The following is a 461373-nucleotide window of genomic DNA, read 5'->3' on the forward strand; positions in this document are numbered from 1 at the left end:
TGTTCCAGTCGCCGCAGGGGCGAGTCGCCGTCCCGGGATCCAATCCCGCGTTCCGGGGCGGTCCGCACGGGCAGCTCCAGCGGCAGGGCGAAACAGCGGTTGCCCCAGGTCTGTTCCTCGTCCGGGCGGCGTGCGTCAACGGGCAACAACGCCGTCACCCGAGGAAGCGGTACGCCGGACCGGGCCGACCAGGCCGACAACGCCCCGGCGAGCGCGGCCAGATGGACGTCGTGGGCCGATCCGCCATGTGCCGCAGCGATCCGGCGGAGGGTGTCCGCCGGCACACGGCCCCGCCACAGCCGCCGCTCTCCCGTGGGGACGAAGGGGACGGCCGGACGGTGGCCGCGAACGGCGAGGGAGCCGGCCAGGAACATCGTGGTCAGCCCGACTGCGGTGCCCACCCGTCGGGGCAGACCGGCCAGGCGGCCCTTCCTCGGCACCGGGCGGGCCGAGGGCTCCCCCTCGCCCAGCATGGCCCGGAAAGTCATCGCGGCGGCCGAACCGTCCTGGCAGGCGTGGTGGAAGCGGTAGCACACGGCGTACTCGTCGGGCACATGGCCGTGGACCAGCCAGATCCCCCAGTAGGTGCCGGGCGCGAACGGCGCGTCGAGCGCGGTGTGCAGGGCGGCGTCCCACCCTGCGGGGCCCTCTGCGACCGCCTCGTGGACGTGCCGGTCGACGGTGAAGTCCGCGTCCGGCCGCCACCGGGGGCGCCGTGAGCCGCCCTCGACCCGGCTCTTGAGCAGCGGCAGCCGGCCCAGGCGTGAGCCCACGTACGCGCGGAAGTCCGTCAGGCTCGGGGGCGGACCGCTCAGGTACGCGACACCGCCTGCGTCCCAGCGGACGTCGGGGTGGCGACGCTCCATGCCGAGGAAGGCGCGGTCGACCGAGTGGGCGGGGTGGCTGGGGAGGGGAACGGACCGGGCTGACGGATCGGACACGGGCATCGGGGAACTCCAGTTCGTGCCAAGAGACAGACAGGCGGGGCGAGGCCGGGCGCTCGGCCACCCCGACCGACCGGGACGGACCATGGCTCGGAAGGGCCGCCGCCCCGCGCCTGTCCGCAGCGACGCCGAACGCGTCTCCTCGGCCTGAATAAGTACGGTTTATATCCGGCAGCGGTGAACGGCCGTACTCGCCCGCACCCCCCGAAGTACGCGCTCCCCGACCGCCCCGCCGGGCTCGACGCCCGTCACCGCACGCCTGCGGCGACACGGAGCCGCCCGGGACCGCCTGCCGGCCTCCGCCCGCGAGATCACCCGAAAGGGGGACGGTCCTCCGGGTGGCCCGCTCGGTCCCGGCTGCTTCCGTTGCGTCCGTGCGGCCGGGCACCCCGGCTCGCGACGGGAGCTACGACGAGCCGTCCGGGACACACACGGACCGTGGCGTGGGTACTTCATTCGGGTGAGCCGACCGGATCGGGTGCTCCATCACCGTCCGCCGTCTGACACTGTGTGCCGAGCGCCAGTGGTCATCAAGCCTGTGAGAGGCCCGAGCAGCCCCGGGCGGGGCCGGACGAACCGGGGGACCGGCGGACGCCCGTTGCACCGGGTCGGCCGGACGAGTTCAGGCCGCGCACGCCACGACCGCCGGTCTCATGCCGCGCCGTGGGACGCCGGATACATCTCGCCTCCCCTGCCGCCGCAACGGCCCCGGCGTTCACCGCCCCCGCACGCGGCAGTGGTCCTGTCCCCTTCGGAGCCCTTGGAGCCAAGGTCATGCACGTCGCCCTCACCGGCGCCACCGGATTCCTCGGACTGCGCCTGCTGCGCCGTCTGCTCGACACGCACCGGTCGGTGACGGTCCTGGTCCACGCGGGGTCGGGTGACGCGCTGCACCGCATCACCCGGTTCTTCGCACGGACCGGCGTGCCCGAGCCGTTCATCGCCGAACTCCCCGACCGGCTGCGGGTCGTGGAGACCGAGTTGGAGCAACCCGGGCTGGGGCTGTCCAGGCGCGCGTTCCAGGAGTTGGCCGACGGTCTCGGCGCGATCTGGCACAGCGCGGGCAGCATCAATCTGGAGGGGGACCTTCCCGAGCTGCGCCGCATCAACGTCGAAGGAACCCGGCATGTACTGGAGTTGGCCACCGCCGGACGCGAGAGACCCGTGGTCCACCACGTGAGTACCGCTTTCGTCGCCGGAAGCCGGCGTGAGGGGGTGGCGTACGAGGACGAGCTGGACGACGCGTACGGCTTCGAGAACGCCTACGAACGCTCCAAGTACGAGGCGGAGGTGTTGATCCACGCGTGGTCGCGGGAGCACCGCCGCCCGGTCGTGGTGCTGCGGCCGAGCATCCTCGTCACGGACCTGCCGCCGCACCCGGAACTGCCCTCGCATCCGCTTCAGGTCATCGAGCGGATCCTGCGCGACGCGCGACGCACCGCCGGCCCCGGAAGCCCGGGCCACGGCGGCGACGGACCCGACGACCCCCACGGCACCGACCCGGGCGGCCGTCCCCGCGTCCGGTTGGTGGGTCATCCGCACGGCCGGCTGAACCTGATGCCGGTGGAGCACGCGGCCGAGGTCATGGTGCGGCTGGCCGGCCGGACGCCCTCGGGCGGAGTCGACACGTACCACGTCGTCCACGACCGCGACGTGCCCGTGCTGACGATCGCAACCCTGCTGGAACGGCTGGTCGAGTTGTCGATCGACCTGGTCACCACGGAGCCGGACGACCCGTCGGCGCTGGAGGCCCTGGTGGACTTCTACCCGGGTCTGACGGCCTATCTGACCCACCGACGGCGCTTCGACGACACCCGGGTCCGGGCCCTGTTCGGGTCGTCGGCGGCCTCCGACCGAGTGGACCTCGACTACCTGTGGTCCGGCCTGGTCCCGAGGGACCGGGTTCCCACCGGGCCGTCGCCCACCGCCGCCTTCCCGTCCGCCCGCTACGCCTGACCCGCACACCTCCTCTCCCGCTGGAGCCCCTCCGTGTCCGTGCTCTCCGCTCCCGTCGCCCCCGTCGCGTCCCCGCCGGTCTTCTCCCCCGAGGAGATCGCCGCCCGGGCCCGACAGATCCGGGAACCCGTACACATCGTCAGCGGGCCGAGCGGCCGTGAACTGGGGCTCGCGGCTGGTCCCGTACCCGACGGCCGGGTGCTCGGGACGCTGCCGCCGCTGTACCCCGAGTGGCTCGGCGGGCGCACCTTCTGCGAGGCGCACGGTGTCCGTTTCCCTTATGTGGCGGGCGAGATGGCGAACGGCATCGCGACCACCCGGATGGTGTCCGCGATGGCCCGGGCGGAGATGCTGGGGTTCTTCGGCGCCGGCGGCCTGGCGTATGCCGATGTGGAGCGGGCCGTGCACGCGCTGGCCGGGGAGCTGCGGTCCCGTTCGAACTGGGGCGTGAACCTCATCCACTCACCGGCCGAACCCGCGCTGGAGTTCCGCGTCGCCGAGCTGCTGCTGCGCTGCGGTGTGCCCCGCATCTCGGCGTCGGCGTTCATGGAGCTCACACCGGCCGTCGTGCTGTGCTCGGCCCGGGGACTGCGCCGCGGCGCCGACGGCGGAATCGTCCGGCGCACGCGGATGCTCGCCAAGGTCTCCCGGCCCGAGGTGGCCGAGAGGTTCCTCTCGCCCGCCCCGGCCGCGCTGCTGGACCGGCTCGTCGTCCAGGGGAAGCTGACCCCGCAGGAGGCGGGCCTGGCGGCCCTGGTGCCGGTGGCCGAGGACATCACCGTGGAGGCCGACAGCGGAGGTCACACCGACAACCGGCCGTTGTCGGCCCTGCTGCCGAGGATCGCCCTGCTGCGCGACGCGCTGTGCCGGCGATTCGGCTACCGCCGGCCGGTCAGGATCGGCGCGGCCGGCGGGCTGGGCACGCCGGCCGCGGTGGCCGCAGCCTTCGCCCTCGGCGCGTCGTACGTGGTCGTCGGATCGGTCAACCAGACCGCGACCGAGGCGGGCCTGTCCGAAGAGGCCAAGTCGATGCTCTGCGAGGCGGATGTCGCCGATGTGGCCATGGCACCGGCGGCGGACATGTTCGAGCTGGGTGTCACGCTGCAAGTACTCTCCCGCGGGACGATGTTCGCCCAGCGGGCCGCCAGGCTCCACGCTGCCTACCGGGCGCACGGTTCGCTGGAGGAGATCCCACCCGCGGTGCGCGCCGCGATCGAACGGGACGTGCTGCGCGCCTCGTTCGACGAGGTCTGGCAGCACACGCGCGCGTTCTGGGAGCGGCGCGATCCCTCGGAGATCACGCGTGCGGAGGCCGATCCGAAGCACCGTATGGCGCTGGTCTTCCGCTGGTACCTGGGCAGTTCCAGTCGGTGGGCGATCACCGGCGAGGCGGCCCGGCGTACCGACTACCAGATCTGGTGCGGGCCTGCGACGGGCGCGTTCAACCGCTGGGTGGCGGGGACGTTCCTGGCCGAACCGGCGAACCGGTCCGTGGTGCAGATCGCGCTCAACCTTCTCGAAGGCGCCGCGGTGCTCACCCGCGCCCATCAACTGCGCACCTATGGAGTTCCATTGACGTCCGAGGCATTCACCTACACCCCGCGCGGGCTGGCATGAGCGGCTCCGGCGCCACGGAGGCGTCAGCAGCAGCCGTCCGGCCCAGAGGAGACAGCGTGTCCGCCCGCCCCCGTGGGCAAGTGCCCATCGCCGTGGTCGGTGTCGGCGCCCTGGTGCCCGGCGCGACGGACGCGGCAGGCTACTGGCGGATCCTGACCGGCGGCCGGGACCTGATCACCGAGGTGCCCGCCTCCCGCTGGCTGGTGGCGGACCACTACGACCCCGACCCGGCCGCACCCGACAAGACGTACGCCCGCCGCGGCGCCTTCCTGCCGGAGGTGGACTTCGACCCGTTGGCGTACGGTGTGCCGCCCGCCAACCTGTCGGCGACGGACACCTCCCAACTGCTCGCCCTGATGGTCGCCGATCAAGTGCTGACCGACGCCGGCGGTCTGTCGGGCATGGACCGGGACCGGGTCGGCGTCGTCCTCGGGACGGCCTCCCTGGAGCTGCTCCCCCACATGTACGGGCGCGCACATCGCCCGGTGTGGCTGAAGGCGCTGCGGGAGAGCGGTCTCGCCGAGGCCGAGGCGCAGGCCGTGTGCAACCGCATCTCGGCGCACTTCAGCCCGTGGCAGGAGTCGACCTTCCCCGGCCTGCTCGGCAATGTCGTCGCGGGCCGGATCGCCAACCGGTTCGACCTGCACGGCACCAACCACACCACCGACGCCGCCTGTGCCAGCTCCCTGGCGGCACTGTCCACGGCGGTCGGTGAGCTGACGCTCGGGCGGACCGACCTGGTGATCAGCGGCGGTGTGGACACCGGGAACGACATCGGCATGTTCCTGTGCTTCTCCAAGACGCCCGCGCTCTCCCGCACCGGTGACTGCCGTCCGTTCTCGGATGCGGCGGACGGCACCATGCTCGGCGAAGCAGTCGTCATGTACGCACTGAAGCGGCTGTCCGACGCGGAGCGGGACGGCGACCGCATCCACGCGGTGATCCGGGGCATCGGCACCTCGTCCGACGGCAGGAGTACGGCGATCTACGCGCCGCTTCCCGAGGGTCAGGCACGGGCTCTGCGACGCGCCTACGAGGAGGCGGGCTACGGTCCGCAGACCGTGGAGCTGGTCGAGGCCCACGGGACCGGCACGAAGGCCGGGGACACCGCCGAACTGACGGCGCTGCGAGAGGTGTTCCAGGCGTCGGGACGTGCGGACGGGCAGTGGTGCGCAATCGGCTCGGTCAAGTCGCAGATCGGCCACACCAAGTGCGCGGCGGGCGCGGCGGGGCTGCTCAAGGCGGTCATGGCCCTGCACCACAAGGTGCTGCCGCCGACCATCAAGGTCGACCGGCCGATGCCGGCGGCCGCCGCCCCGGGCGGCCCGTTCTACGTCAACACCGAGGCCCGGCCGTGGGTGCGGTCCGCCGGCCATCCGCGCCGGGCGTCGGTGTCGAGCTTCGGCTTCGGGGGCAGCAACTTCCACGTCACGCTGGAGGAGTACGTGCCCTCGGGCACCCTGGCCCGGGTGCCGCCGCGCCATCGCTCCGCACCGAGCGAACTCGTCCTGTTCAGCGGCGCGTCGCCGTCCGACCTGGTGCCGCCGGAATCGTACGGCGACCGTTCGCTGGCCGCGCTCGCCCGGGAGAGCCACAGCGCGTTCTCGCCCACCGATCCGGTGCGGCTGGCCGTCGTCGCCACGGACACCGAGGATCTCAGGGAGAAGTACGCGCAGGCGCTCACGCTGATCCGGCAACGGCCCGGCACGGCGTTCTCGACACCGAACGGTGTCCGGTACGCCTTCGGAGATCCCGTGCCCGGCCGTCTCGCGTTCCTGTTTCCGGGGCAGGGATCCCAGTACGTCGGGATGGGCGCCGGCCTCGCGATGCTGTCACCGGCCGCCCAGGCCGTGTGGGACCGGCTGGGCGGCACCAGGTTCGACGGGCGGCCCCTGCACCGGTTGGTGTTCCCGCCGCCCGCCTTCGCCGACGAGGAACGCGCGGCCCAGGCTGCGCGTCTGGCCGCCACCGAGTGGGCGCAGCCCGCGCTCGCGGTGCACTCGCTCGCCTTGCTGGCCGTACTGCGGGGTCTGGGCCTGCAACCAGACTGCGTGGCGGGCCACAGTTTCGGCGAGCTGGTGGCGCTGCACTGCGCGGGCGCCCTGGACGCCGATGCGCTGGTCGGTCTGGCCCGCAGGCGCGGTGAGCTGATGCGGGACGCGGCCGGCGTTCCGGGCGCGATGCTGGCCGTGGCGGCGGATCGCGAGCACGTGATGGCGGTGCTGGCCGGTGACGAGTTCGGCGACATCTGGCCGGCCAACCTCAACTCCCCGCTTCAGGTAGTGCTTTCGGGCACGGAGGAGGCCGTCGCGCGCGCCGAGAAGGCGTTCGCGGTCGAGGGTGTCGGCACACGCCGGCTGACCACTTCGACCGCTTTCCACAGCCCGCTGGTCGCCCCGGCCGGTGAGCCGCTCGCCGCGTTCCTGCGCACGGTCCCGCTCATGAAGCCGCGGATCGAGGTGTACGGCAACGCGGACGCGGAACCGTACCCGTCGTCGCCCGACGGGGTACGCCGCCGGATCGCCGACCACCTGGCCTCACCCGTGCTCTTCCAGGACCAGATCGAGGCGATGTACGCGGCAGGGGTGCGGACCTTCGTGGAGGTCGGCGCGGGCACCGTGCTGACCGGCCTGGTCGGACAGATCCTGGGTGACCGCGAGCACGCGGCCGTCCCCCTGGACCGGGCGGACCGGTCCGGGGCCGGCACCCTGCACACCGCGCTCGGTGAACTTGCCGTACGCGGTATCCCTGTCGACTTCGACCCCCTCTGGGCGCCGTACGCCTCGCCCGGAACCTCAGTGAAGGAGCGCAAGCCCCGGATGACCGTGCAGATCAGCGGAGCCAACTACGGTCAGCTCTACCCGCCCCGCACCGAAGCCGCCGAACCGCAGCCGGCCGTGCCCGCGCCGGAACGCAGGCCGGAACGCCACCCGCATCCCGCCCCCTCGTCCGACATCCTGGCGGTTCCCATGTCCGCGTACGCACCCGCTCCCGCCCGCACTCCGGAGCCGTCGGTCTACGGGACGGCGCCCGCCCAGGAACCGGAGCCCGCGTACGGAGCCGAGCCGCCGCACGGCCCCGCGCCCGTCCACGACCCCGTGTCCGCGTACGGGGCCGAGCCCGATGCCGCCCTCGGCCCCGAGTGGTACGCCGCGGTGGAGAGCGTCCAGCGGCAGACGGCACAGGCCCACGCGGCCTGCCAACGCATGCTGACCGACAGCCATATGGCTTTTCTGCGGATGACCGAGACCACCCTGGCCGCGATGCTCGGGGCACAGGGCGTCGGCGCCGTGCCCGACGCCCCGGCTCCCCCGGCACCGCTGCCGCTCCCCCGTCCTTCGGCACCCCGGCTGGCCTCGGCACCTGCGACACCGCTTCCGACAGCGGTCGGCGTTCCCGGGACCGTGCCCGCATGCGTACCCGCCGGGCCCGCCTTCGTACCCGCCGGGCCCGGCGAGGTGCCGTCGCCCGCACCGGTCGCCGCCGAGGAACGGGCCCCGGCCGCCGTCCCGGTGGACTCCTCGGCGCCGGCCGCCGATGCCGCGCCTCTGTCGGCACCGGAACTGGAGGAACTACTGCTCTCGGTGGTGGCCCGGCTCACCGGCTACCCGACGGAGATGCTCAACGTGGACATGGAGTTGGAGGCGGATCTGGGAGTCGACTCGATCAAGCGCGTCGAGATCCTGTCGGCCGTACGCCAGAGGGTGGGCGATGTGGCGACGGGAGACATCGGACAGCTCGGCAGGCTCCGCACGCTGCGCGAGATCGTCGAAGCACTCACCGCGGCCGGCCGGACGCCGGGGGCCCCGGCGCCGGACTCTCCGGCCGTGACCGGACCCCGCGCCGTCCCGAAGATCCCCGCCATGCGCACTGGGTCCGGGTCCGGGCAAGAGACAGCGCTGACGAGACTGGTGCAGCGCGCGGTGGAGTCACCGGCGTCCGGCCTGGCGACGGCGGGGCTCCTGGACGGGCCGCTCGTGGTGGCGGGCGGGGGCGCCGACGGCGACGCGATCACCGCCCTCGTCGCGCGGAAACTGGCGGAGCACGGCGTGGGCGCCACCGCTGTGGCGGAGGTGCCCGAGGACGCGCGCGGAGTCGTACACCTCGGCGGGCTGACCGGGGGCAGCACGCCGGACGATGCACGAGAGGTCCACCGGTCGGTGTTCCGCGCGGCGCGCGCGGTGGCGGCACAGGCCGCCGAACGGGGCGGACTGTTCGTGACCGTGCAGGACACCGGAGGCGACTTCGGGCTCGACGGCCACGCACCCGACCGTGCGTGGCTGGGCGGCGTCGCCGGTCTCACCAGGACCGTGGCGAAGGAGTGGCCGGGTGTCTCGGTCAAGGCCGTCGACTGCGAGCGGGGCGGTCGGAGCGACGAGGAGGTCGCCGAGGCGATCGTGCGGGAACTGCTGGAAGGCGGCCCTGACCCCGAGGCAGGTCTCCGCGCGGACGGCACACGCACCACCCTGCGGACGGTACCCGCGCCGGTGATGCCCGGCAGCACCCGACGGATCACCTCGGAGTCGGTGATCGTGGCCACCGGAGGCGCGCGCGGGGTGACCTCCGCCGCGCTGCTGGACCTGGCCAGGACCCACCGTCCGCGGATCGTGCTGCTCGGCAGGACGGCACCGGCCCCTGAGCCCGCAGGGCTCGCGTCGGCCGCCGACGAACCGGCGCTCACCCGTCTGCTCGCCGAGCGTTCGACCGAGGGCGCGGAGAACTCCTCGCCCGCCCGGATCGCGGCGCGGGCCCGGGAGATCCTGGCCGCGCGCGAGGTGCGGGCAACGCTGGCGGCCCTGGAGGCGGCGGGATCCCCCGTCCGGTACGTCCAGGTGGACGTTCGCGACGGCGACGCCGTCGCCGCCGCACTGCGCGACGTACGTGACGCGTGGGGGCCGGTCACCGGCATCGTGCACGGTGCGGGAGTACTGGCCGACAAGCGGATCACCGACAAGACGGACGAGCAGGTCGAGCAGGTGATGTCCACCAAGGTGGACGGTCTGCGCGCGCTGCTCGCCGCAACGGCGGACGATCCGCTGGACGTGATCTGTCTGTTTTCCTCTGTGGCCGCCGTGTTCGGCAACGCGGGGCAGAGCGACTACGCCATGGCCAACGAGATCCTGAGTCAGGTCGCGTCGGCGGAGCAGGCCCGCCGCCCCGGCTGCCTGGTGCGGTGCGTCGCCTGGGGGCCGTGGCGCGGCGGCATGGTCACGCCCGCTCTGGCCGGGCATTTCGGCCGGTCCGGGGTTCCGCTGATCCCTCTGGAGCAGGGGGCGGCCGCTTTCACGGCCGAGCTGGACGGCACAGCCGGTGAGGCCCGCGTCGTCCTGGTGGCCGGGGACGATCCGGCGGCCCTGTCCCCGGTCGGCGATCCGTGCCCGGCGCAGTTGCTGGTCCGGGCGGACAGCCTGCCGCAGCTGGCCGACCACGCGCTCACCGGAGTTCCCGTGCTGCCCGTGGCGATGGTCCTGAACTGGTTCGCGGGGGCGGCCACCGCCTGGCTGCCGCATGCCGGCCCACTCGTCCTGCGCGATCTGCGGGTGTACCAGAAGTGCACCCTGCCCGAACTGGCCGGCACAGGCCATCGGCTCACCGTGCACGGCAGCCGGGGCGCGGCCGGTTCGTCGACGGGGCTGGAGGCGGAACTGCGCGGTGAAAGCGGGGTGACGCACTTCCGGGCCGTGCTGGACACCGGGACCGAAGAGCCGGATCCGGCCGCGTGGGGCAGCCCGGACGGCCTCAAGCCGCTGGACCGCACCGAGTTGTACGACGGGGAGAACCTCTTCCACGGCCCCCGCTTCCACTCCGTCCGCTCGCTGCACGGTGTTTCGGAGCACGGAGCCGAGGCGATCGTCGCGGGCGTGCGCGCCTTGGAATGGTCCGGTGAGCGCTGGCCGCTCGACCCGGCCGCCATGGACGGCGCACTCCAACTCGCCCTGCTCTGGGCGCAGGAGGTACTCGACGCGGCGACGCTGCCGATGGCCGTCGCGGAGTGCAGGGTGTACCGGCGCGGCCCGGTGGACGACGCGGTGCGGTGTGTGCTGCGAGCCCGGAAGGTTCACAGCACGGGAGCGCGCTGCGATGTGGCGCTGATCGACGCCGATGGAGCCGTCCGTCTGGAACTGCTCGGCGTGGAACTCGTCCGCCGCCCCTCCTGAGCCCCGGCCCCTCCGAACCAGCCCCGCCCTGCCATGAAGTGAGACCTGCATGGAATTCGAACCGATCGCCGTCGTCGGCCGGGGCTGTGTGCTGCCCGACGCGCTCGATCCGGACACGTTCTGGGACAACATCGCCGCGGGCCGCACCAGCCTGTCGGCCATCTCTGAGGGCCGGTGGCGGCTGCCACGCCACTGGGCCATGGGCTCGGTGGACGACCACCTCGACCGCACCTGGACCGATGTCGGCGGGTACGTACAGGGGTTCGAGTCCGTCTTCGACCCCAGCGTCTTCCGAATCGCCCCGGAGCGAATCCTGTCGCTGGACCCGCTCTTCCACTGGGTCATGTACGGCGTCCGGCAGGCACTCACGGAAGCGGGCCGCGAGGGCCCTCTGCCGCGCGCGGGGCTGGTGCTGGGAAACCTGTCCTATCCCACGCCCACAGGGGCGGCTCTTGCCGAGCACGTCTGGCTGTCCGCCCAGCGGCCCCCGCTCCGTGACGCCCTGCTGACGGGAGAGCGCCGGCAGCGGCCCGACACCCGGAATCGCTTCTCGTCCGGGCTGCCCGCCCGGCTCGCGGCCCGAGCCCTCGGGCTGGGCGCGGGCGCGTGGTCCCTCGACGCCGCCTGCGCGTCGTCGCTGTATGCCATCAAGCTGGCGTGCGACCGGCTGCACGACGGCACGGCGGACCTGATGGTGGCCGGTGCGGTCAGCCGGGCGGACCCCCTCTATCTGCACGTCGGCTTCTGCGGGCTCTCCGCGACGAGTCGCACGGGGCGCAGCCGGCCCTTCCACCGGGACGCGGACGGGCTGGTGCACGGAGAGGGCGCCGGGTTCGTCGCCCTGATGCGGCTGTCGGAGGCCCGCACCGCCCATCTGCCCGTGCTCGGGGTGATCCGCGGTGTCGGGTTGTCCAACGACGGGCGCGGCGCCGGGCTGATCAGCCCGTCGGAGGAGGGCCAGGTCCGTGCCATGCGCCTGGCGTACGACGCGGCGGGCGTCGCGCCCGAGACCGTGTCACTCGTCGAGTGCCATGCGACGGGGACGCCGGTCGGGGACACGGTGGAGGCGCGCGGCATGGCCCGGGTCTTCGGGACCGGTGACGACGTGCCCATCGGTTCGGTGAAGTCGAACGTCGGGCACCTGCTGGCCTCGGCGGGCGTGGCCGGGCTGCTGAAGGTGCTCGGCGCGCTGCGTGCGGGGATCCGTCCGGCGACGCTCGGCGCGGAACGGCCGCTGGAGGCACTGGCGGGCACGCCGTTGCGGGTGCTGACCGCGCCGGAACCGTGGTCCGGTCCTCGCCGCGCGGCGGTGAGCGCGTTCGGGTTCGGCGGGACCAACGCCCATCTGGTGGTGGACCTGCCGGACGGCGACCCTGCATCCGCCGTACCGCGGCCGATCCGCCCGGCCGCCGCCGTGACCGCCCCGACCCGGGTGCGGGAATCGCCGGGCGGCCGTACGCCGGTGGCGATCGTCGCCCTCGGCGCCCGAGTCGGCGACGGGACCTGTACGGAGGACTTCCGGCGGGCGGTGCTGGGCGGTGAGCGACGTGGCCCCGCCCCCGGGATCGCCGTGGAATTGAGGGACCTGTGCTTCCCGCCACTGGCCCTGGAGCGAACGGTGCGCCATCAGCTCCTGGTGCTGGAGGCCGCCCGGGAGGCCGTCCGGTCGGTGTCCCTGCCCCGGGAGCGGACCATGGTGGTCATCGGTATGGGGGTGGACCCCGAGGTGGCCCGTGCGGGCGCCCGCTGGAGGGTTCCCCACTGGCTGGAGCAGGCCGGGCTTGCCGCCACGCCCGAGTCGGCGGACCTCACCCGGGACGCGTTCCTGCCGCCCATGACCGCGGAGGGTGTGGTGGGCACCCTGCCGAACCTGGTGGCCAACCGGATCAGCACCCAACTCGACCTGGCGGGGCCGGGTTTCGCGGTCTCGGCGGAGGAGGCGTCCGGGCTGGTGGCGCTGGAACTCGCGGCCCGGGCCGTACGGTCGGGGGAGGTCGACGCCGCGCTCGTCGGTGCCACCGACCTGTCCTGCGAGGCGGTGCATCAGACCGCCCAGCAGGATCTCGGCCGCGAGGACGAACCGGGGGACGCCGCCGTCGTCCTGGTCCTCAAGTCCGTGGACACCGCGCGCAGGGACGGCGACACCGTTGTCGCCCTGCTCGACGAGGACGCCACCGGCGCACCCGACGTGGTCATCGGGGACGGCCCTGACGCGGTGTTCGACCCGGCATCGGCCTTCGGACGCGCTCACGCCGCGTACGGGCTGGTGGCGGTCGCGGTCGCGACGCTCTCGCTCCAGCACCGTGCGGTGCCGCGTCCGGGCGGCCCTGCGGATGCCGCGGTTGTCGCGCACACCGCGAAGGCCGCGGTGACACCGTTGGAAGGGCCTACCGCGAGTGTCCGGCTGCGCGCGGGGGACGCCCGGCCATGGCTGCGGGGCCCGGCTCCGCGCCTGCACGTCTTTTCCGGGGCCGACCGCCGGGAGGTGCTGGCCGCGCTGGAGTCCGGTGCACAGTCCGACGCCGGACCGGCCCGGCTGGCGCTCGTGGCCGACGACGACGCGTTGCCGGGCCGCACGGAGGCCGCCCGCCGCTGGCTGGCCGAGGGCGGAGCCCGTCCGGCCGATGTGCTGTACCGGGACAGGCCGGTCACGGGGCAGACCGCGTTCGTGTACACCAACGGCTCGGCAGCGTACCCGGATATGGGCCACGAGCTGATGCTCGCGCTGCCGTCGCTCGGCGAGGCCGTCCGTGCCAGGCACGGGGCGATCGGTGCACGACTGCGGTCCCGGGCGGAGCGCGGAGTGCTCGACCAGATCTGGGGCGCCGCCGAACTCGCCGTCCACCACACCGTGTTCACCCGGGAGGTGCTCGGGCTCCGGCCGGAGGCCGCTGTCGGATACTCCTCGGGCGAGTCGGCCGCCCTGGTGGCGCTGGGTGCCTGGCCGGACGCCGCAGGGCTGTACGACGCCACCCGGGACAGCGGTCTGTTCACGACCGAACTCACCGGTGAACTCCGGGCGGTGCGGCGCCACTGGGAACGTCTGGGCGTCGAGGGCCGGCGCTGGTCGAGCTATCTGGTCAGTGCGCCCCTGGAAGCGGTCCGTGCCGAGCTCACCGCCGAGGTCGCCGTCCATCTGATGGCGGTGAACGCCCCCGGAGTCTGCGTCATCGGCGGCGAGTCCCGCGCGTGTGCGGCCGTCGTGGCCAGGATCGGCGCCGACCACGCGATCGAGCTCGACTACGACATGGCCGCCCACGCACCGGAGTTGGCGGACATCCGAGAGGTATGGCGTGCGGTCCATCGTCATCCGACCGTCGACGTGCCCGGTGTGCGGTTCTACAGCGGGGCCACCGGGCAGTCGTACCGGCCGACGGCCGAGCGGGCCGCCGAGGCGCTCACCGCGCAGGGACTGAACACGATCGACTTCGCGGCCACGGTCGAGCAGGCGTGGGCCGACGGTGTCCGGGTCTTCGTGGAGCACGGGCCGCGCAAGCTGTGCACCGGCTGGATCAAGCGAGTACTCGGCGACCGGGACCATGTGGCCGTCGCCCTCGATGCCCCGGGCGACACCCGGCTGCGGCAGCCCTGCCTGGCGGTGGCCGAACTCGTCGTCGCGGGCGTGCCGGTACACGCCGACGAGTGGTTCGCCCGGCTCGCGGAAGCCGCCACGGAGATCCCGCGTCCCGGGCCCACCGTCACCGTGCCCGTACCCGCGCCTCCATGTCTACCGCCACTGGAGCCGGCCCTGGTAACCCTGCCCCGGGCCCCCGAGCTGGCGCCGGTACCGGACCGGGTGGCCTGGCGGTCCGACGCACCGGGCGGCGCTGCCGTGCCCTGGCCCGGTACCGCGGGGCCGCGCCCCCTGCCGGACGTCCGGCCGACAGGCTCGGACGGGCGCGATCCGCTGGCGGCGGGCGCCCGCGCCGCAGTCGTCCGGCAGAGCCTGCGGGTCGCCGCGCTGCACCAAGAGGTCACCGCCGGGCACACCGAGGCCCATCAGCGGTTCCTGCAGATGTCCGCTCTCGCCGTCACCGCGCTGCGGAGCACCGTGCCCGTTCCCGTACGGCCACCGGGCCCCCCTGCCCCGCGTCCGACCGCCGGGCCGCCGCCGGTCCCGGTACGGCCCACGCCCCGCTCGGCGTTCCCGCCCGCTCCCTCGCCGGAAGCGGCACCCGCACCACTCCTGAGGCCGGGGCCGAAGTTCGACCGCGCCCAGTTGGAGCACCTCGCCTCCCGGGAGATCTCCACGCTGTTCGGCCCGCGGTTCGCCGAGCAGGACGCGTACGCGGTGCAGACGCGGATGCCCGAGCCGCCGATGCTGTTCACGGACCGGGTCACCGGTATCGACGCCGTGCCGGCGGCGCTCGCCGCGCCCGGCCCGGTGCGCACCGACGGGACGATCTGGACGGAGACCGATATCCGGCCCGACAGCTGGTACCTGGACTCCACCGGACGTATGCCGCCCGGGCTGCTGATCGAGGCGGGTCAGGCGGATCTGCTCCTGCTCAGCTGGCTGGGCGTGGACCTCCTCAACCGGGGCGAGCGCGCCTACCGGCTGCTGGGCTGCGAGGTGACGTACCACGGCAGCCCGCCGCAGCCGGGCGAGACCCTGCGCTACGAGATCCACATCGACGGCCACGCGGAGCACGACGGCATCCGGCTGGCCTTCTTCCACTACGACTGCTACGTGGACGGCGAACTCCGGCTCAGCATCCGCGAGGGCCAGGCCGGGTTCTTCACCCCCGAGGAGCTCGCCGGCAGCGGCGGTGTGCGGTGGGATCCCGCCGAGCGGCCGCCCGGTGACGACCTGCCGCTCGACCCGCCCGCAGTGCGCTGCGGACGGACCCGCTTCGACGCGGACCGGGTGCGGGCCCTGGCCCAGGGGCGGCCGGCGGACTGCTTCGGCCCCGGCTGGGAGGCGACGGCGGCACACATCCGCTCACCTCGGCTCGACGACGGCAAGCTGCGGCTGCTCCAGGAGGTGACCGCGTTCGACCCGGCCGGAGGGCCGTGGGGCCGCGGCTATCTGCGGGCCGAGACCCCGCTGTCGCCGGACGACTGGTTCTTCGCGGGGCACTTCAAGAACGACCCCTGTATGCCGGGCACCCTGATGCTCCAGGGCGGTCTCCAGGCGATGGCGTTCTACCTGGCGGCCATGGGCTTCACCGTGAACCGGGACGGCTGGCGTTTCGAGCCCGTCGGCGGTCACCCCTGCAAGGCGATGTGCCGCGGCCAGGCGACTCCGGCCGGCCGGCGGGTCGTCTACGAGGTGTTCGTACGTGGTGTCTCGGCCGGGCCGGTACCGACGCTGTACGCCGATGTGCTGGGCTCGGTGGACGGGGCAAGAGCATTCCTGGGCCGGGACGTGGCGCTGCGGCTCGTACCCGACTGGCCGCTGTCGCACTGGCGGCGCTCGGGCCCGCCCGTCGTGCAGGGCAGCGGTACACCGGTGCCGCTCCCCCTGCTCGGCGGGCTGACCGGGCACCGGGAGAAGAAGCCGGTGGCGACGGCGGCCGATGGATTCCCCTTCGACTACACCTCGTTGCTGGCGTGTGCCTGGGGCAGACCGAGTGAGGCGTTCGGTACCGCGTACGAGCCCTTCGACAGCACCCGTAAGGTCGCGCGGCTGCCCGGTCCCCCCTATCACTTCATGAGCCGGATCGTCTCGGTGGACGGTCCGCAGGGCAGTATGCAAGAGGGCAGCAGTGTCGTCGCGGAGTACGACGTGCCCGCGCGGGCCTGGTACTTCGAGCAGAGCGGCGGCCGTACGATGCCGTTCGCGGTCCTGATGGAGATCGCGCTGCAACCCTGCGGGTGGCTGGCCTCGTACGTGGGCAGCGCGTTGACCACCGACACGGATCTGCTGTTCCGCAACCTCGACGGGGCGGGAACGGTCACAGGTGAGGTCACTCCGGCGACGGGTACGGTCCGCACCCATGCTGAACTGACGCGTGTCTCCCGGAGCGGGGACATGATCATCGAGTCGTTCCGGGTGAGGTGCACGGCCGACGGCGTGCCACTGTTCGAACTCTCCACGGTCTTCGGCTACTTCCCGCCGTCGGCCTTCGACGACCAGCAGGGCCTCACGGCGTCGGCCCAGGACCGGGCCCGTCTCGACGAGCCCTGCGACCGTGTGGTCGATCTGACCGCCCGGCCCGCTCGTTACTGCGCCGGGGAACTGCGGCTGCCGGGCCCCATGCTGCTGATGCTCGACCGGATCACCGGTTCCTGGCCGGACGGGGGCAGCATGGGGCTCGGGCGGCTGCGGTCGGAGAAGGACGTGGTCCCGGACGAATGGTTCTTCCGGGCCCATTTCTTCCAGGACCCGGTGCAGCCGGGGTCGTTGGGCGTCGAGGCCATGTGCCAGCTGCTCCAGTGCCACCTGCTTGAGCGCGGCGCCGCGTACGGCGTTCCACGCCCCCGGTTCGAGCCGGTGCTGCCCGGCCGCGAGACGACCTGGACGTACCGCGGCCAGATCACCCCGGCCAACCGGCTGATCCGGGTGGACATGGACATCGTGGAGAGCGGCACGGACGCGCGGGGGCCCTACGCGACGGCGGACGCGTCGCTGTGGGGCGATGACACGTGCATCTACCGGGTGCGCGGGCTGGGCATGCGTGTGGTGTCCGACGCGGCTCCCTCACCCGCTCCATGAAGCGAGTGCGCCGGCCGTCTCCGGGGTGTGAAGGGCCCGCGTGGCGAGCCTTGAGAGCAAGTCGGATATTTCGTACGCGGCTGTCGCGTTCGCTGCGCAGGTAGTGACTGAGTGGCTGAGTGGGTTTCAGCCAAGAGGTGCGGAGGCGAGCTCCGGCGATGGCGGGTGCGGTGTAGCTCGGGATATTTTCCTCACGCACAACTGTCCATCGAACGGTGCTTGCGGCATGAGGTCGAGGCTGCCCTCGGGGGCTTCACTGCGACTTGATGAGTTTGAGAGTTCATGACTTGCCACATAGCCGCGCCGTGGCGCCGTTCCTCCGTCTGGGCACTCCCTCTGCTGTGGACCTTCGCCCTCGGCCTGTGGGGGCTGTCGCGGCAGCACACCGTGTGGCGGGACGAAGCCGCCACCTGGCAGGTAGCCCGGCGGCCCGTTGCCGATATCTGGCACATGCTGGGACAGGTCGATGCTGTGCACGGCCTCTACTACCTGCTGATGCACGGGCTCTTCGAATGCTTTGGTCCTGGTACCACGACCCTGCGTCTGCCATCGGTTCTGGCCACGTCATTAGCGGCGGCATGTGTGGCGCTCATTGCCCGTCGGATGGCTGGCCAGTTGGTGGGCCTGACGGCAGGGCTGGCGTTCGGGCTGCTTCCGGCTGTGCAGTTCTATCTCCAAGAAGGCCGTTCGTACGCGCTGATCGCGATGGGCGCTGGGATCTCGACCCTGCTGCTGGTGACCATGCTCGAAGACCGTGGCCGTGACCGCCGGCGTCGATGGACAGCGTATGGAGGCACTGTGCTGGTGTGTGCGCTGCTGAACTGGCTGTCCCTGCTGGTTCTTCCCGCGCACTTGGCAACTCTGGTCTGGTCGAAAGCCGAACGCGGGGTATGGGCGCGCTGGGCAGCCGCTTCGGCGGCCGCGGTGGCAGCCGCCCTGCCGTTGATTCTGTTCAGCCGGAGCCAGTCGGATCAGGTGTCATGGATTCCTCCCTTGACGTGGCACATGATGATCGGCCCGGCTGTCCTGCTGCTGATCGGGGGGATCGGGGCCCTCACGGACCGGCCGCAGCCGGGTCGGCTGTCGGTTGCGGCTGTCGGCTTACCGCTGCTGGCGGTGCCGCAGATTGGATTGATCGGTCTTTCTCTGGTTCAACCGCTGTTCTTGGACCGCTATGTCTTGTTCAGCATGCTGGGTCTGGCTCTGCTGATCGGTGCAGCGCTGGGTGCGGCAGTAGCCGCCCTCGGGAAGAGGTTCCGGCGGGCGTCGTCATGGGTCCTCCCGGTGGCGGTCGTGGTGGCAGTGCTAGCACTCTTGCCACAGTTGCTGGCCAAGCGCTCTCCGGCGAGTCGAGTCGATGATGTCCTGGCGGTAGCGGCGGACGTGAGGCACCTGAAGAAGGCCGGAGACGCGGTGCTCTTCATACCGGCAGCACGACGTGATACGGCGCTGGTCTCACCCGACGACTTCGCCGGCCTGCGGGATATCGCTCTGGTCGAGAGCGCTGCGGCATCGGGAACACTGAAGGGCCTGGAGGCCAGCCCCGACCAGATAAGGACCGACCTTTTGTCACAGCGGCGGGTTCTGCTGGTCACGGATGCGCCCAATGTGGCCCGGCCAGTGTCGGCGGCGCGGGACGAGGCGAAGATGTCAGTGCTGCGGGCGTTCTTCAGTGCGGTGGCAGATCGTCAGGTCCTCGGACGAAGGGTGACGGTGTACGAGCGGCTCTCGTGACGTGTCACATGGACGTTCAGGGATGCCATGCACTCGCTCAGCCCGTGGTGGTGACGTAGGTGCCGAGGTCGTCTACGGCTCCTACAACGAACAGACGCTCCGGGCGGGCACCATCCGCGCCCGCCCGGTCATCGAGGACGAGCACTGCACGATCGCCGAGGTGCAGGCGGACACCTACTTCGATCTGGACGACTACCAGCAGGGTTACGGAGACGGCGTACAGGAGCAGCTGCGCGAACTGTTGGTGGACGAGGTGTTCGCCAATGAGGAGGGCGCAGAGGAGGAACAGCTGGACCGGACACTTCTCTTCGCCCGTCTGCGCGCGGGCGAGCCGGTGTTCCGCACGGGGGAGACGGCGGCCCACTGACGGCTCGTCGTCACCGCCCCGGTAGCTCCGGTCGCCCCGTCGACGCAGCGCCTACGAACGCAACGCTGCCAGCACTCGGCTGCGAAGAAGCTCATACTCCGCGCGGAGCCGCACGATCTCCGCAGGCCGTTCGATCACATCCCCGCCGACAACCGTCTCGTCAGGTCCGAACTGCTCGCGCGTGAGATCGACTTCGATCCCCATGCCCAGACGGTTCCACCAGTGGTAGTCGACGCGCTCGCCGTCGACGTGGACCTCGCCGCGGATCAGCTCACCACCCAACAGGTCGTGCACCACCAGGGCGGTGACACCGCATTGGTCGCGCGCCGGGTTGTCCGGAGTCCAGTGCGGACGGTGGGCCGGCGTCGTGGTGTCCGCGCCCCACCCGCCGCGAATGGTCTGTTCAAGGTCGTTGAAGTTGATCAGCGTCATGTCGCTCAGCCTCGCAGACGCCTCTGACAATCACCCGCGCCCGGTCACACGTGCCCCATCACGCCCGACCGATCACACGTGACCTGTCACGCGTGACGCCCGGCCTCCCGCCGGTCCGGGCCAGTACCGGAACGGGGCGTTTCTCCACGACGACGCCGTCCGAAGAATTCGGTGTGCGGAGTCCTTCTGCCGGCCGGAGGTCTTCCCTCCGGTGGTCTCCGGTGCAGCGCCGACCGGCCGGTGGTTCCGCTGCACCCATTGGGAGGAACGGTCTCTCGGCCACCCGGATGTACTTTCGGCGAATTACGCGCGCAATTCGCCGCTCCCGAGGCGGCCGGGCTGACGCGCCCGCTCATGCCGGGGCACGGTCTTGCCGAAGACAATGTGGCCGTCGTGCTGCGTCGGCCGCCCGGTCATCCAGAAGGAGACGGCGGGCAATCCCGTGCCTGCTGGAGCGGGACTGCCTCAAGAAGTCCCTGGCGCGTTGAACACGGGGGTCCCGCTGCGCGTACCCCTGGTCGGGCACAGACGTGGTGAACACCGGGGTCGTAAACACAGAAGTCGCGAACGTCGACAGTCGCGCACATCGCAGAAGGGAATGCCGGAATGAGCGCATCGCAGGACCATGAGGTCCGTCCCGGACGTCGGGCCGTTGTCGCAGCGGTCGGGGCCGCCTCGGTGGCTGCCGTACTCACCGCGTGCGGAAACGAGAAGGACTCGGGGGGTTCGGGTGCGGTCCACCCGGCCGCCGGCGGAAGGGACGGCAGCGGCGAGGCGCTGGCGTCGTCCACTACCGACATCCCCGAAGGCGGCGGAAGGGACGGCAGCGGCGAGGTACTGGCGAAGACTACCGACATCCCCAAAGGCGGCGGAAAGATCTTCGCCGACCAGGGCGTCGTGGTGACGCAGCCCGAGGCCGGTGACTTCAAGGCGTTCTCGTCGAAGTGCACCCATCAGGGATGCACCGTGTCGAGCGTGTCGAACGGCACCATCAACTGCCCGTGTCACGGCAGCAAATTCAACCTGCGGACGGGCAGCGTGACGGCGGGGCCGGCGCCTCGGCCGCTGCCCGCCAAGGCCATCACGGTCGAGGGCGATTCGATCACCCTCACGTCCTAGTTGTACGGCCCCGTCCGGCCGCGATCCGCCGGACGGGGCACGGTCCGCCCTCTGCTCAGCCAGCAGCCGAGCACATCATCGGTGGTCGTGATGGTGGCGACGAGGGCGAGCGTGTTGCGGATCACCGCTTGGGTGTAGTCGGCCGGCACCCCCGCGATGGCGTCGGACGGCACCACCGCCGTATAGCCGAGGTTCACCGCGTCGAACACGGCGTTGGGGACGGCGACATTGGCCGAGACACCAGTGACGACGAGCGTCCGGCAGCCGAGGTTACGGAGCAACGCGTCCACCTCCGTACCGGCGATGGGCGAGAGGCCGTGCAGCCGACGCACGACGAGGTCCTCGTCCGCCACCTCGATGGGCGCGGCGATCCGTACCGCCGTGGTGCCCGAGTGCTGCTGTACGGGCAGTCGGCCGGCAGCCCGGAACAGGCGGGCATTGTTGTTGGCTCCCCGCCCGTCGGGGCGGCGCTCGGCCACGGCGTGCAGTACCTGGACCCCGGCCTCGTGGGCAGCCGCCACCAGCCGGGCGACTCGGTGGAGGGCCCCGGAGGACCTGGCCTCCTCAGCCAGCTCCGGCAGGGCACTGTCGGGGCCCACGACACCTTGCTGGCATTCGACCGTCAGAAGCACGGTGGTGGCCGGATCGAGCTGCTCGGCGAGCTGTTCCTTCGACGGCACGGCTGCCCCTTCGGTCGGCGGATCGGGCGCGCGAGGCTAACCGCCATTGCGCGACGAGGGAAGAGGCTCCATGCTTTCTGACACATAGTCAGCTATTGGGGAGGGGCACCCATGGCCACCATTCAGCGACGGGGCCGTCGGATCATGATGACGGACGCGGCACGCGACACCTATCTCGCCGAGCAGCGGACCTGCCGGGTCGCCACCGTGTCCGCCGACGGCCGCCCCCACATCGGCGCCCTCTGGTTCACCTGGGACGGCACCTCTCTCTGGCTGTACTCGATCACCCGCAGTCTGCGCTGGTCCCAGCTGCGCGACGACCCGAGGATCGCGGTGGTCGTGGACGACGGGGTGGAGTACGCGGATCTGCGCGGCATCGAACTCTCCGGCGAGGCCGTCCCGGTCGGTGAGGCACCCCGTACCGGCGAGCCCTGCTCCGAACTCGACGTTCCGGAGCGGCTGTTCGCGGCGAAGTACTTCGGGATGGACGCCATGCCGCACGACGGGCGGCACGCCTGGCTGCGGCTCACCCCGGAGGCCATTACCTCCTGGGACTTCCGGAAGCTCGCAGGCTTGCCCTCGACGTGAGCAACCCCCGCAGAAGAACCTGACCCCAGCCTCGGCAGGCGAATGTGAGCGGCCTCGACGGGAGAAACATGAGCGACGCCGACCGGACAAACCCTGCACCCCGGCCTACACCGTCGGGGCGTCCATCTCCCGGCCCGCCGTCCGCAGCGCCGTCACGGCCGCCCTGATCGACGGACGGCGGTCCGCGTCGGTGCGCCACACGGCGTGGACATGTCGTCGCATCTTCTGCCGTACGGGCACGAGCCGCACTCCGTCGGGCACCGGCCCACGGCCCAGCCGAGGCGCCACACAGACACCCACCCCAGCAGCGATCAGGGCGAGTTGGGTGTGATGCTCGCCCGCCAGATGCGCGATGCGTGGTTCGATACCCTTCGATCGCAGGGTGAACATCAGCCAGTCGTAGCAGAACTCGCCCTCGGGCCAGGACACCCAGTCGTCGTCGGCGAACTCCTCCAGATCCACCTCAGCCCGGTCCGCGAGAGGATGACCGGCCGGCATCGCGACGTCCGGTGCATCGTCCAGGAGTTCGGCCTTGGCCAGACCACCGGGCACCGGCAGCCGTTTATTGCTCCAGTCCAGCACGACCGCCAGGTCGATATCGCCTCTGATGACCGCACGGATTCCGTCCTCGGGCTCCAATTCCCTTGTCCGTACACGCAGTTCGGGATGGTCGGCGCGCAGCGCCTGGAGCACAGCGGGGAAGAGACCGCGCGCTGCGGTCGGAAAGGCGGAGAGTCGTATCTCGCCCACCACCTCCCCGCGCTGCGCCTCGATGTCGGACTGGGCCAGCTCGACCTGGGACAGGATCCGGGCCGCGTGGTCGGCGAGCAGCTGACCGGCGTCGGTGAGCCGGACCCCGCGACCGTTCTTGGCGAGGAGCTGCTGGCCCACCTCCCGCTCCAGCTTCGACATCTGCTGGGAGACCGCCGACGTGGTGACATGCAGCCCCTCGGCGGCACCGCTGACCGAACCGTGTCGGGCGAGTGCGTCCAGGGTGCGCAGGCGCTCCAGATTCAACATGTAAGCAATGCTACGCGGATTTCCACACAAAATCTCACTTGTCCTACTCGATTGTTTTCGTCATCGTTGACCGCATGAGCGCGCCGGTCACACCCAGAACCCCTCCTCCTGCCAGATCCTCCGCCCCGTCCCGGCCGACCGGGACGGCCACCCCCGCCACCACCCCGGCACCCACCACCCCGGCGCTCCTCGCGACGTCCGCTTCGGCCCCGGCCGCGCGGCCCCGGCTGGACTGGCGGATCCGCTTCGGAGCGCTCTCCCTCATATGGGGCTTCAGCTTCCTTCTGATCAAGGTCGGAACCGAGGGCTACGCCCCGTTCCAGGTCACTCTCGGCCGCCTCCTGGCGGGCACGGCCGTGCTGGCCGTCGCGATGGCGGTACGCAGGGAGCGGCCGCCGCGCGGTGCCCGCACGTGGGGGCACCTGGCCGTCGCCGCGTTCTTCCTGAACGCGCTGCCGTTCTCGCTCTTCGCCTATGCCGAGCTGACCATCCCGTCGACCCTGGCCGGAATCTGCAACGCGACCTCGCCCCTGTGGGGCATGGCACTGTCGCTCGTCGCGCTCTCGGAGGACCGGCCCACCCGTCGCCGCGTCGCCGGACTCGGGCTCGGTTTCCTGGGTGTACTGACCGTGCTGGGCGCCTGGCAGGGCTTCTCCGGACTGGACTTCAGCGGCACGGCCATGGCGCTGCTCGCCTCCCTCAGCTACCCGATCGGCTGGATCTACGTCCGCAGAACGCTGGCGGGCAGCGGTTCCTCCACGCTCTCCCTGACCGGCAGCCAGCTCTTGCTCGGTACGGTGCAGATCGCTCTGGTGACCCCGCTGTTCACCTCGGTCCCCGACGGATTCCCCCTGCTCCCGACCCTGGCCGTGGTCGCGCTGGGTGCGCTCGGTACGGGCCTTGCGGTGCTGATCCAGTACGGCCTGGTGGAGGAGGTCGGACCCACGACCGCGCAGATGGTCACCTACTTCATCCCGGTCATCGCCACCGCTGCCGGAGTCCTCGTGCTCGGCGAACAGCTGAGCTGGAACACTCCGGTCGGCGCCCTCGTGGTCCTGGCGGGCGCCGCCCTGACCCAGAGCAGGGCGCGCGGCGGAAGGACCGGGACCGGGACTCAGCCGTAGTTCAGCGGTTGCGCCGGTCGGGCCGCCGCCGCCACCGCATCGGCCAGCGGCTCGATGTCGCCCTCGGTGAGCGGTGAGACGGTGAGCCGGACACCCTGGGGCGCGGCCATCCGGAACCGCGCTCCGGGGGCCACCGCCCAGCCCGCGTGCAGCAGCCGTGCCACGGCCCCGGTCTCGTCGCTCACCGGTACCCACACGTTCATGCCGCTGCGGCCGTGCGCCTCCACGCCCCGTTCCTTCAGTGCCCGCACGAGTACGTCCCGGCGCTTCGCGTACGCCCGCGCCACCTCGGCCGGGTCGACCGCGCCCGAGGCCCACAGATGCACCACGGCCCGTTGCAGCAGTCTGCTGACCCAGCCGGGGCCGAGCCGCTGCCGGCCCGACACCCGGTCGACGGTGACCGGGTCGCCGGTCAGTGTGGCAACGCGCAGATCCGGCCCGTACGCCTTGGCCACGGACCGCACGAACGCCCACCGGTCCGTGGCGCCCGCCAGCGGGTACAGCGGGAGATCGACGATGCCGTGCCCGTGGTCGTCCTCGATCAGGAGCACTTCGCGGTGTCCGGCCAGGACGCCCCGTAGCTCGAAGGCGCGCCCGCCACTGATCGCGGCCCCGGTCGGATTCTGCGCCCGGTCGGTGACGACGAGCGCTCGGGCCCCGGCGTTCAGCACGCGCTCCACGTCATCGGGCAGTGGTCCGTCGTCGTCGAGTGCGACGGGCACGGGGCGCAGTCCCAGCGCCGGCACGAGATCGAGCATGCTGCCCCATCCCGGGTCCTCGACGGCCACCGCGTCACCGGGTTTCAGGTGCGCGACCAGTACCCGCTCGATCGCGTCCAACGATCCGGAGGTCGCGAGCACGGGCCCGCCCGGCACCCGGTCGGCATCCAGTGCGGCGCGCGCGAGTGCGGCGAACTCCGGGTCCACCGGCGGCTGTCCGTACAGACCGGGGTGTCGCGCATACTCGCCCGTGGCCGCCGCGAACGCCTCCCCCAGCGCGGGCAGCAGCGCCGGATCGGGGTTCCCCTCCCCCAGGTCCCGCACCCCGGGCGGCGCCTCGACCCGGAGCGAACCGCGCGCCGTACTCGCGGGGCGTGGCCGCACCCTGCTGCCCCGGCGCCCGGCCGTCTCGATCACTCCACGCTCGCGCAGCGTGCGGTAGGCGGCCGCCACCGTATTGGGATTCACCCCCAGCAGCTCCGCCAACTCCCGCATCGGCGGCAGCACTTGCCCCGGCGCGAGGTCACCCGAGCCGACCCCGCGCTCCACACTGGCGGCAATTTCCGATGCGCGCCGCCCGACGATCCGATACTCTCCTAGCACAAACATGATTATGCACTAGTGCAATGGAGTACGCAATGTCGGACACCGCATCGCCGCAGAGCACGGGACCGGACACCGCGGCCGGGTACCGGCCGACCGAGCGCACCGTCCCGACCCGTTCCCGCGATCGCGCGGCCTACGACCGGGAACTGGTCCACTCGATACTCGACGAGGCGTACGTCTGCCACCTCGGCTTCGTCCGTGACGGCGCACCGGTCGTCCTGCCGACGCTTTTCGGCCGGGTGGGCGAGCGGCTCTACGTACACGGTTCGACCGGCTCCCGGCCGCTGCGGGAGACCGGCCGGACCGACCCCGGCCTGCCCGTCTGTCTGACGGTGACGCATGTCGACGGGCTGGTGCTGGCCCGCTCCGCCTTCCATCACTCGATCAACTACCGCTCCGTGGTGGTCCATGGCATCGCGCGCACGGTGACCGACTCTCAGGAGCGGCGGACCGCCCTCGACGCGATCGTCGACCACGTGGTGCCGGGCCGGTCCGCGGACTCGCGGCCCGCCGACGAGAAGGAGCTGGCGGCGACGGCGGTGATCCGGCTGGACCTCCAGGAGGTCTCCGCCAAGATCCGCACCGGCGGCCCCAACGACGAAGCCCGCGACCTCACACTGCCCCACTGGGCGGGCGTCGTCCCGCTCGCCCACGGCTATGCGGCTCCGCTCCCCTCGGACGACCTCGATCCCGCGATCGGGGTGCCGGGCTACATCACCGCGCTCTGAACCGCCCCTGGGCGGACGGACCCGCCACCGTGGCCATGGGCCCGTCCGCCCCAGCGGTCAGGCCGGTACGGCCGCCCGGCGGCGGGCGTGCGCGGCACTGCGCGCTTCGGCGAACGCCAGCCCCGTGACGGCCACGAGGAGCAGCAGCGTCCCGACGACGGTCGCGGCGGTGAGCTGCTCACGGAGCACCAGGACAGCAATAGCCGCCGCACTGACCGGTTCGAGCAGCATGATCACGGACACTGTCGCCGCACGCACCACCGCGGCGCCCGCGAAGTAGAGCGCGTAAGCGAGCGCGGTCGGTACCGCCGCCACGTACACCAGCAGCGTCACCACGTGCGCGGGCTGAGCGGTATGCGGTACGAGCCCTTCGGCCGCGGCCATCGGCAGCAGTCCGACGGCTCCGATCCCGAAGGCCCAGGCGCTGGTGGCAAGCGAGTCGGTGGTGCCGCCGTCGCGGCCGAGCCACCGGGTCAGCAGGGTGATCGTCGCGTAGCCGGCCGCCGCGAGCAGGGCCAGGGCGACTCCGGCGGGCCGTACCGTGGCCCCATCGCCCCCGAGCACCAGCACCGCGAGCCCGGCCAGCGCGCCCACCACGGCGGTCAGTCCGCCGCGCCCCAGCCGTTCTCCCATGGTCAGTCGCGCGCCGACCGCGATGAGCACGGGACCCGCCCCTAGGGTGACGACGGTCCCGACCGCGAGGCCGGTCGCCTCGACGGCCGCGAAGTACGCGCTCTGGAAGACGGTGAGACCCACGCCGGTGCCGAGGACACGCAGCAGCCGACGGCTGCGCGGCTCGGCGGGGGCTGCTGCCCGCCGGGGCCGTAGCGCCAGCACGGCGAGCAGCAGCAAGAGGCCGCCCGCGCAGCGCCAGAACGACAGGGCGAGCGGGCCCAGATCGCTGGCCTCGAAGATCAGTGAGGCGGCGGCCCCGGCAGTACCCCAGGCAACACCGGCGACGATCAGATAGAAGAGGCTCCGCCCGATGGGCAGGCCGGAAGCAGGATTCGACACGTGGCTTCTCCGGATGAAGACGGGACAGTGGTCTCTCGGCTCCGCACACGGGCCGCGACGGACCGCCCGGGGACTCCCCGAGCCCGGTCTTCGTCAGGAGTGGCCGCCGCCCGTGTCAGGCGGCGGGCGGCGAAAGCACGGTCGAATACATGCGCGTCACATTACGTCGCGGCCCGGCCCGTGGACAACTCCCCCTCGGCCGCGGCGCGACCCTCGTCCGCTCCGGCGATCTGTCCGCCGCCCGGCCCTGACGCGACGGGGCCGGAGGGCGTCCGCGTCGTCGCCGACTGGGCGATGAAGGCGCCGATCAGCACTATGGAACCGCCGATGAGCTGCGGCGCCGACAGGTGCTCACCGAGCATCACCCAGGCGAGCACGGTCGCGATGACCGCCTCCAGACAGGCGACGACACCCGCCACCGCGGGCGAGAGCAGCCGTACCGAGATCACGCCGGTGACGTAGGCGAGGACCGTCGCCAACAGCACGATCCACAGGAGCAGAAGCCATGCAGGTACGTCCGTGCCGTCCATGCCCGCGTTGCCGCCCAGAATCGACCAGTCCATGTTCCACGGCCGCGCGACCACGGTGAGAACGACCGTGCCGATCAGCAGCCCGTACGCGATGACACCGACCGGATGCGGCGGTTCCGCGCCTTTCGCCTTATCCGTGCTCCCCTGGTCCGACAGGACGAAGTAACCGACCTGACAGCAGGCGGCACCGAGCGCGAGGATCAGCCCGACCATGTCGAAGCTCAGCCCCGACCAGGCCTCGACCACGCACGCGAGCCCCCCGACGGCGAGCACCACACCGACCGCCGCGCTCCGGGTGACTGGCCGGCGCTGGACGAAGCGGACCCAGCCGAGGACGAGCGCGGGCGACAGATACTCCACGAGGAGCGCGACACCGACGGGGATACGGGAGATCGCGGCGAAATAGAAGGCCTGCACACCCGCGACGGCGAGCAGCCCGAACCCGAGCAGCAGGACCGGCCTGCTGCGTACGAGATCCCGGTACCGCCAGGCGACGGGCAGCATGACGAGGGCGGCGCCCGCCACCCGTAGCCACACCACATGGAGCGGATCGAGGCCTGCCTCGATGAGCGGCTTGGCCGCCACCCCTGAACCACCGAATGCGAACGCCGAAACCAGGGCAAGTCCCAGGCTGGCGCTTCTCCCCTGAGACGCGTGCATCGGCACATCATGACAGCTGAAGTCAGGAGCGTCACCCCGATGACCCCTGACATGCGCTCCCCGTCAGACGCCCGGCCCCTCCGCGGCACTGTCCATCAGTCGCTCGCCTCCTCCGCGGCGCGCTGTCCGTCAGACGCCCGGCTCCACCGCAGCCCCGCCATGGTCGCGGATCCGGTGCTGCGCACCGCACTTGTCGTCACCACCATGGTCGGCGTCGCCATCGGCACCCAGTTCCTCGGCCTCGGCGCCCGTCGCGGCGCTCCCGCCGACCGCATCGCCGCCCTGCTCCGCCCGGCCTTCACGGTCCCGACCGAACCGCCACGCCGAATCGGCGCCCGCGCCTCGGGCCGTCAGCCCCCGGCGCCCCGCCACCCCTGGCCGGACACCCCCACGATCCGGGCCGCGAGCTGCTCCGCGTCGACACCGGCCCGCTCCAGCACCTCGACAGCCCGGCACTCGTGGTCCCTGGCCAGCGCCGCGAGCAGATCGAGCCCGCCCGCCCTCGCGTCGCCCCGCAGTTCCGCCCGCTCCAGGGCCCCCGCCATCGCCGTGGCGGCCGAGGGCGACCAGCCTTCCACGCCCGTGTCCCGCACAACGGAATCCGGGCCCCGGACGACCGGAACAGCTCCGGAGTCCTCCACCGCACCCTGCCAGCGGAGCCCGTAGCCGATACTGCGCTGGACGAGATACCCGAGCACTTTGGCCAGTTGGGGTCCCCCCTCGAAGGCCGCCCGCACCTCGGGGTCCGATTCGATGAGGGAGTGCAGCAGATGCGCCGTGTCGACCTGCCGGTCGCCGTCGCGTAGTGCTCGTCTGCGGGCACCCGTCACCACCGCGGCCAGCTCCACAGTGAGTCTGGCGTCGAACTCAGCACGGTTCGGTGCGGGCTGCTGAGGGATCCGCGGCGTCCGGTTTTGCACACCTCCCACCCCATCAGTCCCGCAGCGCCGAAGCATCGCCGGAGGGACCCATTTAGGCATCCCACGCAAGTTGGGCACACTCGAACAGCTCCTCCTCCTTACGGATGAGATCTCGCCATTTCGGGATCCGCTCCGTAAGAACAGCGCGCGCCGCCTTGCCCCGCGCTCCCGGAGCAACCAGGAGCCGCCCCCCGCACGTCCCACAGGCCACACCACCCCCACGGCAGCCGGAAGGGAGCCTGCGGACGTGTCCTGGTTGGTCGCCTTACCGGCGCTCGACGGGCGGGAGTACGTGTACCGCGTCCACGCACCGGTGGACGCGCTGCACGCCGACCTCTTCTGGGCCGCCTTCCACTGCCATGACGACGGCCCGCACCCGCGCGCCTGCGACCGGTTCGATGCCGCACTGATCTGGCGGGCGGGATCCAAGGACCGGATCACAGACATCTGACGGTTCATCAGTATTGAATGTTGACGTCACTGCGGCTACGTTCCGCGACACCGTAACCCGCCGAGAAGGGGTGGTCGCATGGCCGAAGTCAGTGCAGAGGCACGCATCGAAGCGCCGGCCGAGAAGGTCTGGGCCCAGCTGACGGACTTCACCGCGTACGGCCAGTGGAACGCCACCCACACCAGCTTCCCCAAGGGCGGCCCGACAACACTCGAAGTCGCGGCCACCTATGAGGAGAACATGAAACTCATGGGCTTCCCGGCGGAGGTGACCTGGACGGTGGCGGAGCTGGAGACCGCGCGCCTGCTCACCACCAAGGGCAAGGGTCCGATGGGCGTCAACCTGGCCATGCGCTACTCACTGACTCCCGACGGCGACGCGACCACGGTACGCATCGACGGGGAGTTCACGGGTGCGGCGGTCTCTCTGATGGCGGGCAAGCTCAAGGATTCGGCGACCGCCGCGCTCGTCGAATCACTGCGCAAACTGGGCGGGCTGGTCGCAGCCTGACAGCCACCGCAAGGACGGGAAAGGGGCCTCGCGGCTCGGCCGCGAGGCCCCTGAACATTGCGCCTTTCGCCCCGCACGTCGCCCCACGGGCTCAGTGCTCGTCGGCGAGGATCAGATAGAGCTTCTTGCGGGCGTCATTGATGACGGAGAGCGCCTTCTGACGCTGATCGGCCGAGCCGGTCTTCCAGACCTGACCGAACGCCTCCATCAGACCGAAACCGGCCTGCCGGATCTCATTGACGCTCTCCCAGTCGACTCCGCGCCCGACCTCCTCCCAGGGCGCGTCGGGACCCGACTCCGCCTCGGTGCGACCGGCGTCGGTCAGCGTGAACAGCTTCTTGCCGCCCTCGCTGGCACTGACGATCAGGCCCTCGTCCTCCAGTAGCTGGAGGGTCGGGTAGACCGAGCCCGGACTGGGCCGCCAGGCCCCGCCGCTGCGCTCGCCGATCTCCTGGATCATCTCGTACCCGTGCATCGGCCGGTCCTTCAGCAGCGCCAGGATCGACGCACGCACGTCACCGCGGCGCGCCCTCCCCCGGCCGCCGCCCCGGCCGCGACCGCCACCGAAGGGACCGCCACCGAACGGCGGACCGAACTGCCCGAAGGCCGCCCGCCGCCCCTCGAAGTCACCCCGGCCTTGATGGCCGGGCCCGCAGTGCCCATGTCCATGCCCGTGCTCATGTTCGTGCCCACGTGAACGCATCGCCACACTCCTTCCATCGTCGATCTGTCGCGATGCGTCAACGATATATCGGAACCGGTCGCGTGACAATCACCTAGCCGGTCACTGCTGGTGACCTGTCACAGCGAAGGTTGATGCTTGATGGTTTGTCTCAGTGAAGGTTGATTGGCTCAGTGCCGGTCGCCTGGGGCCGTGCTCGGTGGTCGGCTGCCAGGGCGCTCGCGCGCGCGAAGCTACGGCTACGTTCGTCGGCATGCTGAACCGTGTTCCGTTCAATAAGGCGCTGCTCTCCGCCGTGGGCACCCCCAAGCTGACCAAACTCCTGGACAGCAGTCCGCGGTCACGGGTGTGGCGGGTGCGGCTGGCCGACCGGCGGCTGGTGATCGTCAAGCAGATCACCGACGGCGGGGACACGGGCGCCGACACGAACACGCGCTTCGCGCGGGAGGTCGCCGGGCTGCGCCTGGCGGGGCGGGCCTCCGGGCCCGCCGTGGCCCCCGCGGTGCTCGCCACGGACCTGTCCTCGCGAGTGATGGTCCTCGAGCACTTGAACGACCTCGGCAAGACGGACGACTGGATGCCGGGGTACGCCGAGTCGCTCGCCCGGCTGCACGCTCTGACCGGGCCCGCCGACGCGGGCGCACTACCGGTCTGGTCGGGGCCCACGGCCACCGACGCGGAGTCCTTCCTCACCCTGGCCAGGGCGCTCGACGTGCCCGTACCGTCCACGGTTCCCGATGAACTCGCCGGTCTCCTGGAGCGGCTGGACCCCACCCCGCACCATGCGCTGCTGCACGGCGACCCCTGCCCCGGCAATGATCTGCGCACCGCCGACGGCGTCCGCTTCGTCGACTTCGAGAGGGCCTCGCTCGGCAACGGCCTGATCGAACTCGCCTACTTCCGCATCGGCTTCCCCACCTGCTGGTGTGCCATGTCGGTCACCGCGGCCCCGCTTACGGAGGTCGAGGACGTCTACCGGACCACCTGGCGCGGCCTTACCGGGAAGGACGTGCCGGGTGACCTCGCCGACGCGTGCGCAGGCTGGCTGATCCAGGGCGACGCGCTCGTCGAGCGGGCCCACCGCGGGACGGTCGACCAGCTCGCCCGGGTGCCCGTCGAGGACTTCGAGTGGGGCTACGTCTCCGCTCGTGAGCGGCTCGTCCACCGCCTGAACGTGGTCGCCGACATGACCCGCGACCACGATCACCTGCACGCCGTCGGCCGCCTCAGCTCCGCCCTGGCCGGCCGCCTGCTCGAACGCTGGCCAAAGCTGCGTCCGCTGCCCACGCATGACGCCCGCCCTTGGTACTAGGCCTTCCTCTTCAGCTGCTCAGGCCAGCCGCGGGACAAGCGGTAACACTTTCGCGAGCACCAGCGGCGGGTCCGGCCATCCTTGCGACGGTCGAGCGTTTTCCGGCACTGCCCGCAGGACACCGGCTTGAAGAAGACCGCTGGGTCAACACCGCCAGGCGACCACGTGCGGCATCTGCGGGCACGTCGCGTGAGGTCCGGGGACGCCGGAGCCCCTGCCCGGCGAACGGGAGACCTTCTCGGTGGTGGTGGTCGCCCTCGCCGGTGCCCGGCTCTGTACCGGTTCGGCACGGCCGGCGTCGCGGGCGTACTCGGTGTGCGTGGTGCGGCCGGGCACTCGGGGCCCACGACCTGCCGTCCCCGACATCGGCGTCAGCCCGCTCCGGCGCCGCGACCCGCCCGCTCACGCGCCGCCGCCTCGCCGCCCCGGCCACGACGACGATCGCCGCCACCGGGCGCATGCCGCGCTCTCGGCCTGCCGGTCCCGGCAGCAAGGCCTGAGCTCCCCGGCTGAAGAACACCGCGCGTCGCCATCACCGGGCGGCCACCCCACGGACGGTAACTTCGACGAAACCCGCAACGTCCCCGCGGATGCAACCGCAGGAAACAACGGGCCTTCTGGACCTCGGCGTTGGTCAGCACCCGCAAGGGGCTGAGGCAGTCGCCGTCAGACCAGGCAGAACTCGTTTCCCTCCGGGTCTGCCAGCATCACGTGATCGGGTCTGCCCAGCAGTTCGTACTCATGGATCACAGTCGCACCCGCAGCGGCCAGCCGCTCCACCGCCTGGACCACTCGCGGCCATCGCACCTCCCAGGGCGCATCACGACCGCCCCCGACCTGCACGTCCAGATGCAGTCGGTTCTTCACCACCTTCGACTCCGGCACGTGCAGGAAGGACAGGTTGGGGCCCACCCCGTCCGGATCGCAGAGGTACGCACCCTGATCCCACTCGTCCCTCGGGATCTCGTGATGAGCGAACCACTCCTCCCAGCTCCCGAAGCCCGCGGGCGCGGGCTTCGCCGTATAGCCCAGTGCCAGCGCCCAGAACTCGGCCAGCTTCGCCGGGTGCGCGCAGTCGATCGTCAAGTTCCACTTGATCCGCATGGGGCCTCCTCGATCCGATGGGGAACCTTACCGCCCGCCTCTGACACACCCGGTCCGCGGCATCGCGCCCCGCTCTCACGGCTCGTGGACGGAGGAGCAGCCGGAATCGGTGGCAGGCGCTCGAAGTCCCGGCCGGCGGCCGGGCATTTCGGTCCAGCGACACCGAATTGGCCTTGTCCCGCCACGTTCCGTCGCACTTATGGTCGGCTTCATGAGGATCCGAATCGTCGATGCGTTCACCGACCGCCCCTTCAGCGGGAATCCGGCAGGAGTCCTGCTGCTGGACTCCGACACCTTTCCCGACGACGCGCAGCTCCAGTCGATCGCCATGGAGGTCAACCTCTCCGAGACCGCTTTCGCCCACCGGCTGCCGCTGGGTGGCGAAGCGGACTGGGCACTGCGCTGGTTCACCCCGACGACAGAGGTGGACATGTGCGGGCACGCCACCCTCGCGACCGCGCACGTCCTGCACACCACCGGGGCGGCGAGCGGCACGGTGCGTTTCACGGCGCGATGCGGAACCCTCACCGCGACCGGCCACCCGGACGGCACAGTCACCCTCGACTTCCCCACAGCGCCTCTGACACCGGAGTCCGTCCCGGCCGGGCTGGCCGGCGCCCTGGGCGCGGAACCCCTCTCCGTCCAGGACACCGGCCCCCACATCGGCGACCTTGTCGTGGAACTGGCCGACGAGGCGACCGTACGGGGATTGGCCCCGGATCTCGCCGCGGTGGCCCGCCTCTCCCGGCGGGGCGTCGTCGTGACGGCCGCCGCCGAGGACCCCTCCCGCGGCTACGACTTCGTCTCCCGCGGCTTCTTCCCACGCGTCGGGATCGACGAGGACCCGGTGACCGGCAGCGCCCACACCGCGCTGGCCCCCTTCTGGTCGGCCCGCCTCGGCCGTGACGAGCTGACCGGACTACAGGCCTCCGCCCGTTCCGGCCTGGTCCGCACCTCGCTGCGCGGCGAACGCACCCTGCTGACCGGCAGCGCCGTCACGGTCATCGACGGCGAACTGCTCACGGCGCTCTGAACCTTCCGGCGACAACGCAACGGAGGGCGTACGGACCACTCCCGTACGCCCTCCGCACACGCCGAACACCCCCGACCGACCCCCACCCCGCTCACGGCGTGGGCAGCCACCCCACCTCCCCCGCCAGCAGGGCGTATCCGACGAACGCCCCTATGTCGAGCAGCGCATGCGCCGCCACCAGCGGACCGACCCGCCCCCAGCGCCGGTACAGCAGCACGAAGACCACGCCCATCACCATGTTGCCGATGAAGCCACCAATGCCCTGATACAGGTGGTACGAGCCGCGCAGCACCGAACTCGCCGCCAGGGCGGCCATCGGCGTCCACCCCACCTGCCCGAGCCTGCGCAGCAGGTACCCGACGACGATCACTTCCTCCACTACGGAGTTCTGCAGTGCGGACAGGATCAGGACCGGGAATTTCCACCACACGTCGGGCAAAGACTCCGGGACCACCGTCAGATTGAAACCGGCTGCCCTCGCCACCAGATAGAAGGCGAGCCCGGCGCTTCCGATGCCCGCCGCGACCAGCGTGCCGCGTCCCAGGTCAGGCCACGGCCTGGACCGGTCGAAGCCGATGGCCCGCAGACCGGTGCCCTCCCTGATCAACAGATGCGCAACGAGGGCGACGGGCACCAGGGCCGTCGCGATACCGAAGAGTTGCCAGGCGAGATCCAGCCATGGGCGCCCCGGCGCGTACGAGCTGTTGAGGGTCGCGGCCTGTTCCTTCAAACCGCCTGGTTTCGTCAGTGATCCGACAAAACTGATCAGGGCAGACACCCCGCTGGCCCCCAGCGAGAGAGCCAGCACCAGCACCGTTTCGGACCGCAAGATCCGTTGCGAAACAGCCTCTTGGGGAAAAGAATCAGCCACGCGCCCCGCCTCCACCTGTACACCTGCCTTGAGTTGTGCATTCACGCCCCATGCCCCGCCGCGCCCCGCTAGGGTCTCGAATGCAGGTACGAAGATCATGCGCGACAGGCCGGGGGACAACCACCACTGCCAATGGTGTGGTCCCCCTTTTCCTTGTTCATCCTCAAGGAGGGGCACCACCGACATGGGACGTCACAGCTTGCCCGACGGCTACGCGACCGATGAAAGCGGGGACGGTCCGCCGCTGCTTCGTCGGCGCACCGTTGCGATCGCGACCATGCTCGTCCTCGCGGTGGCGGCGGGAACGGTAGTCGCGGCGCAGGGCGGCCTGCTGTCGTTCTCGAAGTCCTGCGAGGACTCCGCCATACGTCTCACCATGGCGGCCTCACCGGATATCGCCCCCGCCGTGCGGGCCGTCGCCGACAAGGCGCGCGAGGACGATCTGAGATCCGACGGCCGTTGCCTGTATGTGCGGGTCATCGCGCGCGATTCCTACAAGGTCGCCGATGCCATCTCCTCCGGCACCCATGCCCCGGACTACCAGATCTGGCTGCCCGACTGCGACCTCTGGCTCGACCGGGCCAAGGGCTCCGGCAACGGCATTCCGATCACCGGCGGTGATTCCATCGCCTCCTCCCCCGTCACCATGGCCATGGTGCCGTCCGCGGCCAAGAAGCTCGGCTGGCCCAAGAAGAAGTACTCGTGGGCCGAGCTGACGGCTGCGGTCCTGGACTCGGACAAGGTGCGCCTGGGCTCGGCGGACCCGGCACGCAGCGCCACCGGGCTGCTCGCCCTCTCCAGCATCGGCACGTCCTCCGAGAAACAGGGCGGTGACAGCGACACCAGGGGCGCGGCGACCGCCAAGCTGCTCGCGCAGCGCATGTCGGACAGCGACACCCAGGTGCTGGACACACTGGCGCAGAGCGATTCGGGCGCCGAGCAGGGCAATCCGGCCCGCAACCAGGCGGTGCTCCTCTCCGAGCAGGCCGCGTTCGCCCACAACGCGGAGTCGACCGGCGGCGGAAGACTCGATCTCTTCTACCCCAAGGACGGCACCCCGCTGCTCGACTATCCGTACACGCTGGTCGACGAGACCAGGATGAGTACGGCCGAGGGCCGGGCGGCGCTGCGGTTCATGACGCTGTTGAACGAGCCGGGCGCGCAAGCCACCCTGAAGAAGCACGGCTTCAGGAACGTGGACGGGACGGCCGGGGAGTCGGTGGTCGCATCGGCGGGCGGCAGCAAGCCTCAGCCGTACGCCACCGCGGCCACGGCGGCACCGTCCGCCGAGGACCTCCAGCAGACGCTCGGCATGTGGACGATCACGATACAGAGCGCACGGCTGACAACGGTTGTCGACGCCTCGGGTTCCATGGCCACGATCGTGCCGGGACGCAATCAGTCCCGGATGGATGTCACCAAGGTGTCCCTGATCCAGGCCCTCAACCAGTTCACCCCGAACGACGAGATCGGGCTCTGGGAGTTCGCCACCACGCTCGACGGCGACAAGGACTACCGCAGGCTGGTTCCGACCGGCCGGCTCGGGGATCCGGCGAAGGGCGGCGGTACGCACCGCGAGAAGCTCGCCGCGGCCTTCTCCGCGCTCCAGCCGGTTCCGGGCGGCGCGACCGGCCTGTACGACACCGTTCTGGCCGCGTACAAGGACGCCCAGGCGACGTATGTGAAGGGCAAGTTCAACGCGGTGGTGATCCTCACCGACGGCTCGAACCAGGACGACCGGTCCATCTCCCGCAGCGCCCTGATCGCGGAACTGGAGCGGATCGCCGACCCGGAGCGTCCGGTGCCGCTCCTCGCCATCGCGGTCGGCCCGGAGGCCGACCGTGATGAGGTGAACGAGATAGCGAAGGTGACCGGCGGCGGGGGCTACCAGGTCACCGATCCTGCGGATATCCAAGCCGTGATTCTGCAGGCCGTCATGACGGCTGGGCAGAGCGGCCACGCCGTCCAGGAGTAGCCCTCCGCGCGGCCGGGAACCACGGCGGACGACGTCAGCCGGGAGCGGTGGCGGCCCGCCCACCCCCGCCACAACGGCTGCCCGTCACGCCGACGCCCGCCACATCGACGCGCCCCACGACGAGATCAGCGCGCCGAGATCACCGCGCCGGGACACCCGTCGGCCAGCTGTGCACGGGCTCGCCACTGTGCATCAGTTCGGCGTACCGGCGGGTGGTCGCGGCCAGTGCGGCATGCCGTTCGAGCCCGGTCTCCCGGGCCCGGTGGTAGGTGTCCACCTGCCAGGAGGCCCCGTTCACCCGTCGCTTGCAACGCTCCTCGATGACCCCGAGATAGCGGTCCCGGTCCGCGGCCTCGATGTTCCAGGCATCGAGCCCCGCGGCAGCCAGCGGCAGCAGTTCGTCCCGTACGAGCCTGACGGCCGGCACCCGCGTCAGCCCGCCCGACCGGCCCGGACGCGGCCAGATCAGCTCCGCGTCGATGCCGTGGCGGCATGCGGCGTCGAAATTCTCGGCCGCCGCTGCGAACGGCAGCCTGGTCCACACCGGACGGGACTCCTCGGCGAGCGCCCGCACGAGCCCGTAGTAGAGCGCGGCATTGGCGATCACATCGGTGACGGTGGGGCCGCCGGGCAGCACCCGGTTCTCCACCCGCAGATGGGGTACGCCGTCGGCCATGCCGTACACGGGCCGGTTCCAGCGGTAGACGGTGCCATTGTGGAGCACCAGCTCCTGCAACTGCGGCACCCCGCCCTCGTCGAGCACTCGCAGTGGTTCCTCCTCGTCGCAGATCGGGAGCAGCGGGGGGAAATAGCGCAGGTTCTCCTCGAAGAGTTCGTACGCCGAACCGATCCACCGCTCACCGAACCAGGTCCTGGGCCTTACCCCCTGGTTCTGGAGTTCGGGCGGTCTGGTGTCCGTGGCCTGCTGGAAGAGCGGCGGCCGCGACTCCCGCCACAGTTCCCTGCCGAACAGGAAGGGGGAGTTGGCACCAAGGGCGATCTGGACCCCGGACACGGCCTGCGCCGCGTTCCAGACGGCCGCGAAGCGCTCCGGCGTCACCTGCAGATGCAGCTGAACCGATGTGCAGGCGGCCTCGGGGGTGATCGAGGAAGAGGTGCAGACCAATCGCTCCACGCCGCGTATATCGAGGGAGAAATCCTCGCCCCGCGCAGCCACCATTTGATCGTTCAGCAGTGTGTAGCGCTCCGCGTCCGAGAGGTTCGCCGCAACGAGGTCCGCATGCCCAAGGGTGGGCAGAATTCCGATCATCATGATCCCGGCATCAACCTCGCCCGCCTTCCGGTGGGCATATCCGAGGCCGGTCCTGATCTCTTCGGCCAGCTGATCGAAAACACGTCCGTCCAGATGGTGCGGGACTATGTTCACTTCCAGATTGAACATCCCGAGTTCGGTCTGGAAATCACGGCTCGCGATACGCGGGAGCACCTCCCCATTCATCATCTTCGGCAGGCCGTCGGCGCCCGCCAGATTCAGTTCGATCTCCATGCCCATGAGGTTGCGGGGGCGGTCGAACCTCCGCTCCGCCAAGAGCCTCTCCAGTCCCTCCAGGCACTGATGGAGCTTCCTCCGGTACCTGTGCGGATCGGACAGGTCAAAGGCGCCCGCCACGACCTTCTCCCCCATCGAAGCGTCCCTCCCTCGAGTGGGCGGCCCGCGGCCCAGGCCGCTCGCGTCACGGTCGATAATGCCCAGACCGGGTGATCCATAACGCCCCGCGATCGCCGCACACCCAGTAATCTGAGGGCGGCCGTCCGGGCACATTCCGTCGGCATGGCGCAGTTCGCAGTTTCCACCGCCGGGCACGCAGCGAAAACACCGGCGCGTTTCAGCCGACCGCGTCGAGGGAAAAATCCCTGGCGGCGGCTGCGCCGCCGACGACGAGTCAGCGTAATCTCCGCATAATAAAGTCTTGATACCGCCTTGTCGGCAATACCTGCGACGGCTAGTGGAATCACTGCGTGAACACGTGTCGTATAAACTTCGCGGACGAGGCAGAGAGTTGACGCACCGGCCCAGTCACCGGCCTCCTCTGGCCCCGCACGCCGACAGCGCCGTCTGCACCCGCCCACGCATCACCGTGTCTCCGAAGTGAGAGGCGACCCACTATGCCGCTGCTTGTACCCCCGGCTCCCGCGCCCGCTCTCCGCAGCGTTCTCGCGGCACTCGGTTCACCCACCGCAGTCCGCGAGGCCCGTACACCGGCTCTCCGATCCGCCCAGGGGCCACTGAGCCCCGAACTCCCGCTCCCCGTCCATGTACTGGAGCGGATCGGCCCGAGCGGGCTCGCACCCACGACTCGGCTCGCCGCGTGGCGGTTCGTGATCCGCAACTCGGAGCAGGCGGTCGCCGCGGCGGACACCATGCTCACTCCGGACGGCTGGACCTTCTCGCACTTCTTCGAGGGCCCGTACATCGCCTCGACCGAACTCGCCCTACGCCAGGCCGAGACAGTGACACCGCATTACCAGCCACGGCTGCTGTCCGTTCCTGAGCTCTACATGCTGGCGCTGTGGCTGCACGGCGACGCCGATGCCGACGCGGCCGGTGGCACTCTCGCCCCCGCCGATCTCCTCGTACCGCTGGCCCCCGCCCCGCCGGGAATCGCGGCCCACCGACCGCACCGGGTAGCCGACCTGCTCCGCGTGATGACGCTGCGCATCACCCCGGGCCCCGGCCCCCTGCTCGGATCGCCGGCCTGACAGCGGCCGCGCCCCACACCACAGGGCTGTGCCCCGCCACCGTCTCCGGTGGCGGGGCACAGCCCTGCGTGGCGCACATTCCGCCCATCCGGACTAGTCCGGTCCGGCCACCCCGAACCACCCGAAGTGACAGTGCAGTTGCAGTGAACCGTCCGGCCGGGTGACGCGTCCTCGGAGTAAGGAGAAGTGCTGCTGCGAAATCCCTGCGGATTGACGCCCGTGGGGCAACACTGGGACCGGACCGATCGATACGGGGGAGCGGCCATGAACACCTCGTCAAGCCGCAGGACATTCACTACAACGCAGCGAAAGAACCCAGCCATGTGCCAGCACCAGCCACCTTGTCCGACCGCCGACTCAGCCGACCGGGAAGCCGCCCGTCTGACGGCACACCACCCGGAACAGGGCTGGAGCCTGCTGTGCAACGGCGTCCTGCTCTTCGAGGACACCGGTGAGCTGCTCCCGGACGGGCAGATCATCGCCCCGCACCGGCCCCTGGAGACCGGCCGGGTGGTGAAGGCCGCCTGAACCCGGCCTGTACGAAGGGGGGCCGGCCCGGAGAGAACTCCGCACCGGCCCCGACGCATGTCCGCGTCACGCCCTGCCGCTCATGCCTCAGTTGTCGTACTCGTCCAGCGGAGGGCAGGAGCAGACGAGGTTACGGTCGCCGAAGGCACCGTCGATCCGGCGCACCGGCGGCCAGTACTTGTCGGCGGCCGAGACGCCGGCCGGGAAGACCGCCACCTCACGGCTGTAGCCGTGCTTCCACTCCCCGCCCAGCATCGCCGCGGTGTGCGGAGCGTTGCTCAGCGGGTTGTCGTCCGCGCTCCACTCGCCGGAGGCCACCTTCTCGACCTCGCCGCGAATGGCGATCATCGTGTCGCAGAAGCGGTCGAGCTCCGCGAGGTTCTCGCTCTCGGTCGGCTCGATCATCAGCGTCCCTGCGACCGGGAACGACATGGTCGGCGAGTGGAAACCGTAGTCGATCAGACGCTTGGCGATGTCGTCGACGGTGACGCCGGTGGCCTTGGAGATGGGCCGCAGGTCCACGATGCACTCGTGTGCGACCAGCCCGGCCGGACCGTTGTACAGGATCGGGTAGTGCGGTTCGAGGCGCTTGGCGATGTAGTTGGCGGCGAGTACGGCGACCTGCGTCGCACGCTTCAGGCCCTCACCACCCATCAGGCGCACGTACGCCCAGGAGATGGGGAGAATGCCGGCCGAGCCCCACGGAGCGGCCGAGATCGGTCCGACACCGGTCTCCGGGCCCGCCGCGGGCTGGAGCGGGTGGTTCGGCAGGTACGGCGCGAGGTGCGCGCGCACGCCGACCGGGCCGACGCCGGGGCCGCCGCCGCCGTGCGGGATGCAGAAGGTCTTGTGCAGGTTCAGGTGCGAGACGTCGCCGCCGAAGCGGCCCGGCTTGGCGAGGCCGACCAGCGCGTTGAGGTTGGCTCCGTCGACGTACACCTGACCGCCGGCGTCGTGCACCTCGGCGCAGATGTCCGCGACGTGCTCCTCGAACACACCGTGCGTCGACGGGTACGTGATCATGAGCACGGCGAGCTCGTCACGGTGCGTCTCGATCTTGGCGCGGAGGTCCTCGATGTCGACCTCGCCGTCGTCGGCGGTCTTCACCACGACGACCTTCATGCCGGCCATCACGGCGCTGGCGGCGTTGGTGCCGTGCGCGGAGGACGGGATGAGGCAGACGGTCCGCTGGTCGTCGCCGTTGGCCCGGTGGTACGCCCGTACGGCCAGGAGACCGGCGAACTCGCCCTGCGAGCCGGCGTTCGGCTGGATCGAGACGGCGTCGTAGCCGGTGACCTCGGCGAGGCGCTCCTCCAGCTCACGGATGAGGGTGACGAAGCCCGACGCCTGCTCGGCCGGCGCGAAGGGGTGCAGCGCGGCGAACTCGGGCCAGGTGATCGGCTCCATCTCGGCGGTCGCGTTCAGCTTCATGGTGCAGGAGCCGAGCGGGATCATGCCACGGTCCAGAGCGTAGTCCCGGTCGGCGAGCTTGCGCAGGTAGCGCAGCATCGCCGTCTCGGAACGGTGCTGGTGGAAGACCGGGTGCGTGAGGATCTCGTCGGTGCGCAGCAGGCCCTCGGGCAGCGCGTCGGCAGCCGCGGCGTCCAGCGCCTCGATGTCCCCGTCGGCGCCGAACGCGGCCCAGACGGCGGCGATCTGCGTACGGGTGGTGGTCTCGTCACAGGCGAGGGAGACGAGGTCCGTGTCGACGAGCCGCAGGTTGACACCACGCTCGCGGGCCTCGGCCACGACATCGGCGGCCTTCCCGGGAACGCGCACGGTGACGGTGTCGAAGTAGGAGCCGGTCACGACGTCGATGCCACTCGCGCGCAGACCCTCGGCCAGGATCGTCGCGTAGCGGTGGGTGCGAAGGGCGATCGTCCGCAGCCCGTCCGGACCGTGGTAGACGGCGTACATCCCGGCCATGACGGCGAGCAGCACCTGAGCCGTGCAAATGTTGCTGGTGGCCTTCTCGCGGCGGATGTGCTGCTCACGGGTCTGCAGCGCCAGCCGGTAGGCCTTGTTGCCGTCTGCGTCGACGGAGACGCCGACGAGGCGGCCGGGCAGGCTGCGGGCGAACTTCTCGCGTACGGCCATGAAGCCGGCGTGCGGTCCGCCGAAGCCCATCGGCACACCGAAACGCTGGGTGGTGCCGACCGCGATGTCCGCGCCCAGGCCGCCCGGTGAGGTGAGCAGGGTCAGGGCCAGCAGGTCGGCGGCGACCGTGACGATCGCACCCAGTTCGTGGGCCTGCTCGATCAAGGGCTGGATGTTCCGCACCGCTCCGGAAGCGCCCGGGTACTGCACCAGCACGCCGAAGACGCCGCGCTCGGCGATCTCTGCCGGGATGCCGTCGGAGAGGTCCGCGACGACGACCTCGACACCGGTGGGCTCGGCGCGGGTCTCGATGACGGCGATCGTCTGCGGCAGGGCGTCGGCGTCGACCAGGAAGACGCCGTTCTTGACCTTGCCGACGCGCCGCGAGAGCGCCATGGCCTCGGCGGCCGCGGTGCCCTCGTCGAGCAGCGAGGCACCGGAGGTGGGCAGCCCGGTCAGCTCGGCGACCACCGTCTGGAAGTTGAGGAGCGCCTCCAGGCGGCCCTGCGAAATCTCCGGCTGGTACGGCGTGTACGCCGTGTACCAGGCGGGGTTCTCCATGACGTTGCGCAGGATCACCGGCGGTGTGAAGGTGCCGTAGTAGCCGAGCCCGATCATCGGGGCCAGCACCTGATTCCGGTCGGCCAGGGCGCGCAGTTCGGCGAGGACCTCGGCCTCGGTGCGGGCGGCCGGCAACCGGAGTGCCTCCGCGCTCTTGATGACATCGGGCACCGCGGCCGCGGTCAGCTCGTCCAGTGAGCCGTAACCGACCTGGGCGAGCATCTTCGACTGCGCCTCGTCATCGGGACCGATGTGGCGCTGTTCGAACGGAATACCCTGCTCCAGCTGGGAGAGCGGAGTGCGACGGGGGGTCATGGTGGAGGCCTCCTGGTCTGTCACGACCTGCGAGGGGCACCACGGCGCGGGTGCCCGGACGGCCTCCCCCTCTGTCATCTCAACCTGAGAGCTTCACCGGCGCGCCTTGTGGCGTACCGGCTTTCACCGTCGGTGAGGAAGGGAACCGGCGGCGCTCGGCCGCACGGAACCCGCCCTGCTTTCCAGAGTGACCTCGTCCGCGCGGTACGGGGGCCTGAGAGATTCCGGGGAGGATTTGCTCCTTCGGCGCCTCCGGATTCGCTCCGGAGGACTCTCCCGCACGGGGTCAGCAGCCATGACCAGCCTACCAGCGGGGCTCGTGGCGGAATTCTCGAGTGGCCAACCCCTCGGATCTGCACTTTTGTAGTGCTTGTGGAGTACCGCGACCAGTGGGAGGGACCGTGCAGACCGACATCGATCCGCGCAGCCTGATCGGCCGCAAGGCGTTCGACCGCAAGGGCACCAAGATCGGAACCGTGGACGAGGTGTACCTGGACGACGCGACCGGTGTGCCCGAGTGGGCAGCCGTACGTACCGGACTCTTCAGCCGGGACGCGTTCGTCCCGCTGGAGCCCAGCGAGTTCGTGGAGGATTCGCTTCGCGTCCCCTACGACCGGGCGCTGATCAAGGACGCACCCGACTTCGGCGTCGGTCGCCATCTCTCACCGGAACAGGAGCTCCAGCTCTACCGGCACTACGGTCTGGACTCCCCGCCCGAGGAGACCGGCCCGGACAGGGACTTCGGCAGACTGGCCGGCCAGGACGAGTAGTCCGCCGGGTTCCGCACCAGCGGCAGCGGATCGGCCGGCTGCAACTGCGCGTCGTCGATCCGGAAGGTACGCACCCGGCCGGGCGCCGACTCCGGTTCCTCGAACCGCACCGTGACACGGCCGACACCGCTGCCCTGCACCCAGCCATGGCCGTAGACGTCATGGCGCACGTCCTGCCCGGCGGGCCAGCGCCGGGCGGCGAGCTGTTCTGAGGTCTCGGGGGTCTCCTCCCCCGCACCACCGGCGGACTCGCCCCCCTGGTCACCCGCTTCCTCCTCGGCCCCTTCCCCGGTCGCGGCCCGCTCACCGGCGGCCTGCGCGAAGAGGTCCTCCTGCGTGTAGTCGGCGAGCCCCGTGACGCCCACCCCCAGGAGCCGTACGCCTCCGGTGGTGTCCACGGCCTCCAGGAGCCGCGCGGCGGCCTCCCGGACCACTGTGGGGTCGTCCGTGGGCCCACGGAGCGTCTCCGACCTCGTGAGCGTGGAGAAGTCGTACCGGCGCACCTTCAGCACCACCGTCCGCCCGGACCGCCCCGCGCCCCGCAGCCGCTGGACGCATCGGCCGGCCAGCCGCTCGACCTCCGTCCTGACCCGCACCCGGTCGTGCAGGTCCGCGTCGAAAGTGTCCTCGACCGACACCGATTTCGCGTCCCGCTCCGCGACAACGGGCCGGTCGTCATACCCGAACGCCATCCGGTGGAGCGAGCCGCCGTGCGCCTTCCCCAGCAGGCGTACGAGCTCCGCCTCACCCGCCTCGGTCAGGTCGTTGACGGTCGTCATCCCGGCGCGGCGCAGATGGTCCGCCGTCGCGGGCCCGACGCCGGGGAGGGTCCGTACGGGCATCGGTGCGAGCAGCTCCCGCTCCGTGCCCGGCTCGATGAGCACCAGCCCGTCCGGTTTGGCCTGTTCCGAAGCGATCTTGGCCAGCATCTTGGAGCCCGCGAGTCCGACCGAGCCGGTCAGTCCGGTGACCGCCTTGATGGCCGTACGCAACTGCCCGCCGATCTCCAGCGCAGAAGCCGTGTCATCTGCCACCCCACCGGCTTCCAGGTCCACGAAAGCCTCGTCCAGGCTGAGCGGCTCGACCAGCGGGGAGAGCCGCCCCAGCAGCTCCATCACTTGGTCGCTGACCGTCCGGTAGAGCAGGAAGCGAGGCACCAGATAGGCCGCGTTGGGGGCCAGCCGCCGGGCCTGTGCCATGGGCATCGCCGAATGCACTCCGAAGCGCCGTGCCTCGTACGACGCGGTGGCGACGACTCCGCGTGGCCCCAGCCCACCGACCACGACCGGCTTTCCGCGCAGGCTGGGCTTCGCCGCCTGCTCGGCAGAGGCGTAGAAGGCATCCATGTCGAGATGCAGGATGGTGGGCGCGGCTCTCACATCAATCGATGCTGCCCCATGGCACTGACAATCGCCGCGCCCGATTCCTCGCCCCGGTCAGCCGGCGCGGTTGCGCCGCCGCGCGAGCTCATCGGCCGGGTTGTTCCCGACGAGCGTCTCGCCGGTGTCCACGCGCTCTCCGTGCAGCTGCGACAGCGCGACGTCGACGTCCCGCCACACCACGCCCACGGCAATGCCGAAGACCCCCTGGCCGCCTTGGAGCAGATCGACGACCTCGTCGGGCGAGGAGCACTCGTAGACCGTCGCCCCATCGCTCATCAGCGTCATCCGCTCCAGGTCCTGGAACCCGCGGGCCCGCAGATGCTGAACCGTGGTGCGGATGTTCTGCAGGGCGACGCCCGTGTCCAGGAAGCGCTTGACGATCTTCAGCAGGACGACGTCCCGGAAGCTGTAGAGCCGCTGTGTGCCCGAGCCGTATGCCGGACGGACGCTCGGCTCGACCAGCCCCGTGCGCGCCCAGTAGTCGAGCTGCCGATAAGTGATCCCCGCAGCCGCACACGCTGTTGGCCCCCGATAGCCGATGTCGTTGGCCGATGCCACGCCGCCCCCTGCCACCGCCGCCGGTTGAACCGGTTGCCTGATGGTGTGGTCGGCTGTACTCCCCTGCTGCGGATACGGCCCACCCGCCGCCGTACCGTCGCCGCTGCTTCTCACGCCGACCTCCGTCCTTGACCTGCCATCTCGAAGGTAGGCAGTCACTCGGGGTGCGTCAACGATCGCCACACTCGGCACGCCGAGTGATAATCACCCTGAGGGTGGTTTCCCGTGACCCGTGAGCGGGAAAGGCTTGTCGAATGCGCTGATGGCGACCCCGTAGAACGGTCACTGACTGTTGGTGCCGAAGTCCTCTGGTGAAATCTGATCGAGGAACTCGCGGAACTTCTCCACCTCGTCCTCCTGTTCGTCGGGGATGGCGATGCCGGCGTCGTCGAGCACCCCGTCGCTGCCGTAGATCGGCGTTCCGGTGCGCAACGCGAGCGCTATGGCGTCGGACGGCCGCGCGCTCACCTCGACCCCGCTGGCGAATACCAGCTCCGCGTAGAAGACCCCTTCGCGCAGGTCCGTGATGCGGACCTCGGTGAGCTCCTGGCCGACGGCCTCGAGCACATCCTTGAAGAGATCATGGGTCAGCGGCCTGGCCGGCGCCATGCCCTGCTGGGCAAAGGCAATCGCGGTCGCCTCACCAGGACCGATCCAAATGGGGAGGTACCGGTCGCCTCCCACTTCACGCAGGAGCACGATCGGTTGGTTCGAGGGCATTTCCACCCGGACACCCACAACGTCGAGCTCGTTCACACAGCAACCCTAGGACGTGCTCGGCAGGTTTGGGTAGTCGGGCACCGACGAGATCAGTGGAACCGGACCTTCAGAGCGGTCTGCACCAGGGCCGAGTGAAGTCGAACCGACAGCTCGGCGAGCTCCCTCGCGGTGGCCTCGGCATGCGCTCTGGTCTGCGGATTCCGGTGCAGCCGCAGGGGCGCGACCACCTGCTCGATGAGTCCCGCCTCGCGGTCGGCGGCTGCCCGGATGGCACGCAGGTGACGCGGTTCCAGACCGAATCGGCCCAGATCCGCCACAAGCTTGGCCACCGTGACCATCTCGGCGTCGTAGCCGCCCTCGCCGCTCGGAGCGACCAGGCCGTACGACTCCCACTCGTCGAGGTCACTCTCGGTGGCCTCGGTCGCCGCCAGCAGCTCGGCACGGCCGATCCGGGCCGCGGTCGCCCTCCCGGACTCCGCATCCCAGCCGCCGTCGGTCAGATCCCGGGGACCGCCTCCGGAGGGCAGGGCGGACTGCTCGCCGCGGGCGAGGGCGTCCAGATGCTCGCGGATGACCTTCAGCGGGAGGTAGTGATCCCGCTGCATACGCAGCACCTGCGCGAGCCGCTCTACGTCGGCCGCACGGAACTTGCGGTAGCCGGAGGGGGTCCGCTGCGGCTCGACAAGCCCTTCGGCCTCCAGGAAACGAATCTTGGAGATCGTCACTTCGGGAAACTCGTCCCGCAGCTGCAGGAGCACCGTGCCGATGCTCATCGGGCGGTCGTCGGCAGTGGCGGTGCCGTGACCGGCACCGCCCGTCGGTGTTCTCAGCATGGACCTTCCCTGACGGGTCAGATGCCCCGCTGGCTCGCGTAGAAGACCAGCCGGTACTTGCCGATCTGCACTTCGTCACCGTTGGACAGGGCTACGGAGTCGATGCGCTCGCGGTTGACGTAGGTGCCGTTGAGGCTGCCCACATCCCCGACCGTGAAGCTTCCGTCGGAGCTCCTGCGGAACTCCACGTGCCGCCTCGACACCGTCACGTCGTCGAGGAAGATGTCGCTCTGCGGGTGGCGGCCGGCCGTGGTCAGCTCGCTGTCCAGCAGGAAGCGGCTGCCTGAATTCGGACCGCGCCGCACCACGAGCAGCGCCGACCCGAGCGGAAGGGCGTCGACAGCGGCCTGAGCCTCGGGCGAGAGGGACGGCGCGAGCGTCTGCCCGGTGACCTCCGCCTCGTACGCCTCGAGACCTGAGATGGAAATGGTCGAGGTCGTCTCCGAGGCACGCTCGGGAATTCCGCCCCTCAGCGGCGCACCGCAGTTGGAGCAGAAACGACTGGCCTCGGCGTTGCGATGCCCGCACCTCGTACACACTGGCATGGACGAACCCTCCTGCCTCGGGGTAAACCCTCCACCCGTACCTGAGGTTGACGGTTCTCCGGAACCTATGCGGCCGGCACCGGCAGGGTCAACAGACGACGCGCCGGAAGCACCCGCGTTGTCACTGCCCGAACCGGACACCTGATCGCGGAAGAGCGGGCGCTCCGAGCCCTGCTCATCCGCCTGGCCATGACGCGGTGCGCGATGGCGGGCAGCCTCATCGCGAGCGCTCTTGCCGAACAACTTCCCAAACAACTTCACGGGCGATTCCCCTTGACCGAAATAGACCCGCCCGTGGGGCAGGACGAACCCTGAATGAACACACCTGCCGACCCGGACATCTTCACAACGTCCGTATCCACTCGACAGTTTCCACCACGCACCACCATTACGATGCGGCGACCCCCCGCAACCGCCTGCCCGTATCCTTCGCCCCCTCGGTGCCGCGGCCTCACGGGGACGACGACCGAGCGTAGTCAGGCCGCTTTGCCGGTCGCAAGACATCCACGACGATGTCGTCGGCCTGCTCAACATGCACGGTGGCCTGCTCCTTCTCCAGTGTCTGCACCACACCGCCGGGGATGTTCAGCGCCGGCTCCAGGTCCTGGGGCTTGCCGATCACCTTGAACACGTACGGCGCGGCGATCTTACGGCCGTCAACCTTGACCTTGCCGCCGTCACCGGAGAAGTAGGTATTGGCCACCACTCTGACGCCGTTGACCTCGATCGCCTCGGCGCCCGCCGCACGCAGCTCCTGGAGCGCGTCGAGCAGCATGTCCGCCTTCACTCCGTTTCCCGGGTCGTTGACGGTGAGGGTGATCCCGGGCCCGTGCGCGGCCACGGTACCCGCGAGGACCCCGAGTTGCCGTTCCTTCTCCACCGTCTGCTTGCGCGCCTCCTCGGCCTGGTCGGAGCTGTTCTCCAGCTCCGTTCGCTGAGCGTCGAGACGCTGCTTCTCGTCCTCCAGACGCTGTGTGCGGCCGTCCAGCTCGTCGAGAATGCGGACGAGGTCCTCCTGGCGGGCACCTCTCAGTGCGCTGTTGTCGTTGTTCGAACGGACCTGAATGGCCAGCCCGAGACCGAGAACGAACAGCAGCAGCGCGACGATGAGTTGGGCCCGTGTCACCCGCGGCGGCCACAGACCGGCGATGAGCCGCTGACGCCCGGTGAGCTCCTTGGCAGCGTCGGCCGGCTGCTCGCCGGGATGCTCCTTGCCGCTGGGAAGTTCTTCGTTACTCATCGGCATCAGGCCCGGAAGACGTGCCGGCGGATGGCCGCGGCGTTGGAGAAGATCCGGATCCCGAGCACGACCACCACACCGGTGGAGAGCTGCGCGCCGACGCCCAGCTTGTCGCCCAGGAACACGATCAGTGCGGCCACCACTACATTCGACAGGAAGGACACGACGAACACCTTGTCGACAAAGATTCCGTCGAGCATGGCCCTCAGACCGCCGAAGACTGCGTCGAGAGCAGCCACCACAGCGATCGGAAGATAAGGCTCGACCACCGCCGGCACCTCGGGCCGGACCAACAGTCCGACCACGACTCCCACGACGAGGCCCAGTACGGCGATCACGATGTGCCCTTCCCTGTCTCTGCCGCACCACTGCCGGTGTCTGCGGCCTTGTAAGGCTCTGCTGTTCGTACGATCAGGCTCGGCGCGACCTGGAGGCTCACCTTTTCCTGGACGGACATGCTCGTCCGGATGTCGAAGGTGTCCTTGAGCGCCTGCAGATACTGGCCGTCGGCACTGTCCTGGAATGCGCTGCTCAACGGCTTCCCGTCCCCCACCGCCAGCACCGTGTACGGCGGCACGAGCGGTCTGTTGTCGACCAGTATGGCGTCGCCGGCCGCGCGGATCGCCGACAGGGCGGTCAGACGCTGCCCGTTGATGGCGATCGCTTCCGCACCGGACTGCCACAGGCCGTTGACGACGCGCTGCAGGTCCCGGTCGCGGACCCGCCCGGTGTCGGAAAACCCGCTGGTCTCCCTCGGCCCGCCACCGCCCTGGTCGGTGCCCTTGGCGTCGTCGACGACGAGTTTCACGCCGGGCCCTTCCACCGGTGTCGCGCCGGCGAGCAACGCCACCAGTTCCCCCTGGTCCCCCCCGTGCTTCTCCAGCGCCTTGCGCTGTCGACTGCCCACATCGTCCCGGAGCTTGTCGACCCGCGCCTCGAGGTTGTCCGCCGCCGCCGTCTCCTCGCCGATACGGTCGATCAATTCCTCGCGCTCCTTGGCGAGGACCGGCGCGGCGACGCGCGCCTGCGCGGCGCCGAGCGTGACGACAAGGGCAGCAAGGACCAGACAGGCGGCGAGGCCGAATTTCGCCTTGAGTGTGCGGGGCAGTCCCGCGCTCCCGTCTGCCTTGCGACGCGCCGATGCCTCGGCGTACCCGTCGTCGAGGCTGTGGTCCATCACATTGGTCAGCAGCGACATGGACGCGTCGGGGCGCGTGGCGGTACTCCGATCGGGGGGCTGCTGCGACATGCCGCACATCGTCGCACGTCGCCACTGCTACCGCCGAATGGCCCCACCGATGGGCCCGGAGGCGCCGCTCGATGCCTCCGGGTCCACCGGTGGAACCCTCAGTGACCTGCGCTGTCCACAACCGCTGCCCATTCGTCCAGCAACGCCTGCGCGGAGGCGTCGTCCGGGCCCTCGGCCCACAAATGGGTGACAGCCTCGGCCGGGTCCGGAAGCACCATCACCCATCGTCCGTCGGCCTCGACGACGCGCACGCCGTCCGTCGTGTCCACACTGCGGTCCCCGGCGGCCTCCACGACCCGGCGCATGACCATGCCCTTGACAGCCCAAGGTGTGGCCAGATCCCGCCGCAGGACGTGGGCACGGGGAATGCGGGCATCGATCTGGCTGAGGGTGAGCTGGGTCCTGGCGACGAGCCCGAGGAGTCGCACGAAGGCGGCGGAGCCGTCGAAGACGCTGCTGAATTCGGGAACGATGAAGCCGCCGCGGCCGTCCCCACCGAAGATGGTGCCTTCCTCACGTCCCACGCGCGTCAGATCGTCGGGCGATGTCGTCGTCCATTCGACCTGCGTGCCGTGGTACGCCGCGACCTGCTCGGCGACCCGCGTGGTGGTCACCGGCAGCGCCACCCGCCCACTGCGCCGCTCGGCGGCCACGAGGTCGAGCATCACCAGGAGTGCCCGGTCGTCCTCCACGATCCTGCCCCGTTCGTCGACCAGGGAGAGTCGCTCACCGACCGGGTCGAACCGCACGCCGAAGGCAGCCCGTGCCGAGGAGACGATCTCCCCCAACCGCACCAGTCCGGACCGCCGGGTTTCGGCGGACTCGGTGGGCCGGGATTCGTCCAGGCCGGGATTGATGGTCAACGCGTCCACGCCGAGCCGTCCGAGCAGGCTGGGAAGGACGAGCCCGGCACTGCCGTTGGAGGCGTCGACGACGACCTTGAGAGCCGCGTCGGCGATCCCTGCGGTATCCACGTTCCGCAGCAGCGATCCGGTGTACGAGTCGAAGACGCTGGACGGGAAGTGCAGGTCCCCGATCTCCCCTGGGAAGGCCCGACGGTACTCCTGACGTGCATAGACCCGGTCCAGCTTCCGCTGGCGTGCCTGTGAGAGGTCCGCGCCCCGCTCGTCGAAGAACATGATGTCGACCGAGTCGGGTACCCCGGGGGAGGTACGGATCATGATCCCGCCGGCACTGCCGCGTGCGGTCTGCTGGCGCGCGACGGGCATCGGTACGTTCTCCAGGTCCCGTACGTCGATGGCGCTGGCCTGAAGCGCGGAGATCACCGCTCTCTTCAGCGCACGGGCACCGCGGGAGTGGTCACGTGCCGTGGTGACCGTCGACCCCTTCTTGAGAGTCGTGGCATACGCTCCGGCGAGCCGGACAGCCAGCTCCGGCGTGATCTCGACGTTCAGAATCCCGGATACACCACGGGCCCCGAAGAGATGAGCCTGCCCCCGTGATTCCCAGATCACCGAGGTATTGACAAAGGCACCGGCCTCGATCGTCTTGAACGGGTAAACCCGAACATTTCCCTGAACGATCGATTCCTCACCGACCAGACATTCGTCGCCGATGACCGCGCCATCCTCGATACGGGCGGCCCGCATGACGTCGGTGTTCTTGCCGATCACGCATCCGCGCAGGTTGCTGTGCTGACCGATGTAGACGTTGTCGTGCACCACGGCCTTATGCAGAAAAGCGCCGCTCTTGACAACGACGTTGGATCCGATGACCGTGTGCTCGCGAATCTCCACGCCGGCTTCGACTTTTGCGTAGTCCCCGATGTACAGCGGGCCTCGCAGTACCGCGTCGGGATGCACTTCGGCGCCTTCCGCGACCCATACGCCCGGCGAGATCTCGAAGCCGTCGATCTCGACGTCGACCTTGCGCTCGAGAACGTCGGCCTGGGCCTTCACATAGCTCTCGTGAGTGCCGACGTCCTCCCAGTAGCCCTCGGCGACATAGCCGTAGATGGGCTTTCCTTCCTTCATCAGCTGCGGGAAAACATCAGCGGACCAGTCCACGGAGACGTCAGCCTCGACATAGTCGAAAACCTCGGGCTCCATGACGTAGATGCCTGTGTTGACGGTGTCCGAGAAGACCTGACCCCAGGTGGGCTTCTCCAGGAAACGTTCTACCTGGCCCGCCTCGTCGACGATGGTGATGCCGAATTCCAGCGGATTCGGCACCCGGGTCAGGCACACGGTCACCAGCCCGCCCTTTTCCTTGTGGAAGGCGATGAGGTCGGTGAGATCGAAGTCGGTGAGTGCATCACCGGAAATCACGAGGAAGGTGTCGTCCTTCAGTGCTTCCTCAGCATTTTTCACGCTCCCCGCAGTGCCGAGCGGTTTCTCCTCGTTGGCGTAACTGAGCTCCATCCCGAGCTCTTCACCGTCCCCGAAGTAGTTCTTGACCAACGAGGCGAGGAATTGGACCGTTACGACGGTCTCATTGAGCCCGTGCCGCTTGAGCAACCGCAGCACATGCTCCATGATCGGCCGATTGGCGACGGGCAGAAGCGGCTTGGGCATGCTTGAGGTCATGGGGCGAAGACGAGTGCCTTCGCCGCCAGCCATCACGACGGCCTTCATGTCGGAAACGTCCTCCTTGAACAGACGACGGTTTGGCCGACTTCGCCCGTCGGGGCGCCATCCGAATCATCAGCGGCGGGCCGGCCACTCTGCGCGGCACCGCGTCAACGAGCTCAATCGGCTGCTACATCCGCCTTGACGAGTCTGCGGACCTGAACCACGTAGAGGATCCCTGCCCACCAGTAGAGCGTTGTACCCCAACCTGCGAACGCCCATCCGAAAACGGCAGCCAGAGATGCCAGCCAACCACTTCCATCGCTGAGCAGCAACAAGGGGAACGCGTACATCAGGTTGAACGTGGCGGCCTTCCCCAGGAAGTTCACCTGGGGCGGCGGATAGCCATGACGGCGCAGGATTCCCACCATCACGAGGAGCATCAGTTCGCGGGCCAGAAGTGCCGCGGTAAGCCAGAGCGGCAGGATCTCCCGCCAGGTTAGGCCAACGAGGGTCGAAAGAATGTAGAGGCGGTCAGCGGCGGGGTCCAGGAGCCGGCCGAGGCTGCTGATCTGGTTCCACCGGCGAGCGAGCTTACCGTCGAGGTAGTCGCTGACCCCGCTGAGCATCAGCACCAGCAGTGCCCAGCCATCGCTCTTGGGCCCGCCGAACTCGGGGCGAAGAATCAGCCACAGGAAGAGCGGGACCCCGACAAGGCGAGCCATGCTGAGGATGTTGGGGATGGTGAGTACCCGGTCCGTCTGGACCCGAGTCTCCTGGACCTCCACCCGGGGGCCTCCTGTGTGAAGAACGTGCCAATGATGCCCCCTGACCTTACCCTCGGCCACCGACGCCGGGTGCACGGGGGTATCGGAAAAGCTCTTGAACGCAGAAAAGCCCCGTGCCACAAGGGCACGGGGCTTTCCCGTAAAAGGAGTTCGGCGGCGTCCTACTCTCCCACAGGGTCCCCCCTGCAGTACCATCGGCGCTGAAAGGCTTAGCTTCCGGGTTCGGAATGTAACCGGGCGTTTCCCTAACGCAATGACCACCGAAACACTATGAAATTAACCAACACCGGAACAACACGGCCGTTCGTTATTTCAGAACAAACACAGTGGACGCGAGCAACTGAGGACAAGCCCTCGGCCTATTAGTACCAGTCAGCTCCACCCGTTACCGGGCTTCCACATCTGGCCTATCAACCCAGTCGTCTACTGGGAGCCTTAACCAATCAAGTTGGTGGGAATACTCATCTCGAAGCAGGCTTCCCGCTTAGATGCTTTCAGCGGTTATCCTTTCCGAACGTAGCCAACCAGCCATGCCCTTGGCAGAACAACTGGCACACCAGAGGTTCGTCCGTCCCGGTCCTCTCGTACTAGGGACAGCCCTTCTCAATATTCCTACGCGCGCAGCGGATAGGGACCGAACTGTCTCACGACGTTCTAAACCCAGCTCGCGTACCGCTTTAATGGGCGAACAGCCCAACCCTTGGGACCGACTCCAGCCCCAGGATGCGACGAGCCGACATCGAGGTGCCAAACCATCCCGTCGATATGGACTCTTGGGGAAGATCAGCCTGTTATCCCCGGGGTACCTTTTATCCGTTGAGCGACAGCGCTTCCACAAGCCACTGCCGGATCACTAGTCCCGACTTTCGTCCCTGCTCGACCCGTCGGTCTCACAGTCAAGCTCCCTTGTGCACTTACACTCAACACCTGATTGCCAACCAGGCTGAGGGAACCTTTGGGCGCCTCCGTTACTCTTTAGGAGGCAACCGCCCCAGTTAAACTACCCATCAGACACTGTCCCTGATCCGGATCACGGACCGAGGTTAGACATCCAGCACGACCAGAGTGGTATTTCAACGACGACTCCACAACCACTGGCGTGGCCGCTTCAAAGTCTCCCACCTATCCTACACAAGCCGAACCGAACACCAATATCAAACTGTAGTAAAGGTCCCGGGGTCTTTCCGTCCTGCTGCGCGAAACGAGCATCTTTACTCGTAGTGCAATTTCACCGGGCCTATGGTTGAGACAGTCGAGAAGTCGTTACGCCATTCGTGCAGGTCGGAACTTACCCGACAAGGAATTTCGCTACCTTAGGATGGTTATAGTTACCACCGCCGTTTACTGGCGCTTAAGTTCTCAGCTTCGCCGACCCGAAAGTCGGCTAACCGGTCCCCTTAACGTTCCAGCACCGGGCAGGCGTCAGTCCGTATACATCGCCTTACGGCTTCGCACGGACCTGTGTTTTTAGTAAACAGTCGCTTCTCGCTGGTCTCTGCGGCCACCCCCAGCTCGGAGAGCAAGTCTCCTCACCAGTGATGGCCCCCCTTCTCCCGAAGTTACGGGGGCATTTTGCCGAGTTCCTTAACCATAGTTCACCCGAACGCCTCGGTATTCTCTACCTGACTACCTGAGTCGGTTTAGGGTACGGGCCGCCATGAAACTCGCTAGAGGCTTTTCTCGACAGCATAGGATCATCCACTTCACCACAATCGGCTCGGCATCAGGTCTCAGCCTTAACGTGTGACGGATTTACCTACCACACGGCCTACACCCTTACCCCGGGACTACCACCGCCCGGGCTGGACTACCTTCCTGCGTCACCCCATCGCTTACCTAGTACAAGTCTGGTTCGTCGGCTCCACCACTACCCTCAACTCCGAAGAGATCGGGCCGGCTTCACGGACTTAGCATCGCCTGATTCAGTATTGGGCGTTTCAAAGCGGGTACCGGAATATCAACCGGTTGTCCATCGACTACGCCTGTCGGCCTCGCCTTAGGTCCCGACTTACCCTGGGCAGATCAGCTTGACCCAGGAACCCTTAGTCAATCGGCGCACACGTTTCTCACGTGTGTATCGCTACTCATGCCTGCATTCTCACTCGTGAACCGTCCACAACTCGCTTCCGCGGCTGCTTCACCCGGCACACGACGCTCCCCTACCCATCCCAGCAGGCGTTGGCCCTATACGCTGGAATGACACGACTTCGGCGGTACGCTTGAGCCCCGCTACATTGTCGGCGCGGAATCACTTGACCAGTGAGCTATTACGCACTCTTTCAAGGGTGGCTGCTTCTAAGCCAACCTCCTGGTTGTCTCTGCGACTCCACATCCTTTCCCACTTAGCGTACGCTTAGGGGCCTTAGTCGATGCTCTGGGCTGTTTCCCTCTCGACCATGGAGCTTATCCCCCACAGTCTCACTGCCGTGCTCTCACTTACCGGCATTCGGAGTTTGGCTAAGGTCAGTAACCCGGTAGGGCCCATCGCCTATCCAGTGCTCTACCTCCGGCAAGAAACACACGACGCTGCACCTAAATGCATTTCGGGGAGAACCAGCTATCACGGAGTTTGATTGGCCTTTCACCCCTAACCACAGGTCATCCCCCAGGTTTTCAACCCTGGTGGGTTCGGTCCTCCACGAAGTCTTACCTCCGCTTCAACCTGCCCATGGCTAGATCACTCCGCTTCGGGTCTTGAGCGTGCTACTAAAGCGCCCTATTCGGACTCGCTTTCGCTACGGCTTCCCCACACGGGTTAACCTCGCAACACACCGCAAACTCGCAGGCTCATTCTTCAAAAGGCACGCAGTCACGACTGTTGCTCCGAAGAACAACAGCGACGCTCCCACGGCTTGTAGGCACACGGTTTCAGGTACTATTTCACTCCGCTCCCGCGGTACTTTTCACCATTCCCTCACGGTACTATCCGCTATCGGTCACCAGGGAATATTTAGGCTTAGCGGGTGGTCCCGCCAGATTCACACGGGATTTCTCGGGCCCCGTGCTACTTGGGAAATTCTCAAACGAGCCGTTAATGTTTCAGCTACGGGGGTCTTACCCTCTACGCCGGACCTTTCGCATGTCCTTCGCCTACATCAACGGTTTCTGACTCGTCGACCAATCGGCAGATTGATCAAGAGAACTCCCGCAACCCCGCATGCGCAACCCCTGCCGGGTATCACACACATACGGTTTGGCCTCATCCAGTTTCGCTCGCCACTACTCCCGGAATCACGGTTGTTTTCTCTTCCTGAGGGTACTGAGATGTTTCACTTCCCCTCGTTCCCTCCACACTGCCTATGTGTTCAGCAGCGGGTGACAGCCCATGACGACTGCCGGGTTTCCCCATTCGGACACCCCCGGATCAAAGCTCGGTTGACAGCTCCCCGGGGCCTATCGTGGCCTCCCACGTCCTTCATCGGTTCCTGGTGCCAAGGCATCCACCGTGCGCCCTTAAAAACTTGGCCACAGATGCTCGCGTCCACTGTGCAGTTCTCAAGCAACGACCAGCCACCCACCACCCCGCCCAAACAGGCGAGTTCACTGGGGCCGGCGTTTGAAGGCAGCCTTGCGGCCATACCTTCAGACACCCAACAGCGCGCCCAGCACCCGGAATTCAGCCGGTTCGTTTTCCACGCTCCGAAGAGCAGTACTTGCGACCCGATTGAACCACCAGGTACTGAATAGTCAACGTTCCACCCATGAGCAACCACCGTCGAACATTTGCCGACGTAGTGGCCTCTGACCAGGCAAGCCCGGTAAGAAGTGCTCCTTAGAAAGGAGGTGATCCAGCCGCACCTTCCGGTACGGCTACCTTGTTACGACTTCGTCCCAATCGCCAGTCCCACCTTCGACAGCTCCCTCCCACAAGGGGTTGGGCCACCGGCTTCGGGTGTTACCGACTTTCGTGACGTGACGGGCGGTGTGTACAAGGCCCGGGAACGTATTCACCGCAGCAATGCTGATCTGCGATTACTAGCAACTCCGACTTCATGGGGTCGAGTTGCAGACCCCAATCCGAACTGAGACCGGCTTTTTGAGATTCGCTCCGCCTCGCGGCATCGCAGCTCATTGTACCGGCCATTGTAGCACGTGTGCAGCCCAAGACATAAGGGGCATGATGACTTGACGTCGTCCCCACCTTCCTCCGAGTTGACCCCGGCAGTCTCCTGTGAGTCCCCATCACCCCGAAGGGCATGCTGGCAACACAGAACAAGGGTTGCGCTCGTTGCGGGACTTAACCCAACATCTCACGACACGAGCTGACGACAGCCATGCACCACCTGTACACCGACCACAAGGGGGGCACCATCTCTGATGCTTTCCGGTGTATGTCAAGCCTTGGTAAGGTTCTTCGCGTTGCGTCGAATTAAGCCACATGCTCCGCTGCTTGTGCGGGCCCCCGTCAATTCCTTTGAGTTTTAGCCTTGCGGCCGTACTCCCCAGGCGGGGAACTTAATGCGTTAGCTGCGGCACCGACGACGTGGAATGTCGCCAACACCTAGTTCCCAACGTTTACGGCGTGGACTACCAGGGTATCTAATCCTGTTCGCTCCCCACGCTTTCGCTCCTCAGCGTCAGTAATGGCCCAGAGATCCGCCTTCGCCACCGGTGTTCCTCCTGATATCTGCGCATTTCACCGCTACACCAGGAATTCCGATCTCCCCTACCACACTCTAGCCTGCCCGTATCGACTGCAGACCCGGGGTTAAGCCCCGGGCTTTCACAACCGACGCAACAAGCCGCCTACGAGCTCTTTACGCCCAATAATTCCGGACAACGCTTGCGCCCTACGTATTACCGCGGCTGCTGGCACGTAGTTAGCCGGCGCTTCTTCTGCAGGTACCGTCACTTTCGCTTCTTCCCTGCTGAAAGAGGTTTACAACCCGAAGGCCGTCATCCCTCACGCGGCGTCGCTGCATCAGGCTTTCGCCCATTGTGCAATATTCCCCACTGCTGCCTCCCGTAGGAGTCTGGGCCGTGTCTCAGTCCCAGTGTGGCCGGTCGCCCTCTCAGGCCGGCTACCCGTCGTCGCCTTGGTAGGCCATCACCCCACCAACAAGCTGATAGGCCGCGGGCTCATCCTTCACCGCCGGAGCTTTCAACCCCGTCCCATGCGGGACAGAGTGTCATCCGGTATTAGACCCCGTTTCCAGGGCTTGTCCCAGAGTGAAGGGCAGATTGCCCACGTGTTACTCACCCGTTCGCCACTAATCCACCCCGAAGGGCTTCATCGTTCGACTTGCATGTGTTAAGCACGCCGCCAGCGTTCGTCCTGAGCCAGGATCAAACTCTCCGTGAATGTTTTCCCGCAATCGGGACAACACAACACGAGAGCGGAACGATCAGCCGGAATAAGACCGATCGTTCACAGCGTCCTCGCTGTGTAATTGCCTACCGGAACCGTGAGGCCCGGCAGGACTTTCAAAGGAACCACCAACCTGCCGAAGCAGGCCGGGGTATCAACATATCTGGCGTTGACTTTTGGCACGCTGTTGAGTTCTCAAGGAACGGACGCTTCCTTTGTACTCACCCGCAGAACATTCTCTGGGGCTTTCCTCCGGGCTTTCCCTTCGGTCTTGCGTTTCCGACTCTATCAGACTCTTTCGTGTCCGATTCCCGGTCGAAGCGGGTTTGCTTTCCAGCTCTTCGCTTTCGCGTTTCCCTTTCCGGCGAGTCCGACTCTATCAGGCCTTTCCATTTCCCTTGACCAGTCCCCACAGGCATGCGGGTGCCGATCCAAGTTAAAGTCAGGGCTTAAAAAGTCGCTGCCGACCCCCGACTCGAAGTCGCACTGGGGCCAGGCAGGAATACGACAGTACAGGCAGTTGGGAGTCGAGGCAAATCGTTTCCGGTGCCCTTCTAAGGCCGCGAACCGCCAGGACTCGGCCGGAACCGGGACTTCTTATGACTTACTCTGCTGAACAGCACGCCGTCGTCCGCAAGCCGTGACGGCGCCAATCGAGCTCCACCCCTGGGAGGTTCCCCATGACCACTGTGACGTCCCCTCTTGCCGGGCGTGCCGTCGGGCTCGCCGCGGTACCGGACCCGGTCTTCTCCGGCGCGATGGTGGGGCCCGGAACCGCCATTGATCCCGAGCGCGAGCCGTCCGAAGCCGTAGCGCCGGTCGACGGCATCGTTGTCTCCCTGCACCCGCACGCGTTCGTCGTCGTGGACGAGCACGGGCACGGTGTGCTCGTCCACCTCGGCATCGACACCGTTCAGCTCAATGGCGAGGGCTTCGAACTGCTCGTGAACAAGGGGGACACGGTCACCCGAGGTCAGGGCATCGTGCGGTGGGACCCTGCGGGCGTCGAGGCCGGCGGCAAGTCCCCCGTGTGTCCGATCGTCGCGCTGGAAGCCACCGCTGACTCCCTCTCCGATGTCCGCGAGGACGGCGACGTGAAGATGGGCGACACGTTGTTCGGCTGGCAGTGACGGACGCGGCTCGATGACAGCCGACTGGATATCCACCGCGGAGGCATGGACCGCCGCACAACCGGAGGCGGGTGCAATGGAGACAACGCTGCGAGGCGTCGGTGTGAGCCACGGAGTGGCGATCGGCGAGGTTCGTCATATGGGTACGGCGGTGCTCGAACCGCCGGCCAAGCAGATCCCTGCCGAGGAGGCGGAGCGCGAACAGGGGCGCGCTCGCCAGGCCGTGGAAGCGGTGGCGGCCGATCTGATCGCGCGCGGCAATCTTGCCGGTGGCGAGGCTCAGCATGTGCTCGAGGCCCAGGCCATGATGGCGCAGGACCCCGAGCTGATTGCTGATGTGGAGCGGCGCATTGCCGTCGGCAGCACCGCCGAACGCGGCGTCTACGACGCGTTCGCCGCCTATCGGGCGCTGCTCGCCAACGCCGGCGAGTACCTCGCCGGGCGGGTCGCCGACCTCGACGACGTGCGTAACCGGATCGTGGCTCGCCTGCTCGGTGTGCCGATGCCCGGTGTGCCGGACAGCGACGAGCCCTATGTCCTGATCGCCAGGGACCTCGCGCCGGCCGACACGGCGCTGCTCGACCCTGCGCTGGTGCTCGGCTTCGTGACCGAGGAGGGCGGGCCGACCAGTCACAGCGCGATTCTGGCGCGTGCGCTCGGTGTGCCCGCTGTGGTGGCGCTCCCCGGGGCCGGTGAGCTGGCCGAGGGCACCGTCGTCGCGGTGGACGGCAGCACCGGTGAGATCTTTGTCGAGCCCAGCGCCGAGAAGCGTGCGGAGATGGAACGTGCCGCTGCGGCGCGCAAGGCCGTGCTGTCCGCTTCGACCGGTCCGGGTGCGACCTCCGACCATCACAGGGTCCCGCTGCTCGCGAATGTGGGCGGGCCCGGTGATGTGCCGGCTGCCGTCGAGGCCGGCGCGGAAGGCGTGGGACTGTTCCGTACCGAGTTCCTGTTTCTGGACGACAGCAAGCAGGCGCCGTCCGAAGAGAAGCAGGTCGCGGCGTACCGGGCGGTGCTCGAAGCGTTCCCTGAGGGGCGTGTCGTGGTGCGGGTGCTGGATGCCGGCGCCGACAAGCCGCTCGACTTTCTGACGCCGGCGGACGAGCCCAACCCGGCACTGGGTGTGCGTGGGCTGCGGAGCCTCCTGGATCACCCCGAGGTGCTGCGGACCCAGCTCACCGCGCTGGCGAAGGCTGCCGAAGGTCTGCCCGTCCACCTCGAGGTCATGGCTCCGATGGTGGCGGACCGTGCGGACGCAAAGGCCTTCGCCGATGCCTGCCGTGCGGCCGGGCTGGCGGCGAAGTTCGGTGCGATGGTGGAGATTCCGTCCGCGGCTCTGCGGGCGCGCTCGATCCTGCGGGAGGTTGAGTTCCTTTCGCTGGGCACGAATGACCTGGCGCAGTACACCTTTGCCGCCGACCGTCAGGTGGGTGCGGTGTCGCGGCTGCAGGATCCTTGGCAGCCTGCGCTGCTCGACCTCGTAGCGCTGTCTGCGGAGGCGGCCAGGGCCGAGGGCAAGAGCTGTGGTGTCTGTGGTGAAGCCGCCTCCGATCCGCTGCTTGCCTGTGTCTTGACGGGGTTGGGTGTGACGTCGTTGTCGATGGGCGCCGCGTCCATTCCCTACGTCCGCGCCACCCTGGCGAAGTACACGCTCGCGCAGTGCGAGCGGGCCGCTTCCGCCGCTCGTGCGGCGGACTCCGCCGAAGAGGCGCGGGTAGCGGCGCAGGCGGTGCTGTCGGGCGAATAGCCCCGAGGCGTCCGTGGTGAAGGGGCTCTCTGCCGATGCCGGCAGGGAGCCCCTTCGGCCTGTCAGTGGTGCGACTCCGGTTCGTCCGCGCCAAGGTCGAAGCCCGCGCAGTACTCCACGTGTGACTCCGGGGAAACGGGTTCGCCGGTGTCGGCATCGGTGCAGTAGGCGCTGAAGACCTCGCCGGCGGTGAGCGGGACCAGGTTGCCGCGGGTCAGCCGCCAGCCGTGGACCCGGTCCTGGGTGCCGGGGCTGCTCGTTCGGAGGACGACTCCCCCGGGCTTTTCGAGAGCGATGCCGACGGCCAGCACCGTGACGAACTCGGCTCCTTCCGCTGATTCGAGGCGAGCGGGCCCCGTGGTGTCGCGCTCGGTGTGCAGGACGGCGAGCAGGTGCTCGTTCTCGGTGGGAGTGCTGCAGACGAGGTGGTGGGTGCCCGGGCCGGCCGTCTCCAGCATGCGCAGCAGGAGGTGGGAAGCCCGGTCGAAGGCGGCGCGGCCGACGTCCTGACCGCAGTCCGCGCAGGCTCCGAGGTCGGCCAGGGTCATCGTGGCGTACTCCCAGGTGGCCTGGCGGACGGCTCGGCCGACCAGGAGCGGGATCAGGGTGTCGATGGGTTGGCCGCTGTACGCGACGGTGGCGCCCGCCGAGGCGATTTCGGCGGTGAAGCGGCTACGGCTGGCAGGGGCGTCGGGAGCGATTCCGGACTCGGTGCAGAACTCCGCGTACGCGTCGGGGTCGAAGAGGGCGACGGTGGCGTGCATGCCTTGTGCGGCGAGGGCCTTCAGCAGGCCCTCCACCTGCTGGAGATAGACGGTGTGGTCGTCGAAGGTGAATGTGCGGTAGCGCCGCATCGCCGCGAAGTCCCTCTCGTCGGCCAGGAGACCGATGGTGCTGGGTGCTTCGCGGCGCAGCGTGCGTCGCATGGATGTGCCGGACCGGAGGTACCCGCTGGTCCTGCTGGTCTTGTCGTGCTTGGTGTTCCTGGTCTGCGCCATGACTCCCCCAGTGCGCTGTCGATCATTGCTCACTCAGAGTAATCAAGGGCACTGACAACGCGGCCGGTCAGTGACGCTTGCGGGCGAGGTCCTCGTAGAAGTGGAGGAGTTCGAGGTTGTCGACCGAGCCGGGATTGACCGCCTTGGCCAGGGCTGTGCCCTGCAGGAGGCGCTTGACCGGAACCTCGATGCGCTTGCCGGTGAGCGTGTGCGGAATGCCGGGGACCTCGATGATCTCGTCCGGGACATGGCGCGGGGAGAGGTTCTCCCGGATGGTCCGCTTGATGCTGTCGCGCAGGTCGTCGTCGAGCGCGGCGCCGTCGGCGAGGTGGACGAAGAGCGGCATCCAGTAGCCGCCGTCGGGTTCTTCGATGCCGATGACGAGGGATTCGCGGATTTCGGGGAGCCGTTCGACGGCTTCGTAGATGTCGGCGGAGCCCATCCGTACACCCTGGCGGTTGAGGGTGGAGTCGGAGCGGCCGTGGATGACGACCGAGCCGTGTTCGCTGATCGTGATCCAGTCGCCGTGACGCCAGACGCCGGGGTACATGTCGAAGTAGCTGTCGTGGTAGCGGCTGCCGTCGGGGTCGTTCCAGAAGCGGATCGGCATGGAGGGCAGGGGCGCGGTGACGACGAGTTCACCGACCTCGCCGATGAGGGGCTTGCCTGCGGGGTCCCAGGACTGGAGGTCCGTGCCGAGGCACGCGGCCTGGAGCTCGCCGATGTGCACGGGGAGGGTGGGGACCGCGCCGGCGAAGCAGCTGCAGACGTCGGTGCCGCCGCTGACGGAGGCGATCCACAGGTTGTCGTCCACCTCGTCGTGGAGCCAGCGGAAACCGTCGGGCGGGAGCGGGGAGCCTGTGGTGGCGACGCATTGGACGCGGGAGAGGTCGAAGTCGCGGCCCGGGTGGACGCCGGCCTTGCGGCAGGCCATGACGTAGGCGGCGGAGGTGCCGAAGAGGGTCGCTCCGGTCTGTTCGGCGACGCGCCACTGGGCGCTGACGTCCGGGTAGCCGGGGCTTCCGTCGTACAGCACGAGTGTGGTCCCGGTGAGCAGGCCGGAGACGAGGAAGTTCCACATCATCCAGCCGGTGGAGGTGTACCAGAAGAACCGGTCGTCGGGGCCGAGGTCGCAGTGCAGGCCGATCTGCTTGAAGTGTTCGAGCAGGATGCCGCCCTGGGACTGGACGATCGCCTTGGGGAGTCCGGTCGTACCGGAGGAGTAGAGCACCCACAGCGGATGGTCGAAGGGGACCTGTTCGAAGAGGGGCTCGGTGTCGGCGGACGTGAGGGCGGACCAGTCGAGGGTGCCCTCCGGGGCCTCGGTGCCCAGCAGCGGTATGTGGACGACGGCGCGCAGGGTGGGGAGTTCGCGGCGCAGCTCGGCGACCGTGTCGGTGCGGTCGTGTTCCTTGCCGCCGTAGCGGTAGCCGTCGACGGTGAAGAGGACGACGGGTTCGACCTGTTGGAAGCGGTCGAGGACGCTGCGGGCGCCGAAGTCGGGGGCGCAGGAGGTCCAGACGCCGCCGACGGCCGCGGTGGCGAGGAAGGCGATGACGGCCTGGGGGATGTTGGGGACGTAGGCGCTGACGCGGTCGCCCGGTGTGACGCCGAGCGCGCGGAGCTCGGCGGCGAGCGATCCGACCCGGCGGCGGAGTTCGGACCAGGAAATGGGGGCCTGGGTGTGGGTCTCGTCGACGTGGATCAGGGCGGGGGCGTCCGCGCGCAAGGGGTCCTCGGCAGTGCGCAGGGCGTGTTCGGCGTAGTTGAGGGTGGCGCTGGGGAACCACTGGGCGCCGGGCATGGTGCGGTCGCCGATGACGGCTTCGTACGGGGTGGAGAACCGTACGTCGAACCAGTCGGCGACGGCCTGCCAGAAGGTGTCGAGCTCATCGACCGACCAGCGGTGCAGCGCCGGGTAGCCGCCTTCGGCCGGTGCTCCGTACCGCTCTGCCGCCCAGTTCTGGAAGCGGGTGACGGCCGCGGCCGCGATGCGGTCGGGGCCGGGCTGCCAGAGGGGGGCTTCGTTGGCTGCTGCGGTCATGGCGGCTCCCTGACTGTACGGGTACGCGGGGTGGGCGTGGGACGCACGCACACGTGCTGGGGTGTGCGCGTGAGGCGGCTTTTACGGACGATGCCATGTGATCGTCTCTCGCACCAGGGTTCATCACCCATGGTCGCGTGTCCGGACATGTGGCCCGGCCACGGGTGAACGGAAGTTGAACGCGGCCCGCACCCGTCCTGTCGGGTGGCAGGGTGAGCTGCATGGACGGTCGTGACCTGGTGCGCTCGGTGAAGTTGGTCGGTTCGGTGCGGGGGCTGCGCACGGTGCGTTCCTCCTGGCGGCGCCGGAATGCGGATGCGCGGGCGCTGCCCCGGCGCGGTGCGGAGCGGGCGAGAGTGCCGGGCCTCGTGGTGGGGGCGGAGCCGGGGCCGGGTGGGGGTGTGGTGCGGTTCGCGCGTTCGGAGTTGCGGATCCGGGTGGCGGTGGGTGGGGCGGTGTTCTGGGGCTGGGACGGGGCGAAGCCGTTGCCGTCGTATGCGCTGGCAGGTGCGGGGCCCGAGCCGGATCCGCGGGCCGGGCTGGAACCGGACAAGGACGGCGGCTGGCAGGTCGTCTCGGAGCGGCTGACCCTTGCGGTGTCGAGGCACGGGGCCGTGGAACTGCGTACTCCGGGCGGGGTAGTGCTCCGGCGCGAGTTGCCGCCGCGCTGGTGGGAGCCGGTCGCGGGTGGTGGTGCCCGGTGGGTGCAGCGGTCCGAGGTGCCGGCGGATGCCCGGTTCTTCGGGCTCGGCGGGCGGGCGTCCGGACCGCGACTGCGGGACGGTGTGTACCGGCTGTGGAACACGGATCCTGGTGGGAGTTTCGGGCCGGGTGACGATCCGCTGTATCTGACGATGCCGGTGCAGCTGGTGGTCTCCGACGCGGGGACGCATCTGGTGTTCCACGACAACTCCTGGTCGGGGCGGGTGACGCTGCGCGAGGGCGAGGAGGGCGCGGGATCCGGGCATGACCGTCCGGGAATGTGCGAGGTGCGGATGGACGGCGGGCCGCTGCGCTGCTGGGTGATGGCCGGCACGCCGGCGCGCGTACTGCAGAGCTGGACGGCGCTGACGGGTGCGCCCGCGCTCCCGCCGTCCTGGGCGCTGGGTCCGCAGCATGCCCGTTGGGGCTTCGGGAGCGAACGGGAGGTGCGGCGGGTGGTCGCCGGGTACCGGGAGCGGGGGCTGGCGTTGTCCGTGCTGCATCTGGACATCGACCACTACGACGCGCATCGGGTGTTCACCGTGGACCGCGAGCGCTTTCCCGATCTGCCGGGACTCGCGAAGGATCTGCGGGAGGACGGGGTGCGGCTGGTGTCGATCGTCGATCCCGCGGTGAAGGCGGAGCCGGGGAACGCGGTGTTCGACTCGGGCAGGGCGGTCGGGGGCGACGGGGCGTTCGTCCGGGACGCACGGGGGCGGGTGGTGCGCGGGGAGGTGTGGCCGGGTGAGTGCGTGTATCCGGACTTCACTGATCCGCACGTGCGTGAGTGGTGGGGCGGGCTGTACGAGGAGCGGCTTGCGCAGGGGTTCTCCGGTGTGTGGCACGACATGAACGAGCCGGTGTCGTTCGCGACGTTCGGGGAGCCGACGTTGCCTCGGTCGGCACGGCACTGTCTGGAGGGCCGCGGGGGTGATCACCGCGAGGCCCACAACGTGTACGGGCTCGCCATGGCGCGTGCGGGGTACGAGGGGCTGCGCCGGCTGCGGCCGGAGGAACGTCCGTTTCTGTTCTCGCGTTCCGGTTGGGCGGGGATGCAGCGGTACGGGGGTACCTGGTCCGGTGATGTGGAGACCAGTTGGCCCGGGCTGCGGGCCTCCCTGGCACTGGTGCTGGGGCTGGGGCTGTGCGGGGTTCCGTATTCGGGCCCGGATGTGGGCGGGTTCGGCGGGTCGCCGTCGCCCGAGCTGTATCTGCGGTGGTTCCAGCTGGGTGCGTATCTGCCGCTGTTCCGTACCCATGCGGCGATCGACGCGGGGCGTCGGGAGCCGTGGGAGTTCGGGCCGCGGGTGCTGGAGCACGCGCGGGCCGCGTTGGAGGAGCGGGAGCGGCTGCGCCCGTACTTCGTGGCCCTGGCGCAGCTGGCCCGGCTGACGGGTGCGCCGTACGTGCGACCGCTCTGGTGGGGTGCGCCCGGTGAGCGGGCGTTGCGGGACTGTGAGGACGCGTTCCTGCTGGGGGACGCTCTGCTGGTGGCGCCGGTGCTGGAGCCCGGTGTGGACCGCCGGGCGGTGCGGTTGCCGCGGGGGCGTTGGTACGACACGGCGACGGGTGAGGTGTACGAGGGGCCGGGTCAGGTGCTGCTCGACGCTCCGTTGTCGCGGGTGCCGGTGCTGGCGCGGGCGGGTTCGGTGCTGCCCGTGCGGGGCGCGGACGGCGGTGTGGAGCTGGAGGTGTGGGCTCCGGCGGCGGGGCGCAGTGGGGGCGGTCTTGTGGTCCGGGACGTGGGTGACGGCTGGGAGCGGGCGGAGGTCGAGCGGTATACGTCGCGCCTGGTGGACGGGACCGTTGTGGTGGAGCGGGAGGGTGAGCGGCCGGTCAACGGCGCGGTGCGCGTGCGGGGGTTGTAGGACGTGGCGGGGCCCGGCCCGGTCAGTGGTAGCCGCCTTCGAACCACGTGCGGGCGGCCCGGGTGTGCAGGGGGAAGGCGAGCTCGGTGGGTGCCCGGAGCAGATGGAAGCCGGAGGTCTCACTGGTGGGCACGGAGGGCGGGAGTGCGCCGGCGGGACGTTCGGGGAGCAGTCCGAAGAGGAGCAGATGGCCGTCCGGGGCGCTGAGGGCGTCGGCGAGGCGGACGTCCTCCTCGTCGGCTTCGATACCGGTCTCCTCGCGCAGTTCACGTACGACTGCGTGTTTCCAGTCCTCGTCGTGGTCGATGAAGCCGCCGGGGAGAGCGAGACCGCCGCGGCGGGGCGGGATGGTGCGGGTGATGACGACGAGTCCGGTGCCGTCCGGGTCGGTGACGGGGAGCAGGGCCACGGCGACCGGCAGCGGGTTGCGGTAGGCCGTGTCGCTGCAGACGGCACAGGTGCGGGGCCAGGCGGCGGGGGACGTCGACGCGGCGTACGGTGTTCCGCAGCTGCCGCAGTGGGAGTCCCTGGTCGGCTTCTCGGGGTTGCTCGTGGGTGCGGACACGCGCGGACTGTATCCGATCGCCTGCCGGACTCCCCGCACTCCATGGATTATGTGCTCATGACAGGTCTCGCTTCCGCTTTCCGTGTCCTGGCCACCGCTGCCGCCGCCCTGCTCGCCGTCACCGCCACCGCCCCCGTGGCGCAGGCGAGGCCCGAGCCGAAGGCTCCCGAGGAGTTCGTCGCGCTGCGCTCGGTGGATCCGACGATCATTCAGGAGATGCGCTACCCCACCGCACACAACTTCATGGGCGTTCCGGTGGACGGATATCGCCAGCCGCTGTGCATCCTGACCCGGCCCGCAGCCCTGGCCCTGCACCGGGCGCAGACCCGGCTGCTGGAGCAGGGCTACTCGCTGAAGGTGTACGACTGCTACCGGCCGCAGCGGGCGGTCGACCACTTCGTGCGGTGGGCGAAGGATCTCGACGACGAGACGATGAAGGGAGAGTTCTATCCCCGCGTCGACAAGACCCGGCTGTTCGCAGACGGTTACATCGCGGAGAAGTCCGGACACAGCCGCGGCAGCACGGTGGACCTGACGTTGGTGAGACTGCCCGCCACGCCCGCCGGGCCGTATCTGCCGGGCCGGCAGCAGGTGCCCTGTTACGCGCCCCAGGCCGAGCGCTTCCCGGACAACTCCGTGGACATGGGAACGGGATACGACTGCTTCGACACGCTCTCCCACACGGATGACCCGCGTATCCAGGGAATCCAGCGTGCCAATCGGCAGTTCCTGAAGAAGACACTCACCGACGCCGGCTTCGTGAATCTGGCCGAGGAATGGTGGCACTACACCTTCAAGCCCGAGCTGTTCCCGGACACCTTCTTCGACTTCCCAGTGGCCAGGAGGTCCGTCGCGGGGCACTGAGACGAGCGCGGAGAAGGAGCGGCCGGGACCACCCCCGTGGGTTCCGGCCGCCCGCTCTCCCTCTCGGACGCGGATCGGCCGTTTCCGGTTGCCGCCCGAGCCATTACGGTGCCCGTATGCCACAACAGACATTCGATTCCTACGAAGAGTTCTGGCCCTACTACGTCGCGATGCACTCCAGGGCAGCGACCCGCTGGGTCCATCTGACCGGCACCCTCACCGGGCTCGCGGTCACCGCGTACGGCCTGGCGCGGGGACGCAAGGGGTACGCGGCCGCGTTGCCGCTGATCGGGTACGGGACCGCTTGGCCCGCACACTTCCTGATCGAGAAGAACAATCCGGCCACCTTCGGACATCCCGCCTGGTCGCTGCGGGGCGACGTACAGATGATCCGGATGATGCTGGCGGGCCGCGACCGGGAGCTGGCGGAGACCGCCGCCAAGTGGCTCGCCGACAACCGCTGACCTTTGCTGTCAGCAGCCTTGACGGACCGTCATGCCAGGTAAAAAATCCTTGTTCGGTCAGGCAGAGACGCGCGGCCCGTACCCCGGTCGGCGGGGGTGCGGGCCGCGCTGCTGCGCCGTCGTCGCCGTACGGGCCGTCACGTCGTGGCGGGCTCGCGGGGGTGCTCGGCGCGGGCCAGCGCATGCTCGACGACCGTCACCAGCACGTCCCGCGCGGAAGAGCGGTCGCGTGCGTCGCACATGACGACCGGAACCTCGGGGTCGAGGTCCAGTGCCGCCTGCACCGTCTCGGTGGCGAACTTGCCCGCTCCCTCGAAGCAGTTGACGGCGACGGCGAACGGAATCGCACGGCGCTCGAAGTAGTCGACCGCCGCGAAGCAGTCCTGCAGCCGCCGGGTGTCCGCGAGCACGACCGCGCCCAGCGCTCCCTGAGCCAGTTCGTCCCACAGGAACCAGAAACGGTCCTGCCCCGGGGTGCCGAAGAGGTACAGCACCAGGTCCTCGCGCAGGGTGATCCGGCCGAAGTCCATGGCCACGGTGGTGGTGGTCTTCGCCTCCACGCCCGCCAGGTCGTCCACCGGACGGCCCGCCTCGCTGAGTCTCTCCTCCGTACGCAGCGGCCTGATCTCACTGACCGCACCGACCAGAGTCGTCTTGCCCACTCCGAAGCCGCCCGCCACCAGGATTTTCAGGGTAACGGGCTCAACGGGCCGCCTGTTGCGGTTAGAGCGCCCGAAGGCCATTGATCACCTCGCGAAGAATGTTCACGTCCGGCAGCTCCGCCGGCGGAACGGGACGGGTTACGTGCACCAGCTCGTCCTCGACGAGATCCCCGACCAGCACTCGGACCACCCCTACGGGGAGGTCCAGACCGGCCGCGAGCTCGGCGATCGACTGGGGCATGTCACTGCAGAGTTCAACGATCTCCACATGTTCCGGGGAGAGCGTCTGGTCCCGGCCGGGGTCGTCGGCCGCAGGTTCGGGGACGACGAGCGCGATCAGGTCGAGCCGATGACGGGAGGCGCTGCTGGTACGGCCCCGGGTCATCGCGTACGGACGGACCACGGGCCCCGCATCGGCGTCGTACCAGCGCGATGCCTGCGGGTCCGTGGACGTGGCCGGAGATCTGGAGGAGTCAGCGCTCATGCCGTCCACTCACCTCCCGGCGGCCGATCCGGTCGTCCGGGGAGCGTTGGCCAGGTGGGCACCGACGCGCTTGACCATCAGCGTCATCTCGTACGCCACCTGGCCGACGTCGGAGTCGGCATCGGCCAGGACGGCCAGGCAGCTGCCGTCACCGGCTGCCGTGACAAAGAGGAACGCCTCGTCGAGTTCGACGACGGTCTGGCGGACTCTGCCCGCGCCGAAGTGGCGTCCCACTCCCTTGGCGAGGCTGTGGAATCCCGAGGCGACAGCTGCCAGATGTTCACTGTCCTCGCGCGTCAGGCCCTCGGACGTACCGGTGGCGAGGCCGTCGCTGGAGAGCACCAGCGCTTTGTGAATGCTGGCGACGCGCTCCACGAGCTCGTCGAGCAGCCAGTTCAGCCTGCTGGAGCCCTGGCGTACGGCGTCGGGTGCTGCGGCGTTCGGTGCGGTCATCGACCGTCCCCTCCCGGAGTGGTTCCTTGTGCTGTGTCACCGTGGCCGGTCACGTCCTCGGCGTTCTGCCGCCGGCCACGCTGCCAGCCACGTTGGAGCGAAGCCATACGGCTGCGTACCTCGTCCGCATCGCGTTCGAAGTCCTGGTCCGGTTCCGAACGGGACGGCTCCGCATAGCGGCCGCCGGAGACTTCACGAAGCTGCGGGGCGAGGCTCGCCTGCCGGATGCGCCGGGGCAGGCCGCCCACTGTCCCGGGGGCCGCGCCCGGGGCTGCCGGTAGCGCGGGTTCGTCGGGCGTGACGGACTCTGGCGCGGGGGCGGGCACGGTGGGTTTCCGGAAGCCGGTGGGCTCCCGGGGTTCGACGGGTTGCCGCGGCCCGGTGGGCCCTCCGGTGCCGGCGGCCGAGGGTCTGATACCGGCATCTGTTGCGGGAGCCTCGGGACCGGGTGAGCTGTCGTGCTCGGCGGCCGCCGGGTGGGCGCGGCCCGCCTCGTCGACCCGGCGGCCGTTGTCGGTGACCAGGGTCGGCGGCTTGCGGCGGGGCAGCGGCACCGGGCCGCCCGGGCGCATCACCCGTACCTCGGCCTCGGGCCGGCCCGCCTGGTCGGATGCCTGCTGCTGCTGTTCGCGGTCACCGTCGCACCGGAGGTCGCGGGCCCGGAAGATGCCGCCGCGTTCGCTCTCGGTGTCGTCGATGTCGGACGCACCGCCCAGCAGGGGTTCCAGAAGAGGATCGAGCACGGGGTCGTTCTCGAAGCCCAGCGCTTCCACGGGTCCTTCGAGCTCCACGGGCCCGTCCAGGAGGGCCGGGTCCACGTGAGCGGCGGGAACGGGGGCGAGGCCGGAGGACCTGCCGGTGGCCCGGCGGTCCGACACGCCGTCCCTGCGGTCCTTGTCTCTGCCCGGTCCCTGACCGGCCGCCTTCCCACGGCTGCCGATCGCCTTCTCGGACCGGCGGTCGAGGCGGAATCCGGTGCCGTGGGTGTCCGGGGCGTCGGTGAGCAGCGCCGCCGGGATGAAGACGACAGCGGTCGTACCACCGTACGGGGAGGTCTGCAGCGAGACCCGGACGTTCTGCCGCTGGGCGAGGCGGCTGACCACGAAGAGACCGAGCCGGTCGGTGTCGGAGAGCTCGAACTCGGGGGTTTCGGCGAGCCTCAGATTGGCGTCGAGGAGGACATCGGGGGCCATGCCGAGGCCTCGGTCGTGGATTTCGAGCGTGAAGCCGTTGGCGACGCGTTCGCCGAGTACCTGGACCGCGGTGTGCGGGGGTGAGAACACCGTGGCGTTCTCCAGGAGTTCGGCGATCAGATGGGTGAGGTCGGCGACGGCGGGTCCGCCCACACCGAAGCGGGGCAGTCTGCGGACCTCGATCCGCTCGTAGTCCTCGACCTCGGCGACCGCTGCCCGGACCACGTCCATCAGCTGGATCGGCTTGCGCCACTGACGGGACGGCGCGGCGCCGGAGAGGATCACCAGCCCCTCGGCATGGCGTCGCATGCGAGTGGTGAGGTGGTCGAGGCGGAAGAGGTCCGCGAGTTCATCGGTGTCCTCGGTGCGGCGCTCCATGGTGTCCAGGAGCGTCAGCTGCCGGTGCAGCAGCACCTGGTTGCGGCGGGCGAGATTGACGAAGACCTCGGACACACCGCGTCGCATGTCCGCCTGCTTGACCGCGGCTTCGACGGCGGCCCGTTGCAGGGTGTTGAGTGCCTGACCGACCTGGCCGATCTCGTCCCGTTCGTACTGGAGGTGCGGTGCCTCGGTCTCGACGTCGACCTGTTCACCGGCGGCCAGGCGGCGCATCACGCTCGGCAGCCGTACGCCCGAGACCTCATGGGCGTCCTTGCGGAGCCGGGAGAGGTCACGGATGAGCTCGCGGCCGATGCGTACGGAGACGAACACCGAGGCGAGCAGGGCGAGGAAGCCGAGGACGCCCGCGATACCGGCCTTGATCAGGACGCTGTAGCCGGCTGGCTTGCCGCGGTCCTGGAACCGGTTGTTCATCTCGGTGGAGTCGTTGGCCAGCCGGTTCAGGACGGACGGGGCCACCTCCTGCCAGCGCTCGGCGTCGACCGCCCGCGGGTCCTGGGTGGGACCGCCGTTGATGAGCGTGCTCTCCGCGGTGCGCAGCCCTTCGCTGTCCGGGCTCGCCCAGAACTGCTCCACGCGTTGACGCTCCGACGAGGGAAGCATCTCGCCATTGATCCCGTAGAGCAGCTTGCGATTGGCCACGAGGTCGGAGATCTGGCGCAGTTCGGAAGCGGTGAGCCGGCCGGCGACGAGCGCCGAGGCGACCAGGGCGTCTTCGCGGGAGAGCATTTCACGGGCTCGTGAGATGCCGACCAGGGCGCGGACCTGCTTGTCCATCGACACGTTCTCCATCGTGCGGAGACCGGTCAGAAAGCGGTAACAGGGGTCTATGAGACGGTTGTAGAACTCCATCGCCTTCAGTCGGTCGATGGTGCGATTCTCGACCGACTCGCGGAGCGCGCCAAGACCCTCGACCGAGCCGAGAACCGAGTTCAGCTGTGTTTCGTCCTCGGGCCGCAGTGCGTCACGAATGCCCTTCTGCCGTGCGCTGTCCTGGACATCCGCCACGACGCGGTCGGTGGCCGCTCTTTGGCGCTGCAGGAGCGGAAGGGCATTGGACGCCCTCGGGTCGGCAAGAAAGACCAGGGTCTGACGGCGCTCGTCCTGAATGGCGCGGACGGTGTCCTCCAGAGGATGGCCGACCTTCTCCACGATGGTGCTCGCGCTCATCAGGTGGCTCGCCTCACGCCCCGTCAAGAAAGTGGCGAATCCCCAGAGTCCGGTGAGGGAGACGAGCGGCACCAGCAGCAGCGCCACGATCTTCCTGCGGATGGACTTCCCGCGAAAGCGCATGGCCTCCCCCAGACCGACCCCTCGGGCCGGGGGTCGTGTTCCGTCAACAAACGGCGTGAGCCTACTACTGACAGCAAGGCAACTCGAAGGGGTGTCCGGGACGTTTTTCAGCCTCACTCCCCGGCGTCGATCAGGAGGTGTACGGGTATTCCGGGCCATGAAATTCGCGAAATCGGCAGAAGGCTCTTGTCAGCGCGTCGCACTGTCCCGGAGGGCAGTTGGCTGGAATTCTTCGTTCAATGACGGTTCGAGGGAATCTTCTCGGCCGGTCACTCGTCTCTCTGTACGGGGCAGGGGGAACACGGGAGTGCTGAGGGCAGGATGGTCCGACCCGCCCGCGTAGAAACGGCGCATGCCGGGCAGAAACCCTGAAGTCGGACAGCGGTGGGGAGTTGAGAGTCCTTGGTTACGGAAGAGCGTCGGAGCCGGGTGTCGTCGGCACCGGTCGCGGCGGCGGCCTCGGCGGCGACCGGCGGTGCGAAGATCCCACATCAGGAGCGTCGGCAGCTCTGGGTGGAAGAGCCCGCAACACGTCGGCGGATGCCGGACCCGGTCCGTACAGCTGCCGTGCGTGCCGTGCTCATCATGTCGCTGACGATCATCCAGGCCATGGTGGCATTCCTGTGCACGCTGACGGAGTCCTGGCTGTCCTTTCCGCTGATGCTGAGCAGTGTGGGCAGCACGGTGGTCGCGACCTGGTCGGTGCTGGATGTCTGGGTCACCCGGCAGGTCTGGAATCAGCGCAACGGTGTGGTGTCCGTGCCGAGCAGTTCGGCGCGGCAGTTGCGCCGCGAGCGGCGCAGAGCACAGCGGGCGGCGCGGTCCGCGCAGCGGGACGATGCACGGATACGCCGCCGGGGCGCGGGCAGCCTCTCACGGGCCTGAGCGGCGCGGGGGCCGAACAGTGCCCGGCCCGTCCGGTGCCGGGTCCACGCGGTGCCGGGTCCACGCGGTGCCCGGCCCGTCCGGTGCCGGACGGGCCGGGTTCGGGGCTCTCGTCCCGGCCGTTTGTGCCCGGATGCTCGTCGTTACTCGCCGGGCGAGTTCGGGGAGGGTGTCCGTGCGGTGTCGGGCGGTGTCGTGGAGCGCTTGAACATGCGGGTGGCGGTGATCTCGCCGTGCACCGTCTCGCCGTTCGGGTCCTGCTGCGGAAGCCCGGGGCGAAGATGCTCCTCCACGCTGATGTACTTCAGCCCGGCCCGCAGGTCCGCGTCATTGCGCAACCGGATCACCAGCGGGAATTCGGCGAGCGCCGTCGTGTCGAACAGCCCGGTCGTGTAGAGCAGCTGCACACCGAGGGCGTCCGACACCGCACGCTGGAGTTCCAGCAGATAGGTGGCGTTGGCTCGGCCGATGGGGTTGTCCAGGAAGAGCGTGCCTGCGTGCCGGTGCTGGTGCCGGTCACGGCCCCGGTCGTTGCTGCGCAGTGCGGCCATCGTGCAGTACAGGGCGATGGCGGCGGTGAGCAGCTGGCCACCGGAGAAGACGTCGCCCATCTGTCCGACCGGGACGCGCTCGGCGCGGAGCACCGCGTCCGGCTTGAGGATCTCCACGGCGATGCCCTTGGGCTCCAGCGCCGCCTGCACACCGCGCAGCAGAAGGGACATGCCGTCCCTGCGTAGATCGGAGTTCTTCTTCAGCGCGGCACGGGTGGCCTCGTCGACGACCTCGCCGAGCCGCTCGGTGAGCGTCGCCTGGTCGGGTTCCTCGAAGCGGATCCGGAGGAACTCCTGGCCGGACCACTCCCCCAGTCCTTCGGGGAGCTGGGAGAGCCGCTGGGCGGAGCGCAGGGTGGTGAGCGCGGACTCCACGAGGCCGCGAAGCCGGTCGACGATGGAGTCGCGGTTGCGCTCCAGCTGGACCAGTTCGTCGGTGAGGACCCGGAGGCGGGGCGCGAAGGCGGCGGCCCACTTCTCGGCATGCTCGGGCAGCGCGGCGGCCGGCAGCTCACGGATCTGCTGGCGGGCGGGGGTGCGGACCTGCTCGTAGCGGGTGGAGTTGGCGTGCCGTACGAGGACGTCGCTCGCTTCCCGTAGGGCGCTTTCGGCCGCGGACAGGTCGGCGGCGCAGCCACGCAGTGAACGGCGGGCCTCGGCGGCGGACTGCCGGGCCTCGTCGAGGCTGCCCGGGTACGGCTCGGGGGCCTCGGTGTCGTCGTCCGCGCCGTGGTCCCTGAGAAGGTCGCGCAGAAGTGCCGCGGTCTCGTCGAAGCCGCCCGCCGAGTCCTCGGCGGTGCGGTGGGCGTGCAGCAGCTCGGCGTGGGCTGCGCGGGCGGTGTCCAGGGTCGCGGTGGCGGAGGCCAGTTCGGCCGTGGCGGTACGCAGGAGGGTCTGGGCCTGCTCGGCGTCGGCCGGGACCAGCTCGTCCGGGAGTTCGGTGTGGTGGGTCTCGCCGTCCACCGGGGACAGGCGCTCGGCCTCGCCGCGCAGCCGGCCCAGCTGCTCGCTCGCGGTGGAGGCCCTGGTCTCCAGGAGCTGGACCAGGGACTCGGCGCGGGCGGCGGCCGCCTGCCGGGACGGACCGTCGGCGCCGTCCGTGCCTTCGAGGAGCTGGGCGGCGCGGGTGCGGACCTTGTTGGTGAGTCGGTCCAGCTCGGCGAGAGCGGCGCTCTCGTCGCTCTCCGCGCGGGCCTGTTCAGCGCGCAGGTCGGCGCCGACACCCACCTTCTCGTACAGCTGGGACGCGGCCCGGTAGGCCTCCCGCAGCGCCGGGAGGGCGGGGCGCGGTGTGTCCGTCCCGGGCTCCGGGAGGTGCTCGGGCGCGCCCGCGATCTCGGCTCGTTCGGCGCGCAGGGCGCGGGCCGTGCGCCGGGCGTCGTCCGCGGCGCGCTGGGCGGCCCGGCGGTCCTCGTCAGCGGCACGGGCCCGTTCCAGGAAGACGGTGGCGCGGGCCTCCGACTCGGCTGCTTCGTCGATCAGTTCGCGCAGCTTCGCCTGCCAGCCCGCCCGTTCGCGGAGCCGGAAGGCAAGGCCCGCGAGCGCGTCGGCGGCGCGGCGGGCGCGCTGAGCGGCCTCCTGGCGTTCGTCGCGGACACGGGCGGTGTCCGAGGCGGCCTCGTCGGCCTCGGCGCGCACGGTTCGGGCTTCGGCGAGCGTGGCCTCCGCCGTCTCGGCGGCCGTTCGCGCGGTACGGGCGGCCTCGGCGAGTTCGGCGAGCATGCCGGGCGGGCAGTCGGCGCGCCACGAACCGATGCGGGCTGCGAGGGAACGGTCGGACGTGAGACGGGCCGCGAGGGCGCGGATGTCCTCGTCGCGGGCGGCGGCCCTGGTCCTGAGTGCCTGCCGCTCCTCGTCGGCGGCGTGTTCGTCGTGCATCGCCGGGTTCGGCGGGACGAGGAACACCCCTTCCGTGCTCGTGGCCGAGCCGGTGGTGGGGACGGGTGCCAGCAGCGCGGCGGCGGTGCCCACGGCGACGGCAGAGCGCGGCAGCAGGGCGGCGCCGCTCAGGACCTCGCGGGCGCGGGCGTGCGAATCGGGGTCGGTGATGACCACGCCGTCGACCAGTTCGGGACGGGCGGCGAGCACGGACGCGTGGTCTGCGGGGTCGACGGCCTGGGCGAGGTAGCGCCAGCCGGGCAGGGCCGGGATGCCGTGTTCGCCGAGGTACTCGACGGTGGCGAGGACGTCGGGGCCGGGCGGCAGCAGTCCGCCGTCACCGAGCGCGCCGAGGATGCGGGAGTCGTCGGCGGCCGCGGTGCGCAGTTCGAAGAGGCGGCGTTCGGCGGAGGCGACGCCCTGGTCGAGCAGCTCCCGCAGTTCGTCGGCGTTCCGGTCGAGCTCCTCGGCGGTGAGCGGCTGTTCGCGGGCGGCCTGCTCTTCGGCCGTGACGGTGTGCGTGCCGGACGTGGACCGGCCCGGTTGACCTGCCCGGCCGCCCTGGCCCGCGTGGTAGCCCTGGCCTGGCTGACCGGCGTGGTCCTGTTGCCGATCCTGGTGGTCCGCGCCGTGCGGGGCGTCGGTGTCCGTCTCCGGGCCGGCCGCACCGCGGCGGGGCCTGGGAACGCCGGTGCCCTGCGCGGAGGGCAGGCCGAGCAGGTCGGCCAGACGGTGGTCGGCGGCGATCGACTCGGCGGCCCTGAGCTCGGCCTCGTACGACTGTTCCGCCGCCTGTGCGGCATCGGCGGCGCGCGCCGCCGCCAGTTCGGCGCGGCTCTCGGCGGCGGTCGCATCCCTGGCCAGGTCGGCTGCCGAGCGGGCGGCTTCCCTCGCGGTGTCCCAGACGGCGACGGCGGACTGCTCGGCGTCGCTCGCGGCGAGGGCCGCGCGGGCCGGGTCGGCGTCCGGCGCGGTGTTCTCGAGCCAGCCGGCCCGTACCGCCTCCGCTGTCTCCTGCTCGACCTCGGCGAGGCGCTGGCGCAGGTGTCCGGCCTCGCTGCGGGCGCGCTGGGCCTCGGTCGCGGCGGTGGTGGCGTCGCGGTGGGCGGTCTCGCCCGCCGTCTGGAGCGTGTCGGAACGCTCCTCCTCCTCGTTGGCCAGCGTCTCACCGGCCTCCGCCGCGGTGTGCAGGGCGCGTACGAGATCGGCGGCGGCCTCGGCACGGGCGGCGAGCGCGGGCGCGGCGTCCCGCTCGGCCTCGCGAATGGCGACGGCGACCCGTGCGGAACGGTCGGCGGCTGCGCGGTGGCGCAGTACGGCCTCGGCGGCCTGCCAGGCGGAGTACAGGGTGCGGGCATCGCTCAGTTCGCGGCGTTGGGCTGCGGCGCCCTTCTCCGCCGCGGTCAGGGCCAGGGAGGCGTGCCGGTAGGCCAGTTCGGCCGCGATCAGGGCGCTGCGGCTGCGGGCCTGTTCGGCGGTGGTGACGGTGTGGGCCGCGCCCGTGACCTGCTGGGCCAGTTCGGCGGCCCGGCCGCGCTCCTGGCCGGCGCGGGCGGAGAGCCTGCGGGCGAGCGTGCGGGTGCGGCGCTCGGACCCCGCGTGGATGTCTCGGGCGCGGGACCGGGTGCCGGTGGCCTCGACGATCCGGCCGAGCAGATCGACCGAGCCCGCGGTGAAGTCGCGCTCCGCGGTCAGTTCGGCGCGGCGGCCCAGCTTGTTGCCGAAGCCGCTCACCAGGTCGGCGAGGCCGTCCGTGTCCCGGGTGTCGGTGACGGCGCGGAGCAGCAGGTCGGTGAAGTCGGAGTCCTTCTTGACCGCGAAGAGGCCCGCTGCCTCGCCCTCGTCGGCGTTCATCTCGCGCTGGTAGCGGAAGAGTTCGGGGTCGAGACCGAGGTCTCCGAGGTGCTCGTTCCAGCGGTCGTGGATCTCTTCCCAGTGCACATCGAGGTGCTGGTAGAACTTGCCCGCCTCGGTCAGGGCGTCGCGGAAGCCCTTCATCGTGCGCCGTCGGCCCTGCGCGCCGGAGACGCCTTCGACCGGGCGGTGCACGGAAGTGGCCTCGGCGACCGGCAGGGAGTCCAGGCTGAGCCCGGGACCAGGGCGGAAGGAGTACCAGGCCTCGGCGAACTTCCGCGGGTCGTTGGAGACCTGGCGTCCACGCCACTCGCTCACCTTGCCGACGACCACGCACTCGCCGGTGAGGGTGTGCTGCCATTCCAGGGCGACATGCCCGCAGTCGTCGGCGAGGAGGAACTTGCGCAGTACGCCGGAGCTCGCACCGCCGAGGGTATTGCGGTGGCCGGGCAGCATCACCGAGAAGATCAGCTTCAGCAGCACCGACTTGCCGCCGCCATTCTCCAGGAAGAGCACCCCGGCGGGGGCGGGGCGGCGCGGCGGGCCGACCGGCTCCTCCTCGAAGAACTCCGCCTGGGCCGGCGCGGGATGGGGCACGGGCTCGCCCACTCCGCGCAGGTCGAGCACGGTGTCGGCGTAGCGCGCACCGGCCGGCCCGATGGAGTAGAGGCGGATCCGGGACAGCTCGTACATGGCGGCGGACTCTCGTCGTTCAGGCAGCGGGGGAGACGGCGGTGGTGGGGAGATGGCGGTGATGGGGGGACGGCGGTGACGGGGGAGGACGGCGGTGATGGGACGCGGCGGTCAGGCGTGGAACGGCAGACCGGCGTCGGCGACCAGCTCCAGGTCGTCGGAGTCGGGCGGCGGCAGGAGCGTCGCCGTTCCGTCGGTGACGGGTACGACTCCGAGTTCCAGGAGTTCGGCCATGGCGGCGCTGCCGGCCATGTCGCGGACCTGGAGCTGGTAGCGGGCCGTGGTGCGGAAGGCGCCTCCGGCGTCGTCCCCGGTGCGCTGGAGGAAGCCGGAGTCGGTGAGGAAGGCGACGGCCTTGCCGACGATGCCCGTGGTGGAGCCGGCCAGCCTCCGGGCGTCCTTCGTGGCTCCGGTGGAGCTGCGCCTGGCGTAGATCCGCCAGGCCGCCTCCAGCCCGGGGGCGTCGGTGGCCGGGTCGGTGTTGTCGCCGTGCTCCTCGGCCCGTTCCTCCAGGCGGTGGCAGGCCTGGCGGACGAACGAGTCGACGCCGTTGACGGTGATCCGGCCGATGTACGCGTCGTCGGCGAGGTCTTCCGGGCGCGGGAAGGCCATCGCGGCGACGGCAAGGTGCGCGAGCCCGTGCAGGAAGCGGTCGGCGGAGTCGGACGAGGCGCGGCGGGCGTAGTCGCCCATGCGGACGGCGAAGACCGAGTCCTCGCCGGCGGTCACGGCCATGCCTGCGCGGGTGGACACCTCCAGCACGACCAGACCGAGCCCGGTCGCCACGGCGTCGGCGAGCCGGGCGAAAGCGGGCCCCTCCCGGTAGCGGCGAAGCAGTTCGGCGTATTCGGCGTCGCGCGCGGGCAGCAGTTTGGGCTGCAGCCCGAAAGCGACGAGCCGGGCGGCGTCGGCTGCGTCGGCCGGGGTGACGAGTGCGGTCGCGGCGGGCCGGGCCGGGTCGGCGGGCGCCGTACTCTCGGTCCCGTACGCGGCGGTCGGCTCGCTCCACTCGTCGGCGTGCTGTGCGCGGTGGTCGCTCACGACTGTCGCTCCTTGCTGCGGAAACTCTTCGGTACGGGGTGGACGGCGCCGACGCTCGCGGCAGCCGTCCTGAGCTGTGTGGTTCCGGCCGGTCCGGCGGCGGGACAACGGCGTCCCCGGCAGTTGTGCGGCAGCGGTACGTCCGCAGACGCGCCGTTCATGACGCCTCCGAACGGTCCGCGGCCATTCCCGCCGCGTCCAGCAGGGCCGTGCCCACTATCAGGTCCGCACCGCCGAACTCCTCGTCGTCGAGCTGCGTCCCGTCGTCGACGGAGAACAACAGGCGCTGCTCGCCCTGCCGGTAGGCGGTGCCGACCGGCGGGCTCGCGGCGTGCACCGCGAGCAGGGCGACCAGGTAGGGCAGTTCGGGATCGCGGCGCCGGGCCTCCGCGAGGAGTCCGGAGAGTCGGCGCGGGGCGTCGTGCTCCAGATCGAGGAGTTCCATGGCACTCGCGAGCTGCTCCTCGCTGAACCTGCTGTCGTCCGGGGTGGCGATCAGATCGGGTTCGGGCATTTCGGCGCCCAGGTGTTCCCGCTCCAGGGGCGGGGTGAGCAGCATCTCGACGAGATCGCCGACCCGAACCGACGTGGGGGTGCGCAGGCCGGTGCCGTGGGCGAAGAAGGCATCGGTCACACAGATGGCCTGTTCGACGGGGAGCGGCAGCAGCGGGGCGACCAGCTGGCCGTACAGATCGAGACCGCTGCGGGCCGTGGGCGCGGCGAATGCCTGGCGGTCCTGTTCGGCGCGGAACAGCGGTCCGGCTTCCAGCAGTCGGGACTGCAGCTGGGTGTGGCGGCGGATGCAGTCCTTCACTATGTCGACGAGCTCGGCGGCGCGCCGCTTGCGCTCGGGCTCCTCCGCCTCGTCGCGCGCCTTACGGATGTTGGTGAGGATCGCGTTCTCGTGGCGGTAACGGTCGGCGACGTGGTCGAGGGCCTCGTCGATCATGTCGGGCACGGCGTTGAGCCAGTCGACGGCCCGGACGTTGCGCCGGGTGGCCTCCAGCGTCTTCCGGAGGGTCTCCGCGTACTGCACAGTGCGGTAGCGGGCCTGCTCGGCGGCGAGCTGCGCGTCGGCGAGGCGGCCCCGGCTGATGAGGACCTCCAGCTTCACCTCGGCGGCGATCTGGGCGCTGGTGACGTCCGTGTCGAGGGCGCCGACCAGGACGTTGACCGCTTCGTCGGTGGCCCGGAGAAAGACGGTGCCGCCGTGTCCCGGGACCTCTTCGATCAGCTTGAAGTCGTAATCGCGACGGACATACACCCCGTCGGGCCCGAAAGTGCCGTATACCGCGCGGAATCCGCGGTCGACGCTGCCGACATTGATCAGGTTCTCCAGCACCCAGCGCGCGACTCGCTCGTGTTCGGCGGCCGGGCGGCCCGGGGCCTGGGCGGCGACGCGGGGAAGGAGCCTGGTCACTATCTGGTCGTGGTCGGCCCCCGTGTCGAAGTCCATGTTGAGCGTGACCAGGTCGATCGCGGCGAGTGCGACTTCGGCCATCGCGTAGACGGTGTACTCACCGGCCAGATTCGCCTTGCGCACATCGAGGTCGTGCAGCGGGGCCGTGCAGGCGAGCGCGCGCAGCCGCCGCGAGAGCCCCTCGTCGGCGGCCGGGCCCGGGGCGGGCCGCGGCCCCGCGCTGAGCTGGGGCGCAGCGTTGTCCGTGTAGGCAGGCGAAGTCACGCTGCACAGATTAGGTCCTCACACTGACAACGGTCGAAACGGCGCAGAAGCGACCCCTTGCCCGAAGCCGGCCGGCCGCGGCCTCACGGCTGTCCGCCGCCGCGCTCCGTACGGTCGCCGCCGCGCTGTTCCGGGGTTCCGTAGCCCCCGCCACCCGGCGTGCGGAGCACCAGGACGTCCCCCCGCTCCAGGCCGGCGGTGTCGCAGCCGCGCAGCGGTGTGACTGTCCGGCCGTCCGCGCGCTCGATGTGCTGGTCGCCCAGCGCGCCGGGTTCGCCGCCCGCCATGCCGTACGGCCGCACCCGGCGGTGGCCGGAGAGCAGTGCCACGGTGACGGGTTCGAGGAAGCGGATGCGCCGCTCCACGCCACAGCCGCCGTGCCAACGCCCTCCGCCCCCGCTGCCGCCCCGTACCCGGAAGCTCTCCAGCAGCACGGGGTAGCGCCATTCGAGGACTTCGGGGTCGGTGAGGCGGGAGTTGGTCATATGAGTCTGTACGGCGTCGGCGCCGTCGAAGCCGTCGCCCGCGCCCGAGCCGCTCGCCACCGTCTCGTAGTACTGGACCCGTTCGTTGCCGAAGGTGAGGTTGTTCATGGTGCCCGAACCCTCGGCCTGGATGCCGAGTGCCGCGTACAGGGCGCCGGTGACGGCCTGGGACGTCTCCACGTTTCCCGCGACGGTGGCCGCCGGATGGACGGGGGCCAGCATGGAGCCTTCCGGAATTCTGACCTCCAGGGGCTTGAGGCAGCCACTGTTGAGGGGGATGTCGTCGGCGACCAGGGTCCGGAAGACGTACAGCACGGCCGCCATGACCACGGATTTCGGCGCGTTGAAGTTCCCCGGCTGCTGAGGTGAGGTGCCGGTGAAGTCGACGACCGCGCTTCGGGCGGCCGTGTCCACGGTGAGGGTGACCTCGATGACCGCGCCGTTGTCGGTCTCGTAGCGGTAGGTGCCGTCGTGCAGTGTGGCGATGATCCGGCGGACGGACTCCTCAGCGTTGTCCTGTACGTGTCGCATGTAGGCGGCGACGGCGTCGGGCCCGAACTGCTCCACCATGCGCCGGAGTTCGGCGATGCCCTTCTCGTTGGCGGCGATCTGGGCGCGGAGGTCGGCGAGGTTGGTGTCCGGGTCGCGGGAGGGCCACGCGGCGGTGGTGAGCAGTTCGCGTGTCTCGCCCTCGCGGAATCTGCCGTCCCGTACCAGAAGCCAGTTGTCGAACAGCACTCCTTCTTCGTCGATGGTACGGCTGAAGGCGGGCATGGAGCCGGGGGTGATGCCCCCGATCTCGGCGTGGTGTCCGCGGGAGGCGACCAGGAACCGCAGTCGGGGCCTCTCGTCGGCGGTCTCGTCGACGTCGAACACGGGTGTCACCACGGTCACATCGGGCAGGTGGGTGCCCCCGTGGTACGGGTCGTTGATGGCGTACACGTCACCGGGCCGCATCGCTCCGCCGTTGCGCCGCAGCACCTCCTTGATGGACTCCCCCATCGAGCCGAGGTGCACGGGAATGTGCGGGGCGTTGGCGATGAGATTGCCGTCCGCGTCGAAGAGTGCGCAGGAGAAGTCGAGCCGCTCCTTGATGTTGACGGAATGGGCCGTGTTCTCCAGGCGCACGCCCATCTGTTCGGCGATCGACATGAAGAGGTTGTTGAAGACCTCCAGCATGACGGGGTCGACCCGGGTGCCGACGGCCGTGCGGTCCGGGCGCGGGCGGACCCGGGTGAGCAGCAGATGGCCGGTGGCGGTGAGAGCGGCCTGCCAGCCGGGGTCGACGACGGTGGTGGCATCCGCCTCGGCGATCACGGCGGGTCCGGTCACGGTGTCCGCGGGGTGCAGTTCCTCGCGCCGGTGGAGCGGGGTGTCCTGCCATCGGCCGTCGGCGAACATCCTTACGAGGTCGCGCGGTTGAAGCTCGGCGTTCTCCCGGGGTGTGCGGTCGGCGGGGGGCGGCCGGTGCTGTCCCGCCGTCCCGGTCGCCTCGACCGATACCGCCTCGACGATCAGGGGCCGGTCCATGGTGAACGCGTAGCGGGCGCGGTGCTGGGCGGTGAACTCCTCGGCCATGGCGGCCGTCGTGTCCAGGCCGACCGGCAGGCTGGAGTCCGTACCGGCGTAGCGCAGGAGCACGCGGGCGTGTGTGCTGATGGCGCTGTCGGGGATGGCATCGGCGCGCAGTTCGGCGCGGGTGCGGCGGGCGAGCTCGTCGCAGAGTTCACCGACGGCGGTGCGCGTCGCCTCGTGCAGTTCCGCCTCGACGGACTGTTCGCGCATCGCGGTGGCGTCGGCGAGACCGATGCCGTACGCGGACAGTACGCCGGCCAGCGGCGGTACGAGGACGGTGTCGATGCCCAGGGCGTCGGCGACGGCGCAGACGTGCTGGCCCCCGGCGCCGCCGAAACCGGTCAGGGCGTAGCGGGTGATGTCGTGCCCGCGCTGCACGGAGATCTTCTTGACCGCGCTCGCCATGTTGAGGACGGCGATCTCCAGGAATCCGGCGGCGACCTCGGCCGCGGTGCGGCGTGTCCCGGTGGCGCGCGCCACGTCCTCGGCGAGCGCGTCGAAGCGGTCGCGGACGAGGTCCGCGTCGAGCGGGAGGTCGCCGTCCGGTCCGAAGACGGCCGGGAAGTGGGCGGGCTGGACGCGGCCGAGCATCACATTGGCGTCGGTGACGGTCAGCGGCCCGCCGCGGCGGTAGCAGGACGGGCCGGGAATCGCGCCTGCCGAGTCGGGGCCGACGCGGTAGCGGTGGCCGTCGAAGTGCAGGACGGAACCGCCGCCGGCCGCGACGGTGTGGATGTTCATCATGGGGGCGCGCATCCGCACCCCGGCCACCTGTGTGCCGAGTTCGCGCTCGAACTCGCCCGCGTAGTGCGACACATCGGTGGAGGTGCCGCCCATGTCGAAGCCGATGACCCGGTCGAATCCGGCCTGCCCGGACGTACGGGCCATTCCGACCACGCCACCGGCGGGTCCGGAGAGCACCGCGTCCTTGCCGCGGAAGTGGGAGGCCTCGCGCAGCCCGCCGTTGGACTGCATGAACATCAGCCGGATGCCGTCGAGTTCGTGGGCGACCTCGTCGACGTACCGGCGCAGGATCGGTGAGAGGTAGGCGTCGACGACGGTGGTGTCACCGCGTGGCACGAGCTTGATGAGCGGGCTCACCTCGTGCGAGCAGCTGATCTGGGTGAAGCCGGCGGCGCGGGCCTCGGCGGCCACGGCGCGCTCGTGCGCGAAGTGGCGGTAGCCGTGCATCAGGACGACGGCCGCGCTGCGCAGGCCGTCGGCCCGGGCGGCCCGCAGCCGCTCGGCCACCGCTTCCCGGTCCAGGGGTGTCACGACGCGACCGTGGGCGTCGACCCGTTCGGGGACCTCGATCACCCGGTCGTACACCGCTTCGGGCAGCAGAATGCGGCGGTCGAAGAGCCTCGGTCTGTTCTGGTACGCGATGCGCAGGGCGTCCCGGAAGCCTTCCGTGATGACCAGGACGGTCGGCTCGCCGCGCCGCTCCAGCAGGGCGTTGGTGGCGACCGTCGTACCGATCTTCACCGTGCCGACCCGGTCGGCGGGGACCGGGTCGGCCGGGCCGAGACCCAGCAGCCCCCGGATTCCGGCCACGGCGGCGTCGCGATAGCGGTCCGGGTCGTGGGAGAGCAGTTTGCGGGTGACCAGGTACCCCTCGGGATCCCGGCCCACTACGTCGGTGAACGTCCCGCCACGGTCGATCCAGAACTCCCAGCGTCCAGTCATGCCCCCATACTGACCCGCCGGCACCGGCAACGGACCGGACGTCACGACCGGTTCCCCGGCACACCGGCCGGCGGTACGGCGTGCAGTGCGCCCGGTGCGGCCCGGACCGTTCGCACCGCGCGCCGCCGACCACACAGCTCCGCACGCCCCCCGACGCGCGGCGCTGTGCGTGTTCCGGTCAGACCGCCGGGGCGTCGGGCCCGATCCGGCTGCGTACCGCCGTCTGCACCTCGGCCTCCTCGGCCGGGTCCGCGGCAAGCCTGCGCAGTCGCTCGGCGACCCTGATGTCGCCGGTCTCGGCGTGGAGCGCGGCGACCTCACGGGTGGTCTCTTCGCAGTCCCACAGGCATTCGACGGCGAATCCGGTGGCAAAGGAGGGATCGGTCGCGGCCAGCGCGCGGGCCGCTCGGCCGCGCAGGTGCGAGGAGGACGTCTCCCGGTAGACATGGCGCAGTACGGGTGCGGCGCAGGCGATGCCCAGCCTGCCCGTGCCGTCGACGAGGGTCCACAGACGTGGCGCGTCCGGGCCTTCGCCCCGTACGGCCTCGCGGAGCGCGCCGAGGACCAGTGGGGCGTCCTGGGCGACGCCCCGGCAGGCGAGCACGCCGGCCGCGGAGGCGCCGAGCGCGTCGGGCCGCCGGGCCCAGCGCCTGGCACGCTCGACCGCCGCGTCGCCGCACATCCGCTCGAAGGCGGCGACGGCCGCGTCGGCGACGGTGCGCGAGGTGCCGGCCGCGGCGCTCTCGATCAGGTCGAGTACGGCCGGCTCCCTGGCCTCGGCCAGATAGTGCAGGGCGGCGCAGCGCGCGCCGTCCGGGCCGCTGCGGGCGGCCTCGATGATGGTGGACCGGTCCTCGGGGCCGGCGACGGCGGTGAGGCAGCGGGCGGCCGGGACATGGAGGACACTGCCTCGTTCCAGCGCCTGCTGGGCCCAGTCGAAGACGGCCTGGACACTCCATCCGGGGCGGGGACCGCCGGGTCGCATCTGGCGCTGCCAGCGGTCGAAGGAGCCCTGTTCGGAGGCGGCCCTGATCCGGGCGCCGACCTCGTCGCGGGGGTCGTCGGCCCAGAGTCGCCAGGGGCGTGGCTCGAAGGCGTCCCGCACGGCGGCGGCCAGCTCGGCGGCGCCCTCCTCGGTGGCCGGGAACCGGCCGAGGACGGGTACGGCGAGGGCACGGAGCCCCGCGTCGTCGTCGCGCAGGGCGAGCTCGTCGAGGGCCCAGGCCCAGTTGGCCCCGGTCGCGGCGTACCGCCGCAGCAGTGCCAGGGCGTCGCCCCGTCCGTACGAGGCGAGGTGACCGAGTACGGCGAGGGCCAGTCCGGTGCGCGAGTCGTCGGTGTCGAGGTGGTCGTCGGGATCGCGCAGGTGGCGCTCGATCTCCTCGATGCCGCCGTCCAGGTCGAGATACAGGCGTGCGTAGTAGAGCGAGCGGTTCTCCACCTGCCAGTCGTGGCGCGGATCGCTCAGGACGCAGTGGTTGAGAGCCGCCAGGGCCTCGGGGCGTGGTGCGGCGAGCGCGTGGAGCGTGCCGTCGCCACGGCCCCTCTGCAGCAGGCCGAGCAGGGTGCCGCTCGGCGCTATGAACGGATCAAACATGAAAAAAGCCTCACATCAAGCTGTCGACGCAACCGGGACTGTGCAGTTCCAAGTGCCGGGTGGGGCACTAAGCCGCGCAGCAACATGATCGGCCGACCGCCGTCTTCTGCTTGGTGTAGACCATCTTCCTCTGCCTCTCGTCGGTGGCCCGAATCGGGCCCGCGACGTCATGATGACCCAGCCATTTCGCCAACGCGACCACATTTACGACGTACCCGGTCAGCGGGCGCCGAAGAGTTCCAGCAGGTCGGCCTTGCCGAACATGCGTGCGGTGTCCAGCGCGGAGGGCGTTCCGGCCGCCGGGTCGGCCCCCGCGGCGAGCAGTGCCTCGATCACCGCGCCCTCACCCTTGAAGACGGCTCCGGCGAGAGGGGTCTGCCCGCGGTCGTTGGCCCGGTCCGGGTCGGCACCCCGGGCGACGAGGGCGGTGACCGCGGCGGCGTGACCGTGATACGCGGCGAGCATCAGCAGCGAATCGCCCCGGTCGTTGGTGAGGTTCGCGGGGACACCCGCGTCGACGTACGCGGCGAGCGCGTCGCTCTCACCGCGGCGGGCCAGGTCGAAAACCTTGGTCGCCAGCTCGACCACCTCGGGATCGGGGGTTTCGCTCATCGCACGGACCGCCTTCCATAAATCGGTTTCACCACTGTTGACCTGCGGGGGCGTACGCCGTGGGGGCCGTACGAGTGAATCGACAGGGTACTGCTCAACCGCGCCCACGACCCGGCCCGCCCGCCGCGACGGACCACGTCCGAGGGTGACGGAACAGGACGCGACACCGAATGTTCCGTCCCCCCGGTGTTCCGCCGACACCCTTCCCGAGCCCCTTGTCGGCCAATCAAGTGAAAATACTGACTTTTCACTCGAATGCAGCTTTTATCGTATAGATACTTCCGGTGAACCTGGAAGGACTCATGGTGACTGTCCCCCCAATCAGGAGAACCTCTCATGATCCTGTCCATGTCAGGCGTAGTCATCCTCGGCATCATCGTCTTCCTGTTCTTCAGGAAGGACGGCCTCAAGGCATCGCACGCCCTCGTCACTGCCCTGTTCGGCTTCTATCTGGCAGGCACCGCCATCGCACCGAGCATCACCGCGGGCGGCGCGAGTCTCGCCGGCCTCTTGGGCGGGATCAAATTCTGATCCTCCGCGACCGCTCCCACCCCTTCAGGAGACCGACGTGGCCCGGCGACCACTCCCCCGCATTCTGAGCAGCGGCACCGCATCGATCACTCGCAGCCGCGAGTTCGCGCGCACGGCCGCCGACAACGCCACGGACGTCCTTCATCCGCTGATCACGATCACCCGTGGTCTGCGGCTGCTGGCCGGAGCCGGACGGCAGAAGTGGGCCGCGACGCCCAAGGACAAGCGTGGTCCGGTGCTTTGTTCCGTCGCGGCCTGCGTCATGGTGGTCGCGCTCCTCCCTTACGGATCCGTACTCGCCCTGGTCGCGGTGATGGGGGCCGCCGCTTGGAAGGGGCGGGAGCGGAACCCCGTGAAGACCGGCCCCGACGAAGCGGAGACCGGACGGCTGCGGTCCCTGTACGAGGCGCTCGTGCCGTACTTCTCCACGGCCGACGACCCCAGTCCGCTGTTCGCCCACGGCGGCGACTGGGACAAGGCCTTCAGCGAGTACGCATTCGACGGCGACGGGCGCCTGACGCGTCTTCAGGTGACGTACCCCGCCTACTTCACCGACAGCGAGGCCGGTTCCCGCAACCGGATCGAGCAGCTGCTGCACGCGAAGTCGGGCCGCGGCCGCGAGTACCACTTCTCCTGGGACGAGGAGGGCAACCGGCTCGTCATGAGCGTGCTCGACGCCCTGCCCACCTCGATCGGCGCCCAGCGCTTCGTCACCGCACCGGGCGAGACGGTGCTCGGTTTCACCGACGGCGACGCGGTACAGCGCACCGTTCCCGTGAGCGACGGCGACACGACCCGCGACGCCCCGCCCGTCGTCTGGCGGACCGGCGCCCGCTCCACCGAACCGCATCTGCTGGCCGTCGGGCAGCCCGGCAGCGGCACCACCACGCTGATGCGCTCCATCGCCCTGCAGGCGCTCCAGCACGGCGACATCCTGATCATCGAGGGGAGCGGCACCGGCGAGTACGCCTGCCTGACCGGGCGCGACGGCGTGCTGGCCGTCGAGTGCGACCTGGCCGGCGCGCTGGCGACCCTGGAGTGGGCGGCCCACGAGACGGAGCGGCGGCTGATCGCGTCGAACCGGGCCCGGCAGTCCGGCCACCCCGCCCCCGACGACACCAAGCGCCCGCTCTGGGTGCTGCTGGACCGGCCCAGCGTCCTCGGCCACCTGGCGGCCGCCGATGGCAGGCCCGATCCCCAGGAGCTGCTCCAGGTGCCGCTGCGGCACGGCCGGGCGGCCAACGTCACCGTGGTCGTCACCGAGCAGTTCGACAGCCTGGACGCCCTCGGCGAGACGCTCAGGACCCACACCCGGGCCCGGGCCGTGCTCGGCCACTGCTCCCGCGACCAGGTCGAGTCGGTGCTCGGCACGGAGCCGCACACCACCCCGACGCCGAACGCCCCGCCCGGCCGGGGGTACGCGCGGCTGGGCACCGGTCCCGTGCTGCGGCTCCAGGTTCCGGCCACGCCCGATCCGTACGACGAGGCGACCAGCGAGGCACAGCGGCAGGCGGTTCTCGGTCTGCTCCCCGAACGGCAGGCGCCGGCCGAGGCCACGGTCCCGGCGGAGGAGGCCCAGGAGGCCGCTCCCATCGAGCCGGGCGTCCCGGAACCGGTGATGCCGCATCCGCTGACCGCGGCCGTGGCCGTGGCTGTCGAGAGTGTGCGGGTCGGCGACTGAACGGCACAGGACGGTGCGGGGTCGACGAACCGCCCGGCCCGCCGGTCCCGTGCCGTCGTGCGGTCAGGCGGTCAGGCGGTCAGGCGGTCAGGCGGTCAGGCGGTCAGGCGACGAAGGTACGGGGCGCCTCCACCCCCGCACCCGCCCCCGAACCCACCAGCCGCGCCGCCGCCGCGAGCCGCACCGCCGCCTCGTCCGCGACCGGCCCCCCGACCGTGAACGGCAGCCGTACGTACCCCTCGAAGGCGCCGTCGACACCGAACCGGGGACCGGAGGGAACGCGTACACCGACCCGCTCCCCCACCACCGCGAGCCGGGAGCCCGAGAGGCCGCCTGTCCGCACCCAGAGCGTCAGCCCCCCGCGCGGAACCGAGAACTCCCAGTCCGGCAGCTCCCGGCGGAGCGCGGCGACCAGCGAGTCCCGGTTCTCCCGCGCCTGTTCACGGCGGACCTGCACGGCCTGCTCCCAGCCGCCAGTGCGCATCAGCCAGTTGACGGCGAGCTGCTCCAGAACGGGCGTGCCCATGTCGGCGTAGGCGCGGGCGGCCACCAGGCTGCGGATCACGTCCGGGGCGGCACGCACCCAGCCGATGCGCATACCGGCCCAGAATGCCTTGCTCGCCGATCCGACGGTGAGCACGGTGGAGCCCGCCGGATCGAAGGCACAGACCCGGCGCGGCATCCGTACGTCGTCGTCGAGGTACAGCTCGTTCATGGTCTCGTCGACGACGAGGACCGTGCCGGCGGAGCGGGCGGCGTCCACCAGGTCGCGCCGCCGGTCCTCGTCGGCCAGCGCGCCGGTGGGGTTGTGGAAGTCGGCGACGACGTAGGCGAGCCGCGGCGCCGCGTCCCGCAGCACCTGCCGCCACCGGTTGATGTCCCAGCCGGCGAGCCCCTCCTCCATGGCCACCGGCACCAGCCGGGCACCCGCCTCCCGCATCAACTGGAGGATGTTGGCGTAGCTCGGGGACTCCACCGCGATCCGTTCGCCGCGGCCCGCGAAGAGGTGGCAGATCGCGTCGATCGCGCCCATCGCGCCGGTGGTGACCATGATCTGTTCGGGCATGGTCGGGATGCCACGCTCGGTGTAGCGGTCGGCGATCATCTGCCGCAGCGCGGGCAGTCCGGCCGGGTAGTCGCCGTGGGTGTGGGCGTACGGTGCCAGTTCCTCGAGGGCGCCCTGGACCGCCCGGGTCAGCCACGGTTCGGGGGCGGGCAGCGAGGCGCAGCCCAGGTCGATCATCGAACCGAGCGATTCCGGCGGAAGGGGTTCCAGGCCGCGTGCGGGCAGCGGGTTGCCCGCGGGTACGGCCGTCCAGCTGCCGGCGCCGCGGCGGGACTCCAGGAACCCCTCGGTGCGCAGCGCCTCGTACGCGGCGGCGACGGTGGTGCGGCTGACGGACAGGGCGAGCGCCAGTTCACGCTCCGCGGGGAGCCGGGCGGCCACCGGCACCCGGCCTTCCAGGACGAGTAGACGGACCCCGTCGGCCAGCGCACGATAGGCGGGCGGCCTGCGGGTGCCCGGTCCGGCGGGCCGGGGCTGTTGGGCCTGGAGCTGCCGGGCGAGCTGTGCCGCACCGACTGCCGAAGTCCACTGCGCCATCGAAATCAGTCCACCTTCCTCGGATTGGCCATAGTTGGCGACCAATCCCCTGCCACAGAGTGACATGCGGCAGTCCACCACCACCACTCCAGGGGGCACCTCTTGTCCATCACTCCCGTCCCTCGCGGGGCGCGCCTCCCCCGAAGGCTGATTCAGCTGTACGTCGGTCTCGCGCTGTACGGAGCGAGTTCGGCGCTCCTGGTCCGTGCCGGGCTCGGTCTCGAACCCTGGGGAGTGCTGCATCAGGGGCTCGCGGAGCGCACCGGGCTGTCCATCGGAGTCGTCTCGATCATCGTCGGCGCCGCCGTCCTGCTGCTGTGGATACCGATCAGGCAGCGTCCGGGGCTCGGCACCGTCTCCAATGTCTTCGCCGTCGGAATCGCCATGGACGGCACGCTGGCGCTCGTGCCCGACGTGCACGGTCTCGCCGCGGAGATCGCAGTGATGGTGGCGGGGGTCGTGGTCAACGGTGTCGCGACGGGGCTGTACATCGCGGCGCGGTTCGGCCCGGGACCGCGCGACGGACTCATGACCGGTCTGCATCTGCGTACCGGCCGCTCCATCCGGCGGGTCCGCACCCTGATCGAGGTGGCGGTGGTGGCGACCGGCTTCGCACTCGGCGGCACACTCGGCGCGGGCACGGTCCTCTATGCCCTGGCCATCGGCCCGCTCGCCCAGTTCTTCCTGCACTTCTTCGCGGTCGACGGCCGGACGGCCGGGGAGACCGCCGCCGGAGCCGACGACGAGGCGGCCCTCGCACCCGCGCGGGACAATGGCGACACCACCGTCACCACCCCGACACCGGAGCAGGCGATACTGCCGAAGTGACCTCCGTACGCCACCCCTATCTGGACCATCCCTCGACGATCCCCTTCGCCCACCGAGGCGGCGCCGCCGACGGGATCGAGAACACGACGGCCGCGTTCCGCCGGGCCGCCGACGCCGGATACCGCTACTTCGAGACCGATGTGCACACCACGGCGGACGGCCGCCTGGTGGCCTTCCATGACGCCACGCTGGACCGGGTGACGGACGCCCGGGGCCGGATAGCCGAGCTGCCGTGGAGCGAGGTGCGGCGGGCCAGGGTGGCGGGCCGGGAGCCGCTGCCGCTGTTCGAGGAGCTGCTGGAGACCTTCCCGGAAGCCCGCTGGAACGTCGACATCAAGGCCGGGCCGGCCCTGGTCCCGCTGGTCGACCTGATCCGCCGGACGCATGCCTGGGACCGGGTCTGCGTCGGCTCGTTCTCGGAGGCCAGGGTCGCCCGGGCCCATCGTCTCGCGGGGCCCCGGCTCGCCACCTCCTACGGCGTCCGCGGCGTGCTGGGCCTGCGGCTGCGCTCGTTCGGCGTTCCGGCGGCACTGCGGGCCGGCGCCGTGTGCGCGCAGGTGCCGGAGAGTCAGAACGGCATCCGGGTGGTCGACCGCCGCTTCGTGCGCGAGGCGCACGCACGCGGACTCCAGGTGCACGTCTGGACGGTGAACGAACCTGAGCGGATGGCAGCGCTCCTCGACCTCGGCGTGGATGGCATCATGACCGATCACATCGAGACGCTGCGTACGGTGCTGAGCGAGCGCGGGGCCTGGGCCTGACGCCGGTCGTGCGAGGTCTCCACGGGGAGAGACGAGGGGGAGCGCTTTGAGCGCCGAGACCGCGGATACGGCCGAGCCGACGGAGCTCGCGACGGGTTCCGCAGACGCCGCGAGCCGCAGACGGGAACAGCGCGGCTGGTATTTCTACGATTTCGCCTGCTCCGTCTACTCGACCAGTGTCCTGACGGTGTTCCTCGGCCCCTATCTGACTTCGGTCGCCAAGGCGGCCGCCGACGCCGACGGTTTCGTGCACCCGCTGGGCATACCGGTGCGCGCCGGGTCGCTCTTCGCCTACGCGGTCTCCGTGTCGGTGGTGGTCGCGGTGCTCGTGATGCCGGTCGTGGGCGCCGCGGCGGACCGTACGGGACGGAAGAAACCGCTGCTCGCGGCCGCCGCCTACGTGGGGGCCGCCGCCACCACCGGCATGTTCTTCCTGGACGGTCACCGTTATCTGCTGGGCGCGTTCCTGCTGATCGTGGCGAACGCCTCGATCTCGGTGTCGATGGTGCTTTACAACGCCTATCTGCCGCAGATCGCCGAACCGGAGGAGCGGGACGCGGTCTCCTCGCGCGGCTGGGCGTTCGGATACACCTCGGGCGCGTTCGTCCTCGTCCTGAACCTGGTGCTGTACACGGGCCACGACTCCTTCGGTCTCTCCGAGTCCGACGCGGTGCGGATCTGTCTCGCGTCGGCCGGCGTCTGGTGGGGCGCCTTCACGCTCGTACCACTGCGCCGGCTGCGCGACCGACGGGTGACGCCGGGCGGCGAAGGGGCGGTCGGTTCGGGGTGGCGGCAGCTGATGAACACCCTGCGCGACATGCGCCGACATCCGCTGACGCTCTCCTTCCTGCTGGCGTACCTCGTCTACAACGACGGCGTGCAGACGGTGATCTCCCAGGCGTCGGTGTACGGCTCCGAGGAACTGGGCCTGGACCAGACGACGCTGATCACGGCCGTGCTGCTGGTGCAGGTGCTCGCGGTGGCCGGAGCGCTGGGGATGGGCCGGCTGGCGCGGGTGTACGGCGCGAAGCGCACGATTCTCGGCTCGCTCGTCGTCTGGACGCTGATTCTCGTCGCCGGATATTTCCTGCCCGCCGACGCGCCGGTCTTCTTCTATGTGCTGGCCTCGGCGATCGGCCTGGTGCTCGGCGGCAGCCAGGCGCTTTCCCGCTCGCTGTTCTCCCATCTGGTGCCGAGCGGCAAGGAGGCCGAGTACTTCTCCGCGTACGAGATGAGCGACCGCGGACTGAGCTGGCTGGGGCCACTGGTGTTCGGGCTCGCGTATCAGCTGACCGGGAGCTACCGGGATGCGATCATCTCGTTGGTGATCTTCTTCGCGGCCGGTTCCGTACTGCTCGCGAGGGTGCCGATCCGGCGGGCCGTGGCGGCCGCGGGCAATCCCGTACCCGAACGGATTTAGACGTTGAAGTGAAAGGCCGGTAGTGTACGCCTTTGGCCTGCCCGGAGGACCGTTACTGCGAGTGGAAGAAGCCAAACCCTTGGGTGACAACTTCTGCCAGATGTGACAAACCGGGCATTGGCGGGTACTTGGACCCTGGGAAACCTGAAATAAGCAGCGGCACGACGGGCGACGCATGACCGGCAACGGGAATCTTTACCGCCGACCGGACGTTGACCGGATGACGACGACAGCGACACCTGTCCTGTGGGCGACAAGCCCGGGAGGCACGATTCATGAGTGAGCGAGCTCTCCGCGGCACGCGACTCGTGGTTACCAGCTACGAGACGGACCGCGGCATCGATCTGGCCCCGCGCCAGGCGGTGGAGTACGCATGCCAGAACGGACATCGATTTGAGATGCCGTTCTCGGTAGAGGCGGAAATTCCGCCGGAGTGGGAGTGCAAGGCGTGCGGCGCCATGGCACTCCTGGTGGACGGGGATGGCCCCGAGGAGAAGAAGGGCAAGCCTGCGCGTACGCACTGGGACATGCTCATGGAACGGCGCACACGCGAGGAGCTGGAGGAGGTGCTGGCCGAGAGGCTGGCGGTTCTGCGCTCCGGAGCCATGAACATCGCCGTGCATCCGCGGGACAGCAGGAAGTCTGCCTGACCGCCTGACACCGCCGTACGACGGAGCCGCGGGCTGTGACACACCGAGTGTGTGTCACAGCCCGCGGCTCTGTCGCGTCGTGGCCCGGTACCGGGCGCGGTGGTCGCGGACCCGGTACCGGATCCGGTGTCAGGGGGTCAGCGGCGGCCGGGGGCCCTCGTCGGCGCGGGAGCCCGGCTGTGCGCCGTCCTCACGGATGACCTCGCCCTGCACGATCTTTCCGTCCGGCCGGTGAATACGGGCCTGCTGGAAGGCGTCGGAGAGGCTGCCGGGGCCCGCGGCGCGCATCCGGCGCTCCAGCGACCGCTCCGTGTACCGGCCGAGCATCGAACGGACCGGCGGCACGAGCAGCAGAAGCCCCGCCACGTCCGAGATCACCCCCGGGATCATCAGCAGCAGCCCGCCGAGCATCAGGAAGCCGTTGCCCTCGGTGCCCGGGGATGCGGCCTGCGGCGCGGCGGCCGTCCCGGGCTGCCCCGGCATCCGCTGGAGCGTCTCGGTGAGGTTGCGGAAAGCCCGGCGGCCGGCCCGCTTCATCACGGCGGCGCCGAACACGATTCCCGCCACCAGGAGCAGCAGCACGGTGAACCCGCCCGCCGCGTTCGCCACGACGGTGAGCAGCCAGATCTCCAGCACCGCCCAGGCGGCGACGGCGAGCGGAACGAGGGTACGGGCGCGTGAGCGCCTGGGGGCGGTCGGGGGCGGTGTGCCGGTCGTCATGGTCCCCAGTGTGCCCGTACGGGCGTCCAAGCGGCGTAAGGGGGTGATCATGGGCGACGCGCGGGAGCCCGCCGCACACGGCGGGTCAGATCGCCTTGCGGCCGAGGACCCGGTTCGTACGGGCAGTGACGCCCCAGGAGGTGACCCGCCAGAGCGCCTCGACCAGGATGTCGCGGCTCATCTTCGAGTCGCCGATCTCGCGGTCCACGAAGGTGATCGGGACCTCGACGACGTGATATCCGGCGTCGACGGCACGGCGGGCCAGGTCGACCTGGAAGCAGTAGCCCTGCGAGGCGACCTGGTCGAGGCCGATGCCCTCGAGGGTCTCGGCGCGGAAGGCCCGGTAGCCGCCCGTGACGTCCCTGGTCCGCAGCCCGAGGAGGACGCGGGAGTACGTGCTGCCGCCGCGGGAGATCATTTCCCGGGTCTTGGGCCAGTTGACCACGCGCCCGCCCGGCACCCAGCGGGAGCCGAGCACCAGGTCGGCTCCCTTGAGCGCGGTGAGCAGCCGGGGCAGTTCCTCGGGCTGGTGGGAGCCGTCGGCGTCCATCTCCACGAGTACGCCGTAGCCGTGCTCGATGCCCCAGCGGAAGCCCGCGAGGTAGGCGGCGCCCAGTCCTTCCTTGCCCTTGCGGTGCAACACCTGCACCTGCTCGTCGGCGGAGGCGAGCTCGTCGGCGACCTTGCCGGTTCCGTCGGGGCTGTTGTCGTCGGCGACCAGAATGTCGGCTTCCGGCACAGCGGCGCGCACCCGGCTGACGATCGGCTTGATGTTCTCGGCCTCGTTGTAGGTCGGAATGATCACCAAGGTTCTGCCGAGCGGGCCGTACCGCCGCTGACCGCCGTCGTTCACTTACTGCCCCTTAAGTCCGTACGCAGATGCACACCATATCCAGCGGACGGGGGCCGGATGCCGACGCGGTCGGGCGGGAACGGGCACCGCCACGGACAGAAGGAGGGAAGTACGGACAGACTCCCTGAGGGAATGTGCGGGAACTGCGAATGGGGGCCCGGCGCCCTTCGGGCCGACCTGGGACCCGCCGGCTGCGGGTCGACCTAGAGCCGTTGTCTACTGAACGTCCGGGCCCCACCCGGGTCGCACCTACCGTCCGGCTGAAACCTTCCCTCGCCCCCGAGGCGCGGGCGCTGAACCTGGCTGTCAGGAGTGGTGCGCCGGTGCGGCACACCACTCCATGACCCAGCGGCGTTCGACGACTGCGTGGAGGTTTAACCGGTCGGACGTCCTGTGGTGGACTCGGCCGAACCTACCGGCCGGTGGGCGCGTTCTGTCAATAGCTGCCTGACCTGCAATGTTCCCGGAACTTGCCTGGTCAGTAGCGAAGATCCGCAGGTCGCGGCGGACCGGGGGACGCTTCGATCGGCGGTACGAAATGTCTGGACGTCACCCGTTCGGATGCGCGTAGACAGTTTGTCCGAAGACCACAGTGCCCAGGCAGACCGGAAGCGCCGCGCCCGGGGTGAGGTCCGGCAGGCCGGGCGTTCCCGACCTCGGGTCGGTCGACCAGCGGGCGACCCGGTCGTCCGGCGCCTGAACCACCAGGTCATCGGTGCGCCAGACCGCGTAGTCGGCCGGAGCACCGGGCACCAGGGTCCCCGCGTCGTCGCGGCCGACGGCTCGCCAGCCGCCCCTGGTGTGGGCGGTGAAACCGGCTCGCACGGAGATCCGGTGTTCGGGCGTGCGGTGGAAGGCGGCAGCCCGTACGGTCCCCCAGGGGTCCAGCGGGGTCACCGGGCTGTCCGAGCCGAAGGCCAGGGGCACACCGGCCCGCAGGAGCGCCGCGTAGGGGTTCAGGGTCCTGGCCCGCTCGGCGCCGAGCCGCCGCGCGTACATGCCCTCCTCTCCACCCCAGGCCGCGTCGAAGGCGGGCTGCACGGAGGCGGTCAGCCCCAGCTCCGCGAAGCCGGCGACGGTCTCCGGGGTGAGCATCTCGGCGTGCTCGATACGGTGCCGGGCGGCTCGGACCCGGGCCAGGCCGAGCGTCTCTGAGGCGGCCCGGACGCCCTCCACCACGGCGGAGACCGCCGCGTCGCCGATGGCGTGGAAGCCGGCCTGCAGGCCGGCCTCGGTGCAGGCGGTGACATGGGCGGCGATCTGCGCCGCGTCCAGGTGCGCGGCGCCCGTGTGCCCGGCCGGGCCATCGGCGTACGGCTCGTGCAGGCAGGCCGTGTGCGAGCCGAGGGAGCCGTCGACGAACAGGTCCCCGGCCGCGCCGATCGCGCCGAGTTCCCGGATGCGGTGGGCGTCCTTCTCGTCGGCGACCTGCTCGGCCCAGTAGCCGAAGACCCGCGGCCCGCTCTGCGCCGCGGCGAGCTTCAGCAGCGCGACGAAGTCCTCCTCGTCGGAGATGTCGGGGCCGCCGCACTCATGGACAGTGCCGATGCCGAGCGACGCGGCGTGACGCAGGGCGGCGCGCTGCGCGTCGGCGCGCTGTCGCGCCGAGACGGCGCCGTGGGCCGCGGAGCGCACCGCGTGGTGGGCGGCGCCGGTCAGCGGGGTGTCGGGGTGGTATCCGGTGAGCGCGGTGACGCCCGGGACCAGGTCGAGCAGGGCGGTGGTGACGACCGCGGAGTGCACATCGATACGGGGCAGGTAGACCGGCCGGCCACCGGCGGCCGCATCGAGCTCGTCGCGCGTCGGCGGACGCTGCTCCGGCCAGCGTGTGGCGTCCCAGCCGTGACCGAGGACGACCCGGTCCGCGGGGTGCGCCGCCACGTACGCGCGCAGCAGACCGAGCGCCTCGTCGAGCGTCCGGGCACCGGAGAGATCGAGGCCGGTGAGGGCCAGGCCGGTCGAGGTGGTGTGGACATGGGCGTCGGTGAACGCGGGGGTGACCAGCGCACCTTCGAGGTCGATCACTTCGTCGACGCCGCTCGCGAAGGCGTCGGCGGCCCCTTCCGAGCCCACCCAGGCGACATGGCCGCGCTCGACGACCATGGCGGTGGCGAAGGGGTCGGCGGGGCTGTGGACGTCTCCACCGCGCAGCAGCACGGTGCGGTGGTCGCTCTGGGGGGCGGTGCTCTCGGTCATGGGACCAGTCTCGCGCCTGCCCGGAGCCGCGCGGTCCGCGGCCCCTCTCAGATCTGCGGGGGCCGGGCCTCGTACGGCGTGGAGAGGACGACGGTGGTCCGGGTGGAGACACCGGCCAGCGAACGGATCCGGGTGAGCAGGTGCTCCAGCTCCAGCGGGGTCGCGACCCGCGCCTTGAGGATGTAGTTCTCGTCACCGGCGACGCTGTGACACGCCTCCAGCTCCGGAACGCCCGCGAGCCGCTCCGCGATGTCGTCCGGTGCGCTCGGGTCGAAGGGTTTCACCGAGATGAACGCGGTGAGCGGCAGGCCGACGGCCTCGGGGTCGACGACCGCGGCATAGCCCCGGATCACCCCGCGCTGCTCCAGCCTGCGGACGCGCTGATGAACCGCCGAGGTGGACAGGCCCGTGGCCTTGCCCAGGTCGGTGTAGCTCATCCGCCCGTCCTTGACGAGCAACTCCACGATCTGTCGGTCCAGCTCCTCCATACGGATCAACCTATTGCCACTGATGCCTCCGGGCACAGCGGCAAGGGCTCCGGAAGGGCACCTGCGGCGGGCATGTGACGAATGCCACAGGTTTACGGACGGGTAGCCACCCCCTTGGCGGTTACGGCGGATGCGCGACGGGAAGTGCTTGCTGTGGTCGAGGCCGTGGCGCCTTGTCGGCCCACCCGAGGGGGGAATTTCCCATGCAGAGCCTGAAACTCACCGGACGTACCGAACCGGATCCCGTCGATCCCGTCGAGGACACCGCTCACGACGCCTACGACATGCTCGAGATGTACCGGGTGATCTGCCCGGACTGCGTGCAGCCGATCGCGCTGCTGGCGGACGAGGACGTGCTGCCGGAGCACGCGCTGTGCCCGACTCCGTGGAACCCGTTCGTGCTGACCGTCTGTGCCGGTACGGGCCGCGCGGCGTCGCAGACGCGGCCCGCCGACGATTCGCTCGACGTCCAGGAGCAGGAGACGGCCCTGCTGCTGACGCTCCCTCAAGGGCTCGACTGGAGAATGCAGCCGTTCTCGCACGCCGGCGGCCCGGGCTCGCGCCCGCTGCGGGTGCCGCAGATGCGGCGCGACGCCGCCTGAGAGGGCCGCTCCGGCCCCGCGCGAGGCCGCCCGGACCCCGTCCGGGCTCGTCCCGCACGAATTGCGCCGCACCACGACGGCCCGGTCGGCGTGGTGCCCGCTCCCCCGGAGGCTCCGCCGCCGGGGACCCGGCGAACGGGCTCTCGAATCGGCCCGGCAGTGACCAGGGCCCGCCCCGCACCGTTGGCCAGGCATGACCCTGCTGCATTCAACGGCCGGTCCCGGTCGTCGCCGTCTCACCGCTCCGACCGCCGAAGAATCGGTTCCGCAGCCCGGTTCGCAGCCGGTGCCGCAGCCCGCGCCGCCCCGGTCGACGCCGCGTCCGGTGCCGCACTCCACCGATCCACCCATCTACCGGGCCCTGCTGCGTCGTTGGGAGAGTGCCGGACGGACCCTGCCGGGCCGCCACGACCAGGAGTGGAACCGGATCATGGCGACGCCCGTGTGGTCGGAGCGGCCGCTGCGGATCAGTGCGTCTCAGGACCTGCGAGGTGGCGCGCGATGACCATCCGCTGGATCTGGTTGGTCCCCTCGACGATCTGCAGCACCTTGGCCTCGCGCATCAGCCGCTCGACGGGGAAGTCGAGGGTGTAGCCGTAGCCACCGAGGACCTGGACGGCGTCGATGGTGACCCGCATGGCCGCGTCCGTGCAGAACAGCTTGGCCATGGCCGCCTGGCGCGAGAAGGGCTTGCCCTCGTCACGCAGCCGGGCCGCCTCCAGGTAGAGCGCCCGGCCCGCCTCGATCTGGGTGGCCATGTCGGCGAGCATGAAGCGCAGGCCCTGGAAGTCCGCGATGGGCCGCCCGAACTGCCGGCGGCCGGTGGCGTAGGCGACGGCCTCGCTCAGGGCGGCCTGGGCGACGCCGATCGCGCAGGCGGCGATGCCCAGGCGTCCGGAGTCGAGTGCGGACAGGGCGATCGCGAAGCCCTGGCCCTCCTCGCCGATCCGGCGCGCGTCGGCGACCCGTACGCCGTCGAAGTTCAACTGGGCGGTGGGCGAACCCTTCATGCCCATCTTTTTCTCGGGGGCGGCCGCGTTCAGCCCCTCGGCGTCGCCGGGGACCAGGAAGGCCGTGATGCCGCGGGCGCCCTCGACACCGGTGCGGGCCAGGACCGTGTAGAAGTCGGCGATGCCGCCGTGGGTAATCCACGCCTTGGTGCCGGTGATGACCCAGTCGTCGCCGTCCCGTACGGCCTTCGTGCGCAGCGAGGCGGCATCGGAGCCCGAGGCGGGCTCGGAGAGGCAGTAGGCGCCCAGCAGGCCCCCTCCGAGCATCGCCGGGAGGTGTTCGGCCTGCTGCTCCTTGGTGCCGAATCCGGCGAGGGCGTGGCAGGCGAGGGAGTGGACGCTGACACCGAGACCGACGGTGAGCCGGACGGCCGCGAGTTCTTCGAGGACCTGGAGGTAGACCTCGTACGGCTGGTCGCCGCCGCCGTGGGCGGAGTCGTAGGGCAGTCCGAGCAGTCCGGACTCCGAGAGCAGCGTGAAGACTTCACGCGGGAACCGGCCCGCGTCCTCCTCCTCGGCTGCTCGTGGCGCGATCTCTCGCTGGGCGATGTCGCGGACGAGTGCGATGAGTTGCCTGGACTCCTCGGTGGGTAGACGGCGTTCCACCAATTGCGGGGCACGGTCGGACATGACGGCGCTCTCCTCCCTGTCGGGCGTTGCGACGGTCGCGCGCGCGGGGTGTGGACGGCGCCGCCGGGGGGACTTCCGGGCAGGGCCCGGAAGAGCACTTACTACGCAGCCGTTGCCCGCCTCTCGGATTACGAGAGCTGCCGGCCAGCGGCTGCGGCGGCTTGAGTATGCCCGATCGGACGATATCCGTCACGGGGTGACGGAGCGACTCGGGGACGGGCGGGGCAATCACCGGAATTGGTCCGAACCATTGACCCAACTGGTCTAGTCCATCTACGGCTCCCTTCGAGTCGTCCTTTTCGCGTTCATGCCAAGTTTGCGAACGGCCGGCAGTACGCCCCCCACTCGCGAGTTCCCTCCCCCACGAGGAGACAAGATGTCTGGACCGCATCGCTCCCGCGCCCGTTTCCGGGCGCTCGCCGCAGCCGCCTGTACCGCCGCCCTCGGAGCCGCCCTGCTGGGCGTCGCGGGCACCGCGTCGGCCGGCGCGGCCCCCACCACCACGCGGGCCGCGGCCCTCGCAACCGACGTGGCCGCCCCCACAGCGGCCGGCGACAAGGTGGTCGGGTACTTCACCAACTGGGGTGTCTACCAGCGCAATTACCACGTCGAGAACATCGAGACCTCGGGCTCGGCCGACAAGCTCACGCACATCAACTACGCCTTCGGCAACGTCACCGGCGGCAAGTGCGCGATCGGCGACTCGTACGCCGACTACGACAAGGCGTACACGGCCGACCAGTCGGTCGACGGCGTGGCGGACACCTGGGACCAGGACCTGCGCGGCAACTTCAACCAGCTGCGCAAGCTGAAGAAGCTGCACCCGGACCTCAAGGTCATCTGGTCGTTCGGCGGCTGGACCTGGTCCGGTGGCTTCGGTGAGGCGGCGAAGAACCCGGCCGCGTTCGCCGAGTCCTGCTACAACCTGGTGGAGGACCCCCGTTGGGCCGATGTCTTCGACGGCATCGACATCGACTGGGAGTACCCCAACGCCTGCGGCCTGACCTGCGACACCAGCGGACGTGACGCCTACGGCCACCTGCTGGCGGCGCTGCGCTCCACGTTCGGCGCCGACAACCTGGTCACCTCGGCGATCTCCGCCGACGGCTCCGACGGCGGCAAGCTCGACGCCGTCGACTACGGCGGCGCGGCGAAGTACGTCGACTGGTACAACCCGATGACGTACGACTTCTTCGGCGCCTGGGACGTGAAGGGCCCGACCGCCCCGCACTCCCCGCTGACCTCCTACGAAGGCATCCCGAAGGACGGCTTCAACAGCGAAGCGGCCATCAACAAGCTGAAGGCGCAGGGTGTCCCGGCCTCGAAGCTGCTGCTCGGCATCGGCTTCTACGGCCGCGGCTGGACCGGCGTCACCCAGGACGCGCCCGGCGGCGCCGCCACGGGAGCGGCCCCCGGCACGTACGAAGCGGGCATCGAGGACTACAAGGTCCTGAAGAACAGCTGCCCCGCGACCGGCACCGTCGCCGGTACGGCGTACGCGCGCTGCGGCACCAACTGGTGGAGCTACGACACCCCGGCCACCATCGCCACCAAGATGAACTACAAGAACCAGCAGGGACTGGGCGGCACCTTCTTCTGGGAGCTCAGCGGTGACACCACCGACGGCGAACTGATCAAGGCGATCAACTAGTCCCGGCCGGCCGTGACCGGTCGCGGCCGGTCACGATCAGTCACGGCAGCGGGATCGGGGCGGCGGGCCAACTGGCCCTCCGCCCCGTTTCGTTCCTGCCTTGCTACCGACGTACCGCCACCGTGCCTACCGTGCGGCCTCTTGGTCGTTTGAGTTGAGCGCCTGGACGAGTTGCTCGACGGTGGGTGACCCGGCCAGTCCGTCCGGCGTCGCGTAGACGCGACAGGTCAGTCCGTAAGTGCCGGCTGTGGGCGGGAAAAGGTCGTTGCCGTCGACTCGGATCGTGGGTGATCCGGTGAAGTGCTGGGCTTGGGCGTCCTGGTCCGTCTCGACGGCGCGGAGGTTCACGCTCTGGCCCGGGCGTCCGACCAGCGTGAGTGCTTCGGTGAGCCGTTCTTCGGCGGTGTGCAGATTCGGGCAGCCGTCGAAGTAGAGCAGTTGGATTTCCATATGCCCATGATGCGCCGGCGGTGCCGGTTCACGGTTTCGTGATCATTGGCCGGGAGAGGCGCTGGGCCGGGGTTTCCCGCCCAGCGCCTTACGTGGGCGGCTGCTGAGTTCGGCCGCGACGGCGTCCAGGTGCTCGCGGGTCTGTCGGAACAGGCCGGTGCTCTTGAGGGGCCGTACTGCCGGAGCAGGCCGTTCGTGTTCTCGTTCGAGCCGCGCCGCCAGGGGCCCGCGGGATTGCAGAAGTGGACCGGCATGTTCGCCGCGGTGGAAAAGAGCTGGTGGCCGGCCTTTCGACGAGTTCGGCGCAGTGGAGCCGGGTGAACTAATCCGCGCTGCTCGGCGAGACACTCACCGGCGGGCACCGACGCACCGTCGCGTACGCGCGACGAGACCGCCGCTGACGCGCCTGCTTCAGGCCGCTCCCGGCCCCCGCGCGGGCTCGGCCCGGGCGATGAGGAGGGCGGTGTCGTCGTGGTCGTCCGGGTGGCGCAGGGCGTGCAGGAGCAGGTCGCAGGTCGCTTCCAGAGGCCGGTCCGGCTGGCCGAGGAGGCCGAGGAGGGTGGCCAGGCGTGCGTCGATGGCCTGGTCGCGGGTTTCGACCAGGCCATCGGTGTACAGGACGAGCTTGTCACCGGGGTCCAGGGCGATGCACGTGGTGCGGAAGGGAACCCCACCGACGCCGAGGGGCACGCCGGTGGGCAGGTCGAGCAGTTCGGGGGCCCGGCCGGGACGTACCAGGACGGGGGGCAGATGTCCGGCGAGGGCGATGCGGCAGTGCGCGCGGTGCGGATCGTGGACGACGTACACGCACGTGGCGATGGCCTGATCGAGGCCGATTGAGCTGCGGTCCAGGTGATGCAGGACCCGGCTGGGGTCGAGGTCGAGGTCGGCAAGTGCGCGGGTGGCACTGCTCAGTTGCCCCATGGTGGCAGCGGCGGGGATGCCACTGCCCATGACGTCTCCGACGACCAGGGCGGTCTTGTCGCCGGGAAGAGGGATGACGTCGAACCAGTCGCCGCCGACCTCGCGGGCGGCCTCCGCCGGCTGGTAGCGGTAGGCGATCTCCAGCCCCGGCCGGTGCGGCGGGTGCTGGGGCAACAGGCTGCGCTGGAGGGTGAGAGCGGCGTCGCGTTCCCGCTGGTACCAGCGTGCGTTGTCGATCGACACGGCGGCCCGGACGGCCAGTTCGCTGGCCAGGATGAGGTCGTCGTCGTCGAAGGGGAGCGGGTTGCGGAAGCGTTTGAGGTCCAGGGCACCGAGGACTTCGCCCCGCGCGATGAGCGGCACCACGAGGTAGGAGTGGAGCCCGGCGCGGGCCAGGGCGGTGGCGGCTTCGGGACACCGGGCGATCCGCCGCAGATCTCCGCCGTCCACGTGCGGGACGAGGATCGGGTTGCTGGTGGTGACGCACTGGGTGACCAGGCGGTCGGCGCCGTAGTCGGCGATGTCCCCGGTGGGGTCGGCGGCACGGACGGCTTCGGTGGGGCAGGCCGCCTTCATGGCGAGCGCCCGGAACCGGGCGTGCCCCTGCAGCGGGGACGGTGAGGTGCTGCGGCTGTTCAGGGCGGTATCGAGGATGTCGACCGTGGCGACGTCGGCCAGGTCGGGCACGACAATGCCGGCGAGCTCGTGGGCGGTCCGGTGGAGATCGAGGGTGGTGCCGATGAGTACGGAGGCGTCGGCGAGGAGGGCGAGGCGCCGGCGCGCATGGTGTGCCTCGGCGGCCATGCGGTGCCGGTCGGTGACGTCCACGATGGACCCGGCCACTCCCAGCACCTTGCCGACCGGATCCTCCAGCCGGTAATACGAAGCCGACCAGGCACGCTCGTGATCCGGATCGGCGGCGGTGCGTCCGACGACCTCCAGGTCCAGGATCGGGACGCCGGTGTCCAGGACCTGGCGCATCGAGGAATCGATGGCTTCGGTGTCCAGGAACGGCAGGACATCGTGGGTGCGCCGGCCGATCAGCTCGTCGGCGGGCAGGCCGTCCATACGTTCCAGCGCCGGGTTGACCGCGGCGAACCGCAGTTCGGTGTCCATGACCACCAAGCCGATCGGGGACTGCGACACCAGTCCCGCGGACAGGGCCAGGTCCCGTTCGACCCTCCGCAAGGTGGTCCGCTCTGAAGCCAGTCCCAGGGCGTACAGGCCCTTCCGGTCATCCATCAGCCGCATATTGCGGAACTCCACCAGCTTCGTGCCGCCGTCCCTGCGCCGAATGGGAAAGATCCCGGCCCAGCTGCCATTGCCCCCCATGACCTGGGCGAACAGGTCCATGACCTGTTCCAGGTGCTCTTCGTGGACCAGGAGCCGGCCCGCGAACCGGCCCAGGGCCTCGTCGGAGGTGTAACCGAAGATCGCCTCGGCCTGCGGGCTCCACAGCACGATCCGCCCGTCCTCGTCCAGGACGACGGCGGCAACGCCCAGCACGTCGAGCAGCCCGCCGGGTGCGGACGAAGCAGGCCCTGCCGGGCCGGGCCCCACCCGGGATGGTTCGGAGGCACTCATCCCGGACTCCCTTCCGCCCACCGCGGCGGCTCGATGTCCCGACTCGGACCCACGCTGTCGTGCCCTGCGTGCGCCCCGGAGCCCCTCCATCGTCTCCCAGCACCGGTCGCCCCCGCATCCCCCGGAGTGATCGTCCGCGGCACGGCGGGGGCCGGCGCGCGGCGGGGGCCGGCCAGGAATTCGCACAAGACATGAGGCGAGACGGTCGATGACGCCCCGGCGACTCGGACCGCCTGAACACCATCCGTACGACGTGCGGCACTCAGGGTCCACCGTGACCTCGACGCGCGGCATGTCCGTTCACGGGGGTGTCCCCCGGCTCGGGCGTTGCTCGGTCAAGGCCACGGCGGACCGGTACGGCCATCTCCCCCAGGACGGCCCGGAACGCTGCCCTCAGGTCGTTGCGTCCACACGCCGTCAGGTCGTCACGCCGTCGTGGCGGCCGTCGCGCCGCGCCTTGTTCACAGCAGGCCGAGCGACTTCAGGGCCCGGCGCTGACCCGGTGTCGGCGCGGCGGGCCAGTAGACGTAGCAGACACCACCCGTACCGCTTCTGACCTTGCCGTTCGCGTCGTAGCGCTTGGTGCGGAGCCAGATGGTCTCCCACTCCTCGCGCTTGTAGACGCGCCGCACGGCCTCGTTGTTCGGCGAGGCCGGGTCGTTCGCGATCACGTCGCCGTCCGCGGTGAACCCGATCACGGTCATCAGATGGCCCGAGGTTCCGTATCCCGCGCCGGTCAGCTCCTCCTTGAGGAAGGACTGCGACGTTATGACCGGGATACCTGCCCGGATCAGCGTCTCCAGGTCCGTCAGCGAGCCGAGCCGGGTCACGGCCGCGCTCATGTCGTCGTACGTCGCGGCGTACGCGGCGTTGAACGGCCAGTTGCCGCAGCCCTCGTACTGGTAGTCGTAGGTGAACCGGGCCGCGTGGCAGACCTGCGGGTCGGCCAGGCCGGGCTCGACCCAGGCGAGCTCCTCGGCGGAGGGCCTGCGTCCCCAGTACTCGATGATCATCTGCGAGGAGGTGGGGCTGCACCAGGCCTCGCCGCCGTTGTCGTACTCCGGGTACTGCCCCGCGTGGACGTTCTGCGAGTAGCGCGGCACCGGAAGTTCCCGGGCGAGGCCAGGGGTGCTGGCGGACACGGTGAAGCGGTCCGGTATGTCGGACGCCATCGCGCCGAGCCGCCACACCGTGGGCGAGAGACGGGTGCCCGGGGCGCGGTGGAGGGTGAGCCGCAGCCGGTACGAGACCAGCCGCAGGCCGCTCGCCGCGTCGTCCACCGAGAAGGTGTCGGTCCAGATGGAGCTCTTGCCGTCGGTCTGGTCGTCGACGGACGTCCGGCGGATGTCGCCGTCGCCCGCGGCCCACCGGCCCATCACGTACCAGGGCGTCCAGGTGGCGTCCGAGTAGCGGCCCTGGAGCTCGATCTGGATCCAGGTGCCCGCGGGGGTGTCGGCGTTCCACGAGGCGATCACCTCGGTCGCCGGGACCGCGGACCGGTGGACCTGCGAGGTCCAGGTCGCGTACTCCCAGGCGGCGGTCCTCCCGGTGTGCGGATCGGTGTAGTCGGCACTCCCCTCGGCGTGACCGATCACCAGACCGGGGCGGCGGCCCGCGACGGCGCGCGTCCCGGCGCCGGAGCCGCTGCGCCAGTCGGTGAACGTGTTCCAGGAGTGGTTGTCCACGAGGGAAGCGGCCGCCGAGGAGGGGGCGGGCGGGCCGACGGTGGGCTGGGCCGCGGTGGGAACGGCGGCGGTCGCGGAGCCGGCGGACGACACCGTACCGGCGGTGGCCGCTACCGCGAGCGCGGCGGTCAGCACGGTTCTGCGTGAGGTCGGTCTGTTCATGGGCGAGACCCCCGGACGTAAGCGGAATGGTGCTTGCAGGTGCACGACAGTGCGCCAACTATTGCGGGTCGTAGCCGGATTCGGCCAGTGGTTCGACTCGCGTCGGCAAACCAATATTGGTCTGGTCCACTGGCGTGACCTGCGCTTGCTTCGGACGGGCTCGTAGGCTGGGGCGCATGAACGACCTCTCGCTCCTCGCCGCGCGGCTGCACACCCTGGCGCCGTCCTGCGGACCGGTGCGGCTGATCTCCGTCGACGGCCACGCCGGATCGGGGAAGAGCACCTTCGCGTCCCGCCTCGCCGCCGCGCTCGACGGCGCCCCCGTACTGCGTCTGGACGATCTGGCCACCCATGAGTCCTTCTTCGCCTGGGTGGACCGGCTGCGGGAGCAGGTGATCGGACCGCTGTCGCGCGGGCAGTGCGCTTATTACGCGCCGTACGACTGGACCGCGCGGGCGTTCGCGGCGCCGCGCGCCCTGGAACCCGCGCCGGTGGTCCTGATCGAGGGGGTCGGTGCGGGCCGCCGGGCGCTGCGGCCCCATCTGGCGCGGCTGCTGTGGATGGATCTCGGTGCGACGGAGTCCTGGGAGCGGGGGCGCCGCCGGGACGGACCGGCCCTTTCGGCCTTCTGGGACGAGTGGACGGCGGCCGAGGCGGTGCATTTCTCGGCCGATCCCTCGCGCCCCCGCGCGAACACTCTGGTACGGCAGTTGCCAGTGGGGTACGAGTGGCTGGAGGGACCCGGCGCGGCAGCAGGAGCGAACCATTCCGTCACGGAACGTGAGCGCATTGCGCCACCGAGCTGAGTGGTGAGAAAACGTCCCGGAAGTACCCCAACTCTGCTTGACCCGAGGGCGGTACAGGTCTTACGTTCTCAATGTGCGGCTTTTCGGAGCCCCCGCGGACACGAAGCCCCCGGTTGTTCCCCCGTGATCGGGGGCTTCGTTCTGCCTTCGCGCGACCTTTCCCCCGCAGACACACCGCATTCCGCCTACCCTCGGTAACGGTCTTCCTTCTGCCTGCGGCGCTCTTAGTCGCACACTCCCTGCGCAGGTACGATGCCTCTCGGTGCGGTCAATTCCCGTCCGTGGCACAGTGATTCAGCGCGCCTCGGCGGGCAGGTCGTGCGGCGGGACATCCTGGGGGCACGGTTTGTGGGGGACCAGATGGACATCGGCACGCAGGGCGCACAGGCCCCGGCCGACCTCGCCTGGCTACGCGGCGTGGACGCCTACACCATGGGCGCCTACCCACAGGCCGAAGAGGAGTTCAGAGCCGCGGTACGGATCGATCCCGGCATGGCGGACGGCTGGCTCGGCCTCCACGCGCTGCGGGTCGACACGACGACGGCTCTGCTGCACATGTACCGCCATCGCGAACGCTTCGGCGAGCAGCGCACCCGCCATCGACGCACGCTCAACTCCTGGTACTGGCTGGGCTGGTGGGTGCAGCCGGTGCTGGAGAGCCCGCGTGATCTGCTTCTCGCGCACGCCTCGCACTGGCTGGACGGGCGCCATGTCCCCGAGCTGGACCGCGCGCTGGCCGGCCTGCCGCCGGTGGACGCGGACCCGCAGGTCCGCTTCCTGCACGCCTGCCGCTCCTATCTCGTCAAGGACTGGGAGCAGCTCGTCCGCAACACCGAGCAGTTGATCGACGATCCGCTGCTCGGCATCGAGGCGGGGCTGTTCGGCGGGATGGCGCGGGTGCGGCTGGAGATGTACGGGCAGGCCGAGCCACTGCTCTCCACCGCGCTGATGCGCTGCCGCAGCGAACAGCCACAGCGCAAGGAGCTGCGCTACTGGCTGGCCCGCGCGCACGAGGGCACCGGCCGCAGCGCCGCCGCCCTGCCGCTCTACAGGGCAGTGCACCGGATCGACCCGGCTTTCATGGACACCTCGGCCCGGCTCGCCGCGATCGCGGACTACGACGGTCTCGAAGGCACCGACGAGGCCGCCGGTCTGACCGCCGTCTCCCTGGCCGGCCTGGGTACGGACGCCGTGGCGGAGGCGCAGCCGGACGGGGACGCGCTGCTCGGCACCGACGTGGTGGACGGCCGGGAGCTGCGGCCGGGCAGCGAGGCCCCGGGGCTCGTGGGCCTCGGGGGGCCGCCACCGCCCGACGGCGCGCGCCGGAAGACGGCGGTGCCCGGCCAGCCGCCGTCCCCCTTTCCTGCCGGGCCCAGCGATCCGGTGCTGCTCGCCGAGGCGCTGGCGGAGCTGGAGCGGATGGTCGGTCTGGAGCCCGTCAAGCGCCAGGTCAAGGCGTTGTCCGCACAGTTGAACATGGCGCGGTTGCGGGCCGGTCAGGGGCTTCCCGTGCAGCCACCGAAACGCCATTTCGTCTTCTCGGGCCCTTCCGGTACCGGCAAGACCACCGTGGCCCGCATCCTGGGCCGGGTCTTCTACGCCCTCGGTCTGCTCGGCGGCGACCATCTCGTGGAGGCCCAACGGGCGGATCTGGTGGGCGAGTTCCTCGGTCAGACCGCCGTCAAGGCCAATGAGCTGATCGACTCGGCGCTCGGCGGGGTGCTGTTCGTCGACGAGGCGTACAGCCTCTCCAACACCGGCTACAGCAAGGGCGACGCGTACGGCGACGAGGCGCTCCAGGTCCTCCTCAAGCGCGCGGAGGACAACCGGAACCATCTCGTCGTGATCCTCGCGGGCTATCCGGAAGGCATGGACCGGTTGCTGGCCACCAATCCGGGGCTCTCCTCCCGCTTCACCACCCGGGTGGACTTCCCGAGCTACCGGCCGCTGGAGCTCACCTCGATCGGTGAGGTGCTCGCCGCGGAGACCGGCGACGCGTGGGACGAGGAGTCCCTGGAGGAGCTGCGCTCCATCAGCGCTCATGTCGTCGACCAGGGCTGGATCGACGAGCTGGGCAACGGGAGGTTCCTGCGCACCCTGTACGAGAAGAGCTGTGCCTACCGCGATCTGCGGCTCTCCGGTTACGCGGCTCTGCCGAGCCGGGACGATCTGGCCACGCTGCGGCTGCCGGATCTGATGCAGGCGTACGGCGAGGTGCTGTCCGGCCGGGGGCCGGTGGACCGGGGGCCACAGGAACCGCCGGGGTTGTGAGGGGGCCACAGGGGCCGGGCAGCCGTTGTCCTCGATCGCCGGACGGGCTGAGGAATGGAGATTCAGCCCGTCCGGCGGCCGGGATTCAGTGGACCGACGCGGTGAGTTCGCCGGTGCCGGTCGTCGTGTCCGCCGTCCGGCGCGGTACGGAGACCCGGTGGGCCGGATCGCGCACCTCACCGACGAGCATCTCCAGGACGTCCTCCATGGCGACCAGGCCGAGGATCCGGCCCGACGCGTCGGCGACCTGCGCCAGATGCGTCGCCGCGCGGCGCATCACGGTCAGGGCGTCGTCCAGGGGGAGTTCGGCCCGCACGGTGGCCATCGGGCGCCAGACGTGCTGGGGGACGGCCCGTTCGCCGTCGTCCAGGTCCAGGACGTCCTTGACGTGCAGATAGCCCATGAACGGACCGCCGCCCTCCGCGCACACGGGAAAGCGTGAGTAGCCGGTGCGTACGGTCAGCTGCTCGATCCGGTGGGGGGTGACGGAGGGGTCCACCGTCACCAGTGAGGCCCGGCTGAGCAGCACATCGGTGACGGGCCTGCTGCCCAGCTCCAGTGCGTCCTCCAGCCGCTCCTGGGCCTCCGGCTCCAGCAGCCCGGCCTGGCCGGAGTCCTCGACGAGCCGGTTGAGCTGCTCGCTGGTGAAGACGGCCTCCACCTCATCCTTCGGCTCGACGCCGAAGAGCCGGAGCACCAGCCGGGCGCAGGCGCCCAATGCGGAGGTGACCGGGCGGCACAGACGGGCGAAGCCCACGAGGCCGGGGCTGAGCCAGAGTGCGGTCTTCTCCGGCGCCGCCATCGCGAGGTTCTTCGGGACCATTTCGCCGATGACGAGATGGAGGAAGACCACGAAGACCAGCGCCAGGAAGTAGCCGAGCGGATGGATGAGCCCCTCGGGCAGGTGGACCGCGTGGAAGACCGGCTCCAGCAGCTGGGCGACGGTCGGTTCGGCGACGGCGCCGAGGGTCAGCGAGCAGACGGTGATACCGAACTGGGCGGCGGCCATCATCTGCGGCAGGTTCTCCAGTCCGTACAGCACCTGGCGGGCCCGGCCCGACCCGGCCGCCGCGAGGGGTTCGACCTGGCTGCGCCGTACGGAGACGAGGGCGAACTCGGCACCGACGAAGAAGCCGTTCGCCAGCACGAGGAGTCCGGCGAAGATCAGCTGGACCAGGCTCATCGCACGGCCTCCAGGGCGTCCTGGGTCAGCGGGACCGGGGTAAGGGGGTCGGTCGCCTCGGCCGTGCGTACGAAGCGGACCTTCTCGGCCCGGTAGTGACCCACCTGGCGTACGGAGATCCGCCAGCCGGGCAGTTCGGCCCGGTCACCGGGGGCCGGGATACGCCCCAGCAGATCGGCGACGAGCCCGGCCACGGTCTCGTACGGGCCGTCGGGGACGTCGAGCCCTATCCGGCGCAGGGTCAGGACCCGGCAGCTGCCCTCGGCGTCCCAGGCCGGACGGCCGTCCTCCGGAGCGGCGGGGGCCAGCTCGGGCCGGTCGGCGCCCTCGGCGTCGTGCTCGTCCCTGACCTCCCCGACGAGTTCCTCGATGATGTCCTCAAGGGTGACGACTCCGGCGGTGCCGCCGTACTCGTCGACCACGACGGCGATCGGCTGCTCGTTGCGCAGCCGCTGGAGCAGCTGTTCGACGGGCAGGGTCTCCGGCACCAGCAGCGGCGGTACGGCGATCCGGCCGGCCGGGGTGCGCAGCCGCTCCTGGGCGGGCACGGCGAGGGCGTCCTTGAGGTAAATCATGCCGACGACCTCGTCGATGCGCTCCCGGTAGACCGGGAAGCGGGAGAGGCCGGTGGCGCGGGTGAGGTTGAGGACGTCCTGCGCGGTCGCCGAGGTCTGCAGGGCGCTGACCTTCAGCCGTGGGGTCATGACGTGCTGGGCGGTGAGCCCGGCGAGGGACAGGGTCCGTACGAAGAGGTCCGCGGTGTCCTGTTCGAGGGTGCCGGCCTCGGCCGAGTGCCGGGCCAGGGAGACCAGTTCCCCCGGGGTGCGGGCGGAGGCCAGCTCGTCGGTGGGTTCGACGCCGAGCAGCCGTACGAGCCGGTTGGCGACGGTGTTCAGCAGGCTGATCACCGGTCGAAGAGCGGCGGAGAAACGGTGCTGGGGGCCGGCGACGAAGCGAGCGACCTGGAGCGGCCGGGAGACCGCCCAGTTCTTGGGCACGAGTTCGCCGATGACCATCTGGACGGCGGAGGCCACCATCATCCCGATGACCACGCTGACGCCGGGAACGGCGCCGTCGGGCAGCCCGGTCAAGGTGAGGGGGCCGTCCAGCAGCTGGGCGAGTGCCGGTTCGGCGAGCATGCCGACGACCAGCGAGGTGATGGTGATGCCCAGCTGGGTGCCGGAGAGCTGGAAGGAGAGTTCGCGCAGGGCTTCGACGACGGTGCGGGCCCGCCGGTCGCCCTCGGCGGCGGCGCGCTCGGCGTCCGGCCGCTCGACCGTGACGAGCCCGAACTCGGCTGCCACGAAGAATCCGTTGGCGAGGATGAGAAGGAATGCCGCGCTCAGAAGCAGCAGGGGGATGGTCATGCCGCCGCCTCCGGGGAGGGGGCGGCGCAGGTACTACCGGACGATCCGTCCATTGCTGGAAGGAGTCACTCCTTGGGTCGCAGGAAAGCCCCGCCGGTCTCGTGGACCTCTCGTGCGGGGCGGGGCACGCACAGGGCGCCGCCGCCCTCCAGAGTAATCAAGAAGAGGCCGTACGGGGCAGGGGGCTCAGCCGTTGTCCGTACCGGTGCCGTGGTTCTCGGCCAGGGCGCGGAGCGCATGGGCGTCGCGGATGGCCTGCTGCTTGTCGATTCCCGGCTGGATGCCGAGGGCGGGCATGCTGGTCCCGTCGCTCAGGTCGAGGAAGACCCAGGGATCGCCGACACGCAGGTTGACGCGGAGAATCTCTGCCCAGGACAGTCGGCGCGTCCGGGTGAGATTGACCACGGTCACCCCGTCCTCGTTCGCGACGATCTTCGGGCGGCTGAGCAGCGCGAGCACGCCGAAGAACAGCAGCGCGGTGAAGACGAAGCTGGACCGCTCCCCCGGGCTCAGCTGCTCCAGGGTCAGGGCGATGACGGTGATGACGACGAACATCGCCGCCCCCACGGTCAGCAGGACCACCCGGGTTCGGGTCGGCCGGAAGGTGACCGGGAGGGTGGGGAGTTCGGACCGGGGCGCGGGGGCGGACATGGTGTTCTTCTGTCTTCCGGGTGGTCGCCCGGCCGTCAGAGGCGGCAGGCGTGGATGGCGGTGGTGAGGATGGCGCGGGCGCCGAGGTCGTACAGATCGTCCATGATCCGCTGGGCCTCGCGGGCGGCGACCATGGAGCGGACGGCGACCCAGCCCTCGTGGTGCAGCGGGGAGATGGTCGGCGACTCCAGGCCCGGGGTGAGGGCGACCGCGCGCTCCAGGTGCTCGACGCGGCAGTCGTAGTCCATCATCACGTAGGAGCGGGCGACCAGGACGCCCTGGAGGCGGCGGAGGAACTGCTGCACCTTGGGGTCGTCGTCCGGTGCGCCGGTGCGGCGGATGACGACGGCTTCCGACGTCATGATCGGCTCGCCGATGACTTCGAGTCCGGCGTTGCGCAGGCTGGTGCCGGTCTCCACGACGTCGGCGATGATCTGGGCGACGCCGAGCTCGATGGCGGTCTCGACCGCGCCGTCGAGGTGGACGACGGAAGCGTTGACGCCGAGGTCGGCGAGGTGCTTGGCGACGATGCCCTCGTAGGAGGTGGCGATCGTCCTGCCGTCGAAGTCCTGCGGGCCCTGGGCCGTGCCGGGCTTGGTGGCGTAGCGGAAGGTGGAGCGGGCGAAGCCGAGCTGGAGGATCTCCTCGGCGTCGGCACCGGAGTCCAGCAGCAGGTCGCGGCCGGTGATGCCGATGTCGAGGCGGCCGGAGCTGACGTAGATCGCGATGTCGCGGGGGCGCAGGTAGAAGAACTCGACCTCGTTCTCGGGGTCGACGAGGACGAGCTCCTTGGACTCCTTGCGCTGCTGGTAGCCGGCCTCATGGAGCATCGCCATCGCAGGCCCGGAGAGTGAACCCTTGTTGGGAACGGCGATGCGCAGCATGAGGTCAGGTTTCCTTTGCGAGGAGGGAGTCCGGTGCGGTGTGCGGATGTGCGTGGTGCGGAGGTCGTGCTCAGAGATGGGCGTAGACGTCGTCGAGGGAGATTCCGCGGGCGACCATCATCACCTGGACGTGGTACAGCAGCTGGGAGATCTCCTCGGCGGCGGCGTCCTTGCTCTCGTGCTCGGCGGCCATCCAGACTTCGGCGGCCTCCTCGACGACCTTCTTGCCGATGGCATGGACGCCCTTGTCCACCAGCTCGGCGGTGCGGGAGGTGGAGGGATCGCCGTCGGCGGCCTTGAGCTGCAGCTCGGCGAAGAGCTCTTCGAAGGTTTTGTTCGCCATGATGGTCCTTAGACTACGGGGTCCGGGACCTCCGATCAGCGCCAGGGCTCGCTGACGGTGCGCAGCGTCGCGGCGGTGGCGACGGCCGCGGTGACCGCTTCGTGTCCCTTGTCCTCGTTGGAGCCTTCCAGTCCTGCCCGGTCGAGGGCCTGCTCCTCGGTGTCGCAGGTGAGTACGCCGAAGCCGACCGGGACTCCGGTGTCGACGGCGACCTGGGTGAGGCCGTTGGTGACGCCGTGGGACACGTACTCGAAGTGCGGGGTGCCGCCGCGGATGATCACGCCGAGGGCGACGATCGCGTCGTAGCCGCGGCCGGCGAGGACCTTGGCGACGACCGGGAGCTCGAAGCTGCCGGGCACCCGGAGCAGGGTCGGCTCGTCGATGCCCAGCTCGTGCAGGGCGCGCAGGGCACCGTCGACGAGTCCGTCCATGATCTTCTCGTGCCACTGCGCGGCGACGACCGCCACGCGCAGGTCGCCGCAGTTGCGTACGGACAGTTCGGGTGCGCCCTTGCCGCTCATGTTTCTCCTACCGCTCGTTTCGTGATCGTTCACTGGTTGCCGCAGGTCGACGCCGTGGCGGCGTCGAGCCAGGGCAGGTCGTGCCCCATGCGGTCGCGCTTGGTGCGCAGGTAGCGCAGATTGTGTTCGCCGGCCTGGACGGGCATCGGTTCGCGGCCGGTGACGGCCAGACCGTGCCGCACGACCGCGGCCGTCTTGTCGGGGTTGTTGGTCATCAGCCGCAGGCTCCGGACGCCGAGGTCCTTGAGGATCTGGGCACCCGCCGCGTAGTCCCGGGCGTCGGCGGGCAGGCCGAGTTCCAGGTTGGCGTCGAGGGTGTCGCTGCCGCGTTCCTGGAGTTCGTAGGCGCGCAGCTTGGACAGCAGGCCGATGCCCCGGCCCTCGTGGCCGCGCAGATAGACGACGACGCCGCGGCCCTCCTCGGTGATCCGGCGCATGGAGGCATGGAGCTGGGGCCCGCAGTCGCAGCGCTGCGACTGGAAGATGTCGCCGGTCAGGCACTCGGAGTGGATCCGTACCAGGATGTCGTCGCCGCCGCCGACGTCGCCGTGGACGAGCGCGACATGCTCGACGCCGTCGGCCGTGGAGCGGTAGCCGTACGCGGTGAACGCGCCGAAGCCCGTCGGCAGCCGTACCTCGGCCTCGCGGCGGACGGTCGGTTCCGAGGAGCGGCGGTAGGCGATCAGGTCCTCGATGGAGATGATCGTGAGGCCGTGCTTGCGGGCGAACGGGACGAGCTGCGGCAGCCGCAGCATCACGCCGTCCTCGCCGGCGATCTCGACGATCGCTCCGGCGGGCCGCAGTCCGGCGAGCCGGGCGAGGTCGACGGCGGCCTCGGTGTGGCCGTTGCGGACCAGCACACCGCCGGAGCGGGCGCGGAGCGGGAAGATGTGGCCGGGCCGTACGAAGTCGCCGGGGCCCGCCTCGCCGCCCGCCAGCAGCCGGAGCGTGGCGGCCCGGTCTGCGGCGGAGATGCCGGTGCTCACGCCGTGCGCCGCCGAGGCGTCGACGGAGACGGTGAACGCCGTACGCATCGACTCGGTGTTGTGGGCGACCATCTGCGGCAGTTCGAGCCGTTCCAGCTCGTCGTTCTCCATGGGTGCGCAGATCAGGCCGCGGCACTCGCTCATCATGAACGCGACGATCTCGGGGGTGGCCTTCTCGGCCGCGATGACGAGGTCGCCCTCGTTCTCCCGGTCCTCGTCGTCGACGACCACGACGGGCCGTCCGGCGGCGATGTCGCGGATCGCCTGCTCGATGGGGTCGAGCGTGAGGTCCTCGACGACGCTCTCGTGTTCCCGGTGCAACCAGGCGGGCTGGGCAGTCATGCCGTGGCTCCTTCCAGAGCGGGTGTCCGCGAACGCAGCCACCAGTCGCGCATGCCCCACAGGACGAGGGCGCCGTACACGACGTAGATGAGACCGGAGAAGGCGAGGCCGCTGTGGAAGTTCAGCGGTACGCCGACCAGGTCGACCAGCAGCCAGGCGAACCAGAACTCGACCATGCCGCGGGCCTGGGCGAGCATCGCGACGAGTGTCCCGGCGAATATGTACGCGTCCGCCCACGGGCTCCAGGAGAGCGAGGGGAACGCGGTGAACAGGCCGCCGACCGCGAGGGTGCCGACTGCGGCGCCGCCCAGCAGGTAGCCGCGCTCGCGCCAGGTGGCGAACCGTACGGCGATGGAGCCGTCCTGGGCCTGCCGCCTGCCCCGGGTCCACTGCTGCCAGCCCCAGACGGCCACGGCGATGACGACGAGCTGCTTGCCGACGCTGCCCGCCTGGTGCACGGAGACGTTGGCGGCGACCAGGACGACGCCGGACAGGAGCTGGGCGGGCCAGGTCCAGATCGAGCGGAGCCAGCCCAGGGTCAGCGCGATCAGACCGACGGTGTTGCCGATCATGTCGGACCAGATGATGTGCTGTCCGAAGACGGTGAACGCCTCCGAGTTCAGCCAGTTCAGCGCCGTCACTTCACCGGCTCCTCGGGGTCCCGGGCGGTGTCGCCGAGCAGCCGCTCGACGTACTTCGCGATGACGTCCACCTCCAGGTTGACCGGGTCGCCGGGCTTCTTGATGCCGAGGGTGGTCAGGGCGAGGGTGGTGGGGATGAGGCTGAGGGTGAAGTAGTCGGGTCCCGCGTCCACCACGGTCAGGCTGACGCCGTCGACGGTGATCGACCCCTTCTCCACCACATAGCGGGTCAGGTCCGCCGGGAGGGAGATCTTCACGATCTCCCAGTTCTCGGAGATCGTGCGCTCGACGATGCGGCCGGTGCCGTCGACGTGGCCCTGGACGATGTGGCCGCCGAGCCGGCCGCCGAGCGCCATGGGGCGTTCCAGGTTGACCCGGGAGCCGGTCTCCAGGGCGCCGAGGCTGGACCGGTTCAGGGTCTCGGCCATCACGTCGGCGGTGAACTCGCCCTCGCCCAGGTCGACGACGGTGAGGCAGACGCCGTTGACGGCGATGGAGTCGCCGTGCTTCGCGCCTTCGGTGACCACGGGACCGCGCAGGCGGAAGCGGGAGGCGTCGCCGAGCTTCTCGACGGCGGTGACTTCACCCAGTTCTTCGACAATTCCGGTGAACACTCAGATTCCCTTCCGGGCAGGGCCGGGTACGGCGGTGATACGCAGATCGGGGCCGATACGGACGGTCTCGGTGACATCGAGGCGCAACGCCTCGGCGATGGTGGTGATTCCGGCGTCGGCGAGGGCCGCGGGGCCGGCGCCGAGGAGCACGGGGGCGAGATAGCCGACGACCTTGTCGACTGTTCCCGCGGCGACGAAGGCCCCGGCCAGGGTCGGGCCGCCTTCGAGGAGTACGGAGCGAACGCCCCGCCCGTACAGGGCGCTGAGCAGAGCGGTGATGTCCAGGCCGGGGCCGGTGGCGGCGCGCGGCAGCCGCAGTACGGCTTCTTCGGGGAGGTGGTCGGCGTCGGCGTCGGCGGCGACGGCGATCAGCGTGGGCGCGGTGTCGTCGAGGACGCGGGCGCCGGGGCGCACGGCGGCGGCGCCGGTGTCCACGACCACCCGCAGGGGCTGTACGGCGCTTTCGATGCCCCGTACGCCGAGCTGCGGGTCGTCGGTACGGGCGGTGCCGGAACCGACCACGACGGCGTCGGCCTCGGCGCGCAGCCGGTGGACGTCGGCGCGGGACTCGGGCGAGGTGATCCAGCGGCTGGTGGCGTCGGCGGCCGCGATCCGGCCGTCGAGGGTCGCCGCGTACTTCCACAGGACGTACGGGCGGCCCAGGCGCACCGAGGTCAGCCAGGCCGCGTTGCCCGCCACGGCCTCGTCGGCGAGGAGCCCCTGCTCGGCCTTGATCCCGGCCGCGCGCAGGGTGTCGGCACCGCCGGTGGCCTGCGGGTTCGGGTCGCCGACCGCGTAGACGACCCGGGCGACACCGGCCTCGATGAGGGCCTGGGCGCAGGGGCCGGTGCGGCCGGTGTGGTTACAGGGCTCGAGGGTGACGTAGGCGGTGCCGCCACGGGCGCGGTCGCCCGCGCCGCGCAAGGCGTGGATCTCGGCGTGCGGCCCACCGGCGCGCCGGTGGAAGCCCTCGCCGGCCGGTTGGCCCGCGGCGTCGAGGATGACGCAACCGACGACCGGATTGGGGCTGCTGGAGCCGAGACCGCGGGCGGCGAGCGCGATCGCTCGGCGCATGGCGGTGATGTCGGCTGCGGTGTCCACCGGGTCCTCCTGCCTCTTCGGGCACGGACTCCGGGGCCTGTCGACAACGACAGATGAAGCGGGAACGCAACAGGGGAACGCCGAAAGCCGGAACAAACGGATGGATCGGTTGCCCGAAAACCATCCGCCGACGGCGGCGTACCCGTGAAACGGCCCGCCGCGCACTGCCTCCCATCCGGACTTTAACCGTCGGTCCAGGAATCCCACCTGGTCAACCGGCCGCTGGATGCGGACGGGTCGCGGACTATAACCGCCGGTTCGGAATTGCACCGACCCCGGAGTGCGCTGCTGCTGGTACCCGATCAGTGTGCCATGCCCACCGATGGGCCATATGGGTGAGTACTTGTGGGGTGGCTCACAAGGACCCCGGGCCGGGGCCGGAAAACCACGTGGTGGACGAAGGGCAAGACGCCCGGCTCCACCGGTGACCGGGGTGTCCGGCAGGACCTCGGGGCCTGCTGCCCCCTCCTCCGACCGCTCGGCGGTGACCGGTTCGCCCCCGGTCGCCGCCGGGCCCGGCCATGCTCAGCCGACCGGAGTGAACAGCTCGTCCTGAGCCGCCTCCCGGGCCGCGAGCAGCGCGCCGCGGAGCACCGCGGCGCCACCCAGCCACCCGGCCCTGACCTCCGTACGCAAGGGGGACATCGTGGTGAGCCGCTCCTCGACCCGGGCCGCGAGCGCGTCGCCACCCGCGTGGCCGACCTCGCCCGCGAGCAGCACACAGCCCGGGTCGAGGACCGAGGCGATGGCGGCGGCACCCAGCGCGAGACGTCCGGCGAGGGCGTCCAGGAACGCCTCGCTGTCCCCCTCCCCCGCCAGGGCGGCCCGTACCGCGAACGCAGCACCCGGCTCCTTGTCCCCGTCGGCAGTGTCCGCAGGCACCACGATGCCGTGGGTGCCGGCCAGTTCGCAGACCGGGGCAGAACCCACCAAGGAGTGAAACCCGCCGTCGCAGTTGACGGCCGAGGGGGTACCGGCCGCGCCGGGCACCGGCAGGAAGCCGATCTCGCCCGCGCCGCCGGAGGCCCCGCGCCGGAGCTTCCCGTCCAGCATGACGGCCGCACCGACGCCGTTGCCGAGCCAGAACAGGACGAAGGTGTCACGGTCACGGGCCGCGCCGCTGCGATGTTCGGCGACGGCGGCGAGATTGGTCTCGTTCTCCACCAGCACGGTGGCGGGCAGCCGCTGCTGGAGCACCCGGACCAGCCGCCGGTGCCAGGCGGGCAGCCCGGTGGTGTCGCGCAGTTCCCCGGTGACCGGGTCGATCAGGCCGGGCGCGCCGACGCCGACGCTGTGCAGCGGGGCGGCGCCCGCCTCGCGCGCGGTGCGCTCCAGCAGCGCGGCGGCCTGTTCGGCGGCGGACTCGGTGTCGGTGTCGCTGCCGATGGGCAGGGTGGCCTCGGCGAGCGTGGCACCGAGGAGATCGGCGACGACCACGGCGACGCTGCCGGTGCGTACGTCGAGCGCGGCGAGGTGCGCGCGGTCGGCGGCGATCCCGTACAGGCGGGCGTTGGGGCCGCGGCGCTCGGCGCCCGCCTCACCGACCACCCTGATCAGACCGGCCCCCTGAAGCCGTTCGACGAGGTCGGCGACGGTGGGCCGGGAGAGGCCGGTCAGGGTCTTCAGCTGCGTGGCCGTCAACGGGCCGTCCTGCTGGAGCAGTCGCAGGGCGAGACGGTCGTTGATGGCCCGGGCGGTGCTCGGTGATGCGGGCATACCGGGATCCTTCCAGGTCACTGCCGCACGGGATGAAGGCATGGACTGAGCAGATGCACTATTTATCAGGCAGGGTTCCTGATAATTTACCTCGGCACCGTGGAGGCGGGCGCCGGGATCGCCGGCGGCAGAGGATTCCCAGGGGAGGGCACGGCGGTATGACAACGGATTCCACAGAGGCGGTCTTCGGCATGGAGCAGGTGAGGCGGGCCAGATTCGCCGTCGCCGCGGTCTTCACCGTGCACGGCGCGGTCACCGGCAGCTTCGCCACCCGGGTGCCCTGGATCCAGGACCACGCCGGGGTCAGTGCCGGACAGCTCGGCCTGGCCCTCGCCTTCCCCGCGATCGGTGCCTCACTGTCGATGCCGCTGGCCGGCGCGATCAGCCATCGCTTCGGCGCCCGGACCGCACTGCGCGGGCTGCTGGCCCTGTGGACGCTGGCGCTGATCCTGCCCGCGCTGGCCCCCAACCTGCTGACGCTGTGCGCGGCGCTCTTCGTGTACGGGGCATCGGCCGGCATGTCCGACGTGGCGATGAACGCCCTCGGCGTGGAGGTGGAGAACCGCCTCGACAAGTCGATCATGTCCGGGCTGCACGGGATGTGGAGCGTGGGCGCCCTGATCGGTTCGGCCGCGGGCACGGTGGCCGCGCATCTGGGCGCCGACGCCCGGCTGCACCACTCCATCGCCGCGCTCGTCCTCACCGCGCTGGGCCTGATCGCCTGCCAGGGCGTACTGGATCTGCGCAGCGAACCGGACGAGGAGCCGCCGCCGCGCTTCGCGCTGCCGCCGAAGTCCGCGCTGATCATCGGCGCGGTGGGCTTCTGCGCGGTATTCGCGGAGGGTGCCAGCCTGGACTGGTCGGCGGTCTATCTGCGGGACATCATGGACACCTCCGCCGGGCTCGCCGCGGCGTCCACGACGGCGTTCGCGCTCACCATGGCGGTCGCCCGGATCGCCGGCGACAAGGTCGTCGACCGCTTCGGCGCGGTCCGGACCGTACGGGTGGGCGGCGTCCTCGCGACCCTCGGCGGGCTGCTCGTGGTCGCGTCACCGAACGCGGTACTGGCGATGTGCGGTTTCGGGCTCCTCGGCCTCGGTGTCGCCGTGGTCGTCCCGCTCGCCTTCGCGGCGGCCGGGCGCAGCGGCCCGAACCCGAGTCAGGCGATCGCGGGCGTCGCCACCATCACGTACACCTCCGGGCTCATCGCCCCGTCCGCGATCGGCTCGCTGGCCGAGGCGACGTCGCTGGTCGTCTCGTTCGGCCTGGTGACGGTACTGGCGTTCGGCCTGGTGCTGGGGGCCGGGGTGCTGCGGGCGGCCGACCGCAGGGCCGTGCCGTCCTCGGGCACCGGCGCTGCGAGCGCGGCGGCGGCCGAGCCGCGCCCCTGAGCCGAAGGCTGTGCGGGGCGCGGGCCCCCGGCCCGCACAGCGGCGGCGCTCCCCCGCCCGCGGCCCGGCCGCGGGCGCGCCGTGATCCGGCACTATCATGGCGCTGATCATTTCTGCGGTGAGCACCATGCCGGGCCAGGCAGTGGACTCCGTATCTACACACAGGGGGTAACCATGGGCCTCGGCGTGCGCTGGACCTTGCACGGAGACGGGAAGACCCCCGCGCCGGGGGCCGTGGTCCGGCCGGACGAACGGCTCTCCTGGCCCCGTACGTTCGGACTGGGCGCCCAGCACGTGGTCGCGATGTTCGGTGCCTCGTTCGTCGCTCCGGTACTCATGGGCCTGGATCCGAACCTGGCGATCATGATGTCGGGTGTCGCGACGGCCATCTTCCTGCTGGCGACGCGCGGCCAGGTGCCCAGCTACCTCGGCTGTTCGCTCTCCTTCGTCGGGGTCGCCGCAACGATCCGGGCGAGCGGCGGGTCCAGCGCCGTGGTCACCGGTGCGGTCTTCGTCGTCGGTGTGGTGCTCTTCCTCGCCGGTCTCGCGGTGCAGCGGTTCGGCGCCCGGATCATCCACGCGGCGATGCCGCCGGTGGTCACCGGCGCCGTCGTCATGCTGATCGGTTTCAACCTGGCTCCGGTGACCGCGTCGACGTACTGGCCGCAGGACCAGTGGACGGCGCTGCTGGTGATGCTGTTCACCGGACTGGCCGTGGTGTGCCTGCGCGGATTCTTCTCGCGTATCGCGATCTTCCTGGGCCTGGTCTTCGGGTACGTGCTGTCCTGGGTCCTCGACCTGGTCTTCGGCAAGATCCACTCCCCGGTGGGCGGCGCCCAGGCCGTCGACCACTGGCGGCTCGACCTGTCGGGTGTCGCCGAGGCCGACTGGATCGGGCTCCCGTCCTTCCACGCGCCGAGCTTCGAGTGGTCGGCGATCCTGGTCGCCCTGCCCGTGGTCATCGCGCTGATCGCCGAGAACGCCGGGCACGTGAAGGCCGTCGGCGAGATGACCGGCGCCTCGCTGGACGACAAGCTGGGCACCGCGATCGCCGCCGACGGCGCCGCGTCGATGCTGTCGACCGCAGTGGGCGGCCCGCCGAACACCACGTACTCCGAGAACATCGGCGTCATGGCCGCGACCCGCGTCTACTCCACCGCCGCGTACTGGGCCGCCGCCTGCTTCGCCCTGCTCTTCGGTCTCTGCCCCAAGTTCGGCGCGGTCGTCGCCGCCATCCCGGGCGGTGTGCTCGGCGGCATCACCGTCATCCTGTACGGCATGATCGGCCTCCTCGGCGCCCAGATCTGGCTGCACGCCAAGGTCGATCTGCGCAATCCGCTGAACCTGGTCCCGGCCGCCGCAGGCATCATCATCGGCGTCGGCGGGGTCAGCCTGAAGATCACCGACACCTTCCAGCTGAGCGGTATCGCGCTGGGCACCATCGTGGTGATCACCGGCTACCACGTACTGCGGGCCTTCGCCCCGGCGCACCTCAAGACCCAGGAGCCCCTGCTGGACTCGGGGACGTCGGCCTACGACGAACAGGATCCGACGGGCAGGGCGTAGGGCGCACTGCCTGCACACCAGCTTCATCTCGGGGGCGCGGGCGCCGTTCTCGATCTTCACGGTGTATGCAATGGTGAAACGCATCTTCGTCGGGTCGCCGCCGAGCGCGCGCACGACATTGCCCTCGGCGCAGTAGCTGGGCCCGGGCTTGCAGCCACCGGACTGGGCGAGAGCGATGTCCCCCGTCTCGATGTTGTAGCCGCCCGCACAGGTCGAGCGCCACAGGCGTGGTGCGCATGGTGCAGGGCGGCCACCTCCGCGGCGTCCCGCGCGGTGGCCTCGCGGACCCGGAACGCCCCGGAGACGGCCGGGACAGCCGGCGTCCCCTCGGTGGAGGTACTGCCGAACTCCTGCCACCCCGAGCCCCGGTAGACGCCGGGCGTGCCGGTTCTGGGTCCGGACGATGTGATGGAGGTCGAGTTCTCGGGCCTGGGCCGGCAGCGCAGCGTCTGCCGACCCGCGTAGCGCCGAACCGCCTTCAGTCCTCCGGGAGTTCGACCGGGGCGATGTCGTCGAAGACGTCGCCGGGGCCGGGGTTCGTCGCATCGGTCGCGCCGCCGAACCGGGTCATCACGCCCCAGACGGCGTTGAGCGCGGTCTGTACGGCGCCCTCGGCCCATCCGGCCGTCCAGGAGATGTCGTCGCCCGCGAGGAACAGCCCCCGCCGGTCGGCGGGCAGCCGGTCCTGCATGAAGTGGGTGAACAACCGCCGCTGATACCGGTAGTGACCCGGCAGGTTGGCCTTGAACGCCCCCATGAAATACGGCTCGTTCTCCCACGAGACCGTCACCGGGTTGCCGATGATGTGCTTCCTGATGTCAACGCCCGGATAGATCTCGCCCAGCGACTTGAGCATGACGTCCATGCGCTCGTTCGCCGAGAGCGGCAGCCACTTCAGGCTGTCGTCGCACCAGGTGTACGAGAGGCAGATGACGGCGGGCCGGTCGGGGCCGTCGTCCAGGAGGTACGTCCCCCGGGTCATCCGGTCGGTGAGCGTCATCGACATGACGTCCCGCCCGGTCGGCTCCCCGGCGCCGTCGACGGCCCGGTCCAGCCAGAACGGCCGGTCGACGGGGACGAACAGCTTCGACGACTCCATGTAGTGGGTGCGCTCCATCGCCGTCCAGTGGTCGATCGGGAACAGCGCGTCGTCGCAGTCGATCTTCGAGAGCAGCAGCCAGGACTGCCCGGTGAAGACGGCGGCCGGGTAGGTGCGGATGTCGCCGGTGGCGTCGGTGACGGTGATCCGGTTTCCGGCGGTGCGGTGCAGCCGGGTCACGGCGGGGCGCGGTTCGCCCCCGTGCAGCGAGGACAGCGAGGTGCCGAGCGGCCAGTGGACGATCTTCTGCGGTTCGCGGTCCCAGAGCCGCAGCGGGAGCTGCTGGCTGCCGCCGACGATGGAGCGGTGGTGGTCGTCCGCCTCGGTGTAGACGACGCGCAGGATCTCCAGGATGGAGTTGGGGAAGTCGGTGTCCCAGCCGCCGGTACCGAAGCCGACCTGGCCGAAGATCTCCCGGTGACGGAACGACTTGAACGCGTCGGAGTCACAGAGAAATCCGTAGAAGGTCTGGTTGTCGAGCTTGTGGACGAGCTCCGCCCAGATCTCCCGGATGCGCGGCACATCGCGTTCGCGCATCGCCCGGTTCATGTCGGAGAAGTCCGCGCCCTCCTCCAGACACCGGTTCCAGGCGTCCATCACCTCACGGTAGACCTGCGGCAGATCGTCGACGGTCCGCGCGTAGTGCGAGGTGCCCTTGAGGTCGACGACGGTCGACGGGGTGGCCGGGGAGAGCGGGTTGGGGAACGGCTTCGTCTCCAGGCCGACCAAATCGATGTAGTACTGGAGCGCGGTGGAGGACGGCGGGAACCGCATCGCGCCCATCTCGGCGGTGAGTTCGGGGCCGCAGCCGTCGAATCCGACGGTACGCAGCCGGCCGCCGATCTCGTCCGCTTCGTAGACGACGGGCCTGAGCCCCATCTTCATCAGCTCGTACGCGGCGACGATGCCGGAGAGCCCGCCCCCGATGACGGCGACCTCGGTGCCGTGCTCGGTCGCCGGTATCTGCCCGATGCCCGCGGGGTGCGCAAGGAAGTCGTCGTACGCGTAGGGGAAGTCCGGCCCGAACATGGTGATCGGCTCGGTGGCGTCGGTGTGCTGGACGGCGTTGGGCACCGTGGACGTCATGGGGTACGGACTCCTTGCGCAAAAAGGACGGGACGGGGTGACGGGTTCAGACGAGGGAGCCGTACAGACCGGGGCGGGGTGACGGGTTCAGACGAGGGAGCTGTACAGACCGGGGCGGCGGTCGCGCAGATACGGGTTGGCGGCGCGGGACGCGCTCAGGAACTCGGGGTCGACCTCACCGATGACGAGCTCCTCGCCACGTCCGGCGCGGGCGCGGACGGCGCCGTCGGGACCGGCCAGGCAGCTCAGCCCGACGAACTCGAACTCGCCTTCCTGGCCAGTCCTGTTGACGTACGCCACGTACAGCTGGCTCTCGAAGGCGCGCACTGGCACGACGGACTCGGCGACGAACTGGAAGGGGTGCATCACCGCCGTGGGCACCAGCAGCAGACCGGTGCCCGCGAGGGCGTGCGCACGGACGTTCTCCGGGAACTCGACGTCGTAACAGATCACGATCCCGATGCGGACGCCGTCGAGTTCGGCCTGGACGACGGGCTGCTCGCCCGGGGTGAACCACTCCTGCTCGAAGCAGCCGAAGAGGTGGGTCTTGCGGTAGTTCGCGAGCGCCGCGCCGTCCGGCCCGATGAGCTGTGCGGCGTTGAAGATCTTCTCGCCCGCACGCTCCGGGTAGCCGTAGAGGACCGCGAGGCCGTGCCGTACGGCGATCTCGGCGACCGCCCGGGCGGAAGGACCGTCGGCCGGCTCGGCCAGCCGGGAAACATCGGCCCCGATCGCGTACCCGGTCAGGAACAGCTCGGGGCAGACCAGCAGCCGGGCTCCGGCCTCCGCAGCCCGCCGCGCCGCTCCGTCGAGCACCTTGAGGTTCTCGTCCACGTGCCCGGTTCGTCCGGAGTTCTGGAGCAGGGCGGTGCGCAACGGTGGCATGGCTGACCTCGGGCGGGGCGGGGACGTAGGAGGGTGCTGAAGATCTCGGCCGGGCCGAGATCTTCAGTGTTCTCCCAGACGGTACGGTCCGCCGCGTGGGCCCGACAAGGCGCGACCGTTGCGCGCACACCATCGATCCATTGCGCGCCGACGGCCGGTGACGGCGATTCATTGCGCTCGACGTCTTCGCAGGTCAAGCAGGTGCCACAGGTCTCGGCCCGCCCGCGGATCAAGGCCGTCCGGCGATCGAGGACGGGGCTGCCACCGGCCGTCGCGCGGCGCCCTACTCGGGCGTCCCCGACGAGTACCGCCTGAGCAGCGGCGAAAGCACCAGCACGGACTTCGTCCGCTCCACGTACGGCTCGCCCGCGATCCGCTCCAGCACCTGCTCGAAGTGGCGCATGTCCGCGGCGAAGACCTGCACGATCGCGTCGGCCTCGCCCGTCACCGTGGACGCCGAGGCGATCTCCGGATACCGGGCGAGCCCCCGCTTGATCGCCTCCGGCGACGTGTTCCGGCTGCAGTAGATCTCGATGAACCCCTCGGTCTCCCACCCCAGCGCCGCCGGGTCCACCCGCACCGTGAAGCCGGTGATCGCGCCCTCGGCGCGCAGCCGGTCCACCCGGCGCTTCACGGCGGGCGCGGACAGGCCGATGATCGCGCCGATGTCCGCGTAGGAGCGCCGGGCGTCTTCGGCGAGGGCGTGGACGATGCGTTCGTCGAGGTCGTTCAGGCGCACTTCGGGCGGTTCACTTCTCTGCGATGATCTGCTTCGGGGGCGGCAGGAGCCGCCCCCGAAGTAGACCATGGCGCCGCCCGCCGGGCGCGCTCACCTCATCCGGTGACCGGTCAGAACGGGAACCGCGAACGGCCGTACTGCACCGAGATCCACTTCTGCGTAGTGAAGGCGTCGACCATCGAATCGCCGTTCAGCCGGCCGAGGCCGGAGCTCTTCTCGCCGCCGAACGGGACGATCGGCTCGTCGTGGACCGTGCCGTCGTTGATGTGGATCATGCCGGTGTGGACGCGCTGCCCGATCCGTACCCCGCGCTCGATGTCGCCGGTGTGCACGGCGCCGCTCAGGCCGTACGGGGTGTCGTTGGCGATCCGTACCGCCTCGTCGTCACCGTCGAACGGCACGAGGAGTGCGACCGGCCCGAAGATCTCCTGGGAGAGGACGGGGGAATCGGCGGCCAGCCCGGTCAGCACGGACGGGCTCACCAGGTTGCCGTCGGCCCGGCCGTGCAGCAGGGCGGTCGCACCGGCTTCGACGGTCTGGTCGACGAGCGAGGAAATGGCCTCGGCCTGCGAGGAGTTGATCAGCGGGCCGATCACGGTCTCCGGGTCGGCCGGGTCACCGACCGGCAGCGAGGCGACCTTGGCGACGAACTTCTCGGTGAACTCCTTCTCCACCGCCCGGTCGACCAGGATCCGGTTCGCGGCCATGCAGACCTGGCCCTGGTGCACGTACCGGCTGAAGACGGCCGCGTCCACGGCGTAGTCCAGATCGGCATCGTCGAGGACGATGAGCGCGCTGTTGCCACCGAGTTCGAGCACGGCGCGCTTGAGGTTCGCCGCGCACACCGTGGCGACGTGCCGTCCCACCTTGTCCGAACCGGTGAAGGAGATGACCTGCGGAATGGGGTGCTCCAGCAGCGCGTCACCGATCTCGGCGATGTCGGTGACCACGACGTTCAGGAGACCGGCCGGCAGCCCCGCCTCCTCGAACACCTTCGCCACCAGCGTGCCGCCGCAGACCGGGGTGTTCTGGTGCGGCTTGAGCACCACCGCGTTGCCGAGCGCCAGTGCGGGGGCGACGGACTTCAGCGACAACAGGAACGGGAAGTTGAACGGGCTGATGACGCCCACGACGCCGACGGGCACCCGGTAGACGCGGTTCTCCTTGCCCTCGGTCGGCGAGGGCAGGATCTGTCCGACGGGCCGCAGCGCGAGTTGGATCGACTCCCGCAGGAACTCCTTGGCGAGATGCAGCTCGAAGGCCGCCTTCAGCCGGGTGCCGCCCAGTTCCGCGACGATCGCGTCACTGATCTCGGGCTCACGTTCCTCGACGACGCGCAGCGCCCGCTCCAGCACCAGCCGCCGGGCGTACGGGTTGGTGTCGCCCCATGCCCGCTGCGCGGCCTCGCCGGACCGGTACGCCTGGTCCACCTCGTCGGCCGTGGCGACCGTGATCGAGGCGAGCTTCTCCCCGTTGTACGGATTGAAGTCGATGATGTCCCAGGACCCCTTGCCCGGCCTCCACTCGCCGTCGATGTACTGATGGGCCAGATCGGTGAAGAAGGACATGAGATCCCTTACCACAGAGGAACGGGCGGCTGATTGGGCTTCATATTACTTACATCCCAACGAGATTGAGGTGGATCAGGGCGGGATCCGGGGGCCGGAATCGGACATCCGTGCACACCGCGAGGACACCTGGAAACACCGTTGCCCCCCACGGCTCGAACGGCCGTGAGGGGCAACGGTGTTGCGGGACTGCGGGATCAACTCCAGCTGGCGTGCAGCGGCTTGCCCTCGGCGTAACCGGCGGCGCTCTGCACCCCAACGACCGCCTTCTCGGCGAACTCCTCCAGAGAAGCCGCACCGGCGTAGGTGCAGGAGGAGCGGACGCCCGCGATGATCGAGTCGATCAGGTCCTCGACGCCGGGCCGGGCCGGGTCGAGGAACATCCGCGAGGTGGAGATGCCCTCCTCGAAGAGCGCCTTGCGGGCCCGGTCGTACGCCGACTCGTCCGACGTACGGTTCTTCACGGCGCGGGCGGACGCCATACCGAAGGACTCCTTGTAGAAGCGGCCGTCGGCGGACTGCTGGAGGTCGCCGGGCGACTCGTACGTACCGGCGAACCAGGAGCCGATCATCACGTTGGACGCACCCGCGGCGAGCGCCATCGCGACATCGCGCGGGTGGCGGACACCACCGTCGGCCCAGACGTGCTTGCCGTACTTCTTCGCCTCGGCGGCGCACTCCAGGACGGCGGAGAACTGCGGCCGTCCTACGCCCGTCATCATCCGGGTGGTGCACATGGCGCCCGGTCCGACACCGACCTTGATGATGTCCGCGCCGGCCTCGACGAGGTCGCGCACTCCCTCGGCGGCGACGATGTTGCCCGCGACGACGGGCACCTGCGGGTCGAGCCCGCGAACGGCCCGGACCGCGTTGATCATGGACTCCTGGTGGCCGTGGGCGGTGTCCACGACGAGCGCGTCGATGCCCGCGTCGAGGAGCTGCTTGGCCTTGCCCGCGACATCGCCGTTGATCCCGACGGCGGCGGCGATCCGCAGCTTGCCGCCGGCGTCGGTGGCCGGGGTGTACAGAGTGGCCCGCAGCGCGGCCTTCCGGGTGAGGATGCCGACGAGCCGGCCGTCCGCGTCGACCGCGGGGGCGAGCTTGCGGTGGGCGCCGTCGAGCTTGTTGAACGCGTCGCGCGGGTCGATGTCCGCGTCGAGCACCACCAGGTCCCTGGACATGATCTCGGAGAGCTGGGTGAAGCGGTCGACACCGGTCAGGTCGTGATCGGTGACGACACCGACGGGCCGCTGCTCCGCGTCGACGACGACGCCGGCGCCGTGCGCGCGCTTGGGCAGCAGGGACAGGGCGTCGGCGACCGTCTGGCCGGGGGCCAGCACGATCGGCGTGTCGAGCACCAGATGGCGCGTTTTCACCCAGGAGACGACGTCGGCGACAACCTCGATCGGGATGTCCTGCGGGATGACGACGAGCCCGCCGCGGCGGGCGACCGTTTCGGCCATCCGGCGGCCCGCGATGGCCGTCATGTTCGCCACGACGAGGGGGATGGTGGTGCCGGTGCCGTCGGGTGAGGAGAGATCGACACCCTGGCGGGATCCGACCGCCGAACGGCCCGGGACCATGAAGACATCGTCGTACGTGAGGTCGTACGGGACCGAGGGGGAGTCTGTGTAGCGACCGGTGCCGGGCTCAAGAAAACGCATAACACTCATTTTTTCACACGAAATGGAGCAGGTCGCCTCCACGAAGACACAGCAAACGTCCCCCGCGTTCGTATGTTCCCCCAAAGGAACCGGGCGGGAGTCCCGGGCAAGTGGAACCTGCCTTACCGGCGAACCCTACCCGAGCCACGTCCGAATCATTCGCGATCACCTTCCCTGGATTTGGTGACAAGGGGTCGGGCAGCTTCGCACCCCGCAGGTCCCGCGGGTCGCCACGTCGCCCCGGAGGAACATGCAGAAGGGTCACAACTTCCGTCACCCATACGACCGGAGAGGATCACGCCCCACCCGCGGAGAGTCAACTGCCGGACATTTACTGTCCGTTCCCCCAGCAGACGAATCCTCACGTCGGGGACACCAGACTCCATCTCGACGCCTGGATCCGCAACACCGGTCTGGTGCACCGGGATTCAGCCAGGGAACGCTTCGAGCAGGCGGACTTCGGAGCGTTCGTCGGCATGGTGTATCCGACCGCCGACGGCAAGAATCTCGAACTCGTCGCCGACTGGTTCGTGTGGCTGTTTCTCGTCGACGACCAGCTCGACGACGGCCATCTCGGCCGCAGCCCGGAGCGGGTGCGGGACGTGGTCGCGGTGATGCGCTCCGTGATCGAGGGCAACGGTACGGGCGGCGTACCGGACGAGGAGCTCCCCGCCGCCGTGGTCGCCCTGGTCGATCTGTGGGAACGGACGACGCCGACCGCAGCCCCACACTGGCGTGCCCGGTTCTGCCGCGTCCCCGCAGCTGTCCTGGATGCTCACGCCGTACCTGGACGGGATGCGGAGCTGGATGCGCGGCCTGGTCCCGGCAGACCCCCTGCTACAACCCGGCCGATGTGAGCCAGTACGAGGAGCCGGAGCAGTATCTGGAGGCCACGGTCCTGGGCGTGGCCCAGAACTGAAACCGCCGGGCCGGACAACTCCCGGGCAGCACACCCCGCTGTCCGGGCGGTTCACTCGCCGTCATCCGCACGGCTCGGCCGTGTCCGGGGACCTGCGCCCCCGTCCGGCGTCCGGCATCCGGCGTCCGGGGGCGAAACAGCCACCGGGCGGCCCCGGTACCAGTCACCGCCGTCCGCCGCCCGCACCCGCTCAGACCCCGTCCGGATCCGCCCGCTCCAGCGCCGGCCGCCGCGGCGCCGCCGACTCGGTCAGCAGGTAGTCCGCCGCCGCCGTGTCCGTCACCAGGCTGGTGACCAGACCGGACCGCAGCACGGCCCCGATCGCTGCGGCCTTGCGCTGGCCGCCCGCGATCGCCACCACTTCGGGGATCCGGCGCAGCCGGTCCGCCTCGACCGTGATGCACCGCTCCCCCAGGTCCCGGCCGACCCGCCGTCCCTCCGTGTCGAAGAGGTGCGCGGACATCTCGGCGGCGACGCCGAGCGACGCGTAGTGCGCACGCTCCTCGTCCGACAGCATGTCGTGGACGGTGGAGATGCCCGGCTCCCAGGAGCCGATGGACACCGCGGCGACCGTCACCTTGTCGAAGTACTCGAAGGCGCGGGCGATACCGGTCTGGTGGCGCAGCGCGGCGGCCGTGGCCGGGTCGGGCAGCAGCATCGGGGCGTAGATGGGGTGGGCCTCACCGCCGGCCACCTGGGCGGCCCGGCGGACCGCCTCGACCGAGCCGCGCTCGGCCGTCCCCGCGTCGTACACCCCGGTGAGCTGCACGACCGTGCACGGCGGCAGCCGGTCGAGGGCCGCCGCCATGTGGATCGTGGAGCGGCCCCAGGCCAGGCCGAGCACATCGCCCTCGTTCACCAGTTCGCCGAGGAGATCGGCCGCGACCTCCCCCAGGTTCTCCGGGTCGGGTGCGTCGTCCTGCTCCTCCGCGGGGGATTCGACGACGACCGCGTGACGCAGCCCGTAGCGGGCCCGGAGCGCGTCGGAGCGCTCGGCGTCCAGCTCGGCGGGGACCCGGATCTCGATCCTCACCAGATCGCGTTCCAGTGCCGTCTCCAGGACCCGGGCCACCTTGAAGCGGCTGACGCCGAACTCCTCGGCGATCTGGATCTTCGACTTTCCTTCGAGGTAGAAGCGGCGGGCCATGGCCGCCGCCTGCACCAGCTCCGCGGGCCCCATCCGCAGGGCGGACCGGCCCGCCGACATTGCAGACACCGCGCTCTCCTCACTGCTGTTCACACTCTCGATACGCCGTTCATCCTGTCAGATCCGGCGATCCTTGATCGGTCCCGTCGGACCACGTTCATCTGCCCTTGGCCGGGCCGACCCGCAATCGGGGGCCGGAGCGGCTGCCGGCTCCGCTCCCGGCCTCAGTGGCCGCATGCCCAGGCCGCCGACGCGGTGGCCGCGTCGGCCCGGGTCCTCAGTGCGCGCACCGCTTCGGCCGGGTCCTCGGCCCCGTACACCGCCGAACCCGCGACGAACACGTCCGCACCGGCCTCGGCGCACCGCTCGATGGTGGACGCGGAGACGCCGCCGTCGACCTGGAGCCAGAGTTCGAGGCCGTGCTTGGAGATCAGCTCACGGGTGCGGCGGATCTTCGGCAGCATGATGTCCAGGAACGACTGGCCGCCGAAGCCCGGCTCCACCGTCATGATCAGCAGCATGTCGAGCTCGGGGAGCAGGTCCTCGTACGGCTCGATGGGCGTCGCGGGCTTGAGCGCCATGGAGGCGCGGGCGCCCTTGGCCCGGATCTCCCGCGCCAGCCGTACGGGGGCCGCCGCCGCCTCGACATGGAAGGTGACGGAACCGGCGCCCGCCTCGACGTACTGCGGCGCCCAGCGGTCCGCGTCCTCGATCATCAGATGGCAGTCGAGCGGGGTGTCCGTGGCCCGGCTGAGCGATTCCACGATCGGCACGCCGAGGGTCAGATTGGGCACGAAGTGGTTGTCCATCACGTCGACGTGGAGCCAGTCGGCACCTTCGACCGCCTTCGCCTCCTCGGCGAGACGGGCGAAATCGGCGGACAGAATGCTGGGGTTGATCTGGGCCATGTGCCAAGCCTGCCATGCTCGGCGCCACTTCCCCGCCCCGGTGCGGGCCAAAGCCTCACGGGATCATTACAGTTCGCTCGGTCCGGACCGCCCACTCCGCGCGATCCGGGCTTTTCCGCCCGCGTCGGACCCGTCAGGCGGTGCGCCGCAGCAGTGCCAGGTACATCGCGTCCGTGCCGTGCAGATGCGGCCACAGCTGGACATCGGGGCCGTCGCCGAGCGCGGGCACGCCGGGCATCAGCGGGCGGGCGTCGACCCACTCCGCGTCGACCGGCTCTCCGCCCCGGCCCTTGAGCACGTCCTCGACGACGACCCGGGTCTCCGCGAGATGCGGCGAGCAGGTCGCGTAACCGACGATGCCGCCGACCCGTACCGCCTTCAACGCTTCGCGCAGCAGCCCGCGCTGCAGCGGTGCGAAGCTCTCCAGATCCTCGGGGCGGCGCCGCCAGCGGGCCTCCGGGCGGCGGCGCAGCGCGCCGAGACCCGAGCACGGCACGTCCATCAGGATCCGGTCGAAGGTGCCGGGCCGCCACGGCGGGCGGGTGCCGTCGGCAGTGATCACCTGGTACGGGCCGGGGTTGCCGGCCAGTGCGCGTTCGACGAGGCGGGCCCGGTGCGGCTGCTTCTCGGCAGCGAGCAGGGTGGCGCCGCGTCCGGCGGCGAGGGCGGCGAGCAGGGCGGCCTTTCCGCCGGGCCCGGCACAGCCGTCGAGCCAGCGGGTGTCGTTGCCCTCCACCGGCGCGTTGGCGAGGGCGGCGGCCACCAGCTGGCTGCCCTCGTCCTGGACTCCGGCGCGGCTCTCCTGCACGGCCGCGAGGGCGCCGGGCTCGCCGCCCTCGCCCATCCGTACGGCATGGGGCGACCAGCGGCCGGGCAGGCCGTTCCCCTCACCGAGGGCGGTGAGCAGCTCCTCGGTGGTGGAGCGGCCGGGGCGGGCGACGAGCGTGACCTCGGGCCGTTCGTTGTCCGCTTCGAGGAGGTCCTCGATCCCGGCGCGGCCGCCGCCCAGCGCGTCCCAGAGGGCGGACACGATCCACCGCGGATGCGAGTGCACGATCGCGAGGTGGTCCTCGGCGTCCTCGTCGTACGGCGGGGCGACACGCGCCACCCAGCCGTCGAGATCGTCCGCGGCGACCTTCCGCAGGACGGCGTTGACGAACTTGGCACGCCCCTCGCCGAGCACCACCCGGGCCAGCTCCACGCTGGCGGAGACGGCGGCGTGGGTGGGGATGCGGGTGCCGAGCAGCTGGTGCACGCCCAGGTCGAGCACGTCGAGGACCGGCGGATCGACCTCGCGCAGCGGCCGGTCGATGCAGGCGGCGACGATCGCGTCGTACGTCCCCTGGCGGCGCAGCGTCCCGTAGACCAGCTCGGTCGCCAGGGCCGCGTCCCGGCTGTCGAAGTCGCCCTTGGCCCGGGCCTTCTTCAGCAGCGGGGGAAGGACGAGGTTGGCGTACGCATCGCGTTCGTCGACGGCCCTGAGCGCCTCGAATGCGAGGAACCGGACGGGGTCCTTCTTGGGCCGGCGATGCGGCTTGGCGGGACGGCGACGCTGCTGGTCGTTCACGTGAAAGGTGCTCCGCTGATGGTGAGAGGACGAACCCTCCCAGCCTACGTCGCCGCCCCGGTCCGGGGTCTCCTGGTGCCGTGACCGGCAATGTTTGCCCGGAAGGGGAGTCGTCCAGTGCGTGCGATCGCAAGGCGGCCGGAAGCCCTGGACGGGGCCTCCCCCGCTCGAACGGAGTTGAGAGCTCGAGGAAGGAGCTACCAGGGCTTTTGGCCAACGCGGAAGGGGGTCCCCCTGGCCCTCAATGCCTTGGGGGAGTGCGTGCTGGGTGGCGCGAGGGGGCAAAGCTTGCCGGGAGGGGTACTAGCTCCCCAGCAGCTCGCCGTGGACGATGCGCACCCCGCGGGCCCAGTCCGCGGCCCGCATCGGCTTCTTGCCCTGCGGCTGGACCCAGAGCAGTTCGACGGCATGTGATCCGGTGCCCACGTACACGTTGTTCTTGGCCGCCGACAGTTCGCCGGGGGCCAGGTCGGCCCGGTCCAGTACCGGCACCGCCTGGATCAGCTTCAGCCGTTCCCCGCGAAACTGCGTCCACGCCCCCGGAGCGGGTGTGCAGCCGCGCACCACCCGGTCGACCCGCAGGGCAGGGGCGGACCACTGCACCTGGGCGTCCTCGACGGTGATCTTCGGTGCGAGGGTGACGCCGTCGGCGGGCTGCGGTACGGCGTGCAGCGTGCCGTCCTCGATGCCGTCCATGGTCGCGACGAGCAGCCCCGCACCGGCGAACGCCAGCCGGGTGAGCAGGTCGCCGCTGGTGTCGGTGGGCCGCACTTCTTCGGTGAGGACGCCGTACACCGGGCCGGAGTCGAGCCCCTCCTCGATCAGGAAGGTCGACGCACCGGTCACCTCGTCCCCGGCCATGATCGCGTGCTGTACGGGGGCCGCGCCGCGCCAGGCGGGCAGCAGCGAGAAGTGGAGGTTGACCCAGCCGCGGGCGGGTACGTCGAGCGCGGTCCTGGGCAGCAGCGCACCGTAGGCGACGACGGGACAGCAGTCCGGGCCGATCTCCCGCAGCCGCGCCAGGAAGTCCTCGTCGCGCGGGCGGGCCGGCTTGAGCACCTCGATCCCGGCCTCCTCGGCCCGCTCGGCGACGGGGCTGGCGACCAGCCGGCGGCCTCGCCCGGCGGGGGCGTCGGGCCGGGTGACGACGGCGGCCACCTCGTGCCGGCCGGAGGCGATCAGGGCGTCCAGGGCGGGTACGGCTACCTCGGGGGTGCCTGCGAAGACGAGCTTCATGGGTGGCTGACTGCCTCTCAGGCCGAAACGTACGGTGACGAGCAACGCACAAGTCTATGGGCCGGACGCCCGGGGGGCGTACGCATCACTGTGCGCCCCTTCGATATGCGCATGCGCCCCTCCAGCGTGACCAGATCCACAGCTGATGCGTTGGTCAAGAGAGATTGACCGAAGCGAGCCGCCACGGTGCGGCCCGATCCCTTTCAACGCCGGTTCGAGAGGCTTCTTCATGGCCGACCACGCAACCCACGACGCCCAAGCGAGGGCCAGCCTGCATCTGTTGGTGCGGGACATCGAGCGGGTCCGGCGGCAGGTGGACGCGCTGCGCACGCTCACCGCCCAACTGGGCAACGTCTACCGTCCGCGCCGCTCCGGCCCGTCCACGGGCTTCGTCGTCTACGGCCGGGCCCCGGCCCCCACCGTCAGGCTGGCCCAGGAGCTGCGCGACAGCGTCGAGACCCTGGTCACCGCGGCAGTGGACTTCGACCGCTCGCTGGGCTTCTCCTGGGACGCGGTGGGCTCCGCGCTCGGGGTGACCAAGCAGGCGGTGCACCGCCGCTACGGCGCTCGCCGCAACGCCCGCCAGCCGGGAGCGGCGGCCGAGGCCACGGCGGAGACCGCGGTGACGCATCCCCTGCCCATGGCACCCGGCTCGACGGGTACGCCGCCGATGCCCGCCGTGCCCGCCGCACGCTCCATGCCACCGCAGCCGTCGGCGGACCGCCCGGCACTGCGCGAGGATCTGCGCCCGGGCGCGTTCCCCGGCCCACGCAACGGCTGACCGCGCCACCCCGCTTCCTGCCCCGCCGCGCCCCACGCCCGGCGGGGCAGCCGCGTCCGCGGCCCCGGTCCCGTCGTCATCCGATGTCCGGCGGATCCATCCGGATCCGGACCTGCTCACCGCTCCCCCGGGCCATCCGTGCCGCCTGCGCCGCCTTCAACGCCGCCGCCAGCGCCGCCCCGCTCCCCGGAGGCACTCTGAGCAGCGCCCGCTCCCACGACTCGCCCGGCGGCGCGTCCCCGGGCCTGCGGGGCCTGCCGGTTTCGGCGCCAGGCACCGGCACCGGACCGAGCACCTCGGCGTCCGGCGGCAGTTCGGCGGCCGTGAGGAACGCGGCTAGCGCCTCCGGCGGACCGGTCACCGAGGCCATCCGGGAGACCGGCGGAAAGCCGAGCTCGGCCCGCTCCGCCAGCTCGCGGCGGGCGTGCCCGACCGGGTCCCAGCGCACCAGGGCCTGCACCGGTCGCAGGGTCGGCTCGGCGACGATCACCACCGTGCCGCCCTCCGGCTGCCCGCGCACCAGCGACGCCGCGGCCGTCCAGCGGCGCAGCGCCTCCTCGCCGGCCCGCAGGTCGGGGCGGCCGACCATCGCCCACCCGTCCAGCAGCAGCGCGGCCGCGTAGCCGCCCTCGGCGACGGGTTCGGCGCCCGGGGTGCTGACGACCAGGGCGGGCACATCCGGCACCGAGTCCAGAATGTGATCGCGGCCCGACGTCCGGACGGGCACGGCCGGGAACGCCCGGCCGAGCTCCTCGGCGGTGCGACGGGCGCCGACGATCTGGGCCCGCAGCCGGCTCCCGCCGCAGGCGACGCAGTGCCAGGCGGTCTCGGCCCGTCCGCACCAGGCACAGTCGAGATCCCGCTGATCCGGTGCCTGGAGCGGTCCGGCGCAGTGCCGGCAACGAGCGGGTTCACGGCAGCGCTCGCAGGCGAGGCGGGGCGCGTATCCGCGGCGCGGCACCTGGACCAGGACGGGGCCTTCGCGCAGCCCGTCCCGTACCGTCTGCCAGGCCAGGCTGGGCAGCCGGGCCGCCCGCGCGGCCCCGTCCCGCGCCAGCTCCCCGTCGCCGACCGTACGCACCAGGGGCGCCGCGATCCGCAGCTGTTCCCGGTCCGCGCGCAGCGGAAGCGCCCAGCCGCTCTCCACCAGCTGGGCGGCCTCCACGGTGCAGTTCGTACCGCCGAGCAGGAACGCGCACCGGCCGTAGGCGGCCCGTAGTTCGAGCACCTCCCGGACGTGCGGGAAGGGGGCGTTGTCGTCGCTGTGGCTGGAGTCCCCGTCGTCCCAGACGGCGACCAGGCCGAGATCGGCGACCGGGGCGAACATCGCGGCCCTCGTCCCGACGACGGCCCGCACGGAACCGCGCCGCACGGCGAGCCACTCCCGGTACCGCTTCTCCGGTCCGGAGTCGGCGGTCAGCAGGGCGTGGCGTCCCCGGCCGAGCAGCTCGGTGAGCGCGGCATCCACCCGGCCGGCGGCCCGGCCGTCGGGCACCACGACGAGTGCGCCGCGCCCGGAGGCGAGGGTCGCGGCCATGGCCCTGGCGATCTCCTCGGGCCAGTGCGGGCCGGGCAGTGCGGTCCAGACGGCCCGGGGCGCACCGCCCTCGGCCAGTGCCCGCAGGAACGCGGGCCCCTGTGCGTATCGCTCCCAGCTCCCCGCCGTCGGGGCGGGCGGCGGGGGCAGCGGCTCGGGCGAGGGCTTGGCCTCGGCCCGTCCGTTCCTGGGCGGCACTGCGAGCTGCAGCACATCAGCGAGGCTGCCCGCGTAGCGGTCGGCGACGGCCCGCGACAGGCCGAGCAGCTCCGGGCCCAGCACTGGTTCGGGGGATACGACGTAGGCGAGCGCGGCGAGGGCACCGGGGTAGTCCGATTCGGTGAGCCGCTCCACGAGGAACCCGTCGATCAGTCCGCCGCCTTCGCGCCGGCCGCCGCGGACATTGCGCGCCCCGGCCCCGAATCGCACCCGCACGCGCACCCCGGGCTGCGCGTCGGCGTCGAGCTCCTCGGGGACGGCGTAGTCGAAGTACTGGTCGAGATGGAGCACGCCCTTGTTGACCAGCACCCGGGCGACGGGCCGCTCCTTGGCGAGCGCGGCGCCGCGCCAGGTCCGCGGCTTGGCCCGCGGCACCTTCGCCTTCCGTACCGTCTCCCGAATCAGCGCAAGCTGCTCCGGGGCCCCGGTCCCGGGGTCCTCGGATCGCTCGTTGTCGCTGCTCACAGCCAAATTCCTACCAGACACCACTGACAGCGGCCCCGGCGCGAGCGCACCGGCGACCCGCACGCGCCGGGCCCGGACACCGCGTGCGGCGTCCGGGCCCGGCGTACAGACGGAGAGCGGCAGGCTTACGACCTCACCGGCGACAGAGAGCGGGCTCCGTTCGCCCCAGGTCGTTACAGCCCTGCCGCCGTACGCAGCGCGTCCACGCGGTCCGTGCGCTCCCAGGTGAAGTCGGGAAGCTCACGGCCGAAGTGGCCGTACGCCGCGGTCTGGGCGTAGATCGGGCGCAGCAGGTCGAGGTCGCGGATGATCGCGGCCGGGCGGAGGTCGAAGACCTCCGCGATGGCATGCTCGATCTTCTCGGTCTCGACCGCGGCGGTGCCGAACGTCTCGACGAACAGACCGACGGGCTCGGCCTTGCCGATCGCGTAGGCGACCTGTACCTCGCAACGGGCGGCGAGGCCCGCGGCGACGACGTTCTTGGCGACCCAGCGCATGGCGTACGCGGCGGAGCGGTCGACCTTCGACGGGTCCTTGCCCGAGAAGGCGCCACCGCCGTGCCGGGCCATGCCGCCGTAGGTGTCGATAATGATCTTGCGGCCGGTCAGACCGGCGTCGCCCATCGGGCCGCCGATCTCGAAGCGACCGGTCGGGTTGACCAGCAGCCGGTAGCCGTCGGTGTCCAGCTTGATGCCGTCCTCGATCAGCTGCCCGAGCACGTGCTCGACGACGAACTCGCGGATGTCCGGCGCGAGCAGCGAGTCGAGGTCGATGTCGCTGGCGTGCTGCGAGGAGACGACGACCGTGTCGAGACGGACGGCCTTGTCGCCGTCGTACTCGATGGTGACCTGCGTCTTGCCGTCCGGACGCAGGTACGGGATGGTCCCGTTCTTGCGGACCTCGGAGAGCCGTCGCGAGAGCCGGTGCGCGAGGTGGATCGGGAGCGGCATGAGCTCGGGCGTCTCGTCGCAGGCGTAGCCGAACATCAGGCCCTGGTCGCCGGCACCCTGCTTGTCGAGCTCGTCCTCATCGCCCTCGACCCGCTTCTCGTACGCGGTGTCGACACCCTGCGCGATGTCGGGCGACTGCGCGCCGATGGACACCGAGACACCGCAGGAAGCGCCGTCGAAGCCCTTCTTGGAGGAGTCGTAGCCGATTTCGAGAACCTTGTTGCGAACGAGGGTCGGAATGTCGGCGTAGGCCTTGGTCGTGACCTCACCCGCAACATGCACCAGACCGGTGGTGATCAACGTCTCGACGGCGACGCGGGACCGGGGGTCCTCACGGAGCAGTGCGTCGAGAATGGTGTCGCTGATCTGGTCAGCGATCTTGTCGGGGTGACCCTCGGTGACTGACTCCGAGGTGAAGAGACGGCGGGACACATCGCTCCCTGGGGTTGCAGCGGCTGCTGGCTGATCATTTGGCGGACGGCCGGGAGCTGCGCCCGACACGGTCCGCAGGCCAGTTTATCGGTCACTTCCGTTCGGCGGACAACGTGTCTCGCCCTTTGGTAGTTCTGTGACCTGTGGCACGTCCCGTGACGGTGGGGAAATCAGCTGCCGAGAAAGCCGTTTACGCCCATATTTCAAGGGTTTCGGCCTGCACGAAGACGGGAGAAGGGACATTCATCCGAGCCGCGACGACACGAGATCCCAGACCGTGTCGGCCAGCGCTTCCTTGGGGCCGTGGGGCACCGGAGTCTCACCGCCGTCGGCTGCGAGGACCACCGCTTCGTTCTCCTCGGAGCCGAAGGTCCGGTGTTCCCCCACCTCATTGACGACGAGCAGATCGCAGCCCTTGCGGCGGAGTTTCTCACGGCCGTTGGCGAGGACGTCGTCGGTCTCGGCGGCGAAACCGACGACGATCTGGTCCGGGCGGGCGCGTTCACCGGCGACCTCGGCGAGGATGTCCGGATTGCGGACCAGTTTGACGGCCGCGGGCTCCTGGCCGTCCTTCTTCTTGATCTTTCCCGTCGCGTACTCCGCGGGGCGGAAGTCGGCGACCGCCGCCGCCATCACGACCACATCCGCGTCCGCCGCAGCCTTCAGCACCGCCTCGCGCAGCTGTATGGCGGTCCCGGCGTGCAGTACGTCGGCGCCGGCCGGGTCGGGAAGGCCGGTGTTGGCCTCGACGAGGGTGACCCGGGCGCCGCGGGCGACCGCGGTACGGGCCAGGGCATAGCCCTGCTTGCCGGAGGAACGGTTGCCGAGGTAGCGCACCGGGTCGAGCGGCTCCCGCGTACCGCCCGCGCTGATCACGACGTGGCGGCCGGCCAGGTCGGCTTCGACGGTTCCGCGGGCCAGCACCCGGCGGCAGACCTCGAAGATCTCCCCGGGGTCCGGGAGCCGGCCCTTGCCGGTGTCGACGCCGGTGAGCCTGCCGACGGCGGGCTCGATGACGACGGCGCCGCGGCGGCGCAGCGTGGCGACGTTCTCCTGGGTGGCGGGGTGCTCCCACATCTCGGTGTGCATGGCGGGCGCGAAGACGACCGGACAGCGGGCGGTGAGGAGCGTGTTGGTGAGGAGGTCGTCGGCGAGGCCGTGGGCGGCCTTGGCGAGCAGGTCGGCGGTGGCGGGGGCGATGACGACGAGGTCGGCACCCTGGCCGACCCTGACGTGCGGCACCTCGTGGACGTCGTTCCAGACCTCCGTGGAGACCGGGTGGCCGGAGAGCGCCGACCAGGTGGCCGCCCCCACGAAGTGCAGCGCCGACCCGGTCGGGACGACGCGCACATCGTGACCGGACTCCGTCAGCCGGCGCAGCAGCTCGCACGCCTTGTACGCGGCGATGCCCCCGCTGACCCCAAGAACGACCTTCGGCTTGTCCACTGCGTCTCCCCGCACTCGGATACGAACACCCCCCATGCTGCCTCACCGCGACCGGTCCGAGGCTGCCGCCCCGGACACGCCGCGAAGTCCCGGACACGCCACGCAGGCCCCGGACACGCCACAGGCCCGGCGGCCGTGGCCGCCGGGCCTGTGGTGAAGGTGCAAACCCTGCTTACTGCGCGGGGCCCTCGATGGCCTCGGAGGTGAGCAGGCCCGCGTTGATCTCGCGGAGCGCGATCGAGAGCGGCTTCTCGTGCACGTGGGTGTCGACGAGCGGACCGACGTACTCCAGGAGACCCTCGCCGAGCTGCGAGTAGTACGCGTTGATCTGGCGCGCGCGCTTGGCGGCGTAGATCACAAGGCTGTACTTCGAGTCGGTGGCCTCTAGGAGCTCATCAATCGGCGGGTTGATGATGCCCTCGGGCGTGGTGATGGAAGAGGACACTCTCTGCCTTCCGAAGGGGGTAAAGATCAAAGAAATCTTTGACAGTGCGGAGTTCCGTGATGCGCGTTGGTTCCGTGATGCGTGTGGTTCCGTGATGCGCGTGTGCCGACCGTCAGTCGTTAGTCGACACGGTGGCCGGAAGCCTCCAGCATCAAGGCTAGCAGCTCACGGGCCACGTCCTCGACGGAGGTGTTGACCAGCGTCGTATCGAACTCGGATTCGGCGGCCAGTTCGATCCTGGCAGCGGCGAGCCGGCGCTCGATCACCTCGGCGGACTCGGTCCCGCGGCCGGTGAGCCGTCGGACCAGCTCCTCCCAGCTCGGCGGTGCCAGGAAGACGAGCCGGGCGTCCGACATCGACTGCCGGACCAGCCGGGCACCCTGGAGGTCGATCTCCAGCAGCACCGGCTCGCCCGCTTCCAGGCGCTCCAGCACGGCGCGTCGGGGCGTGCCGTACCGGTTGCCCGCGAACTCGGCCCACTCCAGCAGCTCGCCGTTGGCGATCAGCTTGTCGAACTCGTCGTTGTCCACGAAGAAGTAGTGGACACCGTTGCGCTCGCCGGGGCGCGGCTTGCGGGTCGTCGCCGAGACCGAGAGCCAAACCTCGGGGTGGGCCTTGCGCATATGGGCGACGACCGTGCTCTTGCCGACCCCCGAGGGGCCGGAGAGCACGGTCAGCCGCGGACGTACGTCCGGGGGTGCGGGGGACGTCCCCCGGGATGTTGCAGCCATGGAGCGATTATCCAGGTTCTCAGGAGTGCCTGAGAACCTCAGGCGGCGCTGCCGCCGAACTCGCGCTCCAGGGATGCGATCTGGTTGGAGCCGAGGCCCCGGACCCGGCGGCTCTCGGAGATGCCGAGCCGCTCCATGATCTGCTTGGCGCGGACCTTGCCCACGCCCGGCAGGGACTCCAGGAGGGCGGAGACCTTCATCTTCCCGATGACGTCGTTCTCCTGGCCCTGCTTGATGACCTCGTGGAGCGAGGCGCCGGAGTGCTTGAGTCGATTCTTGACCTCGGCCCGCTCCCGGCGAGCCGCGGCGGCCTTTTCGAGCGCGGCTGCGCGCTGTTCAGGGGTAAGGGGCGGAAGAGCCACGCCTACGTCACCTCGGATGTCGATCTGTCGGATACGGACCGGTGCGGAAGCTGGGCGCTCCACACCAGGTGAGCGACGGACAACATGTGTACGTCGGCTCTCGACGGAGACTAGCGGCCAAGGCCGTCCCAGTCAGCGAGAACCAACGAAAAGTCCTGGTCAGCCTCAACCGACCAGGACATTTCGTGCATAACAACCGAGTTTTTTGGTCAGGATTCAGTCAACAACCTGATACGTGGCATGGTCATGTACGTGCGACGGCCGTCCGGACCTCGTCCGTGAGCCGATCCGCCGCCGCACGCAGCCCCGTCACGTCCGGTCCCCGGCTCAGCACGCCGCGGCTCACACTGGGCACCACATTGCGCACCGCGTCGCCGAACACCCCGGGCAGATCGGCGGGCGTCGCGCCCTGGGCCCCGATCCCGGGCGCGAGCAGCGGGCCGTTGATGGCGAGATTCACACCCGCGTCCCCGAGCGTGGCGCCGACCACCGCGCCGACGGAGCCGAGCGGGGTCACCCCCTCGTTCTCGGCGGCCATGTGGTCGAGCATGAGCTGGGCCAGCGAGCGCCCGTCGGCGGCCGTGGCGCGCTGCACCTGCGCCCCTTCGGGGTTGGACGTCAGGGCGAGCACGAAGACGCCCGAGCCGGAGAGGACGGCCGCGTCGAGCGCCGGGCGCAGCGAGCCGAAGCCGAGGTACGGCGAGACGGTGACCGCGTCGGAGAACAGCGGCGAGTCCTTGTCCAGGTAGGTTGCCGCGTAGGCGCCCATGGTGGAGCCGATGTCGCCGCGCTTGGCGTCCATCAGGACGAGCGCGCCGGCCGCGCGCGCCTCCTCGACGGCCTTCTCCAGGACCGCGATGCCGCGCGAGCCGAAGCGCTCGAAGAACGCGGACTGCGGCTTGAGCACGGCGACCCTGTCGGCCAGTGCCTCGACGACGGTACGGGTGAACCGCTCCAGGCCCGTGACGTCGTCGTTCAGGCCCCAGGCGGTGAGGAGCGAGGCATGCGGATCGATGCCGACGCAGAGCGGCCCGCGGGTGTCCATGGCGTGGCGCAGACGTGCGCCGAACGGTTCCGGGATCATGCGGTGGCCTTCCTGGTCTCCGCGCCGACGGCTTCGGCGAGGGTGGCGTACGGGGATGCGGCCAGGCGTGCGGCCAGGCCCTTGTGGACCGCCCGGGCATAGCACGGGCCCTCGTAGATGAAGGCGCTGTAGCCCTGGACGAGCGTGGCGCCGGCGAGGATGCGCTGCCAGGCGTCCTCGGCGTTCTCGATGCCGCCGACACCGACCAGGGTGATCCGGTCGCCCACCCGCGCGTACAGGCGGCCCAGGACCTCCAGGGAGCGTGCCTTGAGGGGCGCGCCGGAGAGACCGCCGGTCTCCGCGACGAGGGACGGCGAGGACTTCAGCCCGAGGCCGTCCCTGGCGATGGTGGTGTTCGTGGCGATGATGCCGTCCAGTCCCAGCTCGACCGCGAGATCGGCGACCGCGTCGACGTCCTCGTCCGCGAGGTCCGGGGCGATCTTGACGAGCAGCGGGACCCGCCGCCCGGTGACGGTCCGGTCGGCCGCCTCGCGCACGGCGCTGAGCAGGGGGCGGAGCGCCTCGGTGGCCTGGAGGTTGCGCAGGCCGGGCGTGTTGGGCGAGGAGACGTTCACGACGAGGTAGTCGGCGTGGCGGGCGAGCCGCTCGGTGGACTTCACATAGTCGCCGACCGCTTCGGCCTCCGGCACCAGCTTCGTCTTGCCGATGTTGACGCCGACCGTGGTACTGAAGACCGGCCTGCGGGCGGCCAGCCGCTCGGCCACGGCGGCCGAGCCCTCGTTGTTGAAGCCCATGCGGTTGATCAGCGCGCGGTCCGCGACGAGACGGAAGAGGCGCTTCTTGGGGTTGCCGGGCTGCGGCTCGCCGGTGACCGTACCGATCTCGATGTGGTCGAAGCCGAGCATCGACATGCCGTCGATCGCGACGGCGTTCTTGTCGAATCCCGCGGCGAGGCCGAAGGGGCCGTGCATCCGCAGGCCGAGCGCCTCGGTGCGCAGCTCCTTGTGGCGGGGGGCGAGCACGGCGGCGACGAAGGTGCGCAGCACGGGGATGCGGGCCGCGAGGCGGATCCAGCCGAAGGCCAGGTGGTGCGCCTGCTCCGGGTCCATCCGCTTGAAGACCAGCTGGAAGAAGAATTTGTACATCGGGGTGTCCTCGGTGTCCTCACGGAGAGGGGGACACCGTTTCCGGTGTCCCCCTCTCGGCTGCTAGTCGCGGGCCGCGGTCAGATGCTCCGCGTGTTCCTGGAGGGAGCGGACGCCGACGTCTCCGTGGGTGAGCGCGTCGATGCCCTGTACGGCGGCTGCGAGCGCCTGGACCGTGGTCAGGCAGGGCACGGACCGGGCCACGGCCGCGGTACGGATCTCGTAGCCGTCGAGGCGGCCGCCCGTGCCGTACGGCGTGTTGACGATCAGGTCGACCTCGCCGTCGTGGATCAGCTGGACGATGGTCCGCTCGCCCTGCGGGCCCACGCCCTCGGACTGCTTGCGCACGACCGTGGCGTTGATGCCGTTGCGCTTGAGGACCTCGGCGGTGCCGGAGGTGGCGAGCAGCTCGAAGCCGTGGGCGACGAGTTCGCGTGCCGGGAAGATCATCGAGCGCTTGTCGCGGTTGGCGACCGAGATGAACGCGCGGCCCTTCGTCGGCAGCGGGCCGTACGCCCCGGCCTGCGACTTGGCGTACGCCGTGCCGAAGACCGCGTCGATGCCCATGACCTCACCGGTGGAGCGCATCTCCGGGCCGAGGACGGTGTCGACGCCGCGGCCGTGGATGTCGCGGAAGCGCGACCACGGCAGGACGGCCTCCTTGACCGAGATCGGCGCGTCGAGCGGCAGGGTGCCGCCGTCGCCGTTCGCCGGGAGCAGGCCCTCCGCGCGCAGCTCGGCGATGGTCGCGCCCAGCGAGATCCGGGCGGCGGCCTTGGCGAGCGGGACCGCGGTCGCCTTCGAGGTGAAGGGGACGGTGCGCGACGCGCGCGGGTTGGCCTCCAGGACGTACAGGATGTCGCCGGAGAGCGCGAACTGGATGTTGATCAGCCCGCGGACGCCGACGCCCTTGGCGATGCCCTCGGTGGAGGCGCGCAGCCGCTTGATGTCGTAGCCGCCGAGGGTGATCGGGGGCAGGGCGCAGGCGGAGTCGCCGGAGTGGATGCCGGCCTCCTCGATGTGCTCCATCACGCCGCCGAGGTAGAGCTCGGTGCCGTCGTAGAGCGCGTCGACGTCGATCTCGATCGCGTCGTCGAGGAAACGGTCGACCAGGACCGGCCGGGTGGGGCTGATCTCGGTGGACTCGGCGATGTACGAGGAGAGCCGCGTCTCGTCGTACACGATCTCCATACCGCGGCCGCCGAGCACGTACGACGGGCGTACGAGGACGGGGTAGCCGATCTCGTCGGCGATGGCCTTGGCCTCGGCGAACGTGGTGGCGGTGCCGTGCTTCGGGGCCGGCAGCCCGGCCTCGGCCAGGACGCGGCCGAAGGCGCCGCGGTCCTCGGCGGCGTGGATGGCCTCCGGGGACGTACCGACGACCGGCACGCCGTTGTCCTTGAGCGCCTGCGACAGACCCAGCGGGGTCTGACCGCCGAGCTGGACGATGACACCGGCGACCGGGCCCGCGAGGGTCTCGGCGTGCACGATCTCCAGGACGTCTTCCAGCGTCAGCGGCTCGAAGTACAGGCGGTCGGAGGTGTCGTAGTCGGTGGAGACGGTCTCCGGGTTGCAGTTGACCATCACGGTCTCGTAGCCCGCGTCGCTCAGCGCGAAGGAGGCGTGGACGCAGGAGTAGTCGAACTCGATGCCCTGACCGATGCGGTTGGGGCCGGAACCGAGGATGAGCACCGCGGGCTTGGTGCGGGCCGCGACCTCGGACTCCTCGTCGTAACTGGAGTAGAAGTACGGCGTCTTCGCGGCGAACTCGGCGGCGCAGGTGTCGACCGTCTTGTAGACCGGGCGGATACCGAGGGCGTGCCGCACCTCGCGCACGACGTCTTCGCGCAGGCCGCGGATGTCGGCGATCTGGGCGTCGGAGAAGCCGTGCCGCTTGGCCTCGGCGAGCAGCTCGGGGCCGAGCTCCTCGGCGGCGGCCAGCCCGTCGGCGATCTCCTTGATCAGGAAGAGCTGGTCGACGAACCAGGGGTCGATCTTCGTGGCGTCGAAGACCTCCTCCTGGGTGGCGCCGGCCCGGATCGCCTGCATGACGGTGTTGATCCGGCCGTCGGTCGGGCGGACCGCCTCGGCCAGCAGCTCGGCCTTGTCGCCGGGCTCACCCGTGAAGGAGAACTGCGAGCCCTTCTTCTCCAGGGAGCGCAGCGCCTTCTGGAGCGCCTCGGTGAAGTTCCGGCCGATCGCCATGGCCTCGCCCACCGACTTCATGGTGGTGGTGAGGCTGGAGTCGGCGGAGGGGAACTTCTCGAAGGCGAAGCGCGGGGCCTTGACCACTACGTAGTCGAGGGTCGGCTCGAAGGAGGCCGGGGTCTTCTCGGTGATGTCGTTCGGGATCTCGTCGAGCGTGTAGCCGACGGCCAGCTTGGCGGCGATCTTGGCGATCGGGAAACCGGTCGCCTTCGAGGCGAGCGCCGAGGAGCGGGAGACGCGCGGGTTCATCTCGATCACGATGACCCGGCCGTCGGCCGGATCGATGGCGAACTGGATGTTGCAGCCGCCGGTGTCGACGCCGACCTCGCGGATGATGGCGATGCCGATGTCACGCAGCCGCTGGTACTCGCGGTCGGTGAGCGTCATCGCAGGGGCGACGGTGATCGAGTCACCGGTGTGGACGCCCATCGGGTCGAAGTTCTCGATGGAGCAGACGACCACGACGTTGTCGTGCTTGTCGCGCATCAGCTCCAGCTCGTACTCCTTCCAGCCGAGGATGGACTCCTCCAGGAGCACCTCGGTGGTCGGCGAGAGGGTGAGGCCCTGGCCGGCGATGCGGCGCAGCTCGTCCTCGTCGTGCGCGAAGCCGGAGCCGGCGCCGCCCATGGTGAAGGAGGGACGGACGACGACGGGGTAGCCGCCGAGCGTCCCGACGCCCGCCAGGACGTCGTCCATGGAGTGGCAGATGACGGAGCGTGCGGACTCGCCGTAACCGATCTTCGCCTTGACGGCCTCGACGACGCCCTTGAACAGGTCGCGGTCCTCGCCCTTGTTGATGGCCTCGACGTTGGCACCGATGAGCTCGACGCCGTACTTCTCCAGGACACCGTTCTCGTGCATGGAGATCGCGGTGTTGAGCGCGGTCTGGCCGCCCAGCGTGGGCAGGAGGGTGTCGGGGCGCTCCTTGGCGATGATCTTCTCGACGAACTCGGGGGTGATCGGCTCGACGTACGTGGCGTCGGCGATCTCCGGGTCGGTCATGATCGTCGCCGGGTTGGAGTTGACCAGGATGACGCGCAGGCCCTCGGCCTTGAGCACGCGGCAGGCCTGGGTGCCGGAGTAGTCGAACTCGGCGGCCTGCCCGATGACGATCGGACCGGAGCCGATGACCAGGACGGACTGGATATCGGAGCGCTTAGGCACGCTGGCCCTCCATCAGGGAAACGAAGCGGTCGAAGAGGTACGCGGCGTCGTGCGGGCCCGCGGCCGCTTCGGGGTGGTACTGGACGCTGAAGGCCGGCTGGTCGAGGAGCTGGAGGCCCTCGACGACCTGGTCGTTCAGGCAGACGTGGGAGACCTCGGCGCGGCCGAACGCGGTGTCGGACACCTTGTCGAGCGGGGCGTCGACGGCGAAGCCGTGGTTGTGCGCGGTGACCTCGACCTTGCCGGTCGTACGGTCCTGCACGGGCTGGTTGATGCCGCGGTGGCCGTACTTCAGCTTGTACGTGCCGAAGCCGAGGGCGCGGCCCAGGATCTGGTTGCCGAAGCAGATGCCGAAGAGCGGGGTCTTCCGCTCCAGGACGCCTCGCATCACGGAAACGGGGTGGTCGGCGGTGGCCGGGTCGCCGGGGCCGTTGGAGAAGAAGACGCCGTCGGGCTCGACCGCGTACACCTCCTCCAGAGTGGCGGTGGCGGGCAGCACGTGCACCTCGATGCCGCGCTCGGCCATCCGGTGCGGGGTCATGCCCTTGATGCCGAGGTCGACCGCGGCGACGGTGAACTTCTTCGTGCCGATCGCGGGGACGACGTACGCCTCCTTGGTGGCGACCTCGGCGGAGAGGTCGGCGCCCACCATCTCGGGGGCCTGCTGAACGCGGGCGAGCAGCGTGGCCTCGTCGGCGAGTGCGTCGCCGGAGAAGATGCCGACGCGCATGGCGCCGCGCTCGCGCAGATGGCGGGTGAGGGCGCGGGTGTCGATGCCGCTGATGCCGACGACGCCCTGACGCTCCAGCTCCTCGTCGAGCGAGCGCCGCGAGCGCCAGTTGGAGGGCACCCGGGCGGGGTCGCGGACGACGTAGCCGGAGACCCAGATCCGTCCGGACTCGGGGTCCTCGTCGTTCACACCGGTGTTGCCGACGTGCGGGGCGGTCATCACGACGACCTGGCGGTGGTACGAGGGGTCGGTCAGCGTCTCCTGGTAGCCGGTCATGCCGGTGGAGAACACCGCCTCGCCGAAGGTCTCCCCCACGGCCCCGTAGGCACGGCCGCGGAAGGCGCGGCCGTCCTCCAGGACGAGTACGGCGGGAGCTTGGGCGGCTCCCCGGGTGGAGATCGTCATCGTGCGGTGCCTTCCGTAGTGCTGGTGAGATGGTTGATGGCCTCGACCCAGGCCGGGTGCTCGGCCGAGCGGTCGGAGCGGAAGCCGGAGTCGATCAGCTGGTCGCCGTGCGCCCAGGTGATGATCAGCAGGCCGCCCTCGGGGAGGACCTTGCCGGCGATGCCCTTGTCGAGCCGGGCCTCGCGCAGCGCGGCTGCCGGTACGAAGAAGTCGGCCGCTCCGGGGCGTACGACGTCGAGGCCCTGGTCGGTCAGGGTGAGCTCGACGCGGCTGCGGGTACCGAGGCCGTGGGCGACGATCCGGTCGAGCCACTGCCCGGCGGTCGTCGAGGCGTGGTAGCGGCCGGTCAGCGTCAGCAGCTCCTCGCCGTCGGCGAACCCCTCCGGGGTGGTGCCGAGTTCCGGCAGACCGGACTGGAGACTGCCCCGCCACTTCCATCCCTGGCGCATCAGCCAGTAGACGAAGGCGATGAGGACGAGCAGTCCGACGACCCAGCTGATGCGCGCGGGCCAGTCGGTCACTTCGGCCGACTTCTGCTCGGCGGCGAGCTGGAGGTACAGGGGGGTGAGTGATGTCACGCGAGCTTCCCGTCGACGACCGTGGCACGGCCCCGCAGGAAGGTGTGGGTCACTCGGCCCGGCAGCTCGCGACCCTCGTACGGAGTATTGCGGCTGCGGGACGCGAAGCCCGCGGGGTCCACGACACCACGGTATGCCGGATCGACCAGGGCAAGGTTGGCGGGCTCACCGGCCGAGACGGGCCGGCCGTGTCCGTCGAGACGGCCGATGGCGGCCGGACGGAACGACATCCGGTCGGCGACGCCCGCCCAGTCGATGAGGCCGGTGTCGACCATCGTCTGCTGGACGACGGAGAGCGCGGTCTCCAGGCCCACCATGCCCATGGCGGCGGCGGCCCACTCGCAGTCCTTGTCCTCGTGCGGGTGCGGCGCGTGGTCGGTGGCGACGCAGTCGATGGTCCCGTCGGCGAGCGCCTCGCGAAGGGCCATGACGTCGGCCTCGGTGCGCAGCGGCGGGTTCACCTTGTAGACCGGGTTGTAGGACCGTACGAGCTCGTCGGTGAGGAGCAGGTGGTGCGGGGTGACCTCGGCGGTGACGTTCCAGCCCTTGGACTTCGCCCAGCGGATGATCTCGACGGAGCCGGCGGTCGACAGGTGGCAGATGTGCACCCGGGAGCCGACGTGCGCGGCGAGCAGGACGTCGCGGGCGATGATCGACTCCTCGGCGACGGCGGGCCAGCCGCCGAGACCGAGTTCCGCGGAGACGACGCCCTCGTTCATCTGGGCGCCCTCGGTGAGGCGGGGCTCCTGGGCGTGCTGGGCCACGACGCCGTCGAAGGCCTTCACGTACTCCAGTGCGCGTCGCATGATCACCGCGTCGTCGACGCACTTGCCGTCGTCGGAGAAGACCTTCACCCCGGCGGCCGAATCGTGCATGGCGCCGAGCTCGGCGAGCTTCTTGCCCTCCAGGCCGACGGTGACGGCGCCGATCGGCTGCACGTCGCAGTAGCCGGACTCCTTGCCGAGCCGCCAGACCTGCTCGACGACGCCGGCGGTGTCGGCGACGGGGAAGGTGTTCGCCATGGCGTGCACGGCGGTGAAGCCGCCGACGGCCGCCGCCTTCGTCCCGGTGAGGACCGTCTCGGAGTCCTCGCGGCCGGGCTCGCGCAGGTGGGTGTGGAGGTCGACGAGGCCGGGCAGCAGGATCCGGCCCTCCGCCTCGACGACGGTCGCGTCGCCGGCCTCGATGCCGGTACCGACCGCGGCGATGGTCTCGCCGTCGATCAGGACGTCCTGGGGTTCGCCGCCGAGGATCTTCGCGCCGCGGATAAGGATCTTGCTCATGGTTACTTGTGCTCCTCGGTACGGGTGGCGGGCGACGGGTGGGGCGGGGCGGCGGGCTCGGAGCCGCCCAGCAGCAGGTACAGGACGGCCATGCGGATCGATACGCCGTTGGCGACCTGCTCGACGGCCGTGCACCGGTCGGAGTCGGCGACCTCGGCGGTGATCTCCATGCCGCGGACCATCGGGCCGGGGTGCATGACGACGGCATGCTCGGGCATCTTCGCCATGCGGTCGCCGTCCAGGCCGTAGCGGCGGGAGTACTCGCGCTCGGTCGGGAAGTACGCGGCGTTCATCCGTTCACGCTGCACACGCAGCATCATCACCGCGTCGGACTTCGGCAGCACCTCGTCGAGGCCGTAGCTGATGTCGCACGGCCACTGTTCGACGCCGACGGGGACGAGGGTCGGCGGGGCCACCAGCGTGACGTGGGCGCCGAGCGTGGTCAGCAGATGGACGTTGGAGCGGGCCACCCGGCTGTGCAGGATGTCGCCGACGATGGTGATCCGGCGGCCTTCGAGGTCGCGGCCGAGACCGATGTCGGCCCCGACGAGGCGGCGGCGCATGGTGAAGGCGTCCAGGAGGGCCTGGGTGGGGTGCTCGTGGGTGCCGTCGCCGGCGTTGACGACGGAGCCGTCGATCCAGCCGGAGGTGGCGAGGCGGTACGGGGCTCCGGATGCGCCGTGCCGGATGACGACGGCGTCGGCGCCCATCGCCTCCAGGGTCAGCGCGGTGTCCTTGAGCGACTCGCCCTTGGAGACGGACGAGCCCTTCGCGGAGAAGTTGATGACATCGGCGGAGAGGCGCTTGGCCGCGGCCTCGAAGGAGATGCGGGTACGCGTCGAGTCCTCGAAGAAGAGGTTGACGACGGTACGGCCGCGCAGGGTCGGGAGCTTCTTGATCGGCCGGTCCGCGACCCGTGCCATCTCCTCGGCGGTGTCGAGGATCAGGACGGCGTCGTCGCGGGTGAGATCGGCGGCCGAGATGAGGTGACGCTTCATCTGGGTGTTCTCCGGAGGTCTGGAGGGTTCAGGCATGCGGGCGCGCGGAGGCGGCCGTACGGGCTCGGGGTACGCCGTACGGGTGAAGTGCGGTTACTGCGCGCCCGCGGGGGCGGTCTGCTGGACACCGAGCAGCACGGCGTCGCGGCCGTCCTCCTCGGCGAGCTGGACCTTGACCGTCTCCCGCAGCGACGTGGGGAGGTTCTTGCCGACGTAGTCGGCACGGATCGGGAGTTCACGGTGGCCGCGGTCGACGAGGACCGCGAGCTGCACCGCGCGGGGCCTGCCGATGTCGCCCAGCGCGTCGAGCGCGGCGCGGATCGTACGGCCCGAGAAGAGGACATCGTCGACGAGGACGACCAGACGGCCCTCGATGCCCTCGCCGGGGATCTCGGTGCGGGCCAGGGCGCGCGCCGGGCGCAGCCGCAGGTCGTCCCGGTACATGGTGATGTCGAGGGAGCCGACCGGCATCTTCCGGCCGGTGATCTCCTGGAGTTTTTCGGCGAGCCGGCGGGCGAGGAAGACGCCCCGCGTCGGGATGCCGAGGAGCACCACATCATCGGCGCCCTTGGCGCGTTCGACGATCTCGTGGGCGATCCGGGTCAGTGCCCGGGCGATGTCGGGAGCCTCCAGAACGGGGCGTGCCGCGTTGCCGGTGGCTTCGTGCTGTGCGTCCATAAGAAACGGACCTCCTTCTCCGCCTCACGGGACGGACCTTAAAGGACGTCTAAATTGCGTCATCAACGTTACCAGGGCCTGTGCGAGGCCTTGGTCGCACCCCCGGAAGGTGCCGGTCCGGACCGTTCGGCTTGACGCAGCCAAGTAACGCTGCGTAACCTCACAGTGAGTTACCAGCCACGCGGCGGAGCCGCAGAATGTCCCAGCGTCCGGGGAGCCTTATGTCCAGCGAATACGCAAAACAGCTCGGGGCCAAGCTCCGTGCCATCCGCACCCAGCAGGGCCTCTCCCTCCACGGCGTGGAGGAGAAGTCGCAGGGCCGCTGGAAGGCCGTCGTGGTCGGTTCGTACGAGCGCGGCGACCGTGCCGTGACCGTGCAGCGCCTCGCCGAGCTCGCGGACTTCTACGGGGTCCCGGTGCAGGAGCTCCTGCCCGGTACGACGCCCGGCGGGGCCGCCGAGCCGCCGCCGAAGCTGGTCCTGGACCTGGAGCGCCTCGCCCACGTCCCGCCGGAGAAGGCCGGACCGTTGCAGCGCTACGCGGCGACGATCCAGAGCCAGCGCGGTGACTACAACGGCAAGGTGCTCTCGATCCGCCAGGACGACCTGCGCACACTCGCCGTCATCTACGACCAGTCGCCGTCCGTGCTGACGGAACAGCTGATCAGCTGGGGCGTACTGGACGCGGAGGCGCGCCGCGCCGTCGCCCACGACGAGGGCTGAGCCGCCTTCGCAGAAACGTGCCGCCGTGTTGGCGCGGGCCCTTCCGGGTGCCCCGCCGACACGGCGTTCTCGTTGTGGCAACCGGGTGTGCGGCAAGCCGGCGCACCCATGGCCGAAGGGCCCACCGCCATCCGGCCGTGGGCCCTTCGGCAGCTGAACGCCGCCGGAGGCTACTGCTCCCGGCGAAGGTTCGGCTTGAGGTCCTTGAACCGGGCGAGCAGCCCGTTCACGAAGGACGGGGAGTCATCGGTGGAGAACTCCTTGGCGAGCTGGACCGCCTCGTCGATCACCACCGCGTCCGGGGTGCCGTCCTCCCAGATCAGCTCGTAGGCACCGAGCCGCAGGATGTTCCGGTCGACGACCGGCATGCGGTCGATCTCCCAGTCCACGGCGTAGGTCACGATGAGGTCGTCGATCCGGTCCGCGTACTGCGCGTACCCCTCGACGAGCTCCATCGTGTACTCGGTGACCGGCGGCTGACGGGTGTCGGTCCGCGAATGCCGCACCCAGTCCGCGAGGACCGTCTGCACGGACTCACCGCGCTGGTCGGCCTCGAAGAGGATCTGGAAGGCGCGCTTGCGGGCCTTGTTCCGGGCAGCCACGGTTAGCTGTTCACCCGGCCGAGGTAGTCGCCCGTGCGGGTGTCGACCTTGATCTTCTCACCCGTGGTGATGAAGAGCGGGACGCCGATCTCGTAGCCGGTCTCCAGCGTGGCGGGCTTGGTGCCACCGGTGGAGCGGTCACCCTGGACGCCCGGGTCGGTGTGCTGGACGGTCAGCTCGACGGCGGCGGGCAGCTCGACGTAGAGCACCTCGCCCTCGTGCTGGGCGACGGAGGCGGTGAAGCCTTCGATCAGGAAGTTGGCGGCGTTGCCGACGGCCTTGCGGTCGACCATGAGCTGGTCGTACGTGTCCATGTCCATGAAGACGAAGTACTCGCCGTCCATGTACGAGAACTGCATGTCGCGACGGTCGATGGTGGCCGTTTCGACCTTCACGCCGGCGTTGAACGTCTTGTCGACGACCTTGCCGGACAGCACGTTCTTGAGCTTGGTGCGCACGAAGGCCGGGCCCTTGCCGGGCTTGACGTGCTGAAACTCGACGACGGACCAGAGCTGGCCTCCGTCGAGCTTGAGCACCAGGCCGTTCTTGAGGTCGTTCGTGGAAGCCACGGTTGCGGAATCTCCTGGACTGAAGCTGGTGGAACGACCGAGGATGCGCGCTAGAGCGCGAGCAGCTCCTTGGTCGTAATGGTGAGTAGCTCGGGTCCGCCGTCCGCCTCGGGGCGCACGACGAGCGTGTCATCGATCCGGACTCCGCCCCGGCCCGGGAGGTGGACCCCCGGTTCGACGGTGACCGGTACACAAGCGTCCAGTTTACCCATGGCCGCAGGTGTCAGCTGCGGGTCCTCGTCGATTTCGAGCCCCACCCCGTGCCCCGTCCACGGTGCGAGGCTCCGGCCGTGACCCGCGGAGTCCAGGATGTGGCGGGCGGCGCGGTCCACATCGCGGTAGGCCGCGCCCGGTACGAGGGCCTCGCGCCCAGCCCGCTGAGCGGCGAAAACCAGGTCGTAGAGCTCGATCTGCCAGTCGGCGGGCGTCGTCCCGATGACGAACGTACGGCCGATCTCACAGCGGTAGCCACGATAGTTGGCGCCGAGGCAGACGGAGAGAAAATCCCCTTCCTCCACCCGTCGGTCCGAGGGGCGGTGGCGCCCCTGGCCGGAGTTCGGCCCGGTGGCCACGGAGGTGGCGAAGGCGGGGCCGTCGGCGCCGTGGTCCACCAGGCGGCGCTCCAGCTCCAGGGCGAGATGGCGTTCGGTGCGGCCGACGAGGATCGATTCGAGGAGTTCGCCCAGGGCCTGGTCGGTGATCTCGGCGGCGATCCGCAGACAGGCGATCTCCTCCTCGTCCTTGACGACCCGGAGCTGCTCGACGGTGGCACCGAGATCGGCGAGCAGGAGCCGCGGGGCGACCGAGCCCATGGCCCGGTGACGGGAGACCGTCAGATGGTGTTCCTCCACGGCCAGGGACTCCGCGCCCGAGGAACCGGCCAGAGCGGCGGCTGCGACCACCGGATCGCCGTCGCGGTCCGGCAGCGGGGACACCCGCAGCTGATCGTCCGTGCGCCCGTCGGAGGAATCGTCGGCCGGGTCGCGGGGGCAGAACAGCACGTCCTCGCCGGGGCCGAGGAACAGCACGGCACCCGGGGGCGCTCCGCCCGCGAGATAGCGGACGTTGGCGGGGCGGGAGACCAGAGCGGCCGCGGATCCGACGGCGGCGCACCGGTCGCGGAGCTGCCCACGGCGGACTGCGTACACGTCTGACATGCCACGAGCCTACGAGCGGTGGCGCGGGCCTGCTCGGTCAGCGCACCCGACCGGGGGCCGCGGTCGGCCCTACCGGACCGGGAGAGCGGCCCGGCGAGGGTTCACCAGGACGGTGGGCTGGCTATGGAGCGGGCGAGTATGTCGTCGAGGACGCGGGCGGTGGTCTCCACGTCGTACGTCGAGTTGTCGATGATCGGCAGTCCGGAGCCGTACCAACCGGCCATCCGGCCGTGGATCCGGGCGACCTCCTCGTCCGAGAGGCGGCGGTTGCCGCTGCGGGCGGCATTGCGCTCCAGCACGATCTCCAGGCCGGGCAGCAGGACGACGGGCAGCAGCCCGGGGCCGACATGGCGTTTCCAGCCGCCGAGGCCGACGACCGGACGGTCCGGGAACACGGCGTCGTCCAGGATGCAGGAAATGCCGTTGGCGAGGAAGTTGCGCGCGGCGAAGCCACAGGTACGGCGGGCGAGGCGGTACTGGGCCTCGGAGTGGTCGTTCCACCCGGTCTGGGGGTCGGCGAAGCCGGAGCAGACCCATTCACGGACGTCGTCGAGGCTGACGTGAGCCGTGGGAACCCGGCGGCGGCTGGCCCAGAGCTTGGCCACGGTGGTCTTGCCTGCGCCCGCGGGACCGATCAGCAGGACGGCGAGGGTCGCGCTGCCGGTGCCGGGCCCGGCGGGTGGCGCGGGCAGCGGGACGGGGCCGCCGGGCGGCAGCTGGACGTGCCCGGCGGTCTCCCTGGAGGGCGGCACCGGGGCATGCTGCGGAGCGGGTCCGCTCCAGCCCCGGGGCGCGGGAGGGGTGGTGGGCGGCGGCCCCGGCTGTCCTGGGTGCTGGGCCTGGTGCGTCCAGCCGACAGGTCCGCTTCCGGGGCCTTGGGGCGGCGGCAGCGGGGCCCCCACTGCGTGCTGCATCCGGTGCCACTCCGTCTCGTACAGGCAACTGGCGCTGGTGGAACGGCAACCGTACCGTCCCCGGCCGCCACTGAGGGAACGGCCGGGGACGGTCCACGGTGCCCGGCCGGCCGGGGCGGCCGTCCGGTGTACGGGTCCGTCAGTCGGTCAGCTCGTCCGCGAGGGCACGCAGAGCGAGGCGGTAGGAGCCGATGCCGAATCCCGCCACGGTCCCCGTGGCGACTGGTGCGACCACGGAGTTGTGGCGGAACTCCTCCCGTGCGTACGGGTTCGAGATGTGCACCTCGATCAGCGGGGCGGTGCGCTGGGCCGCCGCATCCCGCATTCCGTACGAATAGTGGGTGAAGGCCCCCGGGTTGAGAACGACCGGAATCGAACCGTCCGCGGCCTCGTGGAGCCAGCGGATCAACTCGCCCTCGTCGTTGGTCTCCCTGACGTCGACGGCGAAGCCGAGCTCCTTGCCGAGCGCCTGGCAGGTCTCGACGAGCCCGGCGTAGGACGTGGCGCCGTACACATCGGGTTCGCGGGAGCCGAGACGACCGAGGTTCGGCCCGTTCAGGACGAGGACCCGGCGGGTCACGCCGACACCTCCCCGTAGGCGGCGAGCAGCACGGCCGGATCGGGGCCCTCCAGCACGGTGGGCTTGCCGAGGCCGTCGAGGACGATGAAGCGCAGCAGGTCGCCGCGGGACTTCTTGTCGACCTTCATGTTCTCCAGCAGCTTGGGCCACTGGTCGCCGCGGTAGGTGAGCGGGAGTCCGACGGACTCCAGGACGGCGCGGTGCCGGTCGGCGGTGGCGTCGTCGAGGCGTCCGGCCAGCCGGCCCAGCTCGGCGGCGAAGACCATGCCGACCGAGACGGCCGCGCCGTGCCGCCACTTGTAGCGCTCGTTCTTCTCGATGGCGTGGGCCAGGGTGTGGCCGTAATTGAGGATCTCCCGCAGCCCGGATTCCTTCAGGTCGCTGGAGACGACCTCGGCCTTGACCCGGATGGCCCGCTCGATCAGCTCGGCGGTGTGCGGTCCGGTGGGCGTACGGGCACCCTCCGGGTCCTCCTCGATGAGGTCGAGGATCGCGGGGTCGGCGATGAAGCCGGCCTTGATGATCTCGGCCAGGCCGCTCACGTAGTCGTGCACCGGCAGCGAGTCCAGCGCGGCGAGGTCGCACAGGACCCCGGCGGGCGGGTGGAAGGCGCCGACGAGGTTCTTGCCCTCGGCGGTGTTGATGCCGGTCTTGCCGCCGACGGCCGCGTCGACCATGGCGAGCACGGTCGTGGGTACGGCGATCCAGCGCACGCCGCGCAGCCAGGTCGCGGCGACGAATCCGGCGACATCGGTGGTGGCTCCGCCGCCGACGCCGACGATGACATCGGTACGGGTGAAGCCGGTCTGCCCGAGCGCCTTCCAGCAGTAGGCCGCGACCTCGACGGTCTTGGCCTCCTCGGCGTTCGGCAGCTGGATCGCGATGGCCTCGTAGCCCTGCTCGGCGAGGTCCTGACGGACCGCCTCACCGGTCTCGGCGAGCGCCTCGGGGTGCAGGACGGCGACCCGCTTGGCACGGTCGCCGATGAGCGTGGGCAGCTCACCGAGGAGTTGTCGGCCGATCAGCACCTCGTACGGGTCGGTGCCCGCGCTGCCGGCGATCTGGATACGGGTGGGGCCCTGCTCGGTCATGCGTGTGTTCTCCCGGCCGGGGGTGACGGGGTCGTCCGTGCGCTCCGGCAGTTCCAGTGCGTCGAGGACCGCCTGGGCGACCTCTTCGGGGGTGCGCTCGTCGGTGGCGACGGTCACCCGGGCCACCTCGGTGTACAGGTGCCGGCGGGCGTCCATCAGCTCGCGCCACTGCCGGCGCGGGTTGACGGCGAGCAGGGGGCGGGCGGCGTTCAGGCCGACCCGCTTGACGGCCTCCTCCACGTCCATCGACAGGTAGACGACAGGGTGGTCGGCGAGCAGCACGCGGGTCGTCGCGTCGAGCACGGCGCCGCCGCCGAGGGAGAGGACGCCCGTGTGCTCGGCAACGGCGGTGTGCACGGCCTGTCGCTCCAGCTCGCGGAAGTGTTCCTCGCCCTCGTCGTAGAAGATCTCGGGGATCGGCTTGCCGGCCGCGGACACGACGTCCGCGTCGGTGTCCCGGTACGTGGTGCCGAGCCGGGCGGCGAGCAGTTCACCGACCGTGGACTTGCCGACGCCCATCGGCCCGACGAGGACGATCAGCGGGCCGCTCATCGGATCTGCAGGTGGTCGAGGTACGACTGCACGTTGCGACGGGTCTCCGCGACGCTGTCGCCGCCGAACTTCTCCGCGACGGCGTCGGCCAGGACCAGCGCGACCATCGCCTCGGCGACGATGCCCGCCGCCGGAACGGCACAGACATCGGAGCGCTGGTGATGGGCCTTGGCGGGCTCACCGGTGACGACGTCGACGGTGGCGAGCGCGCGCGGCACGGTCGCGATGGGCTTCATCGCAGCGCGGACCCGCAGCAGCTCACCGGTGGTCAGACCGCCCTCGGTGCCGCCGGAGCGGCCGGAGGCGCGCTTGATGCCGTCCTCGGTGACCAGGATCTCGTCGTGCGCCTTGGAGCCGGGGACCCGGGCCAGGTCGAAGCCGTCGCCGACCTCGACCCCCTTGATCGCCTGGATGCCCATCAGGGCCGCGGCGAGCCGGGCGTCGAGGCGGCGGTCCCAGTGGACGTGCGAGCCGAGGCCGACGGGCACTCCGTACGCCAGCACCTCGACCACGCCGCCGAGGGTGTCGCCGTCCTTGTGGGCCTGATCGATCTCGGCGACCATTTCCTTGCTCGCGTCGGCGTCCAGGCAGCGCACCGGGTCGGCATCCAGCCGCTCGACGTCGGCGGGCGTCGGGTAGACGCCGTAGGGCGCCCTGGCCGCGGCCAGTTCGACGACGTGGCTGACGATCTCGATGCCCGCGGTCTCCTTGAGGTACGACCGTGCGACGGCGCCGAGCGCCACCCGGGCCGCCGTCTCCCGGGCGCTGGCGCGCTCCAGGATCGGCCGTGCCTCGTCGAAGCCGTACTTCTGCATCCCGGCGAGGTCGGCGTGGCCGGGACGCGGGCGGGTCAACGGGGCGTTACGGGCCAGCGCGGCCAGTTCCTCGGGGTCGACCGGGTCGGCCGACATGACCTGCTCCCACTTGGGCCACTCGGTGTTGCCCACCATCACGGCGACCGGAGAGCCCATGGTGAGACCGTGGCGCACCCCGCCGAGGAAGGTGACCTCGTCCTTCTCGAACTTCATCCGCGCACCGCGGCCATAACCGAGCCGCCGCCGGGCGAGTGCGTCCGCCACCATCTCCGTGGTGATCGGGACGCCGGCGGGAAGACCCTCCAGCGTCGCCACGAGTGCGGGGCCGTGCGACTCCCCCGCGGTCAGCCAGCGCAACCTGCTCAACGGTGCTCCTCATGCTCGCGCCTGGAACTGCGACGGCGCGACCGGGTGCGCGGCCCTGGCCCGCCGCCTTCGATCCTCCCACGGCCGGGGGCGTGAACCGGTCGCCGGTCCAGCAGACGGACGCCTTCCGCCGCGGGCGCGAGGGGGTCAGCGGGCGGCGAGCGCCGCTTCCCCGGCCTGCCGCATGGCCACGAGCGGAGCGGGCGCGCGGCCGGTCATCTGCTCGACCTGGAGGACGGCCTGGTGCACCAAAAGGTCGAGACCTCCGACGACTGTGCCGTTACGAGCCGCCCAGGCGGCCGCGAGTCCGGTCGGCCAGGGCTCGTAGAGCACATCGAAGAGCGTGCCCGGCCGGTCCGGCACGGCGCCGGTCAGCACGTCCGTGGCACCGGCCGGAGTGGTGGCGACGACCAGCGGGGCGTGCAGCGCCTGCTCGGCCTCCGCCCAGTCGGAGATCCGCACGTCGACGCCGAGTCGTTCGCCCCAGCCGCGCATCTCCCGGCCCCGTTCCCGGCTGCGGACGTACGCCGTGACCGGTCCCGTACAGATCTCGGACAGCGCGGCGAGCGCCGAGGAAGCAGTCGCCCCGGCACCGAGGACGGCCGCGGAGTCGGTCTTCTCCACACCGCGTTCGCGCAGCGCGGCGATCATTCCGGGGATGTCGGTGTTGTCGCCGGTCCGGCGGCCGTCCTCCGTGAAGACGACCGTGTTGACGGCTTCCACCGACGATGCCGTCCCGCTGATGGAGTCCAGCAGCGGGATGATCGCACGCTTGAGCGGCATGGTCAGCGAGAGCCCGGCCCAGGTGGAGTCGAGCCCCTCGACGAATCCGGGGAGCGCGGCCTCATCGATCTCGAAGCGGTCGTACGACCATCCGGCGAGGCCGAGTTCGGCGTATGCGGCCCGGTGCAGGACGGGGGAGAGCGAGTGGGCGATGGGCGAGCCAAGAACGGCCGCCCGTCGGATGGTGCTCACTGGCCCGACTTCTCCTGTTCGTATTTCCTGCGATTCCGCTCGTGCTCTGCGTTGGTCACCGAGAACACCGTCTTGTCCTCAGTCACCGACACGAAGTAATACCAGGGGCCGGGAGTGGGCTTGATCGCCGACTGCAGCGCGGCATCACCGGGGTTGTTGATCGGGCCCGGCGGCAAACCGTGGATGTAATACGTGTTGTACGGGTTCTTGAACTTCCGTAGGTCCGACACTGCGCCTATATCGAGTGTGCTCTGCTTCTTCGCGTAATTGACGGTGGAGTCGAAGTCGAGCAGGCCATTGGTCTCGGTGTTGTTGGGCTTGAGCCGGTTGTAGATGACGCGCGAGACCTTGTCGAAGTCGTGCTTGTACTTGCCCTCGGCCTGGACGAGGCTGGCGACCGTGATCAACTGCCAAGGGCTCTTGAGACCCAGCTTCTCGGCGTTGCCATCCAGGTCGACCTTGTCGTACTCCTCGTTGGCACGGGAGACCATCTTCTTCAGGACGGCCTCCGGCTTCATGCCCTTGGTGACCGGGTAGGCCGCCGGGTAGAGGAACCCTTCCAGAGGATCGAGGGTGTCCGGGTGATCGTTGGCCCAGTCCGGCAGACCCAGGCTGCCCGACTGTTTCTTGGCGACCCCGCTGGTCGTCCCGCTCTTGACACCCAGCCTCTTGTCGATCGAGGCGTAGACGACGCGGTTGGGTGTGCCCTCGGGAATGATCAGAAGATTCTGGCTCTTCGGGTCGAGCATCATCTTCAGGGCCTCGGCCGCGGACATCTTCTCGTGAAGCAGATAGACGCCTGCCTGGATGGACTTGCCCTTGGGGTTGTCGTTCTGCGCGGAGACGAACGCGTCGACGCTCTTGACGACACCCTTCTGTTTCAGGATGTTGCCGATGTCGTAGCCCAAGGCGCCCTTCTCGACCTCGACCTCGACATCGCCGGTGCCCGTTCCGGTGTAGTCGGGCGCCGCGCCGAATTTGTCCTGCCAGTACGAGTATCCGAGGTAGCCCACTCCCCCGAGGCCGCTGACCAGGACCACCGAGACGACCAGGCAGGCGCAGCCGCTGCGGCTCTTCTTCTTGCCCTTGCCCCGGCGTTCGTTGCCGCCGCGATCGCCGCGGCGTGACTCACGCGGATCGTCGTCGTACTCGTCGTCCTTGTCGCCCCCGTCGTCCGCGCCCGTGAAGAAGGGGTGGGTCTCCTCCGGCTGGACCTCCGGGTCCCAGTCGGGACTCTGCGCGGGGGGCTGCTCGGGGACGGCCTGCCGACGGCCCGGGGGCTGCGGCGGCGGGTAGGCCTCCGGCGTGCCGTAGTAGTCGTGCGTCTCGCCGTAACCGTCCTGCCGGCCGCCGTACTGGTCGGCCGACTGGGGGTCGTAAGGCATCCCGGCGGACTGCTGCCCGGTGTCCCAGCCACCGTTGTTGTACTGGGGCTGCTGGGGTTGCTGGGGCTGTTGGGGCTGCTGCTGCGCGTACGGGTCCTGCGGGACTCCGTACGCGGGCTGCTGCTGCGCGTACGGATCCTGCTGTGCGTACGGATCCTGCTGTGCGTACGGGTCCTGCTGCTGCTGCTGCGGCTGCTGCTGCGGCTGCTGCTGCGCGTACGGGTCCTGCGGCTGCTGCTGCGCGTACGGGTCCTGCGGCTGCTGCTGCGCGTACGGGTCCTGCGGCTGCTGCTGCGCGTACGGGTCCTGCGGCTGCTGCTGCGCGTACGGGTCCTGCGGCTGCTGCTGCGCGTAAGGGTCCTGCGGCTGCTGCTGCGCGTAAGGGTCCTGCGGGTAGGGCTGCTGCTGGCCGCCGTACTGGTTCTGGCCGTGGACAGGCTGCTGTCCTCCCCATCCCTGGTCCCCGTACAAGGGGTCCTCGGGATGCCACGGTTCGGAGCCGGGGCCCCGGCCATACTCAGTCATCGATCCCCTAGAGCCGCGAGACGACATTCCGTCTCTTTGCTGTGCGGTATTTGTTCGAACACCGCCGCATCGCGCGGAACGTTACCGTATCGCGATCAGACAACCACTTCGACGCCTTCGCCCGGGGGTTTACCGGAGGACCGTTCGGACTCCAGAGCGTTTTGGAGGATCACCACAGCGGCAGCCTGATCGATGACGGAACGGCCTTTCTTGGACTTCACGCCCGAGGCGCGCAGTCCTTGACTGGCCGTCACTGTGGTCATCCTCTCGTCCACCAGTCGCACCGGAATGGGTGCGACCGAGCGGGCGACCTCCTGGGCGAAGCCGCGGACCTTGGCGGCGGCGGGGCCTTCACCGCCGCCGAGGGACCGCGGCAGGCCGATGATGATCTCGATCGGCTCGTATTCCTGGACGATCTGTCCGAGCCGCCGGTGGGCCGCCGGGACATCGCGCCCCGGAACGGTCTCCACCGGCGTCGCGAGGATTCCGTCGGGGTCGCACGAGGCGACCCCGATCCGGGCGTCCCCGACATCGATCGCGAGCCGACGGCCGCGGCGCATCTGCGTCATCCCCGTCGTCACGCCGTCTCGGTGACGAGGCGTTCGACAGCGGCCACGGCGGCGCCGATGGCCTCGGGGTTCTGGCCGCCGCCCTGGGCGACGTCCGGCTTGCCGCCGCCACCGCCACCGAGCGTCTTGGCAGCCGTACGGACCAGGTCGCCGGCCTTGAGTCCGCGCTCGCGGGCGGCCTCGTTGGTGGCGATCACGGTCAGCGGGCGGCCGTTGGCGGTGGCGAACAGGGCCACGACAGCCGGGCGGCCACCCTGGATGCGACCACGGACGTCGAGGACGAGCCTGCGCAGGTCGTCGGCCGAGGTGCCGTCGGGCACCTGACCGGTGACGAGGGCGACACCCCGTACGTCCCTGGCGGAGTCGGCCAGTCCGGCGGCGGCCTGGAGGACCTTCTCCGCGCGGAACTTCTCGATCTCCTTCTCGGCGTCCTTCAGCTTGCCGAGCATTCCGGCGATCTTCTCCGGGAGCTCCTCGGAACGGCCCTTGACGAGCTCCTGGAGCTGGGCGACGACCGTGTGCTCCCTGGCGAGGAAGTTGTACGCGTCGACACCGACGAGGGCCTCGATGCGGCGCACACCGGAGCCGATCGACGACTCGCCGAGCAGCTTCACCAGGCCCAGCTGGGCGGTGTTGTGGACGTGCGTACCACCGCAGAGCTCCTTGGAGAAGTCGCCGATGGTGACGACCCGGACCCGCTCGCCGTACTTCTCGCCGAACTCGGCGATGGCACCCTGCTTCTTGGCCTCGTCGATCGACATGACCTCGGCCTGGACGTCGAGTTCGCGGGCGAGGACCTCGTTGATCTTCTGCTCGACATCGGTGAGGACCGTGCCGGGTACGGCGGCGGGCGAACCGAAGTCGAAACGGAAGCGGCCCGGCGAGTTCTCCGAACCGGCCTGGGCGGCCGTCGGGCCCAGTGCGTCGCGCAGCGCCTGGTGCGTGAGGTGCGTGGCGCTGTGGGCGCGGGCGATGGCGCGGCGACGGGTGGTGTCGATGGCGGCGTGGACACAGGCGCCGACGGTTACCTCGCCGACCTGCACCGAACCCTTGTGGACGGAGACGCCCGGGACGGGCTGCTGGACGTCGCGGACCTGGATGACGGCGCCGCTGTCGAGCCGGATCCGGCCCTGGTCGGCGAGCTGGCCGCCGCCCTCGGCGTAGAACGGGGTGCGGTCCAGGACGACTTCGACCTCGTCGCCCTCGGTGGCGGCGGGCGAGGGCACGCCGTCGACAAGCAGACCGACGATCCTCGACTCGCCCTCGGTGGCGGTGTAGCCGGTGAACTCGGTGATGCCGGAGTTGTCGGCGACCTCGCGGTAGGCGGACAGGTCGGCGTGGCCCGTCTTCTTGGCCTTGGCGTCGGCCTTGGCGCGCTCCCGCTGTTCCTTCATCAGGCGACGGAAGCCGTCCTCGTCCACGGCGAGGCCCTGTTCGGCAGCCATCTCCAGGGTGAGGTCGATCGGGAAGCCCCAGGTGTCGTGGAGCAGGAACGCCTTGTCGCCGGCGAGCACCTTGCCGCCGGCGGCCTTGGTCTCGGTGACGGCGGTGTCGAGGATGTTGGTGCCGCCCTTGAGCGCCTTGAGGAAGGCGGCCTCTTCGGCGAGGGCGACGGTCTCGATGCGCTTGCGGTCGGTGATCAGCTCCGGGTACTGCTGCCCCATCGTGTCGATCACGACGTCGACCAGGTCCTTGACGACGGGTCCGGTGGCTCCCATCAGACGCATGTTGCGGATGGCACGGCGCATGATGCGGCGCAGCACATAGCCGCGGCCCTCGTTGCCGGGGGTGACGCCGTCGCCGATGAGCATCGCGGAGGTACGGATGTGGTCGGCGACCACGCGGAGCGAGACGTCCGAACCGTGGTCGGCGCCGTACTGGACACCGGTCAGCTCGGTGGCCTTGTCCATGACGACACGCAGGGTGTCGGTCTCGTACATGTTCTGTACGCCCTGCAGGATCATGGCGAGGCGTTCCAGGCCCAGACCCGTGTCGATGTTCTTCGACGGCAGGTCACCGAGGATCGGGAAGTCCTCCTTGCCGTCACCGGCGCCCCGCTCGTACTGCATGAAGACCAGGTTCCAGATCTCCACGTAACGCTCGTCGTTGACGGCCGGGCCGCCCTCGACACCGAACTCGGGGCCGCGGTCGTAGTTGATCTCGGAGCAGGGGCCACAGGGGCCGGGGACGCCCATGGACCAGAAGTTGTCCTTCTTGCCCAGACGCTGGATGCGCTCGGCCGGTACGCCGATCTTGTCGCGCCAGATCTGCTCGGCCTCGTCGTCGTCCAGATAGACCGTGATCCACAGCCGCTCGGGGTCGAGACCGAAGCCGCCGTCCGCCACAGGGCTCGTCAGAGCCTCCCAGGCGTAGCTGATGGCGCCTTCCTTGAAGTAGTCACCGAAGGAGAAGTTGCCGCACATCTGGAAGAACGTGCCGTGCCGGGTGGTCTTGCCGACCTCCTCGATGTCCGGCGTACGGACACACTTCTGCACGCTGGTGACGCGCGGGGCGGGCGGCTTGACCTCGCCGAGGAAGTACGGCTTGAAGGGGACCATGCCCGCGGGGACCAGCAGCAGAGTCGGGTCGTCCGCGATGAGCGACGCCGAAGGGACGACGGTGTGACCGCGCTCCTCGAAGAAGCTCAGCCAGCGGCGACGAATTTCAGCCGACTCCATCAGTGGTCCTCATTCCGGTTGTACGAGTTGTAGGGGAGCGTGCGGTAGTGGGTGCCTTCGAGCGGCCGGTCCGGTCCGACGGTCTCGGCCGCCTCGACGGCGAAGTGGCGCCGTACGGGGAGCTCGGGGTCGACCGGTGCCTCCAGGCCCAGCGCCTCGCCCAGTTCGGCCTCGCGCCGGGCCATGGACTCACGGACGTCGAGAGCGAAGTCCTTGAGCTTGTGACCGGTCTCGATCGCCTTGTCGGCGGCCTGCGCCGCGAGGCTCTCGGGGGTCAGCTGCTTGAGCTTGCGGTTGACCTTGGTGGTGGCCCAGACCCCGGCGGCGGCGCCGGCGGTGAACCAGAACGTACGGCGGAACATCGCTGCGTCAGTCCTTCGATCCGCGGGAGTTTCTGCCGCCGCGCTTCCTGCCGCGTGCGGACGGCACGGTACGGCCGACAAGCACCGTACGACGGGACGGCCGGCGCGCAGGTTCCGGTTCTGGACTGGTCTTGCGGCCGATGGCCTGGCGCACCCCGTAACCGAACGCGGCGACCTTGACGAGCGGGCCGCCGAAGGTCGAGGCGACGGTGGTGGAGAGCGCCGAGGCGTTCGAGGTGACTTCCTGGACGTCCGTGGCGATGGCGTCGACCTTGTCGAGCTGGGTCTGCGCGGAGCGCACGGTGGCGGAGGCGTCGGCAAGCAGCGGGACCGCCTGCTCGGTCACGTCCGCCACGAGCTTGGTGGTCGCCCTGAGCGTCTGGGCCAGCCTCACCAGTACGACGGCGAGGAACGAAACCAGGATCGCCCAGAAGACGGCTACCAGAATCCCGGCCACCTCTCCACCGGACACAGTGCACCGCTCTCTAGCTTGTAGCTGTTTTTGTACTGTCTCTGTCTGTCTCTGCTCGGTCCGCCGACCGCTGCCGCGGCAGCCAGTCGTCGTCACCCGAGCCTATCGCGCCGGTGGTCGCGCCCCGTACCGCATTACCGGCGGCAGGGGCCGTAGTTGGCACGAGGAGATTGTACGGAGAGCTTTGGGGTCAGTACTCTGCGTGTTTCATGCGACGCCCCCAGCACCCCTTTCCGTCCCCCCACGATCCGGGTTGTTCCGGAGCCGTCCCCGGCAATCTGCCCGCGGAGCTGAACAGATTCGTCGGGCGGGAGGATGAACTGGCCGGTCTCGGCCAACTGCTGAACGAGTCGAGGCTCGTCACCCTGGTCGGGGTGGGCGGAGTGGGCAAGACCCGCTGCGCCACCAGGATCGCGGCGCTCACGGAGAAACGGTACTGCGACGGTGTCCGCATGGTGGAGCTGTCCGCCATCCACGACGCCGGGCTGCTGGAACACGCGTTGATCGACGCCCTCGGACTCACCGATCACACCAGCAGACCGCCGCGCACGACACTCCTCGAACACCTTGCCGGACGCCAACTCCTCCTGGTGATCGACGGTTTCGAGCATCTCGTCGACGCCTGCGCCGAACTCGTACGTGAACTGCTGCGCCGGGCCCCGCGACTACGGGTGCTGGCCGCCGGGCGGCTGCCCCTGGAGCTGGACGGCGAGCTCACCTTCCCGCTCACGCCGATGACGGACGAGGACGCGATGCTGCTCTTCGCGGAGCGGGCCGCCGCGGTGCGGCCGGAGTTCCGGCTGACCGACGGTAATCGCGCGGCGGCGCGGGAGCTGTGCCGTCGGCTGGACGGGATCCCACTCGCGCTGGAACTGGCCGCAGGCCGGCTGCGCGCCCTCTCCACCGAGCAGGTGCTGCAGCGCCTGGACGACCGCTTCCGCCTGCTGACCGGCACCAGCCGCAGCGCCCTGGCGCGTCACCAGACGCTCCGTACGGCCATCGGCTGGAGCCATGAACTCTGCGCTCCGGAGCAGCGACTGCTCTGGGCGCGGCTCTCGGTGTTCGCCGGGCAGTTCGATCTGGAGGCCGTCGAGTACATCTGCAGCGGCGCCGATCTGCCGGCCGATTCGGTGCTCGACGTGCTCACCGGACTGCTCACGCAGTCCGTCGTCGTACGGGAGGACTCGGCGTCCGGCACCCGCTACCGGATGCTGGACACGGTGCGGGAGTACGGCGCCGAGTGGCTGGCGGCCACCGGTGACACGGACCGGCTGCGACGTCGCCACCGGGACTGGTTCCTGGGTCTTGCCACCTGGTGCGAGCTCGACTGGTTCAGCCCGCGGCAGGGCGAGGTGGCCGCGCGGGTGGAGAGCGAGCTGCCGAATCTGCGGCGGGCGATGGAGTATTCGCTGGAGAGCCCGGGCGAAACGCATCTCGCGCAGTATCTGGCGGGCACCCTCTGGTTCCTCTGGGTGGGCTGCGGACGCCTCTCGGAGGGCCGGCACTGGCTGGACCATGTGCTGGCGGAGGAGGCGCCGTACGACTCCTCGCGGCTCAAGGCGTTGTGGGTGCTCGGGCATGTGGCCGCCCTGCAGGGCGACCCGGTCGGCGCGATCGCCGCGTTGCAGGAGTGCCGGGACGAGGCGGACCGGGCCGGGGACGCCACGGCGCTCGCGTACGCGGTGCACCGGACGGGGTGTCTGGCGCTGGTCACGGACGACGTGGTCAGGGCGCAGGAGCTGCTGGCCGAGGCGCTCGGCCGCTACCGGGAGATCGGCGAGCTGAACAGCAATGTGCTGATGGCCCGGATCGAGCTGGCGATGGCGATCGGGTTCCACGGCGATCTGGACGGCGCGGCCACGATCTGTGAGGAGGTCAGGGAGGTCTGCGAGGACCACGGGGAGCAGTGGGCCCTCTCGTACGCGCTGTACGTACTGGCCTACGCGGCGCTGCAACGGGGCCGGCCCGACCGGGCCCGGGACCTGCTCGGGGAGTCCCTCGCGATCGGCCACGCCTTCCACGATCTGCTCGGCTCGGTGCTCGCCCTGGAGCTGCTGGCCCTGGCCACGGCGGTCGAGGGGGACGCGGCGGAGGCGGCGGTGCTGCAGGGGGCCGCCGACCGGATCTGGCCGTCGGTGGGACTGCCGCTGTTCGGTTCGGCGTACTACGGGCAGCCCCGGGCCCGGTGCGAGGAGCTGGCCCGCCGGGAGCTGGGCGACGGTCCCTACGAATCGGGGCTGCGTGCGGGCGGGCGGCTCGATCTGGACGCGGCGGTGGCCAGGGCGCTGGCGAGCGGGCCCGCGGACCGGCCGCGGACGCCGTCGCGTTCTCCCGGGCCGCCGACGGGTTCCGGGAGAACACGACGGCCCGCCGCCTCCCGTACGACAGGGAGGGGCGGGCCGGAGCGCTGGTGAGAGCGGCTACGCCTGGATCAGCGGGCGTAGTACTCGACGACGAGCTGCTCGTCGCAGATCACGGGGATTTCCTTGCGGTTCGGGTCCCGGTCAAGGCGGAAGGCCAGGGCCTTCAGGTTCACCTGCAGGTAGCGCGGGGTCTCGCCGGCGGGGGCGTAACCACCCTCGCGGGCAACCTGGAAGGGGTGCTTGTCGCGGCTGCGCTCGCGGACCATCACGATGTTGTCGGGACGGACACGGAAGGACGGCTTGTCGACCTTGCGGCCGTCGACCTCGATGTGACCGTGCACGACCATCTGGCGGGCCTGGTAGATGGTGCGGGCGATGCCCGAACGCAGAACCAGGGCGTCGAGACGACGCTCGAGCTCGACGACCAGCGCCTCGCCCGTCTTGCCCTCGGCCTTCTTGGCACGGTCGTAGGCACGCGCCATCTGGCGCTCGCTGATGTCGTACTGGGCACGCAGGCGCTGCTTCTCCAGCAGACGGACCTTGTAGTCCGAGTTCTGCTTGCGACCACGGCCGTGCTCGCCCGGCGGGTAGGGGCGGGCCTCGAAGTACTTGACGGCCTTCGGCGTCAGCGCAATGCCGAGCGCGCGGCTCTTCTTGACCTTGGGACGCGACTGGTTAGGCACGTTCTCCAGACCTCCGTTGTAGGTTAGGTTAGGCTCACCTTACTTGAGGAGATCGCATGTCTCGCCCGGGGAACACCACACACATCACGGACAGCACTGACAGCGTCGACACCCCACAAGGTGTCGATACGACGGAGGACCGATCAGATCGTGGTCAGCCGCGTCCCGGCGGGCTTGAAAACACTCGGATGCCGTCAGCAGCCGAGCGCACACGAACTCTCGTACATAGTACCTGTTCAGCGGTGCTGCTCGTCCCCGGGCCGTACGGGGCCGACCCGGGTCAGCCGATGGTGTCGACCAGGAGCGTGGGCCCCGACGGGGATCTGTTCCTCGAACTCCCCGTGGATTCCCCGGCCGTACGGGCCGCGACGCACGCCGAGGGCGACGGGCCGAGCGCTGTGCTGGAGATCACGGACGTCGCCCCGGTCTCCTTGCCCCACCGCATCCGCGGACGCGCCCGGCTCTCCGGCCGGCTCACCGCTGTACCCGGGGTGCCGGGGCCCGGCCGGATGACGCTCCGGCTGGCGACGGGCGAGGCGTACGTCGACGATCTGTGGGGCGCCGAGGCGGTCGGGCCGGAGGAATTCCGGGACGCGGCGCCCGACCCGCTCGTCGGACACGAGGCGGAGCTGCTGCAGCATCTGCACGCGGCGCACGGCGAACAACTGGGTGCGTTGTGCGGACTGCTGGGCGAGCGGTCGGCCCGCCGCTGCGCGACCCACCGGCCCTCCGTCGTACCGCTCGCGCTGGACCGGTACGGGCTGCGGGTGCGCGTCTGCGAGGACCGGCGGCGGTGCTTCGACGCACGCTTCGAATTCCCCGAGCCGGTGCGCGACATCAGCGAACTGCGCCACGCCATGCACAGGCTCTTCGAGGCAGCGGCGAACTGAACGCAGGAGCCGCTTCCCGCCTGCCCTCCGGCCTCGCCCGGCCTGAAGTCCCGCACGCCCCGCTCAGGCGGTGGACGGGCTCGCGTCGCCGTCGGCGCCCGAGCGGCCGAGGCGTTCGCGGACCCGCTCCGCCACATCCGCGTAACGCGCCTCCGCGCCGTAACGCGTGGGCTGGTAGTAGTGCTTGTCACGGACGGCGTCCGGGGCGTACTGCTGGGCGGCGATGCCGCCGGGGACGTCGTGCGGATACACATAGCCCTGGGCGTGACCCAGCTTGGCCGCGCCCTTGTAGTGGCCGTCGCGCAGATGGGCCGGAACGGGGCCCGCGAGGCCCTTCCGTACGTCCTCCTGGGCGGCGAAGATCGCCAGCGTCGCCGCATTGGACTTGGGGGCGAGGGCCAGGGCGATCGTGGCATGGCTCAGGGTGAGCGCCGCCTCCGGGAATCCGATCATGGCGACCGCCTGGGCGGCCGCGACGGCGATGGGCAGTGCCGTGGGGTCGGCGAGACCGATGTCCTCGCTGGCCGAGATCATCAGCCGTCGGGCGATGAACCGGGGGTCCTCCCCCGCCTCGATCATCCGGGCAAGGTAATGCAGCGCGGCATCGACGTCGGAACCGCGGATCGACTTGATGAGCGCGCTCGCCACGTCGTAGTGCTGGTCGCCGTCCCGGTCGTACTTGACGGCCGCGCGGTCGACCGTTTCCTCCAGGGTCAGGAGGGTGATCTCCTTCTCCTGCTTGGACAGCGCCGCTCCGGCCGCCGCCTCCAGCGCCGTCAGCGCCCGACGGGCGTCGCCGCCCGCGATACGCAGCAGATGCGCCTCGGCATCCCCCGGCAGCGCCACCGCGCCGCCCAGTCCGCGCTCGTCCGAAAGGGCCCGCCGCAGCAGGCCGCGCAGATCGTCGTCGGTGAGCGATTCCAGGGTGAGCAGGAGCGAGCGCGACAGCAGCGGCGAAATGATCGAGAAATACGGATTCTCGGTGGTCGCGGCGATCAGGGTCACCCAGCGGTTCTCCACGGCCGGAAGCAGGGAGTCCTGCTGTGCCTTGGAGAAGCGGTGGATCTCGTCGAGGAAGAGGACGGTCTCCTTGCCGTAGCCGCCGGTGGCGCGGCGGGCGCCCTCGATGACGGCCCGTACTTCCTTGACGCCCGCGGTGATCGCGGAGAGCTCGACGAAGCGCTTGTTGGTGGCCTTGCTGACCACGTACGCGAGAGTCGTCTTCCCGATGCCGGGCGGGCCCCAGAGAATCACCGAAGAGGGCCCTGCGGGCCCGCCGTTCCCCTCGCCGACGAGGCGGCGCAGCGGCGAGCCCGGCTTGAGCAGATGCTGCTGTCCGACGACCTCGTCGAGGGTGCGGGGGCGCATCCGGACAGCCAGGGGGCTGCTGGACGGGTCCTTCTCCTGGCGGTCTTCGGCGGCTGCGGTAAAAAGGTCGGGCTCCACGTTTTGAAGCCTATGTCACGGCACCGACATCCCTGCCGGGCCGGTCGCCCGACGGGAGCCGCTCCCCGGTCAGCTGGTCCAGAAGTCCCACCAGCGGGTCAGGATCAGCATGCCGATGATGCCGACCCACAGGACCGGCGGCACCCAGTGGAACTCTGTCAGCCCGTTGCGCAGCCAGTTCGGCGCGGGCAGGATCCGGTGCTTGATGTTGTGCGTGGTGACGTAGCAGAACATGAAGATCGTGGCGACCCAGGCCAGGCAGCACCACAGGCAGAGCGAGTTGATGTTGTAGAGCGACTGGTACTGGAGCCAGGTGCAGAAGCCGACGCCGAACAGCGTGCCCGCGTTCATCCCCAGCCAGTACCAGCTGCGGAAGCGGGCCCCCGCGAGCAGTGCCAGGCCGATGCCGATGATCACCGAGTAGGTGGCCAGGCCGAGCATCGGGTTCGGGAAACCGAAGGCGGACGCCTGCTCGCTCTTCATGATGTTGCCGCAGGCGACGACCGGGTTGAGACTGCATCCCGGTGTGAAGTTGGGGTCTTCCAGCAGCTTGAACTTGTCGATCGTGATGACCCAGGCGGCGAGGAGTCCGGCAGCGCCCGTGATCACCAGCAGCAGCGCCAACGCCCGGCTGCCGCCGATGGTCCTCTTCCCGCCGTCCTCGTCCTGGTCGGAGGAGGGGTGGTCTACCGCTGCAGTCGTCATATCGCCGTTCCATCAGTGAGTGGCCTGCTGGGCACGGTCATTGTGCCGCACCGCGTCGCGGGTCTTCTGTTCGATGGACATAGAGGTGTGCGCAAAACTTCGCGTACGAACGGGGCCGGGAGGGCGCGACCGTGGAGATTCTGCGGGGCCGTCGCTGCCGTGACAGGGGGAACCGTGTCGTTGCTGGGCGTGGACCCGGCTTCCGCGGACCGCCGTTGGCGTTCGCGGGTCGGAGTCGTCCGGCAGGAGGAATCAGCGCCCGCCGAGTTGACGGTACGCGAGACGGTGAGAGTTGACGGTGACGCATTTCGCCCGCTGCTGCCCGTGGCCGCGCGACTGCGAGGACGTCATCGCGCTGGTGGGTCCGGAACACAAGGCCGGTGCCCGTATCAAGGAGCTCTCCGGTAGCCGGCGGTGCCGTCTCGACGTGACGCGTCGGGGGCCTGGTTCGTCGCCGGTCCGGTGTTGTGCCTGCTGACCCTCCGGTGGAAGGGCCGGCGCGACGGCCAGGGTCCCTCCGGCTCCGATCCGCCGGGCAGACCCTCGCCGGGCGCGTCGCCGGCCGCCGGGCAAGGCCGGCCCCCCAAGCCCGCCCGGCGGCCCGCAGGCGCTACGCCAGGCGCTCGCGGATCGTCCCGGCCACGTCCGCCAGGGGGACCGCCGTCTGCTCGCCGGACTCCATGTCCTTGAGCTGGACGACGCCCTCGGCCAGGTCCCGCTCGCCCGCGACGATCGTGAACCGGGCGCCCGAACGGTTCGCGCTCTTCATCGCGCCCTTGAGGCCGCGATTTCCGTACGCGAAGTCCGCTGCCACGCCCTCGCGGCGCAACTGCGTGACGATCCCGAAGAGCACCCGCCGGGCCTCCTCGCCGAGCGGTACGGCGAAGACACTGGTGGCCGCGGACAGTTCGAGCTCGATGCCCTCCGCCTCCAGCGCAAGCACCGTACGGTCCACGCCGAGCGCCCAGCCGACCGACGGGAGCGCCGGGCCGCCGATCATCTCGGACAGGCCGTCGTAGCGGCCGCCGCCGCCCACCGCGGACTGCGAGCCGAGTCCGTCGTGGACGAACTCGAAGGTGGTGCGGGTGTAGTAGTCGAGGCCGCGGACGAGCTTCTCGTCGTCCTCGTACACCACACAGGCCTCGGAGAGCAGGTCGCGCACCTCCTCGTGGTACGCCTTGCAGGCGTCGCACAGGTAGTCACGCAGCACCGGCGCGCCGGTGAGCTGCTTCTGCACCTCGGGCCGCTTGTCGTCGAGGACCCGGAGCGGGTTGATCTCGATGCGGCGGCGGGTCTCCTCGTCGAGTTCGAGCTCGCGCAGGAACCCCTGGAGCGCGTCCCGGTAGACGGGACGGCACTCCTTGTCGCCCAGCGAGTTGAGCAGGATGCGGAAATTGCGCAGACCCAGCGTGCGGTAGGCCTGGTCGGCCAGGATGATCAGCTCGGCGTCGAGCGCCGGGTCCTCGGCGCCGATCGCCTCGGCACCGACCTGCGAGAAGTGCCGGTAGCGGCCCTTCTGCGGGCGCTCGTAGCGGTAGTACGAGCCGGAGTACCAGAGCTTCACGGGCAGATTGCCGAGCTTGTGGAGGTTGGCCTCCAGTGCGGCGCGCAGCACGGACGCGGTGCCCTCGGGGCGCAGCGCCAGCTGGGAGCCGCCCTTGGTGGTGAGGGTGTACATCTCCTTGGTCACGATGTCGGTGGATTCACCGACACCGCGCGAGAAGAGGGCGACGTCCTCGAAGCCGGGCGTCTCGATGTAGCCGTAGCCGGAGTTCTTCAGGGGTGCGGCGATCGCCTCGCGCACCGCGAGGTACTTCGCGGAATCGGGCGGGGTCAGGTCGTACGTGCCCTTGGGGGCCTTGAAGGTGCTCACGGTTTTTTTCTCTCGTCACATTCCTCGTCGGGGCGCGTCCATACCGTGCAGATACGGATTCGAGGCGCGCTCGCGGCCGATGGTCGTCTGGGGGCCGTGGCCGGACAGCACCACGGTCGAGTCGTCGAGCGGCAGGCACACACGGGCCAGCGACTCGAGCAGCTCGGCGTGGTCGCCGCCGGGCAGGTCGGTGCGTCCGACGGAGCCGGCGAAGAGCAGGTCGCCCGAGAAGAGGATCTGCGGAACATCCGCGGCCTCGGGCATCCTGAACGTCACCGACCCCTTGGTATGGCCGGGCGCATGCGCGACACCGAACTCCAGACCGGCCAGCTTCAGCAGAGCGCCGTCGCTCAGCTCCTTGACGTCGTCCGGCTCCCCCACCGTCAGCTCGCCCATGAGCGGCATCCCGATGGAGCGGCCGAGGGCCTTCTCCGGGTCGCTCATCATGTACCGGTCCTCCGGGTGGATCCAGGCCGGGACGTCGTGCGCGCCGCACACCGGGACGACCGAGGCGACGTGGTCGATGTGGCCGTGGGTCAGTACGACGGCGACGGGCTTCAGCCGATGCTTCTTCAGTGCTTCCTCGACTCCGGATGCGGCCTGATGGCCCGGGTCGATGATCACGCACTCCTCGCCTGCGGCCGGGGCGACCAGGTAACAGTTGGTCCCCCAGGCTCCGGCGGGGAACCCGGCAATGAGCACGATCGTCCTTACTGGTCGTCCGACGATGGATTGCGACTGAGAAGGCCGCGGCAGTTCAGAGCCTACCGGCGCTCCTCATTCCACAGCTAACCCATATACGGTACGGGCAACCCAGGCCCCATCCTCATCACACGACCCACAAGGAGATCACCCGGTGGTCAGCAGCGATCAGCGGCGGCGGCAGCTCGCCAGGGAGAAGTTCGAGCGGCAGCAGCAGCGCCGGGAGGAGGCCCGCCGCCGGACGCGGCGGCTGACGGCCGTCATCGCGTCCGCGGTGGCCGTGGTGGCGGTCGTCGGGGTGGGCGCGTATCTCACCCTCGACAAGAACGGCGACGGCAAGAAGGACAAGAGCGATGCGGCCGCGAGCCCTTCGGCTTCGCCGTCGCCGAGCGAGAGCAGCGCGCCGGAGCCCGCGATGAAGATCGACAAGACGTCGAAGTACACGATGTCGATCAAGACGAGCCAGGGCGACATCGCGTTCACGATGGACGCGGCGAAGACCCCGCACACCACGAACTCGTTCAAGTCGCTGGCCGACAAGGGCTTCTTCGACGGTACGAAGTGCCACCGGCTGACCACGCAGGGCATCTTCGTCCTGCAGTGCGGTGACCCCAAGGGCGACGGCACGGGCGGCCCCGGCTACACCATCCCGGACGAGAACCTGACCGCGCTGGGCAAGGCGGGCGCGGACGGCACGGTGACCTACCCGGCGGGCACGGTGGCGATGGCGAACACCGGACAGGAGCACACCGGCGGCAGCCAGTTCTTCCTGGTGTACAAGGACAGCAAACTGCCGCCCACCTACACCCCGTTCGGCACGATGGACGACGCCTCGCTGAAGGCCGTCAAGGATGTCGGTGCGGCGGGGGTGGCCGACGGTGCCACTGACGGTGCGCCGAAGAAGGCCGTGGACATCTCGAAGGCCGCAGTCGCGAAGTCGTGACGTGGCCGGGGCGGCCGGACCGGGCCGTCCGGTGGTGACCGCGAAGCGCGGGCCGGAATATTTTGAGCCGCGCTGAGTGCGGACAGCCGGGCGGCCGGTCGCCTAGATTGGCGTTGTGCAGGGCGGGCGCTGCCCGCCCCAGGAAACTGTGGACGATGCCAGGGGGGTGAACCCTCTCGCAGGCATCAGGTGGAGGAGGCGCTGTGAGCAGCGACCCGTGGGGCCGTGTCGATGAGACGGGCACCGTGTACGTGCGTACAGCCGATGGCGAGCAGGTCGTCGGATCGTGGCAGGCGGGTTCCCCCGAGGAGGCTCTGGCCTACTTCGAGCGCAAGTACGAGGGCATTGTGGTCGAGATCGGCCTCCTCGAACGGCGGGTGAAGACCACCGACCTGTCGGCGAAGGACGCCACGACCGCCATCGAGCATCTGCGCGTGCAGGTGGACGAGCATCATGCCGTCGGTGACCTCGACGCGCTCCGTAAGCGGCTCGACGCGCTGGTCGCGACGGTCGAGTCGCGGCGCGAGGAGCGCAAGGCCCAGAAGGCGAAGCAGACCGACGAGGCGAAGCACGCCAAGGAGGCGCTGGTCGCCGAGGCGGAGGAGCTGGCGCAGAGCGAGCAGTGGCGCTCGGCGGGCGAGCGGCTGCGCGCGCTCGTCGACACGTGGAAGGGCCTTCCGCGGCTCGACCGCAAGTCCGACGACGAGCTGTGGCACCGCTTCTCGCACGCCCGCTCGGCGTTCTCCAAGCGCCGCAAGGCTCATTTCGCCTCGCTGGACGCCCAGCGCGAGGAGGCCCGTAAGGCCAAGGAGAAGCTGGTCGCGGAGGCCGAGTCGCTGTCCGGTTCCACGGACTGGGGAGCCACGGCTGCCCGTTACCGGGACCTGATGACGGAGTGGAAGGCGGTGGGCCGCGCCCAGCGCGAGGCCGAGGACGATCTGTGGAACCGTTTCCGCGGTGCTCAGGACGTCTTCTTCGCCGCCCGTAGCGAGGTCTTCGCCGAGCGGGACGCGGAGCAGGGCGAGAACCTCAAGCTGAAGGAGGATCTCGCCGCCGAGGCCGAGAAGCTGGTGCCGGTGAAGGACCTGAAGGCGGCCAGGGCCGCGTTCCGGGCCATCAACGAGCGCTGGGAGGCCGTCGGCCATGTGCCGCGTGACGCCCGCCCGAAGGTCGAGGGGCGGATGCACGCGGTGGAGCGGGCCCTTCAGGAGGCCGAGGAGTCGGAGTGGCGCCGGACGAACCCGGAGGCGCGTGCGCGCGCCGCGGGTCTGACGGGTCAGCTGCAGGCGGCCGTGGACAAGCTGCGTACGCAGATCGACACGGCCCGCGCCTCGGGCAACAACGCCCGGGCCGACAAGCTGGCCAGGGAGCTCGAAGGCCGGCAGGCACTGCTGGACCAGGCGCTGAAGGGCCTGGAGGAGTTCGGCGGCTGAAGCCCCCGCGGCTGTCCGTTCGCCGTGGTACGTCAGGCCGGAGGGGCCCTCGTCATGGACGGGGGCCCCTCCGGCCTGTTCGGGTCGAGGACGTGGGTGCTGTCCTCGGCGGTGGGGCTGACGGGGTGCGGGTCGGTACCAGGGCCGGTCGTGCGGAGGCCCGGGGGTTCAGCCGCTCACGCCCGCCGTGCCGGGTTCCGGAGCGGCGGAGGTCAGGACGAAGTCCCTGCGCATCGTCTTCATTTGCTTGAAGTGTCCAAACCTGCCTCCCTTTGCGTGATGCCGCCTCACCCCCTCCGGGCGGTGCGGCTTCGCGGACCCCTTTGGCGGCCTCCGCGAGCCTGTCGACCTCGACTGTGTCGCGCATCACATCGGCCCCATGTCACGGACGGGGCGGCAGCTTGCATCTGGTGGTCGTCAACAGCGAGCGGAGGAAGGCGAAGCGATGAACGCACAGCACGAAGCCGGCAGGGCGACCACCCACCGCGTTCTGATTCTGGGGGCGGGGTACGCGGGCATGTCCGCGGCGATCCAGCTCGCGGCTCGGGTCAAGCGGCGCGAGGACGTGCGGGTGACCCTGGTGAACGCGCAGGAGCGGTTCACCGAGCGGCTGCGGCTGCACATGACGGCGACCGGGCAGCGGCTCACCGAGCTGAGCATCCCGGAGCTGCTGGAGGGAACGAACGCGCAGTTCGTGCGCGGCTGGGTGACAGCGGTGGACGCGGACGCGAAGACGGTACGGATCGACGACGACCGGGTCCTGCACTACGACGTCGGGACGCAGTGAGCACTGGGTGGGACCGCCCTCGGCCGGCGCCAGGAGGGCGGGTCTCGCCGAGGTGGGTGAGCCCGGAGTGCCCATATGCGTGCAGGTCCCAGCCCGAAGGCTTGGCGCCAATCACCCGTTTTCGTTCTCAACCCCCGTGAGGCGAGCGGCAGCCCCCCGCGTAGTCACGCGAAGGGCTGCCGCAAGGAGTGCCGTCGACCGGTCAGGGCCTGCGCGCCGAGGTGACGCGGTAGACGTCGTAGACGCCCTCCACGCCTCGTACGGCCTTCAGTACGTGGCCGAGGTGCTTCGGGTCGCCCATCTCGAAGGTGAAGCGCGAGGTGGCCACCCGGTCCCGGGAGGTCTGGACGGCCGCCGACAGGATGTTGACGTGCTGGTCGGACAGGACGCGGGTGACGTCCGAGAGCAGCCGCGACCGGTCCAGGGCCTCGACCTGGATGGCCACCAGGAAGACCGAGGACTGGGTCGGAGCCCACTCGACGTCCAGGATCCGTTCCGGCTGCTGCGACAGGGAGTCGACGTTGACACAGTCGGCACGGTGCACGGAGACGCCGCTGCCGCGGGTGACGAAGCCGATGATCGGGTCGCCGGGGACGGGCGTGCAGCAGCGGGCCAGTTTGACCCACACGTCCTCGACGCCCTTGACGACGACACCGGGATCGGCGTTGGAGCGGCGCTTGCCGCGGCCGCGCGAGGGCGGCGAGCTCTCCGCGATGTCCTCGTTGGCGGCGTCCTCGCCGCCGAGCGCCTGGACGAGCTTCTGTACGACACCGGCGGCGGCCACATGACCCTCGCCGATCGCCGCGTACAGGGACGAGATGTCGGGGTAGCGCATCTCGTGGGCGAGGGTGACCAGGGAGTCGCCGGTGAGGATGCGCTGGATCGGCAGGTTCTGCTTGCGCATGGCGCGCGCGATGGCGTCCTTGCCCTGCTCGATCGCCTCGTCGCGGCGCTCCTTGGAGAACCAGGCGCGGATCTTGTTGCGGGCGCGGGGCGACTTGACGAAGCCCAGCCAGTCCCGGGACGGTCCGGCACCGGCCGCCTTCGAGGTGAAGACCTCCACCAGGTCGCCGTTGTCGAGGGTCGATTCGAGCGGTACGAGCCGCCCGTTGACCCGTGCCCCTATGGTCCGGTGGCCGACCTCCGTATGGACGGCGTACGCGAAGTCGACCGGCGTCGCACCCGCGGGAAGCGCTATGACGTCGCCCTTGGGCGTGAAGACGAAGACCTCGTTGCGGGAGAGGTCGAAGCGCAGGGACTCCAGGAACTCGCTGGGGTCCTCCGTCTCCTTCTGCCAGTCCAGGAGCTGGCGCAGCCACGCCATGTCGTTGACGGTGTCCTGGCGCGCGCCCTTGCCCGTGCTCTTGGGTACGTCGGTACGCACCTTGGAGGCGCCCGCGACGGCCTCCTGCTTGTACTTCCAGTGCGCGGCGATGCCGTACTCGGCGCGGCGGTGCATGTCGAACGTACGGATCTGCAGCTCGACCGGCTTGCCGCTGGGACCGATGACGGTGGTGTGCAGCGACTGGTACATGTTGAACTTGGGCATCGCGATGTAGTCCTTGAACCGGCCCGGGACCGGATTCCATCGCGCGTGGACGGTGCCGAGCGCCGCGTAACAGTCGCGGACGGTGTCGACGAGGACCCGGATGCCCACCAGGTCGTAGATCTCGGCGAAGTCCCGGCCGCGCACGATCATCTTCTGGTAGACGCTGTAGTAGTGCTTCGGCCGGCCGGTGACCGTGGCCTTGATCCGGGCGGCACGCAGGTCGGCCTGGACCTCGTCGGTCACTATGGCGAGGTACTCGTCGCGCTTGGGGGCCCGCTCGGCGACGAGACGGACGATCTCGTCGTACATCTTGGGGTAGAGGATCGCGAAGGCGAGGTCCTCCAGCTCCCACTTGATGGTGTTCATGCCCAGGCGGTGCGCCAGCGGGGCGTAGATCTCCAGCGTCTCGCGGGCCTTCTTCTCCTGCTTCTCCCGCTTGAGGTAGCGCATGGTGCGCATGTTGTGCAGCCGGTCGGCGAGCTTGATGACGAGGACCCGGGGGTCCTTGGCCATGGCGACGACCATCTTGCGTACGGTCTCGGCCTGTGCGGCCTCGCCGAACTTGACCTTGTCCAGCTTGGTGACGCCGTCGACGAGCAGGGCGACCTGGTCGCCGAAGTCCCGTCGCAGGGTGTCCAGGCCGTACTCGGTGTCCTCGACCGTGTCGTGCAGCAGGCCGGCCATCAGCGTCGCCGGGTCCATGCCGAGCTCGGCGAGGATCGTCGTGACGGCGAGCGGGTGCGTGATGTACGGGTCGCCGCTCTTGCGCTTCTGGCCGCGGTGCCAGCGCTCGGCGACCTGGTAGGCGCGCTCGATCTGGCGCAGCGTGGCCGTCTCGATCTTGGTGTCGTTGCTGCGGACGATGCGCAGCAACGGTTCGAGCACCGGGTTGTACGGGCTGGAGCGCTGCACACCGAGGCGGGCGAGCCTGGCCCGTACCCGGTTGGAGGAGCCACCGGAGCGGGTCGCGGGCGCGGCCCGGGTGGCCTGCTTGGCGGCGGGCTTCGCCGGGGGCTTCGAAGCGGACGCGGCCGACGAGGCGGGCGCTTCCGGCTGGGCGGGGGAAGCGGGCGCGGACCGCAGTACCCCGGCACCGGCCGAAGCCGGGCCCGTACCGGGCTCGGGTGCCGGGGGCTTCGGCTTCTGTTCAGGCTGGTTCTTCCCTGGCGTGGCTGAGGCCGCCGCGGGCCCGGGCGTGGCTGAGGCCGCCGCGGGCTTGTCGGGCTGCGGGGCGGCAACTGGCTGGGCCTCGTCTGGCAAGAGCGCTCCTCGTGCGGATCCGGATACCCGGAAAGGCCATCGTATCGATCCTGTGGCTCGACCTCCCCCGGGGACCGTGAGACCCCTCACAACGCGGAACGGGCACCCGATTGTTCCCGGGTGCCCGTCCTGCGCGCATGAGCCGTTGCCACGGACGGTCCGCTGCCGCTCAGACCGTGATCAGAACCTCCAGCGGTGCGCCGCGCAGGCCCTGCTCCAGACGGGCACGACCGGGCAGGAAGCCGAGCTCCATGAGGACCGCGACGCCCGCGATCTCGGCACCGGCCCGCCGGATCAGCTCCAGGGAGGCCTCGGCGGTGCCACCGGTCGCGAGGATGTCGTCGATGACCATGATCCGGTCGTCTGCGGACAGGTCCTCCGCGTGGATCTCGATCTCGGCGGTGCCGTACTCCAGGTCGTACGCCTGGCGGAGCGTGGCTCCGGGCAGTTTCCCCGCCTTGCGGACGGGTACGAAGCCGAGCCCGGCCCGGATCGCGACCGGGGCGGCCAGGATGAAGCCGCGCGCCTCGAGGCCGACGATCTTCGTGGCTCCGTGGCGTACGCACAGTTCCGCGAGGGTCTCGGTGAGGGCCGCGAACGCTGCCGGGTCCGCGAGCAACGGGGTGATGTCCTTGAACAGCACGCCCGGCTTGGGGTGGTCCGGCACATCACGGATCCGGCTGAGCAGGAGCTCGCGGATGCTCTCGGTCGTGCTGCTGGTCATCGGCGCTTCCCCGAGGTCCGGCCGTGGCCCCTGGGGGGCTCCTGGCGCTGGCCGACGACCGCGGCGGCGGGTTCGGCCTCCTGGGGGAGGTCGCCGTCCGAGGGCTCGTCCTCGGCGGACTCGCCCTTGGCGGCGGCCGCCGCGCGCTTGGCGAGGACCCGCTTCTTCAGGGCCTTCATCTGCGGGTCGCGTTCCTTGAGGTCGGCGACGAGCGGGGTGGCAATGAAGATCGAGGAGTACGCACCGGCCGCGAGGCCGACGAACAGCGACAGCGAGATGTCGTTCAGCATGCCGGCGCCGAGGACGCCACCGCCGATGAAGAGCAGACCGGCGACGGGGAGCAGGGCCACGACGGTGGTGTTGATGGAACGGACCAGTGTGCCATTGATCGAGCGGTTGGCGATCTCGCTGTACGTCCAGCGGGTCTGCTTGGTGATGTCCCCCGTGCTCTCCCTGAGGCTGTCGAAGACGACGACGGTGTCGTAGAGGGAGTAGCCAAGGATGGTCAGCAGACCGATCACGGTGCCCGGGGTGACTTCGAAGCCGACCAGGGCGTAGATGCCGACCGTGATGGTGATGTCGTGGATCAGCGCGACGAGGGCCGCGATCGCCATGCGCCACTCGAAGGCGATGGCCAGGTAGATCACCACGAGGACCATGAAGATGCCGAGGCCGGTCCAGGCCTTGTTGGCGATCTGCTCACCCCAGCTGGGGCCGACCAGGTCGGCGGCGATCTTCTCCGTGGGGACGTCGAGGTCCTGGGAGAGCTGTTCCTTGATCTGGTCGGACTTCGCGGTGTCGACCTCGGTGATCTGGATGCGCAGACCGCCGTTGCCGAGCTTCTGGACGATCGCCTGGTGGCCGGAGGCCTCCGTGGCCAGGTCCTCCGCCTGGGCGACGCCCACGCTCGTCTTCGGGGTGGTGAAGACTGCGCCACCCTTGAACTCGATGCCCATGTTCAGGCCGCTGACCGCCAGGCCGACGATGGCCGTGATGGTGATCAGGATCGAGATCCCGTACCAGATCTTGCGGTTGCCGATGAAGTCGTAGCCGACCTCGCCGCGGTAGAGACGGGCGCCGAGACTGCCGAGTCGCGACATCTCACGCCTCCTTCGGGTCAGTGGGGGCGTTGACACGGCGCGAGCGGCGCAGCGGCGGCTTGGCGCCGAGCCGCTTCGGGTCCAGACCGGACCACGGGTGACCGCTGGAGAAGAACTTCGTACGGGCCATCAGCGTCATGACGGGCTTGGTGAAGAGGAACACCACGACCACGTCGAGCAGGGTGGTGAGACCCAGCGTGAACGCGAAGCCCTGGACCTTGCCGACGGTGACGACGAACAGCACCGCGGCGGCGAGGAACGACACGAAGTCGGAGACCAGGATGGTGCGCCTGGCGCGCGGCCAGGCGCGCTGGACGGCCGGGCGGAGCGTACGGCCGTCGCGGATCTCGTCGCGGATTCTCTCGAAGTACACGATGAAGGAGTCCGCGGTGATACCGATGGCCACGATGGCGCCGCAGACCGCCGGGAGGTTCAGTGCGAAGCCGATGGCCGGGCCGAGCAGCGACATGAGCGTGTAGGTCAGGATGCCGGAGGTCAGCAGGCTCAGGAGTGCGATGAACGCGAGGCCGCGGTAGTAGGCCACCAGGTAGATGACCACGAGGGCCAGACCGATGGCACCGGCGATCAGACCGGCCCGGAGCTGCTCGCCACCGAGCGCGGCGGTGACGGTGGTGACGCTCTGCTCCTTGAAGGAGAGCGGGAGCGCACCGTAGGAGAGCACGTTGGCCAGATCGTCGGCGGACTGCTGGGTGAAGCTGCCGGAGATCTCGGCGCTGCCGCTGAGCGTCGTGTTCACCTGCGGAGCGGAGACGACCTCGCCGTCCAGGGCGATGGCGAACTGGTTCTGCGGGGACTGCAGTGCGGAGAGCTTCTTGGTGATCGTCTGGAACTCTTTGGAGCCCTTCTTGGTGAACTCCATGTTGACGATCCACATGCCGCGCGTCTGGTCGAAGCCGGCCTTGGCGTTGTCGACCTCGGTGCCGGACACCTCGGCCGGGCCGAGGACGTACTTGGCGTCGCCCTCGGAGCTGCACGCGACGACCGTGTCGGTGGGCTTGGCACCCCGTGCGGCCTCGGCGCGGGAAGCCTTGCTGGAGCAGTCGAGCGCCGCGAACCGCTTCTCGAGCTTGGCGGCGGCCGCCTCTTCCGCGGCGGAGGGAGCGGACGCGGAGGGCTCCGGTGTGGTGGCGGCGGAGCCGCTCGCCCCGGGGCTCGGCGTGACGTCGGCCTTGAGGCCGTCGGTGACCGCGCGCCCCTGCGTGGAGGCGGTGGAACTAGGCGTCGCCGACGCCTTTCCGTCGGCCGATGCCGAAGCGCTCGGGCTCGCGGACGGGCTGGGCTTGCCGGACGACGAGGCGCTGGGCGTCGGGGTGGGCGTGCCCTGGGCGACGGTCAGCACCGGCCGGAAGTAGAGCTTGGCGGTGGTACCGACCTGCTCACGGGCCTGGGCGGAGTTCGTGCCCTTGGGGATGTTGACGATGATGTTGCGATCGCCCTGGGTCTGGACCTCGGCCTCGGAGACGCCAAGACCATTGACACGGCGTTCCATGATCTGGACCGCCGTGTCCATGTTGGTCTTGTTGATCGCCGATTCCTGGCCCGGCTCGCTCTTCGCCTCAAGCGTGATGGACGTGCCGCCCGCCAGGTCGATGCCCAGACGTGGGGTCGGCTGACCAGCCAGGAACATCCCGCCGGTGAGCGCGACCATGGCGATCAGGATCAGAACCAGGGAACGCCCCGGCCTGCCCTGACCGCCGGCCGGCCCTCGGCTCTTCTTCGGTGCTGCCACCTTCTCGTTTCTCCCTGTCCAACCGCCCCCGCGCCGGGTACGCGCCCGAGCGGCCACGAAGTGTTGTGGGGACCCGCCCCCGCAGAAGATCGCACGGTCCGGGGAGTGCCCGATGCCGGTGGGCTCATGGCATCCCCGGGTCGTGGGTTACTTCGCGTCGGCCTCGCCGTCGGTCTTGCCCTCGGACTTCTTGTCGGACGCGGCGTCCGTGGCCTCGGCGTCGTCGGCCTTCTTACCGAGGTCGATCTTGGCGTCGTCCGAGGTGTCCTCGTCGGCGCGGGCCTCGGCCTCGGTCAGCGAGGAGGCATCGTCCGGCACGACCGTGCCGTCGATGTCGAGGGCGTTCTCGTCGTCACCGTGGACGATGCGGTTGTACTCCGCGTCGTCGAGGACGGCGCCGATGGCGTTCTTGGCGTAGACGGCGTGGACGCCGGGCGCGATCTCAAGGAGAACCGTGTCGTCGTGAAGTTCCTTGACGGTGGCGTACATGCCCCCGATCGTCCGGACGCCGGTGCCGGGCTGCATATCGTTGCGCATCTGGGCGGCGGCCGCCTGCTTCTTCTTGGCGGACCGCGTCATCAGGAACATGGCCCCGATGAGCACGATGAAGGGGAGAAGAGTCACGGGATTCACGGGACGAGTTTCCTTCGCACGACCGCGCTGGACGGCGGCCTGATCTACGGGGGTGGGAACACCGACCTTTAAGGGCGGCATCGGCGGAGTCTAAGCGAGTCCGCATCGATGGAACAACGCCTGGCACCGCTCGGTGGTTCCTGTCCGGGTGAACCTGTGACGCATCACGCCCTGAACAGGCCCTGTTGTCCCTTTCCGTCATGCTGCGGCGGTACGAGACCGAGGTGGGCCCACGCCGCGGGTGTCGCGACGCGCCCTCGCGGCGTCCTGGCCAGCAGCCCTTCCCGTACCAGGAAGGGCTCGGCGACCTCCTCGACCGTTTCGCGCTCCTCGCCCACGGCCACCGCGAGGGTGGACAGCCCGACGGGTCCACCGCCGAAGAGTTTCAGCAGGGCGCCGAGCACCGCCCGGTCCAGCCGGTCGAGACCTCGGGCATCGACCTCGTAGACCCTGAGGGCCGCGGAGGCGACGGCGCGGTCGATCCGCCCGTCCGCCTTGACCTGGGCGTAGTCCCGGACGCGGCGCAGCAGCCGGTTGGCGATACGGGGGGTGCCGCGGGAGCGCCCGGCGATCTCGGCGGCGCCCTCCGTGTCTATCGCCACGTCGAGGAGACGCGCGGAACGGTGGATGACGCGTTCCAGTTCGGTGGGGGCGTAGAACTCCATGTGGCCGGTGAAGCCGAAGCGGTCACGCAGCGGGGGCGGCAGCAGTCCGGCCCTGGTGGTGGCGCCCACCAGGGTGAACGGCGGCAGTTCCAGCGGGATGGCGGTGGCGCCGGGGCCCTTGCCGACGATGACGTCGACCCGGAAGTCCTCCATCGCCATGTAGAGCATCTCCTCGGCGGGCCGCGACATGCGGTGGATCTCGTCGAGGAAGAGGACCTCGCCCTCCTGGAGCGAGGAGAGAATCGCGGCAAGATCACCCGCATGCTGGATGGCGGGGCCGGAGGTGATCCGGATCGGTGCACCCATCTCGGTCGCGATGATCATGGAGAGGGTGGTCTTGCCGAGGCCGGGAGCGCCGGAGAGCAGGACATGGTCGGCGGTGGCGCCGCGGGCCCTGGCCGCCTTGAGGACCAGGTCGAGCTGTTCGCGCACCTTCTCCTGACCGACGAATTCATCGAGGTCCTTCGGCCGCAGCGCCGCTTCGACCGCGGTGTCCTCGCCGTCCGCGTCGGCGTCGACAAGGCGCTCGTCCAGCCGCTCGCCCAGGTGCTCGTCGAGCGGCTCTTCGGTGTCGGGTCCGGTCTCGTCCCAGTTCATTCAGTCTGTCCCGCCTCGGGTGTTTCGGTGCCGTGCGGTGCCCGGCCCGGCGTCGGGGTGTCGGTGCCCCTGGGGGTGTGGCGCAGAGGCTGTCGGGTGACCTCCGACCGGAAAGCGGACGCGGTCTGGTGCGTGCGATTCCAAGGCGCCGAGATGTCCTCGAATGGGGTCTCCCCTGCTCGAACGAAGTTGAGAGCTCGAGGAAGGAGCCACTAGGACATTTCGGCAACGCGGGAAGCGTGCGTGCCAGGGCGTGGCCGCCCGGTCGGAGGTCACCCGACAGCCTCTCAGGTCAGCGCGCACGGTTGAGGGTCTGCAGCGCGGCGCGCAGCAGCTGCGGCACGGGCGCCTGCCCGCCCTCGGCCAGCGCCGCCTCGGCCTGCGGGGTGACCGCGGTGACCGCCTCGTCGGCCTCGCGGGTTGCGTAGCCGAGACCGATCAGGGCGGCCTGCAGCTGGTCGCGCCAGGAGGAGGTGACGGGGGTGCCGATGCCCTGCCGGCCGATCTGGGCGACGGGCTCGCCGAGTCTGTCCTTCAGTTCGAGAAGAAGCTTCTGCGCGCCCTTCTTGCCGATACCGGAGACGGCGGTGAGCGCTTTCTCGTCGCCGGTGGCGACCGCGATCCGCAGGGCGTCCGGGGCGTGGGTGGCAAGCATGGCCTGGGCGAGCCGGGGACCGACTCCGCTGGCGGTCTGGAGCAGCTCGAAGACCTGCCGCTCGTCGTCGTCGGCGAAGCCGTAGAGGGTGAGCGAGTCCTCCCGTACGACGAGGGAGGTGGCGAGCCTGGCCTCCTGGCCGATCCGGAGGCCGGCCAGGGTGTTCGGTGTGCACTGGACGGCCATACCGATGCCGCCGACCTCGATCACGGCCGTGGTCGGGGCGAGCGCGGCCACGGGGCCGCTGACGAAGGCGATCATCGGGGAACCTTCCGGACGGGAACTGCGGGAGTACGGGGAAAACGAGCGGTGCGGGCCGCGGCGGCGGCCGCCGCGTGCGCTTGCTGGAGACGGCTGACGGCGGGGGCGCGCCAGATGTGACAGACGGCGAGGGCGAGGGCGTCGGCCGCGTCGGCCGGTTTCGGCGGGGCGTCGAGCCGCAGCAGCCGGGTGACCATGGCACCGACCTGTGCCTTGTCGGCACGGCCGCTGCCGGTGACGGCCGCCTTGACCTCGCTGGGGGTGTGCAGGGCGACGGGGATGCCGCGCCGGGACGCGCAGAGCATGGCGACGGCACTGGCCTGGGCGGTGCCCATCACCGTACGGACGTTGTGCTGGCTGAACACCCGCTCCACGGCGACGAATTCGGGCCGGTGCTCGTCCAGCCACTCCTCTATGCCGCGCTCGATGGCGACCAGCCGCCGGCCGAGCTCCGCGTCGGTCGGGGTGCGGACGACGCCGACGCCGAGCATGGTCAGGGGCCGCCCTGCGACGCCTTCGACGACGCCGACACCGCACCGGGTCAGCCCCGGGTCGACGCCGAGTACCCGCATGGGACGCCCCCTCCGTACCGATCGGTCAACTGTTCCCGCAGGCTATCGGCTCGCACTGACAACGCGGCGGGCAATGCGACGGGCCGACGGGGTGTGTTCCCCGCCGGCCCGTCCATGAAGGCTGTGCCGATCCCGGCTCAGGCGTCCACCTTCTCCATGACCTCGTCGGAGACATCGAAGTTGGCGAAGACGTTCTGCACGTCGTCGCTGTCCTCCAGCGCGTCGATCAGCTTGAAGATCTTGCGCGCGCCCTCCTCGTCCAGCTCGACCTGCATGGTGGGCAGGAAGTTGGCCTCGGCGGAGTCGTAGTCGATGCCGGCCTGCTGGAGCGCCGTACGGACCGCGACCATGTCGGTGGCCTCGCTGACGACCTCGTAGGTGTCACCGAGGTCGTTGACCTCCTCGGCGCCCGCTTCGAGGACGGCGCCCAGGACGTCGTCCTCGGTCAGTTCGCCCTTGGGGACGATCACGACGCCCTTGCGGTTGAAGAGATACGAGACCGAACCAGGGTCGGCCATCGAACCACCGTTGCGGGTCATCGCGACGCGCACGTCGGAGGCGGCACGGTTGCGGTTGTCGGTCAGGCACTCGATGAGCACCGCGACACCGTTCGGGCCGTAACCCTCGTACATGATCGTCTGGTAGTCGACGCCGCCCGCTTCGAGACCGCCACCGCGCTTGACCGCGGAGTCGATGTTCTTGTTCGGTACGGAGCTCTTCTTGGCCTTCTGGATCGCGTCCACAAGGGTCGGATTTCCATCGGGGTCCACACCGCCGGTGCGCGCCGCGACCTCAATGTTCTTGATCAGCTTCGCGAAGAGCTTGCCGCGCTTGGCATCGATCACGGCCTTCTTGTGCTTCGTCGTAGCCCATTTAGAGTGGCCGGACATCTGCCTTCTCCTTCGCGTCACCCAAATCGATTCGAACCCGAGAGATCCTACCGGGATCGAGTCAGCCGACTGCGCGCACCATGTCCACGAACAAGGCGTGAACCCGGTGGTCTCCGGTCAGTTCGGGGTGGAAGGACGTCGCGAGGGCGTTCCCCTGGCGTACGGCGACGATGTGACCGCCGTGCTCCGCCACCACCTCGGCCCGTGCGCCGACCGATTCCACCCACGGGGCGCGGATGAACACGCCCTCGACCGGGCCGCCCTCGATACCGGCGACCTCCACGGCCGCCTCGAAGGACTCGTTCTGCCGCCCGAAGGCGTTACGGCGCACGATCATGTCGATCCCGCCGACCGTCTCCTGGCCCGCGCGCGGGTCGAGAATCTTGTCGGCGAGCAGGATCATTCCGGCGCAGGTGCCGTAGACCGGCATCCCGTCCCGGACCCGTTCGCGCAGTGGTTCCAGCATGCCGAACAGGGCAGCCAGTTTGGACATCGTGGTGGACTCGCCACCGGGGATGACCAGGCCGTCGACCTCGGCGAGTTCCTCGGGACGCCGGACCGGCCTGGCCAGGGCGTCCGCCGAGGCCAGGGCGATCAGGTGTTCCCGTACGTCGCCCTGGAGAGCCAGGACTCCGATCACAGGGGTGTCGCTCATCAGTGACTACCAGCCGCGGTTGGCGTAGCGCTCGGCCTCGGGCAGCGTGTCGCAGTTGATGCCGACCATGGCCTCGCCCAGGTTCCGGGAGGCGTCCGCGATGATCTTCGGGTCGTCGTAGAAGGTGGTGGCCTTCACGATGGCGGCGGCGCGCTTGGCGGGGTCGCCGGACTTGAAGATACCGGAGCCGACGAAGACGCCCTCGGCACCGAGCTGGCGCATCAGCGCGGCGTCGGCGGGGGTGGCGACGCCGCCCGCGGAGAACAGCACGACGGGCAGCTTGCCCAATTCGGCGACCTCCTTGACCAGCTCGTACGGGGCGCGGAGCTCCTTGGCGGCGGCGTACAGCTCGTTGTTGTCGTAGCCGCGCAGCCGAGCGATCTCGTTCTTGATCTGGCGCAGGTGACGGACGGCCTCGACGACGTTGCCGGTGCCGGCCTCGCCCTTCGAACGGATCATGGCCGCGCCCTCGGCGATGCGGCGCAGGGCCTCGCCCAGGTTGGTGGCGCCGCAGACGAACGGAGTGGTGAAGGCGAACTTGTCGCTGTGGTTGACCTCGTCGGCCGGGGTGAGCACCTCGGACTCGTCGATGTAGTCGACACCGAGGGACTGCAGGACCTGGGCCTCGACGAAGTGCCCGATGCGGGACTTCGCCATCACCGGGATGGAGACGGCCTCGATGATCTCCTCGATCATGTTCGGGTCCGACATCCGGGCCACGCCACCGTCCTTACGGATGTCGGCAGGCACCCGCTCCAGGGCCATGACGGCCACGGCGCCCGCGTCCTCGGCGATCTTCGCCTGCTCGGCATTGACGACATCCATGATCACGCCGCCCTTGAGCTGCTCGGCCATGCCGCGCTTGACGCGGGCGGTGCCGGTGGCCGGGGAGTCGGCGGACTGCGGGGTGGTGGGAAGCGTGGACACGGATCGACCTCACTCGGAGAAAAGTTGTTGAATGCGCTGGTTGGTGCAGAGCAGAGCCAACTCCCCGGGACCAGTCCACAGCAAGGGCCAATAGCAGGCCGGTGGATCGTTTTGTACTCGTACGGGAAGGACTGTGGCCCCGGTCACGCACGAGTGAGGCCGCCGGATCAACTGACGGGGCGGTCCGCCAGGGCGACCGGTGGTTCGTCGTCCATCTCGAAGGCGAGCGGGAAAGGGGCGTGCCCGGCCAGCCGGAACCACCGCACCGTACGGTGCCTGCGCAGCGCACGCGCCGCGCGCACGGCGTCGTTGTGGAACCGCCGGGCCATCGGCACCCGGCGCACGGCCGCGGCGAGTTCGGACGCCGCTTCCTCCCCGCCGGGGATCTCCTTCACGCTCTCGACCTGCGCCCGCTCGCCGAAGACCGCCCGCAGCGCGGTGCTCAGCTCGCTCTCCGCGACCTCGCGGTGTTCCTCCTCCGCCTGCCGGGCGGCGTGCGCGGCCTCGTACAGCACGATGGACGCGGCCGGGTCGAGAACACCCGAGGTGGCCAGTTCCTGGGTGACCGAGGCGCGACGCAGGAGCTGCGCGTCGAGGGCCGCGCGGGCGGCGTCGATACGGGTGTGCAGCCGGTCCAGCCGTCCGGCGGTCCAGCCGAGGTACATGCCGATCGCGACGACCGCGACGACGATCCAGATGAGGGTTTCGATCACGGGCGGCAAGGCTACCGTCGGGACGCGGGCGGTGCGGCTGTCCGGCCCGGGCACGAGGGCGGGCGGGGCCATGCCCGGTTGCCGCTGTAGCGCCGGTCCGGGCGTTGGTCCTCACACGCGGGACGGGCTCGAAATCGCCACGCGCATCACTCCGCGTGGCTCGATGCGCCACGCCGACCGGCCGCGCGCTCGAACCGGCGCCCTGGGGCTTCCGTTCGTATCAGGCCCCCCTCGCGTACCCCGGCAGCGAGGGGGGCCTGATCCGGACGCGAGGTCCTAGTCCCGCGCCAGTCCGAAGCGGGCGCGCAGGCCCGTGCGTTCGTCGGCCGCCACGGATGCGGCACCGTCCGTCACCGTCTCGTACACCGCGAGGATGTCCGCGCCGACCGTCGACCAGTCGAAGCGCCGCACGTGTGCGGCTCCCCGCTCGCGCAGCTCCGCGCGCCGCTGCGGATCGCCGAGCAGCCGGATCGCCGCCGACGCCAGGGCGTCCGCGTCCTCGTTGATGAAAAGTTCGCCCGCCGCGCCCAGATCCAGGACCTGCGCGAACGCGTCCAGATCACTGGCCAGGACCGGCGCGCCGGCCGACATCGCCTCGACCAGGATGATCCCGAAGCTCTCGCCGCCCGTATTGGGCGCGACGTACACATCGACGCTGCGCAGCAGCCGCGCCTTGTCCTCGTCGCTCACCATGCCGAGGAATTCGACACGCCCGCGCATTTCCTCGGGCAGGGAGGCGACGGCCTCCTCCTCGTCGCCCCGGCCCGCCACCAGCAGCCTGGTGTCCGGACGCGCGGCGAGGATCGCGGGCAGCGCCCTCATCAGGACGGGCAGGCCCTTGCGGGGCTCGTCGATGCGCCCGATGAAGCCGATCGTGCCGCCCTCCCGTCTTCGCCCACCGCCCTCGACCGAGCTTCGCGCCTGCTCCGACTGCCACTCGGCCTTGGGCTCGGCATCGGCGAAGAAGCCGACGTCGACCCCGTTCGGGATGACGACCGCGTCACCGCCGAGGTGCTCGACCAGGGTCCGGCGCGCATACTCGCTCACCGCGATGCGCGCGCTGATCTTCTCCAGGGCGGGCTGCAGGATCGGGTACGCGGCGATCATCGCCCGGGAACGCGGGTTCGAGGTGTGGAACGTCGCGACGATGGGGCCCTGCGCGGCCCAGCAGGCGAGCAGCCCCAGCGAGGGCGACGTCGGCTCGTGGATGTGGATCACGTCGAAGGTGCCGTCGTGCAGCCAGCGGCGCACCCGGGCGGCTGAGAGGAAGCCGAAGTTCAGCCGGGCCACGGAGCCGTTGTACGGGACGGGAACGGCCCGACCCGCGGAGACCACGTACGGCGGCAGTGGAGTCTCGTCGTCGGCGGGCGCCAGCACCGACACCTGATGCCCCAGCCTGATCAGGTGCTCGGCCAGGTCCCGGATGTGGAACTGCACGCCGCCCGGGACGTCCCAGGAGTACGGGCATACGATGCCGATCTTCACGGCCGGTCCTCCCTGTTCTCCAGATCGGCCGACCAGAGCCTCTGCAGCATGTGCCAGTCCTCCGGATGTTCGGCGATCCCGACGGCGAAGGCATCGGCCAGCGCCTGTGTCATGGAGGACGTCTTCTCGTCGCGGTTGCCTGACTCGGGCACCTCGACCGGCGGGTGGATGCGCGCTTTCATCACCGGCGTCTCGTCGTACGACAGCGTCACGGGCAGCAGCAGTGCCCCGGTCTGCTGGGCGAGCAGTGCCGGTCCCGCGGGCATGCGCGCGGTGTCGCCGAAGAACGTCACCTCGACGCCGGAGGCCGACAGGTCGCGGTCGGCGACCAGACAGACCAGGCCGCCCGCGCGCAGCCGTCGCGCCAGGGTGCCGAAGGCGGCGCCGCCGCTGTGCGGAAGGACCTCCATGCCGAGCCCCTCGCGGTAGGCCACGAACCGGTCGTACAGCGTCTCGGGCTTGAGCCGCTCGGCGACCGTGGTGAAGGGCACCTTGAGGTCGGTGGTGACCCAGGCTCCCGCCAGGTCCCAGTTCCCCAGGTGCGGCAGGGCGAGGATGACGCCGCGGCCCGTACCCAGCCCGTCGGTCAGCCGGTGCGCGTCCGTCACCTCTATGGATGCCTTGATCCGCGCCGGACTCCAGGTGGGCAGCCGGAACGACTCCATCCAGTAGCGCATGTACGAGCGCATCCCGGCCTTGGAGAGCGCGGCGAGCCGGGCCGGCGACGCCCCGGGCACGACCCGCGCCAGATTCGACTCCAGCCGCAGCACGCCCTTGCCCCGCCGCTTCCACGCCTGGTCGGCGATGGTGCGGAAGAGGGCCCGGGCGGCCGGCTCGGGAAGCCGCTTCACAGCGGCCCAGCCGAACCCGTACAGCCCGTCGGTCAGCCGGTCCCGCAGGCCGGTCGGCGCCTCACCCGGTGCACCGCTCACTGCGCGGCCCCGCTCCCCCGGTCCGCGGCCTTGGCCTCGGCCTCGGCGGCATCGGCCTCGGCGGACTCACGGCGCACCGTAACGACCCGCTGCACGAGCGTCACCAGGCTGCCCGCGGCGACGATCCACAGCGCGATCGGCAGCAGGACCTGGATCCCGGGGACACCGAACTTGTGCAGACCGGCGAACCCGGCCGCGACCAACGAGATCACCAGCCGCTCCGCGCGCTCCACGAGCCCGTTGACCGCGACCGGCAGCCCGATCGACTCACCACGCGCCTTCGTGTACGAGACCACCTGGCCGCTCGCCAGGCAGAAGATCGCGACCGCGCACATCACGTTGTCGTCGCCCTTGCCCGCGTACCAGAGCGCGAATCCACCGAAGATCGCCCCGTCGGCGACCCGGTCGAGGGTCGAGTCCAGGAACGCGCCCCAGCGGCTGGAGATGCCGGCCTGCCGCGCCATGTTGCCGTCGACGAGGTCGGAGAACACGAAGATCGTGATGACGATCGTGCCCCAGAAGAACTCCCCCATCGGGAAGAAGACCAGCGCACCAGCCATCACCCCGGCCGTACCGATCAGAGTGACCGCGTCGGGGCTCACGCCGAGACGGAGCAACAGTGCGGCGAACGGTGTGAGGACACGCGTAAAAAATGCACGCGCGTACTTGTTCAGCATGGCCTTCCCGAGGGTCGGTGGGCCGAGCGGCCCCTTCGGCCACCGGCTGGCCCATCGTAGTCACGCCCGCCGGACTCCACCGTCCGGGCACCCGGCCTCGCGCGGCGGCGCTCGACGTATGGACGCGACCCGGCGGGAGTGGAAAGCTCGAATTACCGCGGGCGTCGCCGTAGCCGCCGCGGCGGCTCCCCCGTTTGCCCGTGCACCCTTCTCCCCACACCGCGCCGGCTTTTCTTCCCGCTCCGCGCCACTATCTGGGAGGCACGCATCATGGGCGACAAGGCACGTGTACACACCGGGGCCGCCGGCAGGGCAGCGACGGCCGACCAGCCCTCATCGATACGGAATGTGGTGCTGGTCGGCCACAGCGGCTCCGGCAAGACCACCCTCGTCGAGGCCCTCGCACTGACCGCGGGTGCGGTCAACCGGGCCGGCCGGGTCGAGGACGGCACGACGATCTCCGACTACGACGAGATCGAACACCGCCAGCAACGCTCCGTACAGCTCTCCCTCGTCCCCGTCGAATGGGGCGGATACAAGATCAATCTGCTGGACACCCCGGGGTACGCGGATTTCGTCGGGGAACTCAGGGCCGGTCTGCGCGCGGCGGACGCGGCCCTGTTCATCGTTTCCGCCGCCCAGGAGGCCGACGCCGTGGCGGGCGCCACCCGCGCCGTGTGGGACGAGTGCGCCGCCGTCGGCATGCCCCGCGCCATCGTCGTCACCCACCTCGACACCGCGCGCACCTCGTTCGACCGGATGACCCGGATCTGCGGCGAGATCTTCGGCGGCGACGACCCCGACGCCGTACTCCCGCTCTATCTGCCCGTCCTCGGCCCCGAGGGCCCCGACGGGCACGCCCCACTCACCGGCCTCACCGGACTCCTCACCCAGCGGATCTTCGACTACTCCTCGGGCGAGCGGCAGGAGCACCCGCCCGCCGACGCCCAGCAGCCCCCGCTCCAGGAGGCCCGCAACCGGCTCATCGAGGGAATCATCGCCGAGAGCGAGGACGAGACCCTGATGGACCGCTACCTCGACGGGGCCGACATCGACATCAAGACACTCATCGACGACCTGGAACGCGCCGTAGCCCGGGACGCCTTCCACCCCGTACTCACCGCGGCCCCCGCCGCCGAGGGCGCCCGCCAGGGCGTCGGCACCGTCGAGCTCCTCGACCTCATCACCGGCGGCTTCCCGACCCCGCGGGAGCGTCCCCTCCCCGAAGTCACCCCCCTGCACGGCGCGCCCCGGCCGGTCCTCACCTGCGACCCGCGGGGCCCGCTCCTCGCGGAGGTCGTCAAGACGGCCTCCGACCCGTACGTCGGCCGCGTCTCGCTCGTACGCGTCTTCTCCGGCACCCTGCGCCCCGACGAAACCGTCCATGTCTTCGGCCACGGCCTCACCGACCCGGGCCACGAGACCCGCCCCTTCCACGAGGCGGAGGTACGCGTCGGCGCCCTCTCCGCTCCCTCCGGCAAACAGCAGCAGCCCCTCACCGCATGCGTCGCCGGAGATCTGGCCTGCGTCGCCAAACTGGCCGGCGCCGAGACCGGGGACACCCTCTCCGCCAAGGACCAGCCGCTGCTGATGGACCCCTGGGCTGCTCCCGACCCCCTGCTGCCGCTCGCCATCCGGGCCCACAGCAAAGCCGACGAGGACAAGCTCTCCCAGGGACTTTCCCGGCTCGTCGCCGAGGACCCGACCATGCGCCTCGAACAGAACCAGGACACCCACCAGGTGGTCCTGTGGTGCCTCGGCGAGGCTCATCAGGACGTGGCGCTGGACCGGCTGCGCAGCCACTACGGCGTCCAGGTCGACTCCGTACCGCACAAGGTGCCGCTGCGCGAGACCTTCGCCGCCCCCGCGACCGGGCGCGGCCGGCATGTGAAACAGTCCGGCGGCCACGGTCAGTACGCCATCTGCGAGATCGATGTGGAGCCGCTGCCTCCGGGTTCGGGCATCGAATTCGTCGACAAGGTGGTCGGCGGAGCGGTGCCGCGCCAGTTCATCCCGTCCGTCGAGAAGGGCGTGCGCGCCCAGGCCGCGCGCGGAGTGGCGGCCGGACATCCGCTCGTCGACGTGCGCATCACCCTGCGGGACGGAAAGTCCCACTCCGTGGACTCCTCCGACGCCGCGTTCCAGACCGCGGGCGCCCTGGCCCTGCGCGAAGCGGCCGCGGACACCCGCATCCAGCTCCTCGAACCCGTCGCCGAGGTCCGGGTCCTGGTCCCCGACGACTACGTCGGGCCGGTCATGAGCGATCTGTCCGGACGGCGCGGCAGAGTGATCGGAACCGAACAGTCCGGCCCCGGACGCACCCTCGTACGGGCCGAGGTGCCCGAGCTGGAAATCGGCCGGTATGCCATCGAGCTCCGCTCCCTCTCCCATGGCGCCGGTCGCTTCGACCGGGTGTACGCCCGGCACGAAGCCATGCCCCCACAGCTCGCGGAACGCATCCGCGAACAGCAGCAGAACAACCCGAATGACGCGTAATCGACTGTGCCGCCCGCTCTTGTCCACAGGGGCGGGCGGCGTATTGATCCGGACGATACGCTGTGGTCCCAGCTCAGAAGGTGTGCCGGGCACGGCAGTTGGGAAACAGCCGCAGGAGCGGTTCCATGGCGGCGAGTGGGGGCGACAGTGGCCAACGACGGATTCGATTTCTCTCCCGGAGCGCAGATCCCGCTCCAGGGCTCGGGCGGACAGGCGGTGGCGACGAACGCCCTCGCTTCCGCCGCGTACCGTGACAGCCCGGTGGAGACGATCCTTGACGCCAACAGCGAATGGCACAAGTCCGAAGTCAAGGCAGGCCGTTCCAAGCTTTTCAAGTCCGACTACTTCAAGCCCAATCTCGGCGAGGCGTTCTCCCGCGCAGTCCAGGAGCGCATGCTGGGCGGCGCCCGGAAGGCGCTCATCCAGTCCTTCGGGACCGACCCGCAGACGGTCGTCGAGCACTGCCTGTCCGCGACCCGACTCCGCAAGGCACGCGACAGCAAACTGACCGCCGTCACCGCCCTGTTCGGCTTCCTCTTCCTGCCCGGCATGATCCTGTGGATCATCGCCTTCCGACTGCGCGACGGGCTCGGCAACACCAAGGACAAGGCCCTCGCCACCCTGGGCAACGCCCTGCTCCCGGTCATCGGCATTGTGGCCCTGTTCTTTCTGATCAAGCTGCCGCTCACCGGATTCCTGGCGCTCTACGTACGGGCGATGATCGTCGCCCCCGTGATCGGCTGGCTCCTCGCCAAGCGGATCGCCGAATCCTCTGCCAAGGACATGCGCGCCCGCTGGGAAGGACTGCTCTCCGGCGGCGGCGTCATCGCCAAGATCCCCGAGGCCGTACCGAAGAACCCCAACGAGACGTCCCGCGAGGCACTGCGCCAGGGCCTGGAGAAGCTCTCCGCCGAGCAGCAGTCCAACTCGGTCTTCTACGCGGGCCCCAAGGGAATCCTCGGCATGGGAACCCGCTGGGGCAGCTGGCAGCTCGCCGAAGAACTCGTCTCCAAGGAACCCGGCAAGGAATTCCACCAGTTCCGCAGCTGGGACCTGATACGCGTCATCCACGACCAGCTCAAGGTGCTGGAGCGCGGCCCGCTGAACACCGGCGGATTCCCCACCCCGTCGGTCACCCACTGGGTCGTCTCCCCCGTCGGCGAGAACGCCGACTCGGTCTCCCGTCCCGACGGCGAGGACGTCGCCACCTTCCAGGTCAAACCACACGAGATACAGCGAATCTGCAACCATCAGCAGTTCGGCGGCGGCGACCGGCACTACCTGGGCGTCCAGTTCACCCTCTGGGACGGCCAGTTGGTCATCACCATGATGATCACGGTCACGGTGCTCTACGAAACCCTGCGCATCGAAGTCACCGGACACGCACTCGGCCCGGTCCACTCGCTCTTCACCAGCAAGCCCGCGGCCAAGACCAAGACCGTCAACAAGACCGTCCGGTTCTGGGAGACCCGCGACATCACCCTCGCACTGGTCGAACCCCGCGAAGTCGTCCGTCTCGCCCTGCGCGCACCCCTCACCTGGTACCCGCCGCTCCTCGACTACCTGGGCGGCAAGATCGCCCTGCCGGAGCCGTTCGGCCTGCGCCACGCCTGGGCCGAGAAGCCTTGGCGCCACCGCTTCATGGCCGACGACGCGATGCGCGCCGCCACCCCCGTCCTGCGCGCCGTGCACAGCGCCGCCCTGCGCGTCCTGGAGGAGAACGGCGTGGATACCGAACGCTTCGACAACCGCTCGATGATATTGAGCGGCCTGGTCCAGGACCCGACACCGCGCAAGGCCGACCTGTACGACGCGTAGACAGCGAAAGGCCGCCCCGGCAAAGAAGACGGAGACCGGGGCGGCCCCTTCGAAGCAACAGCCGGGATCAGCCCACCGGCCAGGCGTCGGCCAGCATCTTGCGCGTGTCGGCGAGCAGTTGCGGCAGCACCTTCGTGTGCCCGACCACCGGCATGAAGTTGGTGTCACCGCCCCAGCGCGGCACCAGGTGCTGGTGCAAGTGGGCCGCGATACCGGCTCCCGCCACGGCCCCCTGGTTCATACCGATATTGAATCCGTGCGCCCCCGATGCCGTCCGCAGTGCCACCATCGCCCGCTTGGTGAAGTCGGCGAGTTCCAGTGTCTCCGGACCGTCCAGCTCCGTGTAGTCCGCGACATGCCGGTACGGCACCACCATCAGATGACCGCCGTTGTACGGGTACAGATTCAGCACGGCATAGACATGCTTGCCACGTGCCACGACAAGCCCGTCCTCGTCCGACTGCGACGGAATCGCGCAGAACGGACAGCCATCGCCGGCCTCCGGACCGGACGGCTTGTTCTCACCCTGGATGTAGGCCATCCGGTGGGGCGTCCACAGGCGCTGGAACGCGTCGGGCGTCCCGACTCCGATCTGCTGCTCCGGCTCACTCGTCATGCCGATCAGCATATTGCTTCGCTCCAGGGCAGCGTGTCGCCGGGGCCGCACCCGTCGGCGCCCGGCGATGCTGAGGCGGTGATCGACCAGCCCGCGGACTCCACCCCTCCTCGTTTCAGGCATTGGGAGCAGCGCACGGAAGTGCCTCTCTTCGGCGCCTCGCTGCTCTTCCTGCTCGGTTACGCGGTCCGCGTGCTCGCCCCGCACGACGCCCGGCCATGGCGCGAGATCGCCCTCGCGCTGGTCTGCGCGACCTGGCTGGTCTTCGCCGCGGACTATGCGGTACGACTCCGGCTCAGCGGCCTCGGTCACCGTTTCGTCCGTGTGCACTGGCTGGACACGGTGGTCCTGCTGCTTCCCCTGCTGCGACCGCTGCGCCTGATCCGGCTCTACACGGCGGTCCAGCAGCGCAGGGAGCAGCCGCGGCTGAGCCTGTACGCGCGCGTGATCGCCTACGCCGGCGTGAGCGCCCTGCTGCTCGGCTTCTCCGCTGCGCTCGCCGTGTACCACCAGGAGCACACCGCGAAGGGTGCCTCGATCCGCACGTTCGGCGACGCGGTGTGGTGGGCCTGCGAGACGCTCACGACGGTGGGATACGGGGACACGGTGCCGGTCACCCCGAGCGGCCGGGTCGTGGCATCGGGCCTGATGGCCTGCGGTCTGGCGCTGCTGGGGGCGGTGACGGGTTCGTTCTCGTCGTGGCTGCTGCAGGTGTTCAAGCGGGAGGACGAGAAGAAGCCCCCGGAGAGCAGGTAGCTCTCCGGGGGTCTCCCACTCCGTGCCGTCAGACCTGGACGCGGTCCTCGACGGCCTTCTGGATCTTGGCGATGGCGTCCTCGACGGGGATGCCGTTCTCCTGCGATCCGTCGCGGTAGCGGAAGGAGACAGCGCCGTTGGCCATGTCCTCGTCACCCGCGATGATCATGAAGGGCACCTTGGCCTTCTGCTGGTTCCGAATCTTCTTCTGCATCCGGTCGGACGAGGCGTCCACCTCGACCCGCAGGCCCTTCTTCCTTGCCTCCGCGGCGAACTCCTGGAGGTAGGGGATGTGGGCGTCGCCGATCGGAATGCCGACCGCCTGCACCGGGGCCAGCCACACCGGGAACGCACCCGCGTAGTGCTCGAGCAGCACCGCGAAGAAGCGCTCGATGGAGCCGAACAGAGCACGGTGGATCATGACCGGGCGCTGCTTGGTGCCGTCCGGGCCGGTGTACTCCAGGTTGAAGCGCTCCGGCAGGTTGAAGTCGAGCTGGACGGTCGACATCTGCCAGGTACGACCGATGGCGTCGCGTGCCTGCACGGAGATCTTCGGGCCGTAGAACGCTGCGCCGCCCGGGTCCGGGACCAGCGGCAGGCCCTGCTTCTCGGCGACCTGGCGCAGCGTCTCGGTGGCCTCTTCCCACACCTCGTCGGAGCCGACGAACTTCACCGGGTCCTTGGTGGAGAGCTCCAGGTAGAAGTCGGTCAGACCGTAGTCGCGGAGCAGGTTCAGGACGAAGGTGAGCGTCTTGTCGAGCTCCTCCGCCATCTGCTCCTTGGTGCAGTAGATGTGCGCGTCGTCCTGCGTGAAGCCGCGGGCCCGGGTGAGGCCGTGCACGACGCCGGACTTCTCGTACCGGTACACGGTCCCGAACTCGAAGAGCCTCAAGGGCAGTTCACGGTACGAACGCCCGCGCGCATCGAAGATCAGGTTGTGCATCGGGCAGTTCATGGGCTTGAGGTAGTAGTCCACGCCCTCGTCGAGCTGCATGGGCGGGTACATGCCTTCGGAGTACCAGTCCAGGTGGCCGGACTTCTCGAAGAGCTTGCCCTTGGTGGCGTGCGGCGAGTAGACGAACTCGTAGCCCTCCTCCTCGTGACGCCGGCGCGAGTAGTCCTCCATGGTGCGGCGGATGATGCCGCCCTTGGGGTGGAAGACCGCGAGACCGGAACCGATCTCGTCCGGGAAGGAGAAGAGATCAAGCTCGTTGCCGAGCTTGCGGTGGTCGCGCTTGGCGGCCTCCTCCAGGAACTCCAAGTGCGCCTTCAGCTGGTCCTTGGTCGGCCAGGCCGTCCCGTAGATCCGCTGGAGCATGGGGTTCTTCTCGCTGCCCCGCCAGTACGCCGCGGCGTTCCGCATCAGCTTGAACGCCGGGATGAACCGGGTGGTCGGCAGGTGCGGGCCGCGGCACAGGTCCTTCCAGCACAGCTCGCCGGTCTTCGGGTCGAGGTTGTCGTAGATGGTCAGCTCGCCGCCGCCCACCTCGACATCCGCGCCGTCTCCGGCGTTCTCGACGGAGTCGGAGCCCTTGATGCCGATGAGCTCCAGCTTGTACGGCTCGTCCGCCAGCTCCTCGCGCGCGGCCTCGTCCGTCACGACCCGGCGGGAGAACCGCTGCCCCCGCTTCTGGATCTCCTGCATCTTCTTCTCGATGGCCTTGAGGTCCTCGGGAGTGAACGGCTTCTCGACGTCGAAGTCGTAGTAGAAGCCGTCCTTGACCGGCGGGCCGATGCCCAGCTTGGCCTCGGGGAAGAGCTGCTGAACGGCCTGCGCCATGACGTGCGCGGTGGAGTGCCGGAGGATGTTCAGACCGTCCTCGGAGGAGATCTCGACGGGCTCGACGACCTCGCCGTCGGCGACGGCGTACGCGAGGTCCTTCAGCTCACCGGCGATCCGGGCGGCGACAACGGTGCGCTCGCCGGGGAACAGCTCGGCCGCCGTAGTGCCCGTCGTCACCACGCGCTCTTCCCGCTCGGAATCGCGTTGGATGATCACACGGACGTCTGACACCGGTCTCTCCTGACTCAGGGGGTACGCACGCATGCGTGGTGCACGTGCGATACGAATCGTACCGAGCCGCGGGCCCCCTCTGCGAAACGGTGGAGCGATGAAGGCCCCCGGCTCCCCCACTACGCCCCTATTCGCCCGTGCACGCCTCCTCGAAATAGTCGACGTTCTCCTGGAGCGACTTCATCAGCCGGTCCCGTTCCGCCTCGTCCACCTGCACGGGCACCACCTGCGCGGTCCGGGTCAGCCGCCGGAAGCCGCCGCGGCTCTCCAGCCTGCCCTCCACCGTGATCGGCAGCCCCACCAGGTGGGCGTGGCCGGCGATCCGGTACGCCTCCTCGTCCAGCTCCAGCCGTACGTGCGCCACCTCGGCGCCGGCCAGCACCCGCAGCCGTACGATTCCGGCGCCCCGCGGTCCCGAGCGGCGCAGCCGGACGACGGCGCCGGTGATCCGTACCGTCACGGCGGGCTCGTCCCGGAGGTAGCGGGCACCCGCCCGGCGCAGGGCGGGCAGGTCGCCCGGGGAGAATTCCACCGGCTCGGGACGGGCCGGACAGCCCTCGGGGATCCCGGCGGCGGGCGCCCACTGAAGGGCGATCCCGGCCCCCTCCGAGCCCTGGACCAGCGCGATGAGGGCCTCGGTGAGTTCCCGGCCGGCTCCTGCCTCGACGGCGGTGTCGAAAGCTTCGAACCCGCCCGTGGCCCGCTGGTAGTCCACGGCGTCGCGGGTGGCGTGCAGGGCGTGGTAGAGCCGTACGGCGACGGGCCGGCCCGGTTCGACGGGGACGAACGCGGCGAGATCGCGGCCGCCGGGCGCGGGCCCGACGAGGATGCCGTCGAGGGCCGCCCGGGCCCTGCGGCGGTGGCGTGCGCCGTGGTAGCCAGCGCGTGCCCGGACGGCGAGGGCTCCGGCGAGCAGGAGCTGCCGGGCGGCGCTGTGCAGTTGCTCCGCTCCCGTCCAGCCTGCCGCCCCGGCCGCTCCCCCGACGGGTTCGGGGACCTCGCGCCACCACCGGATCTCGTCGCTGGGCACGGCGAGGGAGACCAGGACTTCGCGGGCGGAGGGTGCGGCGCTGCGAGCAAGGGCGGTCAGCGCCTCGCCGAGGAGGTCCTCGCTGTCGGGGAAGGCGGTGGTGTCGGGTACGAGGAGGCTCGTACCGCCGCCGGGCGGGGCCGGTGGTCCCGGTGGGGTCCACCGGCTGTACCGCCCGGCCGCTCCGCCGCGGCGGAGCCAGCCGTGCCGGTCGAGCAGGGCGGCGAGGACCGCGGGGTCGACCCGGGCGGGGTCGGGGACGTCCCCGGGTGGCCGGGGAGCGGTGGGCCACGCTCCCGCGGATTCGCTCGGGTGCGGGCGCATGGCTGACGTGATCACTTCGTTGGCAGAGTTGGCGGAGTTGGCGGACTCGTCCATCGGCCGGTGCATCAGGGTCTCCCTCCCGCCCCTACGCGGGTCATGATCTCGCAGAGCGCCCGGTCGTCGAAGATGCGCGAGGTCGGGATCCGCACGGTGGTCCGGTGCCGGCCAGTGACCGCGTGGCCGGCCAGGTTGGTCCAGTAGCAGCAGTGCCGCAGGTCGAGCCGGTCGTGTCCGGCGCGCAGCCACTCGTCCTGGCTGCGCGGCACGATCATCACGACGAGGATCTTGTGGACCGACACGGGAGTCCGGGCGAGTTTCACGAGATGCGCGTTGTCGAGCGTGAAGGAGAACGTCGGTCCCGGCGGGTGCGGCGGGATCTGGTAGGTGCATTTGAGCTGCACCTTTATGGTCACTTCGTCGTCCACGGCATGGCCCGGGGCGCCATGGCTGACGTGCCAGTCGATGCCGTTGTCGGGGAAGGGCTGCGACAGGGAACACCCCGCCGCGGCCGCGACCGCGTGCAAGTAGCCCACCTGGAGCGTCTCCATGCAGGCGGTGGTGGCGAGTGCGCCGCGCAGCGGTGCGATCCGCTGGGGCAGCAGCCCGCTCGGTTCGGGCTGCGCGAGCGCCATGGCTGCGTGGGCCTTCCGGGCTGTGCCGATCGGTTCTTCGACGGAGGGATCTCGATGGCGGGATGACGGACAACTTCCGTTCCCCCCACCTGTGTTGTCACCGCACGGAACGGCGCGCAAACGGCGTATCAGGCAAAGGGTGCGGGTATCACCGGACCGGGCAGGGGAATCACGCCATCTGCCGTTCGGGCACGAGGAGTTCGGGGATGACTCACTGGTACGAAGGGCCACTGGCCGCATTTGACACCGAGACAACGGGAGTGGACGTCGAGGGGGACCGGATCGTCTCGGCCGCCCTGGTCGTCCAGGACACGGCAGGCGGGCGGGCGCGGGTCACCCGCTGGCTGGTGAATCCGGGGGTTCCGGTGCCCGTGGGGGCGACCGCGATCCACGGTCTGACCGACGAACATCTTCAGCGCAACGGCCGCTGGCCCGCGCCGGTGGTGGAGGAGATAGCCCGTGCGCTCGCCGAGCAGTGCGCGTCCGGCCGGCCGCTCGTCGTGATGAACGCACCGTTCGATCTGACCCTGCTGGACCGGGAGTTGAGGCGTCACCGCGCTTCGTCACTCGCCCAGTACCTGCAGAACACACCGCTGTGCGTGCTGGATCCGCGCGTGCTCGACAAGCATCTGGACCGCTACCGCAAGGGGCGGCGGACCCTCACCGATCTCTGCGAGCTGTACGGGGTGGTGCTGGACGGCGCGCACGACGCGGCGGCCGATGCGGCGGCCTCGCTGGAGCTGGTTCGGGCGGTGGGGCGGCGGTTCTCGTCCCGGCTGGAGCGGCTGTCCCCGCCGGAGCTGCACACGTTGCAGGCCGTGTGGCATGCGGCACAGGCGCGTGGGCTGCAGGCGTGGTTCGCGAAGAACGGCACGGTCGAAGCGGTGGACCCCGCGTGGCCGCTGCGCCCGGAACTGCCCGCCGCGGCGTGATCGGACGATTCGGGCCGACGGACACCGGACCGGCTCCCGCGCCCGGACACGCAGAAGCCGGTCCGTCGATTCTGCTGACGGACCGGCCTCTTCCGGGTGGGCGATACTGGGTTCGAACCAGTGACCTCTTCGGTGTGAACGAAGCGCTCTCCCACTGAGCTAATCGCCCGGGAACGGGTTGAACCATACAGGGCTCACGGCGTCCGGTTCAAACTCCTTCCAGCCAGGCCGTGAGGCCCCGGCACCCGGCGCGCATCATCAGGGCGTGGTTGGCCCGGAACACGGCGCGTCCGGGCATCGCGAGGAGCCGCATCAGCCGTCGGTGCACCTCGACCTCCTGCTCGTACGTGGCACGGCTGCCTGCGCCGTGCGCGGTGACCGTCCACCGGGCCCAGCCGACGAGGTCGCCGCCGAGGGCCGCTTCGAGGACCCGGGCCGCGGGGTCGCGGCGGTGTTCGCGGACGGTCATGACGAGGTCGTACGGGAGGAAGGAGCGGATCCGGGTGGTACCGGTGGTGCCGTCGACCGAGGTGACCTCGCGGACCTGCGGCCACCATCGCGGGTAGTCGTCGGGGCGTCCGAGGATCTCGTACACGGTGTCGGGCGGCCCCGGCAGGTCCCAGACACTCACGAATCGGTAGTGACTCCAGTCCATGACCCAAGTCTGCGCGTACTCAGCCGGGGAACTGAGTATCCGAGCCCATGTCCGGTCCTGTTGCTCGCGCCACACTCCCGTCCATGGAACATGTGCCGCCGCCCGCCGAGGAATTGGCGCTCCTCGATCGCGAACTGGCCCGGCTGGATGCCCGCCGGTCCCAGTTGCTGGTTCGTCGTGCCTGGCTGGTGAGTGTGCTGGCGCAGCCCGCCGCGCGCCCCGCCGTGCCGCCCGTGCCGCCGTACGCCGCTCCGTTCGGGCCGTCGGCGCCGGTCCGGTCGTCGGTCCCGTTCGCGGCTCCCTTCGGCCCTCCCGCCGCGCCGGCCGGGCCGCGCAGCGCGCAGAATGTGCTGCTCACCCTGGGCGGTCTGCTGCTCACGATCGCCGCGATCGCGTTCACCCTGGTCAACTGGGGTCAGATGGGCATCGGTGGCCGCTCTGCGGTGCTGACGCTGGTGACGGTCGCGGCGCTCTGTGCCCCCGCCGTGCTGCTGCGACGCGGGCTGCCCTCGACGGCCGAGTCGCTCGCCGCCCTCGCGTCGGTACTGATGGTGCTCGACGCGTACGCGCTGCACGAGGTGGCGGTGCCGGACGCCGGCGGTCCCGGTTTCGCCGCGGTCGCCTCGGCGGTGCTGGCGATGCTCTGGGGTGCGTACGGGCTGCTGCTCGGCCGGCTCCGGCTGCCGCTGCCCCTGGCCGTGGTGACCGCGCAACTGCCGCTGTTGCTGTGGGCGTGGTCGGCGGACGCGGGGGCCACGGTATTCGGCTGGGCGCTGCTGGCGACGGCGGCGCTGGACTGTGCGATCGCGGTGTGGGGCAAGGGAGTTGCAGTACGGGTGACGGCCTGCGTCTGCTGCTGGGCGGCGGGCCTGCCGGGCCTGCTGGTGGGCCTGGGGCAGTCGGTGTCCGCCGACGCGGTGCCGGCCGCGGTGGCGCCGGGTCTGCTGTTGCTCGCGGGTGCGGCGGTCGCGGTGGCCGGGGCGTGGCGTGCGCCGACGGGGCTCGCGGTGGCCGGTGGAGCGGTGGCCGGGCTCGGCGGGGTGGCCGCGGTGGGCGGTGTGCTGGGTGCCGGGGTGGCCGGGGGCTGGTCGGTGCCGCTGTACCTGCTGTGCGGTGTGGCGCTGTTGGCGGCGGTGCGCGCTCCGCTGCCGCGCCCGGTCGGGAAGGGCCTGCTGTGGGCCTCGTCGGCGGTGACCGTGGGTTCGGTGCTGGCTGCGGTGCCGCCGGCCGGCCTGTCGCTGGTGGGCACGGTGTCGCAGGCGGCCCGGGTGTGGTCGGGGGCGCCGGAGGGCGGGGTACGGGGCGCGTTGGGTATGGAGGCCATGGCGTGGTCCGCGATGGCTTCGGCCCCGGTGGTGCTGTTGGTGGTGGCCGCCCTGTCGGGGGCGGCGTACCGGTCGTGGGCGTCGTGGCTGCGGGTGGCCGGGCCGGTCGTCGCGCCGGGGGCGGCGTGGCGGGGTGCTGCGGGGGCCTGTGCGGTGGCGCTCGGCTGGGCGGGGTGCACCGTGTTGCCCGCGGTGCTGGGACTGCCGTACGCAACCGCGGTGTCGGTGCAGTCCGCGCTGGTCGCCGGGGTGTTCGCGGTGGCGGTGCGGGAATTGCGCCGGGAGACGAACGGGGTGGGTCGGACCGCGCTGGTGTGCGGTCTGCTGGGTGCGGTGAGCGTGGGGATGCTGTCGCTCGCCACGGAGACCGCCACGTACGCGGTGTTCACGGTGTTGCTGGTGGTGTTCGCGGCGGCTGCGGTGGTACTCGGCGATGCCGCGGTCCCGGCGGCGCGGGCCTTGCCACCACTGCCTGCCGCTCAGGCGGCGCGTGCGGCAGGGGTGTTGCGGACGGCGCAGGCGGTGCCGGCGTGCGGTGCGGTGGTGTGCGGGATGGTGCTGGCCCGTGCGGTGGGGGCGTCGTGGGGGCTCGCCGGGTATCGGGCGGCGCCGGTCATGCTGGTCGTCCCTCTGGTGACGGTGCTGCTCGGGGCGCGGCTGCGGGGCCGCCCGCCGGCTCTGCCGGTCGAGCTGACCGGGGCCGTGGCGGGTGTGCTGGCCGTGGGCATGGCGGTGCCGGACCGGCCGTTCCTGGCATTGGTGCTGGCGCTGTGCGGGGTGCTCGCGGCGGGCACGGCCGTACGGGCCGAGCGCCGGCCGGTGGCCGGGTATCTGGCGACGGCGCTGTTCGTCCTGGCGGCCTGGCTGCGGTTGTCGGCTTCGGGGGTATCGGCCCCGGAGGCGTACACCCTGCCGGTGACGGTGCCCGCCCTGGCGGTCGGTGTGCTGCGTCGGCGCCGTGATCCCGAGGCGTCGTCGTGGACGGCGTACGGGGCGGGTCTCGCGGCGACCCTGCTGCCGAGTCTCTTCGCGGCCTGGGCCGATCCGCACTGGGTGCGGCCGCTGCTGCTCGGTGCGGCGGCGCTGGTGATCACCCTGGCGGGCGCGCGGCTGCGACTGCAGGCTCTGCTGCTGCTCGGTGGTGCGGTGCTGGCGCTGGACGCCGTGCACGAACTCGCGCCGTACGTGGTCCAGGTCGTCGGCGCACTACCGCGCTGGCTGCCACCCGCGCTCGCCGGGGTGCTGCTGCTGGTGGTCGGGGCGACGTACGAGCAACGGCTGCGCGATGCGCGGCGCCTGAAGGAGACCCTGGGCCGGATGCGTTGACGGTGGGGCCGCACGGCCGGTCCGGGGCGCCCTCGGGGGCTCGGGCCGGTCTGCGACGAAGGGCGCGGCCGGGACAGCGTGGGAAACGCAGAGGGCCCGTGAGACTCTGCAGTCTCACGGGCCCTCCGTCCGGGTGGGCGATACTGGGTTCGAACCAGTGACCTCTTCGGTGTGAACGAAGCGCTCTCCCACTGAGCTAATCGCCCGGGCGCAGGCCAAACATTACCGCATGTCAGCGACACCCCATGACCATCCCCGAGTCACTCGTGGATCTTCCACGGCATGGTCACGCCGAACTTCCAGACGTAGATCCCCACGAGCACCACGATGATCACCAGACCGGTCACGGTGAGGATGATGTTGCGCCGCCGGACCTTGGGATCGAGCGCCCGCTGGGCGGCCTCGGTGACCTTCCGCCGCGTCCAGCGCAGCACCAGCTGCGCCCAGACGAACTCGGTGGCCCAGACCGCCATGCCGCCGAAGATCACCAGCCAGCCGGGACCGGGCAGCGGCAGCATGATGATCCCCGCGACGACCACCGCGAGGCCGACCACGAAGACGCCGACCTGCCAGCTCAGATGCAGCGCCCGTGACGCCTTGATGAACCCGGGTGCCCGGGAACCGAGCTCCCGGTCCCCCTTCGCCACACCCTCTGTGACCTCTCCCGTCACATCCCCCGTGGCGGACAACGGTTTCGCCGGTACGGCACCCCCGCCCTCCTCGTCACTCTCCGCGTTCATGGGGCCAACCTACCGGAACGCCCTTCGTCACCGGAATGGCCGCATAACCCAAAGTTACACACCGCTGTACGAGCTACCTGAAGGGGCACAAAAGGGTCAGAGGGGTTTACAACGCCACCGTAGGTGGCATGTCGATTTCGCCGACGTGCGAATCCCCGAGCGCACACTGAGCGAAAGGCCCTGGCGCTTATGAACACCACGGTCAGCTGCGAGCTGCACCTGCGCCTCGTTGTGTCGAGCGAGTCTTCACTGCCTGTACCCGCGGGCCTGCGGTATGACACGGCCGATCCTTATGCCGTGCACGCCACCTTCCACACCGGAGCGGAGGAAACGGTCGAGTGGGTTTTCGCCCGCGACCTCCTTGCCGAGGGGCTGCATCGGCCCACCGGCACCGGAGACGTCCGCGTCTGGCCATCACGTAGTCACGGCCAGGGCGTCGTCTGCATCGCACTGAGCTCCCCAGAGGGAGAAGCCCTGCTCGAAGCCCCGGCGCGGGCCCTGGAGTCGTTCCTGAAAAGGACCGACGCCGCGGTTCCGCCAGGCACCGAGCATCGTCACTTCGATCTCGACACGGAGCTCTCACACATCCTGGCCGAGAGCTGAGCCAGGCCGAGAGCTGCACGGTGCCGTCCGACTCGGGGAGACGGCGCCGCGCGGACAACCTCATAGGGCTGACACCGACGCCGTCATCACGGAATCCACCGTGGTGACGGCGTCGGTGCGCGTTCCCGCCCACCCGTGCGGCCATGCTCCGCGCACCGGTACGAGCCCCGCAGGCCCTGGCCGCCCATCACGGCCCGGACGGGCGGCCACCGGCCCACGGATACGCACAGGTGGCCGGTACGCGGTCCTCGCGCCTCACATGGGCCCTCTCGGGCCTCTGCGCGGCGGCACCGAGCCAGTAGAGTCAGCCGGCATCGGCGGGCACCCGCCCGCCGGAGGCCAGGGAGCGAAAGCGTGCTGATCCCCCACGACACCCGGATCGCCCTCGACATGGTGGTCGACCTGCTGAACACGGCGCCGGAGAGCGGACAGCCGGAAGGCGGGCCGGTCGACGGTCTCGCCGGCATCGAAGCGCTGTACGACTTCGCGCGCCGTCATCGCATCAGCGGCGTGGGTGAGCTCCACGAGAAGGACCTGCGGGCCGTATGGGAGGTACGGAAGCGCTTCGCCGAGATCTTCGCGACGGACGACGCCCGGACCGCGGCCTCGCTCGTCAACACCCTCGTCGCCGCCGCCGGCACCACACCGCAGCTCAGCAACCACGACGGCTACGACTGGCATGTGCACTACTTCGCACCGGACGCCTCGGTCGCCGACCACCTCGCGGCCGACTGCGGCATGGCCCTGGCGTTCATCGTGGTGGCGGGCGAGCAGGAGCGGCTGCGCCGCTGCGAGGCGCCGGACTGCCGGCACGCGTTCGTCGACCTCTCGCGCAACCGCTCCCGGCGCTACTGCTCAAGCCGCACCTGCGGTAACCGTCTGCATGTGGCCGCGTACCGGGCACGCCGCAAGGAAGCGGCCGACTGACCGTTCACAGCATGAAGAGATCATGCACCGCGGCCATCAGCAGCAGGCTGCCGATCACCGCGAGGAAGATCATCAAAGGGGGCTGGGAAAGCGCGAAGAGGCAGCCGCGCGGCTCTTCGTCAGCGGGTGCGGGGGCATCGCCCCGGGAGGTGTCCACCATCTCGAGACGATCATGACGCAGACCGGGCCCCGTTGGCGATCAACACTCCTTTTTGCGCCGGGAGTTCACCCACTCCGGAGTGAAACGCGATTCGCTCCGGCGTCCGGTCGTCCGTCAGGTATTCGGTACGACGGTCCCTGAACCACGCGTCGTTGACGTCGGCGTGGCACAACACCGCGGCAGGCTCACCGAATTCGGGCCCCTCGGGCAACTCGTCCAGACGGTCGGAGGGGATCTCGACGAGTGCCTCGGGCGGCAGTCCGGCGTCGGCGAGGGCCGACACGGCGCCCTCGCGCCGGTCCCTGATCTGATGGAGGTCACCGGGGCCGCTGACGTACGCCACCGAGCGGTGCCCGGCCGAGACCGGATGACCGGCGGCGAGCGCGCCACCGCGGACGTCGTCGACGGAGACCGCGCAGGTCCCCGTGCCGGACGCCACGCGGTCCACCAGGACGAAGGGGATCCGGTGACGGCGGAACGCCTCCAGATTGCGGCCGGTCGCATCGGCGGGGGTGACCAGGACACCGCACACCCGCTGCTCGGCGGAGAGCCCGAGGTACTCGGCCTCCTCCGTCGGGCTCTGGCCGCTGTTGCAGACCATGACACCGAGGCCGGCCGCACGGGCGGCGCGCTCGGCGCCGCGGGCCACGGCGACGAAGAACGGGTTGCCCATGTCCAGGACGAGCAGTGCCATGATCCGGCTGCGGCCGGCCCTGAGCTGCCGGGCCGATTCGCTGCGTACGTACCCGAGCTCCTCGATGGCGGCCAGCACCCGGGTACGGGTCTCCGGCAGTACCGCCTCGGGCCGGTTGATCACATGGGACACGGTGCCCACGGAGATTCCGGCCTGCCGGGCCACATCCTTGATCCCTGCCGCACGCGCCACGTGCCCTGCCCCACTGATGCTCTCGGCCATCGCACGGACGCCGTCGCGGGCCGACTCCCGGTAGCGCCCGCCGGTCCGAATGAATTGTTTCAATTCGCCCGGGACGATGGCCCCATCAGCCATCAGCGTCAAGCGCAAAAGTGAGGAAATGAATCGATTCAGGCACGCCTCTTACCCGCCCCCCACCGTGGTGGCGCGGGTCAGATGCCGTGCTTCTTCAGGATGGCCTCGATGTCGCTGAAGTCCTCGCCCGACGACGCGGACCGCTCCTTCGCTTTCGCCTCCGGGACCGCCTGTGCCCGGGTCGCCGGGAGTCCGGAGCCGAGGGAGGGCGCCGAAGCCGCCGGAGCGACGGCCCCACCCTGTGCCGCCCGTGCGGCGGCCTTGCGTTCCTTACGGGTGCCGACGCCTCGGCGCTCGATCGCGCGCGTGGTCAGGAACAGCAGCCAGGCCACGGCGAGCAGCCCGAAGCCGAGCCAGACGCTCGGCTTGAAGGCGATTCCGGCGACCCAGTCCACGATTCCGGTCAGCACCAGGCCGATCGGGACAAGGGAGTAGGCGGCGATCCGGACCGCGGCGAGGAAGCGCTTCCGGTACGCGGTGACGGCGGCGATGCCCAGGCCCGCCGCGGACACCGCGGAGCAAATGGTCTCGGCAAGCATCGGGGCCTCCAGGCACAAGGGGAAACGTCCCTTCCATCCTGCACCGCCCACCGCCCGGTCGGCCACGATCCGGGACCACATCAGGGACATTTCAGGGCCGGGATCCTCCCCAGGTGCCGATTCGGAAGCACTCCGGTCACCTGAAGCCGGAGCGGACCGGATGGGGATCGGGGTGCGGGTACGGGTACGGATACCGGTGCGGACGAATGCGGATTGGGACGCTCGCGCGCGCCCTGGGAGACTGGTCGCATGAGCGATTCCACCGCCGCAGCGCCGGTCGTCCTCGACCTCTGGTGCGAGCTCCAGTGCCCCGACTGTCACCAGGCCCTCACCGATGTCCACGCCCTGCGCGCCAAGTACGGCGAGCGGCTGGAGGTGCGACTGCGGCACTTCCCGCTGGAGAAGCACAAGCACGCCCACGCCGCCGCGCAGGCCGCCGAGGAGGCGACGGCCCAGGGCAGGGGCTGGCCGTACATCGAGGCGGTTCTCGCCCGCACCGCAGACCTCGGCCGCACCGGCGAGCCGCTGCTGATCGAGGTGGCGCGGGAAATCGGCCTGGACGCCGAGGAGATGGACACCGCTCTGATCGACGGCCGCCACATGCTGATCGTCGACGCCGACCAGGCCGAGGGCAAGGCGATCGGGGTCACCGGCACGCCGACGTATGTGATCGGCGACGAGCGGCTGGACGGTGGCAGGAGTCAGGACGGGCTGCGCGAACGCATCGAGGAGATCGCCGACCGGCTGCTCGCGGAGCAGGGCTGAGCCGGCGGAGGGTCAGAGCGACTTGGCCAGGTTGTACTGAGTCGTCCGGTATCCGAGCGACTCGTACAGCCGCTGGGCCAATGTGTTGGCGGCGAAGACATGCAGCCCGAGGCGGTGGGCGCCCGCGTCCAGGGTGATGTGCTCCGCCTGCCACATCAGGGCACGTCCGTAGCCCCGGCCCCGGTACTCCTCGTCCACTTCGACGTCGAAGACGTATCCGGCCTTTTCGCCCGGGCTTTCTTCGCGCACCGACACCCACACATGGCCGACGACCGCGTCCTCGTGAACGAGGACGTGGAAATGCATGCCCTCGCTGTCGATACCGTCCGGCAGGTTTTGGGCATGGTCGGCGCGGGACTTCTGGATGGCCTGCTCGGCCGGAACGCCCTGGTCCATCCAGGACTGTGCATACGTGTCGACACTGGTGAGCTGCCAGCGCGCGAACTCCTCGGCACTCATCTGCCGGGCGATGACACCGTCCGGCAGCGCCGGAGCCGCCCGGTCGAGCTCCTTGAGCATGTTCCGGCCGCGTTCGGTGTAGCCGAGCGCGGCCGCCAGGCCCTGGATTCCCTCGTTGCCCTCGGGTGCCGCCAGGCGCACCTGGGTGCAGCCCCAGCCGCGCAGCACCTCTTCGGCCGCCAGCGCCGCGATGGTGCCGCGGCCGCGCCTGCGACGGGACTCGTCGACGCTCAGGGAACGCAGCACGCCGACCGACGCGCCGAACCGCGGATCCGTGCCGATCTCGACGGCGCCGACGGGCCGCCCGTTGTCACACACGTCGTACGCCCGGCTCTTCGCGCCGTCGGCGCCTTGCTGGATCGGCCCGGTCGGCCGGAGGGTCGTAGTCATCGGAGTTGTTCTATCCGCTGGGCCCCGGCCCGTCACCCCGATTTACCGAGTCGAGGCGCGGGCTCTACGGGTCGAGGTCGTTCCCGGCCCGCTCGTCGAAGGTCCGCATGGCCTTGGCGGTCACCGGTCCGGGCCCGTCGGGCAGCTCCCGGCCGTCCACCCGGTGGACGGCCTGCACATCACGCAGGGTGGAGGTCAGAAAGATCTCCTCGGCCCGTTCCAGGACGTCGAACGGCAGGTCGGTCTCCTGCGCCCCCGTCCATTCCACGGCCAGTGCGCGGGTGATCCCGGCGAGGCAGCCGGAGGCGACCGGCGGGGTGTGCACCTGCCCGTCGAGCACGACGAAGACATTGGACCCGGTGCCTTCGCAGAGCTGTCCGACCGTGTTGGCGAAGAGCGCCTCGGACGCACCGTGCTCATGGGCGCGGGCGAGGGCGACGACGTTCTCCGCGTACGAGGTGGTCTTGAGCCCGGCGAGCGCACCGCGTTCGTTGCGCGTCCAGGGAACGGTGATCACGGCGGTGCTGTCCGGGCGGCGGCGTGCCTCCCCGAGGGCGACGACAAGGCCGGGACCGGCGTCGCCGCGGTCGGAGCCGAGCGGGGAGAGCCCTCCGGTGTAGGTGATGCGCAGCCGGCCGAGCGCCATCGGGTTGGCGTCGATGACGGCGGCGCAGGCGCGGCGCACCTCGTCGAGGTCGGGCGCGGGGAGGCCGAGGCCGCGGGCCGAGCGGGCCAGCCGGTCGAGGTGGCGGGTGAGAGCGAAGGGCCTGCCGTCGACGGTCTTGACCGTCTCGAAGATGCCGTCCCCCACAGTGAGTCCGTGGTCGAGCACGGACACCCGGGCGTCGTCGGCATCCCGCAGTTCGCCGTTGACCCAAATCCTCATCACGCGGTCCTTCCAGTCGCTTCGTGAGCGCCCGACGCTACAGCGAGCAGCCGGGAGGCCTTCAGTTCGGTCTCGTCCCATTCGCGCTCCGGGTCGGAGCCCCAGGTGATGCCGGCCCCGGTACCGAAGCGCAGGACCGGGGCGGCCGCGGTCCGGTCGATCCAGAACGTACGTATGCCGACGGCCAGGGAGGCGGTGCGGCGGTCGGCGTCGACCCAGCCGATGCCGCCGCAGTAGGGCCCGCGCGGTGCGGTCTCCAGTTCCTCGATGATCCTGAGAGCGCTGGATTTGGGTGCTCCGGTGACGGAGCCGGGAGGGAACGCGGCGTCGAGGAGTTCGGGCCAGCCGGCCCCCTCGGCGAGCTCCCCGCGCACGGTGGAGACGAGGTGGACGAGCCCGGGGTGCTTCTCCACCACGCAGAGGTCGGGGACCGTGACCGATCCGGTGGCACAGACCCGCCCGAGGTCGTTGCGGACCAGGTCGACGATCATCACGTTCTCGGCGTGGTCCTTCTCCAGCAGATCGTCCTCGGTCCGCCCGGTGCCCTTGATCGGTCCGGACTCGATGGTCCGGCCGTTTCGCGCGAGGAAGAGTTCCGGGGACGCGGTGGCGATCTCCACGCCGTGCGCGGGCAGCCGGATCGTTCCTGCGTAGGGGGCGGGGTTGCCGCGCGCGAGCAGCGCGGTCAGCGCGTCCACGTCCGAGGCGGCCGGGTCGGGCAGTGGAGCGGTCATCACCCGGCAGAGGTTGGCCTGGTAGACCTCGCCGGCCGCGATGTACTCGCGGATCCGCCGTACGCCAGCGGTGTACGCGGCACGGTCCAGGGACGACTTCCAGTCACCGGCCGCGGGCCCTCGCCAGCCGCCGCGCACCGGGGCGGCCACCGCCTCCGTACGTACGGAGGCGAAGCGGGCGCATACGAGGCGGCCCTCGAAATCGGCGGACACGGCCCAGAAGCCGGACGAGTCGAGGGCGGTGGGATCACTGGTCACGTCCTGCAGATCGGACGCGACGAGGCCGCCGAAGCGGGCCATCGGGACAAGGTCGTGCACGCCGTTGAGTCTAGGACGGCGCACGATGACCTGCGCCGGGGCGAACGCACCTCAGCACGCTGCACAAACGCGTTTTTGTACTGGCCCGGGAATCCGCTAGAGTTCAACACGTCGCCGGGACGCGCAAGCGGGCCGGAAAAGACAAGCGGACGTAGCTCAGTTGGTAGAGCGCAACCTTGCCAAGGTTGAGGTCGCCAGTTCGAACCTGGTCGTCCGCTCGCAGAAAGTGGGGGATCTTCCCGAACCCCCGCTCCTGGTGGAGTGGCCGAGAGGCGAGGCAACGGCCTGCAAAGCCGTCTACACGGGTTCAAATCCCGTCTCCACCTCCAAGGACGATTAGCTCAGCGGGAGAGCGCTTCCCTGACACGGAAGAGGTCACTGGTTCAATCCCAGTATCGTCCACCGGTCCGCAAGGATCCCCCGCGCGATTAGCTCAGCGGGAGAGCGCTTCCCTGACACGGAAGAGGTCACTGGTTCAATCCCAGTATCGCGCACGCAGTACACGCAGGTTCACCCTGCGCGATTAGCTCAGCGGGAGAGCGCTTCCCTGACACGGAAGAGGTCACTGGTTCAATCCCAGTATCGCGCACGCAGTACAAGCCCCGGTCGCTTCGGCGACCGGGGCTTTGTCGTCTCAGCGGTACGTGCGGCGGTGGGCCCGGACGTCTTCGGTTCGGGCCCGCCGCACGTTCGCTCAGGAGGAGAAGAGCATGCGGCCGAAGCTCTTGTGCCGGTAGTGACCGCCGTGGTGGCCGTCGTGGTACTGGGGGGCGCCCCAGGCCGGTGCCGGGGCAACCGGGTAGGCCTGCGGGACGGGCGGGGCAGGCGGGGCCTGCTGCGTCCACTGCGCCTCGATGCGGGTCAGGGTCTCCAGTTCGCCGTAGTCGAGGAAGATTCCCCGGCAGCCGCTGCACTGCTCGATCTGTATGCCATTGCGGTTGTACGTCTGCATCTGTGCGTGGCACTTGGGACACTGCATGGTTCGGCTCACTCCTCGCCGTCGGGTCGCCGTCCCCGGAATGCGTGCCCGGCGACGGTCGGTTCAGCCTACGACGGGCGCTCGGCGGCCAACTCGGGCTGGAGGGAGGCAATTCGGGCACAGGCATCGATCATCACCTGCTCCACTTCATCCGGACTCCGGCCCTCCGCCGCGGACTTGGCGAGTGCGAGCGCCGCGCTCTGCACGGTCAGGGCGCGGGCCGGGACATCCAGTTCGGGCCAGGGGTCGCCCTCGGCCCGTACGGCGGGCCCGCCCGCCGCCCGGTAGGTGTCCAGGAAGCGGAGCCAGACATCGGGGGGCAGCAGACCGGCCGCGTACCAGGCGGCGGGGCGGGCGAGGTCCCAGGCAGGGTCGCCGAGGCCCGCGTCGTCGATGTCGATGAGCAGCCAGGGACCGTCCGGCGCGGGGTGGCGGACGAGTTGGCCGAGGTGCAGATCGCCGTGGCAGAGGAAGCCCGAGCGGTGCGGGGGCGCGGCGGCTTCGTCGCGGGCCCAGGCCGGCAGGCGGCGCCAGGCTTCGAGCACGGGGGCGGTGGCCGGTTCGCCGGGCCGGGCGGCGCGCATCCGGGCAACGGCGAGTGCGGCCTTGGCGGGCCCCCGCATGGGCGGGAGCGGGACGGTGGCCGGGGTCCGGTGCAGCCCGGCGAGCAGGACGGCGGCCTCCTCCCAGGGGGCTGCGTCGGGGTCGTCGGGGTCGACGGGCCGGCCGTGGGGCCACAGGGTGACGGGGCGGCCGTGGAGCGGGGTGGCGGGCCGGGGCCGCAGCGGAGCGAGCAGGACGCCTCTCAGGCGGGAGTCGTTCGCTAGGGTCAGACGGGTCAGCAGACCGGGGGTGTCCGTGCCGGGGGCGTGGGCCTTGGCGACGACGTGACCGCTGCGGACCACCGTGCCGTCCGCGCGGTCCGCGAGTACGGCCGGTGGCGGGCAGGCGCAGTGGGCCGAGGGTCCGGGGTGGGCGGCCCGGTGGGCGAGGGCGCCCAGCGCGCGTACGACTGTGGTGCTCACGGTCTCCCCCGGTGGCGGACAGGTGTGGGCGGGCCGGTCCGCGCCGGGCCCGCCAAGGAGCGTACGCGCGGCGGAAAGGTCCCGGACAGCGCGATGTCCGGTCAGCTCCCCAGCTGACCGGACAAACGCTGCCGTCCGCCGCACCCCCGTCCCCACGGGGTTGTTGGCCGGATGTCCCGGTCCGGACCGCTCTTCCGGACCCGGGGCGCCGCTCAGCGCCCCAGCATCACGCCCACGGACGACGCCTGTGTGACCACTGCGTCCCAGCCGCCGAAGACGACTACGAGCAGGGCCGCCAGGGGAAGAACCATCGCCGTCGCCACCAGTGGGTGGCGCGTACCGGACGACGGGCGATTGCCGAACGCGGCGTGGGCCCTGCGTCCTTGCGTGCGGATCATGGTCCGCGTTGCCGTGTCCGCCATGGTTCCTCTCCTGACCGGTTGTGGAGCGGCGGGCGTGTGACCTCGGGGGACGAGTGCTGCGCCCGCCGCTTGACTCAACATTAGGGAAGCGGAGGGCGTACGACGTCATGCCCGCGTACCGAATGCCGGGCCTCCCGGAGGATGAGCCGTGGGTAGTCGATGTACTCCCCTGGGTGGAGATCGGGTGCCTGATCCCGGGGTCATCCCGGAGGGATGCCCGGAATGTCACGGATCAGGCGGACGGACGGGATGCGGTGGCCGGTCGCCGCAGGGTCCGACCGAGGCATCCGGCAGGCCGGACGACGGCCGTGACTTCACTCACTCGCCCGCGCCCCGGCTCCCGGCGGCGGGCCGGGGTGCGCGTCGCCCCAGTAGGCGCGGGCCCGTCCCTGCCGGGGCCGGTGTGCGGCGCCGGTCTCGTCGGGGCCGTGGCTCTCATGGCACCAACCTCTTGTCACCGCAACCGGTTTGAGCATCCGGCACCGTCCGGTGCACGAGCGGCCGCGGACCCACACCCCGTCACGCGCCGTGCTGCGCACCGACAATCGATCGGCGAGCGAGGGCGCGGCCTCTGAGCGCCCCGGGCGCCGGGTACGTAAGCTGTGCCTCGTCAGGCGTACCAGGCAGCGGGGATGGGCAGACATGGCGATGATGCGGCTCCGGCGCGAGGACCCGCGTGTCGTCGGTTCGTTCAGACTGCACCGGCGGCTCGGAGCGGGCGGCATGGGTGTCGTCTACCTCGGTTCGGACCGGCGGGGCCAGCGGGTGGCCCTGAAGGTGATCCGCCCGGATCTGGCGGAGGACCAGGAATTCCGCTCGCGGTTCGCGCGCGAGGTGTCCGCCGCGCGGCGGATCCGCGGCGGCTGTACGGCCCGTCTGGTGGCCGCCGACCTGGAGGCGGACCGCCCGTGGTTCGCCACGCAGTACGTCCCGGGGCCCTCGCTGCACGACAAGGTGGCCGAGGAGGGACCGCTGTCGGCGGCCGAGGTCGCCTCGATCGGGGCGGCGCTCTCCGAGGGGCTGGTGGCGGTGCACGAGGCCGGTGTCGTCCACCGCGACCTGAAGCCGTCGAACATCCTCCTCTCTCCCAAGGGCCCCCGGATCATCGACTTCGGGATCGCCTGGGCGACCGGGGCGTCCACCCTCACGCATGTCGGTACGGCGGTGGGCTCGCCGGGATTCCTGGCTCCCGAGCAGGTGCGCGGTGCGGCGGTGACGCCCGCGACGGACGTCTTCTCGCTCGGTGCCACGCTGGCGTACGCCGCGATGGCCGACTCGCCTTTCGGGCACGGCAGTTCCGAGGTGATGCTGTACCGCGTGGTGCACGAGGAACCGCAGTTGTACGACGTGCACGACGCGCTCGCGCCGCTGGTGAGTGCCTGTCTGGCGAAGGATCCCGAGGAGCGGCCGAGCACGCTCCAACTCTCCATGCGGCTCAAGGAGATCGCGGCACGGGAGGCGCAGGGGCTGCACGAGAGCCGCCCGCCCGTCCAGCGTTCGGCGCAGGAGCTGGACCGGCCGACCGGCCGGATCGACGGCCCGTACACCGAGCAGCAGACCCGGCGTACGGCTCCTCCGGCGCCCCGCAGGCAGAAGCAGAAGCAACCGCACAGCGGCCGGCAGACCACGTCGTCGCGGGCCGGGTCGCCCCGTACCGGTGGTTCGCGTCCTCAGCAGCATCAGCCGCCGCGCAACACGACACGGTCCGGCAAGCGCCCGCAGGGCACGAACGGGACGAACGGCCGGCCGGGAACGCGTCCCGGGGCCCGCAAGACGTCGACCGGGCGGCGTCCCGCCAATCCGCGGCTGCTGCGGCAGCGGCTCGTCGTCTTCGTCGTGGTGACGCTGCTGGTGGCGCTGGGCATCGCGGCGGCACAGGGCTGCCAGGGGCCGGCCCGCGGGCTGGGCACGGACCGCCCCCGGGGCCAGGCGCAGAGCCAGGGCGCGGCGTGGACCGAGCCGCAGGGTCCGAACGAGGCGCGGAGTGGGAGTCCGGGCCGAGCGCAGAGTCCGGGGCTCCGGTAGCCGGTCAGCTCTGCGGGCGGCCCGATGCCACGGCGTAGAACGCAACCGCGGCGGCGGCTCCCACGTTCAGCGAGTCGACGCCGTGTGCCATCGGGATGCGCACCCATTCGTCGGCGGCGACCAGGGCCTGGGTGGACAGCCCGTCGCCCTCGGCTCCGAGCATCAGCGCCACCTTGTCCATCCGGTGCGGTGCCGCCTCGTCGATACTGCTGGCCTTTTCGTCCGGGGTGAGCGCGAGGAGTGCGAAGCCCGCTTCCCGTACGGTCTCCAGGGCCTTGGGCCAGGTGTCGAGGCGGGCGTAGGGGACGGAGAAGACCGCGCCCATCGAGACCTTGACCGAGCGCCGGTAGAGCGGATCGGCACAGTCCGGCGAGAGCAGCACGGCGTCCATGCCGAGGGCGGCGGCGCTGCGGAAGATCGCCCCGATGTTGGTGTGGTCGTTGACGGCCTCCATGACGACCACCCGGCGGGTCGTCGCCAGCAGTTCGTCGGCCGTCGGCAGCGGTTTGCGCTGCATCGAGGCGAGGGCGCCGCGGTGGACGTGGTAGCCGGTGACGCGTTCGGCGAGCTCGGGGCTGACCGCGTACACCGGGGCCGGGACCTCGTCGATGACGTCGCGCATGAGGTCGACCCACTTCGCCGAGAGCAGCATCGAGCGCATCTCGTACCCGGCGTGCCTGGCGCGTCTGATCACCTTTTCGCCCTCGGCGATGAAGAGGCCCTCGGCGGGCTCGCGCCTGCGCCGGAGTTCGACATCGGTCAGTCCGGTGTAGTCGCGCAGGCGGGGGTCGTCGGGGTCGTCGACGGTGATGAGATCAGCCACGGGTTCGATACTGCCTTGTCCGGTGTGTGATGCCAACGGCTTGGGGGAAGATCCGTTACCGCCGGTTACTCGGTGGGGTGCGGGCGGCGGGCGCTTGGGCCGGCTATTCGGCGGCCGGCGGTACGGCGCTCGTGCCGACCGCGACGACGTCGCCGATGACGATGACGGCCGGGGGGCGTACGTCCTCGGCGACGGCCCGTTCGGCGACGGTCGCGAGCGTCGCGTCGACCCGGCGCTGCGCTGCCGTGGTGCCCTCCTGGACCAGGGCGACCGGGGTTTCGGGGGCCTTGCCGTGGGCGATGAGGGTACGGGCGATGGCGCCGATCTTGTCGACGGCCATCAGGAGCACGAGGGTGCCGCGCAGCCGGGCGAGGGCCTGCCAGTCGACCAGTGAGCGTTCGTCGTCGGGGGCGACATGGCCGCTCACGACGGTGAACTCATGGGCCACTCCGCGGTGGGTGACGGGGATACCGGCGGCGCCGGGCACGGAGATCGAGCTGGAGATGCCGGGGACGACGGTGCAGGCGATGCCTTCGGCGGCGAGCGCCTGGGCCTCCTCCATGCCGCGGCCGAAGACGAACGGGTCGCCGCCCTTGAGCCGCACGACGGCCTTGCCCGCCTTGGCGTGCTCGATGAGCGCCTGGTTGATGGCCTCCTGGGCCATGTAGCGGCCGTACGGGATCTTCGCGGCGTCGATCACCTCGACGTGCGGCGGGAGTTCGTCGAGCAGGTCGCGCGGGCCGAGGCGGTCGGCGATGACGACGTCGGCCTCGGCGAGGAGGCGGCGGCCGCGCACCGTGATCAGGTCCGGGTCACCGGGGCCGCCGCCGACCAGGGCGACGCCGGGGGTCCGGGTGCGGTGGTGGGGTGCGGCGAGGGTGCCGTCGCGCAGGCCCTCGACGATGGCGTCGCGGACGGCGGCACAGTGGCGCGGGTCGCGGCCGTGAGTGTCGGTGGTGAGGACCGCGACGGTCACGCCCGCGCTGCGGCCGGTGGCCGGGGTCCAGGCCGTGGCGGCGTCGGCGTTGTCGCTGCGGACGCACCAGGTGCGGGTGCGCTCGGCCTCGGCGGAAGCGGCGTCGTTCGCCGCGGTGTCGTCGGACGCGATCAGGGCGTACCAGGCGTCGGCCAGATCCCCGTCGGCGTACGGGCGGCGCTCCCAGCGGATCTCGCCGGCGTCGGCCATCGCCTCGACGGACGGGGTCGCGGCCGGTGATACGAGGACGATGTCGGCGCCCGCAGCGATGAGCGCGGGCAGACGGCGCTGGGCAACCTGGCCGCCGCCGACCACGACGACTCGGCGTCCGCCGAGACGCAGTCCGACGGGGTACGCAGGGTGATCGGCGTGATCGGCGTGAACCACGTGCTCGGCCATGGCGGTGCGGGCTCCTCGTGCAGGGGACGGAGTGCGGCGGCCGCTGCGACGGTGGAGCGGCTGTGACGTGCGGGTTTGTGGGGTGGGGTCCACGATACGGGGTGGATGCGGGGGCGAGTCCGGGCGCGGGTGGGGCGCCTGCAGCGGGCTTGTTCCCCTACCCGTCACCCGTCCCTGCCCGTGACCGGGGACTCGCCCCCCGGTCCCCCGCGCCTCAGACTCCGGCGAGGCTTGCTTTCCGTTCCGCTACTTCTCCGTCACGCCCGCCGAATCGAACGTCGCCACCTCGTGCATCGCCCGCGCCGCACTCTGCACGATCGGCAGCGCCAGCAGCGCGCCCGTGCCCTCGCCGAGGCGGAGGTCGAGGTCGACCAGCGGGCGCAGGCCCAGTTTGTTGAGCGCGGCGACATGGCCGGGTTCGGCGCTGCGGTGGCCCGCGATACAGGCGGCGAGGGCCTCGGGGGCGATCGCCCGGGCGACCAGGGCCGCGGCGCCCGCACTCACGCCGTCGAGGATGACCGGCGTACGGAGCGAGGCACCGCCCAGCAGGAAGCCGGCCATCGCCGCGTGTTCGAGGCCGCCGACCGAGGCCAGGACACCGATCGGGTCGGCCGGGTCGGGCTGGTGGAGCTCGAGAGCCCGGCGGACGACATCGACCTTGCGGGCATGCATCTCGTCGTTGATGCCGGTACCGCGACCGGTCACCTCGGCCGGGTCCATGCCCGTGTACACGCAGATCAGAGCGGCCGAAGCGGTGGTGTTGGCGATGCCCATCTCGCCGGTGAGCAGGCCCTTGTTGCCTGCCGCGACGAGATCGCGGGCGGTCTCGATGCCGACCTCGATGGCCGCCAGGACCTCTTCGCGGGTGAGCGCGGGGCCGGTCGTGAAGTCGGCCGTTCCGGCGCGCACCTTGCGGGGCAGGAGGCCCGGCGTCGCGGGCAGTTCCATGGCCACGCCGACATCCACCACGCACACCTCGGCGCCCACCTGGGCCGCGAACGCGTTGCAGACCGCGCCGCCGCCGAGGAAGTTGGCGACCATCTGGCCGGTGACCTCCTGCGGCCAGGCCGTGACCCCCTGGGCGTGCACCCCGTGGTCCCCCGCGAAGATCGCGACGGCCGCGGGCTCCGGGATCGGTGGCGGGCACATCCGGGAGAGCCCCGACAACTGCGCGGAGATGATCTCCAGCATGCCGAGCGCGCCGGCGGGCTTGGTCATCCGCTTCTGGCGTTCCCACGCCTCGCCGAGCGCCTTGGCGTCCAGCGGGCGGATGCTGGAGATGGTCTCCTGCAGCAGGTCGTGCGGTTCCTCGCCGGGCAGGGCGCGGCGGCCGTACGTCTCCTCGTGGACGACCCAGGACAGCGGGCGGCGCTTCGACCAGCCCGCCTGCATGAGTTCGGGCTCCACGGGGAACTCGTCGACGTAACCGACACAGAGGTACGCGACGACTTCCAGGTGCTCGGGCAGTCCCAGGGCGCGGACCATCTCGCGCTCGTCGAAGAAGCTGACCCAGCCGACGCCGAGGCCCTCGGCGCGGGCGGCGAGCCAGAGGTTCTCGACGGCGAGTGCCGAGGAGTACGGGGCCATCTGCGGCTGGGTGTGCCGGCCGAGGGTGTGGCGGCCACCGCGGGTGGGGTCGGCGGTGACGACGATGTTGACCGGGGTGTCGAGGATGGCCTCGATCTTCAGTTCCTTGAACTGCTTGGCCCGGCCCTTGGGAAGCGACGTGGCGTAGGCGTCGCGCTGACGCTGTGCCAGTTCGTGCATCGAACGGCGGGTCTCCGCCGAGCGGATGACCACGAAGTCCCAGGGCTGCGAGTGGCCGACGCTGGGCGCCGTGTGCGCGGCTTCGAGGACCCGGAGCAGGACCTCGTGCGGAATCGGGTCGCTGCGGAAGCCGTTGCGGATGTCGCGGCGCTCGCGCATGACGCGCAGCACCGCCTCGCGCTCGGCGTCGTCGTAACCGGGAGCGGGCGGAGCGGCGGGAGCCTCGGACTCCTCGGACGCGGACGTCTCGGGGGCGGCCGCCTCCTCGGCAAGGGGCTCGGGCTCCGGCTGGGCCTCGGGCTGTACGGATTCCACGGGCACGGACTCGGTGGCTTCCACAGTCTCGGCGGGGATCGCGATGTCCGGGGCGGCCGTGATGCCCGGGGTCTCGATGACCTCCGGGCCGGGCTCGGGCTCCGGCACGGGCAGAAGCTCGGCCTCGGGGGCGGTGACCGTCTCAGGAGCCGCGGCGGTCTCGACAGCTGCCACGACCTCCGCGGGCTGGACCGGCTCCATGACGATGGCGACCCGCTCGGGTCCGGGCTCGGCCGCCACGGCCTGCTCCTCCACCACGGGCGTCGGCGCCAGGTGCGGAGTTGTCGGCACCGAGCCCTCCACGGGCACGAACCGGCCCAGGGGAGCGGCTTCCACGGCCGCCTCCGGTGCGGTCTCCACCGACGCGGTCTCCACCGGTGCGACGGGGGCGACCTCGATGGCAGGTGTCTCGGCGACAGCCTCGGCCTCGGGCTTCGCCGCGCTCTCGACGTGCGCCCCGGCAGCAGCCTCGGCCGGAGCTTCGACAGCGACCGGCGCCGGATCGGCCGTCGGCGCGACCTGCACGGGCTGTGCCTGGGACACCGGCTCGACGACCGGCTCCGGGACGACCGTTTCTGCCGACGACGGGGCGGCGACCGGCTCCGGCGCCTGGGCCGACCACGGGCTTCCGCCCTGCGGCAGGATCTCACCGAGCTGCGGACCCGGCAGTACGGCCGTCCCGTCGCCCGGCGTCTCGAAGTACTCGGGACCGATCGTGGACGGTCCGGCATGCCGTGCGGGTGCCTGGGGCTGCGCCTGGGTCTGGATCTGGGTCTGCGTCTGAGGCGCGCCCGCGGGTCCGCGGTCGGCGAGCGAGCGGACCACTCCGCCGGTCGGCGATCCGCCGTAGGACGGCCCGCCGTCGGCCGCGACCGGGCCGCGGTGCAGCGGGCGACGCGCCAGGGTCTGGGGCTGGGGCTGCACCGCCGGGGCGGGAGCCGGGGTGGGCGCGGGGATGCGTACACCCCTCAGATCGACCGAACCGGAGTCGCGGCCACCGGACTCGTGCGTCCCCTGACCGGTCTCGGGCACGAGGCCGGGCGCCGGCTGCTGCGCGGCGTACGCGTCCGCGACCTGCACCTGCACGTGGCTCTGGACGGGTTCCTGCGCCTGTACCTGCACGGGCCCCTGGGGCTGCCCCGGAGCCTCGAAGGCGAACTGCGGCTGGGCCTGGTAGGCGGCCTGTTCGGGCAGCGGTGCCTGCGTGGCGACGCCGTCGGGGTACTGGCCGGGGGCCGGTACCGCCTGCGGGTCGCTCCAGGCTCCCTGGGGGCTCGGCATCAGCAGGACATCGTCGTCCTCGGAGACATGCTCGGAGGGAGCGAGGTAGGTGTAGGCATCCGGGGCGGCGATGCCCGGCTGCTCCACCATGCCTGCGTTCTCCGGCAGTCCCTCACCCGGGATCTGGCCGGTGTCACTCATGCGTACCCCTCGCCCATCGTCAGTGCTCCTTCGGCCCTTCGCCCGGGACGCCCGAACACGGCACGCCGGCGCTCGTCAACAAGAACGAGCGGGCGCGCCGCGCGGCACGAAACGATCGCGGACATACTGCATTCTCGCGGCCGTTCGCCGCCGCGGCAGCTCTTTTCGCCACGGCCCGCTGTGGACTGCGCCACGTCGCGCACCCCCCGGTCTGCCGTACCACAACGGGGGCCAAAACGGTCCCCTTTTCCGGACATTGAAGAACGAAGCGACGAACATCCAGGCGCGGTGCAACAATCGGCCAGCTTACCTCGCGCCGTACGCCGAACGGGTCAGGGGGCGAGGTCCGAACGCAGCGCGGAGAGCAGGAACACGACCGAACGTTCGCGCTCCGACCATGCGGCCGTGTCGAGTTCGACGGACTGGAGGAGCGAACACCGGACGGTGTATCCGTTCCCGGCGAGTGCCGCGCCGAGTGCCTCGGCCTCGTCGCGCGTGGAGGCGTGGGTCACGATGCGTTCCGGCCGGCGCTCCGTGACGGCGGTGACGACGGGGACTCCGCCGCCTCCGATCCGTACGACGTCGGGCTCCGGCAGCCGCTCCAGCACATGCGGCGCCCGGCCCTCGACGACCTGGAGCTGGACGCCGAAGGACCGGGCCGCCGCCGCGGTGCGGGCGCAGGCCGCCGGGTCGCTGTCGACCGCCAGGACCGCGGCCCCGAAGCGGGCGGCCTCCACGGCCAGGGCCCCGCTGCCGGAGCCGATGTCCCACAGGAGGTCGCCGGTACGGGGGCCCAGGCGGGCCAGCTGGGCGGCGCGCAGCCCCGGGAACTCGCCCTCGCCGCTCTCGTCCCCGGCGTCGGTGGCGCCGCCCGGGTAGGCCTCCGGGGACAGCGCCCAGCCGCGTACGCCACTGGGGTAGGCGGGGTGGCGGCCCGCGATCCAGGCGCCGGTGGCCTGCGGTTCGGGGCCACCACCGATGACGATCACCACGTTCGGGTCGCGCCAGACGTGGTCGGCGGCGTTCTCGGAGGTGACGACGCTGACCTGTTCGCGCGCGGTGCCGAGCTCCTCGCAGATGACAAAGGTGCGGTGGACGCCTTCGAGGAGCAGGGCGAGTTCGGCGGGGCCCGCGCCGGGTGAGGTGAGGACGGCGACCTTGTGGTGGGCGCGGCAGACGTTGACGGCGCGGCGCAGGGTGCGGGGGTGGGCGACGACGACCTGGGCGTCCTCCCACGGCATTCCGGCGCGGGCGAACGCGGTGGCGACGGAGGACACGGCGGGCACCACTTCGACTTCGAGGCCGTGTTCGGGTGCGCGGAGGTTGCGTACGACCCCGAAGAAGCCGGGGTCTCCGTCGGCGAGGACCACGGCGCTGCCGCGGTGTCCGGCGATCCGGCGGGCGGCCAGGTCGATGGAGCCCAGGCGGATCCGTTCGGCGTGCGCCGGGACTTCGGGGAGTGCCAGGTGGTGGGCGGCTCCGGCGACGAGCGTGGCGGCCGAGAGGGCGGCGGTGGCCGCTCCGGTCAGTGGCGAGCCGTCCCAGCCGATCACGGTGACCCGATCGGCCATCTGTCGTCAGTCTCCTGGAGTTGTCGCAGGTGGGGCTGTTCGTGAAGGGTGGACAGGTCTCTGAGAGTACTCGGTCCGTACCGGCCCGGTGCCGGGGGCCCGGTGGGGATCAGTTCCAGTCGTTGTAGGCACCGTAGCCGCCCGCGTCGGCGAGTTGCTCGGCGACTCCTTCGAGATCCTCGGGGAGCAGGCCCCAGACGATCAGGTCGTTCCTGATGTCGGTCCAGCTGCCGTCCACCGTCTGGATGCGCGCTATGCAGGCGTTGCGCAGGACTCCCTCGCTGATGCAGCCGAGCTTCTGGGCGACCTGCTGGGCAGCGGTGTTGTCGGCGGCGGTGCGCAGTTCGATGCGCTCGAAGCCCTGGTCGCGGAAGAGCCACTGGGCCAGCGCGAGTACGGCCTCGGTGGCGTAGCCCTCGCCGCGTGCCCAGGGGGCGGTGATGTACGCGGCCTCGGTGGCGAGGGTGCGCCAGTCCGTGTGGTGCAGGCGCACCGAGCCGACGAGTCGCTGGGTGAGGAATTCGGTGACGGCGAAGACGATGCCGTCGCTGGTGGTGCGCTGTGCGGGAGCGATCCTGCGGACCCAGCGTTCGGCGTCGACCTGGGTGTAGGGGTGGGGGGCCTCGGTCCAGGCGGTGACGAGTTCGTCGTTCATCATCTCGATGTACGCGGGGACGTCCGCCATGTCGAAAGGGCGCAGCACCAACCGATCCGTGCTGATGGAGATGGACGGAAAGGTGGAAGTCATGCGCAGCTCCATGCCGAAGACCGTGTAAAGGCACAGCATGCAGCATCGGGCGGGCGTTGTGCATGGGCGGGGCCCACGACGGAGCCCCGCGCACCCCGTGGTGGGGTGGGCGGGGCTCGTCGGACAAATTTCGTGCGGGTGTCAGGACTTGGTCGCAGTGCCGAAGGCCGGGACGACCGAGCCCTGGTAGGTGTCCTCGATGAACTTCTTGACCTCGTCGGAGTGCAGGAGCTTGACGAGCTTCTCGACCCGGACGTCCTTCTCGTTGCCCTTCTTCACGGCGATGATATTGGCGTACGGGTTGCCGTCGGCCTTCTCCAGCACCAGGGCGTCCTTGGAGGGCTTGAGGTCGGCCTCGATGGCGTAGTTGCCGTTGATGACGGCGGCGTCCACATCGTTCAGGGCGCGGGGCACGGTCGCGGCCTCCAGCTCCTTGAACTCCAGGCCCTTCTTGTCGGTGATGTCGCTCAGCTTGGCGTCGGTGCCGACGCCGGACTTGAGGGTGATCAGACCGTTCTCGGCGAGCAGCTGGAGGGCGCGGCCCTCGTTCGTGGTGTCGTTGGGCACCGCGATGGTCTGGCCGGGCTTGATGTCGCCGATGGCCTTGACCTTCTTGGAGTAGAGGCCGAGGGGCTCCAGGTGGACGGTGCCGACGGAGACGAGGTGGGTGTTGTTCTTCTTGTTGAAGTCGTCGAGGTACGGCTGGTGCTGGAAGAAGTTGGCGTCGACCTGGCCGGTCTCGGTGGCGGTGTTCGGCAGGACGTAGTCCGTGAACTCCTTGACCTCCAGCTTGAGGCCCGCCTTGTCCGCCAGGTTCTTCTTGACGAAGTTCAGGATGTCGGCGTGCGGCGTCGGGGACGCGGCGACGACGAGTGCCTTGGAGGTGTCGGCCTTGGCGCCGGTCTCGCTCTTGGAGGCCGGGTCGGACGACGTGCCGCAGGCGGTGAGGCCGAAGGCCAGGGCGGCGGTGGCGGCGGCAGCTGCGGTGATCTTGATGTTCTTGCGCACGAAAAGTGCCTCTTTCGGTGGTGAGGGTGGTGCGCCCGGACAAGGAGTTCGGGCTTGAGGGGGAGAAAGTCTCAGGTGGTGGTGCGGCCCCGGCGGGCCAGCAGGCGTACCGCCGCGTCGCCGATCAGCTGGATCACGGTCACGATGACGATGAGCAGCGCGACGGTGATGAGCATGAACTGGTTGTCGAAGCGCTGGAATCCGTAGGTGACGGCCTTGGAGCCGAGCCCTTCGCCGCCTACCGCGCCGGCCATCGCGGAGTAGCCGATGAGCACGATGACGGTGGTGGTGACGCCGGAGACGAGCGAGGGCAGTGCCTGCGGGAGCAGTACCTTGCGGACGATCGTGGGGATGGATCCGCCCATCGACTGGACGGCCTCGACGAGCCCGTGGTCGACCTCGCGGACGGCCGTCTCGACGAGCCGTGCGAAGAACGGGATGGCGCCGACGGCCAGCGGCACGATCATCGCGGTCGGGCCGATGAAGGTGCCGACGACCCAGGTGGTGAAGGGGATCAGAGCGATCAGCAGGATGATGAACGGCAGCGACCGGCCGATGTTCACGATCACTCCGATGATCTTGTTCACCGGAGTGTTCTGGAGCAGCCCGCCCTTGTCGGTGAGAACCAGCAGGACACCGAGCGGCAGCCCCACGAGAACGGTGACGACCGCGGACCAGAGCACCATGTAGAGGGTGTCGACGGTTCCCTGGGTGAGCAGCGGCTGCATTTCGGACCAGGTCACTTCGCCACCTCCTTGGTGAGCGGGGCGGGGGTCTGTACGGGGATGGAGGCGGCGTCGTGCTCCACTACCTCGGCCTGCAGGCCCTGCTCGCGCAGGAAGCCGATCGGGACGACGTTCTCCTCGAAGCGGCCGGGCAGTTCGATGCGCATCCGGCCGATCTGTTTGCCGCCGACGGTGTCCATCGCGGCGCCCAGGATCGAGATGTCGATGTTGTACGTACGGGAGAGCTGCGAGATCAACGGCTGGGTGGCGGCCTCGCCGTGGAAGGTGACGTCGACGACCGTGCGGTCGGGGCCGGAGGCCGTACCGCCGACGGGGAACAGTTCGTGGGCCAGTTCGGAGCCGGGGGTGGCGAGGAGTTCGCCGACGGTGCCGGATTCGATGATGCGTCCCCGCTGCATCAGCGCGGCGGAGTCGCAGATCGTCTTGACGACGTCCATCTCGTGCGTGATGAGCAGGACCGTCAGGCCGAGCTGCTGGTTGAGGTCGCGCAGCAGCTGGAGGATGGAGCGGGTGGTCTCGGGGTCGAGGGCGGAGGTCGCCTCGTCGGAGAGCAGCACCTTGGGGTCGCCGGCGAGTGCGCGGGCGATGCCGACGCGCTGCTTCTGACCGCCGGAGAGCTGGCCCGGGTAGGACTTGGCCTTGTCGGCGAGGCCGACGAGGTCGAGGAGTTCGAGGGCCTTGCGGGCCCGGTCCTTGCCGGATACGCCGAGGATCTCCAGCGGGAGTTCGACGTTGTCCTGGACGGTGCGGGAGGCCAGCAGGTTGAAGTGCTGGAAGACCATGCCGATGCGGCTGCGTGCCTCGCGCAGTTCCTTGCCGGCCCGGCGGCCCCGGCCGGCGAGTGCGGTGAGGTCCTGGCCGGCCACGGTGACGGTGCCGGAAGTGGGGCGTTCCAGGAGGTTGACGCAGCGGATGAGGGAGGATTTTCCGGCGCCGCTCTGTCCGATGACGCCGTACACCTCGCCCTCGCGGACGTGCAGGTCGACGCCGTCCAGGGCGGTGACCTCGCGGTCGCGCGACTGGTAGACCTTCGTGAGGCCCGTAGTGGTGATCACAGGGTTTCCGTCACTGTCGAGTGCGCGGCGCGGTGTCCGCCGGGCACGGGGCATTCGTCTGATGAGACTGTCCGGGCGTTTCGATCGGATGTCCCGAGCGGGGATCTCGGCACGGCTGCGGGCGGCGAAGGGCCGGGCAGCGGCGCTCGGGCAGGCTCGTTCCGCTGGGTGCGGACGGCTCGGGCTCGGTCTCGCTTCGGGGCGCGAGGATCGGGCGGGGGCCCTCAGAGGGTGCGCATTCGACACATACAACGAGCACCGGGCGTCGTGATCGCCTCGGTCGCAAGGATGCGGTCGCTCGTCGTGGTCATGCGGCAAGTAAATCAGACGTGACGTTCCGCCCTGCCCGGCTGTCCGAATAGCGGACAGCTGTGGATGGTGGCGTGAGACCGTTCGGCCGGCCGTCGCGATTCTCGTTTCCTTGGCTGTGACCTGCACCGATACCGCGGAGAGGTAGCGGCGACGCATGGTGTCGTCGGCGCGGCGCGGTCGCGTGTTGTGGTCAAGGCCACGGTCCCGCCCGGGTGCGGACAGCGCCCGGGGTGCGGACAGCGCCCCGGGTGCGGGGGCGCACGCAGGGGGCCGTTTGGTCCGTAATACCCTCGCCTCATGCTTGACGCCCTGACGGTCGCGGTCGCCGTGACCGCGCTCGCCCTCACCGCCTGGTGCGGATTGGCCGCTTACCGGGACCAGCCGACCAAGGACTGGCACTTCATCGGGATGGCCGTGGTCTCGCTGCTGGCGCTGGCCCAGCTGGTGGTGGGCATCGTGCAGCTGTCCCGGGGCGAACGGCCCGAGCAGGGCATGACGATCTTCATCGCGTATCTGATCGGGTCCTTCCTGGCCGTGCCCGCGGCCGGATTCCTGTCGCTCACCGAGCGGACCCGGTGGGGTTCGGTGACGGTGGCGGCGGGCGCGGTCGTGCTGGCCGTCCTCGAAGTACGGCTCTACGACATCTGGGGAAACTGACCGTGACCGACACCGATCGCACCCCCGCCGCCACCGATGAGAAGCGCCCCTTCGACCTCGGTACCGGACCCGGCCGGGTACTGGTCTGGTTCTACGGGGTGTTCACCGTCGCGGCGGCCTCCCGTTCGATCGTCCAGATGATCCTGGACTTCGGCAGGGCGCCGCTCGCCTATGTGCTGTCGGCCGTCGCCGCCGTCGTGTACGGGTTCATCACGTACTCGCTGGTGCGTGGCGGCGAGAGGGCGCGCAGGTCGGCGCTGGTGTGCTGCGCCGCCGAGCTCCTGGGTGTGCTGGTCGTCGGGACCTGGACGATGGTGGAGCCCTCGGCGTTCGCCGACGCCACGGTCTGGTCCGACTTCGGCATGGGCTATCTGTTCATCCCGATGATCCTGCCGATCACCGGGATGATGTGGCTGCGCCGCGCGAAGAACGCGTAGGACGGGCGCGGGACGGACGGCGTACGCGTAACCGGCGCTACGCGCTCGCGACGTAGACGGGCGCGGTCGCGTCCTTCTCCAGCAGGATCATCCGGACGCCGTCCTGGCTCATCTCGTTGCCCACGGGGGCGTAGCCGGCCCGTCGGTAGAGGCGCAGGTTGCCCTCGCTGCGATGCCCGGTGTGCAGCCGGAAGCGGGTGGCCGACCGCTCGTCGGCGAGTCCCGACTCCGCGGCCCGCAGCAGCCGGGCACCGAGGCCGTGCCCCTGGAGCCGCGGGTGGACGCAGAGCCTGCCGATCTGCCCGGCGCCGTCCTGATCGATGGATCCGCGGACCGCACCGACGACTTCGTCACCCAGCCGCGCGACGAACACCAGATGCGTGGCGATCTCGGCGCGCACCGAATCGAGCGTCTGGACCAGCGGGTCGATCCGGTAGTTCCCGTACAGCTCCGCCTCGGTCTGGAAACAGAGGTACTGAAGTTTCAAGATCTCTTCGGCATCCTGTGCCGTCGCCGCCGAGATGATCACACTCATGCCCATGTGCGCATGCCTCCGCCCACCTGATCCACCGGTTGTCTAACGCTCCATTCCCCGCGGTTCAGGAGCGGCAACCTCCGCCGCGAGCATTCTGCGCAGACATCCAAGGCATCGGGAACGGACCGGGCCCAAACTCCCCTGTGACATACCCAACTTCCCTGCGATTTCCCGGTAGGTGGGGTCACCTGGCGCCAGCATCGCCGCCAGCAGCCGGGGGCAGCGGCCGGGCAGCCGGTCCACCGCGGCGTGCAGCGCCCGGCGTTCGTCGGCACCGACGGCGATCCGTTCGGGGCAGCCGGCCGGGTCCGCGGAGGTCTCGTCGCGGTAGGGGCGTTCGTGCAGGGCGGTGCGGCGGGCCCTGCGGGCCTCCGCCCGTACGGCGTTGCGCACCCAGCGCGCCGGATCCGGCGGCGGCCCGTCCAGCGCGAGCCGCTCCAGCAGCCTCAGCCAGACGGCCTGTTCGAGGTCGGCGGGTTCGATCGCCGCGCCCGTCGCCGAGGCTGCCGCCTCGGCCGTGGCCTCGGCGCTCACCAGCGGATGGAGGGTGCGGACGACGGCCGCGGAGGCGGCTTCGGTCCCTGCGGGGACATGATCGAGAAGCGTCATGCCCCGGCCAACGCACCGTACCGGCGGCCGGTTGCCGTACCCGGCGAGCACCACCCGACCGGGGCACGCCCCGGCCGGGTGCTGACGCCGGTCTCACTTCGCGGCGAAGTCCGCCGCGGCGAGGAGAGCGGTGTCCGGGTTGTCGGAGAAGATCCCGTCGATACCCGTCGCGAAGTACGCCTGGAACGCGCCGAAGGCGTCACCGTACGCGGTGGGGTCCGTGCCGCGCCGGAAGTCGGCGGGCAGGAAGGTGTTCTCGTTGCGCAGGGTGTACGGGTGCAGGACCAGGCCCTGGGCGTGCGCATCCGTCACGAGGGTGGTGGGTGCGGTGAGGTGCCCCGAGGCGTCCTTGGGGATGATCAGGTCCAGGGTGGGTCCGATGCCCTGGGCGAAGGAGGCCATCCACTTCAGGCCCTCGGGCTTCACCAGGTCGGCCACGGTGCGCGGATCGCCGGACGTGACGAAATCCCAGGGGCGCTCGCCCGCGCCGGAGAGCAGGACGACGCGCGGGGTGGCGACGAGTCCGGCCAGGCGCTGGATGCTGCCGGGCTCGAAGGACTGGAGGATGAGCGGCGACTGCACGCGGTGGCGGTTGTAGCGGCGCAGCAGCTTGGCGAGGGGCTCTTCGAGGCCGAGGCCCAGGCCCCGGAAGTAGGTGGGGTGCTTGGTCTCGACGTACAGCCAGACCGGCTTGCCGCGCCTGCGGCCCTCACGGTCGGCCCAGCGCAGCACCTCTTCGAAGGTGGGGATCTCCCAGCGGCCGTCGTAGAGCGTGTTCTTCTGACGGGTGCCGGGGATGCGTTCCGTGGCCCGCAGTGTCTTCAGTTCTGCGAGGGTGAAGTCCTCGGTGAACCAGCCGGTGAGCGAGACCCCGTCGACCTTCTTCGTGGTCTTGCGGCTCGCGAACTCGGGGTGGGCGCCGACGTCGGTGGTCGCGGTGATGTCGTTCTCGTGACGGCAGACGAGGTGGCCGTCCTTGGTCGGCACCAGGTCCTGCTCGATGATGTGCGCCCCCATGTCGAGGGCCAGCTGGTAGGAGCCGAGGGTGTGCTCGGGCCGGTAGCCGCTGGTGCCGCGGTGCCCGATGACGGTGGGCACCGGCAGATCGAGGCGGAAGCCGTGGCCGCCCGGCCGTCCGGCGGTGTTCCCGGCCGCGTTCCCGGCGGCGTCGGCCGGGCCGCCGGCCAGTCCGAGGGCGGCCGTGCCCAGTACGGCGGCCCCCGCACCGAGCAGGGTTCTGCGGCCGGGACCTGCCTGCGCGCGCTCTGTCATGAATGCTCCTCGCGTGTGATGTCTCGCACCTGTCGGACGCCGCCCGAGCGTAGGCAGTCGTACCGTCGGGGGAGCAGCTCCTGGACGAACATGGCGGAAACACGCGTCAACACTGCGTATCCACTCGGTGAACCCGATGTGCGGTGAGCGAGTACCCGCGAGTATCGTCCTCACCTGCATGGACCGTCACGATCCCGCGCCCCGGCCGGCCCGGCCACTACACCGGAGGAACCGTTGTCCCGACACGCACTCATCAAGGCAGTGCTCGGACCGATCTTGCGCCTGATGTTCCGCCCCCAGGTGGAGGGCGTGGAGAACATCCCCGGGGACGGTCCGGTGATCCTCGCGGGCAATCATCTGACGTTCATCGACTCGATGATCATGCCGATCTGCTGCGACCGGCCGGTGTACTACATCGGCAAGGACGAGTACGTGACGGGCAAGGGGCTCAAGGGCCGGGCGATGGCCTGGTTCTTCACGGGCTGCGGCATGATCCCGGTGGACCGAGACGGCGGGCGCGGCGGTGTCGCGGCGCTGATGACGGGCCGTCGGGTGCTGGAGGAGGGCAAGGCCTTCGCCATCTACCCGGAGGGCACCCGCTCCCCCGACGGCCGTCTCTACCGGGGCCGTACGGGCATCGCCCGGCTGACGCTGATGACCGGCGCGCCGGTGGTGCCGTTCGCGATGATCGGCACGGACAAACTGCAGCCCGGTGGTACCGGTCTGCCCCGCCCCGGCAAGGTGACGGTCCGCTTCGGTGAGCCGATGGAGTTCTCCCGCTACGAGGGCATGGACCGCGACCGCTATGTGCTGCGGGCGGTCACCGACTCCGTGATGGCCGAAGTGATGCGGCTGTCGGGTCAGGAGTACGTCGACATGTACGCCACGAAGGCGAAGGCCGCGTGAGCTGACGCACGGCGCAGGTTACGCGGATGGGCCCGTACCCCGGTTGGCGGTACGGGCCCTTTCTCATGTCGTCCCGGCCCGTACGGGCCGGGACGCGGGCGGCTACTGGTGGACGATGCCCTCCTCCAGCTTCTGACCGCGCAACAGGAACCAGGCGGTGACGGCCGTCGCCAGCAGGACCGCCGCGCCGGCTCCCGCGGCGAGCCGCAGCCCGTCGACGAACGACTCCTGTGCGGCGGAGACCAGCGCGCTCGCCTGGTGCGCCGGAAGGCCGTGGGCCGCTTCGACGGCGCCGCCCAGCGATTCGTGGGCCGCCGCGGCGTTGGCGGACGGGACGCCCTTCGGGGTGGCGAAGTCCTGGTAGACGCCGGTGACGATGGAACCGAGCAGCGCGATACCGAGGGCCGCGCCGAGTTCGTACGCCGTCTCGGAGACCGCGGCCGCGGAGCCCGCCTGCTCCTTCGGGACGCTGGAGAGGATCACATCGGAGGTGACGGTGAAGGCGAGGCCCGCACCGACGCCGACGACCAGCAGCACCGCGCCGATCAGCGGGTAGGCGGTCTCCTTGTGGATCAGGGTGACCACGGCGAGCGCCAGGCCGATCGCCCCGAGACCGCCGGACACCACCGACCGTACGGAGTAGCGGCGGGCCGCCACACCGGCGAGCAGTCCCGCGGTCACCGCGCCGATGGCCGCGGGCAGCTCGGCAAGCCCTGCCTCCAACGGCCCGCGCCCCTGGACCAGCTGCAGGAACTGGGAGAGGAAGAAGACCAGTCCGGACAGGCCGAGGATGGTCAGCAGATCGGCGAGGACCGCACCCGAGAAGCCCCGGTGGTGGAAGAGCCGCATGTCCAGCAGGGGCGCGGGGAGCGTGAGTTGTCTGCGGACGAACCAGCGGAGCGCGGCCAGGCCGCCGAGGCCCGCGACGGCGACCGCCCAGCTCATCCCGTGCGCGGCCAGCTCCTTGACGGCGTATACGACGCCGATCATGCCGACGAGGGAGAGCGCCACGCTGCCCAGGTCCCAGGGGCCCGGCACCGGATTCTTCGACTCGGGGATCATCTTGACGCCGACGACCACCAGGACGGCCATGACGGGCAGGTTGATCAGGAAGACCGAACCCCACCAGAAGTGTTCCAGGAGGAATCCGCCGACGACGGGGCCGACGGCCGCGCCCGCCGAGGCCATGGCGCCCCAGATGCCGATGGCGAGGCTGCGCTCGCGCGGATCGTGGAAGAGATTGCGGATCAGGGCGAGCGTGGACGGCATCAGGGTGGCGCCCGCGACACCGAGCAGCGCCCGCGCCAGGATCATCATCTCGGGGGTGCTCGCGTACGCGTTGAGCACGGAGACCGCGCCGAAGGCGACGGCGCCGCTCAGCAGCAGCTTCTTGCGGCCGATGCGGTCGCCGAGGCTGCCCATGGAGACCAGGAGCCCGGCGATGACGAAGGAGTAGACGTCACCGATCCAGAGCAGCTGGGTACCGGACGGCTTGAGGTCCTCGGTGAGGAAGGGGGTGGCGAGGCCGAGGACCGTGGCGTCCACGGCCACGAGCAACACGGCGAGAACGAGGACGGCCAGGGCGATCCACCGCCCCGGTCGGCGCAGCTCTTCGGCGGCTTCCGCGTGCTGTTCGAGACTGCTCATTGCTCCACGCTCCGGCGTGCGCCGCCGAGCAGCAACTCGACGATCATGTGCTGGAAGTCCTGTCCGGCGACCCGGCCCGTCTGGACGGTCCAGGCGCCGGAGGAGATGAGCGCATAGAGGGCCTCGGTCAGCCAGGCGGGGGTGAGGTCGATGCGGAACTCGCCGCGTTCCTGGCCGCGCAGGAAGAAGGCGGAGACCCGGGCGTCGAGCCGGCTCCAGCCCTCGTTCACCTCGTCGCCCTCGAAGAGCTGGTTCTCGGTGACGAGGAAGGAGAGGAGCCCGGCGCTCGGCTCGACGGCGGCGACCAGTCGGCGCAGCGCCTCCTCGGAGGTCCCCTCGTCGAGCGCGGCGGCGTCCAGAGCCGCTCCGAACTCTTGGATGCCCAGGTTCTCCAATGCCCTGACCAGGGCGTCCCGTCCGGCGAAGTGCCGGTGCAGGGTGGCGCGTCCGATGCCTGCGGCTCTGGCGACCTCGTCCATGGTGGCGGTCGATTTACGGGTCAGCAGGGCGGCGGCGCTGCGCAGCACCTGCTCACGGTCGAGAGTCATGAGACGACTCTAGCTCATATGAGACATTGATGTCTCACTTTGAAGCCGTGGCCCTCCCCCGACGGGAGAGAGGACCATGTCGGCATGAAGCCGCTGCTACTGGCGGTGGGCAGTATTGGTTCCTGCCGAGTGCGCCAAGTGGGCAACCACGTTGAGTGACTGCTTCCATGGCGGCATCAGCAGGTCGGCTGTGCCGACGCACAGGCCAGTAAGATCGGCGGCTGCTCGATGATGGTGGGGGCAAGGTATGGGCGTTGTTGGGGCTGGCTGTTCTTTGACCAGCGATGGTGACGACAGCGACTTCTGGGGGCATGTCCAAGAGGCCGCCGGGCTCTTTGTGCCGCTGGGGGACGGGTCACGGAAAGTTGAGTTGCTCGGGTGTGCGCCTCAAGGCGGCCTGCGGGTGTGCATTGACCGCATGGGCAGCAAGCGAGCGCTGGCCGGCAACGCCAATCTCGCGCTCTTGGACTCATCGGGCGCCAGGATGGGGCAGTACTTCGTCAACGACGTGACGCCGGAGGCCGTGCGGCCCTCGACGAGAGGGGCGGGCCTGGTCGACCTGACCGTGCGTCTGTGGTGCGACAACGCGCTTCCACAGTCCGAATGGCCGTGGGAGCTCATCCGCGCCGGACAGATGAACCGGACCGGGTTGTGGCATTCCCTCGGCCCGGCTGGCCGCCGCGGATGGCTGTCCGTGGCTCTGACACGTCACAGCTTCCGATCCTTGCCGGATCGACCCTCCGGCGCCACGTATCACTTGGACGGTGAGCACATCGTGGACGAGGACGGCTTCTACTGCGCTCTTGGCGAGGCCGTGAACGGGCCAGGCGGCTATTTCGGGTGGAACCTCGACGCTCTGGACGACTGCCTGCGCGGCCGCTGGGGTGCCAAGTCACCATTCACGCTGGAGTGGCACTCCTCCAGCGTCGCTTAAGCGGCGCCGTGGGCTAATCACTCGCTGCGAGTCGGTTGAGAACTTCCACCGGGGTGAAGCTCCAGCCGACGAGGCGCGGTCCGCTCCAGTTGATGCCGATCATGTATCCCTCTCGGGCGGCATCAGGCAGGTCGCGATCGCGCCAGGCATCCAGGGACATGGATTCAACACGTAGCCCATGCCCCCAGGTCTTCGCCGCCCTCTGGGCGCGGGCCGTGGTCGACCAGTAGGGAAGACTTCGCGTGCCGTCCGCGGAGAGGGGAGCCGGGCTTCCCTCGTCATCCCGGACAAACCAGACCACTCCGCTCTGGCGGGCCTCTCGGAAGAATGCTGCCGCTTGCGAACCACTCTGACTCATGCCACGTGAGCCTAGCGTTCCCCCGTCACTCATTTCGTTAGCGGTTCTAAGTCGTCCCTTGCTCAGCACGACGGTCCGAGCGGGGAGGGTATGTCGCTGTTCGAAGTCGTCCTGGAGATCTTCCGCGACCACGGCGTTGACGTCATCTTTCGCTGAGCAAGGCGCCAGGCCAGCTATTCGGGGCTGGCCGGTGCGGGGTGTTTCTTCAGGCGGCTGGCCACGTAGCTGGCTCGGTCGCCGCCGTTGATGTGATGCTACTGGTATGCGGTCTGGTCGGCGAGGCCAAGCAGGTCAGCGACGAGTTTCCAGTGGATGTTGTCGACCATAGCGAGGATCGCGCCATTGCGTGCGAGTCGGGCTGCGGGAACGCCGTGTGCGGCCAGGCGTCGGGCGAGTGTGCTCGCCGAGATCGGCTGGCCCGGTCGGCGGCCCGGGAACAAGTAGGGGTTGGGCAGGTGAGTGGCGGCGATCGGGCGGCGTTCGTCAATGACCCTTCGGACCAGGGCGGACAGCCGCGGACGGAGCCAGAGGGGATCGCGGCCGACCTTAAGCCCGCAGACCGCGGGATCCGAGGGATGATCGAGTACGTCGTCTGCCTTGAGAGCGACCAAGCGGGTGCAGTGTTGGCCGTACTGAAGAACAAGGCATCCTGACACCCTGACCGGCAGCGTGATGCTCTCGTCAGTCTCGAGCCGATGCGCGAGCACCACGCGGTCCCGGTCACTCATGATCGACCGGTCCTCGCAGTTGGCCAGAGCGGATACGGCCAGGTGTTTGGGAGCGAGCTGGTGGGCTGCGGCCCACGTCAGAAAGCGCCGGACTTCGCCTTGCCGGACGCGGTGTGCGGCCACCCAACGGTCCACCAGTGGCTGCAGGCAGGTGCCGAGCGAGCTTCGGTGGCCGCGGAGGTGGAGGCAGAGCTGACGCGCTACTCGTAGGTGGTTCTTCAGGTACGTCCGGGTGCCGATCGTCAGGCTGCCGCGCTGATGGATCTGCCGGTGAGCCATGGGCAGCAGCTGCCAGCGGGCATAGCGGACGAGCGCAAGGCGGTCGTCGCTGTCAGATACGTCCGTGAGTCGGGGATGTCCAGTTGGAACTGGGCGAGTTGCTCGTCGCGCGCTGGCAGGACCTCGGTGAGTACGAGCAAATTGCGCAGGTGCGCCACCGAATTAGTTTGTGGGAGCGAGTCGAGGGCCTCGTGGCTGCAGTCGAGCTCCCCGGTGACCATCTTGCGGATGAGTTTCCCTCCTGCTTTCTGCCGCAGGTAGTCGAGCACCGTGTGCGGGTTGTCGTAGCGGGCCAGCTCTTCCGCGAGGGGAATCAGCCGGGTGTCCGGGCGGTTGCCGGGAGCGGTGAAAGTCTCCTCAATTTCGATCTGGACCATGCATGCTGGGCAGCGGCCGCGGTGTTCAAGTCTGCCGAGAGAACTGCAGGAAACGCACCGGTACCGGAGACGGACACCTGCGCATTCAGGACAGAGTGGGTCGCCACTGTCAGTGCGCTGGAAGACGACGGAATCCTGGTGGCACGTGGCGCAGGCGGCATGTGCGCTGAAGACAGCGTTGGCGCAGGAGATGCATATGGACCCCTCCGGCCAGTGGCGATCGGCGCGGGACACGATCCCGCATCGACTGCAGGGGACGCGCATGGCCAAATAGCACAAGTGGCAGCGAGGAAGGCCGTCGATAGTGCGAACCGGTGCCGATGGACGACGCTTGCAAGTCGTGCAGAGCGGCGTGTGGACGATCACGTAATTCCCCGGCCGTGTGGTCACGTAATTCCCCACCCTGTCGGTGGCGAGGTGTCAGGTGTAAGAGGCCGTCGTCGACTGGTCGGTGGCCTCTGGCAGACTCCGCGGCATGGGTATGTTCAAGCGGGCCAATGAGCCGGAGAGTGCTGGTCAGGCTGGAGAGCGAGCCGACCTGAGCCCCCTGCTTCTGCAGGGCGAAGACATGATCGAACAGTTGGGTCGTGCCCACATGTCTTGGGGGCTGGGTTCAGCGGACCGCTGGGATCTGGACCAGACGACCGGCATCATCACCTGGACCTTCCCCGACAAGACGGCGACAGCGCCCGCTCAGATCCTCGGCAGTTTCAGCCCCGGCTCGGGCTCATGGCTGTGGGCCTGGGCCAACAAGAGCATCCTGCCCGATATGAGCCGGGACGCCCGCAGGTTCCGTGACTGGGCAGAAGCCAACGGGCATCCCGCCCTTGCCCAGCCGGAGATCAACGCCGATGAGCAAGGTGCGTCGACGCTCGTGGCATTGGCTGTCCGGGTCACCGGAGCGGCGGGCTACTACAAGGGTCCGGGAGGCAACTCGGCCGTGATTATCACCTTCGGGCCGGTCACCCTCACCGCTGCGGACGGCAAGGTCTCCACGTTCAACATCAATATCAACTAGCGTCGGCGAACCGAGGCCGAGGCGCCTGAGCCCCACGGCCCAGGCGCCGATCCGATGATTCCCATGGTCAGCTGCCCTATGAGGCTGCTGTTCCGTTCTTGTCGGCCGGGTTCCTGGGGCGTTTGTTGGGTCGGTAGCTGGGACCGTTCATGATGACCTGGTGGCTGGTGTTGATCAGCCGGTCGAGGAGCGATTCGGCGACGACGGGGTTGGGGAACAGGGGATACCAGTCGCTGGGAGCCCGGTTGCTGGTGATGATCAGAGATCGTCCCTGCCGCTCGCTGACCAGCTCGTAGAGGTCGTCGGCCTGGGCGGCGGTCATCTGGCGCATGGCGAAGTCGTCGAGGATCAGGACGTCGGGGCGGATCAGCTCGCGCATGCGCTTGTCCCAGGTCCGGTCCGCGTGGCCGCCGGCGAGCTCGGCCACGATTCGGCTGGTCTTGGCGAAGCGGACGTTCGCGCCCTGGCGGACGGCGAGGTGCCCCAGGGCCTGGGCGATATGGGTCTTGCCGACCCCGACCGGCCCGAACAGAATTACGGACTCACCGGCGTGGAGCCAGCGTAGAGCGGCCAGGTCCCGGATCTGGGCGGCGGGGAGCTTGGAGGAGGCGGTGAAGTCGAACTCTTCCAAGGTCACCTGCTGCTCGAACTTAGCCCGGTGTAGGCGGCGTTGGAAGGCGACGGTCTCGCGGCGGGTGATCTCGTCCTGGCAGAGGACCTGGAGAAAGTCGAGGTGTCCGAGCTCTCCGCCGTGGGCCTGGGCCAGGCGGGCGTCAAGGGTCTCCATCATCCCGGACAGCCGGAGAACTTTCAGTGACTCGCGCAGGGCGGTGTCCATCACGCTCATCGCACGGCCTCCTCAGCGTCGTCGTGGCCCTGGTCCTCGTGGAGTCCGCCCAGTGTCTGGGCGGGGATGTCGGTGGGGAACAGGCCCCCGGGGCCGTGGAGGAAGGCCGCGGCGCCGGCGTCGCCGGTCTCCGGCTCGGGGTCGGTCTCGGTGCCGGCGATCAGGATGCCCTTGATGGTGCGGTAGGAGGGGTCACCGACCGTGAGGGCCTTCGCGCAGGCGGCCTCCAGGCGGACGTCGCTGTACTTCTTGCGCAGTCCGAGGATCCCCTGGGCGGCGCGGAGTCGGTAGAGGGCGTTCACCTCCAGCAGTTGGTCGACCACCTCCCGGCAGCGGTCCCCGACCTCGGATGCCTGGGTCCGGCACCAGAGCGGGGTCTTCATCTGGAAGGCGATCTTCTCCGGCGGGTAGTCGCCCTTGTCGGTGCGTTTTCCCTGTTCCAGGGCGGCGTGCGTCTTGACCAACCGACCCTCGTGGAAGACCTGAACCATGGTCGCTGTGGAGCGGGCATCGACACGGCGGCCGATCAGCTTCCAGGGCACCGAGTAGAGGGTGCGGCCGACCTTGACGTGGATGTCCGGGCCGACGGTGGCGGTGGACCAGCGGGCCAGTACGAAGGGCTTGTCCGGCAGCGGCAGCAGGGCCGGGGCCTCGACCGCGTCGAACACCGCCAGCGGGGCGGCCCCGCCCAGCGGCTTGCACTGCCGACCGCCGGCGGTCTCCCTGGCCCAGATGAGGGCTTCGGCCTGCATGTGTTCGAGCGAGGTGAACTGGCGCCCGCTCCAGAACGAGTCGCGGACGTAGGGCATCGGGCGCTCGACCCGCGGCTTGTCCTTGGGATGGACCGCTCTGGCTGGGTCGACCAGGGCGCCGTAGTAGAGGGCGAGTTCGGCATACGCCTTGTTGATCTTCGGGTCGTAGAGGTCGGGCTTGTCCACCCCGGTCTTGAGGTTGTCCGGCACCAGTCGACGCGGGACGCCTCCGAAGAAGCTGAACGCCTCGGCGTGGGACTCGGTCCAGGCATGCTGGTCCATGTGGATCACCGGGCGCACGAACATGTGCCGCGAGCAGGGCAACACCATCACGAAGGCCCAGATCCGGTGGCGCTTGCCGGTGCCCGGGTTGATCCACTGCCCCATGAAGCCGTAGTCGATCTGGGCTTCCGAGCCGGGCTCGACGTCGTCGCGGAGCACCGTGACCTTCGACCTGGCCGCCTCATCGGGCAGGTTCTCGTGAACCCACCGGCGGAAAGAGGAGATCGACGCCTTCAACTTCCGCTCGTCACGAAGCCGTTGATGGATCGTGGTAACGGTGGTGGTCTCCAGCAGAGCCTTGATGTAGTCGCGGTGCTGCTCGATCTCGGGCCAGGTGATCTGGTTCAGTCCCCGTTCGGCCTGACCCGGGAACCAGGTCTTGATCAGCTTGGCCCAATCCGCCTCACCCATCGGCGGCCCGCCTGGGACGATCCCGGCCGCCTCGGCCGGCGCCAGGTACTTCCTGATCGTCTTGCGATCCACCCCCAGCGAGGCGCCGACCTGCGACTTCGAGCGGCCCGCATACCAGTGGACGTAGATCTCGATGATGTCGACCACGGTGAACGTTCTCCTTGCCATCCGGTTCGTCCATCGACCTCTCGGTCTCCAGGCCGAAGGACAACGACGACTCCAAGACGCCCAGGACCCTCGACCCGGCTCGGGCATGCCCATGGGGAAACTGGAGGAATCGGCAGAGATGACCAGTAGGCGATCAAACCACTCGAACAGGGATAACAACTGCCCGGTCCGGTGCCCCCAGGCCCTCGCCCGCGGTCACCGTCCCCATGGGGAATCGTGATCGCGGGGGTGGGGAATTACGTGACGCTGAACCCGCACGAAGTGGGGAATTGCGTGATCGCTGACACGGCGAAGGCCGAAGCCGGTTCCAGCACGCTCGACAGTACTGCCCTTGGGGCGTACGGGCGTTGATACGACGGGTTTCGCCGCAGCCATCGCAAGGGTGGCGGTCGGTGCGTTCACGGCAGGTACTGCACTGTGGCCCGTCACTGGTCCGGCCGGCGACGCGGCGGACCTGCCCGCAGTCCCGGCAAGTCTCCCTGCGTCCCTTCATGCGGGCCCAGCAGGAACCACAAAGTTGATCAGCCTGAGAGGCGAGGTGCCGCATCCGGCTGCAGCCGGAGCACTGTTCGAGTGGTTGGCGCTGTTTCCAACATCGGTCACAGACCGGGCCGGCCTCTGTGATCTTTCGCGAGCGTTTAACTTCTCCGCAGTCGACGCAGGTCCGCCGTCGACTGTCCCGCCAACACCGTTCGCATAAGGGGTGTCCGGCCTTGCGCGATACAATTCGGCTTTGCTGTCCGCAGGATGCACACGTTGTCAATTCGGCAGGCACGGCTCAGCTTTCGGCATCGAAAAAGTCCGGGGACAGCATCGGAGTGTCTGGAAGAACCGGCCGCAGCCGAGTTACCGGCCCGGGCTCCGGCGCCGCGGGTTCTTCCGGGGTGATCGGGACCACGAGTTCCTCGAATGTGCACTCCAGGATCTGACACAAAGCCACAAGGAGACCGATAGCCACCTTGGGCGGATTTTCCGCTTTCACCAAGCGGAAGATGTAGCTGCGGTCGAATTCGAAGCCGCGCTCACGAAGGGCTGGAACCAGCTTGGTAGTGGTGTACCAGTTCTTGCGGACGGCCATCAGCTCACGTAGGCGCCACTCGTACTGAGGCTGCAGTTCTTCCACGGCCTTGCGGCGTGCAGCATCGTTGGGGTCAGCCATCATGCCCTCCTGCGATTGCTGCGTGGCTCTCCGGGAACCTCTTCGAACTCATCCTCCATCTGGGCCTCCGCATCGGCGCGGGCGAATGCCTGGTGCAGCATCTTCTCCTCTTGAGCATCGAGGAATTCCCGCACCTTGAGGTTCTTGTAGTCGCTGCTGAGCGCCGTGTAGATGGCCGTCGTGGCTGCGTGAGAATGCCCAACCTGCTCGGTGACGAACTGCGTGTCATAGCCGCTCTCGATGAGCCGGGTGACGTAGGTGTGCCGCAGACAGTGCGGGTCGAGTTCTGCAGACAGGCTGGCCCGATCACGCCAGGTCGCGAAGCGCGCATTCACCGAACGTTCGGAGATCGACTCGTGGCGCTCGGTCGGGAACATGACGCCGTCGTCCGGCCGGTCAAGGTAGAACTGCGGACGCACGTGGTCGAGGTAGAAGCGAACGGTGGCGACCGCCCATGGCCACACGGACACCACGGTCCGTCGCCGGGGCGGCTGCCCCGCACTCGCCTTGCCCCACCGCACCGATAGCCCGGCCAGGTCTCCGAACTCTGGCAGCTTCGCCTGCCTCCGCCAGTCATGCGTCTCCAGCCGGGCGGTCTCTCGACGCCGCAGCCCCCATGCGTAGGCAGTGGTGAACATCGCCACATCCCGTGCCGCCGCCAGCGCGCCTTTATGTCCCGCAGCCTGCATCCGCTTGATCTCCGGATCCATTTGGGAAAAGAACCGCTTGATCTCCTGCCGTGTCAGCGGACGATTCCGGTTGGGCCGCCCCACGTAGTCCTGCGAGTGCCGGACCGCGTTGAGATCACGCACCACCTGTGCTGGGAAGGTCCCGAAGAGGTTCAGGCACACTTCCTGCCACTGGTAGGCAGGGTTGGTGAGGTACTCCAAGTACAGCCGCAGGACTCGCGCTTTCGACCCCAGAGTGCCGCTCGTATTGCCCGGCGCACACAGCGACATCCAGCGGTCGAACAACGCAGCATTCCAGGCCGGCTCCCACGGGTAGGCGTCCGCAACCGCCTGAACCTGCCGGATCACGCTCTCCCGGCCGTTGACCGTCGTGTCCTGCAGGTTCCTGGCCTTCTGGTGCTCGCGAAAGCCTAAGAGAGTGCTCTCGAACACAGCCTCCGCAGGCCGCAACATGGGCACTCCGGGAACGACATACAGCGTCGCAACACCGGGTGCCGGGGCAGGACCATGCTGGACTGCACTGCGACTGACTCGACCCACCGATCACGCTCCGTGCTCATTCATTGCGTCACCAGACTGCCCTCGTGTTGTCCGGACGACACCGTTGATGCATCACAGTCATCAGAACGAGGAAACAGGCAGCAGGACACGCAACTTGGCTCGCTGAAGCGTGGTAGAACTCGTCCCCAGATGCCACGCAGAACCTGCACTTCTCGCGCTTGCGAGCGGCATCATTGGTGCAGTGGAGTCAACACTGCCTCTTCTGCTGATCGACATCGACGGCCCGCTCAATCCGTACGCGGCACTGACGCGCCGCCGGGTTCCGGACGGCTATGCGCTGCATCTGATGCGGCCGACCGGGTGGGACTACGGGATGCCGCTGCCCGTCCTCCTCAACCCGGAACACGGGAAGGCGCTGCGCGGCCTGGCCGGCCGTTACGAGCTGGTCTGGGCGACGACCTGGAAGGACGAGGCCAACGCATGGATCGGGCCGCGTCTCGGGCTGCCCCGGCTGCCGTACATCGACTGGCCGTCGATGCACGGCAGCGCGCCGGACGGCACGTACTGGAAAACGCAGTACGTGGTGGAGTACGCGGCGGGCCGGCCCTTCGCCTGGGTCGACGACGAGATCTCCGAGCAGGACCGGGCGTGGGCTACCGAGCAGGGGGCGGCCGAGGCTCTCCTGCTGTGGATCGATCCGTGGATCGGGCTGCTGCCGGCCGATTTCGAGGTGCTCGCCGCGTGGGCGGACGGCCGCCGGGGCGGCGGGGACTGAGTCCGTCACTCCGGTCGAGTCGCCGCCCGTCCCGAGTCAGCCGATGAGGACGGTCAGATCGAGGCCGGGCAGGCGGGCCGGATCGTCGACCACGAACATCTCGGTGACCTTCCCCCGCGCAACGGTGAAGATCATGACCGAGAACCGGTGGTCGTCGAGCGCCGAGATGACGGCCGGTTCCCCGTCGACCAGCGCGGGCAGCGACGACCGGGCGAACGGTGCGAACATCATCGCCTGGCGGGCCACGGTCGCGGCGCCCCGCACCAGGGACGGCGCACCGACGCCACCGGCTCCGGCTTCGGACCGCACCACGACGTCCGGATCGAGCACGGCGACGAGGGCCTCGAAGTCACCGCCGCGGGCGGCCGCCAGGAAGGCGTCGACGACTTCGCGCTTGCGGCCGAGACCGGGGTCCGGGTCCGGCTGCGCGCCCCTTCACCGGCGCCGGGCGCGCCGCTCAGCTCCACGGCAGCGCGGCGCGGCGGTGCCAGTAAGCCTCCGGCTCCTCCACGAGCGCGTCGAGCCGGGCGCGCCGCGGCTCGCCGAGGTCGACGACGGCAGCGCGCAGGTTTCCGGCGAGTTGGTCGAGGGCCGCCGCGCCGGAGAGCACCACTGAGGCCCACGGCTGGTGCAGTACGAATGCCAGCGCGATCGCGTCGCTGCCCACGCCGGCGTCGGCGGCGATCTCCTGGACCACGGCGGGGGCCTCCGTCCCGGCGAGCCGGCCGTTGGCCATGGCTTCCTTGACGATCACGGTGAGCCCGGCGTCATGGGCCTCGGCGAGCGCCGCTCCGGCCGAGGTCTCCAGGGCGTTGTAGGTGGCCTGGACGGTGCGGAAGAGCGGTTCGCCGTCGACGGTGACGGCGAGGGCGGCCCGGATGGCGTCGGCCTGGTCGGGTCCGCTGGTGGACAGTCCGACGCCGATACCCGCCGCGGCGAGTTCGGCGAGCCGCGCGTGCAGTTCCTTGTCGGTGAGGGCCGGGCTGTCGGGGGTGACCGAGTGGATCTGGTAGAGGTCGAGCCGGTCCCCGAGCAGCGCGTCGGTCTCGGCGCGCTGGCGCAGATACGTGGCCAGGCTGTGGTCCTTGACCTCGTGCGCCTCGGCTTCCACGCTCCAGTCGGCGGTGTAGGTGTAGCCCCACTTGCTGCCGATGACGACATCGTCCGCTTCCGGGTGCGCCGTCAGCCAGCCGGCCAGGAACTCCTCCGAACGACCGTAGGAGCGGGCCGCGTCGAAGTAGCGGACGCCCTGCGCGTAGGCGGCGTCCAGCAGTTCGTGGGTGCGCTCGCGCAGCGCCTCGACGCTGCGGTCGGCGGGCAGATCGCGGTCACGGTGCAGGTTGATGTAGCCCGGCCTGCCGACCGCTGCCAGGCCGAGCCCGATGTGGGCGTTCGGAGTCGTCGCTGTGGCCGATGGGGCCTCCCCCGGCCGAGCGAGGCCGAGAGCTCGGGGAAGGTCGAAAGGCATCGTGGGCTCCTCGTCGATGGGGTGCGCTCCCCCGTCAACGTAACCCAGCGCGCAGGAACCGGAAGGCGGGGAGCGTAGGGCCGCTCCCCGCCCCGAAGCCGCCTGTGCGGCGTCAGTTCTTGGCGGTGGCCCACGCCTGCTGGATGGCGAGGTCGGCCTTGACCTCGGCGAGCTGGACGGCGACGGCGGACGGGGCCGTACCGCCGCGACCGCTGCGGGAGGCGAGGGCGCCGGGCACGTTGAGGACCGTGCGGACCTCGGGGGTGAGGTGCTCGGAGATCTTCGCGAACTGCTCGTCGGTCAGCTCGTCGAGCTCGATGCCCTGCTGCTCGCACGTCTTGACGCACTCGCCCGCGACCTCGTGGGCGACCCGGAACGGCACACCCTGCTTGACCAGCCACTCGGCGATGTCGGTGGCGAGCGAGAAGCCGGCCGGGGCCAGCTCCTCCATGCGCGCGCGGTTGACGGTGAGGGTGGCCATCATTCCGGTGAAGGCGGGCAGCAGGACTTCGAGCTGGTCGCAGGAGTCGAAGACCGGTTCCTTGTCCTCCTGGAGGTCGCGGTTGTACGCGAGCGGGAGGGCCTTCAGCGTGGCCATCAGGCCCGTCAGGTTGCCGATCAGCCGGCCGGACTTGCCGCGGGCCAGCTCGGCGATGTCCGGGTTCTTCTTCTGCGGCATGATCGAGGAGCCGGTGGAGAAGGCGTCGTGCAGGGTGACGAAGGAGAACTCCTTCGTGTTCCAGATGATGACCTCCTCCGCGATCCGGGAGAGGTTCACGCCGATCATCGCGGTGATGAACGCGAACTCGGCGACGAAGTCGCGGGAGGCCGTGCCGTCGATGGAGTTGGCGACGGAGCCGTGCTCGAAGCCGAGGTCGGCGGCGACCGCTTCCGGGTCCAGCCCGAGGGACGACCCGGCCAGTGCACCGGAGCCGTACGGGGAGACGGCGGTCCGCTCGTCCCACTGGCGCAGCCGCTCGGCGTCCCGGGACAGGGACTGCGCGTGGGCCAGGACGTGGTGGGCGAAGAGCACCGGCTGGGCGTGCTGCAGATGCGTACGGCCGGGCATCGCGACGTCCGGGTGCGCCTCGGCGAGGCCGACCAGGGCGCCCTGGAGCTCGGCGATCAGGCCGCCGATGATCCGGGCGTGGTCGCGCAGGTACATCCGGAAGAGGGTGGCGATCTGGTCGTTCCGGGACCGGCCGGCCCGCAGCTTGCCGCCCAGGTCCGGACCGAGGCGTTCCAGCAGGCCGCGCTCCAGCGCGGTGTGCACGTCCTCGTCCGCGACGGTGCCGGTGAACGATCCGTCGGCGACGTCGGCTTCGAGCTGGTCGAGACCGGCGATCATGCGGTTCAGCTCGTCCTCGGTGAGCAGACCCGCCTTGTTCAGGACGCGCGCGTGGGCGCGGGAGCCGGCGATGTCGTACGGCGCGAGCCGCCAGTCGAAGTGGACGGAGGCGGACAGCTTGGCCAGCGCCTCGGCCGGACCGTCGGCGAAGCGGGCGCCCCAGAGGCGTACGTCGCTGTTGCCGTTGCCGTTGCTCACTGCGTGCTCCTCGGGAGGACAAGGGGGTGGATGTGCGACCGCCTCCCCGTGCGGAGAGCCGGGGAGGCGGTGACGTAACTACTGGGGGTCAGGCGAGGTCACGCTTCGCGGCGATCTTCGAGGAGAGGCCGAAGATCTCGATGAAGCCCTGCGCCTTGGACTGGTCGAACGTGTCGCCCGAGTCGTAGGTGGCGAGGTTGAAGTCGTAGAGCGACTGCCCGGACTTCCGGCCGGTGACGACGGCGCGGCCCGCGTGCATGGTCATCCGGATGTCACCGGTGACGTGCTGGTTGGCCTCGTCGATGAAGCCGTCCAGGGCGCGCTTGAGCGGGGAGAACCACAGGCCGTCGTAGACCAGCTCGCCCCAGCGCTGCTCGACCTGCCGCTTGTAGCGGGCCAGCTCGCGCTCGACGGTGACGTTCTCCAGCTCCTGGTGGGCGGTGATCAGCGCGATCGCGCCCGGGGCCTCGTACACCTCGCGGGACTTGATGCCGACGAGACGGTCCTCGACCATGTCGATCCGGCCGATGCCCTGGGCGCCGGCCCGCTGGTTCAGCTGCTGGATCGCCTGGAGGACGGTGACGGGCTTGCCGTCGATGGCGACGGGCACGCCCTCCTTGAAGGAGATGACGACCTCGTCGGCCTCGCGCGGGGTGGCGGGGTTCTCGGTGTACTCGTAGATGTCCTCGATCGGCGCGTTCCAGATGTCCTCCAGGAAGCCCGTCTCGACGGCCCGCCCGAAGACGTTCTGGTCGATGGAGTACGGGGACTTCTTGGTGGTCGCGATCGGGAGGTTCTTCTCCTCGCAGAAGGCGATCGCCTTGTCCCGGGTCATCGCGTAGTCACGGACCGGGGCGATGCACTTCAGGTCGGGGCCGAGCGCGGAGATGCCGGCCTCGAAGCGGACCTGGTCGTTGCCCTTGCCGGTGCAGCCGTGGGCGACGATGCCGGCGTTGTGCTTGTTGGCGGCGGCGACGAGGTGCTTGACGATGGTCGGCCGGGACAGGGCCGAGACCAGCGGGTAGCGGTCCATGTAGAGGGCGTTGGCCTTGATCGCCGTGAGGCAGTACTCCTCGGCGAACTCGTCCTTGGCGTCCGCGACCTCGGCCTCGACGGCACCGCAGGCGAGCGCGCGCTTGCGGATGACGTCCAGGTCCTCGCCGCCCTGGCCGACGTCCACGGCAACGGCGATGACCTCGGCGCCCGTCTCCTCGGCGATCCAGCCGATGGCGACGGAGGTGTCCAGGCCGCCCGAGTAGGCGAGTACGACGCGCTCGGTCACGGGTTTCTCCTTACGGTGCAATCACTGATGGGTATAACTATGCAGTCCTCCGTATGCTTTGTCAAAGGTGCAGGTGGGAGTGGCGCGTCGACACCGGGGCCAGGGCCGTGACCAGCGGCCGCGACGGCTGCGAAGCGGTGCGGGAACGGTGCCGGGCGGCGGGTCCGCACCGGTGTCCCATCGGCTGAAACGGGCTCGGCCACGCCGGAGTTGGCGACGATAATGGCCGCCATGGGAAAAACGTACGAGCGAATCGACGGACGGATCAGGACCTTCATCGAAGAGCAGCACATCTCCTTCACGGCGACGGCGCCCCTGGACGGCGAGGGCACGGTCAATCTGTCCCCCAAGGGCGTCAGCGGCTCGTTCGCCGTCGTCGACGAGCTGACCGTGGCGTATCTGGACTTCGCGGGCAGCAATGCCGAGACCATCGCCCATCTGCGCGAGAACGGCCGCATCACGCTCATGTGGTGCGCCTTCCAGGGGCCGCCGAACATCGTGCGGGTGCACGGCCGCGGCGAGCCGGTCTTCCGCGACGATCCGCGGTTCGGTCCGCTGCTCGGCCACTTCCCCGACGTGGACCCCGGCTCGCACGGACTGCGTGCCATCGTCGTGGTCAGGGCCGAGCTGATCCGGGACACCTGCGGATTCGCCGTGCCCTTCATGTCGTACGACGAGGACCGGCCACTGCACGCACAGCGCTTCGCCCGCGAGGACGACGCGTCGCTCAGTGTCTACTTCGAGAAGAAGGAGCACGTCGCGACGAGTATCGACGGGCTGCCGGGGCTGCCGCTCCCGCTGCCGGCCATGCCGGGCGCGAACGAAGGTGCAGCAGGGAATTGAGCTGTCCGGAGCAGACCGCAGGTGCCGCCCCGCCGGACGCTCTAGCGTCCGTGGCATGCGCAGATCTCTGGTGACCGGTTCGGTACTGCTCGCGCCGGCGGGCTCGGTCGCGGCCCGGCCCGCCGCGGCGCCGGTTCTCCCGGAACGGCTGACCGACACCGGCGGCGGCACCCAGCTGATCACGGCCGAGGCACCGGCCGCGGGGTCCGCCACGGGCACCGTCACCTGGTGGAATCTGCGCCGGGACACCTGGGTGAAGGGCGGCTCCGCCCCGGCCCGGTTCGGTGCGAAGGGCCTGGCGGAGGGGGCGTCGCGCAAACAGGGCACCGACACCACCCCCACCGGCCTGTACGACCTGCCGTTCGCCTTCGGGGCCGAGACGGCGCCGGCCGGCACCGTCCACCCGTACCGCCGGGTCAACAGCCGGTCGTGGTGGTGCCAGGACAACGGGGCGCGGTCCTACAACCGCTGGGTGGAGCCGCGGCCGGCGGACTGCCGGGCGAGCGAGGCGGAGCATCTGAGCGCGTATCCGACGCAGTACGCCCGCCGCTCGTCATCGGCTTCAACTACGCGCGGCCGGTGCGGGGGCGCGGCGCCGGGATCTTCCTGCATGTCAACGGGCCTGGCGCGACCGCCGGTTGTGTGTCCGTACCGGCGGCCGCGATGGACCGGATCCTGGACTGGGTGGATCCGGCCCGCCGTCCGCACATCGCGATCGGGACTCGTTCGGGACCGCTCGCGATCACGCGCTACTGAGTCGTTCCGGCCCGCTCAGCATTCTTTCTGGGCCAGTCGCAGCAGGTGGTCGGCGAGCGCCTGGCCGCCCGCCGGGTCACGGCTGATCAGCATGAGGGTGTCGTCACCCGCGATGGTGCCGAGGATGTCGTGCAGTTCGGCCTGGTCGATGGCCGAGGCGAGGAACTGGGCCGCGCCCGGCGGGGTGCGCAGCACCACGAGGTTGGCCGAGGCCTCCGCCGAGATGAGCAGTTCGGCGGAGAGGCGCCGCATCCGCTCTTCCTTCGCGGACCCGCCCAGCGGTGCCTGCGGGGTGCGGAAGCCGCCCTCGCTCGGCACCGCGTAGATCAGTTCGCCGCCGGTGTTGCGGATCTTCACCGCGCCCAGCTCGTCCAGATCGCGGGAGAGCGTCGCCTGGGTGACGCTCAGCCCGTCGTCGGCGAGGAGCTTGGCCAGCTGGCTCTGCGAGCGCACCGGCTGCCGGTTCAGGATGTCCACGATCCGGCGGTGGCGTGCGGTGCGGGTCTGCGGCACGGACGGCCCGCCGTGCTCGGTCTCCTGCGCCTCGGTCATCGTCGTCGCCTCATTCTCCGGATCGTCCGTCCCCTTTTGCCGCGTCGAGAGCGCCGGGCAGCGCCCGGAGGAACGCGTCCACCTCCGTGTCGCCGATGATCAGTGGCGGCATGAGCCGCACGACATCGGGGGCGGGTACGTTCACCAGGATTCCGGCTCCCTGAGCCGCCTGTTGCACCTGCGGTGCCAGGGGCTCGGTGAGCACGATACCCAGCAGCAGCCCGGAGCCGCGGACGTGGGAGACCAGAGGGTGCCCGAGACCCTCCACTCCGTTCCGGATCTTCTCGCCGAGCCGCTTCACCCGGTCCAGCGCGCCGTCGGCCGCCAGGGTGTCCAGGACGGCGAGTCCGGCGGCGCAGGCGATCGGGTTACCACCGAACGTCGTGCCATGTTGGCCCGGCTTCAGCAGGTCGGCCGCCGGGCCGAACGCGACGGTCGCGCCGAGCGGCAGTCCGCCGCCGAGGCCCTTGGCGAGGGTGACGACGTCCGGCTCGACGCCCTGGTGGGACTGGTGCTCGAACCACTGGCCGCAACGGCCGATACCGGTCTGCACCTCGTCGAGGACGAGCAGGGTGCCGGTGGCCCGGGTGATCTCGCGGGCGGCCTCCAGGTACCCCTTGGGCGGCACGACCACACCGTTCTCGCCCTGGATGGGCTCGATGATCACCAGGGCGGTGTCGGTGCTCACGGCGGCCCGCAGCGCCTCGGCGTCCCCGTAGGGGACGTGGGTGACATCGCCGGGCAGCGGTTCGAAGGGCGCGCGCTTCTTCGGCTGGCCGGTGAGCGCGAGCGCGCCCATGGTCCGGCCGTGGAAGCCGCCGTCGGTGGCGACCATGTGGGTCCGCCCGGTCAGCCGGCCGATCTTGAAGGCGGCCTCGTTGGCCTCGGCGCCCGAGTTGGCGAAGTAGACCCTGCCCTCACGGCCGAAGAGCTGGAGCAGCCGTTCGGCGAGGGCGACGGGCTGCGGTGCGATGAAGAGGTTGGAGACGTGGCCGAGGGAGGCGATCTGGGTGGAGACGGCCTCGACGACGGCGGGGTGGGCGTGGCCCAGCGCGTTCACCGCGATACCGCCGACGAAGTCGACGTACTCGGTGCCGTCGGCGTCCCACACATGGGCGCCCTCGCCGCGGACGAGGGACAGCTGGGGGGTGCCGTAGTTGTCCATCAGCGCGTGGCTCCAGCGCTGCGACAGCTCCTGGTTGCTCATGACTCCCCCTGTGTGTCGGGCACGACCATCGTGCCGATTCCTTCGTCGGTGAAGATCTCCAGCAGGATCGAGTGCTGGACCCGGCCGTCGATGACGCGGGCGGTCTCTACGCCGTTGCGCACGGCGTGCAGGCAGCCCTGCATCTTCGGCACCATGCCGCTGGACAGCTCGGGCAGCAGCTTCTCCAGCTCGGTGGCGGTGAGGCGGCTGATCACGTCTTCGCTGTTGGGCCAGTCCTCGTAGAGGCCCTCGACATCGGTGAGGACCATCAGCGTCTCGGCGTTCAGCGCGGCGGCGAGTGCGGCGGCCGCGGTGTCGGCATTGACGTTGTAGACGTGGTTGTCGTCGGCGGAGCGGGCGATGGAGGAGATGACCGGGATCCGGCCGTCGTCCAGCAGCGCCTGGATCGCCCCGGTGTCGATGGCGGTGATCTCGCCGACCCGGCCGATGTCGACGAGTTCGCCGTCGATGGTGGGCCGGTGCTGGGTGGCGGTGATCGTGTGGGCGTCCTCGCCGGTCAGGCCGACGGCGAGCGGGCCGTGCTGGTTGAGCAGGCCGACGAGCTCGCGCTGGACCTGTCCGGCCAGCACCATCCGTACGACGTCCATCGCCTCGGGCGTGGTGACGCGCAGACCCGCCTTGAACTCGCTGACCAGGCCCTGCTTGTCGAGCTGGGCACTGATCTGCGGGCCGCCGCCGTGCACGACGACGGGCTTGAGGCCGGCCTGGCGCAGGAAGACGACGTCCTGGGCGAAGGCCGCCTTCAGTTCCTCGTCGATCATGGCGTTGCCGCCGAACTTGATGACGACGGTCTTGCCGTTGTGCCGGGTCAGCCAGGGCAGTGCCTCGATGAGGATCTGCGCCTTCGGGAGTGCGGTGTGCTTCCGCGCCGAGGTCATGAGCTGTACGCGCTGTTCTCGTGGACGTAGTCCGCGGTGAGGTCGTTGGCCCAGATGACGGCCGACTCGGTGCCTGCGGCCAGGTCAGCGGTGATCTCGACCTCGCGGTAGCGCATGTCGACCAGGTCACGGTCCTCGCCGACCCCCCCGTTCTTGCAGACCCAGACGCCGTTGATGGCGACGTTCAGCTGGTCGGGCTCGAAGGCGGCCTTCGTCGTGCCGATCGCGGACAGGACGCGGCCCCAGTTGGGGTCCTCGCCATGGATGGCGCACTTCAGGAGGTTGTTACGGGCGATGGAGCGGCCCACCTCGACGGCGTCGTCCTCGGTCGCTGCGTTGATGACCTCGATCCGGATGTCCTTGGAGGCGCCCTCGGCGTCACCGATGAGCTGCCGGGCGAGGTCGGCGCAGACGGTCCGGACGGCCTCGGCGAACTCGCCCTGGTCCGGAGTGATTCCACTGGCGCCGGAGGCCAGCAGCAGGACCGTGTCGTTGGTCGACATGCAGCCGTCGGAGTCGACCCGGTCGAAGGTGGTGCGGGTGGCGGCGCGCAGCGCGGTGTCCAGCGCGGGGGCATCCACATCGGCGTCGGTGGTGAGGACGACCAGCATGGTGGCGAGGCCCGGGGCGAGCATGCCCGCGCCCTTGGCCATGCCGCCGACGGTCCATCCCTCGCCGCCCGCGACGGCGGTCTTGTGGACGGTGTCGGTGGTCTTGATCGCGATGGCGGCCTTCTCGCCGCCGTGCTCGCTCAGTGCCGCGGCGGCGGTCTCGATGCCGGGCAGCAGCTTGTCCATCGGGAGCAGCGTCCCGATCAGTCCGGTCGAGGCGACCGCGATCTCGCCCGCGCTGTGGCCGGGGAGGACCTCGGCGGCCTTTTCGGCGGTGGCGTGGGTGTCCTGGAAGCCCTGTGGGCCCGTACAGGCGTTGGCACCACCGGAGTTGAGCACGACGGCGCCGACTTCACCGCCCTTCAGTACCTGCTCCGACCAGAGGACGGGGGCGGCCTTGACGCGGTTGGAGGTGAAGACGCCCGCGGCGGCGTGACGCGGACCGTTGTTGACCACGAGGGCCAGGTCCGGGTTACCGCTCTCCTTGATTCCCGCGGCGATGCCCGCCGCGGAGAACCCCTGTGCTGCCGTGACACTCACGGTGCGACTCCGATCGTGGAAAGACCTGTGTCCTCGGGGAGCCCGAGGGCGATGTTCATGCTCTGCAGGGCGCCGCCGGCGGTGCCCTTGGTGAGGTTGTCGATGGCGCTGATGACGATGATCCGGCCCGCGGCTTCGTCGTACGCGACCTGGATCTGCACGGCGTTGGAACCGTGGACGGCCGCCGTGGCGGGCCACTGCCCCTCGGGGAGCAGGTCGACGAACGGCTCGTCGGCGAACGCCTTCTCGTACGCGGCGCGGAGGGATTCGGCGCTCACGCCCGGCTTCGCCTTCGCGCTGCACGTGGCGAGGATGCCGCGGGGCATCGGCGCCAGGGTCGGCGTGAAGGAGACGGTGACCGGTGTGCCGGCCGCCGCGCTGAGGTTCTGGATCATCTCGGGGGTGTGCCGGTGGCCCCCGCCGACGCCGTACGGGGACATGTTGCCCATCACCTCGGAGCCGAGCAGATGCGGCTTGGCCGCCTTGCCGGCCCCGGAGGTGCCGGACGCGGCGACGATCACGGCCTCGGGCTCGGCCAGCTGGGCCGCGTACGCCGGGAAGAGCGCGAGCGAGACGGCGGTCGGGTAGCAGCCGGGCACCGCGATGCGCCTGGATCCCGCCAACGCCGAGCGCGCGCCGGGCAGTTCGGGCAGACCATAGGGCCAGGTCCCGGCGTGCGGCGAACCGTAGAACTTCTCCCAGTCCGAGGCGTCCTCGAGCCGGAAGTCGGCGCCCATGTCCACGACGAGCACCTCGTCACCGAGCTGCTCGGCCACGGCGGCGGACTGCCCGTGCGGAAGGGCGAGGAAGACGACATCATGCCCGGCGAGCACCTCGGCCGTGGTCGGCTGCAGCACCCGGTCGGCCAGCGGCCGCAGATGCGGCTGCAGCGCACCGAGCTTCTGCCCCGCGTTGGAGTTGGCGGTGAGGGCCCCGATCTCGACCTGGGGGTGGACCAACAGGAGACGGAGCAGCTCCCCACCGGCGTATCCGCTCGCCCCTGCCACTGCTGCACGTACCACCATCGAAATCCTCCTCGCCGATGGCATGACTATACGCATTCACGCACTTTTATGCAAAGACCGCATGGCCCACCGCACTCACCCCATTACTGCTGGTTCATGGTTGGACGTTGATTCATTCCCGTCCGTCGTCCGACGCCTAACCGAGCCTGCGGTCGAGATTGAATGCCGCGCTGATCAAGCCCAGATGGGTGAAGGCCTGCGGGAAGTTCCCGCGCAGCTCCCCGGTGTGACCGATCTCCTCGGCGTACAGGCCGAGGTGGTTGGCGTACGTGAGCATCTTCTCGAATGCGAGCCGGGCCTCGTCCAGGCGGCCGGCGCGGGTCAGCGCCTCGACGTACCAGAACGAGCAGATCGAGAACGTGCCCTCGTCGCCCCGCAGCCCGTCCGGGCTGGCCTGCGGGTCGTAGCGGTAGACCAGCGAGTCGGAGACCAGGTCCTCGCCCAGCGCGTCCAGCGTGGCGAGCCACCTCGGGTCTGTGGGCGAAATGAACTTCGCCAGCGGCATCATCAGCAGGGACGCGTCCAGGACGTGGCCGTCCTCGTACTGCACGAAGGCGTGCCGCTCTGCGGACCAGCCATGGCGCATGATCCGGTGGTAGATCGTGTCCCGTGCCCGCCCCCACCGCACGATGTCGGCGGGCAGGCCGCGGTGACGCGCCAGCCGCATGGCGCGTTCGATGGCCACCCAGCACATCAATCGCGAGTAGAGGAAGTTCTTGCGCCCGCTGCGGGTCTCCCAGATCCCCTGGTCGGGCTGGTCCCAGTGATCGCACACCCAGTCGACCAGCTCGGTGATCCTGTCCCAGTGTGCGCTGGAGATGGGCTGCCCCCACTTGTCGTAGAGGTAAAGGGCGTCGATGAGCGCCCCGTAGATGTCCAGTTGCAGCTGGCAGACGGCGCCGTTGCCGACGCGTACGGGGGCCGAGCCCCGGTAGCCTTCGAGATGGGTCAGCTTGCGTTCGGGCAGCTCACGGCGTCCGTCGATGCCGTACATGATCTGCAGCGGGCTGGTGGGGCTGCTCGCGTCGATCGCTTCGAGGTGGACATGCTCGGAGAGGAAGCCCATGAACGCCTCGGCCTCGTCGGTGAACCCGAGCCTGAGCAGCGCATACACGCAGAACGCGGCGTCACGGATCCATACGTAGCGGTAGTCCCAGTTGCGCTCGCCGCCGATGCGTTCGGGGAGGCTGGTGGTGGGCGCCGCGATGATGGCCCCGGTCGGGGCATAGGTGAGCAGCTTCAGGGTGAGGGCCGAGCGGTGCACCATCTCCCGCCAGCGACCGCGGTACCGCGACTGGGACAGCCACCGCCGCCAGTATCCGACGGTGGAGTTGAACTGCTGCTCCGCCTCGGACAACGGGCAGAAGCGGGGTGCCACGTCGCCGCCGACCCGGTCGAGGGCGAAGACCGCGGACTCGCCCTCGTGCAACTTGAACAGCGACCATACGTCCCGGCCGGCGACCTCGAGCGGCACACTCGACGTCAGCGCGAGAGTGAGAGAGGGCGATTCGAAAACCGCCTGGCCATGCTGTACGTGCACGGTGTGCGGCTGCGCCCCGTACTCGAAACGGGGGGCCACCCGGGCGCGGAACGGCAGCGATCCGCGGACGCACACCACGCGGCGGATCAGCCGGTGCCGGTCGGCCTCGCGCGAATCGTCGAGTACCGGCATGAAGTCCTGGACCTCGCCGACCCCGTCCTCCGCGAAGAAGCGGGTGATCAGCACATTGGTGTCGGGGAAGTAGAACTGCTTGGTACGCGTCGGAGCATCCGCCGCGAGTTCGAAGTACCCGCCGCGGTCGGCGTCGAGGATCGAGGCGAAGACACTGGGCGCGTCGAAGCGCGGGCAGCAGTACCAGTCGATGGTGCCGTTGGTGTCCACCAGGGCCGCGCTGCGCAGATCGCCGATCAGGCCGTGCTCGGCAACCGGCAGATAGCGGGGTCCGCCGACACCGGTGGACGCGCCGAAGGCACTGAACGTCCCGGCGCTCGCGTTGGCCTCAACAGTCACCTCGGACCTCCCTGAGCCTCCGCACCCCCTGTTCAGACTAGCCAGTCGTCGACATACAGGACAAACGAGAACGGGTGCCGTCGCACCCTCCCCGTGACCGTGTCGACGGGCCCGGCACCATGCCCGCCCGTCGGCGCCGAGCGCATCGATGTCAGGATGGTTCCATGACGAGCAAGGTTTACTTCGACATCACCATCAACGACGAGCCCGCCGGGCGGATCACGTTCAAACTGTTCGACGACGTCGTTCCCAAGACCGCGGAGAACTTCCGCGCACTGGCGACCGGCGAGAAGGGCTTCGGCTACAAGGGCTCCTCGTTCCACCGGATCATCCCCGACTTCATGCTGCAGGGCGGCGACTTCACCCGCGGTGACGGCACGGGCGGCCAGAGCATCTACGGCGCCAAGTTCGCCGACGAGAACTTCAAGCTCGCGCACACCAAGCCGGGCCTGCTCTCCATGGCCAACGCCGGCCCCAACTCCAACGGCTCGCAGTTCTTCATCACGACCATCGTGACGTCCTGGCTGGACGGCAAGCACGTGGTGTTCGGCGAGGTCGACAACCAGGAGAGCATGGACCTGGTCAAGAAGATCGAGGCCCTCGGTTCGCAGAGCGGCCGGCCCCAGGCGAAGGTCACCATCGCGGACAGCGGGGTCCTCTGACCCGCCCCCAAAACCGCTGAACGAGCGCGCCCCCGACGGTCTCCGTCGGGGGCGCGCTCCGTTGTCCCCGGCGACCGGCCGGACCCGGTCCACTGTCAACCGAAGGTTGACATGCCTCCACTGTCAACCTAGAGTTGACATATGGAGAATCCCGTACGCATGACCCATCCTGTGCGCCTCGACGAGCTGATCGAGGCCATCAAGAAGGTTCACACCGACACACTCGACCAGCTCTCCGACGCGGTCATCGCCGCGGACCACCTCGGGGATGTGGCCGACCATCTGATCGGGCACTTCGTGGACCAGGCCCGGCGCTCGGGCGCCTCCTGGTCCGACATCGGCAAGAGCATGGGGGTGACCCGGCAGGCGGCGCAGAAGCGGTTCGTCGCCAAGGATCCCGGCGAGCTGTCCGACCTCGACCCCAGCCAGGGGTTCAGCCGCTTCACGGAGCGGGCCAGGAACGTCGTGATGGCCGCGCAGAACGAGGCCCACGCGGCGCGCAACAACGAGGTGAGCACCGGACATCTGGTGCTCGGGCTGCTCAGCGAGCCGGAGGCGCTGGGCCCCGCGTTCATCAAGGCCCAGGGGGTCACGCTGGACGCCGTCCGCCGGGCCGCGGCCGAGTCGCTGCCGCCGGCCGTGGACGGCGAACTGCCCGAACTCGTCCCGTACGACGCCGGGGCCCGCAAGGCTCTGGAGCTGACGTTCCGCGAGGCCCTGCGGATGGGCCACAACTACATCGGCACCGAGCACCTCGTGCTCGCCCTGCTGGAACAGGAGGACGGTGCGGGTGTGCTGACAGGTCTCGGCATCGACAAGGCGACGGCCGAGACGGCGATCGCCGAGGCCGTCACCCTCGGCGTCGGCTCGAAGAAGCAGGCATGACCGGCGCGGTCCGTCCGGGCTGAGTGCGAAAGAACCGGCCAGCGCACCCCGGCTTCGAGTCCGAGGCTCCGGCGGCCCGGCATGCCGGTGAGCGTGACCGTGGACAACGGCGATGGGGGTGCTCCACGGATGCACGCCTCCCGATGGCTCGAAGTCGGCCCTCGCGCACCTCTCGTAGGCCTCGTCGGTGCCCTCACCCGCCCAGGACCTCGTCACAGGCGGTGCGCAGACGGCGGACCCCCTCGGCGATCTCGGCCGCACCGGCCACCGCGGCATAGCTCAACCGGACCTGCGGGGACGGGGGTTCGGCGCAGAAGTACGGGCGTCCGGGCGCGATGGCCACGCCCGCGCGCAGGGCCGCCGAGACCACCGCGGACTCGTCCGTGCCGGCTTCGTTCTCGGGCAGGCGCAGCCACAGGCTGCCGCCGCCCGCGGGGATGTGCGGGAGCGCGAGGGCGGGGAGCTCCTGCCGGAGGGCCGTCGTCATGGTGGTGCGCCGGTTTCTCAGCTCGGCCGATACGGCACGCAGATGGTGGCTCCACGCCGGGGAGCCGACCAGTTCGAGCGCGGCCTCCTGGAGCGGTCGGGGGACGAAGAAGCTGTCGACGACCTGGATGGCCCGCAGCCGGCCGAGCACCGGCCCGCGGGCGGCGAGCGCGCCCACCCGCAGACTCGGCGAGGTGATCTTGGTGAGGGAGCAGACGTGGACGACCACACCGTCCGGGTCGTCGGCGGCCAGGGGCGCGGGCAGTGGCCCGGCGTCGTCGTGGGCCAGGCGGCGGGCGAAGTCGTCCTCGATGACGAAGGCACCCGCCGCACGGGCGATCCGGACGACCTCGCCGCGCCGTTCGGGGGCGAGGACCGCGCCGGCCGGGTTCTGGAAGAGCGGCTGGCAGACGAAGACGCGGGCGCCGGTGGCCCGGAACGCGGCGGCGAGCAGTTCCGGCCGTACGCCGTCCGGGTCGACGGGCACCGGCACGGGGCGCAGCCCGGTGGCGCGGGCGGCCGCCAGCATGCCGGGGTAGGTGGGCGACTCGACCAGGACCGGGGCGCCGGGCGGGGCGAGGGCGCGCAGCGCGGTGGCCAGGGCGCTCTGGCCACCCGCGGTGATCAGGATGTCGGCGGCGGTGAGGGCGGGCCCGATCTGGCGGGCGAACCAGGCCCGTAGCTCGGTCAGTCCGTCGGTGGGCGGGCGCCCCCAGGCGCCGGGGCGGCGCCCGGCCCTGGCGAGGGCGGCGGCGAGCGCCCGCTCCGGCTGGAGCGAGGGGTGGAGATAGCCGCCGTTGAGCTCGATGACACCGGGCGGCGGTGCGGCGAGCGTGACCAGGACACCGGAGGCGTCGACCGTGCGCGGCACCGCTTCGGGGCCGCGGTCGCCGCTGAGGGAGACCTCCTGCCAGGAGGTGTCGCCCGGCGGGGGCGCATCGGTACGGGGCTGTGCCCGGAAGGCGCCGGAGCCGGGCCGGGTGACGACGAGGCCCTCCGCGGCGAGCTGGGCGATGGCCCGGGAGACGGTGACGGGGCTGACCCGGAAGCGCTCCACCAGGGTCCGGCTCGACGGCAGCTTTCCACCCGGTGAGTAGCGGTTCAGTTCGCCGCGGAGAGAAGCGGCGAGTTCAGCGACACTGCTACGCTCGTGCATGAAAGCTGACGATAGCGCTACTCCCCCCGGAACGATAGCGGTTGATACTTCGACGGCCGGTTCGACGGCCGGTTCGACGGCCGGTTCGACGAACCGCGGTGGCGTGGTTCTCGCCGGGCTCGGCGTCGTCGCGTTCTCGCTGACCTTCCCGTCCACGGCCTGAGGCCTGGAGAGCTTCGGCCCCTGGTCGCTGGTGGCGCTGCGCACCCTGCTCGCCGCGGCGATCGCGGGCGCTGTGCTGATGGCGGGGCGCGTACCGGTGCCGGACCGTCGGCACCGGCCCGGGCTCCTCGTCGTCGCCGCGGGCGTCGTGGTGGGCTTCCCGCTGCTGACCACACTGGCCCTGCAGACCTCGACGACCTCGCACGCGGCTGTGGTGGTGGGGCTGCTTCCGCTGACCACCGCGGTGTTCTCCTCGCTGCGGACCGGGGCACGCCCGTCCCGTGCCTTCTGGGTCGCGGCGCTCGCCGGGGCGGCGGTCGTGATCGCGTTTACCGTGCAGCAGAGCGGCGGTGCGCTGTCCGGCAGCGACCTGTATCTGTTCGGTGCGCTGCTGGTGTGCGCGGCGGGGTACACCGAGGGCGGCAGGCTCGCCGGGGTCATGCCGGGCTGGCAGGTGGTCGGCTGGGCACTCATCGTCTCCCTGCCGCTCGCAGTGGCCGGGGCGGCGCTCGCGCTGCCCCTGGAGCCGGTGCGGCCGACCGCGCACGGAGTGATCGGCCTGGTCTGGGTGGCGGCCGGGTCCACCTTCCTCGGCCTGTACGTCTGGTACCGCGGGATGGCGGAGATCGGGGTGCCGCGGGCCAGCCAGCTCCAGCTCGCGCAGCCGATGCTGACTCTGGTGTGGTCGTTCCTCGTGCTCGGCGAGAAGGTCTCAGCGGCGGCGCCGGTGGCGGCGATCGCGGTGCTGGTCTGCATCGCGGTCACTCAGCGGGCGGGGCGCGTCCGGCGTGCGGGGTGAGAACCGCGCACCCTCCGCCGGGCGAAGTCGCGTTTCGGTCATAGACTTGTCGACATGGACCGCCACCCGTGAGGAGGTCACACCCGATGGAGGCACACGCGGGCGACCGTCTGCTGACGCACGGCAGGACCGTGGGACAGCACGACCGGGTCGCAGAGATCGTCGAAGTGCTCGGGGCCGGGGGCACTCCCCCGTACCGCGTCCGCTTCGAGGACGGACACGAACACCTCATTTCGCCCGGTCCCGACAGCGTCGTACAGCACAGAGCCCGTAAGCGGGCAACGGAGACCCGGTAGCGGCCTCCGGCGGACGGCACTGCTCTTCCACCCCCGGGCCCCGGGCGGACCGACCGGCTTCCCGGCGGCCCGCCCGCGCAACAGGGTGCGTCCACCCCGCTGCTTCGGTCAGCGGGGTGGACGCACCCTGTTGCGGTAATGGTCGGCCACCACCCGGGCCATGGTTCCGATCCGGTCCGTGACCACGTCCTTGCCGGAGAAGTAGACGTGGCCGCGCACCTGGTCGTAGCCGGCGGCGAAGTCGAGGTGGCGGGAGAGTTCGGCCGGGTCCTGCCAGGCGGCGGGCTGCGCGGGGTCGCCGGCCTTGTAGAGCGCCTCGCCCACGAACAGGTCAACGCCCGTGCCCCGTACGACCTCGTCCCACCACGGCAGCAGCTTGGCGTAGTCGGCGGCTGCGAAGCCGATGTTCCAGTAGATCTGCGGGCAGATGTAGTCGATCCAGCCCTTCCTGATCCAGCCGCGGGTGTCGGCGTGCAGATCGTCGTACGTCTGCACGCCCGCCTTCGTGTCGGAGCCGAGAGGATCGGTCGCGGCGTTGCGCCACACGCCGAACGGGCTGATCCCGAACTGGACGTGCTTCTTGATCCCCTTGATCCGCTCGGCGGTCTCGCGCACCAGCTTGTCGGTGTTGCCCCGCCGCCAGGCGGCCTTGTCCGGGAAGCCGGCGCCGTACTTCGCGTACGTGGCGTCGTCGGCGAAGACCTGTCCGGCCACCGGGTACGGGTAGAAGTAGTCGTCCCAGTGCACGGCGTCGATGTCGTAGCGGCGGACCGCGTCGAGCATCGCGTCCTGGACGAAGCGGCGGACCTCGGGGATTCCGGGGTTGTAGTAGAGCTTCCCGCCGTACGGCAGGACCCAGTCGGGGTGCAGCCTGGCGGGGTGGGTGGCGGTCAGCCGGGAGGGGTCGGTGTGGTTGGCGACCCGGTACGGGTTGAACCAGGCGTGCAGCTCCAGGCCGCGGCGGTGCGCCTCTTGGACGGCGGTGCCCAGCGGGTCCCAGCCGGGGTCCTTGCCCTGGACCCCGGTGAGGTACTGGGCCCACGGTTCGTAGGGCGAGGGCCACAGCGCGTCGGCGGTCGGCCGGACCTGGAGGATCACCGCGTTCAGCCGCCGGTCGACGGCCTCGTCGAGATACCCGATGAGCTCGGCCCGCTGCTGGGCCGCCGTCAGGCCGGGTGCGGAGGGCCAGTCGAGGTTGGCGACGGTGGCGACCCACATGCCGCGCAGCTCACGCCGCGCACCCCGGCGACCGCCCTCGCGGGGCCGTGCGTCCTCCTGCCCGGAACCGTCCTGCCGGGACGGAGCCGCGACGGCGTCACCAGCTGTGGTGACGCCGCTCACCACCCCCGCGACCACTCCGGCCGCACCCGCAACAAAGCCTCGTCTGGCGATTTGCCGCATTTCGTTGCACCTGCCGTCTCTCTGTCATCGTCCGTCGCCCCTGCATTCAGGCGTAACGCAGAGCATGCCCGCCCCGGCCCGCGATGACCCGTAGGTCGCGGGTAACGTCGGGGAGTCGGGGCGGGCACCGGATCGGACGGGAACCTGCGACTCGGAGAACAGCGAAAGGCACGAGGTGACGGACTCTATGGCCGACATTGCACGCGTCGGAGTAGTGGGCTGCGGTCAGATGGGCGCGGGCATCGCAGAGGTGTGCGCCCGCAGCGGTCTCGAGGTGATGGTGGCCGAGACCACCGGCGAGGCGCTGGAGATCGGGCGCACCCGGCTGCACAACTCCCTCTCGAAGGCCGCCGAACGCGGCAAGATCACTCCGGTGGAGCGCGACGAGACCCTGGCCCGGCTGAGCTACACCACCGACCTCGGGGAGTTCGCCGACCGCGATCTCGTCATCGAGGCCGTCGTGGAGAACGAGCAGGTCAAGACCGAGATCTTCCAGGTGCTCGACCAGGTGGTGACCCGGCAGGACGCGATCCTCGCCTCGAACACCTCCTCCATCCCGCTGGTGAAGCTGGCCGTGGCGACCTCTCGCCCGGACCACGTCATCGGCATCCACTTCTTCAACCCGGCCCCGGTGCAGAAGCTCGTCGAGCTGATCCCCGCGCTGACGACGTCCGACGAGACGGTGAAGCGCGCCGAGACCCTGGTGCAGGACGTCCTCGGCAAGCACCCGATCCGTGCCCAGGACCGCTCCGGCTTCGTCGTCAACGCGCTGCTCATTCCGTATCTGCTCTCAGCGATCCGGATGTTCGAGTCGGGCATCGCCAGCCGTGAGGACATCGACAACGGCATGGAGCTCGGCTGCGCCCACCCGATGGGCCCGCTGAAGCTCTCCGACCTGATCGGTCTGGACACCGTGGCCTCGGTCGCCGACTCGATGTACGCGGAGTTCAAGGAGCCGCTGTACGCCGCTCCCCCGCTGCTCCAGCGGATGGTGGACGCGGGCCGGCTCGGCCGCAAGACCGGCTCGGGCTTCTACCCGTACTCCTGATCCGTTCTCCCGTGCCCGTACGGGGTCGGGCGGGGCGTTGCCCCCGACCGACCCCGTACGCGCTCGCGGGCGTCTCACCCCAGCCTTGAGTGATGGAGCATCATCAGCCCGGCCACCATGCCGGCGGCCGGGACCTCACCGCGGGCGATCATGTCGGGCACCAGTTTGAGCGGTATCCACTCGCGGCGCGAGGACTCGAAGTCGTCGCTGGGGTGGCCGGTCCAGGTCGCCTCCTCGGACCAGTAGAGGTGGTGCCGGGCGTCGGTGAGGCCGTTCGACGGCTCCACGGTCAGCAGCGGGCGCAGCGGGCCGGGGCGCCAGCCGGTCTCCTCCTCCATCTCCCGGGCCGCGGCGGCCGCGATGTCCTCGCCGTCCTCGACGACGCCCGCGGCGAGCTCCCAGCCCCAGCTGTCGGTGATGAACCGGTGCCGCCACAGCAGCAGCACCTCGTTGGCATCGTTGACGACGGTGGCCGCCGCGACGGGGCGGAGCCGGATCAGGTAGTGGTCGAGATGGCGGCCGTCGGGGACGACCACATCCGCCAGATTGACCCGGAACCAGCGGTTCTCATACACAGTTTGTTCGTTCAGGTTCGCCCATTGCACAGTTGTGCCACCTTCCGACAGAGTAGGTGGCAACATCGCAGCAGGCGTAGGACCGGAGGGGAACGTACCGGCACCGGTGGGTTCGCCCGCGCGTGGGTACTCACAGCGGTACGCGCAACGCCCCGTCGATCAGTTCGGCGGCCCGCCCCGCTTCGGCGCAGCCGCTCGCGATCAGGTCGTCGCGCACCGCGCGCAGCCGGTCGCGCAGCCGCTGCGACTCCATGCCCCGGGCCCGCTCGGCCATTTCCACGGCGGTGGCCGCCGCCCGGTCCGCCTCGCCCTGGCGCAGCTCGACATGGGTCAGCATGGCGAGCCGGTGCACTCTGCCCCGGTCGTGCGCCGGGGTCCGTACGGCCGCCGCCGCGTGTTCCCTGGCCCCGGGCAGATCGCCGAGGCCGAGCAGCGCCTCGGCCACCTGCACATCGACCAGGCCCGGCTGGACGTACCCCGTCTCGTCCGGTTCCTCGCCCGGACGGATGCGTTCCGCCTTCGACTCGGCGCGCCGGATGCAGTCCAGGGCGCTGCCCGCGTCGCCGAGGTGGGCGTACGCCTTGGCCTGCATCGCGTACAGATCGGTGGCCAGCGCGGGAGTGATGTGGCCACTGGCGGCCCGGAGCGCCGCCTGCGCGAAGGCCACCGACTGCCGGTACTCGGCGAGGCACAGCGACTGGTTGACCAGCAGGGCGATCACATAGCCGCCGAGCCCCCGGTCCCCGCTCGCCTTGGCCAGCCGCAGCGCCTGGTGGAAGTAGCGCTGGGCGAGCCCGTGCGCGTCGGAGTCGTAGGCGCAGATGCCCGCGACGGCCACCAACCCTCCTGTCGCCCGGTGCAGTTGGCGCCCCGTCGCATCGCTGTAGGCGCCACGCAGCAGCGGGGCGGTCTCCGCGTTGAGGAAGCCGACGATGCGGGATCGGGTCGCGATTCCGCCTGCCCTGCGGTACATGAGTTCGTAGTGGGCACGGGCCGCGCGCAGCGTCACTATGTCGGCCGCGCCGACCCGGGTGGTGCCGCTGCGGGAGACATCGAGGTCCTCGGGCGGGTTCTCCCATTCCCAGACGGGCATCACCGCCGTGGTCCCCGTGACGGCGGCCGAGGCGAGTATGTGCGGGCGCTGCTGTGCGTCGGAGCGCCACAGCGCGGTGGTCCGCTCGACGAATCCGCCGAGTGTGGACGCGGGCCCACCCGCACCCGCACCGGCGCCCGGAGCCGCCATGCCGATGTCGTCCAGTGCAAGAGGCCTGTTCAGCCGGTTCCCGAGGACTTCGCAGACCAGGTCCGGCACCTGGCCACGGGGGCGCTGCCCCTTCAACCAGCGGGCCACCGCGGTGTGTTCGTACCGCAGGCACAGTCCGCGGGAGCGGCCGATCCGGTTGATGTGCGCGGCGAGGCCGGCCCGGGAGACGCCCGCCTCCTCGATCAGGGCCGCCAGCAGAACGTTGGGCTCCGTTGCCCCCATGTGCCCCTCCGGTGGTTCGGCACGCCGAGGCGTGTCGCACCAGTGGAGCACGATTCACACGGGGTGTGAACGTAATGCCCGAACCGTCCCGCCGCGCGCTCTGGCACGCCGGGGCCCGGGTCGGTTGAATCAGTCGTCTCGCAAGAGGCGGCCGGGTCGTCTGCTCCCCCTCGTACAGCCGACGACCCGCACCCGCGTCGTCCGTTACCGCCGGCCTGCCCGACACTCCGCGGCGGCGCGGACGGCGCCGGATCGCACGACCCACTGCCCACGGATCGGAGGGTGGCTGCGGGATCGGCACGGAGCCGGGTTCCCCCGGGCCGGGCCGGGGCCCGCGTGCGGTCCTCGCCGTTCGGCGAGCACGGGAGGGGCGCGTCCGGTGACCGGATGCGCCCCTCCCCACGTCGCGGCCGGCAGACATGACCAGTGGCCGCCGTCGAACTGAAGGATCCGGTCCCGTTCCTGCGCGCTGGGTCCCGTTCCTGCGCGCTGGGTCCCGTTCCTGCGCGCTGGTGAGCTGGTTCTGACCACCGGCCTGCGCCGGCGTACCCGCCGGGCGTGGGACCGGCTGGTACGTGACCTGGTCGCCGTGCCCGTCGCGGCGCTCTGCATCGGGATCGGGCTGGTGCGCGACCGGGTGCCGGCGGGGTTGCGGGACGCCGCCGAACGGCACGGGCTCGCGCTGTTGACGTCCCCGGTGGAGATCCCGTTCATCCAGATCGGCCGGTGGACGGCGGATCAGATCTTCGCCGAGCAGTACGCGCGGACCCGGCTGATGATCCGCCTCCAGGGCGAGATCATGGGAGCGCTGCTCGCGGGCCGCGGCCCGCGTCATCTCGTCGCCGTACTGGCCCAGCATCTGACCGCCGAGGTCGCCGTCCTCGACACGGCGGGCACGGTGCTGGAGCAGCACTCGTCGGCCGCGCGCCGGCCGGCGGAGCCGTGTCGTCCCCGACGGGCCCCGAATCGTCGTCGAACGCGCCGGGCGAGCCGGAGATCCGGCCCGCCCGGCGGTCGAGGACGAAGGCGCCTCACGCGCCCCGCAGCACCGCGCCCGTCCGCTCGGCGGCGAGCGCCACCGCGGCGTCGCGCGCGGCCGAGGCCTCGTCGACGGTCAGCGTGCGGTCCGCCGCGCGGAAGCGCAGCGCGTACGCCAGGGACTTGCGGCCCGCACCGATCTGGTCGCCGGTGAAGACGTCGAACAGCCGCAGCGATTCGAGGAGTTCACCCGCGCCCTCGCGCAGCGCCCGCTCCACCTCGGCGGCGGGGACGTTCTCCGCGACGATCAGCGCGACGTCCTGGGTCGCCACCGGGAAGGCGGAGATCCGGGGCGCCTGGAGCGCGCCGTCGGCAGCCTGCTCCAGGAGGTCGAGTTCGACCTCCATGGCACAGGTGCGCTCCGGCAGGTGGAGCTCCTTGATGACGCGCGGGTGCAGCTCACCGGCATGCCCGAAGAGGGTCTCCGTGCCGTTCACCGTGACGTACAGCGCGGCGCAGCGGCCCGGATGCCACGGCGCGTGCTGGTCGCTGCGGACGGTCACCTCGACACCCGCCTCGCGGGCGATCGTCCGGGCGGCCTCGACGGAGTCCGCCCAGTCGGCCGGGCGGCCCTTGCCCCACCAGCCGGCCTGCTCGCGGGCGCCCGCGAGGACGACCGCGGCGCGGCGCGGCTGGCGCGGCAGCGTGGCGTCGAGCCCGGCGATCTCCTCGTCGGTGGGACGGCGGTCGACGGGCAGCCGTACGGCCTTCGTCTCCGTACCGGTCAGTGGGGTCTCCCCTGCTCGAACGGAGCCGAGAGCTTGGGGAAGGAAGACCAGGCCGGTCTCGAAGAGAGCGAGGTCGTGGCTGCCGCGACCGTCGTTGCGCCGCAGTGCGCCGAGCAGGCCCGGCAGCAGCGTGGTGCGCAGCGCCGGCTCCTCGTCGGAGAGCGGGTTCACGAGCTCGACCGTACGGCGGCGGGCGTCGTCGGTGTCGAACCCGAGCTGGTCGAGCACGGCGGCACCGATGAACGGGTAGTTCAGCGCCTCGACGTAGCCGGCTCCGGCGAGCGCCCGGCCGATCCTGCGGTGCAGCCGCTGGCGGTCGGTGAGCCCGCGGCCGGACGGCGGCGTCGGGAGGGTGGACGGGAGGTTCTCGTACCCCTCGAGACGGATGACCTCTTCGGCGAGGTCGTTCGGCTCGCTGAGGTCCGGGCGCCAGGACGGCACGGTGACGATCAGCTCGTCCTGCCCGTAGACGTCGCAGCCGACCTGCTGGAGGCGGCGTACGACGGTCTCGCGGCCGTAGCCGACCCCGGCCACCCGGTCGGGGTGGTCCGCCGGCATGGCGATGGTGCGGGGCGCGGACGGGGCGCTGACCTCGGTGGCGCCGGCCTCGGCGGTGCCGCCGGCGAGCAGCACCAGCAGGTCGACGGTGCGCTGCGCGGCGGCAGCCGCGGCCTGCGGGTCGGAGCCGCGCTCGAAGCGCTTGGACGCCTCGGAGGTCAGCTTGTGGCGGCGCGCGGTCCGGGCGATCGAGATCGCGTCGAAGTGCGCGGCCTCGATGACGACCTCGGTGGTGCTGTGCGTACCGTCCTGGACGTCCGCGATCTCGGTGTTGGCGCCGCCCATGACACCCGCGAGGCCGATCGGCCCGCGGTTGTCGGTGATGACCAGGTCCTCGGCGTCCAGGACGCGGGCCGTGCCGTCGAGGGTGGTGAGCTTCTCGCCCTGCTGGGCGCGGCGCACCCCGATCGGCCCGTCGAGGCGGGTGCGGTCGTACGCGTGCAGCGGCTGGCCGAGCTCCAGCATCACGTAGTTGGTGACGTCGACGGCGAGCGAGATGGGGCGCATCCCGGCCTTCTGCAGCCTGCGCTGCAGCCAGATCGGGGAGCGCGCCTCGGGCTGGAGGCCGACGACGGTGCGCGCGGTGAACTTGTCGCAGCCGATCGGGTCGGCGATCTTGACCGGGTAGCCGAACGCGTTCGGCGCGGGTACGTCCAGGAGCGCCGGGTCGCGCAGCGGCAGCCCGTACGCGATGGCGGTCTCGCGGGCGACGCCGCGGATGGACAGGCAGTAGCCGCGGTCCGGCGTGACGGCGATGTCGAGGACCTCGTCGACGAGCTGGAGCAGCTCGATCGCGTCGCTGCCGACCTCGTGCTCCGGGGGCAGCACGATGATGCCGTGCGTGCCGTCGTCGCCCATGCCGAGCTCGTCGGTTGAGCAGATCATGCCGTGCGAGGTCTTGCCGTACGTCTTGCGCGCGGCGATCGCGAAGTCGCCGGGCAGGACGGCGCCCGGGAGGACCACGACGACCTTGTCGCCGACGGAGAAGTTACGGGCTCCGCAGACGATCTCCTGCGGCTCACCGGTGCCGTTGGCGTGGCCGACGTCGACGGTGCAGAAGCGGATGGGCTTCTTGAAGCCCTCCAGCTCCTCGATGGTCAGTACCTGTCCGACGACCAGCGGGCCCTTGAGGCCGGCGCCGATCTGCTCGACGGTCTCGACCTCCAGACCCACGGCGACGAGCTTGGCCTGTACGTCACGGCCGGTCTCTGTCGCCGGCAGGTCGACGTACTCCCGCAGCCAGGAAAGCGGGACGCGCATCAGATCTCCATCCCGAACGGCCGGGTGAACCGGACGTCACCCTCGACCATGTCTCGCATGTCTTCGACGTTGTGGCGGAACATCAGCATCCGTTCGATGCCGAACCCGAAGGCGAATCCGCTGTACTTCTGGGGGTCGACACCGCAGGCGATGAGCACCTTGGGGTTGACCATGCCGCAGCCGCCGAGCTCGATCCAGCCCTCGCTGCCGCAGGTGCGGCAGGGACGGTCCGGGTTGCCGACGGACGCGCCGCGGCAGACGTAGCAGACCATGTCCATCTCGGCGGACGGCTCGGTGAACGGGAAGAAGTTCGGCCTCAGCCGGGTCTTCATGTCCGGGCCGAAGAGCGCCTGGACCATGTGGTCGAGGGTGCCCTTGAGGTCGGCCATGGTGAGGCCCTCGTCGACGGCGAGCAGCTCGATCTGGTGGAAGACCGGGGTGTGCGTCGCGTCGAGCTCGTCGGTGCGGTAGACGCGGCCGGGGCAGACGACGTAGACGGGGGGCTCGCGGTCGAGCAGGGTGCGGGCCTGGACCGGCGAGGTGTGCGTACGCAGCACGACACCGGACTCGTCGCTCTCGGCACCGTCGGCGCCCCGGACGAAGAAGGTGTCCTGCATCTGCCGGGCCGGGTGGTCGGGCACGAAGTTCAGGGCGTCGAAGTTGAACCACTCGGCCTCGACCTCGGGGCCCTCGGCGACCTCGTAGCCCATGGCCACGAAGACGTCCGCGACGCGCTCCATGAAGGTCGTCAGCGGGTGACGGGCGCCGGCCGGGACGCGGTCGTAGGGCAGCGTGACGTCCACCGCCTCCTCGACCAGGACGCGGGCGTCCCGCTCGGCCTCCAGCTCCGCCTGACGGGCGGCGAGGGCCTTGCTCACGGCGCCGCGGGCCTGGCCCACGCGCTTGCCCGCCTCGGCCTTGGCCTGTGGCGGCAGTGCGCCGATCTCCCGGTTGGCGAGCGACAGGGGCGAGGTACCACCGGTGTGCGCGGTCTTCGCCTGGGCGAGCGCGTCGAGGTCACCGGCGGCAGCGAAGGCGGCGAACGCCTCGTCCCGCATGCGCTCGATCTCTTCCGGTTTCAGTGCCTCGACCTCGACTGGGTCGTACGACTTGTTCGGTGCCGACATCTCTTCCCGTGCTTCCGATTGGCTGATACTGCGCTTACCGGGGAATGCCCCGGACCCCCATGGCCCCGATCGACGACTGGAGGACGCAAAGGTGCCAAAGGTCGAGTCTAAGGGCCACAGGATGTGTGGGAGGCCCGTGGGCCGCTCAGACCAGGTAGGCCGGCGCGCTCACGGGCAGAATAAATCGGAATTCCGCGCCGCCTCCAGGGCCGCGACCGACGGTGATCGTGCCGCCGTGCGCCTCGACGATGCCCTTGACGATGTAGAGGCCCAGGCCGGTGCCGCCGCGCTTGCTCCCCCGCCAGAAGCGGGTGAAGACACGACCCATCGACTCCTCGGGGATGCCGGGGCCTTCGTCGCTCACGGTGACGGCCGTTCCCTTCTCGTCGCTCTTCGCGGGTACGGATGCGGGTGCGACTTCAATGGTGACGGTTCCCTCGCCGTGGCGCACCGCGTTTTCCAGCAGGTTGCCGAGCACCTGGTCGACCTTGTCCGGGTCGGCCCAGACCGCGGGCAGCGGCTGGCAGGTGCGGACGAGGAAGCGGTCGGGGGTCTGGCCGTTCGCCGTGAGGGTCTGGATGTGACGTTCGACGGCGGCGGAGAGGTCCACGGGCTGCCGGCGCAGCTCCAGCCTCCCGGAATCGATCCGGGAGATGTCGAGCAGTTCGGCGATGAGCCGGGTGACGCGGCCCGCGTCGGCGTCGACGGTCTCCAGCATCAGGCGCTTCTGGTCATCGGTGAACCGTGTCCACTTGGCGAGGAGGGTCGCGGTGAAGCCCTTGACGGAGGTCAGCGGGGAGCGCAGCTCGTGGGCGACCGTGGCGATCAGCTCGGCGTGGCTGCGTTCGGTGCGGCGCCGGGCCTCGGTGCCGCGCAACGAGATCACCACCCGGCGTACGGGACCGGTCGGGTGCTCGCGTACGTACCGTGCGGAGACCAGGACCTCGCGGCCGCCGGGCAGCAGCAGATTGCGCTCGGGCTGGCCGACCCGGATGGCGAGGCCGCCGTACGGATCGGTCAGCGCCCACCAGCGGCGGCCCTTGAGGTCCTCCAGCGGCAGGACGTGCTCCAGGGGGCGGCCGAGAGCGGCGGCCCGGGGCATGGCGGTGATCCGAACGGCGGCGGAGTTGAAGCAGATGACCCGGCCGGTCTCGTCGGCGATGACCAGGCCGTCGGGGAGGTCGTCGGGATCGACGGTGAGGTCGACGGCTCCGGTGTCCCGGCTGTGGGTGTCCCGACTTCGGATGTCCCGGCCGTCGATGTCCCGGCCGTACGGATGCGCGCCGTCGGGGTCCTGGCCGTCGGCCGGTTCGTCCGCCGGGCCGGGGCCGTCACAGGCGCGCACCGCGGCCGTGCGTGTCCCGCGCGGCATGCCCATGCCGACAGCCATATCCCGTACCCCACCTCTCGAACCGGTGTAGTGGGCCCCCGAGTTCGTCACCCTACTAGTCGTCGGTGACGGAGCGACACCCTGCGGGGGGGCGCACTCACACGGTGCGCCGTCGGTGGGGTACGGGCATGGCGTCGGTCAGGCGGCGACCTCGACCCGGTCCCCGACCGGCCGCTCCGCCCGCTCACGCCGCACGAGCGATCCGGAGGCGAACGATCCGGCCGCCGTGCAGGCCGCGATGACCAACAGGAGCAGGGCCGCGCCCCACGACGCGCCGTTCGCCGCCCTGGTCAGCGAGGTGGCGGGCAGCGGTACGAATCCGGCCACGACGCCCGCGAGGTGGTAGGACATCGCGACGGCACGTAGCGGAACGCCTCGGGGAACATGCCGGAGACCACCGCGCCGATGGGGGCGTACGGAATGGAGAGTGCGCCGATCCCGAGCCCGACCCCGAGGTGGACCAGTGCGGGCCTGCCGGTGTCGACGAGCCGGAAGGCCGGGAAGGCGACGGCCATGGTGACGAGGCCGCCGATGGCGCAGACGGTCCAGGAGCCGATCCGGTCGGCCTCCTCGTCGAGTCCGACGATGCGGCCGTGCAGGGCGCCGAGAGTGCGGGCGGTGGACCCTCGCCGCGGCTGCCGACCAGGGTCTTTCGTTCGGATCAGGCCGGATCAGGGAGCGGCCCGCCGCGGAGCGGCTGATGTCACCGTGGTGCCGTACATCGCAAGGCGGAGGAAGGAGCCGATGGGGTCTCCCCTGCTCGAGCGGAGCCGAGAGCTCGGGGAAGACCGACGACAACGCGGCGAGGCGCGGCACCGGGGCACGCGAGCCCGGCCTGATCCAAACGAGAGGCCCTAGCGGCGCGGGCGCTGGGCCCGTGCGGAGGCGTACAGGCACACGGCCGCCGCCGTCGCCAGATTGAGGCTCTCCGCCTTGCCGTGGATCGGCACCCGCACGACGGCGTCGGCCAGCGCGCGGGTCTCCTCGGGCAGGCCCCATGCCTCGTTGCCGAAGACCCAGGCGGTCGGCCCGCCCATGGTTCCGGCGTCGAGCTCGTCGTCGAGGTCGTCCTCGCCCGCGCCGTCGGCGGCGAGAATCCGTACGCCCGCGTCCCTCAGCCCCTGCACGGCCTGCTCGACCGGGACACCGACGGCGACCGGCAGATGGAAGAGCGAGCCGACGGACGCCCGGACGGACTTGGGGTTGTAGAGGTCCACCGAGGCGTCGGTGAGCACGACGGCGTCGGCGCCCGCGGCGTCGGCGCAGCGCAGCACCGTACCGGCGTTCCCCGGGTCGCGTACGTGGGCGAGCACGGCGACCAGTTTCGGCTTCGCGGCGAGGATCGCGTCGAACGGCGAGTCGAGGAAGCGGCAGACGCCGATCAGGCCCTGGGGGGTGACGGTCTGCGACACATCGGCGAGCACACCGCCGTCCGCGAGATGCACCCGCGCGCCCGCCGCGTGGGCGGCGTCGACGATGTCGGCGTACCGCTCGGCTGCCTCGACGGTGGCGAACAGCTCGATCAGCGTCGGTTCGCCGTCGCTGCCGCGGTGTTCGGCGGCCTCGCGCACGGCCTGCGGCCCCTCGGCGATGAACCTGCGCTCCTTGCCGCGGAAGTTGCGCTTGGCCAGCCGCCGGGCGGCGGTGACGCGTGGCGATCGCGGGGAGATCAGTTCGGGGGTGCCCATGGTCGGCGGCGAGCCTCTCTGCGTACGGAGGTGAGGGACGTACGGAAATTGTCGTGCAACGCACCGGACCCGCAGACGACGAGCGCCTGCGGGTCCGGCTCAGAAAACAGGAAGTGCGACCTGGGTCAGGCAGCCTTCGGGGCGTTGACGTCGCTCGGGAGGGCCTTCTGGGCGACCTCGACGAGAGCGGCGAACGCGTTGGCGTCGTTGACCGCGAGCTCGGCCAGGATCTTGCGGTCCACCTCGATGTTGGCGGCCTTCAGACCCTGGATGAGGCGGTTGTACGTCATGCCGTTCTGGCGGGCAGCGGCGTTGATGCGCTGGATCCACAGCTGACGGAAGTCGCCCTTGCGCTTCTTGCGGTCGTTGTAGTTGTAGACGAGGGAGTGGGTGACCTGCTCCTTCGCCTTGCGGTACAGGCGGGAGCGCTGGCCCCGGTAACCGCTGGCCTGCTCGAGGATTGCCCGGCGCTTCTTGTGAGCGTTTACTGCCCGCTTGACGCGTGCCACTTTTTAACTCCTTGTAGCGGGGCCGTGGTTGGACTCACACGGCCCGGAAACGAATTGGTCCCGGTCTGAGTCGAGCTCGCCGCCCACGGGTTCACCGCGGGCCACGGACTCACTTGCCGAGAAGCTTCTTGATCTTCTTGGCGTCGGACGGAGCCACTACGACCGTGCCGGTCAGCGAGCGGGTCTTCTTGGACGACTTGTGCTCAAGAAGGTGGCGCTTGCCGGCGCGCTCACGGAGCACCTTGCCGGAGCCGGTGATCTTGAAGCGCTTGCTGGCACCGCTGTGCGTCTTGTTCTTCGGCATCGCGCCGTTCTCTCCTCGTCAGTGGCGCCCCTCGCGGTGCGGGCACCGGACAGCAGGGGCGTCAGATCTTGGTGGGAATTCCGTGGAGACCCGGGGCCGCCTGGATGGCGGCCCCCTGAGTCACGCCTCGGAAGGTGTGTCGCCCGGAGCCTCGGGCTGCGCTTCGGCAGCCTCGCCCGCGGGTTCGGCGTCGGGGGTGGAACCCTGACGCTCCGCCTTGCGGGCGGCCTGGGCCTCGCGGGCCTCGGCCATGGCTTCGGTCTTCTTCTTGTGCGGGCCCAGAACCATGATCATGTTCCGGCCGTCCTGCTTCGGGTTGGACTCGATGAAACCGAGTTCCTCCACATCCGAAGCGAGACGCTGGAGCAGTCGGAAGCCCAGCTCGGGGCGGGACTGCTCACGACCACGGAACATGATCGTGATCTTGACCTTGTCGCCCTGCTTGAGGAACCGGACGACGTGACCCTTCTTGGTGTCATAGTCGTGCGGGTCGATCTTCGGCCGGAGCTTCATCTCCTTGATGACCGTGTGCGCCTGGTTCTTGCGCGCCTCACGGGCCTTCATGGCCGACTCGTACTTGAACTTCCCGTAGTCCATGAGCTTGCACACGGGCGGACGGGCGGTCGCCGCCACCTCGACCAGGTCGAGGTCGTACTCCTGTGCAAGTTCCAGGGCCTTGGCAAGCGGAACAATCCCGACCTGCTCGCCGCTGGGACCGACAAGTCGCACCTCGGGAACGCGAATCCGGTCGTTGATGCGGGGCTCGGCGCTGATGGATCCTCCTCGGTAGCACCACGCGGCCGTCTGGCGGACAGCCACGTAACGTCTGTTTTCGTCAGACCAACCGCGCCGGTGCAAGAAAAATGCCCCGGACGGGACACAGGCGGGGCTCCTGGAACAACCGGAACACCGCCGCGGTCAACCGCGGGGCGTATCGGGCGGCTCCATCGTCCGTACGGAACGATGGGCGCCACCTGACCGGTGACCCGCCGTCCGAACGGACAGCCAGGTGGGAGATCGGAGCCTCCACTTGTGGGCTGAGCACATAGCTGCACAGCCGGTCGTTACACCAGGCTAGCAGCTCCCCCGGGCGGGCGCGAACCGGCTGCCGCCCACCGCTCCCGCAGACGGGGCGGCATCGCAATGGGCCTATCGTATGGCGCATGAGTGACGCGACCCCCACCACCGATTCCCCCGGCTTCGACGACATGGCCCGCGACATCGCGGAGGTGCCCGCGGTCGAGGTGATCGTGACGGTCGCGGTCAATCTGATGAGCGCCGCCGCCGTGAAGCTCGGGCTGACCGAGGAGGGCGACGAGCACAAGGACCTCGACGAGGCCCGAAAGCTGGTTCATGCGCTGGCCGGCCTGCTGGACGCCAGCACCACCGAGATCAGCTCCTTCCACGCGGCTCCGCTGCGTGACGGCCTGAAGTCGCTGCAGCTGGCGTTCCGCGAGGCGTCGCTCGTTCCGGACGAGCCCGGCCAGGGTCCCGGCGAGAAGTACACCGGCCCCGTCTACGGCTGAGTCCGCACGGCCCCCGGTTCCGCCTCCCGACTCCTGACGGTTGTGAGCCCCCGCCCAGGACGGGCGGGGGCTCACAACCGTCAGGCAGCGGATCAGCGGGTGAACAGCGTCCGGCCGGGCGTGGCCGCATCGGCCGGGAGCAGCGCCAGGTCCAGGCCCCGCTCCAGGCGGGCACGCAGGACGTCATCGGCCGCCAGCCGTTCCGCGACCCGGCGGGCCGCGTCGGCGGGGTCCGCGCCGGGTTCGAGGACGAGGGCGAGGGTGCCGTCGGCCCGGCCGGGGCCGAGGTGGGCGCGGAGTACCGCGGGCTCGGCGGCGACGGCGTCCCGTACCGCGGCGGTGACCGCGGGGTCGTCCAGCGGGTCGGCGCTGGTGCGGCCTTCGGCGAGGGCCAGCAGCGCGGACCCGGTCAGTTCGAACGCGACCGGGCCGGCGAGATCGAGGACCACCGTGTCCGCCTTCTCGTGCGCGGCGGCCTGCAGCGCCTGGTGCAGGGGCACGGCGACGGGGCGGGCCTGCGGATCCCAGAGCGCCAGCGATGCGGTCGAGGTGAACGCGGGCAGCGCGCGGCGGTCCCCTGCCTGAAGGGTCGGGACGGCCATGTCGCTGGTCTTCTCGCGGCGCAGGCCGTTCTCGTCCTCCTCCACCTCCCCGAGCACGGCGACGACCGGGACCAGGAGCCGGGCGCCCTTGAGGGCTTCGAGTACTGGGCCGATGGCCTTTCGGTCCTCGGCCCAGGCGGCGAGTGCCGCGCTCAGGGCCGGGTCGGCCGTGCCGTCGTCGTCGGAGTAACCGGGGTCCGGAATGTTCTTCATCGCCACAGGGCGAGCGTAGTGCCTGGGGTTTCTCGCTCCGGCAGCCGGTCGGGCCGAGCGGGCTCGCGGGGCAGGTCGGCGCCGGCCGGCAGCGGGAGGGGCCCGGCGCCGGTGGGCGTGCTCGACGGGGACGCGGACGCGGAGCGGTGGCGGACGGGTTCGACGCCGGACGTCGAGCGATGGCGGACGCGGAGCGGTGGCGGACGGGCTTGACGCCGGACGTCGAGCGGTGGCGGACGCGGAGCGGTGGGCGCGGTCAGCGCCGCACGGTGGACCGCCTGCCGCGCCACAGCACCACGGCCAGTGCCAGCAGGACCGCTCCGAGGCCGCCCGCGGCCGGGGCGAGCCAGCCTGCGGGGCCGTCGTGGTGCTCGGAACCGGGACCGGGACCGAAGTACCGCTTCCGGTATCCGGCCTCGGCGGATTCCGCGCGCAGACCGGCCGGCCGGAGCGTGGCCCCGGCCTCGATCGCTGCGACGGGGTCGACGATGCCGTACCCGCGGGCGTCGTCCCGGCCGGACTCCGGGGCGCTGCGGGCGGTGTCCGTGAGCAGTTGCCTGATCTGGGCGGGCGTCAGTCCCGGATGTGCGGCGCGGACCAGGGCGACCGCGCCCGAGACGAACGCGGAGGCGGCGGAAGTGCCCCACTCCACGTAGTACTGGCGGTCGGGGGCCGCGACGACGATGTCGACTCCGGGGGCGCTGACGGTGGCGTACCAGCGGCGGGTGGAGAACGCGGCATGGGTGCCGTACCGGTCGACAGCGGCGACCGCGATCACGCCGGGATAGGCGGCGGGGTACGAGATGTGGTCGCCTTTCTCGCCCCCGTTGCCCGACGAGGCGACGACGACGGCGCCCTTCTTCAGCGCGTACTGGACTGCGGCGTCCTCGCCCGGTTCGGGGTGGGCCGACTTGCTGTCGTCGCCGAGCGAGAGGTTGATGACGTCGGCGCCGTGGTCGGCGGCCCAGCGGATGCCGTCGGCGAGAGCCGTGCCACGGGACTCCCGGGCCTTGGCGCGGGCCGGGTCGGAGGCTTCGAGGATCACCCGGACCGGCAGGATCTTCGCCTCGGGCGCGATGCCCAGGACCCCGTCACCGCCTCCGGCACCATGGCCGTGACCTGCGATGATCCCCGCCATCGCGGTACCGTGCCGTGCCCAGGACCGGTCGCCGCGGCCGGCGCCGAAGCCGATCATGTCCTTGCCGGGCAGCACCTGGCCCGCCAGGTCGGGGAGGCTGCCGTCGACCCCGGTATCAACAACCGCGACGGTGATTCCCCTGCCCTTGGTGGTTCGCCAGGCCTGATCGGTGTGGAGCGCCTCAAGGCCCCACTGCTGGTCCCGGATGGCGTCGGCCCTGGCCGGCGCCGCGGGCAGGAGGGCGAACGCGGTGGCGGCGCAGACCGCACCCAGGGCGCGACGGCGGGTGCGGGTGCCAGTGCGGCGGATCATTCCGGCTTCTCCGTGAGGTCGGTGATGGTCCGGCGCAGGCCACGCTCGATCCGGTCCGCTATTCCCTTGGCCTCGTGGCCGAGTCCGGCCTGGGCGGCGGCCGTGGTGGCGTTCGCGGTCACGGCCTTGTCGACGGGTTGCGGATCGGTGACCGTACGGCCGTCGGCGAAACCGGAGACGGCGAACACGACGACGGGGACCTCGGTCAGTACGTGGACGGTCCAGCTGGCGCGCTGCCGGTCGCCGAACCCGGCGGCCACCGTGCCCTTGACGGGATACGTGCGCGGCATCAGGTCGGTACGCAGACCGAGGTGCTGGTCGGTGAAACGGGTGCTCAGCGCTTTCATGGCCTCGGTGTCGCCCTCGGTGAAGATCACCCCGACCGTGGTGACGCTGCTGCTGGTGGCGTCGGTGTAGGTGGCGCGGAGCATGCGCGCGCAGCCGACCGGCCCGAGCGTCCGGGCCAACAGCGGGTCCAGGCCCGTCCGGCAGCCGCTGTCCGGGGCGACGGCGACCCGGGTCCAGACCCGGTCGGCCCCGCCGGGCCCCGCCCCGTTGCCGGCCAGGGTGCGCGGGAAAAGGGTGTCCACGGGGACGCTGTGCCAGGCGGAGCGGCCCACGGTGTAGGCGCTGCGGGCGGCCGGGTCGGCGGAGGAATCGCTGGTGAGCCAGGCGCCGGTGGCCGCGCCGCCGATCAGCCCCAGCCCGAGCACGGCACAGGCCGCGGCGGTCGCGGTCCGGACGGGGCGACGGCTCGGGACGGGACGCAGCCGGGTGGTGGTCTCGGCGGGCGTCTCGGGGACCGGATGGCGGTACGGGTACGGGTACGACTGCTGCTGGTACGGGTGCGGGACGTGCGGCCGGCCGGACGGTGGCGGGGCCGCTCCCGGACGCGGGGTGAGGTCCACGGCGCCGACGGGCCGTCGCCGGGTGGCGGCGGGCGGCTGCTCGGGGCGGGGCGGGGCGGTGTCCGGCGTGGGCACGGGCACGGCGGGGGCGGCGGGGGCGGCGGACGGCGGGACCGCTGCCGTGGGCGGTGGCGGGGTCGTCGGGTGCGGCGGAACAGACGCGCCCGCGGACGGCGCGGCCGGCCCCTGCGCCGATGGTGGCGGGGTCGTGGGGCGGGGCGGAACAGGAGCGCGCTGCGCCTCGGTACTCATCCGCCCCCCTGGTCCTCTTCCGTACCGTGCGCGGATCGACGTCACAGGCAGGCCCGTTGGTTGCCGCGTGCCCGTCACTCTACGGGGTGGAACGGCCCCCGTGGGAGCCTGACGCCCTGCCCACGGGCGATCTGCACGGATCATCCCCCTACCCAGTGGTACGGACGTCTGGCAAGCTGCGGCCATGACTGCCCGCGCCGCTGACCGGACCCGTTACAACCGGGCCACCGCCCATCTGGACGCCCCGATCGCCGTCGTCGATCTGGACGCGTTCGACGCCAATGCCGACGATCTGGTGCGCCGAGCCGCCGGGAAGCCGATCCGGGTGGCGAGCAAGTCGGTGCGTTGCCGGGCGCTGCTGGAACGGGTGCTCGCGCGGCCCGGGTTCGCCGGGATCATGTCGTTCACGCCGGCCGAGTCGCTGTGGCTGGCGCGGGCCGGTTTCGAGGACGTACTGCTGGCTTACCCGTCGGCCGACCGGGCCGCCTTCGCGGAGCTGGCCGCCGATCCGAAGCTGGCCGCGGCCGTCACGGTGATGGTGGACGACCACGCGCAGCTGGAGCTGATCGACGCGGCGCGGGCCGGTGGCCGCGAGGAGATCCGGGTTTGTCTGGAGCTGGACACCTCGCTGCGGCTGCTCGGCGGCCGGGTCCGGGTCGGGGCCCTGCGTTCCCCGCTGCGCTCCCCCGCCCAACTGGCTGAACTGGCACGCTCGGTGGCGCGCAGGCCCGGCTTCCGACTGGTGGGGCTGATGGCGTACGAGGGCCATATCGCCGGGGTCGGGGACGCGGTCGCCGGGCGGCCGCTGCGCTCTCGGGCTATCCGGCTGATGCAGGCCGCGGGCCGCAAGGAACTGGTGGCCCGGCGGGCCGAAGTGGTGCGGGCGGTACGGGCGGTGGCTCCGGACCTGGAGTTCGTGAACGGCGGCGGCACCGGCAGTGTGCAGCACACGGCGGCGGAGCGCGCGGTGACCGAGATCGCGGCCGGGTCGGGGCTCTACGTACCGCGGCTGTTCGACAACTACACGTCGTTCACGGCGCGTCCGGCGGCGCTGTTCGCCCAGCCGGTGGTGCGCCGGCCGGGTGTGGGCGTGGTGACGGTCCTCGGTGGCGGCTACCCGGCGTCCGGACCGGCGGGGGCGGACCGGCTGCCCGTCCCGTACCTGCCGGAGGGGCTGCGCTACGACCCGCAGGAGGGGCCGGGCGAGGTGCAGACCCCGCTGCTCGGCGCCCCGGCCGACGATCTGCTGATCGGTGACAAGGTGTGGTTCCGGCACGCGAAGGCCGGTGAACTGTGCGAGCGCTTCAACGAGTTGCAGCTCATCGAGGGCGACCGGGTGACGGCGACCGTGCCGACGTACCGGGGCGAGGGCCGTACGTTCCTCTGAGCGCCGGACGGTCCGTGGTGGCCCGCCGGCGCGCCTGGTAGCCGGCGCGGCCGGCGACGCTCACGGACGCGGCGGCGAGCTGCTGGTGGGATGGAACACTAAACGGGTGTGACGTACGCGCCGGAGATACCCCCGTCGACGAGGAAATCGGTGGCGTTGACGAACGAGGAGTCGTCGCTCGCGAGGAACGCGACAGCCGCGGCGATCTCCGTGGCCTCGGCGAACCTGCCGACCGGGATGTGCACGAGCCTGCGGGCCGCCCGTTCCGGGTCCTTGGCGAACAGCTCCTGGAGCAGCGGGGTGTTGACCGGCCCGGGGCACAGCGCGTTGACCCGGATGCCCTCGCGGGCGAACTGCACGCCGAGTTCGCGGGACATGGCGAGGACGCCGCCCTTGGACGCGGTGTACGAGATCTGGCTGGTGGCCGCGCCCATGACGGCGACGAAGGACGCCGTGTTGATGATCGAGCCGCGGCCCTGGCGCCGCATGTAGGGCAGGGCGGCCTTGCAACAGAGGTAGACGGAGGTGAGGTTGACGTCCTGGACGCGCTTCCATGCCTCCAGGCCCGTGGTGAGGATGGAGTCGTCGTCGGGCGGGGAGATGCCCGCGTTGTTGAAGGCGATGTCGACGGAGCCGTAGGTGTCGAACGCGGCCCTGAAGAGCGCCTCGACCTGTTCGGGGTCGGTGACGTCGACGCGTACGAAGGTGCCGCCGACCTCCTCGGCCGCGGCCTTGCCGGCGTGCTCGTCGATGTCGGCGCAGACGACGTTCGCGCCCTCCGACGCCAGGCGGCGTGCGGTAGCCAGGCCGATGCCGCTTGCGGCTCCGGTGATGACGGCGGTGCGGCCGACGAGGCGGCGGCAGATGTTCTCGTTGTCGGTGGTGGTCATGCCGGTTCAAGCCTCCGTACTGATGAAGACGTTCTTGGTCTCGGTGAATGCGCTCAGCGCGTCGGGGCCGAGTTCGCGGCCGAGCCCGGACTGCTTGTAGCCGCCGAACGGGGTCCAGTAGCGGACGCTGGAATGGGAGTTGACGGAGAGGTTCCCGGCCCGGACCGCCTGTGAGACGCGCAGCGCGCGGCCCACGTCACGGGTCCAGACCGAGCCGGCGAGGCCGTACTCCGTCGCGTTGGCGAGCCGGACGGCGTCGGCCTCGTCGTCGAAGGGGAGGACGACGGCGACCGGTCCGAAGACCTCCTCGGTGGCGACGGGTGAGTCCGGGCGGACGTCGACGAGGACGGTCGGCGGGAACCAGAAGCCGGGCCCCTCGGGCGCTTTGCCGCGGAGCGCGGTCGCGTTCTCGGGGACGTGGCCGCGGACCCGTTCCCGTTGTGCCCGGGAGATGAGCGGGCCCATCTGGCTGTTCTCGTCGAAGGGATCGCCCACGACGACGGACTCGATCGCGGGCGCGAGGAGTTCGAGGAAGCGGTCGTACGCGGACCGCTGCACCAGGATGCGGCTGCGGGCGCAGCAGTCCTGGCCCGCGTTGTCCAGGAACGCCATGGGTGCGGCGGCCGCGGCGGCCTCGATATCAGCATCGGCGAAGACGATATTGGGGCTCTTGCCGCCGAGTTCGAGGGTGAGCCGCTTCACGCGGTCGGCGCACTTGGCCATGATCCGCTTGCCGACGTGGGTGGAGCCGGTGAAGACGATCTTGGCGACTCCGGGGTGCTCGACCAGGGCGTTTCCGGTGACGTCGCCCGCGCCCGGCAGCACCTGGAAGAGGTGTTCGGGCAGGCCCGCGTCCAGGGCGAGCCGGGCCAGCCGCAGGGCGGTGAGCGGAGTGGTCTCGGCGGGCTTGAGGAGCACGGCGTTCCCGGCGGCGAGGGCGGGGGCGAGGCCCCAGGCGGCGATCGGCATGGGGAAGTTCCAGGGCGCGATCACGCCGATGACGCCGAGGGGTTCGAGGAGGGTGATGTCGATTCCGCCGGGAACGGGGATCTGCCGGCCCGCGAGTCGTTCCACTCCCCCGGCGGCGTAGTCGAGCAGATCACGGACATTGCCCGCTTCCCAGCGGGCGTTGCCGAGGGTGTGACCGGCCTCCTGGACCTCCAGCCGGGCCAGCTGTTCGGCCTCGCCGTCGACGGCGGCGGCGAAGCGACGCAGCAGCCGCGCTCGGTCCGCGGGCGCGAGGGCGGCCCAGGTGCGCTGGGCGGCTGCGGCCCGTTCCACGGCCTCATGAACCTCGTACGAGGTCGAGTCCGCGACGGTCGCCATGGTCTCTTCGGTCGCTGGATTGATGATGCGGCGCTCGTTCGACAACGGATACCTCATTCGCATTCGAAGAAACGGGGCAGCCCGTCGCTGCGCGCTGCCACTTGTCAATCGGGAGCAGCACGGATCCAGGGCTCAGTGCACGGACCAGCGATACGCCCGGTCAAAGCCTCTCAAATGCCCTGCGGAGCTCCCAGTCGGTTACCGCGGCGTCGAAGGCTTTGAGCTCGACACGCGCCATGTTGCCGTAGTGCGCAACGACTTCTTCGCCGAAGGACGCTTTCGCCACCTCGCTGCGTTCCCAGAGTTCGGCTGCTTCGCGCAGCGTGGTGGGGACGTGGTCGTACGAGGCGGCGTAGGCGTTGCCCTCGCACGGCTCGGGGAGTTCGAGGCCCTTCTCGATGCCGTGGATGCCCGCCGCGATCAGTCCGGCGACGGCAAGGTACGGGTTGACGTCACCGCCGGGCAGCCGGTTCTCGAAGCGCATCGAGCGGCCGTGGCCGACGACGCGGAGCGCGCAGGTGCGGTTGTCGTGGCCCCAGGCGACGGCGGTCGGGGCGAAGGAGCCCGGCTGGAAGCGTTTGTAGGAGTTGATGTTCGGTGCGTAGAGGAGGGAGAAATCCCGCAGGACGGCCAGTTGTCCGGCGAGGAAGTGGCGCATCACCGGGGACATGTCGCCGTCCTCGCCCACCATGGCGTTGCGCCCGGCCTCGTCGATGGACTGGAGCGAGAGGTGGATGTGGCAGGAGTTGCCTTCGCGCTCATTGAACTTGGCCATGAAGGTGAGTGAGACGCCCTCCTGGGCGGCGATCTCCTTGGCGCCCGTCTTGTAGACGGCGTGCTGGTCACAGGTGACCAGGGCCTCGTCGTAACGGAACACGATCTCATGTTGCCCGGGGTTGCACTCGCCCTTCGCGGACTCGACAGTGAGACCCGCGGCAGCCATGTCGTTGCGGATGCGGCGCAGCAGCGGCTCGACGCGGCCGGTGCCGAGGACGGAGTAGTCGACGTTGTACTGGTTGGCCGGGGTCAGATCGCGGTAGTTGCGGTCCCAGGCCTGCTCGTAGGTGTCCTTGAAGACGATGAATTCGAGTTCGGTGCCGACGTGGGCCGTGTAGCCGTGCCCGGCGAGTCGTTCCAGTTGTCTGCGGAGGATCTGGCGGGGTGCGGCGACAACGGGTGCGCCGTCCTCCCAGGCGAGGTCGGCGACGACCATCGCGGTGCCCGGGTGCCAGGGGACGCGGCGCAAGGTGGTGACGTCGGGGTGTAGCGCGAAGTCACCGTAGCCCTGATCCCAGGAGGACATGGCGAATCCGTCGACGGTGTTCATGTCGGTGTCGACGGCGAGGAGGTAGTTACAGCCTTCGGTTCCGTGTTCCATGACTTCGTCGAGGAAGAAGGAGGCCGCGAACCGTTTGCCCTGCAGTCTTCCCTGCATGTCGGGGAAGGCGAGGACCACGGTGTCGATCTCGCCGCTCCCGACGAGGACGCGCAGTTCCTCGACGGAGAGCGGGGCTGTTCGGTCGGACACGGATGGATCCTCTCCTCGCAGGCCGACGGGTGATCCAAACCTATGGGCAGCGCAAGGGATTTGGATACGGTGCCGATGCGTTCCGCGTGCCGGGTGAGAGAGGGATCCGATGAACCGTCCGCTGATCGGAATCAGCACCTATCTGGAGGCTTCGACGCGCTGGGGCGTCTGGGACCTGCCCGCGACGCTGCTGCCTGCGGGATACGCACGTCTGGTCCGCGAGTCGGCCGGTCTGGCCGCGCTGCTCCCGCCGGACGATCCGGACCTCGCGGCGTCGGTGGTGGCGCGGCTGGACGCGGTGGTGATCGCGGGCGGGCCCGATGTGGACCCCGTACGGTACGGAGCCGACCGCGACCCGCGGACGGGGCCGCCCGCACCGGAGCGCGACGGCTGGGAGACGGCCCTGATCGGTGCCGCGCTCGAGTCCGGTACTCCGTTGCTCGCGATCTGTCGTGGCATGCAGCTGCTCAATGTGGCGCTCGGGGGCACGCTCACCCAGCATCTGGACGGTCACGCCGGACCGCAGGGCAAGACGGGAAGGTTCGGCTCGCATGCGGTGGCGCCGGTGCCGGGGACCCGGTACGCGTCCGTCGTGCCCGAGGAGACCACCGTCCCGACCTATCACCACCAGTGCGTGGCGCGGCTCGCTCCCGGCCTGGTTGCTTCGGCGCACGCGGCGGACGGCACGGTCGAGGCGATCGAGCTGCCGGGGGCGCAGTGGGTGCTCGGGGTGCAGTGGCATCCGGAGATGGGGGACGATCTGCGGCTGCTGCAAGCGCTGGTGACGGCTTCGGCGGACCGGCTGGTCCCGGCCCGTCCGCAGGCCGGGGACCTCGCACCACAGCAGACCACGGGGGACGACGAACAGATGCGCTCCTAGGCCGCGCGGTGTGCGAGCCTCCTCCGTAGCCATTGCAGCGCCGCCGCGCCCTGGGCACCCTGGAAGGCCCGCAGCGTCGGGAGGCCGGGCGGGGCGGGGCGCAGTGAACGGGAGACGAAGTAACCGCTCAGCGCGGTGAGTACCGCCGTCACTCCCGCCGGATCGGCGTTGCGGCCCAGCGGGTGGCTGGTGAAGACGGTCTCCGGGTCGGGGCCGCCCTGAGCCGCGACGCACGGCAGCATCACCAGCAGGTCGAACCAGGGCGCGGCCTTCAGCGCATGAGGCCAGTCGACGAAGACCACCCGTTCGTCCGTGAGCAGGATGTTGTCGGCCCGCAGGTCGCCATGGGCAAGGGAGTCCCCGGTAGCGGCCTCCGCCCAGTCGGACTCCAGCTCGGCGAGCAGGCCGAGGCGGCGTGCCGCCCAGGGGTCGAGTCGGCTCGTGTCCCCCTCGGCGAGCAGAGTCCGCCAGCCGCTGAACATCTCGGCCTTTCTCACGGCGACGGCAGGCGCCTCGATCGGGGCCGGGGTCAGGGCCGCACTCAGCTCACCGACCGCGGCCAGCACCCGGTCCAGCTCGGCGGGGTCCCAGGGGATGCGGGGCTGGTGGCCGTCGATGTCCTGGAGGACGAGGGCGACCCGGGTGCCGTCGTCGTACGAACCGAGCAGCCGGGGCACGGGGGCGCCCGGGGGGAGAGCCGCGGTGTGCCGGGCCTCGGCGCGGTGCAGTTCCGGGCTGCCGGGATTCACTTCGGCGCTCACCGCCTTGACGAACGCGCGCCGCCCGTCCGCGAGCCGGACACGGGCGGCGACCCCTGGTGAGAAACCGCCGCTCTGACTCCGTGCTTCGACGACGCGGGCACCGAGGATGTCCTCGACGGCGCCACGGACCGACGCGGGGAGGCCGGACCAGTGGTGCCGGACGCCGGTGGCGGGGGGAGCGATCACAACCATCCGCGTATTTTCGCCACGGAGCCCGACGCACGCCACCGGTTTGTGCACGTGCGCCTTCCGGTGCGGCGAGCTGGTGCGGGGCGCCGCCGCGCCCGGCTCCGCCATGGCCGGGCACGCCGGGTTCCCCGCTACGCGTCCCGACCCGTCAGCGGCCTGTCCCGGCCCGTCAGCGACAGCAGGTCGCGTGCCGGCCCCGTCGGGCGGTGGCCGGAGGGCCAGACCGCGCGCAGTTGGCGCCTCAGCCGCACTCCGGCGATCGGGATCTTGACCAGGCGCCGGGAGGACAGCTCCTCGCCGAGCGCCAGTTCGCTCAGCACGCAGGGGCCCGCGCCGCTCTGGGCCGCTCCCTTCACCGCGGTGGTCGAGGAGAGTTCGAGCAGTGGCTGGGCGAGGCCGCCGTGGACGGCCAGGGCCGCGTCCAGGACCTGGCGGGTGCCGGAGCCGTGCTCACGCAGGATCAGCGGGGTCGCGGCCAGCTCCTGCGGGGTCAGCGGCGTACGGCGACGGGCCCACGCGTGGGACGGGGCGACGACGACGACCAGCCGGTCGTGGGCGATGACCGTGCCGTCGAGGCCATCCGGCACGGACAGGCCCTCCACGAAGCCGAGGTCGGCCTCGCCGACGAGCAGCCGGCCCGCGACGGCCGCCGAGTTCCCGGCGAGCAGCGAGACCGCGGTGTCCGGCCGTTCGGCGCGCAGCGCTATCAGCCAGCCCGGCAGCAGGTATTCGGCGATGGTCATGGAGGCGGCGACCCGCAGCCGGGAGTCCCGCCGGTCGCGCAGCGCCTGCGCGCCCGCGTCGAACGCCTCGGCCGCCTCGACGATCCGGCGCGCCCAGTCGGTGACCAGCGCGCCCGCGTCGGTGAGCCGGGAACCGCGCGGCGAACGGTCCAGCAGGGCAAGACCGAGCTGCCGTTCCATGGACCGGATGCGGCTGCTGGCCGCGGGCTGGGTGACGCCGACGTCGCGTGCCGCGCGCCCCAGGCTGCCGTGCCGGGCGACCGCGAGCAGCAGTTCCAGCGCACCGAGGTCGGGGACCCGGTGGGAGAGGGGGACATGTTCTTCGCCGGTCATAAAGCCAGCTTATGACCTCATAGAGACGGAGTCTCTGGTGGGGTTCGTCCCCCGCCACGAAGATCGTGGCATGGCCATCTTTCCGCAGACACAACACACCCCCGCCCCATACCCGGCCGTCCTGCGGCTCCCTCGCCTGCGGTACGTCGGCCCCAACTGGTACGCAACCGTCATGGGCACCGCGATCGTCGCGAGCGCGGGTGCGACGCTGCCCGTGCGTGTCCCGGGACTGCGCGGTGCCTGCACCGTGGTGTGGGCGCTCGCGACGGTCATGCTCGCGGTCGTGCTCGCGGCCCGTGCCGGGCACTGGGCCGCCCATCGCGAGCAGGCCCGTACCCATCTGCTCGACCCCGCCGTCGCCCCGTTCTACGGCTGTCTCTCGATGGCCCTGCTGGCGGTCGGCGGCTCGTCGATGGTGGTCGGCCGGGACGTCATCGGGCATGGGGCGGCGCTGGCCCTGGATGTGGTGCTGTACACGGCGGGCACGGTGATCGGGCTGGCCGCCGCGGTCGCGATTCCGTATCTGATGGTCGTACGCCACCGGGTCGAGCCCGGCACCGCGTCGCCGGTGTGGCTGCTGCCGGTGGTGGCGCCGATGGTCTCCGCGGCGCTGGGTCCGCTGCTGGTGCCGGAGCTGCCCGCCGGTCAGTGGCGGGAGTCGATGCTGCTGGCCTGTTACGCGATGTTCGGGCTGAGCCTGCTCGCCACGCTGGTGATGCTGCCGTTGATCTTCGCCCGGCTCGTCCACCAGGGCCCGCTGCCGCTCGTGCTGACGCCCACGCTGTTCCTGGTCCTCGGCCCGCTGGGCCAGTCGACGACGGCGGTCAATCAGCTCGCCGATGTGGCGCCGGGGGCGATCGGGGCACCGTACGACGTGGGGCTGGGGGTGTTCGCCGTGCTGTACGGGGTGCCGGTGATGGGCTTCGCGCTGATGTGGCTGGCGCTGGCCGTCGCGCTGGTCGTGCGCGCCGTCCGGAACGGCATGACGTTCAGCATGACGTGGTGGGGCTTCACCTTCCCCGTCGGTACGTGTGTCACGGGCGCCGCGGGCCTGGCCCGGCACACGGGTCTCGCGGCGTACACCTGGCTGGCCGTCGCGCTGTACGTGCTGCTGGTGGCGGCGTGGGCGGTGGCCGGGCTGCGGACGCTGCGCGGGCTGCTCAGCGGAGCGCTGCTCGCAGCGCCGCAGGGGCCCGCACCAGTGACGGCCCGTACCACGTGAGGAATCGCCCGTCGACGAGCGCGGCGGGCAGTGCGGGGAAGGCCTCGGGGCCGTCGTCCGCGGTGAAGCGGTACGGCTCGTCGGGCAGGACGACGAGGTCGGCGCCCGCCGCGTTGAGCGCGTCGAGCGGGATACGGGGGTAGCGCTCGGCGTGGTCCGCGTAGACGTTCTCGACTCCGAGCCTGGCCAGCACGTCTCCGGCGAAGGTGTCGTGGCCCAGCACCATCCAGGGCCTGCGCCAGACGGGTACGACCGCACGGCGTGGGGCACGGGGCGGCGGGAGTGCGGCCCAGGCGGCCTCGGCCTCGTCCAGCCAGCGCGGCCTGGCCTGTCCGCAGGCGGTGGCCAGGACCCGTTCCAGTTCCTCGAAGGCCTGGTCGAGGGTGCGGACCGTGGTGACGAGCACCTCGATGCCGGCGGCCCCGATCGCCGCGAGGCCGGGCTCGCGGTTCTCCTCCTCGTTGGCGACGACGAGATCGGGCCGGAGCGCGACGATCGCCGCCACGTCGGGATTCTTGGTGCCGCCGATCCGGGCCACGGTCAACCCGGGCGGATGGGTGCACCAGTCGGTGACGCCGACCAGCAGGCCGGGGGCGGTGACGGCGACGGCCTCGGTGAGCGAGGGGACCAGGGAGACGACGCGCACGGCGGACAGCCTCTCTCAGCGACGCGGGTCGAAGGTGGCGTCGATGTGCTCGGCCACCGCGACGACCAGCAGACGCGTACCGGGCACCGCGGCCCGCCAGCGGTGGCGCACGCCACCGGACAGGAACAGCGTGTCGCCCTGCTCCAGCCGGTACGCCTGCCCCTCGGCCTCCACCTCCGCCGCGCCCTGCACCACGTACATCACCTCGTCGTTGCGGTGCTGGAACTCGCGCCCGAGGTCGAGCTCGCCGGTGAACTCCAGGGCGCTGAGCTGATGGCGTCCGCGCACCACCCTGCGTACCCCGTCGCCCTCGCCCGCCCGTACGACATCGACGGCGCGCGCCGAGTCCGCGGCGGCGCGCAACCGCGCCGTGCTGGTCTCCAGCGCTTCGGCGACCCGGTCCAGGGAGCGGGCGCTGGGCCGGGCCCGCTCGTTCTCGATCTGGCTGAGGAACGGCACGGACAGGCCGCTACGGGTGGCGACCGCGGCCAGTGTGAGCCCCAGGGATCTGCGCCGTCGGCGGACCGCGGCGCCTACGCGGAGTGCTTCCTTGTCGTCCATGTCCGGCTCCCTCCCGACTCGTCATCCTCCCGGCTGCCGGCACATTACGCACACGGTTACGCAAGGTCGGCCGGTGGATGAGCGTCTTCCGGACAGCCGGAAGGGGTGGGTTACCGTCGTCGGCGGTGCCCACCCCTTCCCGTTTATCGGGTCCTGCAGGACTCTACTGCGGGGCCATCATGTCCGCGATGCCCGGATTCTTCTCCATCCAGGCCTTCACGGCCTCTTCCTCATGTCCCGCACCGCGCTTCTGGATCTGGTTCTCCAGGCCGGCGAGCTGGTCCTCGCTCAGCTTGAAGTTCTTGAACCACTTCGTCAGCTGCGGGTAGTTCTTCGGGAAGTCCTTGCTGGCGATGGTATGCAGCCGGTCGCCGTCGCCGAAGGCCTTCTCGGGGTCCTTCAGCCTGGTCATGCTGAACTCGTTGTACGCCCAGTGCGGCGTCCAGAGCAGCACCGCGATGGGCTCCTTCTTGGCGTACGCGCGCTTCAGCTCGGACAGCATGCCCGGCGTCGAGGAGTCGACGACCTTGTACTCCTTGTCCAGGCCGTACGTCGGCAGCACGTTCTTCTTGAGGTTCTCCATCGTGGCGGTGCCCGGCTCGATGCCGACGATCCGGCCCTTGAACTGCGACCCCTTGCCATTGAGATCGGCGAGGGTCTTGACGTCCTTCACGTATGAGGGCACCGCGACCTCGATGGACGTGGGGCCGTACCACGAACCGATGTCGGTCAGCTGGGAGCCGTACTTGTCCCAGTAGTTCTTCTGGGTGTACGGCAGCCAGCCGTCGAACTGCACGTCGATCTGGCCGCGCGACATCGCGGCGTACATCGGACCGACCTCGAACTGCTTGAGGTTGATCTTGTAGCCGCGCTCCTCCAGGACCGCCTTCCACAGGTACGTGGCGGCGATGTCCTCCTCCCAGGGGAACCAGGCCATCTCGACGGCGCGGTCGCGCTCGTCCTTGCCGTTCGCACCCTTGGGCGCGGCGGCCTTGGCGACGGGGGTCCACTTGTCGGCGACGCCCGGGTTGGCCTTCAGCCAGGTACGGACGGCCTCCTGCTCCTTGCCGGTGCCCGACTTCTGGATCTGCGCCTCAAGACTGGTGAGCTGGCCCTCGCTCATCTTGAAGTTCTTGAGCCAGCTGCCGGCCTCGGGATTGTCCGCGGAGAAGCCCTTACGGGCCAGAGTGTGGATGCCGTCGCCCTTGCCCCAGAGGTTCTTGGGGTCCTTGAGCTTGGTGAGCTCGAACTGGTTGTACGCCCAGTGCGGCGACCAGAGCGGGACGACGATCGGTTCCTTCTTGGCGTACGCGCGCTTCAGCTCGGCCAGCATCGACGGAGTGGAGCCGTCGACGACCTTGTACTCCTTGTCCAGGCCGTAGCCCGGCAGGATCTTGTCCTTGAGCAGGCCCATTTCACCGGCGCTCGGCTCGATGCCGACGATCCGGCCCTTGAACTGCGACGCCTTGCCCTTCAGGTCGTCCAGCGACTGGACGTCCTTCAGGTACGAGGGGACGGCCAGCTCCAGCGAGGTGGAACCGTACCAGGAGCCCATGTCCTCCAGGCGGTCCTGGTACTTCTTCCAGTAGCTGGCGTGGGTGACGGGGAGCCAGGAGTCGGTCTCGAAGTCGATCTGGCCGTTGGCCATACCGGTGTAGAGCGCACCGGCCTCGTACTGCTTGACGTCGACCTGGTAACCGCGCCGCTCCAGCATCTCCTTCCAGAGGAAGGTGGAGGCGATGCCCTCGTCCCACGGGATGTAACCCATGCTGATCTTCTTGCCCGCGCCGACGTTCGAACCGTCGGCGGTGCCGGCGGACTTGCCCGAGCCGGACGAGCCGAAGATTCCCATGGCACCCGCGACGAGCGCGAGGACGACGATGCCGGAGACGGCGACGACGGGCTGCGGGCGGTAGTTCCAGATCTTCAGTCCGCCGGCCATCGACTGCGCCTTCGCCAGCGCGCGGCGGGCGAGCGGGGAGACCTCGCGGCCGAGCGCGCCGGTCATCCGGTCCAGGTACATCGCCACGATGACGATGGAGATGCCCGCCTCGAAGCCGAGGCCGACGTCGACGTTGCCGATGGCGCGGTAGACGGCGCCACCGAGGCCGCCGCCGCCGACCATGCCGGCGATGACCACCATGGACAGGCCCAGCATGATGACCTGGTTGATGCCTGCCATGATCGTGGGCAGGGCGAGCGGCAGCTGGACCCGCAGCAGGGTGTTGCGCCGGGTGGTGCCGAACGCTTCGGCCGCCTCGACGAGTTCGCCGTCGACCTGGCGGATGCCGAGCTCGGTCATCCGGACGCCCGGAGGCAGCGAGAAGATGATGGTGGCGATGATGCCGGGCACCACGCCGACGCCGAAGAAGATCACGCCGGGGATCAGGTAGACCATGGCGGGCATGGTCTGCATGAAGTCCAGGACCGGCCGGGTCACCGCGCTGACGGTCTTCGAACGGGACGCCCAGATGCCCAGCGGCACGGACAGCACCAGCGCGATGATGGTGGCGACGAGCACCAGGGTGACGGTGTCCATCGCTTCGTCCCACAGCTCGACGGAGTCGATGAGGGCGAAGCCCACGAAGGCGAGCACACCCGCGAGAAGACCGCGCAGCCACCAGGCGATGACGGCGACGATGCCCGCGAAGAGCAGCGGTGCGGGGGCGGAGAGCACGGCGGCTATGCCGTCGAACATGCCGCTGACGATCGAGCTGATCGCGTCGAACAGCCAGGAGAGGTGGGTCTGCAGCCAATCGACCGCGGAGTCGACCCAGTCACCGAGAGGGAGCCTAAACACTGGCCACCTTCTTCGTGTCGACCGTGCCGGGCCTGACGTCCTGCGGGATCTCGGCGGGGGTCATCGGCTCGCCGAGGACGGCGAGCAGCCGGGCCCGCGGTACGACGCCGACGAGCTTGCCCGTGGTGTCGGTCACGGCGACCGCCACGCCGCTCTGCGAGCACGGCGTGAAGAGGTCGATGATCGGCGTGGACTCGGTGACGGTGGCCGGGGCGGCCGCCAGGACGTCGGCGGGGGTACGCAGTTCCTTGCCGTCGTCCGTGGTGGTGCCCATGACCGTGTGCGGCTCGGCCATGATCGCGCCCGCGGTCAGCACCCGGGAGCGGTCGACGTCCTGGGTGAAGGAGGCGACGTAGTCGTTGGCCGGGGTGACGAGGATGTCCTCGGCGGTGCCGAGCTGGACGATCTTCCCGTCGCGCATCACGGCGATGCGGTCGCCGAGGCGCATGGCCTCGTTGAGGTCGTGGGTGATGAAGACGATCGTCTTCTTCAGGCGCTTCTGCAGTTCGAGCAGCTGGTCCTGCATGTCGCGGCGGATCAGCGGGTCGAGCGCGCTGAAGGACTCGTCCATCAGCAGCAGGTCGGCGTCGGTGGCCAGGGCGCGGGCCAGGCCGACGCGCTGCTGCATACCGCCGGACAGCTCGTCGGGCCAGGACTTCTCCCAGCCGGCGAGACCGGTCATCTCCAGCGCCTCGGCGGCGCGCTTCTCGCGCTCGGCGCGCGGCACACCCTGCACTTCGAGGCCGTATCCGGCGTTCTCCAGCACGCTGCGGTGGGGGAAGAGCGCAAAGTGCTGGAACACCATGCTGATCTTCGAGGACCGGACGTGGCGCAGTTCGGCGGGGCTCAGAGCGGTCAGATCCTGGCCGTCGAACAGGACGCGTCCGGCTGTGGGCTCCAGAAGTCCGTTGAGCATCCGCAGCAACGTGGACTTTCCGGACCCGGACAGACCCATCACGACGAAGATCTGTCCCGGTTCGACGGTGAACGAGGCGTCGATCACCGCTGCGGTCGTTCCGTCGGCGCGCAGCGCGTCGCGGTCGGCGCCGCTTTCGAGCTTCTGCACGGCTTGATCGGGTCGTCTGCCAAACACCTTGTACAAATGTTCGGCTTGCAGCCTTGACACATACACCTCGCGGGTTGAACCGAAAAACGGTCTGCCACCCCCTCCGGCAGACCGTGGAGCGACGCGGATTCGGCCCGCATGGCACGTGCGGTAGTTGAAATTGCTACGTGCTCCGCTCCGGCTGCGCGCCTGCCCTCACTTACACGAGCCAAACACAAGAGTGACCCAGCTCACATATGCGCGGGCACCGTTGGGAGCGGGGCCGCCCCCGGCCCGGACCTCCCTGACGGCCGGTGCCGCCCTCGGCTCGGCCGCCCTCGGCTGCCGGTGCCGGTGCCGGTGCCGGTGAGGTGCGACGGGCTGTCAGTGGGGTGCGGCATCATCGGGGTGTGACGCGACGCCTGATGCTCCTCGACACCGCCTCCCTCTACTACCGCGCCTACTTCGGGGTCCCCGATTCGGTACGCGCCCCGGACGGGACACCGGTCAACGCCGTGCGCGGGCTGCTCGATTTCATCGGGCGCCTGGTGCAGGACCACCGGCCGGACGACCTGGTCGCCTGCATGGACGCGGACTGGCGGCCGCACTGGCGGGTGGAGCTGATCCCTACGTACAAGGCGCACCGGGTCGCGGTGGAGACCGCCGAGGGACTGCCCGACGAGGAGGAGACCCCCGACACCCTGGCCCCGCAGGTGCCGGTCATCGAGGACGTGCTCGACGCGCTCGGCATCGCCCGGGTCGGCGTCGCGGACTACGAGGCGGACGACGTGATCGGCACGCTCACGGGCCTGGCCACCGGCCCCGTGGACATCGTCACCGGCGACCGGGATCTCTATCAGCTGGTCGACGACGCCCGCGGGGTGCGGGTGCTCTACCCGCTGAAGGGGGTCGGCTCGCTCCAGCTGACGGACGAGGCGTGGCTGCGGGAGAAGTACGGGGTGGACGGCTCCGGATACGTCGATCTGGCCCTGCTGCGCGGCGACCCGAGCGACGGGCTGCCCGGCGTCCCCGGGATCGGCGAGAAGACGGCGGCGAAATTGCTGGACGCCTTCGGTGATCTGGCCGGAATCATGGCCGCGGTCGACGATCCGGCCGCCAAGCTGACACCCTCGCAGCGCAAGCGGCTCGACGAGGCCCGGGACTACGTCGCCGTCGCACCGAAGGTGGTCCGCGTCGCCGGTGACGTACCCCTGCCGGAGTTCGACCCCGCGCTGCCCTCCGAGCCGCGCGATCCGGTCGCACTCGAAGCCCTCGCGAAGCGGTGGGGGCTGGGCGGCGCACTGCAACGCCTGCTCTCCGCACTGCACGCCTGACTCCGACCCTCCCCAGCATCTGACCGAGATGCTAGCTTAGGTAAGCCTAAGCAATCGGAGCAGGGAGAACCTCGTGGCTGAACGACCGGCACGGCAGGCACCCAAGGCGCAGGGGGCCCACGTTCTGCGCACCGAGCAGATCACCCCGCACATGGTCCGTGTGGTGCTCGGCGGTGACGGTCTCGCCGATTTCGGGCTCTCCGGGTTCACCGACCACTACGTCAAACTCTGCTTCGCCCCCGAGGGCGCGGACTACGCGCACCCGTTCGACATGGCCCGCATCCGCGCGGAACAGCCCCGGGAGCTGTGGCCCACCACCCGCACGTACACGGTGCGCTCCTGGGATCCGGTCGCCCGGGAGCTGGCCATCGACTTCGTGGTCCATGGCGACGAGGGCCTCGCCGGCCCCTGGGCGATGCGGGCGGCCCCGGGCGATCCGGTGACGTTCCTCGGCCCGGGCGGGGGCTACGGCCCGGACACCTCGGCGGACTGGCACCTTCTGGCGGGCGACGAGAGCGCCCTCCCGGCCATCGCGGCGACCCTGGAGCAGATACCGGCGGGCGCGGTGGTGCACGCGTTCATCGAGGTGACGGACGCGGCGGAGGAGCAGAAGATCGTGACGCCCGACGGCGTCGAGGTGACCTGGCTGCACCGCGGGGAGCGACCGGTCGGCGAGGTACTGACCGCCGCGGTGAAGGAGCTGGAGTTCCCGGCGGGCGAGGTCCAGGCGTTCGTCCACGGCGAGGCGGGCTTCGTGAGGGACATCCGCCGTCATCTGCGCCTGGAGCGCAAGATCCCGCTCCCCCAGCTGTCCATCTCCGGCTACTGGCGGCTCGGCCAGAACGACGACGCCTGGCGCTCGGTCAAGCGCGAGTGGAACGCGCAGGTGGAGCACGAGCAGGAGACGGCGGCATAGCACCGGTTCCTTCCCGTAAGCCCCGGTCCCCGACCGGGGCTTACGCGTTCCCGGCGCACCAGCTCACTCACCGGCGGCAGGCACCACCACCCCGCCGCCATGGGGCTTCCTGATGACGCAGCCCACGCCGGGCAGCGAGCGGCGGGGAACCTGGACACCGCCGATGTGATCGGCGCGCATTCCGTCGGCGTACCGGACGGCGGCCCGTCGATGCCGCTCACCAGCTGGTCGACGACCGGCGGCGATCTGCGAATACCGCACTTCGTCGGCATGCACGCGCTCCAACTGCTGCCGCTCTTCCTCCTCGCGCTGCTCGCACTGGCTCCGCGCGTCCCCCGGCTGCGCGACCCGCGGGTCCGGCTGCGGCTGGTACTGGTCGTCTCCGGCGCGTACGCGGCGGTCGTCGCGCTGGTCGCCTGGCAGGCGCTGCGCGGCCGGCCGCTGATCCACCCGGACGGCGCGACGCTCGGCGCCGCGGCCCTGATCGTGGCGGCGAGTGGAGCCTGCGGCTACGCGGCGCTGAGGTCGACCCCCGTACCGCGGACCGGGTCGGCCACGCGTCGCCGCAACAGGGCGTGGGTCAGACGGACTTCTGGTACGAGCGGAACGTACGGGTGGACAGCCCGACAGCCACCGCCGCGAGGACCAGCAGGGCTCCCCCGCGGCCGAGCACCAGACCCCATTCGGGATCGGAGGTCAGCGCCGAACGGCCCGCCACCATCGCCCAGTTGACCGGGTTGAAGTCGGCGATGTGCCGCATCCAGGGCGGCATCTGGCTCGGGGCCATGAAGGAGGAGGAGAGGAAAGTCAGCGGCAGCAGCAGAAAGGTGTTGATGCCGATGATCGACTCGCGCTGACGGACCAGCATGCCCAGGGCGTTGGAGAGCGCGCCGAAGACCGTGCCGAGCAGGATCGACGCGACGACCAGGATCAGCAGGCCGCCCGCGCTGCCCGGGTAGGTGGCTCCGGCGACCCGGCCGAGCAGCACGATGACGACGGACTGCACGGCGGTGCTGATGCCGTTCTGCACGACGTTGGCGTTCATCAGCGCGTTGCGGCTGACGGGCGTCGTCAGGAAGCGGTTGAGCGTGCCGCGCTCGATCTCCTCCAGGGTGCCCATGCCGGCCCACATGCTCGATCCGAGGGCGCTCATCACCACGATGCCGGGGATCAGGTAGTCCAGATAGGACGTGGTGCCGAAGCCACCGAGCTCGACGACCTTCCTGAAGAGGTTGCCGAAGAGGAACAACCAGATCACCGGCTGGACGAGGGAGATCACCAGGAAGACCGGCTGACGGACGACCGCCATGAGATGACGTTGGGTCATGTACCAGGTCTGGACGAGGACTTGGCTGCTCATCGGGCGCCTCCGACGGGGGTGGGGGCGGGGACCTGTCGGGCGTCGGCGGCGTCGGCCTCGGAGAAGCGGCGTCCGGCGTAGCGCAGATAGACGTCGTCGAGGGACGGGCGGGCCACGGTGGCGGCGGCGACCGCCGCACCGGCCCGCTCCAGGGCGGCGAGCAGGACGGGGACGGCGGCCGCGCCGTCCTCGGCGCGCACGCTCACCCGGCGACCGTCGAGCAGCACCTCGTGCACCCCGGGCAGTCCGGTGAGCGCGGCGTCGACCGCCCTGGTGTCGCCGTCGGCGCGCAACTCCATGTGGACGGCGTCGCCGCGGAGTTCGCCCTTGAGGTCGTCGGGGGCGCCCTCGACCACGATCCGGCCGCGGTCGACGATCGCGATGCGTTCGGCGAGCCGGTCGGCCTCCTCCAGGTAGTGCGTCGTGAGAACGATGGTCAGCCCCTCGTCGCCGGCCAGCCGGGAGATCTCGTCCCACATGGCCGTGCGGGCCTCGGGGTCGAGTCCGGTGGTGGGTTCGTCGAGGAAGAGCACCTCGGGGCGGTGGACGAGGCCGAGCGCGACGTCGAGACGGCGCTGCATTCCGCCGGAGTACCCCTTGACCTGGCGCTTTCCGGCGTCGGCGAGATCGAAACGGTCCAGCAGTTCATCGACACGGCGCTGGACGGCGGCGCCCCGCATCCCGTACAGCCTGCCTTGGAGCAGCAGGTTCTCGCGGCCGGTGGCGACCGGGTCGGCACCGGACTTCTGGGCGACGACTCCGATCGCGCGGCGGACCCGGTCGGGGTGGCGCAGGACATCGTGTCCGGCGACGCTCGCGGTGCCCGAGTCGGGGCGGGCCAGGGTCGTGAGGATCTTGACGGTGGTGGACTTTCCGGCGCCGTTGGGGCCGAGGAGTCCGAAGACCGTGCCGGCGTCGACGTCGAGGTCCATGCCGCGCAGTGCGGTGACGTCGCCGGGATAGGTCTTGATCAGCTGTCGCGCCGCTACTGCGGGCGCACGGGTGCTCATGGCAGAGCTCTCCTGTGGTCAGCGGGGTGCTCGGGTGCACCGAGCACGCGGGCATGCCGAGCCGATCCGCGTGAAGAGCGCCGGGCTATCCTGGGTGTGCCGCACCTCGATCGCCCGGCTCGCCTTCACGGCGTGGCCGGTCCGGGGTTCGAGACCCCGGCGGTCGCTGCTCCAACAGCTTCCGCCGGGGCCTTTCCCTCTGCTTCGGTCCTGCGTTCCCTCCGGTTGTGCGCTACGCCTTCCGCTCCGGGTCCAGGACGATCTCCTGCTCGTCCAACTCCTGCCAGTCCTGCGGGACTTCACCGGATTCGTGGAAGGACTTCCACTCCTCGATACCACTGATCGTGGCGTCGGTGAGTTCCTGACGGAAGTTCTTGATCCATTCCAGCTGTGCATCGATCATGTGGAGCTGGTATTCGGTCTCGACGACGAAGAGGCGGGGCAGCTTGTCTCCCAGCTGACCGAGAACCCCCCGGAGCGCCGCAGCCTGGATCTCCAGGGCCGCCTCGCGGGTCTCCATCAGCTCGGCCACTTCCTCCGGCGGCAGTACCGGAAGAAGCGACAGGGCCGTCTCGAAGACCGGGTACTCGGCGGCCGGCACGGCGAGCAGGTCGGAGAGCCAGTCGAGCATCTCCACGCGCCCGGCTTCGGTGATGCCGTAGAGCGTGCGCTCGGGGCGGTTGCCCTGTCGCTGGACGCCCGCGACCTCGACGTAACCGTGCTTCTCCAAGTTCTGGACGACGGTGTACAGCGAACCGAAATTGATCTTGACGCTGTGTTCCTTGCCGCGTCGGCGAAGCGTCTGGGCGATCTCGTACGGATGCATGGAACGCTCGGCGAGCAGCACCATGACCGTCAGTGCCAGTGGATTGCCGAGCTTGCGCCGCTTGGCCACCGCCTCCACCACCCTTCACTTCGCCATCGAATACTCGTGACCGAATGTATCGCGTTCACCTGAACGCGTCAATCACGATGTATCGCGGACTCTTGAGATCGTGGAAGGATCTCGCGCACCGACCAATCCGCGCTGCCATCGGCTCCGAATCATCCGGAGAACCGATGAGCGACCAGGGAGGAAGCCCGCGTGAAGGAAGCCGTGTACATCAGCGGAGCGCGCTCGGCGGGGCCCGATCTCCAGGAGCTCCTGGGGATGGTCGCCCGAGGCGACCAGGACGCCTTCGCCGAGGTGTACGACGCGGTCAGCGGGCCGGTCCTCGGGCTCGTACGGAGCGTGCTGCGTGATCCCGCCCAGTCGGAGGAGGTCGCGCAGGAGGTGCTGGTCGAGGTGTGGCGTACCGCTCCTCGGTTCCGGGCCGCCCGCGGCAGCGCGATGAGCTGGGTGCTGACACTGGCCCATCGCCGGGCCGTGGACCGGGTGCGCTCGGCCGAGGCCTCGGCGGCCCGTGAGTACAGGACCGCGCTGCTCGACCGCACACCCCCCTTCGACGAGGTCACCGAGCAGGTCGAGAGCCGGCTGGAGCGTGAACAGGTCCGCCGCTGCGTACGGACGCTCTCCGAGCTGCAACGGCAGTCCGTGGACCTCGCCTACTACCGGGGGCTGACGTATCGCGAGGTGTCGGAGCTGCTTTCCGTACCGCTCGGGACGATCAAGACACGGCTGCGCGACGGACTGATCCGGCTGCGCGACTGCCTCGGGGTGGGCGCATGAGCAACGCCGAACTGCACACGCTGACCGGGGCCTACGCCCTGCAGGCCCTGCCGGAGGCCGAGCGGCGGGACTTCGAGCGGCATCTCGGCGACTGCGAGGCCTGCGCCGTGGAGGTGCGCGAGCTGTCGGAGACCGCCACCCGGCTCGGGCTCGCGGTGGCCCGCACACCACCGCCCGAGCTGCGCGAACGGGTGCTGCGGGAGATCACGGACGTGCGGCAGGACTCGCCTTCGGGCGCCGGGCGCCCCCGCTCCGACGGGGGTGGGGCGGGTCCGGTCGCCGGTGTGACGGGGCCGAGCGGCCGGTGGCCGAAGTTCGCACTCGCCGCGTGTCTGGCCGCCGCCTGCTTCGGAGGGATCGCCGTCTGGCAGAACCGGGCGGCCGAGGACGCCCGACAGGAGGCCCACACGGCCCGACAGCAGAACGAGCGGCTGGTCCGGGTCCTCGCCGCACCGGACGCCAAGGCGTCGTCCGGTGCCATGAAGGGCGGTGCGAAGGGAACGATCGTGGTCTCGCGGACCGCGAACCGGGCCGTGTTCATGGCCTCGGGAATGCAGCAGCCACCCGGCGACAAGGTGTACCAGTTGTGGTTCGACGACCACGGCAGCATGCGTTCCGCCGGTCTGATGAACTCCGCGGCGACGAGCGACGCCATGGTGCTGGACGGGCCGGTCGACGGAGCGTCGGGCATAGGCATCACGGTCGAACCCGCCGGTGGCTCCGCGCAACCGACATCGGCACCCATGGCTCTGATGAACTTTCCGGCGGCCTGACCGGGCGGGGGCCGGGGCGGTCTCGCCGACGGACCCCGTCCGTGGGGGCGAGCCGGAACGACCCGTCGCGCGAGTACGGCACGACGACAACGCAACGGCACACGCGTATGACAGTCTCCGTGGCACTGTTCACCTCCGACCTGCGCCTGTACGACAACCCGGTGCTGCGGGCCGCACTGCGCGAGGTGGATGCCGTCGTTCCCCTGTTCGTGCACGACAGGGGGATCCAGCGGGCCGGCTTCGACGCGCCGAACCGGCGGGCGTTCCTCGCGGACTGCCTGGCCGTGGAGTCCGGGCCGTTGCCGGACCGGGCGGAGGTGGCCGGGGTCTCCCCCGGGCTCGCCAGGGGCGGTGAGACCGCCGCGCGTCGGCTGCTGTCGCACTGGCTGAACGGCCCCTGGCCGACTACGAGACCACCACGGATGTCCGTCACCGGGTGCCCTTCCTGGTCGGCCGGAACGAATCTCACGTCCGATCGGGTGACGGACCAATCCGTCCGGCGCCCGGCGACGAATGCTGGTTGTGACTGAAAACCGAGACGATCCGCGGCAGACCGGAGCATCGTCCTCCCGACGATCCCGCTGGGCACGCGCCACTCTCGCCGCGCTCAGCGGTCTGATCGCCGGGTTCTGCGCCCTGGCCGTGGCCGAACTTGCCGCGGCTGTCGTACGTCCCGAGTCGGGCCCGGTCACGGCGGTGGGGAGTGCGGTCATCGACCGCACTCCCCCTGCCGTGAAGGAGTTCGCCGTACGGAATTTCGGCACGGACGACAAGGTGGTGCTCCAACTCGGGATCCTGGTTCTCCTGGCGCTCTTCGCCATGGGGATCGGGATGCTGGCGCTGCGGCACCGGCTGCTCGGTTCCGCTGCCGTCCTGGTCTTCGGTCTGGTCGGGGCGGTGTCGGCGGTGGGGCGCCCGGAAGGCGCACCGGCCGACGCGCTGCCTTCGGTGGTGGGGGCCGTGGTGGCCGCGGGGGTGCTGTATCTCCTGGTCGGGCGGCTCACACCGCCTCCGCCTCCCTCTCCCGCGGCTGGGGAGAGGGAGGCGGAGGCATACGTCACCTTCGACCGCCGCGGCTTCGTCGTCGCGGGGACCACGGCGGCGGCCGCCTCGGCGGGCGCGGGATTCCTGGGACGCCGGCTCACCTCCTCCGTCCAGGCCGGGGCCGGCGCTTCGCGTCACAACCTGGTCCTCCCCGTACCGGAATCCGCCGCACCGGCCATTCCCCCGGGCGCCGACCTGAGGATCCGGGGACTGAGTTCCTTCATCACCCCGAACAAGGACTTCTACCGGGTGGACACGGCGCTGGTCGTGCCACGCGTCGATGCCGGTACGTGGCGGCTGAAGATCCATGGCAAGGGCGTCGCACGGCCCGTCACCGTCGACATCCACGATCTGCTGGGCCGAGAGGTCATCGAGCGCGACATCACCCTGGCCTGCGTGTCCAACGAGGTCGGCGGCCCCTACGTCGGCAACGCCAGGTGGATCGGCGTACGGCTGGCCGATCTGCTGCGCGAGGCCGGGGTGCGGCCGCCGTCGAAGGGCGGTCCCGCCGACCAGATCGTCGCGCGTTCCGTCGACGGCATGACGATCGGCACACCGGTCGAAACGGCCATGGACGGACGCGACGCGATGCTCGCCTTCGGCATGAACGGCGAGCCACTGCCTTTCGAGCACGGCTTCCCTGTCCGGATGGTCGTTCCCGGCCTGTACGGGTACGTATCGGCCTGCAAGTGGATCAAAGACATCGAGCTCACCACGTTCGACGCGTACGACGCCTACTGGGTCGAACGGTCCTGGTCCCAGCAGGCGCCGATCAAGACCGAGTCACGGATCGACACGCCCCGCCCGTTCTCCTCCCCGAAGGCCGGCACGGTACCGGTGGCCGGGGTGGCCTGGGCCCAGCACCGCGGTATCTCGCGGGTCGAGGTCCGGGTGGACGGCGGGGAGTGGCACACGGCCCGGCTGGCCGCCGCGGACAACCGGGACACCTGGCGCCAGTGGGTGTGGGAGTGGCCCGCCACATCCGGCAATCACACCCTCGAGGTCCGTGCCACGGACGGAACCGGCGCCACCCAGACCGGCGACCGCGTCGGCACCGTGCCCAACGGCGCGACGGGCTGGCACTCGGTGATGGTCGACGTGTCCTGACCGGGCGGGACACCCGGGGGATCACCCTCCGCACGCGCTGACCGGATGGAACCTCGCGGCGTGGTGGAACGGCAGGACCGGGTGGTGGGTGCCGTCGTCGGGTCGGCGGTCGGTGACGCGCTGGGGGCGCCCTTCGAGTTCGGCCCCGCCGGTGTCTACACGGCACGCTTCCCGGACGGTGTCGGCACGATGTGCGGGGGCGGCGGCTGGGATCCGGGCGAGGCCACGGACGATACCCGGATGGCCGTGCTGGTCGCGGAGTCCCTGCTGGAACGGGGCGGCCTCGACCTCCCCGACCTGTTCGGCCGGATTCGCCGATGGGCGGCGGGCGGGCCGAAGGACATCGGACTGCAGACCGAGGACCTACTGACGAGCGGCGAGCCCTGGGACATCGCGGCAGCGCTGCACTTCCAGGTCAATGGGCGCGCGGCGGGCAACGGTCCGCTGATGCGGGCCGCCATGTCGGCCGTGTACTTCGCGCGGGCGGAACCGATGACGACGATGGCCGCTGCACGACGGATCGCCGCGCTGACACATGGCGACCGGACCGCATGGGAGGGCACCGCCGTGCTGCACGAACCGATCCAGGTGGCACTGAACGGTGGCAATCCGCTCGCCGCCGTTCCGGGCGCCGGGGACACCGACACGGTCGCGGCGGTGACCGGTGGCCTGGCGGGGACCTGCCGGAATCGCGCCGAAGCTGGGCGGAGCCCCTGCACGTGTCGCTGCCGGGGTACGGGGACCGGGTGCTGCGGACGCCTGATCTGGTGGACCTGACCGGACAGCTGGAGCGCGCCTCACACGTCGCGATTCCCTCCGATATTCGTAATCCCCGAACCTGCGCATAAGGGCCAGATAAGCGCAAAATGGCATAGAGGGCCGCGTTTCCCCAAAACGGCGGCCAGGTCCGCAGGAGCGAAGGAGACCAACCCATGTCAAACCTCTCGCACGCCGGCCGTGACATCGCCAGTCACCCCGATGTTTCCGAAATGCGCGATCGCTATGCGCGAGTGCTCGGCGGCCGCGACGTGGCCCTCGTGGACGCACCGGTGTTCCTCGTCGGTCTCTACTGCGCCATCTCGCCCTGGGTGCTCGGCTTCACGACGAGCCAGCCCACCCTCGTGGCACACAACCTGATCATGGGTATCGCCATCGCCGTGCTGGGCCTCGGATTCACCGTCATGCCGGAGCGGATGTACGGCCTGAGCTGGGCCATCTGCGCCATAGGCGCCTGGATGATCGCCTCGACGTGGGTGGTCGGCAGCGGCCCGAGCCTCGGCGTCATCCTGAACAACGTCATCATCGGCGGACTGACCCTGCTGCTGGGGCTGGTCTGCGCGGGCGCGTCGATGAAGATCGGCAAGCGCGGCACGCGCGGCACACGCGGCACGCCCACAGACTGAAAAAGGCGCTGTCGGCCGGTCCGCACGAAGCGGACCGGCCGACGACGGACGGGCGCGATGACCCGGATCCACGCTCCGGTGACGCGGTTCCGGCTGACGGCCGCGCAGGCATCCCGCCCCCGGCACCCCGCATTGCGTGGACCCGGCACCCCGCATTGCGTGGACCCGTCACCCCACGGAGCTGTAGGCCACGACCCCCCGCAACACCGCGTCCACCGCCTTGCGTGCACTCCGCGCCACCGAACTCCCCTCCCGTGGAGCCGCAGCCGCGATCTGCCCCAGCACATCGATCACTTGCTTGCACCACCGCACGAAGTCCCCGGCCGGCATCTCCACCTCGCCCAGCACCTCGTCCAGCGACCGCCCGGACGCCCACATGTAGACCGCCCAGGCAAACCCGAGATCGGGTTCGCGCTGGCCGACCCCCTCCGCTTGGTTGATCTTGAAGTCCTCCTCCAGGGCATCGAGCCGGCCCCAGATCCGGACCATCTCGCCCATCGCGGCTTTCGCGGGCCCCGACGGCAGCTTCGGCGCCACCGCATCATCGGCCTGCCGCGCCTCGTACACCAACGCGGAGACGCACGCGGCGAGTTCGGCCGGGTTCAAGCCCTCCCACACCCCGTCCCGCAGGCATTCGCTCGCCAGCAGATCCAGCTCGCCGTAGAGCCGTGCGAGACGCTGCCCGTGCTCGGTGACCTCATTGCCCCGCAAGTAGTCGAGCTCGGTGAGCAGCGCGACGATCCGGTCGAAGGTACGGGCGATCGTGTTCGTCCGCCCCTCGATCCGCCGCTCCAGTTGCTTGGTGTCGCGCTGCAGCCGGTGGTACCGCTCGGCCCATCGCGCATGGTCCTCACGCTCGTCGCACCCGTGGCAGGGGTGGGCGCGCAACGCCGCCCGGTAGCGGGCGATCTCCCGGTCGTCGGCCGCGGGTGACCGATCCCTGCGGTGCCGCTCCGGCGCTATGTGCCCCGCCTTCGTCCGCAGAGCGGAGGCCAGATCGCGACGCGACTGCGGCGAGCGCGGGTTGAACGACTTCGGCACCCGCATCCGCTCCAGCGCCTCCACCGGAACGGGGAAGTCGATCGAGGCGAGCCTCTTGACCTGTCGCTCGGCGGTCAGCACCAACGGCCGTGGCCCGTCGTGGTATTCGAGTCCGCGGTGCCCGTGCCCATTGGTCCGTCCGCCCGGCAGCCCCGGGTCGAGGACCAGCGCCAGTCCGGCGAACTTGCCGGTGGGCACGTGGATGACATCGCCGGGCTTGAGCTTCTCCAGGGACGCCGCCGCCGCGGCCCGCCGCTGCGATGCGCCCTGCTTGGCGAGCTCGGTCTCCCGGTCCTTGAGGTCGCGGCGCAGCCGCGCGTACTCCTCGAAGTCACCGAGGTGACAGGTCATGCCCTCGCGATAGCCCTCCAGCCCCTCCTCGTTCCGCTGGACCTGCCGGGAGATCCCGACCACCGACCGGTCGGCCTGGAACTGCGCGAAGGAGGTCTCCAGCAGCTCGCGCGAGCGGTGCCGCCCGAACTGATGCACCAGGTTGACGGCCATGTTGTACGAGGGCCGGAAGCTGGACCGCAGCGGATACGTCCGCGTACCCGCAAGTCCGGCCAGCGCGCCCGGATCCATGCCACGCTGCCACAGCACCACCGCATGACCTTCGATGTCGATCCCACGGCGTCCGGCCCGCCCGGTCAGCTGGGTGTACTCGCCGGGGGTGATGTCGGCGTGCTGTTCGCCGTTCCACTTGACGAGCTTCTCCAGCACGACCGAGCGAGCGGGCATGTTGATGCCGAGGGCGAGCGTCTCCGTCGCGAAGACCGCCTTGACGAGCCCTCGTACGAAGAGCTCCTCCACGACTTCCTTGAACGTGGGCAGCATGCCGGCGTGGTGCGCGGCGATGCCACGCTCCAGTCCTTCGAGCCACTCGTAGTAGCCGAGGACATGGAGGTCCTCGCCGGGGATGGACGCGGTCCGCTCCTCGACGATCTCGCGGACCAGACGCCGCTTGGCCTCGTCGTTGAGCCGGAGTCCGGCATGCAGACACTGCTGCACGGCGGCTTCGCAGGCGGCCCGGCTGAAGATGAACGTGATGGCGGGGAGCAGCCCTTCGGCGTCCAGCCGGTCGATGACCTCGGGCCTGGACGGGGTCCAGATGCGGCTGCGCTCGCGGCGCTCGCGCTCGCGGTCCGCCTCGCGGACCATCTTTCCGCGGCGGCGTTCCCGCGGGTTGTAGCCCCGCTGGTTCTCCATCCGGGCGAGCCGGACCAGGTCGGGGTTGACTTCGCGCCGTCCAGAGCCGCGGCCGCCGTGGTCGGTCTCCTCCTCGAAGAGGTCGTATATCCGGCGGCCCGCCAGCACGTGCTGCCAGAGCGGCACGGGGCGGTGTTCGGAGACGATGACCTCGGTGTCACCGCGGACGGTGTCCAGCCAGTCACCGAACTCCTCGGCGTTGGACACGGTCGCCGACAGTGACACCAGGGTCACGGAGTCGGGGAGGTGAATGATCACTTCCTCCCAGACGGCGCCCCGGAAGCGGTCGGAGAGGTAGTGCACCTCGTCCATCACCACGTAGCCCAGACCGCGCAGCGTCTGCGAGCCCGCGTACAGCATGTTCCGCAGCACTTCGGTGGTCATGACGACCACCGGGGCGTCGCCGTTGACGCTGTTGTCGCCGGTCAGCAGGCCGACCTTGTCCGGTCCGTAGCGCTTGACCAGATCGGCGAACTTCTGGTTGGACAGGGCCTTGATGGGGGTGGTGTAGAAGCACTTGCGGCCCTGCGCGAGCGCGAGGTGCACGGCGAATTCGCCGACGATCGTCTTGCCCGAGCCGGTGGGAGCGGCGACGAGCACCCCCTTGCCTGCCTCCAGCGCCTCGCATGCCTCGATCTGGTAGGGGTCCAGATCGAACTCGTACAACTCGCGGAAGGGCGCGAGTGCCGTGGCCAGCTCGGCGGCGCGGATCCGAGAAGCCTGGTATCGCTCAGCTGGTGAGAGGTCCTCTGTCATCTTGCTTACGAGCCTACCCGGCGCCTCCGACAGTGACGCGATCTTTAAATACCGCCGGGAGAACCCGGTGCGAGAACCCTCGCCGCGCCCGGTACGCAGGTGGCGGTGAGCGGCAGTGCGCCGAGTTGTTCACCGTCCGCGTATGCCGTGACACCGGCCGCGGCGAGCTCGATCGAGGAGACCCGGTGCGAAGTGACCTTGGGGTGGCCGAGGTGCGTTCCCTTGTAGACGCGAGGAAATACCTTGAGGAGTGTGGTGCGGCTGCAGTCCCCGACGACGGTCACGTCGAAGAGCCCGTCGTCCATGACGGCGTCCGCGCAGATCCGCATGCCGCCGCCGTACGTCGATCCGTTGCCGACGGCGATGAGCGTCGCCTCGATCTCCCGGACCGGTCCGCCGTCCAGCCTGATGCGATACGGGATCGGTTTGAACGCGGCGAGTTCGGCGAGGATCGCGAGGTCGTACTTGAACCGTCCGCCGACCCAGCGCATCCGGTTGCCGCGGTCGTTGACCCGGGAGTCGAAGCCGGAGGCGAGCACGGACCCGAACCACCGCTCGCCGACCCGGCCGAGATCGATCTCGCGGACCGCCCCGCCCTTGAGCGCCCGGGCGGCGAGCCGTCCGGCCGCGGCCGGATCCCGTATCGGCACCCCGAGCGCGCGGGCGAAGTCGTTCCCGGTGCCCACGGCGACGACCCCGAGCGGGGTCTCCGTTCCGGCCACGGCGTGCAGGGCGAGGGACATCATGCCGTCCCCGCCCACCGCTATCAGTGCACCGGTGCCGCCCGCGACGGCCTCCCGCGCACGCCGCAGGGCGTCGGCGGCGTCCTCGCCGAGAACCGTACGCACGGAGAATCCGGCGTCCCGCAACGCGGAAGCGGCCGGCTGCGCGGCACGCGCGCCCCGGCCGCGTCCCGCGGTGGGATTGACGAAAAGGGTGATCTCGCTGGTCACCCGGGGACCCTACAAGGTCAGGTGATGTCGTCGTAACCGTTGACCCGGTCACGGTCCGAGCTCGTCTGGGTGGGCAACGACCGGCTGGACGAGACCGATTCGATCTCACCGATGTCTTCGGGGGTGAGGTCCAGCTCCGAGGCCTCGTCGTCGGCGGGCCCCGCCGCCGCGAGCTGCGCCTTGCGGCGGTCGTTGAGGAGCGAGATCGCCGTGGCCACGAAGTAGAGCACCCAGATCGGTCCGGCGAGCGCCAGCATGCTCACCGGGTCGGTGCTGGGCGTGGCCACCGCCGCGAAGACCGTGATCCCCATGATCATGCCCCGCCACCAGCCGAGCATCCGCTTGCCGGTGATGACCCCGCCGAAGTTCAGCATGACGAGCAGCAGGGGCAGTTCGAAGGAGAGCCCGAAGACCACCACCATGCGCGTGATCAGATCCAGCAGGTCGTCCAGCGGCAGCTGGTTGTCCAGGCCGGCCGGCGAGAAGTCCAGGAGCACTCGGGCCATCGTGGGCAGCGTCTTGTACGCGAAGAGGCCACCGGCGAGGAAGAGCGGGAACCCCGCACCGACGAAGGCGAGCGAGTACTTCTTCTCGTGCTTGTGCAGACCCGGGGCGACGAAGGCCCACAGCTGGTAGAGCCAGATCGGCGAGGAAAGGACGACGCCCGCCATCAAGGAGACCTTGAGGGCAAGGGTGAACGGGGTGAGCAGACCGTTCAGGACGATACGCGCGCACGTACCGTCGTCCTTCTTGGCGAGCTCGGCGAAGCTGGACTCACAACCGACGGACTTCAGTACCGGGTTGGTGAAGAACTCGATGATCCCCTTGTAGAAGAACGCGGCCACGATCGTGACGACGACGATTCCGAGCAGGCCTTTGGCCAGCCGGTTACGCAGCTCACGCAGGTGCTCCACCAAGGGCATGCGGCCGTCGGGGTCCGTCTCCTGCTTGCGGGCAGACTTGAGCAACCCACGTCCTCATCTCGTGCAGCAGGCCGTCACCGATCGCGGCGCCTGCGTCGGCCCGTTTCTTGTCAGCGCTTGGTCGAGTCGGTCGGCTCGGCGACCGGACGCGAGCTCGTCACGTCACCGGGCGCGGCCTTGATGGTGCGCGGGGCGGCCTGATCCTGGGCGGCGGTGTCGTTCGCCGGTTCGGTCGGGGTGGCCGACGGGCTGCCCTCGGACTTCATGGCCTTGGCCTCGCTCTTGAGGATGCGGGCCGACTTGCCGAGCGAGCGAGCCATGTCAGGAAGCTTCTTCGCGCCGAACAGCAGAACAACAACGACGAGGATCAGGATGATCTCGGGAGCGCCGAGCCTTCCGAACATATGCGTGTACCTTCTCACCGAGGCAGCAGGGGTGGGGCGGATCGAACGTCGGACGGACGCCCGATCGTCGTACTGTCAGCGATCGTATCCCGCAGGAGTAAACGCAGGGCAATACTCATGCATCCTTGCGATTGCGGCCCATGCCTCGCTCTCAGGGCCGCTTGAGCAGCGTACCCCCCGAATCCGGGAAACTGCAGGCCGCGCCGGTTCCGTTCGATCGTCCCTGCTCACAGGCGCGCAGCGGCGCGGACCCCAGGGCCTCTCGTTTGGATCATGCCGGGCTCGCGTGCCCCGGCACCGCACCTCGCCGCGTTGTCGTCAGTCGCCGACGCTCCTTCCCCAAGCTCTCGGCTCCGCTCGAGCAGGGGAGACCCCATCCAAGGACTTCCGGCCGTCTTGCGATCGCACGCACTGGACGACGCTCCTTCCGGGCAAACATTGCCGGTCGCGGCACTAGCGCAACGCTTCACCCGTCGCGGCAAGATCCGTCGCGGCGCGTTCGAGGTCCTCCGCCGCCCGGTTGATGCGCTGGGTGGTTCGCGTCACCTGGTGCCCCAGGCGCTGGGCCTCGACGAAGACCTTGACGGCCAGCACGCCCAGGACGGCGATCCCGAGGAACCCCAGGGCGATGGCGAGCATGGGCCAGAACATGCGCAGAGCCTCGATGTGTCTAGGTGTCCGGAGGTCTAAAGGCTGGTGTGGAGGCGCAGCGTCCGCACCCCGCCACCGGTGAGGAGCTCGACTATCCGCTCCCCGGCGGGTTTACGGACGGCCGCGCCGCACTCGGGGCAGGTGAACGAGTAGAACGTCGTCCGGCGGCTGGCGCCCACGGCGAGCCGGATGGCGCCCGCCGCCAGCTCGAACCGCTCACGGCAGTCCGGGCAGGCGGCCTTGAACCGTACGGACTCGGGCACCACCACGGTCGGCACACCCGACACCACGGACATATTGTTCATATCTCTCGGATCTCCGCTCAGGCCGGGCCGTCGTAGGCAGCGAGCGCCGCACGGGCCGCCTGCTGTGCGCTCCGCGCCAGTTCCGGTGGGGAGACGATGCGGCCTTCCCCGCCGAGCCGCAGTGCGAGCCTGCGCAGCGAGGCCGGATCGGGGGTGCGCAGGGTGATCCGCAGCCCGCCGTCGGGCAGTTCCTCGGCGCTGTCGTGCGGGTAGTACTCGGCGACCCACCGGCCACCGGGCCCCACCTCGACCACGACCTCCGGGTCCTCGGCCGCCGGCTGGACGAGCCCTTCGGACAGATCGCGCAGTTCCAGCTCGGGCGGCGCGGCCGGCTCGTCCAGCAGCCGGATCTCGGCGACCCGGTCGAGCCGGAACGTACGCCGGTCCTCGGAGGACCGGCACCAGGCCTCCATGTACGTGTGCCCCACGGCGAACAGCCGGATCGGGTCCACCTCGCGCTCGGTCAGTTCGTCGCGCGCGGGTGAGTAGTAGCGCAGCCAGAGCCGGCGCCGCTCGGAGATCGCCCGGTCGACATCGGCGAAGACACCGCCCTCGGACTCGAAGGTGACCGAGAGCCGCGAGCTCGCCGCGCCCACCTCGCCGGCCGCCGTCTCCAGCTTCGCGGTGGCCCGCAGCAGTGCCTGCCGGTCGCTCTCGCGCAGCCCCGGCAGTGTGGCCACGGCGCGGGCGGCGACCAGGAGCGCGGTCGCCTCGTCGGCCGCGAGCCGCAGCGGCTCCGCGACATCGTCCGGGTTGTGCCACCAGATGCGGTCGCCGTCGGTGTCGATGTCCAGCAGATCGCCGCCGCGGAAGCTCGTACCGCACATCGGCAGCACATCGAGGTCCGAGATGAGTTCGTCCTCGGTGATTCCGAAGGCACGGGCGACGTCCTGGACATGGGCGCCGGGGCGTTCCCGCAGATACGTCACCAGGGAGAGCATCCGGCGGGTCTGGTCGATCGCGTTCGTGGCCATGAATGGGTCCCCTCAGTCCTTGGCCACGGCGCGCAGCCGGTCCACCACATCGGCCCGCAGATCGGCGGGTTCCCGTACGACGACGTCCGGACCGAACTCGACGAGCCAGGCATCCAGACCGTGTCCGTACGGAATCTCCAACTCGTCCCACCCGTTCCCGAGTTCCCGGACCGATATGGCGCGCGAGCGCAGCGGGTATCCGGCACCGGTCCGCAGCCTGATCAGCGCGGTCCGGGTCGCCGTCTCCCCCGCCCAGCTCTCGACGGTCTCGCGGACGGTCACGACGTCGGGTACCTCGGCGGTGAACGCCCCGGCCCGGGAGCGGACCCGGCCGGTGATCCGGGAGAGCCGGAACACCCGCTCGGCGCCGCGGTCCCGGTCCCAGCCGGCCAGGTACCAGTGGCCGCGCCAGCATTCCAGCGTCCACGGCTCGACCTGGCGCTGCTCGGGCCGGGCGGCGTTGGCCTTGTGGTAGTCGAAGGTCACCGGACGGCGGTCCCGGCAGGCCAGCATCAATGGCTCGAAGGCGGCCTCGTGAACGGGGATACGGGGTTCGAGGGCGCTGTGCACCTCGTACGCGTCCTCGGCCTCCGGCATGCCGGCGGCCCGCAGCTTCTGCAGCGCGCCGCTGGCGGCACCGGCCAGCCGTGCCTGCTGCCAGACCTTGGCGGCCAGTCCGAGGGCGGCGGCCTCCTCGGCGTCCAGCGTGATCGGGGGCAGCCGGTTGCTGTCGCGGCGGGCGAGATATCCCGTGTCGCCGTCCAGGTTCTCCACGGTCTCGATGACCAGACCGAGCTCGCGCAGATCGTCCTTGTCGCGCTCGAACATCCGGTTGAAGGCGTCGTCGGAACCGGCCTCCAGGTAGGCCTCGATGGAGCCGCGCAGCTCGCGCTTGCTCAGCGGGCGCCGGGTCCCCAGCAGACACAGAGCCAGGTTCATCAGCCGCTCGGCCTTGGCAATCGCCATCGACGCCCTTTCTGTTTTGCCCTACGACCGTCGACCGTACCGCTCCGCGGTGTCCGGACAAAAGCGAGGGCCCGTGCCCCCAGGCACGGGCCCTCGTAGTGCACGGGTGCGGATCAGACGGCGACCAGGTCGCAGACGAAGATCAGGGTCTCGCCGGGGGCGATACGGCCGCCACCGGCGCCGCGGTCGCCGTACGCGAGGTGCGCGGGGATGGTCAGCTGGCGACGGCCGCCGACCTTCATGCCCTGCACGCCCTGGTCCCAGCCGGAGATCACCTGGCCGGCACCGAGCTGGAACTGCAGCGGGGCGCCGCGGTTCCAGGAGGCGTCGAACTCCTCGCCGGTGGAGAATGCCACGCCCACGTAGTGGACGGAGACGGTGGCGCCGGCCTTGGCCACCGCGCCGTCGCCTTCCCAGATGTCCTTGATCTCCAGGTCGGCCGGCGGCTCGCCACCCGGGAAGTCGATCTCGGGCTTCTCGATGCTCACTGACTTGCTCCTCTTACTGATGAACTGGGCAACCGGGACAGTCTTACATCTTCGCCAGGATGTCCACGGCGAAGACCAGCGTGGACTTCGCCGGAATCGTCTGCTGTGCCTTGTCGCCGAACCCCTGGTCCGGCGGGATGACGAGGAGCACGCGGCTGCCGATCTTCTTGCCGACCAGACCGTTCTTGAGCCCCTTCAGGGTGACCTGGGCGAGGGGGAAGGTCTGCGTCTTGCCCGCGCTGTAGGTGCTGTCGAACGTCTTGCCGTCCTTCCAGAGCAGCCCCACGTAGTTCACGACGACGCTGTCGGTGTCCTTCACGACGTCGCCCTTGGACTCCAGGATGTAATGGGAGACGAGCTTCTTCGGCGGGTCGCTCTTGGTCGGGATCGTGACCTTGGGGGCCTTGCCGTCCGTGTTCGTGCCGACCTTCGGCAGGTCGATGTTGTCCTGGGCGACCTCGGTGCCCTTGGCGGACGCCGGGATCTGCGTCGCCTTCAGAACGTCGACGACGAAGACGAGCGTGGCGTTCGGCTTGATGTCGCCCTGGCCCTGCGCTCCGTAACCGAGCTCCGGCGGGATGACCAGCTGCACCCGGCTGCCGACCTTCTTGCCGACGAGGCCCTTGTCCCAGCCCTGGATCACCATGCCCGCGCCGAGGGTCAGATCGAACGGCTGCTTGCGGTCGAAGCTGTTGTCGAACGGCTTGTCGGAGTCCCAGGCCTGCCCGAGGTAGTTGACCTGGATCGCGTCGCCGTTCTTGAGCGTGGCGCCGTCACCCTCGCTGACGACCCTGGTCTTCAGCTCCTTGGGCGGGTTCCCGGTCCCCTTGGCCAGGGTGGGCTTCTCGCCGAACTTCGCACCCGCGGTGATCGCGGGGAACCCGTCCTTGGACGCGGCGGAAGCGGAAGCGGAAGCGGAAGCGGAAGCGGAGCCCTTTTCGTTACCGCAGGCTGCTGTCACCAGCAACAGGGGGACGACGAGAAGGCCGGCAAGTCGGCGCACTGGTTCCTCAGATCTCAGACGGCACAGTTGGTTGAGTCCCCGACACTCTAGGGCGTACGCAGGGCCCCGTACGAGGAACGTACGGGGCCCGCGTCGCGTCGGAGTCCGGGAATTCCTGCCGCCGGCTCACATACCCGCGATCAGCTTCTCCACCCGGTCGTCCACCGAACGGAACGGGTCCTTGCACAACACCGTGCGCTGCGCCTGGTCGTTGAGCTTGAGATGGACCCAGTCGACGGTGAAGTCCCGCCGCTGCTCCTGGGCCCTGCGGATGAAGTCCCCGCGCAGTCGCGCCCTGGTCGTCTGCGGGGGCACGGACTTGCCCTCGAAGATCTTCAGGTCGTTGCAGACACGGGCGGCCTGCCCCTTGCGCTCCAGCAGGTAGTACAGGCCGCGACGGCGGTGGATGTCGTGGTACGCGAGGTCTATCTGGGCAACCCGCGGATGCGACATCGTCATGTTGTGCTTGGCGCGGTACCGCTCGATGAGCCTGTACTTCATCACCCAGTCGATCTCGGTCTCGATCCGGTCGAGGTCCTCGGCCTCGACCGCGTCGAGCGTACGGCCCCACAGCTCCAGGACCTGGGCGACCGTTCCGGTGCGGATGCCGCGGCGGTCGACGAAGTCGACCGCCTTCTCGTAGTACTCGCGCTGCACCTCGATGGCGGATGCCTCACGGCCGCTGGCCAGGCGCACCTTGCGCTGCCCCGTGGTGTCGTGACTGACCTCGCGGATCGCCCGGATCGGGTTCTCCAGCGTCAGATCCCGCATCACGGTGCCCGCCTCGATCATGCGGAGCACCAGATCGGTGGCGCCGACCTTGAGCAGCATCGTCGTCTCGGACATGTTGGAGTCACCGACGATGACGTGGAGGCGGCGGTACCGCTCCGCGTCCGCGTGCGGTTCGTCCCGCGTGTTGATGATCGGGCGGGAGCGGGTCGTCGCGGAGCTGACGCCCTCCCAGATGTGCTCGGCACGCTGGCTGACGCAGTAGACGGCGCCCCGCGGGGTCTGCAGCACCTTGCCCGCGCCGCAGATCAGCTGCCTCGTGACGAGGAAGGGAATGAGGATGTCCGCGAGCCGGGAGAATTCTCCATGCCGCGCCACGAGATAGTTCTCATGACACCCGTAGGAGTTTCCCGCCGAGTCGGTGTTGTTCTTGAAGAGATAGACGTCGCCCGCGATTCCCTCCTCGTGCAGGCGGCGTTCGGCGTCGACGAGCAGACCTTCGAGAATGCGTTCGCCGGCCTTGTCGTGGGTGACCAGCTCGGTCAGGTTGTCGCATTCGGGGGTTGCATATTCCGGATGCGATCCCACGTCGAGGTAGAGGCGGGCGCCGTTCCGCAGAAAGACATTGCTGCTGCGGCCCCATGACACAACACGGCGGAAGAGGTAGCGCGCCACTTCATCAGGAGACAGTCGGCGCTGTCCCCTGAACGTGCACGTGACGCCGTACTCGTTCTCCAGCCCGAAAATGCGGCGGTCCATGACTGAACATTACGCCTGATGGCCTGAGCTGAAACCGGGTTCGACAGCACCGTTTCGCTCATTTTCCGATCCCCGTACAGCAACTGCCTCACGCCCGGGAACTGCGAGGACCCTTCCCGTGGCCAGCAGAACCAGCAGCGCCGCCACCCCACCGGCCCCCGCGACGGCGAAGCTCCACGCCGTGCCGCCCAGTTCGACGGCCGGGCCCGCCACGGCCGTTCCCGCCGCCGCGCCCACCCCGAACGTCGTCACGAGCCAGGAGAACGCCTCCGTCACCGTGCCCCGCGGAGCATGCCGGTCGACCACGATGAACGAGCAGGCGATCGCGGGCGCCAGGAAGACTCCGGCCACTGCCGCCAGAGCGGTCATGGCGACCACTCCCGGGGTCAGCATCAGCGGCAGATAGCCGAGCGCCAGCAGTGCGACGATGACCCGCAGCCGGCGCTCCGGAGCCCCGGCCCACTGCCGCGCCCCGTACAACGCGCCGCCGACCAGCGCGCCCAGCCCGAGCGCGGCCATCAGCCAGCCGTACACCGACTCCCGGCCGTGGTCGTCGGCGTACGCCACCCCGGCCACCGTGATGGAACCGAGCGCGAGCCCGACGAAGAAGAACGAACCGAGCAGCGCCAGCAGCCCCGGCGAACGCAGCGCACCCAGCCAGTGCGCCTCCCGGGGCGCCGAACGCCAGGCGCGGGACGGCTCCGAGAGGACGACGGAAAGCGCCCCCAGAACCCCTATTGCGTTGATGACCAGCAGGGCGGCGGCGGGCGACCAGAGCGAGACGAGCAGCGTCACCAGCAGCGGGCCCACGGTGAACATGACCTCCTGGGCGACGGCGTCCATCGCGTACGCCCGGTGCACCCGTTCCTCGCCGCCCAGAACGGTCGGCCACAGGGCCCGCAGACCGCCTTCCAGCGGCGGCGTGAAGACTCCGGCCACCATCACCGCGCCGTAGGCCAGCGGCAGCGATCCCAGGCCCACCAGGGCCAGCAGGGCCATGCCCAGCGCCGAGGCCACGGCGGCCGGGAGCTGGACGCGTGGCTGGCCGTACAGGTCCACGGCGCGGCCCAGGAGCGGCTGCCCGACCGCGGTGGACAGCCCGTACACGGCCGCGAGCGCGCCGGCGAGGGTGTAGCTGCCGCCCTCGGCCCGGGTGAACAGCACGATCGCGATGTGGGCGGTGCCGCTCGGCAGCCGCCCCACCAGGGTCCCCGTCAGCAAACGGGCGGCATGCCGCGCCCGGAGGATGTCCAGATATCCCGCGGCCATGTCCCGCCCCTCTCCTCCGGGTACTCTCGGGCACCTGAAGTTTTACGTATAACGTCGAGGTTCATACGTACCATGTGCCCAGTCCGCAGGTCCACCTCACGGCGCCTGCCCTCCCGTCCGGCCCGGAGGCCCCGAGTGACCAGCGCACCGCAGTCGCGTCCCGACCCGCCCCGGCCCACCAGCCGCGATGTCGCGCGGGCCGCCGGGGTCTCGCAGGCCACCGTCTCCCTCGTGCTCGGCGACAAATGGCGCGGCCGGGTCTCCGAGGCCACCGCCGAACGCGTACGGCACGCCGCCCGCGGCCTCGGCTACCAGCCCAACCTCGCCGCCCGCAGCCTCCGCCTCGGCCGCACCAGGACCGCGCTGCTCGTCGTCCCCGCGCTCACCAGCGAGTTCTTCGCGCGCGTCTACACCGGCGCTGCCACGGTCGCCGCCGAGCACGGCTTCGGGGTCGTCCTCTATCCGTCGCCCGAGGGCACCGGCCCGGCCAGGGATCCGTTCGCCTCGGCGCGCGCCTCGCTCGACGGGGTGATCGCCTCGTCCATGGCCGCCGGAGCCCTCGACGCGCTGCGCGGCGCCGGTCTGCCGCTGATCATGCTCGACAGCGACCCGGCGGACACCGGTGTCGCGGCCCGGGTCAACCTCGACATCGCCGACGGCATGCGGCAGATCGCGGACCATCTGCTCGCGCTCGGCCACCGCCGCTTCGTCCACGTCGCGTCGGCAATCGACTCCTGGACCTTCGCCGCCCGCGCCCGGGCCCTCCACGACGCGCTGAAGGCGGTGCCCGGCACCTCCCTACGGACCGTCGCGGCGGCGCTCGACGTCCCCGCGGGCCGCGCGGCCACGGAGCGGGTGCTGGCCGCCCCCGGCCCCCGGCCCACCGCCCTCGTCTGCGACGACGACATCCTCGCCGCGGGCGCCTGCAAGGCCGCCCGCAGGCTCGGGCTCCGGGTCCCCGACGACCTCTCCGTCACCGGTTTCGACGATCTGGCCCTGGCCACGGCCGTCGAACCGGAGCTCACCACCGTGCAGCTGCCCGCCGAGCAGGTCGGCGAACGCGGCATGGCCGCGCTGCTGGCGGTCCTGGACGGCCGCCCTGCCGAGCCCGGCAGCCTGCCCGTGCGGCTGGTGGCACGCGGCTCCTCGGCGCCCCCGCCCGCGGACGGCCCGCGGACATGACGGTGCCCCGGCCCGCCGGGAGGGGCGGACCGGGGCACCGGAGAACTACTCCACGTCCCCGCCGGAATCGGTGGAGTCGGTGGACTTGGTGATGTCCGTCGTGCTCGCGGGAGACTCGGATTCCTCGCCGTCCTCGATGTCGGAGGGGGCGTCCGTCGGAGCGACGCCGCCGTCCGCCTCCAGCAGCCGTGCCAGCTGCCGGCCGACGATCCGCTTGAACTTCCGCTGCTGCGGCCTCGTGCGGTCCAGGACCGCGACCTCCAGCCGCTCCGCGGGGATCTCCCGCTCGCTGCCGTTGGGATCGCGGGACAGCGCCTGCACGGCCAGCTTGAGCGCCTCGGCGAGCGTCATCCCGTCGCGGTGCCGCTGGTCCAGGAAGGTGCTGATCTGCTCGGCGTTGCCGCCGACGGCGACGGAGCCGTGCTCGTCGACGATCGAGCCGTCGTGCGGCAGCCGGTAGATCTGGTCGCCCTCCGGCTCGGTACCCACCTCGGCCACCACCAGCTCCACCTCGTACGGCTTCTCGGCCGCACTGGAGAAGATGGTGCCCAGCGTCTGCGCGTAGACGTTGGCCAGCCCACGGGCCGTCACATCGTCACGGTCGTAGGTGTATCCGCGCAGATCGGCGTAGCGCACACCACCGATACGGAGGTTCTCGTACTCGTTGTACTTGCCGGCGGCGGCGAAACCGATCCGGTCATAGATCTCGCTGAACTTGTGCAGCGCACGGGACGGGTTCTCGCCGACGAACACAATGCCGTCGGCGTACTGCAGCACAACCAGGCTGCGACCACGGGCGATGCCCTTCCGGGCGTATTCCGCCCGGTCGGCCATGGCCTGCTGGGGTGAGACATAGAACGGCGTCGACACCGGTTATCCGTCCCTTTCTGTCAGTGACAAAAGCATCGAAGAAGCTGCGGAACGACGGTCAGAGCAGCGCGGCGCGCGGGCCGTCGGGCTGTTCCAGCCGGCGTTCCAGAACCGCGCGGGCGATCTCGGAGGATTCCGCCTCGGTCAGCTTCCGGAAGCCCTCGTCGGTGATGACGGTGACGATCGGATAGATCCGCCGGGCCACATCGGGACCACCGGTCGCCGAATCGTCGTCCGCGGCGTCGTACAGCGCCTGGACGACCAGGGTGAGGGCCTGCTGCTCCGTCAGATCCTCGCGGTAGAGCTTCTTCATCGACCCACGGGCGAAGATCGACCCGGAGCCGGTGGCCGCGTAGCCGACCTCCTCGGAACGGCCGCCGGTGACGTCGTACGAGAAGATCCGGCCCTTCTCGCGGTCGATGTCGAAGCCGGCGAAGAGCGGCACGACGGCGAGGCCCTGCATGGCCATCGCCAGATTGCTGCGGATCATCGTGGAGAGCCGGTTCGCCTTGCCCTCCAGGGAGAGCTGGGCGCCCTCGACCTTCTCGAAGTGCTCCAGCTCCAACTGGAAGAGCTTGACCATCTCCACAGCCAGTCCGGCCGTACCGGCGATGCCCACCGCCGAATACTCGTCGGCCGGGAAGACCTTCTCGATGTCGCGCTGCGCGATCATGTTGCCCATGGTCGCCCGCCGGTCGCCGGCCAGGACCACCCCGCCGGGGAACGTCGCCGCGACGATGGTCGTCCCGTGCGGTGCCTCGATGGCCCCCTGCAGGGGCGGCAGGTTCCGGTTGCCCGGAAGCAGCTGGGGAGAATGGTCGGACAGGAAATCCATGAACGAAGAGGATCCCGGCGTCAGGAAGGCAGCTGGTAGACGCCCGGTGCTACGAGTGTTGGCTTCCACGCGTTTCCCTCCAGGTATGCGACGGCCCTGCGCAGGGTGTCAGGATCGTCTCCCAACGTGCCGATGGCCGAATTGCAGTCGATGCGGTTACGCCACGGACCCTACCCGTCCCGTGGCAGTGATCCACATGAACTGCGGGGGCAGCGGCACCGCACCCGCGGTGCCGCTTGTGGACGCGCGGTACGGGCAGATCTCGCCCGCACCGCGCACGCCTCTCCATTCCCCCCGCGTTCACATCCGTGAACTACTGTCCACCCTTTTGGACAAATGACCTCACGAAGTCCTCGGCGTTCTCTTCGAGTACGTCGTCGATCTCGTCCAGAACCGAGTCGACATCGTCACTCAGCTTCTCCTGGCGCTCCTGGAGGTCCTCGGAGGCCTGCGCGTCCTGCGCCTGCTCCTCGACCTCCTCCGTGGAACGCGTCGCCTTCTGCTGTCCGCCGCCGGTGTCCTTGGTCGCCATATAGCTCACCCCGCTCGGTTCGAAGCACTTGATCAGACCCTACCCACGGGGTCCGACATTGGCCCGGTAGTTGTCTCAACGTCCGGGGGTCATCCCGATGTTTCCCCGATCGCGGCCCTTTCAGCCGCCCGACAGCACCTGGACCAGCTCTTCCGCCGTGCGGCAGCGGTCCAGGAGCTCCTTGACGTGGTTACGGGTGCCCCGGAGCGGTTCCAGGGTGGGCACCCGCTGCAGCGAGTCATGGCCCGGCAGATCGAAGATGACCGAGTCCCAGGAGGCCGCGGCCACGTCGTCGGCGTACTGCTCCAGGCAGCGACCGCGGAAATAGGCCCTGGTGTCCTCCGGAGGCCCCGTACGGGCCTTCTCGACGTCACGGTCGTCCAGCAGGCGCTTCATCTTGCCGCGGGCCGCCAGACGGTTGTACAGGCCCTTCTCGGCCCGCACGTCGGCGTACTGGAGGTCCACCAGGTGCAGCCGCGCCGCGTCCCAGTCCAGACTGTCACGGCGGCGGTAGCCCTCCATGAGTTCCCGCTTGGCGATCCAGTCGAGCTCGCCAGACAGGCTCATCGGATCGTTCTCCAGCCGGTTGAGGGTGTCCTCCCAGCGGACCAGGACGTCCTTGGTCTGCTCGTCGGCGTCCGCCCCGTACCGCTCCTCGACGTACTTGCGGCCCAGCTCGAAGTACTCCATCTGAAGCTGTACCGCGGTGAGCGTACGCCCGCTGCGCAGCGTGATCAGATGCTGCAGCGTCGGGTCGTGGGAGACGTGGTGCAGCGTGCGCACCGGCTGGTCGACCGCGAGATCGACGTTGATGAAGCCGTCCTCGATCATGGAGAGGACCAGGGCGGTGGTGCCGAGTTTGAGGTAGGTGGAGATCTCCGAAAGGTTCGCGTCGCCGATGATCACATGGAGCCGGCGGTACTTCTCCGCGTCGGAGTGCGGTTCGTCGCGGGTGTTGATGATGGGGCGCTTGAGGGTGGTCTCCAGGCCGACCTCGACCTCGAAGTAGTCGGCACGTTGACTGATCTGGAAGCCGTGCTCGTGGCCGTCCTGGCCGATTCCCACGCGTCCCGCACCGGTGACCACCTGGCGGGAGACGAAGAACGGGGTCAGATGGCGCACGATGTCGGAGAAGGGGGTTTCCCGCTTCATCAGGTAGTTCTCGTGCGTGCCGTACGAGGCGCCCTTATTGTCGGTGTTGTTCTTGTAGAGGTGGATCGGCTGGGCGCCGGGCAGCTGGGCCGCGCGCTCGGCCGCTTCGGCCATGATGCGTTCGCCGGCCTTGTCCCAGAGGACCGCGTCCCGCGGATTGGTGACCTCCGGAGAGCTGTATTCCGGGTGCGCGTGGTCGACGTAGAGGCGGGCCCCGTTGGTGAGGATGACGTTGGCGAGGCCGATGTCCTCGTCGGTGAGCTGGCTGGAGTCCGCGGTCTCGCGGGCGAGATCGAAACCTCGCGCGTCCCGCAGCGGGTTCTCCTCCTCGAAGTCCCAGCGGGCGCGGCGCGCCCGGTGCATCGCCGCCGCGTAGGCGTTGACGATCTGGGACGAGGTGAGCATGGCATTGGCGTTGGGGTGGCCGGGGACGGAGATCCCGTACTCCGTCTCGATGCCCATTACTCGCCGTACGGTCATGCGGCCCTCCTTGCCCGGCGGCGCTCCCTTGAGGGGCGGCGCTCAAGTACCGCTGCTTGTCGGTGCGCGTGCGTGCCCGTCCACGCACTGCGCGACCGGGCGGTACGCAAGAGCCTAGAGCGCCTCTGTGCTGGTGGGGAGATCAATTACGTCATTGCTGCGGTGTCGTGCGAGCTGTCCGGAAAGCGACCGGCTGCGGATGCCCGGCCGGGCATCCGCAGCCGGTGCGCGTTCTACAGGTACTGCCCGGTATTCGCCACCGTGTCGATGGAGCGACCGGTGTCCGCGCCCTGCTTTCCGGTGACGAGCGTGCGGATGAAGACGATCCGCTCGCCCTTCTTGCCGGAGATGCGGGCCCAGTCGTCCGGGTTCGTGGTGTTCGGCAGGTCCTCGTTCTCCTTGAACTCGTCCACGCATGCCTGGAGGAGATGGGAGACGCGAAGGCCCTTCTGGCCCTGGTCGAGGAAGTCCTTGATGGCCATCTTCTTGGCCCGGTCGACGATGTTCTGGATCATCGCGCCGGAATTGAAGTCCTTGAAGTAGAGGACTTCCTTGTCGCCGTTGGCGTACGTGACTTCGAGGAAGCGGTTCTCCTCGGACTCGGTGTACATCCGCTCGACGACGGACTGGATCATCGCGTGCGTGGCGGCTTCCTTGGAGCCGATGTGCTCCGCGAGGTCGTCCGCGTGCAGGGGCAGCGAAGGCGTGAGGTACTTCGCGAAGATGTCCTTCGCGGCCTCCGCGTCGGGGCGCTCGATCTTGATCTTCACATCGAGGCGGCCGGGGCGCAGGATCGCGGGGTCGATCATGTCCTCGCGGTTGGAGGCGCCGATGACGATGACGTTCTCCAGGCCCTCGACACCGTCGATCTCGGCGAGCAGCTGGGGGACGATGGTGTTCTCCACGTCCGAGCTGACGCCGGATCCCCGGGTGCGGAAGAGGGACTCCATCTCGTCGAAGAAGACGATGACGGGGGTGCCCTCACTCGCCTTCTCGCGGGCGCGCTGGAAGACCAGGCGGATGTGCCGCTCGGTCTCGCCGACGTACTTGTTGAGGAGTTCCGGGCCCTTGATGTTGAGGAAGTAGCTCTTGCCCGCGGGCTGGCCGGTGACTTCGGCGACCTTCTTGGCAAGGGAGTTGGCCACTGCCTTGGCGATGAGTGTCTTGCCGCAGCCGGGCGGCCCGTAGAGCAGGATGCCCTTCGGCGGCCGCAGTTCGTGCTCCTTGAAGAGGTCGGGGTGGAGGTAGGGGAGCTCGACCGCGTCCCGGATCAGCTCGATCTGGTCGCCCAGGCCGCCGATCTTGCTGTAGTCGACGTCCGGCACCTCTTCGAGGACGAGCTCTTCGACCTCGCTCTTGGGGACCACTTCGTAGACGTAGCCGGACCTGGGTTCGAGCAGCAGGGAGTCGCCGGGGCGGATGGTGGCGTCCAGCAGCGGCTCCGCGAGCCGTACCACCCGTTCCTCGTCGGTGTGCCCGATGACCAGGGCGCGCTCGCCGTCCTCAAGGATTTCCTTGAGGGTCACGATGTCCCCGGCCCGTTCGAATTCCATGGCGTCGACCACGTTGAGCGCTTCGTTGAGCATGACTTCCTGGCCGCGCCGGAGGTCGTCGAGCTCGACGCTGGGACTGACATTCACCCGGAGTTTCCGGCCTCCGGTGAAGATGTCGCAGGTGCCGTCCTCATTGCCCTGCAAGAACACGCCGAAACCGGCCGGCGGCTGTGCGAGCCGGTCGACTTCTTCCTTGAGGGCCACGATCTGGTCGCGGGCCTCGCGGAGCGTGTTGGCGAGCCGCTCGTTCTGCGCGGACACGCCTGCCAGGTTGGTCTGCAACTCGACGATCCGCTCTTCGAGAATCCTCGTATGGCGCGGAGAGTCGGCGAGCTTACGTCGCAGGACGGCGATTTCCTGCTCGAGATAGGCGACCTGGCCGGCTGGGTCTTCGGACCCCCGCCCGGGCCGGATGCCGCGGTTGATGTCGTCGTCGTGGGCTGCCACGGTCCTCACCTCCTCCAAGGGGAGCTGGACGCTTCCTGACCCTACCTGGGTGGGTGATGATTGAAACCCCTAGATCACAAAGACTGCGGGGTGTGTCCGATCTTCACCCTTGCGTTCCCCCTCGTGAGAGGGGAATACCCACCCTTCAACATCGGAAAGCGGCCAGTTGTATCGTCGAACCGTTCAACACCCGTCAGGGCTGGCTTCATTTGGTTCGGATACGCAGGGAACGGCAGGAGAAATGACCGTGCAGCAGGAGGCTCCCACCGGCAGCGACACTCAGGACCTGGAGGTCTGGATCGACCAGGACCTGTGTACGGGGGACGGGATCTGCGTGCAGTACGCACCCGAGGTGTTCGAGCTGGACATCGACGGCCTGGCGTATGTGAAGAGCGGTGACGACGAGCTGCTGCAGGACAAGGGCGCGACCACACCCGTACCGCTTCCGCTGCTTCAGGATGTCGTCGATTCGGCCAAGGAGTGCCCGGGCGACTGCATCCATGTACGTCGCGTTTCGGACAGGGTCGAGGTGTACGGACCCGAGGCCGCCTGATCCGGCGGTTGTGGGCGGGCGGGCACGCGCGGTGACCGCTCAGGCATTGCCGGGGCCGTCCTGGATGGTGCGGACGAACGCACCGCCCTGCCACCGCCAGGTGACCTTTTCCTGCTGGTCGGGACAGCAGCGGGGTACGTCGGCCGAGGAGTAGCCGAACAGGGTGGCGAAGACAGCTCCGTCACGCACCGCGAAATCGCCGATGCTCATCTGCTGGGCGGGGTCCACCAGGGTCGCCACGATCCTGGGCGCGGCCCCGTCCCCGTCCCCCTGTGTGAGGACGTAGACACCGCTGGGCGGGGTGCCGGATCCGGCCGCGCAGTGGACCACGGCTACGGTCTCGGGGCGGCCGTCGCCGTCGAGGTCGCCGGGCGCCTGCTGGGCCACGGTGTTCTCCAGCCCGGCACATTCCAGGGGGTAGGCCACCCGCTGCGGATCGGGGGCGGCGACGGGCGCGGTGCCGTGCCGTGCGGCCGTCCCGTGGGGGGCCGAGGCGGGGGCGGTGGGGTCCGGCTGGAGCATGCCGGCTGCCGCGATGACGGCGGCCATCGCTGTCGCGGTGGCGAGCCAGTGGAGCGGCTTGGTGTCGGTGTGCGCGAGGTCCGGGAGCTCGGAGGTCTGCACGCGGGATGTCTCCTGTGGTTCCTGTGGATCGAGGATGCCTGGTCGGGCGGTGCCACCGGTGGGACGTCCGCGGTGGTGCGGGGTGGCCAGCATCGTGCCACACCGCGCAGATCAGGGGAACGGTGGGGTCGGCCAGGGACGCGTGTCCGCAGCGGCAACGTACCGGCGCCGCCGCCGAGTTCCCGGGTCGGTCCGGGAACTCGGCGGCGGCGCCGGTACGTTGTGCGGCTCGGAGGTCACCCGACAGCCTCTCAGCCGCGGGAGGAGCCGCTCTGGCTGCCGGGACCGTCGTAGTCCTCGCCGTAGGCGCCCTTGGCGGGGCGGCGGCGGCGCAGCGGGGCCTCCACACCGTCGGCCAGGCGGCGGGCGGTGACGAGGAAGCCGGTGTGGCCGATCATGCGGTGGTCCGGGCGGACGGCCAGGCCCTCTACGTGCCAGTTGCGGATCATCGATTCCCAGGGCTGCGGTTCGGCGAAGCAGCCGATCTCGCGGATCGACTCGACGGTCCGCGCGAGCTGCGTGGTGGTCGCGACGTACGCGCAGAGGATGCCGCCGGGCACGAGCGCCTTGGAGACGGCCTCCAGGCACTCCCAGGGGGCGAGCATGTCAAGGATGACACGGTCGACGTCGGTGTCCGACAGGTTGTCCTGGAGGTCGCCGACGGTGAGCTGCCAGGCGGGGTGCGGTTCGCCGAAGTAGCGCTCCACGTTCTGCTGGGCGATCTCGGCGAAGTCCTCGCGGCGCTCGTAGGAGTGCAGCATGCCCTGGTCGCCGATGGCGCGCAGCAGGAAGGTGGAGAGCGAGCCGGAGCCGACGCCGGCTTCCACGACGCGGGCGCCGGGGAAGATGTCCGCGAAGGCCAGGATCTGCCCCGCGTCCTTGGGGTAGACCACGGCGGCGCCGCGGGGCATGGACAGGACGTAGTCGGGGAGCAGGGGGCGCAGCGCGAGGTAGGCGACGTTTCCCGTGGTTCGGACAACACTGCCCTCGGGGGCACCGATCAGCTCGTCGTGCGGGAAAGAACCCTTGTGGGTGTGGAAGTTCTTTCCGGCTTCGAGCGTGAAGGTGTAGTGGCGTCCCTTGGGATCGGTGAGCTGGACCTGGTCCCCGACCTTGAAGGGCCCGCGTCGGCGGGCGGCACCGGTCGGTTCAGACATGTGACCAGCCTACCGGTGATTCCCGGGGCTCCGACCGCGAGGCGGGGCGGACGCCTGGCCGGCAGCCTCTCAGGCGGCCGGCCTGGCCAGGGCGGCGACGAAGGCCCGTTCTACATCGGCGGTGGACAGCACTCCGTAGATCTCCCCGGTCTCCTCCAGGACGAGGTACTCGGTGGCGGGATGGGCCTTGAGGCGGTCCAGGAGTGCTTCGCCGGCCAGCTCTGCGGAGATCTTCATGCCCTCCGTGAGGTCCTGGGCGAGGCCGCTGACGGCGACCCAGGGGCGGCGGTGTTCGGGGATGGAGACGATCGACGTTTCGCGGACGACGCCCGTGGGTTCGCCGTGTCCGTCGACGACGACGAGGGCGCGGGCGCCCGCCTCGTTGGCGCGGCGCAGGGCCTCGGAGAGCGGGGTGTCGGCCTCCACGGGCACGGCGCGCCGGGTGAGGGTGCGGGCACGCAGTTCGGGAAGGTGCTCGCGCAGCCGGGCCACGCGCAGGCTGTTGCCCGCTCCGGTCCAGATGATGGCGGCGAGGATGGCGGCGAGCAGGGCGTCGGTGACGGTCTCCATGCCGCTGAGCTCCCGGGGATTGTTCCCGAAGGAGCCGGTGTGGGTGAGCAGCGGGAGGCCGATGAGGGTGACGACGGCGAGGGCGCGGCCGACCCAGGCGGCGGCGACGGTGCCGCTCATCGGCCGGCCGGTGATCTTCCAGACGACGGCGCGGAGCATCCGTCCGCCGTCGAGCGGGAGGCCGGGCAGGAGGTTGAAGGCGGCCACCAAGAGGTTGGAGACCATCAGTCCGGCGAGGAGGACACCGGGCACGGTGCCGGGTTCGACGAACTTCATCCCGGCGTAGAAGACGCCGGCGAGCACCAGGGAGAGCAGGGGGCCGACGAAGGCGAGGAGGAATTCGCGGCCGGGGGTCTCGGACTCCTTCTCGATCTCGGAGACGCCGCCGAAGAACTGGAGCTGGATGCGGCGCACCGGCAGCTTGTAGCGCAGCGCGACGACCGTGTGGGCGAGTTCGTGGACGAGTACGGAGGCGTAGAAGGCGATCGCGAAGAACAGGGAGACCAGATAGCGCGCGGCGCCGAGCTCGGGCAGCACCCGTTCGAGCTGGCCGCCGAAGACCCAGGTGATCAGTGCGGCCACGACGAACCAGCTGGGTGCAACGTACACGGGCACGCCGAAAGGACGGCCCATGAGAAGGCCCCCTCCGGGTTCTTCGGGGCGCCGCGGCTCGCCCTTGTCGGGGCCGGTGCCGGGGGCTGTTCCCCCCGTACCGGGCTGCGGCCGCCCGCTGTCGCCGCTCTCGTCCACGAGGTCCCTTCGGTCGGTGCCGGTCGGCACGATCATGCAGTGTTCGAGGTGTGTGGTCGATGGTATGCCGCCGACTGTCAGTGGCGGGCCGTAGGGTCTTCGACATGACGTCCCTGCCGCGGCCGCCGCAGCCGCCTTCGTCCCTGTCGCCGTCGCGGGCGAGCGATTTCATGCAGTGTCCTCTGCTGTACCGCTTCCGGGTCATCGACAAACTGCCGGAGAAGCCCAGCGAAGCGGCCACCCGGGGCACGCTGGTGCACGCGGTGCTGGAGCGGCTCTTCGACAACCCGGCCGCGGAGCGCACGGCCGGCCGGGCCACGGCCCTGATCCCCGCCCAGTGGGACCGGCTGCTGGAGTCGAAGCCGGAGCTGTCGGAGCTGTTCGCGGAGGATGCCGGGGGCGAGCGGCTGTCGCGCTGGCTCTCCGAGGCGGAGAGCCTGGTGGAGCGGTGGTTCTCGCTGGAGGATCCGACGCGCCTGGAGCCCGCCGAGCGGGAGCTGTTCGTCGAGACGGAGCTGGAGTCGGGGCTGCGGCTGCGCGGGGTGATCGACCGGATCGATGTGGCACCCACGGGCGAGGTCCGGATCGTCGACTACAAGACGGGGAAGGCGCCGCGTCCGGAGTACGCGGAGGGTGCGCTCTTCCAGATGAAGTTCTACGCGCTGGTGATCTGGCGGCTGAAGGGTGTGGTGCCGCGGCGGCTCCAGCTCGTCTATCTCGGCAGCGGCGACATCATGACGTACGACCCGGTGGTGGCGGATCTGGAGCGGGTCGAGCGGAAGCTGCTGGCGCTCTGGGACGCGATCCGGCTGGCGACGGAGACGGGCGAGTGGCGGCCCCGGCCGACGAAGCTCTGCGGCTGGTGCGACCACCAGGCGGCCTGCCCCGAATTCGGCGGCACTCCCCCGGTATATCCGTTGTCCGTACGCCCGGCGGAATCGGAGCAGGATGTCCAGGGCAGAATGGATCCGGTCCGTGCCGAGGCCGCCCGGCCTGTGGCCCTGGAAGGACCTTGAGGAGACCTTGTGGCTATCCGCGTCCTACTGGTCGACGACCAACCGCTGCTGCGCACCGGCTTCCGGATGATTCTGGAGGCGGAGGGGGATCTCGCGGTGGTGGGCGAGGCCGGTGACGGCCTCCAGGCTCTCGACCAGGTGCGGGCGCTGCAGCCCGATGTGGTGCTGATGGACATCCGTATGCCGCGGATGGACGGCGTCGAGGCGACGCGTCAGATCACCGGTCCGGGCCGGGACGGTCCGGCGAAGGTGCTGGTGCTGACCACGTTCGATCTCGACGAGTACGTGGTGGAGGCGTTGCGCGCCGGTGCCAGCGGCTTCCTGTTGAAAGACGCTCCGGCCAATGAACTGGTGCAGGCGATCCGTGTGGTCGCGGCGGGCGAGGCGATGCTCGCTCCGAGCATCACCCGCAGGCTGCTCGACAAGTACGCGGATCATCTGCCGTCCGGCGAGGAGCCGGTGCCCGACACCCTGCACACGCTGACGGACCGTGAGGTCGAGGTGCTGAAGCTGGTGGCGCGCGGCCTGTCGAACGCGGAGATCGCCGCGGATCTGTTCGTCAGTGAGACGACGGTCAAGACGCATGTCGGCCATGTCCTGACCAAGCTCGGCCTGCGGGACCGGGTGCAGGCGGCCGTGTACGCGTACGAGAGCGGTCTGGTGCGCCCCGGCGCCCAGTGAGCGGACGAACGGGCCGGCGGAGCCTGCGTGCGCCCCGGCCGGGTACGGCCGGGGCGTCGTCCGTACTCAGACGGTGCTGTCGGCGAGCTCCCAGAGCTGGAGGTCGGCGGATGAGTTGACCGCCCATTCGACGCCGGTGAGGCCTTCGCGGGAGGCGACGTACTGCTTGTCCTGCCAGATCGGCAGTACGGGGACGTCCTGGGCAACGATGTCCTGGAGCCGCTGGAATGTCTTGGCCGAAGCGCTGCGGTCGGACTCCCGGCGGGACTGCGGGATGAGCGTCTTCCGGGCCAGGTCCGACGTGTAGGGCGAGTTGAGGAAGTTGTTCCCGTCGAGGAACGGCGCCGTGAAGTTGTCGGGGTCCGGGAAGTCGGGGAACCAGCCCATGCCGTAGACGGCGTAGTCGCCGCGCACCTGCGCGGGGCGGTACTTCTCCCAGGCAGTGCCCCGGACGGTGACGTCGAACAGCCCGGTGTCGTTGAACTGCTTCTTCAGGGCTTCGAATTCGGTGGCCGTGCCGGTGCCGAAGTGGTCTGTCGTGTAGTGCAGGGTGAGCTTCACCGGGGTGTCGATGCGCGCGGCGTGCAGGATCGCTGCGGCCTTCGCGGTGCTGGGCTCGCCGTACTTGTTGTAGAACGAGTTGGTGTGCGCGGTGATGCCGGACGGGATCAGCGAGTACAGCGGCTCGGCCGTGGTGCCGTACACCTTGCTCGCGATCTCACCCCGGTCGACGACCTGGGCCATGGCCTGGCGTACGGCCTTGTTCTTCACGGCCGGGTCCTTGGTGTCGAAGCCGAGGAAGCGGATGGCGAGACCGGGCATCTCGGTGAGCTTGATGCCGCTCTCGGGGTTTTCGAGCAGCTCCCGGGACTGCTCGGGTGACATGGTGCGGGTCATCATGTCGATCTTCTTGCTGTCCAGGGCCTTCCCCATCTTCTTGGCGTCGGGGAAGAGGTCCAGTTCGACCTCGTCGTTCCGTACCACCAGATCGCCCTTGTAGTGCGGGTTCCTGGTGAAGAGGACCTTGACGACCCGGTGGTGCACGACTTCCGCCTTCATGGTGTACGGCCCGGAGCCGTCCACCTGGAATCCGGTGCGCGCGGACTTCGCGGCGTACTTACTCCGCGGCACTATCCCGGCGACCGGGGTGGCGAGCTTGTACGGGAACGTGGCGTCCGGCGTGCGGAGGTGGAAGACAACCTCCCGCTCGCCCCGCGTCTCGACGGTGTCGATGTTGGCGAGCAGGGCGACGGGCCCGTTGGCCGCATTGATGCGGATGACGCGGTCGATGGAGTACTTCACGTCATCGGCGGTGATCGGCTTGCCGTCGGCGAACTTCAGGCCGGCGCGCAGCTTGCAGCGGTAGCTCTCGTTCTGGGTGTCCGTGAAGATGCAGCTCTCGGCCGCTTCGGGCACCGGCTCGCCGCCGCCGCGCGGCACATGTGTCAGGGTCTGCACGGTCTGCCGGAGCACGTTCCACACGCCCGCTTCGTAGCCGATGGCGGGGTCGAGCGGTGCGGGATTCGCCTTGGAGGTCACGAACTGGTCCGTGGTGCCGACAACGATGGCGGCCCTGCCATCGCTCCCGTCACCCGACGCGCCGCAGGCGGCGAGTGCGGGTGCGAGCAGGCCGACGACGGCCGGCAGCACCAGAGTCTTACGGTTCATTGTGGACGCTCTCCCTCATCCCGGCATGGAGAAAACGACATTAGCGGGCGGCGTCGGCAATGCCGGACCGGATATGCCCGGTGTGTAATCAGGCTGCGCCGGGAATTACCGGCGAGCCGTTTTTCCTGGCGGGGAGAGTTTCGGGCAAGAGGCCATCAATCGTGACACTTCGACACCCCGAATCGGACACCTCGGACGATCTCGGAAGGCCCTCCTCTGTAATTCGGGTGACAAAGGTCACGCCTGGGCCTCTTTCTTTCCTTTGTCGGGCGCCCGGCCTTCACGCACGTGCACACGACAGAAAATGCACCATCCGATGCCGAGAATTTTTCGGTTTATTCACAGAAACACTCTCGGTGTGTGGATCACTGCATTCCCGTGACCAGCCCCCGGAGAAATGCGAGGTCGACTTCTTCGAGCGAACGTACGACCACACGGCCGGATGCCGGGGCGATCGGTGCGACGGACGGTACGGCGACCACCCAGCAGCCCGCGGCCTCCGCGGCCGCGACTCCGGTCGCGGTGTCCTCGATGACCGCACACCGCTCGGGCTCGGCCCCGAAGCCGGACGCGGCGGTGAGGTAGGGCTCCGGGTGCGGCTTCGTACGGGCGACCTCGTCGCCCGCGACGGTCAGCGAGAAGTGGTGGTGACCCACCGAGTCCAGCACCCGGTCGATGATCCGGCGGTGCGAGGCGGAGACCAGGGCGGTGGGAATCTCGTGCCTGGCCAGTTCGGCCAGCAGCCGTGCCGCACCCGGCATCAGCGGCACACCACGGCCGATGCGCGCCTCGAAGCGGTCGTTGAGCAGCACGGTGAGTTCGGCGAGGGTGATGTCCGCGCCGGTCACATCCATGAGGTAGCCGGCACTGCGGGTCATCGGCCCGCCGACCACCACATCCCGCCACGCCTCGTCGAGCTGGTGCCCGAGCTCGGCGAAGACCTCCACTTCGGCGTCCCACCAGAAGCCCTCGGTGTCGACGAGGGTGCCGTCCATGTCGAGCAGGACGGCCTGCAGGGCGGCGCCTTCCGCCGTGCGGGTCATGGACACAGGAACCGTGCTGGTCATCCGGCACACCTTCCGTAAGGGACGAGAAGGCCGGCCGCCTTTTCCCGTGGGAAGGGCGACCGGCCTGCACTGGACCGACCAGTCTACGACTTGTTCTGCTGCGACGCGTCGAACGCAGTCCTACCGCGCGTTGAAGTACTTCGCCTCCGGGTGATGGATGACGATCGCGTCGGTGGACTGTTCCGGGTGCAGCTGGAATTCCTCCGAGAGCTGCACGCCGATCCGCTCCGGCTGGAGCAGCTCGGCGATCTTCGCCCGGTCCTCCAGGTCGGGGCAGGCGCCGTAGCCGAGGGAGAAGCGCGCGCCGCGGTACTTCAGGGCGAACATGTCCTCGACATCGGCCGGGTCCTCGCCGCCGAAGCCGAGCTCGGAGCGGACGCGGGCGTGCCAGTACTCGGCGAGGGCCTCGGCCAGCTGTACGGACAGGCCGTGCAGCTCCAGGTAGTCGCGGTAGGCGTTGGCCTCGAAGAGCTTGGCGGTCTCGCCGCCGATCTTCGAACCGACGGTGACGACCTGGAGGCCGATCACGTCCGTCTCGCCGGACTCCTCGGGGCGGAAGAAGTCCGCGAGGCAGAGGCGGCGGCCGCGGCGCTGGCGCGGGAAGGTGAAGCGGGTGCGCTCGGAACCGTCCTCGTGGAGCAGGATCAGGTCGTCGCCCTTGGAGACGCAGGGGAAGTAGCCGTAGACGACGGCGGCTTCCAGCAGGTTCTCGGTGTGGAGCTTGTCGAGCCAGCCGCGCAGGTGCGGGCGGCCCTCGGTCTCGACCAGTTCCTCGTACGTCGGTCCGTCACCGGCGCGGGCCTGCTTCAGGCCCCACTGGCCCTTGAAGAGCGCGCCCTCGTCCAGCCAGGACGCGTACTCCTTGAGCTGGATGCCCTTGACGACCCGGGTACCCCAGAAGGGGGGCTCGGGGACCGGGTTGTCCACGGCGACGTCGGAGCGGACGCCCTCCTGCGGCTCGTCGATCTCCAGGACCGCAGTGTCGCGCTTGGGAACGCGGCGCTGCTTGAGTTCCGGAAGGACGGCGCCGGGCACGCCGCGCTTGACCGCGATCAGGGCGTCCATCAGACGCAGCCCCTCGAACGCGTCGCGGGCGTAGCGGACCTCGCCCTCGTAGATCTCGTGGAGGTCCTGCTCGACGTAGGCCCGGGTGAGGGCGGCGCCGCCGAGGATCACCGGGAAGTCGGCGGCCAGCTTGCGCTGGTTCAGCTCCTCCAGGTTCTCCTTCATGATCACGGTGGACTTCACCAGCAGGCCGGACATGCCGATGACGTCGGCGCGGTGCTCCTCGGCGGCCTCCAGGATCGCGGAGACGGGCTGCTTGATGCCGAGGTTCACGACGTTGTAGCCGTTGTTGGAGAGGATGATGTCGACGAGGTTCTTGCCGATGTCGTGGACGTCGCCGCGGACGGTGGCCAGGACGATGGTGCCCTTGCCCTCGGCGTCGGACTTCTCCATGTGCGGCTCCAGGTAGGCCACCGCGGTCTTCATGACCTCGGCGGACTGGAGCACGAACGGCAGCTGCATCTGGCCGGAGCCGAAGAGCTCGCCGACGACCTTCATGCCCTCCAGGAGGGTGTCGTTGACGATGTCGAGGGCCGGGCGGGTCCTCAGGGCCTCGTCGAGGTCGGTCTCCAGGCCGTTCTTCTCGCCGTCGATGATGCGGCGCTGGAGGCGTTCGTCGAGCGGCAGGGCGAGGAGTTCCTCGGCCTTGCCCGCCTTCATCGACTTCGTGCTGACGCCCTCGAAGAGCTCCATGAGCTTCTGGAGGGGGTCGTAGCCCTCGGAGCGCCGGTCGTAGATGAGGTCGAGCGCGACCTCGACCTGCTCCTCTTCGAGGCGTGCGATCGGAAGGATCTTGGAGGCGTGCACGATCGCGGAGTCGAGACCGGCCTTGACGCACTCGTCGAGGAAGACGGAGTTGAGGACGACACGGGCGGCCGGGTTGAGGCCGAAGGAGATGTTGGACAGGCCGAGCGTCGTCTGTACGTCGGGGTGGCGCTTCTTCAGTTCGCGGATGGCCCCGATGGTGGCGACGCCGTCGCCGCGGGATTCCTCCTGGCCGGTACAGATCGTGAAGGTCAGGGTGTCGATGAGGATGTCCGACTCCTGGATGCCCCAGTTGCCGGTCAGGTCCGCGATGAGCCGCTCGGCGATGGCGACCTTGTGCTCGACCGTGCGGGCCTGGCCCTCCTCGTCGATGGTCAGGGCGATCAGCGCAGCGCCGTGCTCGGCGGCCAGCGCGGTGACCTTGGCGAAGCGGGACTCGGGTCCGTCGCCGTCCTCGTAGTTGATGGAGTTGAGGACGGCACGGCCGCCGAGCTTCTCCAGACCTGCGCGCAGGACGGGCAGTTCGGTGGAGTCGAGCACGATCGGCAGGGTGGAGGCGGTGGCGAAGCGGCCGGCCAGCTCCTCCATGTCCGCCACTCCGTCGCGGCCCACGTAGTCGACGCACAGGTCGAGCATGTGGGCGCCCTCGCGGATCTGGTCGCGGGCCATCTCCACGCAGTCGTCCCAGCGGGCCTCCAGCATGGCCTCGCGGAACTTCTTGGAGCCGTTGGCGTTCGTCCGCTCACCAATCGCGAGGTACGAGGTGTCCTGGCGGAACGGGACGGTCTGGTAGAGGGACGCGGCGCCCGGCTCGGGGTGCGGGACGCGGGGGGTGACGGCGACGCCGCGGACCCGCTCGACGACCTGGCGCAGGTGCTCCGGGGTCGTACCGCAGCAGCCGCCGACCAGCGCGAGGCCGTACTCGCGGACAAAGGTCTCCTGGGCGTCGGCCAGTTCGGCCGGGGACAGCGGGTAGTGCGCGCCGTCCTTGCCGAGCACGGGGAGGCCGGCGTTGGGCATGCAGGAGAGCGGGATGCGCGAGTGCCGGGCGAGGTAGCGCAGGTGCTCGCTCATCTCGGCCGGGCCGGTGGCGCAGTTCAGACCGATGAGGTCGATGCCGAGCGGCTCCAGGGCGGTGAGCGCCGCGCCGATCTCGGAGCCGAGCAGCATGGTGCCGGTCGTCTCGACGGTGACGGAGCAGATCACCGGGAGGTTGGCCCCGGTGGCCTCCAGGGCGCGGCGGGCGCCGACGACGGAGGCCTTGGTCTGCAGCAGGTCCTGGGTGGTCTCGACCAGGAGGGCGTCGGCACCGCCGGCGATCATGCCCTCGGCGTTCTGCTGGTAGGCGTCGCGGAGCTTGGTGTACGGGGCGTGGCCCAGCGTCGGCAGCTTCGTGCCCGGGCCCATGGAGCCGAGCACCCAGCGCTGCTGCCCGGTGGAGGCGGTGAATTCGTCGGCGACCTCGCGGGCGATGCGCGCGCCGGACTCGGAGAGCTCGAAGACCCGCTCGGCGATGTCGTACTCGCCCAGGGCGGCCAGGTTGGCGCCGAAGGTGTTCGTCTCGACACAGTCCACGCCGACGGCGAAGTACTCCTCGTGCACGGAGCGCACGATGTCGGGGCGCGTGACGTTCAGGATCTCGTTGCAGCCTTCGAGGTTCTGGAAGTCCTCGAGGGTCGGGTCCTGTGCCTGGAGCATGGTGCCCATGGCACCGTCGGCCACCACCACCCGGGTGGCGAGTGCCTCACGGAGGGCTTCGGCTCGGTTCCGGCTGTCGGCGGAAGGGGTCGGCGACGAGGCCATGGATGTACTCCCTGGGATGCGACGGCTGTCGGCTTTGCGGCTTCGGCGGAAGGCGCACCACGCCAGCGTAGCCGGGCGGCGCCCGGGGCCGTCACTCCGTCCCACGGAACGGACGGCATGCTGTGCGGGGCGGATGTCCGGATCGCAGTGGTGCCGCGGTTTTCCTGCGCGCGCACGCAAGGGTCGGCATCGACCGATAGTGTTCAGCATTGTCGAACCGAGGTGGAGGAGTACGGCGCGATGGCCAAGAACATCCAGTCGCTGGAGCGGGCGGCGGCGATGCTGCGCCTGCTGGCAGGCGGCGAGCGTCGGCTGGGGCTGTCCGACATCGCCTCTTCACTGGGCCTGGCCAAGGGCACCGCACACGGCATTCTGCGCACGCTCCAGCACGAGGGCTTCGTCGAGCAGGACGCGGCGTCCGGCCGCTATCAGCTGGGCGCCGAGCTGCTGCGCCTGGGCAACAGCTATCTGGACGTCCACGAGCTGCGGGCGCGCGCGCTCGTCTGGACGGACGACCTGGCCCGCTCCAGCGGCGAGAGCGCCTATCTGGGGGTCCTTCACCAGCAGGGCGTCCTCATCGTCCACCACGTGTTCCGGCCCGACGACAGCCGGCAGGTCCTGGAGGTCGGGGCCATGCAGCCGCTGCACTCCACGGCCCTGGGCAAGGTGATCTCGGCGTACGACCCGGTGGCGCACACCGAGGCGATGGAGGCCGAGCGGAGGTCCTTCACCCCGCACACCGTCACCGCTACGGCGGAGTTCGAGGCGATGCTCGATCTGATCCGGGCCCGCGGCTGGGCGGCCGACGTGGAGGAGACCTGGGAGGGCGTGGCCGCGGTGGCCGCCCCGATCCACGACCGGCGGCGGATGCCGGTCGGCGCGGTGGCCGTGACCGGCGCGGTGGAGCGGGTCTGCGCGGACGGGGAGCTGCGCCCCGAACTGATCGCCGCGGTGCGGGACTGCGCCCGCGCGGTCTCCAGGGATCTGGGCGCCCGGCCCTTCTGATCGCGGCAGCGGGTGATCACCGCCGGCGGCCGCGCCACCCGCGGGCCGTCGGTAACGATCGAGTTCCAGGCCACACAACCCTTGACGCGTGTTTCACCTGGGGGAAGCATTGCCGTTCACCGGTCGGCATTGTCGAACAGCTAACGGAATTCCACGTTAAGGTGTGCCAGCGCCAAGGGCCGGAAAACGCCCTCATGTGAGGGCGCGGACCACCGGAGGGACCCGGGGTTCGGCTTTCCTGGACGAAGGACAAAGGAGTCGCGGGTGTCCAGCTCCGACATCTTCATCGGCGAGACCACCGGTACCGCCGTACTCATCCTGCTCGGCGGCGGTGTCTGCGCGGCCGTCACTCTCAAGCGCTCCAAAGCGCAGAACGCCGGCTGGCTCGCCATCACCTTCGGGTGGGGTTTCGCGGTCCTGACCGGCGCGTATCTGGCCGGCGGCGTGTCCGGCGCGCATCTCAATCCGGCGGTCACGATCGGTCTCGCGATCGAGGGCGGCACCAAGTGGAGCGATGTACCGCTGTACCTCGTCTCGCAGCTGTTCGGCGCGATGATCGGCGCGGTGCTGGTCTGGCTGACGTACTACGGGCAGTTCCGGGCGCATCTCACAGATCCGGAGATCGTGGGCGCCCAGCCGGGTGAAGAGGCCATGGTCGACCAGTCCTCCGCCCCGAAGGCAGGCCCGGTGCTGGGCATCTTCTCCACCGGCCCCGAGATCCGGCACGCGGTGCAGAACCTCGCCACCGAGATCATCGCCACCGTCGTGCTCGTCCTGGCGATCCTCACCCAGGGCCTCAACAACGACGGCAACGGCCTCGGCACGCTCGGCGCGTTGGTCACCGCGCTGGTCGTCGTCGGTATCGGTCTCTCGCTCGGCGGGCCGACGGGTTACGCGATCAACCCGGTTCGCGACCTCGGTCCGCGTATCGTGCACGCGCTGCTTCCGCTGCCGAACAAGGGCGGCTCCGACTGGGGCTACGCATGGATCCCGGTCGTCGGACCGCTCGTCGGCGGCGCGATCGCGGGCGGGCTCTACAACGTCGCCTTCGCCTGAGCCGTGACGTACAGAGCTGTGACGTACAGAGCCGTAACCCTCACGACCACACAGACCTCCGGGAGCACACCGTGACCGACGCACACACCACCGGCCCGTTCATCGCGGCCATCGACCAGGGCACCACCTCCAGCCGCTGCATCGTCTTCGACAAGGACGGCCGGATCGTCTCCGTCGACCAGAAGGAGCACGAACAGATCTTCCCGAAGCCGGGCTGGGTCGAGCACAACGCGAGGGAGATCTGGGAGAACGTCCAGGAGGTCGTGGCGGGCGCCGTCGTCAAGGCGGGCATCACCGCCGCCGACGTGAAGGCCATCGGCATCACCAACCAGCGCGAGACCACGCTGCTCTGGGACAAGAACACCGGTGAGCCGGTCCACAACGCCCTCGTCTGGCAGGACACCCGCACCGACGCGCTCTGCAAGGAGCTCGGCCGCAATGTGGGCCAGGACCGCTTCCGCCGCGAGACCGGTCTGCCGCTCGCCTCGTACTTCGCGGGCCCCAAGGTCCGCTGGCTGCTCGACAACGTCGAGGGGCTGCGCGAGCGCGCCGAGCGCGGCGACATCCTCTTCGGCACGATGGACTCCTGGGTCATCTGGAACCTGACCGGCGGTACGAACGGCGGCGTCCACGTCACCGACGTCACCAACGCCTCGCGCACCCTCCTGATGAACCTGCACTCCATGACGTGGGACACCAAGATCCTCGCGTCCATGGAGATCCCGGCGGCCGTGCTGCCCGAGATCCGCTCCTCCGCCGAGGTGTACGGCACCGCGAAGGGCGGCGTCCTGGACGGCGTCCCGGTCGCCTCCGCGCTCGGCGACCAGCAGGCGGCCCTCTTCGGCCAGACCTGTTTCTCCGAGGGCGAGGCCAAGTCCACGTACGGCACCGGCACCTTCATGCTGATGAACACCGGTGAGACGCCCGTCAACTCGTACAACGGACTGCTGACGACCGTGGGGTACCGGATCGGCGAACAGAAGCCGGTCTACGCCCTGGAAGGCTCCATCGCCGTCACCGGCTCGCTGGTGCAGTGGATGCGCGACCAGATGGGCCTGATCAACTCGGCGGCCGAGATCGAGACGCTGGCCCTGTCGGTCGAGGACAACGGCGGCGCGTACTTCGTGCCCGCCTTCTCCGGTCTGTTCGCCCCGTACTGGCGCTCCGACGCCCGCGGCGTCATCGCCGGCCTGACCCGGTACGTCACCAAGGCCCACATCGCCCGTGCCGTCCTGGAGGCCACCGCCTGGCAGACCCGGGAGATCACCGACGCCATGACGAAGGACTCCGGTGTCGAACTCGCCGCCCTGAAGGTCGACGGCGGCATGACCTCCAACAACTTGCTGATGCAGACGCTCGCCGACTTCCTGGACGCACCCGTGGTGCGGCCCATGGTCGCCGAGACGACCTGCCTCGGCGCCGCCTACGCCGCCGGTCTCGCCGTCGGCTTCTGGCCGGACACCGACGCACTGCGCGCCAACTGGCGCCGGGCCGCCGAGTGGACACCCCGCATGGACGCGGACACCCGCGACCGCGAGTACAAGAGCTGGCTCAAGGCCGTGGAACGGACCCTGGGCTGGCTCGAAGACGAGGAGTAATCACCATGACCACCCTGCAGAGCGTCCCGGCACTCGGGACACACCCGGCCTCCGGCTCCCTCCCGAGCCGCGCCGAGACCCGGGAGCAGCTGTCCAAGGCTGCGTACGACCTCCTGGTGATCGGTGGCGGCATCCTGGGCATCTCCACCGCCTGGCACGCCGCGCAGTCCGGGCTGCGGGTGGCCCTGGTGGACGCCGGCGACTTCGCCGGCGCCACCTCCTCCGCCTCCTCCAAGCTGCTCCACGGCGGTCTGCGCTACCTGCAGACCGGTGCGGTGAAGCTCGTCGCGGAGAATCACTTCGAGCGCCGTGCGGTGTCCCGTCAGGTCGCACCGCACCTGACCAATCCGCTCACCTTCTACCTGCCGGTCTACAAGGGCGGCCCGCACGGCGCGGCCAAGCTCGGCGCCGGTGTGTTCGCGTACTCGGCGCTCTCCGCGTTCGGTGACGGGGTCGGGCACGTCATCAGCCCGGCGAAGGCGCAGCGCGATGTGCCGGAGCTGCGTACGGACGGTCTGAAGGCCGTCGCGGTCTACGGCGACGACCAGATGAACGATGCCCGGATGGCGCTGATGACGGTCCGCGCGGCCGTCGACGCGGGTGCGGTCGTCCTCAACCACGCGGCGGTGACCGGACTGCGGTTCACCCGGGGCCGGGTGACGGGCGCCGACCTGGAGGACCGTACGGACGGTACGGAGTTCGGCGTCAACGCCCGTCTGGTGCTGAACGCCACCGGCCCGTGGGTCGATCACCTGCGGAAGATGGAGGACGCCGGCGCGGCTCCTTCGATACGTCTTTCCAAGGGCGCGCACCTGGTCCTGAAGCGGACGCGGCCGTGGAAGGCCGCGCTGGCGACCCCGATCGACAAGTACCGGATCGCGTTCGCCCTGCCCTGGGAGGACATGCTGCTGCTCGGCACGACGGACGAGGAGTACGAGAGCGATCCGGCGGACGTCGCGGTCAACGAGAAGGACACCGCGCAGATCCTGGACGAGGCCGCTTTCTCCATCAAGGACCAGCAGCTGTCGCGCGATCTGATCACGTACTCCTTCGCGGGTCTGCGGGTGCTGCCCGGAGGCCCGGGCGACACGTCCAAGGCCAAGCGCGAGACGGTCGTGACGGAGGGCCGCGGCGGGATGCTGTCGGTCGCGGGCGGCAAGTGGACGACGTTCCGCCACATCGGCCGTACGGTGATGAACAAGCTGGCCGCGCTCCCCGGCCACCCCCTGGCGGACGACATGGAGCCGATCTCGCGGCTGCCGAAGAAGCTCCCGCTGCCCGGCATCGCCAACCCGAACGCGGTGGCGCACCGGCTGCTGATCGACGGCGGTACGCCCGGCCCGCGGATGGCGGCCGACACGGCTCGCCACCTCGCCACCCACTACGGCTCGCTCGCCTTCGACATCGCACGGCTGGCGAACGAGAAACCGGCGCTGGCCGAGCGCGTCCACCCGGACGCGCCGGAGATCTGGGCGCAGGTCGCCTACGCGCGTGATCACGAGTGGGCCGAGACGGCGGACGACGTGCTGCGCCGGCGGACGACGCTGACGATCCGGGGCCTGGCGACGGACGAGATCCGGGCCGGCGTCGAGTCCATGCTCGGCGACCGGGGCTGAGGGGGCCGTACGCGTCGGACGGGGCGGTTCCCGGGTGGGGCCGCCCCGTCCGTATGTCCGTACGTCCGCCTGCCGGGGAGGCCTCGGGCCGGTGGGCGAGCCGTACGGGCGCCGTGCGTGTGCGATCCCCCGGGGCGACCTGCGGCAGACCTGGTTCATCGGTCTCTTCCGACCCGCATAATGAGGGGAGACATCGGATGTCTGATTCCAGTCTGGATCCAGGAGGACCGTCATGGCTGTCACCGACGAGGCGATCGAGAAGATCAAGGGAATGATCGTCTCGGGTGCGCTACGGCCCGGCGACCGGCTCCCCAAGGAGAGCGAACTCGCGGCCGAGCTGGGGCTCTCCCGCAACTCCCTCCGGGAGGCGGTGCGCGCCCTGTCGCTGATCCGCATCCTCGACGTGCGGCAGGGCGACGGCACATATGTGACCAGCCTCGATCCGCAGTTGCTGCTGGAGGCGCTGAGCTTCGTCGTGGACTTCCACCGCGACGACACGGTGCTCGAATTCCTGGCGGTCCGCCGGATCCTGGAACCGGCGGCGACGGCGATGGCGGCCACCCGGATCAGCGAGGCCCAACTGGACGTGCTGAGCTCGCAGTTGGACGCCCTGGGCGCGCAGCCCTCGGTGGAGGAGCTGGTCGCCTGCGATCTGGAGTTCCACCGCGGGATCGTGCAGTCCTCCGGGAACTCGGTGCTCTGCTCGCTGCTCGACGGGTTGTCGGGGCCGACGACCCGGGCGCGGGTCTGGCGCGGTCTGACGCAGGAGGACGCGGTGAGCCGCACGCTCCATGAGCACCGGGCGATCGTGTCGGCGCTGCGGGACCGGGACGCGGAGGCCGCGCGGGCGTGGGCGACGGTGCATGTGGCGAGCGTGGAGCAGTGGTTGCGGTCGACGCTGTAGCGCGGGAAGGGGCTGGTGGGTTGTTTCCCCCACCCGCCCCTTCCCGTAACCGGGGCTCCGCCCCGGGCCCCGGACCCCGGTCCTCGAGCGCCGGACGGGCGGATCTGCCCGTCCGGCGTTCGGGAGGCGGGCCTCAGTCCTGCTTCTCGCCGCTCGCGAAGCGGGAGATGACCAGGGCGACGATGATGATCGCGCCGTTGAGGAACTGGTTCCACAGCGCCGGGACACCGCCGAGGGTCATCACGTTGACCACCAGTTGGAGCGTCAGTACGCCGGTCAGCGCGCCGAACAGGGTGCCACGGCCGCCCTTGAGACTGATGCCGCCGATGACCGCGGCGGCGAACACCTGGAAGATCCAGCCGTTGCCCTGGGTCGCCGCGACCGATCCGTAGTGGCCGGTGTAGAGGATGCCCGCGAAGGCCGCCAGCAGACCGCCGATGGCGAGGACGATCCAGGTGACGCGGTCCACCCGGATGCCCGCGGCGCGCGCGGCCTCCGGGTTGCCGCCGATCGCGTACAGCGAACGTCCGTGGCGCAGCCAGGCCAGCGCGGCGCCGCCGACGGCGAACAGCGCCAGGCAGATCCAGACGGCGGCCGGTGCGCCGAACCACTCGCTCTTGCCGAGGTAGCGGAAGGACTCCGGAACGTCGGTGATGGACTTGCCCTCGGTGATGCCGATGTGGAGGCCGCGCAGCATGGTGAGCATGCCGAGCGTGGCGATGAAGCCGTTGACCCGCAGTTTCAGCATCAGGAAGCCGTTGACGGCACCGATGGCGAGGCCCACGAGCAGACAGAGCGGGATCGCCGACCAGGTGGGCAGCAGGCCCAGGCCCGCGAAGCGGCCGCCCTCGGTGGGCAGGACGAGCCACATCGCGACGACGGGTGCGATGCCGATCGTCGACTCCAGCGACAGGTCCATCCGCCCGCAGATCAGGATCAGCGCCTGGCCCAGGACCAGCAGGCTCAGCTCGGAGGACTGCTGGACGACGCTGATCAGGTTCTCGGAGGTCAGGAACACCGGCGAGACGATGAACCCGATCACCATCAGCACCAGGATCACCGGTACCAGGGAGAAGTCGCTCCACCGGATCAGCTTCAGCCGGTCCAGCGGGCGTTCGCCCGTCAACGAGCCCTTGGACCCGCCGTTGATGTCGTCGGCCGCCGCGGGCCGTACCGTGCCGGTCATTCCCTTTCCCCCACACCTTCCATGGCGGCGACGAGTTCCCCGTCGGTCCACCCGCTGGCGAATGTCGCGACCACACGCCCGTGGAACAGGGCGAGTACCCGGTCGCAGACCCGCAGATCGTCCAGTTCGTCCGAGATGATCACTGCGGCGTTCCCCTCGTCGGCGACCCGCCGTACGACTCCGAGCAGCGAGTCCTTGGACTTGACGTCCACACCCGCGGTGGGCCGGACCGCCACCAGCACGCTCGGATTGCGGGCCAGCGCGCGGGCGACCACCACCTTCTGCTGGTTTCCGCCGGAGAGTCCGGAGACGGGCTGCTCGGGCCCCTGTGTCTTGATGTCCAGCGAGGTGATCATGGTCCGTGCGAACTCCCTGGTACGGGAGGGCAGTACGGTCCCCCACGGGCCGAGCTGGTCCGTGACGGTGAGGGTGGCGTTCTCGGCGACGCTGCGTTCCAGGACGAGGCCCTGGTCGTGCCGGTCCTCGGGGATGTAGCCGATCCCGGCGTCCAGTGCGTGCGGCACGCTGCCGGAGCGCACGGCCCTGCCGTGGACGGAGACCGTGCCGCCGCTCGCCTTGCGCATTCCGGCCAGGGTCTCGCCCAGGGCCGTGTTGCCGCTGGCCGCGGAGCCGGCGAGGCCGAGCACCTCGCCGGGGCGGACCTCCAGGTCCAGGGGTTCGAACCGGCCCTGGATGGTGAGGCGTTCGGTACGCAGGACGGGCGCGGTCGATTCGTCCCGTGCCGTCGCGCCGTCACCGCTCGCGTGCCAGGCGGTGGCGCCGGCGGACTGTTCGCCGGTCATCGCCGCCACCAGTTCCGCCTTGGCGACGTCGGCGACCGGCGCGCTGAGCACATGACGGGCGTCGCGGTAGACGGTGACCGCCGTGCACAGCTCGTACACCTCCTGCAGATGGTGGGAGATGAAGAGGAACGCCACTCCCTGGCTCTGCAGTTCCCTGAGTTTGTCGAAGAGCCGCCCGATGCCGCGGGCATCGAGCTGGGCGGTCGGCTCGTCCAGGATGATCAGCCGGGCGCCGAAGGACAGCGCCCGCGCGATCTCGACGAACTGCCGCTGCTCGACGGCGAGATCGCGCGCCCGGGTGCCGGGGTCGACCTGGACGCCGTACTCGGCGAGGAGCTCCTCGGCCCGCTTGCGGAGCTTCCCCCAGCTGATCCAGCGGGCGTTGTCGTCGAAGCGGTTGAGGAAGAGGTTCTCGGCGACGGTCAGGTCGGGGACGACCATCGACTTCTGGTAGACGCAGGCGACCTTCGACTGCCAGGCCGTGGTGTCCCCGAAGGCGGGCGCGGGCTCCCCACCGAAGGTGACCGTGCCCGCGTCCGCCTTGTGGAGCCCGGTCAGGACACTGACCAGCGTCGACTTGCCCGCGCCGTTGCGGCCGACGAGGGCGTGGGACTCACCGGGCCGCACGGTGAGCTTCACCCCGTCGAGCGCCACGGTCGGACCGAAGCGTTTGACGATGCCCGCCGCCTCTACGGCAGGTGGTGGTGCCTGGATCATGGCTAGCTCTTCTTCTCCAGCTGATTGGCCCACAGTTTCGGGTCGTCCACGTTGTCCTTGGTCACCAGGGGCGCGGGGAGTTGGTCCTCGAAGCCGTTCGGGATCCTGATGATGTTCGAGTCGTGGTCGGTCGGGCCTTCCTTGAAGGTCTTGCCGTCCAGGGCCGCCTTCGCGTAGTACAGCGCGTACTTCGCGTACAGGTCGGCGGGCTGCGAGATCGTCGCGTCGATCTTCCCCGCCTTGATGGCGTCGAACTCCTCCGGGATGCCGTCGTTGGAGATGATCGTGATGTGGCCCGGCGTACCGGCCGGCTTCAGCAGCTTCTTCTGCTCCAGGAGCGCGAGGGTGGGCTGCAGGAAGACGCCGCCCGCCTGCATGTAGATGCCGTTGATGTCGGGGTTGGCGGCCAGGGTGGCCTGGAGCTTGGCGGAGGCGACGTCGCCCTTCCAGTCGGTGGCCAGCTCGAAGACCTTGATGCCGGGAAAGTCCTTGTCCATGCAGGCCTTGAACGCCTCGGACCGGTCACGGCCGTTGATCGAGGCGAGGTCGCCCTGGAACTCGACGACCTTGCCCTTGCCCTTCAGCTGCTCGCCGAGGTACTTGCAGGCATTGGTCCCGTACGCCTTGTTGTCGGCCCGCACCACCATGTAGATGTTGCCCTTGTCGGGGCGGGTGTCGACGCTGATGACGGGGATCTTCTTCTCGTTCAGCGTGTTGAGCGATTCGGCTATCGCACCGGTGTCCTGGGGTGCCATCACGACGGCCTTGGCGCCCTGGTCGGTGAAGGTCTGGACGTTGGCGACCAGCTTGCCGATGTCGTTCTGCGAGTTGGTCAGCGGCAGGGCCTTGACCTCGCCTGCCTTGACCCCCTTCTGCACGTAGTTCTGGTACGAGTTCCAGAAGTCGCTGTCGCTGCGCGGCAGGTCGATTCCGACCTTCCCGCCTCCCGCGCCGTCGGCGGAGGACTCGCGGTTGCAGCCCGCGAGGGCAGTGACGGCCAGCAGTACGGCGCAGGCTGCCGCACTCGTCGTACGCACTCTCATTGGTGTCCCAATCCTTGGTGGAGTACCGGTCGGAGCTCTGCGGGCAGAGCGGCGGTGCATGGTGCTCGGGGGCGCGGCCCGGTGGTGCGGCTCGGGCCTGTCCGGCGGATCAGGGCCGGACAGGCCCGGGGGCCGCGCGTCCTTGATCAGCTTTCGGCGGGGCGCAGGCGCAGGCCCTGCATTCCGCCGTCGACGGCGAGTGCCGTGCCGGTGACGGAGGCGGCGGCGGGGCTCGCGAGGTAGACGATCGCGGCGGCCACCTCATCGGCCGAGACCAGCCGCCCGAGCGGCTGGCGGGCGTCCAGCGCGGCCCGTTCGGCGGCCGGGTCGTCGGCCTGTCCGAGGAGCCGGCCGATCCACGGGGTGTCCGCGGTGCCCGGGTTGACGCAGTTGACCCGGATGCCCTCGCGGACGTGGTCGGCGGCCATCGCGAGGGTCAGGGAGAGGACCGCGCCCTTGCTCGCGCTGTACAGGGCGCGCTGCGGCAGCCCGGCGGTCGCGGCGATCGAGCAGGTCTGGGTGATCGAGACGGCACCGGGGCGTTCGGCCGCCGCGCTCCGCAGATGGGGCAGGGCGTGCCGGGCGGTGCGGACCATGCCGAGGACGTTGATGTCCAGGACCCGGGTCCACTCCTCGTCGGCGTTGTCCTCGACGGTGCCGATGGAACCGATGCCCGCGTTGGACACGACGGTATGCAGGCCGCCGAGTTCGCCGGCCGCCCGGTCGACCGCCTCGCGCACGGCGTGGTCGTCGGTGACGTCCGCCTTGACGGCCAGGACGCCCGCGGGGGCGCCCGCGGTCTCCCGGTCGAGCACCGCCACCTGGGCGCCGCGCGCCAGCAGCAGGGTCGCGACGGCGGCGCCGATGCCGGAGGCGCCGCCCGTCACCAGGGCGTTCATCCCCTCGAAGTCGCGTGTGCCGGTCATCAGTTGGCCTCCTCGGTGGTGCGGCGGGCCTGCCATACGGGGCCCTGCGGATAGCGGTGCGCGGCGATCGACTCGGGGAGCATCCGGGCGGAGAAGCCCGGTGAATCAGGCGCGGCGTAACGGCCGTTCTCGATCACGGTGGGGTCGGCGAAGTGTTCGTGGAGATGGTCGACGTACTCGATCACGCGGTTCTCCCAGCTTCCGGAGACCGCCACATAGTCGAACATCGAGAGGTGTTGCACCAGCTCGCAGAGCCCGACTCCGCCCGCGTGCGGGCAGACCGGCACGCCGTACTTGGCGGCGAGCAGCAGGATCGCCAGGTTCTCGTTGACGCCCGCGACCCGGGCCGCGTCGATCTGGACGAAGTCGACGGCTCCGGCCTGCAGCAGCTGTTTGAACACGACCCGGTTGGCGACGTGCTCACCGGTGGCGACCTTGACGGGCTGCCCGGCGCGGACGGCCGCGTGGCCGAGGATGTCGTCGGGGCTGGTCGGCTCCTCGATCCAGTGCGGGTCGAACGGCGCGAGCGCGGTCATCCACTCCACCGCGTCGGCGACGTCCCAGCGCTGGTTGGCGTCGACGGCGATCCGGACGTCCGGCCCGACGGCCTCGCGGGCCAGCGCGAGTCTGCGGATGTCGTCGCGGATGTCGCCGCCGACCTTCAGCTTGATCTGGGTGAAGCCGTCGGCGACGGCCTCCTTCGCCAGCCGGACCAGCTTGTCGTCGGTGTATCCCAGCCAGCCCGGCGAAGTGGTGTACGCGGGGTAGCCCTCGGCGCGCAGCCGCTCGGCGCGCTCGGCCCGCCCCGGTTCGGCGGCCCGCAGGATCGCGAGGGCCTCGTCGGGGGTGAGGGCGTCGGTGAGATAGCGGAAGTCGACGAGCGAGACGAGCTCCTCGGGCGTCATCTCGGCGAGGAACTGCCAGACGGGCCTGCCCGCCTGCTTCGCCGCCAGGTCCCAGGCCGCGTTGACGACCGCGCCGGCCGCCATGTGCATCACGCCCTTCTCGGGGCCGAGCCAGCGCAGTTGGGAGTCATGGGTGAGCTCGCGATGCAGTGCGGCGAGGTCGGCCGCGGTTCTGGGCGCCGGGCGCCCCACGACGTACGGGCGCAGCGTCTCGATGGCGGCGGCCATCACCTCGTTGCCGCGCCCGATGGTGAAACAGAAGCCATGTCCCTCGATGACGGCGCCCTCGTCGAGAATTTCGGTACGCAGGACGACGTAGGCGGCCGAGTAGTCGGGATCGGCGTTCATGGCGTCCGAGCCGTCCAGTTGTTCCGAGGTCGGAAAACGGATGTCGTGAACCTCGAAATCCGTGACGGTCTGACTCATGTGCGCCCCCAGGGGAATAACATCGGATCTCTGTTCTGATCATCCGATGTATAGCGTCACGAAGGCCCCAACGTCCAGAGTCGGAGCGAAATTGACGGACACAGCTCGGATGTATTCAGAGACTGATGCCCTGATTCGACCGGTGATGCACCCCCATGGCACAGGTTCACCCGGCTGTGCACAGGGGCTGCGGTGGGAGTGGCCGGAAGCCGTAAGGTTGGTGCGTACGCAAGGGAACTTCGGAAGGAGGCCTGGGTGATCGAGCTCGAGGGGGTTCCCGAGCTGATCGACCCGGTCATGGTGGCCGCGTTCGAGGGATGGAACGACGCAGGTGACGCCGCCTCCACGGCGGTCGCGCATCTGGACCGGGAGTGGAAGGGAGAGGTGTTCGCGGCACTGGACGCCGAGGACTACTACGACTTCCAGGTCAACCGGCCGACGGTCTGGCTGGACGGCGGGGTGCGCAAGATCACGTGGCCGACCACCCGGCTCTCCGTGGTCCGTGTGGGCGGGGAGAAGCCCCGTGACCTCGTCCTGGTCCGCGGTATCGAACCGTCCATGCGCTGGCGCTCGTTCTGCAACGAGATCCTGGCCTTCGCCCATGAGCTGGGCGTGGAGATGGTGGTGATCCTGGGCGCACTGCTCGGCGACACCCCGCACACCCGCCCGGTGCCGGTCAGCGGAGTCACCTCCGACCCGGATCTGGCGCGGACCATGGACCTGGAAGAGACCAGGTACGAGGGTCCGACGGGCATCGTCGGCATCCTCCAGGAGGCCTGCACGCACGCGGGCGTACCCACGGTGAGTCTGTGGGCGGCGGTGCCGCACTACGTGTCGCAGCCGCCCAATCCGAAGGCCACCCTCGCGCTGCTCAACCGCCTGGAGGACCTCATCGGCCTGCGCATCCCGCTGGGCGAACTGCCCGAGGACGCCCGTGCCTGGCAGCTCGGCGTGGACCAACTGGCCTCCGAGGACAGCGAAGTGGCGGAGTACGTGCAGACGCTGGAGGAGGCCCGGGACACCGCGGAGCTTCCCGAGGCGAGCGGCGAGGCCATCGCCCGGGAGTTCGAGCGCTATCTGCGCCGTAGGGACGTCGGTCCGGGCCAGGGGCCCGGCGGGCATGCGACGGAGAGTGGCGACGCCTCGTATCTGCGCGACACCTCCGGTGGCCGCACCCGTTCGCCGAAGCCGCTCCGGCCGGAATCCGGCGGCGGGACGGGACCCGGCCGGCAGTCTCCGGCCGGCCAGGAGGACGAGGACGGCGACGGCGGTCACGACGGGGGCGACGGCCCTCAGGATTCATCGGAGGACTCCTCGGAGGACTGATACGGCCGGTGGAGCGCCGAGCGGATGCGTACGGTTCGTGTGCACCCGCCCGGTGCTCCTGTGCTGTCCGGGTCATTCACCACCATCTGCTGTCCGGGTCATTCACGGACATCCGGACGTTCCGGGACATCCGGGTCCGTCAGGAGCAGGTGAATCGCGCCGCGGCCCAGTCCCCGTGGTCACCGGTCTTGGACCCATTGGTGTCCGTGACCTTCAGATGCACATGGCGCGCCCCGTCGAGCCGCACATCGACGGGTACGGTCGCGGACGCCCCCGTCACCTTCGGCGAGGTCCACAGCACCTTGCCGTCCGCCTCGACGGAGAACGCCACTTCGCCGTAGCCGTTGATCTCGTCGTCGATCCCGACGTCGGCGGTGAACTTCGAGCAGCGTCCGCCGAGATATACCTCGATGTCGGAGTCGGCATGGGTGCCGATGCCCTTCTCGTACACCTTCCCCGCCAGCGTGAGGGGGTGTCCGTCGGCGGCGCCCGACTCGCCGTTGCTGCGGTCCCGTTCGGCGGGCCCGTAGCCGTTCACCGACGTCAGCCACACCAGATCGCTCGCCCAGGCCTCGCCGGAGGGCGGCGGTGGCATCACCGCGGCGGCGAACCGCTGGGCGGTGGTGCGGGATTCACCGGCCGACCGGTAGCGGGCGAGCGCGGTGATCCTCGCCTCCCCCGCCGCGGCGTCCTTCGCCGGGGTGACCGGCACCTCGACCCGCCGGGTGGTGCCCGCCGGGATCCGGTCCACGGTCGCGGCCGGTGCGACCTGCCAGCCGTCGGGCACGGCCAGGGTGACCGCGGCGCCCGTCACGTCGGCGCTGCCCGCCGTGACGTCGACGGCGACGGTGCCTTCGGCTCCGGCACCGAGCTCCTGCCCGGCGGGCGCGGAGACGACGGCCGTCGCGGCGGCGTTCCGGCCGCCGACCGCGCTCGTCGCCTTCAGCTTCACGGAGAACTTCTTGTCGGTGGAGCGCGGCGCGGTCTTGATCTTCACGACACCACCGCGGTCGTCCCGGTCGTACCACCAGCCCTGTTTCGCGCTCTTGTACGCGGCCGCGGAAGCCAGCCGGGGCAGCTTGCCGTCGAGCTCGACCGTGCTCGGCGCGGAGCCGGTGTGCACGCTGAACTCGTACGGGCGGCTGCTCTGCTTACCCGTGAACTCCCCCTTGCTCGCACCGATCCGCACGGTGACGTCGCCCGCGCCCCGGACCGGTGCGTCCACGTCGGCGGTCTGGGTGGCGTACTTGCCGTCGCGGTGCTGCCGGGTGACGCCGTCGTCCTCGTACAGCGTGAACGACGAGGAGCCCTGCGGGTAGATGTCCCAGGCGAGCGGGGAGCCGGCGGTGCGGTCCTTGTACGAGCGGATGCCCGGCCACATCGGCACGCCGGCACCGCCCTTGACGAACAGCGGCAGGGTGTCGAGCGGGGCGCTGTAGTGGTCGACGGTGGTCGGGCCCTCGTATGTGCGGCCGTTCCAGTAGTCGGTCCAGGTGCCCTTCGGCAGATAGATGCCGTTGCGCTCGGTGGTGTCCTGGTAGACGGGTGCGACGAGGAAGTCCTCGCCGGACATGAACTCGTACTTCGCCGCGTCCGTCGCCGCCTTCGGGTCGTCGGGGAATTCGAGGGCCAGGGGCCGGACCATGCCGACGCCGGTCTTCGTCGCCTCGTGCGCGTAGGAGTACTGATAGGGCAGCAGCGACTCCTTGAGCTTGAGGTAGTCGCGGTTGATGGAGGTGTACGGCTCCCCGTACCGGTAGGGCTGCTTGTCGCTGGCCGCCCAGCCGTCCATGGTCATCGTGGTCCCCAGGAACATCTTCCACTGGAGGTCACGGGTGTACGTCTTGGCGCTGCCGCCGAAGATGCCGTCGACATCGCCGGTGGTGTACGCGAGACCGGACATCGTGGCGCCCGCGTAGGTCGGAATCTGCCAGCGGATGTAGTCCCAGGTGCCGTACTGGTCACCGGACCACTGGACGCCGCAGCGCTGCGCACCCGCCCAGCTCTCGGGGGCGTAGGTGAAGCCGCGGGCGTCGCTGTTGTCCTCGATGCCCTTGTACGCGTCCTTGCAGCCGTCGAGAGCGAACTTGTAGCCCTCGCCGATCCAGGCGACATCGAGCTTCGCAACCCGCTGGCCCGCCTTGACCTGGTCGGCGATCTTGTCGATGCCGTCCTGGGTCCACAGGCCGAGCTGCATGCCGCGGTCCTGCAGGCCCTTCGCGGTCTCGGCGAGGTCCTCGTACCCGCAGCCGTAACCGTCGTTGACGAGCATCCAGCCGTTCGGCATGTCGTGCTCGACGTACCCGTCGGCGACCTTCAGGGCGTCGAGGGTGCGCCGCTCGCCGCGGTTGGCGTTGTGGAGGTAGCAGTCGGCGTCGCCGATCTCCATCCCGTACACGGGTGGCAGGAAGGGCTTGCCGGTGAGTTTCGTGTACTGGCCGATGACGTCCTTGGCGCTGTCGCCCGCGAAGTAGTAGGCGTCGAAACGCTTTTCCTTCGCGCTGGTGGTCACCGGGTCGGTGAAGGCGTAGGTGTTCGGCGCGTAGGTATTGCGGAAGACGCCGTAGCCCGCCGAGGAGAGGTAGAACGGCACCGAGTTGGGGTGCCCGCCGTCGTCCCAGTTGTAGTCGACGCCGACCTCGACGGTCTTGTCCCGGTGCGAGGTGTTGCCGCGGCCGTTCTGCATCCCGGCGCCGTAGAACTGCTCGTCGGCGCCGCGGGCCAGGGTCTGCGTGGTCTGCTTCCCGTCCCAGCTCAGCCCCTTGGTCTCGGACCAGACCCGGGTACCGTCGGCCCGGTAGAGCGCGAAGCGCAGGGGCGCCTTGTAGGCGCGCAGGGTGATGCTGCCGGTGGAGAGTTCGTAGCGGTCGCCCTGCTCCTTCCACCGGGTGTGCGGCGGTGTGCCCTGTGGCAGCACGATGTCGTCGCCGGCCGGGTCGGAGAACGTACCGTCCGGGGCGAGTTCGATGCGGAAGGTCTCGGCGGAGACGAAGCTGACGCGAGCCTCGGCGGTGCCGGCCCGCAAGTGGTAGACGGATCTGTCGGCGGAGAACCCGGTGAGGTCGCCGACCGTGGTGGGGTCCGGTTCGGCGGCGCCGGCCTGACCGGCACCGGGCCCCGCGAAGACGGCGATCAGCCCGAACAAGGCTGCAACTGCCGCCGCTCTGATGCGCGTTGATGATTGCATAGAGCGCTTTTAGCGCAGTATCGAGCACTTGACCATGGACAAAACGGAACCGGCCCTGAACTTCGTCGAGAAGTCCAAGGCCGGCTCACGGGATGGCGATCCGCGCGCTGTCACCGCGCGCGGCAGTTGCGGGCGAGGCTACAGAGCGACACCCAGCAGCGCGTCGACGGTGCGCGAGACGAGGCCGGGCGCGCCCTCGTCCGTACCGCCCTCGGCGTTCTGACGCTCGGCCCAGCGGTCCACGGCGGCCAGCGCGGCCGGTGCGTCCAGGTCGTCGGCGAGGGCCTCGCGGACCTCCTCGACCAGGGCCTCGGCGGGCAGTCCGTCGGGCCGGGAGACGGCGGAACGCCAGCGTCCGAGCCGCTCGACGGCATCGGCGAGCACCTGATCGGTCCACTCCCAGTCGGACCGGTAGTGGTGCGACAGCAGGGCGAGGCGGATCGCCGCCGGGTCCACGCCGTCGTGGCGGAGCTTCGACACGAAGACCAGGTTGCCCCTGGACTTGGACATCTTCTCGCCGTCCAGGGCGACCATTCCGGCGTGTACGTACGCCTGCGCGAACGGGTGCTCGCCGGTCAGCACCTGGGCGTGCGAGGCGCCCATCTCGTGGTGCGGGAAGGCGAGATCGGACCCGCCTCCCTGCACGTCGAAGCCCATGCCGAGGTGGTCCAGGGCGATGGCGACGCACTCGATGTGCCAGCCCGGGCGGCCGGGGCCGAGGGAGGCCCCGTCCCAGCTCGGCTCGCCCTCACGGGCGGCCATCCAGAGCATCGGGTCGAGCGGGTTCTTCTTGCCCGGGCGCTCCGGGTCACCGCCTCGCTCGGCGGAGAGCAGCCGCATCGCCTCGGCATCGAGGTGGGAGACCCCGCCGAAGTGCGGGTCGGTCTCGACGGAGAAGTAGACGTCCCCGTCGAGCTCGTAGGCGGCGCCCGCGTCCCGGAGCCGTTCGACGAGCGGGACGATGCCCGGTATCGCCTCCACGGCGCCGATGTAGTGCTTCGGCGGGAGCATGCGCAGGGCAGTCATGTCCTCGCGGAACAGAGCCGTCTCGCGCTCGGCGAGCTCGGTCCAGTCCTGACCGTCGCGCACGGCCCGCTCCAGCAGCGGATCGTCCACGTCGGTCACGTTCTGGACATAGTGGACCTGCCGCTTGTTGTCGAGCCACACGCGCTGAACGAGGTCGAACGCGTTGTAGGTCGCCGCATGACCCATGTGGGTCGCGTCGTACGGCGTGATGCCGCAGACGTAGATACGGGCGACGGGACCGGGGTCAAGAGTGATCCGTCCGCCGGTCGCGGTGTCGTGGATCCGAAGGTCGCGGCCCTTGCCAGGCAGGGCGGGGACCTCAGAAGCGGGCCAGGCATGCATGCCACGAGCGTAACCGGATGCATGTTCCGGATACGAACCGGATACCTGATCTTGGCCGAAGAGGCGGTCTTGCGCGGTGTGGGTTCATCGGTTCAGGTACGGGCAAGCCCCCTGTGCGCCGCCCCTCGGCCGCCGGAGTGGCTCGATTTCGTCACACCGGTGGCCAGGGGATCGACGGCCACGCGCCGCTCGGTTCCGGGTGCCGCCCCGAGGCCTTCAGCCCCGCCACGCGTCCCCGCAACGCCTCGATCTCGGCCGCGGTGATCAGCTCGGCCAGCCGGGTGACGAGCGAGGTCCCCGGCGCCAGCTCCGCAGCCAGCCGGTCCACGACCTCGACGGCCTCGGCCGTCAGCGGCTCCCCCGCCCATCCCCACAGCAGCGTGCGCAGCTTGTCCTCGGCGTTGAAGGTCACGCCGTGATCGATGCCGTAGAGCCGGCCGCCGGGTGCGGGCAGCAGATGGCCGCCCTTGCGGTCACCGTTGTTGATCACGGCGTCGAGGACCGCGAGCCGCCGCAGCCGCGGATCGTCCGCGTGCACCAGCAGGGCCGTCCTCCCCTCCCCCACCTCGGCGAGGGCGACGGCCTTCCAGCCCTCCCCCGGCTCCTCGTCGTCGACGAGCGCGAGGAGCGGCGGCAGGCCGTCCGGGGAGGACTCGTCGTCCTGGGGCGCCGCCTCGATCCACAGCTGGCACATGCCCTCGCCGTACGGACCGTCCCGCAGCACGGTGGGCGGTATGAGCCCCCAACCGGTCACCTCGGAGATCTCGTACGCAGCCACCTCGCGCCGGGCGAGCGTGCCGTCGGGGAAGTCCCACAGGGGCCGTTCCCCGGCCACGGGCTTGTAGACGCACGTCACCTCGTCGCCGTCGTGGGCGACCGTGCAGTAGAGCACCGCGTTGGACGCCCCGCGGACCTGGCCAAGAACGGTGAGCCGGCCCTCGGTGAGCACGGTGACCAGTTCGGTGTCGGTCAGGCTCCGCGACGGTATCCGTTCTGGCGCGGGCATACGTGTCCTTCCGGGTCGAGCGGCAGGCTGCACAGCGGGCACGGCGGGCGCCCGGCGTTCACGACGTCCAGGGCGCGCTTGGCGAAGGCCCGGGCCTGCGCCCCGCTGAGGCGGACGCGGAGCATCGGCGGGCCGTTCTCCTCGTCCTGGAGCAGCCGCTCCTCGGCCTCCGCGAGATCCTCGTCGGATTCCACGTCCAGCTCGACGAGCGCCTGCGCCTCGACGATCATGCGCTGTTCCTCGCCGTCCCAGGCGAGCGCCATCGTGCCGACCCGGAACTCCTCCTCGACGGGCACGTCGAGGGGCGCGGTGTCGGTGACGTCCATGGGCGCCACGGCGGGCACCGGAGAGTTTCCGCCGGTCCGCCGCACCACCTCGTCGAGCAGTTCGTCGATGCGCTCGGCGAGCGCGGCGACCTGAGTCTTCTCCAGGGCCACGCTGGTGACGCGTCCGCCTGAGGATGCCTGCAGGAAGAACGTACGACGTCCAGGCAACCCGACCGTACCGGCCACGAAACGGTCCGGGGGGTCGTAGAGGAACACCTGACGGGACACGTCCTGTCTCCCTTGAAAATTGACGGCAGATGAGGGGCGGCGGCGGCCTTGGGGGTTACCCCGGTAAGGGCGCCTACGGCGCGTCCACCCTACTGCGCGGAGCGATCACGGTGCCCCAGCGCCGCCACCGACCGCCGCGTCCGCATCGGTGTCCGCCTCCGGTCGCCGGTCCGGGGCCGCCTCGGCGGTGTGCTCCCGCGGTGCCAGCGAGGCCAGGTCCCCGGTGTCGCCGAGCCGCAGCAGAAAGGGCCGCAGCCGGGTGTAGCGGATCGCGGTGACCGAACACGGGTCGGCCTGGATCCGCTGGAAGAGGTCGAGATGGAGGCCGAGCGCGTCGGCGACGAGGGCCTTGATGATGTCGCCGTGGGAGCACATCACGTAGGCGGCGTCGCCACCGTGCTCGGCCTCGATCCGCGCGTTCCAGTCCCGCACGGCGTCGACGGCACGCGCCTGCATGGCGCGCATGGACTCACCGCCGGGGAACGCCGCGGCCGACGGATGCTGTTGCACGACGCCCATCAGCGGCTCGTCGGTGAGTTCGGCGAGCTTGCGTCCCGACCAGTCGCCGTAGTCGCACTCGTTGATCCGCTCCTCGGTGTGCAGCGTCAGCTCCGGCCGCGCGTCGAGCAGCGGCCGCAGGGTCTCCCGGCAGCGCTGCAGCGGGCTGCTGACGACGGCGGCCAGCGGCAGTGCGGCCAGCCGTCCGGGCAGCTCCGCGGCCTGGGCGGCGCCGCGCTCGTCGAGCGCGACACCGGGCGTCCGGCCCGCGAGCACCCCGGCCGTGTTGGCGGTGGAGCGTCCATGGCGTACGAGGATCAGGGTGGGCATACGGGCCAGCGTAGGCCGCTGCCGGCGGTGAGGTGCGCCGGGGAGCGGGGCAGGGAAGAATGCGCGCCGTGATTGTGGACTGTGCGATCTACCGGGACGGGCGTCGTACCGAAGGCCCCGCCGATCTTTCCGATGCCCTCGCGGAGGCACGGGCGACCGGGGACGCGTTTCTCTGGATCGGCCTGTACGAGCCGACGGAGCAGGAGGTCGACCGCGTCAGCAGCGAGTTCGGACTCCATCCGCTGGCCGTGGAGGACGCCCTGAGCGCGCACCAGCGGCCCAAGCTGGAGGTCTACGACGACTCGCTCTTCGCGGTCATCAAGCCGGTGGTGTACGAGCACCTGAGCGACACCGTCACCACCGACGAGCTGATGGCCTTCATCGGCGATTCCTTCGTCGTGACGGTCCGGCACGGGGAGGGCGCGCCGCTCGCCGCGGTACGCCGCCGGCTGGAGTCGGAGCCGGAGGTCCTCAAGCACGGGCCGACCGCGGTGCTGTACGCGATCAGCGACGCCGTGGTCGACCACTACATCGAGGTGGCGGGCGAGCTCCAGGCCGACCTGGAGGAGCTGGAGACCGAGGTGTTCGCGCCGACCGGCACCACGGACACCAAGAACACCGCGTCCCGCATCTACACCTTCAAGCGGCAGCTCCTGGAGTTCCGCCGGGCCGCCGGGCCGCTGAGCGCCCCCATGGCCCGTCTGGCGAGCGCGGAAGTGCCGTTCGTCCCCGAGCACTCGCAGCCGTTCTTCCGCGACGTGAGCGACCATCTGACGCGTGCCAACGAGTATGTGGACGGGCTCGACCGGCTGCTCTCCGACATCCTCGCGGCGCATCTGGCCCAGGTGGGCGTGCGGCAGAACGACGACATGCGCAAGATCTCGGCCTGGGCGGCGATGGCCGCCGTACCGACGATGGTGGCGGGGATCTACGGCATGAACTTCAAGCACATGCCGGAACTCGGCTGGGCGTGGGCCTATCCGGTGGTGATCGTGCTGATGGGTTCCGTGGTGTTCGGCCTGTACCGGCAGTTCAAGCGGCGCGGCTGGCTCTGACGGCCGGTCCGCCGCGGCGCCCGGATCAGGCGAACTCGGCCGCCTGCGCGGCGGTACCGCCCAGTGCGTCGCGCCGCGCGGGCGGCTCCAGGCTCACCATGCGCCGCCATCCCAGGAGCCGTTCGTACGCGTAGATCCCGTGGATCCCCGCGGTCAGCGCCGCCGCCTTGGCCCGGGGCCAGCCGAGGATGCGGCCCATGTGGTCCATCACGGCGAGGCTGACGTCGCGGTACACCCGGATCTCGGCGAGCGCGCACTCGCGCAGGATGCGCTGGATGGTACGGCCGTGTCCGACGAGGGCGAGCCGGAGCAACTCCTCGTGGCAGTAGGCCAGGTGGTTGTCCTCGTCGTTCGAGATCATCCGCACCGCGCGGCCGAGGTCGGGGTGGTCGGCGAAGTGCTTGCGCAGCAGCGTCATCTGCTCGGTTCCTTGCCGAGAGCACCACTGCCACCTCCGTACCGGCATCCGCCCGTCGACAGTCAAATGCGGCACACCCACCCGGGCAACAGGAACGTCCCCCGGCTACGCCGGACGGGTCGCGGCGTTCCCGGCCCGTCCGGCGGTCGAGGACGGACCGTGGCCCCGGTGACCCCGCGCCGGAGCGCGCACCGATCGGCGTAACCCCGCGCCCACGAAAGCGTTGTTACGCGTAACGGCCGTGGCGGGGAGCCCCCGAGCCCCCACCACGGCCGTAGCGCTCTCCCGGAGCCCCCTCCGTCCACCGGTCCGCACTACGCGAGCCCGGACCGCTCCAGCGCCTCCGTGCCGGCCCGCAGAGCCGTGATCCGCTCGTCGAGCGTGAACCCGGCCGGAGCCAGGGTCAGTGTCGTGACCCCCGCCGCGGCGTACGCCTGCATCCGCTCGGCGATCCGCTCGACCGGACCGAGCAGCGTGGTCTGGTCGATCAGCTGGTGCGGGACGGCCGCGGCGGCGCCGCTCTTGTCGCCGGACAGGTACTTGTCCTGGATCTCGGCGGCTTCCTTCTCGTAGCCCATGCGCTGCGCGAGCTGGTTGTAGAAGTTCTGCTTGCGGCTGCCCATGCCGCCCACATACAGCGCGGTGTACGGACGGAACATGTCCGCGAGGCCGTTGACGTCGTCACCGACGGCGAGCGGCAGGGTCGGGCAGACGTCGAAGCCCTCCATGGTCTTCCCGGCCTTCTCGCGGCCCGCCCGCAGGTACTTCACGGCGGTGTCCTCGAGGTGCTCCGCCGAGGGGAAGATGAGCAGCGCCCCGTCGGCGATCTCGCCGGTCTGTTCCAGGTTCTTCGGGCCGATCGCGGCGATGTAGAGCGGAATGTGCTCGCGCTGCGGGTGGACGGTGAGCTTGATGGGCTTGCCCGGGCCGTCGGGCAGCGGGAGCGTCCAGTGCTGACCCTCGTACGACAGCCGCTCACGGGACATCGCCTTGCGGACGATCTCCACGTACTCCCGGGTGCGGGCCAGCGGCTTGTCGAACTTGACGCCGTACCAGCCCTCGGAGACCTGCGGTCCCGACACGCCGAGGCCGAGCCGGAACCGGCCGCCGGAGAGCGAGTCGAGGGTGGCGGCGGTCATCGCCGTCATCGCGGGCTGGCGGGCCGGGATCTGCATGATCGCGGAGCCGACGTCGATGGATTCGGTCCGGGCGGCGACCCAGGCGAGCACCGTCGGCGCGTCGGAGCCGTACGCCTCGGCCGCCCAGCAGACGTCGTATCCGAGCCGGTCGGCCTCCTGGGCGACGGCGAGGTTGTCGCCGTCCATTCCCGCACCCCAGTAACCGAGATTGATGCCGAGCCGCATAGCCGCTCTCCTTACTGATCAGTAACGTGCCTGAGCTCCGGACTCTAGCGCGCGGCGGCGGCTTCCGGCAGAGGCGATGTGGTGCCGGGTTGTTGTCCACAGGCTTCCGCCGGGTGGGGTCCCGGCCAGTAATCTCAGCGCCCATGGAGCAGAGGCATCTCGGCCGCACCGGCCTTCGAGTGTCCCGGATCGGGCTCGGCACCCTCACCTGGGGCCGGGACACCGACGAGCATGACGCTGCCGAACAGCTGAAAGCCTTCTGGGAGGCGGGCGGCACGCTGGTCGACACGGCTGATGTGTACGGCGGTGGGGAGGCCGAATATTTGCTCGGGCGGCTCACCGAGGGTCTGGTGCCGCGGCAGGATCTGGTCATCGCCACGAAGGCCGGCGGCGTGGCCGACCCGTACCGCCGGTTCAACGGCTCGCGCGGTCATCTGCTGGCCGCGCTGGACGCCTCCCTGGCACGGCTCGGCACGGATTACGTGGACCTGTGGCAGGTGCACGCCTTCGACCCGGTGACCCCGCTGGAGGAGACCCTTCAGGCGGTGGACCTGGCGGTGTCGACCGGCCGTGTCCGGTACGCGGGGGTGTCGAACTTCTGCGGCTGGCAGCTGGCCAAGGCGGCGACCTGGCAGCTCGCCTCGCCCGGGTTGCGCACCCGGCTGGCGAGCACCCAGATGGAATACTCCCTGTTGCAGCGGGGCGTGGAACGCGAGGTCCTGCCGGCCGCGCGCGATCTGGGGGTGGGGCTGCTGCCCTCCTCTCCGCTGGGCAGGGGGGTCCTGACCGGCAAATACCGGACGGGCACTCCGGCGGACTCGCGCGGCGCCTCGGAGCTGCTGGCCCCGTTCGTCGAGCCGTATCTCGACGACCCGGCGAGCCGCATCGTGGACGCGGTGTCCACCGCGGCCGACGGCCTGGCCACGACGGCGCTCCAGGTGGCTCTCGCCTGGGTGCGGGACCGGCCGGGGGTGGTGGCCCCGATCGTCGGAGCGCGCAACGCGCAGCAGCTCACGGAGGCATTGTCAGTGGAGGCGCTTAGTCTTCCTGACGAGATCTGCCAGGCGCTCGACGACGTGTCGGCGCCCGTGCACCGCTATCCCGACCAGGACTGGAGCACGCTGTGACTGCGCTTCCCCGGGGGGAAACCCCCGGCTCCCCGGCCGCCGACGACACCGGCGTCGTCACGGACCCCTCCGCGGCCGTGCCCGCCCCGTCCGCACCGGACGAGGGGCACGAGGCGGACGAGGGTTCGCCGACGGCCGATGCCGCCGTCGATGGCGCGCGGACGGACGGCGACGACCACCGGGCCACCGGGACCGACGGAACGGCCGCGGCCGACGCCGAGCCCGACGGCGCCACCGACGCGACAGCCGCGACCGACGGCGTCGTGGACGGGGCGGGCGCCGGCCCCGCCGCGCTCTCCGAGGCGGAGGCCGAGCTGACCGCCCAGCGTGAGCTCCGGGAACGGATCGAGAAACGCAAGGCGGAGAAGGCGGGCCCCATCGCCGCCGGTGCGAAGCTGAGTGGCAGGGCGGCCGATCTGCTGGCGGCCGTGCGTGCCGTGGAGAGCGGTGAGAAGCCCTCCGCCGCGTTCCTCGACTCGTCCGAACCCGCCGCCCCCCACCGGGCCGCTCCCGCGCCGGTACGGCCTCGAACGCCCGTTCCGGCCCCGGTCGCGCAGGGCCCCTCGCCGCAGACACTGGCAGCGGTGGCCGCCGTACTGGCCGAGGGCGGGGCTCCCGGAGCGCTGGCGGCCCCGGCGGCGGAGGCCCTCGGTGCGCAGGCGGCCGGCGCCCTGCGCGAGGACCCCTGGCAGTTGCTGGCCGTGCCGGCAGTGAGACCGGAGCAGGCCGACGGCTTCGCCCGGGCCCTGCTGGGCGCCGAGTGCGGTCCGGACGACGAGCGGCGGACCTCGGCCCTGGTCGGCTGGCTGCTGGAGCGGGCCGCGCTCCAGGGCCATACGGCGCTGGACGCGACGGCGGTCCGTGCGGCGCTCGCCGAGCGCGCGGTGAGCGACCCCGCCGCGGCCGTCGAGCACGCCGTCGCCGAGGGCGTCGTCCTGGTCTTCCAGGACAGCCAGGAGGACGAGGGCGACCAGGAGCCCGCAGCACCCGCGGAGGCCGAGGAGAGCGCGGAGGGCCGGACCGGGCAGGAACCCGTACCGGCGCTGCTGGGTCTCGACCGGTACGCACTCGCCGAGGAAAGCCTCGCCGACGGGCTGGCCCGGCTGGCCAACGCCTGCGAGAAGGACGCCGACTGGACGGCGGCGGCCACGGCCGCGGGCTCCCCGTCGGCGGCCGAGCTGATCCGTGCGGTCGCGGCCCACGGACTGGTGGCGCACACCGGCGGCGAAGCGGCCAGGGCCGAACCCGCGGCGCTGATCAGCGCTGCCCGCGGCCTCGGACTGCGCGCACTGGGCGCCGTGCACAGCATGGACGGCAGACGTCGGCTGGCCGAGACGACCGGCGATCCGTCGGCGGCCGTCACCCTCGCCGGGCTGCTCTGTGGCGCGGAGGGTCCGGGGCGGGACGAGGAGGGGGCGATCGCCGTCGACCTGCTCGTCGTGCTGGACGCCCCGCAGCTGGACGTCGAGACCGCTGCGATCCTCGTGGAGTCCCTGAGCGACGGCACCCGGCTGGTGCTCAGCGGCGATCCCGGCGTGCTGGGTTCGGCCGGTGCGGGACGGGTGTTCGCGGATGTGCTGGCGGCCCGCGCCTGCCCGCAGATCGTGTCCCGTACACCCGATCCGGGACCGATCGGCGAACTGGTCTCCGGCATCGGCGTCGGAGAGCTGAACCAGGTCGCGGCGCCCGGCAAGGAAGTGGTGATCGTCCCCGTGCGCGACGCGGGCGAGGCGGTGCACCGCACCGTGCAACTGGTCGCCGACTCGGTGCCGCGCGCCATCGGCGTACCGTCGGCCGATACCCAGGTGATCACCGTCGGCCACGGCGGCCCGGCGGGCACCCGGGCCCTGAACGCGGCGCTCAAGGAGCGGATCAACCCCGGTCCGGGGCGGTTCGGCGGCTTCGACCCGGGCGACCGTGTCGTCCATGTCCCGGCCCCCGGCAGGACCCTGCCCGCAGTGGTCGTCTCGGCCGACGCCGAAGGCCTGCATCTGGACTGCGGGGGCACGAAGCTCGTCGTACCCCAGGAGCGGGTGGAGTCGTCCGTACGGCATGGCTGGGCACTCAGCGCCCATCAGGCCGCCGGTATGCGGTGGCCCGCCGTGGTCGTCGTGCTGCCCGGTGACGCCGCGCAGGCGCTGAGCCGCCCCTGGGTGTACACCGCCTTCAGCCGCGGCGAGCGGCATCTGTCCGTCGTGCACGGGGTGGATCAGGCGCTCCAGCGCGCGGTCGCCCAGTCCCCGGCGCAGGACCGCACGACGCGGCTGCGCCCCCTGCTGGAGGCATCGGCCCGATGACCGGGCCGCCCCGTCGGACGGGCTCGGAACGGAGCCCGTCCGACGGACGGATCAGGAGCTGTCCGCCACCAGGCCGGCCGGCAGCTCGTCCGTTTCGTCCTCGTCGAAGACCGCGCTGACGTCGAAGCGGCAGACCACCAGTTGCGGATCCGCGTCGTCGAACGGTGCGCCGAGCCACTCCCCGGCCTCGGGGGGCTCCTCGGCCGCCGTGACCCAGAGCGTGGAGTCGCCCTCCTCCAGTCCGAACTCCATGTGCCGGGAAGCGATCTCGTCCGGTTCGTACTCGCCGAAGAGCACTCCGAGCGCCGCGTGGACGCTGGAGCCGACGACCGCGGCGCTCCCGCCGCCGCGGTCGTCCGGATCGAGGTCGGCGATCCGCTGAGCCTGTGCGAGCAGCCTCGGCGGCTCCACCACCGCGTAGTCACGCCGGATGAGGACGCTGAGCGCGTTCGGCTCCTCGGGACCGGCGTACGGCGGGAGGGAGTCCTCCGCACCCGGGATCTCGAAGGGGGTGACCTCGTCGTAGCGGTCGTAGAGCAGTTCGTCGTAGAACTCAGCAGCGGCGGCCAGTGCGTTGAACGCTTCATAGACGGCGGGATCGTCGTCCCCCGTCCGGCGTTCGACCGCCTCGAGGTGATGGTCGAGCGCGGCTTTGATCGCTTCGGCGGCGGCGCGTACCTCGGCAGCGGTGGGCTGCGCAGCATCAGACATGGTGCAGACGCTATCCGTAGACGGGCTCTGCCCGCACAATAGATGCGATGCCGGAATACGAATTTGTCGATGTGTACGTGCCGCGCGGGGTGTCCCGGAAGGAGACGGCCCGCCTGCTGACCGACCATGCCGAGTACGGGCTCTGGGAGTTGGACCGGCTGACACTGCGCCGTGACGGCAGCCGCAGGGTGCGGCTGCGCCGACGGATCATCCGCCAGCTACGGGCCACCTGGTGAGACCGCGGTCCATCCGGTGAAACGGAACGGGCCCCGCCGTCGCGGGACCCGCTCCCTTTGCCGTGCCTGCGTCGTCCCCTCGGTCCGCTACGCGGACATCCGGGCGCGGCGGTAGAGCACCGTGCCCGCACCCGCGAGCAGCAGGCCCGCGCTCGCCGGGACCAGCAGGCCGAGCTGGCCCGCTCCGGTGTGTGCGAGCTCGGCGACGCCCTGTGTCTCGAGCGCGTTGTGCACAGCCCGCACTCCGGGTGCCGGGGGCTTGTTCTCGGTGACCGGGGTGACCGGCGTGCCGACCGGCGGCGTGACGACGTCCGTACCGTTTCCGCACTCGTTGCCGGAGACGGGGTTGAGCAGTCCGCCGATGGTGACACTGTTCCCGCAGGCGTTCACGGGGATGTCGATGGGCACCGCGATGTTGTTGCCCGAGAGCACACCGGGCGAGCCCTGCGCGCTCCCCTCGGCCGTCGCCCCGCTCCCGGTGTCGCCCGTGACGGCCCGGTGCTTGCCGGTACCCGCCCGGGTCGCCCGGGTCAGGTCGCCGGACACCTGGCTGCCCGAGGCGTGCCTGCCCGAAGCGGCACTGTGCGAACCGTTTCCGCAGGCGTTTCCCGCCGCCGGGTCGAGCAGTCCCACGACGCTCACGGAGTTGCCGCAGACATTGACCGGTACGTGGACCGGGGCCTGGACCGAATTCCCTGAAAGCACCCCCGGGGAATTCGACGCGTCGCCGGTCGCTCCGGCGTCGGCGTGCGCATAACCGCCGCTCAGCGCGAGGACTCCGCCCGCGGCCGCCATGGTGATCAGGCCTTTACGCGTGACCTGTCGCATAGGTTGATTCCTGCCTTCTACCTTCCGGAATACCCCCGGACTTGACCGTGCGGGGGCGGATTATCCAGCGGCCCCGGAGTGCATGGCGTGCACCCCGGGGCCGACCGGATTCAAACCCTTACGGGTTGACGCACAACGTCAGGCGTTGCCGCAGGTGTTACCGAAGGTGGGGTTCAGCAGCCCGACCACGGAGATCGTGTTGCCACACACGTTCACCGGCACGTGGATTGGGGCCTGGACGACGTTGCCCGAGAGCACGCCGGGGCTGCCGACAGCGGCGCCCTGGGCACCGGAGTCCGCGACGGCCATGCCCGCACCGGCGAGCACCAGACCACCAGTGACAGCCGCAGCGGCGACGATCTTCTTGATCACTATTCCTCCTAGTTGGCAATGCGGCCCCAGCCGCGGACCGCATCACTTGTAACGAGGAAGAGGTAATCGGGCTACGAGCGTATGGTTCCTTTCACTCGTTCCGGTCACGTACGCACACGCGGGCGATTATTGACGCGGAGAATCGGTGGAATATCAACGGAGGCCGGGCAGGAGCGCGGCACGGACTCAGCAGTTGTCGATGAAACGGTCGAGCACGCGCACGCCGAACTGCAGCCCGTCCACCGGCACTCGCTCGTCCACACCGTGGAACATGCCCGCGAAGTCGAGCTCCGGCGGCAGCTTCAGCGGGGCGAACCCGAAGCAGCGGATGCCGAGATCGTCGAAGGACTTGGCGTCGGTTCCGCCGGAGAGCATGTAAGGGACCGCACGCGCGATCGGGTCCTCCGCCTTCAGGGCGATCTGCATCGCGTCGACGAGCGAGCCGTCGAAACTGGTCTCCAGCGCCTTGTCCCCGTGTACGTCCTCGCGCTTCACCCGCGGGCCGAGGATCCGGTCCAGGTCGGCCAGGAACTCGTCCTCGAAGCCGGGCAGGAATCGGCCGTCGATGTGGGCGGTGGCCTGGCCGGGGATCACGTTCACCTTGTAGCCGGCGCCGAGCATGGTGGGAGCGGCGGAGTTGCGGAGCGTGGCGCCGATCATCTTGGCGATACCGCCCAGCTTGGCGAGCGTGGCGTCCATGTCCTCCGGGTCGAGCGGGGTGCCGAGCGCGTCGGACAGTTCGTCGAGGAAGGACCGTACGGTCTTGGTCACCCGGACCGGCCACTTGTGCCGTCCCAGCCGTCCGACCGCCTCGCAGAGCTCGGTGATCGCGTTGTCGCCGTTGGTCATCGAGCCGTGGCCCGCCGTGCCGTCGACGGTGAGCCGCATCCAGTGCATGCCCTTCTCGGCCGTCTCGACGAGGTAGAGCCGCAGCTTCTCGTTCACCGTGAAGGAGAATCCGCCGACCTCTCCGATCGCCTCGGTGACGCCCTCGAAGAGACCGGGGTGCTTGTCCACGAGATACCGCGCGCCGTACGTACCGCCCGCCTCCTCGTCAGCGAGGAAGGCCAGCACGATGTCGCGCGGGGGCTTGCGGCCGCTGCGCATCCGGTCGCGGACGACCGCGAGGGTCATCGCGTCCATGTTCTTCATGTCGACCGCGCCGCGGCCCCAGACACAGCCGTCCGCGACCTCACCCGAGAACGGGTGGTGCGTCCAGTCGTGGGCATTGGCCGGAACCACATCGGTGTGGCCGTGGATCAGCAGGGCGGGCCTGGAGGGGTCCTCGCCCTCGATCCGCGCCACGGTCGAGGCCCGGCCCTTGTGGGACTCGAAGATCTGCGGCTCCAGCCCGACCTCGGCCAGTTTCTCCGCGACGTACTCGGCGGCGCGTCGCTCCCCCGGCCCCGAGTGGTCCCCGTAGTTGCTGGTGTCGATCCGGATCAGCTCACGACAGAGGTCCACGACCTCGTCCTCGCCCGAGACGGTCCGGGCCGTGTTGGTCTCGCTCACACTGCTTCCTTCCACTGTCGCTGCGGTGCTCCTCCCTCATCCTCCCGCGCCCGGCCCGCGCGCCCAAGGCCCCCACCCCTCGTCATATGCCCTTCACACCTCCCCCGGCGTGATCGAGCACCCCCGGATGTTTGCTATTGTTTTCCACGTCGGAACGGGCCGGGCCCGCGAGACAGACACCTTGTCCGGGTGGCGGAATGGCAGACGCGCTAGCTTGAGGTGCTAGTGCCCTTTATCGGGCGTGGGGGTTCAAGTCCCCCCTCGGACACAGATCGAAGTGCCGATCAGGAGCGATCCTGGTCGGCATTTCGCGTGGTGCTCACCTGGTCGCCGTGGGCCACGACACGAGGAGCCCGCACCATGTTCACCGCCGTACCGGCCGGCGCACTGCGATGAGGGGGCGCGCGAAGCCCCCGTCGGCGCCGCTGGCGCAGCGGGACGGGATCGATCCGGTGCGGCTGCGGCTCCCGGAGGATCCGGACGGGCGGTGGGCGACGGTCCGCGATCATCTGCTGGCGCGGTTCGCGGGGGCGATCGGGGCGGCGCGGGTGGACGCCATGTTCGCCGAGGGCCGGTTCGTCTCCGTAGCGGGACCGGTCTGCGCCGACGAGCCGTACGCGGCGGGCCGGTACCTCTGGTTCCACCGGGATTTCGCGCCGGAGGAACCGGTGCCGTTCCCGGTCGGTGTCGTCCACCGCGACGAGCACCTCGTCGTCGCCGACAAGCCGCACTTCCTGGCGACGACACCGCGCGGCCGGCACGTCACCGAGACGGCCGTGGCCCGGCTGCGCCGCGAGCTGGACCTGCCCGCACTGCAGCCCGCGCACCGGCTGGACCGGCTGACCGCGGGCCTCGTCCTGTTCGTCGTACGGCCCGAGGAGCGGGGCGCGTACCAGACGCTGTTCCGGGACCGTCTGGTGCGCAAGGAGTACGAGGCGGTGGCACCGTACGACCCCGGCCCGGCCTTTCCGCGGACCGTACGCAGCCGCATCGTGAAGGAGCGCGGGGTCGTCGCCGCCCGCGAGGAGCCGGGCGAGCCGAACAGTGAGAGCCGGATCGAGCTCCTGGAGCACCGGGCGGGGCTCGGCCGTTACCGGCTGTTGCCCGCCACCGGGCGCACCCATCAGCTGCGGGTCCACATGAACAGCCTGGGGCTGCCGCTCGTCCACGACCCGGTCTATCCGGTGGTCCGGCCGGAGGGTGCGGCCGGCGACTGGTCACAACCGCTCCAACTCCTCGCCCGGGTGCTGGAGTTCACCGATCCGGTCACGGGCGCGCCGCGCCGCTTCGAGAGCGGGCTGCGGCTCTCCGCGTGGCCGGACCGGTGAGCGGCCGCGGCCGTCAGTGACCGCGGGCGATCCATTCGTCCAGGTGTGGGGCCTCCGCGCCGATGGTCGTGGAGTCGCCGTGTCCGGTGCGGACGGTGGTCTCCGGATCCAGGGCGAGCAGCCGGTCCCTGATCGACGCGACGATCGTCGGGAAGTGGGAGAAGGACCGTCCGGTGGCGCCGGGTCCGCCCTGGAAGAGCGTGTCGCCCGTGAAGACGGTGGACAGCTCGGGGGCGTACAGACAGACGGCGCCGGGGGCATGGCCGGGGGTGTGCAGGACCCGGAGTGTCGTACCGGCGATCTCCAGCTCCTGGCCGTCGGCCAGTTCGCCGTCCGGGGCGCGGTCCGGGTGGGTCTGCTTCCACAGCGGCAGGTCGTCGGGGTGGAGCAGGATCGGCGCACCGGTGGCGGCGGCGAGGGCCGGGGCCGCGTCGATGTGGTCGTTGTGCGCGTGCGTGCAGACGATGGCGCGCAGCGTACGGCCGTTCAGCGCGGCCTCGATGGCGGCGGCGTCATGGGCGGCGTCGATGACGATCGCCTCGGTGTCGTCGCCGACGATCCAGACGTTGTTGTCGACGTCCCACTCCCCGCCGTCGAGGGCGAAGGTGCCGGAGGTGACGAGGTGGTCGATGCGGGCGGCCATCAGAGGATCACCACCGAGCGCAGCACGTCACCGTCGTGCATCCGGGCGAAGGCCTGCTCGATGTCGCCGAGTCCGATGGTCTCGGTGACGAACGCGCCGAGGTCGATCCGGCCCTGCTGGTGCAGGTCGATGAGCATCGGGAAGTCGCGCGAGGGCAGGCAGTCGCCGTACCAGGAGGACTTGAGCGAGCCGCCGCGGCCGAAGACGTCGATGAGCGGCAGTTCCAGCCGCATCTCCGGGGTGGGGACGCCGACCAGGACGACGGTGCCGGCGAGGTCGCGGGCGTAGAAGGCCTGCTGGTAGGTCTCCGGGCGGCCGACCGCCTCGATGACGACGTCCGCGCCATTGCCGTCGGTCAGGGCGCGGATCGCCTCGACCGGGTCGGCGGAGCGGGAGTTGACGGTGTGCGTGGCGCCCATCGTCTTCGCCGTCTCCAGCTTGCGGTCGTCGATGTCCACGGCGATGATCTTCGCCGCGCCGGCCAGCCGGGCGCCCGCGATCGCCGCGTCGCCGACGCCGCCGCAGCCGATCACGGCGACCGAGTCGCCGCGGCCGACCTGACCGGTGTTGATGGCGGCGCCGATGCCCGCCATCACGCCGCAGCCGAGGAGCCCCGCGACGGCCGGTGAGACCTCGGGGTCGACCTTGGTGCACTGGCCCGCGGCGACCAGGGTCTTCTCGGCGAACGCGCCGATGCCGAGCGCCGGCGACAGCTCCGTGCCGTCGAGCAGTGTCATCTTCTGCTTGGCGTTGTGGGTGTTGAAGCAGTACCAGGGGCGGCCGCGCAGACACGCACGGCACTGCCCGCACACGGCACGCCAGTTGAGGACGACGAAGTCGCCGGGCGCGACGTCCGTGACGCCCTCGCCGACGGACTCCACCACGCCCGAGGCCTCATGGCCGAGCAGGAACGGGAACTCGTCGTTGATGCCGCCCTGCTTGTAGTGCAGATCGGTGTGGCAGACGCCGCACGCCTGGATCTTCACCACGGCCTCGCCGGGGCCCGGGTCCGGGATGACGATCGTCTCGACCCGTACCGGCTCGTTCTTCCCTGGTGCGATGACCCCTTGCACCTGCTGCGCCATACCCTGGTCTCCCTGTTTCCGTCATGTGGTGAAGATCGAACACGAACAACCGTACGTCCCATGAGGGTGTCACGGCGGCGCGCCTCGTTGGCGGGAAACGACCGCCGTCCACCCGGTGAAATGCACTGGTTTCGGTCAGATGGGGCGAATCGCTGAACTGCCCGGCGCCCCGGTCCCGGTCCCGGTCCCACCAGAGCGCGCCGGCGACCCGTGCGGTCAGGGAGCCGTCGCGGGCGGCGGTCAGATGGGCGTCGGCCGGGTCGCTCATCGGGCCGAAGTCGCCGGCGACGACGTCCAGGCGACGGAGCCGTAGGGACGGACGGGCCCGGGGGCACGTACCGGCGGCCGGGGTACGGGCCTCATCAGGGCGCGAGCACGTCCAGTTCGTGCAGGGCGCCCACCGCGATCTCCTTCGTCAGCCGCTGCGCCGCCACCGCGTCGCCCTCGCGCACCGCTTCGGCGAGCCGGACGTGGAGGGTGACCGCGGCCGGGTCCGGATCCTCGAACATGACCTGGTGATGGGTGCGGCCGGCCAGGACCTCGGCGACGACATCGCCGAGCCGCGCGAACATCTCGTTGCCGGAGGCGTTCAGCACGATCCGGTGGAACGCGATGTCGTGCTCCAGGTATCCCTCCAGCTGCTGGCCGCGCGAGGTGGCGACCATACCGAGCGCACACTCGGTGAGGGCCGAGCACTGCTCCGGGGTGGCGTTGCGGGCGGCGAGGCCGGCCGCGACCGGTTCGATCGCCGAGCGCAGTACGGTCAGGGAGCGCAGCTGGCGCGGGCGGTCGGCGCCGGCCAGCCGCCACCGGATGACCTGCGGATCGTAGACGTTCCACGCCTCGGTCGGCCGTACGGTCACGCCGACCCTGCGCCGGGACTCGACCAGGTGCATGGATTCGAGGACGCGGATCACTTCCCGTACGACCGTGCGCGAGACGTCGAAGCGCTGGGCCAGCTCGTCGGTACGCAGTACCTGTCCGGGCCGGTGCTCCCCTGCGGCGATCTCCAGACCCAGGGTGTCCAGCACATGTGTATGCAGCCCGGGGCCCTGTGTGGTCATGGGCACAGCCTACGGGGCTCCGTTCAGGAACAAAAAGTACGACGTTTACGTCACAACATCTTGAATAAGTCGTACGTATAGGTTTCAGTAGCGCGACGGACCGATGTCGAGGAAGACGTCGAAGTAGACAGCGAGGCACCACCAATGAGCACCCCCCACGTCGTCGTGGTGATGGGCGTCGCAGGGACCGGCAAGACCACGATCGGCCCCCTGCTCGCCGCCGGACTCGGCGTTCCGTACGCCGAGGGCGATGACTTCCATCCCGCGGCGAACATCGCCAAGATGTCGGCCGGCATCCCGCTGGACGACTCCGACCGGTGGCCCTGGCTCGATGCGATCGGCCGCTGGGCGCACGGCCGGGCGGGGCTCGGCGGGGTGGTGAGCAGCTCGGCGCTCAAGCGGGTCTACCGGGACCGGCTGCGCGCCGAGGCCCCCGGTGCGGTCTTCCTCCATCTGACCGGCGACCGGACCCTGATCGAGAAGCGCATGGCGGAACGCAAGGGGCACTTCATGCCCACCGCACTGCTCGACTCGCAGTTCGCCACCCTGCAGCCGTTGCAGGAGGACGAGGCCGGCGTCTCGGTCGACGTGTCCGGCACCCCCGAAGAAATCACCCAGCGAGCCGTCGCCGCGTTGCGCCGGCTCGAAAACTAAGGATCACCACCGTGACCAGTCTCAGCGTCGAGACGCTGGCAGCGGACGCCGTCGAACCGATCACTTCGGCAGGCAACGCGCAGTTGGGCATCGCCGTACTGGCGGGCATCGCCGTCATCGTTCTGCTCATCACCAAGTTCAAGATGCATGCGTTCCTCGCGCTGACCATCGGCTCGCTGGCGCTCGGCTCGTTCGCCGGCGCCGCGCCCGTGAAGACGATCGCGAGCTTCACCGCCGGTCTCGGCTCGACCGTCGCGGGTGTCGGTGTCCTGATCGCGCTCGGCGCCATTCTGGGCAAGCTGCTCGCCGACTCCGGCGGCGCGGACCAGATCGTCGACACGATCCTGGCGAAGGCGAGCGGGCGGGCCATGCCGTGGGCGATGGTCCTGATCGCCTCGATCATCGGTCTGCCGCTGTTCTTCGAGGTCGGGATCGTGCTGCTGATCCCGGTGGTGCTGCTCGTCGCCAAACGCGGCAACTACTCCCTGATGCGGATCGGTGTCCCGGCGCTGGCCGGTCTCTCGGTGATGCACGGGCTGATTCCCCCGCACCCCGGCCCGCTGGTGGCGATCGACGCCCTCGGCGCCAATCTCGGCGTCACGCTCGCGCTGGGTGTCCTGGTCGCGATCCCGACCGTGATCATCGCAGGGCCGGTCTTCTCCCGCTACGCCGCGCGCTGGGTGGACATCAAGGCTCCGGAGAAGATGATTCCGCAGCGCCCCTCGGAGGAGCTGGAACGGCGTCCCAGCTTCGGCGCCACCCTGGCGACGATCCTGCTGCCCGTCGTGCTGATGCTCGTCAAGGCCCTGGTCGACATCGTCGTGGACAACCCCGAGAACCACGTCCAGCGGATCACCGATGTGATCGGCTCGCCGCTGATCGCGCTCCTCGCGGCCGTCATAGTCGGCATGTTCACGCTGGGCCGGGCGGCCGGTTTCACCAAGGGCCGGCTCTCCACCACCGTCGAGAAGTCCCTCGCCCCGATCGCGGGTGTGCTGCTGATCGTGGGTGCGGGCGGCGGTTTCAAGCAGACACTCATCGACGCCGGTGTGGGCCAGATGATCCTGGACTTCTCCAAGGACTGGTCGATCCCGGCACTGCTGCTGGGCTGGCTGATCGCCGTCGCGATCCGGCTCGCGACCGGCTCGGCGACCGTGGCCACCATTTCGGCGGCCGGTCTGGTCGCCCCGCTGGCCGCGGACATGTCGACGTCCCACGCCGCGCTGCTGGTCCTCGCCGTCGGCGCGGGTTCGCTCTTCTTCAGCCACGTCAATGACGCCGGGTTCTGGCTGGTGAAGGAGTACTTCGGCATGAACGTCGGTCAGACGATCAAGACCTGGTCGGTGATGGAGACCATCATCTCTGTGGTCTCGCTGGCCTTCATCATGCTGCTCTCGCTGGTCCTGTAGCGAGCGGCCCCTCCCGCACGGCCCTCCCCCCGCGGCGCAAGCCGGGGCCGTGCCCGATGGCGCCCGACCGGCCCGGTACGTATGCCACGGCATGCCTCCGGGGCGGTCGGGCGCCTTTGCCATGTGCGGCGGACACCCTGCCCGGCCCCACAGCCAACTCCGGTCATGAACGGGCTGGTTGGCGGTCTCCGGCCGGCCGCCGACCGGCCTGTGGCCCGGTGCCCGAACCGGCGCGGCGTCCGGCGGCCCATGTCAGACTTGATGCCATGGCGAACTGTGAACCTCTCAAGCCCTTTCTGCTCGCCTTCCCCGGACCGCTGCGCGATCGCCTGGTGGCGGCGGTGCTCGCCGGTGCGAAGGTGTCGACGACCGGGCTGCTCGCGGAGTACGAGGCGGAGAAGGAGGAGCTGCCACCGGTGGGTGAGCGGTCCGCGCTGATCAACTCGGACGGCCGGGAGATCGCGGTGCTGGAGGTGACGGAGGTACGGGTGCTGCGCCTCGGCGACGTCGATCTCCAGCATGCGATCGACGAGGGCGAGGGGGACAGATCGGTGGCCGAGTGGCGTGCGGGGCACGAGAGGTTCTGGCACGGCAAGGAGATGCGGGAGGCGCTCGGCGACCCGGAGTTCACGGTCGACGACGACACGATGGTCGTCGCCGAACGGTTCCGGGTCGTCGAGCTGCTGAATCCCGTCGTGGGCGCGGCGGAACGGTAGGCGGGGCCGGGCAGCCGGTGCCCTACGGCTGCGACGCGAGGATCTCGCGGCAGGTCAGGGGCGGCGCGACGGTGCGGAAGCGGGGGGCGGGAACGGGGCCCGGAGCGGAGCCCGGGACCGGGCGCCGGACACCCGCTAGCCGACGGCCTTCGCCGCCGCCCGGCCCGCCGCCCGGCCGGAGAAGATGCAGCCGCCGAGGAAAGTTCCTTCCAGTGAGCGGTAGCCGTGCACCCCGCCGCCGCCGAAACCGGCCGCCTCCCCCGCCGCGTACACACCGGACAGCGGTGTGCCGTCCTCGGTGAGCACCCGGGAGGACAGGTCCGTCTCCAGCCCGCCGAGCGACTTGCGGGTCAGGATGTTGAGCCGTACGGCGATCAGCGGACCGGCCTTGGGATCGAGGATGCGGTGCGGTGCCGCCGTACGGATCAGCTTGTCCCCCAGATATGTCCGGGCGCCGCGGATCGCGGTGATCTGAAGGTCCTTGGTGAAGGGGTTGGCGATCTCGCGGTCGCGGGCGGTGATCACGCGGCGCAGTTCGGCCTCGTCGATCAGCGGCTCGTCGGTGAGCGCGTTCATTCCGCGGACCAGTGCCGCGAGGTCGTGCTCGACGACGAAGTCCGCCCCGTTGTCCATGAACGCCTTCACCGGCGCCGGTACGTCGGCGCGGGCCCGGCCGAGCACGTCGCGGATCGACTTTCCGGTCAGGTCGGGGTTCTGCTCGGAGCCGGAGAGCGCGAATTCCTTGCCAATGATCTTCCGGTCGAGGACGAACCAGGTGTAGTCGTATCCGGACCTCATGATGTGTTCGAGGGTGCCGAGGGTGTCGAAGCCGGGGAAGAGCGGGACCGGCAGCCGCTTGCCGCGGGCGTCCAGCCAGAGCGAGGACGGTCCCGGCAGGATGCGGATGCCGTGCCTGGCCCAGATCGGGTTCCAGTTCTCGATGCCCTCGGTGTAGTGCCACATCCGGTCGCGGTTGATGTGGTGGGCACCCGCCTCCTCGGCGATGCCGAGCATGAGTCCGTCGACATGGGCGGGCACGCCGGAGAGCATCTTCGCGGGCGGGGTGCCGAGCCGCTGGGGCCACTGCTTGCGTACGAGGTCGTGGTTGCCGCCGATGCCACCGGAGGTGACGATCACCGCCTGGGCCTTCAGCTCGAAGGTGCCGGCCGTCACCCGGCTGCTCGCGGTGCCGCGGGCGGCCGCGCTCGGCTCCAGTATCTCGCCGGTCACCGTGTCGACGGTGCCCGCGGTGCGGCCGAGGCCGGTGACCCGGTGGCGGAACTTCAGCCGGACGAGGCCCTTGACGACGCCCGCGCGGACCCGGCGCTCGAAGGGTGCGACGAGGCCGGGACCGGTGCCCCAGGTGATGTGGAAGCGGGGTACGGAGTTGCCGTGGCCGGTCGCGTCGTACCCGCCGCGCTCCGCCCAGCCGACGACGGGGAAGAGCCGCAGCCCCTGGGCGTGCAGCCAGGAGCGCTTCTCACCGGCCGCGAAGTCGACGTACGCCTCGGCCCACTTGTGTGGCCAGTGGTCCTCCTCGCGGTCGAAGCCCGCCGTGCCGAGCCAGTCCTGGAGGGCCAGCTCATGGCTGTCCTTGATCCGCATCCGGCGCTGCTCGGGCGAGTCGACGAGGAAAAGACCGCCGAAGGACCAGTGCGCCTGGCCGCCGATGGACTGTTCGGGTTCCTGGTCGAGCAGGATCACCGAGCGGCCCGCGTCGACCAGCTCGGCGGTGGCCACCAGACCCGCGAGCCCTGCCCCGATAACGATCACATCAGCGTCGTACGCCATGGGTTCCATCCTTGTCGGGGGTCGCAGGCGGAGCGATCCGGTCACGGCCACGGTGAGGGTCCGGCACGGACGCCGGAGGTTACTCGTGCGTCAGATCCTCTGCACCGGCCGCTGCGGCGTCAACCGCCCGGTCGGCGGCGCCCCGGCCGCACCCCTGGGGCGCAGGCGCTATCGTCGATACGAATCACCCACTTCTGGCCTGACTTGAGGTAGAAGCGTGTCGGTGCTGGTTCTCGTACTCGCCGTGAGTGCCGCCTGCTGTCTGGGGTTCGGCTTCGTCCTCCAGCAGGACGCCGCTTCCCATGCGCCGAGGAGCGACTATCTCTCCTTCCGGCTGCTGCTGGACCTGATGCGGGTACGGAGCTGGCTGGCCGGTGTCGGGCTGATGGTCTGCGGCATGGTGCTGGGCGCCCTGGCCCTGGGCAAGGGCGAACTGTCCATCGTCGAACCACTGCTCGCGACCAATCTGCTCTTCGCGATGGCCCTGTCTCGCCATCGCACCGGGCAACGGCTCGGCCGGCAGGGCTGGGCCGGGCTCTGGATGCTGGCCGGCGGAGTCGCCGCGTTCCTACTGGGGGGCCGGCCGCGGGGCGGTGAGGCGGTGACCGATCCGCTGCGGCACTGGCTGGTGATCGGCGTGGTCGTGGGCGTGGCGCTGCTGCTCACCGCCTTCGCCAAGCGCTATCAGTCCGGGGTCGCCCCGGCGCTGCTCGCGGTGGCGGCCGGACTGCTCTACGGACTCCAGGACGCCCTCACCCGGGTCACCGGCCAGCGGCTGTCGCAGGACGGCTTCGCGACGTTCGCGACGGCATGGCAGCCGTACGCGGTGGTGGCGCTGGGGGTGACGGGCCTGCTCCTGGTGCAGAGCGCGTTCGAGACGGGCCCGCTGCGGGTCTCGCTGCCCCCGCTGACCGCCGCGCAGCCGCTGGCCGGGATCGCCTGCGGGGTCGGTTTCCTCGGTGACCAGCTGCGCACCGACCCCGGCGCGCTGGCCTGGCAGGCGGCCGGTCTCGCGGCGATCGTCACCGGGATCGTCCTGCTGGGACTGCATCCGGCGATGCCGGAGGGGCCCGTGGGCGGGCGCCGGGAGAAGAGCCTGCTGCCGAGCTGAGCGGGCGGTGCGAGCCCCGCGGGCACGTCTTCCCGCGCGCCCCGCCGCACACCCTCGGTGCGTCCTCCCACCGCTCCCGTCGACCATGCCGGGATGGTCCTGTCAGTCCTCTGATATTGGATGAGGGCATGACTCCTTCTGACGAGATCCTGGACATCGTCGACGAGAACGACGTGGTCGTGGGGCAGGCCCCGCGCGGTGAGGCGACCGCGCGGGGCCTGCGCCATCGCTGCGTCTTCATCGAGGCCCGGGATGCCGGGGGCCGGCTCTTCGTGCACCGCAGGACCCCCACGAAGCTGGTCTTCCCGTCCCATTACGACATGTTCGTCGGCGGAGTGGTCGGGGCCGGCGAGTCGTACGACGAGGCGGCGCTGCGGGAGGCGGAGGAGGAGCTGGGGGTGTCGGGGCTCCCTCGTCCCGAGCCGCTCTTCAAGTTCCTCTACGAGAGCGCGGAGCACTCCTGGTGGTCCCACGTCTACCAGGTGCGGTGCGAGCTGCCGGTGCACCCCCAGGTCGAGGAGGTCGCCTGGCACACCTTTCTCACCGACGCGGAGCTGGAGCAGCGGCTCGGCGACTGGGAGTGGGTGCCGGACGGGCTGGAGACGTACCACCGGCTGCGCGCGTTCCGGGCGGGCCGGTCGGTCTAGGGTTCACGCGTGAACGAATTCGTACGGAGCCTGCGGCTGTGGTTCGCGCCGCGGCGAATCCGCGAAGAGGGCGACACCCCCGACTACCGGTTCTCGCTCGCCAATGAGCGCACCTTCCTCGCCTGGATCCGGACGGCTCTCGCACTGATCGGCGGCGGTTTCGCGGTCGACCAGTTCCTCCCGGAGCTGTCGTGGGGCATGCGCGCGGGGCTGGCGCTGGCATTGCTGGCGGCCGGTGTGCTGTGCGCGCTGCGGGCGATCAACCACTGGGTGCGGTGCGAGCGGGCGATGCGGCGCGGGGAGGATCTGCCGGTCTCCCGGTTCCCGACGCTGCTCGGTCTCGCCGTCGCGGTCGTCGCCGTGGCGATGGTGGTGGTGGTCCTCTTCGGGTGGGAGGGCCGGTGACGGCGGACGGGCGCGACCCCGGGCTGCAGCCCGAGCGGACCAGGCTGGCGTGGCGGCGTACGACGCTGTCCTGCACGGTGGTGGCGATCCTGGCGGCCAAGCAGGCGCTGCAGGGCGGGGCGAGCCCGGCCGCGGTCGTCGCCGTGTCGCTGAGCGGGCTGGCCTGGCTGGGTTTCCTGCTCGTGGCGCACCGGCGGGTGCTCGGGATGGGGACCGCGCGTCCGGAACCCCTCTCGGCGCGCGGCGCGCTGACGGCGGCGGCGTGCACGGTCGCGCTCGCGGTGTTCGCCACGGCCATGCTGTTCTGAGGCCGGGGCGCCGGGCCCCTCGGACCTCGGGTCAGACCTCCGGGGTGTCCCAGGGGACGGTGACGACGATCTTTCCGCGGGTCCGTCCCTGCTCGTTCATCCGGTAGGCGTCGGCCGCCCGTTCCAGCGGGAAGACCTGGTCCAGATGGACCGTGACGACGCCCTGTTCGGCTAGTTCCGCCAGGTGGGCGAGGTCCTTGGCGTCCGGACGTACGTAGGCGTAGCGGCCGCCGTACGAGAACACCTCACCGTCCGCGATGGAGGCCGGCCGGCCCCCGGGCTTCAGCAGGTCGGCGGAGACCCGGAGCGCCTCCCCGCCCACGGTGTCGAACGCGGCGTCGACGCCGTCCGGGGCCAGCGCCCGGAGCCGGTCGGCGAGGCCGTCGCCGTAGGCCACCGGTTGTGCGCCGAGCTGCCGGACGTGGTCGTGGTTGCGTTCGCTGACCGGGCGTCCGACGAGGGCGACGGCGAGCGGCTCGGCGAGTTCGAGGTGCGTGCCGTCCCCGTACGTCTCCCCGACGCCGGTCACACCGCCGCGTGTGACGACTTCCACGATGAGCCGCGGGGTGTACGGCTGGTGGACGCCCTGGGTGTTGAGCAGGGGCGGGTCGGCTATCAGGACCGGGGTCAGCCGGACTTCCGCGATCAGCAGCTCTGGTTTCCTACATGAACCATATTCAGGGATGCGACTGGACGCCAGACTTCCGGACCAAGTCCGCGCGGAGTGCGCGTGGCGGATTCCGGGAGTCCACTGGACGACATACCGACTGGTCGGCATCATGAACACCGACCGTTTCTCACCCCGGAGGTGCGCACGATGAGCCCAGTCCACCCGCCAGGTCTCGACCTCGACCGGCTGCGCGGCCATCTCGACCGCGAGCGGCCGGGTCTGGTGAACGGACCGCTCGAAGCCCGGCTCATCGAGGGCGGCCGCTCGAACCTGACGTACGTCGTCACGGACGGCACGGGGCGCTGGGTCGTCCGCAGGCCCCCGCTGGGTCATGTGCTGGCCACCGCGCACGACATGAAGCGCGAGCACCGGGTGATCAGCGCCCTGCACCCGACAGCCGTTCCGGTACCCGAGCCCGTGCTGCTCTGCGAGGACGACTCGGTGATCGGGTCGCCCTTCTACGTCATGGAGTACGTCGAGGGCACCCCGTACCGCACGGCCGAACAGCTCGCGCCGCTGGGCGCCGAGCGCACCCGGGCGGCCGTCCTCGGCCTCGTCGACACGCTCGTCGAACTGCACGCCGTGGACCCGGGGTCCGTCGGCCTGGGCGACTTCGGGCGCCCCGAGGGCTTCCTCGACCGGCAGCTGCGCCGCTGGGGCAAGCAGCTGGACGCCTCCCGCAACCGCGAGCTGCCCGGCATCGACGAACTGCACGCCGCGCTCGGCCGGGAACTGCCCGCCTCCCCCTCGCCCACCGTCGTACACGGCGACTATCGCCTGGACAACGCCCTGATCGGCTCCGACGACCGGATCAGGGCCGTCCTCGACTGGGAGATGTCGACGCTCGGCGACCCGCTGACCGACCTCGGCCTGCTCGTGATGTACAGCTCGGACCTCGGCCTGGCGAACTCCCCGGTCTCCACCACCAGCGGCGCGGCCGGCCACCCCACCCCCGCCGAACTGATCGAGCGCTACGCCGCACGCTCCGGCCGCGACACCTCCGCCATCTCCTGGTACACGGCGTTCGCCTGGTTCAAGCTCGCCGTGATCCTGGAGGGCATCCACTACCGCTACACGCTGGGCCGGACCGTCGGCGCCGGCTTCGACCGCATCGGCGGTCTCGTCCCGGTCTTCATCGAGCACGGCCTCATCACCCTCCAGGAAGGCTGATCCCCCATGGACTTCGCATTCGACGCCCGTACCGAGGAGCTGCGCACCAAGCTGCTCGCCTTCATGGACGAGCATGTATACCCGGCCGAGAAGATCGCGGACGAACAGCGCGCGCTGCTCGCCTCTCCGTGGGACACCCCGCAGATCGTCGAGGACCTCAAGGCCGAGGCGCGACGGCAGGGGCTGTGGAACCTCTTCCTCCCCGACGCCGGGTACGGTGCCGGGCTGACCAACCTCCAGTACGCCCCGCTCGCCGAAATTACCGGCCGCTCCCCGCAGTTGGCCCCGACCGCACTCAACTGCGCGGCCCCGGACACCGGAAACATGGAGGTGCTCTTCCAGTTCGCCACGGACGAGCAGAAGAAGCAGTGGCTGGAGCCGCTGCTCGCCGGAGAGATCCGCTCCGCGTTCGCGATGACGGAGCCGGAGGTGGCCTCCTCGGACGCGACGAACATCGAGACCCGGATCGTGCGCGACGGCGGGGACTACGTCATCAACGGCCGCAAGTGGTACATCTCCGGGGCGATGAACCCGGACTGCGAGATCTTCATCGTGATGGGCAAGACAGCGACTGCCGATGACCCTGCGGGCGCCGACATCCGCAGCCGGCAGTCGATGATCCTGGTCCCGCGCGACACCCCCGGTCTCGAAGTACGGCGCGCCATGCAGGTGTACGGCTACGAGGACCACTCCCACGGCGGTCACGCCGAGGTCGTCCTCACGGACGTACGGGTGCCCGCCGCGAACCTGATCGGCGAGGAGGGCGGCGGCTTCGCGATCGCCCAGGCGCGTCTCGGCCCCGGCCGCATCCACCACTGCATGCGGCTGATCGGCATGGCCGAGCGGGCGATCGAGCTGATGTGCAGGCGGGCGGTGTCCCGTACGGCCTTCGGCAAGCCGCTCGCCCAGCAGGGCGTCGTACAGAACTGGATCGCGGACGCGCGGGTCACGGTGGAGCAGTTGCGGCTGCTGGTGCTGAAGACGGCGTGGCTGATGGACACGGTGGGCAACCGGGGCGCGCACACGGAGATCCAGGCCATCAAGATCGCCACCCCGCGCGCCGTGGTCGACATCCTGGACCGGGCGGTGCAGTTGCACGGCGCGGGCGGCGTCAGCCAGGACTTCCCGCTGGCCGAACTGTGGGCGGCGGCACGTACGTTGCGGCTGGCGGACGGGCCGGACGAAGTGCATCAGCGGTCGTTGGCGCGGCAGGAGATCAAGCGGTACGTCTAGGCGGTGGCCTGGGCGGGGGTGAGTGCGGAGCCCGCCGGGCTGCCGCGTTGTCCTCAATCGCCGGGCGGGCTCGGGGTGGTGCCGGGCGGGCTCGGCTTCCTGATTCGGTCGAGAACGTCCGTGTAGAGCGAGCGTCTGTCGGGGCGGGCGTGGGCGGTGGCCTGCCGGAGGGCCGGGATCGCTGCCTCGCCCATCCCGACGAGCCCCTCGGCCGCCGTCCTGCGCACGACGGGGTTCGGGTGCGCGAGCAGTCCCGTCACGGCGGGGATCGCGGGCTCCCAGCCGGCGTGGCAGAGCGTGCGGATCGCCGTACGCGTCACGTCCGGCAAGGGATCGTCCAGCAGGATCATCGTGTGGCCCAGATAGGTGCGCCGGTCCAGCATCATCCGTGAGGTCCGGTGGGCGCGCAGGCGGACCTTGGCCCGGGGATGGTGCAGCAACTCGCCGATCAGGTCGGGGAGCCGGGAGTCCTTGTCCGGGTCCGGGCCGGAGTGCGTCTCGGCCAGATCCACGAGGGCCCGGCTCATCTGTTCCGGGGTGCCGTTCCGGGCCAATTCCAGCAGTTCCCGCCGGAACGGGCGTTGCGAGGGTCCGGCGGGCGCGGCCGGGGCGCGGTCACGGAGCGCTGCCAGCGCTGCCGCGTCCTGCTGCAGGGCATCCGGGCCGCGCAGCGGACCTTCGACGAGAAGGAGCCGGTCCGCGAGGTCGTCGCGTCCTTCGGCGCGCAGTCGCCGACACGTACGCGTCAACGCGGGGGTGCGCAGCAGTCTGCGGTCGAGGAGCAGGTCGAGGAAACCCCAGGCCCCGGCCTCGAGACGGTCGCCGAGGGTCCTGGCGAGCGCGTCGGCGGGGTAGGTGCGCAGGGCCTCGCCGACCGCCGGTCCAGCGGCGGGCGGGGCGTGCTCCCACCACTCAAGTAGCAGCGGGACCAGTGGTTCCAGTGCCCACGGGTCGAGCTTCGAGGCCGCGCGGGCCACCCGGTCGTGCAGGATGTCGTCGCCCCGGAGTTCCGCCTCGCCGAGGGTACGTAGTGCACGGGCCAGGTCTCCGCCGATGGGTATGTCGATGTGCCCGCGGAGGTATGCGCGAAGCACCGGCAGCCGGGCCTCGGCCTCAGGCCACTTCGCCAGCGCCAGGGCGGCGGTCTCTTTGCGGTCCGCGGCGGTCGACCCCAGCATGTCCAGCAGGCGCTCCCGCAGGGCCGCCGAGCGAGGCTGGTCGAGGTCGTCGATGTGCACGCGTCGTGGCGACGGCGTCGGCGCATGGACGGTCTCGGCGATGGTCCAGGGCGGTACGTCGAGGGGCTGAAGATCCGTCATCCAGTCGAGCAGGACGGCCCGGACCTCGGGGTCCGCGCCATGGTGGGCCTCGATCAGTGCGGTCAGTCGGTCCCGCGAGCCGACCCTGCCGTCGTCCTGTCGGCGGAACTCCTCCAGAGTGCCCGGTACGCGCACCGCGTCGTCCAGCGCCGCCCGCCATGCCCGGGTCTCGGCGGGCAGGGGTGCCGCGGTGGGCTCCGGGACTGCGAACGCCTCCCTCAGCACGGCGGCGTGGGCCTGCCATGGGTCGGGGCCGAACCGGGCGACCGCGAGTGCCTGATCGAGGTCGGCGCGGACCAGCACAGCGCCGAGACGGCGCAGCAGCGTCAGCGTGGACCGGCTCGGCGTCGTGGGTGCGGGACGCAGGGCCCGTACCGCAGCGACTGCGACCGGCCTGTCGGCCGCCGTCATCGTCGGCGCGACCGCTTCGAGTACCGCGACCAGGCCGTGCCGGTCCTCGTCCCGGGCGTCGACGAGCGCGTCGAGCAGGACCCGTACGGACCGGGCGAACACCGTCAGCTCCCCGGCCTCCCAGGGTTCGGGGCAGATACGCAGCGCGAACCGCACCACCCCGTCCCGGACCGCGGGTCGGGAGCCGGCCAGCCGGAGCCAGTCGGCGAGCATCGGCCGCAGCTCGTTCAGCCGGTCGGGGTGGAGCGGCACGTCCCGCTCGGCGGCGCGCAGCGCGACCGAGGGATCCCAGCCCCCGTCCACCAGCGACCTGATGTCACGGTCCACCGCACCGTCCACCGATGACCGCCGTGCGACGGCCGATGTGGTGATGCCGTACCTGGCCAGCGGTATCGCCAGATCCTTCACGTCCCCCGAGGCCAGACCGACCCGGCCGTCCGCCACCAGGGAGAGCAGGGTGGCCGCCACCGGTGACGCCTGGTTGTCCAGCGCGAGAACCGAGCGGGCGCCGAGGGCGCCGTCGAGGCCCTCCAGCAGCAGTTCGCGGGTACGGCCTTCCCGGCTGTGCTCGGCGGCGGCGAGCAGTGTCGCCGCGTAGGCGTCGCCGAGGACGGCGCGCAGGGCCGCGACGAGCGTGCCGCGCAGCCCGGGATTGTCGTGGTGCCCGAGCCAGAAGAGCAGCTTGGGCAGCGCCGCGGGTGTGCCCGCGCGGACCAGTGCCTCGGCGGCGGTCTTCTTGATGTTCATGTTCGAACGGTCAAGACATGCGGCGATCGCGGCGCACGCCCAGTGGGCACGTGCGTGACCAAGGGCGAGCAGGGTCTGCCGGACAGTCTGGATGTCCTGAGCGGTGGTCAGCGCGATCAGGGTCGCCGACAGCGCCTGTGCGTCCTCGCCGGTGGCGTCGCGGGCGAGCAGGGCGATGACGTGTTTGCGTACGTGCCGGTCGCGGTGGCGCAGCAGCCGGTGCACCCGGGCGCGGGTGCCCGCCCAGGGGGCCCGGAGCAGCAGTTCGAGCAGAATCGCCTGCTCGCGGTCGGACAGCCCTGGCCGGTCCAGGAGATCCAGTGCCGTGGTCGCGACGAGTGCGTGGCCGGCCTCTCGCGCGTCTGCCGTCTCCAGCAGGCAGACGGGCCGGATCGCGCCCCGCTCGTGGAGCCGACGGCCCAGGGCGTGCACGGCGTCCAGGACCTCCTGCGGCACCACGGGCTCACCGCCCGGCTGCCCGTGTTCCCGCTCCCGCACCGCCGCCTGCTCGGCCACGACGCGCAGTAGCAGATCGGAAATGACCGGCAGTGAGCCGGCGTTGCCGTGGGCCGCGATCCGGCACAGCGCCGCAGCCGGGTCGTCCGGGTCCGGATGGGAGCTCAGCAGGGCCAGTTCGCGCTCGTCCGGGCCACCGAGGTCGGCCGCGATGCGGGCCGGCAGATCGACGGGATCGAGTCGTACGAGGAGGGCACGCCTCTGCTCCGGATCGCGGGTCAGCTGCCACAGCAGTTCGAGGGCGCGGTTCCGTACGGCGTACAGATGAGGCGCGATCAAGTCCCCGGCCAGGCCCAGCCCTTCTCGCAGGGCCGCTACCGTTCGCTGCCCGCCGATGGCCTCCAGAGCGTCGAGGGCAGCGGCAGGCGCCCAGGGCAGCTGAGCGATCACGGCATCCTCGGCATCCGTGTGGCGCAGCGCGCGGATCGCGTCGAGGAACGGACCGGGGTCGGGAGCCGAGGGAAGTGCGCGCGTGATGGCGTCCCCGACGGGAAGCTCGGCGGCTCCCTGCTCGGCCAGGGCCACCAGCAGGGCGAGCCGTCGCGGCCGGCTCGGATCGTCGGCAGCCGCATCGGTCAGCAGCCCGAACACCTCCTTGCGGCAGGTGAACAGGATCGTCGCGACCTCGCGGGGCGGGATCGAGTGATCGGCCAGAACCAGGCCGATGACGGCCGGAACGTCCCGACCGTCCACGAAGTGCCCGCGCCGGTGGAGACCACGCAGGCATGTCACCGTCGGCCCGCCGAACAACAGCGGATCGCGTGCAGCGACGGCCGTGAGGTCACCGATGTCGGCGCGGTCCGCCAGATCGCCGAGCAGTTCCATTCCCCGGCGGCGAAGGCCCGGCGGAAGATCCGGATCGTCGATGATCTCCCGCAGCAGGGCCTTGTGGCCGTGGCGGGCGGCGGCCGCAAGGGCGGCGTCGGCCACCGCAAGCCTCTCCCCCGCCGGACCGGCGGTGAGGAACGTCGAGATGCACCCCGGCCGCAGCGGCTCCATCGCCGCCCAGGGCTCGGCGAGTTCGCCCAGTGCGCCGACGACGACCCGGTCGTCGTCGGCGCCGAGCAGGCCGATCAGGATTTCACGGACCAGCGCGGGAGCCAGCAGTCCGGCGTGCAGCCCCTGCCGGGCGAGCCGCAGCGCCTCGGCCTGCAGCACCGGGTCGCCGCTGTCCGCCAGCTCGCTCACGAGTCGCGACGGGCTGTGCGCGCCGGTGATGTCTGTCTGCCGTACGGCCTGGTAGAGGAGTTCGCCCGCGGCTTCGTCACGGATCACTACGGGCTCGTCGAGGAGTTCGGCGCGCAGCCACGCGATCGCCACCCGTACGGGCAGCCCGGCCGTGCGCCATGGCGGGCGGGGGCGGCCCCGGAGATGGGGGGCGAGTCGCTCGTAGAGCCCCGCCAGGAGGAGATCCGCCTCCGGTGGTCCCGTCAGCGATACGGGCAGCAGCCCGGCGAGTTCGGCCCTCTCCCCGTTGTCGGACAGGGGGCCGGCTGTCACTCGCTCGGTGAGCAGGACCAGCCCGAGATGACGCAGGGTGGGGTCCTCGTGCCGGATCAGACGTCGGAGCACGGCCGGTGGACAGTCGCGCGCGTCCAGGAGCCGGGACAGTCGTCCTGCGTCGGCCCCGCGTACGGCGTCGTGGAACGGTTCGTCGGCCGGCGTCTTCACCGTCGGATGCTAACCGGATGCGCCCGGCTCCACCAGCGGGTTTCGACCCCGTCAGTAGCCGCCGAACGGCACATGGTCCGCCAGCGCCAGTTCGCGGACGAAAGCCCGCACGCGCAGCAGGCACCGGGCGGCGAGGCGGACGGCCGCGGTGTGGCGCGGTCCGTAGGCCACGGCCCAGAGTGCGGGGACGCGCGCGGAGGGCTGGACGTGAGTCATACATCCAGCTTCGCCCCGTACAGGCGGTCGGTCCAACAGATGGTTTCGCTGGCTGTGATCGATATCGTTGATGGATGGAGATACGCCAACTCCGCCACTTCATGGCGGTGGTCACGCACGGCACCTTCACCGCCGCCGCCCGTGCCGAGCTGATCGTGCAGTCAGCACTGAGCACCTCCGTACGCAACCTCGAACGGGAGCTGGGAGCCGAGCTGTTCGACCGGACGGGGCGGCGGGTGATCCTCACCGAGGCGGGACGGGCGCTGCTGCCGTCGGCCCGGTCGGTGCTCGCCGGTGCCGAGGCGGGGCGGGACGCGGTGGCCGCCGTGTCGGGGCTGGTGACCGGCCGGGTCCGGATCGGCACCATCCAGACGCTGACCTGCGTGGACCTGGCGGCCGAGCTGGCCTCCTACCACCGGCTGTGGCCGGGGGTGCAGATCTCGCTGCGGGAGGCGACGACGCCGGAACTGGTGGCGGGGGTCCGGGCCGGTGAGCTGGATCTCGCCTTTCTCGCGCCGGACGCCGCCGAGCTCCCGGACGGCATCGTCGGGTTCGCGACCTGGCACGAGGACCTGGTGCTGATCACCGCGCCGGGCCATCGGCTGGCAACGGCCGGAAGCACCCTGATCAAGGATCTCGCCGACGAGCCGTTCGTGGACTTCCGCGCGGGCACCGGACTGGAGACCGCGGTGCGGCGGCTGGCCGCGCACTGCGGGCTGGAGCGCCGGATCACCTGTGACGTCACCCAGATCCGGCTGCTCGTCGATCTCGTGCGGGCCGGGATCGGCGTGGCGATCGTGCCGCGGCGGATCGGTACGGACGCAGGGCTGCCGTGTGTCGGCATCCGGCAGGCGGAGCCCGGCCGGACGGTGGTCCTCGCGGGGCGGGCGCCCCGCCCCCGCAACCCGGCGGCGGAGGCGCTCCTCGGCCGGCTGACCGGTGGTGGTGCCGGAGCACCCGCCTAGGGACGCAGGGCGCGCAGCAGCAGGTCGGCGAGGTGGTCGGCGACCTCCTGCTGGCTGAGCGGACCGTCCGGCCGGTACCAGGTGGACAGGTGGTGGACCGAGCCGAAGTGGTAGTCGACGATCAGGTCCGCCGGGGTGGCCGTGGAGAACACGCCGCTCCGCTGGCCCTCTTCGACCAGGGCCCGGAAGCGCTCGTGATAGCGGCGCCGCTCCACCCGTACCTGCTTGTTCTTCTCCGGGCTCAGGTGGTGCATGGACCGGAAGAAGATCGAGGCGTCGTCGAGGTTCTCGATGGTCGTGACGACCACGTCCGCGGCGGCGTCGCGCAGCCGCTGTTCGACCGGGGCGTCGGCGTCGGCGAAGGCGTCGAGCCGCTCCTGCTGGAGCCGGAGCACCCGGGCGTAGACCTCCTGGAGGAGGTCCTCCTTGGAGCCGAAGTAGTGGTAGAGGGCACCCTTGGTGACGCCCGCCGCCTCGACGATCTCCTGGACCGAGGTGCGGTCGTAGCCCCGCTCGGCGAAGAGCCGGGTGGCGGCGGCCAGCAGCCGCTGAGGGACGGGGGGCGTGTCCCCGTCCGTCGCCTTGGCCATTGCCGCCACCTTCCTTCCGTACCGTGCGTGAATCCGTGCCGTGCGTGAAACGCTCTGCTGAGCCTGAAGCGGTCCATCGGGGGAACGCAGTTCCCGTCCGAGGATCTTCCCACTCGCCGTCTTCGGGAGTTCGGTCAGGATCTCGACCTCGCGCGGCCGGACCTTGAGGCCGGAGGCAGCGCCGGGTGCCCGGGGCTGCGGGCGACGGAGGCGCCGAAGGCGTGGAGCAGGATCCCGGCCGGGCCGACGGGGCCCGCTGGGCCTCGCTGAGCGGGGAGGCTCAGGGCCTGGCGGCGTAGATCGACCCGTTCACGCACCGGTCTCCTCCCACTTCTGCTGGAGGTGGTTCATATGGCCGAGCCAGTGGTCGGTGTCCTTGGTGCGGGCCCGGTAGTACCCGGCGACCTCGGGGTGCGGCAGGACGAGGAAGCGGTCCTCGGCCATGGCGTCGAAGAGCGCGTCGGCGACCGCCTCGGGCTCGATGGCGCTGGGGGCGAGGACGAGCTCACCGGCCGATCCGGCGGCCGTGAGCATGTCCGTACGCACACCCTGGGGGCAGATCGCGTGGACCTTGACACCGCGGTGGCGGTAGGTGAGGGAGAGCCATTCGGCGAAGGCGACGACGCCGTGCTTGGTGACGCTGTACGGGGCGGCGCCGATCATCGTCAGCAGTCCGGCGGCCGAGGCGGTCGAGACGAACCGGCCGCTGCCGCGCTCCAGCCAGTGGGGCAGCAGTGCCCTGGCCGCGCGGACGTGGGCCATCACATTGACGTCCCAGGCGGCGGCCCAGACCTCCTCGTCGGCGAAGACGTCACCGGGCGAGGCGAGGCCCGCGTTGGCGCAGTAGATGTCGACGGTGCCGTCCAGCGCGTCACGCGCGGCGTCCACGATCCGCGAGGCGTCACCGGCGACGGCGACGGCGCCGATCTCCTCGGCCAGCGGCCCGATCCTGGCCTCGTCGAGGTCGTTGACCACGACCCGCGCGCCTTCCGCGGCGAATCGGCGGGACAGGGCGGCTCCGATGCCGCCTCCGGCCCCTGTGACCACTACGCCCGTGCCCTGCACCGTACTCATCGGGTCCCGCCTCTCTCCGCCGGCTGCCTCAGCAGACTAACCAGTCGGTATGTCGTAGCGGAAGAGGCCGGACCGGCTCGGGCGACACTCCTGTCGCACCCGTCTCGTCCAGCTCATTCCGTACGGCCCGAACGCGCGCTAGCGTGCGTGACCATGACAGAGGTCGCGATCATGGAGGTAGCTGAATGAGCCTGTCCAGACGTGGTTTGCTGGCCGCCGGCGGTGCGGTGGGGGCCCTCGCGGCGACGGCCGCCGGTACCGGGGCCGCGGCCGCCGCCCCCGGCAACGGGCGGGGCAACGGGCACGGCCGGGTCCGTACCGGCTTCGACCTGCTGGCGGCGGACGGCTACGCGCTGTTGAAGGGCCAGAAGGTCGGGGTCGTCACCAACCCGACCGGTATCACGTCCGACGTGCGTCACATCGTCGATGTGATGCATCCGGACCAGCGGGTCGACCTGATCGCCGTCTTCGGGCCCGAGCACGGCTTCCGCGGCACCGCACAGGCGGGCGGTTCGGAGGGGCGGTACGACGATCCGGCGACCGGACTCCCCGTCTACGACACGTACTTGAAGAGCGGGCAGCCGCTCGCCGACGTCTTCACCGCGTCCGGTGTGGACACGGTCGTCTTCGACATCCAGGACGCGGGCGCCCGCTTCTACACGTACATCTGGACGCTGTACGACTGCATGGAGGCGGCGGCCCTCGCGGGCAAGCGGTTCGTGGTCCTGGACCGGCCGAACCCGGTGACCGGGCGGGCGGCGCTCGGGCCGGTGCTGGACCCGTCGTTCGCCACGTTCGTGGGCCGCCGGGAGATCGCCCAGGCACACGGTATGACGGTCACCGAGCTGGCGCTGCTGTTCAACAAGGAGTACCTGGCCCGGCCGGTGGATCTGCGCATCGTGAAGATGTCGGGGTGGAAGCGCGCGGACTTCTTCGACGCGACGGGGCTGCCGTGGGTGCCACCGAGCCCCAACATGCCGACGCCGGACACGGCGCTGGTCTACTCGGGGACCTGCCTGTTCGAGGGCACGAACCTGTCCGAGGGGCGCGGCACCACCCGGCCGTTCGAGCTGCTCGGCGCCGAAGGCATCGACCACCGGTGGGCGGCGGCAGCGAACGCGCTCGGTCTGCCGGGAGTCGCGTTCCGCGAGGCGTACTTCGCGCCGACGTTCTCCAAGTTCCAGGGGACGACGGTCGGCGGGGTGCAGTTGCACGTGCACGACCGCGAGGCTTTTGATCCGGTACGCACGGGGATCGCACTGCTGGTCACGGCGAAGCGGACGTGGAGCGGGTTCGCCTGGCGCTCGGACAACTGGATCGACAAGCTCACCGGCAACACGCGGGTCCGCACGATGATCGACGCGGGGGCGGACACGGACGAGGTGGTGGGGGCGTGGGCGAACGACCTCGCCGCGTTCCGGTCCGTACGGAAGAAGTACCTCCAGTACCGGTGAGGCAGGCCGGGCGGGCCCGGGGTCCGGTCCCGCCCGGCGAACCGGTTCCGTCCTCCGCCGGAGGACGGAACCGGAAGGTTCCTACCGGTGCGCGGGGAACTCCACCACCTGCTGGTAGGTCGGGCGGTTCTGCCAGTGAATGGACTTCTGCGCGATCCCGCCCAGCGGCCGGTGCACGATCGAGTCCGAGCACCACTGCTCGCCCGCCTTGCAGTCGTCGTCCCCCGGGTACACCGCGGCGGCAGGCTCCGCCGCGGCCCGCTTCAGGGACGTCAGCAGCGCGTCGCGGCAGCTGTCCAGGTCACCGTTCCCGCAGTACGTCCTGGCCAGCGGGCCCTTGACCGGCTGCCCCAGGACCTGGCGCAGGTCCTTGTCCACGAAGCCCCACCAGCCGTACTGGAACGCCGAACCGCTGTGCGCCCCGCTCGGTCCGTGGCTGGCCGCCGGGGACTCGTCGGTGGCGAGGTTGGCGGTCAGCGCCCCGTACAGCCCGTCGCCGAGCCCCGGCCTGAACTCGGCCTCGACCAGCTGCGGCCACCACGCATCCATGATCCGTACCGCGTCGGCGTAGCTGTACGCGTGCGATCCCGGGCTGCTCTCCCTGCGCTGCGGCCCCGCCGCCCGCCAGGACTCCAACTGCTGGACCACGCCGTTCAGTTCGGGGTCGGTTACCGGCCGGGAGCGGATCACCTTCAGCAGTTCGGGCAGCAACTGCTCGCCGCGCAGGTCGGTGACGGCGGCCTGGGCCATGGCCCGGGTCAGGGAGGCGCGGGTGACACCGCCCTCCTCGACCAGCTTCGCCACCCGGTCGTCCAGCAGGTCGGCCCGGTGCACCGCGCCGAGCCCGAAGCCCGCGGCCGCGTACCCCTTGGCCTGCTTGTTGTTCCAGGAGACGTAGTAGTCCTGGCCGCTGGAGTGCGGGTGCTCGGCGAACGGGGTGTACGCGGCGGTGTTGGCGGCCGGGTCGTACCCCTTCCACTCGTAGGTCCGCTCGGCCTTCACCGGCAGCGCCGGGTCGACGCCCGCCGCGCGCACGGGGTTCATGCCGCTGTTGTAGTAAGCGGCGGTGCGGGAGTCCGCGTAGAACCAGTTGAACGCGTAGTCGATGTTGCCCGCCGCCCGCTGGAACGAGGCGGCGTCCTTGACGTACGACGGGTCGTTGAGCATCTGGAAGCCGATGATCGAGTCGGCCTCGTGGCGGTAGGTGGTGCGCAGTGAGGTGTACGCGACGGGCTTGCCGCCCACGGTGGCACGGTGGGTGACGATCCCGTAGTTCGTGCGCCGCACCTGCATCCGGTAGGAGCCCTTCGCGGTGGAGTCGGCGACGGTCGGCGTCCAGGAGTTGGTGCGCTCCAGCGTCTCCATGGCGGTGCAGGTGCCACGGTAGAGGTAGTGCGTGGAGTCCTTGGTGGGCGTGGCGCCGCCGGGCTCGCACAGGTCGACGGCGTACGTGTCGGTGATGTCCTGGCCGGCCGAGGTGGCGCTCCAGGCGTAGTCCTGGCCGCGGCCCATCTGGATGTACATGCCGACACCGGCGAAGGAGACGCCCCGGGCGCTGATGCCCGGGCCCTGGAGCTCCTGGAGCATCATCAGCTGCGGGGCGAAGTAGCCGGTCTGCGGCCCGAAGACGGCGATCGGGTTTCCGCTCGCGGTGTGCTTGCCGGAGACCAGCAGCGCGTTGGACATGCCGCGCTTCTGGGCACCGGAGCCGGAGCCCAGCAGCGAGCCCGCGGGAATGACGCCGTCGTCGTAGATGCCCTGAGCCTTCTTGAGCGTGGCCGGGGCCTTGACGGGGGCCTTCTTGTCGGTGCCCGCGGAGCCGGTGCGGTCGTGGATCAGGGGCTCGGCCGTGACGGACCCGCTGTCGGGAAGCGCGGTGCCGCGCGCCGTGGCGGGCTTGCCCGCGTACGGGAACGACGTGCCGTCATGAACCGTCAGCACGGCCTCGGGGTCCTCGCGCTGCCGGAACGACTCCCAGACCTTGGTGCCTTCGGCGACGCCGTACTTCTGCTGGGCGGAGAGCAGCGAGAGCGCCGCCTGCACCTCGCCGCCGCCACCGCCACCGAACTGGCCGCCGACCACGGAGGCGATCGAGATCAGGTCGGTCAGCTTGAACGGCTGGATCTCCCCGATGTTCGTGATGGCGTCGATCTTGCCGGTGAGGACGTACTCGCCGGGGAAGTAGCGGCCCTTCTTGGACTTCTCGCGGTAGGCGTTGATGCCGTCGATGTACGCCTGGGCGTCCGCCATGGCCTGTTCGCCGCGGGCGCCCTCGTGGGTCCGGATGTACGTGACCTGGGCTTCGAGATCGGCCTCGGTGTACGGGGCCTGCGGCCAGAACTGCTGCTCCAGGCCCTGGTTGGCCAGTGCGCCACCGGCGAACGAGGTGAGTTCGCCGCGTCCGATGTGCCGGAAGAGGTCCATCAGCCAGAGCCGGTCCTGCCCGGCGGCGAATCCGGCGCCGAACTCGGTGCCGTACCGGGTGGTGCCCTTGATGTGCGGGACACCGGACGCCTTGTCACGGGTGATGGTGACGTCGTCGCGGGGCGAGGTGACGGACTCGACCTGGTCTTTCGGGACGCCGAACGAGGCGTCGTTGAAGAAGTCGGTCAGCTTCTGGTCGGTGAGACCGGCGTGCCCGGCCACCAGGCCGTTGTAGCGGTCGAGTTGGTCGTCGCTGTGGGCGGGGTGCGTGCCGAACGCCTTGTTGCCGAGGATGTCGACGAGTGTGGCGTTGCCGTTCTCGCCGGGTGGCAGGATGTCGTCGCACTGCCCCTGGCAGTAGTCGGTGACGGGCGCGGGTTCCGCCGCGGCGCCGGACTGGGGCGAGGCCGCGAGCAGGGTGGTGCCGAGCGCGAGAACCGCCGCGACGGTGGCGGCTCTGAACTTGACGGTGCGTGGGGGCATGCGTGCTCCTCCGAGAGGCCGATGGGCCGGAGGTTACTGGCGGTATGACTCGCCGGTAAGGTGAGCAACAATCACCTTTTCCGAATCATCACATACCCCTCGTCCGCGAGCTCATGACGACTGGCCATCTCGCATGCTGGACGCTGTTCCGGGTGGATGGATCCGGATCGGGTGCTCGTACGTCTATCCCTCGACGCCGAAGTACGAGCGACGGAGGTGGCAGTGCGGTGGCCGGATTCCGGAGTCTTGCGAGACAGGCCCGCGACCCTCGGGGCGATTTGGCGCTGCGGCGGTATTCGCTGCGCAAGTGCCTGGAGCGGTTCGCCCCTTATGGGCACCGGGCGACCTGGGATCACCTGTGCGCCCGGCACGGGATCGGGCCCGAGGACCGGTCCCCCGATCCGGTGCGGCTGATGCGCGCGCTGGACGAACTGGAGGCGGCGCGGGCCGTCTGGCTCGGTTACGAGGCGGGGTTCGCCGAGCGCCGCAGGCGGGAGAAGCACAACGGGCTGCGCAGGCCCGGCGCGTTCGACGACTGGCACCGGCGCACCTGGGGCGGGTACGGGGTCGCCCGCTGCGCGGACCCGGAGGTGCACCCCTCGGCGCCGCTCGCCGAGGTCCTCGGCCGGCTGATCGCCGCCCTGGAGTCGGAGCCCGGCACGGCCTGCCCGGTGTGCGCGGGCACGGAGATCGCCTGGGCGTCGGAGCTGGGGTGCGAGCCGTGGTCGGGGCCGCTCTGCACGGGGTGCGGAATCCTGGTGCCGCAGCCGGTGCTCACACCGGGGGCGCTGGCGAAGGCCCGGAGCGAACGGCGCCGGGATCTGGCGTCGGCGGCGTGAGGGGCGGGGGCGATCCGTGCCCGGATCGGGCGGGGCGTCCAGCGCCCGCGCCCGACGGCCGGACGACAGCCGGCAGGTCCCCCGGATCTACCGGCCGTCGTCCGGCCGGCAGTCCGCCGACGGGCGCTCCGGCATCAGCCGGGAGCCGCTGATCCGCTCACCTGAGATGTCGTTCGGGTTGGAGAGCACGCAGCTCTCCAGCGACAGGCAGCCACAGCCGATGCAGTCGGTGAGATGGTCCCGCAGCCGCCCCAACTGCTCGATGCGCTCGTCCAGTTCGGAGCGCCACGTGGCGGAGAGCCGTGCCCAGTCGTCGCGGTTGGGGGTGCGCTCGTCCGGGAGTTCGGCGAGGGCGTCCCGGATGGTGGCGAGCGGGATTCCGACCCGCTGCGCCGCCCGGACGAACGCGACCCTGCGCAGCGCGTCCCGGCTGTAGCGACGCTGGTTGCCGCTGGTGCGACGGCTGCTGATCAGGCCCTTGGCCTCGTAGAAGTGCAGGGCCGAGACAGCGGCGCCGCTGCGCGCGGAGAGCTGGCCGACCGTGAGTTCCTGGAGTGTCTGTGGGATCTGGGGCACTCCTCCAACCCTACGTGGCCGCCCCGGGCCGGTCCGTCGTTGACAGGAACCGCACCGCCAACCATGCTGAGCAAGCGCTTAGGCCGACCGGCAATGGGGGGCGTCGCCTCCTCATTGCCGGTCGGCCTTGGACACGCGTTGTGATGCCGGACGGCCGACAGCGGGAAGGGCAGGGACCAGGGACATGGCAGAGCCGAGGATCTTCACGTCCGCGCAGGAGCTGCGCGACGGGGTGGGCGAGCAGCTGGGGCACAGCGAGTGGCTGGAGGTCGACCAGAAGCGGATCGACCTCTTCGCCGAGGCCACCGGTGACCACCAGTGGATCCATGTGGACCCGGAGCGGGCCGCGACCGGTCCGTTCGGCACGACGATCGCGCACGGCTACCTCACGCTCTCGCTGCTGCCGGCGCTCGTCCCGCAGATCATGCGGGTCGAGGGCATGAAGATGGGCATCAACTACGGGACGAACAAGGTCCGCTTCCCGTCCACCGTGCCCGTGGGTTCCCGGCTGCGCGCGACGGCCGTCCTGAAGAGCGTCGAGGAGGCCGGGGGCGGCGTGCAGGTCACCGCCGTCGTCACGGTCGAGCGCGAGGGCGGCGACAAGCCGGTGTGCGTGGCCGAGTCGGTGTCGCGCTACTACTTCTGACGACTCCCCGGCGCTACCGCTGGGCAGCCACCATGCGCAGGACAAGGCCGGCGTACAGCTCGCCGACCTCGTCCGGCGTCCGGCTCCCTTGTGCGTTGAACCAGCGCGCCACATCGATGCAGAGCGAGAGCACCGCGAGCGTGGTGCCCGGGATGTCGGGCACGTCGAACTCCCCTGCCCGCACACCCTCGCTGATGATCCGGCGCACCACCGCGTCGCTCCTGCGGCGCAGCTCGACGATCTCGGCGCGGTGCTCCTCGCCGAGGGCGTCGAGTTCGTACTGGACCACGCGGGCCGTGGTGTGCCGTTCGGCGTGCCAGCGGACGAAGGACCGTACGGCCTCGGCCAGCCGCTCGGCGGCCGTGCCGCCGCCGCCGGCCGCGGCCTCCAGGACGAACAGGGCGCGGTCGTGACCGATCCGGCTGATCCGGTGGAGCAGTTCTTCCTTGGTCTTGTAGTGGATGTAGAGCGCGGCGGGACTCATCCCCGCCCGGCCGGCGATGTCGCGGGTCGTGGTGGCGTGGTACCCGCGCTCGGCGAAGGCGTCGACGGCGGCGACGAGGAGCCGCCTGGCCGCCTCGGGCGTCACCTCGGCCCACGGCGCACTGTCGCCGTCGGTCTCCTCCGCCGTGCTCATCGTCACTCGCCCCTCTCGTCAGCAGGACGAACACCATACCGCGAACCTGAGCAAGCGCTTAGGGCCCGTCCGGGAGGGATCGTCAGAGCTTCTGGAAGGGGTCGTGGTCGGCGAGGATCTTCTCCAGCCGGGCCTGGTCGACCCGGCTGACGATGCGCCCCGCCTCCTGCCGGTCACGGATGACCTTGGCCAGGGTGAAACAGGAGGTGACGAGATAGAGGACGCCGATCGCGAGGAACCCGCGGACCCAGGCGTCGGCGTCCAGGAAGTAGATACCGAGAGTCATCGCAGCCATCGCCACCCCGAAGGACGCGACGGCCTGGCCGTAGAAGGCCGCGGTGCTCTGCTGTTTGACTGGTGCTGTGTCACTCATGGCACCCAGCATCGGCCGAGGTGGCGTGCACCACATCCGTCCCCGTACTCAGTCCGGTACTCAGACTCCCGTTCGAGGACTCCCGTTCGAGCGGCGACGCAGCGGTCAGAAGGCCGAGACCCCAGTGAGTGCGCGGCCGATGATGAGCTTCTGGATCTGACTGGTGCCCTCGTACAGCGTCATCACCCGGGCGTCCCGCAGCAGCTTGCCGACCGGGTACTCATCGATGTAGCCGTAGCCGCCGAAGACCTGGAGGGCGTTGTTGGCGGCGCGGACGGCGGCCTCGGAGGCGAAGAGCTTCGCCTGGGAGGCGGCGGTGGCGAAGTCCTCGCCACGGTCGACGAGGTCGGCCACCCGCCAGGTCAGCAGCCGGGCCGCGTCGACGTCCACGGAGATGTCGCTGATGAGTTCCTGGACGAGCTGGTAGCTCGCGATGGACTTGCCGAACTGCTCGCGCTCGCCCGCGTAGCCCACGGCGGCGTCGAGGGCGGCCTGTGCGATGCCGACGCAGCCGGCCGCGACCGACATCCGGCCCTTGGCGAGGGCGGACATGGCGATCGAGAAGCCCTTGCCCGCCGGGCCCAGGAGCGTCGAGGCGGGGACGCGGACGTCCTCCAGGACCAGCTCGGCGGTGGCCTGGCCGCGCAGACCGAGCTTGCCGCGGATGGTGCGGCGGCCGAGACCGGGGGTGTCGGCGGGGACCAGGAAGGCGGATATGCCCCGGTGGCCGGGGATGTTCTCGGTACGGGCGAAGAGCAGCACCACATCGGCCCAGGTGCCGTTGGTGATGAACATCTTGCTGCCGTTGATGACGTAGGAGTCGCCGTCCCGGACGGCCTTGGTCGTCAGGTTCCCGGCGTCCGAACCCGTGCCCGGCTCGGTGAGGCCGAAGCAGCCGATCGCCTCGCCCGCGGTGAGCCTCGGCAGCCAGTGCCGCTTCTGCTCCTCGTCGCCCCAGGCCGCGATCGTCTTGGCGACCAGGCCGAGGGACACGGAGACGATGCCGCGGACCGAGGAGTCGCCGCGTCCGAGCTCCTCGGTGACCAGGCAGTAGGCGAGGTGGTCGCCGCCCGAGCCGCCGTACTCCTCGGGGACGGTCAGCCCGAGGAAGCCGACGGAGCCCAGCTTCTTCACGATCGACTTGTCGATGTTCTCGGCCCGGTCCCAAGCCGCGACGTGGGGGGCGATCTCCCGGGCGACGAAGTCCTTGGCGAGCTGCCGGACGGCTTCCTGCTCCTTGCTGAGCTCCAGGTTCATCCTCGACACTCCAGCTTTAATTAGCACTGCTAGTTTTTCGTTCGCAGGCCCTACTATGTGCCGCATGGCCCGACCGCGCAAGCCCCTCCTCAGCAGAGACCGCATCGTCGAGGCGGCGAGCGCACTCGTGGACTCCGAGGGGCTCGACGCCGTCTCCACCCGCCGGCTCGCCGCCGAACTCGGGGTCAGCGGACCCTCGCTCTACAACCACTTCCGCAACAAGGACGAGATCCTGGACGCGGTCGCGGACGCCGTGTCCGCCCAGGTCGATCTGTCGATGTTCGAGGAGTCGGACGCCCGTGACTGGCGCGCCGCCCTGCACGACTGGGCCGTCTCCTATCGTGCGGCGCTCGCCGAGCACCCGCACATCGTTCCGGTGCTCGCCCAGGGACCGGGCCGCCGCCCGGCCGGCCTGCGGGTCGCCGACGCGGTCTTCGGCGCGATGGTCAGGGCCGGCTGGCCGCCCGCCCAGGCGACGTACATCGGGGCCCTGATGCGCTACTTCATCACCGGCTCGGCCCTCGGCTCGTTCGCCCGCGGCTTCGTGGACGACGAGACGGCGTACGACCCCGCGGACTATCCGCACCTCGGCCAGGCCCATCTGCTGGCCGACCGTCGCCAGAAGGTCGACGAGGGAGCCTTCGAGACCGGGCTGCGGGCGCTGGTCGACGGCCTCTCGCTCCAGTACGAGCAACTGGAGCCCGGGCAGCTGCCGCCCGCCGGGACCGTTCGGCCGGCGCCGAAGCGTTCCTGACGCATCCTGGAACACATGGCACGCATGGCACACCCCGACCCGGCCGCGCCCCGGCTCGCCGCCCTGGCCGCGCTCCTCGCCGACGACACCCGCGCGGCCTTCTGTCTGGCCCTGCTCGACGGCCGCGCCTGGACCGCGGGCGAGCTGGCCCGGCACGCCTCAGTGGCGCCCTCCACCGCCAGCGAGCACCTCGGCAAGCTCGTCGCGGGCGGGCTGCTGGCCGAGGAACGGCAGGGCCGCCACCGCTATCTGCGGCTCGCCGGCGAACGGGCGGCGCACCTCGTGGAGGATCTGGCCGCTCAGGTCGTCACCGACGCCCTGCCCGAACGGCCGCGCACCCTGAGCACGGTGAGCGCCGGGAGCGCGCTGGCCCGCGGCCGCACCTGTTACGACCATCTCGCGGGCCGGATCGGCATCGCGATCGCCGATGCCATGACCGTACGGGGGCTGCTGGAGCAGGACGCCGGCTTCGCGCTCACCGACGACGGCGTCGGCTGGTTCGGCGGGCTGGGCATCGGTCTGGAGTCGAGGTCGCGGCGTCCGCTCGTAAGGAGCTGTCTGGACTGGACGGAGCGCAGACCGCATCTGGCGGGGGTCGCGGGCGCGGCGCTGTGCCGGTACGCGCTGGATGCGCGGTGGTGTGTACGGATCGGGTCCGGGCGTGCGGTGAAGGCGACCGCGGAGGGGGAACGGGCGCTGTACGAGCACCTCGGTATCGAACCGGATTCAATTCGGTAGGTGCCGAACGGTCCTGGCCCTACGGTCGGGGACATGACGACGACACCCGCCCCGGCGGCGACCCCCTCGGCACCTCGCGACTGGCGGGCCCCCGCCGCGGCCTGCACCGCCGTGCTCCTGTGGGCCTCCGCGTTTGTCTCCATCCGCAGTGCCGGCGAGGCCTACTCACCCGGTGCGCTCGCGCTCGGCCGGCTGCTCACGGGCTCCGTGGCCCTCGGCGCACTCCTGCTGTTGCGGCGCGAGGGACTTCCGTCGCGGGCCGCCTGGCCGGGGATCATCAAGTCCGGACTGCTGTGGTTCGGCCTGTACATGGTGCTCCTCAACTGGGGTGAGCAGCAGGTCGACGCGGGCACGGCCGCGATGGTGGTGAACATCGGTCCGCTCCTGATCGCGCTGCTCGGGGCCCGGATGCTCGGTGAGGGGCTGCCCGGCAGGCTGGTGGCGGGCATGGCCGTCTCGTTCGCGGGCGCCGTCGTCGTCGGACTCTCCATATCGGGGCACGGGGACGCGTCGGTGCCCGGTGTGGTGCTCTGTCTGCTCGCGGCGGTGGCGTACGCCGCCGGGGTGGTCGCCCAGAAGCCCGCGTTGCGGCACGGCTCCGCACTGCAGATCACCACCTTCGGCTGCCTGGTGGGCGCCGTCGCGTGCCTGCCGTTCTCCGGCGCGCTGATCTCCGACGCCGCCGACGCACCGCTGTCCGCCACCCTCAACATGGTCTACCTGGGTCTCTTCCCGACCGCGCTGGCCTTCACCACCTGGGCCTACGCACTCGCCCGGACCACCGCGGGGCGGATGGGCGCCACCACCTATGCCGTGCCCGCGCTGGTGGTGCTGATGTCCTGGCTGCTGCTGGACGAGGTGCCCGCGCCGCTCACCGTGGGCGGGGGTCTGCTCTGTCTGGCCGGGGTGGCGGTCTCCCGTGCGCGTACACGGACTGACCTGACGCGGAAAATTCCGGCACAGCCGGTGGAGGGACGCCGACATGACGCGGAGCGCCAAGGAACCGAGCGGCCGTAGGAAGGCGGAGAAGCAGTCGGCCGGGGGCCGGGAAGCCACGCCGGACGCCCTCTTGGAGGCGGCCCGCTACGGCGGCACCGGGCTCGACGGCTTCGCCGTGGCCGACAGCGGTGACGACGACCCGGTCCTGGTGACACCCGAGGGCTGGGCCCGGGACGCCTGGCGCGAGGACTACCCGTACGACAACAAGCTCGGCCGGAGGGCGTACGAGAAGTCCAAGCGCGCCCTCCAGATCGAGCTGCTCTCGCTCCAGCACTGGGTGAAGGAGCGAGACGAACGCATCGTCATCCTCGAAAGACCCCAGGACCGGGTCCGGTGAGGGCCGGGCTCAGAACACCACGAGGGCGCGGCCTCCCTTGCCCGCGATCATGTTGTCGAAGGCCGCCGGGATACCGTCCAGCGCGATCCGTTCGGTGACCATCATGGCGAGGTCGAACCTGCCCGCCCGGATGTGCTCGGCGAGGACCGGCAGGTCGCGGGCCGGGTCGCTGTTCCCGTACACACAGCCCGTCAGTGAACGGCCCCAGTGGAAGATCTCCAGGGCGTTGAAGGACACCAGTTGGTCCTTGCCACCGATGCCGACAACCGTGGTACGGCCGCCGCGGCGGGTGGCGTCCCAGGCGGCGCGGATGGTGGCGGGCCGTCCGACGCACTCGATCGCGACGTCGGCGCCCTGGCCGCCGGTGAGTTTACGGATCGCGCGCGGGGTGGTGTCGGAGGCGATCACGTAGTCGGTGGCGCCCGCCTGCCGGGCCAGTTCCTCCTTCTCGGGGGACACGTCGACGGCGATGATCTGCGAGGCGCCCGCGATCCGGGTGGACTGGAGCACCGCGAGGCCGACGCCGCCGATACCGAACACGACGACGGACTCGCCGGGGCGCACCCGGGCGCTGTGGTGGACCGCGCCGTATCCGGTGAGGACCGCGCAGCCGAGCAGCGCGGCGTCGGTGAGCGGGATGCCGTCCGGGGCGGGCAGGACGCAGTTCGCGGCGACGACGGTCTCCTGCGCGAACGCGGCCACGTTCAGCCCGGGGTGGAGTTCAGTGCCGTCGGCGGTACGGGCGTGAATACCCCCGGCCCCCGTCAGCGCGTTGGCACAGAGCCAGACCTCGCCGATCCCGCAGTAGTGGCAACTTCCGCAGGAGGGCGCCCAGTTGAGTACGACACCGTCGCCGGGCGCGACATGGGTGACGCCCTCGCCGACCGCGACGACGGTGCCCGCGCCCTCATGTCCGAGGACGGCGGGGACGGGCACCCGCATGGTGCCGTCGGACAGGGAGAGGTCGGAGTGGCAGACGCCCGCGGCGGCGAGAGCGACCCTCACCTGGCCGGGGCCGGGCTCCGGGAGTTCGATGTCGGTGATCTCCAGGAGAGCTCCGACGGCGGGCAGTACGGCGGCGCGGACCACGAACGGGCTCCTTGACGGTCGGCAGCGGGGATCGGTGCGGGGGCGGACGGTCAGAACTGCAGGGACTTGGTCTGGAGGTACTCGGCCAGTCCGTGCGCACCGAGCTCGCGGCCGACGCCGGACTGCTTGTAACCGCCGAACGGGGCGATCGGGTTGAACCGGCCACCGTTGATGTCGACCTGCCCGGTGTCCATCCGGCGGGCGAACGCCACCGCCTCGGCGTCGTCGCCCGCCCAGACCGCGCCCGCGAGACCGTACACGGTGCCGTTGGCGATGCGCAGGGCGTCGTCCTCGTCCTCGTAACGGATGATCGAGACGACCGGGCCGAAGATCTCCTCCTGGGCGATGGTCATCTCCGGGGTGACGTCGGCGAACACGGTGGGGCTGACGAAGTAGCCCTGCTCGCGCGGGGCTTCGGGGCCGCCCGCAACCAAGCGCGCACCCTCCGCCACGCCCTTCTCGATGTAGCCGAGCACCCGCGCGTGCTGCTTGGCGTTGACGAGGGGGCCGATGCGGTCGCCGTACTTGGCGGCGGCCTCCGCGGCGAGCGCGACCGCCTCGTCGTACCGGGAGGTGTGCACGAGCATCCGGGTCCAGGCGCTGCACGTCTGGCCGGAGTTGCCCATGACGTTCGCGACGCCGACGCCGACGGCCTTGGCAAGGTCAGCGCTCGGCAGGATGACGTTGGCGGACTTGCCGCCCAGTTCGAGGGCGACGCGCTTGACGGCGGCGCCGGCCGTGGCGCCGATCCGCTTGCCGACGGCGGTGGAGCCGGTGAAGGAGACCAGGTCGACGCCCGGGTGTTCGGCGAGCGCCTGTCCCGCGACCGGGCCGAGGCCGGTGACCAGGTTGAACACACCCGCGGGGACACCCGCTTCGTGGACGGCCTCCGCGAACAGCTGGGCGGTCAGCGGGGTGTCCTCGGCAGGCTTGAGGACCACCGTGCAGCCGGCCGCGAGCGCGGGGGCGACCTTGGCGACGATCTGGTGCAGCGGGTAGTTCCACGGGGTGATCGCGCCGACGACGCCGACCGGTTCGGCGTAGACGGTGGAGTTGCCGACCGACTCCTCGAAGGCGTACGACGCGGCAAGCTCGGCGTACGAGCCGGCCACCAGGATCGGTACGCCCGCGTGCACCGCCTGCGAGAACGGCAGCGGCGCGCCGAGTTCGGCGGTGACGGTCGCGGCGATCTCGTCCTTGCGGGCGGCGAGGACGTCGCGCAGGGCGGCGATTCTCGCGGCGCGCTCGGCGGGCGGCGTCGCGGCCCAGGCGCGGAAGGCCCCGCGCGCGGCGGACACGGCGGCGTCGACGTCCTCGGCGGTGCCGGCCGGGACATGGGCGATGACCTGCTCGTCCGCCGGATCGACCACCGCGATCGTGTCCGTGCCCGCGGCGGGGCGCCACTCGCCGCCGATGTACATCCCGTCGTGGGCCTTCATCGCGTTCCTCCCGGGGCCGTGGTTACGGCGTAGTCGTCCGCGCCCCAAACTAGCGCTGTTAGTTTTTGGGCGCCAGGGGCCATTCGCCAGGGACGCTGGTCATGGCTCCCGTCACCGTGTCACGCCGTGCGCCGGATGTCCGTCCGGCCGGGCCAGTAACCGGATGTCCGTCCGGCCGGGCCAGTAATACGCCGCCCGGCCCCCGCCTTCGCACAGTCCGGCGCGACGGCGCAGAGCACCGCCGCGCGGAGCACCGCAGAGGCCGTGGACGGCGACGAGACGCTCACCGCCCGGGTGCCCGCCCGCTCCGACAGCGCCGGCAACAGCTGCGCTCCGGCGACGTACTCCTGGATCGGCGGCAGCGGCAAGGTCGCGCCCGGCGGCGACGAGGACGCGAAGACGAGACGGGCCTGTCGATCGTGGCAGCCGTTCCGGCTTACACCTCCCCGTGGGGAGACGAGCACTGGCGCAAGCCACTGGCACCCCGCGACGCGAGACGTCCCGTCACGATGCCGCTGGTAACGCGATCGGCAGGCGCGCCCTCGGGCACCCGATCCGGGATGGGGTATCCCCTGCTCGAACGGAGTTGAGAGCTTGGGGAAGGACGGCACCGCCCCACGACGACCGGAGTGATCGTCGTGGGAATCGGACCGCCCAGGCCGACCGTGGTGTCCGGGCGCGTGACGCAACCCGCCGCCCCGTGACGGAGCGTGCACACGATGCGCGGGACCGAACGGGGACACACCAAGGAACGCGGGCGATCAGTGCATCCAAAACCGTTCGGGATGCGCGCAGTGCCGGGCAGTGGGTCCAAGACTCACTCCTGCTCACTGATGAGGAACGGTCTCGAACTGGGTGCGGTAGAGCTCCTCGTACCGGCCGCCGGCCGCGAGGAGTCCTTCGTGGGTGCCGCGCTCGACGATCTGCCCGTTCTCCACGACCAGGATGAGGTCGGCGGCCCGTACGGTGGAGAGCCGGTGCGCGATCACGACCGCGGTGCGCCCGGCGAGGGCCTCGGTGAGCGCCTCCTGGACGGCCGCCTCGGAGGTGTTGTCCAGGTGGGCGGTGGCCTCGTCGAGGATGACGACGCGCTGGCGGGCCAGGAGCAACCGGGCGATGGTCAGCCGCTGGCGTTCGCCGCCGGAGAGCCGGTAGCCGCGTTCGCCGACGACGGTGTCGAGCCCGTCGGGCAGCGAGGCGACCAGACCGTCCAGGCGCGAGCGGCGCAGCGCGTCCCAGAGGTCCTCCTCGGTGGCTTCGGGCCGGGCGAGCAGGAGGTTGGCGCGGACCGACTCGTGGAAGAGGTGGCCGTCCTGGGTGACCATGCCGAGGGTGTCGCGCAGGGTCTCGGCGGACAGATCGCGTACGTCGATGCCGCCGATGCGCACGGAACCCTCCTCCGTGTCGTACAGGCGCGGCAGCAGTTGCGCGATGGTCGACTTGCCCGCTCCGGACGAGCCGACGAGTGCCACCGTCTGGCCGGGTTCGGCGCGGAAGGAGACCCCGCGCAGCACTTCGTCGCCGCCCCGGGTGTCGAGGGTCGCGACATCCTCGAGGGAGGCGAGGGAGACCTTGTCGGCGGACGGGTAGCCGAACCGTACCCGGTCGAACTCCACGGACACCGGGCCCTCCGGGACCGCCCGGGCGTCCGGCTTCTGGTCGATGAGGGGCTTCAGGTCGAGAACCTCGAAGACCCGCTCGAAGCTGACGAGGGCGCTCATCACCTCGACGCGCGCCCCGGCCAGGGAGGTGAGCGGCGCGTACAGCCGGGTCAGCAGCAGGGCGAGGGCGACGACCGCGCCCGCGTCCAGCTGCCCGCGCAGCGCGTAGAACCCGCCGAGCCCGTAGACCAGGGCGAGTGCCAGCGCGGACACCAGGGTCAGGGCGGTGATGAACGCGGACTGGGCCATGGCCGTGCGTACGCCGATGTCGCGCACCCGGCCCGCTCTGGCGGCGAATTCGGCGGACTCGTCGGCGGGCCGGCCGAAGAGCTTGATCAGGGTGGCGCCGGGTGCGGAGAAGCGCTCGGTCATCCGGGTGCCCATCGCGGCGTTGTGGGCCGCCGCTTCCCGCTGGAGCCTCGCCATCCGCGTACCCATGCGGCGCGCGGGCAGCACGAACACCGGCAGCAGCACCAGGGCGAGCACAGTGATCTGCCAGGAGATGGAGAGCATGACGCCGAGGGTGAGGAGCAGCGTCACGACATTGCTGACGACTCCGGAGAGTGTGTTGCTGAAGGCGCGCTGGGCGCCGATGACGTCGTTGTTGAGGCGGCTGACGAGCGCGCCGGTGCGGGTGCGCGTGAAGAACGCGATCGGCATGCGCTGCACATGGTCGAAGACGGCGGTGCGCAGATCGAGGATCAGTCCTTCGCCGAGGTTCGCCGAGAGCCAGCGGCCGGCCAGCCCGAGCGCGGCCTCCGCGACGGCGATCACGGCGATGAGCAGCGACAGCCGGGTGACGGTGCCCCCGTCCTGGCCGGCCACGATCGCGTTCACGACGCGTCCGGCGAGGACGGGCGTGGCGACCGCGAGCAGCGCCGTCGCCACGCTCAGGAGCAGAAACAGGGCGACGCGGCGCCGGTGCGGACGGGCGAACGCGGCGATGCGCCGCAGGGTGGCTCGGTCGAAGGGGCGTCGGTCCGCTTGCGCGTTCATGACGTTGTGGAGCTGTGTCCACGCGGTGGCTTCCATACTCATGGGAGGAAACGTACGACCTCCAGCGGACTTGAGGTCAATGGCTGCCGTCGATCGCCGGTGTCAGACGTCGAGACCCGGGATGTCCTTCGGCAGTGGGCAGATCCGGCGGCCGTGGTGGTCGAAGACATACAGGTGCGCGAGGTCGACGAGGAGCGGTACCTGTCCACCTTGCACTCCCGCCGGAGTCGGCGGTCCGGATGACGTCAGGGCGCGTCTCGCTGCGTCAACAAGATGTTGACATACGAGCAGTACGAGCAAAACCCCAGGTCAACGCGGCGGTCACGCGCTGGGCACAACCAGCGGCACGTCCGTCGGCACGTCCGTCGGCACGTCCATCGGCACGTCCATCGGCACGTCCGTCGGTAGACCGGAGGCACGCCGTCCGGCGCCTTGGCAGGGCGTCACCGTCACCGGGATGTCGTTGAGCACGGCGGCCGGCGCGGTCGGTCCAGGACCTGCGCGAGGTAGGCCCGGAGCAGGACGCGGGTCTCGGCAACGATGGCCGAGTCGCCCGACGGGTCGGCGCGGAAGGCCAGTTGGAGGAGGGCGTCGGCGGCCTCGACGCAGACCAGGACCGTCCGGAGCAGATCCTCGTCGGGGGCGCGGCCGAGGTGTCCGGAGAGGAGTTCGGTGAGCCGGCCGGCGACCCGCTGGTTGGCGTCGTCGGCCGGGTCGTCGTCGGGGGCCGGCGAGCCGAAGTCGACGAGGGCGAAGCCGGCCACGGAGCGCTTCATCCCCAGGTACTCGTCCAGGACGGCATCGATGGCGCTGCGCCAGTCGTCGGCCGGGATGACGGCGAGGCGGGCGGTGATGCGTTCGGCGTAGCTGTCCAGATTGCGCCGGGCGAGCGCGTCGGTCAGCGCGCGCTTGTTGGAGAAGAACCGGTAGACGGAGCCGATGGGGACCTCGGCGCGGACGGCGACGGCCCGGGTGGAGAGCTGCTCGTAGCCGGTCTCGTCGAGGAGTTCGGCGCAGGCGTCGAGTATCCGCGCGAGGCGTTCGGCGCTGCGCTGCTGCACGGGGGCGCGGCGGAGGTTCGTATTCGCATGGGGCACGGGCTCCATGATGCCGTGGGTCTCCTCTGCGGGGGGCGGGCCGGTGCGGGCGCGGCCTCATGCGATGAGCAGGGACAGTCCGCCGATGGTGTACGTGATCATCAGGACCAGGAGCGGGAGTTGCCCCGCGACGGCGCGGCCGGCCGGGAAGAGGCGTACGGACCTGTCGTGGGCCGCGACGACGCCGAGTACGTGGCCGAGGACGATCGCGGCGACCTGGAGCGTGGCGACCCCGCCCGGGCCCAGGGGCGGTTCGGGCGGGGCGGGATTGTCAGTGCCGGATGCCACCATGACGGTGCGTGGTCCTTCGGTGACGAAGAGCGTGAAGTAGTGGGCGACGAGATAGCCGAGGGCGATCGGGACGAGCGAGTGCGCGAAGGCGGTGAGGGGATGGTGGAGCCGGCCGGAGATCAGCCGGGTGGCGCCGGTGCAGAGGGCGTAGAGGGTGGCGACGAGGGCGACGGCGCCCAGGAGCCCGAGCGTGGCCGCGGTGGTACGCCCCAGCGGTGAGGTCTGGACGGTGGTGATCCAGGACGGGGCGTCCGAGAAGCCGTCGTAGGCGGTGGAGCCGAGCATGACGCAGACGGTGGCGACGAGTCCGGGGCTCTGCGGGGTGGCGTCGAGGCCGTTGAAGGGGGAGCGGAGTACGAGACGGCGGTCGGCGGGGCGGCGGCCGAGCGGGGAGAGCCGGGCGAGCAGCCCCGAGTAGACCTCGAAGGCGTCCGCCCGGTCGAACCATCCGGCGCCGTGGCGGGCGGCGCCCGCGAGGTGGACGGCGGTGTAGAGGGCGAGGAAGAGAAGGAGGGTGGTGGTCGACGCGGGGTCGGGTGAGACGAGTTCGAGCCAGGTGAAGGCGAGGAGCCCGGCCGCGGCGGGCCAGAGCCCGAGGCGCGGGGGAAGGGGGCGGCCCGCGGCCGGGTCGCGGCCGAGCGCACGACAGCCGAGGAGGTGGACGGTACGGAGCGGGTTGAGCAGTCGCCAGACGGGACCGAGGAGGAGTGAGGCGGGGACGAGCCCGACCCAGAGGAGTACGTAGACGGCGCCGGGGGCCGGATTGCGGTCCGGGTCGTCCGGACCGAGGAGGAGGTGGAGCGTGACGAACAGGGCGGCGGCCAGCCCGAGTACGCGCGCGGCGATACGGGTGGGGCGGGCGTCGGCGAGGCGCTGGACGGCGGCCGGGAGCGGGCGGCCGGCCCGGTCGCCGCGGAATCGGGAGGCGGACCAGAGCAGGCCGAGCGCGAGGAAGGAGACGAACAGCGCGGCAAAGGCACCGGCGAAGGCGTAGAAGGGGGACAGCGGGAGATCGTGCTGGGCGCCGATGCCATGGGCGAGGACGCTCACCGTACGACGAGTTGGGTCAGGAGCAGGTCGGACTCGTGCGTCTCGACTTCGAAGAGCCCGGTGCGGTCGGCGGTGAACGTGAGCGTGACGGTCTTTCCGGCGGGCAGCCCGGCCTCCTTGTCGTAGCCGTGCACGTGGAGGGTGTCGGCGTGGTCGCTGCGGACCCGGAGGGCAATGATCCGGCCCTTCTTGATCTCGGTACGGCCGGGAGCGGGGCTGACCTTGCCGTGGGAGACGACGATCTCCAGGGTCGTGTCGGGCCGGGGCGTCTGCGGTGCGTGCGTCGCGGGGGCGGTGGGCGGTGCGGAGGCAGTGGAGAGGGAGGTGGCGGCCTGGATCGGGGCGGAGTTCACGGCCCAGGCGGTGTGGTCGTCGGCATAGAGCCGGGCGGTGAGGGCGGTGCCGCCGCCGGCGCCGCGGACGAGGGACTCGGGGAGGTGGTACCAGGAGCCGTAGACCCGGGCGAGGGGGTGGCCGTCGAGGAAGAGGCGGGCGTGGCCGCGCCCGAGGAGAGCGGCGCCGCCCACGCTGTCCGGGGTGAACCGGAAGTTCCGCACGGAGAGGTGGACGTTCCACCCGTCCTCGGAGTCCGGCCGGACGTCGACCGTCACCTCGGGGGCGCCCGTGGCGTCGACCTGCCGCAGCCGGTGGCCGGAGCCGTCGTCCGCGGCGAGGAGCCGGCCGACGCTGCCGGCGGCCTGCTCGTGACTGGTGCCGGGTTTGTGGTGGGTGGTGGCCCGGCCGCCGCAGGCGCTCGCTCCGAACAGGAGGGCGCCCGCGGTGAGTGCGGTGACGGCTGCGGCGCCCGGCCGGACGGCCCTCGGTCGTCTGGGGGAACGCTTCACGATGCGTCTCCTTCCGGAGCGGGGGCCGGGGCCTGGGCGGGGGGCTGCGCAGGGGCCGGTGTGGCGACCGCGTCCGTGTCCGCAGCCCAGCCCTCCGCCGGCGCTCCCCGTTCGCCCGCCGCTGCCCGTTCGCCCGACGCTCCCTGTTCGCCCGACGCCGCCCGTTCGCCGTGCCGTGCGGCAGCCACGACGGCCCACACCACCCAGATCACACCGAGCAGTCCACGCACCCAGGCCGGGCTGAGCGGAATCCACGGGATCATGAACACGACCTTGTCGACGGCGTCGAGCAGCGTGAGCGCGCCCAGGACCACCGTGGTCCAGCCCAGCCACGGCCGTTCGCCCCGCAGCACCAGCCCGATCCCGGTCCACCACACCCCGGTCAGCAGCAGCGCCAGAGCGGGCACGTAGGAGGAGGCCAGTCCCATCGTCGATCCGGCCACGTCCAGCCCGAGACCGATCACGCCGAGTACCGTGACGGCGGTGGCGAACCCGCTGCTGCGAAGCCTGCGCCACCAGAGCACCCCGCCGACCAGCGCGAGCACCACCGCGACCGCCAGCGCCAGTTGCACCTCGATGCGCTCGATGCCACGTGCTCCGTACCAGTCGCAGCCGGCCGGCAGCCGTCGCGCCTGCACGTTGTAGTCGGCGCAGACCAGCAGTTGGGCCAGCTTGACCGGTTCGCCGACGAGCCGGTCGGTACGTCCGGACACGGCGCCGCGCTCGGAGCCGCAGGCGGGCAGGGCGCGCGGGGAGGACGGACCGGTGTCCGACTGCCAGCAGTTGCCGTCGCCCTGGCCGTCCCACCACACGTCGGTGCGGTTGGGCCGGGAGTTGCCCGCCTTGTCCGTGCCGAGGTGGTTGCCCGCGTACCGGTTGTGGTGGGAGGTGTCGGCCTGCTTGGACAGCGCGTTCTCGCCGCGGATGAAGGCGGGGACCGCGGTCAGGAAGAAGGCGGCGCGCTCCTGCCCGTAGATCCAGTTGTTCTCGTAGAGGTTCCAGTTGCCGCCCGCGGTGATGATGCCGGAGCCGGGCGGCATGGAGATCTGCGGGCAGACGACGCCGTCCTCGTAGCCGCGGTCCACGGGCGGCTTGGCGCAGGTCCCGTCGGCGACGTACGGGTAGTAGTCGGCGTTGTTGTCGTGGATCAGGTTGCGTTCGAAGCGGGCGTGGTTCTGCGGCAGACCCGGGTGGCCGGGGAAGGCGCTGTCCATCGAGGCGCCGCCCATGTTGTGGTCGAACTCGTTGTCGTGGACGTAGACGGAGTCGCCCGCGGTGCCGGAGTAGCCGACCATGTTGTGGTGGCTGCGGCAGCCGGTGATCTCGATCGAGTAGCGCGGCACGTCGTAGCCGTACGCGTCATTGATGTTCGACGCGCTTCCGGGGTAGATGCCCGAGTCCCCGTTGCCGTACGACTCGCAGTTCTTGTACAGCCCGTGATCGCTCGCGAAGGTCAGGAACCCGTACTCGTCGTTCCACCGGGTGAGGACGGAATCGATGACGAAGCCGTCCTGGGCGAGGACGTACAGGGAGTTGAACGTGGTGCGCTGGGCGGTGAAGTTCTTGAAGTAGACGCCGTCGGAGCCGTCCGCGCGGATCGCGTTGAGCTTCTGGTACTTGGCGTCGATGACGACATCCGTGCGCTCGGCGCCCGTCCCCTCGATCTGGAGGTTCTTCTTCCCGAGGATCGCCACCAGGTTCTGGTTGTGCGGGCAGTGCGCCTGCTGCGCGTAGGACAGGATCTGGTAGCCGAGCTGGGAGTTGGGCGCCTTCAGCCGGGCGCATTCCCCCGTCGGCTTGGGCAGCGAGGGCTCCTCCTCGTACAGGCCGGGCAGGATGGCGATGTTCATGCCTGGCCTGCCGACCGCGTCGACGGCCTGCTGCAGATGGCGGTAGCCGGATTTCAGGCACCGGTCGAACAGCTTCAGGTTCCGGTCCCGCAGCCCCTGGGGGAAGCCGGCTATGCGGCGCTCGAAGTCCGCCCGGTCGCTCTTGCAGACCAGCAGATCCGGTTCGCCGGTGCGGTACACGGGGACGCTGCCGGTTCCGTCGGGCAGGGTGACCGGACGTTCCTCGTGCGCCTGGGCGGCCGGAGCCGCGAGGAGGGCGGCGGCGAGCGCCGCCAGAACCACCAGAAGTCTTCGTGTCCACGACATGTGCGGGAGAGTAGAGCATTGTTCAGCTTTTGGACCCCCCTGTGCACCATGAATGCCGTTGACGCGCTTCGATTCGATTCCTACGGTTGTCCATAGGATTTCTTCGGCACCGGGAGCGCACATGAGCGGCATCGAGCAGGCGAGGAAGACGGCGGAAGGGCTTGAGTACTGCGCCGGTTTCGGCAATCAGCACAGCTCGGAGGCGGCACCGGGGGCGCTGCCGCACGGCCGCAACTCTCCTCAGCGCGCGCCCCTCGGGCTCTACGCGGAGCAGCTGAGCGGCTCGGCCTTCACCGAACCGCGGGCACACAACCGTCGTTCCTGGCTCTACCGGATCCGCCCGTCGGCCGCCCATCCCCCGTTCGTCCGTATCGGCAACGGGGCGATCCGGACCGCCCCGTTCACCGAATCCGTACCCGATCCCAACCGGCTGCGCTGGGACCCGCTCCCCGCGCCCGCGGCCGGGACGGACTTCGTGGCCGGCCTGTGGACCCTCGGCGGCAACGGCGACGCGACGCAGCGCACCGGCATGGCCGTGCACCTCTACCACGCCGACGCGTCCATGACCGACCGGGTGTTCAGCGACGCGGACGGCGAGCTGCTGATCGTCCCGGAGCGGGGCGGCCTGCTGCTCCGTACCGAACTGGGCCTGCTGCGCGCCGAACCGGGGCACGTCGCGCTGATCCCGCGCGGCATCCGTTTCCGTGTGGAACTGCTCGACGCCACCGCCCGCGGCTACGTCTGCGAGAACTACGGCCAGCCGTTCGCCCTTCCCGACCTCGGCCCGGTCGGCGCCAACGGCTTGGCGAACGCACGGGACTTCCTCGCTCCCGTGGCTGCCTACGAGGACGACGAACGCCCGGTGGAGGTGATCAACAAGTTCTGCGGGAACCTCTGGTCCGCGACCTATGACCACTCGCCGCTGGACGTGGTCGCCTGGCACGGCAACCACACCCCGTACGTCTACGACCTGCACCGCTTCAATGTCATCGGCTCGATCAGCTACGACCATCCCGACCCGTCGATCTTCACGGTGCTGACTTCGCCGTCCGACACCCCCGGGCTGGCCGGGGTCGACTTCGTCGTCTTCGCACCGCGCTGGCTGGTCGGCGAGGACACGTTCCGGCCGCCGTACTTCCACCGCAATGTGATGAGCGAGTACATGGGCCTGATCGAGGGCGCGTACGACGCGAAGACGGCCGGCAAGGGCGGGTTCGTACCGGGCGGCGGCTCGCTCCACAACATGATGTCGGCGCACGGCCCCGACCGGGAGACCTTCGACCGGGCGAGCGAGGCGGAACTGAAGCCGCAGAAGATCGACGACGGCCTGGCCTTCATGTTCGAGACCCGCTGGCCGGTGACGGCAACCGGGCAGGCGGGCGCCGCCGGCCATTTGCAACGCGGCTACGACGACGTGTGGCAGGGTCTGAGCCGCAACTTCAGGCCGTAGGCAACGGCGCCACGTATCGGCCCCCGCATCGTCGCGTCCGCTGTGTCGCAGTACGGAGAGACCAGGTGACCCAGGTGCCTCAGATGCCCAAACTGTCCCAGGGACCCGCCTTCGCCCCCGATTCGCTGGTCCTGAACCGCAAACTTCCGTTGTGGTACCAGGTCTCGCAGTCGTTGCGCGCCTCGATACTGGGCCGTACCAAGGACGCCTCGGCGCGGCTGCCGACCGAGGAGCAGCTCGCCGCGCACTACGGTGTCAGTGTTCTGACGATGCGCCAGGCGCTCAAGGAGCTGGAGACGGAAGGGCTGATCAGCAGGCACCGGCGGCGCGGCACGTTCATCGAGCCGCGCGCCCGCCGGGTGTCACCGGTCCGGCTGCTGGGGTCGATCGACGCGATCGTGGCCCAGCAGTCGGGCGAGCGGGCCGAGGTCCTCGGCCACGGCCCGCTCGCCGTGCCGGGCGATCTCACCGAGTATTTCCCCGACTGCGCCGAGGTGGTCAGCTACCGCAGGCTGCGCCGCGACGGGGAGAGCGACGAGCCCACCAACTGGGCGGAGAACGCGGTGCGTCCCGAGGTGGCGGCCCGGCTCGATGTCGCCGATCTCGAACGCTGGCCGATGACCAAGGTGCTGCGCGACCGGGTCGGCGTCCGGATCGCGCGCATCACCGACACGGTCGAGGCGCGCCTCGCGGACCCGGCGACCGCCGAACTCCTCCAGGTCCCGCTGCTGAGCCCGATCCTGTTCTACACGGGGGTGACGTACGACGAGAGCGGCCGGGTGGTGGATGTGGCACAGATCCGCTACCGGGGCGACCGGTTCTCCTTCTCGGTGACCGTGGAAGCGCGCTGACGCCCCGCCCTCCGACGCCGTTACGATGCCGGAGGCGGTGGCGACGGGGAGGACGACACGGTGGCAGCACGGGCGGGCGCCGGAGCCGGCGGGGGCGACGACAGCCCGTTGCTCGACGACCTCATGCCATGGTCCGTACGACCGCTGCGGACCGGGCGTCCCTGGGTGAGGGCCCCGGACGCCGGTTCGCTCAGGGCCCGTTGGGAGCGGCTGGTCCGGACGGAGGCCGCCGAGCGCGAACGGCTGTTTGGGCCCACCCGTCTGCGTACCCCGCGGACGCCGGTGGCGGCGCTTCCGGGACAGGCCACCGGCACCGGGCGGTTCGCCCGCGAGAGCGGACCGTGCCCCGAGCCGGTACGGATCCTGCACGGCCCGTTCGACGAACAGTGGCTGCTCCCCGACCACCGGCTGATCGACGCGGCCCGCCCCGAGCTGTGGCGGGTCGCCGACGGGCACCAGCTCTTCGCCGTGGAGCACGGCTACGTGCCCCAGGACACCGGCCCCGCCCTGTCCGTGACGGCACTCCTGCCCGACGGCCACTCCCCTGCCGGCCGGCCGGGCCGGATCCGGCCGCTGTACCGGCGCCCCGGAGGTCTCGAACCCAACCTGGTCCCGGGACTCCTCGCACTGCTCCGGGACCGCCACGGGGATGCGGTCACGGACCGGTCCGTGCTGGCGTGGACACTGGCGGCGGCCCGTCACTCCCCCGCCGGGTGCGTGGTCCCGCTGCCGGCCGACACGGCGCACTGGTCGGCAGGCGTGGAGCTGGGGCAGGAGCTGCTGCGGCTGCAACTGCGCGGCGCCCGGGGCGGGGAGCGCCCGCGGCTGCCCGGCGGACGCCGCCCCTATGTGCGGGCCTCGGTTCCGCCCGTACCGGCCACGCTGGAGTACGACCCGGCCGACGAGGCGCTCCTGCTCGGCACGGGCCGCATCTCGCCCGTGCCCGCCGGGGCGTGGGAGTTCCGGGTGGGCGGCGTCCGGATGCTGGAGCTCTGGTTCGAACGCCGTACGACGGTGGCCGGGGCCGGGGCAGAGGACATGGACGGCCTGGAAGCGGTCCGGCCGCGTACCTGGCTCCAGGAGTGGACCTCGGAGCTGCTGGAACTGATCACCCTGCTCGCCCTGCTGGCCGAACTCCGGCCCCGGCGGGAGGGCCTGACGGACGGCCCGCGGATCACGGCCGACGACCTCCGCGCGGCGGGTGTCCTGCCGGTCCCGGTCGCGGCCCGGCGGCCGGCCTCGGTGCTCGACCATCAGGAGGAGGGCCCGGACGGGCAGTTCGCGCTGCTGTGAAGGGCACCCGAGGCCCGCGCGCTACCGGTCGAAGGAGTCCAGCACCCGGTGCAGCGCCCGGTCGAAGACCCCGTCCAGATCGATCGGCCCGGGGTCCTCGGCGAATCCCGCCGCCATCCGCGGATACCTCCCGGTCGCGATCTGGCTGATCAGATAGTTCGTGCGCACGGCGTGCTCCTGTTCCTCGGACCAGGGCAGCGACCGGCTGCGCTCCGCCGTGGCGATCTCGTTGGCCACATAGGTGGTGACCACACCGTTGACCATGGCGATGAGTTCCATTTTCTCGCCGAACCGTGCGTCCACCCCGTCCAGGCAGCTGAGCGCGTACTCCAGGTACCGCAGGACGTTCGGGCTGAAGCCGTACACGGGTGACATCAGGCGTGGCACCCAGGTGTGGCGGTGCATCATCGCGCGGGCCTGATGGGCCAGCGCGATGAGATCGGCACGCCAGTCGCCGGACGGCTCCGGGAACTCGTACCCGCTGCTGACCGCGTCGAGCATCAGCTCGTACAGATCCTCCTTGCGCGGCACGTAGTTGTAGAGCGACATCGTCCCGCAGCCGAGTTCGGCGGCCACTTTCCGCATGGACACCGCGTCGAGCCCCTCCGCGTCCGCGATACGGACGGCGGCCGCCGCGATGTCGGCGCGGCTGAAAGCGGGCTTGGGGCCGCGGCCCGCACGCTCGGGGCGCGCCCAGATCACTTCGGGTACAGCGGTTCGCCCCGCCATTGATCATCACCTCTCCCACCATCGTAGTTACGTACACCGTACGTAGTGCGGTACGGTGTACGCATGACAACTACGTACGGTGTACTTAGTGAAGGTCTGGAGAAGCGATACGGCGATGTCCACGCGCTACGGGGACTCGATCTCACGGTCGCCGAGGGCACCGTCTGCGGAGTGCTGGGGCCGAACGGCGCGGGCAAGACCACCGCCGTCCGGGTCCTCACCACGTTGACACCCCCGGACGGCGGCAGTGCCCGGGTGGCGGGCCACGACGTGGTGCGCGAGGCGGCTGCGGTGCGCGCGGCGATCGGCGTCACCGGGCAGAACGCCTCGGTCGACGGCGAGCTGTCCGGCCGGCAGAACCTGCGGCTCTTCGCGAAGCTGCTCCGGTTCCGCGGCGAGGCCGCGCGCACCCGCGCCGACGAACTCCTGGAGCGCTTCGAGCTGACGGAGGCCGCCGACCGCCCGGCCCGCACCTACTCGGGCGGCATGCGCCGCCGCCTCGACCTCGCCGCCAGTCTGCTGACCCGCCCCCGGGTGCTGTTCCTGGACGAGCCGACCACCGGACTCGACCCGCACAGCCGCAATCAGATCTGGGCGGCCGTACGGGAACTGGCCGACCGGGGCACGACCGTCCTGCTCACCACGCAGTACCTGGAGGAGGCCGACCAACTGGCCGACGACATCGTGCTGATCGACCGGGGCCGGGCCGCCCACCGCGGAACCCCCACCGAGCTGAAGGCCCGCATCGGCAGTTACGCCGAAGTCGTCGTCCCTCATGATTCGGCGCTGGTCCCGGCGGCAGCCGTACTCGATCAGCTCACCGGCACCGAACCCGTACTCGACCACGAGCGCCGCACCGTGGGCGCCGTCACGACCGACACCACGCTCACCCTCCCCCGTATCGTCCGCGAACTCGACGCGACGGGCGTACCGCTGGTCGACGCGAGCCTGCGCCCGCCGACGCTCGACGAGGTCTTCCTCCGCCTGACCGGCCGCGGCGACAGCCGCACCTCCCCACCCCCGAAGGAGACGGCAGCATGAGCGGCATCGCACCGGCCCACGAGCCGAACGTCACACCGGCCACGAGCGCCCCGGTCGCCGACGCCCTGGCCATGCTGGGCCGCCATCTGCAGCGGATCAAGGCCTCGCCGGGTGTCATGATCCTGACCCAGACCATGCCGATCACGATGCTGCTGTTCTTCGGCTACGTGTTCGGCAGCGCCCTGGCCATGCCCGGCCAGGAGTACCGCGCGTTCCTGGTGCCGGGACTGCTGGCGTCGACGGCGGCCAACGGCATCATGGTCGGGATGTTCCAGGCCTCGCAGGACTGTGACCGCGGGGTGATGGACCGGTTCCGTACGCTGCCGATGAGCCGGCCCGCCGTACCGTTCGGTCAGACCGCCGCGGATCTGCTGACCACCGCCGTCGGCATGATTCCGCTGATCCTCGTCGGACTCGCGGTCGGCTGGCGGATCGAGGGCGGCCCGCTCGCCGCCCTGGGGGCCTTCGGACTGCTGCTGCTCCTGCGGTTCGCCACGTCGTGGCTGGGCTGCTGGCTGGGCCTGCTGATCCGCAACGAGGAGGTCGCCGGCCAACTGGGCAGCGCCACCTTCATCCTGCCGCTGCTGTCGAACGCGTACATCCCGACCGACAACCTGCCCGGCTGGCTGCGGACGGTCGCGGAGTGGAACCCGATCAGCGCGATGGCCTCGGCCACCCGCGAACTGTTCGGCAACGCGTCCCCGGCGGCCGACGCCGCCTGGCCGGTCGCCCATCCGGTGGCCGGGACGCTCGCCTGGTCGGTGGTGCTCCTCGCGGTGTTCGTGCCGCTGGCCGTACGGCGTTACGCGCGCGGCGGCGAATGACCGCCATGCGCCGCGCCCGCCGGGGCAGCGCGGCGGGCCGACCCGGGCGCCGGGCAGGCCGATGGGCCTCGGCAAACACACCGAAGCGCTGCTGCGGGCTCCGGGGAGAAGGAAGAGCGGACAGCAGCGCAGCGCCGGGACGGTGAGATCGTCCGACCTGCCCGAGCGGGGGGGTGGACGATGAACCCTGGCCGGGGAGAGCCCGGGCGGTGGACCGTTGGGCAGTTGTGACGGACCGTCGGGTCAGTGGCGGCTGCCGAAGAGCGAGCGGCGCAGTCGACGCAGCGGCGCGAAGAGGGAGACCCGCGCGCTCTTGCTCCGACGGCGATGGGCGGCATCGCGCGAGGTGAGCTCGCGCATCAGCAGCGTCGCCTCCGCGGACTCCCGCTGCGGGACGGCGGGTCCGCCGAGCACCGCGAGATGGCGGTCGAGGCGCGAACTCGTCGCACTGCTCCCGCATGTGATGGCAGGCACACGCGGCCTGCTGCGCATCGTTATCTGTTCCATGTCACTCCCCACCCGTACGAGGGCACCCGGCCCGGGCAGGTTAACCCTATCCCCCCGCCACGACACCCGTGTATCCCGGTCGCAGGATTGAGCACACACATACGGAGGTTGACGCCCCCACTCCCAATCTGCCCGATTCCAGGGCGAGTTGGACAGAACGGAAAGTGGTTCGACGGCCCGGATCGACAGGCTGCCGGACGGAGGCCCCTGCGGGCTGGGGCCTCCTGCCCGCCGGACGACCGGACGGGCCCGGCACGGGCACTGGGCGAGGGGTCAGGCGGCCGAGGCGAAGGCGGGCAGGTAGCCGCCCGACTGTCCGGCCGCGGTGGGGTGGTACGACTCACCGATGTTGAGCCAGTTGAGACTGTGCAGCCAGGCGTCCGAGGAGCAGATCTCGTGCCCGGTGAACTTCCCCGCGACATCGGTGAAGGTGAATCCGTGGTCGGCGGCGCGCTTGGCGGTCGCCGCGTTGAGGTAGTTGGCGGCGTCGTTGATCGCGCTGCGCACCTTGTCGCTCAGACCGACGACACAGCTGCCGCCGATCTTGTAGAAGCGCGGGTAGCCGAGGACGACGACACGCGCGGACGGCGCCTTGGCGCGGATCGCCGAGTACACCGAGTCGAGGTTGCCGGGCAGGGTGGTGTCGACATAGCTGCGGGCCGTGGCGATCCGGCTGAGGCAGGTGGCCTCCGACTGGAGGACGCAGGTGGTCATGACGTCGGCGAAGCCCGCGTCATTGCCTCCGACGGAGATCGAGACGAGGTCGGTCGAGGAGTTGAGCGGGCCGAGCTGACCGGCCTTGACATCACTCGTACGGGCACCCGAGCAAGCGGTGAAGGCGAAGGACGAGGGCGAGTTGGCCGCGGCCCAGAGTTTGGGGTAGGCCTTGGTGCTGCGCTTGCAGTCCCCGCTGGCACTGTCGTAACTGCCGGATCCGACACCCGAGGAGTACGAGTCGCCGAGGGCTACGTAGTCGACGGCCTGAACAGACGTGGCGGCGTTGGCGGTGGCCGCTCCGGTCAGAGCGAGTACGGCACCGAGCAGGAGCGAGGACGAGAACGCCACGAGTCTGGACATCTTCATGGAACCTCCCTTGGACCGACCGGCAGGATCTCCGCCGGTCCGACGTGTCTGTGGTAGCAGTACGCACACCCTCACCGGAAGTGTTCATGCCAAGTTGCTCCGATGAGTTCTCCTGCGCGCCCCCTTGAGGCCGCGTCATGTCCGTAATCGCCCCGCTGGAGCGGGGAGGAAGGTGTTGAAACCTGGGTGCGCGCGATGCCCTCGTGCCGGATCATGGGCGCCATGTCTGCCAACCCTGAGTCCGCTCTGCCGATCCGGCTCACCGTCGACGACAGCGATTCCCCGTCCGATGTCGTCGACGCGCTGTTTCTCGGCCGCTTCGCGACGGGCGAGCAGCCGTACTCACACAGCTCCTCCCTCGACCGCGTCAAGGCCGGGGCCACTCTGCTGCCCCCGGCTGCCAAGGTGTTGCGTGCCGCCCGCGACGACGATCGCAGCGCCACCCTCGCCGAGGGCAACGGCTGGACGCTGCTCATCTCGCGGTGGAGCCGCGGTGCCGACGTCACGGTCACCGCGACCAGCCCGGAGCTCGCGCAGCGGATCCTCGGCCAGGCGACGGACGGCGCCCGGGACGAGCCGGAACCGCAGCCCGAGAACGTGACGATGGGCTTCTGGTACGTGTCCCCGCGCCGCGGCCCGTACCGCACCACCCGGCAGATCGCCGCCGGAACCTGGGACGAGGTCCGCGACAACTACACGGCACCGGTGGCCGATGCCATGGACCGGCTGATGAAGGTCACCCCCGACGACATCGCCGGCCGGCTGCTCCTGCTGCACGGCCCGCCCGGCACCGGCAAGACGTCCGCACTGCGCACGCTCGCGCGCTCGTGGCGGGACTGGTGCCAGGTCGACTGCGTGCTCGATCCGGAGCGGCTCTTCAACGACGTCGGCTATCTGATGGACATCGCGATCGGCGAGGACGAGGGCACGGCGAAGGGCCGTTGGCGGCTGCTGCTCCTGGAGGACTGCGACGAGTTGATCCGCGGTGAGGCGAAGCACACGGCGGGCCAGGCGCTGTCCCGGCTGCTGAACCTCACCGACGGACTGCTGGGCCAGGGCCGCAATGTGCTGGTGGGGGTCACCACCAACGAGGACCTGGAGCGGCTCCACCCGGCCGTGGTCAGGCCCGGCCGCTGCCTCGCCAGGATCGAGGTGGGCTCACTGACCCGCAAGGAGGCGGTGGCCTGGCTGGGTACGGAGGAAGGGCTCGGCCGCGAGGGGGCCACGCTCGCCGAGCTGTACGCGCTGCGGCGGGGCAGCAGTCCCGCGTCGGTACCGAAGCAGGACTCCGGCGCGGACGCGGGCCTGTATCTCTGAGGCGCCGTTCGAGCCCGTCCGGCGATGGAGGACGGACCGGCCGCCGGACGAACCGGCCGCCGGACGGATCGGCCGCCGGACAGTCCGGGACCGGGGCTGCGCTCACACCTGAACCCGCGCCCCCACGCCCCGCCTCATCGCGGCTCGTACGCCGCCCGCAACGCGTCCTCGGCCAGGGACAGCGCGTCGGCCCGCGACAGGCCCAGCCGCCGCGCCTGCTCCGCGTACTCCTGCGCGGCGGCCGCCGCATGACGTTCCGCCGCGTCACCGGCTGCGGCGACGAACGTGCCGTTGCGGCCGCGGGTCTCGATCACTCCGTCGGCCTCCAGTGCCCGGTACGCCTTGGCGACGGTGTTCGCGGCGAGGCCGAGCTCCTGGGCGAAGCCGCGTACGGTCGGAAGTCTGAAACCGACGGGCAGCGCGCCGGAGCGGGCCAGTTCGGAGATCTGCGTCCGCAGTTGCTCGTACGGGGCGGTACCGGCGTCCGGATCAAGGGCGATCTTCAGAGTCACCCGCCGATTGTCCCCCACCGCCGGAAAATCAGGGGCGACCGATAGGCGCTCACGCGTAACGTCCGGCCCATGACTGTCCTCGTGCGCGACTTCCTGCCCGCCGACGCGGAGGCCTGGGTGCGGGTCCGTCGCGCCGCACTGCCCTCCATGGTGACGACCCCCGAGCAGGTCGCCTTCGATCTGGCCTCCGCCCATCCCGACAAGCGCTACCGGCTGCTGGTCGCCGAGAAGGACGGAGAGCTGATCGGGACCGCGCAGGTCGGCCTCGCCCACGACAGCCCCGAACCGGGCCAGGCGTTCTGCAATCCGTACACGCACCCGGACCGCACCGGACTCGGGGCGGGCGGGCTGCTGCTGAGCACCGCCGAGGAGCATCTGGCGCGGGAGGGCGCGGTCGCGGTATACAGCTGGGTGCTCGACACCCCGGCGAACCGCGCCTTCGCCGAGAAGCGCGGGTACGCACCGAGCCGTTCGGCGCACTTCCTCCGCCTCGATCTGGCCGGCGGGTCGCTGCCGCCCCGGCAGGAGCCCCCGGCCGGCGTCGAGCTGCGCACCGGCGCGGACTTCGCCGACGATCCGCGCCCGCTCTTCGAGGCGGACGCCGAGACCACGGCCGACGAGCCGAGCGACACCCCGGCCGAACTGTCCGACTACGAGGACTGGCTCCGGCAGATCTGGCGCCGTCCCGGACTCGACCACGAGCTCACCTCGGTCGTGGTGGTCGACGGAGAGGTGGCGGCGTTCAGCGCGGCGCAGACCGACGGACTGACCCGCTACATGTCGGGGATGACCGGCACCCGCCGGGCGTACCGCAACCGGGGCCTGGCCAGGCTCGCCAAGAACGACTCGCTGCACCGGGCGCGCGCCGCCGGGTACACGGACGCGTACACCGGCAATGACGCGGAGAACGCCCCGATGCTGGCCGTCAACCGGTGGTTCGGCTACGAGATCTGCGCCACGGAGGTGCGGTATGTCCGCAAGCTCGGCTGAGACCGCGCTGACGGTCGCCCTGGTGAAAGCCGGACGGACCAAGATCCGATACCCGGCGGATGTGGTCCACGACGACGGCACCCGGGTGACGGTGCGTGCACCGTGGGCCGCGCCGGGGGTGCGGGACTTCGGCTTCGTACGGTTCGAGCCCGGCGATGTGTTCACCGAGCACTACTGGCGCGATCGCTGGTTCGCCGTGAAGGAGGTCCGTACCGGAGCGGGTGAACTCAAGGGCTGGTACTGCGACGTGACCCGTCCCGCGGTGCTGCGGGGCGGGGAACTGCTGGTCGAGGATCTGGACCTGGATCTGTGGGTGTCGGCGGACGGCACGTCCGTACTCCGGCTGGACGAGGACGAGTTCGAGGAGAGCGGTCTCGACGAACGCGATCCGGCGGCGGCCGGGGCGGCCCGCCGGGCCCTGGACCAGCTGGAACAGCTGGCTCGCACGGAGGGCCTCGCGGCGCTGCTGGCCTGACCGGCCCCGGGGTCCGGGCGGACACTGCGGCCGCTGCCGACTGTCCGCCGTCTGAATTACAGTGCTCAGGCCAGTTCCCCACCCTGTGACCTGAGAGGGAATCACGGATTATGCCCACTGAGACGTTCGAGTTTCAGGTGGAAGCGCGCCAGCTTCTGCAGATGATGATCCACTCGATCTACTCGAACAAGGACGTGTTCCTGCGCGAACTCGTCTCCAACGCCTCCGACGCGCTCGACAAGTTGCGGCTCGAAGCGCTCCGCGACGACTCGCTCGGCGCGGATGTGTCCGACCTCCACATCGACATCGAGACCGACAAGCAGGCCCGTACGCTGACCGTGCGGGACAACGGCATCGGTATGTCACACGATGAAGTGGTCCAGCTCATCGGGACCATCGCGAACTCGGGCACGGCGAAGTTCCTGCGGGAGCTCAAGGAGGCCGAGGACTCCACCGCGGCCGAAGGGCTGATCGGCCAGTTCGGGGTCGGGTTCTACGCCAGCTTCATGGTGGCCGACGAGGTCACGCTGCTGACCCGGCGCGCGGGCGAGAGCCAGGGCACCCGCTGGACGTCGACCGGCGAGGGCACGTACACGATCGAGACCGTCGACAGCGCCCCGCAGGGCACCGCGGTCACCCTCCGGCTCAAGCCGGAGGACGCCGACGACCGGCTCTACGACTACACCTCCCCCTGGAAGATCAGGGAGATCGTCAAGCGGTATTCGGACTTCATCACCTGGCCCGTCAGAATGGCGGCGGAGACGCCGGCCGACGACGCCGCGGATGCCGGGGAAGGGGCCGACGCCGCCCCGCGTGAACCCGAGACCCTCAACTCGATGAAGGCCCTCTGGGCCCGCTCGCGCGACGAGGTCAAGGACGACGAGTACCACGAGCTGTACAAGCACATCAGCCACGACTGGATCGCCCCGCTCGAAACCATCCGGCTGCAGGCGGAGGGCACTTTCGAGTACCAGGCACTGCTCTTCATCCCGTCGCACGCGCCCCAGGACCTGTTCATGCAGGGGTACAAGCGCGGCATCCAGCTCTATGTGAAGCGCGTCTTCATCATGGACGACTGCGAAGCGCTGATGCCGCCGTATCTGCGCTTCGTCAAGGGTGTCGTCGACGCGCAGGACCTGTCGCTCAACGTGTCGCGCGAGATCCTCCAGCAGGACCGGCAGATCCAGTTGATGCACCGGCGCCTGGCGAAGAAGGTGCTGTCGACGGTCAAGGACATGATGTCCGCCGACCCGGAGCGCTACGCCACGTTCTGGCGGGAGTTCGGCCGCGTCCTCAAGGAGGGGCTGCTGAGCGACTTCGAGAACCGTGACGCCATCCTCGGTGTGGCCTCCTTCGCCACGACCCACGACCAGGACGAGCCGACCACGCTGCGACAGTACGTGGAGCGGATGAAGGACGGCCAGGAGCACATCTATTACCTCACGGGTGAGTCCCGGCAGGCCATCGAGAACTCCCCGCACATGGAGGCGTTCCGGGCCAAGGGCGTCGAGGTGCTGCTGCTGACCGATCCCGTCGACGAGGTGTGGGTCGAGGCCGAGCCCGAGTTCGACGGCAAGCAGCTGCGGTCCGTCGCCAAGGGCGAGGTCGACCTCGGGACCGAGGAGGAGAAGAAGGAGGCCGCGACCGAGCGCGAGAACCGGCAGCAGAAGTACGCGGATCTGCTGACCTGGATGACGGACCGGCTCGGCGAGACCGTCAAGGAAGTACGGCTCTCCTCGCGTCTCACCGTCTCGCCCGCCTGCATCGTCTCGGACACGCACGATGTGACGCCGGCCCTGGAGAACATGTACCGCGCGATGGGCCAGCCTGTCCCGCAGGTCAAGCGCATCCTCGAACTCAATCCGGAGCATCCGCTGGTCAGCGGCCTCAACCGGGCGCACACCGAACGGGGCGAGGAGGCCGGGCCGGGCCTGGAGGAAACGGCCGAACTCCTACACGATCTGGCGCTGTTGGCCGAGGGGGGCGAACTGGGCGACCCGTCGCGCTTCGTCAAGCTGATGGCCGACCGCCTGGAGCGCACCCTGTGAGTGAGGTCCGCATCCCCTCGGACGGGCCCCCGGGCCTGCCCGAGGGCCCGCACCCTGGCTCATCGCCCGGCTGATCGCGGTCGGACGTGCCGTGGACAGGTCCTGGACAGGTCCTGGACAGGTCCTGGACAGGTCCTGGACTCGTCCTAGTCCCGGCGCTGTGCCCATACATCGGTGTACGGCGCCGGGGCCCTCGGTGCCGGGCGGGCCTGCGGGATTCCGGCGACCAGCTCCACCTCGTACCCCGCCGGGTCCTCCAGATAGGCAGCGATGTGCTCGTCCCCGCCCGCGTGCGGGTAGCGGTCCGGGAAGAGCTGCTGCCAGCCGTGCTCCGGGGCTCTGGCCACCAGTGCGTCGAGGGTGGCCCGGTCCCGGACGTGGAACGCCAGATGGTTGAGCCCGGGGCTGCAGCGGTCGTGCGTCCCCCCGGTGAGGTCGGGTGACTGCTCGACCACCACATAGCTGTCGCCGCGCCGCCAGCTCCGGCCGTGTTCCCAGCGCTGGTACGGAACATGGCCGAGCTCGCCGAGCAGCCAGCCCCACCCGCGCTCGGCCGCCGGCAGATCGGGCACCCACAACTCGATGTGATGCACCCCGCCGGTGCCGGCTCCGCCGGCGGGCAGCGGGACGGCTCGGCGGATGCCGTGCGGCTGGTACGCCACGGTGTCGCCGTCCTCGTGCCAGTGGATCAGGAAGTGCTCCCCCGCGCGGTAGCCGTCGAGTCCGGCCCGGAAGTAGGCGACGATGTCGTCCGGGAGGGCGTTCAGCGGGAACCAGGCCAGCTCGGAGCACTTGTCCGGTTCGCGGTTGCGCGGCGGACGGCCGGGGTCGTACTCCGCCTCGAAGAACCAGCCGGTCCGGGGATTGCCGCCGGGGCCGCGGTGCTGCATGACCAGGGCGACCCGCAGCTCGTCCGGGCCGAATTCGACACCGATCTCCTCGGCGGCCTCACGGATCATCGCCGCGCGGACGTCCTCACCGTCCTCGACGTGTCCGGACGGGCCGTTGAACAGGCCGTCCGCGTACCCCGTATGGGCCCGGCGGGCAAGCAAAACGTCTGGGCCGCGGCGGAGAATCAGATGCACATCGACGACTTCGGTATGCCGGTGCCGCGGTTCGGCACGGGCCACCAGGGCGTAGCGCTCGTCGTCGACGTGCTTGCCCCACAGGGCCGGATCGTCGGAGAGCCGCTCGTGGTGGATGTGCTCGGTGAGCTCCGAGAGCAGTCCGGTCAGCCGCTCCGCGGAGAGGCCGACGGCACCCCAGACGCCCTCGATCAGGATCAGCCGGCCGCCGGGCCGCAGCAGGGTGAACCAGTGGCGCAGGGCCGCCACCGGATCGGGCAGCAGCCACACCACATGCCGGGCCATGATCACATCGAACTGCTGCTTGCCGACCGGTGGTTGGGCCGCGTCCCCGAGAAGGACCCCGGTGCCGGTGCCGGCGAGCTTGGCCCGCGCCTGCTCCACCATGCGCGGCGACCGGTCGACGGCGGTGACCCGGTGCCCCTGTCCGGCGGCGAGCAGCGCGAGGCTTCCGGTGCCGCACCCCAGGTCGAGCACCTCGGAGCGCTCGCCGGGCAGCCAGCTCTCCAGCCGCTGCGCCCAGGCATGCCGGACGGCCGGGTCGAGCAGCCCGTGGTCGGGCTCCTCGTCGAAGGAGTCGGCCGCGGAATCCCAGTCGATCGTCGTCATGAGTCGATCGTGCCATCCACCACTGACAACGACGGCCCGCACGGCAGGAAAGGCCCCGCCTCGGAATGCCGGGACACCGGGGCGGGGTCTCTCGTACCGCTTCTTCGTTCCGCTTCTTCGTTCCGCTTCGTTCCGCTTCTTCGTTGCCGGACAGGGCGGTACGTCTAGCCGATGACCGAGGCGCAGGTGGTGGGAGTGGCGTGGGCCGGATCCAGGGCGTTCGCCACCTCGTGGTACGCGATCCGGTCGACGGTGCCGATCGCCACGTGCTCGGAGAGGTCGACCGGGCACAGGTCCTGGAGCAGGACGTTGTGTACGTTCGGCCCGTCCAGGAACTGCGTGCGGTACGGGGTCACGACCTCGTCGTACTTGGTCGCGATGACCGTGTAGCGCACTCCGGGCACGGTGTCGCCGCCCGCGTTGAGCTTGGTGACGAAGGGGGATCCTGCCACCTGGTCGGCGAGGCCGGGCGTGTTGGCGTTCAGCAGGTCCTCCGCTCCCGGGAAGTACGGCAGCAGCTTCGTCAGGCCGAGGAGGGTGGTGCCGTGGTTGTCGGGTGCGAGCCCGATCATGGCGTTCACCTTGGCGGCACCGCCGAGGAACTTCAGGTAGTAGTTCGGCATCATCCCGCCCTGGGAATGGCCGACGACGTCGGTCTCCGACGCCCCGGTGGAGGCGAGCACCTTGTCGACGAACGTGGCGAGCTGACCGGCCGACTCGTCGATCGGGCCGAGGCCGTTGAAGACGGGTACGCCGGGCAGTTGCCCGTAGTCGAGCGAGTAGACGCAGTAGCCCCGGTTGACTAGGTAGGGGGCGAGGACCAGCCAGTTGTCGATCGAGTTCCCGAAGGTTCCGTGGACCAGGACGACGGGGCGGGGGTGGGCTGTGGAGGGTTTGCAGGAGTAGTCGTTCCAGCCACGGGAGGTGGCCGTGGCGGCGGTGGGGGTGGCTGCAGCGGCAGCGGCGGTGGGGGTGGCGACTGCGGCGACGGCGAGGAGCAGTGCGGTGAGGGTTCTCCGCGTACGTGGGGTACGCGGCGCACGGGTCCAGGGCAGCATCGTGTGGTCTCCTTGCGGCTCAAGGGAGTTGCGATGTGTGTGCGCCCTGCGGCCCGGACCACAAGTGGTGACTGCTGATGTTCTGTGTACGCAGGCCAAATTACGCGTGAGTAAGGTGGCGTGGGAAGTTACGTGCCGGTAAAAACTGATGGATCATCAATTGTTCGAGGTCAGGAACCATCCAGACCGCGAGCCGCCCCGGCACTACGGCTCACGTCACGGCTCACGACTCACCGCTCACGTCCCGGATCCCGGATCCCGGAGCCAGAACGGCGGGGTACACGGCTCCTGGACCGAAGCGGCGGCGGGCCCGGTCCGCGGCCGCTTCGGTGGCGTGGGCGCGGTCGTCGCCGGAGTCCAGGGCGAGCTGACGGTGAGCGGCGCCGGCCGGCCCCAGATCGTCGGCGCGGATCGCGAAGGCACGGACCCGTGCCCGTTGCAGCCCGAGAGAGGCCAGCAGGCCCAGGGCGGCCGCGACGAGGGCGGGCGAATGACTGGTGGGTTCCGGCAGCGGACGCGTACGCGTGGTGGAGGTGCGGTCGGCGTACCGCACCGTGAGGGTGAGCCGGCCGGTGACCTGCCTCTCGCCGCGCAGTCGTTGACCGATCCGGTCGGCGAGCCCCAGTACGGCCCGGTGGTGGAGCGCCGGATCGAGACAGTCCCGGTCGAGCACGAGGTCGGCGAGCAGGTGCCGCGCGGGTGCCAGTGGGGTGGCCGGGCGGGGATCACGGCCCTGGGCGCGCTCGGCGAGCAGTCGGGCGGGGCCGACGCCGAGGAGGCGTTGCAGGGTAGCCGCGGGTACGTCGGCGACCTGGCCGATGGTGTGCAGGCCGTACTTGTCGAGGGTGGCCGCCGTGGCCCGGCCGATCCCCGGCAGCGCGGTGACCGGGCGGGGGTACAGCCATGCGGCGGCCTGGCCGGACGGGACCCAGGTGGTGTCCCCCGGTGCGGACGCGTCGGCCGCCATGGCGGCCAGCATGCGGTTGCCCGCGAGCCCGGCGCTGCTGTCGATGTCGTAGAGGCCCTTCAATCTGAGCTTCGCCATCTGGACCAGGTCATACGGGGACAGGTCGAAGTACCTGAGCGCCGAAGTCAGGTCCAGTTGAACAGCGTTGGGCGGAATGGCCTGGACGTGAGGCGTCACACCGGACACCAGTTCGATCACATCGTCGTACTGGTCCTCGCTCAGCGCCGCGTGCAGATGGAGGTGGGCGATGTGCCGCTGACGCGTGGTCATCCCGCGCTCCCCGGGCTGGTGTAGCCGAGTTTCTTCAGGTCGGCCGCACGGCTGCCGGCGGGCCGCAGGTCGGCGTACGGGTGCAGCCGGGCCCCCGTGGTGCCGTTGACCAGGGTCCGCCGCGGCTGCGCGGGGGTCGGGTGCGGGTGGTCGGCGCCGAGGAGGGCGAGAGCGGCTTCGGGGCCGTGGTCGCGGCGGGCGGCGGCAATCCGGTCCAGGTCCCAGGCCATGGTGCCGACGACGGTGCGGCGGGTGCCGCGCACCTGGACCGTGCCGCGGACCAGCAGCAGCCCGCTGTGGAAGACGGTGTGCGCGCAGGCCGGGTGGGAGTCCTCGAAGAAGGCCAGGTCGACCAGGCCGGAGCCGTCCTCCAGGGTGACGAAGATGACGCGCTTGCCGCTGGCGATCGGCGGGGTCTGGGTCGAGGCCCGTACCCCGGCGACGAGGACCTGCCGGCCTGCCCGGGCTGCCGCCAGGTGGGCCGAGTCGGTCGCCCCGATCTCGCGCAGCAGCCGGTGGTGATGCTCCATCAGGTGCTGGGAGACGTCGATGCCGAGCGTGTTCAGCTCCGCGTTCAGAGCCTCGCGCCCGGTCATTTCGGGCAGGCCGCTCGGCTCCGCCCCGCCTGCCGCGTCGGCGTCGATGGACAGCTGACCCCTGCCCGCGGACCGGACTCGGGACTGCCGGTGGAGTTCGGCGATCTGCAGGAGCAGATCACGCCGTGTGAGACGGCCGTCGTGGAGAGACCCCAGGGCGCCGATCTCCGCAAGGCGTTCGGCGACCGGTCGGCTGGGACGGGCCCGCTGCCAGAAGTCCGACAGCGATCCGTACGGCCGGCCTTCCTCGATCCGGGCGCACTCCTCCTTGCTGATGCCGCGCACCTCGGACAGCGCGAGCCGTACGCCCCACCGTTCCCCGTCGGTCCGCTCCACGGCATGCTCCACCCCGGAGCGGTTGACGTCGACGGGCAGGACGGGAACGCCACGTCGGCGGGCATCGGCGACGAGGACACGCTTGGGCCACATACCGGGGTCGTGTTCGAGCAGCCCGGCCAGCAAGTATGCCGGGTAGTGCGCCTTGAGCCAGGCGCTCTGCAGGGCCGGCACGGCGAAGGCGACCGCGTGCGCCCGGCAGAAGCCGTAGGCGCCGAAGGCCTCGACGGTCTTCCACACCTCGTCCCGGACCTTCGCGCTGTAGCCGCGGGCGCATGCCTGGCGGTGGAACCAGTCCTTGATCCGGGGCAGTCGCTCCTTGTCACCGAGCGCCCGCCGGGCGACCTCGGCCAGAGCACGGTCGCAGCCGGTCAGCACCGACAGCGTCTCGATGATCTGTTCGTGCCAGATGGTCACGCCGTAGGTGTCGGCGAGCACGGGTTCGAGGTCCGGGTGGGCGTAGGAGGGAGTGCCGCCGTGACGGGCAGCGATGTACCGCTCGGGCATTCCTCCGGCGACCGGCCCGGGGCGGAAGAGACTGATGTCGGCGATGACGTCCTGCGGGTCGCGGGGCTGCAACCGGGACAGGAGGTCTTGCTGGCCAGGGGATTCCAGCTGGAACAGGCCCAGGGTCTCGCTCTCCTGAATGATCTTGAACGCGAAGACGTCGTCGAGCGGCACCTGCCCCGGGTCGTCCAGATCGATGTGGTTGCCGGTCGTCCGTTCGATCTCGTTGACCGCATGGGCCATCGCGGACTGCATCCGTACGCCCAGGACGTCCAGTTTGATGTTGCCCAGCGCCTCGATCTCCTCCTTGGCCGCCATGGCCATCGGGTAGTCGCCCTGGGGGGTGGGCTGCACCGGCAGCCGGTCCAGCAGCGTCGCGTCGCTGATGACCACGCCGCAGGGGTGCATGGCCATGCCGTGGACCAGGGAGTCGAGCCCTTCGGCCAGCTCCCACAGCGGCCCGTACCGTTTCGCCTCGGCCGCCAGCTGACGCAGTTCAGGCAGTTCGGCGAGCGCTCCCCCGATGTCCGCCGCCCGCAGATGCGGGAAGCTCTTGGCGATCCGGTCGACCTCTGCCGGTGCGATCCCCAGAGCCAGGCCGGTGTCCCGCAGGGCCCGACGGGCCCGGTAGGCCTCGGGCATCGCGGTGACCGCCACCCGTTCCCTGCCGAACCGGTCGAAGATCGTGTCGTAGCACTCCAGCCTCCTGGCGGACTCCACGTCGATGTCGATATCCGGCAGTGACGTCCGTCGCACACTCAGGAAACGTTCGAACAGCAGGTGGTGATCGAGCGGGTTGGCGGTGGCGATGCCCAGCGCATGGCAGACCATCGACCCGGCGCCCGATCCGCGGGCCGCCACCCGGATGCCCTTCTCGCGGATGTCGGCCACGACCTGTCCGACGGCGAGGAAGTACGGGTCGTAGTTCAGCTCGGAGATCACGGCGAGTTCTTCGTCCAGCCGGTCGAGCGCGGCGCGGTCGCGGTCCAGGCCGCGCCGGGCCATGCCCGCCTCGCACTGCCGGCGCAGCAGCTGTGCCGCGCCGCCCGCCCCGGGCCCGGCGCCGAGCACTTCCGCCTCCGGGAAGTGCGGCGTGCCCAGGCCCAGATCCGCCGCGGGGTCAACGGTGCACACGGCCGCCGTGGCGGCGGTGTCCCCCAGCAGACGGCTCGCCCGCCGGGGTCCCGCTCCCGCGCATTCGGCGATCAGCCGCGCGATGCCCGCCATCGCCCTCTCGTCCTTGAGCCAGCGCTGCCCGCTGTCCAGGCGGCGCCGGTCGATGGGCCGCAACAGCCGCGCGGCGTCCAGGACATCGGCGAGCCGGTGCTGGTCGGGGTCGGCGTAGCGGACGGCGTTGGAGAGCACGGCGGTGGTGCGGGTACGGTCGGCCAGCGCCAGGGTCCGGGCGGCCACCCGAAGCGATCCCGGCCCGGTGCCGGACCGTTTATGCAGGACGGCCTCCAGCCGTATCCCCCTGCCGAAGATCTCCCGCCACGGCGCCAGCAACTTCACCGCGACGTCCTCCCGGCCCGCCGCCAGCGCGCGTACCGGCTCCGAGAGCGGCCCGAGCAGCACGATCAGACCGGGGCCACCGTGCTCGCGCAGCGCCTCCCACGGCACCACCGGCGCCGCCCCGCCCACGGTCCCGGCGTGCGCGGCCGACGTGATGCGGCACAGCCGCGCCCAGCCGGCCCGGTTCTGTGCAAGCAGCACGAACCGCAAGGGCGGCTCGACGACGTGCGCGCCACCGCGCACCGGCGTGCGGCGCCGCGACGCCGGAAGCGGAGGCAAAGGAGCAAGAGCCTCGACGGCCAGATCGACACCGAAGACCGGCCGGACACCGGCCCCGGCGCATGCCTGCGCGAACCGCACCGCTCCTGTGACCGTGTCCCGGTCGGTGAGCGCGAGCGTCGTCATGCCGCGCTCGGCCGCCCGCCGGACAAGGTGCTCGGGGTGGGCGGCGCCATAGCGAGCGGAGTATCCGGACGCCACGTGCAGATGCGCGAAGCCCGCCATTCCGCACCTCCGTCCTCCACCCCATTTCAGCCATACGCCCGATACTTCTATCGTACGTCCGTTCGATTACTCTAACTCCATCGAAGCCGGTCGGCGAGCTAATTCGAACACATGACCGTATCTGGAGTGCTTGGAGTGAGTGGCTGAAACCGTCAGCTCCCCGTTCTCGCCCGGCCCGGCTCCGGCCGGCCATGCGGCCGTCGACCCCACCGGTCTGACGACCCTGATGCTTGCCTTCACCGCGCTGCGCGATCACCTCGGGGACTGCGGAGACCACCGGGCCGTCGACCGGGTGCACCGGCAGGTCCTGGTCAACGAGTTCCACGAGGGGCCCGACCACTACCGTCTTCTGCCGACCCAGGCAGACCGGGAGGCTTACACGGCCTGCGTCTCCTCCAGCCCTCAGGCAGGCGGCGGCGACGACATCGGTGCGGCCTACCGGTTCTTCCTGGGCGCTCTTGCCGAGGGGCAGGAAAAGAGGCCGGAGGGCTGGGCAGCCACGGTCGAGACGGTGCTCAAGGATCTACTCTCGATCGTCGAGATCACCGCCGAACCGGGCGACAACGTGTACCGGATCTCCGAGTCGATCAACAACACCGACGTCGGGCTCAGTCAGAGCGACCTGCTGCGCAATTACGTGAGGCGCCGACCTGGGATCCAACGCGACGGTGATCGGCGCCTAGTTTCCGCCGGACACCACCGGGGCCCACCGGGCCAGGGACACAACGGCGAGCAGTACATGTCCCAGCAGGGGTACGAGCGCGGTCGCCTGAAAGACGGCGAGCGAGACGCTGCGCTGTTGCTCCGGACGGGATGAGCCGCCCCTGGCCGTGAACCATATCCCCCACGCAGCGATCACCAGCGGAACGAAGGCCAGAAAATCCGGAGTGGCCTGGAGCAGAAAGGCCGGAACAAGCAGGAGGTATGCCCCACGCAGACGCTGCGCCGCCTTCCTGTTCTCCGCCGGCGTCTGCGCCGGGCCGAGAACCGCGCCGACGCCTTGGTTCCATCCCTCAACAGGCGGTACGAGCGCCCTGGTCGGCCCCGGTGGGAAGTCACCGCCTCGGCTCGCGTACGCGTCCGCGGGCCGAGGCCGGGCCGCCTCGCCCGGTGGTGGAGGAACGAGATCCGTCGACGTGACCACGGCCGTCGGCATCGGCACGAACCGAGCGGCGTCCGGCTGCGTCATTGCGTGGCTGATCTGTTCGCGTACGTACTCGATCTGCGCGCGCATCGCGTGTGCGTCCTGGAACCGGTCCACGGGGTTCTTCTCCAGCGCGCGTGCCACCAGCGCCTCGACCGTCTCCGGCACCCTGACCCCCGTGGATGCCAGGGTGGGCGCCGCCGTGGTGGCGTGCTGGTACCCGATGGAGATGTGCGAGTCGCCGTCGAAGGGCAACTGACCGCTGATCAGCTGGAACAGCATGACGCCCACCGCATACAGGTCGGATCTGCCGTCGACCGCCCGACGGCCTTCGAACTGCTCGGGGGACATGTAGTGGGGAGTCCCGACCATGCCACCGGTGGCTGTCAGAACAGTCCCTCCCGCCCCCGGCCCATCCAATGCGCGAGCGATGCCGAAGTCCATCACCTTGACCGCACCGTCATCCGCCACCACGACGTTGGAGGGCTTGATGTCACGGTGCACGATTCCCGCGGTGTGACTGGCCGTCAGCGCTGAGAGCACCTCCGCGGTCAGTGCAAGGGCGCTGTCGAGCGCCAACACCTGGCCGGAAGCCGCGGACTCCGCGAGCAGCTCGCTCAGCGTGGCCCCACGCACGAACTCCATGACGAGGTAGGGAATCAGCTGTCCGTCCTCGAACCGCTCCTCCCCCGTATCGTGCACCGCGACCACGCAGGGGTGGCTGAGCCTGGCCACCGACTGGGCCTCGCGCCGGAACCGTGCCCGGTACTGCTCTTCGTGGGCCAGAGCCGACAACATGGTCTTGACGGCGACCGTCCGGTTCAGCGCCGTGTCGTGCGCCTGTAGACGGCAGCCATACCGCCCTGGCCGACCTGCTCCTCGATACGGTAACGCCCGCCCGCCAGCGCCACCCCTGTGCGGATCGGTCCGGTCGCGCCCACCACTGCGTGCTCCTCCCCGACACCCGGCCCGGAGCCACCGGGCGGCAGCGAACGGGCAGGTCGGCCAACGAGTATATGGGGGCGGTGTCCGTCGGTGGCCGGAGAAGTCGGACGTGCCCGGACAGTACGACGACAGCCACGCCTCCGCCCAGACGGAGGGCGCGGGCCGGTCGGGCGCCACGTCTCGTGCCGCCGGGGCGGCGCCTGGCCGTCACTCCGAAGCTGGGATGACCGTGTGCCTGATTGCCTTCGCGACAGCGGCCGGCTCCTCCCGGGACGTACTCTCCTTGCTGGTCATGATGCCCCTCCCTGGAGGGAGCCGCTGCCCAACATGTCAGTCATTGACTGGGTTCACAAAGCCAATCGACACCTCTCGACCCCCATGGCGTCGGGCGACAACACGTCCGGATATCACCTGTACAACCATTTCCCGTGCAACAAATCGCCTGTACACAGACCTGTCACTTACATGCCATACGATGCGCACACCTGCTCACAACCCTTCCGCTTGAGGATTCTCACGTCATGTCTCTCGGTGTCACGTCCCGTTCCCTGCGCGGTATATCCGCTGTCGTAGCCCTGATCTCGGTCGGAGCGGTGGGATGCTCAGAAGCCCTCGACAGCGCAAAGGCCGGCGCCAAGAAAGTGGTTCGCCAGCGATCGGTCTTCTCGCTCGCGACCGGCGACTGCTACAACCCGAACAGTGGGGCACCCGAGGGCGAGGAGCTCAGCGTCGAGGTCGTGCCGTGCAAGGAACCGCACGAGGGCCAGGTCGTCGGCGAGTTCAAGATCGATGGGAAGACCGCGTACCCCGGTGAGGACAAAACCGCGCAGATCGCCGACGAACGCTGCCCGGCCGAGGCGCAGAAGTTCACCCCCGACACCTGGGCCCTGCCCAAGGGCGTCGACGTGTACTACTACTACCCCACCAAGGAGAGCTGGGCGACGGGCGACCGAGGCGTGAGCTGCACGTACGCCAAGGAAGCCGGCAAGTTCTCCGGTTCGCTGAAGAGCGAGTCCCTGGACACCGACCAGCTCGCGTACCTCAAGGGTTCGAACGCCGTCTACGAGGCCCTCTGGGCGAACCAGCCCGAAGCGGAGCAGGTCGAGGACGACTTGGCCGGCTACAAGAAGCAGGCCAAGGCCGTTGCCGCCGCGCTCGGCACCCACCTCACGGCCCTGAAGGGCATTCAGCAGCCGGAGACCGTCAAGCTCCGTGCACGGCTGGAGGAGACCGCCGGAGCATGGGAAAAGGCCGCCTCGGCCAGTGACACGGACGCCTTCTACCTCGCCTACGACCGGGCCTTCACCGACATCGACCCGACCAAGACGGTCGCCGCTCGCAAGGAACTGAAGCTCGCCACCACCGTCCCCGCCGACGAAGCCGCGGTCTGGGCCGGCTGACCCCTTCGGATCACGAACAGCGGGCTCGTCCACATCATTCGAGGTGATGCGGACGAGCCCGCTGGTGCGACTCGGGGCAGAAATACTAGAAGTGCGGCACACCCGTCTCAGTGACGGAGCAGCAGCGTGACGCCGGCCACGACGACACCGAGCACGATCGCCGCGACGCCGTAGGCGACCCGGTGCGAGCGCAGCCAAGGCAGCAGTCGGTCCACGGCGATCCGGCCGGGGCCGGTCAGGGCGAGCGCCACCGCGGTCAGAGCGATGAGGATCTCGTACTCGACGCCCTCCGGGGCGAAGAAGCCGCCGCCCCACTTGACGGAGATCGCATTGACGAGCGTGCCCGCGACGGCCGCGGCGGCGAGCGGAGTGAGCAGGCCGAGTACGAGGCCGAGCCCGCCGAGGGTCTCGCTGAGACCGGCCACGACGGCGAACGCCTTCGGCGAGGGATAGCCGGAGGCGGCGAAGAACTGCCCGGTGCCGTCGATGCCGCCCCCACCGAACCAGCCGAACAGCTTCTGGGCGCCGTGCGCGGCCATGATCAGGCCGAGCGCGAGGCGCAGCACGAGCAGGCCGATGTCATAGGCGCGGGCGGGGGCGGCCGGGGCCTTCTCGGGCGCGGCGGCGGGACGGGACAGGGTGGTGGCAGGACTGGTCAAGGGAAGGGCTCCTCGTGGGGCGGGGGGGCAGGGGCCGCGCGGCGCCGGGCAGCACCGCATGAACTTGAAACTTCAAGGTAACCCACGAGAGCCCTTGCTTCAACTTTCAAGCATTTTGTGGCCCAGGCCGACGCCCGAGCGGGAGCGCTACATCGCCGGATACCTCGACCACCTCCCCGACGGTGCGGCCATGGACATCAAGACGCCGGCCAAGAACATCCCCCTCCACGGACAGATGGCCATCGGCTCCGTCCTCAGGGCCCTCACAGTCGCCGGGCACCTGCGGCACGCCCGCCGCCAGGTCGGCGAGAGCGGCAGCCGTTGGGTCACCCTCACGTACTGGTCCCGCACCGCCCACGACGACGAGTGGTGGGGCGCCTTCACCGAAGCCGAGAACATCCGGGTCACCCAGGAAACCGCGGCGGCCCTGACCGCTCCCCCGCCGCCGCGGGCCCCCACGGAAGCCCCTGCCACGCAGGTCACTGCAGAAGCCCCCGTCGCACCAACCGAGCCCGCACCCCAGCCCGCACCGCCCTCTCCCGTACCCTCCTCACCGCAGCAGAGGACCACGGAACCGGCCCCGAACGGCCCCTCACCCGCGTACCTCGCCCTGGCCCAACTCGGCCGTATCGAACCTCGCCTTGAGCCGTCTCATGTCTGGAGTTGTCGCGACGAGCATGACGGCTTCCGGCGGGTCTGGCCCAGCGGCCCAACGCAACCAGTCTCAGAGGTCGCCGTCGAGCCCTTCATCCGCCCCGGATACTGTCCGCTTGTTCGAATCGAGCCCCGACCAGGGGCTGTACGAGGGAGGGGCGTCATGAGTGGTGCGGAATCGGTCGGCGGTGCGTGGAAGCCGAGCAACGAGGAGGGAGGCGCGCTCGCGGGCCGGTGGTGGAAGTGGGCCATGTCCGCCCCTGACGACGTCAGCCCGGTCAAGGACACAACAGGCGAGCACGCCGCCTGGAAGCAGCCGGACGACCTCTGGTTCCTGGCCGGCACCTACGGCGGTCGCGTGGTGCGGCGCTGCGCGATCCCCTCGGACCGGCCGGTCTTCTTCCCGGTGCTCAATATGCAGCACACCAGGTCCTACTCGAGGGTCCCTCAGTCCTTGACGGTGGCAGAGGCCACGGCGTCGCTCAACAGCATTCCGTTGCCGCTGCAGGAGTTCTCCGCACCCTTCAGGACGGGGCCGACCCAGCGCTACGCGTGGGGCATCTGGGGCGGCATCGCGTCGCTGACTCCCGGCCAGTACGTACTGGAGATCAAGGCCAGGGCCACGAACGGCTTCTGGGTCGACACGACCTACCACCTGGAGTCGAAAGCCTCCTGATCCTGACCGCTCTGTGAGTGGTCAGGCACCGGGCGGGGAGCCGTGGCCGGGTGCTGAGCTCTGGTGACAGGGCTATCGGCGTCCGCCTCCGCCCCCGTAGCCCTCCGGGAGCGTCACTTCCGCCCAGACCGTCTTGGTGTAGGCGTCGCGGACTGTGCATCCCCAGCGGTTCGCGTAGGCGTCGATCAGGAGGAGACCGCGGCCCGAGCCGGCGTCGGTGGGTCCGGGAGCGGGTGGCGGTTGGGTCGGGAGGCGTTCCGGGCGGGTGTCGGTCACCTCGATACGCAGGGCATGGGGCAGGAGGAGCAGGGTCAGCCGGAAGTCGCGGCCGGGTAGGTGGCCGTGCGTGATCGCGTTGGAGGCCAGCTCGGCCGTGACCAGGGCGACGGTCCGGGCCGAGTCGGAGTCGTACGGGATGTCGCACCACTCGGTGAGCTGCTGGACGGCGAGGGTGCGTGCCAGCCGGGCGCCACGTGGGGTGCTGCTGAGGCGGAGGCTGAACTCGGCTGCGGGCGGGTGGGGTTCGGGAGCGATTGCCTGGTGCTTCACCGTGCCATCGTGGAGGGGTGCATGTGGCGCTGACCAGGTGTGATGGCCGTACGCAGTGGTGGTCGTACGGGGTGGGGCGCGGAGGGCCGGTCTTGGTTGTACGGGGCTTGTGCGGGTGTTGTACGGGTCCGGGGCCGTGTCCCGGGAATGGCCCTTCCTGTTGAACCATGCCCAGCCGCAGTGGGATGACCGGAAGGGCGTGAGGGCAATGCGGGATACGCGGAACGGCCGGGCGGCGAAGACGAAGGAGGACAGCGAACTGCCAGGGATGTGGGTGGCGTACGGCACGCTCCTCCAGCATCTGTGCAGGCGAGCCGAGTTGAACCAGCAGGCGCTGGGGGAAGCCATCGGCTACTCGCTGGAGCAGGTCGCCTCGGTCGAACAGGGACGGCGACCCGCGAAAGAGGCATTCACGGTCGCCGCGGAACGGGTGCTGGCGGCGGGCGGCGTCCTGGAAGTGCTCCAGGGCGAGGTGGACCGGGCGAAGCTCCCCCGGTTCTTCCGCAACTTCGCGCTCATCGAGGCGGAGGTGCTGAGCCGCTTCTCCTACGACCCGCTGCTGGTGCCGGGCCTATTGCAGACGGAGGCGTACGCGCGAGCCGTATTCGGCGGCCACTGCCCGCCGTTCAGCGAGGACATCATCGACCAGCACACGGAAGCGCGGCTGAGCAGGCAGAAGCTGCTGACACGGGACCCGCTGGCGGAACTGTCGTTCATCATCGGGGAGGAGGCGTTGCGCGATCCGGTGGGCTGCAGCGAGGTGATGCGCGCGCAATGGCAACACCTGCTGAACGTAGGCACGTTGCGCAATGTAGAGGTTCAGGTCATGCCTGCCGGGCAGGGGTTCCATCCTGGGAAGAACGGGCCATTCGTGACGGTCCAGACGAAGGAACTCCGACACCTCGGCTACTTCGAGTCGCAGGGTGTCGGGTGCGTCGTCGGTGATCCGGCAGAGGTCAGCTCCTTCGGGTTGCGATATGGCAAGCTGCGATCGCAGGCCCTGAACGTCGAAGCGTCTGCGCGGCTCATCGAACGGCTGGCGGGAGAGACATGAGCATGGAGCAGGTAACCGGCAACGTTGACGAACTGCGCTGGTTCAAGAGCAGCTACAGCGGATCAGACGGCGGCGACTGTGTAGAGGTGGCTGCCGGCCCCGGTGCGGTGTACGTACGGGACTCGAAGATCGCGGGTGGCGGACCGGTGCTGCGGGTCGGGCGGGGCGAGTGGGCGGCGTTCGTGACGCTCGCGCGTGGGTAGTCCCAACAAGGATTTCTGAACGGAACAACGGGCTCGTCCGCATCAATTGAGGTGGTGCGGACGAGCCCGTAGTCATGCAGAAGGCTCAGAACGAGATCGGGATTACGCCTTCCTGGCAGCCACCACCCGAATCCGGTCGCCCATCCCCCGAACCGCACGGGACTTGCGGTACAAAGCGAGACTCTTCCGCATATTCTCGAAGTGCTCATCTCCACGGGACGTGGAAAGCACCCTGTAGTGCGAAGGAACGCAACCAGCCTGGGACCCGCCTGTGGCGCCGCTTCGGCGGCGGAGTCGGCGAGTTCCAGGGCCTTACGGCCATGGCGCAGGTTGGATGCCTGCAAGCTCATGCCGCGGAGAGTCCGGCAGTACGTGACCTGGTCCCGGGATTCCCCCGCGAGTCTGAGCGCTTCGAGGTAGTACCGCTGGCCAAGCCCGTGAGCCCGCTCGTACATGGCCATCCAACCAGTCGGATACGTGAGGTCCGAGGCTGCGGAGAGCATGTCATTGTGCACATCCTCGGCAGCATCGGCCTTGAGGTACGGGGCCACCGTGTTGACCAGGAAGGCCGCGGCCATGGGCCGCGCGTGCCCGCGAACACGAGTCGTGCGTCGAGGTCGGGGCCATCCCCGGCGCGGCCTCCGGCTTCGCGATCCGCGATACCAAGCCCGAAGGGGTCGGCCTCGAACTGAGGTTCACCGAAGCCGAGCTGAACGACTTCGCGCTCGGCTGGGCCAAGAAGCAGGGCCTCGCGCTCTAGTCTGACTCTTCCCCACCCCGCACGAGGCGGGCCGCCCTGCGAACAGGCGGGGCGGCCCGGTACGTCTTGGAGAGGCACCAATGAGCTGGTCAGGCCACTGGCATGGGTACTCGTGGACAGGAAGCCCCGCCGCTTACGCACGTGAGGGCAACCGTCGGCCCGCGTTCCCGGACGGCCCTTCCCCCGAGGCCAAGGAGGAGGACAGGAGCCGGTACCGCGAAGCCGCCGCGGAATTCCAGACATCCAACCTGCCGCCCTTGATGACTGGCCATTGGCTGCTCAAACGGAACCAAATTGCAGCCGACCGCACATGGTCCGACACTGATGTCGTACTGACATGGCTGACAAAGCACTACCAGGAGAATCCTCCGTTCGAGCGCGAAGACGGCAAGGCCGCCTACTGCACGCTGGACAACAAGCTGGAGTACGCCGCCGATGTACTTCCTCGCGGCGTCGATGTGAGTTGGGTGCACTTCACCAAGTCTCAGAACATGGTGTCGCTCTCCGTCGTGTGCTGCCCGAACCACTTCCATCCGGAAATCTCCTGCCCACTCCCACCCTCGTGAACCTGCACTCAAGGAGACCCCCGATCATGTCGTTGCGGCTCTTACTGCCCGAGGACGGCGTAACCGAGCTCCTGCTCGCATGGCCTGATGAGCCGCGCGTCTACGAGCGTGGCAAGACGGCGCTCGACGAGACGTTCACCGGCCTGCGGGCCGACATCGCCCTGTGCAACCCGCCGTTCAACGAGCGCGTCCATTTCCTCGCCGGATGCCTCCGTGCACCGGCCAACGGACGCCAGGCCGGCACGCACGCCTCCAGCTCGTCCCGCGTCGACATCAGACGGCTCCAGGTGCTCCAGCTCCCCCTGCATGAGCAGGCTGCCTACGCCGACACCTTCCGCCGCCTCACCGACTTCGAGAGACTGCTGAAACGAGCGGACGACCTGGGCAAGGGTTTGGTGACCGATTCACAAAGCTCGGGGCGCCGGTTCACCGTCCAAGACGATCCCCGAGCAGGGATTGACGATCACTGGGCAAGAGTTCCACAGCTTCACCCCGGCCCTGATCAACTCCAGTACCGCGCGTTGTTCGTCGGGAGTCCACGTGGCGCACTCGCCTCCGAACAGCTTCTCGTATGCGCTGTTGTGTACTGTTCCCTGCTGCGGCAGCTGGTGGACCGCGTCGAGGCCTCGGGCCAGATCCTCGAAAAAGTTCCAAGCGTCCAGCACCGCGCCTGGCGGGACCCTGCGGCGCACCGGATCCTCCAGCCAGTGCTGGACACGGCAGAGCTCCAGCGTGCCGGCCTCGGAAGTGGCGAGCCCCCGGCCTCGTCGGCGTACATACACCCGCGCCTGCCGAACAGTCACAAACACCGGCATGTGCCGACGGCCGGCACCGGGCACCGCAAACACCTGATCGGGTTCGTCGCCCCGTCCGCCAATCCACACAACTACGGCACTGCGTCCGCGCCCACGCACCCGGTACGCGTAGAGACTCCCGCCTCCACCGCGGCGTCCGGTCGCGAACACATCTGCCGTCTCGATCTTTGTCACGCCCTCACTCTGACAGGACCCGCAAGACCCGTCGCGGCATTTCCCCACAGGCTCGGGCGGACCGGAATCCCGGAGAGTCCGTTACCCGGCCGGCGCTTCGAGCAGAGCCACCAGCCGTCGCATCCGCGTCCAGCGCCCGACCCCTGTCCCGGAAAAACGACCGCGCTCCCCGAAAGCCCCCCATTGCTTCCCAACGCGCCGTCTCCTTAAGCGTCCTGATGGGCCATCATCGAATTGGGCGGGGAAAAAGCCGGGCACGTGGTGCCCGCACCATACGGAGGAGGCGCGGAGTGCGTAGTCGGGTGCCCGCAACAGACGGGCGGCATCTGGTCGTGGAACATCGCGGGGATCCCCGCGGCAGACCGGTCTTCCTGCTGCACGGAATGCCCGGCAGCAGGCTCGGTCCGGCCCCGCGCGGCATGGTGCTGTACCAGCGCAAGACCCATCTGATCACCTACGACCGGCCGGGCTACGGCGAATCCGACCGGCTGCCGGGCCGATGTGTCGCCGATGCCGTCAAGGACGTGCGGGCCATCGCGGACCACCACGGGCTGGAGCGGTTCGCCGTGGTGGGCCGCTCCGGTGGCGCCCCCCATGCTCTGGCCTGCGCCGCGCTGATGCCCGAGCGGGTCACCCGTACCGCCGCGCTGGTCGGGCTGGCCCCCTGGGGTGCCGACGGCCTCGACTGGTTCGACGGGATGGCCGCCTCCAATGTGCTGGCGTACTCCACCGCGGCGGCCGATCCGGACGGGCTCGCGGAGTCGTTCATCTCACGGTCCGCAGTGATCAGGAAGAACCCGGTCCGGCTCATCGACGATCTGCGCCGGGAGCTGACCGAATCCGACCGGATGGTGGTCAACGACGCGGGGGTCCGCACCATGCTGCTGCGCAACTACCGTGAGGGGCTGCGCACTTCGGCATGGGGATGGATCGACGACGCGATCGCGTTCAGCAATCCGTGGGGGTTCGACCCTGCCGACATCAGGAGTCCGGTGATGCTCTGGCACGGCGAGAAGGATGTGTTCTCGCCGGTGGGCCACTCGCGCTGGCTGGCCGAGCGCATCCCGAACTCCACCGTCGTGGTGGAACCGGCGGCCGCGCACTTCGACGCCCTGCACGCCTTGCCCAGGATCCTCAACTGGCTGCTGGAGCCGGCTGCCGAGTGAGCAGCGGAACCGGGAGTCCGGGAGCGTCCGGCGGCGGCCGGACGCTCCCGCGGCTCATACCGCCGTCGGTTCCAGTTCGCGCTCGAACCGGCGCTCGTCCCGGGCGATCCGGGTCATCGGATGCTCGTCACCGAGCTGCCGGGACAGCTCGGTGACCGTCTCCGCCCTGATACGCAGCGCCTCGTCCTTGCGCCCCATCACGTCGAGCGTGACCGCCATGTTCGACATCATGGCCAGCGTCTCCGGATGGTGCGCCCCGACGACGCGCCTGAGCTGTCCGGCCACCCTCCGTTCGGTCTCCAGCACGATTTCCAGCTCGCCTCGTTCGGCCGTCGCGTTGGCCAGGTTCATGACGCAGAACAGGGTGTTGGGGTGCTCCGGCCCGTACACCTCCCGCATCGACGCGACCACCCGGGTCAGCACCCGCACCGACTCCTCCACCTCGCCGGCCCCCAACTGGTAGACGCCGAGGTTGTTCAGGGCGGCCAGGGTGTACGGGTGCTTCTCCCCCGGCACCTTCATGTACTGGTCGACGACCTCCTGCGCGGTATTCCTGGCCTCGGTGGTCTCGCCCGCCGCGTACAGGTCGGCCGCCATGTTGAGGTCGCAGGCCAGCGACTCCGGGTTGGCGGCGGTGTACTTGGCCCGGTACCTGGCACGGGTGGCCACCGTGAGCCTGCGGGCGTCCTCCAGTCTGCCCGCCCGGCGCAGCGACACCGCCAGGCTCTTCGCCGCGCTCAGCGTGCCGGGGAAGGACCGGCCGAGCGTTGCCTTGTAACTGTCGTACGTGCGGCTGAGGATGCCGACCGCGTCCTCGTACCGCCCGACGTCACGCAGGTCGCGGGCCAGGCTCATGGCCGAGGAGAGACTGTACGGGTGCTCGGCGCCGAGTACCTCGACCCGCTTGTCGAAGACGTCCTGGTCGATCTCCCTGGCTCTGGCGTACTGCCCGATGGACCGCAGGGTGAACGCCAGGTTGTTGGCCGCCGCCAGGGTCCTCGGGTGCGAATCGTGGAAGATCTGGTTGAACCCGTCGGTCGCCTCCGTCGCCAGCTCGATCGCCCTGGTGTACTCACCGAGCGTGCCGAGGTCCGTCGCCAGGCTGCTGGTGCTCATGTACGTGTGCGGATGCTCCGGGCCCAGGACCTCCTGCTGCATCGCCAGGGTGATCTCGTCGAGTTCCCGCGCCTCCACATAACGGCCGCGCGACCGGTAGATGTTGGCGACGTGGAAGCAGAGGTAGAGGTACTGGATGTCCCGCTCCCCCAGCGTCTCCTTCCAGAGGGCGCGCAGCTCCTCGCCGAGCGTGGCGGCGGTCCTGAAGTCACCTCGCTTCCAGAGATAGCGGAGCCGGTCGATCAGCAGCCTGCGGGCCTCGGGCTCCTTGCAGTTGCGGGCGTCGGACGGGCCGAGGTGCGGCCAGATGGTGGCGAACTGCGGCCAGCTCGCGGGGTTGTCGATCGGCTCGTTCTCGTCGTCGGGCCGGGCGCCCGCCAGGATGCGGTGGACGGCGTGCCGCGCGTCCTGCTGCTCCTCCTCGCTGAGCTGTGCCCGGATGACGGCCTGGACGAGCCGGTGCACCTGGATGGAGTTGGAGACCTGGTCGACCTTGGCGAGGGCGAACCGGCCGATCTCCCGGATGACCCGGCCGAGCACCAGCTTCTCCTGGAGCGAGGCGTCGTACGGCTTCAGCGCGTCGATCATCTCCTTGCTGTAGAGGAGATTCCCCGAGATCGGCTCGGGCGCGAAGAAGGCACAGAGCTGGAGCAGCCGCACCGCGGCGGGCGAGCGCTCCTTCAGCCGCTCGATGGAGATGTTCCAGGTCGCGGCGACCGGCTCCGGGTAGCCGGCCGGCTGGTTGAGGGCCAGTACCTCGGGGGCCTGCTGCGCCAGCTGTTCCAGATAGGCGTCGATCGGGGTGGCGGTCTCCGCGATCCAGGCCGCCGCCTGTTCGACGGCGAGCGGCAGGTCACCGACCGCGGTCGCCACCTGGGCGGCTTCCTCCTCGCTCAGCCCCGGGGCCCGGCGCTGCAGGTGTTCGATGGACTCCTCGCGCAGGAAGACGTCGACGGGCAGCGCGTCGCCGTGCTGGGACCAGGCCTGGTTGCGGGAGGTGACCAGGATGTGTCCGGAGCCGCCCTGCGGGAAGTAGCGCCGCAGCCGCTCGGGGTCGTCGGCGTTGTCGAAGACCAGCAGCCAGCGGTCCGAGGGCACACCGCGTCGCAGCAGGTCCACGGCCTCCTGGGACGCGGCCGCCATGTCGTCGCCGCCCTGGGCGCCCAGCCGGACCGCGAGTTCGGCCAGCGCGGCCACCACGTCGTCGGTCTGCTCGGACGATATCCACCAGACCAGGTCGTAGTCGGCCATGAAGCGGTGCACGTACTCCAGCGCGACCTGGGTCTTGCCGACGCCGCCGAGCCCGTACAGGGTCTGCGGCTGCGGCAGCACGACGGCCATGCCGCCACCGAGCTGGTCGCGCATCCGCTCCAGGACCAGGGAACGGCCGGTGAAGCCGGGGTTGCGCGGCGGCGCGTTCCAGATCCTGGGGACGGTGCCGGGGAAGCGCGGTCCGGGCGACACGGCGTCGGTCAGCTGTACGGGCCGGTCCAGGGCGCGCAGCAGCGCCGCGGTGGCGTGCACCTCGTCGAGCCGGAAGAGGTCGACGGGGTTGCGGTCGATGTAGGGAGCGGACAGCCGTACATCACCGACCCTGAGCGGCAGCAGATGGCGCCGGCCGCCGCCGGGGTCCTCCGCCACGGCCCGGTCCCAGAGGTTCACCGCGCGCTGCGACTTGAGGTAGGCGCTGGAAAGCAGCGCCACGGTGCGGGTCGCGTTCTCGGTGGGGGTCCCCGCCGGTTCCTCGGTCTCCCGCTCCGCGGACACGTCGCGCGGTACGACACGGAACCCGGCCCGGGTGAGCACGGATTCGATCCAGTCGGCCCACATCCGGTTCTCGGCCACGTAGTTGAGGAAGAGATCGGCGGGCAGCGCGGGCCTGCGCCGGGTGAACGCGTCACGGATGCGCAGCCGTACCTCTTCGCCGACCGGGGGCATCGAGGTGATCTCCTGGTCGGTGATGACGGAGGTCAGCCGCTCGAAGGCGGAGAGCAGCGAGTTGGTGAGACCGGCCTCGTCGCCGAAGGTGGCGAGGGTCTCCTCGTACGCGTAGTAGGGGCGGTACGGAATCTCCACCGCGCCCCAGTACGCGGTGAGTTCGTCGCCGGACAGGTCGCGCGGCAGCCGGTCGAACTTCAGCCGGGCCAGTGCCCGTCCGGCATCGGCCTTCTCCTTCTCGCCCTCGTCGATGCGCATCGGGACGGGGAAGATGGAGATCGGGCGCCCGGTGTAGCGCTCGGAGATCTGCCGGGCGACGGAGGCGGCGCCGTCGATCGACTGGTCGCTGAGGGTGAAGCAGTCGACGAGGACGTCGGGCAGGTGGACGGTGCAGATGTCGGCGATGTCGCTGAGGCCGGTCCGGCTGTCGATCAGGACGTAGTCGTAGTTGGCCCTCATGTCCTCGCGCAGGGCGTCGAAGAAATGACCGCCGCCGAGCCGGTCGTAGAAGTTGTCCCAGTCGAAGGTGGAGACGGTCGCGGAGTATTCGCGGTTCTGCCGGCCGGCGGAGACGAAGTCGAGGGTCCCGCCGTGCGGGAACTCCCAGCCGAGCGCCTCGGGTGTGAGCGACACGGCGTGCGGCTGGATGCGGGCGTAGTCGCGGTGCCAGTCGTCGGCGCGCTGCACGGGGCTGGTCGCGGCCCACGCGTACTCGGTGATCAGATCGATGACGCCGGTGGTGGCACCGAGGGTCGAGGGGTCCAGGAACGGGTGGAAGAACCGGTGGAGCCCCGGTGCCTCCAGGTCCCAGTCGACGGCCAGTACCCGCTTTCCGTTGGCCGCGAGTATCCAGGCGGTGTTGGCCAGGGCCATGGTGCGCCCGGTGCCGCCTTTGTACGAGTAGAAGGTGACGATGCGCCCGTCACGACTGGCCGTCATCCGTGTCCTCCGCATCCGTCGCAGGGTCGTGTGTCTCGGGGATGTCGTTCGTCTGCGCCATCGGCCCCATCAGACGTGTCCGTTCGGTGTGTACGCCGCCGGCGGCGGGCGGGTAGACCGCCGCATGTCTCAGGTACTGCTGGGCTGCCACTTCGACCACCTGCGGCAGGATCCGCCCGAAGGCGTCCATGCTGGGTACGCCCCTGGCGGCGACGCGGCAGTAGGCCCGCCCCTGACGCATCTTGGCCGGCATGGTCTGTTCGAGTTTCTCGGTCAACTCGGCCTCGGAAGCCCTGCTTTCGGGGTCCTCGCGGTTCCATGGCACGACCATCGTCACCCAGGGGCGGTTCTCGGCGTCGAAGGCGGCAAGCCGCCTGCGCCGCTCCTCGTCCTGCAGGGCCCAGCGGTCGACGAGCAGGATCTCCGGTCTGCTGGGGGGATGTTTGCCCTCCGGGTGCCCGGACTCCTCGTCGAAGGAGGAGACGGTGACCTGGTAGTTGAGGGAGCGCACCAGGTCCTGGGCGACGTAGGCCAGAGGGCGGGCGGCGGCCGGGTGGTAGGGGTTCCAGTCCTGCGGACTGTCGCCGTAGTACTCGGCGTTGCGTCCCTCGGGCAGGTCGTGCCGCGTGGGAGCGGCGATGGTCACCTGCATGGGGCGGGGCCCGCCCACTCCGCTGTCCGGCGGGCCGAAGGCACTGGGGGCCAGCCGGTAGTCGACGGGGCGGCCGGTGCCGAGTCTTATGGTGTCGGCGACCGTGACGATGCGCTTGGCGAGTTCGTACACCGCGCGCTCGTACTCCTCCTCGAAGAGCTTGAGTTTGATCAGCCCGTAGAGCCCGTCACTGACGTAACGGTCGCCGAAATCACGGTGGTTGAACTGTAATCGCTCGGCCGGTCCCGGAAGCTGGGTCGGTGGTACGGGCACCCAGAGCGCCGGGACGATCGCCTCGGCGCTCTGATTGGAGCGGGCCCGGTGGTGGATGGCGCGCTGGGCGAAGGCGTACCACTCCTTGCCGCACATCTCACTGGCGAAGTAGCGCGGCGAGAACAGCGGGACGAACACCCGGCAGGTGGCAAGCGCCTCACCGAGCCGTTCCGACCAGCCCTCGCCGGAGCGTATCTCGCGGTCGATGAACCCCGCGGGCGCGCCCGCGGGGAGATCGGTCAGGGCCATCACATGGCCGCAGAGATCCTGGAAGAGCCGCTCGACCCACATGTCGGGGTCCGTTCCACCGCCGTACCCCGGTGTATGCGCGTAGCTCAAGAAGAAGTACGGCCGATGGTCCGCCGCTCGCTGCTGCGTTGTTGCGTGCACACGACCCCCGTCCTGTGTGAGCACCCGCACCCGAGGAGTGATAGTGAATGCGAGCGAATTCATCATTCCGGAGCGGACGTTGCTCCACCCCCATGGCGTTCGGTCATTCAACGCCTTTTTTCAGTCATACATTCCCAGGTTCCATCGATCATTCCTTGATCGAATCGGGTCTGCGTCTGTTCCTCCCAGTTGTCCTGTGCGTGCGGACAGCCCCGGCCGAACCGGAATGCGATCCTCAGATCTCCTTCCGCATACGATCCAGCAGCCGTTTCCCGCTGATGGTCAGTTCGGCGGCACTTTCCAGAGCATCGAGGGCCTGCGGTACGCCCTCCAGACAGCGCGGGTCGAAAGCCCCCAACGCCATCCGCTCATAGGTGTCGGCCAGCAACCAGGAAAACGGAACTGCTTCTTCCTGCCAGGGCATCCGATGTTCCCAGGAGCCGTCCGCCGCGTAAAGATCCGTGACATCCCGAAGTGCCCGCAATTCGGCCCGCCGGAAACCGCGCAGCAGAGCGATCGCCAGTTCCTCGGAACTGCCGTCCGGGGAAATCCCCAGCGCGCCGTATCCGTGCCGCCCGACGGCGGGCTCCCCCGGGGCCGGGCCGGCCAGCGGGGTGAGGGTGGTGAGACCACCGGCCATCTCCTCCGTACGCCCGGGCGCCTTCGCCTCGATGAGCTTCCATGCCTCGCCGATCCGGACCACCAGGTCGGCTGCGGCCCGGTCGTCGAGCGCGTCCGCGGCGGGCGAGGAGTAGCAGTCGCGGTACGGGTCGAGGTCGTCGAGCACGAGACCGGCCGCCGAACCGGGTGTCGGGATCCGGCGCAACGGCCGCCAGCCGGGACCGGCCGCCTCCGGCCGTACGATGCGGCGTTCGGCCGCGTCGCCGCCTTCCCGCCGGACGCGGAAGCCGTCCTCGGTGGCGCGCAGGAGCGCCGTGCCGTCCTCCCCCGCGTTCGCGATCCGCAACTCGCCGAGGCCGGGGAGGAAGATCCGGCCGCCCGAGAAGGGCACCCGTACGGGCAGGTCCAGGCCGGTCCGTACGACGGCGGCCGCGAGGCAGGCCGACATCCGGCGCGTCACCTGTACGGCCCCGAGCCGCTCGTGGACCAGTTCCATCGCGTCGAGCAGCCAGGTGCGGGTGTACGGGTGCGCCAGCACCTCGTTCAGACCGCGGGCCCCCTCCTCGGACGCCTCGATGGTGGCGGCCAGCTCCCAGGCGGCCGCCCACTGCTCGCCGCCGTGCTGTGCGATGTCGACGTTGAGCAGGGCGAGCAGGGTGCGGGTGAGGTCCTGCTGGGCCGCGACCAGTTCGACGGGCTCGGCCACCGCGGGCGCGACGAGGGCCGCCGCCGTACGCGCCTCGATGCCGCGCACCAGGGCGGCCAGATCGGCGCAGTACACGGACGGGTTGTCGAATGCGTCGGACGGCCCCGTGGAGCGGTACCGGTGGGTGTACAGACCACCTCCGCACGACCGTACGACGGGGCATTGCCGGCAGGTCTCGCTGACGCCGGCCAGCCCGAGCTGGCGGGCCTGTACCCCGGGGTGGGCCGCGACCTCGTCGAAGGCGTGGGTGAAGACATCGAATCCGGTGGCCGCCGCACCTTCGTAGGCGCTCTTGAGCGAGTCGACCTGCTCCAGCTGGCCGTCGGTCTCGACGACGACGAGGTCGGTGGGGGCGAGCCCCAGGGACTCGGTGAGGCTCGGGCCGCCGCTCAGCGTGGACAGCACCGAGGAGAAGAGCCGCACCGGCACCGGACGTCCTCGCTCGTGCCAGTGGTCGAAGACCGCGAGAAGCCAGTCGGCGTAGGCGGTGGGGGATCCGTCCGGGCGGGGCGGCGGGTCGTCCCAGGTGGCGTGCGGGAGCAGGAAGTCGATGAGCGGCGGGTCGAGCTCGGCGAGCGCGTCGAGAACCGCGCGCGGGTCGTTCTCGATGTCGACGGTGCACAGGAGCCCGAGATAGAGATGGCGGTAACGCTCCTGCCGGAGCAGCTCTACGGCCTTGAGGACCAAGGGGTGGCTGCTGCGCCCGTCGGCGTAACGGCGGTGGCGGTCGTTGGCGGCCCGGTCGCCGTCGAGGGAGATGCCGACCCTGACGCCGAATTCGTCGAAGAGGTCGAGATAACGCGGGCTGAGCTGGAGTCCGTTGGTGTGGATACGGAGGTCGAGCTCCGCGATGCCCTCGAAGGCGGAGGTGAGCTCTTCGCAGACGCGCCGCAGCCGGACGGGACCCGCCAGTAGAGGCTCCCCTCCGTGCAGGATCACTGACACGGAGGGCAGTGCATGTGCCTTGGCATGCTCGGCCAAGCGTTGAGCAGTCCGGAAGATGACATCATCAGAGATTGTTTTCGGGCGGATTCGCCAGCTCTGATCTGCATGTTCGTAGACATAGCAATGGTCACAGGCGAGATCACATCTGCTGTGGACCTTGAGAACGACTTCGCGGAAAGGGACCAGGGGTCCTGTCATTCCACCAGTCTAGCCAGCCCGAGGGGGTACTCGGGACATTGATTGAGTGCGCCGGGGCGCGGGTTCAGAGTGCCGAGTTGAACGTCGACGCCTGAGTGCGGTGACCGGTTGACGCGGCGTGCACACGGCCGAGCTTCCGGGCAGCAGCAGCGCCGCGGACATCGATCTCGGCGAGCGGCACACGGATCTTCTTCGCAACGGCGAAGGAGGAGGAGGATTCAGAGGTCTTCACGGTCGTCCTTGAGGGGGTTCGTTCCGATGGAATGGTTCCAGACAGGAATTGCGACAACGGTATCTGCACCATTGCAGTGCCTGGCGGCACGACTTTACTCTCATGGCCTCGGTTCGCAACTGAGGACGCCCACTTGCAACGAGAGCGTCACGTGGGGACGTCCCGAACCGAACGGAAGCATCGATTCCGCCATTGCAGTGACGACATAACCGCAGACGGGGGTGAACATGACGGCGATTCCCGGACCACTCCAGAGCATGGTGTTCAGGAACGCTGATCTGCCGGAGCTCTTCCACCACACGGACGCGATCGCCATCGCGAGCCAGCGGGAGGCTGTGAACACCACCCGCGTCCAGCTGATCCTGCTGGTCACGGGCGCGATACCGGCAGCGGTGCCCTGGCACGCGGAGGTGGCGGGCACGCTTCAACTCGCCGACGTCCTCAGCGTATTGGCCTACGCGGGTGTCCTGATCACGACGTACCTCACCGCCCACCGCAAAGCAAAGTCGCAATGGCAACTCAACCGGTCCGCCGCGGAGTTCATCAAGTCGACGTGCTGGCGCTATTCGGTGCACGGCTCTCCTTTCGACACCCGCGTCCAGCACCCGGAGGCGATGTTCGCGAACCGCCTCGAAGAGGGCCTTCAGGAGCTCCGCAAGGTGGGGTGGGCCGACCCCCGCGACCTGACCGCGGACTCGGGCGGGCTGATCACGGACTCCATGCGCGAGCTGCGGAACAAGGCGTTCACCGTGCGCAAGGAGACGTACGTACGGGACCGGCTGATCGAGCAGCGCAGCTGGTACCGCAGACGCCAGGAGGTGTCCCGGCGGGCCACCCTGGTCTGGTCGACCACCATTGCCGTACTGACGGCGCTCGCCCTGGTGTTCGCGCTGTTGAGGACATTCTCCGTGACCCAGTCCTTCGCCCTGACCGGGGTACTGTCGGCCGCCGCGGCGGCCTGTCTGGCGTGGAGCGAGATGCGCCGCCACCACCCGCTGATTTCGGCACACTCGCTGGTGGAGCAGGATCTGGAGTCGATGCAGGTGGCGATGGAGACCACACTGACGGAGCAGCAGTGGCCGCGAGCGGTCTTCGAGACCGAACGCATCGTCTCCCCGCAGCACACCGACTGGCTTGCCCGCCACCAGATGTGAGGATGCGTCGGATTTCCTGTCGCCGGTGCGCCCGGTGACGTACGAACGGCCGGGCGAACCGGTAGGCGTCAGCGCTCCACGCCCTCGCGCCAGATCACGGTCACCGGGCGGCCCAGGTTGCGGGCATAGGTCACGATGTCGCCCGTGCCGCCGAAGCCCCGGGCCGGCCTTCCGTCCCATACGGCGAGCAGCCGGTCGCAGTGGTCGGCGATGTACGCGCCCGCCGCGTAGTACGCCTCGTCGGTGGAGTGCGGGTAGTCCAGCCGGATCTCCCGGACCGCCCGGTTCTTGAGGGCCTGGTAGCGGGCGAGTTCGGTCGCGTCGGCGAAACTGGATTCATAGTCGCCACTGGGGATGACCACGGTCAGATCCGCGCCGCGGGCCAGAGCCAGATCGGCGAAGAGCTGGTCCGCTCCCACCGCCAGACTGGAGAGGGCCTCCAGGGAGCCTTCGAAGCCGCAGAGCGCTGCCTGTAACCCGGCCAGCACATGGGCATGGGCCTCTTCCGGAATGCTGCGATGGCCGGTCACTCCGATGCGTTTCACGGACCTGGAACCCCCTGATGTGTCTGCGGGGGTCCCCGGAGGGCATCCCTCCGGGAGGCACAGCATCCGCCCCCGTTTGCTCCTGCTTGACCGACCTGCCCCACATTCTCTCAAAAGCCGTGGGGTGAGCGGGAGCCCCCGCCCAGATTTCGGGCGGGGACTCCGTTTCGGCCGACTGCGTGTTCCAGGGCCAAACCGGGGTGTTGGAGCGTCAGTTCAGGGTGACCCCGTACGCGCTGAGTGCCGTAGTGACCGGCTGGAAGTACGTGGTGCCACCGGAGCTGCAGTTGCCACTGCCGCCCGAGGTGAGACCGATCGCCTTCGAGCCGGAGTAGAGCGGACCACCGGAGTCGCCGGGCTCCGCACACACGTTGGTCTTGATCATGCCGTAGACGATGTCGCCGTTGCCGTAGTTGACCGTGGCGTTGAGGCCCGTGACGCTGCCGCTGTGGACGCCGGTGGTGGAACCGCGGCGGGTGACGGACATGCCGACCGTGGCGTTGGCCGCTCCGGTGATGGTGACACTGCCGACGGTGCCCGGGTGGGCGAGCGAGGTGTTGTCGTACCGCACCAGGCCGTAGTCATTGGTCGGGAAGCTGGATCCGACCGTCGGGCCGATCTTGGTCGTGTTCGAGGAGTTGGTGTACCAGGGCGGGTTGCCGTCGGTGCAGTGACCGGCGGTCAGGAAGTAGTAGGTGCTGCCGCTGTGGACGTTGAAGCCGAGGGAGCAGCGCCAGCCGGGGGCGTAGATCGCATCGCCGCCGGAGAGCAGTTTGCTGAGCTTTCCGGCGGTGCGCTCGATCCGCAGCGCGCCGGCGTTGGCTCCGACGGACTGCTTGATCTGCTTGATCTCGGCCTGCGAGACCCTGCTGTCCGCGGTGACCACGAGGGTGTTGGTCGCCGGGTCGATGCTCCAGGCGGTCCCCGCGACATCGGCGCCGAGCACGGCGTCGCTCGCGGCGGAGAGCTGTTTGGCGCTGAACGTGGTGGCGGTGTCGGCCTGGGCCGTGGGGACGGCGAGTGCGGCGACGGCGATCAGGCCTGCGGCGATGGCGACAGCCCTGATGCGTCTTGCGGTGCCGCTGAGGGGGGTGGTGCGCTTGATCCTCACTTTTCATTCCTCCCGAAAGGAATTCGGGGGTCCGCCTGTGGGGTGGTCGGACCCGTGAGGCGCAGTCGTTCGCACGGCGGCATGCCTGCGTTCCGGAATGCCGTGCTCCTGACAAGCGCTGATCGGGAGTATTCAAGGCGTCAACTTGTGGCGCAAGGGGGCCTGCTGGCCTGAACTTGTCGGACTCACGGGGCGGCCCCGGCAGCACATGGGCTGCCGGGGCCGTTGACCGGGGCGAAAGGGCGGTGCGTCAGCCGTCGATACGGTTCCGCTCGCCCGCCTCGACTGCGAGGGGAAGGGTGTTGCCGGGCGGCGGGAAGGCGCAGATGAAGTGGTCCGCGAAGGCGCAGGGCGGCAGCAGAGCCCGGTTGAGGTCGACCGTCACACTGCCGTCCTCGGACGGGGCCGCGGGCCGCAGGAACCGGAAGCGGTAGCGGCTGTTCCCACTGGTGGCATCTGCGAATACCGCCAGCGTGTTCTGCGGGGAGACCTGCTGGATCCGGATCTCAGCCGCCCTCTCCTGGGTACCGGCGTCGGTGTCGCCGAGCACGAAGGTGACCCCGGGCATGATCTTCAGCTCGTCGGGCCCACGACCGTACTTCGCCGGCCGCGCCTTGGCGTCGGCGTAGAAGGTACGGCCCGCCTCCAGGGTGCGCGCCGGCGCAGATCGGTGCGGATCGCGGCGGCCCGCTCGAGGTCGGTGGCCCGATTGCCCGGCGGCGGCGCGAAGGACCCGGTCTGCCGCGTTCCTGACGGACGGACAGTTCTGTCCAGGGCCGGGCCGTCCGCCCGGTGCGAGCACGCCGTGGTTCCGAACGCCCGGTCCACCGACTGCCGCAGTTCGTGCACCAGCAGCACATGGGCCAGCTTGTCGTCGGTGAATTCCGCGTCGCGCAGCGCCGGCCGCACGCCGCGCAGCGCGTCGTCGCACAGCCGCCGGGCCTCGACCCCGCGGTGCGTCGCCACCCGGTGGCGCGCGCGGACTGAGCCTCCGTCAGGACTGAGACGATCAGGCCGTCATAGTTCGTGGCGATCCGGGCGAACTGCCCGTGGTCCGAGCGAAGTGCGAGGCAGAGTCCGCAGAGATGGGCCATCCACTCGGTTCTGAGCCCCTCGGACAACCGATGCGTACAGGGCCTGACGATTCCGAACACGACGATCCCCCGAGAGTCGTTCAGCTGTACGCAGAGCTCGTACGCCCGCACGAACATGCACCGTATCGAGCGTCCCGTTCACCCGTACGTCCTCTACGTCACCCGTACGGACCGGCGCATCATATTTCTTTCTTCCAGGCCCCTGATGCAGGAGGAACCTTGACGAACCGCCACATCTTCTGCACCAGTACCGTCACGAATCCCCTGCGCGCCGACTATCCACTTGGCGCACGATCCGCATCATGGACGACCATAGGGACACGAAAGAGATACGGAACACCACGGAACCGCGGTGAGAGGAGGCGTCCATGGGATCGGTGCGCAAGGCGAGTGCCTGGCTGGGCCTCGTAGAGGACAACGACGAGCGGTACTACGACGACGACGAGTACGCCGGGGGTGCGCAGACCGGGACCGGTCAGGCCTGGGTGACCGACCCCCGGGTGCAGGTGGCCTCCGAGACGGCCGAGGAGACGGGCCGCCGGATCGCCACCGTCACCCCGGACAGCTTCCGGGACGCGCGGGCCATCGGCGAGCTTTTCCGGGACGGCGTCCCGGTGATCGTCAACCTCACGACCATGGACCCCACCGACGCCAAGCGCGTCGTGGACTTCGCCGCAGGGCTGACCTTCGGCCTGCGCGGCTCGATCGAGCGCGTGGCCACCCGGGTCTTCCTGCTGACCCCGGCCGACACCCAGGTGGTCAGCGGCGAAGCCGCCGGCCGGCGGGCCGACGGCTTCTTCAACCAGAGCTGAGCAGGGCGCTCGCCGGACCTGTCTACCGGAACGCGTCGAGACCGGTGAGCGCCTTGCCCAGCACCAGCTGGTGCATCTCCACGGTCCCCTCGTAGGTGAGCACCGACTCCAGATTCGTCGCATGGCGCATCACCGGGTACTCCAGCGAGATCCCGTTGGCGCCGAGGATCGTGCGCGAGGTACGGCAGATCTCGATCGCCTCCCGCACATTGTTGAGCTTTCCGAAACTGACCTGCTCCGGGCGGAGCCTGCC

387 protein-coding genes, 8 tRNA genes, 3 rRNA genes, 19 pseudogenes and 2 riboswitches (2 of these 419 cut by a window edge) are annotated in these 461373 nt (G+C 70.3%); of the genes and pseudogenes, 140 read left to right on the plus strand and 277 right to left on the minus strand.

The window, feature by feature from the left end; genetic code table 11:
- Positions 1–947: the 5' portion of a wax ester/triacylglycerol synthase domain-containing protein gene (locus tag OG306_RS05520; protein ID WP_266744909.1), read on the minus strand. The gene continues 370 nt to the left of window position 1, outside the view; 947 of the gene's 1317 nt are visible here — the first part of the coding sequence; the start codon lies at positions 945–947; its stop codon lies off the left edge, out of view.
- A gap of 771 nt (positions 948–1718) precedes the next feature.
- Here OG306_RS05520 and OG306_RS05525 point away from each other — a divergent pair.
- The 6 genes from OG306_RS05525 to OG306_RS05550 all read left to right on the plus strand — a co-directional run bounded on the left by OG306_RS05525 (position 1719) and on the right by OG306_RS05550 (position 19434).
- Entirely contained in the window at positions 1719–2900 is a 1182-nt protein-coding gene (locus tag OG306_RS05525) for an SDR family oxidoreductase (RefSeq protein ID WP_266744910.1), read from the plus strand.
- A 33-nt stretch (positions 2901–2933) separates the two neighbouring features.
- Positions 2934–4517 (plus strand): PfaD family polyunsaturated fatty acid/polyketide biosynthesis protein, encoded by a 1584-nt coding sequence (locus OG306_RS05530; RefSeq protein WP_371665174.1) that lies wholly within the window; start codon positions 2934–2936, stop codon positions 4515–4517.
- Between the two features lie 56 nt (positions 4518–4573).
- The gene (locus OG306_RS05535; RefSeq protein WP_371665175.1) at positions 4574–10675 is read left to right on the plus strand and encodes an SDR family NAD(P)-dependent oxidoreductase; all 6102 of its coding nucleotides are present in this window, start codon (positions 4574–4576) and stop codon (positions 10673–10675) included.
- 49 nt (positions 10676–10724) lie between these two features.
- Positions 10725–17333: a type I polyketide synthase gene (locus OG306_RS05540; protein ID WP_266907216.1), complete on the plus strand. Its 6609-nt coding sequence runs from the start codon at positions 10725–10727 to the stop codon at positions 17331–17333.
- 282 nt (positions 17334–17615) lie between these two features.
- On the plus strand, positions 17616–19067 hold the full coding sequence (locus OG306_RS05545; RefSeq protein WP_266744914.1) for a glycosyltransferase family 39 protein: 1452 nt from the start codon (positions 17616–17618) through the stop codon (positions 19065–19067).
- Between the two features lie 22 nt (positions 19068–19089).
- Positions 19090–19434 (plus strand): hypothetical protein, encoded by a 345-nt coding sequence (locus tag OG306_RS05550; protein WP_266744915.1) that lies wholly within the window; start codon positions 19090–19092, stop codon positions 19432–19434.
- A gap of 51 nt (positions 19435–19485) precedes the next feature.
- On the opposite strand, the gene OG306_RS05555 is transcribed toward OG306_RS05550, so the two are convergent.
- The gene (locus tag OG306_RS05555) at positions 19486–19866 is read right to left on the minus strand and encodes a YunG family protein (protein ID WP_266744916.1); all 381 of its coding nucleotides are present in this window, start codon (positions 19864–19866) and stop codon (positions 19486–19488) included.
- A 606-nt stretch (positions 19867–20472) separates the two neighbouring features.
- Between OG306_RS05555 and OG306_RS05560 the strand changes: the two genes are divergently transcribed.
- Entirely contained in the window at positions 20473–20985 is a 513-nt protein-coding gene (locus OG306_RS05560) for a Rieske (2Fe-2S) protein (RefSeq protein ID WP_266907214.1), read from the plus strand.
- On the opposite strand, the gene OG306_RS05565 is transcribed toward OG306_RS05560, so the two are convergent.
- Positions 20982–21665: a cysteine hydrolase gene (locus OG306_RS05565; protein ID WP_266744918.1), complete on the minus strand. Its 684-nt coding sequence runs from the start codon at positions 21663–21665 to the stop codon at positions 20982–20984. The genes OG306_RS05560 and OG306_RS05565 overlap by 4 nt on opposite strands.
- A 111-nt stretch (positions 21666–21776) precedes the next feature.
- Here OG306_RS05565 and OG306_RS05570 point away from each other — a divergent pair, with 111 nt between their 5' ends.
- Positions 21777–22253, plus strand: a complete 477-nt coding sequence (locus OG306_RS05570) for a pyridoxamine 5'-phosphate oxidase family protein (protein ID WP_266744919.1) — start codon at positions 21777–21779, stop codon at positions 22251–22253.
- Positions 22254–22358: 105 nt separating this feature from the next.
- Here OG306_RS05570 and OG306_RS05575 read toward each other — a convergent pair whose 3' ends face one another.
- The gene (locus OG306_RS05575; RefSeq protein WP_266744920.1) at positions 22359–23273 is read right to left on the minus strand and encodes a LysR family transcriptional regulator; all 915 of its coding nucleotides are present in this window, start codon (positions 23271–23273) and stop codon (positions 22359–22361) included.
- 74 nt (positions 23274–23347) lie between these two features.
- On the opposite strand from OG306_RS05575, the gene OG306_RS05580 reads away from it, so the two are divergent.
- Entirely contained in the window at positions 23348–24397 is a 1050-nt protein-coding gene (locus OG306_RS05580) for a DMT family transporter (RefSeq protein ID WP_266907210.1), read from the plus strand.
- Here the strand turns inward: OG306_RS05580 and OG306_RS05585 are convergent.
- Positions 24388–25719, minus strand: a complete 1332-nt coding sequence (locus OG306_RS05585; protein ID WP_266752088.1) for an aminotransferase class I/II-fold pyridoxal phosphate-dependent enzyme — start codon at positions 25717–25719, stop codon at positions 24388–24390. The genes OG306_RS05580 and OG306_RS05585 overlap by 10 nt on opposite strands.
- 35 nt (positions 25720–25754) lie before the next feature.
- Here OG306_RS05585 and OG306_RS05590 point away from each other — a divergent pair, with 35 nt between their 5' ends.
- Positions 25755–26450, plus strand: coding sequence for a pyridoxamine 5'-phosphate oxidase family protein (locus tag OG306_RS05590; RefSeq protein ID WP_266744922.1), 696 nt, complete (start codon positions 25755–25757; stop codon positions 26448–26450).
- Positions 26451–26507: 57 nt separating this feature from the next.
- On the opposite strand, the gene OG306_RS05595 is transcribed toward OG306_RS05590, so the two are convergent.
- The 4 genes from OG306_RS05595 to OG306_RS05610 all read right to left on the minus strand — a co-directional run bounded on the left by OG306_RS05595 (position 26508) and on the right by OG306_RS05610 (position 29574).
- A complete protein-coding gene (locus tag OG306_RS05595; RefSeq protein WP_266744923.1) occupies positions 26508–27464 on the minus strand; it encodes a DMT family transporter in 957 nt (318 codons plus the stop codon).
- Between the two features lie 161 nt (positions 27465–27625).
- Positions 27626–28654 carry an EamA family transporter gene (locus tag OG306_RS05600; RefSeq protein ID WP_266744924.1) on the minus strand — a complete coding sequence of 343 codons (1029 nt, stop codon included), beginning with the start codon at positions 28652–28654 and terminating at the stop codon, positions 27626–27628.
- A gap of 129 nt (positions 28655–28783) precedes the next feature.
- Positions 28784–29026, minus strand: a complete 243-nt coding sequence (locus tag OG306_RS05605; protein ID WP_266744925.1) for a hypothetical protein — start codon at positions 29024–29026, stop codon at positions 28784–28786.
- A complete protein-coding gene (locus tag OG306_RS05610; RefSeq protein WP_266744926.1) occupies positions 29005–29574 on the minus strand; it encodes a Clp protease N-terminal domain-containing protein in 570 nt (189 codons plus the stop codon). The genes OG306_RS05605 and OG306_RS05610 overlap by 22 nt, the downstream gene beginning before the upstream one ends.
- A 247-nt stretch (positions 29575–29821) precedes the next feature.
- On the opposite strand from OG306_RS05610, the gene OG306_RS05615 reads away from it, so the two are divergent.
- Both OG306_RS05615 and OG306_RS05620 read left to right on the plus strand, forming a co-directional pair.
- Positions 29822–30025, plus strand: a complete 204-nt coding sequence (locus tag OG306_RS05615; protein ID WP_266744927.1) for a hypothetical protein — start codon at positions 29822–29824, stop codon at positions 30023–30025.
- A gap of 78 nt (positions 30026–30103) precedes the next feature.
- Positions 30104–30535: a type II toxin-antitoxin system Rv0910 family toxin gene (locus OG306_RS05620; protein WP_266744928.1), complete on the plus strand. Its 432-nt coding sequence runs from the start codon at positions 30104–30106 to the stop codon at positions 30533–30535.
- A gap of 91 nt (positions 30536–30626) precedes the next feature.
- Here OG306_RS05620 and OG306_RS05625 read toward each other — a convergent pair whose 3' ends face one another.
- Complete coding sequence (locus tag OG306_RS05625) at positions 30627–31238, minus strand: PadR family transcriptional regulator (protein WP_266744929.1); 612 nt, start codon at positions 31236–31238, stop codon at positions 30627–30629.
- 232 nt (positions 31239–31470) lie between these two features.
- Between OG306_RS05625 and OG306_RS05630 the strand changes: the two genes are divergently transcribed.
- A complete protein-coding gene (locus OG306_RS05630) occupies positions 31471–32529 on the plus strand; it encodes a phosphotransferase (RefSeq protein WP_371665176.1) in 1059 nt (352 codons plus the stop codon).
- A gap of 666 nt (positions 32530–33195) precedes the next feature.
- On the opposite strand, the gene OG306_RS05635 is transcribed toward OG306_RS05630, so the two are convergent.
- On the minus strand, positions 33196–33633 hold the full coding sequence (locus OG306_RS05635; protein WP_266744931.1) for a VOC family protein: 438 nt from the start codon (positions 33631–33633) through the stop codon (positions 33196–33198).
- A gap of 211 nt (positions 33634–33844) precedes the next feature.
- Between OG306_RS05635 and OG306_RS05640 the strand changes: the two genes are divergently transcribed.
- A complete protein-coding gene (locus tag OG306_RS05640; protein WP_266744932.1) occupies positions 33845–34666 on the plus strand; it encodes a PhzF family phenazine biosynthesis protein in 822 nt (273 codons plus the stop codon).
- Positions 34667–34757: 91 nt separating this feature from the next.
- On the opposite strand, the gene OG306_RS05645 is transcribed toward OG306_RS05640, so the two are convergent.
- Positions 34758–35537, minus strand: coding sequence for a CPBP family intramembrane glutamic endopeptidase (locus OG306_RS05645; RefSeq protein WP_266752089.1), 780 nt, complete (start codon positions 35535–35537; stop codon positions 34758–34760).
- A 184-nt stretch (positions 35538–35721) separates the two neighbouring features.
- Here OG306_RS05645 and OG306_RS05650 point away from each other — a divergent pair, with 184 nt between their 5' ends.
- Entirely contained in the window at positions 35722–37512 is a 1791-nt protein-coding gene (locus tag OG306_RS05650; RefSeq protein WP_371665177.1) for a substrate-binding and VWA domain-containing protein, read from the plus strand.
- Positions 37513–37651: 139 nt separating this feature from the next.
- Here the strand turns inward: OG306_RS05650 and OG306_RS05655 are convergent, their stop codons facing one another.
- Positions 37652–39157: a glutamate-cysteine ligase family protein gene (locus OG306_RS05655; protein ID WP_266744934.1), complete on the minus strand. Its 1506-nt coding sequence runs from the start codon at positions 39155–39157 to the stop codon at positions 37652–37654.
- Between the two features lie 482 nt (positions 39158–39639).
- On the opposite strand from OG306_RS05655, the gene OG306_RS05660 reads away from it, so the two are divergent.
- Together OG306_RS05660 and OG306_RS05665 are read left to right on the plus strand one after the other, a co-directional pair.
- Positions 39640–40233 (plus strand): hypothetical protein, encoded by a 594-nt coding sequence (locus OG306_RS05660; protein ID WP_266744935.1) that lies wholly within the window; start codon positions 39640–39642, stop codon positions 40231–40233.
- Positions 40234–40554: 321 nt separating this feature from the next.
- Positions 40555–40761 carry a DUF5999 family protein gene (locus OG306_RS05665; protein ID WP_323183800.1) on the plus strand — a complete coding sequence of 69 codons (207 nt, stop codon included), beginning with the start codon at positions 40555–40557 and terminating at the stop codon, positions 40759–40761.
- Between the two features lie 87 nt (positions 40762–40848).
- On the opposite strand, the gene gcvP is transcribed toward OG306_RS05665, so the two are convergent.
- A complete protein-coding gene (gene gcvP / locus OG306_RS05670) occupies positions 40849–43734 on the minus strand; it encodes an aminomethyl-transferring glycine dehydrogenase (protein ID WP_371665178.1) in 2886 nt (961 codons plus the stop codon).
- 192 nt (positions 43735–43926) lie between these two features.
- A riboswitch (glycine riboswitch) is annotated at positions 43927–44023 on the minus strand.
- 112 nt (positions 44024–44135) lie between these two features.
- Between gcvP and OG306_RS05675 the strand changes: the two genes are divergently transcribed.
- Entirely contained in the window at positions 44136–44504 is a 369-nt protein-coding gene (locus tag OG306_RS05675; RefSeq protein ID WP_266744938.1) for a PRC-barrel domain-containing protein, read from the plus strand.
- Here the strand turns inward: OG306_RS05675 and OG306_RS05680 are convergent.
- The 13 genes from OG306_RS05680 to OG306_RS05740 all read right to left on the minus strand — a co-directional run bounded on the left by OG306_RS05680 (position 44429) and on the right by OG306_RS05740 (position 59649).
- On the minus strand, positions 44429–45883 hold the full coding sequence (locus tag OG306_RS05680; RefSeq protein ID WP_266744939.1) for a DNA polymerase IV: 1455 nt from the start codon (positions 45881–45883) through the stop codon (positions 44429–44431). The genes OG306_RS05675 and OG306_RS05680 overlap by 76 nt on opposite strands.
- Before the next feature lie 57 nt (positions 45884–45940).
- A complete protein-coding gene (locus OG306_RS05685; protein WP_266907202.1) occupies positions 45941–46558 on the minus strand; it encodes a MerR family transcriptional regulator in 618 nt (205 codons plus the stop codon).
- A gap of 168 nt (positions 46559–46726) precedes the next feature.
- The gene (locus tag OG306_RS05690) at positions 46727–47200 is read right to left on the minus strand and encodes a bifunctional nuclease family protein (protein ID WP_006123076.1); all 474 of its coding nucleotides are present in this window, start codon (positions 47198–47200) and stop codon (positions 46727–46729) included.
- 53 nt (positions 47201–47253) lie between these two features.
- Positions 47254–47997, minus strand: a complete 744-nt coding sequence (gene ftsR / locus OG306_RS05695; RefSeq protein ID WP_266744941.1) for a transcriptional regulator FtsR — start codon at positions 47995–47997, stop codon at positions 47254–47256.
- 17 nt (positions 47998–48014) lie between these two features.
- Entirely contained in the window at positions 48015–48803 is a 789-nt protein-coding gene (locus tag OG306_RS05700; RefSeq protein WP_266744942.1) for an FHA domain-containing protein, read from the minus strand.
- Between the two features lie 190 nt (positions 48804–48993).
- Positions 48994–49782 (minus strand): DUF881 domain-containing protein, encoded by a 789-nt coding sequence (locus OG306_RS05705; protein WP_266744943.1) that lies wholly within the window; start codon positions 49780–49782, stop codon positions 48994–48996.
- Between the two features lie 5 nt (positions 49783–49787).
- On the minus strand, positions 49788–50120 hold the full coding sequence (locus OG306_RS05710) for a small basic family protein (RefSeq protein WP_003970459.1): 333 nt from the start codon (positions 50118–50120) through the stop codon (positions 49788–49790).
- Positions 50117–51031: a DUF881 domain-containing protein gene (locus OG306_RS05715; RefSeq protein ID WP_266744944.1), complete on the minus strand. Its 915-nt coding sequence runs from the start codon at positions 51029–51031 to the stop codon at positions 50117–50119. The genes OG306_RS05710 and OG306_RS05715 overlap by 4 nt, the downstream gene beginning before the upstream one ends.
- Positions 51032–51129: 98 nt before the next feature.
- On the minus strand, positions 51130–53625 hold the full coding sequence (locus OG306_RS05720) for a mannose-1-phosphate guanyltransferase (RefSeq protein WP_266744945.1): 2496 nt from the start codon (positions 53623–53625) through the stop codon (positions 51130–51132).
- 113 nt (positions 53626–53738) lie between these two features.
- Positions 53739–54347 (minus strand): CDP-alcohol phosphatidyltransferase family protein, encoded by a 609-nt coding sequence (locus tag OG306_RS05725; RefSeq protein WP_266744946.1) that lies wholly within the window; start codon positions 54345–54347, stop codon positions 53739–53741.
- A 148-nt stretch (positions 54348–54495) separates the two neighbouring features.
- A 5S ribosomal RNA gene (rrf, locus tag OG306_RS05730) occupies positions 54496–54612 on the minus strand.
- Positions 54613–54689: 77 nt separating this feature from the next.
- Positions 54690–57814: ribosomal RNA gene (locus tag OG306_RS05735) — 23S ribosomal RNA — on the minus strand.
- A gap of 309 nt (positions 57815–58123) precedes the next feature.
- Positions 58124–59649, minus strand: a 16S ribosomal RNA gene (locus tag OG306_RS05740).
- The 16S, 23S and 5S rRNA genes sit together here, the layout of an rRNA operon.
- A gap of 686 nt (positions 59650–60335) precedes the next feature.
- Between OG306_RS05740 and OG306_RS05745 the strand changes: the two genes are divergently transcribed.
- Together OG306_RS05745 and ptsP are read left to right on the plus strand one after the other, a co-directional pair.
- Positions 60336–60785: a PTS sugar transporter subunit IIA gene (locus tag OG306_RS05745; RefSeq protein ID WP_266744947.1), complete on the plus strand. Its 450-nt coding sequence runs from the start codon at positions 60336–60338 to the stop codon at positions 60783–60785.
- A 76-nt stretch (positions 60786–60861) separates the two neighbouring features.
- Positions 60862–62532: a phosphoenolpyruvate--protein phosphotransferase gene (ptsP, locus tag OG306_RS05750; protein WP_266744948.1), complete on the plus strand. Its 1671-nt coding sequence runs from the start codon at positions 60862–60864 to the stop codon at positions 62530–62532.
- Positions 62533–62594: 62 nt separating this feature from the next.
- On the opposite strand, the gene OG306_RS05755 is transcribed toward ptsP, so the two are convergent.
- Together OG306_RS05755 and OG306_RS05760 are read right to left on the minus strand one after the other, a co-directional pair.
- Positions 62595–63530 (minus strand): hypothetical protein, encoded by a 936-nt coding sequence (locus OG306_RS05755; RefSeq protein WP_266744949.1) that lies wholly within the window; start codon positions 63528–63530, stop codon positions 62595–62597.
- Positions 63531–63597: 67 nt separating this feature from the next.
- Positions 63598–65574 (minus strand): acetoacetate--CoA ligase, encoded by a 1977-nt coding sequence (locus OG306_RS05760; RefSeq protein WP_266744950.1) that lies wholly within the window; start codon positions 65572–65574, stop codon positions 63598–63600.
- A 221-nt stretch (positions 65575–65795) separates the two neighbouring features.
- Between OG306_RS05760 and OG306_RS05765 the strand changes: the two genes are divergently transcribed.
- Entirely contained in the window at positions 65796–68144 is a 2349-nt protein-coding gene (locus tag OG306_RS05765; protein WP_266744951.1) for a glycoside hydrolase family 31 protein, read from the plus strand.
- A 22-nt stretch (positions 68145–68166) separates the two neighbouring features.
- Here OG306_RS05765 and OG306_RS05770 read toward each other — a convergent pair whose 3' ends face one another.
- Positions 68167–68709 carry an NUDIX domain-containing protein gene (locus tag OG306_RS05770; protein ID WP_266744952.1) on the minus strand — a complete coding sequence of 181 codons (543 nt, stop codon included), beginning with the start codon at positions 68707–68709 and terminating at the stop codon, positions 68167–68169.
- Between the two features lie 57 nt (positions 68710–68766).
- Here OG306_RS05770 and OG306_RS05775 point away from each other — a divergent pair, with 57 nt between their 5' ends.
- Together OG306_RS05775 and OG306_RS05780 are read left to right on the plus strand one after the other, a co-directional pair.
- Entirely contained in the window at positions 68767–69573 is an 807-nt protein-coding gene (locus OG306_RS05775) for a M15 family metallopeptidase (protein ID WP_266744953.1), read from the plus strand.
- Positions 69574–69689: 116 nt separating this feature from the next.
- Positions 69690–70037 carry a DUF962 domain-containing protein gene (locus OG306_RS05780; RefSeq protein WP_266744954.1) on the plus strand — a complete coding sequence of 116 codons (348 nt, stop codon included), beginning with the start codon at positions 69690–69692 and terminating at the stop codon, positions 70035–70037.
- A 137-nt stretch (positions 70038–70174) separates the two neighbouring features.
- On the opposite strand, the gene OG306_RS05785 is transcribed toward OG306_RS05780, so the two are convergent.
- Genes OG306_RS05785 through OG306_RS05800 form a run of 4 tightly spaced genes read right to left on the minus strand, consistent with a single transcriptional unit; the run spans position 70175 to position 74521 of the window.
- Positions 70175–70780, minus strand: coding sequence for a GTP-binding protein (locus OG306_RS05785; RefSeq protein ID WP_266744955.1), 606 nt, complete (start codon positions 70778–70780; stop codon positions 70175–70177).
- Entirely contained in the window at positions 70761–71183 is a 423-nt protein-coding gene (locus OG306_RS05790) for a DUF742 domain-containing protein (protein ID WP_266744956.1), read from the minus strand. Before OG306_RS05790 ends, OG306_RS05785 begins: the two co-directional genes overlap by 20 nt.
- Positions 71184–71192: 9 nt before the next feature.
- Positions 71193–71636 carry a roadblock/LC7 domain-containing protein gene (locus OG306_RS05795; RefSeq protein WP_266744957.1) on the minus strand — a complete coding sequence of 148 codons (444 nt, stop codon included), beginning with the start codon at positions 71634–71636 and terminating at the stop codon, positions 71193–71195.
- Positions 71633–74521 (minus strand): sensor histidine kinase, encoded by a 2889-nt coding sequence (locus OG306_RS05800; protein ID WP_327349992.1) that lies wholly within the window; start codon positions 74519–74521, stop codon positions 71633–71635. Before OG306_RS05800 ends, OG306_RS05795 begins: the two co-directional genes overlap by 4 nt.
- Positions 74522–74923: 402 nt before the next feature.
- On the opposite strand from OG306_RS05800, the gene OG306_RS05805 reads away from it, so the two are divergent.
- On the plus strand, positions 74924–75406 hold the full coding sequence (locus tag OG306_RS05805; protein WP_371665179.1) for a hypothetical protein: 483 nt from the start codon (positions 74924–74926) through the stop codon (positions 75404–75406).
- Between the two features lie 143 nt (positions 75407–75549).
- On the opposite strand, the gene OG306_RS05810 is transcribed toward OG306_RS05805, so the two are convergent.
- The 7 genes from OG306_RS05810 to OG306_RS05840 form a co-directional block, all read right to left on the minus strand.
- Complete coding sequence (locus OG306_RS05810; protein ID WP_327259444.1) at positions 75550–80382, minus strand: hypothetical protein; 4833 nt, start codon at positions 80380–80382, stop codon at positions 75550–75552.
- A gap of 111 nt (positions 80383–80493) precedes the next feature.
- Entirely contained in the window at positions 80494–81423 is a 930-nt protein-coding gene (locus OG306_RS05815) for a hypothetical protein (protein ID WP_266744960.1), read from the minus strand.
- A complete protein-coding gene (locus OG306_RS05820; RefSeq protein ID WP_266744961.1) occupies positions 81420–81584 on the minus strand; it encodes a hypothetical protein in 165 nt (54 codons plus the stop codon). Before OG306_RS05820 ends, OG306_RS05815 begins: the two co-directional genes overlap by 4 nt.
- Positions 81581–83107, minus strand: a complete 1527-nt coding sequence (locus OG306_RS05825; RefSeq protein ID WP_266744962.1) for a hypothetical protein — start codon at positions 83105–83107, stop codon at positions 81581–81583. Before OG306_RS05825 ends, OG306_RS05820 begins: the two co-directional genes overlap by 4 nt.
- Before the next feature lie 83 nt (positions 83108–83190).
- Entirely contained in the window at positions 83191–86853 is a 3663-nt protein-coding gene (locus tag OG306_RS05830) for a hydantoinase B/oxoprolinase family protein (protein WP_266744963.1), read from the minus strand.
- 178 nt (positions 86854–87031) lie between these two features.
- Positions 87032–88450 carry a HEAT repeat domain-containing protein gene (locus tag OG306_RS05835; RefSeq protein ID WP_266744964.1) on the minus strand — a complete coding sequence of 473 codons (1419 nt, stop codon included), beginning with the start codon at positions 88448–88450 and terminating at the stop codon, positions 87032–87034.
- A 219-nt stretch (positions 88451–88669) separates the two neighbouring features.
- Complete coding sequence (locus OG306_RS05840) at positions 88670–89062, minus strand: ankyrin repeat domain-containing protein (RefSeq protein WP_266744965.1); 393 nt, start codon at positions 89060–89062, stop codon at positions 88670–88672.
- 336 nt (positions 89063–89398) lie between these two features.
- Here OG306_RS05840 and OG306_RS05845 point away from each other — a divergent pair, with 336 nt between their 5' ends.
- The gene (locus OG306_RS05845) at positions 89399–89593 is read left to right on the plus strand and encodes a hypothetical protein (RefSeq protein ID WP_018103962.1); all 195 of its coding nucleotides are present in this window, start codon (positions 89399–89401) and stop codon (positions 89591–89593) included.
- Positions 89594–89630: 37 nt separating this feature from the next.
- On the plus strand, positions 89631–91274 hold the full coding sequence (locus OG306_RS05850; RefSeq protein WP_266744966.1) for a hypothetical protein: 1644 nt from the start codon (positions 89631–89633) through the stop codon (positions 91272–91274).
- Between the two features lie 103 nt (positions 91275–91377).
- Here OG306_RS05850 and OG306_RS05855 read toward each other — a convergent pair whose 3' ends face one another.
- Positions 91378–92877, minus strand: a complete 1500-nt coding sequence (locus OG306_RS05855; protein ID WP_266744967.1) for a PLP-dependent aminotransferase family protein — start codon at positions 92875–92877, stop codon at positions 91378–91380.
- Between the two features lie 102 nt (positions 92878–92979).
- Between OG306_RS05855 and OG306_RS05860 the strand changes: the two genes are divergently transcribed.
- The 4 genes from OG306_RS05860 (at position 92980) to OG306_RS05875 (ending at position 96536) form a co-directional block, all read left to right on the plus strand.
- A complete protein-coding gene (locus OG306_RS05860) occupies positions 92980–93705 on the plus strand; it encodes a YczE/YyaS/YitT family protein (RefSeq protein WP_266744968.1) in 726 nt (241 codons plus the stop codon).
- On the plus strand, positions 93702–94466 hold the full coding sequence (locus OG306_RS05865; RefSeq protein WP_266744969.1) for a glycerophosphodiester phosphodiesterase: 765 nt from the start codon (positions 93702–93704) through the stop codon (positions 94464–94466). The genes OG306_RS05860 and OG306_RS05865 overlap by 4 nt, the downstream gene beginning before the upstream one ends.
- Before the next feature lie 46 nt (positions 94467–94512).
- Positions 94513–95886, plus strand: coding sequence for an MFS transporter (locus OG306_RS05870; RefSeq protein ID WP_266744970.1), 1374 nt, complete (start codon positions 94513–94515; stop codon positions 95884–95886).
- A gap of 275 nt (positions 95887–96161) precedes the next feature.
- Positions 96162–96536: an RNA polymerase-binding protein RbpA gene (locus OG306_RS05875; protein WP_007262928.1), complete on the plus strand. Its 375-nt coding sequence runs from the start codon at positions 96162–96164 to the stop codon at positions 96534–96536.
- Between the two features lie 129 nt (positions 96537–96665).
- Here OG306_RS05875 and fxsA (OG306_RS05880) read toward each other — a convergent pair whose 3' ends face one another.
- The 4 genes from fxsA (OG306_RS05880) to OG306_RS05895 form a co-directional block, all read right to left on the minus strand.
- A complete protein-coding gene (gene fxsA / locus OG306_RS05880; RefSeq protein ID WP_266744971.1) occupies positions 96666–97256 on the minus strand; it encodes an FxsA family membrane protein in 591 nt (196 codons plus the stop codon).
- An 85-nt stretch (positions 97257–97341) separates the two neighbouring features.
- Positions 97342–98109 (minus strand): polyprenol monophosphomannose synthase, encoded by a 768-nt coding sequence (locus OG306_RS05885; RefSeq protein WP_266744972.1) that lies wholly within the window; start codon positions 98107–98109, stop codon positions 97342–97344.
- 549 nt (positions 98110–98658) lie between these two features.
- Complete coding sequence (locus OG306_RS05890) at positions 98659–100305, minus strand: amidohydrolase (protein ID WP_266744973.1); 1647 nt, start codon at positions 100303–100305, stop codon at positions 98659–98661.
- Between the two features lie 47 nt (positions 100306–100352).
- Positions 100353–100793, minus strand: a complete 441-nt coding sequence (locus tag OG306_RS05895) for an Lrp/AsnC family transcriptional regulator (protein ID WP_266363289.1) — start codon at positions 100791–100793, stop codon at positions 100353–100355.
- A 203-nt stretch (positions 100794–100996) separates the two neighbouring features.
- On the opposite strand from OG306_RS05895, the gene OG306_RS05900 reads away from it, so the two are divergent.
- Positions 100997–101395 carry a hypothetical protein gene (locus OG306_RS05900; protein ID WP_266744974.1) on the plus strand — a complete coding sequence of 133 codons (399 nt, stop codon included), beginning with the start codon at positions 100997–100999 and terminating at the stop codon, positions 101393–101395.
- Between the two features lie 467 nt (positions 101396–101862).
- On the opposite strand, the gene OG306_RS05905 is transcribed toward OG306_RS05900, so the two are convergent.
- Positions 101863–103035 (minus strand): acyl-CoA dehydrogenase family protein, encoded by a 1173-nt coding sequence (locus tag OG306_RS05905; protein WP_266744975.1) that lies wholly within the window; start codon positions 103033–103035, stop codon positions 101863–101865.
- Positions 103036–103411: 376 nt separating this feature from the next.
- On the opposite strand from OG306_RS05905, the gene OG306_RS05910 reads away from it, so the two are divergent.
- A complete protein-coding gene (locus OG306_RS05910) occupies positions 103412–104686 on the plus strand; it encodes a glycoside hydrolase family 18 protein (RefSeq protein WP_266744976.1) in 1275 nt (424 codons plus the stop codon).
- A gap of 126 nt (positions 104687–104812) precedes the next feature.
- Here OG306_RS05910 and OG306_RS05915 read toward each other — a convergent pair whose 3' ends face one another.
- The 4 genes and pseudogenes from OG306_RS05915 to OG306_RS05930 all read right to left on the minus strand — a co-directional run bounded on the left by OG306_RS05915 (position 104813) and on the right by OG306_RS05930 (position 109491).
- Complete coding sequence (locus tag OG306_RS05915; RefSeq protein ID WP_266744977.1) at positions 104813–105136, minus strand: DF family (seleno)protein; 324 nt, start codon at positions 105134–105136, stop codon at positions 104813–104815.
- Between the two features lie 28 nt (positions 105137–105164).
- Positions 105165–105423 (minus strand): annotated as a pseudogene (locus OG306_RS05920) (transposase); the annotation flags it as partial.
- A gap of 124 nt (positions 105424–105547) precedes the next feature.
- Complete coding sequence (locus OG306_RS05925) at positions 105548–107644, minus strand: SpoIIE family protein phosphatase (RefSeq protein WP_266744978.1); 2097 nt, start codon at positions 107642–107644, stop codon at positions 105548–105550.
- 461 nt (positions 107645–108105) lie between these two features.
- Positions 108106–109491 carry a peptidase C39 family protein gene (locus OG306_RS05930; protein WP_266907194.1) on the minus strand — a complete coding sequence of 462 codons (1386 nt, stop codon included), beginning with the start codon at positions 109489–109491 and terminating at the stop codon, positions 108106–108108.
- 176 nt (positions 109492–109667) lie between these two features.
- On the opposite strand from OG306_RS05930, the gene OG306_RS05935 reads away from it, so the two are divergent.
- Complete coding sequence (locus tag OG306_RS05935) at positions 109668–110297, plus strand: uridine kinase family protein (RefSeq protein ID WP_266907192.1); 630 nt, start codon at positions 109668–109670, stop codon at positions 110295–110297.
- Between the two features lie 360 nt (positions 110298–110657).
- The gene (locus OG306_RS05940) at positions 110658–112568 is read left to right on the plus strand and encodes an AAA family ATPase (protein ID WP_266745059.1); all 1911 of its coding nucleotides are present in this window, start codon (positions 110658–110660) and stop codon (positions 112566–112568) included.
- An 85-nt stretch (positions 112569–112653) separates the two neighbouring features.
- Here the strand turns inward: OG306_RS05940 and OG306_RS05945 are convergent, their stop codons facing one another.
- The 11 genes from OG306_RS05945 to OG306_RS05995 all read right to left on the minus strand — a co-directional run bounded on the left by OG306_RS05945 (position 112654) and on the right by OG306_RS05995 (position 122917).
- The gene (locus OG306_RS05945; RefSeq protein WP_266907190.1) at positions 112654–113751 is read right to left on the minus strand and encodes a hemolysin family protein; all 1098 of its coding nucleotides are present in this window, start codon (positions 113749–113751) and stop codon (positions 112654–112656) included.
- On the minus strand, positions 113748–115118 hold the full coding sequence (locus tag OG306_RS05950) for a hemolysin family protein (protein WP_266907188.1): 1371 nt from the start codon (positions 115116–115118) through the stop codon (positions 113748–113750). Before OG306_RS05950 ends, OG306_RS05945 begins: the two co-directional genes overlap by 4 nt.
- Positions 115119–115304: 186 nt before the next feature.
- Complete coding sequence (locus OG306_RS05955) at positions 115305–115769, minus strand: PH domain-containing protein (RefSeq protein WP_266745062.1); 465 nt, start codon at positions 115767–115769, stop codon at positions 115305–115307.
- 35 nt (positions 115770–115804) lie between these two features.
- A complete protein-coding gene (hisG, locus tag OG306_RS05960; RefSeq protein ID WP_266745063.1) occupies positions 115805–116653 on the minus strand; it encodes an ATP phosphoribosyltransferase in 849 nt (282 codons plus the stop codon).
- Between the two features lie 70 nt (positions 116654–116723).
- Complete coding sequence (locus tag OG306_RS05965; RefSeq protein ID WP_073739434.1) at positions 116724–116996, minus strand: phosphoribosyl-ATP diphosphatase; 273 nt, start codon at positions 116994–116996, stop codon at positions 116724–116726.
- A 35-nt stretch (positions 116997–117031) separates the two neighbouring features.
- Entirely contained in the window at positions 117032–117517 is a 486-nt protein-coding gene (ribH, locus tag OG306_RS05970; RefSeq protein WP_266745064.1) for a 6,7-dimethyl-8-ribityllumazine synthase, read from the minus strand.
- Positions 117518–117546: 29 nt separating this feature from the next.
- Positions 117547–118845 carry a bifunctional 3,4-dihydroxy-2-butanone-4-phosphate synthase/GTP cyclohydrolase II gene (locus OG306_RS05975; RefSeq protein WP_266745065.1) on the minus strand — a complete coding sequence of 433 codons (1299 nt, stop codon included), beginning with the start codon at positions 118843–118845 and terminating at the stop codon, positions 117547–117549.
- Positions 118842–119486, minus strand: coding sequence for a nicotinamide mononucleotide transporter family protein (locus OG306_RS05980; RefSeq protein ID WP_266745066.1), 645 nt, complete (start codon positions 119484–119486; stop codon positions 118842–118844). The genes OG306_RS05975 and OG306_RS05980 overlap by 4 nt, the downstream gene beginning before the upstream one ends.
- Positions 119483–120100 (minus strand): riboflavin synthase, encoded by a 618-nt coding sequence (locus OG306_RS05985; protein ID WP_266745067.1) that lies wholly within the window; start codon positions 120098–120100, stop codon positions 119483–119485. Before OG306_RS05985 ends, OG306_RS05980 begins: the two co-directional genes overlap by 4 nt.
- The gene (ribD, locus tag OG306_RS05990; protein ID WP_266745068.1) at positions 120101–121201 is read right to left on the minus strand and encodes a bifunctional diaminohydroxyphosphoribosylaminopyrimidine deaminase/5-amino-6-(5-phosphoribosylamino)uracil reductase RibD; all 1101 of its coding nucleotides are present in this window, start codon (positions 121199–121201) and stop codon (positions 120101–120103) included.
- A 157-nt stretch (positions 121202–121358) separates the two neighbouring features.
- Positions 121359–121489, minus strand: a riboswitch (FMN riboswitch).
- A gap of 237 nt (positions 121490–121726) precedes the next feature.
- Positions 121727–122917 carry an ROK family transcriptional regulator gene (locus tag OG306_RS05995; protein ID WP_266907186.1) on the minus strand — a complete coding sequence of 397 codons (1191 nt, stop codon included), beginning with the start codon at positions 122915–122917 and terminating at the stop codon, positions 121727–121729.
- Between the two features lie 158 nt (positions 122918–123075).
- Here OG306_RS05995 and OG306_RS06000 point away from each other — a divergent pair, with 158 nt between their 5' ends.
- Both OG306_RS06000 and OG306_RS06005 read left to right on the plus strand, forming a co-directional pair.
- On the plus strand, positions 123076–124308 hold the full coding sequence (locus OG306_RS06000; RefSeq protein ID WP_266745070.1) for an MFS transporter: 1233 nt from the start codon (positions 123076–123078) through the stop codon (positions 124306–124308).
- Positions 124309–124482: 174 nt separating this feature from the next.
- A complete protein-coding gene (locus OG306_RS06005; protein ID WP_266745071.1) occupies positions 124483–125874 on the plus strand; it encodes a uracil-xanthine permease family protein in 1392 nt (463 codons plus the stop codon).
- A gap of 478 nt (positions 125875–126352) precedes the next feature.
- Here OG306_RS06005 and OG306_RS06010 read toward each other — a convergent pair whose 3' ends face one another.
- The 5 genes from OG306_RS06010 to OG306_RS06030 all read right to left on the minus strand — a co-directional run bounded on the left by OG306_RS06010 (position 126353) and on the right by OG306_RS06030 (position 132915).
- The gene (locus OG306_RS06010; protein WP_266745072.1) at positions 126353–128059 is read right to left on the minus strand and encodes a flavin monoamine oxidase family protein; all 1707 of its coding nucleotides are present in this window, start codon (positions 128057–128059) and stop codon (positions 126353–126355) included.
- A gap of 87 nt (positions 128060–128146) precedes the next feature.
- Positions 128147–128944 (minus strand): carbon-nitrogen hydrolase family protein, encoded by a 798-nt coding sequence (locus OG306_RS06015; protein ID WP_266745073.1) that lies wholly within the window; start codon positions 128942–128944, stop codon positions 128147–128149.
- 283 nt (positions 128945–129227) lie between these two features.
- Entirely contained in the window at positions 129228–129683 is a 456-nt protein-coding gene (locus OG306_RS06020; RefSeq protein WP_266745074.1) for an Lrp/AsnC family transcriptional regulator, read from the minus strand.
- A gap of 110 nt (positions 129684–129793) precedes the next feature.
- Positions 129794–131251 (minus strand): aldehyde dehydrogenase family protein, encoded by a 1458-nt coding sequence (locus OG306_RS06025; protein ID WP_266745075.1) that lies wholly within the window; start codon positions 131249–131251, stop codon positions 129794–129796.
- Positions 131252–131448: 197 nt separating this feature from the next.
- Entirely contained in the window at positions 131449–132915 is a 1467-nt protein-coding gene (locus tag OG306_RS06030) for a GuaB1 family IMP dehydrogenase-related protein (RefSeq protein ID WP_266907184.1), read from the minus strand.
- A gap of 320 nt (positions 132916–133235) precedes the next feature.
- Here OG306_RS06030 and OG306_RS06035 point away from each other — a divergent pair.
- Positions 133236–133834, plus strand: a pseudogene (locus OG306_RS06035) (terpene synthase family protein).
- Between the two features lie 190 nt (positions 133835–134024).
- Here OG306_RS06035 and OG306_RS06040 read toward each other — a convergent pair.
- The 4 genes from OG306_RS06040 to fmt form a co-directional block, all read right to left on the minus strand.
- Positions 134025–135041, minus strand: a complete 1017-nt coding sequence (locus tag OG306_RS06040; RefSeq protein WP_266752094.1) for a sugar-binding transcriptional regulator — start codon at positions 135039–135041, stop codon at positions 134025–134027.
- 164 nt (positions 135042–135205) lie between these two features.
- Positions 135206–135889 (minus strand): ribulose-phosphate 3-epimerase, encoded by a 684-nt coding sequence (gene rpe / locus OG306_RS06045; protein ID WP_266745077.1) that lies wholly within the window; start codon positions 135887–135889, stop codon positions 135206–135208.
- Positions 135890–136022: 133 nt separating this feature from the next.
- On the minus strand, positions 136023–137456 hold the full coding sequence (locus OG306_RS06050; RefSeq protein ID WP_266907182.1) for an RsmB/NOP family class I SAM-dependent RNA methyltransferase: 1434 nt from the start codon (positions 137454–137456) through the stop codon (positions 136023–136025).
- 303 nt (positions 137457–137759) lie between these two features.
- On the minus strand, positions 137760–138692 hold the full coding sequence (gene fmt / locus OG306_RS06055) for a methionyl-tRNA formyltransferase (RefSeq protein WP_266745079.1): 933 nt from the start codon (positions 138690–138692) through the stop codon (positions 137760–137762).
- 229 nt (positions 138693–138921) lie between these two features.
- Here fmt and OG306_RS06060 point away from each other — a divergent pair, with 229 nt between their 5' ends.
- Positions 138922–139473, plus strand: a complete 552-nt coding sequence (locus OG306_RS06060; RefSeq protein ID WP_266745080.1) for a hypothetical protein — start codon at positions 138922–138924, stop codon at positions 139471–139473.
- A gap of 76 nt (positions 139474–139549) precedes the next feature.
- Here OG306_RS06060 and OG306_RS06065 read toward each other — a convergent pair whose 3' ends face one another.
- From OG306_RS06065 to pyrR, 14 genes are all read right to left on the minus strand, one after another.
- Positions 139550–141694, minus strand: a complete 2145-nt coding sequence (locus OG306_RS06065; RefSeq protein WP_266907180.1) for a primosomal protein N' — start codon at positions 141692–141694, stop codon at positions 139550–139552.
- A gap of 173 nt (positions 141695–141867) precedes the next feature.
- Positions 141868–143076 (minus strand): methionine adenosyltransferase, encoded by a 1209-nt coding sequence (gene metK, locus OG306_RS06070; protein WP_266907178.1) that lies wholly within the window; start codon positions 143074–143076, stop codon positions 141868–141870.
- Between the two features lie 243 nt (positions 143077–143319).
- Positions 143320–144522 (minus strand): bifunctional phosphopantothenoylcysteine decarboxylase/phosphopantothenate--cysteine ligase CoaBC, encoded by a 1203-nt coding sequence (coaBC, locus tag OG306_RS06075; RefSeq protein WP_266745083.1) that lies wholly within the window; start codon positions 144520–144522, stop codon positions 143320–143322.
- 172 nt (positions 144523–144694) lie between these two features.
- Complete coding sequence (gene rpoZ, locus OG306_RS06080; RefSeq protein WP_003970369.1) at positions 144695–144967, minus strand: DNA-directed RNA polymerase subunit omega; 273 nt, start codon at positions 144965–144967, stop codon at positions 144695–144697.
- A 119-nt stretch (positions 144968–145086) separates the two neighbouring features.
- Complete coding sequence (gene gmk, locus OG306_RS06085; protein WP_266745084.1) at positions 145087–145698, minus strand: guanylate kinase; 612 nt, start codon at positions 145696–145698, stop codon at positions 145087–145089.
- Positions 145699–145736: 38 nt separating this feature from the next.
- Positions 145737–146060, minus strand: coding sequence for an integration host factor (locus tag OG306_RS06090; protein ID WP_014157387.1), 324 nt, complete (start codon positions 146058–146060; stop codon positions 145737–145739).
- Positions 146061–146304: 244 nt separating this feature from the next.
- Positions 146305–147144: an orotidine-5'-phosphate decarboxylase gene (pyrF, locus tag OG306_RS06095; protein ID WP_266745085.1), complete on the minus strand. Its 840-nt coding sequence runs from the start codon at positions 147142–147144 to the stop codon at positions 146305–146307.
- Positions 147141–148250 (minus strand): quinone-dependent dihydroorotate dehydrogenase, encoded by a 1110-nt coding sequence (locus OG306_RS06100; RefSeq protein ID WP_266745086.1) that lies wholly within the window; start codon positions 148248–148250, stop codon positions 147141–147143. The genes pyrF and OG306_RS06100 overlap by 4 nt, the downstream gene beginning before the upstream one ends.
- 63 nt (positions 148251–148313) lie before the next feature.
- Positions 148314–151622 (minus strand): carbamoyl-phosphate synthase large subunit, encoded by a 3309-nt coding sequence (gene carB / locus OG306_RS06105; RefSeq protein ID WP_266745087.1) that lies wholly within the window; start codon positions 151620–151622, stop codon positions 148314–148316.
- Complete coding sequence (gene carA, locus OG306_RS06110; protein ID WP_266745088.1) at positions 151615–152757, minus strand: glutamine-hydrolyzing carbamoyl-phosphate synthase small subunit; 1143 nt, start codon at positions 152755–152757, stop codon at positions 151615–151617. The genes carB and carA overlap by 8 nt, the downstream gene beginning before the upstream one ends.
- Positions 152754–153335, minus strand: coding sequence for a hypothetical protein (locus OG306_RS06115; protein ID WP_266745089.1), 582 nt, complete (start codon positions 153333–153335; stop codon positions 152754–152756). Before OG306_RS06115 ends, carA begins: the two co-directional genes overlap by 4 nt.
- Positions 153332–154618, minus strand: coding sequence for a dihydroorotase (locus OG306_RS06120; protein WP_266745090.1), 1287 nt, complete (start codon positions 154616–154618; stop codon positions 153332–153334). The genes OG306_RS06115 and OG306_RS06120 overlap by 4 nt, the downstream gene beginning before the upstream one ends.
- Before the next feature lie 2 nt (positions 154619–154620).
- Positions 154621–155616, minus strand: coding sequence for an aspartate carbamoyltransferase catalytic subunit (locus OG306_RS06125; RefSeq protein ID WP_266745091.1), 996 nt, complete (start codon positions 155614–155616; stop codon positions 154621–154623).
- Between the two features lie 93 nt (positions 155617–155709).
- A complete protein-coding gene (gene pyrR / locus OG306_RS06130; protein WP_266745092.1) occupies positions 155710–156294 on the minus strand; it encodes a bifunctional pyr operon transcriptional regulator/uracil phosphoribosyltransferase PyrR in 585 nt (194 codons plus the stop codon).
- A 221-nt stretch (positions 156295–156515) separates the two neighbouring features.
- Here pyrR and bldD point away from each other — a divergent pair, with 221 nt between their 5' ends.
- Positions 156516–157016 carry a transcriptional regulator BldD gene (gene bldD / locus OG306_RS06135; RefSeq protein ID WP_266745093.1) on the plus strand — a complete coding sequence of 167 codons (501 nt, stop codon included), beginning with the start codon at positions 156516–156518 and terminating at the stop codon, positions 157014–157016.
- A gap of 170 nt (positions 157017–157186) precedes the next feature.
- Here the strand turns inward: bldD and nusB are convergent, their stop codons facing one another.
- From nusB to OG306_RS06200, 13 genes are all read right to left on the minus strand, one after another.
- The gene (gene nusB, locus OG306_RS06140) at positions 157187–157618 is read right to left on the minus strand and encodes a transcription antitermination factor NusB (protein WP_266745094.1); all 432 of its coding nucleotides are present in this window, start codon (positions 157616–157618) and stop codon (positions 157187–157189) included.
- A 2-nt stretch (positions 157619–157620) separates the two neighbouring features.
- On the minus strand, positions 157621–158187 hold the full coding sequence (efp, locus tag OG306_RS06145; protein ID WP_266745095.1) for an elongation factor P: 567 nt from the start codon (positions 158185–158187) through the stop codon (positions 157621–157623).
- Positions 158188–158237: 50 nt separating this feature from the next.
- The gene (locus OG306_RS06150) at positions 158238–159344 is read right to left on the minus strand and encodes an aminopeptidase P family protein (protein WP_266745096.1); all 1107 of its coding nucleotides are present in this window, start codon (positions 159342–159344) and stop codon (positions 158238–158240) included.
- Between the two features lie 101 nt (positions 159345–159445).
- Positions 159446–160258, minus strand: a complete 813-nt coding sequence (locus OG306_RS06155) for a Pro-rich N-terminal domain-containing protein (RefSeq protein WP_266745097.1) — start codon at positions 160256–160258, stop codon at positions 159446–159448.
- 139 nt (positions 160259–160397) lie between these two features.
- Complete coding sequence (gene aroQ, locus OG306_RS06160; protein WP_266745098.1) at positions 160398–160838, minus strand: type II 3-dehydroquinate dehydratase; 441 nt, start codon at positions 160836–160838, stop codon at positions 160398–160400.
- Entirely contained in the window at positions 160835–162481 is a 1647-nt protein-coding gene (gene aroB / locus OG306_RS06165; protein ID WP_266745099.1) for a 3-dehydroquinate synthase, read from the minus strand. Before aroB ends, aroQ begins: the two co-directional genes overlap by 4 nt.
- Positions 162478–163662, minus strand: a complete 1185-nt coding sequence (gene aroC / locus OG306_RS06170) for a chorismate synthase (RefSeq protein WP_266745100.1) — start codon at positions 163660–163662, stop codon at positions 162478–162480. The genes aroB and aroC overlap by 4 nt, the downstream gene beginning before the upstream one ends.
- Before the next feature lie 147 nt (positions 163663–163809).
- Positions 163810–164637, minus strand: a complete 828-nt coding sequence (locus tag OG306_RS06175; protein WP_266745101.1) for a shikimate dehydrogenase — start codon at positions 164635–164637, stop codon at positions 163810–163812.
- Positions 164634–166547, minus strand: a complete 1914-nt coding sequence (gene mltG / locus OG306_RS06180) for an endolytic transglycosylase MltG (RefSeq protein ID WP_371665180.1) — start codon at positions 166545–166547, stop codon at positions 164634–164636. Before mltG ends, OG306_RS06175 begins: the two co-directional genes overlap by 4 nt.
- Positions 166548–166642: 95 nt before the next feature.
- Positions 166643–167128: a Holliday junction resolvase RuvX gene (gene ruvX, locus OG306_RS06185; RefSeq protein ID WP_266745103.1), complete on the minus strand. Its 486-nt coding sequence runs from the start codon at positions 167126–167128 to the stop codon at positions 166643–166645.
- Entirely contained in the window at positions 167125–169794 is a 2670-nt protein-coding gene (gene alaS, locus OG306_RS06190; protein WP_266745104.1) for an alanine--tRNA ligase, read from the minus strand. Before alaS ends, ruvX begins: the two co-directional genes overlap by 4 nt.
- Complete coding sequence (locus OG306_RS06195; protein WP_327259438.1) at positions 169794–170156, minus strand: DUF6167 family protein; 363 nt, start codon at positions 170154–170156, stop codon at positions 169794–169796. Before OG306_RS06195 ends, alaS begins: the two co-directional genes overlap by 1 nt.
- Before the next feature lie 7 nt (positions 170157–170163).
- Positions 170164–170613 (minus strand): DUF948 domain-containing protein, encoded by a 450-nt coding sequence (locus OG306_RS06200; RefSeq protein ID WP_371665181.1) that lies wholly within the window; start codon positions 170611–170613, stop codon positions 170164–170166.
- Between the two features lie 224 nt (positions 170614–170837).
- On the opposite strand from OG306_RS06200, the gene OG306_RS06205 reads away from it, so the two are divergent.
- Positions 170838–173042: an ATP-binding protein gene (locus OG306_RS06205; protein WP_266907173.1), complete on the plus strand. Its 2205-nt coding sequence runs from the start codon at positions 170838–170840 to the stop codon at positions 173040–173042.
- 17 nt (positions 173043–173059) lie between these two features.
- Here the strand turns inward: OG306_RS06205 and rpsD are convergent, their stop codons facing one another.
- Positions 173060–173674 (minus strand): 30S ribosomal protein S4, encoded by a 615-nt coding sequence (gene rpsD, locus OG306_RS06210; RefSeq protein WP_266745108.1) that lies wholly within the window; start codon positions 173672–173674, stop codon positions 173060–173062.
- Positions 173675–173862: 188 nt separating this feature from the next.
- Between rpsD and OG306_RS06215 the strand changes: the two genes are divergently transcribed.
- Positions 173863–174564, plus strand: a complete 702-nt coding sequence (locus tag OG306_RS06215; RefSeq protein WP_327259437.1) for a DUF2470 domain-containing protein — start codon at positions 173863–173865, stop codon at positions 174562–174564.
- A 63-nt stretch (positions 174565–174627) separates the two neighbouring features.
- Here OG306_RS06215 and OG306_RS06220 read toward each other — a convergent pair whose 3' ends face one another.
- Positions 174628–176010 (minus strand): replication-associated recombination protein A, encoded by a 1383-nt coding sequence (locus OG306_RS06220; protein WP_266745109.1) that lies wholly within the window; start codon positions 176008–176010, stop codon positions 174628–174630.
- A 69-nt stretch (positions 176011–176079) separates the two neighbouring features.
- On the minus strand, positions 176080–176715 hold the full coding sequence (locus OG306_RS06225; protein ID WP_266745110.1) for a vitamin K epoxide reductase family protein: 636 nt from the start codon (positions 176713–176715) through the stop codon (positions 176080–176082).
- Positions 176716–176823: 108 nt separating this feature from the next.
- Here OG306_RS06225 and OG306_RS06230 point away from each other — a divergent pair.
- A pseudogene (locus OG306_RS06230) lies at positions 176824–177145 on the plus strand (ATP-binding cassette domain-containing protein); the annotation flags it as partial.
- 180 nt (positions 177146–177325) lie between these two features.
- Here OG306_RS06230 and hisS read toward each other — a convergent pair.
- Together hisS and OG306_RS06240 are read right to left on the minus strand one after the other, a co-directional pair.
- Positions 177326–178588 (minus strand): histidine--tRNA ligase, encoded by a 1263-nt coding sequence (gene hisS, locus OG306_RS06235; protein WP_371665182.1) that lies wholly within the window; start codon positions 178586–178588, stop codon positions 177326–177328.
- Positions 178589–178603: 15 nt separating this feature from the next.
- The gene (locus OG306_RS06240) at positions 178604–179290 is read right to left on the minus strand and encodes an MBL fold metallo-hydrolase (protein ID WP_266745112.1); all 687 of its coding nucleotides are present in this window, start codon (positions 179288–179290) and stop codon (positions 178604–178606) included.
- A gap of 154 nt (positions 179291–179444) precedes the next feature.
- Between OG306_RS06240 and OG306_RS06245 the strand changes: the two genes are divergently transcribed.
- The 3 genes and pseudogenes from OG306_RS06245 to OG306_RS06255 form a co-directional block, all read left to right on the plus strand.
- Complete coding sequence (locus OG306_RS06245) at positions 179445–180233, plus strand: peptidylprolyl isomerase (protein WP_266745113.1); 789 nt, start codon at positions 179445–179447, stop codon at positions 180231–180233.
- A gap of 203 nt (positions 180234–180436) precedes the next feature.
- Entirely contained in the window at positions 180437–181666 is a 1230-nt protein-coding gene (locus tag OG306_RS06250; protein WP_266745114.1) for a DUF349 domain-containing protein, read from the plus strand.
- A 445-nt stretch (positions 181667–182111) separates the two neighbouring features.
- A pseudogene (locus OG306_RS06255) lies at positions 182112–182438 on the plus strand (FAD-dependent oxidoreductase); the annotation flags it as partial.
- A gap of 217 nt (positions 182439–182655) precedes the next feature.
- Here the strand turns inward: OG306_RS06255 and OG306_RS06260 are convergent.
- The 15 genes from OG306_RS06260 to pgsA form a co-directional block, all read right to left on the minus strand.
- Positions 182656–185262 (minus strand): RelA/SpoT family protein, encoded by a 2607-nt coding sequence (locus OG306_RS06260; protein ID WP_266907171.1) that lies wholly within the window; start codon positions 185260–185262, stop codon positions 182656–182658.
- Between the two features lie 169 nt (positions 185263–185431).
- The gene (locus tag OG306_RS06265; protein WP_266745116.1) at positions 185432–185986 is read right to left on the minus strand and encodes an adenine phosphoribosyltransferase; all 555 of its coding nucleotides are present in this window, start codon (positions 185984–185986) and stop codon (positions 185432–185434) included.
- A complete protein-coding gene (gene secF, locus OG306_RS06270) occupies positions 185983–187086 on the minus strand; it encodes a protein translocase subunit SecF (protein WP_266907169.1) in 1104 nt (367 codons plus the stop codon). The genes OG306_RS06265 and secF overlap by 4 nt, the downstream gene beginning before the upstream one ends.
- Position 187087: 1 nt before the next feature.
- Entirely contained in the window at positions 187088–188836 is a 1749-nt protein-coding gene (gene secD, locus OG306_RS06275; protein ID WP_266745118.1) for a protein translocase subunit SecD, read from the minus strand.
- Between the two features lie 147 nt (positions 188837–188983).
- The gene (gene yajC, locus OG306_RS06280) at positions 188984–189469 is read right to left on the minus strand and encodes a preprotein translocase subunit YajC (RefSeq protein ID WP_266745119.1); all 486 of its coding nucleotides are present in this window, start codon (positions 189467–189469) and stop codon (positions 188984–188986) included.
- 164 nt (positions 189470–189633) lie between these two features.
- Positions 189634–190731, minus strand: a complete 1098-nt coding sequence (gene ruvB, locus OG306_RS06285; protein WP_266745120.1) for a Holliday junction branch migration DNA helicase RuvB — start codon at positions 190729–190731, stop codon at positions 189634–189636.
- A 292-nt stretch (positions 190732–191023) separates the two neighbouring features.
- The gene (gene ruvA, locus OG306_RS06290; protein WP_266745121.1) at positions 191024–191647 is read right to left on the minus strand and encodes a Holliday junction branch migration protein RuvA; all 624 of its coding nucleotides are present in this window, start codon (positions 191645–191647) and stop codon (positions 191024–191026) included.
- A complete protein-coding gene (gene ruvC / locus OG306_RS06295; protein WP_266745122.1) occupies positions 191644–192219 on the minus strand; it encodes a crossover junction endodeoxyribonuclease RuvC in 576 nt (191 codons plus the stop codon). The genes ruvA and ruvC overlap by 4 nt, the downstream gene beginning before the upstream one ends.
- Before the next feature lie 137 nt (positions 192220–192356).
- Complete coding sequence (locus OG306_RS06300) at positions 192357–193109, minus strand: YebC/PmpR family DNA-binding transcriptional regulator (protein WP_266745123.1); 753 nt, start codon at positions 193107–193109, stop codon at positions 192357–192359.
- A gap of 61 nt (positions 193110–193170) precedes the next feature.
- Positions 193171–193764 carry a pyridoxal 5'-phosphate synthase glutaminase subunit PdxT gene (pdxT, locus tag OG306_RS06305; RefSeq protein WP_266745124.1) on the minus strand — a complete coding sequence of 198 codons (594 nt, stop codon included), beginning with the start codon at positions 193762–193764 and terminating at the stop codon, positions 193171–193173.
- A 6-nt stretch (positions 193765–193770) separates the two neighbouring features.
- A complete protein-coding gene (gene pdxS / locus OG306_RS06310) occupies positions 193771–194691 on the minus strand; it encodes a pyridoxal 5'-phosphate synthase lyase subunit PdxS (RefSeq protein ID WP_093898403.1) in 921 nt (306 codons plus the stop codon).
- 167 nt (positions 194692–194858) lie between these two features.
- Positions 194859–195356, minus strand: coding sequence for a hypothetical protein (locus OG306_RS06315; RefSeq protein WP_266752096.1), 498 nt, complete (start codon positions 195354–195356; stop codon positions 194859–194861).
- A gap of 324 nt (positions 195357–195680) precedes the next feature.
- Complete coding sequence (locus OG306_RS06320; RefSeq protein ID WP_266745125.1) at positions 195681–196889, minus strand: glycosyltransferase family 4 protein; 1209 nt, start codon at positions 196887–196889, stop codon at positions 195681–195683.
- Positions 196886–197821 carry a phosphatidylinositol mannoside acyltransferase gene (locus tag OG306_RS06325; RefSeq protein ID WP_266745126.1) on the minus strand — a complete coding sequence of 312 codons (936 nt, stop codon included), beginning with the start codon at positions 197819–197821 and terminating at the stop codon, positions 196886–196888. The genes OG306_RS06320 and OG306_RS06325 overlap by 4 nt, the downstream gene beginning before the upstream one ends.
- The gene (gene pgsA, locus OG306_RS06330) at positions 197818–198498 is read right to left on the minus strand and encodes a phosphatidylinositol phosphate synthase (protein WP_266745127.1); all 681 of its coding nucleotides are present in this window, start codon (positions 198496–198498) and stop codon (positions 197818–197820) included. Before pgsA ends, OG306_RS06325 begins: the two co-directional genes overlap by 4 nt.
- A gap of 270 nt (positions 198499–198768) precedes the next feature.
- On the opposite strand from pgsA, the gene OG306_RS06335 reads away from it, so the two are divergent.
- Together OG306_RS06335 and OG306_RS06340 are read left to right on the plus strand one after the other, a co-directional pair.
- Positions 198769–200994: an elongation factor G-like protein EF-G2 gene (locus tag OG306_RS06335; RefSeq protein WP_266745128.1), complete on the plus strand. Its 2226-nt coding sequence runs from the start codon at positions 198769–198771 to the stop codon at positions 200992–200994.
- Positions 200995–201141: 147 nt separating this feature from the next.
- Entirely contained in the window at positions 201142–202812 is a 1671-nt protein-coding gene (locus OG306_RS06340) for a hypothetical protein (protein ID WP_266752097.1), read from the plus strand.
- A gap of 67 nt (positions 202813–202879) precedes the next feature.
- Here OG306_RS06340 and OG306_RS06345 read toward each other — a convergent pair whose 3' ends face one another.
- Positions 202880–203440 carry an HIT family protein gene (locus OG306_RS06345; protein WP_266745129.1) on the minus strand — a complete coding sequence of 187 codons (561 nt, stop codon included), beginning with the start codon at positions 203438–203440 and terminating at the stop codon, positions 202880–202882.
- 66 nt (positions 203441–203506) lie between these two features.
- On the opposite strand from OG306_RS06345, the gene OG306_RS06350 reads away from it, so the two are divergent.
- Positions 203507–204184, plus strand: coding sequence for a potassium channel family protein (locus tag OG306_RS06350; protein ID WP_266745130.1), 678 nt, complete (start codon positions 203507–203509; stop codon positions 204182–204184).
- Positions 204185–204212: 28 nt separating this feature from the next.
- On the opposite strand, the gene thrS is transcribed toward OG306_RS06350, so the two are convergent.
- The 3 genes from thrS to OG306_RS06365 all read right to left on the minus strand — a co-directional run bounded on the left by thrS (position 204213) and on the right by OG306_RS06365 (position 208184).
- Positions 204213–206198 carry a threonine--tRNA ligase gene (thrS, locus tag OG306_RS06355; RefSeq protein ID WP_266745131.1) on the minus strand — a complete coding sequence of 662 codons (1986 nt, stop codon included), beginning with the start codon at positions 206196–206198 and terminating at the stop codon, positions 204213–204215.
- Between the two features lie 127 nt (positions 206199–206325).
- Positions 206326–207618, minus strand: a complete 1293-nt coding sequence (locus tag OG306_RS06360) for a hypothetical protein (RefSeq protein ID WP_371665183.1) — start codon at positions 207616–207618, stop codon at positions 206326–206328.
- Positions 207618–208184 carry a DUF4365 domain-containing protein gene (locus OG306_RS06365; protein ID WP_266745132.1) on the minus strand — a complete coding sequence of 189 codons (567 nt, stop codon included), beginning with the start codon at positions 208182–208184 and terminating at the stop codon, positions 207618–207620. Before OG306_RS06365 ends, OG306_RS06360 begins: the two co-directional genes overlap by 1 nt.
- 206 nt (positions 208185–208390) lie before the next feature.
- Between OG306_RS06365 and OG306_RS06370 the strand changes: the two genes are divergently transcribed.
- Positions 208391–209116 (plus strand): 3'-5' exonuclease, encoded by a 726-nt coding sequence (locus OG306_RS06370; protein ID WP_266745133.1) that lies wholly within the window; start codon positions 208391–208393, stop codon positions 209114–209116.
- Between the two features lie 97 nt (positions 209117–209213).
- On the opposite strand, the gene OG306_RS06375 is transcribed toward OG306_RS06370, so the two are convergent.
- Together OG306_RS06375 and OG306_RS06380 are read right to left on the minus strand one after the other, a co-directional pair.
- Positions 209214–209285 (minus strand) — tRNA-Val (locus tag OG306_RS06375).
- Positions 209286–209324: 39 nt separating this feature from the next.
- Positions 209325–209771, minus strand: coding sequence for an SRPBCC family protein (locus OG306_RS06380; protein WP_266745134.1), 447 nt, complete (start codon positions 209769–209771; stop codon positions 209325–209327).
- A gap of 83 nt (positions 209772–209854) precedes the next feature.
- Between OG306_RS06380 and OG306_RS06385 the strand changes: the two genes are divergently transcribed.
- Positions 209855–212422, plus strand: coding sequence for an SCO7613 C-terminal domain-containing membrane protein (locus OG306_RS06385; RefSeq protein ID WP_266745135.1), 2568 nt, complete (start codon positions 209855–209857; stop codon positions 212420–212422).
- A gap of 134 nt (positions 212423–212556) precedes the next feature.
- Here the strand turns inward: OG306_RS06385 and OG306_RS06390 are convergent.
- Positions 212557–212628: transfer RNA gene (locus OG306_RS06390), tRNA-Val, on the minus strand.
- Between the two features lie 54 nt (positions 212629–212682).
- Positions 212683–213162, minus strand: a complete 480-nt coding sequence (locus tag OG306_RS06395; protein ID WP_266745136.1) for a TIGR02611 family protein — start codon at positions 213160–213162, stop codon at positions 212683–212685.
- 189 nt (positions 213163–213351) lie between these two features.
- Here OG306_RS06395 and OG306_RS06400 point away from each other — a divergent pair, with 189 nt between their 5' ends.
- Positions 213352–213765 carry an SsgA family sporulation/cell division regulator gene (locus tag OG306_RS06400; protein WP_003959770.1) on the plus strand — a complete coding sequence of 138 codons (414 nt, stop codon included), beginning with the start codon at positions 213352–213354 and terminating at the stop codon, positions 213763–213765.
- A gap of 354 nt (positions 213766–214119) precedes the next feature.
- Positions 214120–214692: a CGNR zinc finger domain-containing protein gene (locus tag OG306_RS06405; protein WP_266745137.1), complete on the plus strand. Its 573-nt coding sequence runs from the start codon at positions 214120–214122 to the stop codon at positions 214690–214692.
- 4 nt (positions 214693–214696) lie between these two features.
- Here OG306_RS06405 and OG306_RS06410 read toward each other — a convergent pair whose 3' ends face one another.
- From OG306_RS06410 to OG306_RS06420, 3 genes and pseudogenes are all read right to left on the minus strand, one after another.
- Positions 214697–214852 (minus strand): hypothetical protein, encoded by a 156-nt coding sequence (locus tag OG306_RS06410; protein WP_266745138.1) that lies wholly within the window; start codon positions 214850–214852, stop codon positions 214697–214699.
- A gap of 154 nt (positions 214853–215006) precedes the next feature.
- Positions 215007–215738: pseudogene (locus OG306_RS06415) on the minus strand (LacI family DNA-binding transcriptional regulator); the annotation flags it as partial.
- Between the two features lie 200 nt (positions 215739–215938).
- Positions 215939–216400, minus strand: a complete 462-nt coding sequence (locus tag OG306_RS06420; RefSeq protein ID WP_266745139.1) for a hypothetical protein — start codon at positions 216398–216400, stop codon at positions 215939–215941.
- Positions 216401–216649: 249 nt separating this feature from the next.
- Between OG306_RS06420 and OG306_RS06425 the strand changes: the two genes are divergently transcribed.
- On the plus strand, positions 216650–217165 hold the full coding sequence (locus tag OG306_RS06425) for a DsbA family protein (RefSeq protein WP_266745140.1): 516 nt from the start codon (positions 216650–216652) through the stop codon (positions 217163–217165).
- A gap of 12 nt (positions 217166–217177) precedes the next feature.
- On the opposite strand, the gene OG306_RS06430 is transcribed toward OG306_RS06425, so the two are convergent.
- The 3 genes from OG306_RS06430 to OG306_RS06440 all read right to left on the minus strand — a co-directional run bounded on the left by OG306_RS06430 (position 217178) and on the right by OG306_RS06440 (position 219934).
- Positions 217178–218014: a GNAT family N-acetyltransferase gene (locus tag OG306_RS06430; RefSeq protein WP_266745141.1), complete on the minus strand. Its 837-nt coding sequence runs from the start codon at positions 218012–218014 to the stop codon at positions 217178–217180.
- 64 nt (positions 218015–218078) lie between these two features.
- Positions 218079–218900, minus strand: coding sequence for an aminotransferase class IV (locus OG306_RS06435; RefSeq protein ID WP_266745142.1), 822 nt, complete (start codon positions 218898–218900; stop codon positions 218079–218081).
- A complete protein-coding gene (locus OG306_RS06440) occupies positions 218900–219934 on the minus strand; it encodes a chorismate-binding protein (protein WP_266752099.1) in 1035 nt (344 codons plus the stop codon). Before OG306_RS06440 ends, OG306_RS06435 begins: the two co-directional genes overlap by 1 nt.
- A gap of 163 nt (positions 219935–220097) precedes the next feature.
- Between OG306_RS06440 and OG306_RS06445 the strand changes: the two genes are divergently transcribed.
- The 5 genes from OG306_RS06445 (at position 220098) to OG306_RS06465 (ending at position 220541) form a co-directional block, all read left to right on the plus strand.
- A tRNA-Gly gene (locus tag OG306_RS06445) sits at positions 220098–220170 on the plus strand.
- A 37-nt stretch (positions 220171–220207) separates the two neighbouring features.
- Positions 220208–220281 (plus strand) — tRNA-Cys (locus tag OG306_RS06450).
- A gap of 1 nt (position 220282) precedes the next feature.
- Positions 220283–220354 (plus strand) — tRNA-Val (locus OG306_RS06455).
- A 20-nt stretch (positions 220355–220374) separates the two neighbouring features.
- Positions 220375–220446, plus strand: a tRNA-Val gene (locus tag OG306_RS06460).
- Positions 220447–220469: 23 nt separating this feature from the next.
- Positions 220470–220541 (plus strand) — tRNA-Val (locus OG306_RS06465).
- A gap of 105 nt (positions 220542–220646) precedes the next feature.
- On the opposite strand, the gene OG306_RS06470 is transcribed toward OG306_RS06465, so the two are convergent.
- The 3 genes from OG306_RS06470 to OG306_RS06480 all read right to left on the minus strand — a co-directional run bounded on the left by OG306_RS06470 (position 220647) and on the right by OG306_RS06480 (position 222378).
- Complete coding sequence (locus tag OG306_RS06470; protein WP_266745143.1) at positions 220647–220931, minus strand: zf-TFIIB domain-containing protein; 285 nt, start codon at positions 220929–220931, stop codon at positions 220647–220649.
- Positions 220932–220999: 68 nt separating this feature from the next.
- Positions 221000–221956 carry a phosphotransferase enzyme family protein gene (locus OG306_RS06475; protein ID WP_266745144.1) on the minus strand — a complete coding sequence of 319 codons (957 nt, stop codon included), beginning with the start codon at positions 221954–221956 and terminating at the stop codon, positions 221000–221002.
- Between the two features lie 212 nt (positions 221957–222168).
- Entirely contained in the window at positions 222169–222378 is a 210-nt protein-coding gene (locus OG306_RS06480) for a hypothetical protein (RefSeq protein WP_266745145.1), read from the minus strand.
- Positions 222379–223020: 642 nt separating this feature from the next.
- Here OG306_RS06480 and OG306_RS06485 point away from each other — a divergent pair.
- Positions 223021–224403, plus strand: a complete 1383-nt coding sequence (locus tag OG306_RS06485) for a serine/threonine-protein kinase (RefSeq protein WP_266907166.1) — start codon at positions 223021–223023, stop codon at positions 224401–224403.
- A 4-nt stretch (positions 224404–224407) separates the two neighbouring features.
- Here OG306_RS06485 and OG306_RS06490 read toward each other — a convergent pair whose 3' ends face one another.
- From OG306_RS06490 to OG306_RS06525, 8 genes are all read right to left on the minus strand, one after another.
- A complete protein-coding gene (locus OG306_RS06490; protein ID WP_266907164.1) occupies positions 224408–225226 on the minus strand; it encodes a TrmH family RNA methyltransferase in 819 nt (272 codons plus the stop codon).
- Positions 225227–225329: 103 nt separating this feature from the next.
- A complete protein-coding gene (gene cobA, locus OG306_RS06495; RefSeq protein ID WP_266745148.1) occupies positions 225330–226601 on the minus strand; it encodes a uroporphyrinogen-III C-methyltransferase in 1272 nt (423 codons plus the stop codon).
- Positions 226602–226847: 246 nt separating this feature from the next.
- The gene (gene cobT, locus OG306_RS06500) at positions 226848–230105 is read right to left on the minus strand and encodes a nicotinate-nucleotide--dimethylbenzimidazole phosphoribosyltransferase (protein ID WP_266907162.1); all 3258 of its coding nucleotides are present in this window, start codon (positions 230103–230105) and stop codon (positions 226848–226850) included.
- Between the two features lie 332 nt (positions 230106–230437).
- The gene (gene cbiE / locus OG306_RS06505) at positions 230438–231676 is read right to left on the minus strand and encodes a precorrin-6y C5,15-methyltransferase (decarboxylating) subunit CbiE (protein ID WP_266745150.1); all 1239 of its coding nucleotides are present in this window, start codon (positions 231674–231676) and stop codon (positions 230438–230440) included.
- A 109-nt stretch (positions 231677–231785) separates the two neighbouring features.
- Positions 231786–232463, minus strand: a complete 678-nt coding sequence (locus OG306_RS06510; protein ID WP_266745151.1) for a GNAT family N-acetyltransferase — start codon at positions 232461–232463, stop codon at positions 231786–231788.
- A gap of 102 nt (positions 232464–232565) precedes the next feature.
- A complete protein-coding gene (locus OG306_RS06515; RefSeq protein WP_266745152.1) occupies positions 232566–233432 on the minus strand; it encodes a MetQ/NlpA family ABC transporter substrate-binding protein in 867 nt (288 codons plus the stop codon).
- Between the two features lie 71 nt (positions 233433–233503).
- Entirely contained in the window at positions 233504–234175 is a 672-nt protein-coding gene (locus OG306_RS06520) for a methionine ABC transporter permease (protein WP_266745153.1), read from the minus strand.
- Complete coding sequence (locus OG306_RS06525) at positions 234172–235233, minus strand: methionine ABC transporter ATP-binding protein (RefSeq protein WP_266745154.1); 1062 nt, start codon at positions 235231–235233, stop codon at positions 234172–234174. The genes OG306_RS06520 and OG306_RS06525 overlap by 4 nt, the downstream gene beginning before the upstream one ends.
- 609 nt (positions 235234–235842) lie before the next feature.
- Here OG306_RS06525 and OG306_RS06530 point away from each other — a divergent pair.
- Together OG306_RS06530 and OG306_RS06535 are read left to right on the plus strand one after the other, a co-directional pair.
- Complete coding sequence (locus OG306_RS06530) at positions 235843–236202, plus strand: hypothetical protein (RefSeq protein ID WP_266745155.1); 360 nt, start codon at positions 235843–235845, stop codon at positions 236200–236202.
- A 2-nt stretch (positions 236203–236204) separates the two neighbouring features.
- Positions 236205–236639: a hypothetical protein gene (locus OG306_RS06535; RefSeq protein WP_266745156.1), complete on the plus strand. Its 435-nt coding sequence runs from the start codon at positions 236205–236207 to the stop codon at positions 236637–236639.
- 37 nt (positions 236640–236676) lie between these two features.
- Here OG306_RS06535 and OG306_RS06540 read toward each other — a convergent pair whose 3' ends face one another.
- The 3 genes from OG306_RS06540 to OG306_RS06550 form a co-directional block, all read right to left on the minus strand.
- A complete protein-coding gene (locus OG306_RS06540; protein ID WP_266745157.1) occupies positions 236677–237180 on the minus strand; it encodes a GNAT family N-acetyltransferase in 504 nt (167 codons plus the stop codon).
- A 36-nt stretch (positions 237181–237216) separates the two neighbouring features.
- The gene (locus OG306_RS06545) at positions 237217–237783 is read right to left on the minus strand and encodes a sigma-70 family RNA polymerase sigma factor (protein ID WP_266745158.1); all 567 of its coding nucleotides are present in this window, start codon (positions 237781–237783) and stop codon (positions 237217–237219) included.
- Positions 237784–237876: 93 nt separating this feature from the next.
- Positions 237877–239055 carry a glycerophosphodiester phosphodiesterase gene (locus OG306_RS06550; protein WP_371665184.1) on the minus strand — a complete coding sequence of 393 codons (1179 nt, stop codon included), beginning with the start codon at positions 239053–239055 and terminating at the stop codon, positions 237877–237879.
- Positions 239056–239289: 234 nt separating this feature from the next.
- Here OG306_RS06550 and OG306_RS06555 point away from each other — a divergent pair, with 234 nt between their 5' ends.
- Positions 239290–239961 (plus strand): lysophospholipid acyltransferase family protein, encoded by a 672-nt coding sequence (locus OG306_RS06555; RefSeq protein WP_266745160.1) that lies wholly within the window; start codon positions 239290–239292, stop codon positions 239959–239961.
- 102 nt (positions 239962–240063) lie between these two features.
- On the opposite strand, the gene OG306_RS06560 is transcribed toward OG306_RS06555, so the two are convergent.
- The gene (locus OG306_RS06560; protein WP_266745161.1) at positions 240064–241608 is read right to left on the minus strand and encodes an MFS transporter; all 1545 of its coding nucleotides are present in this window, start codon (positions 241606–241608) and stop codon (positions 240064–240066) included.
- On the minus strand, positions 241605–242156 hold the full coding sequence (locus tag OG306_RS06565; RefSeq protein WP_266745162.1) for a TetR/AcrR family transcriptional regulator: 552 nt from the start codon (positions 242154–242156) through the stop codon (positions 241605–241607). The genes OG306_RS06560 and OG306_RS06565 overlap by 4 nt, the downstream gene beginning before the upstream one ends.
- Positions 242157–242574: 418 nt before the next feature.
- Between OG306_RS06565 and OG306_RS06570 the strand changes: the two genes are divergently transcribed.
- A complete protein-coding gene (locus OG306_RS06570; protein WP_266745163.1) occupies positions 242575–243090 on the plus strand; it encodes a barstar family protein in 516 nt (171 codons plus the stop codon).
- A gap of 13 nt (positions 243091–243103) precedes the next feature.
- Here the strand turns inward: OG306_RS06570 and OG306_RS06575 are convergent, their stop codons facing one another.
- From OG306_RS06575 to OG306_RS06585, 3 genes are all read right to left on the minus strand, one after another.
- Complete coding sequence (locus OG306_RS06575) at positions 243104–243481, minus strand: DUF2750 domain-containing protein (RefSeq protein ID WP_323184040.1); 378 nt, start codon at positions 243479–243481, stop codon at positions 243104–243106.
- Positions 243482–243702: 221 nt separating this feature from the next.
- Positions 243703–244455 carry a hypothetical protein gene (locus tag OG306_RS06580; protein ID WP_371665185.1) on the minus strand — a complete coding sequence of 251 codons (753 nt, stop codon included), beginning with the start codon at positions 244453–244455 and terminating at the stop codon, positions 243703–243705.
- Complete coding sequence (locus tag OG306_RS06585) at positions 244419–244832, minus strand: hypothetical protein (protein WP_266745166.1); 414 nt, start codon at positions 244830–244832, stop codon at positions 244419–244421. The genes OG306_RS06580 and OG306_RS06585 overlap by 37 nt, the downstream gene beginning before the upstream one ends.
- Before the next feature lie 475 nt (positions 244833–245307).
- Between OG306_RS06585 and OG306_RS06590 the strand changes: the two genes are divergently transcribed.
- Positions 245308–245850 (plus strand): DUF6882 domain-containing protein, encoded by a 543-nt coding sequence (locus OG306_RS06590; protein WP_266745167.1) that lies wholly within the window; start codon positions 245308–245310, stop codon positions 245848–245850.
- 76 nt (positions 245851–245926) lie between these two features.
- On the opposite strand, the gene istB is transcribed toward OG306_RS06590, so the two are convergent.
- The 4 genes from istB to OG306_RS06610 all read right to left on the minus strand — a co-directional run bounded on the left by istB (position 245927) and on the right by OG306_RS06610 (position 250590).
- Positions 245927–246697, minus strand: a complete 771-nt coding sequence (gene istB, locus OG306_RS06595; protein WP_266745168.1) for an IS21-like element helper ATPase IstB — start codon at positions 246695–246697, stop codon at positions 245927–245929.
- Positions 246694–248289, minus strand: coding sequence for an IS21 family transposase (gene istA, locus OG306_RS06600; RefSeq protein ID WP_327350251.1), 1596 nt, complete (start codon positions 248287–248289; stop codon positions 246694–246696). The genes istB and istA overlap by 4 nt, the downstream gene beginning before the upstream one ends.
- A 799-nt stretch (positions 248290–249088) precedes the next feature.
- On the minus strand, positions 249089–249469 hold the full coding sequence (locus OG306_RS06605) for a helix-turn-helix domain-containing protein (RefSeq protein WP_266745170.1): 381 nt from the start codon (positions 249467–249469) through the stop codon (positions 249089–249091).
- On the minus strand, positions 249469–250590 hold the full coding sequence (locus OG306_RS06610; protein ID WP_266745171.1) for a tyrosine-type recombinase/integrase: 1122 nt from the start codon (positions 250588–250590) through the stop codon (positions 249469–249471). Before OG306_RS06610 ends, OG306_RS06605 begins: the two co-directional genes overlap by 1 nt.
- Positions 250591–250900: 310 nt before the next feature.
- Between OG306_RS06610 and OG306_RS06615 the strand changes: the two genes are divergently transcribed.
- Complete coding sequence (locus OG306_RS06615) at positions 250901–251434, plus strand: hypothetical protein (protein ID WP_266745172.1); 534 nt, start codon at positions 250901–250903, stop codon at positions 251432–251434.
- A gap of 36 nt (positions 251435–251470) precedes the next feature.
- On the opposite strand, the gene OG306_RS06620 is transcribed toward OG306_RS06615, so the two are convergent.
- The 4 genes from OG306_RS06620 to OG306_RS06635 all read right to left on the minus strand — a co-directional run bounded on the left by OG306_RS06620 (position 251471) and on the right by OG306_RS06635 (position 255730).
- Positions 251471–251764: a hypothetical protein gene (locus tag OG306_RS06620; RefSeq protein WP_266745173.1), complete on the minus strand. Its 294-nt coding sequence runs from the start codon at positions 251762–251764 to the stop codon at positions 251471–251473.
- A gap of 127 nt (positions 251765–251891) precedes the next feature.
- On the minus strand, positions 251892–252902 hold the full coding sequence (locus OG306_RS06625; protein ID WP_266745174.1) for an aldo/keto reductase: 1011 nt from the start codon (positions 252900–252902) through the stop codon (positions 251892–251894).
- A 112-nt stretch (positions 252903–253014) separates the two neighbouring features.
- On the minus strand, positions 253015–254448 hold the full coding sequence (gene argH / locus OG306_RS06630; RefSeq protein ID WP_266745175.1) for an argininosuccinate lyase: 1434 nt from the start codon (positions 254446–254448) through the stop codon (positions 253015–253017).
- Positions 254449–254536: 88 nt separating this feature from the next.
- Positions 254537–255730: an argininosuccinate synthase gene (locus tag OG306_RS06635; RefSeq protein WP_371665186.1), complete on the minus strand. Its 1194-nt coding sequence runs from the start codon at positions 255728–255730 to the stop codon at positions 254537–254539.
- Positions 255731–255961: 231 nt separating this feature from the next.
- Here OG306_RS06635 and OG306_RS06640 point away from each other — a divergent pair, with 231 nt between their 5' ends.
- Both OG306_RS06640 and OG306_RS06645 read left to right on the plus strand, forming a co-directional pair.
- Entirely contained in the window at positions 255962–256573 is a 612-nt protein-coding gene (locus OG306_RS06640) for a pyridoxamine 5'-phosphate oxidase family protein (RefSeq protein ID WP_371665187.1), read from the plus strand.
- 55 nt (positions 256574–256628) lie between these two features.
- A pseudogene (locus OG306_RS06645) lies at positions 256629–257329 on the plus strand (L,D-transpeptidase family protein).
- 15 nt (positions 257330–257344) lie between these two features.
- Here the strand turns inward: OG306_RS06645 and OG306_RS06650 are convergent.
- From OG306_RS06650 to OG306_RS06675, 6 genes are all read right to left on the minus strand, one after another.
- Positions 257345–257881 carry an arginine repressor gene (locus OG306_RS06650; RefSeq protein ID WP_371665188.1) on the minus strand — a complete coding sequence of 179 codons (537 nt, stop codon included), beginning with the start codon at positions 257879–257881 and terminating at the stop codon, positions 257345–257347.
- Between the two features lie 10 nt (positions 257882–257891).
- Positions 257892–259088: an acetylornithine transaminase gene (locus tag OG306_RS06655; protein ID WP_266745180.1), complete on the minus strand. Its 1197-nt coding sequence runs from the start codon at positions 259086–259088 to the stop codon at positions 257892–257894.
- Complete coding sequence (argB, locus tag OG306_RS06660; RefSeq protein ID WP_266745181.1) at positions 259085–259987, minus strand: acetylglutamate kinase; 903 nt, start codon at positions 259985–259987, stop codon at positions 259085–259087. Before argB ends, OG306_RS06655 begins: the two co-directional genes overlap by 4 nt.
- Entirely contained in the window at positions 259984–261138 is a 1155-nt protein-coding gene (gene argJ, locus OG306_RS06665; RefSeq protein ID WP_266745182.1) for a bifunctional glutamate N-acetyltransferase/amino-acid acetyltransferase ArgJ, read from the minus strand. Before argJ ends, argB begins: the two co-directional genes overlap by 4 nt.
- Positions 261135–262163 (minus strand): N-acetyl-gamma-glutamyl-phosphate reductase, encoded by a 1029-nt coding sequence (gene argC, locus OG306_RS06670; protein ID WP_266745183.1) that lies wholly within the window; start codon positions 262161–262163, stop codon positions 261135–261137. Before argC ends, argJ begins: the two co-directional genes overlap by 4 nt.
- Before the next feature lie 136 nt (positions 262164–262299).
- Positions 262300–264174 carry a glycoside hydrolase family 15 protein gene (locus OG306_RS06675; protein WP_371665189.1) on the minus strand — a complete coding sequence of 625 codons (1875 nt, stop codon included), beginning with the start codon at positions 264172–264174 and terminating at the stop codon, positions 262300–262302.
- Between the two features lie 164 nt (positions 264175–264338).
- Between OG306_RS06675 and OG306_RS06680 the strand changes: the two genes are divergently transcribed.
- Together OG306_RS06680 and OG306_RS06685 are read left to right on the plus strand one after the other, a co-directional pair.
- Entirely contained in the window at positions 264339–264836 is a 498-nt protein-coding gene (locus tag OG306_RS06680) for a peptidylprolyl isomerase (protein WP_266745184.1), read from the plus strand.
- A gap of 141 nt (positions 264837–264977) precedes the next feature.
- Positions 264978–265721: a Clp protease N-terminal domain-containing protein gene (locus OG306_RS06685; RefSeq protein WP_266745185.1), complete on the plus strand. Its 744-nt coding sequence runs from the start codon at positions 264978–264980 to the stop codon at positions 265719–265721.
- 193 nt (positions 265722–265914) lie between these two features.
- Here the strand turns inward: OG306_RS06685 and OG306_RS06690 are convergent, their stop codons facing one another.
- Complete coding sequence (locus OG306_RS06690) at positions 265915–267363, minus strand: PLP-dependent aminotransferase family protein (protein ID WP_371665190.1); 1449 nt, start codon at positions 267361–267363, stop codon at positions 265915–265917.
- On the opposite strand from OG306_RS06690, the gene OG306_RS06695 reads away from it, so the two are divergent.
- The 3 genes from OG306_RS06695 to OG306_RS06705 all read left to right on the plus strand — a co-directional run bounded on the left by OG306_RS06695 (position 267362) and on the right by OG306_RS06705 (position 268620).
- Positions 267362–267526 (plus strand): hypothetical protein, encoded by a 165-nt coding sequence (locus OG306_RS06695; protein WP_371665191.1) that lies wholly within the window; start codon positions 267362–267364, stop codon positions 267524–267526. The two genes, OG306_RS06690 and OG306_RS06695, sit on opposite strands and share 2 nt — an antisense overlap.
- 3 nt (positions 267527–267529) lie before the next feature.
- A complete protein-coding gene (locus tag OG306_RS06700) occupies positions 267530–268324 on the plus strand; it encodes a DMT family transporter (RefSeq protein ID WP_371666218.1) in 795 nt (264 codons plus the stop codon).
- A gap of 86 nt (positions 268325–268410) precedes the next feature.
- Positions 268411–268620: a DUF1918 domain-containing protein gene (locus tag OG306_RS06705; RefSeq protein WP_266745188.1), complete on the plus strand. Its 210-nt coding sequence runs from the start codon at positions 268411–268413 to the stop codon at positions 268618–268620.
- Positions 268621–268728: 108 nt separating this feature from the next.
- Here OG306_RS06705 and OG306_RS06710 read toward each other — a convergent pair whose 3' ends face one another.
- Positions 268729–270021 (minus strand): glycoside hydrolase family 10 protein, encoded by a 1293-nt coding sequence (locus OG306_RS06710; RefSeq protein ID WP_371665192.1) that lies wholly within the window; start codon positions 270019–270021, stop codon positions 268729–268731.
- A 187-nt stretch (positions 270022–270208) separates the two neighbouring features.
- On the opposite strand from OG306_RS06710, the gene OG306_RS06715 reads away from it, so the two are divergent.
- Positions 270209–271069 carry a 3-hydroxybutyryl-CoA dehydrogenase gene (locus OG306_RS06715; RefSeq protein WP_266745190.1) on the plus strand — a complete coding sequence of 287 codons (861 nt, stop codon included), beginning with the start codon at positions 270209–270211 and terminating at the stop codon, positions 271067–271069.
- A gap of 74 nt (positions 271070–271143) precedes the next feature.
- Here the strand turns inward: OG306_RS06715 and OG306_RS06720 are convergent, their stop codons facing one another.
- Together OG306_RS06720 and OG306_RS06725 are read right to left on the minus strand one after the other, a co-directional pair.
- Entirely contained in the window at positions 271144–271674 is a 531-nt protein-coding gene (locus tag OG306_RS06720) for an NUDIX domain-containing protein (protein ID WP_266745191.1), read from the minus strand.
- 100 nt (positions 271675–271774) lie between these two features.
- Positions 271775–273130, minus strand: a complete 1356-nt coding sequence (locus tag OG306_RS06725) for a transcriptional regulator (protein WP_266907152.1) — start codon at positions 273128–273130, stop codon at positions 271775–271777.
- A 502-nt stretch (positions 273131–273632) separates the two neighbouring features.
- On the opposite strand from OG306_RS06725, the pseudogene OG306_RS06730 reads away from it, so the two are divergent.
- Positions 273633–273848, plus strand: a pseudogene (locus OG306_RS06730) (PucR family transcriptional regulator ligand-binding domain-containing protein); the annotation flags it as partial.
- Positions 273849–274161: 313 nt separating this feature from the next.
- Here OG306_RS06730 and pheT read toward each other — a convergent pair.
- The 8 genes from pheT to infC all read right to left on the minus strand — a co-directional run bounded on the left by pheT (position 274162) and on the right by infC (position 282551).
- A complete protein-coding gene (gene pheT / locus OG306_RS06735; RefSeq protein ID WP_266745193.1) occupies positions 274162–276714 on the minus strand; it encodes a phenylalanine--tRNA ligase subunit beta in 2553 nt (850 codons plus the stop codon).
- Complete coding sequence (pheS, locus tag OG306_RS06740; protein ID WP_266745194.1) at positions 276714–277841, minus strand: phenylalanine--tRNA ligase subunit alpha; 1128 nt, start codon at positions 277839–277841, stop codon at positions 276714–276716. Before pheS ends, pheT begins: the two co-directional genes overlap by 1 nt.
- 145 nt (positions 277842–277986) lie before the next feature.
- Entirely contained in the window at positions 277987–279231 is a 1245-nt protein-coding gene (locus tag OG306_RS06745; protein ID WP_266745195.1) for a sensor histidine kinase, read from the minus strand.
- 138 nt (positions 279232–279369) lie between these two features.
- Positions 279370–279582 carry a hypothetical protein gene (locus OG306_RS06750; protein ID WP_266745196.1) on the minus strand — a complete coding sequence of 71 codons (213 nt, stop codon included), beginning with the start codon at positions 279580–279582 and terminating at the stop codon, positions 279370–279372.
- Positions 279583–280085: 503 nt separating this feature from the next.
- The gene (locus tag OG306_RS06755; protein ID WP_266745197.1) at positions 280086–280919 is read right to left on the minus strand and encodes a TrmH family RNA methyltransferase; all 834 of its coding nucleotides are present in this window, start codon (positions 280917–280919) and stop codon (positions 280086–280088) included.
- 125 nt (positions 280920–281044) lie between these two features.
- A complete protein-coding gene (rplT, locus tag OG306_RS06760) occupies positions 281045–281428 on the minus strand; it encodes a 50S ribosomal protein L20 (protein ID WP_018103794.1) in 384 nt (127 codons plus the stop codon).
- Between the two features lie 109 nt (positions 281429–281537).
- Entirely contained in the window at positions 281538–281732 is a 195-nt protein-coding gene (rpmI, locus tag OG306_RS06765; protein ID WP_072484441.1) for a 50S ribosomal protein L35, read from the minus strand.
- A 120-nt stretch (positions 281733–281852) separates the two neighbouring features.
- Positions 281853–282551: a translation initiation factor IF-3 gene (gene infC / locus OG306_RS06770; protein ID WP_266745198.1), complete on the minus strand. Its 699-nt coding sequence runs from the start codon at positions 282549–282551 to the stop codon at positions 281853–281855.
- Positions 282552–282895: 344 nt separating this feature from the next.
- Here infC and OG306_RS06775 point away from each other — a divergent pair, with 344 nt between their 5' ends.
- Positions 282896–283258, plus strand: a complete 363-nt coding sequence (locus OG306_RS06775) for a DUF1844 domain-containing protein (protein WP_266745199.1) — start codon at positions 282896–282898, stop codon at positions 283256–283258.
- 92 nt (positions 283259–283350) lie between these two features.
- Here the strand turns inward: OG306_RS06775 and OG306_RS06780 are convergent, their stop codons facing one another.
- The 3 genes from OG306_RS06780 to OG306_RS06790 form a co-directional block, all read right to left on the minus strand.
- The gene (locus OG306_RS06780) at positions 283351–284079 is read right to left on the minus strand and encodes an SseB family protein (protein WP_266745200.1); all 729 of its coding nucleotides are present in this window, start codon (positions 284077–284079) and stop codon (positions 283351–283353) included.
- A 250-nt stretch (positions 284080–284329) separates the two neighbouring features.
- Positions 284330–285523: a type VII secretion-associated serine protease mycosin gene (mycP, locus tag OG306_RS06785; RefSeq protein ID WP_266745201.1), complete on the minus strand. Its 1194-nt coding sequence runs from the start codon at positions 285521–285523 to the stop codon at positions 284330–284332.
- Entirely contained in the window at positions 285520–286431 is a 912-nt protein-coding gene (locus OG306_RS06790; RefSeq protein ID WP_266752101.1) for a hypothetical protein, read from the minus strand. Before OG306_RS06790 ends, mycP begins: the two co-directional genes overlap by 4 nt.
- Before the next feature lie 436 nt (positions 286432–286867).
- On the opposite strand from OG306_RS06790, the gene OG306_RS06795 reads away from it, so the two are divergent.
- Entirely contained in the window at positions 286868–288070 is a 1203-nt protein-coding gene (locus OG306_RS06795) for an amino acid deaminase/aldolase (RefSeq protein WP_266745202.1), read from the plus strand.
- 98 nt (positions 288071–288168) lie between these two features.
- Here the strand turns inward: OG306_RS06795 and OG306_RS06800 are convergent, their stop codons facing one another.
- The 3 genes from OG306_RS06800 to OG306_RS06810 form a co-directional block, all read right to left on the minus strand.
- Positions 288169–288960 (minus strand): 3-oxoacyl-ACP reductase, encoded by a 792-nt coding sequence (locus tag OG306_RS06800; protein ID WP_266745203.1) that lies wholly within the window; start codon positions 288958–288960, stop codon positions 288169–288171.
- Positions 288961–288966: 6 nt separating this feature from the next.
- A complete protein-coding gene (locus OG306_RS06805) occupies positions 288967–290343 on the minus strand; it encodes an aldehyde dehydrogenase family protein (protein WP_371666219.1) in 1377 nt (458 codons plus the stop codon).
- A 103-nt stretch (positions 290344–290446) separates the two neighbouring features.
- Positions 290447–291814 carry a glutamine synthetase family protein gene (locus OG306_RS06810; RefSeq protein WP_266745205.1) on the minus strand — a complete coding sequence of 456 codons (1368 nt, stop codon included), beginning with the start codon at positions 291812–291814 and terminating at the stop codon, positions 290447–290449.
- 109 nt (positions 291815–291923) lie between these two features.
- Between OG306_RS06810 and OG306_RS06815 the strand changes: the two genes are divergently transcribed.
- A complete protein-coding gene (locus tag OG306_RS06815) occupies positions 291924–292694 on the plus strand; it encodes a gamma-glutamyl-gamma-aminobutyrate hydrolase family protein (protein ID WP_371665193.1) in 771 nt (256 codons plus the stop codon).
- Here OG306_RS06815 and OG306_RS06820 read toward each other — a convergent pair.
- Together OG306_RS06820 and OG306_RS06825 are read right to left on the minus strand one after the other, a co-directional pair.
- Positions 292691–293647 carry an aminoglycoside phosphotransferase family protein gene (locus tag OG306_RS06820; RefSeq protein ID WP_266745207.1) on the minus strand — a complete coding sequence of 319 codons (957 nt, stop codon included), beginning with the start codon at positions 293645–293647 and terminating at the stop codon, positions 292691–292693. The two genes, OG306_RS06815 and OG306_RS06820, sit on opposite strands and share 4 nt — an antisense overlap.
- 128 nt (positions 293648–293775) lie before the next feature.
- The gene (locus OG306_RS06825; RefSeq protein ID WP_266745208.1) at positions 293776–294720 is read right to left on the minus strand and encodes a LysR family transcriptional regulator; all 945 of its coding nucleotides are present in this window, start codon (positions 294718–294720) and stop codon (positions 293776–293778) included.
- Between the two features lie 70 nt (positions 294721–294790).
- Between OG306_RS06825 and OG306_RS06830 the strand changes: the two genes are divergently transcribed.
- Positions 294791–295942 carry a TDT family transporter gene (locus tag OG306_RS06830; RefSeq protein ID WP_266745209.1) on the plus strand — a complete coding sequence of 384 codons (1152 nt, stop codon included), beginning with the start codon at positions 294791–294793 and terminating at the stop codon, positions 295940–295942.
- On the opposite strand, the gene OG306_RS06835 is transcribed toward OG306_RS06830, so the two are convergent.
- The 4 genes from OG306_RS06835 to OG306_RS06850 form a co-directional block, all read right to left on the minus strand.
- Positions 295881–296588: a helical backbone metal receptor gene (locus OG306_RS06835; protein ID WP_266745210.1), complete on the minus strand. Its 708-nt coding sequence runs from the start codon at positions 296586–296588 to the stop codon at positions 295881–295883. The genes OG306_RS06830 and OG306_RS06835 overlap by 62 nt on opposite strands.
- A 15-nt stretch (positions 296589–296603) precedes the next feature.
- Positions 296604–297149: a helix-turn-helix domain-containing protein gene (locus OG306_RS06840; protein ID WP_266745211.1), complete on the minus strand. Its 546-nt coding sequence runs from the start codon at positions 297147–297149 to the stop codon at positions 296604–296606.
- Positions 297150–297312: 163 nt separating this feature from the next.
- Positions 297313–299949 carry an ABC transporter permease/substrate binding protein gene (locus OG306_RS06845; RefSeq protein ID WP_371665194.1) on the minus strand — a complete coding sequence of 879 codons (2637 nt, stop codon included), beginning with the start codon at positions 299947–299949 and terminating at the stop codon, positions 297313–297315.
- On the minus strand, positions 299942–301015 hold the full coding sequence (locus tag OG306_RS06850; protein WP_323183814.1) for a quaternary amine ABC transporter ATP-binding protein: 1074 nt from the start codon (positions 301013–301015) through the stop codon (positions 299942–299944). The genes OG306_RS06845 and OG306_RS06850 overlap by 8 nt, the downstream gene beginning before the upstream one ends.
- A 404-nt stretch (positions 301016–301419) precedes the next feature.
- Here OG306_RS06850 and OG306_RS06855 point away from each other — a divergent pair, with 404 nt between their 5' ends.
- The 3 genes and pseudogenes from OG306_RS06855 to OG306_RS06865 form a co-directional block, all read left to right on the plus strand.
- Positions 301420–302328 carry a 5'-3' exonuclease gene (locus OG306_RS06855; RefSeq protein ID WP_266752102.1) on the plus strand — a complete coding sequence of 303 codons (909 nt, stop codon included), beginning with the start codon at positions 301420–301422 and terminating at the stop codon, positions 302326–302328.
- 73 nt (positions 302329–302401) lie between these two features.
- Complete coding sequence (locus OG306_RS06860; RefSeq protein ID WP_266745214.1) at positions 302402–303244, plus strand: siderophore-interacting protein; 843 nt, start codon at positions 302402–302404, stop codon at positions 303242–303244.
- Between the two features lie 103 nt (positions 303245–303347).
- Positions 303348–303790, plus strand: a pseudogene (locus OG306_RS06865) (hypothetical protein); the annotation flags it as partial.
- Between the two features lie 34 nt (positions 303791–303824).
- On the opposite strand, the gene OG306_RS06870 reads toward OG306_RS06865, so the two are convergent.
- From OG306_RS06870 to OG306_RS06880, 3 genes are all read right to left on the minus strand, one after another.
- Complete coding sequence (locus tag OG306_RS06870; protein WP_266745215.1) at positions 303825–304604, minus strand: ABC transporter permease; 780 nt, start codon at positions 304602–304604, stop codon at positions 303825–303827.
- Entirely contained in the window at positions 304601–305614 is a 1014-nt protein-coding gene (locus tag OG306_RS06875) for an ATP-binding cassette domain-containing protein (protein WP_266745216.1), read from the minus strand. The genes OG306_RS06870 and OG306_RS06875 overlap by 4 nt, the downstream gene beginning before the upstream one ends.
- Positions 305615–305846: 232 nt before the next feature.
- Positions 305847–306509 (minus strand): PadR family transcriptional regulator, encoded by a 663-nt coding sequence (locus OG306_RS06880; protein ID WP_266745217.1) that lies wholly within the window; start codon positions 306507–306509, stop codon positions 305847–305849.
- Between the two features lie 189 nt (positions 306510–306698).
- On the opposite strand from OG306_RS06880, the gene OG306_RS06885 reads away from it, so the two are divergent.
- From OG306_RS06885 to OG306_RS06910, 6 genes and pseudogenes are all read left to right on the plus strand, one after another.
- Positions 306699–307283: a sigma-70 family RNA polymerase sigma factor gene (locus tag OG306_RS06885; protein WP_266745218.1), complete on the plus strand. Its 585-nt coding sequence runs from the start codon at positions 306699–306701 to the stop codon at positions 307281–307283.
- Entirely contained in the window at positions 307280–308056 is a 777-nt protein-coding gene (locus tag OG306_RS06890; RefSeq protein ID WP_266745219.1) for an anti-sigma factor, read from the plus strand. The genes OG306_RS06885 and OG306_RS06890 overlap by 4 nt, the downstream gene beginning before the upstream one ends.
- Before the next feature lie 107 nt (positions 308057–308163).
- Positions 308164–308340 (plus strand): annotated as a pseudogene (locus OG306_RS06895) (deoxyribodipyrimidine photo-lyase); the annotation flags it as partial.
- 229 nt (positions 308341–308569) lie between these two features.
- Positions 308570–310207, plus strand: a complete 1638-nt coding sequence (locus tag OG306_RS06900) for a molybdopterin-dependent oxidoreductase (protein WP_266745220.1) — start codon at positions 308570–308572, stop codon at positions 310205–310207.
- 45 nt (positions 310208–310252) lie between these two features.
- Positions 310253–311055 (plus strand): annotated as a pseudogene (locus tag OG306_RS06905) (ADP-ribosylglycohydrolase family protein).
- A gap of 84 nt (positions 311056–311139) precedes the next feature.
- The gene (locus OG306_RS06910; protein WP_266745221.1) at positions 311140–311610 is read left to right on the plus strand and encodes an SPW repeat protein; all 471 of its coding nucleotides are present in this window, start codon (positions 311140–311142) and stop codon (positions 311608–311610) included.
- A gap of 168 nt (positions 311611–311778) precedes the next feature.
- Here the strand turns inward: OG306_RS06910 and OG306_RS06915 are convergent, their stop codons facing one another.
- The 12 genes from OG306_RS06915 to OG306_RS06970 form a co-directional block, all read right to left on the minus strand.
- Positions 311779–314613, minus strand: a complete 2835-nt coding sequence (locus tag OG306_RS06915) for a DEAD/DEAH box helicase (protein ID WP_266745222.1) — start codon at positions 314611–314613, stop codon at positions 311779–311781.
- Positions 314614–314657: 44 nt separating this feature from the next.
- A complete protein-coding gene (locus tag OG306_RS06920) occupies positions 314658–315566 on the minus strand; it encodes a diacylglycerol kinase (protein WP_266745223.1) in 909 nt (302 codons plus the stop codon).
- A gap of 17 nt (positions 315567–315583) precedes the next feature.
- Positions 315584–316534, minus strand: a complete 951-nt coding sequence (gene tatC / locus OG306_RS06925; protein WP_266745224.1) for a twin-arginine translocase subunit TatC — start codon at positions 316532–316534, stop codon at positions 315584–315586.
- Between the two features lie 65 nt (positions 316535–316599).
- On the minus strand, positions 316600–316893 hold the full coding sequence (gene tatA, locus OG306_RS06930) for a Sec-independent protein translocase subunit TatA (protein ID WP_266745225.1): 294 nt from the start codon (positions 316891–316893) through the stop codon (positions 316600–316602).
- Positions 316894–317346: 453 nt separating this feature from the next.
- Complete coding sequence (locus tag OG306_RS06935; protein WP_266745226.1) at positions 317347–317544, minus strand: hypothetical protein; 198 nt, start codon at positions 317542–317544, stop codon at positions 317347–317349.
- A gap of 35 nt (positions 317545–317579) precedes the next feature.
- Positions 317580–317849, minus strand: coding sequence for a hypothetical protein (locus OG306_RS06940; protein ID WP_266745227.1), 270 nt, complete (start codon positions 317847–317849; stop codon positions 317580–317582).
- A gap of 17 nt (positions 317850–317866) precedes the next feature.
- Positions 317867–318823 carry a helix-turn-helix transcriptional regulator gene (locus OG306_RS06945; protein WP_266745228.1) on the minus strand — a complete coding sequence of 319 codons (957 nt, stop codon included), beginning with the start codon at positions 318821–318823 and terminating at the stop codon, positions 317867–317869.
- A gap of 12 nt (positions 318824–318835) precedes the next feature.
- Positions 318836–319789 carry a helix-turn-helix transcriptional regulator gene (locus OG306_RS06950; protein ID WP_266745229.1) on the minus strand — a complete coding sequence of 318 codons (954 nt, stop codon included), beginning with the start codon at positions 319787–319789 and terminating at the stop codon, positions 318836–318838.
- A gap of 113 nt (positions 319790–319902) precedes the next feature.
- On the minus strand, positions 319903–320277 hold the full coding sequence (locus OG306_RS06955) for an FKBP-type peptidyl-prolyl cis-trans isomerase (protein ID WP_266745230.1): 375 nt from the start codon (positions 320275–320277) through the stop codon (positions 319903–319905).
- Positions 320278–320320: 43 nt separating this feature from the next.
- Entirely contained in the window at positions 320321–321280 is a 960-nt protein-coding gene (locus OG306_RS06960) for an FKBP-type peptidyl-prolyl cis-trans isomerase (protein WP_266907135.1), read from the minus strand.
- A gap of 126 nt (positions 321281–321406) precedes the next feature.
- Positions 321407–322768: a Pup--protein ligase gene (pafA, locus tag OG306_RS06965; protein WP_266745232.1), complete on the minus strand. Its 1362-nt coding sequence runs from the start codon at positions 322766–322768 to the stop codon at positions 321407–321409.
- A gap of 9 nt (positions 322769–322777) precedes the next feature.
- On the minus strand, positions 322778–324037 hold the full coding sequence (locus OG306_RS06970; RefSeq protein ID WP_266745233.1) for an MFS transporter: 1260 nt from the start codon (positions 324035–324037) through the stop codon (positions 322778–322780).
- Positions 324038–324172: 135 nt separating this feature from the next.
- Here OG306_RS06970 and OG306_RS06975 point away from each other — a divergent pair, with 135 nt between their 5' ends.
- On the plus strand, positions 324173–325219 hold the full coding sequence (locus OG306_RS06975) for a LacI family DNA-binding transcriptional regulator (protein ID WP_266745234.1): 1047 nt from the start codon (positions 324173–324175) through the stop codon (positions 325217–325219).
- A 45-nt stretch (positions 325220–325264) separates the two neighbouring features.
- Here OG306_RS06975 and prcA read toward each other — a convergent pair whose 3' ends face one another.
- From prcA to arc, 6 genes and pseudogenes are all read right to left on the minus strand, one after another.
- Positions 325265–326089, minus strand: a complete 825-nt coding sequence (prcA, locus tag OG306_RS06980; RefSeq protein ID WP_266745235.1) for a proteasome subunit alpha — start codon at positions 326087–326089, stop codon at positions 325265–325267.
- A 58-nt stretch (positions 326090–326147) separates the two neighbouring features.
- Positions 326148–326993, minus strand: coding sequence for a proteasome subunit beta (prcB, locus tag OG306_RS06985; RefSeq protein WP_266745236.1), 846 nt, complete (start codon positions 326991–326993; stop codon positions 326148–326150).
- A pseudogene (locus OG306_RS06990) lies at positions 326945–327135 on the minus strand (endonuclease domain-containing protein); the annotation flags it as partial. The pseudogene OG306_RS06990 and the gene prcB, both read right to left, overlap by 49 nt.
- A 102-nt stretch (positions 327136–327237) precedes the next feature.
- Positions 327238–327456 (minus strand): ubiquitin-like protein Pup, encoded by a 219-nt coding sequence (locus OG306_RS06995; protein ID WP_266745237.1) that lies wholly within the window; start codon positions 327454–327456, stop codon positions 327238–327240.
- Positions 327457–327576: 120 nt separating this feature from the next.
- Entirely contained in the window at positions 327577–329088 is a 1512-nt protein-coding gene (gene dop, locus OG306_RS07000) for a depupylase/deamidase Dop (RefSeq protein ID WP_266907133.1), read from the minus strand.
- Between the two features lie 233 nt (positions 329089–329321).
- Positions 329322–331088 (minus strand): proteasome ATPase, encoded by a 1767-nt coding sequence (gene arc / locus OG306_RS07005; protein ID WP_266907131.1) that lies wholly within the window; start codon positions 331086–331088, stop codon positions 329322–329324.
- Positions 331089–331329: 241 nt separating this feature from the next.
- Here arc and OG306_RS07010 point away from each other — a divergent pair, with 241 nt between their 5' ends.
- Positions 331330–331641 carry a ferredoxin gene (locus tag OG306_RS07010; protein WP_266907129.1) on the plus strand — a complete coding sequence of 104 codons (312 nt, stop codon included), beginning with the start codon at positions 331330–331332 and terminating at the stop codon, positions 331639–331641.
- A gap of 39 nt (positions 331642–331680) precedes the next feature.
- Here the strand turns inward: OG306_RS07010 and OG306_RS07015 are convergent, their stop codons facing one another.
- The 3 genes from OG306_RS07015 to OG306_RS07025 all read right to left on the minus strand — a co-directional run bounded on the left by OG306_RS07015 (position 331681) and on the right by OG306_RS07025 (position 334742).
- Complete coding sequence (locus tag OG306_RS07015; RefSeq protein WP_266745241.1) at positions 331681–332265, minus strand: hypothetical protein; 585 nt, start codon at positions 332263–332265, stop codon at positions 331681–331683.
- A 251-nt stretch (positions 332266–332516) separates the two neighbouring features.
- Positions 332517–333422, minus strand: a complete 906-nt coding sequence (locus OG306_RS07020) for a tRNA (adenine-N1)-methyltransferase (protein ID WP_093541283.1) — start codon at positions 333420–333422, stop codon at positions 332517–332519.
- 69 nt (positions 333423–333491) lie between these two features.
- Positions 333492–334742, minus strand: a complete 1251-nt coding sequence (locus tag OG306_RS07025; RefSeq protein ID WP_266907752.1) for a site-2 protease family protein — start codon at positions 334740–334742, stop codon at positions 333492–333494.
- A gap of 170 nt (positions 334743–334912) precedes the next feature.
- Here OG306_RS07025 and OG306_RS07030 point away from each other — a divergent pair, with 170 nt between their 5' ends.
- Both OG306_RS07030 and OG306_RS07035 read left to right on the plus strand, forming a co-directional pair.
- Entirely contained in the window at positions 334913–335758 is an 846-nt protein-coding gene (locus OG306_RS07030) for a RecB family exonuclease (protein ID WP_266752104.1), read from the plus strand.
- A gap of 9 nt (positions 335759–335767) precedes the next feature.
- Positions 335768–336439 carry a response regulator gene (locus OG306_RS07035; protein WP_093541287.1) on the plus strand — a complete coding sequence of 224 codons (672 nt, stop codon included), beginning with the start codon at positions 335768–335770 and terminating at the stop codon, positions 336437–336439.
- Positions 336440–336505: 66 nt separating this feature from the next.
- Here the strand turns inward: OG306_RS07035 and OG306_RS07040 are convergent, their stop codons facing one another.
- From OG306_RS07040 to metH, 3 genes are all read right to left on the minus strand, one after another.
- Positions 336506–338107, minus strand: a complete 1602-nt coding sequence (locus tag OG306_RS07040; protein WP_327349974.1) for an ABC transporter substrate-binding protein — start codon at positions 338105–338107, stop codon at positions 336506–336508.
- 365 nt (positions 338108–338472) lie between these two features.
- Positions 338473–339174 carry an HAD family hydrolase gene (locus tag OG306_RS07045; protein WP_266745243.1) on the minus strand — a complete coding sequence of 234 codons (702 nt, stop codon included), beginning with the start codon at positions 339172–339174 and terminating at the stop codon, positions 338473–338475.
- Between the two features lie 120 nt (positions 339175–339294).
- Positions 339295–342807 (minus strand): methionine synthase, encoded by a 3513-nt coding sequence (gene metH / locus OG306_RS07050; protein WP_266745244.1) that lies wholly within the window; start codon positions 342805–342807, stop codon positions 339295–339297.
- 240 nt (positions 342808–343047) lie between these two features.
- Here metH and OG306_RS07055 point away from each other — a divergent pair, with 240 nt between their 5' ends.
- The 5 genes from OG306_RS07055 to OG306_RS07075 all read left to right on the plus strand — a co-directional run bounded on the left by OG306_RS07055 (position 343048) and on the right by OG306_RS07075 (position 348986).
- A complete protein-coding gene (locus tag OG306_RS07055; RefSeq protein WP_266745245.1) occupies positions 343048–343812 on the plus strand; it encodes an IclR family transcriptional regulator in 765 nt (254 codons plus the stop codon).
- A gap of 264 nt (positions 343813–344076) precedes the next feature.
- A complete protein-coding gene (locus OG306_RS07060) occupies positions 344077–344868 on the plus strand; it encodes an MIP/aquaporin family protein (protein WP_266745246.1) in 792 nt (263 codons plus the stop codon).
- A 71-nt stretch (positions 344869–344939) separates the two neighbouring features.
- Complete coding sequence (glpK, locus tag OG306_RS07065; RefSeq protein ID WP_266745247.1) at positions 344940–346466, plus strand: glycerol kinase GlpK; 1527 nt, start codon at positions 344940–344942, stop codon at positions 346464–346466.
- 5 nt (positions 346467–346471) lie between these two features.
- Complete coding sequence (locus tag OG306_RS07070; RefSeq protein ID WP_266745248.1) at positions 346472–348082, plus strand: glycerol-3-phosphate dehydrogenase/oxidase; 1611 nt, start codon at positions 346472–346474, stop codon at positions 348080–348082.
- Positions 348083–348314: 232 nt separating this feature from the next.
- On the plus strand, positions 348315–348986 hold the full coding sequence (locus OG306_RS07075; RefSeq protein ID WP_037700470.1) for a FadR/GntR family transcriptional regulator: 672 nt from the start codon (positions 348315–348317) through the stop codon (positions 348984–348986).
- A gap of 133 nt (positions 348987–349119) precedes the next feature.
- Here the strand turns inward: OG306_RS07075 and OG306_RS07080 are convergent, their stop codons facing one another.
- The 5 genes from OG306_RS07080 to OG306_RS07100 all read right to left on the minus strand — a co-directional run bounded on the left by OG306_RS07080 (position 349120) and on the right by OG306_RS07100 (position 354992).
- Positions 349120–350172 carry an ABC transporter permease gene (locus tag OG306_RS07080; RefSeq protein ID WP_266745249.1) on the minus strand — a complete coding sequence of 351 codons (1053 nt, stop codon included), beginning with the start codon at positions 350170–350172 and terminating at the stop codon, positions 349120–349122.
- Positions 350169–351692, minus strand: a complete 1524-nt coding sequence (locus OG306_RS07085) for a sugar ABC transporter ATP-binding protein (RefSeq protein ID WP_327259421.1) — start codon at positions 351690–351692, stop codon at positions 350169–350171. The genes OG306_RS07080 and OG306_RS07085 overlap by 4 nt, the downstream gene beginning before the upstream one ends.
- Before the next feature lie 2 nt (positions 351693–351694).
- A complete protein-coding gene (locus OG306_RS07090) occupies positions 351695–352735 on the minus strand; it encodes a sugar ABC transporter substrate-binding protein (protein WP_266745251.1) in 1041 nt (346 codons plus the stop codon).
- A gap of 146 nt (positions 352736–352881) precedes the next feature.
- Positions 352882–353661 (minus strand): SDR family NAD(P)-dependent oxidoreductase, encoded by a 780-nt coding sequence (locus OG306_RS07095; RefSeq protein WP_266745252.1) that lies wholly within the window; start codon positions 353659–353661, stop codon positions 352882–352884.
- The gene (locus OG306_RS07100) at positions 353661–354992 is read right to left on the minus strand and encodes an L-fuconate dehydratase (protein ID WP_266745253.1); all 1332 of its coding nucleotides are present in this window, start codon (positions 354990–354992) and stop codon (positions 353661–353663) included. The genes OG306_RS07095 and OG306_RS07100 overlap by 1 nt, the downstream gene beginning before the upstream one ends.
- Positions 354993–355247: 255 nt before the next feature.
- Between OG306_RS07100 and OG306_RS07105 the strand changes: the two genes are divergently transcribed.
- Positions 355248–356318, plus strand: coding sequence for a PAC2 family protein (locus tag OG306_RS07105; RefSeq protein WP_266745254.1), 1071 nt, complete (start codon positions 355248–355250; stop codon positions 356316–356318).
- A 139-nt stretch (positions 356319–356457) separates the two neighbouring features.
- On the opposite strand, the gene OG306_RS07110 is transcribed toward OG306_RS07105, so the two are convergent.
- The 5 genes from OG306_RS07110 to OG306_RS07130 all read right to left on the minus strand — a co-directional run bounded on the left by OG306_RS07110 (position 356458) and on the right by OG306_RS07130 (position 363261).
- A complete protein-coding gene (locus OG306_RS07110; protein ID WP_266745255.1) occupies positions 356458–359505 on the minus strand; it encodes an NPCBM/NEW2 domain-containing protein in 3048 nt (1015 codons plus the stop codon).
- Positions 359506–359643: 138 nt separating this feature from the next.
- Positions 359644–360873, minus strand: coding sequence for a cysteine--1-D-myo-inosityl 2-amino-2-deoxy-alpha-D-glucopyranoside ligase (mshC, locus tag OG306_RS07115; RefSeq protein WP_266745256.1), 1230 nt, complete (start codon positions 360871–360873; stop codon positions 359644–359646).
- Positions 360874–361024: 151 nt separating this feature from the next.
- Positions 361025–361879 (minus strand): SCO1664 family protein, encoded by an 855-nt coding sequence (locus tag OG306_RS07120; protein ID WP_266745257.1) that lies wholly within the window; start codon positions 361877–361879, stop codon positions 361025–361027.
- Positions 361843–362433, minus strand: coding sequence for a DUF3090 domain-containing protein (locus tag OG306_RS07125; RefSeq protein WP_124718684.1), 591 nt, complete (start codon positions 362431–362433; stop codon positions 361843–361845). The genes OG306_RS07120 and OG306_RS07125 overlap by 37 nt, the downstream gene beginning before the upstream one ends.
- A gap of 105 nt (positions 362434–362538) precedes the next feature.
- Positions 362539–363261 (minus strand): histidine phosphatase family protein, encoded by a 723-nt coding sequence (locus OG306_RS07130; RefSeq protein WP_266745258.1) that lies wholly within the window; start codon positions 363259–363261, stop codon positions 362539–362541.
- 59 nt (positions 363262–363320) lie between these two features.
- Here OG306_RS07130 and corA point away from each other — a divergent pair, with 59 nt between their 5' ends.
- On the plus strand, positions 363321–364316 hold the full coding sequence (gene corA, locus OG306_RS07135) for a magnesium/cobalt transporter CorA (RefSeq protein WP_266745259.1): 996 nt from the start codon (positions 363321–363323) through the stop codon (positions 364314–364316).
- A gap of 25 nt (positions 364317–364341) precedes the next feature.
- Here the strand turns inward: corA and OG306_RS07140 are convergent.
- Positions 364342–364752, minus strand: a pseudogene (locus OG306_RS07140) (ferritin-like domain-containing protein); the annotation flags it as partial.
- Positions 364753–365048: 296 nt separating this feature from the next.
- Entirely contained in the window at positions 365049–366098 is a 1050-nt protein-coding gene (locus OG306_RS07145) for an LLM class F420-dependent oxidoreductase (protein ID WP_266745260.1), read from the minus strand.
- A gap of 143 nt (positions 366099–366241) precedes the next feature.
- Here OG306_RS07145 and OG306_RS07150 point away from each other — a divergent pair, with 143 nt between their 5' ends.
- Both OG306_RS07150 and OG306_RS07155 read left to right on the plus strand, forming a co-directional pair.
- Positions 366242–367225, plus strand: coding sequence for an aldo/keto reductase (locus OG306_RS07150; RefSeq protein WP_266745261.1), 984 nt, complete (start codon positions 366242–366244; stop codon positions 367223–367225).
- The gene (locus tag OG306_RS07155; RefSeq protein WP_266745262.1) at positions 367222–369522 is read left to right on the plus strand and encodes a helix-hairpin-helix domain-containing protein; all 2301 of its coding nucleotides are present in this window, start codon (positions 367222–367224) and stop codon (positions 369520–369522) included. Before OG306_RS07150 ends, OG306_RS07155 begins: the two co-directional genes overlap by 4 nt.
- Before the next feature lie 51 nt (positions 369523–369573).
- Here the strand turns inward: OG306_RS07155 and OG306_RS07160 are convergent, their stop codons facing one another.
- Positions 369574–370233, minus strand: a complete 660-nt coding sequence (locus OG306_RS07160) for a hypothetical protein (protein ID WP_266745263.1) — start codon at positions 370231–370233, stop codon at positions 369574–369576.
- 47 nt (positions 370234–370280) lie between these two features.
- Here OG306_RS07160 and OG306_RS07165 point away from each other — a divergent pair, with 47 nt between their 5' ends.
- The gene (locus OG306_RS07165; RefSeq protein WP_266745264.1) at positions 370281–370469 is read left to right on the plus strand and encodes a DUF5703 family protein; all 189 of its coding nucleotides are present in this window, start codon (positions 370281–370283) and stop codon (positions 370467–370469) included.
- Between the two features lie 87 nt (positions 370470–370556).
- Here OG306_RS07165 and OG306_RS07170 read toward each other — a convergent pair whose 3' ends face one another.
- The 3 genes from OG306_RS07170 to OG306_RS07180 form a co-directional block, all read right to left on the minus strand.
- Positions 370557–371297: a chaplin gene (locus OG306_RS07170; RefSeq protein WP_323183816.1), complete on the minus strand. Its 741-nt coding sequence runs from the start codon at positions 371295–371297 to the stop codon at positions 370557–370559.
- Between the two features lie 138 nt (positions 371298–371435).
- Positions 371436–371669, minus strand: a complete 234-nt coding sequence (gene chpH / locus OG306_RS07175) for a chaplin ChpH (protein WP_266745265.1) — start codon at positions 371667–371669, stop codon at positions 371436–371438.
- A 186-nt stretch (positions 371670–371855) separates the two neighbouring features.
- A complete protein-coding gene (locus OG306_RS07180; RefSeq protein WP_266745266.1) occupies positions 371856–373181 on the minus strand; it encodes a M20/M25/M40 family metallo-hydrolase in 1326 nt (441 codons plus the stop codon).
- A 183-nt stretch (positions 373182–373364) separates the two neighbouring features.
- Between OG306_RS07180 and OG306_RS07185 the strand changes: the two genes are divergently transcribed.
- Both OG306_RS07185 and OG306_RS07190 read left to right on the plus strand, forming a co-directional pair.
- Positions 373365–373449 (plus strand) — tRNA-Leu (locus OG306_RS07185).
- A gap of 124 nt (positions 373450–373573) precedes the next feature.
- On the plus strand, positions 373574–374509 hold the full coding sequence (locus tag OG306_RS07190; RefSeq protein ID WP_266745267.1) for a pseudouridine synthase: 936 nt from the start codon (positions 373574–373576) through the stop codon (positions 374507–374509).
- Positions 374510–374522: 13 nt separating this feature from the next.
- On the opposite strand, the gene OG306_RS07195 is transcribed toward OG306_RS07190, so the two are convergent.
- A complete protein-coding gene (locus OG306_RS07195) occupies positions 374523–375152 on the minus strand; it encodes an MBL fold metallo-hydrolase (RefSeq protein ID WP_266745268.1) in 630 nt (209 codons plus the stop codon).
- Entirely contained in the window at positions 375152–376237 is a 1086-nt protein-coding gene (locus OG306_RS07200; protein ID WP_266745269.1) for an S-(hydroxymethyl)mycothiol dehydrogenase, read from the minus strand. The genes OG306_RS07195 and OG306_RS07200 overlap by 1 nt, the downstream gene beginning before the upstream one ends.
- Positions 376238–376376: 139 nt before the next feature.
- On the opposite strand from OG306_RS07200, the gene OG306_RS07205 reads away from it, so the two are divergent.
- Positions 376377–376550, plus strand: a complete 174-nt coding sequence (locus tag OG306_RS07205; protein WP_266752733.1) for a hypothetical protein — start codon at positions 376377–376379, stop codon at positions 376548–376550.
- A 49-nt stretch (positions 376551–376599) separates the two neighbouring features.
- Here OG306_RS07205 and OG306_RS07210 read toward each other — a convergent pair whose 3' ends face one another.
- Entirely contained in the window at positions 376600–377301 is a 702-nt protein-coding gene (locus OG306_RS07210; RefSeq protein WP_266745270.1) for a FadR/GntR family transcriptional regulator, read from the minus strand.
- Positions 377302–377445: 144 nt separating this feature from the next.
- On the opposite strand from OG306_RS07210, the gene OG306_RS07215 reads away from it, so the two are divergent.
- The 3 genes from OG306_RS07215 (at position 377446) to OG306_RS07225 (ending at position 380080) form a co-directional block, all read left to right on the plus strand.
- A complete protein-coding gene (locus tag OG306_RS07215) occupies positions 377446–377955 on the plus strand; it encodes a gluconokinase (protein WP_266745271.1) in 510 nt (169 codons plus the stop codon).
- Positions 377956–377966: 11 nt separating this feature from the next.
- On the plus strand, positions 377967–379364 hold the full coding sequence (locus OG306_RS07220) for a gluconate:H+ symporter (RefSeq protein WP_266745272.1): 1398 nt from the start codon (positions 377967–377969) through the stop codon (positions 379362–379364).
- A gap of 266 nt (positions 379365–379630) precedes the next feature.
- Positions 379631–380080: an ASCH domain-containing protein gene (locus tag OG306_RS07225; RefSeq protein ID WP_266745273.1), complete on the plus strand. Its 450-nt coding sequence runs from the start codon at positions 379631–379633 to the stop codon at positions 380078–380080.
- Between the two features lie 135 nt (positions 380081–380215).
- On the opposite strand, the gene OG306_RS07230 is transcribed toward OG306_RS07225, so the two are convergent.
- The gene (locus OG306_RS07230) at positions 380216–381871 is read right to left on the minus strand and encodes an FAD-binding dehydrogenase (protein ID WP_266745274.1); all 1656 of its coding nucleotides are present in this window, start codon (positions 381869–381871) and stop codon (positions 380216–380218) included.
- Between the two features lie 217 nt (positions 381872–382088).
- Between OG306_RS07230 and OG306_RS07235 the strand changes: the two genes are divergently transcribed.
- The 4 genes from OG306_RS07235 (at position 382089) to OG306_RS07250 (ending at position 384342) form a co-directional block, all read left to right on the plus strand.
- Positions 382089–382982 (plus strand): DMT family transporter, encoded by an 894-nt coding sequence (locus OG306_RS07235; protein ID WP_266745275.1) that lies wholly within the window; start codon positions 382089–382091, stop codon positions 382980–382982.
- A 128-nt stretch (positions 382983–383110) separates the two neighbouring features.
- Complete coding sequence (locus OG306_RS07240; protein WP_266745276.1) at positions 383111–383629, plus strand: NUDIX domain-containing protein; 519 nt, start codon at positions 383111–383113, stop codon at positions 383627–383629.
- Between the two features lie 9 nt (positions 383630–383638).
- Positions 383639–384034 (plus strand): YidH family protein, encoded by a 396-nt coding sequence (locus tag OG306_RS07245; protein WP_266745277.1) that lies wholly within the window; start codon positions 383639–383641, stop codon positions 384032–384034.
- Complete coding sequence (locus OG306_RS07250) at positions 384031–384342, plus strand: DUF202 domain-containing protein (protein ID WP_266745278.1); 312 nt, start codon at positions 384031–384033, stop codon at positions 384340–384342. The genes OG306_RS07245 and OG306_RS07250 overlap by 4 nt, the downstream gene beginning before the upstream one ends.
- 31 nt (positions 384343–384373) lie before the next feature.
- Here the strand turns inward: OG306_RS07250 and OG306_RS07255 are convergent.
- Positions 384374–384790, minus strand: a pseudogene (locus tag OG306_RS07255) (zinc-binding dehydrogenase); the annotation flags it as partial.
- 369 nt (positions 384791–385159) lie between these two features.
- Here OG306_RS07255 and OG306_RS07260 point away from each other — a divergent pair.
- Positions 385160–386182, plus strand: a complete 1023-nt coding sequence (locus tag OG306_RS07260) for a phosphotransferase family protein (protein WP_266745280.1) — start codon at positions 385160–385162, stop codon at positions 386180–386182.
- A 6-nt stretch (positions 386183–386188) separates the two neighbouring features.
- Positions 386189–387415, plus strand: a complete 1227-nt coding sequence (locus tag OG306_RS07265) for an acyl-CoA dehydrogenase family protein (protein ID WP_266907119.1) — start codon at positions 386189–386191, stop codon at positions 387413–387415.
- Between the two features lie 53 nt (positions 387416–387468).
- On the opposite strand, the gene OG306_RS07270 is transcribed toward OG306_RS07265, so the two are convergent.
- Entirely contained in the window at positions 387469–392079 is a 4611-nt protein-coding gene (locus OG306_RS07270; protein ID WP_371665196.1) for a HEAT repeat domain-containing protein, read from the minus strand.
- A 51-nt stretch (positions 392080–392130) separates the two neighbouring features.
- A complete protein-coding gene (locus OG306_RS07275) occupies positions 392131–392295 on the minus strand; it encodes a hypothetical protein (RefSeq protein WP_266745283.1) in 165 nt (54 codons plus the stop codon).
- 74 nt (positions 392296–392369) lie between these two features.
- Here OG306_RS07275 and OG306_RS07280 point away from each other — a divergent pair, with 74 nt between their 5' ends.
- Positions 392370–393260 (plus strand): LysR family transcriptional regulator, encoded by an 891-nt coding sequence (locus OG306_RS07280; RefSeq protein ID WP_266907115.1) that lies wholly within the window; start codon positions 392370–392372, stop codon positions 393258–393260.
- On the opposite strand, the gene OG306_RS07285 is transcribed toward OG306_RS07280, so the two are convergent.
- Together OG306_RS07285 and OG306_RS07290 are read right to left on the minus strand one after the other, a co-directional pair.
- A complete protein-coding gene (locus OG306_RS07285; protein ID WP_266745285.1) occupies positions 393257–393850 on the minus strand; it encodes a TetR/AcrR family transcriptional regulator in 594 nt (197 codons plus the stop codon). The two genes, OG306_RS07280 and OG306_RS07285, sit on opposite strands and share 4 nt — an antisense overlap.
- Before the next feature lie 309 nt (positions 393851–394159).
- Positions 394160–394924: an SDR family oxidoreductase gene (locus OG306_RS07290; protein ID WP_266745286.1), complete on the minus strand. Its 765-nt coding sequence runs from the start codon at positions 394922–394924 to the stop codon at positions 394160–394162.
- Between the two features lie 185 nt (positions 394925–395109).
- Here OG306_RS07290 and OG306_RS07295 point away from each other — a divergent pair, with 185 nt between their 5' ends.
- On the plus strand, positions 395110–396378 hold the full coding sequence (locus OG306_RS07295; protein WP_266745287.1) for an exo-beta-N-acetylmuramidase NamZ family protein: 1269 nt from the start codon (positions 395110–395112) through the stop codon (positions 396376–396378).
- Between the two features lie 81 nt (positions 396379–396459).
- Here OG306_RS07295 and OG306_RS07300 read toward each other — a convergent pair whose 3' ends face one another.
- A complete protein-coding gene (locus tag OG306_RS07300) occupies positions 396460–399285 on the minus strand; it encodes a penicillin acylase family protein (protein WP_266907113.1) in 2826 nt (941 codons plus the stop codon).
- 227 nt (positions 399286–399512) lie between these two features.
- Between OG306_RS07300 and OG306_RS07305 the strand changes: the two genes are divergently transcribed.
- Positions 399513–400124 carry a hypothetical protein gene (locus tag OG306_RS07305; protein WP_266745289.1) on the plus strand — a complete coding sequence of 204 codons (612 nt, stop codon included), beginning with the start codon at positions 399513–399515 and terminating at the stop codon, positions 400122–400124.
- An 87-nt stretch (positions 400125–400211) separates the two neighbouring features.
- Here the strand turns inward: OG306_RS07305 and soxR are convergent, their stop codons facing one another.
- A complete protein-coding gene (gene soxR, locus OG306_RS07310) occupies positions 400212–400700 on the minus strand; it encodes a redox-sensitive transcriptional activator SoxR (RefSeq protein WP_266745290.1) in 489 nt (162 codons plus the stop codon).
- Positions 400701–400884: 184 nt separating this feature from the next.
- Between soxR and OG306_RS07315 the strand changes: the two genes are divergently transcribed.
- Positions 400885–401346: a MaoC family dehydratase gene (locus OG306_RS07315; RefSeq protein ID WP_266745291.1), complete on the plus strand. Its 462-nt coding sequence runs from the start codon at positions 400885–400887 to the stop codon at positions 401344–401346.
- Between the two features lie 13 nt (positions 401347–401359).
- On the opposite strand, the gene OG306_RS07320 is transcribed toward OG306_RS07315, so the two are convergent.
- The 3 genes from OG306_RS07320 to OG306_RS07330 form a co-directional block, all read right to left on the minus strand.
- Positions 401360–401983 (minus strand): TetR/AcrR family transcriptional regulator, encoded by a 624-nt coding sequence (locus tag OG306_RS07320; protein WP_266745292.1) that lies wholly within the window; start codon positions 401981–401983, stop codon positions 401360–401362.
- A gap of 82 nt (positions 401984–402065) precedes the next feature.
- Positions 402066–402356 carry a YiaA/YiaB family inner membrane protein gene (locus tag OG306_RS07325; protein WP_266745293.1) on the minus strand — a complete coding sequence of 97 codons (291 nt, stop codon included), beginning with the start codon at positions 402354–402356 and terminating at the stop codon, positions 402066–402068.
- 105 nt (positions 402357–402461) lie between these two features.
- On the minus strand, positions 402462–403613 hold the full coding sequence (locus tag OG306_RS07330) for an acyl-CoA dehydrogenase family protein (protein ID WP_266745294.1): 1152 nt from the start codon (positions 403611–403613) through the stop codon (positions 402462–402464).
- Positions 403614–403677: 64 nt separating this feature from the next.
- Here OG306_RS07330 and OG306_RS07335 point away from each other — a divergent pair, with 64 nt between their 5' ends.
- The 4 genes and pseudogenes from OG306_RS07335 to OG306_RS07350 all read left to right on the plus strand — a co-directional run.
- Positions 403678–404367 carry a TetR/AcrR family transcriptional regulator gene (locus OG306_RS07335; RefSeq protein ID WP_266745295.1) on the plus strand — a complete coding sequence of 230 codons (690 nt, stop codon included), beginning with the start codon at positions 403678–403680 and terminating at the stop codon, positions 404365–404367.
- A 15-nt stretch (positions 404368–404382) separates the two neighbouring features.
- Positions 404383–405105 carry an ArsR/SmtB family transcription factor gene (locus OG306_RS07340; RefSeq protein WP_371665197.1) on the plus strand — a complete coding sequence of 241 codons (723 nt, stop codon included), beginning with the start codon at positions 404383–404385 and terminating at the stop codon, positions 405103–405105.
- A 33-nt stretch (positions 405106–405138) separates the two neighbouring features.
- Complete coding sequence (locus tag OG306_RS07345; RefSeq protein ID WP_266745296.1) at positions 405139–406122, plus strand: DMT family transporter; 984 nt, start codon at positions 405139–405141, stop codon at positions 406120–406122.
- Positions 406088–406429: pseudogene (locus OG306_RS07350) on the plus strand (polyphosphate kinase 2); the annotation flags it as partial. The gene OG306_RS07345 and the pseudogene OG306_RS07350, both read left to right, overlap by 35 nt.
- A 21-nt stretch (positions 406430–406450) precedes the next feature.
- Here the strand turns inward: OG306_RS07350 and OG306_RS07355 are convergent.
- The 8 genes from OG306_RS07355 to OG306_RS07390 all read right to left on the minus strand — a co-directional run bounded on the left by OG306_RS07355 (position 406451) and on the right by OG306_RS07390 (position 417065).
- Positions 406451–407530 carry a Zn-dependent alcohol dehydrogenase gene (locus OG306_RS07355; RefSeq protein ID WP_266745297.1) on the minus strand — a complete coding sequence of 360 codons (1080 nt, stop codon included), beginning with the start codon at positions 407528–407530 and terminating at the stop codon, positions 406451–406453.
- A gap of 50 nt (positions 407531–407580) precedes the next feature.
- The gene (locus tag OG306_RS07360) at positions 407581–408969 is read right to left on the minus strand and encodes an aldehyde dehydrogenase family protein (RefSeq protein WP_266745298.1); all 1389 of its coding nucleotides are present in this window, start codon (positions 408967–408969) and stop codon (positions 407581–407583) included.
- A 119-nt stretch (positions 408970–409088) separates the two neighbouring features.
- On the minus strand, positions 409089–409337 hold the full coding sequence (locus OG306_RS07365; RefSeq protein WP_266752734.1) for a hypothetical protein: 249 nt from the start codon (positions 409335–409337) through the stop codon (positions 409089–409091).
- Between the two features lie 459 nt (positions 409338–409796).
- The gene (locus OG306_RS07370; RefSeq protein WP_266745299.1) at positions 409797–411668 is read right to left on the minus strand and encodes an ABC transporter ATP-binding protein; all 1872 of its coding nucleotides are present in this window, start codon (positions 411666–411668) and stop codon (positions 409797–409799) included.
- A 407-nt stretch (positions 411669–412075) separates the two neighbouring features.
- Positions 412076–412732, minus strand: a complete 657-nt coding sequence (locus OG306_RS07375) for a TetR/AcrR family transcriptional regulator (protein WP_266745300.1) — start codon at positions 412730–412732, stop codon at positions 412076–412078.
- A 48-nt stretch (positions 412733–412780) separates the two neighbouring features.
- A complete protein-coding gene (locus OG306_RS07380) occupies positions 412781–414064 on the minus strand; it encodes a hypothetical protein (RefSeq protein ID WP_266745301.1) in 1284 nt (427 codons plus the stop codon).
- Positions 414061–414909, minus strand: coding sequence for a hypothetical protein (locus tag OG306_RS07385; RefSeq protein ID WP_266745302.1), 849 nt, complete (start codon positions 414907–414909; stop codon positions 414061–414063). Before OG306_RS07385 ends, OG306_RS07380 begins: the two co-directional genes overlap by 4 nt.
- Positions 414906–417065 carry a right-handed parallel beta-helix repeat-containing protein gene (locus tag OG306_RS07390; protein ID WP_327259417.1) on the minus strand — a complete coding sequence of 720 codons (2160 nt, stop codon included), beginning with the start codon at positions 417063–417065 and terminating at the stop codon, positions 414906–414908. The genes OG306_RS07385 and OG306_RS07390 overlap by 4 nt, the downstream gene beginning before the upstream one ends.
- Positions 417066–417186: 121 nt before the next feature.
- On the opposite strand from OG306_RS07390, the gene hmgA reads away from it, so the two are divergent.
- The 3 genes from hmgA to OG306_RS07405 all read left to right on the plus strand — a co-directional run bounded on the left by hmgA (position 417187) and on the right by OG306_RS07405 (position 420659).
- Positions 417187–418515, plus strand: a complete 1329-nt coding sequence (hmgA, locus tag OG306_RS07395) for a homogentisate 1,2-dioxygenase (RefSeq protein ID WP_266907108.1) — start codon at positions 417187–417189, stop codon at positions 418513–418515.
- An 83-nt stretch (positions 418516–418598) separates the two neighbouring features.
- Positions 418599–419366: a GntR family transcriptional regulator gene (locus OG306_RS07400; protein WP_266745305.1), complete on the plus strand. Its 768-nt coding sequence runs from the start codon at positions 418599–418601 to the stop codon at positions 419364–419366.
- 60 nt (positions 419367–419426) lie between these two features.
- Positions 419427–420659: a type ISP restriction/modification enzyme gene (locus tag OG306_RS07405; RefSeq protein WP_327259416.1), complete on the plus strand. Its 1233-nt coding sequence runs from the start codon at positions 419427–419429 to the stop codon at positions 420657–420659.
- A gap of 21 nt (positions 420660–420680) precedes the next feature.
- Here OG306_RS07405 and OG306_RS07410 read toward each other — a convergent pair whose 3' ends face one another.
- Positions 420681–421388: a TetR/AcrR family transcriptional regulator gene (locus OG306_RS07410; RefSeq protein WP_327259415.1), complete on the minus strand. Its 708-nt coding sequence runs from the start codon at positions 421386–421388 to the stop codon at positions 420681–420683.
- A 63-nt stretch (positions 421389–421451) separates the two neighbouring features.
- Here OG306_RS07410 and OG306_RS07415 point away from each other — a divergent pair, with 63 nt between their 5' ends.
- Positions 421452–422429, plus strand: coding sequence for an ATP-binding cassette domain-containing protein (locus OG306_RS07415; protein ID WP_266907102.1), 978 nt, complete (start codon positions 421452–421454; stop codon positions 422427–422429).
- A 71-nt stretch (positions 422430–422500) separates the two neighbouring features.
- Positions 422501–423253, plus strand: coding sequence for an ABC transporter permease (locus OG306_RS07420; RefSeq protein WP_266752106.1), 753 nt, complete (start codon positions 422501–422503; stop codon positions 423251–423253).
- Between the two features lie 243 nt (positions 423254–423496).
- Here OG306_RS07420 and OG306_RS07425 read toward each other — a convergent pair whose 3' ends face one another.
- Positions 423497–423760 carry a hypothetical protein gene (locus OG306_RS07425; RefSeq protein WP_266745309.1) on the minus strand — a complete coding sequence of 88 codons (264 nt, stop codon included), beginning with the start codon at positions 423758–423760 and terminating at the stop codon, positions 423497–423499.
- A gap of 273 nt (positions 423761–424033) precedes the next feature.
- Positions 424034–424843 (minus strand): SGNH/GDSL hydrolase family protein, encoded by an 810-nt coding sequence (locus OG306_RS07430; protein ID WP_266745310.1) that lies wholly within the window; start codon positions 424841–424843, stop codon positions 424034–424036.
- A 195-nt stretch (positions 424844–425038) separates the two neighbouring features.
- Between OG306_RS07430 and OG306_RS07435 the strand changes: the two genes are divergently transcribed.
- The gene (locus tag OG306_RS07435; RefSeq protein ID WP_266752107.1) at positions 425039–426160 is read left to right on the plus strand and encodes a DUF5925 domain-containing protein; all 1122 of its coding nucleotides are present in this window, start codon (positions 425039–425041) and stop codon (positions 426158–426160) included.
- 134 nt (positions 426161–426294) lie between these two features.
- On the opposite strand, the gene OG306_RS07440 is transcribed toward OG306_RS07435, so the two are convergent.
- Entirely contained in the window at positions 426295–426672 is a 378-nt protein-coding gene (locus OG306_RS07440; RefSeq protein ID WP_266745311.1) for a GntR family transcriptional regulator, read from the minus strand.
- Positions 426673–426741: 69 nt separating this feature from the next.
- Between OG306_RS07440 and OG306_RS07445 the strand changes: the two genes are divergently transcribed.
- From OG306_RS07445 to htpG, 3 genes are all read left to right on the plus strand, one after another.
- Positions 426742–427662: a GNAT family N-acetyltransferase gene (locus OG306_RS07445; RefSeq protein WP_266745312.1), complete on the plus strand. Its 921-nt coding sequence runs from the start codon at positions 426742–426744 to the stop codon at positions 427660–427662.
- Positions 427643–428137, plus strand: a complete 495-nt coding sequence (locus tag OG306_RS07450; RefSeq protein ID WP_266745313.1) for a DUF402 domain-containing protein — start codon at positions 427643–427645, stop codon at positions 428135–428137. Before OG306_RS07445 ends, OG306_RS07450 begins: the two co-directional genes overlap by 20 nt.
- 110 nt (positions 428138–428247) lie before the next feature.
- Complete coding sequence (gene htpG / locus OG306_RS07455; RefSeq protein WP_266745314.1) at positions 428248–430185, plus strand: molecular chaperone HtpG; 1938 nt, start codon at positions 428248–428250, stop codon at positions 430183–430185.
- A 146-nt stretch (positions 430186–430331) separates the two neighbouring features.
- Here htpG and OG306_RS07460 read toward each other — a convergent pair whose 3' ends face one another.
- From OG306_RS07460 to OG306_RS07475, 4 genes are all read right to left on the minus strand, one after another.
- Positions 430332–431879, minus strand: coding sequence for a trifunctional class I SAM-dependent methyltransferase/NUDIX hydrolase/VOC family protein (locus OG306_RS07460; protein WP_266745315.1), 1548 nt, complete (start codon positions 431877–431879; stop codon positions 430332–430334).
- 164 nt (positions 431880–432043) lie between these two features.
- Positions 432044–432937, minus strand: a complete 894-nt coding sequence (locus OG306_RS07465) for an esterase/lipase family protein (RefSeq protein WP_266745316.1) — start codon at positions 432935–432937, stop codon at positions 432044–432046.
- A 223-nt stretch (positions 432938–433160) separates the two neighbouring features.
- Entirely contained in the window at positions 433161–434174 is a 1014-nt protein-coding gene (locus OG306_RS07470) for a DNA polymerase Y family protein (RefSeq protein ID WP_266745317.1), read from the minus strand.
- Positions 434171–437629, minus strand: coding sequence for a DNA polymerase III subunit alpha (locus OG306_RS07475; RefSeq protein ID WP_266745318.1), 3459 nt, complete (start codon positions 437627–437629; stop codon positions 434171–434173). The genes OG306_RS07470 and OG306_RS07475 overlap by 4 nt, the downstream gene beginning before the upstream one ends.
- Before the next feature lie 214 nt (positions 437630–437843).
- Here OG306_RS07475 and OG306_RS07480 point away from each other — a divergent pair.
- A pseudogene (locus tag OG306_RS07480) lies at positions 437844–438269 on the plus strand (GmrSD restriction endonuclease domain-containing protein); the annotation flags it as partial.
- A gap of 39 nt (positions 438270–438308) precedes the next feature.
- Here OG306_RS07480 and OG306_RS07485 read toward each other — a convergent pair.
- Positions 438309–439895 carry a protein kinase domain-containing protein gene (locus tag OG306_RS07485; RefSeq protein ID WP_266745319.1) on the minus strand — a complete coding sequence of 529 codons (1587 nt, stop codon included), beginning with the start codon at positions 439893–439895 and terminating at the stop codon, positions 438309–438311.
- 344 nt (positions 439896–440239) lie between these two features.
- Here OG306_RS07485 and OG306_RS07490 point away from each other — a divergent pair, with 344 nt between their 5' ends.
- Positions 440240–441118, plus strand: coding sequence for a septum formation family protein (locus tag OG306_RS07490; protein WP_266745320.1), 879 nt, complete (start codon positions 440240–440242; stop codon positions 441116–441118).
- A 107-nt stretch (positions 441119–441225) separates the two neighbouring features.
- On the opposite strand, the gene OG306_RS07495 is transcribed toward OG306_RS07490, so the two are convergent.
- Positions 441226–441777 (minus strand): DoxX family protein, encoded by a 552-nt coding sequence (locus OG306_RS07495; protein WP_371665198.1) that lies wholly within the window; start codon positions 441775–441777, stop codon positions 441226–441228.
- A 94-nt stretch (positions 441778–441871) separates the two neighbouring features.
- On the opposite strand from OG306_RS07495, the gene OG306_RS07500 reads away from it, so the two are divergent.
- Positions 441872–443107: a hypothetical protein gene (locus tag OG306_RS07500; protein WP_266745321.1), complete on the plus strand. Its 1236-nt coding sequence runs from the start codon at positions 441872–441874 to the stop codon at positions 443105–443107.
- Positions 443108–443179: 72 nt separating this feature from the next.
- Here the strand turns inward: OG306_RS07500 and OG306_RS07505 are convergent, their stop codons facing one another.
- Entirely contained in the window at positions 443180–443656 is a 477-nt protein-coding gene (locus OG306_RS07505; RefSeq protein WP_266745322.1) for an ATP-binding protein, read from the minus strand.
- A 208-nt stretch (positions 443657–443864) separates the two neighbouring features.
- Here OG306_RS07505 and OG306_RS07510 point away from each other — a divergent pair, with 208 nt between their 5' ends.
- The gene (locus OG306_RS07510; RefSeq protein ID WP_266745323.1) at positions 443865–444710 is read left to right on the plus strand and encodes a helix-turn-helix domain-containing protein; all 846 of its coding nucleotides are present in this window, start codon (positions 443865–443867) and stop codon (positions 444708–444710) included.
- Positions 444707–444913: a DUF397 domain-containing protein gene (locus OG306_RS07515; RefSeq protein WP_266745324.1), complete on the plus strand. Its 207-nt coding sequence runs from the start codon at positions 444707–444709 to the stop codon at positions 444911–444913. Before OG306_RS07510 ends, OG306_RS07515 begins: the two co-directional genes overlap by 4 nt.
- A 239-nt stretch (positions 444914–445152) precedes the next feature.
- On the opposite strand, the pseudogene OG306_RS07520 reads toward OG306_RS07515, so the two are convergent.
- Positions 445153–445506: pseudogene (locus OG306_RS07520) on the minus strand (hypothetical protein); the annotation flags it as partial.
- Positions 445507–445526: 20 nt separating this feature from the next.
- Here OG306_RS07520 and OG306_RS07525 point away from each other — a divergent pair.
- Together OG306_RS07525 and OG306_RS07530 are read left to right on the plus strand one after the other, a co-directional pair.
- A pseudogene (locus tag OG306_RS07525) lies at positions 445527–445673 on the plus strand (DUF397 domain-containing protein); the annotation flags it as partial.
- A gap of 80 nt (positions 445674–445753) precedes the next feature.
- Positions 445754–446239: a hypothetical protein gene (locus tag OG306_RS07530; protein WP_266745325.1), complete on the plus strand. Its 486-nt coding sequence runs from the start codon at positions 445754–445756 to the stop codon at positions 446237–446239.
- Positions 446240–446280: 41 nt separating this feature from the next.
- Here the strand turns inward: OG306_RS07530 and OG306_RS07535 are convergent, their stop codons facing one another.
- The gene (locus OG306_RS07535) at positions 446281–446433 is read right to left on the minus strand and encodes a hypothetical protein (protein WP_266907820.1); all 153 of its coding nucleotides are present in this window, start codon (positions 446431–446433) and stop codon (positions 446281–446283) included.
- Between the two features lie 210 nt (positions 446434–446643).
- Entirely contained in the window at positions 446644–447228 is a 585-nt protein-coding gene (locus OG306_RS07540) for a hypothetical protein (protein WP_327259712.1), read from the minus strand.
- A 290-nt stretch (positions 447229–447518) separates the two neighbouring features.
- Here OG306_RS07540 and OG306_RS07545 point away from each other — a divergent pair, with 290 nt between their 5' ends.
- Positions 447519–448394 carry an alpha/beta fold hydrolase gene (locus tag OG306_RS07545; protein ID WP_371665199.1) on the plus strand — a complete coding sequence of 292 codons (876 nt, stop codon included), beginning with the start codon at positions 447519–447521 and terminating at the stop codon, positions 448392–448394.
- A gap of 54 nt (positions 448395–448448) precedes the next feature.
- Here the strand turns inward: OG306_RS07545 and fxsT are convergent, their stop codons facing one another.
- The 4 genes from fxsT to fxsA (OG306_RS07565) all read right to left on the minus strand — a co-directional run bounded on the left by fxsT (position 448449) and on the right by fxsA (OG306_RS07565) (position 456404).
- Positions 448449–452387, minus strand: a complete 3939-nt coding sequence (gene fxsT / locus OG306_RS07550; protein ID WP_266745327.1) for an FxSxx-COOH system tetratricopeptide repeat protein — start codon at positions 452385–452387, stop codon at positions 448449–448451.
- Positions 452371–453702: an FxsC protein gene (gene fsxC, locus OG306_RS07555; RefSeq protein WP_266745328.1), complete on the minus strand. Its 1332-nt coding sequence runs from the start codon at positions 453700–453702 to the stop codon at positions 452371–452373. The genes fxsT and fsxC overlap by 17 nt, the downstream gene beginning before the upstream one ends.
- 235 nt (positions 453703–453937) lie before the next feature.
- Positions 453938–456172: a radical SAM/SPASM protein FxsBH, inactivated beta-hydroxylase extension form gene (gene fxsBH, locus OG306_RS07560; RefSeq protein WP_327259413.1), complete on the minus strand. Its 2235-nt coding sequence runs from the start codon at positions 456170–456172 to the stop codon at positions 453938–453940.
- A 64-nt stretch (positions 456173–456236) separates the two neighbouring features.
- Positions 456237–456404 (minus strand): FxSxx-COOH cyclophane-containing RiPP peptide, encoded by a 168-nt coding sequence (gene fxsA / locus OG306_RS07565; RefSeq protein WP_266745330.1) that lies wholly within the window; start codon positions 456402–456404, stop codon positions 456237–456239.
- A gap of 257 nt (positions 456405–456661) precedes the next feature.
- On the opposite strand from fxsA (OG306_RS07565), the gene OG306_RS07570 reads away from it, so the two are divergent.
- Positions 456662–457558: a DUF4231 domain-containing protein gene (locus tag OG306_RS07570; RefSeq protein WP_371665200.1), complete on the plus strand. Its 897-nt coding sequence runs from the start codon at positions 456662–456664 to the stop codon at positions 457556–457558.
- 68 nt (positions 457559–457626) lie between these two features.
- Here the strand turns inward: OG306_RS07570 and OG306_RS07575 are convergent, their stop codons facing one another.
- From OG306_RS07575 to OG306_RS07590, 4 genes and pseudogenes are all read right to left on the minus strand, one after another.
- A complete protein-coding gene (locus tag OG306_RS07575; protein ID WP_266745332.1) occupies positions 457627–458103 on the minus strand; it encodes a hypothetical protein in 477 nt (158 codons plus the stop codon).
- Between the two features lie 211 nt (positions 458104–458314).
- Positions 458315–459214: a S1 family peptidase gene (locus OG306_RS07580; RefSeq protein WP_266745333.1), complete on the minus strand. Its 900-nt coding sequence runs from the start codon at positions 459212–459214 to the stop codon at positions 458315–458317.
- A gap of 250 nt (positions 459215–459464) precedes the next feature.
- A pseudogene (locus OG306_RS07585) lies at positions 459465–459761 on the minus strand (DUF1684 domain-containing protein); the annotation flags it as partial.
- A 38-nt stretch (positions 459762–459799) separates the two neighbouring features.
- Positions 459800–460308: pseudogene (locus OG306_RS07590) on the minus strand (hypothetical protein); the annotation flags it as partial.
- Between the two features lie 368 nt (positions 460309–460676).
- Between OG306_RS07590 and OG306_RS07595 the strand changes: the two are divergent.
- On the plus strand, positions 460677–461120 hold the full coding sequence (locus OG306_RS07595; RefSeq protein ID WP_266745335.1) for a cell division protein SepF: 444 nt from the start codon (positions 460677–460679) through the stop codon (positions 461118–461120).
- A 22-nt stretch (positions 461121–461142) separates the two neighbouring features.
- Here OG306_RS07595 and OG306_RS07600 read toward each other — a convergent pair whose 3' ends face one another.
- On the minus strand, positions 461143–461373 hold the 3' portion of the coding sequence (locus tag OG306_RS07600; RefSeq protein WP_266745336.1) for an acyl-CoA dehydrogenase family protein. Its footprint extends 981 nt past the window's final position; only the last 231 of its 1212 coding nucleotides appear in the window; its start codon lies off the right edge, out of view; it ends in the stop codon at positions 461143–461145.

It is taken from the genome of Streptomyces sp. NBC_01241, from assembly GCF_041435435.1.
GTDB lineage: Bacteria > Actinomycetota > Actinomycetes > Streptomycetales > Streptomycetaceae > Streptomyces.

Coding starts and splice junctions, on each gene's coding strand:
- OG306_RS06685 (WP_266745185.1), top strand. CDS start 264,978: ATGGAGAATCCCGTACGCATGACCCATCCTGTGCGCCTCGACGAGCTG.
- gmk (WP_266745084.1), bottom strand. CDS start 145,698: ATGGCTGCAACATCCCGGGGGACGTCCCCCGCACCCCCGGACGTACGT.
- OG306_RS07410 (WP_327259415.1), bottom strand. CDS start 421,388: ATGGCGGGGCGAACCGCTGTACCCGAAGTGATCTGGGCGCGCCCCGAG.
- OG306_RS07165 (WP_266745264.1), top strand. CDS start 370,281: ATGCCGGAATACGAATTTGTCGATGTGTACGTGCCGCGCGGGGTGTCC.
- OG306_RS05930 (WP_266907194.1), bottom strand. CDS start 109,491: ATGAACAGACCGACCTCACGCAGAACCGTGCTGACCGCCGCGCTCGCG.
- OG306_RS05910 (WP_266744976.1), top strand. CDS start 103,412: ATGTCTGGACCGCATCGCTCCCGCGCCCGTTTCCGGGCGCTCGCCGCA.
- OG306_RS06945 (WP_266745228.1), bottom strand. CDS start 318,823: ATGGCCACGAACGCGATCGACCAGACCCGCCGGATGCTCTCCCTGGTG.
- OG306_RS07020 (WP_093541283.1), bottom strand. CDS start 333,422: ATGTCTGAACCGACCGGTGCCGCCCGCCGACGCGGGCCCTTCAAGGTC.
- OG306_RS05810 (WP_327259444.1), bottom strand. CDS start 80,382: ATGTACGAGCTGTCCCGGATCCGCCTCTACTCCATCGGGCCGGCCGGT.
- OG306_RS07595 (WP_266745335.1), top strand. CDS start 460,677: ATGGGATCGGTGCGCAAGGCGAGTGCCTGGCTGGGCCTCGTAGAGGAC.
- OG306_RS06360 (WP_371665183.1), bottom strand. CDS start 207,618: ATGCACCGGCCGATGGACGAGTCCGCCAACTCCGCCAACTCTGCCAAC.
- OG306_RS05890 (WP_266744973.1), bottom strand. CDS start 100,305: ATGACCGAGAGCACCGCCCCCCAGAGCGACCACCGCACCGTGCTGCTG.
- OG306_RS05900 (WP_266744974.1), top strand. CDS start 100,997: ATGCAGAGCCTGAAACTCACCGGACGTACCGAACCGGATCCCGTCGAT.
- ribH (WP_266745064.1), bottom strand. CDS start 117,517: ATGAGCGGCAAGGGCGCACCCGAACTGTCCGTACGCAACTGCGGCGAC.
- OG306_RS05580 (WP_266907210.1), top strand. CDS start 23,348: ATGAGCGCGCCGGTCACACCCAGAACCCCTCCTCCTGCCAGATCCTCC.
- OG306_RS06510 (WP_266745151.1), bottom strand. CDS start 232,463: ATGCTGTGCCTTTACACGGTCTTCGGCATGGAGCTGCGCATGACTTCC.
- OG306_RS07290 (WP_266745286.1), bottom strand. CDS start 394,924: ATGAGTACGGTGCAGGGCACGGGCGTAGTGGTCACAGGGGCCGGAGGC.
- OG306_RS05765 (WP_266744951.1), top strand. CDS start 65,796: ATGGACGGTCGTGACCTGGTGCGCTCGGTGAAGTTGGTCGGTTCGGTG.
- OG306_RS06855 (WP_266752102.1), top strand. CDS start 301,420: ATGCTCCTCGACACCGCCTCCCTCTACTACCGCGCCTACTTCGGGGTC.
- OG306_RS06815 (WP_371665193.1), top strand. CDS start 291,924: ATGAACCGTCCGCTGATCGGAATCAGCACCTATCTGGAGGCTTCGACG.
- OG306_RS07400 (WP_266745305.1), top strand. CDS start 418,599: ATGCCCAAACTGTCCCAGGGACCCGCCTTCGCCCCCGATTCGCTGGTC.
- cobA (WP_266745148.1), bottom strand. CDS start 226,601: ATGGCCGAGCACGTGGTTCACGCCGATCACGCCGATCACCCTGCGTAC.
- OG306_RS07160 (WP_266745263.1), bottom strand. CDS start 370,233: ATGTCTGATGCTGCGCAGCCCACCGCTGCCGAGGTACGCGCCGCCGCC.
- OG306_RS07420 (WP_266752106.1), top strand. CDS start 422,501: ATGCTGGGCCGCCATCTGCAGCGGATCAAGGCCTCGCCGGGTGTCATG.
- OG306_RS05555 (WP_266744916.1), bottom strand. CDS start 19,866: ATGACGCTGATCAACTTCAACGACCTTGAACAGACCATTCGCGGCGGG.
- OG306_RS05545 (WP_266744914.1), top strand. CDS start 17,616: ATGACTTGCCACATAGCCGCGCCGTGGCGCCGTTCCTCCGTCTGGGCA.
- OG306_RS07325 (WP_266745293.1), bottom strand. CDS start 402,356: ATGAGTGACACAGCACCAGTCAAACAGCAGAGCACCGCGGCCTTCTAC.
- OG306_RS07465 (WP_266745316.1), bottom strand. CDS start 432,937: ATGCTGCCCTGGACCCGTGCGCCGCGTACCCCACGTACGCGGAGAACC.
- OG306_RS05625 (WP_266744929.1), bottom strand. CDS start 31,238: ATGCGTTCACGTGGGCACGAACATGAGCACGGGCATGGACATGGGCAC.
- OG306_RS06155 (WP_266745097.1), bottom strand. CDS start 160,258: ATGCAGCACGCAGTGGGGGCCCCGCTGCCGCCGCCCCAAGGCCCCGGA.
- OG306_RS07460 (WP_266745315.1), bottom strand. CDS start 431,879: ATGACGACGATCGACTGGGATTCCGCGGCCGACTCCTTCGACGAGGAG.
- pyrR (WP_266745092.1), bottom strand. CDS start 156,294: ATGGACGCACAGCACGAAGCCACCGGCAACGCGGCACGCCCCGTTCTG.
- OG306_RS06335 (WP_266745128.1), top strand. CDS start 198,769: ATGGGCGACAAGGCACGTGTACACACCGGGGCCGCCGGCAGGGCAGCG.
- OG306_RS06315 (WP_266752096.1), bottom strand. CDS start 195,356: ATGTACCTCGGCTGGACCGCCGGACGGCTGGACCGGCTGCACACCCGT.
- OG306_RS06570 (WP_266745163.1), top strand. CDS start 242,575: ATGGGCAGCAAGCGAGCGCTGGCCGGCAACGCCAATCTCGCGCTCTTG.
- OG306_RS07280 (WP_266907115.1), top strand. CDS start 392,370: ATGGAGATACGCCAACTCCGCCACTTCATGGCGGTGGTCACGCACGGC.
- OG306_RS06680 (WP_266745184.1), top strand. CDS start 264,339: ATGACGAGCAAGGTTTACTTCGACATCACCATCAACGACGAGCCCGCC.
- OG306_RS05835 (WP_266744964.1), bottom strand. CDS start 88,450: ATGTTTGATCCGTTCATAGCGCCGAGCGGCACCCTGCTCGGCCTGCTG.
- mycP (WP_266745201.1), bottom strand. CDS start 285,523: ATGATCCGCCGCACTGGCACCCGCACCCGCCGTCGCGCCCTGGGTGCG.
- OG306_RS07085 (WP_327259421.1), bottom strand. CDS start 351,692: ATGATCCAGGCACCACCACCTGCCGTAGAGGCGGCGGGCATCGTCAAA.
- OG306_RS05660 (WP_266744935.1), top strand. CDS start 39,640: ATGCCGCTGCTTGTACCCCCGGCTCCCGCGCCCGCTCTCCGCAGCGTT.
- mltG (WP_371665180.1), bottom strand. CDS start 166,547: ATGACTGAGTATGGCCGGGGCCCCGGCTCCGAACCGTGGCATCCCGAG.
- OG306_RS06820 (WP_266745207.1), bottom strand. CDS start 293,647: ATGGTTGTGATCGCTCCCCCCGCCACCGGCGTCCGGCACCACTGGTCC.
- pafA (WP_266745232.1), bottom strand. CDS start 322,768: ATGGACCGCCGCATTTTCGGGCTGGAGAACGAGTACGGCGTCACGTGC.
- OG306_RS07320 (WP_266745292.1), bottom strand. CDS start 401,983: ATGAGCACGGCGGAGGAGACCGACGGCGACAGTGCGCCGTGGGCCGAG.
- OG306_RS07070 (WP_266745248.1), top strand. CDS start 346,472: ATGACCACCCTGCAGAGCGTCCCGGCACTCGGGACACACCCGGCCTCC.
- pgsA (WP_266745127.1), bottom strand. CDS start 198,498: ATGCTGAACAAGTACGCGCGTGCATTTTTTACGCGTGTCCTCACACCG.
- OG306_RS07080 (WP_266745249.1), bottom strand. CDS start 350,172: ATGACCGGCACGGTACGGCCCGCGGCGGCCGACGACATCAACGGCGGG.
- OG306_RS05550 (WP_266744915.1), top strand. CDS start 19,090: ATGCCATGCACTCGCTCAGCCCGTGGTGGTGACGTAGGTGCCGAGGTC.
- pheS (WP_266745194.1), bottom strand. CDS start 277,841: ATGTCGGCACCGAACAAGTCGTACGACCCAGTCGAGGTCGAGGCACTG.
- OG306_RS06840 (WP_266745211.1), bottom strand. CDS start 297,149: ATGGACGACAAGGAAGCACTCCGCGTAGGCGCCGCGGTCCGCCGACGG.
- corA (WP_266745259.1), top strand. CDS start 363,321: ATGCGCGCCGTGATTGTGGACTGTGCGATCTACCGGGACGGGCGTCGT.
- OG306_RS06345 (WP_266745129.1), bottom strand. CDS start 203,440: ATGCTGATCGGCATGACGAGTGAGCCGGAGCAGCAGATCGGAGTCGGG.
- OG306_RS05650 (WP_371665177.1), top strand. CDS start 35,722: ATGGGACGTCACAGCTTGCCCGACGGCTACGCGACCGATGAAAGCGGG.
- OG306_RS06775 (WP_266745199.1), top strand. CDS start 282,896: ATGAGTGACGCGACCCCCACCACCGATTCCCCCGGCTTCGACGACATG.
- OG306_RS06120 (WP_266745090.1), bottom strand. CDS start 154,618: ATGAGCAAGATCCTTATCCGCGGCGCGAAGATCCTCGGCGGCGAACCC.
- OG306_RS06725 (WP_266907152.1), bottom strand. CDS start 273,130: ATGGGGGCAACGGAGCCCAACGTTCTGCTGGCGGCCCTGATCGAGGAG.
- OG306_RS06365 (WP_266745132.1), bottom strand. CDS start 208,184: ATGGCGCTCGCGCAGCCCGAACCGAGCGGGCTGCTGCCCCAGCGGATC.
- pyrF (WP_266745085.1), bottom strand. CDS start 147,144: ATGATCCCGGAACCGTTCGGCGCACGTCTGCGCCACGCCATGGACACC.
- OG306_RS07265 (WP_266907119.1), top strand. CDS start 386,189: ATGGACTTCGCATTCGACGCCCGTACCGAGGAGCTGCGCACCAAGCTG.
- rpe (WP_266745077.1), bottom strand. CDS start 135,889: ATGGCCCAGATCAACCCCAGCATTCTGTCCGCCGATTTCGCCCGTCTC.
- OG306_RS06560 (WP_266745161.1), bottom strand. CDS start 241,608: ATGAGCAGTCTCGAACAGCACGCGGAAGCCGCCGAAGAGCTGCGCCGA.
- OG306_RS05915 (WP_266744977.1), bottom strand. CDS start 105,136: ATGGAAATCCAACTGCTCTACTTCGACGGCTGCCCGAATCTGCACACC.
- OG306_RS06025 (WP_266745075.1), bottom strand. CDS start 131,251: ATGTCCTTCTTCACCGATCTGGCCCATCAGTACATCGACGGCGAGTGG.
- OG306_RS07390 (WP_327259417.1), bottom strand. CDS start 417,065: ATGTCGTGGACACGAAGACTTCTGGTGGTTCTGGCGGCGCTCGCCGCC.
- OG306_RS07300 (WP_266907113.1), bottom strand. CDS start 399,285: ATGCCCCCACGCACCGTCAAGTTCAGAGCCGCCACCGTCGCGGCGGTT.
- OG306_RS06385 (WP_266745135.1), top strand. CDS start 209,855: ATGGAACATGTGCCGCCGCCCGCCGAGGAATTGGCGCTCCTCGATCGC.
- OG306_RS06585 (WP_266745166.1), bottom strand. CDS start 244,832: ATGGTCCAGATCGAAATTGAGGAGACTTTCACCGCTCCCGGCAACCGC.
- OG306_RS06870 (WP_266745215.1), bottom strand. CDS start 304,604: ATGAGCAGCCAAGTCCTCGTCCAGACCTGGTACATGACCCAACGTCAT.
- OG306_RS06265 (WP_266745116.1), bottom strand. CDS start 185,986: ATGACCAGCAGCACGACCGAGAGCATCCGCGAGCTCCTGCTCAGCCGG.
- OG306_RS07295 (WP_266745287.1), top strand. CDS start 395,110: ATGAGCCTGTCCAGACGTGGTTTGCTGGCCGCCGGCGGTGCGGTGGGG.
- OG306_RS07360 (WP_266745298.1), bottom strand. CDS start 408,969: ATGAAGGCCCACGACGGGATGTACATCGGCGGCGAGTGGCGCCCCGCC.
- mshC (WP_266745256.1), bottom strand. CDS start 360,873: ATGCATGCCTGGCCCGCTTCTGAGGTCCCCGCCCTGCCTGGCAAGGGC.
- OG306_RS06125 (WP_266745091.1), bottom strand. CDS start 155,616: ATGAAGCGTCACCTCATCTCGGCCGCCGATCTCACCCGCGACGACGCC.
- OG306_RS07120 (WP_266745257.1), bottom strand. CDS start 361,879: ATGCCCGCGCCAGAACGGATACCGTCGCGGAGCCTGACCGACACCGAA.
- OG306_RS05705 (WP_266744943.1), bottom strand. CDS start 49,782: ATGAGTAACGAAGAACTTCCCAGCGGCAAGGAGCATCCCGGCGAGCAG.
- OG306_RS06950 (WP_266745229.1), bottom strand. CDS start 319,789: ATGGCGATTGCCAAGGCCGAGCGGCTGATGAACCTGGCTCTGTGTCTG.
- OG306_RS07195 (WP_266745268.1), bottom strand. CDS start 375,152: ATGGCCGCCCGCATCGACCACCTCGTCACCTCCGGCACCTTCGCCCTC.
- OG306_RS06970 (WP_266745233.1), bottom strand. CDS start 324,037: ATGGCCGCGGGATATCTGGACATCCTCCGGGCGCGGCATGCCGCCCGT.
- OG306_RS07055 (WP_266745245.1), top strand. CDS start 343,048: ATGGCCAAGAACATCCAGTCGCTGGAGCGGGCGGCGGCGATGCTGCGC.
- OG306_RS05945 (WP_266907190.1), bottom strand. CDS start 113,751: ATGAGCCTGGTCCAGCTGATCTTCGCCGGACTCCTCGTGCTGGCGAAC.
- OG306_RS07530 (WP_266745325.1), top strand. CDS start 445,754: ATGAGCTGGTCAGGCCACTGGCATGGGTACTCGTGGACAGGAAGCCCC.
- OG306_RS06910 (WP_266745221.1), top strand. CDS start 311,140: ATGTCAAACCTCTCGCACGCCGGCCGTGACATCGCCAGTCACCCCGAT.
- argB (WP_266745181.1), bottom strand. CDS start 259,987: ATGACCTCGGCGCGGAAGCACACCGCACTCCCGAAGGCGCAGATCCTC.
- OG306_RS06710 (WP_371665192.1), bottom strand. CDS start 270,021: ATGCGGCAAATCGCCAGACGAGGCTTTGTTGCGGGTGCGGCCGGAGTG.
- OG306_RS06370 (WP_266745133.1), top strand. CDS start 208,391: ATGACTCACTGGTACGAAGGGCCACTGGCCGCATTTGACACCGAGACA.
- OG306_RS05760 (WP_266744950.1), bottom strand. CDS start 65,574: ATGACCGCAGCAGCCAACGAAGCCCCCCTCTGGCAGCCCGGCCCCGAC.
- OG306_RS07040 (WP_327349974.1), bottom strand. CDS start 338,107: ATGAACCGTAAGACTCTGGTGCTGCCGGCCGTCGTCGGCCTGCTCGCA.
- OG306_RS06015 (WP_266745073.1), bottom strand. CDS start 128,944: ATGCCACCGTTGCGCACCGCCCTGCTCCAGAACTCCGGACGAACCGGG.
- OG306_RS05975 (WP_266745065.1), bottom strand. CDS start 118,845: ATGACTGCCCAGCCCGCCTGGTTGCACCGGGAACACGAGAGCGTCGTC.
- OG306_RS05570 (WP_266744919.1), top strand. CDS start 21,777: ATGGCCACCATTCAGCGACGGGGCCGTCGGATCATGATGACGGACGCG.
- OG306_RS05635 (WP_266744931.1), bottom strand. CDS start 33,633: ATGCGGATCAAGTGGAACTTGACGATCGACTGCGCGCACCCGGCGAAG.
- ruvA (WP_266745121.1), bottom strand. CDS start 191,647: ATGATCGCCTTCGTCAGCGGCCCCGTGGCCGCGCTCGCCCCGACCACG.
- OG306_RS07535 (WP_266907820.1), bottom strand. CDS start 446,433: ATGGACGCGCTCGTTGAACGGCGGGTTGCACAGGGCGATGTCGGCCCG.
- OG306_RS06205 (WP_266907173.1), top strand. CDS start 170,838: ATGCGACGCCCCCAGCACCCCTTTCCGTCCCCCCACGATCCGGGTTGT.
- OG306_RS06755 (WP_266745197.1), bottom strand. CDS start 280,919: ATGGGCACCCCCGAACTGATCTCCCCGCGATCGCCACGCGTCACCGCC.
- OG306_RS06900 (WP_266745220.1), top strand. CDS start 308,570: ATGCTGGTTGTGACTGAAAACCGAGACGATCCGCGGCAGACCGGAGCA.
- OG306_RS05715 (WP_266744944.1), bottom strand. CDS start 51,031: ATGTCGCAGCAGCCCCCCGATCGGAGTACCGCCACGCGCCCCGACGCG.
- OG306_RS05855 (WP_266744967.1), bottom strand. CDS start 92,877: ATGGCGCAGTGGACTTCGGCAGTCGGTGCGGCACAGCTCGCCCGGCAG.
- gcvP (WP_371665178.1), bottom strand. CDS start 43,734: ATGACCCCCCGTCGCACTCCGCTCTCCCAGCTGGAGCAGGGTATTCCG.
- hmgA (WP_266907108.1), top strand. CDS start 417,187: ATGAGCGGCATCGAGCAGGCGAGGAAGACGGCGGAAGGGCTTGAGTAC.
- OG306_RS05745 (WP_266744947.1), top strand. CDS start 60,336: ATGACCACTGTGACGTCCCCTCTTGCCGGGCGTGCCGTCGGGCTCGCC.
- rpmI (WP_072484441.1), bottom strand. CDS start 281,732: ATGCCGAAGAACAAGACGCACAGCGGTGCCAGCAAGCGCTTCAAGATC.
- OG306_RS05665 (WP_323183800.1), top strand. CDS start 40,555: ATGTGCCAGCACCAGCCACCTTGTCCGACCGCCGACTCAGCCGACCGG.
- OG306_RS06530 (WP_266745155.1), top strand. CDS start 235,843: ATGCTTGACGCCCTGACGGTCGCGGTCGCCGTGACCGCGCTCGCCCTC.
- tatA (WP_266745225.1), bottom strand. CDS start 316,893: ATGTTCGGAAGGCTCGGCGCTCCCGAGATCATCCTGATCCTCGTCGTT.
- OG306_RS07430 (WP_266745310.1), bottom strand. CDS start 424,843: ATGAAGATGTCCAGACTCGTGGCGTTCTCGTCCTCGCTCCTGCTCGGT.
- fxsA (WP_266744971.1), bottom strand. CDS start 97,256: ATGACGACCGGCACACCGCCCCCGACCGCCCCCAGGCGCTCACGCGCC.
- OG306_RS06705 (WP_266745188.1), top strand. CDS start 268,411: ATGGAGGCACACGCGGGCGACCGTCTGCTGACGCACGGCAGGACCGTG.
- OG306_RS06195 (WP_327259438.1), bottom strand. CDS start 170,156: ATGTTCCGCCGTACGTTCTGGTTCACCGCCGGCGCCGCCGCCGGGGTC.
- bldD (WP_266745093.1), top strand. CDS start 156,516: ATGTCCAGCGAATACGCAAAACAGCTCGGGGCCAAGCTCCGTGCCATC.
- OG306_RS06690 (WP_371665190.1), bottom strand. CDS start 267,363: ATGCACGAGCGTAGCAGTGTCGCTGAACTCGCCGCTTCTCTCCGCGGC.
- OG306_RS05640 (WP_266744932.1), top strand. CDS start 33,845: ATGAGGATCCGAATCGTCGATGCGTTCACCGACCGCCCCTTCAGCGGG.
- OG306_RS07435 (WP_266752107.1), top strand. CDS start 425,039: ATGCCCTCGTGCCGGATCATGGGCGCCATGTCTGCCAACCCTGAGTCC.
- secF (WP_266907169.1), bottom strand. CDS start 187,086: ATGTCGCGACTCGGCAGTCTCGGCGCCCGTCTCTACCGCGGCGAGGTC.
- OG306_RS06470 (WP_266745143.1), bottom strand. CDS start 220,931: ATGCAGTGTCCCAAGTGCCACGCACAGATGCAGACGTACAACCGCAAT.
- OG306_RS05575 (WP_266744920.1), bottom strand. CDS start 23,273: ATGTTGAATCTGGAGCGCCTGCGCACCCTGGACGCACTCGCCCGACAC.
- OG306_RS07370 (WP_266745299.1), bottom strand. CDS start 411,668: ATGAGTATGGAAGCCACCGCGTGGACACAGCTCCACAACGTCATGAAC.
- OG306_RS06805 (WP_371666219.1), bottom strand. CDS start 290,343: ATGAGGTATCCGTTGTCGAACGAGCGCCGCATCATCAATCCAGCGACC.
- OG306_RS06750 (WP_266745196.1), bottom strand. CDS start 279,582: ATGTCCTACCACCTCGCGGGCGTCGTGGCCGGATTCGTACCGCTGCCC.
- OG306_RS06540 (WP_266745157.1), bottom strand. CDS start 237,180: ATGGGCATGAGTGTGATCATCTCGGCGGCGACGGCACAGGATGCCGAA.
- OG306_RS05830 (WP_266744963.1), bottom strand. CDS start 86,853: ATGACTGGACGCTGGGAGTTCTGGATCGACCGTGGCGGGACGTTCACC.
- OG306_RS07345 (WP_266745296.1), top strand. CDS start 405,139: ATGACGACGACACCCGCCCCGGCGGCGACCCCCTCGGCACCTCGCGAC.
- OG306_RS06440 (WP_266752099.1), bottom strand. CDS start 219,934: ATGGCCCGCTTCGGCGGCCTCGTCGCGTCCGATCTGCAGGACGTGACC.
- OG306_RS07275 (WP_266745283.1), bottom strand. CDS start 392,295: ATGACTCACGTCCAGCCCTCCGCGCGCGTCCCCGCACTCTGGGCCGTG.
- OG306_RS05785 (WP_266744955.1), bottom strand. CDS start 70,780: ATGGCCTTCGGGCGCTCTAACCGCAACAGGCGGCCCGTTGAGCCCGTT.
- OG306_RS07200 (WP_266745269.1), bottom strand. CDS start 376,237: ATGGCGCAGCAGGTGCAAGGGGTCATCGCACCAGGGAAGAACGAGCCG.
- OG306_RS05950 (WP_266907188.1), bottom strand. CDS start 115,118: ATGACCATCCCCCTGCTGCTTCTGAGCGCGGCATTCCTTCTCATCCTC.
- cobT (WP_266907162.1), bottom strand. CDS start 230,105: ATGAGTGACACCGGCCAGATCCCGGGTGAGGGACTGCCGGAGAACGCA.
- OG306_RS06425 (WP_266745140.1), top strand. CDS start 216,650: ATGAGCGATTCCACCGCCGCAGCGCCGGTCGTCCTCGACCTCTGGTGC.
- OG306_RS05525 (WP_266744910.1), top strand. CDS start 1,719: ATGCACGTCGCCCTCACCGGCGCCACCGGATTCCTCGGACTGCGCCTG.
- OG306_RS07010 (WP_266907129.1), top strand. CDS start 331,330: ATGACCGTGCAGCAGGAGGCTCCCACCGGCAGCGACACTCAGGACCTG.
- istB (WP_266745168.1), bottom strand. CDS start 246,697: ATGAGCGTGATGGACACCGCCCTGCGCGAGTCACTGAAAGTTCTCCGG.
- OG306_RS06795 (WP_266745202.1), top strand. CDS start 286,868: ATGACTGCCCGCGCCGCTGACCGGACCCGTTACAACCGGGCCACCGCC.
- OG306_RS07075 (WP_037700470.1), top strand. CDS start 348,315: ATGGCTGTCACCGACGAGGCGATCGAGAAGATCAAGGGAATGATCGTC.
- OG306_RS07570 (WP_371665200.1), top strand. CDS start 456,662: ATGGTGTTCAGGAACGCTGATCTGCCGGAGCTCTTCCACCACACGGAC.
- OG306_RS06875 (WP_266745216.1), bottom strand. CDS start 305,614: ATGAGCACCCGTGCGCCCGCAGTAGCGGCGCGACAGCTGATCAAGACC.
- OG306_RS06420 (WP_266745139.1), bottom strand. CDS start 216,400: ATGCTTGCCGAGACCATTTGCTCCGCGGTGTCCGCGGCGGGCCTGGGC.
- OG306_RS06550 (WP_371665184.1), bottom strand. CDS start 239,055: ATGACAGAGCGCGCGCAGGCAGGTCCCGGCCGCAGAACCCTGCTCGGT.
- OG306_RS05800 (WP_327349992.1), bottom strand. CDS start 74,521: ATGCGCTTTCGCGGGAAGTCCATCCGCAGGAAGATCGTGGCGCTGCTG.
- OG306_RS05630 (WP_371665176.1), top strand. CDS start 31,471: ATGCTGAACCGTGTTCCGTTCAATAAGGCGCTGCTCTCCGCCGTGGGC.
- OG306_RS06800 (WP_266745203.1), bottom strand. CDS start 288,960: ATGACCACCACCGACAACGAGAACATCTGCCGCCGCCTCGTCGGCCGC.
- OG306_RS06605 (WP_266745170.1), bottom strand. CDS start 249,469: ATGGCTGACCCCAACGATGCTGCACGCCGCAAGGCCGTGGAAGAACTG.
- OG306_RS05655 (WP_266744934.1), bottom strand. CDS start 39,157: ATGGGGGAGAAGGTCGTGGCGGGCGCCTTTGACCTGTCCGATCCGCAC.
- fxsBH (WP_327259413.1), bottom strand. CDS start 456,172: ATGACAGGACCCCTGGTCCCTTTCCGCGAAGTCGTTCTCAAGGTCCAC.
- OG306_RS05620 (WP_266744928.1), top strand. CDS start 30,104: ATGGCCGAAGTCAGTGCAGAGGCACGCATCGAAGCGCCGGCCGAGAAG.
- OG306_RS06655 (WP_266745180.1), bottom strand. CDS start 259,088: ATGAGCAACCAGGAGCTGTCGCAGCGCTGGAGCCACGCGCTGATGGAC.
- OG306_RS06935 (WP_266745226.1), bottom strand. CDS start 317,544: ATGTTCTGGCCCATGCTCGCCATCGCCCTGGGGTTCCTCGGGATCGCC.
- OG306_RS06485 (WP_266907166.1), top strand. CDS start 223,021: ATGGCGATGATGCGGCTCCGGCGCGAGGACCCGCGTGTCGTCGGTTCG.
- ruvB (WP_266745120.1), bottom strand. CDS start 190,731: ATGAACTGGGACGAGACCGGACCCGACACCGAAGAGCCGCTCGACGAG.
- OG306_RS06150 (WP_266745096.1), bottom strand. CDS start 159,344: ATGTCAGACGTGTACGCAGTCCGCCGTGGGCAGCTCCGCGACCGGTGC.
- OG306_RS05965 (WP_073739434.1), bottom strand. CDS start 116,996: ATGGCGAACAAAACCTTCGAAGAGCTCTTCGCCGAGCTGCAGCTCAAG.
- OG306_RS06040 (WP_266752094.1), bottom strand. CDS start 135,041: ATGTCGGCGGGCCGGTCCGCCCTGCGGATGGGGCCCGCGGAGCTGGTG.
- OG306_RS07470 (WP_266745317.1), bottom strand. CDS start 434,174: ATGACCACGCGTCAGCGGCACATCGCCCACCTCCATCTGCACGCGGCG.
- OG306_RS06410 (WP_266745138.1), bottom strand. CDS start 214,852: ATGGTGGACACCTCCCGGGGCGATGCCCCCGCACCCGCTGACGAAGAG.
- OG306_RS06915 (WP_266745222.1), bottom strand. CDS start 314,613: ATGACAGAGGACCTCTCACCAGCTGAGCGATACCAGGCTTCTCGGATC.
- OG306_RS05820 (WP_266744961.1), bottom strand. CDS start 81,584: ATGAACGGCGCGTCTGCGGACGTACCGCTGCCGCACAACTGCCGGGGA.
- OG306_RS05895 (WP_266363289.1), bottom strand. CDS start 100,793: ATGGAGGAGCTGGACCGACAGATCGTGGAGTTGCTCGTCAAGGACGGG.
- pdxT (WP_266745124.1), bottom strand. CDS start 193,764: ATGAGCGACACCCCTGTGATCGGAGTCCTGGCTCTCCAGGGCGACGTA.
- aroB (WP_266745099.1), bottom strand. CDS start 162,481: ATGAGCGGCCCGCTGATCGTCCTCGTCGGGCCGATGGGCGTCGGCAAG.
- OG306_RS06010 (WP_266745072.1), bottom strand. CDS start 128,059: ATGACGTCCACGGTGCCCAACGCCGTCCAGCACACCGACGCCACCGAG.
- OG306_RS05840 (WP_266744965.1), bottom strand. CDS start 89,062: ATGAGCGAAACCCCCGATCCCGAGGTGGTCGAGCTGGCGACCAAGGTT.
- OG306_RS07130 (WP_266745258.1), bottom strand. CDS start 363,261: ATGCCCACCCTGATCCTCGTACGCCATGGACGCTCCACCGCCAACACG.
- OG306_RS07150 (WP_266745261.1), top strand. CDS start 366,242: ATGGAGCAGAGGCATCTCGGCCGCACCGGCCTTCGAGTGTCCCGGATC.
- OG306_RS07240 (WP_266745276.1), top strand. CDS start 383,111: ATGACTCCTTCTGACGAGATCCTGGACATCGTCGACGAGAACGACGTG.
- OG306_RS07330 (WP_266745294.1), bottom strand. CDS start 403,613: ATGAACCTGGAGCTCAGCAAGGAGCAGGAAGCCGTCCGGCAGCTCGCC.
- OG306_RS07285 (WP_266745285.1), bottom strand. CDS start 393,850: ATGGCCAAGGCGACGGACGGGGACACGCCCCCCGTCCCTCAGCGGCTG.
- ptsP (WP_266744948.1), top strand. CDS start 60,862: ATGGAGACAACGCTGCGAGGCGTCGGTGTGAGCCACGGAGTGGCGATC.
- alaS (WP_266745104.1), bottom strand. CDS start 169,794: ATGGAGTCGGCTGAAATTCGTCGCCGCTGGCTGAGCTTCTTCGAGGAG.
- pheT (WP_266745193.1), bottom strand. CDS start 276,714: ATGCGCGTCCCGCTTTCCTGGCTGCGGGAGTACGTCGACCTGCCGGCG.
- OG306_RS06435 (WP_266745142.1), bottom strand. CDS start 218,900: ATGAGGATTTGGGTCAACGGCGAACTGCGGGATGCCGACGACGCCCGG.
- OG306_RS05935 (WP_266907192.1), top strand. CDS start 109,668: ATGAACGACCTCTCGCTCCTCGCCGCGCGGCTGCACACCCTGGCGCCG.
- OG306_RS07515 (WP_266745324.1), top strand. CDS start 444,707: ATGAGCATGGAGCAGGTAACCGGCAACGTTGACGAACTGCGCTGGTTC.
- OG306_RS06060 (WP_266745080.1), top strand. CDS start 138,922: ATGGCCGACCACGCAACCCACGACGCCCAAGCGAGGGCCAGCCTGCAT.
- OG306_RS06715 (WP_266745190.1), top strand. CDS start 270,209: ATGGCCGACATTGCACGCGTCGGAGTAGTGGGCTGCGGTCAGATGGGC.
- OG306_RS07490 (WP_266745320.1), top strand. CDS start 440,240: ATGTCTCTCGGTGTCACGTCCCGTTCCCTGCGCGGTATATCCGCTGTC.
- fmt (WP_266745079.1), bottom strand. CDS start 138,692: ATGAAGCTCGTCTTCGCAGGCACCCCCGAGGTAGCCGTACCCGCCCTG.
- OG306_RS07225 (WP_266745273.1), top strand. CDS start 379,631: ATGGCGAACTGTGAACCTCTCAAGCCCTTTCTGCTCGCCTTCCCCGGA.
- OG306_RS05560 (WP_266907214.1), top strand. CDS start 20,473: ATGAGCGCATCGCAGGACCATGAGGTCCGTCCCGGACGTCGGGCCGTT.
- OG306_RS07375 (WP_266745300.1), bottom strand. CDS start 412,732: ATGGAGCCCGTGCCCCATGCGAATACGAACCTCCGCCGCGCCCCCGTG.
- OG306_RS07170 (WP_323183816.1), bottom strand. CDS start 371,297: ATGCGACAGGTCACGCGTAAAGGCCTGATCACCATGGCGGCCGCGGGC.
- metH (WP_266745244.1), bottom strand. CDS start 342,807: ATGGCCTCGTCGCCGACCCCTTCCGCCGACAGCCGGAACCGAGCCGAA.
- OG306_RS07475 (WP_266745318.1), bottom strand. CDS start 437,629: ATGGCGGGCTTCGCGCATCTGCACGTGGCGTCCGGATACTCCGCTCGC.
- OG306_RS06000 (WP_266745070.1), top strand. CDS start 123,076: ATGACAACGGATTCCACAGAGGCGGTCTTCGGCATGGAGCAGGTGAGG.
- OG306_RS06575 (WP_323184040.1), bottom strand. CDS start 243,481: ATGAGTGACGGGGGAACGCTAGGCTCACGTGGCATGAGTCAGAGTGGT.
- OG306_RS06400 (WP_003959770.1), top strand. CDS start 213,352: ATGAACACCACGGTCAGCTGCGAGCTGCACCTGCGCCTCGTTGTGTCG.
- ruvC (WP_266745122.1), bottom strand. CDS start 192,219: ATGCGGGTACTCGGCGTCGACCCGGGGCTGACCCGGTGCGGTGTCGGC.
- OG306_RS07100 (WP_266745253.1), bottom strand. CDS start 354,992: ATGAGTCAGACCGTCACGGATTTCGAGGTTCACGACATCCGTTTTCCG.
- OG306_RS07095 (WP_266745252.1), bottom strand. CDS start 353,661: ATGACCGGCACACGCGACTTCGAGGGGATGAACGCCCTGGTGACGGGC.
- OG306_RS07090 (WP_266745251.1), bottom strand. CDS start 352,735: ATGAGAGTGCGTACGACGAGTGCGGCAGCCTGCGCCGTACTGCTGGCC.
- dop (WP_266907133.1), bottom strand. CDS start 329,088: ATGACCGTACGGCGAGTAATGGGCATCGAGACGGAGTACGGGATCTCC.
- OG306_RS06940 (WP_266745227.1), bottom strand. CDS start 317,849: ATGAACAATATGTCCGTGGTGTCGGGTGTGCCGACCGTGGTGGTGCCC.
- OG306_RS07415 (WP_266907102.1), top strand. CDS start 421,452: ATGACAACTACGTACGGTGTACTTAGTGAAGGTCTGGAGAAGCGATAC.
- OG306_RS06590 (WP_266745167.1), top strand. CDS start 245,308: ATGGGTATGTTCAAGCGGGCCAATGAGCCGGAGAGTGCTGGTCAGGCT.
- OG306_RS07425 (WP_266745309.1), bottom strand. CDS start 423,760: ATGGAACAGATAACGATGCGCAGCAGGCCGCGTGTGCCTGCCATCACA.
- OG306_RS06890 (WP_266745219.1), top strand. CDS start 307,280: ATGAGCAACGCCGAACTGCACACGCTGACCGGGGCCTACGCCCTGCAG.
- OG306_RS07145 (WP_266745260.1), bottom strand. CDS start 366,098: ATGCGGCTCGGCATCAATCTCGGTTACTGGGGTGCGGGAATGGACGGC.
- OG306_RS06100 (WP_266745086.1), bottom strand. CDS start 148,250: ATGTACAAATTCTTCTTCCAGCTGGTCTTCAAGCGGATGGACCCGGAG.
- OG306_RS07340 (WP_371665197.1), top strand. CDS start 404,383: ATGGCACGCATGGCACACCCCGACCCGGCCGCGCCCCGGCTCGCCGCC.
- OG306_RS06225 (WP_266745110.1), bottom strand. CDS start 176,715: ATGACGACTGCAGCGGTAGACCACCCCTCCTCCGACCAGGACGAGGAC.
- OG306_RS05955 (WP_266745062.1), bottom strand. CDS start 115,769: ATGTCCGCCCCCGCGCCCCGGTCCGAACTCCCCACCCTCCCGGTCACC.
- OG306_RS07315 (WP_266745291.1), top strand. CDS start 400,885: ATGGCAGAGCCGAGGATCTTCACGTCCGCGCAGGAGCTGCGCGACGGG.
- OG306_RS05590 (WP_266744922.1), top strand. CDS start 25,755: ATGTCGGACACCGCATCGCCGCAGAGCACGGGACCGGACACCGCGGCC.
- OG306_RS05780 (WP_266744954.1), top strand. CDS start 69,690: ATGCCACAACAGACATTCGATTCCTACGAAGAGTTCTGGCCCTACTAC.
- argC (WP_266745183.1), bottom strand. CDS start 262,163: ATGGTGGTACGTGCAGCAGTGGCAGGGGCGAGCGGATACGCCGGTGGG.
- OG306_RS07450 (WP_266745313.1), top strand. CDS start 427,643: ATGTCCGCAAGCTCGGCTGAGACCGCGCTGACGGTCGCCCTGGTGAAA.
- OG306_RS05925 (WP_266744978.1), bottom strand. CDS start 107,644: ATGAGTGCCTCCGAACCATCCCGGGTGGGGCCCGGCCCGGCAGGGCCT.
- OG306_RS05845 (WP_018103962.1), top strand. CDS start 89,399: ATGATCCTGTCCATGTCAGGCGTAGTCATCCTCGGCATCATCGTCTTC.
- OG306_RS05905 (WP_266744975.1), bottom strand. CDS start 103,035: ATGTCCGACCGTGCCCCGCAATTGGTGGAACGCCGTCTACCCACCGAG.
- OG306_RS06650 (WP_371665188.1), bottom strand. CDS start 257,881: ATGACCGAGGCGCAGGAGACCGAGCACGGCGGGCCGTCCGTGCCGCAG.
- OG306_RS06995 (WP_266745237.1), bottom strand. CDS start 327,456: ATGGCGACCAAGGACACCGGCGGCGGACAGCAGAAGGCGACGCGTTCC.
- OG306_RS06395 (WP_266745136.1), bottom strand. CDS start 213,162: ATGAACGCGGAGAGTGACGAGGAGGGCGGGGGTGCCGTACCGGCGAAA.
- carA (WP_266745088.1), bottom strand. CDS start 152,757: ATGACGATCTCCACCCGGGGAGCCGCCCAAGCTCCCGCCGTACTCGTC.
- OG306_RS06215 (WP_327259437.1), top strand. CDS start 173,863: ATGCCGTCAGCAGCCGAGCGCACACGAACTCTCGTACATAGTACCTGT.
- cbiE (WP_266745150.1), bottom strand. CDS start 231,676: ATGGCCGATCGGGTCACCGTGATCGGCTGGGACGGCTCGCCACTGACC.
- htpG (WP_266745314.1), top strand. CDS start 428,248: ATGCCCACTGAGACGTTCGAGTTTCAGGTGGAAGCGCGCCAGCTTCTG.
- OG306_RS07030 (WP_266752104.1), top strand. CDS start 334,913: ATGCAGTGTCCTCTGCTGTACCGCTTCCGGGTCATCGACAAACTGCCG.
- OG306_RS07510 (WP_266745323.1), top strand. CDS start 443,865: ATGCGGGATACGCGGAACGGCCGGGCGGCGAAGACGAAGGAGGACAGC.
- OG306_RS07110 (WP_266745255.1), bottom strand. CDS start 359,505: ATGCAATCATCAACGCGCATCAGAGCGGCGGCAGTTGCAGCCTTGTTC.
- OG306_RS06640 (WP_371665187.1), top strand. CDS start 255,962: ATGGGAAAAACGTACGAGCGAATCGACGGACGGATCAGGACCTTCATC.
- ftsR (WP_266744941.1), bottom strand. CDS start 47,997: ATGCTGAGAACACCGACGGGCGGTGCCGGTCACGGCACCGCCACTGCC.
- OG306_RS06380 (WP_266745134.1), bottom strand. CDS start 209,771: ATGGACTGGAGTCACTACCGATTCGTGAGTGTCTGGGACCTGCCGGGG.
- OG306_RS05755 (WP_266744949.1), bottom strand. CDS start 63,530: ATGGCGCAGACCAGGAACACCAAGCACGACAAGACCAGCAGGACCAGC.
- OG306_RS07335 (WP_266745295.1), top strand. CDS start 403,678: ATGGCCCGACCGCGCAAGCCCCTCCTCAGCAGAGACCGCATCGTCGAG.
- OG306_RS06545 (WP_266745158.1), bottom strand. CDS start 237,783: ATGACGCTTCTCGATCATGTCCCCGCAGGGACCGAAGCCGCCTCCGCG.
- OG306_RS07045 (WP_266745243.1), bottom strand. CDS start 339,174: ATGACCAGCACGGTTCCTGTGTCCATGACCCGCACGGCGGAAGGCGCC.
- OG306_RS06825 (WP_266745208.1), bottom strand. CDS start 294,720: ATGACCGGCGAAGAACATGTCCCCCTCTCCCACCGGGTCCCCGACCTC.
- OG306_RS06300 (WP_266745123.1), bottom strand. CDS start 193,109: ATGTCCGGCCACTCTAAATGGGCTACGACGAAGCACAAGAAGGCCGTG.
- OG306_RS07260 (WP_266745280.1), top strand. CDS start 385,160: ATGAGCCCAGTCCACCCGCCAGGTCTCGACCTCGACCGGCTGCGCGGC.
- OG306_RS06565 (WP_266745162.1), bottom strand. CDS start 242,156: ATGACTCTCGACCGTGAGCAGGTGCTGCGCAGCGCCGCCGCCCTGCTG.
- OG306_RS05940 (WP_266745059.1), top strand. CDS start 110,658: ATGGACATCGGCACGCAGGGCGCACAGGCCCCGGCCGACCTCGCCTGG.
- OG306_RS05775 (WP_266744953.1), top strand. CDS start 68,767: ATGACAGGTCTCGCTTCCGCTTTCCGTGTCCTGGCCACCGCTGCCGCC.
- fxsT (WP_266745327.1), bottom strand. CDS start 452,387: ATGACGGCCAGTCGTGACGGGCGCATCGTCACCTTCTACTCGTACAAA.
- OG306_RS05790 (WP_266744956.1), bottom strand. CDS start 71,183: ATGAGCGCTGACTCCTCCAGATCTCCGGCCACGTCCACGGACCCGCAG.
- OG306_RS07205 (WP_266752733.1), top strand. CDS start 376,377: ATGGGGCGAATCGCTGAACTGCCCGGCGCCCCGGTCCCGGTCCCGGTC.
- OG306_RS07445 (WP_266745312.1), top strand. CDS start 426,742: ATGACTGTCCTCGTGCGCGACTTCCTGCCCGCCGACGCGGAGGCCTGG.
- hisG (WP_266745063.1), bottom strand. CDS start 116,653: ATGCTGCGCATCGCCGTTCCCAACAAGGGTTCACTCTCCGGGCCTGCG.
- OG306_RS06580 (WP_371665185.1), bottom strand. CDS start 244,455: ATGGCTCACCGGCAGATCCATCAGCGCGGCAGCCTGACGATCGGCACC.
- OG306_RS07215 (WP_266745271.1), top strand. CDS start 377,446: ATGAGCACCCCCCACGTCGTCGTGGTGATGGGCGTCGCAGGGACCGGC.
- OG306_RS05795 (WP_266744957.1), bottom strand. CDS start 71,636: ATGACCGCACCGAACGCCGCAGCACCCGACGCCGTACGCCAGGGCTCC.
- OG306_RS06695 (WP_371665191.1), top strand. CDS start 267,362: ATGAAAGCTGACGATAGCGCTACTCCCCCCGGAACGATAGCGGTTGAT.
- OG306_RS07230 (WP_266745274.1), bottom strand. CDS start 381,871: ATGGCGTACGACGCTGATGTGATCGTTATCGGGGCAGGGCTCGCGGGT.
- OG306_RS05600 (WP_266744924.1), bottom strand. CDS start 28,654: ATGCACGCGTCTCAGGGGAGAAGCGCCAGCCTGGGACTTGCCCTGGTT.
- OG306_RS07210 (WP_266745270.1), bottom strand. CDS start 377,301: ATGACCACACAGGGCCCCGGGCTGCATACACATGTGCTGGACACCCTG.
- OG306_RS05875 (WP_007262928.1), top strand. CDS start 96,162: ATGAGTGAGCGAGCTCTCCGCGGCACGCGACTCGTGGTTACCAGCTAC.
- OG306_RS06625 (WP_266745174.1), bottom strand. CDS start 252,902: ATGCCTTTCGACCTTCCCCGAGCTCTCGGCCTCGCTCGGCCGGGGGAG.
- OG306_RS05720 (WP_266744945.1), bottom strand. CDS start 53,625: ATGAAGGCCGTCGTGATGGCTGGCGGCGAAGGCACTCGTCTTCGCCCC.
- OG306_RS06430 (WP_266745141.1), bottom strand. CDS start 218,014: ATGACTACGACCCTCCGGCCGACCGGGCCGATCCAGCAAGGCGCCGAC.
- OG306_RS06030 (WP_266907184.1), bottom strand. CDS start 132,915: ATGCGTTTTCTTGAGCCCGGCACCGGTCGCTACACAGACTCCCCCTCG.
- OG306_RS06745 (WP_266745195.1), bottom strand. CDS start 279,231: ATGGCTGTCGGCATGGGCATGCCGCGCGGGACACGCACGGCCGCGGTG.
- OG306_RS05995 (WP_266907186.1), bottom strand. CDS start 122,917: ATGCCCGCATCACCGAGCACCGCCCGGGCCATCAACGACCGTCTCGCC.
- OG306_RS07190 (WP_266745267.1), top strand. CDS start 373,574: ATGAGGGGGCGCGCGAAGCCCCCGTCGGCGCCGCTGGCGCAGCGGGAC.
- OG306_RS06480 (WP_266745145.1), bottom strand. CDS start 222,378: ATGGCGGACACGGCAACGCGGACCATGATCCGCACGCAAGGACGCAGG.
- OG306_RS06830 (WP_266745209.1), top strand. CDS start 294,791: ATGGCCATCTTTCCGCAGACACAACACACCCCCGCCCCATACCCGGCC.
- OG306_RS06005 (WP_266745071.1), top strand. CDS start 124,483: ATGGGCCTCGGCGTGCGCTGGACCTTGCACGGAGACGGGAAGACCCCC.
- OG306_RS05540 (WP_266907216.1), top strand. CDS start 10,725: ATGGAATTCGAACCGATCGCCGTCGTCGGCCGGGGCTGTGTGCTGCCC.